The sequence below is a fragment of the Gilliamella sp. M0320 genome (assembly GCF_016101635.1).
Lineage (GTDB): Bacteria > Pseudomonadota > Gammaproteobacteria > Enterobacterales > Orbaceae > Gilliamella > Gilliamella apis.
The window spans coordinates 1-413,049 of sequence record NZ_JACFQD010000002.1; the positions used below are offsets into that span (position 1 = coordinate 1).

Sequence of the window (413,049 nt, forward strand, 5' to 3'; positions counted from 1 at the left end):
TAAAGTATTTAAAAATCAATATGTTGTAAAATGGCTCAAAAAAAGGGTTTTTAATAGTAAAATTGCGCTTTGCCTTTTTGCCAACAACATTTATAGTATATCGGATTCTAGTTCACTACCGTGTAGGTAGTTTAGAAACATTCGATGCGAGATGCTCTTTGCTCATTTTTGTTCACTACCGTGTAGGTAGTTTAGAAATCGAGTTACAACTCCTCAAATTGCAGAACACGGTTCACTGCCGTGTAGGCGGTTTTTTTATGCCTGTCATTCGACCACTCAGCAGATGAAGTAACCAAACTCTTACAAAGAGCTAAAATTATCATTGATGTACAAAAAAGCAACGATAAGCTAGGTAAAAATTGTAGGTAAGGATTATTTTAAAGATGATTATGAGAATGGAAATTTGTCTCAATATTGAGTGACCTTGTTTGTTGATTATGAAGCTAAAAATGATTTTGGTGTTGATTTAAAAAACACTTCAATATGTTATTTTTATTCTATTTTAATAAGAAATGATTATTTTATGTTCCCAGATTTTGATAAAATGGCGATCTCAAATAAAATATATAGTTATATTGATTTAATGACATCAATAGAACATTTTCATTCTTCTTTATTTGATATTGGAAAAATAAGTATTGTCGATAAAATATCGTACCAGATTGATAAAAATAATTTCCTCTATTATGAGAATGATTGAATTAATAACTTTTATTGCACTTGGCTAACAAATTTTATACTATCTATCAAAATTATTTATAGGAGAATGGGGTGAAAAAATTATTATTATTAACGTGTTTAGGTTTTGTTTTCTCAGGTTGTAGTGTTCATCATCAATTTAATGATAGGTTGTCTTATCAATCATTAAAGCAAATAAAATCAGAGATACATATTACTAAAAAACAAAGCTTAGATATTACATGGATCCCTAGTGATTTTACGTCACGAATTGATATACAAGGGGCCTCAGGATTGGTTGGTGGTGGGACTCGTACTAGAATTCCGATTGGAATAGGTCTTTCATCAAGAATTGAAGAAGCAATTAGCACGTACGCAGATTTAAATTCTGGCGGTAGAAAGTTAACATTAATAGTTAATAATGCTAAAACAAAATTCACTTATGGAGTAACGAATATTGATAGTGCGAGCGTAATTTTAAATGTAACATTTGAATTATCAGGCAATAGATGGACTAAAGAATTTTCTACTAAACAGAATGATAGCGGAGTAAAAGATGCAAAAGTTACTTCGGTTATTGAGTATGCGTGGGATCAGATAGCTTTAGACGTGGCTAGAGAAATAGCTACACACTTATAATCAAACCCTCTAAAAGGGTTTTATAACATGTTCCCTATATGCATAGTGATAAACCGGATCCGATATTATTGAGAAATAAAACCAATCCGAGTTCCCTATACATAAAGGGATAAAAATAAAAAAATATTACAAACTGCCTAAGTGTTAGTTTAGAAAGTTAGCGGTGATAATGATATCGTCTGTGACTAGTTCACCGCCGCATAGTTAGTCAAAAAATTCTGTTGAAACACTTTATTAAAAATGTCTAACTCATGATTTAGGCATTTGTCACTTTTTGACTGCTGCAAAATGGTGAAATTGGCATTTAAAAATTTGAGGAAAAGGGTTTTTAATCACCGCAAATTTAGCGAAAAAATTAAATGTTAATTCGGAAAAACAAAATTGTAACTTAAACTTGAACGCTTTAGCAGATCGCTATATTATACGCGCCTTAAAATTCATCAATCAGCCTGATACTGAAAGAGTCCCAATGTTAATTAATGCCAAAGATATTCTCGAAAAATTAAATCCACATAATAAAGTAAATTATGATTCAGTTTTGCAAGAGGTGATTGCTGATTGGCAGTTGGCGTCGGCTCGGCCAAAATTGTTGATTCATAGTTGCTGTGCCCCGTGTAGTACTTATGTACTGGAGTATTTGGCGCAGTATGCCGATATTACGATTTATTTTGCTAATTCCAATATTCACCCGCGCGTGGAATATGAATATCGCAGTAAGGTTCAGCAGAAGTTTATTGCCGACTTTAATCAAAAAACCGGCAACAATGTACAGTTTTTAGAAGCCCCGTATCAACCAGCAGAATTTATTAAAAAGGTCGAGCATCTACGTGATGCACCAGAAGGTGGTGAACGTTGTCATCTTTGTTATAAGATGCGCTTAGATTTGGCAGCGATTAAAGCACAAGAGTTAGGTTTTGATTATTTCGCTAGTGCTTTAACGCTAAGTCCGAAAAAGAATAGTCAAAAAATTAACCAACTTGGTTTTGAAATTCAAGAGCTTTTTTCGGTAAATTATCTGCCTTCTGATTTTAAGAAGAATAATGGTTATAAGCGTTCTATCGAACTTTGTAAGGAGTACGATGTTTATCGTCAATGCTATTGCGGTTGTATTTTTGCTGCAAAAGCACAAGGGATCGATTTAAAGAATGTTATTGCTACGGCTAAGCAAGGACTGACAAAAGCTTAACCTTAAACATATTAGAGGGTTTTATGTTTAAACCCTTCTAACTGTTTTCCTAGCCAAAAAATATCCAAAAATGTCATTTTTCAAACAAATAGATTAAAAATTTGAAAGATTTCGCTATAATAATCCCACAATAAAAATATAGTTATTTAATAATATTTGTGACCCTTTTATAGGTAAGTCTAATTTTGCAAATGTGAGTTTGTTTATGCCAAAAATGTATAGACTTGGATTGGATGTCGGTTCTACTACTGCAAAATGTGTCGTGCTTGATGAGCAAGATAATTTTGTTTATACCAATTATGTTCGCCATAATACCCATATTGTTCCTACAGTTTTATCACTATTAGATGAAATTAAACAACAATTGGGTGAAGAGATTGTATTATCGGTCAAGGTGACTGGTTCTGCTGGGATGGGGATTTCGGAAAAAGCCGATATCGCCTTTATTCAAGAGGTAGTTGCCGCATCGGAAGTGGTGCAGCGCAAATATCCAGAGGTTAGAACTTTAATCGATATTGGCGGGGAAGATAGTAAGATGATCTTCTTTTTCCCTGATCGTCCGCCTGATATTCGAATGAATGGTAGTTGTGCTGGAGGCACAGGGGCATTTATCGATCAGATGGCGACCTTGCTTAATACCCCAGTGCAGGAGTTTGATCTGCTGGCAACTCAACATGATAAAGTCTATCCGATTGCTTCACGTTGTGGTGTATTTGCTAAGACTGATGTGCAAAATTTAATTAGCCGTAATGTATCAAAAGCGAATATTGCCTATTCAGTTTTACATGCCGTCTGTATTCAATTGGTCAATACGTTAGCTCGTGGTTATGATATTGTACCGAAAGTAATGTTGATTGGTGGTCCGTTTTCGTTTATTCCAACGTTAGGCAAGGCCGCGTTAGAGACACTAAAGTTAAATGAAGATCAGATAGTTACCACTGAGCATCCTACTTTGTTGTCTGCTTGGGGCGCAGCGATTCATGCTATTGAACGTAGTCAACTTACACTCACTGAATTTATTGATAGATTAAATGCCTCAACCAAGATTCAAGTCAATCAGTCTTTTAGGTTAAAACCGCTCTTTAATCAAGCTTTGTCTTTTGATGATTGGCAACAAAAACGCAAATATATTCAAATCCCTCGTCTAGCTTTAACTGCTTATCAAAAGCAGAAAGCGTATTTGGGCATTGATAGTGGTTCAACTACCACTAAAATTACCTTAATTAGTGAGGATGACGAGCTACTTTTTACTTATTATGCGCCGAATAATGGCCACTCAATTACCGCATTAATTAAAGGTTTAACAGTATTAAAAGATGAGATTGCTGCATCAGGTAAAGAGATTATTATTGCTCGCACTGGCGTTACTGGTTATGGTGAGGAACTGCTAAAAGCCGCTTTTGCCATCGATGATGGTTTAGTTGAGACGATGGCGCATTTTGCTGCCGCTAAACATATCGATCCTAAGGTCAGTTTTATCATGGATATTGGTGGCCAAGATATGAAAGCCATCTTTATTGCTAATGGCGTGGTAAATCATATTGAGTTAAACGAAGCATGTTCTTCTGGCTGTGGTTCATTTATTGAGACTTTCGCAAAATCCCTTAATTCCAATACCATCGATTTTGCTGATGCAGCATGTAAGTCTAATAATCCTTGTGATTTAGGTACCCGTTGCACGGTTTTTATGAACTCAAAAGTGAAACAAGCACTGCGTGAAAACGCAACAATGGGCGATATTTCTGCCGGGCTGGCTTTTTCGGTGATTAAAAATGCCATTCATAAGGTACTGAAATTACATGATATGCGCAAATTAGGCGATCATATTGTGGTGCAAGGCGGGACGTTTAAAAATCCTGCGGTGTTTCGTGCCCTAGAGCAGTTAACCGGCGCACAGATTGCTAGCTCCAATATTCCTGAACTGATGGGGGCTTATGGCGCAGCGTTAGTGGCGAAAAATCACTATCAGCAAGAGCAAACTCCATCACAATTTATTGGTTTAGATAATCTACAAAAGGCTGAAGATAATAAAGCGAAACCATCACGCTGTAAGGGGTGTGAAAATAAATGCGATATTATGATTTATCGTTTTGCCAATGGGCAGCGTTATTATTCGGGTAATAAATGTGAACGCTTTTTGAGTAATAATCAATATCAAGATAAAAATGCATTTAATATGTTTGATTATAAAAATGCGTTGTTATTTGATCGAACCAATATCCATAATGCTCAAGCTAAGCTTAATGTCGGTATTCCTCGGGTGTTAGGACAATATGAAAACTTCCCATTCTGGCACACGTTGTTAACCAATAGTGGTATTAATGTAACGTTATCACCATACTCGACGCATGAGATTTATGAAAAGGGCGCAGGTACAGTAATGTCGGATAGTATCTGTTTTCCTGCCAAATTAGTTCATGGGCATATTATGGAGCTGATTGAGCAAAAGGTTGATCGTATTTTTATGCCGATGGTGGTGTTTGAATCTGATCAGTTTACTAATGCAGTTAATAGCTATAACTGTCCAATTGTCAGTAGCTATGCTGAGGTGGTGAATAGTGCTATCAATCCTAGTCAAAAATATGACGTGCCACTGGATTATCCAGTAATCAATTTTAGTAATCAAAAATTGTTGAAAAAGGGCTGTATTAATTATTTAACTTCGCTTGGTATTGCAGAAAAGATAGCTAATCAAGCATTTTCTGATGCATTAGCGGCTCAAGCTGAATATAAGAAATCGCTGTATAATAAAGCGGTTGAAGTACTAAATAATGCTAAACAAACGGGGCGTTATGTATTTATTTTGGCAGGTCGTCCTTATCATAGTGATAGTTTAATTAATCATAAAACACCAGAGATTTTAAATGCGCTTGGTTGCGATGTAATAACCGAAGATTCAGTGTTAGGTGCGATCAGTCAATTATCGCCCGAACTACAAATTTGCTCACAATGGAGTTATCCAAATCGCTTATATGCAGCAGCTAGTTTTGTTGCTGAACAACCAAAAAATATTCAGTTTGTACAACTTAATTCGTTTGGTTGTGGGCCTGATGCGATTGTCACCGATGAGTGTAAGGCGATTTTAGAGTCGAAAGGTAAGACATGTACAATAATTCGAGTCGATGAGATCACCGCAACAGGTTCGGTGCGTTTGCGTTTACGTTCGATTATTGAGTCAATCCGTATGAATCACCAACAACCGTTAAAAGTTGTTGAGCGTAAAAAGACGGCTATTTTTGCTAAACAAGATAAACAGAGAAGGACTATTTTAGCACCTTATATCTCCGATTTTTATTCACCATTATTACCACCGATTTTTGAGTTGTCAGGTTATAAACTTGAAACCTTGCCAAAACCAGATAAAAGTTCGGTTGAGTGGGGACTTAAATACTGTAATAACGAGATATGCTATCCAGCGACCATTATTGTTGGTGATATTATTAAAGCGCTTAATTCGGGTAAATATCAACGTGATGAAGTGGCTATAGGCATTACTCAAACGGGTGGACAGTGTCGAGCGAGTAGTTATCTTTCTTTGATTAAGAAAGCAATGATTAGTAATGGTTTTGAAGATATTCCTATCGTGTCGCTCAGTACCGGTAATATTAATGAAATTGAGCAACCAGGTTTTAGAATTAATTGGCTAAAAACTTTACCAACGACGTTTTTTGCGATGTTATTTACTGATTCGATTTCGAAGATGTTTTACTCGATTGCGCCTAGAGCCAAATTTAAGCAACAAGCTAACCAAGCGAAAGATCTTTATATTAGAAAATTACAACAACTTATTAATCAACATAAAGGCAAAAAGGCGATCTTTGCGCTGTTGAAAGAGGCGGTTGATCATTTTAATCAAATCGAGACATTGAATAAAGATTGCCCACAAATTGGTATTGTTGGTGAAATTTATGTTAAATATAACAGTTTTGGTAATCAACATAGTGTTGATTGGCTAGTCGATCAGGGTATTGAACCTGTTATTCCGCCAATGATTGAATTTTTTGCGCAATGTTTTGTTAACTATGATAGTAATGTCGATAATTATATTGTTAACAAGAGTTTTGTCGCTTATTTTGTGCACTTTTTTGAAAAGGTGGCACAAAAGTATATTGATAAAACTAATCAGATTTTATCTGGCTTTAAACATTATCAACCATTTCATAATATTCGTGATATGGCGAAAAAAGCAGAGGAAATTTTGAATTTGGCCAATCAATATGGCGAGGGTTGGTTAATTCCTGCTGGTATTATGACCTTTGCTGAGCATGGCATCAATAATGTTATTAGTTTGCAACCGTTTGGCTGTATTGCTAATCATGTTGTTTCTAAAGGGGTTGAGAAGCGGATGCGCGATCTTAATCCAAAACTGAATCTGCTCTATTTGGATTTTGATGATGGTGCAGGTGAGGTCAATGTACTTAACCGTTTGCATTTTATGGTAAGTTCATTAAAGTATGCTCAACTACAACGAATTGTATAATTACCTATTAAGGGACGATCTGTGTTTTCTATTTATCAATTAAAATCTCGCTTTCAAGCATTGCTTCGTCCTTATGTGAATTCGCTTTATTATTCACGAATAACTGCTAATCAAGTCACGTTAGCTGCTTGTGCTGGGTCGATATTGGTTGCTTTAGTAGTTGGCTTTTTTGCCGATCATCAATGGCTATTTTTGTTAATACCCATATGGATGTTTATCCGGATGGCTCTTAATGCTATTGATGGTATGTTAGCCAGAGAATTTCGTCAGAAATCCAATTTAGGTGCCTATTTAAATGAGATTTGTGATGTGATTTCCGATTGTGCTCTGCTGTTAATCTTTACTCAAATAAATCAAGTCAATACCAATTTAATGATATCAGTGATCTTGTTATCATTTCTAACCGAATACGCGGGTGTACTCGGTGTGATGATTGGTAGCTCTCGACGTTATGATGGACCTATGGGGAAAAGCGATCGAGCTTTAGCTTTTAGCCTAATTAGTTTAGGCATTGCAACCTATCTATTGCCGCTTGAATGGCTAAATGTTCTATTGTGGCTTATCGCCTTTTTGTTACTTATTACGGTGATTAATAGAGTGAGAAAAGGATTGCAAGAAGCGAAAAATAATAAGGAATAATTAATGCGCGAACAGCAGCAAAACACATTTATTAGTCATGATGGCTGTCAATTATTTTATCGTTATTGGCCAGCAGTCGATAGTGATACTAAAACAGCTTCAAAAGCAATTGTACTTTTTCATCGTGGCCATGAACATTCTGGACGCATTGCCCATTTAGCAGAAGAGCTGGAATTACCTGATTTCCATATTTTCGCTTGGGATGCGCGAGGAAATGGCCAATCTGATGGTCAACGTGGTGATGCGGTAAATTTTGCTACTCTGATAAAAGATGCCAACTGTTTTATAGAGCATATCATTAAAGAATATGCGATTGATATGCAAGATATTGCTATTATCGCTCAAAGTGTTGGCGCGGTAATTGCTGCTGGTTGGGTACATGATTATGTACCGAATATTCGCGCTTTAGTTTTAGGTGCTCCAGCTTTTAGCGTTAAATTATATGTGCCATTAGCGGTGCCTGGACTTAAGTTGTTATATAACTTGAAGGGCAATTTCTTTGTAAATAGTTATGTTAAACCAAATTTACTAACCCATGATGGCAGTCGAGCAGATTCTTTTAATAAAGATCCTTTAATTACTAAACCTATTTCGGTGAGATTACTGCTTGATTTGTATGCGGTAGCGGATCGAATTGTTAAGGATGCCAATGCTATCACTGTCCCTACACAGTTATTAGTTTCTGGTTGTGATTTTGTAGTGCGACGCAAACCTCAACAGGCGTTTTATGATAATTTAGGAACCAATCAAAAAGAGTTTCATATCCTACCAAAATTTTATCATGACACCTTTGGTGAGAAAGATCGTTATATGGCAATTGATAGAGCAAGGCGATTTATTCAAGGCTGTTTTGCGAATCAACCCGATGTTCCAACGTTAACCAATGCCGATCGGGTCGGTTATACTCGATCTGAATCCGATAAGTTAGCTTTACCGCCTTCTGGTTGGCTTAAACCATGGTATTGGAAGTTAGTTAAAGCGACCTTGAAATATGCGAGTAATCTGTCGGATGGAATTAAACTAGGCTTTGAAACCGGTTTTGATTCCGGTAGTACACTTGATTATGTCTATCGAAATGAACCGTCTGGCACTTCAAAATTCGGGCAATTCTTTGATTATCTCTATTTACAATCTATTGGTTGGCGAGGGATTCGGCAACGAAAAATTCATCTTGAACAACTCTTAAAGCAAGCTATTGAACAGTTACAACAACAATTTACTGAAGTAAATATTGTTGATATAGCCGCAGGGCATGGTCGATATATTTTAGAAACCATTAATCAAATAGCCCATAAACCCAATTCGGTTTTATTACGCGATTATAGTGATATTAATATCCGTGATGGACAAGCACTAATTGCGCAACAAGGTTTAAGCGATATCGTTCGTTTTGAAAAAGGCGATGCTTTTAGTCGTGACGAACTTTCACAATTATCACCGCAGCCTAATTTAGCGGTAGTATCAGGATTGTATGAATTATTTGGCGATAATCAACTGTTACAGCAATCTTTAGCTGGCTTGGCTGATGTAATTCCACAAGGTGGCTATTTACTTTATACCAATCAACCTTGGCATCCGCAATTAGAATTTATTGCTAGAGCGTTAACTTCACATCGAGAAGGGCAACCGTGGATTATGCGACGCCGAACACAGATCGAGATGGATCAGTTAGTTGCCGAAGCAGGTTTTAGTAAAGTGACCATGTTAGTAGACCAGTGGGGGATTTTTACCGTATCACTGGCACAACGAACTTGGCATTGATTATGTTAAAACTGTTTAGCCGACTTAATGTCTATAAATGTGTATGGTTAGCCGGTTTGTCGTTGTTCTTTTTTGCTAGTTACAATTTTGCTAACTGGTTAACTTCGCAACGTCAAGGTGTGCCAAGTCTATTTTTTAGTTGGGAATATTCTATTCCACTTTGGTCATGGACGATTGTGCCTTATTGGTCTATCGATCTGATGTATGGATTAGCTATTCTGTTAACATCTTCTTGGCAATCCCTGAAAACTCTTGGTTTGCGACTGTTAACCGCGCAAGTAATTTGTATTATTTGCTTCTTACTTTTTCCGCTTAAATTCTATTTTGACCGGCCTGCTTTGGACGGATTTTTTGGTTTGCTGTTTGATATTTTAATGGGTTTTGATAAACCGTTTAATCAAGCGCCTTCATTACATATCACGTTATTAGTGATTTTGTGGCAATTTTATGCGCAATATTTTCGGGGGATTGGGCGTTATCTTTTACATATTTGGTGTTTGTTAATTGCACTTTCGGTTTTAACCACTTGGCAGCATCATTTTTTTGATATTCCAACTGGATTATGGGTAGGGTGTTTTTCTATTTGGCTATGGCCAGATAATATGACGACGCCATTAAAACATCGTCCATTAACTAAAAATTATACTTGGGCGATGTTTTATTTTGGTTTATGCCTACTGTCACTCACTATAGCTATTTATGTTTCTGGCTGGGCACTCTGGTTGTTATGGTTGGCTGGTGCCTGGTTATTGATTGCCGCTAATTATTTATTGTTTGGCGCATCTGGTTTGCAAAAACAGCAAAATGGTCATTTTAAGTTAGCTGTTTATCTGCTCTATTGGCCATTTTTTGCTATTATGTGGCTCAATTCAAGGTTATGGACAATTAAACATCCAACTGATGATTTGGTTATTGATAAAGTCTATTTAGGTCGCATTCCATCCTCAAAATCGCTAAATCAAAATCATTTCATATCGGTTGTCGATCTTTGTGCCGAGTTGCCAATTGGATGTTTTGACGGTAACTATAAGCTTATTCCGGTTTTAGATATGACGCCCTTATCACAACAAGAGTGTCAGCAGGCTGCACAAACTATCGAACATTATCGACAGCAGGGTAAACTATTAGTCTGTTGCGCTTTAGGTTATTCGAGGAGTGCAACTGCAGTTATTGCATGGTTATTGTGGACTAAAAGAGCTAACACGTTGCAACAGGCGATAGGAATAGTAAAAGGACAGCGGAATTCAATTGTGATTTCTAGCCAGCAACAACTGATTTTATCCAATTGGCTGGCTAACTTTAAAGATGAGACATTGATATGTTGAGTAGCAATAATAGTTCGCAAAATAGTGTAACTAAAATAGATTTAGTAACGTTTTGTTGTTTTTTATCGATAAGTAAACAGATTGATTTTTTTTCGATGCTATTAACCATATTAGCTGCTATTGTTGCTTTGATTCATGTTTCGCTGACATCATTAACTATCTGTTGTTTAATCATTTTTATTCTCGGTTTAATAAGTAAGTATTATGCAATAAGGATAGATTTTGATAGAAAATTGTTTGTATATTTATCTGAGCATGTTGATCATTTGCCAGAAGAGCTGTTAGCTATGGATAAAGCATTAGTCAATTTGCAATTAATCAAGCCTAGTCAATTTACCTCAAGAACCATTGTAGATCGCCAAAAAGGGATTTTATCCTTGTTTAAAAAGCAGATAATTCTATTTTTGTTACAAAATTGTTTAATCGTTTTTATGGTGATTAATGCTATTATCACAAGTTAATAGATTAGAACTACAGCAATATAAGGAGCGCTGAGATGTCCCATTTCCAATATGATACGTTATTATTATTTTTGGGCATCGGCTTGTTTTTGTTAGTGGCAACAATTATTGGTCAATTGTTAAAATATCGTCTTACATCACCTAATAGTGTTATCGATAATTTAAATACTCGCATCAATGCGTGGTGGGTAATGGTTGCCATTATTGGTGTCGCGTTTTGGTTTGGACAACTGGCAGTAATTTTTTTGTTTTTTGTTATTTCAGCTTTGGCATTGCGAGAGTTTCTTATTTTAACTCCTATCAATCGCTATGACTATTTCGCCCTAATCTTTGCTTTTGCAGTTGCTTTACCTGTGCAATATATTTTGGTTGCCTTAGCATGGTATGGTCTATTTAGTATCTTTATTCCAGTTTATGCTTTTTTGTTTCTGGCGATATTTGCCACAATAACTGGTTCAACCGCTAATTTTTTGGCTAGAATAGCCGATGTGCAATGGGGATTGATGATTACGGTTTATTGTATTTCGTGTGTACCGGCGTTATTAGTGTTGGATATCGAAAATTACCAAGGCCGTAATCTATTACTCATTGCTTATTTAGTGTTAATCGTTCAGTTATCTGACGTGTTGCAGTACGTATTTGGTAAATTGTTTGGTAAACATAAAATTAGCCCAAATGTATCACCATCAAAGACGATTGAAGGCTTTATTGGTGGCGTTTTATCTGCTAGTTTTATTGGTGCCTGTATGTGTTGGATCACTCCGTTTACTTTTGTACAATCAGGACTTATTTCTTTAATGATCACTTTGTTAGGATTTATGGGGGGTCTAGTTATGTCGGCTATTAAACGTGATCGCGGGGTAAAAGATTGGGGCAAACTAATAGGTGGTCACGGTGGAATACTTGATCGTTTTGATTCTATTTGCTTTGCCGCGCCGATATTTTTTCATATCGTGAGGTATTTTTGGCTAGAATAGTTTTATGTGATGAAAAATATTATTAAAACTGAAATATAATCAAATAATTTCAAAAATTGATGCTAAAAAAGAGCAAAAAAAGTTAATTTATGATATAAATACATGCATTGTATTAACGTTAGATATATGTAAGGACTATAATATGTTAAAAGAGCAAATGGTAGTAAAAAATGCAACTGGTTTACATGCACGACCAGTAACAACTCTGGTTAAATTAGCTGGCCGTTATAAATCATCAATTGAACTTGTTTATAACGATAAAACCATTAAATTAAAAAGCATGATGGGTTTACTTGGTGCTGGCGTTAAAGGTGGTTCAACTGTTGAAATCATCTGTGATGGTGAAGATGAACAAGCAGCAATGGATGAAATCCGTGAATTATTTGCTACAGGCTTTGGTGAATAATTTTAAGCGATTTTAATTTAGCTTATTTTATTTACTGAGAAATGAAAATTCCGTCGACCTTGGTCGACGGAACTGTTTTAAAAGGGCATTAACTAAATACTTTTAAGTAGACCTAATAGATTACTAATCTTTGATGATTGAATCCAATTCTGTATGATCAATAGAAGGTAATGATTTGGTAAAACATCGAGTTAGATAAAGTAAATAACAAAATCCAATTGCTAACCAAATTAAACCTACCGTCATCGCTGTCGCTTCAAGACTGGTCCATAGCCATAACGAAAGTGATACGCCAATTGCTGGCAATAATCCATATTTTAAAAGCATTGGTACTGTTTTTTCCATACCACTTAGGTAGCTTTTGATTACGCATAGATTAACGAAGGTAAAGGCTACTAAGGCGCCAAAACTGATCATCGAAACGACTAAGCTTAAATCAAGTACCAAAGAGAGTAGGGAAAAACAGGAAACAAAAATAATTGATAAATAAGGTGTTCGAAAACGTGGATGAATTTTATAGAAGATCTGTTTTGGTAACACACCTTCACGTCCCATCGCATAAAAGATTCGTGACACACTAGTTTGTGCGGTCATTGTAGAGGCAAATACACCTGTCAAATAAGCGGTTTGGAAGAAATTATACATAAAATCATTTCCGTATTTGCCAAGTATATTGGTTAGATGACTTATGCTATCAACTCTACGCATTACATCTAAACTGGCGGTATCTTTATTATCAATAAAATCTGTCCATTGTGGGTAAGCTAAATGCGCACAATATGAGACAACTAAAAATATACAACCAGCAATCAATACGGTGCCGATAATTGCTCTTGGTAAGGTTTTTTTCGCATCATTGGATTCTTCTGCTAATGTTGCTATGGCATCAAAACCTAAGAAGGCAAGACATAATATGGCAGCTCCAGAAAATAAACCACTAAAATCATCGGTTGTGACTGATATTGGTTTTAACATTGTTTCCGGTGTTAAATGAACATTTGTCAATGTTAAAATAATAAACAATACGATGAATAATGCTTGAAAGAAGTTCAAAGTAATATTGGCCCAGTTAATTAACTTGATTCCAAGGTAATTTAATACACTTACACCAATAATCGATGCCAATACATATATATAAGCCGGAATACTATCATAGAGTTCATGTAGATAGATGCCTAAAACCAAGTAATTTAATATTGGTAAAAATAGGTAATCAAGAATTTGTGCCCAACCAACTAGGAAACCTGCTTTTCCACCAAAAGTTCGTTGTACATAGGTATACGCCGAACCAGCAATAGGTAATTTATTTGCCATTCGACAATAACTCAATGCTGTGAAAAAGATCATGGCGAGGGTGATGATATAGGCTATAGGTAAGTGTCCATTACTGACAACGGTAACTTCCCCATAAGTGGTAAAGATCCCTAAAGGAACCATATAAGCTAAACCAAATGCAATCAATGCAGGTGTGGTTAAAACTCGTTTCATTTTTATTGCGGACATGATTTAATTTGCTCCTCTGTCCCAAAAAACAATAAAAAACTACTAAGTATAGTTTTGCCTTTTTACCCGCTTAAAGCGGCAGGGAATTCTCCCACATTATTATAATTATGCAAGCTAATTTTTAGTAAAGATCATAAGTCCGCATAATTTGTGAGCTTTTCCTAAATAAAAATTCAAAACAATAGGTTCAATAGTGTATTACTAGGTTGGATTGGCAAATTTATTAGTTGATTAGTTAATTATCCGATTTTATATAAAAAAATTATATTTTTACCTAAAAATCATGTATAAAGATTGTACGGAGTAAAGTGATTAATTAGGAGGATATATTATGGAACCAATTCCTGTTTTACCTGTTGAATTAACAAGTGATGTTATTACGCATAAGTCATCGGTGATTAAATTGATGGCTGAAAAAAGTGAAGTTTATTTAACCGACGTAAATAAATTTTCTGCTGATGTTATGCAACATGAGCAAGAGATGGAAACTGATGTTTTGCCTGATATTGCATTACCACATTCAAAAAGTAGTGCTGTAAAAACGCCATTTATTGTCGTGGCAAAATATAATCAAGGGGTAATTTGGAATAATGAAAACAAAGTAAAGTTGATTGTGATGATTGGCGCTCCACAAAATGCGAATAAGGAGCATTTGGCAATTATTGCCAAATTGGCGTCTAAATTAGCTGATGACGATTTTATTGAACTTCTATTAAATAGTGATATTCAAACTGTAGCAGAAAAAATTCGAGGTTTATATGAGTAAAGAATCGATAAAAAATAAAAAGATTGTTGCTATTTGTGCCTGTACTGCCGGTATGGCCCATACTTATATTGCTAAACAAAAAATTGAAAACGAAGCTAAAAAGCGTGGCTGGGATTGTAAAGTTGAAACCCAAGGTGCAGCTGGAATTGATAATATATTGACTGAGCAAGATCTGAAAAGTGCTGATGTAATTTTATTAGCGACAGATATTTCAATCGATAATGCTGAAAGGCTCGAGCCTTTTAAAAATGTGATTAAGGTTAGTACTGGTGAAGCGGTTAAAAATACAGCTAGTATTTTTAATAATGCCGAAGCCTTATCATCCAAAAAAGAAGTAAAGGAGAGTATTGGTAAAGAAATATTTAGATCGTTAAATACTGGTATTAGTAAATTTTTACCTGTCATCATTGCTTCCGGTATTCTTTTTTCAATTGTGTTAATGACTGGGCATGTGACTGGTGACACCATTCTACCTAGTAATCAATTCTTTGCCGATTTGCAACAAGTGGCTTTTTACGGCTTTGCAATGATGGTACCAGTGCTTGCGGCGTATATGGCTTACTCTATTGGTGGTAATGCCGCCTTGGCACCAGCGTTTATTATGGGCTATGTAGTAAATAATCCAATTGGCAGTAATCATGTATCTACCGGTTTTATTGGTGCAATGATTTTTGGTGTCCTTATTGGTTATTTTGTTAAATGGTTCAAAACTGTTAAGGTCCATCCGGTTATTGCTTCGGTTATGCCTGTGATGATCATTCCAACTGTGACATTATTGATCATGGCCCCTATCTATATTTATGGTTTGTCATATCCGCTCGATTGGTTTGTAAAAGCAATGGTGGAAACCTTAAAAGGTATGTCAGAAGTTAACGCAGCATTTTTAGGTATAGGAATCGGTGTGCTGGCTGCGCTTGATATGGGTGGACCTTGTAGTAAAGCAGCCACGGCCTTTACGTTAGCCGCTATGGCGGAAGGTGTTTATGGTCCTAATGGTGTGTTCCGTATGTGCTGTGCAATTCCTCCTTTAGGATTAGCAATATCCTCTTTATTGGTATCACGTTCTAAATATACCAAAGAAGAAAAAGAGTTTGGTATCACTGCATTCTTTTTATCGTTAGCTGGTATTACCGAAGGCGCGATACCATTCGCCGCTAAAGATCCCAAACGGGTTATTCTTGCTATCGTTGTAGGTACAGCCGTTGCGGGTATGCTAGGTATGATTAATGGTATTGATTCTTTAGTTGCATTTGGTGGTTTAGTTGCACTTGGTGGTGTAACCAAAGGTGCAATGTGGTATGTGATTGATATGTTTATCGGAGCGTTTATTATTGCTGCGATTTTACACTTTACTCGAAAACCAGCAGTTGAAGGTGATGTTGTTGTTGATGCTGACTAGTAATAAAAAACTACCCCGATCCATTGGCGGGGTAGTGAATTTGTTTAAGGTTTATTAGGCTTGTTGATAAACCGTTTTGCCACCAACAATTGTGGTTAGTACTTTGACGTTTTGTATATCTGTTGCCGGAATGGTAAAAGGATTACGATCTAAAATAATTACATCAGCAAACTTACCTTTCTCAATAGATCCGATATAGTCATCTTGTTTTAAAACATAAGCAGCACCAATGGTCGCACAGCGTAGTACTTCAAGTGCCGTTAAATTGCGGTCGCTGTTTAAACGTGGATGTTCAGCATCAATCTGTCTAGTCATAGCTATTTGGAAATCATACCATTCATTAAGTGGATCAATTGGCCAATCACTACCAAAAGCACAAGTTACTCCCGCGTCAATATATTGACCATGAGCTTCTAAACCATTATACCGTTCAGCACCAAACAGAGTTTGGTATTGTTCAACCATTGCCGAGCTACAGCCAGCCCATTGGAATGAGAATACCACACTGGTTTTTAATTGTTTATAACGGTCAAATTGATGCATCGCACTAAGTTCATTATGAGCCGTGCTTGGTCGAATATCCGCATTGGGTAGTGCTTTACGCATTTTTTCAATCGCATTAAGCACCACTTCAATGGCGCCTTCGCCAACGGTGTGCATGTGCGGGTGAAAACCTGCCCGTGATGATTCTAAAATTAATGCATCAAGCATTTCTATTGAATAATAGAGGTCACCATAGCGATCTTTTTCATTTTCTAATTGATAAGGTTGTAATAAACGAGCGGTCATTAGTGGCGCTTGCATTACACCATCGACAAATAATTTGGTATGAGATACTTTAATTCCTGGTTTTGGTTGCCAGTTTTTGTCATTATAACGCTCAGCAAATTGTTTAACACGATCAATAACAGCTGGGATATCTTCAATGCTACCAACATCATCAGGTGGTAATTCTCGAGCACCAAATAATCGGATTGACAGTTGATCTTGTTGTTGTAATTTTAGAAATGCATCGGCTTGGGTTTCTGTTATCCGCGCATCCATTACTGCTGTTACACCTTGCTTATTTAATTCTTCTTGTGATAATTTAGCAATGTTTACTGCTTGTTCGTCGGTAAGTTTGGAAATACTGTCAAATGCACGCATTGCAGGGGCATCTTCTAATATACCGTTTAAATCACCATCCTCAGTACGCCCAATTTTGCCATCAGATGGTTCAGGTGTATTTCGATCAAGGCCAAATTTTTCTAAAGCAATGCTGTTGGCAACTAGGGTATGACAGTCATTTGAAAATAGAATGATAGGACGCTGAGTATTAAGTTTATCTAGATCGAATCGAGTAATATCTGTACCAATTGGTAAAACTTCTTGGCGTAACCAGCCTCGAACTTGTAACCAACTATTACTATTGTGAACGGAATCATTGTCTAAATATTGTTGAATGATGGCTAATGTATCATCTACAGTTAAACTCTGGTAATTTAGATTACATGAGGATAATTGCATGCCGCCCCAAAATGTATGTAAGTGGGCATCAATAATCCCTGGTATCATGGTTTTACCTTGTAGATCATAGATTACCGTATAATTATCAACATATTGACTGTTATTTATCTCTTGCGTGCTGCCGGTTGCCATAATATAGCCATTTTGAATTGCAATCGCTTCACAAACCGTATCGTGTTGGTCAGCAGTGTAGATGTAACCATTAATATAAATAACATCGGCTTTTGCCATTATTTTTGATTCCTTAAAAAAGATCTAAAGTTAAGGGTGAACGATAGCAGATTTATAAAAAATTTGTCAAATGCAATAATTTTCTTTATTGTGTGTCAAGATTATGTTACAACTAACATATTTAGTTACAGCGTCACAAGGTGAACCGATGAAATACCAGCAGTTAGAAAACCTTGAATGCGGTTGGAAGTGGCACTATTTAGTAAAAAGGCATTTGGAAGGGGAGCTTATCACTCGTTATATTGAGAAGAGTGCAGCAGAGCAAGCCGTAAATGAATTATTGTTATTGGAACACAAACCAACTGCGGTTATTGATTGGATTAAGCTGCATTTAAATCCAGATTTAGATAATCGCATGAAGCAAACCATTCGAGCACGACGAAAACGACATTTTAATGCCGAACAGCAAAATACACGTAAAAAGTCTATTGATTTGGAATTTCTTGTCTGGCAACGATTGGCTAATTTAGCTAAGCGCCGAGGATGTACGTTGTCACAAACAATTACGCAACTAATTGAAGATGCTGAGCAAAAAGAGCAATATGCTAGTAAAGTATCGACAATTAAAGATGATTTACTGTCATTACTCGATGATAATCTAGACGGTAAATAACTTAAACTACAGGATAAATAGGTTTAATTATGGGAAAATCCCTTGTTATTGTGGAATCACCAGCCAAAGCAAAAACGATTAATAAATATCTTGGCAAAGATTTCGTAGTTAAATCAAGTGTCGGACATATTCGCGATCTGCCAGTGAGTGGTAGTAGTCAACGCACTGAAAAAATAAGTAAAGATAAAGCCGAGAAAAAAGTTAAACGATCGGAAAAACAAGTGTTAGTCGATCGTATGAGCGTTGATCCTTACAATGGCTGGCAAGCGCATTATGAAATTTTACCTGGTAAAGAACGAGTGGTTGCCGAACTTAAAAAGTTAGCCAAAGATGCCGATATGATTTATCTGGCAACCGACTTGGATAGAGAAGGGGAAGCTATCGCGTGGCATCTAAAAGATGTTATTGGTGGTGATGATAATAAGTACCGGCGCGTCGTATTTAACGAGATCACCAAAACGGCGATTAAAAATGCTTTTAATCATCCAGCTATGTTGGATATGGATCGGGTTAATGCTCAACAAGCAAGACGATTTATGGATCGTGTGGTTGGCTTTATGCTATCACCACTACTTTGGAAAAAAGTCGCGCGTGGCTTATCAGCTGGTCGTGTTCAATCAGTTGCGGTGCGTCTAGTGGTTGAACGTGAGCGAGAAATTCATGCATTTATTCCTGAAGAGTACTGGGATCTTTATGCTGATTTAAAAACCGCTCATCAAGAGCAATTAACTATGCAAGTAACGCATTATAAAAATGATGCGTTTGAACCTAAGGATCGTGTTGCTATTGATATTGCTTTGGATGAATTGAATAAAAGCCAATATCAAGTTACTAATATTGAAGAAAAACCGACTAAAAGCAATCCAACTGCGCCGTTTATTACTTCAACTTTGCAACAAGCGGCAAGTACTCGTTTAGGTTTTGGTGTTAAAAAGACGATGATGTTAGCGCAACGCCTATATGAAGCTGGTTATATTACTTATATGCGTACCGACTCGACTAATTTGAGTCAGGATGCGTTAACTATGGTTCGGGACTACATTGGACAAAACTTCGGCGAGAAGTATTTGCCTAAATCCGCTAACGTTTATAGCAGTAAGAAAAATTCGCAAGAGGCGCATGAGGCAATTCGTCCATCGGACGTGAACATTCTAGCGGATAGTCTTGGCGATGTTGAGGTAGATGCGGCTAAATTATATCAGTTAATTTGGCGTCAATTTGTGGCTTGCCAAATGACATCAGCCGAATATAACTCAACAACTATTACAGTTAAAGCGGGTGATTTTACCTTAAAAGCTAAAGGTCGTACCTTACGTTTCGATGGTTGGACAAAAGTGCAACCACAATTAACTAAAAATAATGAAGATAAGCTGTTGCCAGCAGTATCTATGCAAGATATGTTGGAATTAATTGGCTTAGATCCTAATCAACACTTTACTAAGCCTCCTGCTCGTTACAACGAAGCGTCATTAGTTAAGGAACTTGAAAAACGGGAGATTGGTCGTCCTTCGACTTATGCAACGATTATCTCAACTATTCAAGATCGTGGTTATGTACGATTAGATAATCGCCGTTTTTATGCGGAAAAAATTGGCGAAATTGTCACAGATCGTTTAAGTGAAAATTTCAATGACTTAATGAGTTACGATTTTACTGCTCGCATGGAACATGCACTTGATGAGATTGCCAATAAAAAACAAGAATGGCGCGAAGTTTTAGATCAATTTTTTGATGATTTCAGCCAACATTTGACCATTGCAGAACAAGATCCTGATCACGGAGGAATGCAATTAAATCCACTCGTTTTAACACCGGAAATTAAATGCCCTAACTGTGGCCGTGAAATGGGTATTAAAACTGCCGGCACTGGTGTATTTTTAGCCTGTTCGGGTTATGCATTACCTCCTAAAGAGCGTTGTAAGCAAACAATTAACTTAATTCCAGAATATGAAACATTAAATATTTTGGAAGAGGCAGAGACAGCCGAAACTGACGCGCTAAGAGCACTTAAACGTTGTCCTAAATGTCATACGGCTATGGATAGTTATTTGCTGGATAATGAGCGTAAATTACATATTTGTGGTAATAATCCAATCTGTGATGGTTCGTTGGTTGAAAAAGGCACATTTAAGGTAAAAAGCTATGAAGGTCCAATCATTGAATGTGAAAAATGTGGATCAGAAATGCATCTTAAATCAGGCCGTTTTGGACTTTATATGGGATGTACCAATCAAGATTGTAAAAATACTCGTAAGATCTTAAAAAATGGTGATGTAGCGCCACCTAAAGAAGATCCTGTTGATCTGCCTGAGTTAAAATGTACTAAGTCAGATGCACATTTTGTATTACGTGATGGTGCTTCAGGTATCTTTTTAGCTGCACATAATTTTCCGAAATCAAGAGAAACTCGTGCACCACTAATTGAAGAACTACAACGTTTTAAAGATCGTTTACCGGAAAAATTTATTTATTTAACGCAAGCGCCGAGTCAAGATCCAGAAGGTAATCCAGCTATTGTGCGATTTAGCCGTAAAAGTAAACAGCAGTATGTTACTTCGGAAGTCAATGGCAAATCGACTGGCTGGGTAATGCAATACGTTGATGGTAAGTGGGTTAATAGTAAAAAATAGGTAAGAACACCTGATGATTTTATTTAAAATCGCTTAGGGTAAGGAATCGTTTTAGTATAAAAAGCTGTTTTTTGTTTGTGCTAAAGTGTGAAAGGAATTACCTTACGATTTCCCTCTTTTTGACTTTTTATATAGTTTTAAAAAGAGGGAAAGGTATACAGTTAAAGGAGCCTTTGTCATGAAGTTGCAACAACTGCGTTATATTGTTGAAGTCGTTAATAACGATCTAAATGTGTCACTTACCTCTGAAAAACTGTATACCTCGCAACCAGGGATCAGTAAGCAGATTAAATTATTGGAAGATGAGCTCAATGTACAAATCTTTACCCGAGTAGGTAAACATCTTTCCGAAGTTACGCCAGTTGGTGAGCAAATTATTGCTTTAGCCCGTGAGATTTTAAATAAAGCACAAGATATTAAAATTATTGCTAAAGAATTTAGCCAGCCTAATCAAGGTTCATTAACCATTACAACAACCTATACTCAAGCTCGTTATACTTTACCAATTGTTATTCAGCAATTTATGCAACAGTATCCTAGTATAACACTTCATATGGAGCAAGGATCATCGCCGCAATGTCTCTTACAAGCGCAAACAGGGCAGGCTGATTTTGCTATCGTTACTGATTTATCTGAACTTAGCGATGATATGATTGCTATACCTTGCTATCATTGGAACCAAGCGGTGATTGTAATGAAAGATCATCCATTAGCTAAAAGTAGTTTAATTACTATCGAAGAATTGTCTAAATATCCTTTAGTCAGTTATGACTTTTCTAATGATGGGTCTGATTTGAATCAAGCTTTTATTAAAGCCAATCAAATTCCTAATATTGTTTTTAGTACCACTGATGCGGAACTGATTAAGACTTATGTTAAGTTAGGGGTAGGTGTTGGCATTGTCGCTAAAATGGCGGTTAATGAAAGATCTGATAGTGATTTTGTGGTACTTAATGCTGGGCATATATTTCCATATAGTACCACTTATATTGCCTTTGCTCGTTCGCTATTTCTACGCAATTATATGTATGATTTTATTAATCAGTTTTCGGCACATTTAAATAGGCAAACAGTTGATAGACTTATCTTATGTGAAAATAATGTGGCAGTACAGGCTATGTTTAATGGGATCAAGTTACCAGTTAGGTAGTAGGAATATCTTTTGCTTATCAATTTTAAACACCAAGCACAATAGATTGTGCTTGGTGACTAATGTTATTTATGTCTAGCTTTTAAAATAGCAATGACATCTTGCATTGATAGATTTTGATCTTGTAGTAAGACCAATAAGTGATAAATTAAATCAGCTGATTCATTTTTTAACTCTTCTTTGTCGTGTACTGTAGCTGCAAGTGCAGTTTCAACACCTTCTTCGCCCACTTTTTGGGCAATACGCTTGGTACCATCATGGTAGAGTTTTGCCGTATAAGATGATTTAGGATCAGCATTTTTACGAGCACCAAGTAATTGTTCTAAATCGTATAAAAAGCCCCATTCAGTTTGGTTATTGTTAAAACAGCTATTTGTTCCAGTATGGCAAGTAGGGCCAATTGGATTAACTAAAATCAGTAGGGTATCATTATCACAATCGGTCGAGATACTTACCACATTTAAAAAGTTACCTGATGTTTCACCTTTGGTCCATAAGCGTTGTTTGGTACGCGAATAGAAGGTTACTTTGCCACTCGTTTGTGTCTGAGTTAATGCCTCTTGATTCATATAGCCAAGCATAAGCACTTCACCAGAAACATAGTGTTGTATGATAACCGGCATTAAATTATCAACTTTTTGCCAATCAAGCTGTTTAAGGTCTATTTGCATTTGGGAATGTTGAGTTAACATAATCGGGTTTCTACTCCATGTTGAGCTAAATATTGTTTAAGTTCACCAATATTAATTATTTGTTTGTGAAAGACGGAAGCGGCTAAAGCACCATCAACATTAGCCTCTTGAAAAGCTTGCAAAAAATGCTCCATAGTACCAGCGCCACCAGAGGCAATCAGTGGTACATGACAAACTTCTCGAATCCTTTTAAGTTGTTTTAGATCGTAACCGTTGCGAACGCCATCTTGGTTCATCATATTTAGCACTATTTCACCGGCACCGCGTTTTTGTACTTCTTGCACCCAATCAATCGTATTCCATTTGGTTGCCACTGTGCGTTTTTCATCGCCAGTGAATTGATAAACGTGGTAACTTTCTGAATCTTTATCATACCAAGTATCAATCCCCACCACGATACACTGCACCCCGTAACAATCAGCTAACTCAGTAATTAAACTCGGATTAGCTAAGGCCGGAGAGTTAATTGAAATTTTATCCGCACCATAAGTGAGAATTCTTGCTGCATCTTCAACCGTTTTTATCCCACCAGCGACACAAAATGGAATATCTATTACTTCAGCGACTTTTGCCACCCAACTTTTGTCTACTACCCGACCGTCAGATGAAGCAGTGATATCATAGAACACTAATTCGTCGGCCCCTTCTTCGGCATAGCGTTTGGCTAATGGTACAATATCACCAATGATTTCATGATTACGAAATTGTACTCCTTTTACAACTTGTCCATCACGGACATCCAAACAAGGTATTATCCTTTTTGCCAACATGAAATTGCCTCCTGAACTGTAAATTTACCTTCTAATAATGCTCTACCAACAATAACACCGGCAACACCACTATCTTTTAATGCTTTCACATCATCTATTTGGCCAATACCGCCAGAAGCTTGCAACGCAATTTGTGGATATTTTTGGCTGATCTCTTGATATAGTTTTACATTAGAGCCACTTAGCGTTCCATCTTTGGAAATATCTGTACATAGTACATGTTTCAAGCCATAGGGTAGATAATCATCAATAACTTGTTCCAATGTCTGTTTAGAATCCTCTTGCCAACCATGAATAGCGACGTTTTTGTTACCTTGTTGGTCAATACGAACATCTAAGGCTAATACCAATGATTCAGGGCCATAATTATCAAACCATTTTTTTACCAAATCAGGTTGTTTAATAGCGGTAGAGCCAATAACTACTCGGGTGGCACCTGCGGATAATAATGCTTTAACATCTTCTTCGGTCCGAATTCCACCACCAATTTGTACCGGGACTTGTACGCCGTTAATCAGTGATTTTATTAATGAGATTTGTCGCGCTTGTGGATCTTTAGCGCCAGTTAAATCAACCAGATGTAGTTGTTTTGCACCTTGTTTTTGATAATCTTGTAGGCGAATTAAAGGATCCTTGCCATAATCGCGTTTTTGCTCATAATCACCTTGATGTAACCGCACCACAGTACCATCAATTAAGTCAAGCGCGGGAATAATAATAGGGTAAACTGCCATTTTTACATCTCCAAAAAGTTCTTGAGCAATTTTGCACCGGCTGAGCCAGAACGCTCGGGATGAAATTGCACACCGTAAAAGTTGTCTTTTTGCACGGCAGCGGTAAAGCTTTCGCCGTAATTGGTTTCTGCGATAGTTGATGAGCATAATGGTAAGGCGTATCCATGTACAAAGTAAAAGTAAGCACCATCAGGAATATCTCGAAATAGATGATGTCCAGCTTTTGGGGTGACTTGATTCCAGCCCATATGTGGTAGTGGTAATCCACAATCAGGAATTTGTACTACTTTTTCGTGAATAATACCTAAGGTATCGACATGACCTTCATTACTATAATCAGCTAAAAGTTGCATACCGAGGCAGATACCTAATACTGGTTGAGTACAGACTTTGATAAGCTTAATTAAATTACGTTCTTCTAATTTTTGCATTGCAGCTGACGCTGATCCCACTCCAGGTAACAAGAGTTTGTCAGATTCAAGCACAGTATCAGGATCAAGGCTAATGATTGGATTATAGCCTAATCTCTGTATTGCATATTTGACTGAGGAAAGATTAGCACAGCCAGTATCTAGAATGACAATTTTCATCTATAACACTCCTTTCGAGCTAGGTAATCTGTCACTTTCAATTTTAATCGCTTGTTTAAGTGTACGCGCAAAAGCTTTAAATAAGCTTTCGATACGATGGTGGTCATTATCACCAGTTGTTTCAATATGTAAAGTAATTGCCATCGCATAACTTAGAGAATAGAAAAAATGTTCAACCATTTGTGTACTCATATCGCCAACTTTCGGATCACTGAATTGCGCCGAAAACTTGAGGTAAGGTCGACCTGAAATATCCATTGCACATTTTGCTAAACACTCATCCATTGGAATAACTGATGCATAACGAGTGATACCTCGTTTATCGCCAAGTGCTTTTTTTAGTGCTTCGCCTAAGGCAAGACCAGTATCTTCAATAGTGTGGTGATCATCTATATGTAAATCGCCTTCTACTTGAATGTTTAATTTGATACCGCCATGAGTGGCGATTTGGTCAAGCATGTGATCAAAAAAACCAATGCCGGTATTAATTTGACTGCCACCTTGTCTATCTAACCAAACTTCAACTAAAATTTTGGTTTCTTTGGTATTTCGTTCAACTTTAGCATAACGATCTGCTGTGGTTAAACGTTGGGCTATTTCATTCCAATTAAGTGATTCTGGATTATATTGTAATCCGTTTATTTGCATATTTTCAGCAAGTTGCATATCTGTGACCCTGTCACCGATTACATAACTATTTTGTTTATCTAACTTACCACTGGTTAAATAAGGTAGAACTAAAGTGATTTTCGGCTTACGACACTCACAATTATCTTGAGGAAAATGAGGGCAGATCAGTACATCTTCAAAGTTAACACCTTGTGATTCGAATATTTGCATCATTAAATTATGCGGTCCATCAAAATCAGCTTGCGGATAACTACTGGTTCCTAATCCATCTTGATTGGTAACCATAACTAATTTGTAACCAGCTGCTTGTAGTTTTAGTAGTGCTGGGATCACATTAGGTTCAAATGCAAGTTTTGCAAAACTATCAACTTGAAAATCGATAGGCGGTTCAACTATCAATGTTCCATCACGATCGATAAATAAATATTTTTGTAACATACTTGCTCCTATTTTATCGCTTTGAGTGCGGTTATTACTGCTTCACATTCTGCTTGTGTACCAATCGAAATTCGCACAAAACCATCTTGGCCAATTGATTTGCTTTGATCTCGCAAAATAATGCCTTGATTCCATAATTTGCTAAATACCGGTTTATTGCTTTGGAATTTAACACATAGATAATTAGCTTCGCTAGAATAAACTTTCTCAACGATTTCTAAAGCTGAAAGTTGATTAGCTAATTGTTCTTTTTGCTTATTGAGATTGGTAACATGCAACTTCATGGTGTTTATACCATCTTTACTTAATGCTTGGGTTGCTATATCAGCAACCGGTGTTGCTAAAGGATAAGGTGCGATGACTTTCTGTAAAGCATCTATTACTGGTTTATTTGCTAAAGTGAAGCCACACCGTAATCCTGCTAGCGCAAAAGCCTTCGATAAAGTTCGTAAAATAACTAGGTGAGGATAATTTGCAAGCCAGCTCACAACTGTTGAATTTGGAGAAAACTCAATATAAGCTTCATCAATAATTACTAAAGCGCGATTTTCAGCTAGTTTAAGTAAAGTTTTGATATCATCTTGGTCTATCAAATTACCTGTTGGATTATTAGGTGAACATACATAGATCAATTTAACATTGTCTAGATTTTGTTTAATTCGGTCTAAATCAAGTTGCCAATTAGATTTAGTCGGGACGGTTTTGGTTTTTATACCTAGTGTTTCGGCACTGACTTGATACATACCATAAGTTGGTGGGCAATAAAGCACAGTATCGGTTTCTGGCTCACAAAAAGCCCGCATTAACAGCTCTATCGCTTCATCGGCCCCTCGACTGACAATCACTTGCTCTGGGGTAACTCCAGCATATTGCGCATAACGATTAATCACTTGTTCGGGTTGTGCTTCAGGATAGCGGTTTAAGTTTTGTTCGGTTAACTGGAAATTGGGTGCAACTGGGTATTCATTGGCATTTAGCCATACATCACCATTACCACCTATACGTCTAGCTGATTGATAAGGCGTCAATTTTTGTACGTTCTTTCTGACTAATTGATTAATGTCCATTTTATTCACCTATTTTTCAGAATCTGAGTTAAGTTTAGCTAAACGAATAGTTACGGCATTTTTGTGGGCGGTAAGTTGCTCAGCTTGAGCCATTAGCTCAACAGCATTACCGATTGCTTTTAACCCTTCAGCAGTTAATTTTTGTACTGTCATACGTTTTTGAAAATCGGCTAAGCCAAGGCTCGAGTAAGTAGCGGTATAACCATAAGTAGGTAAAACGTGATTAGTACCCGAAGCATAGTCACCTGCTGATTCCGGTGACCAGTCACCTAAAAATATCGAGCCAGCACTATTAATTTTATCAACTAATTCATCAGCATTTTGTGTTTGAATAATTAAATGCTCCGGTCCATAGCGATTACTGATATTCACACATTCTTCTAAATCTTTAGTAACAATAAGTCGGCTCTCTTGTAACGCTTTTTCAGCAATTCCTTGACGTGAAAGTTGAGCAAGTTGCTTATCAACTTCGACTGAAACTGCTTGGGCGATCTTCTCATCTGGTGTAAGCAGTACAACCTGTGAATCGGGGCCATGTTCAGCTTGAGAAAGTAGATCAGCGGCAATAAATGCTGGATTAGCAAAACTGTCAGCAATCACCAAGACTTCTGACGGGCCGGCTGGCATGTCTATTGCTGCGCCATCCAATCGTTGGCTAACTTGGCGTTTCGCCTCGGTAACATAAGCATTACCGGGACCAAATATTTTATCGACTTTTGGTACTGATGCGGTACCTAATGCCATTGCTGCAATCGCTTGTGCGCCACCCAATTGATAAATTTCTGTTACACCACAAAGTTCTGCCGCATATAGAATCTCGTCAGCAATTGGTGGAGGTGAACATAAAATCACTTTACGACAACCGGCAATTTTAGCTGGAATGGCTAACATTAATACGGTTGATAGCAACGGAGCCGAACCACCCGGTATATACAGACCTACCGAATCAATTGGTCTAGTGACTGACTGACATTTGATGCCAGGCATCGTTTCCACTGTTATAGTTTGTCTAACTTGTGCTTGGTGGAATTTTTCGATGTTACTTACAGCTAATTGCATTGCCTGTTTTAATTCTGGTTTAACACGGCTAGTTGCTGTTTTTATCTCATCTTTAGTTAATTTGATTTGCTTAATTTGTACTTTATCAAATTTATTACTTAATTCTTTTAGAGCTTCATCGCCATTTTGTTTTACTTGCGTCAAAATATCTTTAACCGCTTGGCTAATAGTATCAGAAGCAGCTATAGCAGGACGAGTTAGTAATTCTGCTTGTTTTTCTTTAGAACATTGTTGCCAATATGATAGTTTCATTTGATTACTCCATCATTTTTTCAATTGGTAGTACAAGGATTGAACTTGCACCTAATGCTTTTAGTTTTTCCATGGTTTCCCAGAATAATGATTCAGTACTCACCATATGTAGTGCTACCCGATTTTGTTCGCCAGTTAATGGTAAAATGGTTGGATTTTCTGCTCCTGGTAATAGTGATACGACTTGATCTAAAACGGCTGTTGGCGCGTGCAGCATAATGTATTTGGATTCACGAGCTTGAATCACCCCTTGAATACGGGTCATCACTTTATCGATTAACGCCTGTTTGGTGGCAGACATTTCACCTTCACGTTGAATTAAACAAGCTTTCGATTTATAAATAATTTCAATTTCTTGTAGACCATTAGCTTCAAGTGTGGCTCCACTGGATACTAAATCACAAATTACATCGGCTAGACCTGCTCGTGGTGCAACTTCTACAGAACCATTAAGTAGACAGGTTTTAAAATTGACATTGTATTGTGAAAGGTAACGGCGGAGTAGGTGAGGATAAGTGGTTGCAATGCGTAAATTATTTAAACATTCTGGTCCGCTATAAACAAAATCACGAGGAGCAGCAATTGATAAGCGACAGCCACCAAAATCAAGGCGACGTAAGGTTTTATATTGTGGGTTTTCACCTTCGGCTTGTCTATCAAGAACTTCTTCTTCTAACACATTCTCACCGACAATACCAATATCAACAACGCCATCAATGACTAGTCCGGGTATATCATCATCGCGAACGCGTAAAATATCAATTGGCATATTTTCGGCAAAAGCAATTAAGCGTTGTTCTTGCAAATTGATTTTTATGCCACATTGAGCCAATAATTTTTTCGACTCATCGCTTAAACGTCCCGATTTTTGCATTGCTATACGTAAACGTGAATTATCCAACATATTCTTCTCCAACTTGTTTAAATAAATTTATAAACCACAAATAAAAAACCCTCGGAAGACTGATCTTCCGAGGGTTTTCTAAATGCTTTTGCGATATCACCGGAAGACCTTTTGTCTTCCAGCACCAATCGCCCGAAGACTATTCAGGAATGATGGTGATGATGATGTTTAGTAACGAAAACACAAAAACAATTCATAAAAAATAAAACCTTTAAATTTAACTGTTGTACAAAATATAATATAAATGACTAACTAGCAACTTAATTTTGTCGATTTATTAAAAAAATATAAAAAATTCAAATTTTTTAATTATCTGTTTTGTCTTAATTCATTCCGTGATCTTGAATTTAACGGTAATATTATTTCATCGTCAGATGTTCATAATAGCTTTATGTCGGCATTGATGCGATTTGCAACAGTAATGGATATTGAATCATTCATTGAAACAAATTAATAAGTTAAAATACTTTTTCTTAATTTTTGAGGATTAATAAAAAATCCTCATTTTTTGACATAAATATTTATCCGTGATAATCATAACTGAAAGGAATTTTGTTATAGCTAGTTTTATAAATTGGATTTTATATGGATCATCCTGCTAATCATATCGATAGTTACATTTTTGTTTGGTTTTTCATGCTACCATTTTTTTATGGTATTTATACGTTTTCGTTAATATTTGTTTTTGTCCGGATGCATTGGATTATCAAAGCAATTTTTACAATTCCAATGGTTGTTTGGTTAATATTTTGCTTTATGCATACCAATCTTATTATTTTTCTATTTACGTTAACCGGTATGGTTTTTCCAATAATACTTCGACTATGCCAATTACAAGCAAAAAAATCTTATGGTATAAAACGTAAATTTGCTTCAATATTCAGTTATGTATTATTACCATTATTTTGTACTTTCTTTTGGCCTGCCTATTTAATAGCTCCTATAGTTGTAGAATTTGTAGAAAGTAGACCCAGTAGTGAATGTAGAGAAAATGGACGTTTAGTTGAATTGTCTAAAGATACTATTCTGCGAGTTTATCCTAATTCCAAATATTCACCATTTTGGATTAGAAAATTACATGATTCTACTTCTGTAAATAATTCTGAAAAAGATTTTTGTGAGCAGTTTTCCCATACTCAAGCCTATCAAATTGACAAAATCAGTGAAATTAGAATTAATTCAGGGAATTTATGCATTCATCCAACATCTAAAGCAATAATCGCTTATTGCAGTAATATAAAAAATGAACTTTTAAAATTGGATAGTTTAGACATCGAATTTGTGAAAAAAAATAAAGATGAAGTTAGTGGTATTCGGCTTAAATCATTTCAGAAAAGATTAGAAAATATAAAGGAGATAAAGAGAAATAGAAATTCAGAAGATTGGTATGGAGATTGGTATGGAGATTGGCTTGAGACAAAACAATTCAATAATGGCATAGAATTACATAGATTTTATAAACATGAAAACACACTAATCATTCCTCAAGTAGATTGGTTGCCACCGCAAACAGAAGCTTTAGAAATTAATTGCTACCGTAAAAGTGTTTTAAGGTGTACTTATAATTATGAGTATAATCAAGATTGGAATGTATCCGTTTTCTATATATTCAATATTGGAGATAGTATCGAAAATGAATATGACGATAATAATATGCCAGTTTATGATCAAACTTTTATAGATATGAATTTAGAAGGTGCGCAAAAAGCTCATCAAATAGTTGAAGATTTCATTGAAGGTCTAAGTGTGAAATGAATTAATATTATACTTTTTAGTCATCATTAATATGAAAAATGGTAATAAGTAAAATTGAACGGAGCGCGATTATAGATTATAGAAAATTTGGTATATTGGAACGAGTATTGACTCTTAAATATTCAATCAAATCTTTTTAAAAAGAGACTTATATTAGCGTTCGAATATTTTAGGCATCAATTCATAGCTTTGCTTCTATACAGATTATGGGGATCTATCTCGACCGTTTGCTACGTTTGCCTGTTGCAGGTCATAAAGAAGTAGGGTGATGGAAATATTTGCGAGGAATTGCATGAAAGAGAGAGAAATAAGAGCAGTATTTGATGAAGAAACAATAACAGTTTATCAAGCATACAGAAAAGAGATAGCTTTATCAGCGATAAAAGCTCAAACATTTGTGCCGCCATTTAAAATAGAGAGAATGACATGGATTAAACCTTCTTTTCTTTGGATGATGTATCGATCAGGATGGGCACAAAAAGAGGGGCAAGAACATATTTTAGCTATTAAATTAAAACGCGAAGGTTTTGAATGGGCTTTAAAACAGGCATGTTTATCCACTTTCAACAATTCTGTTTACTCCAATCATTCAATTTGGCAAGAACAATTAAGCAAAACTCCTGTACGTGTACAATGGGATCCAGAAAAAAATATTCGACTTGAAAATTTGGATTTCAAATCTATACAAATTGGTTTAAAAAATGAAGCGGTTAAAAAGTATGTTGAAGATTGGATTATTCAAATTGACGACATTACTGACTATGTAAAGTCAATTCATCAATTTATTCTTAATAATCAAATAGAAAAAGCAAGCGAAATGCTGCCTATTGAAAAAATTTATCCTTTACCGGATTCAATCAAACGTATAATAAATGCTGATTAAAACTAATCAGTTTTCTAATTGTTGGATTTTTTTAAGATTAAAATTATGCCATTTTTAATGGCAAGGAATACTTATCATATGATTTAAGTTTGGCTTATATAGGAGTTTGTTGGTAAATAATGAATATTAAGTCAACTCATGAAATATACATCAAATATAAGTAAAATTTTAAAAAGTCATTTATTTGTCCTTGAAATGAGCAAAATAGAATGACTAAATGATAAAAACTTCAATGAAAAACGACCTTGAATATGGATATAGCTAATTGAATCGAGCATTATTTTATAGAAAATTTGGACTACCTGAACAAGTATTGACGCTTGAATATGCAGATAAATCATCCTTAAAAGAAAATTGCGTTAGAGTTCAAATGTTATATGCACCCATCAATGCTTCCGATCTTATTCCAATTACTGGCGCTTATCAGCATCGTATCATACTGCCACAGATTGCTGGTTATGAAGGAGTAGGTAAAGTTATAGAAGCTCCACTATCTTATCAACATCTGATTGGAAAACGCGTTTTACCGCTAAGAGGCGAGGGTACTTGGCAATCTTTGGTTGATTCACCAGCTGAGTATGCTATTCCCGTTCCCGATTATATTGAAAGTAAGATTGCAGCACGAGCATATATTAACCCTGTTGCAGCATGGCTGATGATTAAACAGTTTTTACCCAAAGGAAAACATATTCTTGTTACAGCGGCAGGTAGTGATTGTGCAAAATTGCTATGCAAATTGGCAATAAAATTTGCGGCTTTATCTGTTACAGTTATCTGTCGTTCTGATAATCATGCGCAATATTATAATAAATATGCAATCAAACATATAAAGCAAGATGATAAGCAAACTATCGAATATTTTGCCAGATAAGCTGATATTGTTTTTGATGCTGTTGGTGGTGAGCTTGCGGAAACAATTTTGGCGCCTGATTCAAGTGAATTTGTCTCTTATGGTCTGCTTTCTGGTGCTTTTTTTCAGCCTAAAAAGCGATTACCTAAAGTTCATTGGTTTCATATTCGTTACTATTTAAACCAAATAAGTCAACATCAATGGCTAAAGATGTTCGATGATATATGGCCTATATTAGATGTAAATGATTTAAATAGAGCAAGTTTATTTAAATTTAATGATTGGCAAGAAGCGATAAAAACTTATCGGCAACCCTATAGAAACAATAAACCATTATTAACATTCGATTAAATTATAGATATTATAATATTTTATTAATTAAGAGCATTTAAATATTTATGCCATTTACTTAAGTCGCAAATTATTACCACTTAGAACTGGATGTTTGATTGATTTTTTAATTATTGAATTAAAAAATTTACAATGGTGAAAAATGATAAATAAAATATTTACTTAATATACACAAGTAGATATTATTGCTTAGGTTTTAGAGCGTCAATTACTATAAAATGCACTAAATTGGATTTAATTTAAAATAGTTGTCATAAGGAATATTAAATGGGTATATTTTCTCGTTTTTTTGGTAAAAAAACAGAATCAAAACAGATGGATAATTCGATTGTCCCAAATCCTGATATTGAAAATGCCGTTAGCTTAAGTGTTGTTTTTAGCGGTGTGCTTAATATTAATAACGATGAATTATTAGCAAAACTTAAATCGATTAATCCGATCATAAAAGATATTCGATATGAAACACCGTTCGGACAACTTGAAGAAGGTATGTGTATTTTAGTAAGTTGGGGTAAACATGTTATTAGAATAGTTGGTCTCAATGCGCCTTATCCTAAAGCTGTATTAGAAGCATGTGTTACTCCTGCTAGTTATAGTCAAGAAATAAAACAACAAGTTTATGAAAGTGATAGTCATTTATTATTATATTATGTTGGCTATGAACAAGATGTATTAGAGCAGTACTTAGCTTTAACTCGTTTAGTAGCATGCTTTGAACAATTTAATGCGTTAGCAGTAATTAATGAAGATGCTCATACTTCATTACCAGTTAACTTTATTAATTCACTAGCTTCGGAAAAAGATGGTTTATCCACTTTAGGGGAATGTTTGCCTTTATTGTTTTGTGGTTTTGTTAAATATGAAATAGAAAATATTAAAGGGATTTGGATGCGCACTTATGGCGCTAATAAATTTGGTTTACCTAATTTTGCAGCATTAGCCAATAGTTATGAGGAAAGTGAGTATTATTTTGACATGTTTAGTAACATTTTAAATTATTTGCGACAAAGTCAAGCGACAATGAATCCTGGTGATACGATGGAAATGGGTGATAATCGTATGATGTCATTACGAGCGCCTCAAGATGATGAATATTTCTTAAAAGATCAGGGTGAACTTTTAGTAATTGAAATTAATAATTAATTTTAACTATGCAATTTTTAGGAAAGGTAATAAATAATTGGCGCTACCTTTCCTAAATATTTAGCATCTTATTGTTGAGTTATTTGTGGATATTTTTTACCTGCTAAAACACTAAATCGGCCAGTCCCTAATAATGCCAAACTAAAAGCAGTTAATGACATAAAAGCTGGATACTCCCAACCACCACCTGGATTAGTAAATGACCAACCATTATTCCAATGCACAATAGTTATTATTGCTAATTGAAAGAAAGCAATTAGCGCTATGGCACGGGTTAAAATACCGAGTAACAATAGTGCACCACCACCAATTTCAAAAATGATAACGATATAAGAAAAAAAACCAGGAAAGCCAAGAGTATGAAAATACTCTGCCGTACCTTCTGGGGTTAGAACAAGTAGTTTGGTAAAACCATGGGCCAAAAACATCATACCTAAAGCAATTCGTAATACAAATGCAGCTACATCAGTTTGATATTCTCTCATTTTGTGTTTCCTATATTAAGTTAGCAAAATAACAATAATGAAACTCATAAAAATTTCTTACAAACGTTATTACTTTTTTAAAACATAGGATACTGCAGTTACGATTGTCTCACAGTTAACAATCAATAGTAAAGTAGTAGACAATTATCATCAATTTTTATCACTGAAAATTAAGATGGTATAAGTATAATTTGCTTAGGTTGGAGAATAGAAAAAATAGCAGTGCGACGAGTGGTCGCACCGTTATTGCTTACTTATTGTTGGTGTCGAATAGCTTTAAATCTTTCTGTCGTCTGAGTTAATGCTGTTTCTGTTGGCAAACGTTCCATTGAACTTGCGCCATAAAAACCATTACAATCAGGACAATTTTGTAAAATATATTCTGCATCTTCAGGGGATGAAATAGGTCCACCATGGCAAAGTATGATAATATCTGGACGAATTGCTTTAGCTGCTTTGGCCCATTGATTGATTAAAGGAACACAATCAGCAAGTTTCAATGCAGTTTGGGCGCCAATGCTACCACCAGTGGTTAAGCCCATATGTGGAACTAAAATATCCGCACCTGCTTTGGTCATGTCAATAGCATCTTGTTCACTAAATACATATGGTGTAGTTAATAGATCTTTTTCATGTGCTTTGCGAATCATCTCAACTTCTAATGCATAGCCCATACCAGTTTCTTCAAGATTAGCTCTAAAATTACCATCAATTAAACCAACAGTAGGGAAGTTTTGTACGCCAGCAAATCCGGTAGCTTTAATTTGATCTAAAAACTGATCGAATTGGCAGAAGGGGTCGGTGCCATTAACACCAGCTAACACAGGGGTATGTTTTACAACCGGTAATACTTCTTTTGCCATATCCATAACAATTTCATTGGCATTACCATAAGCTAATAAGCCTGCTAGTGATCCACGACCCGCCATACGATAGCGACCAGAATTGTAAATTACAATCAGATCAATACCACCAGCTTCTTCACATTTTGCCGATAATCCTGTACCAGCTCCTCCACCGATGATTGGTTGACCTTTAGCAATCATATCATGGAATTTTTTTAATAATTGAGCACGTTTACTACTCATAATTTTCTCCATTACTTTATTTAATTATATTTTTAAATTCGTTAATAACTAAATTACAAAATTCTGGTGAATTAATATGATGCGAGGTTTTTATTAACCGTCGTTTTTCAGTTTGAATAAAGACTTTTTCAAACTCATCTATGAAAGCTTGATCCGCTTGCGGTGACCAAAAATCCCCATTTTCAATATCAAGGGCAGAAAAACCACTTTCAGGAATAATAAAAACTACTTCGCCTTGACATTTATTTAGTTTTGTAGCGATCCAATTTGCCATGATTTTATTCTCTTCAGGGGTGGTTCGCATTAAAGTAACTTGTGGATTATGAGGATAAAACAGACGATCTCGATATTTTTCTGGAATAGTATCTGGACTACCGAAATTAACCATATCAAGGGCGCCGCAAGATCCAATATATGGGACTTCGCTTCTTGCGATGGCTTCAAATCGGTCATCATCACAAGCAAGTACTCCATCAAATAGATGATCACAAACTTCCGTTGTTGTAATATCAAGTACACCTTTTAAGAGATGGCTATCAGCTAATTTTTCCATTGCTTTACCGCCACTACCCGTTGCATGAAAAACTAAACAATCATATTTATCATTTAATTTTGCTGAAAGCGATTGAACACACGGAGTAGTAACACCGAACATGGTTAATCCAATTGCTGGTTTATCTTCGACTTGTTCTTGCGTTTTAAATAACACTGAACCTGCAATAGCATTAGCTGCATTGGCGAGTACTTTTCTTGATATAACATTTACGCCAGCAATATCTGTAACGGAATAGAGCATCGCAATATCACTTGCACCGATATACCCAGATATATCACCTGAGGCCATGGTTGAAACCATCAACTTTGGTACGCCAATAGGCAGTGCTTGCATAGCTGGAGTGATTAATGCGGTACCACCCGAGCCACCTAAACCGAGGATAGCGTCAACATCATTTTGCGCTATTAAAAATTGTTTAAATGCATTAGCCATTGCAACGATAGCCTTTCCTCTATCGGTGACAAAAACCGCTTTTTCACCCTCGGGATGATATTTAGCAACAGTACTGGCGCTAATATCAGCAATGTGATTAAAAGAATGCGGTTGCTTAGTGGAGATATCAACTATTTTACTTGCAACATTTCTTTTACTAAGTAAATGTTTGACGTAAACAATCTCTTCTCCTTTTGTGTCTAGTGTCGCGACTAAGTAAACCATATTATGCGATGCCATTTATTTCTCCTTAACAGATAAAATAGAACTCGATACTTCTTACTCAACTATCAGCGATTACTACTTTGATAATTATAAGCTAAAAATGAGACATTAGTCTCATTTTTTTTAAATTTTTTTGAAAATTTTTTAAATATTATAGTTATGTTAAAAAAAGTTGTATAATTTACAAAAGTTTACTAGCTGGCGATAAATAAAAATATGAATATAAATAGCTTAATGAATTCTAAGAAATATTCTGGGGCCAAAAAAAGAACTTACGATCGTCTTATCGAAACTGCGATTGAGGCTTTAGAGCAGGGTAAAGATATATCCATTACTGAATTATCAGATAGAACAGGTATTTCTAGAGCTACTGCTTATCGCTATTTCCCGACTAAAACCGATTTAATATCAGCGGCTGTTGAACAATCACTTAGTCCAATATTCTTATGGCAATCAGATAGAGAAAATGTCGAAGATCAGATAAATGATTTTTTAGCTTTTGCTTTGCCGCAAATGTTAAAACATGAAGGAACATTACGTGCAGCTTTAAGCCTTTCTTTAAAACAATGGGCAGATGAACGGTCACAAATAACGGAAAAGACTAAAAAACTTGTGCGAGGTAATCGTAAGGAAATTCTTACCAATTTATTGCAGCCACTCAGAGCTCAATTTTCTGATGAGCTTTTTGATAAAGTTATCTACTCAATTTCAATCATATATGGTTCTGAAATATTCATGGTGTTAAAAGATATTTGGAACTTTGAGAGTGAGCAAGTGATAGATCTTTCACAATGGATTGTTAAAGCTATCATCAATCAAGCTAAACAAGAAGCGCTAGATGAATCGATGACCGAATCTTGATTGCTCTGAGTTCGGTTAACAATTTTTTTCACTCATTTAACTTACAATTCCAACTAGCAGTTTAACTTGATTCAACAACTTTTATAAAAGTTCACTTATATTTTGCTAGAGTAAACAATTTAGCTTATTTGGTGATTTAACATTAACGATAGTAGTATAAATAAAAAAGACACTACCACATTAGATAGTGTCTTTTTATAACAACGGCTGTTAATAAAAAATAATTAAATGGTATGCCAAACACTATTTTTATTTGAAAGGTTAATTTTCAAATTAATGGTATTGAATAGCTGGGTGACTTTGTTCATCGTGAACTAAGAATAAACATGTATCGCTTGTTAATACGGCCTGTTGTAAACGTTGTTTGTCCTGCTCATTAAGATCGTTAATACAAGCAACCACATAACTACAGGTTTTACTTTGTAATGCCTTTTCTATAGTCGAGACTAAATTATTATTAGTTAAGTTAGCCAAATGTACGACTTTTTGTTTATCAAGCCCGGCAATATTTAGCCATGAACGTTTTAACATTGGACGATCTGATAGCCATAATTGCCATTTTTTTTCTTTATTGAATGAACGTAATAAAGGTCTCTGCTGTTGCAACACTTGTTGAAAAGGTGTTTCAAAATTTATAGCCATAAGTTGTGGTGATGAATGTTCAATAAGCATAATAACCTCTATACTGTTTACTTATACAGTGTATATTAATACAGTATTTTACGGTTGTAAATACTATTTATGCTCATTTTTTAGATTATTATGGCGTAATATATCTTCATGAGCGAAAATATTGATAGGTTAAAACACCTAAAAAGGTCATCAATACTGAACCTGCGACATGAATCGCGATGGTAGTTAATCCCCAACCAAAACGTCCTTCCTGAAGAAAATTAACAATCTCAGCTGAAAAAGTGGAAAAAGTCGATAATCCACCACAAAAACCAGTAATTATTAACAATCGCCATTCAGGGGATAGGGGCGTGTGATTAAAAAAGGCAATGGCAAAACCGATAATATAACCAGCAATTAAATTAGAAACTAAGGTTCCTAACGGAATAGTAAAAGCAATCACATTTAACTTTAACGATAAAAACCAGCGCAATAAGCCTCCAGCAACTGAACCGACCGAAATAGCTAAAATAAGTTTTAACATAAATGGAAAACCTTTAAATCATTAATTAACCATGATCATATCAGTAGACTAATAAAATGGGTATCTTTTTACAGAGTAAATTATTTCATTTATCAGGCAGGTTAACCAAAATCATTTGATTGTAATCATTATTATTTTTTTATCGTTTGCGCTAAAATAGCTGATAATCATGATGAATAATAAAGGTTATAATAATGTTTACTGGAATCGTTCAAGGTGTTGGTCAAATTATTGATATCATCGATCAAGATAAATTACGTACTTATAAGGTAAAATTACCAGCAAAATTAACACAACATATCGAAATCGGTGCATCCATTGCTAACGATGGATGTTGTTTAACCGTGACCGATTTTCAAGATGATTGGGTTACTTTTGATATTATGCAAGAAACGTTAGCCTTAACAACTCTCGGCAGTAAAAAGTTAAATGATTTGGTTAATATTGAGCGTAGTGCAAAATACGGTGATGAAATTGGTGGCCATGTAATGTCAGGGCATGTATCTTGTCGAGCCACCATTATTGACATCCAAAAAACAGCAACTAATTGTCAAATGACGTTAGCTATACCAGAAAGATTTATAAAATATGTTTTATTCAAAGGTTTTATTGGTATAGATGGTGCAAGTTTAACGGTAGGAGAAGTAAAAGATAATCAATTTAATATCCATCTAATTCCTGAAACATTAGCGATTACCACTCTAGATAGTAAAAAGATTGGTGATGAAGTAAATATTGAAATTGACTCACAAACTCAAGCTATTGTTGATACAGTTGAAAGGGTATTAGCAACGAAAAAATAAAGTTAAGCTAATTTGTACCTAAATTGGCTGATTGTTAGTTAATAATGGTTTATTGTTAAACATTCATATGTTAATAAAAAAGGAAACAATATGTTTATAGCAAAAAACTTTAAACCATTATTATTAAGCTTGGTGATGTTTGTACCTTTTAATTGTTTAAATTAATCATTCCAAAATTAGCTAAAGATAGATTTACTAGTAAATTTATTGCCAATCAATTTGGTTGTATTGGCGATAACATCTCACCGCAAATTGAATGGCTGAATGTTCCAACTAATGCTAAAAGTTTAGTATTGACCATGTATGATCCTGATGCACCGACGGGATGCGGTTGGTGGCATTGGCAGGTGATAAATATTCCTCTGTAAAGCCAACATATCGCCCAATCAGCTTGGTTATACCCATTATTTCAAAAAACGTTTTGGTATTTAGCCTAAGATGTTACGTTCTGCATAAGTTTCTATTTCAATATCTACCTATTATTGATTATCTACATTATTACAACAAATACCCCATCTTAAGCTTGATATTCAGTCAATCCCATCATTTTACATTGATTAAGATCACATTCTATTCCAGATTAATCTGGAAAAAAATGTAATCGTCTTATTTATTTAACTAACTATACTTTAAATCATCAAGTTATGAATGTATTGCAACAACAATTAGAAAAAGGAGTTGAGTAATGGAAAGACAAATCAAATTACTTAAACTACTTTTTAGCCAATCGGAATTTAAACCGGCTGCTTTTTTTAGTTCAAAATTATCTATTTCAACTAAAACGGTATATTACGATATTGAAAAACTAAATGAACAGTTAATAACGGTACCGAATACGGATATTCGAATCGAAAAGTCTCCCCGTAAAGGGCTAATGCTAGTAGGTGAAAAAACCGATATTGAGCCGATTATTAGCTATTTAGAACAAAAAAATAGTCATAGCTATTTTAATCAAAAATCACGACGCTTAAGTCCTGAATACCGTCGATTAGATATCGTCAAACGCTGTTTACTTAAAAGTGAATCAGTATCACTGGAACAATTATCGGATGATTATTTAGTCAGTAAAACATCGTTACACAAAGATATTGAATTTATTAATCGGGCTCTTGAGCAAGAAAATATTCTATTAAATGTCACTCATAAAGGAATTTATGTTGACGGTAATGAAAATCAAATTCAACGAGCGATTAAACATTTCTTATCTTTGTATATTCATAAACAAGATGATTATTATCTCAATCAATTGATGAAATCATTTATTGGCGATGACTCTTTTGAACAGATAACTCAGTTATTATTTGAACGTTTTGAATCGGTAGTCGTACAATCTTCGGAACATTATTTATCTTCATTACTGATATCCATCACCATTCAGCTAAAAAGATTGTGTTTAGGTTATTCAATTCCTGAAGAGAGTGATTTCTTATTTAATCATATCCGATATATGCAATCTTATTTGATTGCCTCGGAACTGGCTAAAACGTTAGAGTTAACTTTTACTGTGACGTTTTCGACCAATGATATTAAATACCTAAGCAAATTGTTTTTTGCTCATCGCATTATTGATGAAAATGTCATTGTTGATGATAGTTTTTATGAGCAAATTATTCGTAGGATCATCAAAAAAATAGGCGATATTGAAAGTGTCGATCTCTCTGGTGATGGCAAATTATTTCACTCATTATTGTCGCATTTTCCACCGATGATTACTCGGTTACAAAAGCAAATTCGTATTATTAATCCAATATTAGATGAAATAAAACAGGAATATTCGAAATTATTTAGTGTGTTATGGTATGCACTTTCAGACTTAGAACGTAAATTTGATATTCATTTAAATGATCATGAAATTTCATTTTTATTGATTCATTTCCAAATAGCCTTAGATAAAGCCGCTGATGCCAATAACATTGTTATTATTTGTCAATATGGATGTTCATCATCAAATTTAATCTTAAATAAAGTCCGCAAATTTTTGCCATCTAAAGATAATATTGAAGTGTATTCTGTGGCTAAACTGAATTCGACTAAGCTTAGTAATGTCGACTTGATCATCACCACTCTTGATATCAAAAATATTAATAAACCGATGGTCAAAATATCATCTTTGTTGAACAAACAAGACTATCAAAATATTATTCAAGCTTACGCTAACTATGTCTTGAATAAACAATCCGATTTTTCAGACAAAGGTAATTATTACCCATCTACCGCCAAATTTGTCAATGCGGATTTAATTGAATTAAATGTTGATATTCAACATAAAAGTGACTGTCTTAATTTGCTGATAAGTAAGTTAGAAGATAAAGGCTTAGTGACTAAAAACTATCGTGACTCAGTTTTATATCGAGAAGAAATCGGCGACACTTCAATCGAAAACGGTATTGCTTTACCGCATGGTTCGCCAATGTTTGTTATTAAATCGAGTATCTCAATTATGACCCTCAAACGACCAATAAAATGGGGCATGATTGATGTCAGTATTATTATTATGGTTAGTCTTTCCGAAGACAATATCAATAGCATTAATGACGTTTTTACCGAAATTTATGAAATTGTTTCAAATAAACAAGCAATTTCATCCTTAAAAAATCTCACAAATTTTAAACAACTTAAACAATTTTTGGATAATCAAAGAGGAATCAAGAATGTACTTTGATCAACATTTATGCCTATTTAACATTGAGGCAAAAACCAAAGAAGAGATCTTAACCACAATGGCACAAATGTTATTGTCACATGGCATTGTTAAACAAGATTATTTAACAGGTATTTTAGAAAGAGAACAGCAATACCCTACAGGTTTATTAGTTAATTCGATTGGTTTTGCAATTCCCCACACCGATTCCTCAAAAGTGAATCAATCACAAATTTGTTTTGCATCACTAAAAAATCCAGTGATTTTTTCTGGTATGACCGATGATAAAGAGCAAATACCAGTCAAATTTATTTTCATGTTAGCAATGAAGCAAGCACATGAACAAGTTGAGAATTTACAAAATTTAATCGGCTTATTTCAAAATGAGGAACAAATAAAATTACTAGAACAATGTCAATCAACTAACGAATTTATCTCTATTTTAAATAGCGCTGGTGTTAAATAGGATGGATTATTTTTATTAAGGAGTTACAAATGGATAGTGTCATTAATATTTTTCAATGGCTAATAAATTTAGGTGGGGTCGTTTTTTTACCTATCATCATTTTTATTATCGCCTTGTTTTTCAGAGTTAGCTTTTCCAAAGCGATAATGTCTGGTATTACCGTCGGTATTGGTATTGTCGGTCTTGGTTTAGTTATTGGTTTATTATCAGATACATTAGGTGTTGCGATTCAAAAAATGGGTGAGCAATATGGAACGTCATTAAGCATCATGGATATTGGTTGTGGAGTAGGTGGTCCGTTAGCTTTCTCAACCACATTGGGATTGTTACTCATTCCAGCTTCATTAATTATTAACTTTTTATTTATTTCACTCGGTTGGACTAGAACGTTAAATGTTGATATTTGGAACTTCTGGTTTGCAATTTTCCTCGGCTTGGTGGCTTATTCAGTAACCGGTGAATATTGGGTTGGTATTATTGGTTGTATCACTGCTGTAATGTTGCAATGGTTTTTGGCTGATCTTTTACAAAAACCAATTAGTTCATTCTTTGGATATCCGGGTATTGCCGTTACTCACCTTATGGCGTTATCAGGGGCAATTGTTGCAATCCCATTAAATTGGATATTTGACCGTATTCCAGGACTAAACAAATTAAATGCTGATTCAGAAACATTAACCAAACGATTTGGGATTTTCGGTGATACAGTGGTAATTGGTTTAATCATCGGTATTGTTGTTGGTATCTTAGCTAATTACGATGTTCCACAAATTGGTAAATTAGCGATTTCAACTGCGGCAATCATGAAAATTATGCCGAAAATGGTCGCTATGTTTATGGAAGGCTTACTTCCTGTTGCTGATGCTGCTCGTGAATTTACCAGTAAAAAACTCAATGGCAAACAAGTTAACATCGGTATGGATGCTGCGTTAACTGTTGGTCATCCTGCGGTAATGGCAACTGCGTTAATTATGGTGCCAGTTTCATTATTATTAGCCTTAATTTTACCGGGTAATAAAGTGCTACCTTTCGGTGATTTAGCTTTCTATGCCTTTGGCATCTGTTTAATGGTACCGTTTTTCAAAGGTAATATTATTCGTTCAATTTTAGGTGGCACCATCTATTTGGTCGTCTGCTTATATATGGCAACATGGCTTGCTCCAGTTATTACTGATGTATTCCATTTGGCTAATTACGATGTAGGGACTGCTGGTATTGTTACTGTGATTTTATGTGGATTATGGCCAGTAACCTTATTCGTACTATTGTTAACCCATCTTGGTTTTATTGGTTTAATTGGTTTAGCGCTAGTTATTCTTTGCTTACTTATCTATATCAACAAAATCAAAAAAATTGAAATGTATTAAAAGGAAATAATCATATGAAGAATTTACTTATCATGTGTGGTGCAGGGCATGCAACTTCAACTATCGCAGTAAGCAAAGTGAATAAATGGCTTAGTGATGAAAAATTAACAGATCAGGTAAAAATCTATCAATCTAAGATTGCTGATGAACTTAATAAGATTGACTCTTATGATGTAGTTGTAAGCACAACGATTGTACCTGATTCAATTAAAGCGAAAGTAATTAATGGATTACCACTACTTACTGGTGTTGGATTAAATGAATTTTTTGCTGAATTGAAAAAGCGTTTAGCTATTTAATTTAAATTCAATTTTAAGTATTGATAATGATCGCCTCATTTATTTTGTGAAGTTTAACTACAAAGTAGATGGGGCTATAACAAGGAATGAACTATTATGAATATTATTCATCATGCCATTGAAATTAACACAGTTGCAGGTAGACATTCATACCACGATATAACCGAGCAATTAAAACAGTTTGTAAAGCAATCCAATATCCAAAATGGTCAATTAACTATAGCTACTAGCCATACAACATGTTCACTTTTTTTTGAAGAATGCATGCATGATACCAATTTTTTTGGTGATGAATTTCTGCAAGTGGATATCAACAATACATTAGAAAAAATTGCTCCACGGATGACCTGCGAAAATCAATATAACTCACCAGGTCCAAAGCATGTTGAATTTGGTTTAAGTCTTAGTGATCCTAATTATCCAGCTGAAAAATGGGTTATGTTAAATACCGATGCTCATATCAAATCATCACTGTTTGGTCATTTTTCAATTGTATTAATTATTAAAGATGGTCAACCGTTATTAGGGCAGTTAGGACGAATTTATTTTGTCGATTGGGATGCACTACGTGAAAGGAAACGTAATGTTAATTTTATGCTGATGGGTTGTTAATAAAAGGAGATAATTATGATACTGTCTCCATCACTATTTAATTCTGATCTTTATCAGATCAAAGAAACTCTAGAAAATCTACAAACTTTAGGTATTCGCCAACTACATATTGATGTAATGGATAATCATTATGTACCAAATCTAGGCTTTAACGCTAGCTTTGTTAAAAATCTAAAAGCGCATACTGATTTTATTTTAGATTGCCATCTAATGGTTGAAAGACCTGAATTAGCTATAGTTGATTTTATCGATGCTAAAGCTGATATTATTACCTTTCATTATGAAGCGACAGCGCATCATTCATATATTATTAATAAAATCAAAAATAGTAATATTAAAGTCGGTATAGCCATAAACCCTTGTACACCAGTTGAAAATCTGAAGCTCTTATTACCTCAGGTCGATCAGGTTTTAGTTATGACCGTCAATCCAGGCCAAAAAAATGAAAGTTTTTTACCTTTTACCTTACAAAAAATAGAACAATTAAAAAGTTTAAAGCAAATCGGTAATTACCATTACGATATTCAGGTTGATGGCAATATTAACGATCAAAACATATCGTCATGTGTTGCGGCTGGCGCAAACAGTATCGTATCGGGTGGATTTATCTTTAACAATAATCCGCTCGAAAGCAATATAGAAAGATTAAAAGCGGCAATCAAATAGGGAAATAATAATGGATACTAAAGATGTATTATCAAAAATATTAACTGAAATATCAGCACAAGTAAGCTCCATCAATGAGGAACAACTTAGCCAATTTAAAAATGCCATTATTGCAGCAAAACACATCTTTCTTGCTGGGACAGGCCGCTCTGGATTAATGATTGGGGCATTTGCTAATCGATTAATGCATTTGGGCTTGAATGTTAGTTTGATAACTGAAATTAGTAAACCAAAAGCAAATGTCGGTGATTTATTAATTTTAGGATCGAGTTCCGGTGAAACCAAAAGCTTAATTGCTTATGCTAATCAAGCAAAAGCACTTGGCGTTAAAATAATATTATTTACTACCAATGGTAACTCTAGCTTAGCTAAGTTAGCGGATAATATTGTGGCGATTCCAATAAAAGTGCTTGAACTAAATCAACCCATGGGCAGTACGTTTGAACAACTATCATTACTCACTTATGACAGCATTGTTTACAGTCTAATGACAGAATTGCAACAGACACCAGAATTAATGAAAAATCGCCATGCTAATATTGAATAGAGTACAAACTAAACTAACAAAGTTGAGATAAAATTCTACTTATTATAGTAATTCCGATGCTCGATGGGACCGATGAATACTATGTTATTAAATGTGGCTGAAAAAATTTTGAGGAAAGCACTTTTTTGAAGCAAAAAAATTGAGGAGAGGGGTTTTTTAGGTTATAAAACTCATAATTATATAAAAAACACCGTTAATTAATCTTATCGATTTAATTAGCGGTGCTGATTTATTGGTCTAAAGCTATAAATGTAAACTATCGATTATACTTAATTAGCTGCTTTTAAATAGTGAGCAATTTGTGCAATATCATTTGGAGTTGTTTGACAGCAGCCACCAATCAATTTTGCTCCTAACTTGATCCAAACTGGCAATTGATTATCAAAGGTACAATTATGTTGATGATCTTTGTGCCATTGTTTAGTGGTTGGATCATATTGCTCGCCCGAATTAGGATAAACAATTAAGGGTTTCGCTGTTAGTGCTTGTAATTTGGTTAATGCCAGAGAGACCTTTTCTAAAGCAATGCAATTAATACCGATACTAACTACCTGATCAATCTGATTTAGATAATCAATCACTTCGACAAGTGGAGTTCCATCACTAAGGTGATTTGCATCTTTTAACGTTAACGAAAACCATGCTGTCATTGTGGGATAATGTTGTAGCAATTTAGCTAACGCTGTTATTTCAACAAAGTTGGGTAGGGTTTCACAAGCTAAAATATCAACTTTTGCCTCAATGAGTGCTTGCATTCTGGCCTGATGAAAATCGATAAATTCATTTTCACTGAGTTGATAATTGCCAGTATATTCTGAACCGTCTGCCAAATAGGCTCCATAGGGCCCTACCGAACCAGCGATAACTAATAACTTATCTGACTTAATTTGATCTAGATATTGTTGTTTGGCTTGTTGAGCTAATGTTACACTTTGTTTAATCAAATTTATTGATTCGGCAAGTGATATCCCTTTTTGGGCAAAACCTAATGGTGTCGCTTGATAACTAGCGGTAATAGCACAATCTGCCCCTGCGTTAAAATAATCAAAATGAACTTGTCTAATAAGATCGGGTTGTTCAATTAATACTTTAGCTGACCATAAGCTATCATTAAGATCACAACCACGGCGCTGTAGCTCACTTGCTAAAGCACCGTCAATAATTACGTAGTTATTTTGGTTTAATAACTGCGATATAGGATTTTCTTTTGACATTATCGATTTTCTCGTTGTTGATAAGCTCGGGTAATATGATAGGCGATATAGCAAACCACTACAAATGGAATACCACAATAAAGAGCAATCCGTTGTTCAGGATCGAAAGCCAGTCCAATACAAGCAATTAAACATAATATAAACCCTAAAATAGGCACTAATGGATAAAGAGGTGCTTTATATTTTAGAGATTGTATTTCAGAGGTAGATAATTGTTTTCTAAAAAAGTAATGTGAGGCACAAATACTTAACCAAACAGCAACGACGGCAAATCCTGAAATTGCCGTTAAGCCTACAAACACAGTATCTGGTGCAATAACGCTGGAAAACAGTGCTAATAAACCACCAATCATACTAACCGCAATAGCAGTAGTTGGGATACCTTTTGGATTTAATTTACCAAAGCATTTTGGTAATGTACCCTGATTAGATAGCGACCACAACATACGACCAGAAGCATATAATCCAGAGTTAGCTGCGGATAAAATGGCAGTTAAGATAACAAAATTCATAATGTCAGCAGCATAAGGTATACCGATACTTTCAAATACTTCGACAAATGGACTTTTAATAACTCCTGCTTGTTCCATTGGTAGCAGGGCAGCTAACACAAAAATGGTACCAACAAAAAAGATAATCAATCGTAGAATAGTGGTTTTAATCGCTAAGGGAATGGTTCTTTCTGGTTGATGGGTTTCGCCAGCGGCTATACCGATAAGTTCTGTTCCTGAAAATGCGAAGTTCACTGATACCATGGTCATAACAATCGGAATAATACCATTAGGAAACCAGCCATGTTCAGTAATATTATGCAAAAATGGCGCAGGTAAGTTATTTTTCATTGGAATAAAACCAAAGATAGCCGCACTACCAGCGATGATAAATACAATAATGGTAATCACTTTAATAATGGAAAACCAAAATTCACTTTCAGCAAAAAATTGTGCGGTAATAATATTTAACAAGAAAATGACTACACAAAAAACTAAGCACCAAATCCAAACTGATACTTGAGGTAACCAGTATTGCATACATAAACCGGCCGCAGTAAAACTTGATCCTAATGCTACAGTCCAGGTTAACCAATAGAGCCAAGCAACCGTATAGCCCGTTGCAGGACTAATAAATTTTGATGCATAAGTATGAAATGCGCCCGTTTCAGGCATCGCGACAGCCAGCTCACCCAAGCAAAGCATAACTAAATAGACAACAATTGCACCAATTAAATAAGCAATAATTGCACCGATAGCACCAGCAGTAGCAATGATATAACCAGTATTAAAAAATAATCCAGTTCCTATAACACCACCTAGTGATAACATGATTAAGTGGCGAGTCTTCATTGATCGTTTAAATTGATTTTCAGGCACGGCAGAAGAGTTTTTGTTCATATAAGTTTTGGCTCATTAAATTGTGTTTTAAATGGTATTCCGCCTGATGATAGGCGGAATTTTTTAGATTAGAAGTTTAAATTGTTAAGAAATTCTTGTTTGCTAATTTTATTGCCATTGATAGTTACTTGATCTTTTGATTTTGAGTAATCAAGTTCGCTAAATATACCAGAGGTATTACCTTTTTTAAAGGTGACTAATGGCGAAGTACTCAGTGCCATTTGTGTCATTAATTGTAAATTATTGTTTGTTTTTTGCAGCTGATTGTCGGTTATTTGTTCTGACTCAGGAGCTTCTATTTGTGACATAAATCTTGCCATTACAGCAAATGGTGCTTCAAGATTTATTGAAAGTTGGTTAATTTTGTCAATGTCTCTATCATAAATTGTCATTTGGTTAAGGTTAGCAATATCAACTAATGCACTAAAGTTGAAATCACCAGAAGCATTGTGCCAATGAAATTTTTTAATGTCTATTTTAGTATTGGTGATGTTTGAGTTATTAGCTGAATCTAATAACCAAGATATTTGCGTATAATCGTCTAAAAATGATTTATCTAACCCTTGAACATTAAGTTCAAGAGTACCATTTCCCATTTGTTGCTTGCCGTAATTAAAGGCATCAATTGCAATATCCATATTACCTTCAAGGCCAGTTGTTTTATTGGCAAGTTTATAGTCCATTACAAAATTTTTAAGCACAATTGTTGGTTTGTTGGTATTAGTCTTTAAATTAATAAATAAATCATCAACTCTATTTTGTGCTTCGAAGAAATAATTTTGATAATCAATTTTATTAATAACTTTTAAATTTTTTAGTTGAATCTCATCACCATCGTGTCTTTTATAATTTAAATTATCAATAAATATTGAAAAAGAAGGTTTTTCATTGTCTAGGTTGCTAGACACCTCATAATTTATTTGGCCTAGTTCAAGCTTACCTTCAAGAAATTGGAAAATAAGATCTTCATCACTCAAAACAAGCGGTTGGGTGGTCATATTAAAGGTTAGATTATTAGAATAAGACAAATTGATATGCCCATTTACAAATGACCGGTTACCAGCAAGTTTCCATAAAATTGGGTTAGATTTTTCTGTACCTTGATACTCAAGCCACGCCATTTGTGGCGAAAAAGTACCTTGTTTTAAGGCTGCTAGTGGGAATGGGCCATGATGAATAATGATATCATCGTCGTATAGTGTAATAGGATCGAATGCATCATCTGGCTGAGCTATAATTTTTATATGTGTTTTAGTTGAAAAAATACCTTTTTCATCATTAGAATGGGTGATTTGTACTTCAACATCATTCTGTAAATTATTAACTTGTTTTGTTATGTTTTTTAATGTGTTATCTAACTCAGCTTCAATTACATTGCCTGTATGCCAAGCTATACCAACATAACCAAGGCCTAATATTGCAATAACGCCAATTGCCAGTGTACTTTTCTTCATGTTTACTCTCTTACCTTCTATTTTCTTTAAATTATTTATAAAATATATTTCATTAAAATATGATTTAGTTAAATTATGACTAAGCTAGTTTAAAATAGACTAAGCATATCATCTTTGTTAAAAATATCACCATTAACGTTAGCTTGGCCACTGTTGTTAGGGATATCAATATTAGTAAATATTCCTTGTTCGTCACCTTTATTATATTTGAATAGTGGTGAATTATTTAATATCTGTTGGTATAGATTTTTAACGATTTGTTTCGATTCGTTAAGTTGTTGTTCAGTTAGTTCATTATTTTCAGGATGATGAAATTGAGCATAGCTACGAGCTAAGACTTTAAGTGGTGCATCAATATTTAATTTAAAACTATTGATTCTATTTAAATTGTCATCGTCTAACATGGTGTTATCAAAATTGTTGATAGTCGTTATGCCACTAATATTGATATCACCATCAAGATTGTGCCAATTTAGTTGTTTAAGTTCAATTTTACTGTGAATAGATTGATTATCTATAGCATCTCCATTTATGAATCCATCACCAAACAGTGCTTTATCTATACCTTGATAATCTATATCTATATTTGCATTACCTAAGTTCTGTTGTCCATATAAGATTGAGTCAACACTGCAAGTGAACGAGCCATTAAGAACGCGAGTATCACTTAAATCGATTTTTTGCTTAATAGATAGTTTGTCTAATTTAGTAGAGGGTAGTTGTTCATCTGATTCAGCCATTAAGCTGAATTTATCAAGATTAGTATTTAAAGTTATATTTTGATTAACGTAATCAATAATCCCATTTGCTTTTAAATTTTCAATTAAAAAGGTATTGTTATCAGGTTTGTCATAGTCATATTCATAATTGAAGTAAATATCTTTTAAATTAGTTTTTAAAGAATCTAAATTCAAATTATAACGAATCATATTTGACTGTTTTTCGCCATCAAGATCAATGTGAAGCTTATCTAATGTAATATATTGAACTGATTTTTTAGTGTGAAATCTATCTAAATTTAGTGTTATCGAAGGGATAGCCGAATCAATATTACTAATAAATGTGAAATTACCATTGCCTAATTCGGATTCGAATTTAATATGATTATCTGTTTCTCTATGATGAATTATTTTCCTGCTGAAAAGTTTTATAATTATATTATTACTATAATCTAAACTAATATAACCAGTAATAAAGGGGCGATTACCATTAGTCTTCCATAATAATGGATTAGATTCTTCGCTAGTTTCATATTCCACCCAAGCCATTTGCGGTGAAAATATGCCTTGTTTTAAGGCTGCGATTGGTAATGGACCATGATGGATTGTGAAATCTTTATCAGCTAGCGTTAAAACATCAGCAAAACTGCCATCTTTGGAAGATAGGGTCATATTAATATGAGTTTTGGTTGAAAATAGCTGTTTTTCATCATTAGAATGGCTGATGTTGATTTTAAACACATTTTGACTATTGTTAAATTGCTCAGCAACTTGCGTTAATGATTTATCAAGATTGCTTTCAATTAGGTTTCCTGTATGCCAGGCAATACCGACATAACTTAAACCTAATATAGCGATAACGCCAACAGCCAGTGTCGTCTTTTTCATTTTTACTCTTTATATTCTGTTATATTTTTAGCTATTTTTCTTGATGCTCGGCAAAATCAGCTAATAAATTTTTAATATAATCAATGCGATCAACTCGCTGTAAATCAGATTTAAGCAATTTTAATCGATTTGTTCCTTCTAGGCGATAATTTTTTGGCGATTTTTGAATCGTTTCGATTAAATAATCTATCGCAATTTTGTTGTTAGAGCCAAATTCTATAAAGCCGCCTTTTTCACCATATTCGATTTTTGTAATGCCCAATTTACTTGCTTGATAGCGGATTTTAGTCGTTTCTAATAAAAATAGCACTGGATCGGGTAATTGACCAAAACGGTCTCGCATTTCAACTTGTATATCGGTAAGTTCATCTAGGTTTTCAATACTCGCAATTCGTTTATATAGTGATAATCTGGTATTAACGTCAGGAATAAAATCATCTGGAATCAGCGTTGGTAACCGTAATTCAACTTCAGTTTGTTGATTATTAAGTAGTGATTCGAGGGTAGGCTCTTTGCCTTCTTTAAGTGATTTAACCGCATCATCAAGTAATTCAATGTATAAATTAAAACCTATTGTTTCAATTTGACCACTTTGATCACTACCAAGTAACTCACCGGCACCTCGTATTTCAAGATCATGGGTGGCTAAGGCAAATCCAGCACCTAAATCTTCTAAACTAGCAATAGCGTCAAGGCGTTTTTTAGCATCTTTAGTTAATAATTTTGGATGTGGTGTCAATAAATAAGCATAGGCTTGATGATACGAACGCCCAACTCGACCTCGCAATTGATGTAATTGTGCAAGACCAAATTTATCAGCACGATCGATAATAATCGTATTGGCATTAGGAATATCGATTCCTGTTTCGACAATAGTTGTACATACTAATAAATTGAATCGTTGGTGATGAAAATCATTCATAACTCGCTCAAGATCACGTTCATGCATCTGACCATGGCCTATAGCAACACGAGCTTCAGGTACCAATTCCGTTAGTTTTTCTGCCACTTTTTCAATATCCGAGACATCATTGTGTAGATAATAAATCTGACCACCACGGAGAATTTCCCGTAGAATTGCTTCACGAATGACTAAATCATCAGATTCTCGAACAAAGGTTTTTACAGCTAATCGACGCGCAGGTGGTGTGGCAATAATTGATAGATCACGCATACCACTCATTGCCATATTTAGGGTACGTGGGATTGGAGTGGCGGTCAAAGTAAGTATGTCGATATTGGCGCGCATTGCTTTGATTCGTTCTTTTTGACGAACACCAAAGCGATGTTCTTCATCAACAATCAATAAGCCTAAATCTTGCCATTTTACATCTTCTTGTAATAATTTATGGGTACCGATGACAATATCGATTTTACCTTCAGCAAGTTCTTGAATAATGGCTTGCTGCTGTTTAGCAGTTTTAAAGCGAGACAAACTTTCGATACGGATTGGCCAATTGGCAAATCTATCACAAAAACTCTCATAATGTTGCTGAGCCAGTAATGTGGTCGGAACTAATACGGCGGTCTGTTTATGGTTTATCACTGCTAAAAATGCGGCACGAATAGCCACTTCGGTTTTACCAAAACCAACATCACCACAGACTAATCGATCCATTGCGTAAGGTGAACACATATCACCAATAACTGCGCCAATGGCATTTTGTTGATCGTCGGTTTCTTGATATGGAAAAGCTTGGCAAAACAGCTCATATTGTTCACGATCTTGTTTAAATTCAAAGCCAGGCTTGCTTTCTCGTTCAGCATAAATATCAAGTAATTCAGCGGCAACATCTCGTACTTTTTCGGCAGCCTTTTGTCGTGCCTTACTCCATGTATCCGTTCCTAATTTATTTAGTGGAGCATTATCTTCATCGCCACCTGAATAACGGCTAATTAAATTTAGTGATGAAACCGGTACATAGAGTTTAGTTTCATTCGCATAGAGCAAGATAAGATACTCGGCTGTTATACCACCGGTCTCTAATGTTGTTAAACCAGCATAACGACCTACACCATGTTCTAAATGTACCACTGGTTTGCCAGGGGTTAATTCGGCTAAGCTACGAATTAAACTATCGGTATTGATCGCCTGTTTGCTCTCTTTTTTTCGCCGAATAACCCTACGACCTAATAATTCATTTTCAGTGATAAAAGCGAAATTTTGTTGTTGATTGATAAAACCTTGTTCACTGGCACCGATCATTAAAAAATAGCGATTTTCGGTATTGGCTAATTCATCAAGCTGAGAGATAGTTGTCGGGTGTATTCGTATTCTGCCTAAGATCTCTTGTAAGGCATCTTTACGGCCTTCCGATTCAACTGAAAAAATGATTTTACCATGGAAATCTTGAGTAAATTGCTGAAAATGTAAATAAGGTTGTTTTTGCTGAATTTGGATCGCAATCTCTGGCAATAAACTAAAAGGTAAATTAATACTTCTGTTCGATTCACTAATTTCAGTATGTGATATTGTGATTCGAGGGTATTGTTTAAAATGAGCAAAGATTTCATCGGTTTTTGTCCAAATTATCGTTGGTGTTAACAGTGGTCGCATTGGATCGACTTTGCGACTCTCATAACGTTGCGTAATATCTTGCCAATATTTATTAGCAAATTGTTCAATATTGGCTGTGTTAATGATCAACGTATTCGATAAAAAGTAAGAAAATAGTGGCGTGAGTGGTTCGTTAAAAAATAGTGCCTGCCAATATTCGATACCTGTAGGTAAAATATTTTTACTGACTTGTTGATAGATACTTTCAGGATCGAGTCTTACTTCAAATTGCTCTCGCCATTGACTACGAAATAATTCGATGGATGTTTTATCAAAAGGAAACTCATGGGCTGGAAGAAGTTGAATTTCATTAATTTCATCGAGTGTTCTCTGACTTTCAACATCAAAAGTGCGAATACTATCTATTTCGTCATCAAAAAAGTCGATACGATATGGTTTCTCACTGCCCATTGGGTAGATATCAAATAGCGCACCGCGAGTAGCATATTCACCATGCTCCATAACTTGACTGACTGAACGATAACCGGCATTTTCAAGTTGTAATCGCAGATTCTCACGACTTATGGCTAAGCCTTTCTTCATCATAAATACATGCCCACCTAAGTAGTTTTGTGGACATACTTTTTGCATAAGAGTATTAATTGGTAGGATTAAGGCACCCTTAGTTAAATGACCAAGTTGATAAAGACAAGATAGCCGCTCGGAAACAATATCTTGATGCGGTGAAAAACTATCATAAGGTAGTGTTTCCCAATCGGGGAAAAAAATCGATGGAAAAGTTGAAAATTGTTTCAACTCTTCATGAAGCCGAGTTGTTTGTTGCATGTCATCTGTAACAATCACTACTAAACCATTGTGTGCAGCAATAGCCTGTGCACAAAATTGAGATAGGGAAGAACCTACAAGTTGACCGACTTGTTTTACTTCACCTGATTTTTTAGGAATAATGTTAGAAATATTGTATGTTTTTGACATGTTAGAATAATAGATAATTGCGACAAAGTTAGCCTAAGATTATAACGTAATTATATGGTTGTTTTCTATAACTGTTTAATCCTGTATGATAAGCAGTTAAAATTTAACTGGTTAAACTTAATTGAAAACTTTAGGTACTTTATAACTATTATGTCAAAAATATTTCGTCCATTAGTATTTTATATAGGTTTACGCTATGTATACGGGCAAAAAACCGATGGGTTTGGTCGCTTTGTTTCTTGGCTATCTATGATTGGCATCATGCTCGGTTCTATCGGTTTGATTGTGGTTTTGTCGGTAATGAATGGATTGGAAGATCAGATGCAAAATAGTATCTTGAAGTTTTTTCCTCAAGCGCAAATTACTTCAAAAACCGGAAGAATCGATACAACAGTCATTGATTCTAAACAATTTGAAAATATCCCAGGCGTTGAACGAATTACGCCAATAATTACCGGTGATGTGGTACTACAAAGTCAACAAAGTATTACGGTTAGTACCTTAATGGGTATCACCGCAGAGGATCATGATCCAATAGAAAATTATGTTTATACAGGTTCAATCGATTCATTACAAGCGGGTAGCTATAATGTGATACTGGGACAGACATTGGCTAATCAACTTGGTGTATTGGTTGGTGACAAAATTCGCTTAATGGTTACTGATGCTAGCCAGATAACACCAGTTGGACGCATTCCTTCACAACGTTTGTTTACTATAAGTGGTTTATTTTCGGTCAATCATGATATTAACCAAGCGTTAATCTATATCAATCAATCTGATGCCAAAAATTTATTACGCTATCCAGCGAATAATATTAGTGGCTGGCGATTATTTTTAACACATCCACTGGAAATCGCATCTGTAACTAACCGTTCGTTACCCGATGATTTAGTTTTTACTGACTGGCGAGCTAAACGTGGTGAATTGTTTCAAGCAATCAAGATGGAAAAAAATGTAATGGGCTTATTGATTAGTTTGATTGTAATTGTGGCAGCTTTTAACATTATTACTTCATTAAGTTTGTTGGTTATGGAAAAACAAGGAGAAGTGGCGATTTTAAAAACGCAAGGCTTGTCACGTTTTAAAATTATGCTGATTTTTATTATTCAAGGTGCTAGTTCTGGTGTCATTGGTACTTTACTTGGTAGTGCTATAGGACTGTTACTGGCTTCATATCTTAATGAATTGATGTCAGTGCTTGGATTATCCTTTGCTGGTATTGAATTACCTAGTTTGGTTGAGCCTTCACAGATAGTATTTATTATTTTCGGATTACTTATGTTATCACTAATTTCAACACTTTATCCTGCCTACCGTGCAGCCAATATTCAACCAGCGGAGGCTTTACGTTATGAATAATTTACAGCCACTTCTTTCGGCTAAAAATCTTTATAAAACCTATAAAGAAGGCAAAATGGTCACTGAAGTACTAAAAAATGTTTCATTTGATATTTATCCGCAATCATTACTCGCTATTATTGGTAGCTCAGGATCTGGAAAAAGTACATTATTGCATTTATTGGGTGGATTAGACAAACCAACTTCAGGTGAAATTATATTTAAATCACAACAACTTAATCGGTTATCAGAACAAGAAAAAGCACATTTACGTAATCAAGAAATTGGTTTCGTATATCAGTTTCATCATCTTCTTCCTGACTTTACCGCATTGGAAAATGTGGCGATGCCGTTATTAATTGCCGGTACTTCACCAAATGAGGCTAAAAAACGCGCTATGGCAATGTTAGAGTCGGTGAATTTAGTTAAACGAGCTAATCACCGCCCAGCAGAATTATCTGGAGGTGAACGTCAACGAGTGGCAATAGGCAGGGCATTGATAAATAATCCGGCGTTAGTGATGGCCGATGAACCTACTGGTAACTTAGATAAATCAACCGCTGATGCCATTTTTGATCTGTTAATCAAACTTAACCGTGAACACGGCACGGCGTTTTTAGTCGTAACTCATGATTTAGTTTTAGCGAACAAACTTGATCAGCAGTTGATTATGAGTGATGGCCAGTTATCTGCCAGTAATTCTGTTAATTAAGGGTGAATGGATAATTAAACATGAATTTATCATTAATTACAGCCATTAAATTTCGTAAAGGTCGCCGTAAAAGTGGCATGGTTTCGTTGATATCAATTATTTCAACTTTGAGCATTGCTATCGGTATTGCCGCATTGATTATTGGTTTAAGCGCCATGAATGGTTTTGAACGAGAACTTAACGATCGGGTGTTATCGGTAGTACCACATGGGCAAATTTATTCACAATATGGCAATTTAGATAATTGGCAACAGGTACAAACCGAGTTACAAGAAAATAAAAATATATTATCGGTGACGCCTTACGTTAGCTTTACCGGATTGATTGAAAATGGAAGTAAGCTTGGTGCCGTTGAAGTACAAGGACTTGATCCTGAACAGGAACAGAAAATTAGTTCTTTACCTAGCTATGTCCTTAATAATAAATGGCAAGATTTTAAAGCTGATAGCCAACAAATCATTTTAGGGGCCGGATTGGCTAAATCGTTAGCGGTTTATGAAGGTCAGTGGGTTACCTTACTTATTCCTGTATCAAACAATCCTGAGCAACTTAAGCCTCCTCGTCGTGTTCGTTTGCAAGTACACGGTATTTTAGATCTAAGTGGTACGTTAAGTAACAATGTTGCATTATTACCATTAGCTGATTCACAAAAGTTACTCGCCATTGGTGACAGTGTCACGGGTTTAATGCTTAATGTTGATAATGTCTATCAAGCTAGTGCTATTATTGGCCATGCAATATTGAATCTGGAAGAAGATCTTAGTTTTAACAGTTGGGAACATACCTTTGGCTTCATGTATCGTGATATTCAAATGATTAGACAAATTATGTATTTAGCGATGATTGTGGTTATTGGTGTGGCTTGTTTTAATATTGTGTCGACGCTGGTTATTGCGGTAAAAGATAAACAACGTGATATTGCTATTTTAAAAACACTCGGGGCGACTAATCGTCTAATAAAACGCATTTTTATTTGGTATGGTGTGCTTTCTGGATTAATTGGTAGTGTGATTGGTGTATTGCTTGGATCTATTTTGGCATGGCAACTTTCCAATATTATGGCAGCGGTTGAATCAATAATGGGGCACAAATTTTTAAACAGCAATATCTATTTTGTTGATTTTTTACCATCAGAAATTCATCTTTTGGATGTCATCTTGGTATTTATTACGGCTATGTTACTAAGTTTGATTGCCAGTTATTATCCAGCGCAAAGAGCTTGTAAAATCGATCCGGCCAGAGTGTTAAGTAGTTATTAATTTACAATTAAACAGAATATAAACAAGGCGCAATATCTGATTTGCGCCTTATTTTTAATAATATTGATAGCCACTTATCAATTGATAATGCTGATAGCCCCAATATAAAAGTAAAGATGAAACTATTAATATCGTGATAATTAATATTGTGCAGATCTGTTTTCGATTGCGGAATTTTTCTAAACAAACACTAATTAATCCGCCTAAAATAAGCCCTGTGATTGCTCCACCAATATGCGCCATATTATCAATAGAAGGTAGCAACCCTAAACCAAAGGTCAGTAATAAACTGACTACGATTGATTTGATTGGCATCTCTTGTAAGTCAGTACGATTAATTAAGCTATAAGCAAGTAATGCGGTAATAATCCCTAAAATTGCACCTGATGCGCCACAACTAATGACATTATAATTAATAGTGGCAACATCACTGGCTAAACTACCAAATAATCCTGATAATAGATAAATGCCAATAAAGGCTAATGGTGGTATCAAGCGTTCTAGAATAGTGCCAATACTCCACAATGCTAGCATATTCATGGCAAGATGGGTTAAGCTAACATGCATGAAAATATTAGTAAATAAGCGCCAATATTGCCCAGAAAAAGTTAATTGAGCAATATCAGCACCCCAATCAATCAGGAATCTATTCTGACTGAATGTTGAGAATCCCCGCTCATCAAGTAGTCGAGAAATAAAAAAACAGGCAATATTAATCAGTATTAAAATACTGGTAATTTTCGCTTGATTATAGAGCGGTTGAACATTTTTTAAGATAGACATATGCTAAGGTTTCCGTTGAAAAAATCACATTAAATTAGATGGTTAGTTTAATCAAATCGTTTACCTAAAATAACTAAATCACGTTTGATACCATCAAGTTCAGCAATTTTAGGCAGTAATGCCCATTGTTGATAATGCATTTTTTCGAATAATTTAATACTTGGAATATTATGGCCAAAAACATAGCTCAATATAGCATCAATACCCGCTTGTTTGGCAAAAGCTTCAATCTGTGCCACCGTGGTTTGGCCAATTTTCTTACCTCGGAAATCTTGATGAAGATATAGACTGATTTCAACTGTTTTATCATAAGCTGGACGACCATAAAAAGATGACAAACTGACCCAGCCACAAGGTTGATTTTGATATTTGATTAACCAAAGCGGACGTTTTTGCGGATTATGTTGCTCAAACCAAGCATAGCGACTTTCGACTGAAACAGGTTGTAAGTCGGCGGTAATTTGACGGCTAGCAATGGTTGAATTATAAACATCAACAATAAAAGGTAAATCATCTAAAGTGGCATTAACATAAGTAATCATAGGAATAAAAGAGTTATGGTTAATTGTGCTTCATTGTAATGGCTTTGCTATTAGCAAGCAATATTTGTTAAAGTTGCTTTAATCGTAAGTAATTATAAAATCGGAACAATAACTCACTCAAAAAAGCTGTTTCGCAACATTTTTATTATTGCTTAATATATTGCTTAACAAATGTTTACATAAAAAAATATTACATATCATCAATTTTAGATTAATATTCTATGTGCATTTTTTGTGATTTTAGTTTGATGGATTACTAAACTAACAAATGTAATGTTTAATACTTATCTTATTGTTTTATTGTAAATTAAATGTAAATTTCAGCAAGGATTACTGAAAATATGCTAAAATGTATACTTAATCGGGCATCGGGCATCGGGCATCGGGCATCGGGCATCGGGCATCGGGCATCGGGCATCGGGCATCGGGCATCGGGCATCGGGCATCTAACTTATTATCCTATTCTTTCCAGCATTTTTTAAAATTCAAGTTACTTATTATTTTCTTATATCCAACAATAGTACCTTGTACTTATGGCTTAAGCAGTTTCACTATCAATGTTATACAGGGAAATAGTCCCAAGGTGGTTAATAAACAAATAGTGGCAGATAAGTACGGTTTTACTGTAAATAACGTATTTTATAGTGAAACAACAGGTAATATAAAAGAAGAAGAAATTAAAGAATTTGATGGTGATTTAACGTTCGCTCAATTTGTCGTAAAAAAATTTGATTATCAAGAATTAGACAATCAAATTAATTATCAAGATATAGATGGTGATGGTATCGATCCTTTCCAACCATTTTTAATAACTACAACTGTTTGGCAATGGTTTGATGCTAATGGTAATAAAATAATGCCTAGAGATAATCAGATAATTGGCTGTGGTAGTGGTTATTCAATGCCATTAATGTTAGAGATCAGCAATCAAATACAGACTTTTTCACAATATGGTATTCCAAGACATAGTGATTTGGTAACAATAAAAAAAGTATACAAAATCACTGCAATATCAAAGTTATGCTATGCAAAACCTTATGCTATAGAAAAAAATCCAGAGCATCAATGGTTAAGCTTTGACCTATCTTCTAATTTTCTTAGATGGAATGACCCTAATTATACGGTTAGAACTTTAGCTGGTGGTGGATATAATTCAGATTATGTGCCTAATTGGGGATTTAAAACTGAGCCTACTTTATCTGGCGGTAAAAAATTTCCTACAACGGGGTTTGATGGTGCCAAATTTCAGTTAGTACTAACAGGTGCAGCGAGTGATTATACTTTTACAATTCCAAATAACCCAGGAGGAAAAGTTGAAGTCGATGAGAAAGGTTATGTCACTTTAAATGGTAAACCCAGTGGAAATGTAACTGTCCGTGCAACATTAAAGAGAGATTCAACTATAAAACATGATTATACCTTTAATCCTACTAGTGTATGGGCAAAACCAATTAAAGGATTTTGGAGTCATTGGATGGATGCTATCAATATATGTACAGAAGATAGAATGCTTTCTTATAAAGAATTAACAAATGCACCTGAATACAAACTTAGTGGAAGTTTTAAAATCGTCAATGGTTATACACGAGCAATTGGTGAGGGGCTTTTGCCTGAATGGGGGTATACCGTTCAGCAATCTTATCCGAACTCTAATTGGGAGGATGATAGAGATAGATATTGGACTAAAGATCGTTATTATGGCAGTGATTATGGACAGCATGTCGATGTGAGTATCTCGACAGGATTAGTTGGAGTAGATGCTGAAGATGTCAATGCTCCTAATTTTCTAGTTTGCAAGTAGAAGCCAAAAATAAGATGGAATCAATGCTTTTTATTATGGTGATTTTGCTTAATTAGTCACTTCTTTTGATGGCTATAACTTTATAATTATAAAAAGTATTGAATAAATCATTAAGACTAAAGTATGAAAAAGAAAGTCACCAAGTCACCGGCGTGATAGCGCGTTAAGCGTTATCACGCCGAGGAATTTACGAACAAAAAATGAACATTAGCATTAAAGAGAAATTAAAAGTTAGTCAAAGACAAGGTTTTTTAAGCCTAATTGATGAAGGTTCTTTTTTACGAATCTATAATCAATCGGCTTTTATTGTTACCCAAATATTGCAACATAATTTTAAAATATCAGCATATACAATTGGAAAATTCCAACAATATCATTTTGTTTATTGTGCCTTTCCAAAACGGAATTTACATTTTCATTTTGAAAATATTCGCAAAACTGCTTGGGGGTATGAATTAGCTGGTGAATATGACTTAGCTGATTACGATAACTGGTTTAAGCAATTTTTTGTTCAAACTAACAAAAAATTAAATAAAAATATCACTGCTCAACAATCAGATTCACATTTAGCTTCTGCATATTTATTTTCAAATGAGCGAAGCGTAGAAATTGAAGGAAAGCATATCTATTTAAATCCCAAACAAGTCATGTTTTTAAGTAATTGGCAACGTGGTTATGATAACAATATTGTTATCGAAAACTTTATTGAAAGTTTACAACGTAAATTACGGTAAACACCAATATATTAAAAAATGAAAATTTTGAGGAGAGGGGGTTTTTGCGATCCTAATAAAGCCATTCTATACTTTAACCACGCTTAAAATAATTTATTATCGCCTGATTAACTGCGGTGATTTTTAAATCTTTACGCCAAATCAGATAAATATTTATTTTTAATCTTTTATCTTGATTTGAGATCAATTTTTTATAGGTAACTCCATCAACTTTAGCTTGTGCCATTGATTGTGGTAGAAGCATCATCGCCTTACCTAATGCAACCTCTAGTAGCATAGATAAATTATCAGCAAGTTCGGCTCGACGAGATAGTGGATGCTCAAGTTTATTGAACACTTGTTCACATTGATCGTAAAAAAAAGGATTAAGCTGCTGTTTAAACCAAAACAGCGGCAAATCAGTTACATCATTTAGATTTACTTTGTTTTGTTGACTACATGGATGACTTGCAGGTAATACTAATGTTACTGGTTCTTGATAAATGAGTAATGAGTTTTCGCTAAAATCTCTAGTTGGATAATCAGAGACAATTGCAAAATCGATATTGCCTTTTTGTAATTCAAGCAGTAGTTCTTTTGATGTGTAGTTATGTTTATATATTTTAGTTTCATCTCTAAACTCTGACAAAAATAATTTGAAATAAGGAATATAGTCAAATGATAGAGTTTTTGTTGTCCCTATCGTGACTTTTTCAAGAGTATTTGTTTTAGTTGATTTAGTGATAGTGCAAAGATCATTTAATAATTGGGTTACTTTTGATTTTAATATTTCCCCTTCTTTGGTTAATACAACATTGTGTGAATTTCTTAAAAAAAGTGTGTTTTGTAAAGTATCTTCCAAATTTTTAATTTGTGTTGAAAGAGGTGGTTGACTAATACCAAGTTTTTCAGCTGCACCAGTAAAACTGAGTTCTTCACAAACAGCAATAAAATATTGTAATTGCTTAATTGTTGGTAATCTTTTGCTATAGATATCCATAAATTTTATTATCCTTAATAAACTATTTTACTGGCTTGCAAATGGTTGTGTAATTTATCTATTTCAATTCAGACTATTATTATGAATGAGAACTTTATTTTTTGCATTTGTTTATGTGATTTTTCTGCAATACGAATTTCGTATAACAAAATATGTATTTCTCTATTCTTATTTTGTTAGCTAACCTTTCTTAACTTTAATCAATTCTTAATTAGTATTTCGTTTATGGATTCAATATCTAAAGAAGAACCTGTACAAATAAAATCCAGTATAGTGCTGTCAGCATTATTAATCATACTGTTAGTTGGATCGGTTTATATAAGCCAACTTATCTTTCAAGAGATTTCTCAAACTTATCATATCGATATTTTAGCCGCCAGAAATGTATTTAGTTTATCTTGCTTTTTTTATGCTATTTCGTTTTTTATTTATGGTCCTCTATCAGATAAAGTTTCAACCAAATTGTTAGTTTTGCTTGGCAGTATTGGAACTATTTGTTGTTTATTATTATCAGTGATTATTGATTATTTTGATTTGTATTTGGTCATTATGTCATTGATCGGCTTTTTTGCCGCAGCGGTTCCGGCAGCATTGTTTGCATATACAGCTAAAAACACGCCTAATCATAAGTTACCGCAAGCAATGGGTATTATGATTTCAGCATCAATTGTCGGTATTATTTTTAGTCGAAGTGTGATCGCAATGTTGACTGATTTTTGGTCTTGGCAAGTTGCCTTCGCCATATATGCCGGTTTGATAACCATAGTATGTCTTTTTGTTCCTTTTACTATAAAACAATCGAGTCATCAATCTTCAACCACTAGTGTGCTTGGTACTTATTTAGCGGCAATTAAATTACTGTTTGATAAAACTGTGATTATATTTTTATCTGTCGGTTTTCTACTCTTTTTTGTTTACCTAGGATTATCTTCATTACTCACATTTTATCTAAAAAGTGCACCTTTCTCTTTATCTGCAACAGTTTTGGGCTGGCTTAATTTTGCCGGTCTCAGCGCGGTTATTGGTACCATAATTACCAGTAAATTATTGCAGGTTTTAAATGAACGCTATCTTTTAATTATTTATTTGCTAGCTGTATGTGCATCGGTTGTGACTATTGGCTATAGCTCAAGTTTATTTATTATTGGCTTAGGTATTTTTAGTTTGTTTTTATTTGTATTTGGTCTTCAGCCATTAGTTATTGCTATGCTTAACAAAATTGTGCCAATTAACTCGCGCGGTGCAATTTCATCTTTATATTTACTTTCTTGTTTGGCCGGAGGCAGTATTGGTACTTATTTATTAGGCATCGTTTATCAAAATATGGCTTGGAATGGCGTGATAGTTATTTGTGTTGTGTTGGCAATAGTTAATCTAATTTTAGCGTTAGTTGGCATTCAACTTATCAAAAGTAATCATAGGAAATAAAATTGTAGGTATTTATTAATAAGGAGACTCATCATGATGAAAAGATTATTGCATTTTTCACTATTTATTTTTTGTTGTTTTTATGGAGCATTCTGTATGGCTGATTTAACCAAGATTTCTTCGACCTTTAGTGCACCAACAGGTATTGCGTTTGATTCTAAGGGATTAATGTATGTAACTAATTGGTCAGGGAATTCAGTTTCGAGAGTCAAATCAAATGGAGAGACAGAGACTTTTTATTCAGGTATATCTTCACCAGCAGGTATCGTTATTGATGGAGAAGATAATGTTTATGTTTCATCATATGGAGATGATTACATTGTAAAAATTGATAGTAATGGTAAATCAGAAAAAATATCTGATGGTTATCATACTCCTACCGGTATCGCTTTTTCTAATCAAGGTCAATTACTTATTACTAATCGTTCAACAGGTGAAATAGTTTCTCTTGATCTTAAAACCACGCAAAAAAGTATTATTGCGCGTGGATTAACAACACCAGTTGGTGTTACTCAATTAGCTGATAATAGTTTAGTTGTTTCACAATACAGTGGTCGTTTAACCATGATCAGCCCTAATGGTACTAAAACTGAGCTAGGTTCGGATTTTAATCGCCCCGGTGTTGGTATTGTTACAGTTGCACCAAATGTTGCCGCCGTTATTGATAATGGTGCTGGAATGGTTCGACAAATTGATGTAAAAACTAAAAAGGTCTCAACCTTAGTTGGCAATTTATCTGGAGTAGTAGCGTTAGCTTATCATAATGGTCGCTATTATATTGGTACTTGGGGTGACGGTACTGTATATGAGTTGAAAGATAAATAGAATTACATTAAGACTCTTAATAATTTTTATACATCATTAACTAACAATAAATATTTTGAGGGCATAGGATAGCATAAAATAATCGGGGAATATTTATATGCGATAAGTCAAAATAAAAGAGGTAATTTACATCCAATCATTATGTTCTATAATAATTATGTTTATCATTAGATGAATAATGTTAGGAATATCAATGAAACAACGAATAAAAAAACCTTATTATGCTTTCGATCCTAAACAATCGCATTTTTTGTTTGAGCGTACAATTAGGTTTGAATCACGAGAAGAGCTTTTTGCAAAAATTCCCCGAACAATTCGTCGTATGTATTTCCCTAAAAAGACAATAATTGTTTTCGTTGGTATGATTATAGCCTTTATCCTAGCTATTATAGTAACGTACATCATAAGTTTATCATCTCCTTCTTTGGCCCGCAAAATTGGTGAGTATTCGGTTCTAATTCCATTGATTGATATAGGGATTTTAATCTATCTTGTAAATTATTATTTCAATGTATATTTAGAAATACGTTTGACTAAGATACTTTATAAAAATGTTGAATGGCCGGTTGAATGTTATTGTGCTTATTTCGAAGAAGGTATTTATATAAAATCGATCGATATGGAAGGAATTTTTTATTGGGATGATTTTATGGCAATATGCTGTAGCGAGGATGTACTTGTCTTTCATTTTTGTCCAGCAGGTACCAAAAGTGGAAAATTTTTCAAGCAATATTATCCTCGATTAGATAATGTTTACATTTTTATTGATGGTGATACGCAAGTGAGGTCGTTAATAAGTGCTGTTAATGAATCTTATAAAGATTTAGTTGTATTTAAATAATTGAACCGAAGATTTAACTCTATTTTAGCAATTTTTTGACCAGTAATATTTAGCTTTGCTGGTCAAAAATAGTTAAATTTCACTAGAAAACAAACGTCTTATTCTTTAATACGATCACAAACATATTCTTCTTTAAATTTGCTAGTTGGTTTGTTGTTTTTATCGATGATTGTATATGTACCGTTTAGACTAAAACTATCTTTTGATAGGTATTTAATCTTTTGAGTTCTTTGTCTATCATATTCCGTATACTCAGGTCTTTTGTAAATATCCTCTAGATTAAAAGGCATTAAATCTTCTTTATATAAAGATAAACTTACAAAAAGCTTTCCATCTTTTTTGGTAAAAATGTATTTATTTTCCTCGAACTCTGGATCACCAAAATCTTGTAACTTACCATTCCTTGATTCTGCTTCTTGCGAGCTAACTTTGCAGTTCCACTCACCAAGTAACATCTCCTCAGTGACCTTTTGCCCATCACTATCGTTACCGCAACCATACAAAGCAAAACAAGCTATCCCAAATAAAGTAATTCTTTTCATGCCATCTCCTTTTTAGGCAATAGTAAGTTATTTAGGAATTCTGGGCAATAAAAAACCGCCAGAAGGTGGTTTGTTTGAATTTGAAGTTAATTCCTGTACACACAGGGAACGCAATAGCCCTATGTGTATAGGGAACACCGTTACGCCAAGCTCCGTTGAGCAACTTACACCGGTTTATCCCTATGTGTATAGGGAACACAAAAGGGCCTATTCCTGATGGGTATTGCGTCTCGGTTTATCCCTATGTGTATAGGGAACACGTCAGCAAGGTTCCGAACTAGGTTCAGTTTTACGGTTTATCCCTATGTGTATAGGGAACACAGTGGTTGCATCAGCAACATCAACACCGACTACGGTTTATCCCTATGTGTATAGGGAACACGGGATACTGGTTTAACATCATCAATAATTCGGCGGTTTATCCCTATGTGTATAGGGAACACGTGACGATACAAATAATACTGATGAAGTGAAACGGTTTATCCCTATGTGTATAGGGAACACTTTAAATAGGGAAGTTATGGAATGTTTTAATACGGTTTATCCCTATGTGTATAGGGAACACAAATTGGGACGAATACAAGCAAGATACAATTGCGGTTTATCCCTATGTGTATAGGGAACACTCTAATTATAACCGTTTGTTTTATAATTAAAATACGCAGTCTACAATTTCTACCAATTTTTTTGCTGTATTTGGATGGATATTTATACAGGTGTTTTAAGTCTTGATAATCACTCTACCGCGAGTAATATCGCTAATATTTTTTTTAAGTATGACTACATTATCTTGTGTTATAGCAATAATGACAGTTACACCTTCAGCATCAAAATTTTGTTGTTCAATGACTGCATCTAGTTCTTTTAAGCGGTTTTCAATAATTGGCCATTCATTGTAATAGCAGTGAAATTGTAATGATGTTCTAGCAATAAGTTCGATCAATTCTGCTTGTTGTAAGCAGTGACTAGCCGAACCACCGTAAGCCCGAATGAGTCCGCCTGTGCCTAATTTGATGCCACCAAAGTAGCGGGTGACCACCACTACCACCTGATCACAATCTTGACCTTCAATGGCCGATAGAATAGGGCGTCCGGCTGTGCTGGTTGGTTCACCATCATCGTTGAAACGATATTGTTGGCCTATTTTCCATGCCCAACAGTTATGTGTTGCATTTGGATCACTGATGTTGTCGATAAACTCGGTTGCTTGCTGAGCATTAGTAATTGGAGCTGCATTTACAATAAAGCGGCTTTTTTTTATCTCTTCGGTTAATTGGGTAGGATTTGTTAATGTATAAGGCATACTAATTCTGGTAAAATCGTTTTATTGTAACTAATAATACTGAGCAAAATTGAAATGTCTATCAATTTAGCACAATTAAAACTTTCACAACAACAATTAGCCGAGCAGGTAAGCTTGGTGGATAATTTTAATCCAACAATAAAACTAATTGGTGGTACTGATGTTGGGTTTGAGCAAGATGGCTCGGTAACGCGTGCAGCGATAGTGACATTGACTTTTCCCGATTTTGATGTAGTTGAGTATCATATTGCTCGATTGGATACGAGCTTTCCCTATATTCCGGGTTATTTGTCTTTTCGTGAGTATCCTGCTTTGCTCAATGCATGGCAACAGTTAAAGCAAAAGCCCGATTTGTTATTAGTTGATGGGCAGGGAGTTGCTCATCCAAGACGATTAGGTATCGCTAGCCATCTTGGTTTATTGTTAGATATGCCAACTATAGGTGTCGCAAAAAGCAAATTATGTGGGCAATATCAAGAGCAAGCAAAACAAGCGGGCAACGTAACCCCTTTACTTGATAAACATGAACAAATTGGTTGGGTTTTGCAGAGTAAAAATAATTGTAATCCGTTATTTATTTCAGCTGGACACAAAATTAGTCAAACTAGTGCATTACATTGGGTAAAACAGTGTTTACGAGGTTATCGATTACCTGAACCAACTCGTTGGGCTGATGCAATTGCATCTAATAAACCTTTATTTAGAAAATTTAAGCATGGTAAATAATAAATTAGTATTAAAACAAGGAGGGTTTACCTTTAAACGTTTTTTTGTTGCTCACGACAAAAGTCCAATGAAGGTGACAACGGATAGTTGTTTATTAGGCGCATGGGTACCAATTAAATCCGATGTACAACATGTCTTAGATATTGGTACCGGATGTGGTGTAATTGCTTTAATGTTGGCTCAACGTTTAGAACATCAAACATGTCAAATTGATGCGATTGATATCGATATGCAAGCGGTATTGCAATGTCGAGAGAATAGCTTTAATGCAGGCTTTAAAAATATTAAGCCATTAAATATCGATGTAAATCAATTTAAAACCACTGAACGAGGGTATTATGATTTAATTGTCACTAATCCTCCTTATTTTCAGTCAGCTGTAGAGTGTAGAAGTTCAGAGAGGCAGTTAGCCCGTTATACTGAAAGTCTCAACTATCAACAACTTATTGATGTAGTAAAACGATTATTAAATCCGCAAGGGTTGTTTTGTTTGGTTTTACCTTATCATCTTGCCGAGCAATTTAAGCAATTGACTACGTCAAATCAATTATATTTGTGTCATGAACTGCAAGTTAAATATACAGCCAATAAAGACTATTCATTAGTATTGATGGCATTTTCATTTAATCAGCATGCTAATATTGAATGCCAATCATTGTGTATGCGAGATGAAGAAGGGCGTTATTCCCAACAATTTAGACAATTGTTGTCCGATTTTTATCTATTTCGAAAATAACGCCTAGTTCGTTGATTAATTAGGAATGATATAAAAGTGAATAATGGCAATAATGGCTAGTACCACTATAGCTATGGCATAGATTTTATCATGTAAATAGCTAAATGCTGACAATTGTCTTTGCTTTCTAGCATAAAGATAAAACAGTAACCCAAAACTATATAAGATCATTGATAGTAGCAAATATGATATGCCGCCAGCATAGATTAACCAAAGTCCATATAGCGAACCAAATGCGCCGATGAAAATTAGGTATTTTCTAGGTTGATGTATTGCTAATTTAAACATAAACAGTGCTGAAAGTAGATATGGGATAAGCACCATAGATGTTGATAATTGAATCAGCGTGTTATAACCTGATTCATAAAAATGAGCAAGTATAATCAACAAGCTAATTAAGCTGGTCGTTAACCACAAAGCATTGGCTGGTGTACTGTTTTTATTAAGTTTACCAAAACAGCTAGGGACAGTATGTTGTTTACCTTGACCGGCTAAAAATAGCATTTCTGCAGCTAACATTAACCAAGACAATAATCCTCCACTTACAGAAACTATCAAACCAATATTAATAAATGTGGCCCCCCAACTACCAACGACATGTTCAATTACTAGTGCCATTGACGGATTTTTCATTTGTGCGAGTTCATGTTGTGGCACAATGCCCAATGAAAGAACGGAAACACAGACTAATAAAAGACTCGTAATGGCAAAACCAAAAAAGGTGGCTCGACTTATACTGATCATATTCTTCGCTCGTGCAGCATAGACAGTAGCACTTTCAATCCCCAAATAAACCCATACTGTATAAAGCATAGTATATTTTACTTGATCAATGATTGAGCCTAATTGTGGTGTCCCCCAAAAATCAGTGTTAAAAGTTGAAATTTTAAAGGCTAAAACAACACAAACGATAAATAAACCGATAGGTACAATTTTAGCTAGTGTTACTAGGCAATTAAGTAAAAATGCTTGGTAAATTCCGTTAATGACAAAAAAGTGCATAATCCATAAAAGGATAAGTCCGGCAATAACGGCAGGAATTGTCGTACCATTACCAAAAAATGCAAAACAATCAAAAGAGCCTAACGCACTAAATAAGATAACTAAATAGCTGGTACAAGACATCCAAGCTGATATCCAATAACCCCACGCGGCATTAAAACCGATATAATCCCCAAATCCTTCACGAACATAACCATATAAACCTTCATTAATTTTGTAAAATCGAATAGAAAGATATTGGAATATTCGTGTCAGCATAAACATGCCGAATAATGTTACGGCCCATGCGATAAGTATCGCACCGGCACCGGCGCCTTCGGCCATATTTTGTGGTAGGCTAAAAATACCACTACCGACAATACTTCCCACCACCAGTAATGTGAGAGGAAATATGCCAAGCTTTTTTCTTACTGGTGTATTCATATTGTTTTCTTATTTAGTTGGTTTAATTTTTGTGGTTTTTTAAATTAAAATCGTAATGACATACAACTTACTCCGCCATCGATTTTGCGGTATTCTGAAGTATCAACTTCAATGACTTGATAACCGAGCGCCTCAATTTTGGCCTTGGTAATTGGATAACCAGCCGGCATTATTACTCGTTCATTGACCCATATACAGTTAGCGGCATAACTTTCTTGTTCAGGTATTTCAATGATGTTGAGATGTTGAAATTCTGGCTTAGTAATAAACTCACCTGCTGCTAATAAGTTGTTGTGTTCTAGATAGGCAAGTCCTGTTTTAAGATGTAATACTTTTTCTAAAGTGACGACAGAACCAGTTAAACCATATTTTTCCAATATTGCAATCATTTGGTTTGCACCTTCTTGATTGGTACGAGCGGATAGACCAATGTAAAAGTGATTCTCAACCATCATGATATCACCTGCCTCTACGGTGCCTGGTGCCTGAATATATTCAATTTTATTTGGATAAAAACGACCCACCGCTTCAGTGATTAACTCAGTTTCAGCTCGACGAGAATCCGCACCAGGTCTAGTAATAATTACGCAATGAGGAGTACAAAGGGCAACATCTTCAACAAAAACTGAATCTGGGAATTGTTCGTTAGCTGGTAGAATGGTGATATCGACATCACATTGTTGTAATGCACGTATGTAGCTGTTATGTTGATCTAGCGCTTTTTGGTAGTCAGGTTTGCCTAAATTAGCCGACGTTAGGCCATTGATTAGTGACTTTGCTGGTGTTCTTGCAATGATATGACTAAATTTTTTCATCCTATAAATTCCTTGTAATAATTATGCAATAATTATGAATAATAATTCATTAAAAAAGCTAAAGCAAGCTTTTTGATTAGCTTTTATATTTTTGATATGCATTTTTATGCTATTTTCTTTATAAGCAAAATTGTGAGGAATTGATATAGGTGTTAAACAATGGTGAATTGTTAATAATTAAAATAAGAATAGCGAATATGTGATAAGAAATAGGGCGACAGCTCGCCCTAAAAATAAATGTTATTCACCGGCAAAATCGACTAATGTATAGCAGTTGATTCCCATAGCGGTTAATTTCGTTTTACCTTGTAAATCAGGTAAATTGATGACAAAAGCGGCATCTTCAGCGATCCCACCCGCTTTTTGAATTAATTTAGCGGTTGCAGCAACGGTGCCTCCTGTTGCTAGTAAATCGTCAATAATCAATACTCGCTCATTAGGTTTTATGGCATCACAATGCATTTCTAATGTATCGGTACCATATTCAAGTTGATACTCTTCTCTAAATACGTTACGCGGTAACTTATTCGGTTTTCTAACAGGTACAAAACCAACACCTAAGGCTAAAGCAAGAGGGGCGGCAAAAATAAAACCACGCGCTTCGGTGCCAACAACTTTATCGATTTTTTTATCTTTATAATGCTCAATTAAAAGATCGACTGATGTTCTGAAGGCGATTGGGTCTTCAAGTAAACTGGTAATATCCCGAAATAATATCCCTTGTTTAGGATAATTTGGGATAGTAATAATACTATTTCTGATAAGTTCAAGTTTTGATTGAGTCATATTAAATGTTCTCTAACTATTCTCTTTAAGAACGAATAATTTTTTATTATATACCGATGCGCTTTTGGCTGGCAATAAACAAACGGTTAATGCACCGTAAAATCTAGAGATTGATTAGTTTAAGTACGAATAGGGATATTTTTTAGTAATTATTTATCTTATTTTAATTTTGTGTTTTTACAAATTTTTACAATTAAATACATTAATTAGACAGTTTAGTTTGCAATTAGTGAATAATTGAATAAACTTTATACAAGAAGGAAAACACAATGAAATTTATTAAACTATTTGCCATGTTAGGGCTTTCAGTCTGTAGCTTATTTAGCCACGCTGAACCAATAAAACAAATTCAAGTTCGTTCAGAATTGTCTTCACCAATTATTCTAGAAGGTAATCCAGAAGCAAATTACTTAAAAATCTCGTTAACTGGTCAAAAAGTTGATACCAACAAACGGGTACCGCTCAATTTAGCTATTGTTATTGATAGATCAGGTTCAATGGCTGGCGATTGCATTGAAAAAGCGAGAGAAGCAGCTATTTTTGCGGTCAATTTGTTGAATGAAGAGGATACATTATCTATTGTTGCCTATGATAACGAAGCAGAAGTGATTGTTCCAGCAAGCAAAGTAAAAGATAAACAAAAAATCATTCAACTTATTAATAAGAAAGTTATTGCTGGTGGTGGAACGGCCTTATTTGCCGGTTTGAGTAAAGGAATTAAGCAAGTTGAAAATCAGCTTACCAAAGATAAAGTTAATCGTATTATTTTGCTCTCTGATGGTCAAGCTAATGTTGGACCAAGTTCTGTCAATGAGCTATCTGAGTTGGCAATTATTGCAGCGAAAAAGAATATTGCGATCACCACCATGGGGATTGGCTCAGGTTATAATGAATTATTAATGTCATCGATCGCCAGTTATAGTGATGGTAATCATGTATTTGTCAATAACTCATCAGAGCTTGAAAATGTGTTTGTTCACGAGTTTACTGATGTAATGTCCACAGTTGCTCAAGACGTTGTCATTACTATTCAATTGAAAGAGGGTGTTAAACCGGTGCGTCTACTTGGTCGCGATGGGGTGATTAAAGGGAATCAAGTCACGGTTAAAATGAATCAACTGTTTTCAAATCAAGAAAAATATGTATTGCTAGAGGTGCTTCCGGAGGAAGGAAAAGTAGGTCAAAGTAAGACATTAGCTGAAATTGATTTAAAATATGATAATTTATTGGTCAATAAAGCGGAACATGAAACTCAATTGGTTAGCATTGCTTATACTGACAATAAAAAATTAGTTCAAGATTCTATAATTCAAGATGTTTTAGCTGAGTCAGAAATACAGAAAGTGACTCTTGCGAATGAAGAAGCTTTGTCGCTTTACGATAAAGGAATGCATGCGGAAGCAGAAGAAATGCTTATGCAAAATAGTAGTAGACTAGCATCATTTTCAAACATGATGATATCACCTTCATCAAAAGCAAGAATAAATAGTCAAATTGAGAAAAATAATATTATGGTTGATGCAGTTAAAAATCAGGATAGCAATGTTTCCCGTAAAATAATGACTGAGCAACAATTTCAATCCAAAAGTAATGTAATTAAAAAATAGTTATGAAAAAATTAACAACGATTTTATCTTTATTGGTATTAATGGCATTCATCAGCTATTTAGGTTGGCGAAGTGTCGAGCATGAAGTTTTGTTGCGTGAAAATAATCAAACCTTACTCGTGAAAAGCCGTATAAATAATATCAAATTATCGATTGAATCGTTGTTAAATCAGCGCTTATCTTATCTAAGTAATTTGGCATCACAAATTGATAACAACAATGCTAAAGCTGAAGATTTATTAGGAACGGAAACTGATATTAAAAATATTTTTATAATCAATAAAAATAAGATTTTATTTTTAAGTGATTTTGATGATTCTCAGTGGCATAAGTTGGTTGAATCAATTGCAATGGACAATTCGGTTTTGTTTAAGCAACAAGATCATTCTGAACAATTTGAACCAAGTTCTGGTTGGTATCAAATGTATAACCACTTAATTTATTGGTCAATTAAGTCGGATAATATTATTGGTTTTGAACTTTCCAATATCAAATTTTCATTTGATGCTATCAGTTTATTAGATAAACAAGCTTTTGAGGATAATTTTAGATTATCCGACGGTGATAAACAGATTTATAGCAATGGGGAAATTTTTGATAATGAAATTTCGATTGTCCTTGATTATCCCTTACAAAATTGGCATTTAACTTATTATTATCCCTCGCCAAACTTAGTTAATTTATATCTGCTAGGTGCAGGTGTTATTGGTTTATTCCTTATCGTTCTGCTTGGACTTATTTGCTATGCCTATCGAGAATATAGTCGAACTTTGCGTTTAGCAAAACAGCAGGTGAGTTTTGTTGGACAAGTTTCACATGAATTTAAAACTCCTTTGACCAATATCACGCTATATTCTGAGATGTTATCCGAGTATTTAGAAGATGAACCAGCGCCAATTCCTGATTATCTACATATAATCAGTGCTGAAAGTAAACGACTAACTCGATTGGTGCAAAATGTTTTAACTTTTAATAAGCCAAGTCGTCTAAATATAAAACCAGTAAATTTAACCATACTAATTAGACAGATATATCTAACCTTTAAACCTATTTTAGATGCTAAATCATTACAACTGAACATCATTACTCTTGAAGATGATTGTATTGTCAATACTGATGAAGATTGTGTAATGCAAATTCTCAATAATTTTTTGAGTAATGCCGAGAAATATGCTTTTAATGGTAAGCAGATTGATTTATCTTTAACCAGAAAAGAAAAACAGGTGAAAATTACGGTTCGTGATTATGGTGACGGTATTGCTAATCATCTGTTGAAACAGATTTTTGAGCCATTTTATCGAGTCAATTCATCGATAACCGAAGGAGTTTCGGGTACAGGAATAGGTTTGACGATTGCCAAGCAGTTGGCTAATCAGATCCAAGGTGAAATTAAAGTTATCAATCAAAATCCAGGGATGGCATTTTCACTTATATTAATGGAGTAGTAAAATGAAAATCTTAATTGCAGAAGATGACAAGCATATTCTTAATGGTATGGCAGATCTGTTAGAAAAAGAGGGCTATACGATTATCAAAGCGGCTAATGGTAAAGTTGCACTTCAACTATTTAAACAACATCAACCCGATTTTATTATTTTAGACATTATGATGCCCGAGCTTGATGGTTATTCTGTTTGTCGTGCTATCCGTAAATTAGATGAAGATGTGCCAATTTTATTTTTATCCGCTAAAGATGAAGAGATTGATCGGGTAGTTGGTTTAGAACTTGGTGCTGATGATTATATGAATAAGCCTTTTGGTATTCATGAACTTAGAGCGAGAATTAAGGCTATTGCTAAACGTTATTTAAAATTAAAAAACTCTAATACTTCCCAAGAGGATTATTTTCAATTTGGTGATTTAAATGTTTATCCTACTGAATTGTACGCCAAAAGAAATGATCAGATTATTGAATTAACTTTACGAGAAGTTAAAATTTTAGAATGTTTATACCAAAATAAAAATCAAGTTGTTACTCGAGATATGCTTTTTGATTACGTGTGGGGATATAATTATTTACCTAATAGTCGAACTCTTGATCAACATATTTCAAAATTAAGAAAACAAATAGAAATTAACCCAAGCATACCAACTTTAATAAAAACAGTACATGGAATTGGTTATAGACATTAAATTTGCCATACACTCTATTGAACGGAGTTTTTCAGGATTTTAAGTAATTTCTGAAAAAGAGATGACGTTGTATAAAGCAATTTTCTTCTATAGTTTTTACAATATCATCTAACTGAGCATATTGATTGACTCATAATTATTTTTTGAATAATTATCAGTTTTTACGATTTTTATTTTCATGTTCAATTAACCATTTTTTTCGTTCCAACCCACCGCCGTAACCAATTAGCTCTCCATTCGATCCTATTACTCGATGACAAGGAACAATAATTGCAACTCGATTACAACCATTAGCATTGGCTACAGCTCGAATTGCCTGTGGATTATTAATTCTTTGGGCTTGCTGTTTATAAGTGGTCAATTCTCCATAGGGAATGTGTTTCAAGCAATCCCAAACGGTTTGTTGAAATAGGGTACCTGGTGTATGTAAGGCAATGGTAAAGCTTGTTCTTGTTCCTGCAAAATATTCGGCAATTTCAACCTTAGCTTGTTTGATATGTTTATTTTCGCCAAAAATAATTTTCATTTTAAGTAGGCGTTGTAGTTGTTCAAATTCGGTTTCGAGCATTCTTCGATCTACAAACTCTAATAGACAAATTCCTTGGTTTGTAGCACAGATAAACATTGGACCTAAAGGGGTTGTTAATCTGTCGATTAATATGACGTCTTGCTGATTTTCTGCTGATGGTGATTTTTTCATAATTTTTTTATAGGTATAACCAAAGCCACTTAACGAGTTGTAACCCGTATCAAATGCAGTATTGATTACGTTTTTTCCTGATTTTAATTCTTGAAAAGCATGGTTGATTCGGTACATTCGTTGATAAGCATGGAAAGTAATTCCATAGTGTTTTTTAAACCAACGGCGAATAGTTTCAGGACTTAGTTTATTTTGTCTTAGCTGATAATCAGTAATCTTTTGTTTGGGATTATTATTAATCAATGCTAGGGCTTTAATTATTTCATCCGGTGCTTGATTAGCATTTTCGGTTGGTTTGCATATTTTGCAAGGTCGATAACCCGCATCAAGCGCAGATTTGAATGAAGAGAAAAATTCAACATTGGCAAATTTCGGTTTTCTGGCTCGGCAAGTCGCAATACAAAAAACCGAAGTAGTTTTGACTCCGACATAAAAGATCCCAATATAGCTATGATCTCTTTCAAGTAAAGCTTGGTAATAAGTCTCTTTTTGATTAGGGTTAGTTATTAGCATTTAATTCTGTCTTGTCTAGTAATTTCGAAAATTTATGACCTAAGCTTATTAAAAATGCTATACGTTGTGCAACCGAAAAATTGACAACTATTTTATTCACTTTCTTAGCAAATTTTTTAGCTGTTTAATAAAAATAAATTGCTAAAATGATTATTATCAATCTAATATTGATACATCACTTGTTATCACTAACGGTTTTTATTATTAAATAGTCATTCCTTCGTTCTGGTAAAGATGAAAAATGGTTAAAATCAAACTTAGCAGAACAAGGTTATAAGAGTTTTGAAGGTCTTTATTGTGTGGAATATTATGATCATCGACTTTTTGTAATACCTAATGATGCAGTAAAATGAGTTTATGTTTTTATAGCTAATCACAGACCATATAAATTTAAATCACTTATATGGTCAATGATTATTGCTTTAAGAAAATTATTTAATTAGTGTACAGTGGTGATGAGTTTAATGATTTAGCAATAAAGCTTTTTACGGAGCAGGATTTAAGTTCGTTCTGTATTGACAACGCATGTTGCTTTGACTCACAACGTGTAAAAACACAAGCACCGGTGCCAGTTAATCTGGTTGGAGCATATCGCGATAAATGCTGTATAAGGTTATCAATTTCTGGGAAACGCTGACGTACTACCGCTTCACAATCATTACTAAAATCATCAATAGAAATTGACATCAGTTGTTCAATGCTGCGCTTAGGCGTATTTCGTGGCAAATTTGGATCATTAAACACCGTAACCGTTGAAATTTCTATATTAGGGTAGCTGACTAAATACCAATATTGGGGAATATCAACTTGTTGCAATTGATCTCCAATACCTTCTGCAAAAGCAGAATGCCCATAAATAAAAATAGGTACATCGGCACCAATTGTGCTACCTATTTCCATCAAGGTAGTTTGCGACAGATGTAAATCCCATAATTGATTTAACGCAACCAGCACTGTCGCTGCATTTGACGAAGCGCCACCGAGTCCTCCACCCATGGGGATCATTTTATCTATGGCAATATCTGCACCAAGCTGATTATTATTCACATAAGATTTTAAACGCTTAGCGGCTATAATAATTAGATTTTTATCTGCAGGAATATTATCAAATTGGGTTAATAGATTAATTTGCCCATCATCACGAGTCGTAAGAGTCAATTTGTCGCAAATATCAATAAATTGAAACAAAGTTTGTAAATCATGATAATTGTCTGGGCGTCGCCCAGTTATATATAAAAATAGATTTAATTTAGCTGGTGATAACCATTGATTCATCATTATTATCCGTTATCGTAAGATCCAATTGCTAATTTTCAAACGAATTAATTCATCATCATGAGAAAGTTCAATGATAGCAGGTAAATCAATTTTTTTATTTTTATAGTTATAAGTAGAGTAGCTGCTAATCTTTAGTGACCATTTATTGTTATTTTGCATAAATGAGGTGGAAGATAATCTGCCTGAGCTGTCAATTTTATCAGCTTGACTATCATCAGAAAAACCTTTCAACCAATTATGTAAAGAATTAAGTGGGATATTAACATTGGATATTTTCTTCATTAATAGCTCCACATTAATATCCTGGTAGCGAGCGCCATTGTTATCAATTAATTCGGCGTAATTAGGTTCGGCTTTTAAGGTTAAAATATTTGTGCCAACTGGCGTAGTTAATTTTACGTCATAATAATTTTCAGATTGCTGTGTAATAAGAAAACGACCATAACTTTTAGTTTTCGTTCCTATATGAGCAATACTACCATTAACTTGAAATGAATTAATTTGTGCAAGAACTTGTTTATGGTTTTGCCATTGCTGTTCTACAGATACATTTGTTTGATATTTAGTTGTTTGGCACGCACTAAGTATAAACGGCAGAATGAATACGAACAAATATTTAATTTTAGACATAAATTAACTCTTTAGTTGTGTATGGTCAAAAGTAAGGCGTATTATAGCTGATAATTGGTTGAATAAGAAAAGGTAACTGAAATTAACCTTTATTATTTTTTTTAGGTATAATGAGTTCTTAATAAAAACTTTACAAACTATTATAAAAGAATCAATGCAATGTCTATTACTGTATTAGGTGTCAATCACAAAACAGCTCCCGTTTCTTTAAGAGAAAAACTGGCTTTTTCTACTGAGGTTATTGATAAAGCATTATATAGTTTATATCAGCACCCTTTAATTGCTGGTTGTGCCATCCTATCAACCTGTAATCGAACCGAAATTTACTTAAGTTATGATCATGAAAGTGATTTTCTGCGGGTAAGGCAATCGGTTGAAAATTGGTTAGCACAATATCATAGTATTGATTTGGCTTTATTTAAATCATCTCTTTACTGTTATGATGGTCGGCAAGCAGTTGAACATCTTATGTCGGTAGCTTGTGGCATTGATTCATTAATTATTGGTGAACCGCAAATTTTAGGTCAAGTTAAACAAGCATATAGTTTTTCACAACAAAACAATTGTCTATCAACGGAATTGGAAAAACTTTTTCAATCCATTTTTCATGTAGCTAAAATTGTGCGTACTGAAACGAATATTGGCGCCAATACTGCATCGGTTGCTTATGCTGCCTGCCTAGTGGCGCGTGATGTTTTTACTGATACGTCTGCATTAAGTGTGATGTTAGTTGGAGCTGGTGAAACAATTGAACTAATTTCACGTTATCTCAAACCTCATGGTTTTAAACATGTCATTGTTGCCAATCGAACTCGAGATAAAGCATTAAAATTAGCTTCATCTATTGAGGCTGAAATCATTTCATTACCGGATATAGCTAATCGGCTGAAAGATGTTGATATTGTTATTAGCTCAACTGCTAGCCCATTACCTATCATTGGTAAGGGAATGGTAGAGCGCACTATGCATGAGCGAAATAATAAAAAGATGTTATTTATTGATTTAGCTGTACCTCGAGATGTTGAGTCAGAAATTAGCCAATTGGAAGATGTGCATCTATTTACTGTCGATGATCTACAACAAACGGTACAAAATAATCTTGAGCAACGTGTAATCGCAGCCAATGAAGCCAAGTACATAATTCAAGAACAAGCAGAGCAATATATTGATTGGTTAAAAACACGCCATGCGGTAGAGTATGTTAAACAGTACCGTAATAACGCTCAAACTATCAAACGTCAATTAGAATTAAAAGCATTAAATGCGATCAAACAAGGCGCCAATATTGACGATGTTATTTTTGAATTTTCGCATAAATTAACCAATAAACTAATCCACGCACCAACTCAAACACTGCTTGATGCAGCAACGCATGATTGTGATGATTGTTTTAAAGTCTTAAGTAAAGGATTAGGCTTAGAAGATAATTAATTTTTGATTGAATCTACAAAGGATGATGTAGTTATTGGACCAAATTGAATTTTTTGACATACCTAATCCTTGCCAAAGAGTATGTCAAATGGATAGGCAAGGGTATTGTATAAAATGCTATCGTTCTCGAGACGAAAGATTTAATTGGCTAAATTATTCTAATCATCAAAAACAAGAAGTTTTGCGGTTATGTAAACAACGGGCCATAAGACGTTATTATCAATTTTTACAACAGCAACGACAACAAAATAACCAAATTACCTCTTCACAAATCGATTTTAAATTTTGATATTTAAACATCTATTTTTTTCATAACTTGTAATTCAGCTCAACTCGGAGTAGCATTTTTAAGCATATTATTCTGGTTTTGTATTAATTACCTTAGCTAATTAATGGGGATAGAAAATATGAAAATGTGTATTGCATGTGGTATGCCCATGACGGCTATTGCTGATTATCCTCTACATGATATGTCAAAAAACTACTGTAAACATTGTGCTCATAGCGATGGAACAATGAAATCATTTGACGAAAAATGGCACGAGGTAACACTTAAGTATGCCAATAATCATAATATTGATTATTCTGTTGCCAAAGAGACCGCTTATACAATTTTAAAAAAATTACCAGCCTGGAAACGCAGATGGTAGTAGAATTTTTAGGCAACCAACTGCATTTAGAATAATATCTGTTGCAGATATTGCAAAGCTTAGTATAATTGCCAACGTTTACTTTTTTACACTTCTAATGCCAGTGTGGCGAAATTGGTAGACGCAGCGGATTCAAAATCCGCCGCCCTTAAAAGCGTGTCGGTTCGAGTCCGACCACTGGCACCAACAAAATCAATTAGTTAATTGTCATTCTTTTGTAAGTCAAATATCAAAAAAATTTTGAATGACGGTAAAATGGTTAGTGATTTTTCTTTTGAAAATTTGTAACCTACCTTAAATTCATCAATCATATTTAATTTCTCATATCAATATTCATTTAATAAATCTATCAATAGTTAGCAGATAAAGATCATTATAATTAAAGATGCTAACCGGTTAGCCAATGATCTCAGTAAAAAGGGGGGATTGATTGGAAAAGTGGCTATTAGGGTAAGGGTACTTTCGAAATAGTAAATCAAACAGGATTATGAACTGCAATGATATGGGATCAAGGTAATAAGGTTGGTCACTAGGAGAGTTGTTAAAGGAACAGATAAAGTTAGTAATGTTTTAATTCATTATCCTTGAAAAGGCACTAGTTATAAAATGACTTAATATGAATTTAAGAAGGTATATAATGAGATCGCAGTTTCTATTTTAATCCATGTTAATGATAGTTTTATTCCACCAGGGATAGATCTATATCAGTTTAAGAAATGGCACCCTGAATACTAGAAAAATAGAGCGAATGAATTTAAAAAATAGGTATATTATGAGTACATAACTCGCAAAAGATTTCGGTATTTTTTTTAAAGAAACAATTTTAGAGGCAAAAGAAAATTGGTAATTGTCTTTGATCCTATTATGGACGCTCTAACGCAGACTCTGCTTAAGCAAAATTGATTAACAATGATGAAGTATAAGAATGGACCTGATGTAAACATTCTAACCAAACTAAATGATAAAACTCTATCAATTTTATGATATAAAAAATTCTATTATTCAAGGAAGTGGTAAAGATGGTAATAAATAGTGAATTTAGTAAACAGTTATTATTAGAAAGGGAAAGGTTTGAAAATCCTCCAGATCATACTGTTAAAGCTACAGGGGTTGGTATAGCTAGGTTTATTATTCGTTGTAATAATAATGCTGATGAAGTGTTAAACTTAGCTAAACGAGTGTTAGTGATAGTAAACTATAATTCAGAGTTAGTTTGGCCTTCTTTTGAAGAATGGTCAAAAATATTACCTAATAAGTTTGTTAATAATTGTGCTCCAGAACTTTCAAAAAGTGAAAGTGAAAAAGAAATTAATTATAGAAGAAGTCTACCTTGGGAAAAACAAGTAAGTCTAGAGAAAAATAAAAAATGGAGTTTAGGAAACTGGCTTGTATGGCTTGAACCAGAGACCAGAGAATGGTTTTGGTGGAATGCTCATAAATTTGATGGTGAAATTGAAAATACACATTTTTTAATCGAGGTTACAGCTTTAGATGATCCTTTTTCATCAGGTGCATTGAAATGGTTATTTAGAGCTTGTGGTGCAATTGATGTCGTATGTACAGATGATCTTTAGTCTATGCATCTGTCATCAAGTTCTGCGAGACTAGTCGCAGAACTGAACTAACTATTTATCTACTCAGTGATCTAGTTCACAAATTGAACAATTAACTCGTCTTTTTAAGTGGTAACGGTGAATGGTCTGTGTTGGATCAGAATTTAGCCAACTAGAGGGTTTTAAAGATAATCAGTGAAGAGTAACATCCTTTGTCATAGTTAACTCTTTTACGCATAATTCACCCAAATTATTACCACTTCATTCATATTCTAATATTAATAAGACGGTATAGACTCCTCAATTATTTTTACAAATAAACCTCAATAAACTAAATCAAAATAACCATTACCTGAAAAATATAATCATCAATTAGAACTGTTACTAGTAATGACAGTTTTTTTACTGACCAGAGCGCAACCAATTTTTTATGACCATAGCAATGAAGCAAGAGTAATAAATAGAAATTTATAACAAAACAGGTAAAACTTCTTATACAAATCAATTATTATCTTGTAATGTATCGGCAACAACAAATACTTTTCTTATTGATACTAGGGAGGTATCGAAAAGAAAATAGTTATGTAAACTCGTACCTAACGAACAGAAAGATAAACTAAATTGGAATGGTTCAGCATAAGTACAATATATTTAATAGAATATTGAATTTTTTTAAATGATAAGGTAAGTAAATGATGTCAATAAAAATCGGTTTTACAGGTGGCTCCACTATAGTTGAATTAGGTACAGACAGTGATATGCGGCTATTTTTTGACTGTATTTTATATTATGTTCCACCTAAATATCCCGACCAAAATTGGTCACTAATTACTGACCGCTTATATCGTCGCTATTTAAAATTAGAAGAGTTAGATACCGCCGTAGCATTAATGAAATTGGTAGAAAAAGAGTTTAAACAGTTGGATAGAGAAGCATTTGATTGGACTAAAATATTATCAGGTCAAGTTAAAAGTGATTTAGATAGAGCTAAATCAACTTTATTCGAAATTTTTGTTAGATATTTTGAAGCATTTTATGAGTGTATTGAATCTGCCATAGTAAATTATGAATGGTTCAAATCCAATTCTAATTATGAATATGAACCTGTAATGGTAACAATTTCTACCATCCCTTATTGTGTAAGCTATAGTATGATCCCTTTATCTGTTTTCGATAATTTACAACCGGACGAAAAACCAATTTGGTGGACAGGTAAAATTCCTAAAACCACAACGTAGTTACTTTTATCTTATCTCTAATTGCTGAAGCTGAAGATATTATTGATTATGCTATTGCATTAGTTGGATTAATACCTAGTGTAGGTGATGTAGCTGGTAAGCACTTAAAAGAAACAAAAGCGGCATAAAAAAAGCTGAAAAAGCCAAGCTTCGACGACCTTTAACCCAACAGAAACGAAAAAACTAGATGCAGCGTCAACAGCTGTTGAAGTTGCAAAAGATGTTCATCAAGCAAGACCAGCATATGGAGGTAAAACACTGCAGAACAAATCATGAAAGATGCAGAAAATCTTTATGAAGCGGTTAAAAGAGATACTGACGCATTACGAAAAATATGATAAAAAAAGGTATGATTCGAAATTAATAGAAGATGCCAGAAATAAAAACACGCAACAAAGAAAACGGGATCTAGTGATCATGATTAAATGGCAGCAATTAGTTGATGTATTAGGTAAATCTGAAAATTCTTCAGAGTTTTATACGCTAAAAAATGAAATTGGTGAAAATCCTGAAATATCAGAAGATCTTATTGAATATGATGATCCTGATCGAACTAAATATTATGAGTTCTTTCAAACAGGTATGCTTATCGGTTTTCGAAAAAAATATCTGAATCATATTCAATTCTTTTGTAAGGAAAAGGATAATTATTCTATATATTATGGAAAATTATTGAATGGGATCGATTTTCAATATACTGAAAAAATGGTCATTGAGTTATTAGGGAAACCATTAAAAGTAGGTGGAAATGAACAAAGTCCTTTTTTGGGATATGTGAATCGTTGGATATTATATCATATGACACATTATTCATTACATTTTGAGTTTAATAAAAATGGGACTCTTTGTTTGATAACATTGACTGTATTAATAAGATAAAAACCCGTAGCAAAGAAAAGGGAATTTATTAATTATATTAGAATGGAAAGAGTTTATTGAAGCTTTAAGTACATTCGAAACATCCGATAAATTTGTTGTTTTAATGAATTCTATAGGAGAAAAGTTAGCTTTTTTACACATAATTCCCACAGAATATAACCACTTCATTCATATTTTAATATCAATAAGACGGTATAGACTCCTCAATATTTTTTACAAATTAGAATGATTCAATATTCAATTATAAGACTTTGTGAAAATTGTCAGATAACTAGCTCGAAGTATAAATAGATATGAGTATTTTAAATATAAATTGGAAACACGTATTTGGAACAATATTTACTTGATTACATATATTGAGTTAATTGCATAAATTAAAGTGCTTAAATTTTATATCATGAAAATAATATGTGATATTTATCACAATTAATTAATATTAAATTTGTTGGCACTAATTTTAATATGTATTATTTAAAAAAAAGGGAGTTTTTTTCTAAATGTGGTGAATCGATTCACCTAACTGATAAATGAAATTCAAGGAGGAAAATTGGGAATAATATTAAATAAGTAACGCACTGTTTTAAGACAGAAAAATAAAAAATAACTATTTAGGAATATTAAAATTACAATTAAGGAAATAATATGAATAATAAAAGAAATTCATTAAAAATAGCTGGAATCGCTATTGCAGTATGCTCATTATTTATGTCTTCAACAACAATGGCCTTTCAACCAGGTTCTACAGAAGATTTTTTAGGTCATGAAGTTGGACCTACTTATCATACAGCAGCTGAGGCAGTAAGTAGTAATGATTATCTTCCAGGACCTCCTAAAAATGATTCAGCAGTATTTGAAGCAGACAAAGCTGCATATCAAGAAGGTTATAAATTTAAAGATACAGCTCGCTGGAAGCAAGCAACCATGGATGCAGATTTACATACAACTAATATGGCAAAAATATTTTCTGAACCAATGGGAATTACTATTTCACAAGAAACAACACCGACTCTTTATAAAATGTTAGGTGATCTTCTTGTTGATTCAGCAGATAATGCTACCAAAACAGCAAAAGAAGCGTATATGAGAGAACGCCCATTTGTATTCTTTGGTAATCACACATGTCAACCAGTTAATGAAGAAGATCGGTTGCGTAAGAATGGATCATATCCTTCTGGGCATACTTCTTATGGATGGACTGTGGCATTAGTACTTGCTCAAATGGCACCATCTCATGCAGAAGCCATTATAAAACGTGGTTATGAATTTGGTCAAAGCCGAATGATCTGTGGTGCTCACTGGCAAAGTGATGTTGATGCAGGACGAATTGTTGGTGCTGTTGAATATTCTCGCTTACAAACTCTTCCTAAATTCCAAGAAGATCTTCGTAAAGCTACAGAAGAAGTTAAACGTCAATATAAGTCATCAAAATAATTAATTGATTTTTACCCTCTTAAGATATTTTTAAAATACTTAAGAGGGTAATTTATATATTAATAATATTGGAATTTATTAAATTAATTATTCTTAGAGGATGACAATTTATTGAACAATATTAGCCAATCTAAGATACATACTTTTCAACTCAAATAGGCTATCATATTTTATCTTATCTCATAGTGCTTATTTTTCTATAAAATGAAAAAAATAAATTTATTATTATCTGTACTTGGTTTTTTATTGCCATTGACAGTCATGGCAGTAGAAGTCAATGATGTAACTGGAATGACACCAGTTCAAGTTGCTGCAGTTGTGCAACCAGAATCTACTCAACAAGTTGTTGATATAGTTAAAAAGGCTACCGGACCAATTAGTATCGCTGGTGGTAAATATAGTATGGGAGGACAAACAGCAATCCAGGGGGCGGTGCAAATTGATACTCGCAAATTAAATCATGTCATTGATTTTAAACCTGAACAAAAGTTGCTAACTATCGAGACCGGTGCCACATGGCATCAAGTTCAAGAGCTTATAGACCCTTATGATTTATCTGTAAAAATAATGCAAAGTTATGCTAATTTTAGTATTGGTGGATCATTAAGTGTTAATGTTCATGGCCGTTATATAGGTGAAGGACCTATAATTCTTTCGGTAAAACAATTCAAAATTGTGTTAGCTGATGGCAAAGTAGTAATAGCTAGTCCTGAGCAAAATCAAGATATATTCTATGGTGCTATTGGGGGTTATGGTGGCTTAGGTATAATCACCGAAGTGACTTTACAACTTGCAGATAATGTAAAAGTCAAACGTTTTAGTAAAGCTATGCCAATAGCAAACTATTATGAATATTTCAAACAGAATATACGTTCTGATAGCAAATCAATCTTCCATAACGCTGTAATTTATCCACCAGATTATAAAAGAGTGAGATCGGTCACTTATAAACAGACTGAAGAACCATTAACGATTTTAGAACGATTGAGATCTGATGATAAAAAGAACCAAAATTTGGAAAAACCAATCAAAATTGTATCTTCATCGTCTATTGGTAAAAATTTACGAAAATTATTTGATGATTTTTATTATATAAAAAAACCAGTAATGTGGCGTAATTATGAGGCTAGTTATGATGTCTCGTATTTACAACCGATAGCGACTAAAAATAAAAGCTTTGTTTTGCAAGAATATTTTATACCGGTTGAACAATTTGATCACTTTTATCCAAAATTAGTCACTATTTTGAAAAAAAATAAAGTTAATGTTATTAATATTTCTATTCGTCATGCCAATCAAGATAGTGGTTCATTACTGGCTTGGGCAAAATCAGAAGTATTTGCTTTCGTGATCTATTATCAGCAAGATACTGATGAACGGAGTAAACAACATGTTGGTAATTGGACTAGAGAATTAATAGATGCAGTTCTGGAAAATCACGGCAGCTACTATCTACCTTATCAACTACATGCAACAACAGAACAATTTCAAAGAGCATATCCACAAGCTGAGCAATTTTTTAAACTTAAAGCTCGTTTAGATCCACACAATAAATTCAGTAATATGTTATTGAAACGCTACCATATTCAAACCGTTCAATAATATAGTGCCAGCAAGATAATTAGTTATTTTTTATTAAATAACTAATTATTCAAACTGACATTATCCAATATCAATAAAGATCGATACGTTATTTAACATTAGAAAAGATCTTATTTTTAAACTTATGTGAGCTTCATTTTAATGTACTATATAACGAATATTAAACAAAAAATTGTTTGTATATTTTAATATTAATTTTCCTGTCATTTTTATCAACCATTTGAAAATAAACTAGTTTTTTAATGCTTCTAATACTAGTCTAAATACATTTGAATGCCCCTTGCGACTTGGATAATAAATATAAAAAGGTTCATATGTAATTGAATATTCAGGTAATAATTCTATAAGTTGTCCTGATGCTAATTCATTTTTTACATCTGGATAACCAATCCAACTAATACCTAAACCATCAAGAGTCGCTTGTTTTCTTAAATGATTATTGATTGTGAAGTGAGAAATAGGGTGATATTGTATAATATTTCTTTTATCGGAAAACTCCCATATCGATTCCATTCCATATTGTGTTGAAACTTTTTTGCCAATTAATAAATGTTGATCTAAATCATTAATCTGTTTTGGTTTTGTTCTCTGATGCAAATAATTCGGACTAGCCACTAAAGTCATACGCAAAGGGTCTGATATTTTTACTGCTATCATCTCTTTCGCCAAATCATTACCGATTCGACAACCCATATCGAAACCTTGTTTAACAATATCAACTAAGTTATTGTCACATTGAATTTCAATTTTAATTTGTGGATAGCGTAGTGAAAATTGGCTTAATTTAGGGTATATAAAATTTTCAATAGCAATATTCGATGCATTAATTCTAATGGTACCCGATGGAGTATCAAGGTAATCACCAAGAGCGGCAACTTCTTCATTGATTTGTCGATATAAAGGGGATATTTGTTTATAAAGTTGTTCTCCTGCCTCTGTCAATGATAGGCTTCTAGTCGTGCGATTAAATAGCCGTAAACTCAAACGTGTTTCTAAGTTTCGCATGCTATGACTTAGTGCAGATGACGAAACACCTAAAGATTTGGCTGCACCAACAAAGCTTTTTGCTTTAGCTATAGTAATAAAATAACTTAGTTCATTATAGTTATACATAGGATATAAATAGACAATTAATGAATTTAATTCATGATACTATAAATGAACAACACGTTTATCTCAATAAAAGTTAACGATAAAATACTCATAACTAAGATTGAATTTTTAACAATTTATTAAGTTAATCAATCTATTATTAGCTAGTTAGGAGAGAGAGTATGGATTATATAAAATTAGGTAATTCTGATATTGAAGTCTCACGATTTTGTTTAGGGTGTATGAGTTTTGGCGATCCTGCCAGTAAAATGCATGATTGGACACTTAATCCAGAACAAAGTGAAACAATCATTAAACATGCCTTAGATCTAGGAATTAACTTTATTGATACAGCAAATACATACTCTAGTGGTACTAGTGAAGAATATGTAGGAAGAGCGATTAAACGAAATATAGCTCGAGACAAAGTAATTCTGGCTACTAAAGTCTATTTTAATGAAGGGCATTTATCTAAAACAGCAATTGAACGAGAAATTGAAGGATCCCTGAGACGATTAGGTACCGATTATATTGATTTATATATTATCCATCGTTTCGATTACAGTACACCGATTGAGGAAACCATGGCTGCGTTACACCATTTAGTTCAGAGTGGTAAAGTACGAGCATTAGGTGCTTCTGCGATGTATGGTTATCAATTTTATAATATGCAATTAGTCGCTAAACAAAATGGTTGGACGCCGTTTGTTTCGATGCAGAATCACTATAATTTATTATATCGTGAAGATGAAAGAGAATTGATTCCTGTCTGTAAGCAATTCAATGTTTCATTAACTCCTTATAGCCCTTTAGCTGCAGGTAGACTTTCCCGATTAGAATGGCAGACCAATACTCTACGTAGTAAGACTGATAAAACTGCAGTTGCTAAATACGATAGTACGCAACAAATCGACATGAATATAGTGAAAAGGGTTAATGAAATTGCGCAAAAATATGCTGTAACCATGACGCAAGTTGCTCTGGCATGGCAATTTGCCAAAGGTGTAGCTTCGCCGATCATTGGGGCAACCAAAACTCTGTATTTGGATGATGTGGTAGGCGCATTAAAGCTTTCATTAACTAAGGATGATATTGCTTATCTTGAAGAACTTTACTTGCCTCATCGTATTGTCGGAGCACTTTAATTAGTCACAATGTATAAAATTAAATTTACTGACAAATATCATTGAGATATTTGTCAGTAACAGTCACTAAATTTTTCCTGAATTTAAATATTTTTGCATCTCTTCTTTCGGTACCATTCCACCGCCAGTTGCCCATACTAAATGAGTTGCATTTTGTAATTGCTGAGGAGTGAATTGCATACGTTCTAAATATTCCGAGTTGTTAGTTACAACTACCGGACCTTGCATACCGGCAAGGGCAGACGGTTCAAGTTGAATGTGCTCAGTTTTATCCAGTAGTACTAACAAATCATACATTTCCTGATCCGACAAGGTATAATACCCATCTAACAGACGTTCCATGGCTCGTCCAACAAATCCAGAAGCACGACCAACAGCCAATCCATCTGCGGCGGTAATATTATCAATTCCGATGTCTTGTACCGAAATTTTGTCGTGTAGACCAGTATAAACTCCTAGTAACATACACGGTGAATGTGTTGGTTCAGCAAAAATACAGTGTACATTATCACCGAATGCCATTTTTAAACCAAAAGCAACACCGCCAGGTCCACCACCTACACCACATGGTAAATAGACAAAAAGTGGATGATCTTTATCAACTTTAATTCCTTGTTCATTGAATTGTTGCTTTAAGCGTTCACCGGCGACTGAATATCCTAAAAATAGGGTAGTAGAATTTTCATCATCGATAAAGAAACATTTTGGATCAGACTCTGCCGCTTTACGGCCTTGTTCAACCGCAACACCATAATCTTGCTCATACTCAACAACATTAACACCATGATCACGTAATTTCTGTTTTTTCCATTCTCGAGCATCAGCAGACATATGTACGCTAACTTTAAATCCGAGTTTAGCACTCATTATGCCAATTGATAAACCAAGGTTACCTGTTGAACCTACAGCAATACTATACTGACTAAAAAACTGTTTAAATTTATCAGAATATAATTTGCTGTAATCATCTTGTTCTGATAATAGTCCATTTTCAATGGCTAGTTTTTCAGCGTGAGTTAAGACTTCATAAATACCACCTCGAGCTTTAATTGAGCCAGAAATTGGTAAATGACTATCTTTTTTCAAATAAAGCTTACCTGCGATATCAACATTATATCTGGCTTCAAGGGCATTTTTCATATTAGTAATTTCAACTAACTGTGATTCAATAAAACCCTTGGTTATAGCTGTTTCAGGGAAAGCTAATGATAAATATGGTGCGAAACGTTTTAATCGTTCACTCGCTTTTTTTATATCCGTTTGATCTAGCCCAACGAAAGGAAGACCGATTGCTAAAGTAGTGGTATTAGGATTAAACCAACAGCTTGGTTGAAGTTTAATTAAATTTTCTACTAACGGTTTATCGGCAATAAGTGTTTTTATCTCTATTTGATTCATATTCGCTCCTTGAAAGATATCTAAATAAAATTAGATAATAAAAAAGTACCCATTAATGCAACTACTGAAGCAATGAATGTTGCGGTGGTATAGTATTTTAAAATTTCACTCATTGTCGCTCCACAATATTGCTTAACAAGCCAAAATAATGAATCGGTAACTATTGTACAACCAATAGCACCCGAACCTATAGCCAATGTAATGATTTCAGGACTGATATTAGGATAAAGAGCTAGCATCGGTGATACGATTGCTGTGGCGCCCATCATTGCAACTGTCGCTGAACCTACTGCAGCATGCAAAATTATTGCTACTAACCACGCCAATAAAATTGGATGCATATCTAAATGGGATAAAATACTTGCTAAACTATCGCTCAAGCCACTCGCTTTTAAAATACCATTAAATGCACCGCCAGCACCGATAATTAATAAAATATTGGCAATTGATGAAAAGCAATCTTCAGTTTTATTGAGTAGGTCAGACATTTTCATATCACGTCTTAGACCTAGCATATAATAGGCAACAAATGCTGCTATAAACATAGCGGTAATAGGATTGCCGATAAATTCTAAAACAGTATAAATTGAAGTGTTTTTATCCATGTTCAACTCAGCAGTTGTTTTTATCAGCATGAGAAAAATGGGTAATAATACTGTAAACAATGTTGCACCTAATGAAGGCAGTTCTTCTTCAGTTCTTACTTTTAGATCTGAAAATTGTTCCGGTACAGCTTTAAATGGAATTCTATTTTTGATCATTCTTAAAAAAATAGGACCTCCAGATAATGATGCGATTATTCCAATAATTAATCCATATAAAATAACGCTACCAATATCAGCACCTAAAGCATTAGTGACATATAATGCAGCTGGATGAGGAGGGACAATACAATGAACGGCCATTAATGCAGTACATAATGGAATCGCTAACATTAATAACGAAGTTTTGGTTTTTTTAGCAATTGAAAATGTTAATGGTATTAAAAGTACAACGCCGACCTCAACAAATAACGTTATACCACAAATCATACCAATCAATACCATAATAACATCTGGTGATAAAAAGCGGCATTTTTGTAAGGTAATACCGATACGTTCAGCTGCACCTGATATTTCCATCATTTTTCCTAGAATGGTACCTAAACCAATTACCGCCGCTAAAAAGCCAAGTGTACCACCAATACCATCTTCGATTGAGGAAATCATTGCCAATGGCTTCATTCCCATTAATGCACCTACGTAAAAACTGGATAATAATAAGGCTAAAAATGGATGAAGTTTAAATTTGATAATACTTATTACAATTAATAAAATACTCGTTATTAAAACACCTAAAACCCAAATCTGTGAATCCATAATGTTTTCCTATTCTAATTAAAGTAAAAATTACCTTGTATTAGATTTTATGGAGAGATAACTGACAAATGATTATAAATCATGTTCACATGAATAAGATTCGGTTGAATAAGTGTCAGGCTGTAAGAAAGTAACAATCATTAATTTAATTAATTGTATTTGATTTAACATTTTTAGTTAAATGTTAAGAAAATAGGTAAGGAAGGATGTACAATGTTTGATGATGATCGTTTTATTACCACTAACCGATTGATATCAGGATATCAATTAGCTAAATTCCACACTTTTGAAGCAGTTGCACGATATAATTCCTTTATGCGCGCAGCGGAAGAATTATGTATTACTCCGAGTGCCGTTAGCCATCAAATTAATAAGCTTGAAGAAGAATTAAATTTTAAGCTATTTAACCGGTTTCATCGCCGTATTGAGTTGACCCCTGATGGTGAAAATTTATTTAATATTTTAAAAAAGTCCTTGTCGATACTAAATAAAGAAATCTTTGAAATAAAGAGTCAGGAATTAATCGGGCAGTTGACCATTTATTCTCGTCCTTCCTTTGCGCAAGGCTGGCTTGTTCCAAGAATATCAGAATTTAACAAGAAACATCCTTATATTATCTTGAATATATTAACAGGTAATGAAATAATCAATTTTGATCGTCATCGTATTGATTTAGCCATTTATTTTGATGATTTAGAGTATAACGACTTGGATGTTTATCATTTAATGAATGAAACGATTGTACCTGTGTGTAGCCCTCAATATGCGGAATATCATCAACTTACTGAAAATATTGAAAATCTAAAAAATTGCTTAATAATACATGATAATCAAGCTTGGGGATATGATACCAACTTCGACGAATGGCAATCTTGGGTGAAGCACTTTAATATTGATCTAGATTTTGAAGATTTACCTACAATGTTATTTGATCGATCTGATTTAGCAATCCTCGCGGCGATTAATCATTCAGGTATTGCCATGGGAAGAAAACATATTATCAATAAATATCTTGAATCAGAGGAGTTAGTTACTTCCTTTCCAAATATGACGTTAACATGCAAACAACGTTACTATGTTGTTTCTGCTTCCAAGGGAAGAAATCCAAAAGTTAAAGCTTTTGTAAGATGGTTAAAAGAAAATTTGGCTGAGCAGTCGGTTGAAAGTGTTATCTAAAATTTAGTTAAAACTAAAGATTAATTGTATATATCTAATATGAATATAGATATAATTTTTTCGTATTATCCCAATAGTTAATCACTATCTATAATGTTATCTCTAAAAAATAGAATCAATTGTTCAATTAGATTAATTTACTGATTGAAATAGGGAGCAATAATGAAAAAATATATTTGCATAATTATGCTGTTGGGTTTGACTTTAATTGGCTGTGACAATAAATCAGAATCAGCCCAAAAAAGTCAACAAGATAAAAAAGAGATCGTAGTTGGTTTGCCACCAAGTATGCACAATATAATGATGGAAAAAGTTGTTAAGCCCGCTTTAGAACAAAAGGGTTATAAAGTTAAATTGGTAAATTTCAGCTCTCTTAGAGATTCAAATACTGCTTTAGTTGAAGGAAGTATTGATCTTAATGCCGCACAGCATCAAGCTTATCTTGACGTTTATAATAAAGAAACTAAAAGTGATCTTGTATCTTTAGTCCATATTCCTTCTATTTCAGCTGCGCTTTTTTCTCAATTGCATCATTCTATTGATGAAATAGCTAATGACCAAACAATTGTCATTCCCAATGATCCATCAAATAAGGCAAGATCATTATTATTCTTACAAAGCTTAAATTGGATTACTTTAAAATCTGATAGTAAATCGGGAACATTAGATTTAAATGATATAGCAGAAAATAGATATAATTTAAAATTTAAATCGATATTATCGGAATTAATTCCTAGAACTCTAGGTGAAGTTGATTATGCGATAATGCCAGGTGGTGTTGCATGGTTAAGTAAAATTCCAGCTGATAATGTTTTAGTACAAGAAAAGTTAACCCCTAATTTAGAATTAATGGTTGTAGTAAAAAAAGAAAATTTGAACAGTAAATGGGCTCAAGAGGTTAAACAACTTTACCAATCAGATGCACTTAAAAAATTCATTAGTGAAGATCCTGATGCGAAAGGTCGTTTTATCTGGCCCCAACAATAAGCAAATAATTATTTATAAACTATTCTAGTAATAAATTAGAATAGTTTATATTGTTATACATCATATTGATTATTTATAAATAATTAAAATAAATTTATGATGCTAGTTGTTATAAAATCAATGACTCTATTTGATTTTATTATTTTTTAATAAAGAGTTTTAGATTTTGATGATTTACTCTAAAATTCGTTGTGTTAATATTTATACTCTTTGATATAAATATTATTTAAAAAAAGTAGTTAAATGTGATGAAAAAAATAAAATACTCTCTTATATTAGCTTGTAGCATAACACTTTGTAGCTGTTTTAATGGTCCAACCTCACAAGTTCGTCTAATTGATAATCCTACTGCCAATGAAATTAAGTTAGTAATTGACGGTAAAGATGTTGTCATTCCAGCTAACTCAAAAATTAAGTATACTTTCGAATATGGTAAACATAATTTAACTTATAATAATGAGTCGTTTGACATTGTTGTAAAACCAGTAAAATTTGATGGTACAGGCATTATTAATCCAACCCAAAGTAACTACATGTTACATACGTTTATTTATGCAACTGACAACACTAGTGATGAAACATTTGACAAATTATATGAGAAAACGCTTAATAAAGTTGATGTTATCATAGATGGTGAGCAAGTACAGATTGAACTTCCTGTAAAAGTGGTTAATGATTTCTTTATTGAAGATGAAGATAATAGATGGGATTACTCTATTGATGAAAAAATTCCAGACGAAATTTCTGAAAAACTTAATAAAAATCAATCTTATCAGGCTCGTAAAATTAAAATGTATCGTGAAAGTGAATATTTGAAGTTTTTAAAAGAAGATTGGTTAGAAGAGGAAGATGAAGTTAGTTTTCCTAATAAACCTAAAAAATTGTCTGAAATTAATCAGTATGTATTCCCGAAACTTGATTTAGAAAGTATTACATGTAATGAAGGTAAAAAATATTTGCAGGATACATTAGATAAATGGCAACAACTTTTTACTTTAACAGGAAGTGATTTTGACAGTAAGTATGAAGGATTAGGGGGATATGATGGCATGCTTGCCTTACGTGATTCTAAAAAACTTTGTCCTACAGATAAAGATCCTGAACAAACTTATTCAAAAGCTATTAGCCCTTTAGATGAAGCTTTAACTAAAGGACGTGATATATACTTTTTTATTGTCAAATAAAATTTGAAAATTATTCTTTGTTAAAAGATTTAATTATTACAATAAAAGGCATAAAATCCTATAATTAGGTTTATGCCTTTTACTTTTTATACTAACAATAACCATTTCTTTATGATAAAATTTATAATCTTTTAATATGAATTATATAAATGGATGTTATGAAAAGTTTAAAGTATTCCCTTATATTAACTTGCAGCATAACGCTTTGTAGCTGTTTTAGTGGACCAGCTAAAGTTGAACGCGTGATTGATAATCCTACCTCAAATGAAATTGTAATCGCCATTGATGGTAAAGAACTGGCAATCCCGGCTAACTCTAAAACTACGTACACTTTTGAATATGGTAAGCATAATTTAACTTATAATAATGAGTCGTTAGATTTTATTGTTAAACCATCTAAATATTCTGGTGATGGATTTATTAATCCAACCCAAAGCAACTATATGCTTCATACATTTATCTATGCTACTAACAATACTAGTGACGAAGCTTTTGACAAAATATATAAAGAAACTATAAATAAGATCTCTATCATTTTAAATGGTGAGGAAGGAGAACTGGAGCTGCCTGTAATTGTTGTTAATGACGTTTTCATTGAAGGCGAACTTAATAGATGGGACTATTCTATTGACCAAGAAATACCTGAAGAAATTACTGAAAATATTAATGAAAATCAGGCTTTTCAAACTCGTAAAACTAAAATTTACCGTGAAAAAGAATATATCAATTTATTACAAAATGATTATTTCAACTCCTTAGAAGGTGAAGAGTCAAAAGTTGAAATAAGTTTCCCTAACAAAACAATAAAACTAGCTGAAATTACTAAATATGCTTTTCCTAAAATTAATTTGGAAGAAATTAAATGTGATGAAGGTAAAAAATATTTAACAAAAACATTAGAAAATTGGCAAAAATTTTTCACTTTAACAGACAATGATTTTGCTAGCACGTATGAAGATTTAAGTGGAGAAGAAGGAAAAGAAGCATTAATACGATCCCTTGAACTTTGTCCTAAAAAAATCGATCCAGAAAACACCTATTTTCCAGCATATAAACAATTAGTTGACTTTATCAATGATACGCGATATATACCTTTGATATTATTAAATAAAATATAGTTATTTTCTGATTCAAAATAGATAAAATTATAAAAGGCATAATATTTTAATTATGCCTTTTATTTTATAAACCAACCATATTAAAAGTTGAGGAGCGGGTTTTTTAAAACTTAAAAATGCAATTTTCCATTATTGCAAATCACAGTGCATTCTTAAATAAATTCGGATAGCACAAATTGTAAGTAATAATATTGATATAAATCACATAATTCATATAAAACAATTTGATTAAGTTAAGATCAATATAATATTTATGATGAGTTAATAAATGAAAGGAATATCTTATGAATAAAACTAAGTTGAAAATTGTCGCATTGATTAGTGGGATTATCCTTAGTACTTCTAGCGCTTTAGCCTCACTTGATGATGCCAAACAACTAAAAATCATTAGTTATAATGTTTATAATGGTATGAAGTTAGATGAGAGTGAAGGTAAACAGAAATATATTGATTGGGCAAAAGCACAAGATGCCGATATTATTGCTTGGCAAGAAATGAATTTTTTTACTCGTGAAAAACTTGAAAAATTTGCAGCCAGTTATGGACATAAATATGCGGTACTTTTAAAAGAATCACCAGAAGATGCTGCTTTTTTCCCTGTAGCTATTACCTCTAAATATCCAATAGTTAATGTTAATAAAGTAGTTGATAATTTGTGGCATGGGGCACTCTATGCAGATATCGGAAATTATCATTTTGTCGTTACACATATGAATCCATTTTGGACAGCTAAACGAATTGATGAGATTAATTTAATTATCGATTCAATCAAATATAGTCGTGATCCTAAAGGGAAATGGATAATTGCCGGGGATTTGAACTCATTTTCGCCAGCAGATAAATCTGACTATGATAAAAGTACCCTTTTAGAGGATATTAAAGAAAAGCAAAAGAAAAGACCAATTTTAGAAAATCTGGTTGATGGTAAACTAAGTTATACTGTACAACAAAATCTTCTGGATGCTGGTTTTATTGATGCATTAAAAATTAAACATAAAGAATTTGTGGCAACTGCACCAACTAAAGTATTTTATGATCAAGCATCAGTTCCATTACGCTATGATTACATTTATGTTTCACCACCACTTAAAAATAATGTCATTGATGTTCAAGTTATAAAAGATGATTTTACGGATAAATATTCCGATCATTATCCTGTCCAGATGATCATAAAAAATGATTAATATTAATCGAACTTATTTATATAAAAGATATTGATAGATTAAACGGGCAAAAGCCCGTTTTTTTTATTGTGTTTTTTATTTTAAAAGGCGAGAAAAATAACCGTTACTTTTAATCCAAACGAGATTAAAAAATTATTTTCTTGCAACAAATACTGCTCGCATTGGCGCAGGATAACCTTCTACTGTTTTGGATAAATCATTAGGATCTAAAAATTCCGCTAATGAATCGGATTCCATCCATTCTGTTTTGCGTTGTTCATCCAAACTGGTTTTGGATATATCAACCATTTTTATATCTTTAAAACCACATTTATGTAACCAATTTATCATGGTTGGTACTGATGGAATAAAATAGACATTTCGCATTTGAGCATAACGTTCACCAGGCATTAATGCTTGATGTTCGGTTCCCTCAATAACCAATGTTTCGAGTACTAATTCACCACCATCAACTAATTGATCTTTCAATTGATAAAGATGATCAAGCGGTGAGCGACGATGATATAACACTCCCATTGAAAAAACCGTATCAAATGCGTTTAATTTTGGTAATTCTTCAATGCCTAATGGAAGTAAGTGAGCTCGCTGGTCATTGCCCAATAGTTTTCTTATTGCTTCAAATTGGCATAGATAAAGCGCCATAGGGTCAATACCAACAGCAAGTTTAGCTCCTGCACCAATCATACGCCATAAATGATAACCGCTATTGCAACCAACATCGAGAACTGTTTTACCTTCTAAATAATCGATATGATTAATCAATCTTTGCCATTTCCAGTCGGAACGCCATTCAGTATCAATATCAACACCATAAAGATGAAAAGGGCCTTTACGCCATGGCATCATAGTTTTTAATAATTGTGTGATACGTTGCTGTTCGCCAGAAGATAATGGTTGCTCGGTTTTTGCGGTTACACTATGTAATAGATCAACTTGAAAAGGGCTAATTGCTGGTAAGTGTTTAATACTATTTATCCATTGACTAAAACGATTATCTAAATTTTGTTTTTGCCAATTAGCCAATTGCGCCGGTAAAACTTCAAGCCAATTTTTAAGCTTATTTTTTGCGATAATTTGGTAAAAATCACCAAAATCAATCATTCTGTTTTCCTTTATAATTAAATTAAATCTAGAGGTTATTTGATAGCAATAATAGAGCCAAAATTAAAACATTGAAACCAAGTATCAACATGCTCAAATCCTGCTGTCATCAGACGTTGTTTATGGGTAGCAACTGTGTCTGTAAGCATGACATTTTCTAGCATATTACGTTTTTGGCTTATTTCCAGTTCACTATAGCCATTGGCTCTTTTGAAATCATGATGCATATTAAATAATAATTCGTCGACAGTCTCATCACTAAAACTAAACTTTTCCGATAAAACTAATATGCCATTTGGTCGCAAAGCTTGATAAATATTACTTAAAACCCGTTGTCGATTTTCTGGGGTTAAAAATTGCAAGGTAAAATTAAGAACTACCATTGATGCATTTTGCATATTTATATTACAAATATCTTCACATATTACATCGACAGGTGTATTTGATTTATAGGCATCAATATGCTTTTTACATCGTTCTACCATAGGTAATGAATTATCAATAGCAATAATGTGACAATTTTCGTGTTTGATATTACGACGAATAGCGAGCGTGGCAGCACCCAACGAGCAGCCTAAATCATAAATCATAGAGTTAGGTTGTACAAATCGGTCAGCCAGCATACCAATCATTGATATTATATTCGAATAACCGGGTACCGAACGCTGCACCATATCTGGGAAAACTTCGGCAACTTTTTCGTCAAAAGTCCAATCACCTAATTTATCGATCGGGGTTGCAAATAGCTGGTCTTTTTTGGTATCCATAAAAGTTATTGGTACTATAGAATCTAATTCTGTTATCATACCATTTTTTGCGTTCGATTGTTCGAGTAATTATGACTTTTGTTGATTTTACAGCCATTTTCGCAACGATTATTATCAGTATTTCGGTCACTTTTTTATTAGGAAAACGCTGGCAGTTTTGGTTTAACCTTCACTTAACCGGTTATGGTCGAATTATTTATTGGCTGACTATTGGTTTGGCCGGTGCATCGTTAATCCTTGCTAGAGTATTAAATGATATTTTAACCTCGGGATTACATTTGTTCCTGTTAACGATTGCCGGTTTGATGATCTGTAGCGTTTTTATAACACTCATTTTTGAAATTGTTTATCGGGTTAGCAAAAAGCAAATTAAGCCTAATCTTTGGCATAAAATCAGTTATATTATTGCAGTTGTAGCTTTGTTTTGTTTTGGCCATGAAATGGCGATAAATCCTAAAATAGTAGATTATCAGGTTGTGATTAATAAATCAGCCAATGTTGATCATCTAAGAATTGTGCAACTTTCTGACATTCATATTAATGAACAAACCTCTGCAAGAATGATTCAAAACATGATTGACAAGGTAAATAGCTTAAAGCCTGATTTTATTGTAATAACTGGTGATACATTAGATAAACGATTAAAACCTTTCCTCGAAAATGGATTTATTGAACAGTTCCAGCAATTAAAATCAAAATACGGTAATTATATTATTTTTGGTAATCATGAATATTTAGGTACCCATGATAATAATAATCGTGAAGAAGATATTATTAATGCATTCAAACAGGCGCATTTAAAAGTATTGAAAGATGATATTGTTTATCTTGATGAGGTTGGCATCACGTTGATAGGGCGTGATGACTTTTCATCATATAAGTACGATGTTAAGCGCGCCTCATTATCCGATTTAATTATGTTTTCTGATACTGATAGACCAATAATTTTATTAGATCACCAACCACGAGATATTAAAGATGTTGCTGAACAACAAGTAGATTTAATGTTATCTGGACATACTCATGGTGGTCAAATCTTTCCTATCAATATATTGGTGGCGATGATGTACAAAAATGCCAATGGTATTTATTACGATGCTGATCATCATTTCACCAGTATAGTCAATAGCGGTTACGGATTTGGAGGCCCACCAATTCGATTAATGACTCGCTCTGAAATTGTTGTAATCGATGTATCTTTTGTCAACAAAACTACCATTCAATAGATTATCTTAAATAGGAAGCGTATTTTGAATTATCAATTTATTATTAGTAATGATGAATTATCCAATTATTGTCAAAAGATCAAGAATAGTAGTGCTATAGCATTGGATACTGAATTTGTGCGAACTAGGACATTTTATCCTCATTTAGGGCTTTTACAGGTTTTTGATGGTCAACATGCTGCTTTAATTGATCCGCTTAATATTAACGATTGGCAGGAATTCTTAGCAATTTTAACCAATCCTAATATTGAAAAATATTTTCACTCCTGTAGCGAAGATATTGAAGTGTTTCTTCATGCATTTAATTGTGTTCCTTCTCCAGTAATCGATAGCCAAATTTTAGCTTCTTTTTTGGATAATCCCATCAGTAGTGGTTATGCAAGTTTAGTCAATAAATATCTTGGCGTTGAGTTAGATAAAAGTGAAACACGGACTGATTGGTTAAAACGTCCTTTGACTGAAAAACAGTGTGATTATGCTATTAATGATGTTTTATATCTGTTTCCATTAATGGATAATTTAAAATCTCAGCTTACATCGATTGATTATTTAGCGGCTGCTTATCAAGAATGTCGAAATGCAATTGCGCGTAAATGTGAAACATTTGATCCTCAAAAGGCTTACTTAAATATTAAAAATAGCTGGCAATTTAAAGGGGATAGTTTAGGGCAATTAGCTAAACTTGCTTGCTGGCGCTATCAATTTGCCAAAACTCACGACATAGCGTTGAATTTTGTGGTGCACGAAGAGATATTATGGAAAATTGCGCGTTATCAACCAACTTCTTTAGCAGAACTTGATAAATTGGGTATGAAAGGTAAAGATATTCGTGCATATGGTCAAACAATTTTGGATATATTGCTTCAACCTATACCTATTATTCCGGCAATTCAACGTATTAATAGTTATCCAAATTATAAAAACATTGCTGATTTATTGAAAAAAATCGCTGAAAAAATAGCATCACAAACAGGGCTTAACAGCGAATTAATACTTTCAAGACGATTAATCAATCAGTATGTAAAATGGCAAAATGATAGGAAAGGTGAAATTCCAGAAATTCTGTCAGGATGGCGTAAACCATTATTTGAACAATATGACCTGCCTAATTGATTAAGCCATAATGTAAGAATGACAAAATTTTAGTTAAATGGTGTCAAATTACTCTGACACCAATCTCTATATTAAGCTAGTTCACTTAGCATCGATTCAACAATTTTTGATGATTGGGCTGCAGCAAGTTTTAAAAATGATTGAAAATCAACTGCCGATTCATTATCTCCATTATCAGAAATTGCTCTCACCACCACAAAAGGTACTTTAAATAACCAACAAACATGGCCAATAGCGGCAGCTTCCATTTCAACGGCGATTGCATCAGGAAAAGTTTGCTTGATCCGTTCTAAATTGCTTTTACCATTGATAAAGGCATCACCACTGCCAATTGAGCCATCAACAGCGTTGACCCCATGTTTCTTTATACATTGTTTAGCTAATGATTGATAATTAACATCAGCAGCAAACGAAACAGGACAACCTGACATTTGACCTGGTTTATATCCAAAGGCGGTTAAATCAACATCATGATAAAATACATCTTTTGATACAATAATATCACCGATATTCAGTTCCGTTGACAGCCCACCCGCTGAACCGGTATTAATGACTGCATCAACTTGATAATTATTTAATAATAATGTTGTTCCTGAGGCTGCAGCAACTTTACCTATGCCTGATTGTAATAATACAATTTCACAATTGGCTATTTTACCAATATGAAAATCACATCCTAAATGACGCTCTAATTGATAATCGGTAATTTTACTCTTTAGTATGGCTACTTCTTCTTCCATAGCAGCGATAATAGCAATTTTCATATGGTCCTCTTGGCTTATTAACCGTATATTTATTTTAAATGTGCTATCATAATTGCTGTAAGTTAACTTGACAATAAATGAATATAACGGAGATAAAATTTGCGTACGATTTTTATAACGGGGTGTTCAAGCGGTATAGGATTGATTTCAGCTATCGCTCTGAAAAAACGAGGTTATCGTGTCATTGCATCATGCCGCAAAATAGCAGACCAACAAAAATTAATTGAGCAAGGTTTTGAAACCGTTTTATTAGACTTAGACGATGCCGATTCAATTAATCAAGCTGCGCAACAAGTATTAACCTTGTGTGAGGGTAAATTATATGCGTTATTTAACAATGCTGGATTTGGCGTCTATGGCCGTTTAAACACCATCAGTCGATCACAATTAGAATCACAGTTTTCTACTAACTTTTTTGGTGTTCATCAATTAACCCAATTATTATTACCGGCAATGATTGAACAAAATGAAGGTAGAATAATTCAAACTAGCTCAATTGTTGGCATAGTCGCAACACCGGGTAGAGGCGCATATTCTGCCAGCAAATATGCTTTAGAAGCATGGTCTGATGTACTGCGTTTAGAGTTAGCTAACACCAATATTAAAGTTTGTTTAATTGAACCAGGTCCATTAAAAACCTATTTTTCAAATAATGTAAATCAGACCGAAAAAGAAAAAATAGTAAAAAATCCACCTATTGCTAAACGCTTTACATTAGCCCCTGAAGCGGTGTTACCATATCTGTATCACGCATTAGAGCATAACAAACCGAAAATACGTTACAGGGTAACAAAAGTAACTAAATTGGCGGCAATAGCTAAACGTTTGCTTCCAGATAGATTAATGGATAAAATTTTACAAAATAAATAATCAGTTAAACTTATTTATAGGATAGATTATGTCAAATCAATTTATTTTTGATGTTAATAAACAGAATATTCAAGAAATTATTGAAAAATCAACTAGTAGTCCTGTGTTATTCTATTTTTGGTCACCAAGAAGTCCTAACTATCAAGAAATGACAGATACGTTAACCAAATTAGCAACACAACATCAAGGACAATTCATTCTTGCTAGCGTAAATTGTGATGAACAACAAATGTTAGCAGCACAGTTTGGGCTTAGAGCAATTCCAACCGTTTATATGTTTCAAAATGGTCAACCTGTTGATGGTTTTCAAGGCCCACAAAATGAAGAAACCATCAAAACCTTTTTAGATAAAATTTTACCTAATGAAGATGAATTGAAACTTATTGAAGCGCAACAATTTTTTAATGAAGGCCAATATGCGCAAGCATTACCTTTATTAAAACAAGCTTGGACTGTACTTAAAGATCATTTAGGTAAACCAAGATCAGATATTGCGTTAATGTTAGCGAAAAGCCAAATTGAACAAAAACAACTAGCAGAAGCTAAGGATGTTTTGGCAACTATTCCATTACAAGATCAGGATTCAGCTTACCACGGTTTACAAGCCGAAATTGAGTTACTCGAACAAGCAGCAAATTCACCTGAATTACAGCAATTACAAGCTGAGTTAGCTAAACAGCCAGATAATGTTGAGTTAATGATTCAACTTTCATCGCAACTAATGCAAGTTGGTCGGCACGAAGAAGCATTAGAACTGTTGTTTAAACCTTTAACAAAAGATCTGAATGCTGGTGAAGGGCAGGTGAAGAAAACTTTACTAGATCTATTAGCAGCTTTAGGAACCAATAACGCACTTGCTAGTAGCTATCGCCGTAAGCTTTATACGCTATTATATTAAAATTGCTAAAACCAAAGCTTGAAGGATTTTGGACGCTTTTTTATGATCAACTGGATATTAAGGACGAATATCACAACCTAGAAATATATTTCGCAGTAAAGTTAATGAATAAAAAAATCGTGGAAAATTGAATTCTAGATAGTTAGGTTAAGTTATATAAAATGAAGAGATTCAACAATTGAGCATTGTTGAATCTTTTTTATTTAATGTTCGATAACGCGAGGAAAGTTTTCATTACTACGAAGGGTTAGAACTTCCACACCATTATCTGTAACTAAGATCGTGTGCTCATATTGGGCTGACAATCCATGATCTTTGGTTTTAACTGTCCAACCATCTTTCATGGTACGAGTACGCCAATCCCCAGTATTTACCATCGGTTCAATAGTAAAGGTCATACCTGGTTTTAATATCACACCGCCATCATCAGCATCATAATGTAAAACTTGTGGCTCATCATGATATACTTCACCTATACCATGACCGCAATATTCACGAACAGAAGAAAAGCCAAATTTATCAACATATTTTTGAATTGCTTTACCGATTTCTTTTAATCTGATCCCCGGTTTAATGATTTTAATGGCTTCGTATAAACTCTCTTGTGTGACTTGACATAGTTTTTCTCCGGCAACAGTTGGTTTTCCTGCAATGTACATTTTTGAGGTATCCCCATGAAAACCATCTTTAATTACGGTCACATCAATATTAAGAATATCACCATCTTTTAACTTTTTATCAAAACTTGGAATACCATGACATACTACATCGTTAATTGAAATGCAGCTGGTATGCTGAAAACCATGATAACCGATGTTGGCAGGAATAGCTTTTTGCACATTAACAATGTGTTCATAACAGATCTGATCTAGTTCACCAGTGCTAATACCAGGTTTTACATAAGGTTCAATCATTTCTAAAACTTCTGCTGCTAATTTACCAGCAATACGCATTTTTTCGATTTCAGCGGGGGTTTTTAACTTAATAGACATTAATGGGTTCCTATAATTTGTATGGCAATATCCTATCATATACCGCTATTTCGTCAAATCATAGCTATTGATAAATCAAGTATAATGATTAAATTTTAAATTTTTGTTAAAAAATTTTGAGGAAAGGGGTTTTTGGACATAAAAAAAGAAAACTAATACAGCTTAAAACCATTTAATTATATAATAATGCATTATAAAAAAAGGTTTTCATAAAATGCAATGTAGTTATTATCAAGAAAATAAATGTTTGTCTTGTCATAAAATAAATCAACCATATAAATCTCAATTAAATGAAAAGCAAAACCAATTAATTGAAACTTTAGCAAAGTTTAATCCTAAAGAAGTTAAAGATCCATTTGCTAGCCCTGAGCAAGGTTTTCGCAATAAAGCTAAAATGGCGGTGCTAGGCACGGTTGAAAAACCCTTATTAGGTATACAAAATGATAATCAGATCATTGATCTGTGTGATTGTCCGCTTTATAGCGTTAATATGCAAAGTATCCTAAAAATGGTTCGTACCTATATCCGTAAACAGGGATTGGTTCCTTATAATATTAATAAGCGGAAAGGGGAGTTAAAATTTGTCATTATTACCGAAAGTGTTATCGATGATAAAAGCCACTTTATGCTACGGTTTGTATTAAAATCACATAAATTTGTCGAGAAGATAAGCAATAGTTTGCACAATTTAATCGATAAGATAAATAATCTACAAGTCGTATCGATTAATATTCAACCTAATCATGCCGCCATATTAGAGGGTAACGAAGAGTTAATTTTAACGGATAATCCTTTTCTAGAATTTAGGTTAAATCACATACCACTTTATATAAAATCAAAAAGCTTCTTTCAAACAAATAGCTATATTGCTGAAAAATTATATAAAACGGCTAGTGATTGGCTGGCGAATTTAGATGTAAATTCTATTTGGGATCTCTTTTGTGGTGTGGGAGGATTTGGTTTGCATTGTGTTCGTCATGCCAATAACGATAATATTCAATTAACAGGAATTGAAATTAGTTCTGATGCTATTGAATGCGCATCAAAATCTGCTAAACAGCTAGGTTATGACAAACTTAATTTTGAATCATTAGATGCTACTAAATATGCAACACATCAAAACCAGACACCTGATTTAGTCTTACTTAATCCACCAAGGCGAGGGGCAGGTAGAGTACTGGTCGAATATCTGGAAAATATACAACCTAATTATATTTTATATTCAAGTTGTAATTTGTCATCATTAGCACAAGATCTACAATTGTTGACTCATTACCAAATGATCAAAGTACAATTGTTTGATATGTTCCCTCATACATCTCATATGGAAGTGTTAGTTTTGTTAGAAAAAATCTGATAAATCATTACACCAATATAGGCTAGTTTTTATTATGAATACTAATAAATCTAGCCTAACCAATTTTGTGAATCTTTTTGTTCTTACCTTTTATTTTTAGCGTATAAAGATTTCTTATCCTGATTCTATTCAATTTTTATAATTACCTCAATAATATTAAATGATAATCATTAGCAAATGTTAATAATTATCATTACTATTGATCATGTTTATTATTTTTGCTAGATTAATGATCAAAAAATGATAATTATCAAATATTGGGGCATTGGTTAAGGCAGTTCATTAATCTAATTTTGTGGTGAAAAATGAAAATAAATAAAATATTGCTAATGATGATAGTGGCTTCAATACCTTTCCCTGTATTTGCTGATGGTGATGATATAGAAACAATTACGGTTACGGCGAGTAGACAAAAGAAAGCTAAATTGGCTATCCCTGAAACGGTTGATGTGGTGACTAAGAAAAATATAGATGATCATCAAATGTCAACGATGGAAGATTTAGTTAGATATATGCCAGGGATATCAGTAAATAGACAAACTTCTGGTACCGATCCTTTTGGTAACCTTGGTGGAATTAGAATACGTGGTATGTCAGGTAACCGTGTTCAGTTGCAAGTAGATGGCTCAAGAGTTATTGAAAGTATACAAGACGGAAACAGAAATTTTATTGATTTATCAAATATGAAAGCCGTGGAAGTTATACGTGGACCTGGATCAGTTTTGTGGGGTGCAGATGCGGTTGGTGGTGTTGTGGCATTTAAAACATTAGATCCTAGTGATTTACTTAAAGGTAAATCTTATGCAGTTAGAGTTAATGGTGGTTATGATAGTTTGAATAAACAAAACACCAAAACCGGTATGTTAGCTGTTGAACTAATGCCTAATTTAGAAGGTTTATTAAGTTTTAGTCGTCGAGATTATCAAGAAGCAAGGTTAAGCAAAGCTAAAGCGAATGGGGGTATTTGGGGATGTCCGCGAGGAGCAGATGTCATTCGATGTAATAAACTAAATCCTTTAGATGCGAAAGCAGAAAATATGCTAACTAAATTGGTTTATCATAATGATAATCGGGAAACAAAATTAACATTTGAAAATTTCCGTTCTAACTCGTTTGTAAAACAATTATATGATTACGGTTTACAATCTAATGGAACTTTCAATGGTGATTATCGAAGAACACAAATACAAACTCGTAAAAGGTTTGCCATCGATGATAGTTGGATGCCGTCAGTTGGGTTTGTCGATCAAATTAAAACCATGATCTCTTATTCTCCTCAAGAACGTTATTTAAAATCACATCGCCAACAAAAAGATAAAAGAAAAAAGCCGATTTATACCTATACAACTAATGATTATAAAGAAAAATTCTGGCAATTGGATTTACAATTAAACTCAAACTTTGACTTTTTAAACAGTAGTCATGATTTAGTTTATGGTTTTCAGGGCGATATTACCCGTAGTTACTATCGTAATGAAAGTACAAAAAATGGTAAAAAAACCATTGGTGGAGGGTTTAATTTTGCTAATTCTAAAACACAACGAGCTGATGTTTATTTGCAAGATGAATTTCATTTAATTAGTGAACGTTTTAAAATTAAACCTGGTTTACGCTATGCAACTTATAAAATCAAACCAAATGCAGATAGCCATTATGCAGTCATCGAAGGAAAAGAACCTCGTGAGATTACATCACATCGTTTTATTCCCCAATTAGGTGCTTTATTTAATATTACCGATCAATACTCAGTTTATGCTCGTTATGCTGAAGGTTTTAAAATGCCAACAGCTCAACAGTTATATACTTCTTTGCCATCATTTAGTATGAATCTAATCCCTAATCCTAAATTGAAACCAGAAAAAGTAAAATCATATGAAACAGGGTTAAGAGGCGATTTTTCTAAAGGCTGGTTTAGTGTAGGCTTTTTTAAAGCTGATTATAGTGATTATATAAAGAATTTTATTCGTGTTGGACCAAAAGATTATACCTATAAAAATTTATCTAAAGTTAATCTTTGGGGCATTGAATCATCGGCTGAATGGCAATTTTATCCAAATTGGACATTAAATGCATCGACTTCGTATCAATATGGTAAAAAACAAGAATCACCTGGAGAGAAAAAATCTTACTTTAATGATGCTATGCCATTACAAGGTAACCTCGGTTTAAAATGGCATCTTCCTGATTTCAATTTTGATACCGAAGTATTAGCTACTTTTTCTAAAGCGGTTTCACATGTATCGAAAGATAGCTCGTCTTCAGATGAAGTATTTAAACCAAGTGGTTATGCCATTTATGATGCTTATTTAAATTGGCATCCAAGCAAGAATATTACTATTAGGGGCTCAGTATTAAATATCTTCGATCGTCGTTATTTTAAATGGCCTATGTTTAGTAGTTATTATAAAAATCCGCAAACTAATGTCAAAGTGACGAATCCTATCGAGTTACAAACAGCGCCAGGAAGAACATTTGCCATAAGTGCGGTTATAAATTTCTAATAATTAAGGATGATTACTACTATCAAAATTTCAATAACGATATTGATAGTAGTAAATAGAAAAAATATTTAGTTTCGAGAATATAAGTTTTGCAAACATTGAAAAATATCATCTTGCTTATGAAACTCTGTTTCAAATCCAAGCAAGGAAAGTTAGGTTTTGGTTATGCTTTTATTATTATAAGTTTAAATATCATTCTAATCAGAATCAGTCTTGAAATGATTAATTGGAATAAAAACTTTTATAACGCATTAGAAAAGTACGATATGCAAGCGGTAATAACGCAATTATTAGTTTTTATCATGTTAACTTTTTTTGGTGCCATTACCTATTTGATCATCGAGTATTTAAGAAAAACATTAGTCATAACTTGGCGTAAAGTTTTAAATGACACGATAATAAGTCATTGGCTGAATCATAAAGCCTATTGGTTTATAAATAATAATCAAGCAAACATAGACAATCCAGATCAGCGTATTTCTGAAGATTGCCATTTATTTATCGAGAGATTAACTAACGAAGGATTTTCATTTATTACACAATGTATCGGTCTTTTTTCCTATTTTATTCTTTTATGGCAAATAACCAATAATTTTGTGTTAGAATTTAGTCTATTCAATATTGATATTAGCATTTCACATTATTTAATTTGGTTAGCCCCTATCTATGTCATTTTGACCTCATATATTGCCCATAAGTTGGGAAGCCCATTAAAAAATTTACTAATTCAGCAACAACATTTAGAAGCAAATTACCGTTTTGTTTTAACTCGATTTAGAGAAGCGAAAGAGTCTGTTGCATTATTAGAGGGAGAAAAGGTTGAACAACAACAATTTGATCAACATTTTAATAGTATTGTAAAAAATTGGTATAAGCTGATTAAACGGCAATTTATTTTAGGTTGTTTTACTCGGCCTTACTATTTAACCGTATTAAGTATTCCGACCTTTTTTTCTCTACCAATCTATTTAATCGGTAAAGTTAGTTTAGGATCATTGATGCAAATTAGTAAATCATTTAGTAATGTAGTAACTAATTTATCTTGGTTTATTTTCAATTATAACAAACTGGCCGAACTGATAGCATGTAGTTATCGTTTGGGCCAATTTATTCAACAGACTGAACAAGTCTCTTATCAGTTTAAACAACTTAATCAAGCTGAAAATGGAAATGAACGTTTATCGTTGGAAAATTTAATTATAAAGAAACCTGATGGAAAGATTTTACTAAAATTACCCGATCTCCATATTAACAAAGGGGAATCAGTTGTTTTATCTGGCGCATCAGGTATAGGTAAATCAACACTTTTTAAAATAATCTCTGGTCTTTATCCATATTATGATGGAGTGGTCAAGGTTCCTAAATTAAAGAAACTCTTTTTATCACAAAATGCTTACTTTCCTATGGGAGGATTGGCTCATGCAGTAAGCTATCCAGAACCATTGTTTGAGAAAGATCTTACTGTTATTAAACAATTACTGTTTGATGTGGGTTTTTCTTCTGAAGATATCGATAAATATTTACTTAATGATAATTTAAATACACTTTCTGGTGGAGAAAAACAACGTTTAGTAGTTGCGAGAATTTTAATGCATAAACCGGATTGGATTTTTATGGATGAAACCACCAATGCATTAGATAAAGTAGCCGAAAAACAATTGCTAAAATTGTTACAAACTAACTTACCAACAAGTAGTTTTATTATAATTTCTCATAGTGATATATCGAACTACTTTAATAAGTGTTATCAATTAAATTTATCATGATTTTTGAAAACAGATTATTTAACTAAATATTAAAACAAATCAAGGAGTAATTTATGGCTGAGTCCAAAAATGATATTGTACAAAAAACAATAGATGATTTACACGAAACAATGCAAACTATCATACTTTCAACAATCACCGAAACAGGAACGGTTGATACTAGCTATTCACCTTATTTCTTTGACGGTAATGACTATTACATTTTAATTTCAGACTTAGCACCACATAGTAAAAATATCAAAGCTAATTCAAACATATCTTTTTTAATTATTGATGATGAATCTAATACTAAGAATATTTATGCTCGTAGAAGATTGTCTTTCCATGCTTTGGCAACCATTGTCGAAAGAGGAACTGAGCAGTTTGATTCTACTGTCGATCTGCTAGCTAAAAAAGTGAGCAAAATGGTTTATATGTTAGCTGAAATGAATGATTTTAATTTATTTAAATTAACCCCGAAAGAGGGAAGATTAGTAATTGGTTTTGGTAAAACCTATATTATCGATCCACAAAATAAAACGGTAATACCAGTAGATGAAGATTATGTCGCTAAGCAAAAACAACAATCTAGTAATTAATATCATTATCTAAGCATTATTTATAATATTGCCATTACTTATTAACTAAGTAATGGCTTTTTTCATCACTCCACTCTTTGCTTAAATGTTTTAAATAATAGTTTTTTTATTTTCGATTGAGGATTCATATTCTTAAAATAGCTTCACTCAATCAAGAAAACTGCCTATCTTAACCAGTAAACTATGATAAAATTAAGCCAACATAAACTGAATTTAGGATAGTTAATATTATGGTTCCTGATGTTTCGAAAGCTCTCAGTTGGTTAGAAAAACATTATACTATTTTACAAGGCATTCAGAGAGGCCTTGAACGTGAGACATTACGGATTTTGCCTGATGGTTCGTTGTCAAAAACGCCGTTTCCTGAAAAAATTGGTGCTGCATTAACTCATCCATGGATCACGACTGACTTTGCAGAATCTTTATTAGAGTTTATTACTCCAGTTAATACCAATATCGATTATATGTTAACTTTTTTACGAGATTTACACCGCTATGCCAGTGTAAATATTGGCGATGAGTTAATGTGGCCACTTAGCATGCCTTGTTTCGTTGCCAAAGAAGATGACATTATCTTAGCTCAATACGGTAAATCTAATGAAGGACGTCTTAAAACGGTCTATCGTGAAGGTTTAAAAAATCGTTATGGTGCTATGATGCAAACTATTTCAGGTGTTCACTATAACTTTTCATTACCTATGGCATTTTGGCAAGCGAGAGATGGTGTTAAAAACAGTGAAGAAGGTAAAGCAGTTATTTCGGAAGGGTATTTTACTCTAATTCGTAATTACTACCGTTTTGGTTGGGTTATCCCTTATCTATTTGGTGCATCGCCATCAATGTGCTCGTCATTTATTCAAGATCCAGAAAAAGCAAAAGCGTTCATCGAACAAACTAATGGTAACTGTTATTTACCTTATGCTACCTCACTAAGAATGAGTGATATTGGTTATACCAATAATGCCCAGAAACAATTAGGGATCACCTTTAATCATCTAGATACCTATGTTGAGGGGTTAAAACGGGCTACTAAGACAAAATCTGCCGAATTTGGCAAATTAGGCATTAAGGTTGATGGCCATTATCGACAGTTGAATGATAATGTATTACAAATTGAAAATGAATTTTACGCACCAATTCGGCCAAAACGAGTTCCAAGATCAGGGGAATCGCCATCCGATGCTTTACTACGTGGTGGCATAGAATATATAGAAGTTCGAGCACTTGATGTTAATCCATTTTCACCAATTGGTATTACCGAGGAACAAATTCGATTTATTGACCTATTTTTAATCTGGTGTGCTTTAGCTCCTGCTCCTGAAATGAGTAGTGCAGAGCTAGAATGTGCAAAATTAAATTGGAATAGAGTGATTATTGAAGGCCGTAAACCAGGATTAGAAATTGGATTAGGCTGTGATAGCTATCGACAACCGTTAGCTAAAGTAGGGCATGAACTTTTCAAAGATTTACTTCGAGTCGCCGATGTACTTGATCATCAAGACGACAAACAACAATATCGAAAAGTTTGTGAACGGCTTGATCTGATGTTTGATCAACCGGAATTGACATTATCGGCGAGAACGTTAGCCGCGATTAGTGATTTGGGCACAGCCAAATTTGGTTTAGCTTTAGCTACTCAATATAAAAAACAACTAAGTTCAGAACCTTTATCAGTTCTAACTGAAGATGATTTTAATCAACAACGAATGTTATCAATTGAAAAACAAAAGAAAATAGAACAAAATGACACTATGTCATTTGATGAATATCTAAAAGAAAAAATGAACAGCTAAAATGTTTAAACATCGCGATTATACATTACGATATCAAGGAAAAAGTGATGTTGAATTAATATTACCAAACCATAAAATTATGCATGACAAACCGTTAATCGACCAACAGTCTTTTTCGGTTTTGGTTTGGAATATTTTTAAACAGAAAAGAGCAGATTGTATTAATATCCTTGAGCAATATGCAGATCAAACTAAGTTGATATTATTACAAGAAGCTCAAACCACGTCCCAATTATTAAATTTTATTGCTCGGCATAACAAAATTGCCGATCATGTTCCAGCCTATAGTTTAAATGATATTTATGCTGGAGTTATGACAATAACAGACATAAAACCAACGCAAATTTTCTCCTTTAGAGAAAGAGAACCATTCATCCGTGTACCAAAATCAGCATTAATCACTCTTTATCCAATTAAAAATTCAACGCTACAACTATTAGTTGCTAATATTCATGCCATTAATTTTAGTCTAGGGGTGAAAGTTTACCGCCAACAAATCTATATGTTATTAAATTATATTAAGCAACATCATGGACCAGTAATTTTAGCGGGTGATTTTAATGCTTGGAGTCGGCAACGGTTGAGCCTACTTTATCATTTGATACGTTCAATAAATCTCAAACCGGTTAATTTCTCGATTGATATAAGAAAAACGTTTCTAGGTAGGCCACTGGATTTTATTTTTTATCGAGGGTTGAAGCTTGATGCGGCTAATATAGTTAATACAGCCGCATCAGATCATAATCCATTATTTGTTAAATTTAAATTGGATTAGAATTGACCAAATTAATTGTTAATATATCACCTTCTTTAACACGCATATTTTTTAATTTATTCCATTGTAAAAGATCGGTGATCTTAACTCGGTAATTTTGCGCTATAGTATAAAGGTTATCACCCGCTTTAACTTGATACGTAATCTGTTTTTTGCCACTATTTAACATTGATTTAGTATCTTTTACTGTAGTATTGGTATATTGAATAGTGGTAGATTTTATTTCAAACGGCATATTGTTATGCGGAACATCTTCTAAAAGTTCAGTTACTTGATTAGCAACTAAATTTTCACTTTTTAACTTTTTAAATAATTTATCTGCATGAGAATAAGGTACCAGTAGATGGAAAGGGCCATTTACTGTTTGTTGTACATAACCTGCATTGTATGTCATTAAATCGCTAAGTGATAATTCTGAATATTGCGCTATTTTAGCCAATGATACGTTTTTAGACATATCGATTCTAACTAATGAATTTTCATAATTACAGTCAGGTAATTTAATACCATAACGTTTATTATTTTTAACAATATCGATAATAGCTAATATTTTTGGCACATAATGCATTGTTTCTGTCGGTAAATCTAACGACCAATAATCAGTTGATAAACCTTTAGCTTTATTTTTATCAATAGCTCTTTGAATTCGACCTTCACCAGCATTATAGGCAGCTAATGTTAATAGCCAATCACCATTAAATCGATTATTAAGATTTTGTAACAAAGAGATTGCTGAACCTGTTGATGCGATTAGATCTCGTCGGCCATCAAAACTATTGCTACGTTTTAAGCCATATTCTTTAGCGGTAACAGGTACAAATTGCCATAAACCAGCGGCTTGGGCAGGAGAGGTGGCTAAAGGGTCATAAGCACTCTCTATTAACGGTATTAAAGCTAATTCAACCGGTAATTTGTTTTTTCGTAACTGATTAATGATGTAATACACATAAGGCTCAGATCGTAACGCAATATTTTCAAATCCTTTTGGATTACGTAATAAACGTTCGCGTTCGGCAACAACACGGCTATTATTCGGAACGTTAACGTTTATTTGCTTTAACATATAATGCCAAGGATTTTGCGTGACTGAAGCGTAATTAACACCACCACTTTTAACGCTAGAATTAACTATTGATTTAGCATTATATTTTTTTGAGCCAGCGTTGTATCGTGAACCATGATTTTGACACCCGACTAAAAAAGCACATAACACTGTAAATATTAATAATTTTTTCATTAGATTATAAGTTAGGACATTAATTTAAGCTGAGTATTATACCTAAAAAATGTCCTTTTGGCTCCTAAAAAAAGTAAACGTCTCTAACTCATTGTTACAATTAAATTTATTTTGTAAATTTTTGTCCTCACAACGTAAAAATAAGTTGATCTGTTTTTCTTGGGTTAAAATAGAAGGCAAAGTAATTTTCTTTTTGCAAATAAAATCATAATACTCATGGATAACTTGCTCCTCAGGAACCAGCATTTGAGTAAAATCTAAATTAGTTAAGGTATATTCATGTCCTGCACAAATAAGGGTATCATCAGGTAACTGCTTTAATTTATTCAGCGAACTTAGCATTTGCTTATAATCACCTTCAAAAATTCTACCACAACCAGCGGAAAACAATGTATCTCCACAAAATAAATATGGCTGACAATAATAAGCTAAATGTCCTAATGTATGTCCCGGTACTGAAATAACCTTATATCGAAAATCACCAATCAATAATTCATTGATGTTTTCGAGATGATTAATCTGCAAATTAATTTCACTTGGCCCATAAGCTTCAATATCGGGATAAGCTGCTTTTAGCTCAGTTACCCCACCAGTGTGATCGATATGGTGATGAGTGAGTAAAATTGCAAGGGGTGATAAGTGATATTTTTTCATATAACTTAGCACTGGAGCAGCCTCACCTGGATCTATAATAACCACCTGTTTATTAGCATTTTCAAGTAACCAAATATAATTATCTTTTAGGGCAGGAATAACATGTAACTGATACATGGTAATTACACCTTCTATTTTATCTGATTAATCGGTTAATGATGCTTCAAAAATAGTATCATGTAAGGTGGGCGATTCAGCTTGCGTTTTGGCAATTTCATCACAGCGTTCGTTCTCAATATGGCCCGCATGACCTTTTACCCATATCCATTCAATGGTATGTAACTTAGCTAATACATCTAAACGTTGCCATAAATCAACATTTTTTACTGGTTGTTTTTTTGCGGTTTTCCAGCCGTTTTTTTTCCAACCATAAATCCAATTCGAAATGCCATTACGTAAATATTGGCTGTCAGAATAAAGCTTAATTTGACAGGGTTCTTTCAGTAATTCTAACGCCACAATGGCAGCAAGCAATTCCATGCGATTATTAGTGGTGTTAAAATAACCTTGAGCTAATACTTTTTCATTTTCTTTGTATTTTAAAATAGCTGCATAACCACCAGGTCCAGGGTTACCCAAACAAGATCCATCAGTGAATATTTCAATATTTTTTTGTATATTTGACATAGTTATAAACTTATTACGTGATTATTTTTCAAGAAATTTTAGCTTAATATAAATATTAATAAGCCATTATTAATGTTGTATCAATCATTGATTAAAACAGTGGAGGTATCAACATCAGTACGTTTTGGTGTTAGACTATACCATTAATTTGTTAAATTCCCAATTATAGATAAAGAAGAGTATATTGTGATAACACATTCAACCCGCCAAATTGTATTAGATACAGAAACTACAGGTATGAATCAAGACGGTAATAATCATTATGAAGGTCATAAGATTATTGAGATTGGTGCAGTTGAGGTATTAAATCGACGATTAACTGGCAATCATTTTCATGTTTACATCAATCCAGAACGTTTAATTGATGAAGAAGCCTTTAAAGTTCATGGTATCAGTGATGAATTTGTTAAAGACAAACCGATTTTTAAAAATATAGCACATGATTTTATTAAATTTATAGATGGTGCTGAATTAGTTATTCATAACGCCTCGTTTGATGTTGGCTTTATGGACTATGAATTTCGCCTTTGTGGGTTAGACTATAAAACCGCCGATCACTGTATTGTTACCGATACATTAGCAATGGCTCGACGTCTTTTCCCGGGTAAACGTAATAACTTAGATGCATTGTGCGAACGTTATCAAATTGATAATTCTCATCGTACTTTACATGGAGCCTTACTGGATGCTGAAATACTTGCTGAAGTTTATTTAGCAATGACCGGGGGACAAACTACTTTGGCATTTAGTTCGGACGATAATTTATCTTCATCAATGACGAATAATGCAGTGAAAAAAATTGAACGTAATGGGATACCACTTACAGTAATTAAAGCTAATGAAGCGGAACTATCTGCGCATGATTCAATTTTAGAAAAAATTGATAAAAAAAGTGGTGGGGCGCTTTGGAAAGAGCATTAATGATTGTTTTCTATTCAATTGAACATAATTTTAAAAATTTATATTGACGAAAATAATAATAATCTTTAATATCACGCCTACTTTAATGTTCTGCATTAAAGAGTCTAAAAAGCGGAGCGGTAGTTCAGTTGGTTAGAATACCTGCCTGTCACGCAGGGGGTCGCGGGTTCGAGCCCCGTCCGTTCCGCCAATTTCTAAAGAATTTCAATTAATTAAAGCACTCTGCGGAAGTGTTTTTTTTATTGCAATACTCTGTGACATTTTCAGATAGTGCATTTTCAGAAGTTGCTAGCAAATGCCGTAATGACAAATTGACATAACGTCTAACAGTTTCAGCCTTTCTCCACGCACCAAGTTTTGCAGCTCGCCAATTAGTTTCATATTCACGCGCTTCCAGTTCTAAGGCTTTAGTCCCAGAGTTTTTGCGTACCCTTTTGGTACCGTCTGGCGAACTGTACGAATACTGATAGATTTCCCCTCGCGTGTAGATTTTAATAGGTTGTTTTGACATTTTAACTCCTTATGTCGCTACACCTCTTGTGAGATGTTATTGTGTTCGCTTTTTATGTATTGATCAAGATTTTCCTCTTCAAAAAGCCAGCATCCGTTTTTGTCTTTCCTTTTGTATCCTTTGATTATTCCTTTTGATGTTTTTGTTCTAACATTCAAAAAATACGGCATCAGTTGTTGACATGTCACATATTTTATATAAAACCTACTTTAAACCATGCTTGGCAATTCTGGGTTTAAAATTATACCGTCAGGTTTAATTAGGCAGTGGGGGACGGTTCAATTGCCAGCGATTGGCGATTACATTTCTGTTGTGATTAACGGTATAAAATACTATACAAACTATTATCGAATACTATTATCAATTGCATTTTCCAACCACGCGGATTCAGTAAATGTTACATTTACATGTGGAGCTTTCAACAATCAGTACGCAATGTTCGGTATATCTGCAACTGCAAACTTAGATGGTTTACCAACAGTATTTACGATTGCGATTTTGTCATCAGTACTGTGATATGTTCCTACTATTCATTACGAAATCATAGGACATTAATATGAAAATATATTTTAGTAAAACAATTATGGGGTTTTATTTTGAAGCTATACATACTAGTACCCCAAAAGATGCTGTTGAAATAACACAATCTGAATATAGAGATTTGTTGGAGAAACAATCGACGGGATACGAGATAATAGCAAATAAAAAAACAATAGCTAAACAACATGAGTAGAGCTGATGCTCTACTCTTGGTTTAAAGTTCTAGTATTTTTCTTTTTACCTTGTCTCCAATTGGTTTTATTAAATAAGCTAAAAAATAACAAAGTAAGACTATAATTACATAAAAATAAAAAAACTGAAATTTACCAAATTTATGAAATTGTATTTTCGTTACAAGATAATATATTATTTGGTGGTGTAGTAAAAATGCCACAAATGAATATTCTGATAAAAATAATATAATTTTTTTAACTGAGTTTGGGATTATTATATTTTCATACAAGCAGCAAATTATGACAAATGTCATTGCCCACATGCTAATTCCCCACATATTATATGTCATGTAGTGATTTTCTATAAATGTAATAACAATTATGATATATAATAATGCTATAAACGCTGTAAAGAAATTTAGTTTTTTGTTTTTCAATAATAATAGATCAATAATAAGCACCCCAAGTAAAATTTCTGGTAGTCTAGAGATAGGGTTCCAAAAAGGATCATCATTCCATAAAAGAAAATGCTCAACTATATAATGTGTATTTTGAATGGCAATCAAAGATGAAATAATAATGATCGTGATTGCAATATAAATATTTTTATTTTTTAACCAAAGAACGAATGGGAATAATATATATACAAGAAGTATAAAACCGGTAAACCATTCTCCAATCAAATAATAAGTATTTGGAACGGTTGAACCTAAGTATCCATCTAATGCTAAAAATGTTATTAGAAGTCTGACAGGGTCCTTTCCTAAACAAACGGTTGAGAATGACAAAAATAAAAAAACAGCAACACAAATATAACAAATCCAAAAATAAGGATAAATATTTGCAATTCTCTTTTTTATATAAACTTTTAAATCAAATTTGTTTTTTGTTGAAACGTATAGTGAAGCACCTGAAGTAATAATAAAAAAAGAAACGCCAATTCCTCCTAAATAATATTTATGGAAGTAATGGTGATCAATCCCATTTTGTGACAATGCGCCAACAAAATGACCCGCAACAATCATCAAAAAACTTATTGCACGAATGAAATCAATAGAGTCAATTCTAGTGCTGGGAGAAATTGTTTTTTTATTGATAGCTAAATTTGACATAATAAAAACCGTTTACCAAAAATAGCAGTTTAACATACCAAGCATATTAATAAAACACTATCAATCTTCAACTTACTATATTCAACAGCGTCATGTAGCATCACAAAATCGGGGACATCTAACATGTCATCATCATTTTGATAGAAAACGTAGTAATACTTGTCGTGGCTGTTGATTATGTAGCACTCGCCCGATAGTTCGATTTCGTAATCGTCGGGTGTCATTCGTACATAAATCGGTATAGTGTTTTATTGTTATCATAAGATCAAAAATAGTTAGTTTTATATATCATAAACTAAAATATTTTTATGTGAATTAACTGTGTGTCAAATTTGTGTCAACACATCACGTTTTTTTAATTTAAATTACGTTATTTTACGTCACAGCAAAAAATGCAAAAAGTGTAACATATTGTTTTTAAATACTATCGTCTTCTATTCACCTGCCTGTCACGCAGGGGGGCGCGGGTTCGAGCCCCGTCCGTTCCGCCAATTCTTAAAAGTTATACTTAATTTAAGTTTAATTCAAAATCACTCACATAAAACTATCTATATAAAACTTATAATATTTCTTAATTAATCTTAACTATAATTCAATACAATTTATTGTTAAAAATACAGAATAATTTTCGTAACAATAAATTAATTTTTTTATCCTTTTTTCGTTCCAATTTTGATTTTAAATATAAGTGATATCACGACGAGAACCTAAAGTTGTAACTTTCTCTATTTATGTTATCTTCAATAATTATTTGCATAAGTTAAAGTTATTCGAATTGATTTAGATATGTTAAAAAAATCGCTATTTATTTTTCTAGGTGGGGTTTTCTTTGTATTAGGAACTGTGGGCATTTTTGTTCCTCTTTTGCCTACAGTCCCTTTTTATCTGCTTACTGCATATCTATGGTTAAATAGTTCTGATCGCCTGTATAACTATTTTACTCAAACTCGTTATTATCAAACTTATGTACAAAAAATGATTATCGAGAAAAAGATTTCAAAAACAGGATTAGTAAAAATGTTAACCATGGTATTTATCATTTTATTAATTCCATTTATTTTAATTGATTCTTTGCATGTTAGAATTATTTTAGCAATAGTCTTCTTTGCACATGTTATTTTTGGCGGTTATTATTTTCTCAAGAAGTGATGATATAGTTTTTGGTAAGAATAAAATTACAGGGCAAATAAGTTACCCTGTAACAATTAATCAGTTATAAAGTGAGTTAACTGATAACTATTTAAGACTTTTTTTAATCTCAATAGCTAATAATGGGTTCCACATTGCTCCTGTAGCACTCATTACCGCATCAGCGCCATTTTGAATAAATTGATGATAATGTTCACTATTACTAACACCACCAACACCAATAATGGCAAATTTTAAATCCATTTGTTTACGATATTTATTAAGTCGACTAACCATATCTAAACCAGCCCAACGGATTGCATCACCACATATACCACCTTCCTTACGGTTTTCGCCTAATGCCGGATGTCCATTTGCATCTACCGGTTTTGCCGAAAGGGTATTAATAGTACTCAATCCGTCAATGATTTTTCCGACACGAGTTAATAGAGATATAATACGTTCATCATCTGGGAAATAAGCTAATTTTAAAATAAGAGGGCGATCTGGTACCGCATTCTTAATTTCATTCACAATTCGTTCTACTTTATCGACATCAAAACAAAGTAGTTTACTTGCTCCTTCGTTTGGACAACTTAAATTAGCTTCTAATATTGGTGCATTAGTTTCTCTTACTAATTTAGCAGCTAAAGCATAATCTTTTTCTATCTCACCATTACCTTGAGTTCCTTGGAAACTACCAATAACACATTGTCCAGCGCCAGCTGCATTTACCGCATCAGCCATATCCGGTTGCCAAATATCAGGTGCAAGAGATGGTACTCCAAAGGAGTTGGTAATTGATAATGGTTGATTATAATTTGTATCAGCCAATACAGTATCTAAGTTAGGTGATAACTTGCCATTAGGATGGACAGATAAAACATTCGGTAATGGATGGCATTTGTGAAACTTGGTTCTAACCGTTTTATAAACACATAAGTCAAATCCATAAGCAAAAGCAGCTTTAATATAATTAGCATTTAGTAACGGACCTGCCGGCTGACCAAATGGTAGGTTAACATCGATATTTAAAAATTTTGTTGGTTTAGTTGCGACCTGTTCAGCCTTATCTAATTCAGCAAAAAGTCCAAAAGGGCCTTGAGCATAGTTATCTTCATAACTTATACTTGGATTATAAAAAGGGATCAAAGGTTTCATGCTATCTCCTGTTTATGGCTATTCTTAATGTGGTTTTGATTTAAAATTTGGTATAAACTTGAAAAGTTAAAGTTGTAGACATAAAAAATCCTCCATAAAGGAGGATCAATATTTAAAAGAAAAAGACAATTCAATTTTGTTTTTGTTATTGGTCTGTGTGTTTGAACCACAATCATAATCAAATTCTCTTTTCTAAAATTGCAAAGCATTCTAGCTGAATATAAATAAAGTTCAAGTGCTATATTGATAAAAATATATAAGTAAATGAAATAGTTATAGTGTTTTTTTTTAGACTGTCTGACCTAAAATAGTTGTATAAGCCAACAAATTCGATAAGAAATGAGTAGTCATTTGTTTTGATTTTGTAATTTTTGTAATTAAACCACTAAAAACATTTGATATTTTCCTGTCGAAAAAATGATATTTTTTGACTAATGAAACTTATGTAAGTGGAGAAGAGAAATTTGAGATGGTATTATGCACGCCAAAATTTTAATTTTAATTTTAATATTAAATATTAGGTATAAATAAATGAAAAAAGATATTTTCAAATCAGTAACCTTACCCAATGGAGTGGCATTAAAAAATCGCATTATGATGGCACCTATGACCACTTGCTCAGGGTTTTATGAAGGCTCGGTTACAAGTGATTTAATTGAATATTATCGAGCAAGAGCTGGAGAAATAGGCTCAATTATAGTTGAATGTGGTTTTGTCGATAATAAAGGATTAGCTTTCCCTGGTGCAATCGGTCTTGATAGCGATGATAAAATTGAAGGTCTGGCAAAAATAGCTCAAGCTATTAAAGAAAAAGGTTCAAAAGCGATTATTCAAGTTTATCATGGCGGTAGAATGGTTGAACCGAAACTCATTGGTGGTCAAACTCCAGTTGGTCCAAGTGCTATTGCGGCACCAAGACCGGGAGCAGCTACACCGATAGAATTAACTGCCGATGAAGTTGATCAAATGGTTGATAAGTTTGGTCAAGCAGTACGTCGAGCTATTCAAGCTGGTTTTGATGGCGTGGAAATTCATGGTGCTAATACTTATTTGATTCAACAATTTTATTCACCAAATTCAAATCAACGAAATGATAAATGGGGAGGTAGTCGTGATAATCGAGCTCGATTCCCATTAGCGGTTCTAGATATTACCTATAATATGGTCAAACAGTATGCAAATTCAGACTTTATTGTTGGTTACCGTTTCTCACCAGAAGAAATAGAAGAGCCGGGGATTCGTTTTGATGATTCAATGTATTTACTTGAAAAGCTTGCTGAGAAAGGCTTGGATTATATTCATTTTTCAATGGGGGCAATTTTAAGGCCTTCGATAGTTGATACTCAAGATCCAACACCATTAATTAATAAATATATAGCAATGCGTTCAGAAACTTTAGCTAAAATCCCGGTTGTTGGGGTGGGCAACGTTGTTAATGAAAGTGATGTTAGAGCCGCATTAGATAATGGATTTGACTTTGTCGCAGTTGGCCGAGCGTGTATTGCTTATCCAGATTGGACTGATCGCATCATGAAAGGTGAAAAGTTAGAGTTATTCATCAATAGTGATAAACGAGAAGAACTTAATATTCCAGAACCTTTGTGGCATTTTTCACTTGTCGAAAGTTTAATTCGTGATGTGAACTTGAATGTTAAAAAGTTTAAACCAGGAAATTATCAAGAAAAAGTCAATGATGAGTCTTATGAATTTGTGATTAATGTTGAGCTTGGTAAAGATTTTATCAAAGATATGCAATTAGTTAATGCCAATAATTTTGATAATGAGGTATTAAATAATTTTTCAGAAATTAAGCATCGCATTATTGAGTCAAATAGTCCTCATGTAGATGCGATTTCTGGAGCTACATCACAAAGTGAAGCCTTCAAAAAAGCAGTTACTAAGGCAATGGCTCAATCAAACAAAGAAGCGATTATTGCCGAAGGTGGCGATCCAAATGCTAAAGCCTATGACGTCGTTGTTGTCGGTAGTGGTGGTGCCGGTCTTGCTGCAGCGATTCAAGCTCATGACCTTGGTGCTAGTGTTGTTGTGATTGAAAAAATGTCAGTTATTGGCGGTAATACTAATAAAGCTTCAGCAGGTATGAATGCTGCGGAAACCAAATTCCAAAGACTCAAAGGTATTGTTGATAGTAAAGATCTGTTTTATCAAGAAACCATGATTGGCGGCAAAAACAAAAATAATCCAGAACTATTACGCTATTTTGTTGAGAATGCCCCTGATGCTATTGATTGGTTAGATAATAATGGCATTGAACTCAGCGGTATTACAACTACAGGTGGTATGAGTATTGATCGGACTCATCGTCCAGCAAGTGGTGCTGCAGTCGGCGGTTTTTTAATTAGTGGTTTAGTTAAAAACATTAATCGACGTGGCATTGAAGTAATGCTTGATTGTAATGTAACTGAAATTATTACTGAAAATAATAAAGTTGTTGGTGTTAAGGTGACTGAAGAAGACGGTTCAATACAAACCATAAAAGCTAAAGCAGTTATAATTGCTACTGGCGGTTTTAGTGCTAATCATGAAATGGTTGAAAAATATCGTCCAGATCTTAAAGGATTTGTCACCACCAATCACAAAGGTGCAACTGGCTCTGGTATTATGATTTTAGAAAAATTAGGTGCCGGAACAGTGGATATGAGAGAAATTCAAATTCATCCGACTGTTGAGCAGACTACATCTTACTTAATTTCTGAATCAATTCGTGGTGGTGGTGCTATTTTAGTATCACAAAAAGGTGAACGTTTTGTTAATGAATTAAATACACGTGACAAAGTATCTGCCGAAATCATTAAGTTGCCTGAACATTATTCATATATTTTATTTGATCAACAAATTCGTGATGAAAATAAGTCTGTTGAGGAATATGTATCGCAAGATCTAACTGTGCAAGCTAATTCAATTGATGAATTAGCGCAAAAACTGTCAATTGATGCGAATACCTTACATAAAACCATTGAACGATATAATCATTTTGTAAATAACAAACAAGATGAAGATTTTGGTCGAACTACTGGTTTACGTCATCCAATTGATAAAGCTCCTTTTTATGCGATCAAAATTGCTCCAGGTATTCATCATACTATGGGTGGGGTAACAATTAATACTGAAACTCAGGTTCTTGATACCGAGAAAAATGTCATCAGTGGGGTATTTGCTGCTGGTGAAGTTGTTGGTGGTGTACATGGCGCCAATCGTATCGGTGGTAATGCCGTAGCCGATATTATCATTTTTGGTATGCAAGCAGGAAAACAAGCGACAGATTATATTCATCAATAACTGAATAGCAATTTTTGAATGCATCATTCACGCTATGAATATACTCAAGCTATGATGGGAACAACGGTATCATTAATGCTTTTTGAGCCTAATGAAACCGTTGTGCAACATGTTTTTAATACCATTAATCAGCTTGAAAATAAATTAACGGTTAATAGACCGGTATCGGAAGTTGTGTCAATCAATAATGCGGCAGGAAAACATCCGGTTAGAGTTAGTCATGCCGTTTATTCGCTTATTGAGCAAGCTTGGAAAGTCAGTTTAATGCCAGATAGTTGCTTTAATGTTGCTATTGGCCCATTAGTTAAACTTTGGAAGATCGGTTTTTCTGGGCATCAGGTCCCCAATCCTGAGCAAATTGTTGAAAAGAGATCTTTGATCGATCCTAATGATATTAAATTAGATCCTAAATCTTGTTCGGTATTTTTAAAAAAGGCTGGCATGGAGATTGATTTGGGGGCAATAGCCAAAGGTTATATTGCCGATGTGATTAAACTTGTTTTGCAACAACACAATGTTTATCAAGCCATAATAAACTTAGGTGGTAATGTGCTAACTATAGGCGATTCACCCATTGATGCTGAAGGTTATTGGCATATTGGGTTAAAAAAACCCTTTTCCTCAATCGAAAATGAGTTAGTCGGTCTTATTAAAGTAAAAAATAAATCCGTAGTTACATCAGGAATTTACGAACGTTACTTTATTGAAAACCAACATGTTTATCATCATATTTTGGATTCTAAAACGGGTTATCCTTTAGATAATGAATTAGAAAGTATAACCATTATTTCGGATACATCCCTTGAGGGAGATATTTATTCAACAATCTTATATGGATTTGGTACTGAAAAGACTAAACAATTATTGAAAAATCAGCAAAATTTATCTGCTATATTTTTATTGAAGGATAAAACAATAAAGATAGTCAATCCTGATAATTTTGCTTTTCAACTGCTCGACCAAGAATATCAAATAAGCTAGATATTGCGAATAAAATAAAGATTTTACAAATTATATCATTTCATTATCAATTTGATTAAATTGATATTTAATTTAAAAGGAAATATTATGAGTACAGTAAAAAAACCGCCAGTTAAATGGCTTCCTCTTATTATTATTGCAGGAATATCGGCAATATTGTGGCTTTTTATATCTCCACCAGAAGGTATTAGTTTAGAAGGGTGGCGAACAAGTATTATATTTGTGGCGACTATTGCCTGTATTGTTGCAGAAATCATGCCTATAGGCGCAATTGGATTATTAGCTATTACGGTATTTGCTGTTCTTAGACCATCAGGAGCGACAACCGCTGCCGAATCAGTCAAAATATCATTAAGTGAATTAAACAGTAGTTTAATTTGGTTGATTGTTATCGCGTTTATGATTGCTAGAGGGTTTATTAAAACTGGTTTAAGTAAACGTATTGCTTATTTTTTAGTTAAAATTTTAGGTAAAAATACCTTAGGTTTAGCTTATGGATTATCAGTAACCGATGTTGCTTTAGCGCCGGCAATTCCAAGTACTACGGCTCGAGCTGGTGGGGTAATCTATCCAATTGCTGAGGCATTAGCAATCAACTTTAATTCAAATCCTAAAGATGAATCAAGAAATCGTATTGGTACTTTTTTAATGCTAACCATAAGTCACGTTAACGACATTACTTCGGCAATGTTTTTAACAGCTTTTACTGGTAATTTATTAGCGGCAAAATTAGTGACTTCATCACTTGGTATCACTTTGGGTTGGGGACAATGGTTTATTGCTGCAATTGTTCCTTGTTTAGTGTCATTTGTTGTTATTCCTTTAGTTATTTATTTTTTAACTAATCCAGAATTGAAAAAAACACCCGAAGCACCAAAATTAGCTGCTGAAGAACTTAAGAAAATGGGTTCAATTACCTTAAAAGAAATCATTATGGGTTCTACAGTCGTTTTATTATTAGCACTTTGGATTTTTGGTAAAAATATTGGTATTGATTCAACTACAACCGCATTTATTGGTTTAACTATTTTAATTTTAACTGGTGTATTAAGTTGGGATGATATCAAAGGTGAAAAAGCGGCATGGGATACATTAATCTGGTTTGCTGCTTTGTTAATGATGGCTGGTCAAGTTAATAAACTTGGTGTAACTAAATGGTTAGGCGATACCATTGGTGCAGCAGTAAAAGGCCATTTAGGTGATAGTAGTTGGATTTTTGTTATTATTATTCTATGTGTAGCTTATGTTTATTTACACTATTTCTTTGCCAGTGGTAATGCACATATTGCGGCACTGTTCCCCGTGTTCTTATCGGTTGCTATTGCCTTAGGAGTACCACAATTAATTGCTATTTTTGCTTTTGTCATTTGTACCAATTATTTTGGTTCTCTTACTCAGTTTGCAAATGCTCGAAATCCATTATTATTTGCTGAAGGATTTGTACCGGTAAAAACTTGGTGGAAAGTAGGCTTTATTTGTAGTGTAGTTAATCTAATTATTGTTTTCACCGTTGGTATTTTATGGTGGAAAATTATTGGATTAGGTTAAAAACTCTATAATCTCTACTGTTATCGACAAATAAAAAGCCCCCCAGTAATTGGTTGTCCAACTATTGGGGGGTCACTTCAAATGGCGGTTTTTTACCTTAATAAAGTAAAATCTTATAAAGTTTCAATTGATAATTTCCAGTTATTTACCGATTTCCAATATTTTTTCTCTTGTTCCAAATCTAATAGAATCAACCTATTATTTTCAACAAACAGCTTATCTATCGTTAGTGTCATTTTAGTGGATTTTTCTTGCGACAAAATTAACTTAAAAGCATTGAGATCTAGATCGGGACTACGTTGATTGTTTATGAGTATCGATAATCTGAGAATTTGTAACATGGCAATGATATGCTTAAATTCAAACAAGCTAAAATAAGGAAATTCTTCTATATTAATCGATTTTCGATGGTAACGAACCAACGTTGATAATAATAATTGCTGTTCTTCATTAAACCCCGGTAAATTACTATTTTTTAGAATATAACTAGAGTGTTTATGGATCGAAGAAAAGTTAATTTTTAACCCCACCTCATGCAATTGTGCTGCCCAATATAAAATGGATTCAACACTTGGTGGTATGATCATTAAAGATTGCGCTTTCCATTGAGAAAAAAGGTATTTTGCCGTTTTCACAATTTGTTTAGCATGGCGTTCATCAATATTATAGTGCTGCGATAGCGATTCAGCTGTTGTTTGTCTGATATCTCGGTAGTTCGGCCCATCAATAAGTTCGTAAAGAACACCTTCACGTAAAGCACTTGGACTAAATTGTAATTCTTCTAAACCTAATGCATTAAAGACGCCACTGAAGATAGCTAATCCACTGACAAAAACATTTTTTCTTTCCTCGGATAGAGAAGGAAAATCAATTTCATGAAAATAATTAAATTCTAATACATAACTGATTAAATCATCCAAACGTTTAGGGGTAATAATTCCGTCGCTAACCCCAATATCGAGTAAAATTTTATAAATGCTTTTAATGGTACCGGATGTACCGAAAGCAGCACTAATATTTTGTTTTTTTATTAGATTGATTAAATTTTCAATTTGTTGCTCGGCAGCTAATTTTGCTTGTTGAAATGATTGATAATCAATTTTCTTTTGCGGAAAAAACTGTTTAGTGTAAGTGACACATCCCATTGGTCTGCTAGCTACCAGTATAGGTTTTAGATTATTACCTTTACCAATGGCAATTTCAGTAGAGCCACCACCAATATCAACCACGAATTTGCTATCGTTTTCATTGGTGGACTCTGCTGTCATTGTACCGAGATAAATAAGTCTGGCTTCTTCTTGACCAGAAATGATTTCAATAGGGTATGGTAATACTTTAGCTGCTTCGTTTAAAAATTTAAGTCTATTTTTTGCAATTCGTAAAGTATAAGTAGCGATAATTCTTACATTTTCGGCTGGAAATCCATTTAATCGTTCAGCAAATAACGCTAAACATTCAATACCGCGATTAATACTTGATTCACTTAATTCATTATTTTCATTTAATCCAGTAGCAAGATGAATATTCTTTTTATGTTTATATATAATTTGCCTAGCTCCATCTACATTACGAGCTATAATCATATGAAAACTATTAGAGCCTAAATCGACGACAGCATATTCATTAAATTTATTCACGTTAAAACCCTTATACCGATGATTCCATGTGTTTTAAATAGTCATAAATGGCATGTTGTGCTCTTATTTTTTTCTTATTGCCTCGTTGTACATAATTATTCATATTATCTTTATCGATGATTCTTGCTTTGACATTATCATTGCATTGCAAGTTAAAGATATCATGTATAGTAGATTTTAAAACTGGATCAAAAATTTTAACACCCACTTCAATTCGATTATCTAAGTTACGAGGCATCCAGTCTGCTGATGAAATATAAGTGTCTTTTTTACCATCGTTTTCAAAAATATATACCCGAGCGTGCTCTAAATATTGATCGACAATACTCGTTACATAGATGTTTTCACTTAAATTAGGGATTTGAGGAACTAACACACAAGTCCCCCTAACAATCATTCTAATATTTACACCTGCACATGAAGCTCGATAAAGTTGGTCAATCATCTCTTTATCGGTGATCGCATTCAATTTTAAATAAATACCGGAAGGTTTTCCTGCTTTGGCATTATTAATTTCACGTTCAATAAATTCATAAAAACGTTGACGAGTATTTTGTGGAGAAACCAGTAAATGATTAAATGAAACAGGCTTAAATGGATTTTCAATAAAATTAAATACTTTAATAACTTCATCGGTAATGGCTGGATCAGAAGTTAATAGTGAAAAATCAGTATAGACTCGTGCTGTTTTTTCATTAAAGTTACCTGAGCCAATATGTGCATAGCGAATAATTTTATCTTCTTCTCGTCGATCAATTAAAAACAACTTAGCATGGATCTTAAGTTTTGGTTGTGAATAGATAACTTTGATACCACTACGAATTAATCTTTTAGCCCATTTTATATTTGCCTCTTCATCAAAACGAGCCTGTAGTTCAACCACGACAGTAACTTTTTTACCATTATTGGCGGCATTAATGGCTGCGTGAATAAATCGTGAATCTTTCGCCACCCGATAAATATTCATACGAATATGGGTCACAGCTGGATCGAAAGAGGCTTGACGCATGATCTCAAGTACATGACCAAATGAATAATAAGGATAGTAGAGCAATACATCTCGATCCTTAATAGTCGCAAAAGCATTCCTAAATTTTTTGAATCGATTATAAGCAAGGCTAGGTAAACGTTTATTAAGTAAATTTTTAACCCCTAAATCAGGAAAGTTAACTAAATCTTTAAAATTAGGATAACGTCCGCCTGGCATTGCATCTTGTTCTGTTAATTTTAACTTATTAATCAATAATTCAAATAATGCTTTAGGCATATCTTTTTGATAGGTAAAGCGTACCGGTTGTGCGGTTAAACGTTGTTTTAATCCTTGTGACATTAATTCTAGTAAACTATCTAGTTCACTATTTAATTCATATTCTGCATCACGATTAATATTGATTGAATAAGCATTTAATTCAACAGCATCAAAAAAGACTTTAAAAATATCGTCTAAACAGTAACGTAAAATATTATCTAAAAAGATAATTGATTTGTTTTTGGTTGAAACTTCCGATGGTAATAAAACAAAACGAGGAGCATTGTCGGTAGGCAGCTCCAATAAGGCATAACTAATATTGTCTTTACAAATAATTTCCACTGCCAAATAAGCATGATCATCTTTGAGAAATTGGATCAATTCAGTATGGCTATCAAGAAGAATAGGGGTGATATATTGTCTTAGATTTTGCTTATAGTAATTTTTTATCCAATTTTCTTGATAACTAGTAAGTTGCCTCTCATTTATTAGAAAAATCTGGTTTCTAGCCATTTCTAATAATAGTTCGTTATAGAGCTGATCAAATTGTAATTCAAGTTGAATAACTTTTTGGTTAACTTGTCTTAATAAATGTTTCGCATTTGAGGTGGATTGAGATTGTTCTTGCTCAATAAGAACATATTTTTTTAAGTTTGCAAATTGAACTTTATAAAATTCGTCTAGATTACTGGAGTAAATACCTAAAAAACGGATTCGTTCTATAAGAGGATTACTTTCATCAGCCGCCTCTTGTAGTACACGTTGATTAAAGGATAACCAACTGAGTTCTTTGGGTAAATATACTTTTTCTATAATCATGTCTTATTTGGTCCAGTCCACAAATTGAATATCTAACAGCATAACGCATGTTAAAAAAAAAGCTAGCACATCGCTAGCTTTTTATTATTCATTTAAACAATTTTAAAATGATTAGATACGGTGTACCGAAGTTGTATTAGTAGTACCACTTGGAACCAATGCACCTGATACCATAACAATCGTATCACCTTGTTTAACATTACAAACTTTAACTGCCATTTCTTTACCTAAACGGTAGAAATCGTCAGTTGAGTTAATCGCATCAATTAAAATTGGTTCAACACCTTTAGATAATGCTAATTGATTAACTGTTTTTTGACTTGAAGATAACGCTAAAATACGAGCTGTCGGGAAGTAATGACGAAGTTCACGAGCAGATTTACCACTACGAGTAGCAACAACAATTAATGGCACATTTAAACGTTCAGCAATTTCAACTGCACCACAACAAACTGCAGCAGTAATACGTAATGTTTCTTCTTTGGTTGTTAACTCAAGTTTAGCAGGAATAGTACCATCAGTACGTTTACAGATTGTAGCCATCACATTTACTGCTTCAAATGGATATTTACCTTTAGCACTTTCACCTGATAACATAACTGCGTCGGTTCCATCAATGATTGCATTAGCAACGTCACCTGCTTCAGCACGCGTAGGGCGAGGGTTTTTAATCATTGAGTCTAACATTTGTGTTGCAGTAATAACTGGTTTTGACGCTTTATTACATTTTTTGATCATCATTTTTTGAGCAAAAATAACTTCTTCAACAGCGATTTCCACACCTAAGTCACCACGAGCCACCATGATACCGTCAGAAGCTTCTAAAATTTCATCAAAATTATCTAAACCTTCTTGGTTTTCAATTTTAGAAATAATTTTGATTTCTTCACCACCGTGAGCTTTAAGATGAGCACGGATATCTTCAACGTCAGAACGTTTACGGATAAAAGATGCAGCAATAAAGTCAACACCTTGCTCACAACCGAAAATTAAATCATTTTTATCTTTTTCAGCAAGTGCAGGTAATTTAATAGAAACACCTGGTAAGTTAATACCTTTATTTTCACCTAAATCACCATTATTTAGTACTTTACAGACAACTTCGTTACCGTTGATTTCGACAACGTCCATAGCGATTAAACCATCATCAACCAAAACACGATTGCCAGGTTTAAGATCTTGAGCAAAACCTTTATAAGTAACCGCAACACGTTCTGAATTACCAACTACGGTTTCATCGGTAGTAAAAGTGAAAGTTTGACCAGCAACAAGTGATACATCATTACCACCTTCTAACTTAATAGTACGGATTTCTGGACCTTTAGTATCCAACATAATTGCCGCTTTTAAGCCAGTTTCTTGCATTACTTCACGTAAATTTTTGATTCGATTACCGTGTTCTTCATAATCACCATGAGAGAAGTTTAAACGCATTACATTCATGCCTGCATTTAATAATTTGGTTAACATCTCTTTTGATTCTGATTTTGGTCCTATAGTACAAACGATTTTTGTCTTTTTCATAATATTATCACTACTTGTTAAGGTTAATGTTTAAATTTCATATAAACTGGGTATATGTCTAAATGCAAAGTATTTACATTGGATTGAAAGGGATATAAGAAGGATCGAGCAACTGAAAAATAGTTACTTAATTTTATTTCAGTGTCTGAAAAATTGACTATTTTCATTAAAATTTAGATCCTCAAAAAATTGGCTTCATTATAGACTTAACTCTATTTTAAATAAAGTTTTTTATCACTAAATCTGTTTTAAGTTTATACAATTAGTATAAGATAACAAATTGGATAATAACGATAGATTTTATAAAAATTTTGAGGAAAGGGGTTTTTTAGTTACATATAATCTTTTAATTGAAAGATAAGTGTGTCTTGGTTATTTTTTAGTACTAATTTAGTGTCAATTAATTGAATATTTGCCCCATCAATAATCAGTTTTTTAATCACATTATCGAGTAAATCTAATTGTTTGTTCTGACATTTATTGTTGGTCATATTAATTATCTGGCCTTTGATCATATTATTTTCAAGTTTAACTTGAGCTAAAAATTCACTACAGATTTTTCCAATCATAATCATATTTTCGCCAAATTCTAAATCAACATTTTTGAAAATAGGTAAACTCAAACCATTATTTTCCATCAGAATATAATGGTGATGCATAAGATCCTGTTCATTAATGCTATTTGAAAAAGCGCATCCAGTTGAGTTAAATATTAGCGAAGCAGATAATAATAGTAATAGTGATTTCTTCATTTAATCTCCTATAAATAAGGAATATTTGCTATAATTTATAACAATTATAATTGTGAATAATATACTCAACGCCTTATGGTATCTCAACAATTAAACAAATTGTCGTCAATGACTTTCTTAGATCAACTGAAAATAAGAAAGCTTATTAATAAAAAACAAAATATTGCTGAAATTGAATCAGCAATTGATTTAGCTATTGAACATTATAATGTTCGATTACAATCTTTACCTGATCATATTGATTTTCCTAGTAATTTACCTGTAGTTGAAAAAAAACAGGCTATTTATGAAGCAATTAAACATCATCAAGTGGTCATAATTGCTGGCGAAACAGGTTCAGGTAAGACGACACAAATTCCCAAAATATGTCTAGAATTAGGGCTAGGTGTTAAAGGCTATATTGGTCATACTCAACCTAGAAGATTAGCAGCTCGTTCGGTAGCCAATCGTATTGCTGAAGAATTAAAGACGGAAATAGGGCAATTAGTCGGTTACAAAGTTAGGTTTTCAGATCATGTCAGTGATAGTACATTGGTTAAATTGATGACTGATGGGATTTTATTAGCAGAAATTCAACAAGATAAGCTATTACTGCAATATGATACTATCATTATAGATGAAGCTCATGAACGTAGTTTAAATATTGATTTTATTTTAGGATATTTAAAACAACTATTACCTAAACGCCCCGATTTAAAAGTTATTATCACTTCGGCAACAATAGATGTTGAGCGTTTCTCTAATCATTTCAATCATGCTCCGATAATTGAAGTATCAGGCCGAACCTATCCGGTTGAAGTTAGGTATCGGCCAGTGATTTTTAGTGAGGATTCTGAAAGCGATAAAAACAATGATTTTCAACCAATCATTAATGCTATCGATGAGCTTTCATCGGAAAGTACTGGTGATATACTCATTTTTCTAACGGGAGAACGTGAAATACGTGATCTTGCCGATACATTAAGAAAATTGGAGTTGAAACATACTGAAATTCTACCTTTATACGCAAGGCTATCGGCATCAGAACAAAATCGCATTTTTCAACCGCATAATGGACGACGAATTGTTTTAGCAACTAATGTTGCTGAAACATCGCTCACTGTTCCAGGCATTAAATATGTTATCGATCCTGGCTTAGCCAGAATAAGTCGTTATAGCTATCGTACTAAGGTGCAAAGATTACCAATTGAACCAATTTCTCAAGCATCGGCAAATCAAAGAAAAGGGCGTTGTGGTAGAACATCAGATGGTATTTGTATTCGACTTTATGATGAACAGGATTTTCTATCGAGGCCTGAATTTACTGAACCAGAAATATTACGAACAAATTTAGCTTCAGTTATATTACAAATGACATCATTAGGATTAGGTGATATTGCTGCTTTTCCGTTTGTGGAATCACCTGATTCTAGGTATATTCGTGATGGCATACGACTATTAGAAGAACTCGGAGCCATTTACACTAAACATCATCATTATCACTTAACTGATATAGGTCGAATTTTATCTCAGTTGCCTATAGATCCTCGATTAGCGAGAATGTTAGTTGAAGCAAGACAATTAGGTTGTATAAAAGAAGTGATGATTATTACTGCCGCACTATCAATACAAGATCCTAGAGAACGTCCATTTGATAAACAGCAAGCTTCTGATGAAAAACATCGACGATTTGCCGATAAAGAATCAGACTTTATCTCTTTTATTAATTTATGGAATTATATTGCTAGCCAACAAGCAGAATTATCGGGTAATCAATTTAGACGTTTATGTCAAAAAGAATACCTCAATTATCTGCGTATTCGCGAATGGCAAGATGTTTATACGCAAATTAGGCAAACTGTTAAACAACTAGCATTTCCGATTAATAGTCAATTAGCGGATTATCGTTCATTACACATTGCACTATTAAGTGGTTTATTATCGCATGTTGGGATGAAAGAAATCGAAAAACATGAATATATTGGTGCTCGTAATATCAAATTTGCAATTTTCCCTAATTCCGCGATTTTTAAAAATCAACCGAAATGGTGTATAGCTAGTGAATTGGTTGAAACCAGTCGATTGTGGGGCAGAACGGCTGCCAAAATTGAAGCTGAGTGGATCGAGCCAATAGCTAAACATTTAGTTAAATACAGTTACAGTGAACCGAGATGGTCTAAAAAACAAGGAACAACCATTGCTAATGAAAAAGTCACTTTATATGGATTACCTATTGTTGCTAGTCGCACAGTTAATTACAGTAAAATTGATCCAATATTAAGTCGTTCTTTATTTATTCGCCATGCGTTAGTGGAAGGTGATTGGCAAACTAACCACAGTTTTTATAAGCAAAATCAAAAATTAATCAATGAAGTTGAAGATCTTGAACATAAGTCACGACGTCAAGATATTCTGATTGATGATAATGATCTTTATAATTTTTATGATGAACGAATAGATAAATCGGTGATTTCTGCAAAGCATTTTGATACATGGTGGAAAACAAAACAAAAAATTGATCCAGAGTTTCTTAATGTTGAAAAAAATATGTTGATCAAACCGTCAGCACAACCGGTGAAAGTGAATGATTATCCAGATTTTTGGTATCAAGACAACTTAAAGCTACCTTTAAGTTATCAGTTTGACCTTGGTAATGAACGTGACGGCGTCACAATCACTATTCCACTAAATATCCTTAATCAGATAAAAAATAGTGGTTTTGATTGGCAAGTTCCTGGTTTTCGCTATGATTTAATTATCTCATTAATCAAGTCATTACCTAAATCATTACGTAAAAGTTTGGTACCTGCACCTAACTATGCTGAAGCTTTTTTGAGTAGAGTCAATTCAACAGCATCACCGTTACTTGAAACGTTGCAAAATGAATTTAGAAAAATGACCGGCACTAGGATTGAGTCAACAGATTGGCAACTTGATCAAGTACCTAGCTACTTAAAGATGAATTTCAGTATTGTTGATCATAATCGCGAAATTGCTTTCGGCAAAGATTTAGTTAAACTTCAAGAACAACTTAAAACAGAAGTTCAACAAGCTTTATCATCCTTAACACATAAAAAATCGATTAAAATAGAAAAGAATAATATTACTAATTGGGATTTTGGTTCTTTACCAGCAATCTATGAAGAAAAACAAAACAATTACACAATTAAAGCTTATCCAGCGATTATTGATAATCAACATTCAGTTAGTATCAAACTTGTTGATTCTTTAGAAGAACAAAAGCGATTAAGTAAGTTAGGTATTCGCCGATTATTAATCCTCAATATTCCATCACCGATAAAATATTTACATGAGAAACTGCCAAACAAATCTAAGCTAGGTTTATATTTCAATTCGTTTGGAACAGTACTCAATCTTATTGATGATTGCATTGCTTGTGGCGTTGATCATTTAATAGAAAAAAACAACCAAATTATTGATAATCAACAACAATATCAACAATTTCTTACTTACACTAAAAGCCATATCAATGAAACTGTTGTTGATATTGCTAAACAAGTAGAATCAATATTAACGTTACACTTTAATATTAATAAAAAATTAAAAGGTCGAGTAGATCTATCCCTTGCTTTTGCTTTATCTGATATCAAACAGCAAGTCAGTGAATTAGTCTATAAAGGATTTGTTGCACAAACCGGTTATGACAAACTTCCTGATATTTATCGCTATTTATCTGCGATTGAAAAACGCTTAGAGAAGCTTGGTTCGAATATGGCTAAAGATAGGCAAACAATGAATATAATTGAAGAAGTTAAGAATGAATACCAAACTTGGCTAAATAGTTTGCCAGAAAATCAAAAAACATTAAGTAAAGTGATTAACATTAAATGGATGATTGAAGAACTAAGAGTTAATCTTTTTGCCCAACAATTAGGAACGCCATACCCAATTTCAACAAAACGCATAAGGCAACAAATAGAGACTGTATCAGCAGAGTTATAATTTTAAAATCTATATCTGATAAGTTATAATGGTAAAAAGAAGGGCGCTTAGGCGCCCATTTTTGTTTATCGATAAAGATCAACAAATACCGTAATATTTGGGCCTTTAGTATCATGTGCTACACGAGCAATATGATAATATTTTGCGCCAGCTTCAATCGCACGTTTACCTGCTTGATAAGAAATTTCTTGATCAGTGACATAATAGCCTCTAAATTTCAATGTATCAAAAGCAACCATTTTAGCTGCTGTAGCATCATTCAGTTCTTGAATTTTTCTTCCATCAGGTAATGTTACGGTGTAACGAGTCACTCTTTGTGGTTCTGTAGTAACAGTACTTGTTGTTTCAGTATTTGATGATGTTGCAACTTTACCTGTAGTCGTTGTGGTAGTCGTTTTATCTATAACTTTATTATTAAATTTATCAGCATAATATTTTTCATTAAACGCTGAAGGAGAATAATAACCAGGTTTTTCAACCTGCATTGCCGCATCGCCACCTTTAGCTAAAGCTAATTGACCCGCTTCAGAATCATAAGGAATAGCATCTTCAGGTTGTAATTTTCGTTCTGGTGCATCTTTTTTGAATAAATAAGCTGCAATTTGTAAATTACTACCTATTTCTGAACGTGAATCAATATAGAACCCATAAGCCCCTTTAGCTGAAGCTTCTTTAGCAATTGCTTGATTGATGTCATAATCGGTTGGGAAGTAACCACGAATACGAACAATATTAAATGGTTCTAAACGAATAGCTTTTGATTTTGGATACTCATAAACCCCTTCAAACTTACGTAAACTTTCCGCTTGTTCTACAGCTTTAGGTGCATCTGATTTATATAATTTAGCATAAACAATTCGTAAAGTGTCATTAGATGGACTAATATTGGTAGTAGTAATATAGAAAGAAGCCGCACCTTCATTATCAGCAGCTTTAGACATAGCCATAAGGTAATCGCTATCGGTATAAAAAGCACCTCTAATAGTAATGCTCTTGTAAGATTGCATGCTATTAGCTTGTTCTTCAGTTAACTGCTGGGCAGCGAATGAAGAACAGGGGATAAGTGCAATAGTTGCTGCAATAAATGTTTTCTTTAAACTTGTCATATAAAAAACCTTACAGTAAATTTTAATTAATTTAGTACAGATAAATTTAGTTACATATTTCTATTAAAGCTTCTAAATTATTAATATATATGTATTTCCCTTTAGCTGTTAAAATATTTTGTTCTTGTAATTTTGATAAATTCCGGCTAACGGTTTCAATCGTCAAGCCTAAGTAATTGGCTATATCAGCACGACTCATTGCCAGTTTGATATTTAAAGAAGTATGTCCTCTTTGTTGATATCTAAGATAAAGAGAATAGATAAAAGTAGCAAGACGTTCATCAGATTTTTTTTGCGAATAACAGAGAATTAATTTTTGATAATTATATATATCTGTACTTAATAATTTAAATATCAGATCACGAACATCTTTGTTACTGTCAATTAATGACATTAATTCATCATAGTAAAGTTCACAAAGCGAAGTATTTCCTAATGCTTGAATATTGCTATTATATACCTTAGTTGAAATGGAATCTAAACCAACGATATCTCCAGGTAAATAAAATCCATTAATTTGTTCTGTTTTTTCTGGAGTAGTGACAAACGTCTTTAATGCACCAGAATGAACAATATAAAACTTTTTAAATGGAGTTTTTGATTTAACAACTATTTCATCTTTTAAATATGATTTTTGCCGTTCTAAAACATTACTTAGTGAATTATTAAGTAACATAGGGATACACAATCCACCAATACTACATAATTCACAAGGAACTGAATAACTATTGCTACGCAATGTTTTATAAATAGTGTGCATATAAACCTAAATAGAATCGTTAAAGATTTTAATTGCTAAGATTACCATATTTTATGATAAAACAAAAACTAACTATATAGTTTATATTTTATTATTCAATAAATAGAAAAGAAATAAAAAATTATTATTAAATAATTAAATTACCACTTTTTGGTAATTTGTTTTTACTTTTTAACTTATTAAAATCCTCATTTTACCGAGTAATAAAGAGATAAACGGGGATATATTATAATATCTATTATTTAACATAATATACATTATGCGCACTTAAACAAATTTATAAGAGGCGCCTAAATAATGATACTAACAGCAAAATCTTAGTAGTATTTTATTCCAGCTCGGTTCAAAAAATCCAATATTTAAACTCTTTAAATTTCACATGCGATTATCGAATTTAATTTATAAAATTTCAATTTCATGAAACATCCGAAATTAAAATCTAATGTTATATTGAATTGCTATCGCATTCGATGAACTATCATTATTAATTATAAAATAGTTTTATTATATAGAGTTTAAGCGCTATAAATTAAAAATTAGATCATCAAGAGGAAAAAATATACTCAATCCATATAATGATTATAGATAATACGTATATAATCTATTAAAAATTTGGCAATTCAATTCAAATAGAAAAAACAATGACATACAATTATTAATTGTACATTTTTTGATTTTTAGCCAACGTTGTCAGCTGAAGGTATAAAAATATGATGTAAATTTATTAGGTTATTTTATCAATAAAACCTTTAGAATAAAGCTCAGCTTTTACTGAATCAATTAACCTTGAATAAACCAAATTGCCAATTTTATTATTACTGAATAAGTTATCAGTCTGTAATAATAAAAGTAATTCTGTCCTTTCTTCTTTAAGTTTATTCATGGTGTCTATAACATCATCTGGAATTTTTCTGCTTCCGCTTTCCCAATATTGCCATGCTCGCTTTGAGCACTTACCGATATATGTTGCGGCATCTGCAACATCAAGAAAAAATAAACGCCTAAGCGTTTTCAATTCGATATTAGTCATATAAATCTTATTTTCAACTATTAGCTAATGAAAAGGATCTATATCATAATTTTTGTCATAAAACATTGGATAAAATCCATAATATTTATCACAATAAGAATTGATTTAAGTCAAATATTGCTTATTCTATAATGCGTTAATAAATATAATCTTCTAAACAATTATTAATAATCAATACAAGATCGTTAGTTGAGTGCTACTATAATGATTTTTGTTATTAATAATTAATAAATTATTATTTTGGCAATTATTAGAAGAGTAATGTAACCGCCCTTTCCTTTTGAGATAATTTTATTATAAATCAGTTGGTTAAAGTTAGAATAATGTATATTATGTTAAATGTAACATATTATTACGAACTTAATTCTTCTTTAAAAAAGAACTAATTTATTCAGTAAATTTTGTTTCTTTGACTGTAATTATTTATTGGTTAATAAAATCAATTCACTTCCTGGTAATGGCATTTTTAAAATGTGTTTTTTGATTTTACCCCAAACTTGCATTTCACAGGCTTTGCAATTAAATTTCAGTATTAATTCTTCATTATTATTTTGTATTAATTTCATTGGTGTTACTTTTGTTTTCACACCTTGAATACCTTTAGCTTGTTTAGGACATAAATTAAACGCAAATCTCAAACAATGTTTTGTAATCATTAATGGCGCATCATCTTTAATTTCATGTGCTTCAAAAGCCCTTTCAATTAGTTTAACGCCATGCTGAGTATAAAATTCTCTAGCCTTATGATTATAAATATTTGCTAAAAAGCTTAGTTGCTCTTCTGGATAAATTGGCGCAGGTTCCGCTTGTGGTTTTCGTAACTTTCTTTGGTAATGAGTTAGCCGTTCCAATGTTAACTTATCAATAATGTCTCTTCGTAATTGATTTAATTGGCTACTTGGAATAAAAAATATCTCGGTCAAATTAACATTCAAATCAGTAAGGTAATATATCGTTTGACCAAGTTTTGATAAGCTATCTTTTATATTTTTGAGTGCTTTATCAGATTGTTCAGCTAATTCAAACTCACCTTTTAAAGCAATTTTTACACTACAGCCCTCTTCACTTGTTGCTATCAATTGAACAATATTTGATTGATTTCTCAATTCAAATGCTACACCAATTCGACGACTACTTGATTCTTTTAATAAAACTTGTTGCCAATTATGATCTAGGTTACGGTTAATTTGATAAGGTAATTTTAAGGAATGAAATACCTTAGGTAATTCATTAGGAAACACTCGATAATGATTATTAGCAATTTTTTCAACTTTATCAGCTCTAAAACCTACGATTTCACGCTTTACCAAGACGTTTAATCCATCACCATTAGTTAAAACTTTTTCAGATTTAATATCGATTGCTTGGTTAGTAACTTTCGTCATCTCACCGATAGGTAAGCCAATAAATTTAGGTGAATCAAAAGCGCCAATATTGGCTTGTCTACCCCGAACAAAATAATCAGTAGCACCTCGATGAAATGTTCTATTGGGATCTGGAGTGAATAAATGTTGAGTTCTACCACTTGATGCACTTACAAAATCATCCGATTTTTCTAAAATTTCATCTAGTTTTTTACGGTAAAATGCAGTTATATTTTTTACATAGCTTAAATCTTTATAACGTCCTTCTATTTTAAATGATCTAACCCCTGCTTGTATCAATTCGATTAAGTTATCAGATTGATTATTATCTTTCATTGATAAAAGATGTTTTTCATAAGCAACAACACGGCCTTGATCATCCTTTAATGTGAATGGTAAACGGCATGCTTGCGAACAATCACCTCGATTGGCACTTCTACCCGTTTGAGCATGAGAAATATAACATTGACCTGAAAATGCAACACATAAAGCCCCATGAATAAAAAATTCGATATTGGCATCTATTTGTTGATGAATATTCGCTATTTCAGTTAAGTTTAATTCTCGAGCTAGAACTATTTGTGAAAAACCAACATCTGAAAGAAATTTAGCTTTTTCCGGGGTTCGAATATCCATTTGCGTGCTAGCATGTAAATCTATCGGCGGAATATCCATGGCTAATATGCCCATATCTTGAACAATTAAAGCATCAACTCCTGCATCATATAATTGCCAGATCAATTGCCGAGCTATCTCAAGTTCATTATCGTGCAAAATAGTATTTAATGTGACAAAGACTTTGGCATAAAAACGATGGGCAAACTCAACTAATTCGGCTATATCACTGACTGAATTACCGGCATTATGACGGGCACCAAAATGCGGGCCTCCAATATAAACTGCATCAGCCCCATGTAAGATTGCTTGTTTGGCAATGTCTATGTTTTTCGCAGGACTAAGTAATTCAAGTTTATTATTGTTGGTTTGCAGGTACATATTAAATCTCTAGGAATATTATCGATTGATAAAATAAATGGCAAATATTATTACTATTTGCCATTAAGGTTTTATTTGTTTATTAAGCCAATATTTAAAGTTTTATTAACCAATAATTGATTGATTTCTTAAAGCTTCAATTCGTTTTTCTAAAGGTGGATGTGATAAGAATAGTTGGGAAAATCTGGCTTTCTTCTCACCATTAATGCAAAAAGCTAAAATTGACGCTTCTTCATTTGGTTCATGGCTTACTTTTAGTTTTTCTAATGCAGCAATCATTTTGGCAGAACCTACCAATTTTGCAGAACCTGCATCGGCATGAAATTCGCGGTAACGCGAGAACCACATTGCAACCATACTTGCTAAGATTCCAAAGATAGTTTCAAATATCATTGCTATCACGTAATAGGCTATATCAGCTAATGCTTCACTACGATCTTCTATTACTTTAGCAAACATTGACGCTATAATTCGTGAAATAAAGATAACAAACGTATTTAGTACACCTTGTAGGAGTGCCATAGTCACCATATCGCCATTTGCTACATGACTCATTTCATGACCAATTACCGCTTCTGCTTCATCTTGGGTCATTGCCGCTAATAATCCGGTACTTACCGCAACTAAAGAACTGTTTTTAGTCGCTCCTGTTGCAAAAGCATTAATATCATCTGCTTCATAAATTGCTACTGCTGGCATCTTTAATTTAAGTTGATCTGATTGGCGACGTACGACATCAAGTAACCACTGTTCTTGAGCATTACGAGCCTCTTTTATCACTTGACCACCAACAGAACGTAGTGCCATTCTTTTAGACAAAAGAAGTGAAATAAATGAACCGCCAAAACCAAAAATAGCTGCGAAAATAAGTAGTGCTAAGGTACTCTGGGCATTCACGCCAAAAATACTCAGAATTATACCAAATACAAACATAACCGCTAAGTTAGTTAGAAGAAACAATCCAACTCGCATCATATACAAATTCCTCATTACTTTGCTTAATTTAAATAATTTCATTTAAGAAAATGAATAAAATTTGATATATGATCGCAAAAATGCTGTATTCCTACAACCTATTTAGTTACAAAATTAAAAAAAGAAAAATCAATTGATTAATAAACAAACAACGACAAGCTTAATAATTTTTTATTTTTGAGAGAAAATATTTTGGAGGAGACCCTATCAGCCACATCCCACACACATATTTTTTACTTTGGCTGCTTCCTTCCGGACCTGACCTGATGAGCAAAAAAATGTTGCAAGAGGACCCATAGAGCCTCCATAGAGGAGGTGTATTATGCTTGATTCAGCAATTAATTACAATAATTTTTTAACAAAAAAGCAAACAACCTTTTTGTTGTAATAACAACAAAAAGGCTATTACTTACAAAACAATTTTTAAAAAATTTAATTATAAAGTTAAATTTTTCTCAATTCGTTCTCTAAATTTAATACCTGGTCTAAATGTGACAACTCGTCGAGCTGAGATATCTACACTCTCACCAGTTTTAGGATTACGACCTGGACGTGAATTTTTATCACGAACAGCAAAATTGCCGAATCCAGAAAGTTTAACTGGCTCACCTTTTTCTAAAGCAACGCGAATTTCTTCAAAAAAAAGTTCAACAAGGACTTTAGCTTCTTGACGATCGATATCAAATTTATCGGCAAGACGATCTGCAATATCAGCTTTAGTTAATGTCATAATTATCATTCTCTTAATAGGGCATTGAAACGATTCTGTAAAGCAATAACACAATTGCTTACAATGTTTGTTATATCTTCTTCTTCCAGTGTACGTGATTTGTCTTGTAAAATCAAACTGATAGCAAGGCTTTTTTGATTATTGTCAATTTTATCACCTTGATAAACATCAAACAAGTTAACTTTTACAAGTTGCTCACCACCAGCACGCTTACACTCAGAGATAATATCCGCCGCTGGAATTGTATTTGATACGACGACAGCTATATCACGTTTATTTGATGGATATTTTGATAACTCATGAGCAACAGGAACTTTTTTATCATTAATTTTAGCTAAATTTATTTCAAAAACAAGCGTTTTACTATTTAAAGATAATTTTTTTTCAATTTCAGGGTGTAAAACACCAAAATTGCCGATAACTTCGCCATTCAACAAGATTGAAGCACTTTGCCCAGGATGTAATGCATCAAGTTCCGAACGTTTATATTCAATATTATCAAAACAGCCTAAAAGAATAAATAACTGTTCTAAATCCCCTTTTACATCATAAAAATCGATATTTTGTTTAGGTAATGTCCAATGTTCTTCATATAAACTTCCAGTAACAACACCAGATAACATTAATTCTTGGCGAACACCAAACTCACAGCTTTCATCTGGTATAAATCGTAATCCAGTCTCAAATAATCGCATGCGAGATTGTTGGCGATTTTGGTTGTATAACACTGCATCTAATAAGCCAGACCATAAAGACAAACGCATAACCGACATTTCACTCGAAATTGGGTTTGGTAATGTAATTTGTGGTTGTTGTGGATGTAATGTTTGCTGAATTTTAGGGTCAACAAAACTATAAGTTACGGCTTCTTGATAGCCTTTGTCCACTAGTAGATTTTTTACTCTAGATAAAGAAATTTTATTTTCCGGTTTTGGTTTCATCACCGATTCAATTTTCATATTCACATTAGGAATATTGTTATAGCCATAAATCCGTGCGACTTCTTCAACTAGATCTTCTTCAAGTTTTAAATCAAATCGCCAGCTAGGTGATTTAACCGTCCAACTATCATCATTATAGGCAACTTCACAACCTAATCTTACTAGAATATCGGTAATCTTTTGAGTTTCGATATGATAACCAATAATGCGATCAATTCTGTTTCGACGTAATTCAATTGTTGCTTGAACTGGAAGCTCATTTTCATTCACAACTTCAGTAATAGGCCCTACTTCACCGCCACAGATTTCAACAATCAATTGAGTTGCTCTTTCGATTGCAGCTGATTGTAAATAAGGATCAACACCTCTTTCATAGCGATGAGAAGCTTCAGTATGTAAACCATATTCACGTGCTTTACCAGTTATAGCTAATGGAGAAAAGAACGCTGATTCAAGAAAAATATCTTTCGTTGATGCAGTTACACCTGATTTTTCACCACCCATAATACCGGCGATTGCTAATGCTTTTTGCTGATCAGCTATGACTAATGTTTTTTCATCAAGCTTAACCTCATTACCATTGAGTAACACAAGCTTTTCATCTTTATTGGCATAACGCACAACAATGCCTTTGTCAATCTCAGCTAAGTCAAAAGCGTGCATTGGATGACCGAGTTCTAATAAAACATAGTTAGTAACATCGACAATGGCATCAACAGAACGAATACCGCCTCTACGTAACTTCTCTTTCATCCATAGCGGAGTTAAAGCATCAACTTTAACGTTTTTGATAATGCGACCTAAATAACGAGGGGCTGCTTTAGCTGCATCAACCTGAATAGGTAAAGTATCATTAATTGTATGAGTGATATTTTCAACTTTTAGTTCTTTCATTGAAATATTGTTTACAGCAGAAATATCTCTCGCGACACCAATGATACCAAAACAATCGGCACGATTTGGTGTAACGCTAATATCAATCATTACATCATCTAAATTTAAATATTGTCTTATATCTTGTCCTAAAGGGGCGTCCTCTGGTAATTCAATAATTCCATTATGATCGTCAGAAATGCCTAACTCAGAATAAGAACACAACATCCCTTCCGAAGGTTCACCGCGAAGTTTTGCTGCTTTGATTTTAAAATCACCAGGTAATACAGCACCAATTGTGGCACAAGCTACGGTTAAACCTTGACGGCAATTAGGTGCACCGCAAACAATATCCAATAATTCAGGTTTACCAATATCTACTTTGGTCACTCGTAATTTGTCAGCATTAGGATGCTGTTTACATTCAACAACTTTACCCACCACTACACCGGTAAAATCACCAGCAACTTTTTCAATATCATCTACTTCTAAACCAGCCATAGTTAACTGATCTGATAATTTATCGCTACTTATTTCTGGATTGATCCATTCACGTAGCCAACTTTCACTAAATTTCATGTTTTGATCTCCAGAACTAATTAAATTGCTTTAAAAAACGTAAATCATTTTCAAAGAAAGAACGTAAATCTGTGACACCGTAACGCAACATGGTTAATCTTTCGATTCCCATTCCAAATGCAAAACCACAATATTCTTCAGGATCAATACCTACATTACGTAACACATTAGGATGAACCATGCCACAGCCTAACACTTCTAACCATTTACCATTTTTAGCTTTAATATCAACTTCGGCTGAAGGTTCGGTAAATGGAAAATATGCAGGTCTAAATCTTATTTCCATATTATCTTCAAAGAAGCAGTGAAGGAAATCATGTAACAAGCCTTTCAAATGCGTAAAACTGATATCTTTATCTACTAATAACCCTTCCATTTGATGGAACATCGGGGTATGAGTTTGATCATAATCGTTACGGTAGGTTCTACCTGGAGCAATAATTCGAATTGGTGGTTTTTGATTTTCCATAGTTCGAATTTGAACAGTAGAAGTTTGGGTTCGTAATAAACGTTTTGCATCAAACCAGAATGTATCATGATCAGCACGAGCAGGATGATGTGCAGGAATATTTAAAGCATCGAAGTTATGATAATCATCTTCTATTTCGGGTCCTGTTTCAACAGCAAAGCCTAATTCCCCAAAAAACTCAACCAAACGGTTAATAGTTTTAGTTACTGGATGCAATCCCCCTAATTCAAGTGATTTACCAGGAAGAGTAATATCAATGGTTTCATTTGCTAATTTTGCATTAAGAGCCTGACGCTCTAAAAAGTGACGTTTTTGATTTAATAACTCAACAACTTCTTGCTTTGCATCATTAATTTTCTGACCTACGGCTGGCCGTTGATCAGCTGGAACATCACGTAAAGACGCCATTTGCATGGTAAAATAGCCCTTTTTACCAAAATATTCCACTCGAATCTGTTCGATAGTATTAATATCATTAGCACTTTCAATAGCGGATTTGGCATTGCTTACCAGTTCAACTAATTGAGACATACAGTTCTCCTGCTTATTGTTTATTACATAAAAAAAGCCTCTCCTGAGGCTTTTATAATTATTTTTCGTTTCTCATTTGCCTCACAAACGAATAAACTTATCGAAGCTAAAAAAGAAACGAAAAACAACTAAATTCATAATTAATCAACTCTTAAATATCGTTAAAACAATAAAAGCCGAGATAACTCGGCTCTTATAAAGCTATTAAAGTGCAGCTTTTGCTTTTTCAACTAATGCAGCGAATGCATTTTTATCGAATACTGCGATATCTGCAAGGATCTTACGATCGATTTCAATTGAAGCTTTCTTTAAACCATTGATAAAACGGCTGTAAGATAAACCACATTGACGAGCAGCAGCATTGATACGAACAATCCATAATTGGCGGAATTGACGTTTACGTTGACGACGGTCACGATACGCATATTGTCCAGCTTTAATTACTGCTTGGAAAGCAACACGATATACGCGTGAACGAGCACCATAATACCCTTTTGCTTGTTTTAAAATTTTCTTGTGACGTGCACGAGCAATAACACCACGTTTAACACGAGCCATAAACTATATCCTCTAAATAATTAATCAATATTTAAGCGTATGGAACACACGCCACTACTAAACCTAAATCGCCTTTTGACACAGTAGTCAAACCACGTAAATGACGTTTACGTTTAGTTGATTTTTTAGTTAGGATATGGCTCTTGTTAGCTTGTTTATGCTTAAAGCCACCAGAAGCTGTTTTTTTAAAGCGCTTTGCTGCGCCTCTTACAGTTTTAATTTTAGGCATTTTATAATTCCTACTTCGCATTGTTAATAAAAATAAAATAATGGTGTAATTTTTAGAAAACTAAAGATTAACTTGCAAAACCATTACTTCTTCTTGGGCGCTAACACCATAATCATTTGACGGCCTTCAATCTTAGTTGGATAAGATTCAATTACCGCCAAATCAGCTAAGTCTTCTTTAATGCGATCAAGCATTTCAGTACCTAACTGTTGGTGAGCCATTTCACGTCCACGAAAACGCAACGTGACTTTAGCTTTATCGCCATCTTCAAGAAAGCGTATCAGGCTGCGGAGTTTTACCTGATAGTCGCCTTCGTCTGTACCAGGTCGGAATTTAATTTCCTTAACCTGAACAACCTTTTGCTTCTTCTTCTGTTCTTTTGTTGCTTTACTCTTTTCATAGAGGAACTTGCCATAATCCATAATTCGACAAACAGGTGGCTCTGCATTAGGACTTATTTCAACTAAATCTAACGTTGCTTCTTCAGCTTGTTTTAAAGCTTCGTCTAAGCTAACAATGCCGAGCTGTTCACCATCGACGCCGGTTAACCTCACCTCGCGAGCAGTAATCTCATCATTGATTTTGTGCGCGCGTGTTGACTGAATTCGTTTACTGACTTTAATATCTCATTCCTCCAAATTAATTTATCATTAATTCATTTGTTCTAATGAACGACTATGAATTTCATTAAGCAATAATTCTATAACATGTTTCACTTCAAAGCTACCAAGATCTTTACCTTGGCGAGTTCGAACTGAAATTGTTCCTGATTCTATCTCTTTGTCTCCACAGACAAACATATAAGGAACGCGTTTTAGAGTATGCTCACGAATTTTAAACCCTATTTTCTCATTTCTCAAGTCCGCTTTTGCTCTAATGCCAACTTTTTGTAGTTGCTCGGTTAATTGTTTGGCATAATCGGCTTGATTATCAGTGATATTAATAACCGCTACTTGTAATGGTGCCAACCAAGTTGGGAAGAATCCAGCACAATCTTCGGTCAATATGCCCATGAAGCGTTCCATTGAACCAAGTATAGCTCGGTGAATCATAACCGGAACATGACGTTCATTATCTTCACCAACATAAGTTGCATCTAATCGTTCTGGTAACATAAAGTCAAGTTGAACTGTACCACATTGCCATGCTCGACCTAAGCAATCATGTAAAGTAAACTCAATTTTTGGACCATAGAATGCCCCTTCACCAGGTAAATATTCAAATTCAATGCCATTTTCTTGCAAACATTCAGCTAAATCTTTTTCTGCTAAATCCCAAGTTTCATCCTTACCAATACGTTTTTCAGGACGAGTCGATAATTTAACCGTGATATCTTTAAAGCCAAATGTACTATAAGTATCATAGACCATTTTGATACAACTATTTACTTCACTTCGAATTTGCCCTTCAGTACAAAAGATATGCGCATCATCTTGTGTAAAGCCACGTACACGCATTAAACCGTGCAAAGAACCTGAAGGTTCATTTCGATGACAACTACCAAACTCCGCCATACGTAATGGTAAATCGCGATAAGATTTAAGACCTTGATTAAAAATTTGCACATGGCCAGGACAGTTCATTGGCTTAATACAATATTCACGGTTTTCTGATGAAGTAACAAACATTAACTCTTTATAGTTGCCCCAATGCCCTGTTTTTTCCCAAAGTACACGATCCATCATAAATGGACCTTTCACTTCTTGATAATCATATTCTTTCAGTTTGGTACGAACAAAAACTTCAAGTTCACGGAAAATAATCCAACCATCATTATGCCAAAATACCATACCTGGTGCTTCTTCCTGCATATGATACAGATCAAGTTGTTTACCAATTTTACGATGATCGCGTTTTGCCGCTTCTTCTAAAAATTGTAAATAACTGTCGAGTTGTTTTTTATCTGCCCATGCAGTTCCATAGATGCGTTGTAACATTTTGTTATCACTATTACCACGCCAATAAGCGCCAGCAACTTTTTGTAATTTAAAATGGTGACAAAAACGCATATTAGGCACATGTGGTCCACGACACATATCAATATATTCTTCATGATGATAAAGTGCTGGAGTAGAATCTTTAGGAATGTTTTCATCTAAAATAGCAATTTTATAAGGTTCGTGACGTTCCCAAAAGACTTCTCTTGCACGTTCCCAACTCACTACTTCTTTTTTAACTGGGTAATCTTTTTTGGCCAATTCATGCATGCGTTTTTCTAAAGCATCAAGATCTTCCTGAGTTAAAGAGTGATCTAAATCGACATCATAATAAAAGCCATTATCAATGGTAGGCCCGATAGCCATTTGAGTATTAGGCCATAATTGTTTTATGGCATGTCCTAATAAATGTGCACAAGAATGACGGATAATTTCAAGTCCATCTTCATCTTTAGCGGTAATAATAGATAAGGTTGCGTCATGCTCAATAACATCACACGCATCTTTACGTTCACCATTAACACGGCCTGCGATACAGGCTTTAGCAAGCCCTGCACCAATACTTTGTGCAACTTCTAATACAGTAACAGGTTTATCAAATTGACGTTGACTACCATCAGGAAGAGTAATAATTGGCATAATAAATCCTTATAACAGTGGTGCGCCACACGAAAGCGCACATGCGTACATAAATAAATAGACGGAGTATACTATCACTTATCATGAGGATTTTAAATAGGCTTGAACTTGATTTAAAAATAGATTTATCTCTAGTGATTAAATACATCCTGATTTCATAACGAATAAAAACAGACATTACCCTATTTTTAATTATTAATAGCCTTTTTAGTGATTATTTTTGATTAGGAATCAATAAAACGATGTTGTAATCGAATATGAAAATAATAGTTATGACCTAGCTATTATTCACTAATTAAAAAGCTAGGTCTCAAAACAGATTATAATTCGGTTAAATATGTTTGTGGTATAATAGGCATCGGGCCGCTTTGAGTACAAACATATGCAGCGATGTGATTGGCTTTACTATTAATTTCTTGTAATTGTTTGCCTTTTAAATATAGCACGCTGCTTATTGCCATAAATGAATCACCAGCACCAACAGTATCAATTGGGGTGATTTTTTCAGCAGGACAATGATTCTGTTCATTTTTAGTAATAAGATGACTACCTTCACTACCACAGGTATAAATTAACAACTCAAGTTGATAATGTTCATTTAGATAATTGAAAAGCGCTTGCGGATCAGCTTTTATCTTCAATAAATCAGCAACAATTGGTAATTCTTCATCATTTAACTTTAAGATATTGGCATGTTCAATACACAAAAGTAAAGTCGCGTTATTATAATGATTTTGACGTAAATTAATATCAACAATAATTTTGCTTCGTTGTGATCGATGATTAACAATCTTTTGCAATAGTTCGTGATTATGTATATTACGTTGAATTAAACTGCCGAAATAGATTGCATCTAAATCATCTTGCTGAATAAGTTCTAATAATTGATCTGTTAATTGAATATCATCCCAAGCAACAGGATTAACAATATCATAAGTGGGTTTACCGGCTGAATCTAATTTAACTAATACCGTTCCAGTTGGATAATTTGCAGATATTTGAATTTGTTGTGGGATTTGCAGTTTTTCAATCTGTTCACGTAATTCTCTACCATTGTCGTCATCGCCAATTGCTGAAACTAATATTGCATTTGCTCCAGCTGATTTGGCATGATAACAAAAGTTGGCGGCAGCTCCGCCAATCTTTTTCCCATTAGGTAAACAATCCCATAAAAATTCACCTATTGCAACAATCTTTATGTCATTCATCTTCGATTAACCCTTGTTTGACATCAATATTTTTTTCCATACTGTCGGCTTGCTTTTGCCAATCATCAAATTGACCATATGCAGTATAAATCGTTGAGCCGGTAGGTAATTCTGGATACTCATTTTCACCATTTGTCCCCCAATTCACCCAACCCGAATCTTTACGTTGAACAATTTGATAACGTCCGACAATATTACTCGTATACCAAACCATAGCATAACCTGATTCGGGATTTATTTCAGCCGTTTTATTTGCAGCAAGTGGAAAAATCGTTTGTTCTGGTACACTATTAACATCCACATCTTTAGCAAATAATACTTCTTTGTTTCGAGAGCTATTATGCACAACATGATGAGCTTTACGCAGAATGGTTTTGACGTGTGATTTTATTTCTTCATCACTTAAAATACCTTCTTTAACACAAAATAGTCGCCAGAAGAAATCCCAAGAAACTGCATTAATATTATCACCAATTGACTCTCGATAGAGTCTTGCATTTGGTGGAAGTTGATCTAGTGGTTGCGATAAAATTCGATTAACTTCATCAGCTAGAATATTGGCGTAAAGATCACCTTGACGATAAAAAGTACCACCATAACTAGCAAAACGAGAAAATACCACATTGTTTTGACCACTTTCATACTCATCACCAACGGTGATCTTATTTATGACCGGCATACCATCAACAGAAGTTTCAAAATCATCAACATGATAAGTACGCCTAAACCATGGTGATTGATAGAAAAACTCCCAAACAATTGAAAATGATTTATCATGCAAAGCTGGATCTAAGCCATTAGGGATTTTACCATTAAAACGATAACGACAATAAATTGGACCTTCAACTTCTGTTTCACACTCTACGATGGTATGCTCAGGCGGATTAATTAATCCATTGGCAGGAGTAAAAAAGGGTCCATAAAAACCACCTATAGCATTAGAGCAATCTTTAATCAAATTACGACCTTCTGCTTTAGCAGAAAAGTAACGAATACCCCATTTCCCATATGATGTCCCGTCTGCAGTACCACGACATAATTCTAAAATATAGTGGCCTGTATCAAGTCTTTTTACACCATCATTCAAAGTAGGCACTAGTTGTTTTATACCATTTGCATTATCTACAGGCGTTTTCTCATCAAGATACAAAGTATAATTTTCAACTAACTGCTCTAAATTAGTTACTATAAAGGCGATTGAGCAAGCAGAGATTAGTGTATCGGTATCATCATAAACGATATCAAACAATTGATGAGGTATAACTTTCCCTTGCTCATTAACTAGTTTTAATTTAGACGGATCTATTGGCTGTTCTTTGAAAAAAAGACGCGCGATTACCGGTTCATTATGTCGAGTAATACCATCTGGGTTATTTAACATCAAAGTACATTTTTTCATTTTATTGTCCTATTAATTAAATTTGCTATTATTCATACATTTAAAAACAAATTAGTCTAAATTAGTTTGCTTTCTTGCGTTTTAGCATATCGACATAGACGGCTAAAAAGATGATTACGCCTTTTGCAACTAATTGCCAAAATGAATTAACCCCCAATAAATTCAAACCATTGTTAATAATGCCGATAACTATCACACCTAAAATAGTGCCACTAATGCGACCTATTCCACCTGACATTGAAATACCACCGAGCACACAAGCTGCTATAGCATCCATTTCATAACCTTGTGCAACTGATGGTTGTCCTGAATACATTCTTGCAGCCAGCACTATCCCTGCGAAAGCAGCCAAAAAACCCGCAATGGTATATACAATGATTTCAACACGTTTAATGGCTATACCTGATAATCTCGCAGCCTCACGATTACCACCGAGAGCATAAATATAAGTACCTAAACGCGTTCGATTAACAACCACCAACATGACTACTATAAATACCAACATATAGATAACTGGATATGGAATCATGCCTAAGTAACCTGTACCTATGCTGGTAAACCCCTCATCAAAGATACGAATTGATTGACCACCACTATAAATATAACCTACGCCACGAGCGATCATCATCATTGCTAATGTAACAATGAATGGAGGAATACCTGTATAAGCAATAGCGACACCATTTGCCGCACCACATAAAGTACCAATAAATAAACCCAGCATAATAGCTGGAACAATGCTCATTTCACCGATTGAAATAAATCCAACAGTGAGTGTACCCGCCATAGCGACGATCGAACCTACCGATAAATCAATACCACCTAATATGATGATCAATGTCATTCCTAACGCTAAACACATATTAGTGGATACTTGTCTTAACACTGAGAGCATATTTTCTTGGGAAAGAAATACCGGACTAGCAAAACTTAAAATGATACTAATTAATAGAAGCGCAATTAAAATCCCTATATTATTAGTAATAAAATTTTTGAAACTTCTAATAATGATATTATTGGTTATTGTAGAGTGATGATAGCTCATATCATCTGATTGTTTCATAGATTGGCTAGCCATTTTAAGCTCTCCCTGTTGCTAATTTCATAATTTTTTCCTGGGTTAATTCTGATTGCGATAATTCACCTTGAATTTGTCCATTCGCAACAACACAAACACGATCACACATATTGATAATTTCTGGTAATTCTGAGGAAATCATAATAATAGCCATGCCACTTGCACAAAGTTCATCAATGATTTGATAAATTTCGGCTTTAGCACCAATATCAATTCCTCGAGTAGGTTCATCTAAAATGATGATTTTCGGTTTAGTTGCTAGCCACTTAGCTATCACAACTTTTTGTTGATTTCCGCCACTAAGCTGACCAACAATTTTGTCAGCATCTGGGGTTTTTATATTGAGCTTATTAATATAGTATTGAATGATATCTTTCTGTTTTTGTTGATTAACAAAACAACCATGCATAAATTGTTTCAATACTGTTAATGTTAAATTGAATGCGATACTATTACCTAAAATAAGACCTTGTTTTTTTCTATCTTCAGGAACTAAAGCTATTCCTATATCAATAGCATCTTGCGGCGATTTGAGCTTAACAAGCTGATTGTCAAAATAAATTTCACCACTATCATATTGGTCTGCGCCAAAAACTGCTTGCATGATTTCACTCCTACCTGCCCCCATAAGACCGGCAAAACCTAAAATCTCTCCTTTCTTTAAATGAAAATTAACGTTATTAAATACTCCTTTTTTCGAAAGATTTTTAACTTCTAATAAACGTTCTCCGTTTTGTTGATAGTGACGTTGATAATAATTATTTAAGTTACGCCCAACCATCAATTTGACTAATTCATCAATATTGGTTTGTTTAGTATTGACGGTATCTATATAACTACCATCCCTAATTACAGTTATTCTGTCTGTGATAGTAAATAACTCATCCATACGGTGAGAAATATAAATGATACTTACGTTATGTTCGGTTAGTTTTTTAATCATAATAAAAAGCTGCTCAACTTCTTTATCAGTTAAAGAAGAAGTAGGCTCATCCATGATCAAGATACGAACGTTAAATGAAATAGCTTTAACGATTTCGATAAGTTGTTGTTGTGCTATGGTTAACTCATGTACAGGACGTAACACATCGATCGTTAATCCCATGCTTTCCATCATTATTTTGGCTTTGGTGATCATTTGACGATGATCTTTAAAACCCATGCGTGTTCTTGGTTCTCGGCCTAAGAAAATATTTTCATATACACTAATATAAGGAACTAAGACAATCTCCTGATGAATAACATTAATTCCTCTTGCTTGTGCATCTTTAATACCATTAATTATCTCAGTTTTACCATTAATCTTAATTTCACCGGCATCTGGTTTATAGATGCCGCCAATAATTTTGATTAAGGTTGATTTGCCAGCGCCATTTTCGCCCAACAATCCATGAACTTCACATTGTTTAAGGTTAAAGTGCATATCTTTTAACGCATGGACACCAGCAAATTTTTTTTCTATATGAGATAGTTGTAATGCAACTTGTTCCATATAAATATCACCTTATTGATTTCAATAGATATAACTTGATTAAAGTCAATGATTACTGCCAGACTTTTACTCCATATTGATCAATCATTTCTTTGGTAATTGGAAAAGTTGGTACTAATATTTCTTTAGCAACGCTTTCTCCAGCTAAAACCTTTTTACCAACTTTATAGGTTTCTTTAGCTAATTGAATTGGTGCTTGGGCAACTGTTAACGTTATATCTCCATCGCTAAATGCTTTTTTACCGTCAGGAGAACCATCAACAGTATAGACTTTAACATTTTTAAGTTTATTTGATGCTTTCAATGCAACGACAACACCTAAAGCAGAAGGATCATTTACGGCAAAAAATGCTTGTAAATTAGGATGAGCTTGAATAATATCTTCGGCAATTGGCATGGTGACCTCTAAAGCACATTTGCCATTTTGTTGAGAAAGGACTTCAAATTTACTTCTGTTTTCGCCTAATCCGGCATAAAAGCCATCAGCTCTTAAAACGCTAGCACGGTTGAAAGGACAATCAATAACAGCAATTTTAGCGCCATTAGGATAATCTTTAGCCATTTGTTCACCATTAATTTTACCAGCCAAGAAATTATCTGAAGCCACAGTGCTAACCACTAAATCATCATCACTAATAGGATTATCAATCACCACTACCGGGATCTGTTTTTGTTTTGCAGCCAATAATCCTTGGCGGATACCTTCAGAATCAACGGCGATTAAGTAAATAATATCAACTTTTTGATTAATGACATCTTCCATCATTGAAATTTGCTTAGCTTGATCATATTGAGGATCGACAAGAATGTATTGATCGCCATTTTGTTTGGCGATTTCAGAAAATGTATCAGATATTGCTGTAAAAAATGAATTGTTTAAAGTTGAAGTGATAAAAGCAAACTTTATAGGTTTTTTATCATCAGCATTTACAAGTTGAAAACAACTTGTAAAAAGAAAGAATGTAATTGTTAAAAACGATGCTATGAATTTTTTCATAAACCCACCTCAGATAATCAAATGATTTATAATAATAATTTCCTTAAATACTAAAACTCAAAAATATTTTGCAATATATTTTGAGTAAATTCAGTCTAATTATCTGCAACAAGGTTAACAATATTAATCTATTTCTTTTTATTATTTATGATATCAAAGTCACTTTTTTTAAGAACTTGTAAAATTTAATTTATCAAGTTTAATGGTTATGTCATACTAGTTATATTCAATTAAAGTTATATAGGTAAAATAATGGCAAATAAAAGTGAGCAGATTTATCAGGAAATATTATTGCAGATCAAAAGTGGAATTTTAGATTGTAATAGTACCCTTCCGTCTTCATCTGATTTAAGCTCAATATATAAGACTTCCCGGCCAACGATCAGTAAAGTATTTTCAAGATTAAAAACAGAAGGTTATATTGAAGGTAAACAAGGTGGTAAGTTTTATGTTAGACACCCCAAAAATCAACAAGTAAGCAAATATATTTTTGGAATATTGGCTCCTCGTTTAGAACAAGATGAAAGTAGAATGATTCTTGACAGTTTATATTCTGAGATAGCAAGTTTAGCCAATAATTATCAGTTTTCTCTTTTATGGGCAGGGATGCTGACCAAAAGTCAGGATATACAATCTATTTTAAATGACGTAGAAAGAGTCATCATTAATTATACAAAAAATAATATTAACGGAATATTTTTCACACCTTTAGAGTTTCACCCTTACGCGAATATCATAAATAAAAGAATAATGGATTATCTGGCACTCTACAATATTCCTTGTATATTGTTAGAGAGAGACTATTGTGTTTTCCCTTCTCGAGGTAAAGCTGACTTAGTTAGTATTGATAACATTGCTGCAGGTTACGTTGTCACAAATTATTTTATTGAAAAGAAAAATGCTCGAATAGCATTTGTATCAAAAAGTGATTCAGCTAATACCGTTGCTTTAAGAACAATTGGGTATAAACAAGCACTATATGATGCAGGAATTACAAAAATTAACGATTGGATAATTCAAGTGCCACAAATTGATGAAAAAGTAATTAATCAATTGGCAAAATTGAACATTAAACATGTAGTTTGTGGTAATGACTTTACGGCAATGCAATTAATCTCATTGAATCAAAGAATAAATCCAAAACAAAAATTATTTACCATTAGCTTTGATGATGCTGATTATGCAGGTCATCTATCTACCCCACTGTCTACTTATAAACAACCGTTAGCAAGTATAGCTTTGACTGCGGTAGAAACTTTAATTCAAAGGATAAATAATCCAACCTTACCAATTCGTACTATATACGTAAATGGTGAATTAGTTATCCGTGCATCAAGTGGAGCATAATATAGAACTCATTATTCAGTCGATAAAATACAGCCAACAAAATTAATATATATTTATATAATATTCAAATATATAATATTGTATATATAATTACTAAACATAATTAGAAAAGGAAATCTTAATGAATAAATTTTATAACATATATAATGTATTAATGATTGGCTTAATCAGTTTAATTTTAAGTGGATGTCAACAAGCAATCAATTCAAAAGCCGCAAATGATAGAGGAATAGGAACACAATGGGGCGATGGGGTCGAATCTCATGTTCGTGAAGTTAAATTAGATCGCATTAATAACACACCAATAGACGTTGCGGTAATTCATTATTCTAAGAAAGTTTTTGTGCATGGAAAAAAAGTTCAAGAACTCATGCTCAATGGCGATGTGGGTATGTCAATAATTGATGATAACAATAACAAATGGTCGCTTTTCAAACAGGATGATGAAATCAATATGCTTGGTGAAGAAGGTAAAAGTTATCAACTTTATTATGTTAATTATTCAAGAAATACTTATGAAATTGTAGCAACTGTTGATGGATTAGATGTTATCAACGGAAAAGCTGGTTCATTGAACAATAATGGTTATATTTTAAGACCGTATAGTACGCTATCAATTAAAGGGTTCCGAAAAAATGATAGTGAAGTAGCCTCATTTACATTTTCACAAGCATCTAAAGCTTATGCAAATCATACCGATGAAGGTTCAGCGAACAATATTGGGGTGATTGGTACAGCAATTTTCCAATTGGAAAGTGGTAATCAATATAAGAAATCACCGAATTCTAACGCTTTCCCTGCCGATAGTTATAATAGCAAATATGCTAAACCACCAAGATACTAAGTTTAATCGAGTAAATTATAATTAATAAACTATTCCGCCAATAATCATTGGTGGAATAGAGAAATCAAAAACTAAATTTTCAAAAATAACTCTCTACTCTTAAAAGGTTTTGAACCTATATAAGGTTTTAAAGCCATTCGAGTAAAACGTTTAGCTGCTTTAAGCGTATCTATAGTTAGAAACTCTCTTTTACCCAAAGCTAACACCTGTTCGCCGGTGAAACTGGTACTATTTTGTAGCAAACTACTAATAAAACCTTTTTCTGATTGATATTGATAATGCATGGTTTCAACAATATCATCGCCCGTTGCACTGCAATGAAAAAAATCAACGTGATAACCTAAATTCTCAAGTAATGCCAATTCAAATGTACGCAATACATTTTCAGCTGACATTTGTTGTGCCAATTGTTGTAAGCTTATCAAATAATCATCAAATAACGTATTAGTTTCGGTTTCAGCTAATAGGACTCGATCTAATAGTTCATTTAAATAAAAAGCGCTGTACAGAAAAACTGATACAAGTGGTAATGTTAGAGATATTGCTTCAACCTGACGCAAATTCTTAATTTCTCCTTGACCTGAATACTGAACAATTAATGGCGTAAAAGGTTGTAAAATTCCCTTCAATACTGATTTTTTACGTCTAGCCCCTTTAGCTAGAATAGTTACTTTTCCTACATTCTCAACAAATAAGTCAACTAATAAGCTACTTTCGCTATAGGTACGCGTATGAAGAACAAATGCTCTTTGCCAATTTTCCATCAATGATATCCGTCAATAAAAACGCTTGTTTTTTTATTCAAAAAAAGAGAGTGATTAAAAATTGTATGATTTAGGCAATTTTAATCTGAAATTTTGTTAAAAATCCGATATAATCAATAGTTAATTATAGGATAATAACAAAAGAGTAACTATGGAACTATTTTCAACAATATTACTTCTGGTATTAATTGTATCACTTTCTGGTGTTGTTATAAAAATGTTGCCGATCCAAATTCCTTTGCCATTAATGCAAATATTATTGGGTTGCCTTTTAGCTGCTTTGGGTGTGTATTTGAAATTTGATCCAGAACTCTTTCTTGTTTTATTTATACCTCCCTTACTGTTTGCTGATGGTCGAAAAACTTCGGTGAAAGATTTTGTCTACAATTTTAGAGAAATTGTCGGATTAGCACTGGTATTAGTCGTAATTTCTATTATTGCGCTAGGATATCTACTTTATTGGATGCTTCCAAATGTTGAATTACCAGCCGCTTTAGCATTAGCTGCCGTTCTATCTCCTACCGATGCCGTTGCTCTTAGTGGAATCGTCGGTAAAGGAAGGATTGAAAAAGAAAAAATGGAAATCATTGAAGGGGAAGCCTTAATGAATGATGCTTCTGGCCTTGTTTCATTAAAATTTGCCATCGCTATAGCTGCAGGTGCTTTGCAATTTAACCTACTACAGATCAGTATTTCATTTTTTGTTGTTGCCGTTGGTGGACTTGCGGTTGGGGTTTTATTCACTTGGTTATATGCACGTATCTTACGTAAGATAAACCAACTGACTCATAATGATCCCGCTATTCAAATAGTATTACTATTCTTACTACCATTTGCGGCTTATATCATAGCTGAAGAATGTCATTGTTCTGGAATTTTAGCTGCTGTTAGTGCAGGTATGACAGTAAACCAATCTGGTATGATGCGAAATGCGCCGTTAACTGCCCGTCTACAATCTGATAGCACATGGTCAATGTTAACCTTCGTATTTAATGGTTTTGTATTCCTTTTATTAGGTATTCAATTACCAAGTATCTTATCAACTACCTTTACTGAAAATCAGACCGATGCTTCAATTGAATTATGGCAATTATGTTTGATTGTTTTATTTGTTTTCGTAGTCTTAATGGGTACTCGATTCGCATGGTTATGGGCAATGAAACATATGCCAACAATGCCTTTCGGCACAAAACGCCCATTAGCATTCAGAGCCTATACCAATCGTGATCTTTGGATTTCCACATTTGCTGGTGTCCGTGGGGCAATTACTTTAGCTGGTGTATTATCAATTCCAATGACTATCGGTGGTCGTTACCAATTAGTATTTATTGCTGCTGGGATTATATTAGTATCATTAATTTCAGCTGTAATCATATTACCTATCCTATTACGTGGTAGTGTTATTTTGGACAATTCCGAACAAGATAATGAGATTTTAACTGTTAAAGGACAAATGGCAGAAGAAGCTATCGTTAGCCTAGAAAAAATGCAAACTAGTCTTTTACAAGAAACCTCAGAAGAAGGTTTAGATCAAGAGATTATTCATGAAGTCGGATCGCGGGTAATTGGTTCATTAAGACGTAGAACAGGACTTAAAGATTTAGAACAAAAAGCACTTGAGGCTGAAAATCTAGAAAGACGTATGCGTTTGGTGGCAATTGGTGCTGAACGTACAGCATTACTTCAAATGAAAATTCGCAATGAAGTGAGTGAAGAAACGTATGAACATCTGAATACAGATTTAGATATTTATGAGAAGATGATTTCTGGAGATGCATAAATGATTGGCAACAAACACCAATTACTTGGCAAAATTCATTCTCAATTTGTCGATAAAGCACCACAAGTGTTAGGTTTAACTTTACGTTGTATTCCTTTCGACTTGAAAAAACGAACGATTGAACAATTATTGCAATTACAATTCAAAAATTCGCTGGAAGATGGTGATCTTGATTTTTTAGAAAATCGTTGGCTTAAAATACAAGTAACAGATCTGCAATTAGTTTGGTTTGTGAGCTTAATTGATAACAAACTAGTTGTGAGTCGCGAAGAAATTCCTGATGTTAGTTTCATTGGTAATGCTAATGATTTGATTATGATTGCGACTAGAAGACAAGATCCTGACACACTATTTTTCCAACGTCGACTAATTGTTGAAGGTGATACAGAATTAGGTCTTTATGTAAAAAACCTAATGGATTCAATTGAAATAGAAGCTATGCCGAAGTTTTTAAGAATAACACTGGAAAAATTAGCAGATATTATTGAAAGTGCACCTAAAGACTGAATCACACTAAAAGGGAATAATAAATTCCCTTTTTTATTAACTGATATTATTTAAATAGCAATTATTTTTAGTAAATAGTAGTTATTTTTATTGAAAAATTGGTATTGATTAAATTAATATGCATATTAACGATGGATCATTACCTCGTTAATTATTCTCTACCTGCCCCATCTCTTACCGTTAAAACAATGTTAGCTTTGCATAAATATAATGGAGAGAACCAATTATGAGTAATCTAACAAAAGCACTATTATTTTTTATTTCCTTTATCATCGCTATGCCAGGGTTTTGTACTGATTTTTACAATAGAAATGAAGGTGATTATATTATTAAAAACTTTCAATTTAATGATGGTAATACGGTCAAAAATCTAAAAATTCACTATGTCACACTCGGAAATCCTAAAGGCAAACCTGTTTTAATTTTACATGGCACAACTGGTGATGGTAATTCTATGCTTAATGATAGTTTCGGGCATGCATTATTTGATAAAGGAAAACCGTTAGACGCTGAAAAATTTTTTATTATATTACCTGATGCAATTGGTACGGGAAAATCATCAAAACCTTCTGACGAACTAAAAGGAAATTTTCCTCATTATGATTATGATGACATGGTTAATGCTCAATACCAACTATTGAAAAATGGATTAGGCATAAATCATCTTGAGCTTATTATTGGTAACTCAATGGGAGGCATGAACACCTGGTTATGGATAACTAAATATCCCGACTATATGACAGCTGCAATTCCAATGGCAGCAACTCCTGCCCCAATGTCTAGTCGAAATTGGATTATGAGAAAAATGCTTATCAATTCAATTAAAGATGATCCTGATTGGAACAATGGTTTTTATACTAAACAACCGGAAAAATTTCAAACTGTTTATAATTATTATAATATAGCAACTAATGGTGGCGATATTGCTTGGCAAAATAAAGCCTATAATACGGCTAAAACAGAAGAAATATTATCAGACAAGTTAAAAGAACGTGTTAGCATGGATACTAATGACTTTTTATATCAATGGGATGCCGCAAGAAACTTTGATCCAACACAAGATTTAACTAAGATCAAGGCGTTTATTTTAGTTATTAACTCAGAAGATGATGAAAGAAATCCGCCAAATACTGGTGTAATGCAAAAAGCGTTGAAAAATATTGTAGCAGCCAAATATTATCTTATCCCTGCCAGTGACAAAACCAGTGGTCATGGCACTACAATGAATGCGAACCTTTGGATTGAGGAATTAAAAATATTTTTAAAAGAAATCGACACCTATTACTAAATTAAAACATCGATTAAAAGTGAATATATCCCTATATTCACTTTTAATATTCTGATTAGTAATGCAAAGATAATATGACTCTTTAAAAACAGAGATAATAAAGTAACAATATAAATTTCATCACATTTAAACTTTATCAAATGAGTCTTATTGAAAGATCAAACAATACATTTTACTGTAAATAATTTTAAATAAAATATAATGTGATGTTACTCAAGTTACAGTTATCAGCCATAATGTCGTATAAAATCATATAGCGACTAATTAGCTAAAATGAACTTAAAAAATCGCTAGTAATCAACATATTTTATCTTTTTTTTCTATATTTCTTAAGTTTATACACTTCGACTTTAGGAGCCATCGCTTTTTTAATTGCTCTAGCTTCCTCTAATTTTATTCGCTCAAGTTCATTACGCTTTTCTTTCTCTTCTGCTAATAATTTATTTTTAGCTTCTTTACACTCTTGAATTACCGATATTGCTGATAGAAAAAATATACCAAGAAAGAAAATGATAAAAATACTTAAAAAAATATTATCTAACGGTGTTTCGTTGCCCGTTCCTCTACTAGAATGAAAAGTATGAAAAGAATAAAACCGAGGAACATATGTTCTATAATGAGCAACGCCATAAGCATTTTGTATAACAGTAATAAAAAAGACCAACACTAAGATAATTTTTGTTTTCATTATTAACACTTTTCACTGATAAACTTGTTGTCATTACCCTGAATTTTTTCTATTTGTCGATTTCTATCACATTCCCATTGTTCAGGTGGATACATGAATTACCGCATGGTATACCTTTATTACAGTTTTTAGTATCACAATTTGCAGTAAACACGAAACAAATAGCTAAAACAAGGATAATTTTTTTTGCGAAATCCATTTCGAAAAACCAATACTGAAATAATAATTTGTTTTATATTCCATGTAAGCTAGCTTAAAAGCATAATCATCAACAGAAAGCTGATAATATCACTCTTTTTTTAGATAACGAATTAATAAGAATTAAAGTGAAATAATTATTTTAATTCCGATAACCCTGGTAAACTTAATAGCATGCAATATAGCCAAAAAGACTTTTTTACCAATTAATTTAATTGTAACAATAAGTTAAACAAAAAATCAAGGTGACTAATATAGCATTATCAAGAGCTGAGATTAACAAACGTGGTAATGAAAAATGTGGTATAAAAAATAAGCTCATTAATAATTTATTTGACATATCTTCCCTCCATAAAATATGACAACATCAAATTTGTGACGGTGTAACATTTATATTTAGGATTAACTGAAATATTATTAATTAAATTTAACAGATTAATTATTCAAAATAAATTTACTATAAAATCATTTCTATCAATAGGATAACTAGCAAAATAATTCTTATAATTGCTCATAAAGTCAGTTTAATTATTACCTTGATTTTTCATTAATGATTAACTATTAAAATTTTTTTATTGTTACATCACTGTATTGTTCATAAATAAAATTAACTAAATAATGATATAATCACTTGAAATTAAAATGAAAACTTAAGAGCAAAATAACGGAATGAAAAACGATCAAATACAGCCTACTTTTTATTTTCATGATTACGAAACTTTTGGCATCAACCCTGCTTTAGATCGTCCGGCACAATTTGCTGGCATTAGAACAGATAGTGATTTTAATATTATTGAAGAACCCTTAGTCATTTATTGTCAAATAGCGCAAGACTATTTACCCAATCCTGAAGCAGTTCTTATCACTGGTATTACACCACAAAAAACAAATCAAAGTGGCTTATGTGAAGCTGAATTCACCAAATTAATCCATCAAGAATTTAACCGACCGAATACTTGTATCTTAGGTTATAACAATATCCGCTTTGATGATGAAGTGACTCGCAATATTTTGTATCGTAATTTTTATGATCCTTACTCTTATAGTTGGCGTAATGGTAATTCACGGTGGGATCTACTTGATGTCATTAGAGCATGTTATGCATTAAGACCTGAAGGTATTAACTGGCCAACAAATGATGCTGGTTTACCGAGTTTTCGTTTAGAAGATTTAACTAAAGCGAATAATATTACCCACGAGCATGCCCATGATGCAATGTCAGATGTTTATGCTACTATTGCTATGGCAAAACTTATCAAACAAGCCCAACCAAAGTTATTCAATTATTTCTTTAAATTACGTAATAAAAACAGAGTTGCCGAGCTTATTGACGTTGTAAATATGACACCTATTGTTCATGTATCAGGAATGTTAGGTAGCCATAGAGGTAATATGTCATTAGTCTGCCCTATTGCATGGCATCCAACGCAAAATAATGCAGTTATAGTCTGTGATCTAGCTGGAGATATTGATTCAATTATTGATTTACCTGTCGAGACTATTCAGGAAAAACTTTACACCAAAACAGTCGATCTTGAGTTAGACGAGCAGCGTATTCCGTTAAAACTGATTCATATAAATAAATGTCCAATTATTGCGCCATTAAGCACATTATTAGCTGATAACGCAAAACGTTTTAATTTAGATAAACAACAATGTTTAATTAATCAACAAAAACTACTGCAAAACCAAAATAAATTACAGGATAAAATGCGTGAGTTATTTAGTATCAATAATGATTATCCAGTTAACAGTGATGTTGATGCACAAATTTATGGTGGATTTTTAAATGGTCAAGATCTTTTACGTTGTGAAACTATAAGAACTACGCCAATTCATTTATTAGAAACTTTATCAATCACTTTTGATGATCCACGATTAACCACATTATTCTTTCGCTACAAAGCGAGAAATTATCCACAAACATTAACCGAACAAGAACAGCGTATTTGGCAAGATCACTGTCGAGATAAACTCAATACCATTGAGATACAAAATTATTTACAATCACTGGAACAACTTGCAGAAATTTATATACAGAAACCGGAAAAGCTTACTTTATTAAAACAGCTTTACCAATATTGTCATTATTTAGTTGGATAATTAAATTACAGGGGCGTATTATATATTTCTAGTTTTAGCTCTCCGCCCTTTCTAAACGACGGACATACCGTCAATATTTAATTTTAAGACAATTAGTGTATAAACTATGAAACATTTTTTAGCCAAACATGCAACAATTAAGCATCGACTTTATTCTTTATATTACACACTATTTAGTTATGGTCGTGGATTAATTATTTTAACTCTATGTTTATGGGCAGGTAACATAGTTTCGGCAATCTTACCAATCATGATCCCTGGTAGTATTATTGGTCTATTAATCTTGTTTTTTTTATTAGCTTTTCAACTTATACCAACGCGTTGGATCAAAAACAGTTGTAACCTCTTTATGCGCTATATGACTGTGCTATTTATTCCTGCAGCTATGGGAATCATGGATAATTATTCACTGCTTTTAGCTAATTGGCTGCCGATTATCTTCGCCAGTGTTGGCGGTTCAATTATTGTTTTATTTTTAACGGCATATCTTACTGAGCGTTTGCATAAACCAGCGCTAAAATCGGCTGATAATAAGGGGAAACAATCATGATATGGATGCTACCATTAACTGTTTTAGTTTTTCTTGTGATTCGTAAAATTTCCTTTAAAATCAAAAATCCATTATTTAATCCACTAGTGATTTCAGTTATTGTTTTAATTCCAATATTATTAATCACACAGACTAGTTATATTGAATATGTAAAAAATGTAAAAATTATTAATGATTTACTTCCATACTCGGTTGTTGCTTTAGCCTATCCTTTATATGAATTAATCCCACAAATCAAAGCCCGTTGGAAATCCATCATGATAATCACCTTTACCGCTTCAATTGCTTCTATGGTGACGGGAGTATGTATTGCATTCTGGTTAGGAGGTAGTGATGAAATTGCCGCCTCGGTACTACCAAAATCAGTTACTACTGCAATAGCGGTAACTATCGCAGAAAATCAAGGTGGTGTTCCATCTATTGCCGCATTATGTGTAATACTAGTCGGAACTTTAGGTGGAATTTTTGCTCATCAATTATTAAATTGGGCTAAAATAAAAACAGCTTCCGCCAGAGGTTTATCAATCGGTGCTGTATCACATGCTGTTGGTACTGCACGCTGTATTGAAGTAGATTATAATGAAGGAGCTTACAGCTCTTTATCACTAGTACTATGTGGTATTATGACTTCATTGACAGCACCATTTTTATTTCCAATAATGGTTTTTATTTTTGATTGGTTTTAGCATGATATTAAAAAAATTTATTGCTTATTTAATTACCTTTCTACTGTTTTTAATAGCGGTAATAATTAGTCTCGACTATTGGATAAGCTATAAAACAGCACCTTACATTTATCATGATGAAAATAAGCTCCCCTATCGAACAATTGGTGTAGTATTAGGTACATCTAAATATGTAAAAGGTGGTGGAATTAACGGTTTTTATCGCAATCGTATCGATGGCGCTATTGATCTATATTGGCAAGGAAAAGTCGATTATCTATTAGTAAGTGGTGATAATGCGCATTTAAATTATAATGAGCCAATCACGATGCAAAAGGATCTGATTAAAGCAGGTATCCCTAAAGAATCGATTGTATTAGATTATGCTGGTTTTAGAACCTTCGATTCAGTTGTTCGGGCTAATAAAGTTTTCAATGCTGATGATTTTACTATTATTACGCAAGAGTTCCATTGCGAACGAGCGATTTTTATTGCCCTTGCGCAAGATATTCAAGCACAGTGTTTTGCCGTTCCAGCACCCAAAAGTATGAAGTTAGTTCGCATAAGAGAGATGCTAGCTCGTGTTAGTGCTTTTATTGATTTATATATAATGAATCAAAAACCTAAATATCTTGGACCTATCATCCCTATTATAAATAATGATGAATAAATTAAGCTAAAATCTGTAAAAATTTTGAGGAAAGGGGTTTTTTAAGCTCTTAATACATACAAATTCGTTAAATTATCAATTAGAATTACATTTATATATTTCTTTTCTATCAATAAAAATATCAGTATAGTAAATATTTTTAATTACATCTAATTGATTTAATATAATATTATCCAATAATAAAAATTGAAAATTATATTTTTTTGCTTAAAAATTAACTTATAAAGTATTTGTCTAATATTTTAGATTGCATTTTTATGCAAAAAAAAGTAATATTTAGTCAATTAAAATTTAAACAATTTATCTAAACTAATGAATATTGAATTAAGCCATATTAACTGTTTTTATGGTACACATCAGGCATTGAACGACGTTTCTTTATGTTACCCTTTAGGTGAAACAATTGTTTTACTTGGTCAGAGCGGTGCAGGTAAAAGTTCTTTGTTGAAAGTTTTTAATTTACTTGAAATTCCTACATCAGGTGAAATGACGATTGCTGATTCGCATTTCGATTTTTCGCAAAAAATAAGTGAATCAACAATTCGAACATTACGTAAAAATGTCGGTATGGTTTTTCAAAATTACAACCTATGGCCACATTTGACCGTTTTGGAAAATTTGATTGAAGCGCCATGCCAAGTATTAAAATTATCAAAACAAGAAGCTAGTGATAAAGCTATGTCAATCTTAGCTCGTCTACAAATTGATGAAATGGCGCATCGCTACCCTCTCCATCTTTCTGGAGGCCAACAGCAACGAGTTGCTATTGCTAGAGCATTAATGATGGAGCCGAAAATTTTGTTATTTGATGAACCAACAGCGGCATTAGATCCAGCAATTACATCACAAATTGCCGAGATTATTAATGAACTGTCACAAACCGGAATTACACAAATTATTGTTACTCATGAAGTCGATTTTGCACGTAAAGTTGCTTCACAAGTGATTTACATGGAACAAGGTAAGATTATTGAACAGGGACAACTTGAGTGTTTTGCTCATCCCAAAACCGAAGAGTTTAAAGCTTATCTATCACATTAACATTAATTAAAACCAGATTGGGTGGAAATATGAAAAAAACATTACTAGCGATTTTATTTGCTGGATCTGCTTTTGCAGCTCAAGCAGCAGAAACATTAACTATTGGTACCGAAGCAACTTATGCGCCTTTCGAATTTACTAACGACAAAAATGAAATTGTTGGTTTCGATATCGATGTTATGAATAAACTTTGTGAAGAAATGAAAGTATCTTGCAAAATTGTTAACCAATCATTCGATGGTTTAATTCCTAGCCTTAAAACTCGTCGCATTGATGCAGCAATTGCAGGTATTGATGTTACTCCAGAGCGTCAAAAACAAGTTGCGTTTACTAAAATCTACTACGACGACAGCTCAATTCAATTTATTACTTTGAAAGACTCATTAACCAGTCTTGATCAATTGAAAGGTAAAAAAGTTGGTATTCAAAAAGGTACAACGTATTCAAAATACTTAAATGAAAAGTACCCTGATGTTAAAGCAGTAAGTTATGACAGCTATCAATTCGCTTTTCTAGATTTAAAAGCAAAACGTATTGATGCCATTGTTTCAAGCTCATTTGTTGCTGGAGAATGGTTAGGTAAGGATGCTGAGATTGTTGCTTTGGGTGACAAAATTACCGATCATGAATTCTTTGGTGAAGGTTTAGGTATCGCTTTACGTCAAGGAAATGATCAATTACTTGAACAATTCAACCAAGCAATTGATAAATTAAAAGCAAATGGTGAATTAGATATTATTTATAAAAAATGGTTTAGTAAATAATCTTATTTACTAAAATCTGTACGTTGAGATCTCGCCGCATACTCTGCGGCGAGTTTATTTTTTTAATTTAATTACGGTTTTTTTATGTCAGACTTTTTTGCACACGGTATCGACTGGTTACTCTCTTCTATGGATGGGTATATTTTGCCGCTAACTAAAGCAACCGCAATAACGTTATCATTAGCATTTGTATCGTTAATTGTCGGCATGTTTTTTGCGTTCATTTTTACTATTTTAGAATCAGTACCCTTCAAACCCGTTGCATGGTTAATGTCACTATTTAATTTAACTATTCGAGCGTTACCCGAATTATTAATTGTGGTGGCAATCTATACCGGTTTACCGCTGTTATTGATGGCATTAGATGATGGTTTTACCATTCCACTTGGTTTTACAACATTTACCGTAAAAATGAATATTGAAAATACTCAACCAGATCCATTTTTATGCGGTGTTTTTGCTTTATCCTTACTTTATGCCGTTTATGCATCTCAAACCTTACGTGGAGCATTTAAAGCGATACCAAGTGGACAAAAACAAGCAGCTCAAGTATTGGGACTTAGTAAATCCCGTACTTTTTTCCGCATAATAATGCCGCAAATGTGGCGCCATGCATTACCTGGTTTGAGTAATCAATGGTTAATTTTATTAAAAGATACCGCCCTTGTATCTGCAATAGCGATTGATGATTTAATGATGCAAACCAAAACAATTGTCGCAAGAACCAACCAACCTTTCTTATGGTATTTTATTGCTATGCTTGTTTATCTAGTAATATCAGTTTTAAGTCAACGCGTTATTGCTCATATTGAAAAACGCTCTACCAAATTTGAACAACCTTCATCAGCTAATAGTCAGTAAGGTCATTTTATGTCTGATAATTTTATTTACTATCTAAAAATCATTCTTCAAGGTCTACCTGATACTTTAAGTTTAAGTATCGCTGGCATATTATCAGCTGGTTTTTTAGCTATCGTTTTTTCTTGCCTTTTATCTTTAAATTCAAAGTTTTTAACTAAAACGATACGTGGTTATATTGTTATTTTTACTGGTTCACCTTTATTGGTACAACTTTTTTTAATCTATTATGGACCTTCACAATTTGGCGAAATTTTAAGTAAAGTACCCGCTTTTTATGAATTTATTTCATCGCCATGGTTTTGCGCTTATTTAGCATTAACGCTTAATAGTGCAGCTTACACTACTCAAATTTTCTATGGTGCTTTAAAAGCTGTTCCACAAGGACAATGGCAAGCATGTAGTGCATTAGGCATGAATAAAAGACAAACACTCAAAATTGTAATGCCATATGCATTAAAACGTGCACTGTCTACTTACTCTAATGAAGTTGTCTTCGTGGTTAAGGGAACCGCACTAGCATCAATGATTCCTGTTATGGATCTCATGGGATATAGTAATACACTAAATGGTGAATACTATGATTTCTCAATTTTTGTTGTTGCTGGGCTCATCTACCTCTTGATAAATGGTATTTTAAGCACCATTATGAGGATAATAGAGAAAAGAGCCCTCACCTTTGAAAATTAATATGAGCCAATTTGATTCTGTATCTTTCTTAAAAACTGTCCCACATAAACCAGGTATCTACCAAATGTTTAATGATAAAGATACCATCATTTATGTGGGAAAAGCGAAAGACCTCAATAATCGTTTAAAAAGTTACTTTAATAGTAGTAAAAAAACCATCAAAACCGATCGATTGGTGAGTCATATTCATCGAGTAGAATTTACCATCACCAATACCGAAACCGAAGCTCTTTTGCTTGAACAGACTTATATCAAAAAATATCAACCACGATATAATGTTTTACTTAAAGATGATAAAAGCTATCCGTTTATTAAATTAAGTAAAGAACGCCATCCACAATTATCTTTATACCGCGGAGCAGTTAATCGTAAAAAAGATGAGTTCTTTGGCCCTTACCCAAGTGGTTATGCAGTTAAACAAATTCTCGCATTATTACAAAAAACCTTTCCGATAAGGCAATGTCTTAATAGTACTTATCGTAATCGAACACGTCCTTGTTTGCAGTACCAAATTAAACGTTGTTTAGGCCCTTGTGTACCTGGTTTAGTCAGCGACGAAGATTATAACGAACAAGTGAATTATGTTAGGTTATTTTTATCTGGACAGTCAGATGAAATCTTAAAAAAAATTACCGCTGATATGTTAAAAGCCAGTAGTGAGCTTAATTTTGAAAAAGCAGCAGCGTTGCGTGATCAGTTACAAGCAATCAAACACATTAATGAAAAACAAGCTATCTACAATAATAATGATAATTTGGATGTAATCGGTTTTCATTATGAACTCGGCTTAGCTTGTATTTATGTGCTTTTTATCCGTAATGGTCAAACATTTGGTCATCGTTCTTATTTTCCTAAAGTACCGTCTAATACTGAACTTGAAGAAGTTATCGAGACATTTTTAGGGCAATTTTATCTACAAGGTAATCAAAATAGGAATATCCCAAAGAAAATTCTTCTGAATTTTTCGTTGTCCGATAAACAAGCAATGGAAGAGACGTTATCTATTGTTGCTGAACATCAAGTTAAATTAGTTGATGAACCGAAAGGTGATAATCTTAAATTATTAAATATTGCGACCGTTAATGCTCAAACGGAAGTTAAAAATAAATTACTTGAAAACTCAACCATTAAACAAAGATATGATGCTTTAAAAGCTTTTTTGGGGATTGAGAAAATCAATAGAATGGAATGTTTTGATATCAGCCATTTTATGGGCAAAAACACTATCGCCTCTTGTGTTGTGTTTGATGATAAAGGACCAGTTAAATCTGAATTCCGTCGTTATAATATTACTGGTATCACACCTGGTGATGACTATGCAGCAATGGAACAGGTATTGACTCGTCGTTATAGTAAAAAAGATCTTCCTGAAGACAAAATCCCTGATATTATCTTTATTGATGGTGGAAAAGGTCAACTTAATCAAGCTTTACAAGTATTTGAGAAGTTACAAGTAAACTGGGATAAACATCATCCTATTTTAATCGGGGTGGCTAAAGGTGCTGAGCGTAAAGAAGGTTTAGAAACACTCTTCTTTGAAGCTCATGGCAAAGGTTATTATTTAGATGATCATTCCCCTGCTCTATTATTAATTCAACAAATCCGTAACGCATCACATGACCATGCGATTGTAGGTCAGCGTAAAAAAGGTGTTAAACAATTAACTGATAGTGCGTTAGAGCATATAGAAGGCGTTGGCGGAAAAAGACGCCAAGCATTATTAAAACATTTTGGCGGGCTTAGAGAGCTAAAAAATGCTAGTATAGATGAAATAGCCCAAGTACAAGGCATCTCCAAATCGTTAGCTGAAAAAATTTATCTAAATTTACAGCAATAACACATTGAAAAATTAACATTTTTCAGGCAACATAATCAGTAAGAAAACACTGTTTTTTTAATTATCACTAACCAATTGATTAATAAAACAAAATGAGCTAATGTCACATGAAAATCAACTTACCTACATTCTTAACATTATTTCGAGTAATACTTATTCCTTTTTTTGTGTTGGCATTCTATTTATTTCCTCATGAATGGTCTGGCTTTTTTTCGGCATTATTATTCTTAATTGCCGCAGTTACAGATGTTTTTGATGGTTACCTCGCCCGTCGATTAGGTCAAACTACCAAATTTGGCGCCTTTTTAGATCCTGTTGCCGATAAAATAATGGTGACGATCGCATTGGTACTTATCACTCAGTATTATCAAGCGTGGTGGATTTCTATTCCGGCTATCATCATCGTTTCTCGAGAAATCATTATTTCTGCATTAAGAGAGTGGATGGCTGAAATTGGCAAACGCAATAATGTTGCGGTATCTTCAATTGGTAAAATTAAAACTATTGCCCAAATGACAGCGTTAACTTGGTTACTTTGGCGTCCTTGCGATCTGGTTATATATGCAGGTCTGGCAGCCCTACTTATTGCAACTATCTTAACTTTATTATCTATGTTGCAATATCTTTGGATCGCGCAAAGTGATTTATTAGACGAAGATTAAACATATTTATGAAATATCGCAGATATTATCTGTGTAATCTCTTAATAATCAAGTTAGCTAAATAATTTTGTAAAAATAGACAAAATAGCTTAATTTAACGACTAATCAGTCAAACATTGAGCAATCAAACCATTAATTTGAAATTTTTATTGACTGAAATGATAAGATAGGTAAAATGCACAGCATCCAAAACGCAGTTACCTTTCGGAACTAAGTTTTGAGCCCGGGTGGTGAAATCGGTAGACACAAGGGATTTAAAATCCCTCGGCCTTTTTGGCCGTGCGAGTTCAAGTCTCGCCCCGGGCACCATTTAAAACACTTCTCATGCGGGAATAGCTCAGTTGGTAGAGCGCAACCTTGCCAAGGTTGAGGTCGCGAGTTCGAACCTCGTTTCCCGCTCCAATAGAATTATCCCGTATAGTACGTTAAAGTCCATAAAGTTCGGAGTTTGAAAGTGATTTAACTGTTTTACTTTCCAGTATAGAACAAAGTAATCCAGAGTCATCCAAGATTTTTTCATGAAATGAATTCCTCATAAACAATGGCTGCATAATGAAGCACCTATTATTTCAATTTCTTAAGATATTTTTCATTCAAACTTTGAAGTGTCGGTAGCACAAACACGGAGTCGATGACCATCGGGATCATTTCCTACAAATGTGTATCCGAAATCGAGCATTTGAGGTTCAAGTTCAATTTTGACGTTTAGTTCCTTCCATGTCGCATAAATCTCATCAACATCATTTTTTGTTACATCACTAAATGACAACTCAAAACCACCATAATGATTCGGTGCCTTTGGAGTTATTTCATCAGCACCTTGTAGCCCCAAAATAAAATTATCATTCAATAAAAATACAGCGAAACCAGGATAAGTTTCAATAGGTGGGCGCCCTAGTATTTTTGTGTAAAATTCAGTACTAGTATCGACATCTTTGACATAAACAATAACGCTATTAGGTTTAAACATTTTTTGTTTCCTCTTAGTGATAAAAATTAATTTAGTTAATTTTTGTTATCTATATTATGATGTAGCATTGATGACAACCGTATGTCATATTTAAAATTTAATGTAAATTATTTTGTAAACATAAAGCATGAAAATTAATCGTATAATTACTATCATAATGGTATTGCTTCAAAGAGAAAAAATAAGCGGTAAAGAATTAGCAGAAAAATTAAATGTATCATTGCGTACTATTTATCGAGATATACAAGTTATTGAGGGAGCAGGAATACCCATTATTACATATCAAGGAAGTGCGGGCGGAATAAGTATTTTAAAAAATTATAAAGTTAATACAAGTTTATTCACTAAAGAAGATGTCATTGTTTTATTAAAAGGCCTCAACTTGTTATCCTCACCGGTTATAAAAGAAAGTGAAAATTTAAGAACTTTTGAAAAAATTAAGAGTTTTTTATCAGAACAAGAACTTGATGAAGAAGTTACAAATAATTTAAATCAACTAATTGTTGATTTATCACCTTGGTTTTCTAAGCAAAATATTAATAAAAAAATTTCCATTATAAGACTGGCACTTAATGAGCAACTACTTTTATCGTTTAATTATTTGGGGGTTAAAAATAAACAAACCTCGCGTTTGATTGAGCCATATAAACTTATTTTTAAGGAAAAACAATGGTATTTACAAGCTTTTTGCCTAGATAGAAATGATTTTCGTATATTTAAATTGTCAAAAATGTCAAACATTAGAGAAACTAATACTAAATTTATTAGTCAGACTGTTCCTGAAGTATTTTCTTTATTTGAAAAGGATATGAAAAAAAAGATTTTTAAAATAAAATTACTAATAGATGAATCTCTTTTGGATCGCATTTTAGATTTTTGTGACGAAAAAGATATTAAGAAATTAAACGAACAACAATATCTTGTAAATTTTAACTTTATTGATGATGACTACAGTTATGGAATTTTGCTGAGCTTAGGTCATAAATGTATTTGTTTAGAGCCTGAGCATATACGTCACGAAATGGTTGAACGCGCGGAAAAATTATTTAAATCTTATAAAAACGCTGCCAATTCATTTATGTCAAATTATTCTATCAAATGACTTGTCAATGAATAGCCTCATACCATTAAATGATAAGGCAAGGTCTAGTAAATAAGTTGTTATTGTAATTTGAGTCCGTGGAAGTCCATAACAATCCATAAAGTACCACAAAAAACTATTCCAAAAATTAGTCCTGAAGGTTAGCGAAAGCAATATTAGTGTCTGGATAAATTTTTTATATACAATAGGTTATGAAACTGGATTCGAACCTCGTTTCCCGCTCCAATTCATAATGTATAAAACTGTACTAAATATACATCTTAATATTTTTTATTAATATATGTCCGTTAGAACAGCAAAGGAAGTGAATATATCATTATCTTGATCCAAGTAAACAAATTCTACAAGAAAACGCCTTAATAAATTAAGGCTATTCCCCAAATAATACATTTATTTCGATTCAAAAGCACTCTCGCGTATTCGAATAGTGTTGGTGATTTCACGCCAAATGACCATCAATTGCTCTTCAGTATATCCTTGTGTTTTGTCTTCGGGAACTCTATAGGTCATTTCTACGCGTAATCGTGGCGTTTTATAGGTTGGATCGGTAATATGAATACCTAAGGTAAATATATAGTCTGTATAATTATTATTAACACCTTGGGGCTCTTCAAAATACTTGCCTTTGACAACCCACTCTTCCAGTTTCAAGCCATGGCTTTCACGGGTTCCTTTATAGATGGTATGTCCGCTACCTTGTGTAAAATAAGCTTCGGGCTTATCAAGTAATGCATAGTCATCGGCAAAATCATTAAATTCAAAATAGAATGAAAAATAGTCATTACTATTATCGTGCCGATAGCCATAATTCATATCTTTCCATTCGCGATCCTCTCCCTGCATAAAACTGTTAAACATACAAAAACCTGGCGTGGTTGGGATAGTCAAGTCATCGCGCGGCTTAATCCGGTCAAAAAGTTTACGTAGCTCAATTAATTTTTGAGGGACATTATTCGCATAAGATTCTGGATCTTTTATCCTATCTTTAGCATATAATTCCCCAGAGCCATTACGTGCTTTCATCTCAATTTTTAAGGTCACTTCATCTTGCCAGCGATAACCTTCTAAAACTCTAAGTACATCACGCATTCCTGGTTTTACCATTCGTTCAAAAATAATACCTTGCATTTTATCAGGATTATTTGTCTGTACTTTATATACCTGTTTTAGATATTTACCATTGATTTGGTCAATAGGCTTAGTACTTTCTAGATCCTGCTTGCGCAGGGCAATCATCTGTTTAAATGGTCGTAAATACTGCTGTTTGGTAGTAATGGTAATATCACCACTACTTTTGTAATAAAAGATCCCCTCTTTATAAGCTTTAAATTCAACGGGCAGTTCGATTAAATAAGTACCAATACAGCGTGTGGGGGAGTTTGAAATTAACGAAGTCACCGACTGCTGCTCTTTTGATGGTAATGTAATCCTTCGAATATCCTTGTTAAATGCCTGACAACTACTCAATACGGTCAATGCCAAAACTCCAACCATCAAACCGCCATGAAGTGTATTCAATTTAGTAAACCTAATCATTCAGAATTACCTCCTGCATCATATCGACAATCGCCCTAACGGATACAGCTTGTACGCCAAGCAAAGCCCCACGAAATCGTTTTTTCACCTCATAATCAGTTAGAACTTTAGTTGACATTTAATCTCTCTACAGCTTCAACAACAATAAAATTTAGATATTTTGCTATCATTATATCCATTGTGTAAATTTACGTTTAACAGCCACAATTGACTTCAAGACCGCTTTGAGATTCGTCCCCTTCTGTTACATAACCATCTCGTTTCCACCAATCAAGACCACCTATTAATTCTTTTTCTTTAAATCCTAGCGTTAAAAGTTTAAGCGCAGCTTTAGTTGAGGCATTACAGCCAATACCGTCACAATAACAAATATAAATTTTATGTTTATCTAAATGGTCGGTTGTATGAAATGACATATCTTTATGCCATAAATTTACGGCTCCTGATATATGTTCCTTTTTATATGCTTGAGGAGATCGAGCATCAATGATGGTTATATTTTCTTGCTTTATAATGGACGTATATAAATCTGCTGAATCTAATTCAAAAGATAATTTTGCTTGATAATGACACATTTGCTCGATACTCATAAAAACTTCTTTTAAAATTTAAACTCAAAGAATATTTCCTAACATATAAGCTAATCGATTAATTATCATATCAATATTAATTATATTTTCAATTAACTATTTATAACGCAAATATAAACTGTATTGATTAAATTAGCGTAATTTTGTAGATCTATGTCTATTTTTTATTATTTTACCTAACAACGATCATTATTCCTTATAAAGAACCTAGATAAAACGGCAATTTATTGCCACCAAACAATCTAATCATCTTAATGTGTGAATTTGGTAGCTTTGATGATCATTAATTCTCCTTTTTTAAGGATAAATTAAAGTAAAAATGACGTCTTTTTAAACAACAAGTCATAATTATATATATTCTTAATCCTTTTAAAGGCGATACTTACAGCTTTCCCTTAATAACGCTTTTTTTGGTGAAGATTGTAAATTAACTGGAAAGTATTAAATAAATGGTAGTGAATTAATAAGTTTAAATAATGAATAACGACTAGCGTTCATTTTTTTGATAATAATATTTACCCAAAATCTCTGTTAGCCAATCAAATACTTTTAGCACATGAGGTGACGTAATAGTACGTTGAGGGCGATATAAATACATTTGCCAGCGTTTGCGAGGGATATCAGGAAACAATTCAACTAAATCACCATTTGCAAGGTGTTTATTGCACATGTAATCGGCAACCAGTGAACAAGTCATTCCTGCCAGTACAGCCGCTAGCTCACTATAGGGATCGTCAGTGACAAAGCGTTGTTGTTTGGGAAATAAATGTAATTCATCATTCACTGGCCATCCCCAGGAACGTCCAGTATCAACATTAATCAGGTTACTTACCGGAAAACGTTTTTGTAGATCGTTTAAATCTTTTGGCTGACCAAGTTTAGCTAATAATTTTGGCGAAATAACAAATTTATCCTGCATCTCACTAATTTTACGAACAATCATCAGTGGATCGGGTTCAAAACTAACTCTTAATCCAATATCAATTTGATTTTCAATTAGATGCAACTTAGCAAAGTCGACTCGCCAATCTATACGTAATCTTGGATAATCGGCACACTTCTTTACCAATTCAGCTAAAATAGCATCATTTTCAGGCAGTCTAAGGACAGCAATACGAACTACTCCACTCATATCACTTTGTTTTTGTTTGGCATTAGCAAATAGTTTTTCACCTTCTTGCAAATATTGTTGTGCCTGTGGTAAAAAATGTTCACCGAACTCGGTAAGTTGCATATTACGAGTATTGCGTAGAAAAAGTAGTGTACCCAACTCATCCTCTAGCTCTGCAATCACTCGTGTGACCACTTGGGGAGACACCGACATCCGCACTGCTGTCTCACGAAACTGCAAAGTTTCAGCAGCGATACAGAAATACTTCAAGGCATCTAAACGATTAAGCATAATTATTCCTAATTCGAGAATTATTAATTCGTAATTTATTCATTGTAGCAGAGTAATTTATTAATAATAATAGATAATAAGATTAAAAAGCACTCATCACTAACAACATCTACGATGGTATTTCTTAATAAATTTGCCTATTAGGCATTATTTGAAAGCCTTTTTTATCGTTGAAATGTTTTACAAATAGCTATTGCTAAGGTGTTGCTTTCTTTATAGGCATCTCTAAGGCTATCGCCAACTCTGAATCTGTCATTAATATAGGAGCTAATACAATGCAACTTACACAAGAGTGGGATAAAACTTTCCCTAAAAGCGATAAAGTCGATCATCGTAAAGTGACTTTTAAAAATCGCTATGGGATTATGCTCGTAGGTGATCTATATATACCCAAAAACATAGGCGACCTAAAACTTGCTGCTATTATTTTAAGTGGTCCATTTGGTGCCGTTAAAGAGCAATCATCTGGTTTACATGCTCAAACTTTAGCAGAGTGTGGCTTCGTTACATTGGCGTTTGACCCTTCTTTTACGGGTGAAAGCGGTGGTGAAGTCCGCAATACCGCATCTCCAGATATCAATACTGAAGATTTTAGTGCAGCGATTGATTATATCGGATTACAACCTTTTGTTGATCGCGACAAGATTGGTGCGCTAGCTATTTGTGGTCTGGCGGGTATGGTACTAACAGCAGCTTCAAGCGACACCCGTATTAAGGCCGTAGCGACTACAGCTATGTATGACATGTCACGGAGTATGAGTAAGGGGTATCAAGATTATTATACGCCAGAACAACGGCAAAAAGTGGTCGATTATTTAAGTCTGCAACGTTGGGTTGATGCTGAAAGTGGCACATATTCGCTAGGTTTACATGAAGTGCCATTTGATAACAACGGCAATATTATTAAGTCTGATAAGATTTTGCCTGATGTATTGCCAGCTGGATCTGATCCGATATCAAAAATATTTTTTGATTATTATAAAACATCGCGTGGATTTCATCCTAGATCTGTTAATTCAACAACGGCTTGGTCAGCAACGATGCCCATGTCATTCTTCAATTTCCCCTTAATGACGAATATTAAACAAATCTCTCCGCGTCCTATTTTATTAGTTACCGGTAGTAAAGCACATTCACGTTACTATTCAGAAGATGTTTACCAAGCTGCTGCGGAACCTAAAGAATTAGTCGTCATTGCTGATGCCAATCATGTTGATTTATATGACAACTTTGACAAAATTCCATTTGATAAATTTGTGCAGTTTTTTAAAAATAACTTGAAATAACAGTCTAGTTAGGAACTCGATCCTAACTTGAAACTAATGTCTATCTGAACTATTTTAAATACTTATAATCAGAAACGTATTTTTATATTTCAATTTATATTTTTTTAGAAAACAAAGGAGCAAAAATGACTATCCGTCCCGTAGAAAATAAAAAAGTTTACCGACTGCTTAATCATGGACCAACTGTAATGGTTTCTGCTAAGCATAACAATATAGAAAACGTAATGTCTGCATCATGGGTATGTCCATTAGACTCGTTTCCTGCCAAAGTTACCGCTGTCATTGATAAAAATTCTTATACCCGCCAGTTAATTGAACAAAGTGGATTGTTTGCTATACAAATACCTGTCGCCAAACAAGCTGAAACAGTCATTAAGGTTGGTACCCAAAGTTATTTCACTCACCCTAATAAATTAATTGATAGCAATGTCAAATTATTCTATCAAGATGGTTTTGACGTGCCACTAGTGAATGATTGTGCAGCTTGGTTGATTTGCCGACTTATTCCCGAACCGCATAATGAATCGGTATACGATTTACTGATTGGCGAAGTTATCTGTGCATGGGCCGACGATCGAGTCTTTGCAGACGGTCATTGGCGATTTGATAACGTTACCGACGAGATGAAAACACTGCATTATGTAGCCGGTAAACAATTTTATATAACTGGAAAAGGACTAATTGTAGACGATGATTCTTGATATTTCTACACTATTATTCAAAAATAAAAAGGGTTAGTATGACAATTACAACAAATCAGGCAAACAACCGTCTATTATTAATTTTGACCCTTGGAGTTTTCGGTATTTTAAATACTGAAATGGGAGTCGTAGGAATTGTGCCCATCATTGCCGAACATTTTAATATCAGTGTTCCTGATGCTGGTTGGATGATTAGTTTGTTTGCTTTGGTTATTGCTTCTACTGCGCCGTTAGTACCGCTATTTTTCTCCCAAATCAATCGTAAAATTACTATGGTATTAGCACTATCAGTATTTGTGATAAGCAATATCGTTTCCATATTTGCTGATAGTTATGCTATACAATTAGTCTTTCGGGCTATTCCTGCCATTTTTCATCCAGTATATATTACTATTGCTTTTACTACTGCTGCTGTTTCGGTAAAGCAAGAAGATATACCGAAAGCGGTGGCGAGATTGTTTGTTGGTGTGTCAGCCGGCATGGTACTCGGCGTTCCTGTAACCAGTTTTATTGCCGATGAATGGGGTTTTAGTATGGCAATGGTATTTTTTACGGCTGTGAATATTATTGTATTGTTAGCAACCCTATTATTTATTCCTTCTATGCCAGTAAATAACAAATTAACTTATGGAAAACAGCTTGGCGTTTTAAAAAAAACTGTTTTGTGGATCTCGGTTATTGCCGCTATTCTTATGAACGCGGTTATGTTTGGTTTTTATAGCTACCTTTCTGATTATTTACATTCGGTGACGTTATTGTCCTTCAAAATTATAAGCGTGTTGTTATTTGCTTATGGTATGACCAATATTATTGGTAATATTTTGGCGGGTAGACTTTTATCAAGAAAGCCACATTCAACATTGATTATGATGCCGATACTGCTTGTGGGATTGTATATCCTCCTATTTGTGCTAGGTACCTATGCTTTTGCCATAACCGTTATTCTATTATTACTTGGATTGTGTGTAGGCATTGCTAACAATGGTAATCAATTTATGGTTAGTACGTCAGCGCCAGACGCTCCCGAGTTTGCTAACGGCTTGTTCTTAACCGCTGCGAATCTTGGCACAACTTTAGGAACATTTGTTTGTGGGCTAATTATTTCAGGATGGGGAACTCAATACACGGTATTAGGCGCTGCACTCTTTGCCGCATTAGGGTTTATTGGAATTGTGATAAGAAATCGTGTATTCATAATAACCAACACCGAAAAAAGAACTTAATGTCTATCCTATACTATAGACGATCACTTTAAGTGAGTACACTGAAAGTAATACCTCATAATCTTTGATAGGTAGAAATGTTCTCTAAAGGGGAAATATCTATTTCTAACAACGCTAAAGAACATGCTGCTCCAATAATAATTCCCCCATTTTGAAAAAGCCTTATCAAGCTTCCTATCGTGGATTGTTTATCTTTTTTTTGCTCCATCGCTATCTGAATTAATGAACTTTGAAACAGTCCGCCACCTAATCCGTAGCACATAGCAGCTATAACATAATTAAAGACTGAAATATTAAAACTAACCAAGAAAAGCAAGGCAAAAGCAGATAACATAAGCGGTAAAGCATAAATTAGTATAATTTTTTTATAATTTGGATTTATTACTTTTTTGACAAACACACTTAAAATAACGCCAATGGGTGAAGCAGTACAAATTAATCCTATTTCGTCAATAGGATAGCTAGTTTCTCTAGTAAATATGATAGGTGATGCTGAAAAAATAATGCCCGCGGTCAGTCCAAAAATCAAACTGCCAATTGAAATGTATCTAATTGACGAAATTGATAATAATTTGACAGGGAAAAAAGGATTGGAGTGTTTTGATTCAATCTTCCAAAAAAATAAAAATATGATCAAAGTAGAAAAACCGATGAAGCTTGTTTCAACCGACGATAGGTTTATATTATTAGAATAAATGAGAGAAACACAACCGACTAACATTATGAAAAATAGTATCATTCCTTTTAAATCGAAAGTCTCTTCATTTACTAAGATTACTGATTTATTTATTCTCAAACAAAAAAAACAACCCACAATACACAAGGGAACATTAATTAGAAACAAGAATTGCCACCCCCATAATTTTAAAATAATACCTCCAAAAGAAGGTCCTAAAATTGGTCCTAAACTTATCGCCAACATTATGAAAGAATTTAATTTTATTTTTTGTTTGCTTGATTGTAAACCAGCCAATCCCAGACAATTTGCTTGCAATAATGCGGCACCTATTCCTTGTCCACATCTAGATAAAATAAGCTGATTAGCAGAATCTGAAAATCCAGCAATCATTGAGGTTAGACCAAAAAGCAAGAAGCCTACTATTAATGCTATTTTTTGCCCTAAAAAGTCACCAAGCCAACCGCTAGGAACTAGAAAAATAATTAGCAATAATAAATATAAAGTAATTGATAATCCGATATATTCTAAAGAAACATCAAAATCGACTGAAAAGGAATTTAACGCTAAGTTTATAATCCCAGTATCTAATGTTGATAAAAATAATCCTAAAAAACATATAATATAAATAGAATACATTGGTTTAGTACTATTAACTGCTTGAGTCATTTAAAGGTCTCACCTTACTAAAATTTCGCTTTTAACTGACTACCTACAGAAAAAAGTGAATGCAAAAGTAACCAACCATTAGAATAGAAGTTGCAAAAATGAAATATTTTTTTTCATAGAGTTTCATGTACTTTCTTTTTGTGTTGGTGAAAATATCCAATTAGCTTATTTACTTTTTATAAATTATGTTTAAAAAGAAATTTAAACAAATTAGCAAAAAAGCTTATATTAATATGCTTTGCTTAGTTGGTTGCCAATTGAATAATAACTAAAAATGCCATTGACTTTTTTTGGAGATTCTAAAAAGTGAGTAAATTATATTGTGAGGATTTAATACGATTTTCGGATGCAATGTCTGACGTCAGTAGAATTATGATTATTACGGAATTAATGAATGGTAGAGCGCTTTCAGCCTCATGGTTAGCAAATCGACTGAATTTATCACCACAAGCTACTCGGTTTCATTTAAAAAAATTAGAAGATGTTGCACTTATCCATCACAGAGTATGTGGTAAACACCACTACTATGAAATAAAAAATCAAGATACAGCAATGTTTATTGAATCAACGTTTAACATTATTCCGCCAAATGATTGTTTATTTTTATCCAACTCTAAAACTAAAGAAAAATTTAAAGAGGCAAGAACATGTTATAAACATTTAGCTGGCTCATGGTCTGTAGCACTTACCCAATCATTTATTAATAATGAATTTATTGTTATACAAGACAATTTTTTTGTGGTTACTGAAAAAGGTAAACTCTTTTTTAATGAACATAAGTTATTATTTAACACATCTAACACAGCTTGTGTTGGCAAGCGCTGTATAGATTTTACTGAACATCGGGATCATATTGGTGGTCCATTAGGGACTTTATTGCTTCAATCAATGCTACAACAAGAATGGTTTAAACAAAATGATAATAATCGTGGATTGACAATTACGCCAAAAGGAAGGAAAAATTTAAATCTGTTATTAATTGATAAATAGGAAATTTACAATAAATATTAATTAATACCACCGCTAAAAAATCTCTGATATCATGCTAACACATTGATTAACATAAAATTATAAATTATCATTATAATTAAATACAGCCTTATGCAATAATTTTAGCAACTGACGCTTTAGCAGTATTAATCTTTAGCAGTTTTCCATCTTAACCATATAATGATGTAATTCTGGAATTAACGATGGCATGAGGTTGGTCATATGCTCTAGATAGGTTGTGTTTGCTAAATGAAAAAATAAAATGACCAATAAAACTAATAAATAATCATTAACTGAATAAATAAAAGTAATCGTAAATAAAAACAATATCATCAAAAATTGTGCAACCAACAGCCAATTCTGATAATAGCCTGACGATGTTTTTAAATATTTATCAATAAACGGCGCCCATAACACCTTAAAAGTAATTGAGAAAGACATGAGTAGAATAAGGCTTAATTTATCCAGCGCAGTAACGTTATTATATAAAACTAAAATCAAAGCAACCGACAAAAAGGTTATGCCAAGAGACTGCGTGGAATATAAATTAAAAAATAAAAAACAAATCTGTTTGGGGATATTTTTTATCTTTTTATGGGTCATTTTAATATAAACCTTAACGTGACAACGATTAATTATGTTTAGCGGTTACTATTTTTAATCCTGTAGATAGCGGGATTAAGCATATCAACACCAAAATTGCTGAAAAAATAAATGGATAACCATCACTATTTGGTAAGGGTAGACTAACCGTAAAGTAATACATACTGGTAGCACAAACTGGCCCTAATACAGCCCAAAAACTGGTAATAGACGACAATGCTCCCATTAACAGCCCTTGCTCTGAATCAGTAACCTGCGATGAAAAAATACTTACAATGGAGGAGTTACTGATGCTTGAAAAACTATAAATCATCATCGCCATGTATATCGCTAAAGTACTATTAGAAAGAGCAATGCATGTCAACCCAAGCGCAAATAAAATGAATCCTAATAAAGGAACTTGATGATCGCTTAGCACATAGCGAACTAGCTTAAGCAAAACTGTTTGGGCAAATAAGCCTCCGATTCCAAGGATGACAAAAGATGTTGCGATTTGACTATCATTCCATGTAAAACGATATTTTGTAAAAAATGGCCACAAGATAATAGAGAACTGCGTCGCAAACATAAAAATAATTTGCACAATAAATAGGTGAAATAAGCCTTTACACTTAAGAAAATAAGCTACCGAAGAAAACGGATTATCAATTTTAAATGCTCTTCTTTTGTCTTTAGGTAGCGTTTCTTTAAAAAAGAAAATAACGCACAGTAACCCCAGCAAGCTAAAGATAGCAGCAACATAAAAAGGAACTCTTATCCCAGACTGAACTACAACTGCTGAGATAGATGGTCCAATAACTAAGCCCAAACTCATTACGCCAAATATAAAACCATAATTCTGCATTTTACTTTTTTCATCACTCATATCCGCGACACTTGCCAGAGAAACAATGACTGAAGAGCCCGCAATACCAGCGATAATTCGAGCTAGAAATAAAAGATATAAATTTTGGCTAATGGCATATAAAAAATAATCAAGGGTAAATGCCGTGAAGCAAATAATTAAAATTGGCTTGCGACCAAATTTATCGGAAACCGCCCCCATTACTGGCGCAAAAATAAACTGCATTATACCAAAAGTTGCTAGCAGCCACCCACCGATAAGCGCATTATCAACGACCCCCTCATGAGTTACCGATTCCAACAAAGAGGGGATAATCGGGTTAATAAGAAATAAACCAATTTGGTCTAAAAAAACGGTTATCAACAAACATATAAAGGATAAAGACAATGTCTTCTTTTGCATATCAACCTCACAATAACGAACTTACTAAAAAATTTATCATCCAATTTCAAAGACGAAGAGCAAACGACTAAAAATGTTGCAACACATTAAGCTGTCTACACTTCGTAACTCACAGTAGGCAACAACATTAATGCGGCAGATAGAGTTAATTTTGCTGGAGATGCCAAAACTCCTTATAAATCCCATTTCGCTGTAATAGCTGCTGATGAGTACCACTTTCCACAATTTCGCCTTTATCAATTACTACAATTTGCTCAGCTCCGATGATAGTAGAAAGTCGATGGGCGATAACTAATACCGTTTTCCCTTGTACTAACTTATTAATCACCTTTTGCACTGCCAGTTCATTCTCAGTATCGAGAGCGGCAGTTGGCTCATCGAGGATAAGAATAGGTGCATTTTTCAAAATGGCTCTGGCAATAGAGATACGCTGCCTCTCCCCACCAGAGAGACTTTTGCCAATATCATTCAGTTGTGTTTGATAACCGTCGCGGAAATTCTGGATAAATTCGTGGCAATTTGCTTGTTTACAAACTTCGATGACTTCCTCGTCACTAGCGGATAATTTTGCCATTCTAATGTTATTAATAATGGTGTCTTGAAACAAATAGACATCCTGAAATACTACAGAGACTAGACTCATTAACTGACTTTGAGACATATCTCGAATATCAATACCACCGATTTTAATACTTCCTGATTTTACATCAGCAAACCGAAGAATAAGCTTGGTTATTGTAGTCTTACCGCAGCCACTGGCACCGACCAAAGCGGTTAATGCTTTTTCTGGGATCTGAAGGGATATATCCTTAAGAACATATTTGTCTTGCCCTCGGTACGAAAAGTTAACTCGTTCAAATTCAATATTATAGTGCTCAGGCATAATCTCTGCTTTTTTTTCAGGTAATGATGGAGCATTCAACAGTTCCTGCAATTTTTCATACCCTATAACCAATGATTCAAGCATCGATGACATTTGTACAAAATAGTTTAATACATCCGTGGAACGAGCAACGATTAATAACACGCTGGCTAGTAAGAGATAGGAAATGGTCGCAGCATTCACCAAATACGCACCTAACGAGATGATAAGGATCAAACCAACTTGAATTACAATGGTGATAATTAAGTTAGGTTTTTCGCCTTTTTTCGTGCCAATACGCAGTATATTTGCCACATCTGTTGTTACCTTAATAAACTCTGTCATCTTCTCTTCGGTTTGGCCTGTCGATTTTAATACGTCAAGTCCTTGTACAAACTCGACAGCTTCCCCTTTTAATTTGGCATTGGCTTCTGCCAGAATGCTAAAACCTCTGCGATAGGCCTTCCTACGCCACAGATAGAGTGGAATTGCCATTGGAAAGACCATAAGCATCATCAAAGAAAGTTGCCAACTGTAAAATAACAAGGCAATTGCAGCTGATAGTGGTACAACCACGCCGGTAATGATGATATTGAGTAGCATAAATGTAAATACTGCCGCTTCATTGACACTTTGCATCATAAGGTAATTTATTTCCCCAGATCTAAACTGACTTAAATAATCTAAGGAAATATGTCTTAGCTTGTTACCTAATTTTTCCCTTAGCTCGGTAACTGCCAATGTCGAATAACCATCCGCATCATAGCGTTCACAAAGCACCTTAAAAATAAAACTACCCATCAATAGAACAACGACAATAATTAAATAAGTAACTGTTGCAGTAACATTTTTGGTTTCTAGCGCTGCAAATAAGGGATATAGTAAAACCAACGAAACGCCAAATAGACATGAGGAGACCACAGTATAAATCAGACTGCGGATCAATATTTTCTTTTGCTTACCAGCCGCATTGATTAAGCCAATATATGTTTTCAGCAATGATTTTGTTGTGCGTGTGTCTGTATTAATATACTCTTTCATCACTTTTCTCCATCAGCCAAATTATTGACTGGAATCGACCAATCTTTTGCTTTGTTATACTCTTGCCATAACAATTTATAATCACTAGAATTTTCGATTAAATCATTATGTGTCCCATGAGTTTTAATCATCCCTTTATCCAATAATATTATTTGGTCGGCATTGACAATCGTCGATAAGCGATGGGTTACCATAATGACAGTTTTATTTCTATCAATTAAACGGTTAAAGGCTTTTAACAACAATGCTTCATTTCGGGCATCAGAAAAAGCCGTCGGTTCATCTAAAATAACGATCGGTCGGTTTTGTAAAAAAACTCGGGCAATGGTGATCCTCTGTTTTTGACCACCGGATAATAGCTGCCCTCTTTCTCCTGCCAGAGTGTTATACTGTTGAGGAAGTGTCAAAATGAAGTCGTGAATTTCCGCTTTTTTGGCGGCTTCAATAACATCTTCATCAGAGATATTGTCTAGCCCATAGCGTATGTTATCTGCGATCGAACATGAGAATAAAAAGTTATCCTGAAAAACAAATGAAATTCTCGACATAAGTTCAGCGTATTCAATCTCTTTTATATTAACTCCACCTAAAGTTATCGTTCCAGTGGTTGCATCAAGAAAGCGTGGAATGAGATTGGTTAGCGTCGTCTTGCCAGAACCAGATGTACCAATAAGAGCAGTAAATGAATTTTCAGGAATTTTAATATTGATATTGGATAAAATAGTGTCAGAATTCTGGTAACAAAACCCAACTTTTTTGAAAATTATCTCATTATTATCAGGTAATAGCGGGTTGGAAGGCGCCTCTAAAATTGGTAGATTTTCAACTTCAAATATTCTTTCTATTGCTGCCTTTGACTTTTGTAATATCTGAAATAGACTCATCACTGGATGAACACTTTCTGCAATACCGATCGCCAGCAATAAAAAACAGAACGTCGTGATAAATGAGATTTGGTCATTTAGTTGGGCTAAACTCAATCCAACAACTAATATGATACTCATCGGCATAGCGGAGAAAAGGCTGCGAGCAATTTTTGTAGACAATCGCATAGATTGTAACCAATGAAAGACCACCTGGCTATAGTTTTCCAGTGCTTTTTGATATTGACCGAATGCTCCCTCCCCGGCATCAAATGTTCTTACCGCACTCATTCCCTGAATATATTCAATGATTTTACTGTTGATTTGAATAGTTGCATTATTATAGCTTTCCTTTAAAAGCTTAGCTTTTTTCATGATAAAACTCAGCAGTAGAAAAGTAACTAAAGTGATGGCAAATACAATGCTTGCAAAGACCCAATTAAAGATAAATAAAACCAGCAAGGTAAAAATTGGCGTAACGAATGCCTCGGCTTTTAAGGGCGGAGCATCAGCCACAAAGGCATGTAATTCTTTAATATCATCAATTAATGTTTTGACAAGATTTCCGTTGCCCATGTTTCTAACCGTTTCAATTGGCAATTGATTGATCTTTTTGATAAGCCTAGTTCGTAATATTTTTTCTAGTTCAAATGCCGCATAGTGAGACTTATCGTGAGCATAAGTTCTCAGCGTATAAAAAAGAATACTCAGAACAAGTAGAGAGACAATCGGCAATCCCGGGAAGACGCTAGCATCCAACATCAATTGGTGTAAAACCCAGATCAACGTTAACCAGATACTCAGTTTAAGCACCTGAGCAATTGATGCCAAAAATATTGAATGAGATACTTTATTCTTTACTGGCAGAAATATATCCGTGTGATTCATAATTAAGTGTATCCTTAGCCTATATCTATCATGTAATAAGAAACAATCTCTAGGTTATCGCAACTAAACATATTAACCTCGAATGCCTTTGCTTTCTCTTGCAACAAGTTAACCTCTTTACTGCCGAAATTTTTTCTTTGCTTAAATTTTTTGCTTTGCTAAGCGAACTATACTGGCAAAGTTGGCATAACGGTCCCATTAATAGAATCTAGTCAGTTATATCAATACAGGAGAAATCCAGTATTATTTGAGTTGTTCATATAATTTAACCTTAAATCACACTGATAGTAATATAGTGACTATCAGTGTTAAAATTTCAGCTCAGTAGAAATCCCCACCATACGAGGCTGTTGATAAGTTGTATACCCACCATCAATAATTTTAGTTTTTTTGTCAGAGTTAAATGCATTTTCGGTATAGAGCTTTATATTGCCATGTTTGAAGTTATAGGTTATATACGCGTTTGCCTGTGAGTATCCGTCAGTTTTTGAATCTTTACTATTCGATACGGATGAGTAATAAGAGTCGGTGTAATTTAAGTTAGCTCCGATTTCAAAGCCCGCAGGTAATGTATAATAACTACCTATATTGAATGTATAACCGGGAGAACGGCTGAGTTTATTATTTTTATAATTTGGATTCCCTGAAAATTCTTTAATTTTAGTTTTCAGCAACCCTACGCCTGCTAAAAGATTTAAATCATTTGTTGCTTGCCAATTAAGATTAAACTCTACACCATAAGTCACTGCTTTATCGGCATTATCAATTACTGGGCTACCAAAAATATTATAATAAGGAAGCTGTAAATTTTTATAGTCATTATAAAATAGATTGGTACTAACTTTTAGGCGCTTGTTTGGTGAAATCCAACGATGATACAACTCATAACTCGACACATATTCAGTATCGTATTCATATGTTGCAAAAGGTGGAATAAAAGAGATTCCTGCACCTCCTGGGTTATAACCTCGTGCTACCTTGACACCTATGCGATGAGCATCGTTAAAAAGATAGGCTACGTCAAGTTTAGGCAGGAATTCCTTTTCTTTACTTTTGTAGTTCACAACAAAGAGTTTTCCTCCGTTACGTTTATGATCCTCTTGTTCATAGCGAGCAGACATATTTACTTCAATATATTCTAGAGGGTTAAACGTTACTTCGCCATATATCGCTTTAGTTTCAGTTTTATCGTGATAATTGTTTTTCTTAATTAATAACACCGATTCATCTTGAGGTGAGTTGTAGTAAAACAAACCGACTAAACCGCGATAATCTCCAGAATTGAATCTCAATATTGGCTCAACCTGAACTTCATGACCTTCAACCCGAGCTGGCCCTCCGGATGAAAGCGCATAACGATCCTGTATATAGTTTGAATAAATAACTTTATTCTCAAATTCTAAAGCATCATTTATTTGATAACCAATATCCCAAATATTACTCGCTGACCGTACTTGAAATACTGCCCGGTAAGTTTCAGACTTATTACGTGGCTTGAACTCGCCCTGTGGCGCTCGTGAGTCAATATGGGAAAACGTATAGCGACTATAAAAATCGGGGAGTGTTGATGGTAACCAATAAAGCTTTGCTCTCACTGTAGTTGCTTCAAATTTACGCGAGTTACCTGCCGGATAATAATCAGCAAGATGTTCAGATGACTGTCGCTCTTGTCGATCCATACTCAGGCGTAATAATAATTCATCTTTAAGTACAGGCCCGGAAAGCATCGCTGCGTACTGGCGACGGTTTTGATTACCGTAATCAAACTTTACTGCACTTTCGTATTCATTGACTGGGTCGTTACTTTGCATAACCACCGATCCGGCAATAGCATTACGCCCCTGCGCATAGCTTTGCGGACCGCGATACACTTCAATCTGCTTCATATCCCATAATGATTTATTACCGTAAGCCAATTCGTTATAGTTTGAGGTACGGCCATCGATTGAAACGTTAAAGCGAGGGCGCGCACCGGTAAAGAATGCCATAGAACCAGGCGAGTTCGAACCTTCAATACCGCGGATTGTGGGTAATTCGTTTCCCAGTCCTGTATCTATGATATTAGGTGTTTCCTTTAATACCTGATTTAAAGAGTACAGATCTGGACGACGCTCTAGTTCTTTATTGGTAATAATGTTAACACTTGAACCGGTTTCAACCTCGCTGCGGTCAACTCTTTCGCCGACGACAATGATTATATCATCAGGTTGTTGTGTTTCTGTCTTATTGCTGATCTCATTTGCCATACTAACCGCGCTATAGCCACTAATCATGCACAAACTAAATAAACTTAATTTAGACTTCAAACTTTTCATGTACAAATCCTATTGTTATTATGTTATTCACATATTGCTGCATATTAATGACCAGCTGATACCAAACCCAAAATTCCGATTTTTGGTTTGTTAGTGTGTTCGTTTTATTGAGTAAAACAAAACAACCGTATATTCCAATCTGTCGAAAATAAGTGTGAAACGCTTGCTGAAGTATTTTAGTCAATTCTAAATTATCACCAACTTCCCAAACAGCATCCTCAAAGGTTTGATTTGTCGCTTTTTATTCAATAATATTCTGTTAAATGGCCATTTTTTTTACTTTTTTTAAAAATTTTACTTATCTGTAAACAGATAAAACTGGCCATTAATGATATTGATAACTATTATCAATTGCTATCTTTTATCATATTGAAAAATTATTGTCAAACCTATCAAACATTCGTTTTTTCATCATGAGGAATTCATTTAATTTATTGATATTAAATGAATTAAGGAAAATAACATATGTATTGAACCATTTTTCAAACAATATGCTTAACCTTTATTACCAAAGGTTAATAAGATGTTTTTTTGTGCAAATTTAGATTATTAATTGGAATATTAAATATTTTGATTTTGATCACTTATTTACATATTTCATAGCCATATTTAAATCAGTTGATGCAAGACGTTTATCATGAGGCTGGCATATCAGAGGTCAGTAATCAAATATAGCTATAGATACTAAATAATTTATAAGAATCAACTTGTAACAGAGAATGATTAACAACTAATTTAGAATAACGAAGTAAATGCTAAATAACATATAGTGACAAAGTTAAGAATATTAGATATGAGAGATAATTTTTTGTTATTTAAATGATTGATTTAACTGATGCGATTATTCAACCTAACATATCGCAATATCATACTTATAAGCACAAAATTTTAGTAAATAACCCAAAATATCTCATATATAAATCAATTGATTAAATAAAAAAACAGTGAAATTAGCAAAAAACAGACCTGATTCGGTTATTTTTGCCCAATATGGGGAGTCCTTTCCTAGCAAAACATTTACATTATAAATGATAATTATTCTTATTTAAATATATCAATGCTGCTAATTAAGTAGCACGTTAAATAATCAATTTATTAATGAAGCAAAAATATACCCCTATTGGTTATTTAGGTTATGGCTGAATTTAGGAAAAAAGTATGAGATACAAATTAGTTTTCACCAATAAAATAACGAATAAAGCTTTAGTTTATTCTAACAAAAGCATTATTAATTCACCGTGGTTAATGGCCGGTATTTTCTGTTTATCGTTCAACACAATGGCAGATACAGTTGAAAAAAAAGACGATAGTGATCAAGTAGAACAATTAATAGTTACCGCTAGGCATGTAAAAGAGTCTGCCAAGGATATTCCATTTACGGTCAATATTGTTGACGATAAAAAACTAGTTGACCGACGGGAAACAACTTTAGAAAAAGCTTTAAATGATACTGTCGGTGTACAAGTAATTAGTAATATGGGGGCAGCGAAATCTATTCGAATGCGTGGTGTCGGTTCTGTATTACCTATGAGTGGCGATGACAGCTCGGTTAGTATTAACGTGGATGGGATGCCTCAATCAAAAAGTAATACGACCTTAAATTTACTTGATGTTCAGCGTGTCGAAGTATTAAAAGGCCCTCAAGGTACATTATTTGGCCGAAATAGTGAGGCAGGTGCAATCAACGTTATTTCGAAAAAACCAACTCGCTATTTTGAATCAGCTTTTAGAACCGAATTTGGACAAGACCATCAAATATTAGCGGAAGGTGTCATCAGTGGTCCTTTAACCGAGCAGTTAAGTGGCCGTTTTGCTGTCCGTTATGATGAAGCAGATAGTATTTTAGAAAATGTTAATGACCATAAACCGGTGAGTATTCTTAGAAATAAAATCGCTCGAGGTACATTATTATGGGAAGCTTCCGAACTCACATCTATCTCATTTATTACCGAAATAGAAGAGGCTATGGGTATGGACGATATGTATATGATGCGTCCATACGGTCACCATCCAAAAATTAACATTCCTAATAGCAGCGATAAGAATGATAAAAATATTTATCGTTTTAATTTTAAAGTGGAACATGAGTTGGATAATAGCTTATTGAGTTCTATTACCGGTTATTCGTATAGTAAAAATGACAAAAGATCACCAATTTATGAAGGTAGGTTGTACCACCATTTGAGCGGTATGTCACCACCATCTAATTGGTCTTATTTAACCAAAGAAGATCTTTTCACTCAAGAATTTAGAATTTCATCTAAACCTGAAGCACCAATATTTTGGGTAGCAGGTATTAACTACTATACCAATGATCGTCATAGAAATACTTATGATGTTATGGATGTGTTTTATCCAAGTAATGCATTGAATGCTAACATTAGAAGACAATTTGAAACAGATAATGTCGGAGTATTTGGTGAAGTCACCTACCCTATTACAGAAAAACTCAAATTAACAGCCGGTCTTCGTCAATCTTACGAAAAGAAGAATTATCATGCAAAATGGCTAGCTAACTCAATTTATGCTGAAAATAATAAAGATAAACCAACCATGGCTTTTGATAAGCAAAAGATAACCGATAACTTTACTACTGGCCGATTAGGTTTAAATTTTTTACTTAATGATTATGCTACCCTGTATGGTCTTTATTCACGAGGATATAAAACTGGTGGTTTTAATGATGAAGGTACGGATTTCGCTACTTCAGGTCATTCGGATCAAGCCTATAAATCAGCGTATGTAAACGCTTATGAAATTGGATTAAAGACTGAAAATAATACTGTAGGATTAAATACGGCATTATTTTATAACGATACTAAACGTGAACATTTAATGGCTTATAATCCAGCAACATTTGTATCTGTGGTTGAAAATTATGATATCCGAAGTTATGGTGTAGAGCTAGATGGTTTTTGGAAAGCACCTGGAAACTTAGACTTTACCGGCGGCATAGGTTACACTAATGCAAAAATAGTCGGTACGCCTAACAAAAGTTTAGCTCATGTAAAAAAACATAACCAAGTACCGGATACATCGTATTGGAATGCTAACTTAACCATTCTACACTCTATACCACTTAATTTAGCTTCAGGAATATCATTAGAAACCCAAATCACCGATCGTTATATTGGTTCTCGCCAAGCTGATGTGCAAAATAAATTTGGCTTAAAAGCTTATAACAAACTTGACGCTCGTATTGCCGTTAAAACTGAAAATGCTGAATTTTATGTATGGGGTGATAATCTATTAAATAAATCTTATGATTTATGGGGATATCATATTCCGGCGCTGTCTCATGATGGTCCAGATGCAACAATTGGATCACCTGGTAGAGGCCGAACGTTAGGAGTTGGTTTTATTTATAACTATTAACAATACTCAATTTTAAAGGGATACACTTTAAATCAGTTAAACAATAGATTAACCATGCCGTCACTATTCGAGAAACTTAGACGAATACTGACGGCGTATCTCTTTAGGTAATATCCCAAACTGTTTTCTAAATGCAGAACTGAAATGACTAATATTACTATATCCCAATATGATTGCTGTTTCAGTAACACTATTTTCGGTTAATAATTGTTTAGCTTTATTCATTCTTTCCGTCAAATAATAGGCGTATATACTTTTACCAAAAATCTGCTTAAATCCTTTTTTTAACTTGCTATGATTAAGACCAACCTGCTTGGCTAACCAATCAATGGTTGGTGGATTGGTTAAATCACTGATTAAATAGTCACGTGCATCATTAAATTGTTTATACTCCCATTGGGTAAATTCTTGACGCCCTAAATGATTATCAAAAGACTTGAAGTACCAATTTAAGTATTTTAATACATGGGCATAGACTAATAATCGATTTGATTGGTCCGTGTTTTGCATCAAGTAGAATAGCTCTCGAGCACAAGATAATACATTGCTATTTTGATGAATGGGATGATGATGCAGGAAAAAATTCACTTTCTTATCCAGATTAGAAAATTGAAAATCCATTTCGCCGAGTAAAACATCCAATAATTCAGGCATTATCATAACTTCAATGTTACAAAAATCTTTAGAGTGTTGTAGATGAAAAGTCTCGCCATCAGCAAAGCCGAAAGTCAAATCCCCTTTATGGGTAACAAGTTTCCTATCTTTAACTTGCAAACTCAACTTACCTTGTAACTGACAATTAAAACATAAACATTTATCACTACTAGGAAATGCTTTGCTAATATCGATGGCATTTAGATCATCGGCACTATTCACACATACCGCTAAACCATGTTGTAATTCAATGAATGAACTATTTTTTTTATTATTGGGTAATTTATCCAAATGCATATATCCTCCAAACGAATAAACGATAACAAATATCATTTGCGTTTACAACAAAATAAAGCTACCATTTATCAGCTAATACTCTTTGGAGCATAGAATCTATAATATATTTATTTATAGAAGCTTATAAAACACCACATGGACGATAAAACCATCTCCGCAGATAAACAAAAAAACTATTTTTTATTTATTATTGCACAGCTCTATATTATACAAGGAATTCCCGTCGGATTAGCTTTTGACGCCTACCCTATCCTCTTACGTGATTCAGGTGTTTCATTAGCTGTAATAGCAATGATTCCGCTAGCTGGTTTACCATGGGTCGTTAAATTTTTATGGGCCCCTATTGTTGAAAATCACTGGATAGCTAAAATTGGCTATCGGAAAAGCTGGTTACTGCCTATGCAATGTTTATTAGCAATACTTATAACCATCATCGCCTTCACCCCTTTTACATCAGAAACTACTACTTATCTTCTTCTAGTTATTATTTTATCCTGTATCGTTTCTGCAACACTCGATATTGCAACTGATGGACTGGCAGCTGATTTATCGCAAAACAATACGATTAGCCAGATAAATAGTATTCAAGTGATGGGCAATATTACTGGTATGCTTATCGGTGGGGCTGGTGTAACCGTTTGTTATGATTATTTAGGAAAAACCTATAGTATCTTATTGTTAGTTGTGATTATTTTTGTATCGATTATACAACTTACTATATGGACAGAGCCCAATTTAGGCCACAATTCACGATCCAATTCACGTGCAAGAATCAACAATTTTTTTAAACGAAAAAATGCTTACCATATGCTATTGCTTGCGATAATGATACCTTTTGCTGGTTCGGTAATTTTAACCACAACTAAATTTATTTTACTGGATCATGGGTTCTCTGTGAGTGATGTTGGTATTTATACAGGTATTGGTGGTTATTTAACTATGCTTTTAGGTTGTGCCATTGCAGCCTATTTATTAAAAACTAAACACCCTTATCAAACGCTTAAACTTGGTTTTTCTTTATTATTTTTCCTAATTCTGTTTTGGTGTTTACTTTACTATATGCCTGATTATATTAATCCTATGACGACTACCATTATGATGACTATTTTAGGTATTGGTATAGGAACGATTAATGTTAGTATTTATACCATCACGATGATTTTTGCCAAGCAAGGAAAACAAACCGCTACAGATTATGCTATTTTTCAGAGCAGCTTATTATTCTCTGAAATAATCGGTTCTTCAATTTCAATGACAATTGCAGATTATTTTAATTATTTAATTGCCTTTTTATTGGCTCTAATAAGTATTATTGTTATTAACCTGATGATTAGAAATAAATAATAGTGTTCATTGTTTGATTACTTTATTTTGTGGATGCGTGAAATACTAGCAATAAATGAAAATAAGGCAATAAAACTGGCACAACTAAAAGCACAAAAAACAAATCGTTTAAAATCTATTCCTTTATCACCTTCTAATGAAATTATTATTACCATAACAATAGCAGCACCAATTGACTGACCAGTTGTTCTGGCTGTAGACAACATTCCTGAGGCAATAACAGTTCGATTATGTTTAACATTAGTAAACATTTCTCTATTATTTGGCGGAATAAACAGACCGTAGCCAACTCCACAAATAGCGACTCGCCATAGTATATTAATTGTAGATACAGTTTCAGATAAAAAAGCTAATGAACTTAACCCTAAACAAAAAAGCATTGCACCAATTGAAGATATTTTAGTTGGATTAAAACGATTAGAAAGTATTCCAGCTAGTGGTGCACAGCAGGCTACAGCTATAGGCCATGGAGTAAACATAAATGCGGATTCAAGTACTGAGTAACCATAAGTATGTTGTAATATAAATGGTAAACTGACCAATGCTATCCCTTGAGCGATAAAAATTAAAATTGAAGAAATTACAGCAAAACTGTATATCCTCGAATGAAATATATCTAAAGGCAATAATGGATATTTTGCATGATGTTGAGCTTTAATGAATATGATAAATAAAATTATCGCAACAAAAATACAAGATATAAGGGTTTTATTATCCCAATGCCCTATTTGATCAACCGCTATCACGGTTAACCCTAATGCAGTTGCCGAGCTTATAGCGCCTAACCAATCAAATCCTTTTTCTTTTTCGCTATCTTTGCCTAAAAAAACAAAAGAAAGTGTTATAGCGAGGATACCTAGCGGAATGTTGATATAAAAGAGCCAAGGCCAAGTTAAATATGAAATAATAAAGCCTCCCAATGCAGGCCCAATGGCGGTACCTACTGCAAAAACCATTGCATTTAATCCTAATATTGTTCCTAACATATTTGCCGGTAAAATAGTTCGATACAAACCTAACCCAACACTTATCATCATTGCATAACTTATTCCTTGCATCATCCGCATAACAACAAGAATTGAGAAGTTGGGCGAAAGACCACAACCCAAAGATGAGAGCGTAAACAACAACATGCCTAATTTAAAAAAAAGTTTTTCTCCAACCCTTGAAGATAATGATGCACAAATTAGCATAGTTGCAGCACTAGCGATCTGATAACTATTAACAATCCAAATACTTGATGACACCTCAATATCTAATACATTAACAATAGAAGGTAATGCAATATTCACAATTGAACCATCTAATGCCGACATCCCGACGCCGATTAAAATTGCTGCTGTAGCAAAATAAGGTCTTGAACTACCAAATTCTTGTGTATGGTTGTTTATCATATTAATTTATCTTTTTAATAAGTATTTATAATGAATTGCCGTATTATCAATAGCCTATTTGGATACACAACATTAACAAACGATATGCGTTGTTTAGAAGATCTAAAATCATGTTCAGTCATTTGATTGTGTAACCATTTTGCTATAAAGTAATTAAATGAATTTATTACTAAAAATTATATTTATTACAATACAAGAAGACCAATGAATAAAACCGAATACCTTATCGAAAAGATAGATGCCTTAATCATATCCAATTTTAGATAATTGATTCGGTAATAGTGTTGGCTCTAAACTGAAAATGCAGTACATATTAGTTTGACTACAATATGATTCTTAATTCGAACATCGTTATTTAAATATAATTATTTGAAAATTATTCACAAATCCAAAAAATATCTATTAGTCCCTATATCAAATTGATTTATAACATAAGGTGTTAAATGAAAATAAGTGAACTTCAAGCGTTCGTAACAGTTGTAGAAACAGGTAATATAACCTTAGCTGCTGAACGTTTGAATCGTGTCCAATCGAGTATTTCTCATAGAATACAAAGTCTTGAAAACAATCTTGATACCCTTTTGTTGGATAGAAAAACTGGAGGATGCATTCCAACTAAACAAGGATTGATATTGTATGAATATGCGCTCAAAATTTTAAAGTTAGCGGACGATTGCAAAAAAAATATAGCCAATACCAAAGAAAATTATGCAAATATAAATGTTGGAATAATTGAATGCCTACCACCTTATATCATTACGTCCTTAATTAATTTAGGGCAAGAACTCGGATTAAATATTAATATTACCATCGGCAATACTCTCAGTTTACTCAATGCTTATGATAAAAATGAATTTGATATTGTAATTATTGGTTCTGGCTTTTCAAACGAAAAACATACAACTAAAATACTACTTGCATCGGAACTCGTTATAGCAACAGATAAAAGTCACCCAACAATTACCAATATTGCTAATCTTGATGGCAAAACTTTTTTGGTCAGTAGTAAACAATGCGCAACATCAAAACGAAACTTCGAAATGTTATTTAATGCCTGTAATATTAAACCAGAACGAGTAATTGAATGTGGATCTTATCCTGTACTTTTTTCAAATATAGCATTAGGAAAAGGAATCGCATTAGTATTACGTTGTTCAATTAGTAATGAGATAAAAAACAAAATTAAACTACATAAGCTAGACAAACAATTTAATGAGTTCAAAATCGAATTGGTCCATCACACAAACTATTCTTATTTTGACATCAACAAATTGATTAATATGATTACTTCAGTTTTTCAAGATCCTCGATTAAGCTATATAGGCTATTGATAATAACTTTTATTTAAGAAATATGATAAAGATATAACTTGCAATGGATATGAATTTATAAAATAACGCTAATTCACATTACAGTTAATATAAAAATACTTAACCTATTAATTCAATGAAAAAATCATTTTGATAAATAACCATACTTAATCAATCATCTATAACTATTTCATATCCTGTTCGATTTTTTTTGATATAACCGAAACCTTTAGGTCCAAAATGCATACCACCAATAAGCATGTTATCGCGACAAACCATTTTTAGCACTTGGGAACGTGTTTCTGTTGCTAATTTCGGATCATAATCAAAAGCAATAGAGACATTTGGTTTTAATAATTGAATATATGGGAAATGAACAATATCCCCCCAAATTAATAAACTTTGCTTACTACCAACAATTTTATAACCTGTATGCCCAGGTGTATGGCCTGGTAGAGGAATAGCAAATATATTAGAAAATACCTGATTTTTATTAATGAAACCCAATCTATCTTGATACTGTTTGCAAACATTGCGAGCCAAAATAATATTATTTTTTACACGTTCTGAAGCAGCTATAAAAGAATTTTCATCTTGCAAATAATTATACTCATCTTCACTAATCAATAAATTAGCATTTCGAAAAACAACTTCTCCCTTAGAAGTAAGCAAACCACCAATATGATCTGGATGAGCATGAGTTAATAGGATAGCATCGATATCTGTAGTTTTAAGACCTAGTTTAGTTAAATTATTAACTAATTCTCCTCCCCAACCTTTTACTCCACCAGCACCAGCATCAATTAGAATATTCATTCCTTGTTTTTGAACTAAAAATGTATTGATATGCACGGCATTTAGTTTTTTTTGATGAGCATTTCGCTGGATTCTTTCACACTCTGCAAAATCAATATTTGCCAGTAAATCAAAGTTAACATCCAAGTAACCATCACTAATTGCTGTAACTAAAATATTTCCTAGTTCTTTGTTTGAAAATTCGTTATTCATAGTTAGAAACCTTTAATTTTTAGCAAATATATTGTCGACGTCATACATAAAACAACGAATTCTGGCTTTAACAGCCATTTTTTCTTCAATTAATAAATCAACCTGATGTATATAGGTTTTCATCACCTCTTCATTACGAAAAACTTCTTTTCTTAATTTGGCTTCAAAATAGATCGGTCTTCCATAACCAATATTACTTGTTAAATAAGCTATGTGTATATTATCATCTTTGGCTTTCAACACTTTTTGGGTTAACTGTTTTAAACAAATTGAAAATTCAGAAAAAGCTTCATTTTCAATCTTATGGTTTTCTGAAGTATAAATTGTAATACTTGGCATTTGATTCTCTCCATTATCAACTTAACTGAATTTATTAACCTAACCAGATAAGTACTATCATCTTTTAAAGCGTAGCAATATTATTAAAAGATTATCTATTTTATGCTAATGGATAATTTCGATGTCCTCATCGAAATGGTTAATAGACAAATTAGATTAGAGCATGATTTTTATTTGTAAATAGGCATAGAACTGGAGGCTAACAATTTTAGTATAGAATTAAACATTTCTTTTTAGACTAAAGTATCTTGTTAATGAAAAAGGACGCTTCACCATTGACATGGGTAATAAATGACTTAGCGATTTTTTGGGTTTATCAAATAACGCTAAGGTCCAACCGCCTTCGATCATAAATTCAAAAGAAAGCCTTTTTTCTGAAACAATCACTAAATCACTGAAAAAACCTGTATAATACATTTGATATATCATCGCTTTATCAATTATTCGATTTTGTTGCAAATCGAATAAATAATTAGCTAAAATTTCTTCAAATGGACAATCAAAAGTAACAAATAACAAAATATTATTTTCAGCTGTTAACAGAGTTACCTCTAAGCAAGTTCCATCTATATGAACTTTACTGTCATGGCTATCAATAATGATTGTATTGTTATGGATTTGTATATTGGTTAATTTTTTAATCATAAAGCAGCTACTTTTATTTGCCCCTAACTAACGTTAGTTCAACATTTATAAAAAAAGAATAAGGCAGATAATAAAGCTAAGTATATATTTAATATCATAATAATATAAGTAAGATAAGTAAGATAATCTGTTTTATATTATTTTATAGAAACATCATTATAAACCATTCATTATAATGCTAACAATGGATTATCTCTGATTTAGTAATGAGCAATAGATCATAAATTTAAGTTTTATTAGAAAAAGTATTTAATCATCTGCTTTTGCAGAAATTATTGATACATAATTTTTTAAAGAGGTAAATAAAATTGGCTAAAGTAAAAACTTCACTGTTAAAAAGACGATTAGATATTGCCGAAATAGTTAGAAAACAAGGTGAAGTTAAAGTTGATGAATTATCTGAATTATTAAATGTATCGGGTGTCACAATACGACAAGATTTAAATTATTTAGAACAACAAGGTTATCTTAAGCGATCCTTCGGCGGAGCTATATATTTACAGCCAAAAGATAATTTTGATAAATCTCATCTGGACTCAAACAATGAAGCCAATAACTCTTACTCAGATATTAGTTTGATTATGCGATGTTTATCATTCATTAATGATGGTGATACTGTATGTTTACTAAATGGTAGGATAACCAGTAAACTCATACCATATTTATATAATAAGAAAAATCTCACTTTGCTTGTAAATGATTTAAGTTTTGCTATGTTAGCAAAAGATTATATTCAAGGAGAAATAGTATTAATTGGAGGAGTATTTAACCAAAAATATACCAACTTTGATAAAAAAGATGTGCAAACGATTTTAACTAAATATGAATTATCTACTGTTATATTTGAAATAGAGGCAATCAACATCGATGATGAAATTGCCATATCTAATGGTCAATTGATGGAAGGATATCAATTATTATTAAACAACGCTAATTGTCGCATCGCACTTCTACCCAGTCGAATTGAAGAAAATGATACTTTTGGATTCGCTTCACTTCAACAAATTGATGTAATCATTCTTTCTAACTCAACAATGGCAGAATATCATCAGCAGATAACTAATTGTTCATTTAAACAATCTAGTGTCAATAAAGATAGCGTTATCTATCAAAACTCAATGAAAAAATAAAATTAATTTAGAATTCCTGCAACTAAATATGATATCAGTCATGCTTATTTGGCTAGCTGAACGTTATTAGTATTTAGGTAATTTATTTCAATAATATATTTACTAAAAATATCATTAATACAAGGAGTTTATTGTTGATTTTCTTAGAAACAGTAATACCTTGAATACTTTGATATCAACTATTATTTAGTTAGATTTTTTTATTTGGTATTGTAAGCTAATTTTAGTTAAGATTCGCCCTAAAATTAGTGACAATGTCACTTAAATAAACAGAAATTTTGGTAGCTACTTTCAATATTATTGATTGCTGAAGGCGTAAAACAATATATAAAAATTATTGATTATTATTAATATAATATACTGTTTTCTATTGAAAAGTTAATTAAAAAGCCCCTTATTAGGGGCTTAATCATGATTGAAATCAACTATTTTTGTAGGAATTTTTCAATTTGCTCTAATGTTGACGTACCTTGCATTGGTCCTTGTTTTGTCACCGCCAATGCACCGCAAGCATTAGCATAAGTTAAGGCTTTTTTTGCTGTAAAACCTTTATGAATTAATGCGACATATGCACCACCAAAACAATCCCCTGCACCAGTCGGATCTATTTCGGTAACTAAATGAGGCTGCACATCAAAAGATTCATTTGCTGAATAATAACTCGCTCCCTTATTACCTTTTTTTATAACAATAGACGATATACCATTATTTAAAAAATAATCGATTGCTTGTTTCTCATTATCCGTATCGGCTAATAATGTGACTTCACTTTCACTTGGTAAGTAAATATCGGTTTGTTGTAATATTGCTAACAGCGCATCTTTCACGCCAGGCAGATTTAACATTTCCTTGCGGATATTAGGATCAAAGGAAATGATACCCTTATTTTGTTTAACTATAGCTATAGCTTTTTTAGCGGTATCAAGAATTTGTTTAGAAAACAATGAAGACCCCATTATATGAAGATGATCACAATCTTCTAAAATCTTTTGACTTACCATGTCTTCATTAATCAGAGCACAAGCAGCATTTTTTATATTAAAAATAAAATCCCGACTACCATCCTCATGATAAGTTACAAATGCGCTTCCCGTAGTTTGGTCATCCATAACTTTAATATGAGAGATATCAACACCATCATCAGCCAGTTTTTTTATATTTAACTCACCAAAGCCATCATTACCAACACAACTTATCATCGCTGCTGGTTCATCTAATTTCGCCACTTGATCGATAAAAATTGCTGGAGCACCACTGGCAAATGGGCCCTTCCATAGTCCATCATGAGTAAATAATTGCCCTTTTTGGTTAGCCATAATTTCGACAACAATTTCACCTAGTGTAAATACTTTTTTCATATTAATTCAACTCCACTTAAACTCTGTTTTTCTTATTACGAACATCAATATATACAGCTAATAGAATGACTAATCCTTTAACAACTAGTTGATAAAAATAAGGAATGTTCATCAAGTTCATGCCGTTATTAATAACACCGATGATTAGAGCGCCTATCATTGTTCCAATAATTGTGCCGTGACCGCCATTTAAGCTTGTTCCACCTAAAACAGCTGAAGCAATAGCATCTAATTCATATCCTTGCGCGGTACTTGGTTGACCTGAATAGAGTCTTGATGCTAACAATAACCCACTGATCCCTGCCATTAATGCAGTTATCATGAATACTTGTATTTTTAATTTTTTAACATTAATTCCTGAATAAACGGCAGCTTCTTTGTTGCCACCAGTGATATAAATTTTTCTGCCAAATGTCGTTTTAGATAAGATAAAATGATTGACTAATAACAATATTAATAGCACCCATATTGGATTAGGAATTGAAAAAATATCACCATTACCTAATTCAAGAAATACATCATCCATAATCATCTCGGGTTTACCATCGGTAATGATATAAGCAATTCCGCGGAAAATCCCCATGGTTGCCACAGTAACAATAAACGATGGAATACCAGCAAGAGCCGTTAAACTACCATTTATAAAACCAACAACAATTGAAAGTAGCAAGGCTATAGATATAGCAAGATAAAATGGTAATCCCCAAAGTAAAGCAAGTGCCGCTAATGTACCTGTTAACGCTATAGTTGAACCAACTGATAAATCGATATCACCAAGTAACAATACATATGTCATACCAAATGCAGTAATCGCAATAATTGATACTTGCAAGACGATATTCATAATGTTGGTACTAGTTAAAAAGTTACTATTCATAAATGAAAACAGAATGAATAAAGCAATTAGCCCGATAACAATTCCACCATATTGACGGAATACTTTAAAAAAAGATTCTTTAAAATTACTATTATTCATCGAGGTATTTTCTTTAGTATTCATGCAGATGCTCCTGTTGCTATATTCATTACTTCTGGTTGAGTTAACCCTTCAGTATTAAATTCCTTTACAATTTTTTTATTACGCATAACAAATAGACGATCACTGATAGACATCACCTCGGGTAGTTCTGATGAGATCATAATGATTGCAGTACCTTTTGATGATAATTCTCTTATTAATTTATAAATTTCCAATTTGGCACCGATATCAATTCCCCGAGTTGGTTCGTCTAAAATCAAGATTTTAGGTGGCTTCACTAACCATTTGGCAATAACGATTTTTTGTTGGTTACCACCACTTAAACTACCAGTTACTTGGAATGGATTATTAGTTTTGATAGCCATCTTCTTTATATATTTAGTCGAATTTAATAATTCTTTTCTATTATTGATGATAAAAGATGACTCATATTGAAAGGCAATATGATTGATATTTGAATGAACATCATGCATCAAAACCAAGCCTTCTTCTTTACGATTTTCGGTAACGAAAGCAAGGCCATGTTCAATGGCTTGAGTTGGTGAATTAATATTGACTTTTTTACCTGAAATAAAAATCTCACCTTGGTATTTAGTTACCCCAAACAACGCTTTCATCACTTCTGACCTACCGGCACCAACTAAACCAAAAAAGCCAACTACTTCACCAGAATGCACCTTAAAGCTAATATTTTTGAATTCTCTAGAATGATCTAAATTTCTAACTTCTAATAAAGGTGGATCATCCTGAATTTGATGTGGTAATTTTGGTGGATAAATATTTTGTACTTCACGGCCAACCATTTCAGCAATCAACTCATCGATGGTGGTTTCGTTTTTTTGATGGGTGGCAATATACTCGCCATCACGCATAACAGAAATATCATCAGAAATACGCATGATCTCATCCATCCGGTGCGAAATATATATAATTGCAACACCTTTCTGTTTAAGCTTATCTATTATATTGAAGAGTAGTTCTGCTTCATTATCACTTAATGATGAAGTCGGTTCATCCATGATTAATACTTTTGCGTCATAACTAAGTGCTTTAGCTATTTCAACCAATTGCCGTTGCGCCATAGACATGGTTCCAACAATTTGTGCTGGATTTAACTTAATTCCATACTCAGCAAATAATGCATTACAATTTTTAATCATTTGATTATCAGAGATAATGCCATATTTATTTGGTTCATTATTGGCATAAATATTCTGAGCAATCGTTAGATTATTACTTAAACTCAATTCTTGGAAAACAATAGCAATCCCTATCTTTCTTGATTCTGTTGGATTCTTTATAGTAATAACATTGCCTTGATAGGTAATTGTTCCACTACTTGGCGGATAAATTCCGGCGAGAATTTTCATTAATGTAGATTTTCCTGCGCCATTTTCGCCCAATAGCGTATGAACTCTACCTTGGTAGATATCTAAACTAACATTTTTCAAAGCTTGAATCGGACCAAAATTTTTGGCAATAGAATCCACAGATAAAATGATATTATTCATTAGTTGATTCCTTGTGGAAGGGATAGATATTACCCTATCCCTTATTGTGAATTATTCTTTTCCTGTGTATACACCAGGGGTGACTGGGATTACTTCATCGACTTTTTTACCATTTAAATAGTCAATTGCAGTAGCTACAGCGATTTCACCTAATTTATTTGGATATTGTTGAATTACAGCTACGAATGTCTTTTCTTTATCTACAGCTTTTCTTGCTTCATCCATGCCATCAAAACCAATGATTTTTATATCATTATTTTTAACAGATTTCGCCGCGATAACCGCTGATAATGCAGCATCATCACCAAAACCAAAAATTCCATTTAAGTCTGGGTATGCTTGTAACATATTTTGTGCAACAACAAGAGCTTCTGCACGAGTAATTCCTGTTTGAATAGACACTATCTTGACGTCTGGAGTTTTAGACAATCCTTCTTTAAATCCATCAACACGATCAACAACTGATTGCACCATAGGATAATCAATAACACCAACCGTTCCTTTACCGTTTAATAATTTCCCCATTAACTCACCGGCAGTAACACCACCAGCATAATTGTTGGTCGCAATATGACTAACGACTTTGACGCCAACGGCAGGAACATCAACAGTAATAACTGGAATATTCGCCTTTTCAGCTTTCATAATTGCAGCTTGTACACCTTTTGAATCAACCGGTGATAAAATAATTAAATCCACTTTTTTAATAATAAAATCTTCAATGTCTGAAATTTGCTTATTAAGATCTTGGCTAGCGATGGATAGTGATAAATCAACATTTTCCTGTTGAGCTTTTTGTTTTATAGCATCTGCTAATGAGATATAAAAAGGATGTTGTTGGGTTAATAATGAAACACCTATATGATATTGCTTAGCATGTGCGCCGAAAGTGAAAAAAAATAGAAAACACACAAAAAAGAGTTTAGATATTTTTTTCATAGAAAGAGCTCCTTAATTTTAAGCATGATAATTAACCTTATAGGAAAGAATAAATCATCCAATCTTTTATTCTTTATCATCATGCAACTATCAAAATACAATACAAAGAAAAATATTCTTAAAAAGATTTGAAACCATAATTTTTCTCTATTTACTGCAATATTCGTAACTTTACGCTACGTATTATTAGTATAGTTTTTGAAACAAATTTTATTGTGACGAAGCTCTCAAATTTTCAAAATAAAAGCAAAAATATAAAAATATATTTTCATTTTAAAAGTTAAATATTATTTATAGGAGATTTAAAAGTAAGCTAGCAACATCAATATTGACTACTACAAACTCAATTAGAAACAGACAAAATAGTCTAATTAAATCTTTTTAATCGTCAAATTTTTGCTTATTTAAATTAAAAAATAATAAGTAAAACTACTTTCATTTTTAATGATAAATAATGTTATGATTAATTTGTAAAAATGAAAGATAAAAAATAAGGATGTTTACATGGAAATAAACATGACGCAATTTGATATTAAAATTCATCTTCCCAGAAAGCAGCAAATTGTATTTACCGATCTTAATCAACAACTACATGACATATTAAATATTTATCAACACTGTATAGATGACAATGCCCACTGGTATCCAACTCGAAGTACAGCCAAAGGTAAGCCTAAAGCTTTAATTTATGGTTCTGAAGGATTTACCGAATATGGATTAAAAAAACTATCACGTGCTTGTAAACAAATCGACACAAGAGGCAGTGTTTTATTATGTTTTGCCGATAGTCAAAAATTATCTAATTGTAATCTGATGTTCTATTCCGGATACAAAGCTATCGGAGGTTTTCAGGCGGGTACATCTTCCGTTGGTTTTTCTTTTGATTTACCTGAAAGTAAACAAATTATTGATAAAATGGCATCGTTTATAACTGGATTAGCACAAAAATTTAGCCATAACTTTATTACTATGAATAGTAGAGAAATTCCTAGTTCAATTTATATCTTTCCGCCACGTATAAACTTATCTTTAATGGCTTACATACCTAGTCCATTACAACATAAAGATTATCCAGAAGTTTATCAATTAATACCAATTATAAAAGAGAATAAGCATGTTGGTACTGTCATTGTTTTATTTGATCATTTTCCTAATAGACAAAATATTAATGATGATATTAAAACTATGAATAATGTGGAATTGAAATTGCGTGAAGCAGATCTTTTACCTATGAAAAACGATTTATAATCTATAACATTAATATAAAAATTTGAGAATTAAAATGGTTGAAATGATAAACAATAAATCTACTTTGTTAGATGCAACTAAAATTCTAGTTAACACAGCGGCGATTATAGCTGTAATAAAATATGACCCTGATGTCAATCCATCACGAAGTGAAATTGAAGCCAAGAAAGCGATTAAAAATGGGCCGCAAACAATTAAAAGCAACTCAATATTAACAGCTGAACAAAAGGCAAAAATAACTCAAGATGTTGCTGATAAATTAGCCGAAGTACTATTTTTAAACAGAACAATTTATCATGTTGATGCGAATAGTTATATCAATGAATTAATTACCAATATGCAAAGTGAGCATATTTCATTACCTAATGAAAACTCAACTCAATTATTTCAGCGATTATTGGCGGCTTATCATTATTTAGTTGATTTAAAATTTACTGAAATTAAGGTCATTGAAACCTATTTATATGCCTACGCATCTGACCCAACGTTTAAAGATAACCCTATAGTTAAGGCATGGATCGAAAAAACGGACCAACCAGCACAACAACAATTTCAAGATATGATTTATGTAGCTCGTAAATTCGATTTTATTGAAAATTATCTTAACGAATAATAAAACATATAAAACAAAGCCCCTTTTTTATAAGGATTTTATAAAAGCTAATTTCAATAACATTGATAATATCAAGGATATCTTATAACTTATTGGTTTTTAGAATAATCGGTTAACATTGATTAGCATAAAGTGTTTAGACTAATAACAATTAAGGTGATGACTATTAATTCAATTGAACATAAAAAAGCGCCATTAAAGCGCTTATAAGTTATCGAATCAATCATTAAAACATCGTATTATTATTTTCTGCCTGCTCTGGTACATTTTGGATCACATCCCAATGTTCCACTATTTTTCCATCTTTAACTCGGAATATATCAACTACCGCTTTACCAAGATCATCATTATTGATTTTAGAATGGACATGTAACCATACCGTATCGCCTTCTACTGATGAGCGAATTATAGTATTACTTGATTGTGGATTTTGTTTAAAGAAGCCTTCGAAATACGTAATCGCAGGTGCTCTACCATTAGCAACATAGGGATTATGTTGTTTATAATCTTCAGACAGCGTTTTAGTTGCCTCAGCCACTTGATGCTTATTAAAGAAGTTATTATAAAAATTGATAACCAGTGTACGATTTTCTTCCTCTTGAGCGAGATTTCTTTGTTTTAGATCTTTTGCAACGGCAATACCAGTAAAACTCAACAAACAAATACCAATAACAAAGCTTTTTTTAATTACATTCATACCAACTCCAATTTCTATTTTAATTTAGATAAACTCTATCTATAATGCGTTATTAGTCTATAATATAGACTGCTTGAATAGTAACAATAAAAATCAAATTAAACAATAAGTAACATAAATATGACTAGGTCAGCTCAATGTGACTTAATCTGTTTAGGGAAACAAGATAACGATAATTATGACAATGATTAAAACGACAAAAAGTGAACTATTTGAATTTGACCATCCATGTCCTATTCGTGATGTTCTCGATAGAATTGGCGATCAATGGAGTCTGTTAATTCTAAAATCATTAGAACATAATGCGATGCGATTCAATTCTTTACATAGAGAAATTGACGATATATCACGGCAAATGCTGTCACGGACATTAAAAAAACTTGAAAAAGATGGTTATATTACTCGAACCGTTTATGCTCAAGTCCCTGCTCGTGTAGAGTACGCTCTAGCTGAGCTTGGTATATCATTTCTTAAACCAATGAATACATTAATACAGTGGGCCGATGAGAATCATCAAGCGATTTGTCGAGCGAGAAAACAGCAAAATTAGTAATTATTAGAATAGTTATTTTTGAAAAGATAAAAACAAAGCTAACCAAATATATTGGTTAGCTAATGATTTAATTACTGACAAACAAAGTTTTCAGGATTATTAGTATCCCCTTTACCTTGATAAATCGTTTTTTGTGGATATTGGCATAAAGGACGTTTTAGGATGACCTGACCATTTTCAATTTTTTGGGCAGTTAATCTGTTTGGTGCTTGTTTTTTCTCAACCCAATTAACGAGCGACTCAAAACCATTAATTTTATCTGGGCCATCACCACCATTACAATGATCAACACCAGGAGCGAGGTAGAGTTTTGCAAAATCATCGACTGAATCTTTACCGCCCATAATCTTCAATACATTATTATAATATTGAATTGTTCCTTTCGGTGCGATCAGGCGATCATTCAAACCATGCCAAATAATCATTTTGCCACCCAATTTTTTAAATTGGCTCAAATCGGCATTATCAGTTCCCATTATTGGACGGAATAACTCTACTGATTCATTAAAATAGTTATCAAAACCGCTGTAACCTAATGTTTTCCAGTCAAAATTAGGATCTTGTTTAATCCAATACTTTAAATAATCCTCTGGAATAGGAAAAGGCCCTTTATTACTAGCTAAAACATCAAGTGGTGCAGTCGGTTCAATGCTAAACCATAAAGATTTGCCATTTTGATCTGTTGGTCCTTGCCAAATTTTTCTTAATGTGCGAACTTCGTCCTTATCAAGTCCTGCTTTATTTAGCAATTCATCACTGATTTCTACTGCTGCTGGATCACTAACTAGGCCATCTTTAATACCATCTTTTTCATCAGCCAGTTCAATAATCGCTTTTCTAACTTTTTCCAGTTTATCACTATCGATCGGTTTACCTAGCTCTTGTTGCATAACAACTTGTGGCCATATTTCTGCTGGTACAAATTTATCCCAATGGATTGCTGGTGCCGCAATATACAAACCATCATAATCAGCCGGATACCTTTGTGCTTCCATTAGCCCTTGTCTTCCACCAGTTGAACAACCATTCCAATATGCATAATTAGCAGCTTGACCATAATATGAGGCGATGACTTGTTTGGTTTTTACTGTCATCTCATGTACACTATGATAAGCAAAATCAGTTATCGAATCGGCCTGTAATTTGCCATCTTTAAAGACAAATTTGCCTTCAACTAAATTACCTGTATGTCCAGTATCTGTAGCAGCTGCAACATAACCATTTTTAGCAGCTACGGCTAATTTATCAAATGGTATAAATCCTGCATATCCACCACCGCCTATTGCTTGTAATCGTTGATTCCAATTAGTCGGCAACCAAACTTCGACATTAATAGCCGGTTCAATGGATAATTCGACGCGACAAATCTGCGGTAAATCCATAATTTCTTTAGCTTTAGCGCCTCTTAAAGTATCAGCCAATTTAGAACTTGGTGAGAAACGATCGGCAATTATTTCGCTATTTACTACTTTAGCATTATCTAATTCCAAATTTGCCAATGCGTGACAACGCTCTTCGACATTAGCTTTCTCTGAATTCGCATAAGCAGAAGATGCTAAACAACTTAACACCGATAAAAATAATAAACTGTATTTCATCATATCCTCTTTCCTATCCTCAAAAAATATAATTTCCAAAACTAGTTATTATTAATACTAGTCATTAGCCGTATAAATAACAACATTAATCATGATTATTTTTATCAGTGAATATTACTTATTGATAGTAATTTAATACCTATTTTAATCATCTATTTTTATTTTTTTACACTCATTTTTATTGAATTAAGAATTTTATACTGTATATTTATACATGCACTGTTTTTTAATACGAATTATCCGGCACTATTCGTTTTTATTAATTTTTCGGAGTCTTTTCTTGAATAAATATTGTGTTGTCATTGGGCAAGCTAATAGTTCGCTCACTGTTTATTTACCTTTAGTTGATACACCAGTAAGAGCTGGATTTCCATCGCCTGCTGATGATTATTTAGAAACAAAACTGGATCTAACCAGTCATTTAGTGAAGCATCCTAGTGCAACTTACTATATTAAAGCGATTGGTGACTCGATGATTGATTATGGCATTTATAGTGGTGATCTCCTTGTTGTCGACCGTTCTTTACAACCGAAAATAGATGATATTGTTGTTGCTGCTGTGGACGGTGAATTAACCTGTAAATGTTTAAGTTTTATTAATGGCGAACATCATTTATTGTCTGGCAATAAACTTTACCCACCGATTTCATTAGTCGGCAAAGACGTGCATATTTGGGGAGTGGTAATACATACCATTCATTCCCTACGTAAACGGGGACACTCATGATTGGCTTAATTGATTGTAATAATTTTTACGCATCTTGTGAGCGGGTATTTAATCCAAAATTAGAAGGAAAACCAATTGGTATTCTTTCAAATAATGATGGTTGTGTAATAGCACGCTCTAATGAACTCAAACCTTTAGTTGCTATGGGCATGCCGGCCTATCAAATCCCCTCCCATATTCAAAAAAAAATTACCTTATTAAGCTCTAATTATGAACTTTATGGTGATATGAGTCAGCGAGTATTTGATACCGTTCGCCATTATACTGCGGATATCGAACTCTATTCGATCGATGAGGCTTTCATTCATCTAAACGGGTTTAGCCATGTTTTAAGTCATTGTCAAAATTTAAAAGCAATAGTAAAACGAGATACGGGCATCCCTGTCAGTATCGGGATTGCCGCAACTCGCACCCTAGCAAAATTAGCTAATCATATCGCCAAAAAACACCCTATTCATCAAGGTGTTTATTGTTTCCCGACGGATCTGGAAGAAAAAATAACTATCTTAAAGCAATTCTCAGTTGCAGATATATGGGGCGTTGGTTGGCGAATTGCTCAACGGTTAAAAGTATTAGGTATTCACACCGCTTGGGATTTATATCAAGCTAATTTAAAACAAATCAGACAGTTATTTTCAGTTGTCCTTGAGCGTACCGTGCTTGAACTCCGTGGTATTAGTTGTATTGAATTAGATGACCTGCATACCGCTAAAAAAAATATTATGACATCACGTAGTTTTGGTCATTTAACCAATGATCTATTTGATATACAAGAAGCAATTCGTGTGCATGCAAGCCGTGGCGCAGAAAAATTGAGAAAGCAAAAATCAGTTGCCAATGCCGTACTGGTGTTTTTAAAAACTAATCGATTTCGACCTGAATTAGTACAATATAATCCGTCAGTTGTGGTGCCATTATTGTCGGCGAGCGATGATTCAAGAGTTATTATTCATGCGGCCCAAAAAGGATTACGATCCATTTATAAACCAGGTTTTTTATTTATGAAATCTGGAGTGATGTTACTTGATTTAAAAACTAAAGATAATTATTGCCAATCGGATTTATTTACCGCTGAAACATCAGCAACAGAAAAACACAAAAGTGAACAATTAATGAAAACCATGGATTACATTAATCAGAAAATGGGAAAAAACACTATTCATTTAGGCGGTATCAGACAAACTGCAGCATGGCAAATCAAGCGAGAGCGACTTAGCCAACGATATACGACTCGTTGGGATGAATTACCTTTTGTAAAATAGATAACCGATTAACCGCTAAGATAATAATTTAATCAATTGATTGAATTGAATTACCTTGTTCATTGCGAACATACACATCAATATCCCATTTTTTTCTATATCTATCATCCTTCGATTTTTCACAAGAAATAGAAATAACATATCGAAAAGGAATTTTACCACCATGAACTTCAGCTTTCTTCCAACCAGCTTTTAACGGTACAAGGCAACGAGGTAAATAATATTTTCCATTTACTTCGACAGTATGTAAATTAGTATGATGTTCTTTGTTATAAACGGTAATAAATTCAGTTGCCTTGTTATTGATATCTAAAAATTCAGTTCTTGAATTATAGACAGGAATAACTTCAGTTGTATTACTATCAACATTATCTGAAGACTCAGCCATTGCAAAAGGAATAGCAATAACAGCTAAAATTGCGATAATATATTTTAGTAAATGAATCTTTTTCATAAAAAACTTTAATAATTTAAATTATTAAGTGCAAATAAAGTTAATTTTTGCACTTTTATTATTCATAAAATTAAGAGCCCATATTAACAATTGAACTACGAAAGCGTTTCAGTGCAATAAGGAAAAACACACTACCGATTCCTAATAACCACGCATACGAGGTCCAAACCACACTTAAACCAGCCCCTCGATATAAAATTGCCTGCCCTAATTCGACAAAATGAGTGGTTGGCGCAAATAACATAATATTTTGTACCACTTCCGGCATACTCTCTCTTGGCGTACTACCACCTGAAAGCATCTGTAACGGTAGAAGAATCAAAATAAATAGCATCGCAAATTGTGCGGTTGATTTAGCCACCGTCGCCATAAAGATACCGAGTGACGTTGTCACGAATAAATGCAAAGCAGCACCAACTAAAAATAAGGAAATCGAGCCCTCAATTGGCACATTTAACCAACCATGAACAACGACTAACAATGCACCCCAAGTCGAAACTAGTACCACCAACCCCATTGACCAAACTTTTGAGATCATAATTTGAAATGGTGTCACAGGCATTGATAGCAAGTGATCGATAGTACCATGCTCACGCTCTTTCATTAACGCTGCGCCGGTTAAAATAATAGACAATGTGGTAACTATATTAATAATCTCCATGACAGAACCAAACCAAGAACGGGTTAAATTAGGATTAAAGGCTGCATGAACCTCAATATTGACCGGCAAACTGGTTGGTTTATCAATTTGATTAAAGTATTTAGTTATTTCGCTGGTGACAATTTGCGTAATATAACCATTACCTACAAAAGCCTGCCCCATTCGGGTTGCATCAATATTCAGTTGAATTTCTGGACTTTGGTTATTTAACACATCACGTTGAAAATTAGGTGGTATATTTAATGCAAAAGTATAACTATCAGTATCCATTCCGCGATCAACTTCATCCATTGAATTTAATTTAACTGGTTTATTAAACATTGGCGGATAAAGCGCTGCGATAATTTGCCTTGATAAAGGCGAATCATCTTCATCAACCACCGCAATTGAAGCATGATGAAGTGAGTCTGAAGTTGCGGTAGCTGCGGTATAAATATCCAGCGTAAAGCAGTAGGCGATTAACAATAACATGATTGGATCACGAATCAATCCCCATAACTCTTTAATACCTAAGCGATAAATATTAATAAAACTTTGCATAATATCTATCCTTCTTGTTTCTTGAGGAGGAATATACTTGCACCAAGTATAATCGGAATAGTAATTAGTAAGGTAAATATCGAGTTATGTAAATCAAAAAATCCTAATGCCTTATTAAAAACACCCCGAGCAATAATAAGCATATGGGTAGTTGGATAGACTTCACCAATATATCGCCCACTCCCTTCTAGTGATGCTACTGGATTGAGTAACCCCGAAAACTGTATCGCCGGTAACATGGTACCAACACAGGTTAAAAAGATAACCGCAATTTGACTACGTGTTACCGTCGAAGCAAGTAAACCAAAGCCAGTAGCAATGATACAATAAGCTAATCCAGCTAAACATAAAGTTAGCAAACTGCCTTTTATCGGTACACCAAATATCGTAACCGCCATAAGCAACAGCAATAAAAAGCTAAGCATCGAAATAACAATATAAGGAACCTGTTTACCTAATAAAAACTCAGTTCGAGTAACAGGCGTTACATATAAGTTAATTATTGATCCCATCTCTTTTTCACGCACTACGGATAATGCCGCTAACATTGACGGAATCATTAAGAGCAAAATAGGAATGACCGCAGGAACCATGGCTTGCAAACTTTTAATATCCGGATTATAACGATAGCGGGTCTCAATATTTGCCAATGAGCTAGATGCGGTGCCGGTAGTGGTTTTTATTTTGTCACTTAACCACGCAAGGTGCATACCTTGTACATATCCTTTAATTGTGTCGGCACGTAATGGCATGGCGCCATCAATCCAGATACCGATATTAACTGGATCACCGCGTTGAATATCACGGCCAAAATTAGGGGGAATTTCAATCGCCAACGCTATCTCATTACTTCTCATCCTATGGTCCATATCATCATAATCTGTGATTGGCGGTTTCTCGATAAAATAACGCTTGGAGCCAGATAGATTAGTAATATAGTTTTGACTGGTGATCGTTTGATCACGATCTAATACTGCAAAATTTAAGTCCTCAACATCCATCGTGATACCATAGCCCATCACCAACATTAATATCGCTGAACCTAACAGTGCCAATAAAGCGCGCAATGGATCGCGGGATAACTCAAGTGTTTCACGCCACAAACAACCAATCAAACGAGTTAGACTAAATCCTTGTAGATGTTGATTACCTGTCTGAGCTGGTTTATTCGGAACAGTTTTCGGCTCTTCACTGATTTTTTCATCGCTATGAGTATCATCTGCTCCGGCATCAACTAAATATCGAATAAAGGCCTCTTCAAGGGTTTTCGCATCTTTAGAATTAATGATATTATCTGGCGTATCACTAGCTAAAACCTTACCAGCATGCATTAACGAAATCCTATCACAACGAGCCGCTTCATTCATAAAATGGGTGGTGATAAATACGGTAACTTTATCTTTTCGCGATAGTTCAATAATTAAACGCCAAAAGTCATCACGAGCAATCGGATCAACGCCAGAAGTAGGTTCATCAAGAATAAGAATTTCAGGATTATGAACCACTGCGACCGATAAAGAAAGTCGCTGTTTAACACCTAACGGTAGACTATCTGGCAAACTTTTCAATTCATTTTCCAGACCAAAACGCTTAACTAACTCCTCAACTCTTGCCGGTATTTTACTTTCTTCAATACCAAATAAACGAGCATGTAAAACAAGGTTTTGCTCAACCGTCAATTCACTATAAAGTGAGAACGCCTGCGACATATAACCTAAATGACGTCTTACATTAATATCACTGGCATCAACCGGTTTACCAAATAACCACGCTTCACCTGACGAAATTGGTAATAGACCAGTTAACATCTTCATAGTGGTTGATTTACCGCAACCATTTGATCCTAAAAAGCCAAAAATCTCGCCTTGCTTTATAGAGAAATTAACGTGATCAACCGCAATAAAATCGCCAAATTGCTTAGTTAATCCTTTTGCTTCAATTGCCACCGGTAAATCTTGATTTAAATCTAATGGAGGGATTTCAACCGCTTGATAACCTTCCCTAGCATCTTCGGGCATTAATTGAATAAAAGCATCATCTAAATTATCTTTCGCTGTTTTGGCTAACAGTGCTTGTGGTGTACCTGTTTCGAGGATCTTACCGCCATACATTGCCACTAACCAATCAAAGTTTTGTGCCTCATCCATATACGCAGTAGCAACAATAACACTCATTTGTGGACGTTGCTCACGGATTTTATTAATGAGTTGCCAAAATTGTGCACGAGAAAGCGGATCAACACCGGTTGTTGGTTCATCAAGAATAAGTAAATCAGGATCATGAATCAAAGCCGAACATAAACTTACCTTTTGTTTCATCCCGCCAGAAAGACGACCCGCAGGCCGAGATAGAAAAGGATATAAACCAGTGCTTTTAGTTAACTCATCAATACGTCGCCGTCTTTCGGCGGCATTATTACCAAATAGACGGGCAAAAAATTGTAAATTTTCTTCGACTGACAGTGTAGGATAAAGGTTTTTACCTAATCCTTGTGGCATATAAGCAATACGGGTACATACGTTTTGACGATGTGATTTATCTTTCATATCCCCATCTAAAACGTAAACTAATCCCTCTTGGATGACATGCGCGCCGGCTATCAAAGATAATAGACTAGATTTACCCACTCCATCGGGACCAATCAATCCCACCATACATCTTGGTGGGATAGCAATACTGACATCCTTGAGTGCACAAGTTTTTTTATAATGTAATGTTACATTACTGACATTGACAACTGCATCTTCAATGGTTTTACCTTCAGCAAGTAACCTCAAATCCTTTACATCCGATTCTGACATATGCTATCTCCAATTATTTTGTTTGGCATTTTGCAACATCAGATAAACCTGAAGGCCACTCCGCATTAGGATCAAGTCTAACCCATGCAACACCAGGGAGACCGGTTTTAACATGAGTAATATAACATCTTAACAATTCTGGACTTAATTGTGCTTTAACTCTAAACATCAACTTTTGACGTTCATCTTTGGTTTCAACTGTTTTAGGCGTAAATTGTGCCACACTAGATACAAACGAAACTTTGGCTGAAATAGCTTTATCTGGAAGAGCATCCAACACAAGTCTAACTTCATCACCAATACCCACTTTCCCCGCAATTGTTTCTGGTAAAAAGAAAGTCAAATAAACATCGGATAGATTGACTAGATTTAATACTTTTCCACCTGAAGATAAAACTTCACCTGGTTGGGCTATACGATATTGAATACGGCCATCAACAGGAGCGGTTAAGGTACTATCATTAATATCAGCTTGAATTTGATTAATATTCGCTAACGCTACATTTATCGCTGATTTAGCGCTTTCTACACCAGCTTGAGCAGCTTCAATCGCTGCATCGGCAGCAGTAACTTGTGATTTAGCTGAATCTAATGCGGCTTTGGCACTATTTACTTTAGCAGTATCATCATCAAATTGTTGTACTGAAATCGCTCCTTTTTGATAAAGTGCAGCAGTACGTTGTAAATGCTTATTGGCTATATCTAAGTCACTTTCTCTTTGTGTAACACCAGCTAAAGCAGCAACTTTATCACTCATTTTTAAAGCTACTTGTGCTTTTGATGTCGCTTCATTACTCATAGCTTGTCGATGTTGAGCTTGGGCTTCATTTAATTGCGCTTGTAACGTATCAGTTTGCATAATGACTAGCGGTTGGCCTGCAGTGACAAAATCGCCCTCTTCAACATTAATCTTTTCAATTCTACCGGCTAATTTGGTAGAGATATTGATTTCAGTAGCTTCGATACGTCCGTTGCCACTAGTAAAATCAGCACCATAGCCATCAGGCTTAAATTGCTGCCACAAAATAAAACCAATAATAACAACTACAACTGCAATAACAATCCATTTTTTGTTTATTTGTTTCATGAATAACACCTTATTCTAAAGTGACAAATCTATAATATAACTTAACGAAAAATTTAATCGTTAGAATCGATTTATTTTCAATATGCTCATCATAACAAATGTATTTTATAAATAATATCAACTCGCAAGACAAACGCAGTAAAAGCTAAAAAAGGTCATTTATAATTTTAAATAGAGATCACAATAAACGTAGATGATGATTTATAAAGAAAAGCAAAAAAAATGAATATCCAATTAATTTAATTGAAAATTATTTTAATATATTATTGATTTAGTCAATAGAATGAGGTTAATAAAAAAAACTAAACTCCAAATCAATATAAAATTAATTTGGAGTTATCTTATAAATGTTAAACGATTATCTTGAAAAAGATCATAAATCCGGTCTAAACCGTTTTAATTCTTTTAATGGAATATCACCTTGAACTGAACATTGAATCATGACTTTGCCACTAAACCTATCATATTCAAGAAACAATAAATTTTCAGCAGTGCCTCTTACTGGAGAGTCATTGGTTAATACATGTTTATTGTCAGACCAAACACCATCTTTATAAAATAACGCATTGGCAACATCAAGCGTACCATCAGCCGATATTTGCCAATCAACCCATGGTAACGCACTTTTAATCTCTTCAAAGGTATTATCGGTGTTAAATCCCCAAAAATAGTACTTCAGATGTTCATTGTAAATATATTGGGACTGATCAAAACTTTCGATTTTTAAACCATTAAAGATAATGGGTGGATCAAATGTAAGTCTACTTTTTTTAGGATTATTATTTGATTTAGTGACAAATTTGCTATAACCATTTGGTAAATTTACGATTGGAAAATAATTACGATATATTTTTTTATTTAAATCCGAAAAAAAAGTCTTATCACATTGGGTAAAGCTTTTTAATAAATGACTAAAATCATCATCAAATGATGGATTTTGGGCATTTGCGAAAAATGGCATGAGTAAACCAATAAAACATAATGATTTAATCTTCACTGTCTATTTCCTTATTAGTGATTGATAATAAATTTTTACTTTGAGTAGCTTTAAAATAAGTTATTATATCAATAATGACAAATAATATTTAGCCTATCTTTAACTATAATAGTAGCGAAATATTCAAAGATAAAACAATTAGTTGCTAATCAATAACCGTCTAACAAAATAGCAACAAACTATTGCTAGCTGTGCTGTAAGGAAATATAGTAATTAAATATATTTTTCTCAGCGTTATGACTTATTTAATAAAGGTGATTTTATGGCTCTTCCTTCTTTTTTGACAATTTATAATGAATTAATATCCACTCCAACTATCAGTAATGTAACCAATGAAAAATTAGATTATTCCAATAAGCCACTAATTGACAAATTAGCGCAATGGTTTGCTGATTTAGGCTTTACAATTGACATTCAACCTGTACCAAATACACGTAATAAATTTAACATGTTAGCCACCTATTCCAATAGTGACAATAAAACTCAAGGCGGCCTATTATTAAGTGGTCATAGTGATACAGTGCCTTTTGATGATGGACAATGGAGCAAAGATCCATTTAAGTTAACCGAAGAAAATAATAAGCTTTATGGGCTAGGCACTGCAGATATGAAAGGATTTTTTGCATTTATATTAGATGCATTGCGTGATATCGATCTTAAAACATTAACCAAACCAATTTATGTATTAGCGACCGCAGACGAAGAGACATCAATGGCTGGCGCTTCATTTTTTGCCCAACAAACGCAACTACAACCAGACTGCACAATTATCGGCGAACCTACCTCATTGATTCCTATTCGTGCTCATAAAGGATTTATATCTAATTCAATTAGAGTTATTGGTAAGTCAGGCCATTCAAGTGATCCAGACAAAGGTATTAATGCTATCGAAATCATGCATTTAGTGATTGAAAGATTACTTATTTTGAAACAAAAATTCAAACAACAATATCATAATGATGGCTTTAGCGTACCTTATCCAACCATGAATCTTGGTGTTATTCATGGTGGTGATGCAGCTAATCGTATTTGTGGCTGTTGTGAATTGATTATTGATATTCGGGTTTTACCAGATAACGATATTGACTCACTTTATAATGCCCTTTGTGAAGCATTACAACCCGTTATGGACCAATATCCTAATCGAGTTTCCATCGAATATGAAGTATCACCAATACCGGGCTATGAATGTAAAAAAGATCATCCAGCATTAAATCATATCGAAAAACTGGTTGGTCACACCGCGCAAACCGTTAACTACAGTACTGAAGCACCATATTTAAATCAAATCGCCCCAACCATCGTTTTAGGACCAGGCTCTATTGAGCAAGCTCATCAACCAGATGAATTTATTTCAATGGATTTCTTAAAACCAACCAAATTAACCATTGAAAATTTAATTAAAGATTTTTGTTTATAAAAAGTACATTCGCCGGCAATGTCGGCGAATCAGCTTAATGCTATTAAAGCACAAAAATTCATTATTTTTATATTAAGACGGTATAGACTTCTCAATATTTTTTACAAAAACTTACTTTTTCATCCTACATTTATCACTTAATAAAATTTATTTATAAAGTTATCTGACCACTACAATCATAAATAAAAATTTTCTGTAAATAGTGATACTAAATGATATTAATTAATCATTTTAATCTTAAGACGGTATAGACTCCTCAATATTTTTTACAAATATGGTCATCTTGATTTAGTAAAAATATACAAGAAAAGTCATGTTTTAATTATTGTTATTGTTATTGTTATAGTTTTGGCTTTGATTAGTTTTATTAGTAATAGCCGACAAAGTCGGCGTGATTGATTAAACTTGAAAAGTGGCAAAATCAGTAGCAATTTCAGTATTAGCAAAGATGCTCCTTGCTTCATTAACCAGTTTTTGATTATCTTGAATACTATATCTAGGGCTAATATGCGTTATGATTAACCTTTTAGCATTAGCTTGCTTAGCTATATTGGCAGCGTGTATTGTCGTTGAGTGCCCACGTTCAATGGCTTTTGCCTCAAGAGCTTGCTCTTGAGTGGCCTCATGCACTAATAAATCGACGTTTTCAGCTAAATCAATGGATGCTTGACAAGGGATGGTATCACCCAAAATAGCTACTTTTTTGCCTTGCTTAATATCGCCTTGATAATCCTTACCATTAATTGTTCTACCATCTTCTAAAGTAACGGTTAAACCTTCTTTTAAATGAGCATAATGTGAACCTATTTGGATGTTATCTTTTTTTAATTTATCAATATCCAGCGTTGCAGGAAGATCCTTTTCAACAATACGATAACCAAAACAAGGGACTCGATGTTGTAATAATTTGGCGTCGACGCGAAATTTATTATCTTCAAACACTAAGCTATCTTGTTCAAGTTCAATAATATTTAAAGGGTAAGTAAGCCATGAAGAACTAATTTCAATCACTGTTTGAATAAATTGTTTAATACCTTTAGGTCCAACTAACGTTAATGCCGATTGATTTTGCATTAATGAACGAGTTGTCAACACCCCCGGTAAACCAAATAGATGATCACCATGTAAATGAGTCAAAAATATCATCTCCAATTTGGCTAAACTAAAATTGGCCTTTTGCATTTGCATTTGCGTTGCTTCACCACTATCAAACAGCCATAATCGCCCTCGTTCTTGTCGGAGATCAAGCATAACACTACTTACATTACGTTCTGCGGTTGGCGAACCGGCACTTGTCCCTAAAAAAGTTAATTTCATATCAAGATCAAATTGTCATTTAAAATTTTATTATATACTGAGAATAACTATTGATAATTTTATTTTGCTATAAGAAATAGAAAAATTATTATAATAGTAACTATAATAATTAATTCATTTATAACAGAACGTTAAAACCAAAATGTTTATATCTCAAAAATCAATACAATAATTTAAATAAGGATTTCATCTTGTACTTTAATTTATTTAAGATAAAGATCTAGTTGTTTTGCTCGTTGAAAATTTAGTTCAGCAAGGCAAGAAAATTTCATCATATCTAGCGCATTATCAATTGCTCCACCACCTAACGAACGTGCAAAATCACACTGCAGATTGCGATATTTAATAAATTCTTGGTTAGATTTTTTCAATCTAGTTTTGGCAATTACGATGTATTCTTTATCTTCAAACCAATTATCAAGTTCATTGAAAAATTTCTTTTGCGATTTATCTAATTCCGCTTGACTAATATAAAAAATTTTTTCTAAACATTCAGTCATGGCTCTTTCTGAAGGCTCGCCACTACAGTAGATGCGCAATTCGTCCTGATTTAAATCAGCATATTTTGAATTAGCAAAAACCTGTAGTGGCATAAAAATAATAAATATAGTCATTAATTTTATTATTTTCATAAAACTCTACAATCCTATTGATAACACTAAATTTAGTTAACTTATTGATTTATAATACATATTAAACGTTTTTACGTTCGATGGTCTGTTCGCCCCAAAAGAGCTTATTAGCTTTAGTTTTAGCGAAAGCGCGTTGTAATACTTCATCGCTACCTTCTTCCCAAATTTGTTCTGCTAATTTTTCATCATCATTAGCGAGTTCAAAAATAGCCTCGGCAATTTCAATAGAGGTTTCACGAATATTTGCCCAAGATCGAATATCATGTATTTCTTTTTTGGTACTATTCATATTTATTCTCCTTATTTGCTAAGATTACAGGTAAAATAAACCCTATTCGCACAAAACACAATAGGTAACACTCTTTATGCTAACTATCATCTCTCCAGCCAAAACCCTTGACTATCAAAGTCCATTAATCTCTACAACCCATACCCTACCCGAATGTTTAGAGGCAACAAAACAACTTATTACTGTTTGTAAAAAGCTAACTAGCGATGATTTAGCTAAATTAATGTCTATCAGCCCCAAACTTGCGGCAGTCAATTATGAAAGATTCCAGAATTGGCATCCTGATTTTAATTTACAAAATGCCAGACAAGCGATTCTAGCGTTTAAAGGCGATGTATACGAAGGTCTACAAGTTGAAGATTTTACTGCTAGTGACTTGCAATTTGCGCAATCGCATTTACGTATTCTGTCTGGGTTATATGGCTTATTAAGGCCACTTGATTTAATTCAACCTTACCGTTTAGAAATGGGTATTCGGTTAAAAAATGGTGACAATAGTAATCTTTACCAATTTTGGGGAGAAAGCTTAACCGATAAACTCAATGAAGAGTTAGCAAAATCATCTCAACCAACTTTAATCAATTTAGCCTCTAATGAATACTTTAAAGCGATACAAGTTAAACACCTAAATGGCAAAATTATTCAACCGATATTTTTAGATAAAACCAAAGATGATTATAAAGTGATCAGCTTTTACGCCAAAAAAGCACGCGGATTAATGAGCCGATTTATTATAAAAAATAGCATTAATAATTGTAATGATATTAAAAGTTTTAATTTAGATGGTTACCAATTTGATTCTAATCGCTCAACTGAATTAGAATGGTACTTCACCAGAAAACATGCATAGAAAGATATATTAAGATGGAATTTTTAATCACATTATGGCAGCAGTTTTTAACCACCTTACCTTTATTTATCTTAATTTTGTTAGGTTATATTGCTGTAAAAATGGGCCGTTGGCAAAAAACGGTAACCGATAGTGTAACTAAATTCACTTTTTATATTGCTTTCCCTATTATGCTCTTTCAAATTATGAGCCACTTTTCTGAACATTCAGAAATCGATATTAATCTATTATTAGTATTTTTTGGTGGCTCATTTATTGTTTTTGCCTTAAGTTGCTTTATTGCGGTTAAATTTTTTAAACTTAATGGTTCTGAAAGTACCATGTTTGCTATGGGTGGAATTTACACAAATACAGTATTTGTTGGTATTCCAATTATCAATATGTTATTGGGTGAAAAAGCGATTCCTATAGTCGCTATTATCGTAATATTTAATGCTTTGATTTTATGGACTTTAGCAACAGTATCCATTGAATTTGTGCAAATGGGTAAACTATCAAGCAAAGGGTTTATCAAAGCCTTTAAAAATGTATCGAAAAATCCAATCATCATCGGCATATTTGTCGGTATAGCAGTTAATTACTCTGGTATACCTTTACCTATATTTATCGAAAAATCGACCAAAATGGTCAGTGATATGACCGCACCGCTATCATTAATCGTATTAGGTATGGGGCTGGCTGAATATAAAATTCGTAACGATTTACATATCACTATAGCAATCTGTATTATCAAACTATTTGTGTTACCAATTGCGACCTATATACTAGGTAAATTGTTAGGATTACCTCTTTTAGAGCTACAAGTTATTGTATTATTAAGTTCCGTATCAATAGCCATAAATTGCTATATGATGGCAAGACAGTTTGAGGTATTACAAGGACCTATCGCATCTAGCTTATTGATATCAACGGCGTTGTCATCGATAACAACACCGTTAATTCTATCAATAATGTTACAGTTACCTTTTGCTTAAGATAAACTTATTTCACCGCAAAATTTTTGAATTTGTGGTGTAAAATCAAAGCAAAAACAATAACCGCACTACCAACAGTGAATCGGCCCCAATCTATTGATTGGTGCCATATAATGACATTGACTAAAATACCGGTTGGAATAACCAAATTATTCATAATCGCCAGTGTGCCAGAATCGACTTTAGTCGCACCTAAATTCCATAAAAAATAACATAATCCCGAAGCCACAACACCTAACCAAATAATAATCCCCCACTGTAATTGAGTGGTAGGCAGTTTGTCAGCATTACCAAATAATAACCAACCAATAGTTGCTACAACTATTGCGCCAAAATAGACCCAAGCAAAAGCTTGATGTTGCGGTAATGGATAGAGTTCCATAATACGTTTATAACCGACTTGTCCTAAAGCAAAGACGATATTGGCACCCTGAATTAATAAAAAGCCAATGATAAAATCACGACTGATGAGGTCATAACGGATAATTGCCGCACCAATGACCGCTATAATGGCCGTTAATAAATAATTAAGTCTTAGTCGATGCCCTTGCAGTAAATCATAAATAATAGTGACATAAATTGGTGTTGAAATGGTAAATAATAAAACCTCTGGTACCGAAATATATTGGAATGAGTTGTAATAAAAGAAGTACATAATTCCTAATTGGCATGCACCTACTCCCATCAAAAGCAACATCTGCTTTACAGAGACATTTTTTAAACGTAAAAAAGGAATAAAGGTAATAAAAGCCAGCAAAACGCGCATGACTACCGCAAACCAAGTATCAACTTGACCACTTAAATAAACCGCAATAAAACTAAATGAAAACGACCAAACAATGGTGACAAAAATAAGGTAATACATAGCAAACTTGTACCAAAAATAAAAAGTCAGGCATGGTAACAATTCGTTTTAACAATGTAAACAATAATTAAAGCCAAATGTTTACCAATGGTAAAAAAATTTTGCCAAACAAAACTTTTTAAGCACAAAATTAACAACTAAACTGCTAAAAAGGACATTATTATGGCATAATGTGAGCTAAATCACATTTTTGCCAGTTACTTTAAATCTCATAAAGAGCTTTACGGTTTAGTTGCAAATCAATTCGAGAGTAATTATCAGTGTTAACAACAAGCAATATCACAATGCAATTCGGCAGTAAGCCTCTATTTGAAAATATTTCCGTCAAATTTGGGAATGGTAATCGTTATGGATTAATTGGCGCCAATGGGAGTGGTAAATCAACTTTTATGAAAATTATTGGTGGCGATTTAGTGCCAACTTCAGGCAATGTATCGCTTGATCCACATGAAAGATTGGGTAAATTACGCCAAGATCAATTTGCTTTTGAGGAATTTACTGTTCTCGATACCGTAATTATGGGACATACAGAATTATGGCAAATCAAGCAAGAACGTGATCGCATTTACTCGTTAGCAGAAATGAGTGAGGAAGACGGTTTTAAAGTCGCTGATTTAGAGACCCAATATGCCGAAATGGATGGTTATAGTGCGGAGGCGAGAGCTGGTGAATTATTGCTTGGAGTTGGTATTCCTATCGAACAACATTATGGCCTAATGAGCGAAATTGCTCCTGGTTGGAAACTACGGGTATTATTAGCCCAAGCACTATTTTCAAATCCGGATATTTTATTACTCGACGAACCAACCAATAACTTAGATATTGATACTATCCGTTGGTTGGAAGATACCTTAAATGAACGTGAAAGCACGATGATCATCATATCCCATGATCGCCATTTTCTTAACATGGTCTGTACCCATATGGCCGATATGGATTATGGTGAACTTCGTATTTATCCTGGCAATTATGATGATTATATGACTGCCGCTACTCAAGCAAGAGAACGTTTATTAGCTGATAATGCGAAAAAGAAAGCACAAATAAGTGAATTACAATCCTTCGTCAGTCGCTTTAGCGCTAATGCCGCTAAATCAAAACAAGCAACATCACGAGCAAGACAAATTGAAAAAATAAAATTGGAAGAAGTCAAGGCATCCAGCCGACAAAACCCATTTATTCGCTTTGAGCAAGATAAAAAACTATTTCGTAATGCACTAGTGGTAGAAAACCTCACTAAAGGTTTCGACAATGGTCCTTTATTTAAAAATCTTAATCTCATGGTCGAAGTTGGCGAAAAAGTAGCAATTTTAGGGACTAACGGTATCGGTAAAACTACCCTACTTAAAACCTTCATGAATGAATTAACACCAGAACAAGGTGATATTAAATGGTCAGAAAATGCCAATATTGGTTATTATGCGCAAGATCATGAATATGAGTTTGAACAGGACTTAACTGTATTTGAATGGATGAGTCAATGGAAACAACCTAATGATGATGAACAAGCGGTACGTAGTATTTTAGGTCGATTATTGTTCTCCCAAGATGATATTAAAAAGCAAGTTAAAGTTCTATCTGGTGGTGAAAAAGGCCGTATGCTGTTTGGCAAATTGATGATGCAACGACCAAATATCATTGTCATGGATGAACCTACCAATCACCTTGATATGGAATCGATCGAATCATTAAATATGGCATTAGAGCTTTATCAAGGAACGTTATTTTTTGTATCGCATGACCGCGAATTTGTCAGCTCACTGGCTAGCCGTATTATTGAAATCACGCCAGAAAAAGTGATTGATTATACAGGTAATTATGAAGATTACTTGCGAAGTCAAGGCATCGAATAAAGGTGCTTAAAAAGCAATAAAAATAGCCACATAAGTGGCCATTTTTTTATTGGCTGGTTATAAAGAATTAAAAATCTAATTCATCCCACCAAATATCGATTAAAGCGCTGGTTTTAACATTTTTTAATCCATGACTCTCAAGCCATTTAGTGACATTGTCACGATCCTCTTCAGTACAGTTACCTAATTTTTGGGTACAAATAATCCCCTTCCAAGTCAAATAACCACTTCCTTCGTAAGCCAAACCATTAGCTTGTATTGCTTCAACGATAAATTGATCGACAACGTTATCGATGGTTTCTTCATTAGTTCCTTCGTCAAATGACCAGCTTACAGTAAAACCTAACTCTTTAAATTCTTCAATATGTAATTTTTTTCTTAAACGACGACTGCGATTAACCTTAGCCATAATAATATCCTTCTGCTTTTTAATAATTTAGTTAGTTTTAGAATGTGTATGATGGCTTGATTGCTTCATACTATTCTGATGATTTTTAGAAGTTCGAGATTTATCAGCACTTCTTCTTTTTGTTGGAGCTCGTCTGGCTGGCGCTTTTTTGACTGGCTCCGCTTTAATTCGAGGATCGACTTCAAATCCTTGAGTAAAAATTTCTGGAATCGGCTTTCTAAGTAATTTCTCAATTGATTTTAATTGAGCAAGTTCATCAATACAAACCAGCGATATAGCTTGACCTTGATTTTGCGCTCGCCCTGTTCGACCAATTCGATGAACATAATCTTCTGCTACTTGTGGCAGCTCATAATTAATAACATAAGGTAATAACTCAATATCCAATCCTCTGGCGGCAATATCTGTAGCAACTAATGCTCGTATTTGTCCCGACTTAAAATCAGCTAACGCTTTCGTTCTGGCGCCCTGACTCTTATTACCATGAATTGCCGACGCTTTAATGCCATCTTTGGTTAATTGTTCTGCTAAGTGATTAGCGCCATACTTGGTTCGAGAAAAAATTAACACCTGTTGCCATTGATTTTTGCCAATTAAATAAGAGAGCAATTCACGCTTACGGCGCTTATCCACCCGATGCACATATTGCGTAATTTGCTCAGATGCACTATTGGTTTTCGCCACAGCAATCGATTCAGGCGAATTTAAGATGGTATTCGCTAATCCTTTTATCTCGTCAGAAAAGGTGGCAGAAAAAAGTAAATTTTGGCGTTTTTTCGGTAATTTAGCGATCACACGACGGATATCATGGATAAAGCCCATATCTAACATACGATCGGCCTCATCTAGAACTAAAATTTTTACCGGCGAAAGATCGACTGCATTTTGGTGTACTAAATCTAATAATCGTCCTGGGGTAGCAATTAAAATATCCACCCCACCGCGAAGTTTCATCATTTGAGGATTAATACTAACACCACCAAATACTACTAATGAACGAATAGATAAATAACGACTATAATCACGAATATTTTCACCTATTTGCGCGGCTAACTCACGTGTTGGCGCTAAAATTAAGGCATATAAAGGGCGTTTACTTTTTTTCGGTTCTGATTTAGCTGAATTTCTTAATTGCATTTGATGCAATTTTTGCAAAATGGGTAAACCAAAACCTGCGGTTTTACCGGTACCGGTTTGGGCACTAGCCATTAAATCTTTACCTGACAGTATTACGGGAATAGCTTGTTGTTGGATAGGAGTGGGATCGGTATAGTGTTGTTCTTCAATAGCTTTTAAAATCTTGGCATCTAAGCCAAGAGAGTCAAATGACATGTAATGATTCCTAAATAATCGAAAAAATGAATAATCGTAAACATTATAAAGCAATTTGATAATAATTGTCTGATTATTTTATCTTTTCATTGCTAGTTATTTAATATATGCTACCATTTTAGTAAATAACCCTATAAAGTTTAGAGTTATTTGTCGCTTAAAATTTATTCATAGTATTTTGCTTATATTTTAAGCAAATTGTATAGGTGATATTGATTATCATTATCATTTATTGTATTGTTGCTACCCCAAAATATAATTATTTTATGGAATAGGTATGTCTTTTAACTTTCCTCATTTAAAAAAATTACTTATCGTCTTGGTCTTAAGTTGCTTTAGCCTTAATTGTTTAGCCAAAGATGACATTACTTTCGCAAATTTTCGTGATATTCGTGATTTAAATCCACATTTATATTCAGGTGAAATGTGGGCACAAAATATGCTGTATGAATCATTAGTTCACTATAATGAAGATGGCACTTTTTCTCCATGGCTGGCAGAAAGCTGGACTATCACTAACGAAGGTAAAACTTACACCTTCAAATTAAGAAAAGATGTCACATTCAGTGATGGAGCAAAATTTGATGCGCACAGTGCCAAACTGAATTGGGATGCCGTGTTATCTAACAAAGTTCGTCATACTTGGTTAGAAATGGTGCGTTTAATAACTGAAGTCAAAGCGGTAGATGATTATACTCTTGAGGTTAATCTTTCTGAGCCTTACTACCCTTTTATGATTGAAATTGCCGTCACTCGCCCTATGCGATTTATTTCCCCAAATTCTATGATTGATGGTGAAACTAAAAATGGCGTGAAATCTTATATTGGTACCGGCCCATATGTTTTAGGTGATCATAAGAAAGATCAGTATGCAGTGTTTAATGCCAATCCAACTTATTGGGGTACTAAACCGTTACTGAAAAAAGTGACTATGAAAGTAATCGCAGATAATCAAAGTCGACTAATGGCTCTTGAAAAAGGTGAAATCGATCTGATTTATGGTAAAAATATGGTTGATGCGGATTCATTTGAGCGTTTTTCTAGCATGGATAAGTTTCAAACCTTAATGTCTAAACCGGTTTCCAGTCGAATTGTTTTAATGAATACGACGAGAAACCAATTGAGTGATGTTAATGTCCGCCAAGCTATTGAACATATTATCAGTAAGAAAGATATCTCAGAAGGTATATTCAATAATAGCGAAGCTCCAGCGGATACATTGATGGCAACCAATATTCCTTATGCCAACATTGGTTTAAAACCATATGTATACGATACAAAATTAGCTGAAACACTACTGGATAAAGCTGGCTGGCTAAAAGTTAAAGGTGAAGATTATCGCCAAAAAGATGGTAAACCGTTTGAGATCACTCTTTATTATGATAGTAATACTGCCTCTCAAAAAACTATTGCCCAATATATGCAAGACGAATTTGAGCAAGTGGGATTAAAGCTTAATATTCATGGTGAAGAAGAGCAAGGTTATCGTGATCGCCAAAAAGCGGGTGATTTTGATATGGTATTCGATATTTCATGGGGAACACCATATGATCCGCAATCATTTTTGTCAGGAATGAAATTACCGGTTTATGGTGATTATATGGCGCAACAAGGCTTGAAAGAAAAACCACAAATTGATGCGAGTATTAGTAAAGCATTAATTTCAACTGATGAAAAAGAGCGACAAGATCTATTCCGTTATGTGCTAGAAACCTTGCATAATGAAGCGGTTTATATTCCGCTGACTTATGAGCGTAATCGTGCGATTGCGGTTAAATCTCTAAAAGGAATTGAGTTCGCCCCTTCTCAATTTGATATTCCATTTGAGAAAATGCATTTTTAATAAACTAATATTATTGGCGAATAATGTTAAATTATATTATTAAACGTTTAATGATGATGATACCGATATTATTCGGTATCTCTTTTATCGCTTTTTTTCTTATTAATTTAGCTCCATCCGATCCTGCAGAAGTTGCATTACGCTTAAACGAAATCATGCCAACACCAGATGCTATTGAAAGTATGCGTCAAGAATTGGGATTGAATAAACCTTTTTTAGAACGCTATTTTATTTGGCTATATGATGTTTTACATCTTGATTTTGGTCGTTCATTTATTCATCGAGATAGACTAGTTTGGGATGAGATGATCCGCAGTTTAATTCCGACATTAATTTTAGCGATGTCGGCATTTGCATTTACACTTATCATCAGTTTAATTTTAGGTGTTTTATGTGCCATCTTTGCCAACTCAGCGTTTGATCATATTGTTCGTATCATTATCTTTCTAGGTACTGCAATGCCTAGTTATTGGTTAGGTTTACTCTTTATTTGGCTATTTGCCAATTATTTAGATTTACTGCCAACCAACGGTTACGGAACATGGCAAAATCTCATTTTACCTACCTTAACCTTATCGTTTGTCTATATCTCAACTTATATTCGTTTTATACGTAATAACATGTTGGAAAATATGCATAATTATTCGGTATTTTATGCTCGTAGCCGAGGTTTAAAAGAAACAACGATAATTGTTAAACATGTGTTAGTTAATTCTCTACATACGACTATCACGGCTTTAGGTATGACTATTCCGCAATTAATAGCTGGATCTTTTGTCGTCGAATATATCTTTTCGTGGCCAGGACTTGGTCGTTTATGTATCGCGGCCATCATGAACCGTGATTATCCGGTCATTCAAGCTTATATTCTTATCATGGCTATTCTATTTGTAGTTTGTAATTTTATTGTTGATATCATTCATCAATGGTTAGATCCACGATTACGAGATAATGGTGGTGCCGTATGAATATAACTAAACAACTGATTAACAATAAAACAGCTTTAATCTGTTTAATCATAATCACCACAATCGTTATATTAGGTATTTTAGCACCTTATATCGCACCGTATGATCCCAATAAAGTTCGTATAGTGCGTAAATATGCCGCCATATCTAGCCAACATTGGCTTGGTTGTGATCATCTTGGTCGCGATATTTTATCGCGTTTGCTTTATGGTATCCGTTCTACGCTGTTTTTATCCTTACTTACCATGATCATCACTATCGTAGTTGGTAGTCTGATTGGCCTTATCTCAGGTTATCAACGAGGCAAACTTGATGAATGCATTATGCGCCTTTGTGACATTATGCTGTCATTTCCTAGCCAAGTCATGATTTTAGCGATTGTTGGTGTATTAGGCGTAGGTATTGAAAACGTCATTATCGCCAATATTGTGGTTAAATGGGCATGGTATAGCCGCATGATTCGTAGTTCAGTCATAAAATATAGCCGAAAAAATTATATCCTTTTTTCACGTGCAATTGGCGCACCACATTCGTTTATTATTTGCCGTCATTTATTACCTAATGTTATGTCAGAGCTGGTGGTATTAGCAACCTTAGATACAGGTTGGGTAATTTTAAATATCTCAGCACTATCCTTTATTGGATTAGGTGTTCAAGCACCTACTGCCGAGTGGGGGTTAATGTTAAGTGAAGCGAAAAATGTCATGACCCAACATCCGATGCAGATGGTCTTTCCAGGTATTGCAATTTTAATTGTCGTTGCCGCATTTAATATGTTAGGTGATTGTTTAAGAGATATTTTAGATCCTAAGGACCAAAAGCATGAGTAGCTCGCTATTAGAAGTGAATAAACTTACGGTTACCCTCGACAATGGTAACAAGCTATTAGATGATGTCTCATTTACAATTAATCGTCATTCATGTTTAGGTATCGTTGGTGAAAGTGGCAGTGGCAAAAGTTTAACATGTAAAGCCATTATCGGATTGTTAGAGCCCTATTTTGATGTGTCAGGTCAAATATTATTTAAGCCACACCAAGCTAAACTAACCTTAGCTAATAATGGTGATCTATTACAACAGAATAAACAAACCTTAAAGCAGATACGTGGTAAGGTAATTTCGATAATATTACAACATCCTATGAGTGCTTTTGATCCACTGTATTGTATTGGCAAGCAAGTAGTTGAAACACTGCAAGCACATCAAGATATTAACAAAAAGCAAGCCATGACAAAAGCGTTAGAAATGATTGAAAATATTGGCCTTAATAATCCACAAGAGATCTATAAAAAATATCCTCATCAATTAAGTGGTGGCATGTTACAGAGAATAATGATTGGTTTGGCATTAATGCTTGAACCAGAACTCATCATTGCTGATGAACCCACTACAGCACTTGATTCAATTAGCCAATTTCATATTTTAAAAATGTTTACCGAGATAAAACAGAACTCGAAAACAACCGTGATTTTTATCTCTCATGATTTAGGTGTGATTCATCATATTGCTGATGATATTATTGTGATGAATAAAGGGAAGATTGTGGAATCAGGTAGTCGTGAACAAATTTTTTACCATCCTCAACATGACTATACTCGTTACTTGATAGACACACGCAAACAGTTATTAAATAAGTTCAATGCTATTATTGGTTTCAATAATCCAAATTTGATCACGGAGACAACTTAATGCCACCGTTATTACAAGTTGAAAATGTAAAAAAATCTTTTTTACAACCGAATCAAAATCTGTTTAGCCGAAAAAAGAATACCGTCATCAATGGCGTTTCATTCGAACTAAAACAAGGTGAATGTCTTGGCATTATTGGCGAAAGTGGTAGTGGTAAAAGCACATTAGGTAAACTGATTTTAGGTTTAGAAAAACCTGATAGTGGTAACATCTATTTTAATGGTCAGGATATAGCTAAACGGGCTTGGAAAAAGTCAGCAATGCGTAAAGATATCAGTGCGGTATTTCAAGATTATAATGCCTCAGTCAATCCGTATTTTACTGCAGCCCAGATTATTGCTGAACCGATTGACATCTATGAAAAACTAGCCAAAGATGACCGTAAGCTGCGTATTAACGCTTTATTAGAACAAGTCGGTTTAGACAGCTCTTTTTATAATCGTTTTGCTCACCAAATGAGTGGTGGTCAATTACAGCGTGTTTGCATTGCCAGAGCAATTGCCTGCTCTCCGCAATTTATCTTATTTGATGAAGCTGTGAGTTCATTAGATATCTCAGTACAAACCCAAATATTGTCACTACTTGCCGATTTACAAAAGCAATTAAATCTTACCAGTATTTTTATCACCCACGACCTAACGACCATTACTTATCTTTGTAACAAAGTGGCATTTTTTTATAAAGGTGAGATCATTGAATATATTGATAGTATAGACAAACTTAATCAAGTCAAAAACCCTTACTCTATCCAACTTCTCGAATCAGTTTTAGGTTTTTAAAAAATGGCAAACCCATCAATATCAAATCAACAGTATCAGTTTATTGATTATCTTAAATTAGTGATTCCCTTTGTACTGTCAACTATCACCACTCCCCTGCTTGGCGTAGTTGATACTGCTTTAGTTGGTCATTTACCTAATCCTGCTTTTATTGCTGGAATTGCCATAGGAACAGTAATATTCAATACCATTTACTGGTTATTTGGCTTTTTAAGAGTCAGTACCACAGGTTTCGCAGCTCAAGCCTTAGATAACGCATTGTTACTAAAATCTTCGCTTATTCGCCCTCTATTTATTGCGATTTTTTTAGGTTTGGTATTTATTATTTTTCAAAAGTTCATTTTTTCTGCTTCAATGCAGATCATCAATCCTAATCAAGAAGTTCAACGCTATGCTAATAGCTATTTTTCCGTGTTAATTTGGGGGGCACCTTTTGTGCTTATCAATTATGTGTTAGTTGGTTGGTTAATGGGTATCTCTAAAGTGAAAGCAGTATTATTTTTACAAGTTTTCATCAATGTACTTAATATTATAATGGCGATGCTTTTTGTCTGGTGGTTTCGTTGGGACATCAAAGGAGTCGCATTCGCAACGTTAATCGCCCAAATAAGTTGTTCTTTAATCGGGATTTGGTTTATCTATCGATATCTACCAAAAACGCATCAAAAAACCGACTTAAAAGCTATTTTGTCATGGCAATCATTAAAAGGGGTCATTTTAGTCAATACCAATCTAATGATAAGGACTATCTGTTTATTAATAGTCACCAATCATTTTATTTCGATTGGCTCAACATTCGATACCGAAGTATTAGCCGCTAATGCCGTCTTATTTCAGATCCATTATATGATGGCATATCTGTTTGATGGTTTTGCTAATGCATCAAGTGTATTTAGTGGTCGCTCGAAGGGCAATAAAAGTATGGAGCTCTATAACCAAACTTTACGCTGGTCATTGCAAGCCTGTTTTATTTGCCCAATTATAATAATTGCTATTTGGTTGGCGTTTGACACCTCAATTATCAAGCTACTTACTAATCAAACGGAAATTATAAATCTTACTCTGCAATATCAAACATGGTTAATTATATTCCCTATCGTTGCCGCCGGTGGATTGATCTATTATGGTGTTTTTTCTGGTATTAGTTACACTTCATCAATCCGTGATTCAATGTTATTAGCGTTATTGCTTTGGTTGATAACACAATATTTTGCAGTACCAGTTTGGGGAAATCATGGATTATGGCTGGCTTACAGTTTATTTAGTTTTGGCCGAACAATATTTTTAGTTATTTGGATTAAAAAATCGCGCAGCTATATTACTGCTTAATGGCGCATTATCGCAGGTTTTTAATCAGATAATCGTCCTAGTAGCAAGTATTTTAGTACAAATTTGAAACTATCTTTTTCGATTAAACAGGCGTAAAATTTGCCTTCATTGTTCTAATTACAGTCAATATTGTGCCTAGTTATTCTGCTATCAAAAAAAGAATTCAACTTTATCATAAAATACGTAGTTTTCAGGATAAAGCCCCTCTAATCGTACTAATAGTTGCCGGTGTTATCGGCACTATCACAGGTATTGTTGGCGTATTATTTCAATATGCAGTGAATTGGGTTATCTCACTGCGTAAAACGTTATTATTTGATCTAATCGACAATGAAATAATTAATTATCTGTTAATCTTTGCTATCACAGGAACAATGGGCGGGTTAGCTTACTATTTAGTCAAACGTTTTGCTCCTGAATCTGGCGGTTCAGGTATACCAGAAATTGAAGGTGCATTACTTGATTTACGTCCAGTTCGTTGGCGATCTGTCCTACCAGTTAAATTTATTGGTGGCATTGGTGCTTTGGGCTCTGGTATGGTGTTAGGTCGTGAAGGCCCTACTGTTCAACTCGGTGGTAATATTGGTGCAATGGTCTCTGATCTGCTCAAAGTTAAAAATAAAGCTTATCGGCATACTTTTTTAGCAACGGGAGCCGCCGCAGGCATTACTGCAGCATTTAATGCGCCGTTAGCTGGAATACTGTTTATTATAGAAGAGATGCGCCCACAGTTTCGCTACAATTTGACCTCAATAAAAGCCATTTTTGTTGGCGTGATTATGGCCAGTATCATGTATCAATTTTTATATAATCAGGAATCAGTCTTTCAGATCGGCCACTTTAATGCTGTTCCTATTGAATCTTTATGGCTCTATCTCTTGTTAGGGACTTTTTTTGGCGTTATTGGTGTTTTATCAAATAAGTGCATATTGACCTTACAAGAGCGATTCAAACAATTTTATCAATTTAATCAATACTACTTTGTTATCACTGGATTTTGTTTGGCAGGGTTATTTGGAGTTATAAGCTTCATCCTCCCTGAAATAACTGGTAGTGGTTTTGATTTTATTCCCGATGCCGTTTCTGGCAATTACGCTATCAATACATTGATGATTATTTTATGTTTACGCTTTATCACTACCGTTTTATGCTTTAGTTCCGGTGCGCCAGGTGGCATATTTGCCCCTACCTTAGCCTTAGGGACAACGGTTGGGATCGCTTTTGGGGTGATTGCGCAACAAATTTACCCAAATTATCATATTGAACTTGGTGCGTGCGCTATCATTGGAATGGGGGGATTATTTGCGGCAACCGTACGAGCACCACTCACAGGAATTGTCTTGGTAATGGAAATGTCAGATAATTATCAGCTTATTTTACCGATGATTATTACTTGCTTAGGTGCAACACTCATAGCCCAAGCGTTGGGTGGAATGCCATTATATACGTCTATTTTGGAAAAAATATTATTAAGAAACAAACTTCAACTAGATAACGCTGCTCAACTAACGGCAAGTAATTCTTAATAAATTATAACCTAATCAAACTAGCAGTTTTGGATGGTAAAAAATAAGAAGAAAATTTTAATTAAGTCGTTAACTTAGTAATGAATCAAAATTAATACCTCAACGTTTCGATTCATTACTAAAATTCACCTAATAGCGAATAAACTAATATTTCCCTATTCTAACTCACAGATTTCTTTGATTGATAAAGTGGTAGGAATATTACGATCATCAGAAAATTGAAAACGGAAAATAAAACGAATGTCATAAGTTTTTAAGACATTTACGACATCAGGTTTATCACAAAATTGACTATTAAGCCCTAATCTAACATTCTCCATAAAATCATTCAAAGGGGTACTTTGGCTATCTGAAGGCATTTTGTATTCAAAAACCACATTATTAATATTCGCGGTAATATTGGTAACTTCATAACCGGCCTCTACTTGAATAGGAAATTTACCTTTTTCTCCTAACAATGAGCGTTTTGCACTATCTGCTAATGCTTTAGTAACCTTTACTCCCGTATTTTTATCGGCTGTAGCTGCATTTACGGTCGTAAACATAAAAAGGCTTGAAAGCAACACTGTCAATTTAATAACTTTTTTCATCATTTTTCCTTACTCTATACCTTATAACTCTATTTCTAATCAAAACTATTGATAAATAATTATATTTTTATTGTTATCTTAAATATTTTAATTTATTTAATGGTCTAAATAATAATGATTAATAAAAATATCTGCTATCTTACACAATATTTCTGATAAAAAAAGCCAACTTAACAATTTATTGTAAGAATTTAAATCAAATTAAACAAATATTGATCATTTCAACTTTGAATATTTTTATCACTAATACCAATTACTCAGCAAAAATTTTTCCTCAATTTAATAATCTTTAAACCAAAATTTAACTTGATATGGGGATTTTTTAGCTTTAATTTTGAGATACCCAAATATATAGGTTATAGAGGATAAGTTGAATTTTTTTGACAAAATTTATTTACTAAATTTATCTATTGATAGTAAACATAATTCCAAATAAAATCTTGAAAATTAAGTGCCTTACCTTTACATAGTAAGGCACTTTATAGGTTATTGTGGGGTTAATGACATGATAACTGTTTCAAAAGGTTCAAGCGTTAACATTGCTGTTTTCGAAATAGTTGTTGGTTTCTTTGCATGTAACTTACTAGCATAATCAATTTTAATTTGAAAACGATCAGTTGCATTATTTGGTAATTCTAAATCATTTTGTAAATCTAGATAGTAAACTTGCTGTTTATCAGATGGATTACGTAAAGTGATAATTGCTTTATCTTTACTCCAACCAGCCCAACCATATACTCCTAATTTTGTCGGGTCTTTACCTATCCAATGGCTATCAAATAAAACATCTTTATTAGTTCTTGCCCATTTTGCTGCTGTAGCAAGAGTATCCCAATTTTGGGTCGTTAATAATTCAGGTGTAATATACATCTCTTGCAATTGAGTACCTGTTGCAAAGTAGCTCCATACCTGATCGGCAAAATCTGTTTCACTTTCTTTATCAAGATTTTTCGCCTGTTTTGCATAGACAATACCATGCAACATTAAGGAGTTAAGCGGAAATAGTGGACCTTTCAGAATTATAGAACGATAAGTCTCTGCATCACGATAAGTTAACCATTGTTGCACTTTGCTACCAGGTCCATAGTAGTTAACATCATCCCCGCCGCGCCATATTGAATCGGCATAGAATAACCATGAAGGCGTTGCTTGAGTACCGGTGGTTAAATTGATGTAAAGATTTGGATTAGCACTGCGCATATCTTCAATTAAATGGATAGCAGCATCAAAATCACTAGTAAATTGGCTACCAGCGATAACCTTATCAGCATTACCCGTTCCATCAAGTTTAAACATGGTTATGTTTTGGTTATTAATCAATTCGAGGATTCGTTTATGGAAGTTAGTATAATAATTTGGCCCAGATAAGGCTAATTTACCATCCATAGTTTCATAACCAAATTCAGGCGCGTTAGCAACACGTTTATCACGTGGTTTATTATAACCGCCCCATGGTGATAACCAAATCCCGAGTGCCGTTTGATACTTATCAGAAGCTGCTTTCAAATTATTAAATTCATTAGGGAAATTGGCACTAAATCCCCAGTTCCCTTTTAGATTATCCCAACCATCGTCAAATAAATATCCATCCAATTTTACCTGACGTTTTTTTACCAATTCCTCACCATATTGATCGATTCTCAATAAGGCTTCTTTTTCAGTATAAGGATTAAAGAATCCTATATCTAGCCATGAGTTATAGTGTAAATAAGGACTATATGGACGTTGACGAACACTATCAATGAACTGGTTAATGTTACGTCTTAACTGACCTTTTTCATAAGTACCAATGTAAGTTTTATAACTTAAAGTATGTTCAGCTTGTAATGGAATAGCTTGTGGAATTTTTTGTGATACACCACCTTCATAAGCAACCGTATTGGTTAATGGATTTTCTGGAATGATAAAGAAGGTATCACTAATAATCGGTGAACTTACCACTGAACCATACACAAATGGTGCCTGTGAACGGAATGGCATTAATGATACTGATGACATTGAAAGTGCTTTATTCTTAGGTGTGATTCTTAATTCATAACTAGCAAAATGTTTATCATCATTTAGATTAACAACAGTCTCAATCGACATATCATGACCAGTATAATTTAATATCATACCTGTATCTTGTTGTTGCACTTTATCTAGTGAAAAATCTTTATCGGTTAACTTATCTCCTGATGCTAAAACAATCTCAAACAACGTTTCAATTTTTACCGAATCATTATTCAATGGATTAATAATATTTAGTGCTGTAATACTATTTTGACTATCATCCTTAGCCAATTTAACTTGAGTATTTTTTCCTGATAACTGATAATCTTTAGCCCAAGCAGCGCCTGTTGGTAAACACAATGCAGATAACACACCTAACACAACCAATTTTTTCATATTTTTTTTCATTATTACCTCCTGAAGGACAAACAATTTTTTCAATAAGCACATATTAGACTTAGTATAAACATCAAATATTGATGAAATTGTGATCTTCTTTGCAGTTTATTAGAATCGCTAAATTGCCAAAAAATGACTGAATTTCCTTTTTACTGAAAGACATATATTTGGCGGGAAATGATTACAACTAGTTTTTTATTACCATAAATCAAGTCATTTCTAAATTAGCCATAGGTAATAATGAAAGGTAGGGTTAGCAATGAATGAAATATTGCTTTTATTTTTCGACGTGATAAAGATCACAATTTCAAAATAAACTTATTGGCAAAAGCCAAAAATTCGAGAATAAAATTTAATAACGATACTTAATAACCAAAAAGGTAACACTGAGTGTTACCTTTTAAAGTTACAACATAAAATTATTACTGTTATTTTTTAGTATGATGAGGATCTTTAACTGAATCACCTTGACCACTAACCACATACCAACCATTCTTACTATGTGGCTTTTTATTATGATCAGGACAAGGGGGTAACGATTTTTTACTTTGGTTTGAATATACATAGCCACAATCAGCACATTTATAAGTGCCAGCTGAAACATCACTACCGTATGCAGCAAATTTTTGTACCATTATAAGCTCCTCCAGTAAAATGTTATAAATAATAAGCCGATTTACTTATTACAGTTATATATAAACGCTGATTGAAACAAAAATCAAGTCAAGATTGAATAAACTCTCAATATCTTCGCTAAAAGAGCTTTAAAATATAAAAAATTTAGATTTTTAAGTTTAAATACTCGATAAAATGAGCAAGGTAATTCTGTCTTATCTCAAATTGATAATAATGGCGTATTAAAAGCAATTAACAAATAACAAATAAGAAAAAGTACTCAATCATCTTAAAATAACTGACGAATACTCAATAAAATGCAGCTAATTTTTTAAAAGGCTTTCTTAATATATTTTACTTTATGGATAAGAATCATTGGATTGTTTAACAAGGAAAAAACAACATAAACATCTTAAAGTTTTAATCAAAACTAAAATAATGTAACCTAAAAAGCAACCTAGCGCAGGAATAAACGCCGCAAGGATGAATCCCAAATCATTGTTATAACCATAATCAAAATAATCAAAATAAAAATTTAAAAAACCAAACCAGCCAAAAGAGAAAACTAATCCACAAAATAATCCTATAAAAGAAGTTAATAAATGTGTCCGAGGTGTAATAAATAATTTTATTAATTGTATTAGGAAAAAAACAATTTCAAAAACTATTGTTATACAAAATATTATCTGAAGGACATATGCAGCTACATGACTAATATAGAATATGCTTTTTAATGAAAAAATATTATAAGTAATTATAAATGCCAAATAAGTAACCCCAAAAAGACAGATCCATAATTTATCTTTAGATAAATATTTAATAATTTTGGGCATAATTAATCCTTAAAAACTTAAGTTAACTTCACTGTTAACCGGTAAAAATCTCATCCAATTAAATATGATTACACGCTAATAAAATTAATATTTAACTGCTTAGTAATCAGTTATGCATTCTACTTTAGATGGCAAAATAATTCTCTCAAGCAATATCAAAAAAACGACAGGTAGTCAAAAAAATATTATTTAGATAAAACACAATATAAAAAATATAACATTCTGATAAGTATTAAAATAATATAACTTATAAAACTGCCAATCGCAGGCAAAAACGCCCAAACGAGAAACCCTAAACCATCCCATCCCCCACCATTATATTGGTTGAAATAAACATATAAAATAAATAGCCAAACAAAAGAAAATGCTAACCCAAATATTAATCCTAAATAAGAGGTTAACCAATGTGTACTATTAACAACAAATAGTTTTATCAACATTGAGAGAAAGAAAATAATTTCAACTACAACCGCGATAGCAAATAAAACATCAACAATTGGCTTACCCATATTGCTAATAAACGAGTGGCGATTTTCTAAAACTACATAATATGTTATGTCCATACTAAAGTAGAATATGAAGAAGAGAACGATCAATACAGAATCTTTAAGCAAATATTTAATAACGTTTAACACACCTAATCCTTGAAAATATCATTAAACTTCCTGTTAATCCGTTGGAGAATTGTTTATTAATAATGTTTTTTTAAGGATTAAGATTAGTTTAATATTATTCAAAAAGCAATTTAGATATGGTGAAACTAATATCTATATTTTAAAATGAACAGTGATAAAACATTTAATAGATTTTACGACTTAACTTGAACCAGTGACCAATCGATTATGAGTTCTTTGCAAGGTCTTTTTAAATCAATAATTTACATATTAATCAATAGGTTGAGATTGCATATAAACACATATAAAGCGCTATAAAATCATATTCGATCGCCAGTTTACCGCCATTTTTTGTTTAAGTGGCGTTTATTTTTTGTTTTATAGCTTCTGTAAAACACGGTGTTATTAATCATGTTCCAGTGGATTCAATCTCACCGCATCTTCGAAGTGATCTGGGGCAAAGTGGGCGTAGCGCATGGTCATTTTGATGTCGGTGTGGCCTAAGATTTTTTGTAGGACTAATATGTTGCCACCATTCATCATGAAGTGGCTGGCAAAGGTGTGGCGTAATACATGGGTTAATTGGCGTTCGGGGAGTTCGATGCCGGTTCTATCTAGTGCCGAGCGAAAGGCTGAATAGCAGGCGGTAAAAAGTTGGCCATTTTTGTTTGGAATTTGTTGATATAGTTCGTCACTGATTGGAATGGTGCGGTTGCGTTTACCTTTGGTGTTGATATAAGTGATTTTTCCATCTTTGACTTGTGCGCTTTTTAAGCTTTCAGCTTCACTCCATCTAGCGCCGGTTGCTAAGCAGATTTTGACAATGATGGTAAGATCTTTAGCACTACTTTGCTCACATGAGTTGAGTAGCGATTGGATTTGTTCTTTGGTTAGATAAGCCATCTCTTGTTCGTCAGTTTTAAATGAGCGAACCAGTTCTAGCGGATTTTTATGTTGCCACTCCCCCAATCGAATCAACTCGTTAAACATCGCTTTGAAATAGGTTAATTCAAGGTTCATTGTTCTGGGCGCAACGGTTTTAATGCGGTCGGTGCGATATATCTCACCCTCAATTCGTTTTTGGCGATATGTTGTGAATTGTTTAGCGGTGAAATTGTTTGCTAATGGATTATCCATACATTCACTCGCAAATAGCATGGCTTTTAAGCGAGTTTGCCCATCTTTAAGGGTTTGGCCATGCAGCGAATACCAGCTTTGGATTAATTCCGATAAACGGCGTTTATCGATTTTTTCATTAATCCATGGTTTTTCATTAGCTTGCTCTTCAAGATAGTTTTCATATGCCAATGCTTCTCCCTTGGTGGCAAAGTTCTTACGGATTCGACGGCCACCAGGGAGATATTTTTCAAATAACCATTTTCCATTAGGTTGTTTTCTTACTGACATAACGGCAATTCATCCTAACTTAATTTAAATTAACTGCGCTTTTAATTCATTAAACTCTTGTTCAGTAATAGCTCCCTTTTCTTTTAAGCTTGCTAATCGTTCAAGTTTTATTAATGTTTCGTCAGATATTATGGTTTCTTTAGTCTGATCTGCAGGATTAAATTGCCCTTCTCCGGTCGCTAGCCATTGTAATGATGCCCCCGTTTCATCCATACATTTAACCACCAGATCTGATGGAAATAAATCTCGTCGATAACGGATTGATAAGCTTGCTGCCGATGTACCTAAATAATTGCTGTATTCCACTTTGGATTTGAAACCATATGCTTCAATGATCCGGTCCAATACTTTAGCACCACCAGAATTAAAATTAATACTCATATTAAATTAAGCCTAGATTAAATAAAAGATAAAAATATAATTGACATTAAGCCAAGCTTAATGATAAATTATATTATGTTTAATTTTACACATAAATACACATAATTACACATAAGCATATTTATGCTAGGAATAATGCACTATGATGACAACAATTTCAATCACTATTTCAGCTCCTTATGTCACGGTGGATGAATTTGCCCGTGTTTCGGGTATGAATCCCCGTACTGTTAAAAAATATGTCCATGAAGGATTGCTGCCGACAAGAAAGAAAAAAATTACCGGTAAGCATGACCGTTCGACAACATTAATTAATATGACCGCCCTAACTCTTGAAGGCGCCAAGGCGTTTAATCCTGAACTAAATTTGCAGGAGCAATAATATGAGTCAGGCTATCTATTTAAGTCAAAAATCGACGACACAACCTTTGGTCATTTTTATTCAAACTAATAAGCATAATCCAAATGGTTGGATCGAAAAAAATAATGGGAAAATCGTTAAATTATGGCCAGTTAAACACCGTTAAACCGAACTTAAATCAGTTAATAACGCCAAGGCCTTTTTCGCAAGAAATGGCTCTTTTTTGATTAAACACAATCATTGAAGGAAGAGCGATGAATAATATCGAACGAGCTCGTCAACTTGAACATATAAGACATTTATATCAATTGATACATGGGCATCGCAGCTTAGTTCGCAGTAATTTTAATCGGTTAAAGCCTGGACAAAAAAGACTGTTATTAGCAGCAGCAGGCATAACACCATTAAACACAAGATTGCCATATTCAGAACGTAATCTGAACTTTGATCAGCTCAACGATAATGAAATAGACCATTTAGAAATCGGACTTCGCCGTTTGCAAGCCATCGTTGATGTTTTTGCCCACTGCGAGCCTCAAGATTTTACCAAACAATAATAACTAACCAGATGAGGAAATATGATGTATTTAAACAATATCACTCAAAGTAAATTACAAGATCTAACCGAGCAAATTAAACAAGAAACCGAGCAACGACTTTGTGATCGCTATATCAGCCGTTTAATGCAATTAGGCGGACATATTGTTGATAAAGGTTTAACCGCAAGCGAAGTAAATGAACTCCTTTATCAAGAAGGGCAAAAGCTTCGTAACCAAAGCTATGAGACTGAAGCCTAATGCGAGATATTATAGACCAAGCAAATGATTTAGCTCAACTTGAACTGGATAATCTATTGGCTAATCGGCAAACCTTTGCCGGTGAATCAGCAAAGGATTGTATAGAGTGTGGTGAGCCAATCCCAGAAAAACGCCGACAATTGTTAAAAGGTTGTCAACTGTGCGTGGATTGTCAAAATCTAAAAGAACAGTTTGCTAAACGATAATTGCGACCGAGAATTTATGATCAGCCAACCATTCTTCTTGCCCGTTATTCCTGCTAAAAATAAACATTCTTTATTATTAGCTATGCGTGATTACTATGAAAATATAGGGCAGTATTTACCTAATAAAAAAATAGTAAGAACGCCAATAGCCCAGTTTGATTGTGGCAAAAAAATGCCACAATCTATCAGCTATAATGAAATTAAATTGTGGCAAGTTGACCAAGAAGATCATTCTTTCCGTGCACAATATTTTGCTGATTTACCTGATTTTTTAGCTGGCTATTTTGCTGATAAATATATTAATCTTTTTCAAGCTGAAGGACGAAAAGCTGCCAACAGCTTTTTACGGCAAACCTTAGGTGGCAATATTCAGGCACGATTATCGCAAGTTAAAGCACATTATCAAGCTGCTAGTCCTAGTGCCTTAGCAATTAATTTTGCTGATGAATTTGCTCAATTAGCGACTTTAGGCACTAAAAAGTTGGCCAATTTAAGTGTTGAAATAAGTAATTATCTGAATAAACACATTCAACGTTGCCTTGCAGATCAGGACTTTTGCTTGACCGCTAATCATATTGAAAGCGATAGTTTGGAGCAGAAACTTTATCGTAGCGTTTTAAAAGAACTAAGCGGTATCAGCATTCCCCCACCCTATTTGAACGATTTTAACCATAATAAATTAACCAACGAAAATTGCATTAAGGCATTGGCTAAAATAACCAATCATGAATGGTGGCAGCGTAAATTAAAGACGCGTCGGGATTTTGAGCATGAGCATTTAGCCATTGCTGTAGGTCAAGTACAAAAAAAGGCCTCGCCGTATGCTAGCCGTAGCTGTCAAATGGAGTGGAAGGAGCAAAAGCGTCGCAATCAAAAATATCTTGAAAAGATGATGATTGAAAATCAAGATACTGGCGAACAAATTCCTCTTGATTTGCAAGTGTATAAATCAATTGCGAATCCAGCTATCAGACGAGTAGAACTGATGACGCGGATGCGAGGTTTTGAGGATTTGGCCGATGAGCTAGGTTACCAAGGCGCATTTATAACCTTAACGGCTCCCGCCAAATATCACAGCGCGCATGCCAAAGGCGGTTTTGTTGAAAACTGGCAAGGCAATACTCCACGAGAAACACAGGCCTATCTATGCAAAGTTTGGTCACGAATTCGAGCTAAATTAAATCGGGAAAATATTCAATTTTTTGGTTTTCGAGTTGCCGAACCTCACCATGACGGTACCCCTCACTGGCATATTTTAATCTTTATGCGCCCAGAAGATATCCAAAAAGCTTTTTATAGTATGTGGATATATGCCATGGATGAAGATGGTGATGAAAAAGGAGCCGCCATCAATCGCTTTGAATTTAAAGATATTGATAAGAAAAAAGGATCGGCAACCGGTTATATCGCCAAATATATTGCCAAAAACATTGACGGATATGCGCTCGAAAATGAAATAGATACCCAAACTGGCGAAAACTTAAAAGCGTCATCGAAAGCGATCACCGCTTGGGCTAGTCGCTGGAAGATTCGTCAATTTCAACAATTGGGTGGCGCACCTGTCAGTGTTTGGCGAGAACTACGGCGTTTAAAAAGCAAAAAAGTGACTGATGATATTATCGATCCGGTATTAGCGTCAGCTGATATTGGGGATTGGGCAGCTTATACCGCGCATCAAGGAGGACCATTAGTCAAACGTAAAGACCTTAAAGTCCGCCTGGCTTATGAAGATAAGCTGAATCAATATGAGGAGATCATCAAAAAAATAAAAGGCATCTATGCGCCAATTCATGGGATTGCATCGACTATTTACACCAGATTAACAAAATGGCGGTTAGTACCCAAGAGTAGCCTAAATAGTGTAAAGGCCAATCAAGCATCACCATTGCGGGCGGAACGCACGCCTTGGAGTTCTGTCAATAACTGTACGGTGACTAATGATTGTGAACAACAAAGGCGAATCATCAAACAACAACTGAAAATTATCGGTTTAGCGGATAATGATTTCAATGTGAATCGCCTCTATTTAAGGGAGAGTATCAAAATCAACCCATATCAACATTTGATGCTAACCGACAGGCTCGATGGGCTGCATTTAATAATTACTGACCACTGTATAGAAGCTAAAAAAAGGCCACCTAAAAAGCCATATTCTCTTTACTTTTAACTGAAGAAAAAAGGCCATAATTTACGCTTTTTAACCAGGTAAAAAGTATAAAAATTCAGCAACAAAATAGATAAATATCAAAGAATTAAATGTTGGTAGTGAGTTCGCTCTAAGTTTTTAAAAAATATACTTGATCGAAAAGCTAATTATTATATACTGTATATAAATACAGTGTTGAAGGGTAAATAAAAATGAACGAGTTGGAAAAAATGAAAACAATTGAACGCGCCGAATTACTTTCACGAATCATTACTGAATATATTCATTTACGTGAAAATGATAAAGACATAATACTGTTTTGGTTTCGAGATTTACTCGAACCACTAAAAGAACAACTAGCCGCTAAGCAAACTGATAATTCAAATAATTCATAAACACGTTAGGATAGTTGAAAATAGTTCATACCCACTTAACAACCATCATCAACTATCCTTCTTTTTTGCCATTTCATTTCATAGCAATTTCAAAAATTTTGAGGAACGGGGTTTTTTAAAGCCTAACCGTTCCAGTTTATTCCATATTTACTAATAATTATCTTCAAAATCATATTAGTCATGATTATTTTTATTAATTAAACCTTGATAGCAAAGTTTTTAATTAATCTGTTAAACCTGTCAAATACCTATCTATTTTAGCCAAAATAGAGGATTTTAATTGTCAAATTATCCATTACAAAACCTCATTAAAATAAATGTATAAACAATTGATTAATAACGTTTTTACCTTGTGAAATTTTAATCAATTTACCCCTATAAATTAGGTTGAAACATCTAAAAGCTGTATAATTAAACAGTGTTAAGTGGCCGCTTAACTTATTTCATATAACCTATCAAGATTGAAAGAGAGATATAAAAAAAGATAGTCAATTTATTATTTTTATAATATAGGTCTGAAAACTTGCTTAGCAGCCGTTTAAATATTGAGAATCAATTATGCTGACTAACGCTCAAGTATGTGATTATTTATTTGTTCATCATCACTTAGTATGCATTATTGGCAAGTTACTTTTATAAACCATTAAACAGTAACAAATCAGCTATTAAAACATTAATTGCTCAAATAGTTATTTCGATTTTTTGTGGCAATCTTGACCTTTTTAACTGTTAGCTATTTTGATTTGTCATTTGTACTTACTGTAGATGATCGCTTACCAAGCAGATTGCTCAGGAACAACCTTAATTAGAACTCTGGAAGAAAAATTCATAATATAGATCAAAGGAGATGCAGAGTCATGAGATTAACAGAACACTTCAGATTAGAAGAATTTACTCGCTCAACAACCGCTGCTCGGCTAAACATAGATAATCATGTGCCAGATGAATTAATGGCCAATATTCAGCTAACGGCAAACAAATTAGAATTAGTTAGAAAAGCTTTGGCGCATCCAATCATCATCACATCAGGATATCGTTGCCCGGCTCTCAATACTCAAGTAGGAGGTTCGCCAACTAGCACGCATACCAAAGGTCTCGCTGTTGATTTTCATTGTGCCTATGGCAATCCCAAACAAATTTGCCAACGTTTAATCACGGCTGGCATCGAATTTGACAAAATCATTCAAGAATATAATCAATGGGTTCACATTGAATTTAGTCATAGCAACCAACGCAGACGTGTTGTTACTGCAGTAAAACAAAACGGCAAAACAATTTATTTACCAGGATTAGTATGAACAAAACAAACTTCACTATTGCTTTCACATTTTTATTACTCATTTTTATCATTGCTGATTTATTGCATGCAAAACAATTGGCAAAAAATGAAGTCAATCAATTGACACAAAAGTTAGGCCAATTACAACAAACAATTATCAGGAATAATCAGATTATCGCTGATAACGAAAAAAATAAACAATCTTTGGAACAGCAATCGCTACAAAATCAGGAGCAGATCAATGGTCAACTCAAAGAGAATTATTGCGCTAACCAGCTGGTGCCTATGCCCATTTCTGGTAGCTTGTACAACCGAGCGAAAAATCTTCGTCAATCAACCAATACCAGCGCATCTACTCATTAATTGTCAGCCAAATTTACCCCCGCAACCAATGACCTTTGGTGATAGTTTAAAATACAACGAACATTTATTGCATGTCATCGAAAAATGCAATGCGGATAAACAAGCGATCTGGGAGATTAATCAGTAAAATTTTATTTATAACAAAATTGATGAAAGTAGATTTACATCATATTCGCAATTTATAGGTCGATATTTTAGGAATGGTAAATACAAAGTTTAATCTTTATTACTTGTTCTACCTTTGAGATATGCTGCAATCAATCCAGCAATATTAAAACCGACAGCTGATGCTCCAAATATTTCATAACCACAAAAAGTAGCGACAACACCTGTTGTAATAATAAGGAAACTCAAAATAAATGCCATCCATTGAGCTCGTTTATCACTTTTTATTGCGCCATCAATAGATTTATTATCAATACTATGTCGATGATTCTGTTCTTTTTCGAAATGTTGAAAGATTATCTTTGAAAATGAAGGATCGATTTCATCATATTTTTTTAATATATCAGGATGAGGAAGTGGACCTTTATAAGATTCAATTTTATGGATAACGGTTTGCTGTATTAAAGGACTTTCAAATAGTTGATCTAATATCTCGGGATTTTTTTTGATAGCTTTTTCCATCTCCAGAACAACATCTGAAGATGGCACTTTATTAGTAGGAACATTTTCGTTTTTTTTCTGACTCATAAAGCTCTAAAGCTCTCCTTAAATCTGCCGCTACTTTATTTATATCTGCCTGTGTAGCATTATTATAATCAGATTTATCAACCGAAGTATAAGAGCGATAATCTGTTTTAGGATTTAAATTCATTATACTTCCCGCTGAACGAGAAAAATTTCTGCAAGCAAAAGCCATGAATATATCTCCAAATATAAATATATAAAAACACACTAACAATTTTTCGTGTACACGATAACTTGATTATAATTACCTAATGGTAAATAGTAAAGACCTAAAGGTCATATTAATAAGGTTAGTCATTTACTAATAATTATCAGATGTTTTGAATTAATTTTATAACTACTTGAGTTAATAGCTTATTGTATCGAATCTATTACAGATCATATTGTATTTCAATTTGTCACAATTTTAGTTAATTGCCTAAAAATCAGTTAACAACGACCATAATATCAAATAACTATTTACAACGAGTGACCCTCACATCTCGGCGGTGCAATGGTTTTAAGCGATTAGACACTTTTGTTTTCCGCCGAGCCCTATTTATTGAAACACCATCAATGTTGCTGTTAAAAATAAATCCAAATCAACTATGGAGTAATTAAAGAATGATTGTTTATACCATGCAAAATGAAACGATTGATGCATTAGCTTATCGAGTTTTTGGTAAAACAGCCGGAATTGTCGAAATAATTTATCAAAACAACCCAAAACTTTGTGAATTACCAGCAATATTACCTATGGGTATTGAAGTAAACGTGCCTGAATCGGTACCTGAAAAAAATTCTAATTCTATTAATTTATGGGACTAATTTAATGACAGAGCCCACCAGTCTAACTTTTACCGCAGTTATTAGCGCTTTTTCACTATCAATGATTTATCCTAACATTGAAAATGGCATTATTTTAGGCGCACTTTGTGGTTCGATTTTACTTGTGATTAGTGAACAATATATTTCTGTTTTGCGCCGCATCGTCCTATTTTTTATCTCATTTGCTATGGGATTACTGTTAGCAGAAATGACGCTGTATTTACTCATCCCTATTTTTCCAGCCAATATTCAAACTAAGATGCCACCAGGTTTAGGTGCATTAGTTGCATCTGCTATAAGTGTTAAATTGTTATTATGGCTAATTAAAAAATTCGATGATCCAACAGATTTATTCAATAACTTTAGAGGCAAAAAATCATGATAATGACGCTCAATGCTATTTTTTGTTTAATGATTGCGGTGAGATTATTTACCTTCGATCGCAACCATTGTCGCTACAAAGTTAAATACAGTTGGTTAGCATGGTTGATGATAGTTTCAAGTGCTGCTGTTTGCTTATTTTCATTTTTCAATCTACCACATCGCGCTTATCTAGCCCAAGTTGTAATGAACATCACATTATTACTCTGTTTATTAAAAAGCAAAGGCAACATAGCTATCTTTTGCCGTTCAGTAAATTCGACTAACAACAGTAATTGACAATGATGGCGACAAAATAAATGCAGTTAGTTGAAAATCACCATCTAAGAATATGAATAGCTAAGTTTAATATTCAGGTCAATACATTTGGATCGAGGATTGATAATAAACCGTTATTTTATTTCAACCTCAGCTCTATTTCATTGCATTGATAATCACTGTTTTACTGCCATCAAGATTATTTATAAAGATTAAAGGATCCGTATGAAAAAAATTAACCAATTAAAACACTATTTGTTTGAGAAGAATCTGTTAAATGCTAATTTAACGGCGGAAAATCAATTTATCATCAAAGATGGCATTGTTGAGCCTTTCTCAGTGGCCAATTCAGGATTTCAATACCATTTCACGTTAACGTTAAATCTACCAGGTTATTACTACCCTTTTAATGATTTAACCACCAACATAGTTAGTTGGATGCAGGACAATCAACCAGATGCATTGATTAGCGCTCAGAACCGCCAACAAGCAATCAAGTTTCATGTTAACAATATCACTGACAACCAATGTGATTTAACCATTGAATTAAGATTATCAGAACGAATCAAACCAACACAAAAACAAGAAAAAACAGAATTTGACTCATTAACCGACCGAATAATATTACAGGAACCATTAGAAAAGTATGGCTATTAATAACTGTTAATTTGCATAGCTAATAAAATACTAATACTAACATTAATGTTTTTTAAAATATTAGTTAAAAGCTGATTCTAGGGGCTTAAAAAACCCCTTTCCTCAAATTTTTTAATGTCAAAAAAGTGCTCTCCTCAAAATTTTAACTAAAAATTTATCGGTCAAAAAACATTAATTAATAATTGCAGATTATGGCAATTGTGATAATCTGCTGCTTAAGTAAGCAACTAAAGAAAAATTCTAATAAATCAACTGTTTCCTAACAATAATAAACATATTAATACCAGATTAAAATGCATATTGAGGCATTGATTATTATCTGATTTTAAATGGATTAGAGGCAATTTAGCTAATAATTTGTATTAGTCGAAAACCCGTTCTTCGAACATGCAACTTTAAATTAGCTATAATAGAACAATAAAAAACAATGCGTTAATATTTAACTCCTCCTATAAGGCAATTAATATTCTCGTGTATATAGAGAGCACTTAAGGAATGTATTTAATTATTATTGTAAAAATCTTCTGCTACTCTACAAATATAATTCATTATTGATCTATCTCTGGATTTTTTGTGAGCATCGGGAGAAAAAATAGCTAATAGAGAGAAGTGATTAATATTTAATGAGCCATTAATATAAACTAAGCAAGCGTCAGTTTGTCCTTTTTTGCAAACCCTATAATATTGTGCGTCTGAATCATTAAATTTATTTGGTGGAAAGCACATATGAATGTGCATTAAACCAATCTTATTTGCTAAATATGGTTCAACATAAGCAACATCCCTACCGAAGTAATTAGGAACCAAATCACCATTGCTTTGTTTATATTTTTGAAAATCATTAATAATTTGCTTTTCTAAATTAGGGTATTTATCAAAGATAGGTTTGAAAAAGCGTTCTCTTGTTTGGTCGTTAATAGATACTGAAAAGTCCATTTAGCATCCTTTCCATTCAGTTAAGATGCCAAAATTCTATTTGTTGAATATTCTGTTAACTCTTTCAATCCATTGAAATCTATGTCACTTTCAAAGTATGTTGGCACTACTTTAATTTGTTTAGCTAATAATACTAACTTGTTAAATTTCCCATAAACTATTTTGTAATTTCTATAAACTTCATTGAACTGATGATCTTCTTGTACCGAGCTAATCTTGCTTTGATTTGCCATAGCTGTTTTAAAAAGAGTATCTAATAGCAGAAACATATCGTTTATTTTGTTTAGCTCAATAAACATTTTTTCAGAGAGTTTTTCTGGTGAATTGATTAATTCAATATAACGCTTGTCAATTATTTCACATAAATTAAGAGAAGAGCTTATTGCTTTTTGGGCAGCTTGCTCTAATAAAGCATTGATACTTCCATTGGTATTTATTTCATCTACCCTATTATCGTTTTTTTTACTTACAACAAAAGGGCTTTCAAAAGAGTTTGAAATTTCATCTGCTTGACTAGAAAAAGCGAGTAACGCAGCAAGAATTGCTGAGTTAACCACACTATAATTAGCCATATTATCCCCTTTATTAAATAATAACATTTATAGCTCACGCTATTAGCGTGAGCAAAGTATAAGCGATTTTTTCAATTCAAGTAAAGCGAAAACTAAAAATAATTATTGATTTTACTAAACTACCTACACGGCAGTGAACTCATCAGGTACGTTTTTTAGTGAAAACGTGACTTACTAAACTACCTACACGGCAGTGAACGTGCCACAAGACTATCTATTTCACTTTGTGCATTACTAAACTACCTACACGGCAGTGAACGATGATCTGTACACTATCCAAAATCGGCTAGTTTACTAAACTACCTACACGGCAGTGAACGCAAGTCAATTGGTGGTTATATCGGTAAATGTTTACTAAACTACCTACACGGCAGTGAACCCAGTATTAGAGGTGAATCTCGAAGCCAGGCATTACTAAACTACCTACACGGCAGTGAACTAGAACAATATATACTATAAACTCTGTTAGCAAAAAGGCAAAGTGCTATTTGGCTTTTAAAAACCCTTTTTTTAACCACTCAATTAATATATTGATTTTATTGTTATTTTTATTTTAAGAAAAAAAAGGGTAAAAAGAAAGTTAATGATCGCATTATTCAAACCACACGCTGTTCTAGCTTAACTCTTTGAAAATTTGTAAGCCTATTTGCTACAACTAAGCTTACTTTATTTTTATTTGATAAAATTTCATTATAGGCGTTATGAAAAATTATCATCCCGCCGACTTAGTCGACATTCTACGAAAAATTGAAAACCTGATTCGCCCTGGCGTTGTTTATCAAACCAATGGTGATCGGGTTAAAGTCCGTACCGGTGAATTAATTACCGCGTGGTTACCTTGGTTCACCCATCGTGCTGGTAAAAGCCGTACCTGGTGGCGACCATCAGTTGGTGAGCAGGTATTTATTTTAAGCCCTAATGGTAACTTAGCGTTAGGTTGTGTATTACCTAGTATATTCAGTGATGCCAATCCCGCTCCCGCTAAATCTGAGGATGGATATTTTGTAACATTTCCTGACGGAGCCTCATTTAAATATGAACCCGAAACCAGTCAACTAACCATCAAAGGGATCAAAACCGCTATCATTGAAGCCAGTGACCAAATTACGGCTAAAGCGGGTAGCAAAATTCAACTTGATACACCATTGGTTGAATGTAGCGATCATGTAACATTCAAATCATTCAGTGCTAGCGGTGGTGGTGCCAAAGGTAGTACCGGCACATTAACCGGTAATGTTATCCACACTCAAGGGCAACTATCATCAAACGGTATTGTATTAGACTCTCACACCCATATTGGCGTTAAAGCTGGTGTTGATTCAACAGGAAAACCGCAATGAGTTATATAGGCATGAATTGCAAAACAGGACGAACGATTAACGATATGGATCATATTAACCAATCGATTAAAGATATTCTTACAACACCAATTGGTTCGAGAATTGAGCGTCGTAGTTATGGTTCATTACTGTTTTTACTTTTAGATAATCCAAATACAGAAGCAACAAAATTACGAGTGATTTCGGCAACGGTATTGGCTCTTGCTCAATGGGAACCCAGAATAAAACTTGATGCTGTCGATGTATTTCCTGATAAAGAAAAATTAACCTTACAAATAACCGGTTCCAGAATAGACAAACCAAACCAAACATTTACTAGCGAAATCGAGGTAGCAACATGGCCACATTAACAGATCTTTCAAAATTACCTTCCCCAGATGTGATTGAATCATTAGATTTTGAGGAGATCTTTAACCGTCGCAAAGCTAAATTCCTATCACTTTATAACGAGCAAGATCAGCTTGAAGTTGCTAAAACATTACAATTTGAAAGTGAACCAATCGTTAAGCTATTACAAGAAAGCAGCTATTATGAGCTACTTTTACGACAACGAATAAACGAAGCTTCACAAGCACTTATGATTGCTCACGCCAAAGATCAGGATTTAGATAATTTAGGGGCAAACTTTAATGTTTATCGTTTAACCATTCAAGCTGAAGATAATAGTGTCGTGCCTGCAATTAAAGAAATCAAAGAAGCTGATAGTGACTTTCGAGTGCGAATTCAATCGGCATTTGAAGGATTATCAGTTGCCGGACCGCGCGCAGCATATGAATTTTTTGCACGAAGTGCTGATGGTCGAGTATTAGATGCCGCAGCAGAAAGCCCGTCCCCTGCCTGTGTTACATTAGCGATATTAGCTCGCGACAATAATGGTATAGCTTCTGATGAATTAATTGAAATTGTCAAAAAAGCGGTCAATCAAGATGATCGTCGGCCGATTGCCGACAGGGTGACCGTTAAATCAGTCGAATTAATTGACTACCAAATCAAAGCGAAACTTTACTTATATCCAGGTCCCGAATCAGAACCGATTAAAAAAACCGCCTTAGATAATTTGCAAGCTTATATTAGCGAAAAGCATCGAATTGGACGAAGAATCAGTCGCAGTGCAATCATTTCCGCATTACATGCGGTTGGTGTACAACGTGTTGAACTTCAAGAGCCAGCACAAGATATTATCATCAACCGTGAACAAGCTAGTTATTGTTCAGACTATCAAATTGAGGTAGCAGGCTATGGCGAATAAAACGCTACTCCCCCCTACTGCCACCAAACTGGAAAAAAATCTTTCACAAGCGATTGCTTGTGAGCCACCAATACCGTTACGCTCACTTTGGGATCCGCAAACTTGTCCTTACGAATTACTTCCCTATCTGGCATGGCAATATAGTGTCGACCGTTGGGATGAAAATTGGTCTGAACAGATCAAACGTAAAGTCATCGCCGAAGCCTTTGAAATTCATAAACTCAAAGGTACCAAAGAGGCAATTCGCCGAGCAGTAGAACCATTTGGTTACTTAATTAAAATTATCGAATGGTGGCAAAACAATCAAATACCAGGCTCTTTTGCCCTGGAAATTGGCATATTAGATACCGGCATAACAGAAGAATCCTATAAAGAACTCAGTCGTATAATTGATGATGTAAAACCAGTATCACGTCAATTATCAAATTTGGCAATTCAATTAGTTTCTAAAGGTTCATTAACCATTGGCGCCAGTAGCTATGATGGTAATACTTTAGACATCTATCCTTATATTGCAGAAACAGTCACAACACAATCAGAAGGCCATTTAGGCGCAACTATTCACTTAATCGATACAATGAGCATAACACCATGAATCAAACCTACTATACAATTATAACTAAACAAGGAGCGGCATTGTTAGCCAATGCCACCGCACTGGGCGTGCCACTTAAAATAACTCAAATGGCAGTTGGAGATGGCAACGGTAAAATACCAAAACCTGATGCAAACCAAACCAAATTAGTGCACGAAGTTAGACGTGCAGCTATCAACACACTATTTGTCGATAAAGAAAACCCCAATCAAATTATTGCCGAACAAGTTATACCCGAGTCTGATGGCGGCTGGTTTATTCATGAAATTGGCTTGTTTGATGATAAAGGTAATCTAATTGCCGTAGGTAACTGCCCTGCTACCTATAAGCCTAAATTAGCTGAAGGTAGTGGTCGCACACAAGTGATTAGAATGGTCATTATTGTCGACAATGCCCAATCTATTCAATTAAAGATCGACCCAGCAGTGGTATTGGCTACCCGAGAATATGTTGATGATTTAATTACCGTAAAAATGACAGCTCATGAAAAATCAACTAATCATCCAAATGCCACCACAAAATCAAAAGGCTTCGTACAATTAAACTCAGCCATTGATTCTAATCTCGAAAATCAAGCAGCAACGCCATTGGCGGTTAAAACAGCATATGATGTAGCAAACGGAGCAGTAAAACGTTCCGGTGATAATATGATTGGTCCCCTAAGCATAAAAGGTCAACCTGTTTTAACAAAATACTCATACGGGATCGGGAGTTCGTATGTGCTCGGTGATGAATCTATTGATGAAACAAAAAATCAATATAGCGGTTTTTTATTCACGCAAGAACAATCACAAGGTAACAAGCCGTTTGATTATAGTCATGTGATGCGGTCGGCTATAGATGATGGTTCATTTGCTGATATTGCAATTGATGTACTTAGTAAACGTGCAAAATTTCGCAGCGTGATAACTGATGTACAAAATCCAGCTTATTCAGGCGATTATTCATGGACAGAATTTTTAACCACTCAAAATATATCTAATTATCTGCCGGTAGGTATTCCTCTGCCGTGGCCGCAGATGACGCCTCCGGCAGGTTGGTTTGAGTGCAACGGCTCAGCTTTTAATAAAGAAGATTATCCAAAGCTCGCCGCAACATACCCCCATGGCTTTTTACCAGATTTACGAGGTGAATTCATCCGCGGCTGGGATAACGGAAAAGGGGCGGATCCAGATCGAGGTATGTTGAGTTGGCAATTTGATGCAATTCGGAATATTTACGGTTCTATCGATTCAGTAGTAAGTGGTTCTGCTAACAATATCGGTAATGGTGCATTTTATACAAACGGCTTCATTTGGGGGGCATACGCACTCTCTGGAAATCCCGGTGGCTCACATCAATCGTTAGTATTTGATGCGTCGAGAATTGTCCCAGTAGCTCACGAAAACCGACCACGTAATATCGCATTTATGTATATCGTTAAAGCAGAATAATAGGAGAACAAATAATGAAATATGAATTACAACCAGCATCAGCCGTATTAGATAAAAATGGTCTAACCATCTCAGCCGGCTGGGCAATTATTTATAACGTTAACACAGAAGGCGAATTTTTACGAGCTACCTATCAATATTTGCCCGTCGGTGTAGGTTTACCTGCTAACGCATATTTAGATGCACCGAAAAGCGTTAAAGATAATCAAGCCATTATTCACAATGGCCAACAATGGACCTACCCTAAAGATTTACGTGGCACTAAGGTTTACTCAACTAAAACAGGTGCAGAAAAGACCATGCAAGAAGTGGGTGAAATCCCTGATGGCTATACAACAACAAAACCAATCAGTGAATTTGATAGCTGGGACGGTGAAAAATGGGTATTAGATACTGAAAAACAGCATCAACATGACATCAATGTCGCAACATCTCAGAAAAAACAATTATTAAGTAAAGCAACAGAACAAATCAGTTATTTACAAGACGCCGTTGATTCGCAAATCGCCACTGAACAAGAAATTCAATTACTCGCAAAATGGAAAAAATACCGCGCACTAGTAAATCGCATTGATGTTCAACAAGCACCAAATATCGACTGGCCAAATATGCCAAATAGCTAATTTCAATATTAATGACTGTCATTTACTTATCTGATTTCCAGTAATAAATGACAGTTTTTTGTTTGTCATATCTATCTAATCTGATAAACATTTTCGCTATAAATTGTAACAAATTTCGCTACAAATCCAATCACTAACCACTTTGTATTAAATATGCAAATATTGCCATGTACTTTAACTTTACAATATGTAAACCACAACGGAGAACTTATGGCTAACGATTATCATCACGGCGTCCGAGTCATCGAAATCAATGAAGGTTCACGCTCTATCAGAACAGTATCAACCGCTGTTATTGGTATTGTCTGTACTGGCGATGATGCCGATGCGACGCATTTTCCACTTAACACCCCAGTTTTGATTACCAATGTCAATACTGCTATCGGTAAAGCTGGCTCAACAGGAACACTCAAACCAACACTAGAAGCAATTGCAGATCAGTGTTCACCGGTTATCGTTGCTGTTCGTGTTGAAACAGGTGCAACTGTTGCAGAAACAGAAGCAAATATTATTGGTACCACGACTGAAGATGGCAAATATACTGGTATGAAAGCGCTACTTTCAGCACAAACACAATTGAAAGTAAAACCACGTATTTTAGGTGTGCCTGGTTATGACTCATTACCAGTTGCAACTGCGCTAGTTTCATTAGCACAAAAATTACATGCCTTTTGTTATGTATCGGCTTACGGCGCTAAAACCAAAGAACAAGCGGTACTTTATCGCGATAAATTAGGAGCGCGTGAAGCAATGGTAATTTGGCCTGATTTTGTCGGTTTCGATGCTACACAAAAACAAAATGTCACTTTAGCTGCAACGGCTAGAGCGTTAGGTCTACGTGCCCAAATCGACCAAAAAGTTGGCTGGCATAAAACATTATCAAATGTTCCTGTCAATGGCGTCACTGGCATTTCTAACGATGTATTTTGGGATTTGCAAGAAGAAAGCTCAGATTCAAATTACTTAAACGAGCACGATGTAACAACTTTAATTTGCAATCAAGGATATCGCTTCTGGGGATCTCGCACTTGCTCAGCGGATACATTATTTGCATTTGAAAACTACACCCGTACCGCTCAAGTTTTAGCTGACACTATCGCTGAAGCTCAATTCCAATTAGTTGATGCTCCAATGCATGCCTCATTAATTAAAGATTTAATTGAATCAATCAATAACAAATTCCGTGAATTAAAATCTAACGGCTACATTGTTGATGGTAAAGCATGGTTTGACCCTGAAGCTAATACCCCAGACATTCTAAAAGCAGGTAAATTATATATTGATTATGATTACACACCTGTCCCGCCTCTCGAAAATCTTATGTTACGCCAACGCATTACCGATAAATATTTGGTTGAGCTGGCTAATTCAGTCGCCACTAACTAAGGAGAACAATTAAATGGCTCTACCTAAAAAACTCAAATACTTCAACGTCTACGTTAACGGAACCTCTTTTGCTGGTGAAGTCGAATCATTCACACCACCCAAATTAACCCGCAAATTTGAAAACTATCGCGGTGCAGGTATGCCTGGCAGTGTACCAATCGACATGGGATATGAAGATGATGCATTAAATGTTGAATGGACAATCGGTGGCTTAGCTCACGAAGTGCTAAAACAGCATGGTGGCTTACTCAATGGTGTTACATTACGTTTTGCTGGTGCTTACCAAAAAGATGATAGTGAAGATTTTATTAAAGTCGAAATCATCGTTAACGGACGTCATAAAGAACAAGACCGTGGTGAACTAAAACAAGGTGAAAGCAACTCGACCAAAATCACTACGCAATGTACTTATTATAAAGAGATCATCAACAACGAAGAGATTACAGAAATCGACCTTATCAACATGATCGACAAAGTAAACGGCGAAGATCGTCTATCCAAAGCACGCAGTGCCATTGGACTATAACAATTAATTTAAAATTAATCATTTAAATAAAAAAGCCCGCAAGGGCTTCTTACGAGGGGAAACAAATGATAAGCAGCAAAAAAATCACATTAAAAAATGGAATTAAATCAGGTAAAACCACCATAACCGAATTTACTATTCGCAAACCAGTAACTGGTGATTTACGTGGTGTTAAATTACTCGAATTTATTGATTTAGATATCGACTCATTAGCAAAAGTATTACCACGCATTACCACACCATCAATTGCTGAACATGAAGTATATACTTTAGATTTAATTGACCTGTCGGAAATCACCAAAGAGGTAATCAATTTTTTGTCCCCGAACTCGAACGATGCCGACAAGGAATCCCTAACCGAGTAGAAGAGGCAATGGCAGATATTGCACTAATCTTTCATTGGCAACCATCTGCCATGGATGAATTAAACTTATCTGAACTTATGGAATGGCGAGAGCATGCTCGCGTCAGAAACGGTACCAATAATCCTGAATAATCATTAACAAAATTATCAAAAATAAAAGGTACCGTTTGACGACAATGATTGTTAAATAATTTAAATAATCGAATCAGTATTTAATCAATGTGCTCAACATAAACATCATTAATCAAAATCAGAAAATAAAAGTTTATTAATTATGGCCAAAAAAATTAACAAAAATTCCAAACAAAATAATAGATCTAGGGCAAAAAATAAAAATAAGCCTCAGTCTAAAACTAAGTCTTCTGAAACTAGTCAGGCAAAAAATGATAATGAACAGGCTGATGCAAAAAATACTGACAAAAAATCAGATGATAAAGAAAAAACAAGCAAGCAAAGTAAAAAGCTAAAAGAATTGGGTAAAAATCTTGGTAAACCTGTATTGAATTCGGTTGGATCCTTTATTGAACTTGAACAGGCTATGAATAAAGTCGCTAGACAAGTTAAAGGGCTATATGACCTACAAGGCAAACCAACTAAATTATTTGACAGCATGAAAGAACAAATTCAATCACTAAGTCAACAAATACCAACTGCCAAAGGAGCATTAGATATTGCTGAACAGGTAGAATCCAATGCCAAATTAGGCCTAACTAAACAAAGCGATCCTATAAGCGAACAACACAAACAACTACTAAACTTTACTAAAATCTCAGCAATTTCAGCCAATGCTTTTGGCTTACCGGCAAATGAGTTAGCCACAGATCTGAGTGAAATTGTCAAATTATTCAATATTCCAATAGAAAATATTGAAAACTTAGCCGACACCATTAATTATCTAAGTGATAACACCGATGCTAATGTAGCAGATATCATAAGTTCACTAAAAAGTATGGATGATATTGCTGATAAACTCGATTTCAAACAAGTTATGGCATTAAATTCGGCATTCTTAAACCTAAATATAAAACCAGATGGTGCGATTGCCGCCACCAATGCTATCGTCAACAGTTTATCAAAAGCGACAACGCAATCGGAGCAATTCCAACAAACATTACAATCACTTGGATTTGATGCCACACAAATAGAAAAAAATATGTCAATCGATGCCATTGACACAATACAAAAAGTACTAACAACCATTAAACAACAGAATACTACCCAACAAACAGAAATTCTTACTAAGCTATTTGGTAGCGAACAGGCGCAAAACACCGGCAAACTTACCAATAATTTACCACTACTTGAACAACAGCAATCAGTAATCAATGATCCAAATGCCATGGGTTCTTTACAAATAAAAGCCGATATTGACAGTAAAAGTTTTGCGTCACAATTTGAAATATTAAAAGCCACACTAACTAATATCTCAAGTTCTATGGGTGGATCCATGCAAGGACCAATAGCTAGTGCAATGCCATGGTTAACCGACCTTATGGCAAATACTCAGCAATGGATAAACAACCACCCTACTTTTGTCGCCACCTTTACGGAAATAATTTCAATCACATCCATGGCAAGTACAGCATTAGGTACATTAGGCGAAATTCCAATTAAAACCTTAACGGGTGCATTTAAAGGTTTAGGCACTGTTATCACAACAGTTGGTCGAGCATTTCTACTCAGCCCTATCGGCCTTGTCGTTCTAGCTATTGCCGCGGCAGCACTAGTAATTCGAAAATTCTGGGAACCAATCAGCGCATTCTTCACTGGTTTCTGGCAAGGACTCACCAATGAAATACAGCCAGTTATTGATGCTTTCTCATTCTTAGGACCAGTATTCACAACGATAGGTGATGCAATAGGCGGAGTAATCAACTGGTTTAGTGAATTATTATCACCAATGGAACTCACAGATGAACAGTTTGAAAGCTGTAAATCGGCCGGAACCTCTTTTGGTTCTGTTGTGGGTAGTATCCTTATGGCACCAATCAGACTCTTTGAAAGTCTTGCAAAAATAGTTGGTGACACATGGGATCTTATCATGACACTACCTGACAAAATGGCTGAAATACCAAACAAAATAAAAGAACTTTTCACGGGTGAAAATGGACTACTAACCATGTTTGCTAAATTCGGTAGTGATATCATCGACGGACTTATAAATGGTATCAAAAATGCTTGGAACAGCTTAAAAGATAGCATATCAGATGTCGCTAGTAATATATGCGGTTGGTTCAAATCAAAACTAGGAATTAATTCGCCATCGAAAATCTTTAAAGAATTTGGTGTTAACACTATTGAAGGCTATCAAATTGGCATTGATGGAACGCAAGATCTAGCTTTAGATTCAATGAGTAAATTTGCTGACAAAGTGACGACTACTGCGCCACAAATGCCATTTGATGGCATGAATAATAGCACAAATTCTATCGCCAATCCGGGTATGGGTAATATTCAAGGAGGAACCTCACAATATTATATTACCATTAATGCAGCACCTGGCATGAATGAACAAGAGTTAGTCAAAGTTATCACTCAAGAACTTGATCGTCGAGAACAACAACAATTATTTCAAATTAGAAGCAGTTTAAGGGATATCTACTAAAATGATGATGTGTTATGGCTTTTTTGTTTTCTGCTTAAAAACATTACCTTACAAAAATATGAGAATAAACAAAAGTTGGAACTGGGCGAGTAATAATAGAGTCAACAAACGCTCAGCATTACAGTTTACCGGACCTAATAATGAAACAATAAGTTTATCTGGTTCAGTATACAGCGAAATAACCCATGGCAGAGTCAGCCTTGAAGTCTTAGAACGCATGGCATATTTATCTATACCGATGCCACTAATTGAAGGTGACGGTGTTCCGCTTGGCTTTTTTGTATTAAATAGTGTTGAGAAAACCTATACCGAACTAAATCGTCATGGCTCACCACTAAAAATCGATTTCACGATAAACCTGACTAAAGTCGATATTCCAGACTTCTTTGGTGAAGGCGCAATCAAAGATATTATTGATATAATTATATAGGTATAACATGGCAAGTCCATTTTACAAAATTATCTTATTAGATGATAACAAGAAACAAGACATTACCAAAAAATTTGATAATCGTCTTATCTCAATGACATATGTCGACAATAATGGCTTTCAAGCAGATACAATTAACATAGTCATTGATGATTCCGATCAAAAAGTTAATTTACCCACTCGAGGTGCTAAATTGGAAATTACGCTTGGTTGGAAAGCTGATAACAAAAAAACCACGCTAAACGATCAAGAAGCGGTGATCTTTGATGCAAATATAAAAAATGTATTTACCATCAAGCAAGTTACCCATTCTGGTACACCAGATGTCATTACTATACAAGGAGATAGTGCTGATGATTTAAGAAAGCTCAACGATGAAGTTCTCGAAAAATCTTATCACGATCTTACCTTAGGCGAAATAATCGCAATTATTGCTATACGCAGAAATTTAAGTTATCGCTGTGATAAACTGTTAGGTTCCAAATATATCTCACATATTGACCAAACAAAAGAAACAGATAGTTCTTTTCTTACTCGCTTAGTTAATGATTATGGCGGAGGTGTAACGGTTAAAAATGATATCTTAATAGCATTTAATAAAGGCCAAGGGATAACAGTAAATGGCAAAAAAATCCCCCCAGCTAAAATCAAAAGACAGTCAGGAAATTCACACAGCTACACCATCATCGATAGTCAATATCAAGGTGTAAAAGCCTATTGGCATAGTTATAGACATCCCACCAAAAAACCGTACAAAATTATTTATAAAGAACAGATTGAAAAAAGTAAAACTCACGTAGAGGTTGTCGATAAGAAAAAAGCCGAAAAAGAAGAAATGAAAGGTAAAATCAAAGAACTTAGATATGTTTATGCAAATGAAAAAAGTGCAATAGAAGCGGCTAAAAGTGAATTGAAAAAAATTGAACAAGGAATAGCACAATTTAAACTTAAACTAGCACTAGGTCGTCCCGATTTATTTACTGAAATGCCAGTTGAAGTGGATGGATTTAAACCAGAAATAAACTCAACCAAATGGACCATTGCTAAATGTTCACATTCATTAAATAAAAGTGATGGATTCACAACTGAAGTAGAATTAGAGATTAAACCTGAGGAAGAAAGTTATGAAAATATATACAATTAAGACTTTAAAAAAATAATAAAATAATCATAGCAAAATTAATCTACAGTTTGAATTCCTATCAAATGATGACTCCCACAAAGAGTCATCTACTCAATCAAAAAAACCAGCTTAAATTAATCATTAACCAAGCTATGGTTCAGCCAAACTTTACCACCATTAAATAAAATCCCCAGCGAAATTATATAAAAACAAAAATACAAAAAGACTAGACTTAAACTTAAATTAATGTAAAATTAATCTAAGCTTAATAAAAGAGGTTTTTCATATGAAATGTCCACATTGCCGAAATAAAACATTTATCCGATCTAGTGAAGAAATTAGTAATTTAACTCGTAAACAGTATTATCAATGCTCCAACATATATTGTGGACATACTTTTACTGCAATGCAATCAATATCTGAAACAATTGTACCAAGCGCAATTCCAGATCCAAAAGTAAACATTCCTATTTCGCCATATAGCCGACACGCCAAAAAAGCCTAAAACATCACCAGGTTGCATCTCATAGCAATCTGGTCCCTCCTATTCCTCGCACTGCCGCTACTAACTACTAACTACTAACTACTAACTACTAACTACTAACTACTAACTACTAACTACTAACTACTAACTACTAACTACTAACTAGCAAGATTAAAACGTAGAATAAGAATAATATCAACCGCCATTTTATCGCCACAGCATAAAATAACTCGACAAATCAAACATTACAAAAGGAAATAATTAATTGAATTTAAACAACTTTGATGGTGGCCCCTACTGGACTTGAACCAGTGACCAATCGATTATGAGTCGACTGCTCTGACCAACTGAGCTAAGGGGCCATGTTTTGATGTGCTACTGACTTAGTAGGGTTGCGATTATAATAGAGTTAAAAATAATTTGCTACAATTAATTAATTAAATAGGTTGATTTGGTTAATTATTAAGCTGACATTTGTCATAATAGCATCATTTATAATAAGCGATATTTTTTAATCAATTATCCTGATACAATGTTTTATATTATTATTACTAATGTTTTTTTATTGGTTGAGGAAATATTATGTCTATCAAAAAAACTCTTTTTATTAGTGCTGCACTGTCAGTGACATTATTCTTAAATGGTTGTAGTAGTTCAGATTATCAAGCTACTTCTGCTGGTCGCCAAGTTCAATTTATTGATACGAAACCAGCCGCAACTTGTCAATTTATTGGTAAAGCTGAAGGTCGTCGTAGTACTTTCTTTTCTGGCTTAAAAACGCATAGTGAATTAATCCGTGATGCAGCAACTGACTTAATGAATAAGGCTGCAGCTATGGGTGGTAACGTAATTTATAATGCACAAGATGCATCTTTACAATATGTTTCCGATATTGCCCCAACAGATGCTGTTATGGTTGGTGAAGTTTTCAACTGTAAATAGCTAATTAGCAAATAATAAAGGGATATATTGATATCCCTTTTAGTAAAATTTGCCAAAATAATTAGCCATTTTGCTTTTCAAACTGTTGCATAAATTCAATAAGGTATTTGACTCCTTCAATTTCCATTGCATTGTAAATTGATGCGCGCATTCCACCTGCAATTCGGTGACCTTTAATACCGATAATATTTGCTTGAGTAGCTTCACTTACAAACTTTTTATCGAGTTCTTCATTTGGCGATAAGAAGGTTACATTCATAATAGAACGATTCTCAACCGCTACAGTATTGCGGTAAAAATCTGACTGATCAATAAATTGATAAAGTAATTGTGCTTTTGCTTGATTTCGTTGTTGCATCGCACTTAAGCCACCTAAACTCTTAATCCATTTGAAGACTAAACCTGACATATACCAAGCAAAAGTTGGTGGAGTATTAAACATTGAATCATGATCTAATAATATTTTGTAATCAAGTACCGAAGGTAACATTTTTTGCGCATAACCTATCAGATCTTCACGAACAATAACAATAGTAATTCCGGACGGACCGATATTTTTCTGAGCACCAGCATAAATAATACCGTAGCGTTTAACATCGATAGGTTGTGATAAAATACAAGATGATAAATCAGCTACGACAGTTTTATCGGCAAAGTCAGGTTGTTCAAAAATTTCAACTCCGTCGATGGTTTCATTTGGACAATAATGAACATAAGCACTATTATCGCTTAATTGCCATTCAGACATGGGTTTGATCGAGGTTATTCCTGCATCTTTAATAACGACATTTTGCTCAATTACATTACAATATTTTGCCGCTTCTTTTGCTGCACACTGACTCCAATAACCACTATTGATGTAATCAGCATGAGTGTTATTAGCTAAAATATTTAATGGTACAGCTGCAAACTGAGCTCTAGCTCCACCTTGGCAAAATAAAATTTTATAATTTTCTGGTACATTTAAAAGGTCACGAAGGTCGTTAGTTGCTTCAATCGCACATGCATCAAATTCTTTACCTCGATGACTTAGTTCCATCACCGATGCACCGGTGTTTTGCCAATTTAATAATTCAGCTTGTACTTGCTTTAAAACATCCGACGGTAGTTTGGCTGGGCCTGCACTAAAATTATAACTTTTACTCATTGCGATTCACTTTCATCCATCAAAAAACAGAAAATCTATTTTTACACTCTATGAACCAATATACAATCAGATTTTTAGCAAAAAATTTTGAGGAACGGGGTTTTTGAAGCATAAAAATACCGACAATAGTCGGCATTTGTCGCAAAGAAAATAAAATTTAGAGAGCTAGTTGCTGTTTAGCGTTTTCGATGGCGAATTTTACTTGTTGCGGTGATACGCCACCTTTTGCAGATCGTTTCGCTAAGCAAGATTCTAAAGATAATATAGGATAAACATCATCCTCAATGACTTGGCTGTATTGTTTTAATTCATCTATAGTTAGCTCTTCTAATGCTTTTTGTTTAGCTATCGCTCCTACTACCGCCTCGCCAACAATATGATGGGCTTGTCTGAATGGAATGCCTTTAGCCACAAGATAATCAGCAAGTTCTGTCGCATTAGAATAACCTTGTTTAGCAGCATTTTGACAATTTTGGTAATTGATTTTTATATCTTCAAGTACTAATACCGCCATATCTAAACACTCTTGCCAACTGTCAAGTGCATCAAATAAGTGCTCTTTATCTTCTTGTAGATCTTTATTATATGCCAGCGGTAATCCTTTAAATGTAACTAATGCTCCAGTTAGTGCGCCAATTACTCGCCCTGCTTTACCACGAATTAATTCCAATGCATCTGGATTTTTTTTCTGTGGCATTAATGAAGAGCCTGAAGTAACGCGGTCAGATAATTCAACAAAGTCCGCTTCACCACTATTAAAAATAATTAAATCTTCAGCAAAACGTGATAGGTGAACCATTCCGATTGATGCATTATTGAGTAGTTCAAGTACATGATCCCTATCAGAGACCGTATCCAAGCTATTGTTGGTTGCGGTTGCAAAACCTAACCAGTTGGCTAACATATCACGATCTATAGGATAAGCTGTACCGGCTAAAGCACCACAACCTAAAGGACTAACATCCAAGCGTTTTAGGGTACCTTGTAAACGACTTTCATCACGCGTTAACATTTCATAATATGCTAAACACCAATGCGCAAAAGTTATAGGCTGAGCTCGTTGTAAGTGAGTATAACCAGGCATAACCGCATCTTGATGTTGTTCTGCAGTTAACACCAGTGTTTTACGTAATTGATTGATAGCTGAGATAAGATGAGCAATTTCATCTTTACACCATAATTTCAGATCGGTGGTTGACTGATCATTACGACTGCGACCTGTATGAAGTTTTTTACCTAAATCACCAACTTTTTCTATTAGTTTTTGTTCTACCCAACTATGAATATCTTCAGCATCACTTTGCAAGATCTGCTGCGGATCTTGTCGTACCGAACTCAATAATTCATTTAACGCTTGTTCTAACTGTTGCTGTTCATCATGAGATATAACGTTGACAGTGACCAATGCTTTAGACCATGCAATTGATCCAATGATATCTTGCTCTGCAAGCCGATAGTCAAAGCGCAGAGAATCATTAAATTGTTTAAATCGTTGATCTGCTGCTTGGCTAAAACGCCCACCCCATAATGCCATAATCACCTCAAATGTTTTATTTCTAATCAGTCCTAAATAATTAAAATTTATTGTTTTTTTAATAATTTTAATGATAAGTTTATCTATAACAATACTATCGAAAAATATATACAGACCAAAGTCTGTATATATTAGGTTGTATATCTAATTAAAAAGTCTTAAAAATTACTTTTTAGTTTTAGTTTTAGTTTTACTTTTTGATTTTGTGGTTTCTTTCGCTGACGATTTAGCTTTTTTAGTCGGCTGATTTTTTTTACCTTCATTTAAAGCACGGATACGTGAAGATAGGGAGAATAGACGAATAAAACCACCGGCATGACTGTGATCGTAAACCTCATCTTCACCAAACGTTGCAAACTCTTCGCTATATAAGCTATTTGGTGATTTCTTCTGTACTGCAGTTGCATTACCTTTATAAAGTTTAACTACAACTTCACCTGTCATGTCTTCTGCTAACACTTCTGCAGCGGCTTGAAGAGAACGGCGATATGGTGCAAACCAGCGACCATCATAAACAACATAAGCCATTTCTAAACCAAGTTGTTCGCGCCATTTGAAGCTATCACGATCTAAGATCAGTTGTTCTAAACCACGTAACGCTGTCATCATGATAGTTCCACCAGGGGTTTCGTAACAACCTCGAGATTTGATGCCGACTAAACGATTTTCAATAATATCTACTCGACCTACACCATGTTTTGAACCAATTTTATTCAACGTTGCAACACAGTTATATGGTGATAATTTTTTACCATTAACGGCAACAACTTCGCCTTTTTCAATACCAATAGTGACAAATTCAGCTTTATCTGGTGCATCTTCAGGTGACACAGTCCATGCCCAACAATCAGCATTGGCTTGATTCCAAGTGCTTTCTAACACCCCACCTTCGGTTGAAATATGCCATGCATTTTCGTCACGACTGTAAATTTTTTCAACTGTTGCTGTAGTAGGAATTTTTCTCACTTTTAGATAATCAATTAACGCTTCACGTGAACGTAAATCCCATTCACGCCATGGCGCAATTACTTTTAATTGTGGAGCTAAAGCGGTATAAGTTGTTTCAAAACGGACTTGGTCATTACCTTTACCTGTCGCACCATGACAAAGGGTATCCGCGCCAACTTCTAATGCATATTCTACTTGAGCTTTAGCAATGATTGGGCGAGCCATTGAAGTACCAAGGTAATAAGTTCCTTCATATAATGCGCCAGTTTTTAAAACAGGGTAAACATAATCTTTAACAAACTCTTCGCGTAAATCAACAACTTTACAAGCTACTGCGCCAGATGCTTTGGCCTTTTTTTCTACATCTTTTAGTTCTTTAGGATCTTGTCCAACATTGGCGACTAAAGCGTAAACTTCACAATCGCCATAATTTTCTTTCAACCAAGGAATAATAGCTGATGTATCCAAGCCACCCGAATAGGCTAAAACTACTTTTTTTGTTGCACTTTTTTTCATGTTATACCCTTTCATAATTTACTGACGAAAAAAATAAATGTTTTAAACACTAATCCAAGTATATCTAACAATAAATATACTTGTTTAATATACTGACTGATTTATATTTAAGCAATAATTCTTGTACCCGTTATGCCTGATTTTCCATTAAATAATTCAATGAGTTTATCTGATTCTTTCCAGCTAGCGATATCTATTGGTCGACCTAATGTTTTAGCCGCTTCAAATGCAGAATTCACTTTCACGATCATTCCATCGGTAATAATTCCTTGAGCAATTAGATGATCTGCCTCAGCTTGTGTTAACGATTCGATTAATTGTTTGTTTTCATCTAACACACCAGATACATCAGATAGTAAAATTAAATCTGCATTTAAAGTTTTTGCCAAGGCAACAGCTGCGTGATCGGCATTGACATTCATCATCTTGCCTTCATCGGTAATCCCAATTGAACTAACAATAGGTAAATAACCATTATTAAGGAGTAAATTGATTAAGGCCGGATCGCCTTGTTCAGCTTCACCTACATAACCTAATTCTTCAGAAATTTGCTTAACTTTTACGCTATCACCATCGGCTAAGCAGAGTCCAATACTGGCTATTTGTAATTTTTTAGCTTCTGACAAAATTGTGGTATTCGCACTACCAGCAAGGCTACCAACAATGACATCTATTTGATCTGCCGGTGTAACGCGTAAACCATTACGTCGAACGACAGGTAAGGAGAGCCGATCCATTAATGAATCAACCACACTACCACCACCATGAACAATAATTAAAGGACGTTTAAAATTTTTTTTGTATTCGCTAATAACAATAAATAATTTACTTAATGCATCTTTATTATCGAGTAATACACCGCCAAACTTAATAATCAATGGTTTCATTTTTATTTCCTATTCACTCTAATAAAAGTTCACTGATATAAACTTGTCATTATTAACAAATTAGTATCTATCTTTATAATAAGGCTGTTGTTTCATCAAAACCAAATCGAATATTCATACATTGAACTGCTTGCGCAGCTGCACCTTTTAATAAATTGTCTTCCACAGAAATTAAAATCAGATGTTGGCCTTTAAGCACAAAACCAATATCACAATAAGGTAAGCCAATTACCGATTTTAGGGCTGGCCATTGTTTTTGGTAAACTCTTACTAATGGTTTATCATCATAATATTTATTTAAAGCGGTAAGAATATCTTCCTCACTCACCCCTTCTTTCACCTGACATGTGATAGTGGCATGGATACCATCTTTAAAACAACCTAAATGTGGAGTAAAAATAACTTCCTGCCCTAAATGTGTCGCAATTTCAGGTTGATGACGATGAGTAAATATGCCATAAGCATGTAAACTAACCTCACAAAATAGATTATTTGTAGAAGGTTTACGGCCTGCACCACTAACGCCACTCACAGCATTGATGACAGGCCATTGCCTTTTGTCTAGTAAATCTTCTTCAATTAACGGTTTTAGTGGCAGTTGCGATGCGGTTGGATAACAACCAGGTACAGCAATTAATTGCGCATTTTTTATCGCATCAAAATTCCATTCAGCTAGACCATAAACAGCTTTATCTAACCACTGTTGGTGCTGATGTTCAAAACCATAAAATTGGGTATAAAACGAGGGAGAGTTGACTCGAAACGCACCCGATAAATCAAATACTGTACAACCATTTTCAAGAAAGAATGGTGCGATATCGTGACTAACAGAATGTTCAGTAGCTAAAAATACAATATCAATATCTTTGACAAGAGAAGAATAATCAGCCGTGGCAATTAAAGGTAAATCAACAACACCTTTCAATTGCGGGTATAAAAATCTATCAGAAATAAGTTTACCCGCATCAAGGCTATTTTCTGATACCGTTAAAGCGACTAATTCAATATTTGGATGTTTTGTTAAATAGTAAGCTAATTTTGCACCTGCATAACCACTCGCCCCAACAATTATTGCTTTTAACATATCTTTCCTTATCTATCATTCAGATTTTTATGCAGTATAGTAGGCGATTTAAAGCAACAAAACAAGAGGAAATTGAATTTTTATTCACTTTTTGTGAATTTATTTTCAAAAAGGCAATTGCTGCCACGATTTTAAACTTTAGCAGTGAGGTAAAAATGTCATCCTCCTACATATAAGAGTTGTAGGAGGAAGATTAATGATTATTTTAAATAACAGGCGGATTTTAAGATTGCTATGAGTAGTTCCCAATAACGATAAACACTTTGAATATTAACTTTTTCATCAGGTGAATGAGGTGAAACAATTGTCGGGCCAATTGATATCATATCCATATCCGGATAAGACTGTTTAAATAGACCACATTCTAAGCCGGCATGAATCACCATAATTTTTGCTTGTTTTGAGAAAATCTCTTGATATTTATCTTTAGCTAATTGTAAAAGACTGGAATTTAAATTAGGCTCCCAGCCCGAATAACCACCACTAATTTCGTAATTGGCATTCACTAATTGGCTTAATGAGATTAATGTTGCAACGACAGCATCTTTCGCACTATCAACTTGAGAACGGATTAAGAAATTAACGTTTAGTTGATTATCGCTAACATTTACAATACCTAGATTTAAAGATGTTTCAACAACACCATGAATTTGCGTACTCATACTCACCACACCATTTGGCGCAACATTTAATAAATTGATAATTTTACTTTGCTGTTCAATGGCGATGACTCGTTTTATGTGATCATTATTAACCTCTTTTAGGGTTAATTCTATATTGGGTTCGACCTGTCCAAACTCATTTTGTAAAACAGAATTATATTGGTTAACAATCTGTTCTAGTTTTGGCAAATCTTGTTTATTTAAGGTTAATTCAGCGAATGCTTCTCGAGGTATTGCATTACGTAAAGAACCACCTCTTATATCAGCTAATCGATATGAGATATCTTGTCCATATTCCGCTAAAAATCTTGCCAGTAATTTTATTGCATTACCACGGCCAAGATGAATATCACAACCAGAATGTCCTCCTTTCAAACCTTTTAGCGAAAGTTGAATATAGCAATCATGTATTTCTGGCATTACCGCATATGTGATGGCAAAACTGGTCGTAAAATCAACACCACCAGCACAGCCAGTAAATATTTCGCCTTCATCTTCAGAATCAGTATTAATCAAATAATGACTTTGTAACCAATTAGGTTGTAGACCAAAAGCGCCATGCATCCCCGTCTCTTCCGAAGTTGTAACCAATACTTCAAGAGGTCCATGTTCAACTGAAGGATCAATTAATACTGCCAATGCTGATGCCAAACCTACGCCATTATCTGCACCTAATGTAGTCCCTTTAGCCTTGACCCAATCGCCATCAACATAAGCTTGAATTGGATCAACAAGAAAATCGTGCTGGGTACCTTCATTTTTTTGCGGAACCATATCCATATGAGCTTGCAAAGCGATTGATGGACAATCTTCCATCCCTTTAGTAGCAGCTTTACGCAGTAAAACATTACCAGCTTTATCTAGCTGACAATCAATATGATGAGTAGTTGCAAAATCGACTATATATTTAGTTATCATTTGTTCATGATGAGAAGGATGGGGAATTTTACAAATATCATTAAAAATCTGCCAAACAAATTTTGGATTTAAGGTCGATAGCATATTTTATCCTCAATATTAGGTGGGTAATGAATTAATAAGTGGTTTTTTTTATCTAACCACTCTATAATAAGGTGCAATTTTACATCTATTTTTAGCCCATTAATATTAATTTATTAAATTCGTATATTCGATTAAAATTGCAGGTTACACATGTCAATAGAACAAACTTTAACAGAAGAAGAAATCAAAGCCAAAAAACAGCATAAAGCAGAGATTATCGCTGAAAAGAAAAAATTCAATGTCACTTGGGAAATGCTACAAGCTTATGGTCGTCAGCTTTCTGAGAGATTATTACCCGCCAATCAATGGAAAGGCATCATTGCAGTTAGTCGTGGTGGCTTAGTACCAGCAGCTATTTTAGCTCGTGAACTTAGTATTCGTTATGTCGATACAGTTTGTATTTCTAGCTATGATCATGATCATCAACGTGAAAAATTAATTTTAAAACAAGCAAACGGTGATGGCGAAGGCTTTATTGTTGTTGACGATTTAGTTGACACTGGTAGCACTGCACATACCATTCGTGAGATGTATCCTAAGGCTCACTTTGTCACTATTTTTGCTAAACCAGCAGGTAAACCATTAGTTGATGATTATGTTGTCGACATCGCACAAGATACATGGATTGAACAACCATGGGATACTGGTGTCATGTTTGTTAAACCAATTAGTGATAATAAATAATCATCTAATATAAATAGGTTGCTATGGTTATGACTGAAAACCTTTCTGAAAAGATATTCAAACCACAATATGACTACCCTGAAACATCATCGCTAATCAATCGTCTTGACAGCAGCAATGGCAGCAGTATTAGTCCTCTTGATGGTGAAATTGATTCAAAATGGTATCGAATCATTAACCCTCTTTTATGGTATTGGCGCGGTCTTCCTAAGTTAGAAATCGAAGCGGTTTTATCTAGAATCGCTATTTCAACTAAGCGCCATACTAATGATAAATGGTTGGATTCAGTTATTGGTTATCAATCTGGCAACTGGATATATGAATTTTTAAATCAGGCTGCAATGTGGCAAGCTAAAGCTGATAATGCCGCTCAATCCAGTTTAACTGAAGAATCAAAAAATAGTTTACATCAGGATTATCTCATTGCCAGCGAATATGCCAGTATTGCTAGTTATCCTCATTTTAAGAATGATGAGCTAGCGATGTATGCCCAAACCTGTGCTTATCAATCATATATGAAAGCGCTTGAATATTCACCTTATTCAACCAAACAGTTAGAATTTAAGATTGAAAATCGGGTTATCAAATCCATTTTGCATTTACCAAACAATAGTAATAGTGGTGTTTGTCCTGTCGTTTTAATCTGCAATGGTTTAGGTAATTTACAAATTGATTATTATCGTTACTTTAGTGAATATCTTGCTCCACAAGGTTTTGCTATGTTAACTGTCGATTTACCAACCGTTGGATATAGTCGTAATTTTGTATTGAGCCAAAATAGTAGCCAAATTCATCAAGCAGTGATCGAACAACTACCATCAGTTCCATGGGTTGATAGTAATCGAGTGATTGTTGCTGGATTCCGCTTTGGTTCACATATTGCAACACGACTTGCCTATTTAATGCCTAATAAAATAAAAGGGTTATTTAATTTTACTCCATTTATACACCAACTCTTTGTTGATAAGGCATTACAACAAAATCTACCTAATAGCTATAAAGATATGCTGGCCAGTCGTTTAGGTTTAACTTCTGTATCAAATCAACAATTAGCGGCCGAATTGAATTATTTTTCTCTTAAAAATCAAGGGTTATTAACCCATTCTTGCCCTGTACCGGTTATGAATATTATCTTTGAAGATGATAAATTAAGTAATTTGAGTGAAGCGAAATTAATTCAATCAGCAAAACAAAGCAAAATTGTCACAATCCCCAAAACACCATTGCAAAAAGGTTTACAAAACGCCTTTACTCAATCAGTTAAATGGATGGAGTCTATTTTGTAATAACTAATCTGAATAAGAGTATTGTTATGAATAATAAAAAACAACAAATTGTCGTTGTTAAACTCGGTACCAGTGTTTTAACTGGAGGAACTAAACAGTTAGACCGTGCGAGAATAGTAGAACTGATTCGACAATGTTCTTATTTACATCAAACTGGTCATAAAATTATTATCGTGACGTCGGGTGCTATTGCTGCTGGTCGGGAATACCTCAACTATCCTAACCTACCCAATACTGTTGCCACAAAACAATTACTTGCTTCAGTTGGTCAAAGTAAATTAATCCAACTTTGGGAACAGCTGTTTTCGATATATAAAATTTATATTGGGCAAATGCTATTAACTCGTGCAGATCTTGAAGATCGTGAACGCTTTTTAAATGCTCAGGATGTATTAAAAGCAATGCTAGAGAATAATATTGTCCCTGTGATTAATGAAAATGATGCAGTTGCTACTGCTGAAATTAAAGTTGGTGATAACGATAATTTATCAGCACTTGCCGCAATTTTAGCCGAAGCAGATAAATTGATATTACTTACCGATATCGAAGGTTTATATACCGCCGATCCAAGAAGCGATAGCAATGCACAATTAATAAAAGAAGTAACTCAGATTAATGATGATCTGCGTAGTATCGCCGGTGATAGTGTTTCAGGTTTAGGGACCGGTGGCATGAGTACCAAAATTCAAGCTGCCGAAGTAGCCGGGAGTGCTGGCATAGAAGTAATTATAGCTGCAGGAAATAAAGCCAATGTGATTGTTGATGCAGTCAATAATCAATCGGTTGGTACCCGTTTTTTACCGCAAAAAACCCCATTAGAACATCGTAAACATTGGCTATATGGCGCACCAAACGTAGGCAAAGTGATACTTGATGATGGTGCGATTAATGCTATTTTAAATAATGGTAGTTCGCTATTACCAAAAGGCATTATCGCAGTCGAAAAAGATTTTTCACGTGGTGAAGTCATTAATATTTGTGATAAATCTGGTAAGCAAATAGCTCGAGGAGTCAGCCGTTATAATAGTGATGCATTACGACAAATAGCTGGACATCATTCACAAGAAATTAGCCAAATAATTGGCTATGAATATGGTCCTGTTGCCGTACACCGAGATGATATGCTGATTAAATAATAGATTTAGAATAGAGACATTCGGCCAAATCGTTACAAAAACTTACTCTATAGCGTTGTGTTCAGTACTATCTTTTACTAATAGTAATAATGCCTATAATCAGGCTTTTGTCTAGACAAAAACCAACATCAGATAAGGTCATTATTGGCATGTTTATATTTTTCATAATACAAAATGATTTATAATAAAACTAGACAAGTTTTTATTACATTAAAAATAGCTTTTAGAAAAATCGAGCAAACTGCTCCTTTAGAAAATAAAATCGATACAATAGTAAATCAAATGGGTTTAGAGGAATTATTTTAGTAAAATTAGAAATGCATAGTTAAATTACAAAAATATATTGATGATTTAATATATAACATAGCGTTCTGGATAGATTACCTATCTTATCGATAAATAAAAAAATAGATGAATAAGATAAAAGGCTTATAAAATTGAGTATTGAAGTTAATAGCTATCACGAAAAATGGCAAAAAGATGATCAGGATTTAGTGTTTTATCGACGTAAATATATTGAACCCCTTATAATAATTTTACTTGTCTGCTTTATAGCATTCTTTATTTTCTCTCACATAATCGAAATCCCTTTTCACCTCGGTCTCATTTTATTATTAATGATTGTTTTTTTGTTATTACAATGGGCTGAAAAATATATCATTTTGGGTAAAACATTTATTAGTATTAGGAATAGTCAGTTTACAGTTGCGGATCTTATTCTGTTTACCCTGTTTTTTATTGTTTATGTCTTTTTAAAAAGAAAAGATAAAAATAAAATGACCTGTATCCTATTTAAGAATATTATTAATATCTCAGAAAAAAATCCTAATACCATGATAATAAAATATAAGACAAACGATATTATTGAGGATTATGTTATCGACCTAAATATGATGTTGGAGTCAGAAAAACAGTTATATTTAGAAAAAATGCAATCTATTAAAAAACTTTGTGGACAAATTCAAGAAAGGTTAAGCAATGATAAACGAAATGGGTAAAGCAGCCAAACTTGCTTCATATCAATTAGCACAATGCGCAACAAAAATTAAAAATCAGGCTTTAATTCATATCGCCGATTTATTAGAACTAAATGCTGACAAGATTCTTGATGCTAATCAAAAAGATATGGCTATGGCAAAAGAACAAGGATTGAATGAGGCAATACTTGATCGTCTGTTATTAACTTCCGAACGATTATCATCTATTGCTAATGATGTTCGAAATGTTGTTTCTTTAACCGATCCAATTGGCCAAGTTATTGATGGTTCGACATTAGCAAGCGGATTAAAGTTACAACGTCACAGAGTTCCATTAGGTGTGATTGGTGTTATCTATGAAGCTCGTCCTAATGTGACTATTGATATTGCGGCTCTTTGCTTAAAAACCGGCAATGCAGCTATACTACGTGGTGGTAAAGAGACGGTTAATACCAATGCCACTATTATAGCTATCATTCAGCAAGCTTTAAAACAAGTCGGTTTACCTGAAACAGCAATTCAATCTATCAATAATCCTGATCGCAAATATATCACTGAATTACTCAAGCTTGATAACTATGTTGATATGATTATTCCTCGAGGTGGCGCAGCATTACACAAACTCTGTCGAGAACATTCAACCATACCTGTTATTACTGGTGGTATTGGTGTTTGCCATATTTTTGTCGATGAAAGTGCTGATTTTGATAAAGCGCTATCAATAATACTTAATGCAAAAACTCAGCGACCAAGTACCTGTAATACTGTTGAAACATTACTTGTTCATACTGAAATTGCCAATGCTTTTTTACCAAAACTTAGTCAAATCATGGCCGATAATCAGGTGATATTGCATGCCGATCCCGATGCTTATAAGATTTTGAATGCTGGGGTGGCAAATGTTTTTGCCGTCGAGGATGATGAACTAAGACAAGAATGGCTTTCCAAAGATCTGAATATTGTTATTGTTGATTCATTGGAATTGGCGGTGGAACATATTCGCGAATATGGTAGTGGTCATTCAGAAGCCATTCTAACGCGTAGCCTTGTAAATGCAGAACAATTCGTTAACTTAGTCGATGCTGCTGCAGTTTATGTTAATGCATCGACCCGATTCACCGATGGTGCACAATTCGGTTTAGGTGCTGAAGTTGCAGTTAGTACGCAAAAATTACATGCCAGAGGACCAATGGGCCTTGAAGCGTTAACAACGTATAAATGGATTGGTTATGGCGAAGATCTAATTCGTCAGTAGTGATAACAATTAACTGTTCAAAACCCTGAACAGTTAATTGTAGTTAAATAGATTAATCAAAATTACGCATTAAAAGCGCATAATTTAAATCAATATCTTCGGCGATTGGAATATAAACAATGTGACCATCACCAAGTCCTGCTGGAACTGGTTGACCTTTTTTATTTTCCATTCGTTCAATAATAAAGGTCATATTACCTTTAGGGGTCATCATTTCAACACTATCCCCTACTGAAAATTTATTTTTAACAATAATTTCAGCTAAGCCATTTAGACGTTGACCACTAAACTCACCAACAAATTGTTGTCTATCAGATACAGAATGACTGTGCACATAATTTTGCATATCTTCATGTTTATGGCGACGTAAAAAGCCTTCGGTATATCCTCGATGAGCCAAAGAATCAAGTTCAGCCAATAAGCGTGGATCAAATGGTTTACCTTCACTGGCGGCATCAATAGCTTGACGATAGACTTGTGCAGTTCGAGCACAGTAATAAAACGATTTGGTTCGACCTTCAATTTTTAATGAATGTACGCCAATCTTTGTCAGATCTTCGACTAATTCAACTGCTCTTAAATCTTTTGAATTCATGATATAAGTACCATGTTCATCTTCAAAAGCTTGCATATATTCGCCAGGGCGACCAGATTCTTCTAGCATAAAGACCTGATTGGTTGTTGAGCCAATACCTAATGTTGGTTCAATTTGTTGTACAGGAATCGGCTCGCATTTATGGACTATCTGCCCTACTTCGTCCTCTTTGCCCTCAGATACTTTATATTCCCAACGACAAGCATTAGTACAGGTACCTTGATTTGAGTCACGTTTATTAATATAACCAGATAACAAGCAGCGTCCTGAATAGGCCATACAAAGCGCACCATGAATAAAAACTTCAAGTTCCATTTCCGGCACTTTTTCTCGAATTTCTTTGATTTCATCGATGGATAACTCTCGTGACAACACAACACGCGTTAATCCCATCTTATGCCAAAATTTTACCGTCGCCCAGTTAACCGCGTTGGATTGCACAGATAAGTGAATTTCCATTTCCGGAAAATGTTCACGAACCAACATGATTAAACCCGGATCAGACATGATAAATGCATCTGGTTTCATGTTAACAATTGGTTCTAAATCACGAATAAAGGTTTTTAATTTCGAATTATGCGGTGCAATATTAACTACCACATAAAACTTTTTGCCTTGAGCATGAGCTTCGTTGATGCCAATAGCAAGATTTTCATGATTAAATTCATTATTGCGCACTCGCAAACTGTAGCGAGGCTGCCCGGCATAAACTGCATCAGCACCATAAGCAAACGCGTAACGCATATTTTTAAGTGAACCAGCTGGTGAAAGTAATTCTGGTTTTGGATATAACATTGTCATTAACAAATGCCTCTGATTTCAAGTCAGTATTACCTTATAAGGTAATAGGTTAAGCAAAATAGGATGGGCATTTTACGCTTTAGCTATCAGATTGGCAAATTTATTGTTATAACAATCAATAACAGCTTAATAGTGAGCAAAACAGTCTAGAAAAAGTTCTTAATAATTACCTATTATCTTCTCTTGATTGTTAAATCATTAATGTAAATGGTCTTTATTTGTGTCAGAAATATTCACTGGTGATTTATAACCTAAATGACTAACCCAAACTATTAGTTTGAGTTGTCTAGATCTTCGGTAACTAGTCCAATCAATGGTAAATATTCTTGCCAACGATATTCCCTTATCGGCATTGGGTTAGCATTGTCAAAATATAAAACTAATGCGGGTCTGATACCATTCCAATTATCGACAAACTCATAGTGAATCAAATACCCTTGTGAGATCAGTTTTTTGGCTTTAGCATGATAATTAAAATATGCCATGTTTTATCCTGTTTCTTGATAAACGTTATAAGTGGGCATAACTGAATCAATGGTTTACAATAAATGATGGGTACTTTTTTGATTGTTTAATTGACTAATGATTTAATAAATAACATTAAAAATCGAAAATATTTTTACAATTACAAAAATACCTGAACTACAAATGGACTTTAATGATGATATTCAGCTTTAAGATTACTAAAGAATGGTTATTTTGATTCATCTTTTAACATTTCCAAACAGTCTTTACTATCTATAGTAAAAGAAAATAAATATTTATTATTTTCTTCATTATACATGTATTTAAAAATCGCCCCTTTATTTATTGCTTTTTTTGTACTTTCTTCAGTACAAAGAAGGTTTCTTACCGTCAAAAAAAGTTTATTTTCAACAAAACCTATTTCTAAATCTTCAAAATTAATATTAAAAATTGTCAGTTTGTAAACTATTGTATTTTTATATGCCATAGTTGAATCTAAAATGGTAAACTGATCTAACTGATATGGAGTATTTTTATTTATTTCTTTTGACATGGTAACTAACTGCTTTTCAATATTTTTTTTATCAAATAGGTCAAATTGATTAATAAAAAAGAAAACTGCTACTGAAGCAATAATAAATGATAACCAATATCTAAGTTTTTCTACCGTCATAATAATACTCAATTCGCTATAATTATCATTAACTATATCATATAAAGAATAAATATCTCTATTAACTTGATAGTTTATTCGAGCAAATACTGTAGGTAACTTATCGATTTTAATGGAGGCGCGTCCCGGAGTCGAACCGAGGTAGACGGATTTGCAATCCGCAGCATGGCCACTCTGCCAACGCGCCGAAGAGGTCTATCTGAATAGGTGGCAAATATTAGCATTGGCTTACCTTATCGTCAAGTTTTAATAGGTTATAAATACAGCAGTCGCATAGAATATTTTAAATGTCCTAAATATAGGACATCAATAAAAAGGATGAGTTAAATTTATATAGCTTATTTACAACTAAAATCATAAAAATTTTGAGGAGCGGGCTTTTTTAAGGGTAAAATGAGACATAATTTCCAGTAACGCTTTTATTTATCATAAACAAACATATGCTGCACTAAATTCACAATCTTAAAATTCAAACTGACAACGTTATAAATTATTTTCAATTAAAAGACATTTATTGCTTGAAAATTAACTCTTTTAGTATAAAAATAGCCCTGCATTTAATAATATTTATTTTTAAGGAATGGAAATGTTTAAAAAACTATTAGCTGTATCATTATTAAGTTTTGCGTTAATTGGTTGTGGTGGTGATGATGCTGCTAAAATTGATTTTACAACACAAGAAACTTTTACTAGTTCTGTAAAAACAGCTAGTGAAAAATTAAGTGATAACGATAAAATTGCTTTTGCTCGTGCAATTTTTAATGCAACAACTGCTGCAGCAACTAATCCTGCTAATGCTGGTGATGAAGCTAAAGTAACTGCAGATCTTAAAAGCAAACTTAATGGTAAAACAGCTAAAGAAATTATCAGCGAATTTGATAAATAATTTTAACTGATTAGCGCTAAAGCCCGCATAAGCGGGTTTTTTTATAAATAAATTTCACCTCATTACGTAATTTATTTTTAATAATACATATCGTTATATACCCAATTACCATTATTTTAGTTGAATTACTTTTGATTATGACAACTTGATTTGTATATAATTTAGTCTATTGAAGTTAATTTTTTTTTAATTTCCTGAACAATTTTTATATACTTATAGCAATAGAACAGTAAATTTGAGGTATCTAGTGATTGAGTTAAAGCTTAGAGAAGTAAAAAAAGACTTATCAACTAAAGAGCTTAAAGTTGCTTACTATATTATTGATAATATCCAAGCACTCAAGAATATGAGCATCCAAACTTTAGCAAAACTCAATCACGTAAGTACCACCACTATTTTACGTTTATGTAATAAATTAGGATATAAAGGATTCAGTGATTTCAAGGTCGATCTGATTGGCTCAATCCCTAAAAAACTTAATAATGAGATATTACAAGATGATATCAATTTGAACGATTCTCTTGCTGATGTGAATAGTAAAGTCCAAGCAATGGAAAAATCCTCAATTGATGAAACCCACTCTATCGTTAATATTTATGCATTAAATAGTGCCATTGATTTAATTATTAATTGTCAAAAAATTGTTATATTTGGTGTCGGCAGTAGTGGTTTAGTTGGTAAAGAACTGGAATATCAACTTATCAAAATAAAGAAAGATGTCAATTGTCACTTCGATGCTCACATTACTCGTAGTCTTATCAGTACATTAGATAAAAATGATCTTGTTATTATTATTTCACACTCAGGAGAAACACCTGATTGTGTTGAGTTATTAAAACTAGCTGGTCAATCTTCGGTTCCTTCTCTTGCTATCACTAAAATGGGACAAAGTCAGATTTCATCCTTAGCCACCATAGTGTTACATACTACATCGATGGAGCATGCTTCAAGATTAATACCAATACGATCTAAAATCTCTCAAATATCTGTAGTAAATATGCTCTTAACTAACTTATTTATTCGCCAATATGATGAACGTTTACTCTTACAAACTCAAAATAGAGAAAAACGTAAATATCCAGCCAAAACAACAAAATAATCACAAAAAAGAAAAACACAAGTACTTTAGCTCTAACTCGTTAGTTATAACCATCATCTTTCTTTGCATAAATTTGATCTCGTTCACAAAATCATAAAAATTTCTTAAAAAATAGATGACTATTTGCCTCCGTAGATGTAACTTTATTACTAAATAAACAAAAATATTTAGTAATAAAATTACGAAACAAGGAAATTTCTATGCCACAACCTCTACCCATCATTCTAGCTAGTCATGGCCCATTTGCTCAAGGCGCTTTAGAGTGTGCACAAATGCTTATGGGAGAACAAGACAATGTTCATGTTATATCAGTTTTAATTGATAGTAATATCGATAATCTACGTCAAGAAATGCAAAGTAGTTACAAAAAACTAAATCAAGGTAATGGCGTAATTATATTGGTGGATATCATGGGGGGAACACCCTGCAATCTAGCCACCGAACTACTCATATCACATGACGATGTATTGTTATTTTGTGGTTTTAATATTCCGGTATTACTTGAAGTTTTAAATAATCGTGAAGGGACATTAAATGATGCCAAATTGGCTATTGAGGAAACTTTTCCCGAAAGCTGTAAAGATGTTCGGCAGATTCTAAATGTTCAACAAGAACAATCTAATGAGTTGTAAGGAGAAGACCAATGCCAATAAATGTAGCAAGAATTGATGACCGCTTGATTCATGGACAAGTTATTACTACTTGGGTAAAAAACTATGACATAGAACAAGTATTAGTTATTAATGATAAAGTCGCTGGTGATAAAGTTCAGCAATCGGTACTCACTATGTCAGCACCTCCGGGGCTAAAAGTTTTAGTATTTGGGGTACAACAATTTATCGAAATTCTAAAAAAGACCCCAATCAAAAAAAGAACCATGTTACTTTTCACGAATAGTATTGATGTTAATTCTTTAGTTGAAGGCGGACTATCGCTAGAAAAAGTGAATGTAGGCGGCATGCGAATGCAAGATGGCCGACATCAATTATCAAGAGCGGTTTCGGTAACACCAGAAGAGGAACAAGCATTCAAAAATCTTATTGCTAAAAATATTCCAGTTGAGGTGCAAATGGTTCCTAAAGATCCAATAGTCGATCTGAAATCACTACTTAGCTAAATAATCTTTCGAAATATTTATTTTTAATTTGGAGGTTAACATATGTTAACACAAGCTATTCTTGTCGCCATTTGGGCGGGAATTTGTTCTTTGGATGATGTTGGTCCGCAGATGTTACGTCGCCCATTATTAACAGGTACCATTGCAGGTATTATTATGGGCGATATGGTTCAAGGGTTAGCAATTAGTGCAACACTTGAATTAATGTGGATGGGTATTGGTAATGTGGGGGCATATTCAGCACCAGACATTGTTGCCGGTGCCATTATCGGGGTTTCACTAGGTATCACCACTGGCGGAGGTATTGCTACTGGTATTGCATTAGGCGTGCCTGTATCATTGTTATGTCAACAATTACTCATTATATGGCGTTCATTCGCATGTTTTTTAAATCCTTGGGCAGAACGTTCTGTTTTAAATGGTAATTATAAAGCACTAGCTAAAGTTCACTTTTTCTCAACACCAGTTTGGTTTTTAATTCGTGCAGTCCCTTGTTTTATTGCAATTTATTTTGGTAGTGATTTAGTTAAAACTATTTTAGATGCGATTCCAAAAAGCATCATTGATGGTATGGGCGTTGCTTCCAAATTAATTCCAGCAGTTGGTATTTGTATTTTATTACTGATGTTACTCAAGGGCAGAATGTGGTTCTTTTTCCTATTAGGTTTCATGCTAACTACCTATTTAAAATTACCAATTATTCCTGTGACCTTCATCGCTCTAGCTTTCGCAGTCCTATATGACATGGCGTCAACTAATAACAGAAACAGTAATAATAATGAATCCGATAACCAAACATCAATGAATAGCAACACTGAAGAGGAATATGATCTATGAGTACTCTACATAAAATTACCAAAAAAGATCTGAATCGTATCTTTTGGAACTTACAAACAATGTCATTTTCATATAACTATGAAAAAATGCAAATGATAGGATTTGCTCATTGTATGATCCCTGTACTAGATCGACTTTATAAAGATGCAGATAAAGAAACTCGTATCCGAGCAATGAAACGCCATTTAGAGTTTTTCAATACACAAATTAATGCTGGCGCTTTAATTTTGGGCGTCACCGCCGCAATGGAAGAGAAAACCAGTGAAGAAGAAAAAGATGCGGTAGTCTCTGTTAAAGCTGGCTTAATGGGACCTTTTGCAGGTTTAGGTGATAGTTTACTTAAATTCACTTGGATGCCGATTTGCGGCAGTATTGGCGCAGCATTTGCGTTGCAAGGCAATATCATTGGCCCTATATTAATGTTTTTAATTTATAACCTTGTTAATGTGTTAAGTAAATATTTCTTTATTCATTATGGTTATAACAAGGGTGTAGATTTAATTGAGCAATCAAAAAATTCAAACATTATTCAAAGAATAAGTAACTTGGCTAATGTTGTTGGTGTCATGGTCTTGGGTTCGCTCATTGCATCAACGGTCAAAGTTGCTACACCACTAACAATAAATGTTGGCGAACAATCGATTAAAGTTCAAGAAATGTTCGATAAAGTCATGCCAAATTTTTTAACCTTACTTTTTGCATTAGCCACATTCTTCATCGTTAGGAAGTTTCAAGGGAAATACACAGTTAGCTTAATACTGGCAGTAATGGTGATTGGCGTAATATTTTCAATGTTTGGTATTTTAAAGTAAGGAATAAATATGGTAGTTAAAATTAAAACAGCTTCATTAAATCGAAATAAGCAAGGTCAATTAACTGTCTCATTTGAAAACAATTCAGATCAACGTGTAGATTTATATTGGACTGAAGAAGCAAATGTTAATGCAACAAATAAAACATTAATCAGTCAAGATATTAAATCACCATTTAGTTTTGAAGATCCTTTACAAGCAAAACGTCGTATTTATTTGATTTTACAAATTGGTAATGACTCTTCATATCTAGTTGCCGAAAGGACTTTACCAATTACAGGTCTAAATAATTTCCGTGATTTTGGTGGTTATATTGGTGCAAATGGGAAACGGGTAAAATGGGGATTATTATATCGTTCTAATCATCTTCATGGTTTAAAACCAGATGCGCAACAATATATTAAAACATTAAACATCCAAACAATTATAGATTATCGTTGTGAAAATGAGATTAAAACTAGTCCGAATTCTTCAATTGGTGAAAAACAAACCTTTAATTTTGATGCTTCAGCACAAACAGCAGAGCTTGCAGCTCAATTTGCAGCCGAGCCAAGCAATGAAGATCAAGCTTTAATTGAGAGTGTGTTAAGAGATATTCCGAAAGAATTAGTCAATGGCGAAGGCACCCAAGTTCTTGAACAATATCGTAACTTTGTATTGAGTGAAAAGTCAAAAAATGCTTATCGACAAATGTTGAGAGTGGTATTAGATGGCCACAATAGTCCAAGTATTCAGCACTGTCGTGGTGGTAAAGATAGGACTGGCTATGGCGTATTACTTATTCAGATAATGTTAGGTGTATCTGAGTCAGATATTATTTATGATTATATGCTAACTCATGATAACCGTTTAGAGCGCAATAAAATCAAAATGGAAGCTTATCGAAAAATAACCGATAATGAGGATGTTTTAGGATATCTGCTAAGTCTAATTGATACTCGTGAAAGTTTCGTATTAGAAATACTCAATACGATGAAAAAAGTTGCTGGAACACCAAGCAATTACATTAAACAAGAACTTGGTTTCACCGATCAAGATTTTGAAAAAATGCAGGCTATTTATTTAGAATCCTAACTTAATACCCTTAATCAAAAAGCGTAATAACCCATTACGCTTTTTTTAGAACCACTTTAGTCTTTAGCCAAAGGCAAATTTTTAATCATAAATGCACTTAATCGTGATTAATTAATCTTGATTTTGTTATAAACCTTCCAGCAATTACTTAGTTAGTTTTCCGGATAACTATATATCCAAGTAACATCTGAATAATTGGCAAAAGCGCTCGGAAATAGATAATGACCACGCAATAAAGGGAAATTAGCATATTTCCATTCTGGGTTAAAATCAGATTTATATTTGATAATAACGTCATACAATAACGTTGTGCAATATAGATGATCTTCCTCACGAGAAGCAAGTTTAAACTCTTCTCCTTGTTTAGTTAACAACTCGGCAATAATTTGTAACTTTTGCTCATCTGTTAAAAAGTTTGGTCGCGCTATGGCATATTTCTCAGCTAATTCTGGAGCAGTAAAATCAGCCAAACTTGAAATAATAACTTGATTTGGAATATTCTCATCATCAGTTGTCGTGGCATGAATAACTTTTATTTCCGGTTCAATCGCGACAACCATGCCTATATGAGAAAATATACCACCATCAAGTTTTTTAACGATAAAACTATCTGTCTGAACACCACTACGAAAAATCCAATCACCAACATTAATTAATGAAGTCTTTTCCATATAGGAATTATCGGAATTTGCTAATTCTTGAGCATAAACTGGATTTATGATAAAGAGGAAAAAAATAAAAATATAATATGAAAATTTCATAAAATTTAGATTGGTTATCTATAACCTAAAAAGGATAGAATCACCTTTTTAGGTTATCAAATAATTATAAGAGTTATTTTATATTAATTAACCATTTACCATCAACTTTGATTAATGATAATGCTGAATTATTCTCAGTTCCATCTTTAAAAATAATGATTGTCTTGATAGTAGCTTGAGTTTTATCATCATTATATTCAGTTGAAGATATTTTGACTTGATCAAATCCACCATTTTGTTTTGCAGTGGCAACAGCTTGATCAATAGCTACTTTCATTTTACTTTTCATTAATACTTTAATATCTACACCATTAGTTTTTAATTCATCAGGAATATATAAAGCATCGAGAATACCATCAACATTACCACTGTAAGAATCTTTAATAAATTTCTCTGCAGCCACTTCAGGTGTATTATCATCTGAAGAACAAGCAGTAACGACTAATGCTAATAAAAACACACTTAAAAATTTAACTAACAATTTCATATTTTATTTCCTTTTTTGATTTTTTATCCAATAAATTGGTATTCTCATTGAACAACAAAAAAGAGTAAAAGCTACTTTACTCTTTTTTATATTTAAACGAGTAGTAATATATTATATTTAAAATTAAAAACCTACTTCAATAAACCAATTTCCATCAACTTTGGTTAATTTAAGATCTTCATTTTTATTGGTATTATCTTTGAAGATTACATCTATATCAATAATAGCACGACTTTTATCATCATTTAGATATTTAGTTGGTTGATATTCAACTTTAGCAATACCACCGTGTTGCTCAGCATAAGCTTTGGCTCTTATTGTTGCATCTTGCAATTTACCCTTAATCATCGTGCTCGCATCCGAAGATTTCCCTTCATCTGGCATATAAATCATTTTTATTATTGCATCAGCATCACCACTATACATGGCTGATACATACTTTTCTGCGACTTTTTCTGGTGAACTTTCACCTGATGAACACGCGATAGCGAATAAAGTTAAAAAGAAGATACTTACATACTGAGTTAATCGTTTCATTGTTTTTCCTAAATAATTTACTAAATTTAACTATTATTAATACTTGAAAATGTTAACAATATTTTGAAAGTATGGTGATAAGTACTCTGCAGATATTGTTTAATATTTAGATATGCGGCTTAAGGTTATAGTAACTAAATCAATAATGCAATAAAATTTGTTTTGCACATAAAAAATCAAATACCACTAATAAATTTAAATTAATTATCAATAAAGTCATTAACTTTATCTAAAATTTTTTAATACTGTTAACCACTCTTCGCTTAAATTTGCATGGATAGTTAATGGTTCATGGGTGACTGGGTGCATCATTTTGATAGTGCTAGCATGTAACATAAGACGTTTAATATCGAAATAATGATTAAAAGCACGATTTTGATGGAGATCACCATGTTTACTATCACCAATAATTGGATGGAAAATATGTTTTAAATGGCGACGTAATTGATGTTTTCGACCGGTCTGCGGTTTTAACTCAACAAAACTGTACCTAGCTGTTTGATATTTGCCTACGGCAATAGGTAATTCTATTTTACTAATGCCTTTATAAAAGGTTATTGCTTCTTGAGCAGGTTTATCTTTGTTGGCAAATTTATCAGCAATTTTATCTAACTCTTCAACTAATGGATAGTCAATGGTAGCTTCACCATCAATATAACCTCGCACAATAGCATGATAAGTTTTTTCGATCTGTTTTTCCGCAAACTGTTGTGACAATAAACGAGCAATATCGCTAGATAAGGCAAAAACTAATACACCAGAGGTTGGTCGATCTAAACGGTGGATAGGATAAACATGTTGTCCAATTTGATCACGCAACGTTTGCATCACAACCACTGTTTCATTTTTATCAAGCCAGCTACGATGTACCAACCACCCTTCTGGCTTGTTAATTGCTATTAAATTATTGTCCTGATAAAGAACCTCAAAAACCATTTTTAATTAATCCATTTGGCTATAAAAATAATTTTTTAAGCTCATTAGCGATACTGGAGCTATTATTATCACCAATTGTATAACTGGCTTTGGCTTTAACTTCATCATCAGCATTGCCCATAGCAATACCTAGTCCAGCAATAGCAAACATACTGATATCATTATAACTATCACCAAAAGCAACAATTTCACTTAATTTAATATTTTCATGTTCAGCCCAATGCTTTAAACCATTACCTTTTGTGTTACCTTTAACCGCAATATCGGCACGATTAGACCATGACCACTCACATGAGAACTCATCAAGTGCATCAACCGCATCGGAAAATTGTTTTAAGGCAGGTAAATTATGGCTACTGGTAGCAAATTTGAAAATCATATTTGCTTGTTCAATGACTTGTTCAAAATTATCAACTTTTTTGACTTCTGGTTGTAAGAATTCTGGTAATGAATTCAACCATTCAAAGAATCCTTCAAGATGATCATCAAGAACTTCATAATTCATAACTTGATCAGTATAAATCATGGTATGAATACCAAATTGGTTAACTAAATTTAACAGTTTTTTTGCTTGCTGTTTAGTCATCGGTTTAGCAGCAAAATTTTGTTGTTTTTTGAAATCATATAAATAAGAACCATTACAACAAATTGCCGGTGTTGATAATTTGAGTTGATAATAATAAGGATGTATTACAGTATGATGACGACCGGAGACTAAAATAACTTTAATGCCTTTCTCGCTAATTTTTTGGATCATATCTACTGTTTCAGGCAGAATTAAACGATTACTCGCCAGTAAAGTACCATCCATATCAAAAGCAACTGCTTTATATTTCATAACATCTCTCTTTCTAATTTTTGCTAAAATCTACGAATATTTACTAAATAATCTGTTTTATCTATTACGATAAATCATTAAATAACACTAAAATTCTATCTTTTGTCGACCAACAAATGAATGCGATAAGGTAGTACCGTCAACCATTTCAAGTTCACCACCCACAGGTACGCCATGGGCAATTCGAGTCGCAACGATATTAAACTCATTACACATCTGAGCAATGTAATTAGCTGTTGCATCACCTTCAACCGTTGGATTGGTTGCTAAAATGACTTCATGAATTGATTCTGACGCTAATCGGCTTTTTAGTAAATCAAGACCAATATCAGTTGGTCCAATACCATCTAGTGGCGATAAATGACCAAGTAAAACAAAGTAACGACCACTATACTGTCCGGTTTGTTCAATAGCAAAAATATCTGCTGGAGATTCAACCACACAGAGTTGATCACTGCTTTGACGACGAACATTAGCACAAATGGTGCAGATCTCTTGCTCTGTAAAAGTTCTACATGCTTTACAATGACCAATGTTATTCATTGCCTCATTTAGCTGATCAGCCAAATGAAGTCCTGCTTGACGGTTACGTTGTAGTAGATGATAAGCCATTCGTTGTGCTGATTTTGGACCAACGCCAGGTAAACAACGAAGTGCACTAATAAGTGATTCGAGTAACGGACTGATTTGCATGAATTATTTTGTTACCATATAGTTATATATAATTAATCAATAATACCTTGTTTCAATTATCTATAAAACAAGAAATATTCTATTATTTCAATTCCAAATTAATTAAATGCTAAAGAATGTAACATGAAATTACTTGCTTTATACTTTTAATATTTTAATCATTGTTAGGATTGGCAATTAAAGTATAAACATCTCATGAAACTATTTTCTGCTACGCCTAGTATAACTTTTTGGCTCTTCACCTTTAAATAATCGCATAATATTACTACTATGACGAATAATAATTAAGCAAGAGAGCATTGTCACTGGTAACGTTAATTCGGGCTTGAAAAACCAGACATATAAAGGTGCAAAAAGGAAACCGACAATTGCAGCCACAGATGAATAGCCAGTAATAATTAACGCTAACAACCACGTTAAGAGAAAACAACCAGTAAAATCAAGTCCAATAGGTGCCATCATCCCTAATGCAGTCGCAACACCTTTACCGCCTCGAAAATGAAAGAAGCAGGGAAAAATGTGACCAAGACAAGCAGAAATACCGATTATCCCTAAAAAGAAAGGTGATATTCCAAGTCGATAAGCGATATAAACAGGAATCGCACCTTTTAACATATCAAAAATTAATACGATAACGGCAGGTAAACGGCCATTAACTCTTAATACATTAGTTGCGCCCGGATTATGAGAACCATACAAACAGGGATCATGTAGCTTCATCACATGGCAAATAATCATTGCACCAGATAGTGAACCACAGAGATAAGCAATGATGATCATTAATATAATTTGTAATGTCAAAATACTTCTCCTATGGTTACCGTAATTTAGAAATATAAGTCTAGATTATTTATCTTTTTGTCGTTGCAATAATGGTTTCAAATATTGACCAGTATAGGATTTTTTCGATTTAGCAACATCTTCAGGGGTACCTTCAGCAATGATCTCACCACCACCACTTCCTCCTTCAGGACCTAGATCGACAATCCAATCAGCAGTTTTGACAACATCTAAATTATGTTCAATCACGACTATAGTATTGCCTTTATCTCTTAAAGAGTGTAATTGAGCAAGTAATTGTTTTACATCGGCAAAATGTAAACCTGTAGTTGGTTCATCAAGTATATAAAGTGTGCTACCAGTATCGCGCTTAGATAATTCTTTTGCAAGTTTCACCCGTTGTGCTTCACCACCAGATAAAGTAGTTGCTGATTGACCAATGGTAATATAAGCAAGACCAACATCAATTAAAGTCTGTAATTTACGTGAAATCATAGGTACTGCATCAAAGAACTCTCGCCCTTCTTCAACCGTCATATTTAAGATTTCATTAATCGATTTACCTTTATATTTAATCTCTAATGTTTCACGATTATATCTTGCACCATGGCACTGATCACAAGGTACATAGATATCGGGTAAAAAGTGCATTTCGACTTTTATTAAACCATCACCTTGACAAGCTTCACAGCGTCCACCTTTGACATTAAAACTAAACCTTCCTGGATTATAACCTCGTGCTCTAGCTTCTGGCACACCAGCATAAAGTTCACGAATCGAAGTAAAAAAGCCTGTGTATGTAGCAGGGTTTGAACGTGGTGTTCGACCTATAGGACTCTGATCAATTGCGATAACTTTATCAAAATAATTTAATCCTTTGATTGCTTCATAAGGCGCAATGTCACTTTTTTCCGCACCATTAAGTTCATTTTGGGCTAAAGGATACAAAGTATCATTAATCAAAGTTGATTTACCCGAACCAGAGACACCAGTAATACAGGTAAATAAGCCAACTGGGATATTCAAAGTAACATTTTTAAGATTATTTCCCGTCGCACCAATTACTGATAACATTTTTTTCTTATCGATTTTGGTTCGCTCAGCAGGAATTTCAATTTTTTCTTCACCAGAAAGGTATTTACCCGTTAATGAATTTTTACATTGCATAATTTGTTGTGGCGTACCTTGTGCAACAACTTCACCACCATGAACACCTGCGCCAGGACCGATATCAATAACATAATCAGCAGCCATAATCGCTTCTTCATCATGTTCAACGACAATAACGGTATTACCTAAATCGCGTAAGTGAGTCAATGTATCAATTAAGCGACTATTATCACGTTGATGTAAACCAATCGACGGTTCATCAAGAACATACATCACACCAACTAATCCGGCGCCAATTTGGCTAGCCAGTCGGATACGTTGCGCTTCACCACCAGATAAGGTTTCAGCAGAACGTGATAAGGTTAAATAATTTAAACCGACATTAATCAAAAATTGCAGCCGATCATTAATTTCTTTTAAAATCTTTTCAGCTATTTGTGCCCGTTGTCCGGTCAATGATAACTTATCAAAAAAGTCCTTCGCTTGTTGGGTACTTAAATTACTAATAGTTGGTAAATTAGTATCATTAATAAAAACATGTCGGGCTGTTTTACATAACCTTGAGCCTTCACAACATGGGCAAGGTCGATGGCTAATATATTTAGCTAACTCTTCACGAATAGTTTGCGAATCGGTTTCTTTATAGCGACGAGAAAGATTATTGATAATACCTTCAAAAGCATGTTTACGCTTCACAACGTCACCACGATCATTAGTGTAAACAAATTGTATTTCGTCACCACCTGAACCATTTAGTAAAATACCTTTCACTTTTTCAGGTAATTTTTGATATGGTTGATCGATATCAAATTTATAGTGTTCAGCTAACGATTTTAACATCTGAAAGTAATAGAAATTACGTCTATCCCAGCCTTTAATCGCGCCTGCGGCTAAGGAAACTTCAGGCATTTGTACAACACGTTTTGGATCAAAATATTGTTGTACCCCTAAACCATCACATTCAGGACAAGCACCAGCAGGATTGTTAAATGAAAACAATCTTGGTTCAAGTTCAGAAATACTATAGCCACATATTGGACAAGCAAAATTGGCAGAAAATAGATGCTCTTCGGCTTTAGGATCATCCAAATTCGCGACTTTAACAATACCATTGGTAATTGAAAGTACTGTTTCAATTGATTCAGCTAAGCGTAGTTTCAAATCATCACGAATACGAAAACGATCCACCACCACTTCAATAGTATGTTTTTTCTGTAACTCAAGTGTCGGAGGATCGGAGAGATCATAAACATCACCATCAACCCGAACGCGAATATAACCGCTGGCAGCAAGTTGTTCGAATAATTTCACAAACTCACCCTTACGCTCAGTAACCACCGGCGCAAGTAACATATAACGATTTTCTGAAGGTAATGCCATAATACTGTCAACCATTTGCGAAACCGTTTGCGCAGCTAATGGTAAATTATGATTTGGACAACGTGGCTCACCAATTCGAGCAAATAACAGACGTAAATAGTCATAAATTTCGGTGATTGTGCCGACTGTTGATCGCGGATTATGTGATGTTGATTTTTGCTCAATTGAAATAGCTGGCGATAAGCCTTCAATATGATCAACATCAGGTTTTTCCATTAGTGATAAAAATTGACGAGCATAAGCTGATAACGACTCAACATATCGTCTTTGACCTTCAGCATATAAGGTATCAAACGCTAGTGATGATTTACCAGAACCAGAAAGACCTGTAATTACAACCAATTTATCTCTAGGGATAACTACATTAATATTTTTTAAGTTATGTGTTCTTGCACCACGAATATCGATATCTTTAATTGACATAGATCTCTTCTTATATGAGTGTTTAGATAAATAGACAAAAGATAAACTGTATATTATACCAGTATGGATTGATTAAATATACAACTATATAGCTCAATAGGGTCGGTTATGAGAATTTCAATAATATAAACCAAATTTGTTCATTAAATAACAAAAATAAAGCATTTTTTACTCATTCAAAAACCCCGTTCCTCAAAATTTTTCTAAATAGATCTTAGTACTAAAAAATATATTCCTATAACTTAAAATTATTTGTTTAACAAATATAACCATTTTACAATAAACAAGTAATTGTGTTTTATAGTGTGAGGATTAGTTTTGAATAACGATGTATTACAAGCTTTAAATTTATTAAAATCAAAAAAATGGATTGATTTAACCCATGCATTTGATCACAATTCACCACATTTTTTTATGTTTAATCCAGCCGAAATCAAAACGCTGTTTGATCATAATGATGGCTTTTTGGCACAAAACTTTAGTTTTGCTGGGCAATATGGCACTCACTTAGATGCGCCTATTCATTTTGTGCCTAACACTCGCTATTTGCATGAATTACAATTACAAGAACTAGTATTACCGTTAATTGTTATCGACCAATCGCAACGAGCACAACAAGATCCTAATTTCTCTTTTTCAGTAGCAGACGTATTAAGCTTTGAACAGCAGCATGGACAAATTGAAGCGGGTAGCTTTGTTGCATTACGAACAGATTGGAGTAAAAAATGGCCATCACAAACGGCAATGGAAAACAAAGATGCTGATGGGAATAATCAAATTCCGGGATGGGGACTTGATGCACTGAAATTTTTATTTGAGGAACGAAAAATTAAAGCTATTGGTCATGAAACTTTTGATACTGATTCGGCCAAAGCATTTCGAGAAAATAATGCTTTAAAAGGCGAACACTATGTTTTAGAGCAAGATACTTATCAAGTTGAGTTAATGACCAATTTAGATCAACTGCCTGCTAAAGGAGCGGTTATCTTTAATATTGTAGCCAAACCTAATAATGCATCTGGTTTTCCGGTTCGTTCTTTTGCAATATTACCTTAATCTATTCATCATACCCAACTGTTTATATTGGTTGGATATTAAGGGCTAATTTTTTGGCAAATATTGATTTGCAATAAAAAACGGTCATGATGACCGTTTTATTTATTAATTCTCAATTAATTTCGGTGTAGCGTCCAAAGGGATTATAGCACCACGATACTGAATCACAGTTCCGGCAACTAAATGACCTTGACTGGCTGATTGTGAAGGAGTTTTACCACTTAAACGAGCAGCTAAATATCCGGCACTAAATGAATCACCGGCAGCTGTAGTGTCAATAACATCTTCTTTGGCAACTTTGTTAGCAGGAACTTCAAAACGGCCTTCTAATGAATCAATAATACAACTATCACTACCGCGTTTTATCACAATTTCTGAAACACCAAAGTTTTTAGTACGCTCGATAACTTGTTCATAAGGTAATTTACCCCATAATAGATCTTCATCATCTAAAGTTAAAAAAGCAATATCAGTGTATGACAAAATATCCGAATAAACGCTACGAGCTAAGTCAAAGCTACTCCACAAACGCGGACGGAAATTATTATCAAAAATAACTTTACCGCCATTCGCCTTAACTTGCTTTAATAGCGCTAATAATTTAACGATACTTTCTGCATCTAAAATTGCGATACTAATACCACTTAAATAAACATAATCACATTTAGCAATTTGCTCACTAACTTTAGCTGTTTCAGCTGTTTTTAACCAAAATTTAGCCGCTGCATCATTACGCCAATAATAAAAAGAACGTTCACCTTGCTCGTCAGTCACAATTGAGTAAAGTCCTGGCATTTTATCAGCCATTCTTTGAACTAGATCGGTTGAGATATGCTCTTTTTGCCAACTATCAAGCATTTCTTGGCTAAAAGGATCGGTTCCTAAGCCTGTCACATAGTGAATCGAAAAATCTTTATTGGTTAACAAACGCGATAAATAAACCGATGTATTGAGAGTGTCGCCACCAAAATTACGGGTTGTAGAATCTTGTTTTATTGAAAGTTCAATCATACATTCGCCAATAACAGCGATATTTGTCGTCATAGTGTTACCTAAAATCCTTACTCTATCTATAAATAATTCAATGCAATTTTTACCACAACCTTACGAACCGTAGCAATCTTATTATCGACAGCACAAAGCGGTTTATGAACTTCATTGGGTAAAAAAACAATAAAATCGTTAGGCTGTAATACTAACATAGTTTCTTCGTTAGGCGTTTTGATAAAAGCAATATCATTTTCTGCTATTTTATCATCTAAAACTTGAGTGTGTGGAGGCAAAGTACAAATAGCCATACCTTCCTGACCTTCTAAAACAATTTGCACATCAATATACTTTTTATGATATTCAGGATTAGCATCATGAATATATCTCGATGAATTATCAGACACCATAAAAAACATATTATCACCATCAATATCATAACGACCAGCTGGTGTATTGCTATTAACGTTGTCCTTTACGTATTCAATCGATTGTTTAATTTTGGCCGGCAAGTATGGAACTAAATCCAAATGATTAACATTACCTAAAATCATACTTAATGCTCCTTCACTTATAAATTGATGCAATAACTATTCACCATACTCTTCTACATACAACTATATGGAAGAATAAAATCTTTAGGCAAGAGTATATACTCAAGCAATAATTTTTTATAGATCATTTGTTAATAAGTATTGTTACTTTTTATGATTTTTTTGCCATGTTATAATTTAGAAGAATAAGGAAAAAGAACAAATGAAAACATTTATAATTAACTTAGAAAGACAATCATTAAAAAAAGCCAATATTGAAAAAATATGTCAACGTTTAGAGCTAAACTACCAATTTATTAAAGCTATTGATGGTTATCAATTATCTGATGATTACATTCGAAGTATTTCCAACGATTATCCTAAAAATTATCTAACTAAAGGTGAAATTGGCTGTGCTCTAAGCCATATTATTGTTTATAAAGAAATTATTGATAATAACCTACCATATGCCTTAATTCTTGAAGATGATTCTGTATTAAAAACAGAAGTACCAAAATTTTTAAACAGTTTTGAAGAGAAAAATTTTAAACATGGAATTTATCTACTTACTGCCGATTTTCATTATCTCATGAATAAAAAAACCAAGATGGGTGAATTTGAACTGTATGAAGTTACTAAAGCGGTGAGAGCAAATGGATATATAATCACAAATGACGCAGCAAGAAAATTAATCAACTTTTTATATCCTATTCGATATGAAGCAGATATTTTTAAAGTATTTAGATTATGTGCCGGCATAAAGATATACGGTTTAATACCCCATTTGATCGAGGTAACTAAAGATTATAATTTAAACTCTTCGATTGATGCTGATAGAACTTTATTAATTAAACAACGTTCAGAATACAGAAAAATTATCTTTAAAAAAGATGTCAAAAAAAGACTAATATCTTACTTGTTTTGGAAAATAATATTAAAGAAATTCGAAAAAACTAAATATTATGTTGATTAAATTTCTTCAATGAAAAACCCGCTAGGCGGGTTAAGATTTTTAGATTAATAATTAATAAAAAAATAGATCAAATTATTTCTCTTTAGCAATTTTATCCAATGCCAATGGTAAAAATTCATCTAATTGTTTTTCTACTTTAATATAAGCAGATAATGGTAATTTGTATGGGTCTGAAAGATCTTCATTTTTACCTGTGGCAAACTCCGATAATGTAAATACTTTACCTTTCGATTCAGGGAATAGACCTAAAATTTTATCTTTATGTTTTTGCGTCATTGTCAGTAAATATTCTGATTTATCGATATCTTCTTTAACTAATTGAGTTGCTTTATGTGATGATATATCAATATTTCTATCTTTTAATACTTTAACTGTATTTTCTTCTGGGGTTAATTCATTCGGATTAACATTGACACCTCGTGATTGAATCTCAATATTGAGATTATATTTGTTGACATAATCCTTAGCTAATGCTTCGGCCATAGGGCTACGGCCGGTGTTACCAGTACAAACAAAAGTAACAACGTGGTCGAGAGCAAAACAAGAAGCACTAAACAATGCCAATAAACCAACTAAATATTTTTTTAAATTAAACATATTTTTACCTTAATAATTAACCAAATAATAGATTTTATAATAACAAAAATAATGTTAAATCCTAATTAATTTTACTTCAATGTTTATTGGCTTATATCATTCTATTTACTTCATTATTTCGAACATCTTTAATCTACAAAAATAAACAAGGATAACCACTGCCTAGCGATATAATGGGATTATTAAAAGAAAACTACCCACAATTTTTATCAATATCGTGTAATTAAAATGATAACCCTAATTCATACAGGATTAACTTATCCATTGTTTAGTAAATTTAGGTAACAACCCACTCTATTTTAATATTTGGCTATTAAAAACCTATTCTGACGGTGAAAAATGAATTTTAATTTTCTTCTAACAAGGTTATTAAATGACTACGACTTTGCTGTAAAAGTTGAATTTGTTCATCTAGTTTTAACAAAGTTTCATTCAACCCCATTTTGAACTCTTTACAAGGCGAAAACTTTTTATTTTGATGTTGCCAACAAGGGAGGATCTTACGTATAACTTTTAATGTTAATCCTGCATTATTTAACTTATGAATTAGTTTAACTCGGTCAATGTCCTCTATTTCAAACTGTCGATAACCTGAAACAGTACGTTTTGGTGAAAGAAGTCCTGCTTCTTCATAGTATCTAAGCATCCTTATACTAATTTGACTAAGTTTGGATAATTCACCAATTTTCATAACACCTCCTATTGACTCTAACAGCGCTGTCATACTTTACCATATGGTTTTATTTATTAAAGGAGATATTAAATGATCAAATTAATTACGTTAGTTAAACGCAAAAAGACATTAAGTTATCAGGAATTTGATGATTATTGGCGTAACCATCATGCGACTTTAGTTAATTCACAAAAAGAAGCACTGGGAATTCTTCATTATGTCCAAAGCGTACCATTACAAGATAAAAATCCGGGAAATGCCATGCGCAATAGCAGAGGTGCGCCCATTTTTGATTTTGATGGAATGGCAGAAATTTACTGGCAAAGTAAAGAAAAAATGTTAAGTATCAGAACTTCACCTGAAGCCAAAAGAGCCATCCAATTATTATTAGATGATGAAAATCAGTTTGTAGATCACTCTCAATCGCTAATCTGGTATGCAACAGAGCGAACAATTATTTAAATGCACATGCTTTACTATAATTCGTTGTTATCATTTTAAATTCTAATAATTTTATTCTGATTAAAAAAGCCATTCTGAAATGAATGGCTTTTATATAGATTAACAAAAATTAATAACTGTAAAGGATTTACTCCCACTCAATAGTCGCTGGCGGTTTGCCGCTGATGTCATAAACCACGCGTGACATCCCATTTACTTCATTGATAATTCGATTTGATACTCTTCCTAAAAAGTCGTAAAGAAGATGAACCCAGTGGTTTAAATATTTTAACTATATGAGTGATAGATCGTAGTCTTCTTACTTTACTACTGTTCAATCTCATATTTTAATAATTCAAAAATGAATATTTATTAATGTTTTTATGATATAATTATTCATAAATAAATAATTAATAGTAAATCAAATGAATTTTAATTTAGCAACTGAGATAGAAATCATTCAAATCCTTTCAACTCGATTAAGAAAATATCGCTTAACAAAGAATATGACGCAAAAAGAGTTGGCTTTTGCTGCTGATGTTGGATTTTCGACAATACAACGATTAGAAAACGGTCAAAGTGTCTCTTTAGATTCTTTTGTCAAAATTGTCATGGCGTTAGGTGCTGTACAAGAATTATCACCGCTTTTTTTCAGAAAAATGTCGAGTATTGCTGATTTAGAGCAAGATTATCAATTAAAACAACGCCAACGTGTAAGAAAGTAACGAATTGCAATTAAAGAGATTTTATGAAAAAATTAAAGGTTTTTTATAATGGATGGGGTAAATCCATACACTATGGTACGTTAGTCGAAAAGGATCAAAAGATCTATTTTGAGTTTACTACAAAGGCTTTAGAATCCGATATTCAATTATCCCCAATACAAACACCATTATCACCTGGTTTATTCAGTGATTTTCCAAAACATCAAGATAATTTACCCGGTTTTATTGCTGATTGTCTACCAGATGGATGGGGAAAATTGTTAGTTGATAGATTCTTGTTGAAAGTACATAACATCCCTGCCCACCAAATAACACCTTTACAACGTTTAGCATTGGTTGGCGATCGTGCGATAGGCGCACTCTCTTTTGTTCCGGCAGAGTTAATAGCAAACGACCATGATCATTTACTGGGTTTAGCACAATTATCAAATCATATACAGCAGGTGGTAAATGATAAAGATACTGATGCATTATTACAGCTTGTTTTGGTAGGAGGTTCGCCTCAAGGAGCTAGACCTAAATCAATGGTTCGTTATAACCCAGAAACAAAGCATATAAGTACTGCAGCAACTGCAACCGGTGAAGATTGGTTAGTTAAATTTCCTGCGAAACAAGATCATTTAGAAGTATGCGCCATAGAAAATATCTATTCAAATTTAGCTCGGGATATTGGAATTACTGTTCCATCCACACAATACTTTAATCTTGATAAAAAATATTCAGCATTTGCAATTAAGCGTTTTGATCGAACTAACGAAGGGTTGAGAATACCTTTATTGACAGTTGCTGGAGCACTTGACTTAAATTTTCGTATAGCTAATTTTGATTATAGGGATTTATTAAGACTTACTCGTGCAATTACGCAAAATAAACAAGAAGTGTATACCATGTTATTACGTATAATTTTTAATATCATTTTTAATAACCGTGATGATCATACTAAAAACTTTTCATTTATGATGGATAAAAATCAACAATGGCATATTTCGCCTGCTTATGACCTAACCTTTAATGAAGGTCCTAATGGTTACCATCAAATGGCGGTAATGGGCGAGGCAAAGTGTCCAACCAAACAAGATATGATAAAGCTAATAAAAGATTCTGCATTAGACATAAACAAATGTAATCGCCTTATTGATATCGTTATTACTAAAGCTTTGACTTTTAAGCAGCATGCTTTATGTCATGGTGATATTCGAAAACAGACTATTGATCAGATAGATAAAAAAATAAAAGAGAATATTAAAAATTTAAAATAAATAGATTTTTCTAGTTATTATTAAAAAGCCAGAAATTATAATCACTGGCTTTTTAAATATTGATTTATATTAACAACAGAAAGAAACTTTACTCCCACTCTATAGTCGCTGGTGGTTTTCCACTGATGTCGTATACAACTCGTGATATGCCATTTACTTCATTGATAATTCGATTTGATACTCTTCCTAAAAAGTCGTAAGGAAGATGCGCCCAATGGGCGGTCATGAAGTCGATGGTTTCTACGGCACGTAGTGAGACAACCCAATCATAGCGACGGCCATCACCCATAACACCAACCGAGCGTACCGGTAAAAATACGGTAAATGCTTGACTAACTTTGTGGTATAGTTCAGCTTTGTAGAGTTCCTCGATAAAAATCGCATCGGCTTGTCTTAATAAATCACAATACTCTTTTTTCACCTCACCCAGTACCCGTACACCTAAACCTGGTCCAGGGAATGGGTGACGATAAAGCATATCGTAAGGTAAACCAAGTTCTAAACCAACTTTACGTACTTCATCTTTGAATAATTCACGTAATGGTTCAACTAAGCCCATTTTCATATCTTCTGGTAATCCACCGACATTATGGTGAGATTTGATGACATGAGCTTTACCTGTGTCAGCAGCAGCGGATTCAATAACATCGGGATAAATAGTCCCTTGAGCAAGCCATTTTACATCTTTAAGTTTTGCTGCTTCTTCATCAAAAACTGCAACAAATTCACGACCGATGATTTTACGTTTTGCTTCAGGATCTGCTTCACCTTTTAGTGCCGCCATAAAGCGATCTTCAGCATTAACAGCGATAATATTTAAACCAAATTTATCACCAAACATGTCCATCACTTGCTGTGCTTCATTTAAACGTAATAAACCATGATCCACAAAAACACAGGTTAACTGATCGCCGATGGCTTGATGTAATAATAGTGCAGTAACCGAAGAATCAACGCCACCAGAAAGCCCTAATAATACTTTATCCTTGCCCACCTTCTCTTTGATGCGCGCCACCGCATCAGTGATAATAGAAGATGGTGTCCACAATTTTTCACAATGACAAATATCGATAACAAAGCGTTGTAATAATTCAAATCCTTTAACGGTATGAGTAACTTCAGGATGAAACTGTACACCATAAAATTGTTTTTCATCATTTGCCATGATTGCAAATGGACAGGTTTCTGTTTGACCGATTAAGTTAAAACTGTCTGGTAATGAGGTTACTTTATCACCGTGACTCATCCAAACATCAAGTTGATTAATACCTTGATCATTAATGCTATCTAAAATTCCGTCTGTTAATTTTGATTTTGCAACAATATCTACTTTAGCATAACCAAATTCACGTTGATTAGATGCAGTAACGACTCCGCCCTTACCTAACTGGATCGCCATTGTTTGCATACCATAGCAAATACCTAATACCGGCACGCCTGCGTTAAACACATATTCAGGTGCACGAGGGCTATTTTGCTCGGTAGTACTTTCGGGACCACCCGATAAAATGATACCTTTAGGATTAAATTGTTTGATTTTTTCTTCCGAAACATCCCATGGCCAAAGTTCACAATAAACACCGATTTCACGAACTCGTCGAGCAATTAATTGCGTTACTTGTGAGCCAAAATCCAAAATCAATATACGCTGCTGGTGGATGTCTTTATTCATCAATCTTAATTCCTAAAATATGGGCTAATATAAAAATTGGTGGCTATTGTATCATCTAATCATTATGCTTAAATAGCCTAGCAGTATTTTTTTTGTATATTGTGTCTATGTATTAATAGATCGATAACTTGCTTAGAGAAATGAACTGCGTAATGGAAATAATTCTATAGGCACTTGAAGTAATAGTTGTGGGAAATTTTTCAAAATAGTTTATGAAGAATAAAAAAATATATACATAGTAACTATAAAGCAAATTACTATGTATATATTAGTAGATAAAACTAAGCAACTTTATGTATTACCATTGATACTACCATTTGTGCTCAACACCAATATTACCCTGATAACCTTGATGTTTAGTACTACTAAAATTATGTTCCAAGCGCGCATCACCGTATAAATAGGTATCTTTAACTATTGGTGTTTTTGCGCCTAAACCAATTTCCCCCCAACTACTGTTATATTTTTCACTTAAACGATCTCTACCCACTTCAATACTACTTGGTTTAATAAAATCGTGCCAAACATTGGCTATAGTATAAAGAGAAGATCTTTGTTCCGATTGAACCTGATCATTGTAAGCCAATCGAACACCAATGCGGCCACGAAGTAATTTTTGGTTATTTTGATCCACACTTCGATATTTATCCTTAAAGTTATCCAAATTAATATACTGATAGACAAGTTGCATTTGTGGTTCTATTGACCAATCGCTTTGCTTAATATCATTTTGGCCAAAATTAAAAGCAGATCCAGCTTCTGCGGAAACCGCTACACCAAAGCCATTTTGGTGAATTGAACTAGTGCTTTTATGCGCATCATATTTGTTTCGTAATGCCGAGAATTGGCCTACTAAATCGATGTAACTATTATCAACTGAAAAATAAGTATTAGTTAATCCAAGGTTAAATGCTTCCGAGTTACCTTTACCTGTTTTTTTGTTATGAGCAATTAAACCATTAACTGCACGATATTTATCGGAAAAATCAGTATTGGCTTTAGTATATGAAAAATAGGCACCGATATAATTGTGGCTACCATCGGCAAATAAATTATTTACCAGATCATGACCAAGTTGTAGTCCATAGACATCAGTATCTAAATTCAGCCGTTTTTTCCCATCTAATTTTAGATGTTTTCCTAATATTCTCCCCCATGTTTCACTTAGATAGTTATCACAGGTACTACATTTTGCTAAATTAAAATTGGTATAGCTACCTCTACGTTCATGCAAAGTACCAACACTTAATAGACCTTGCTCTTGGTTTACTCGTGGCATTGAAACATATCCGGCCACTGCATGTGAATAAATCACTTTTTTCGGTGGCGCCGGAGGCACTGGTGGTGATGGTGGTGACGGCGGTGTTACCGGCTTAGCAGCTTCCATCGTCCAATAGTATTCATCACCATTAGCTGTTTGGCGTTTTGCTAATTGAATTTCAGTCGCACCTTTGGTTTGAGCATCGCCAATAAAATTGTTTACGGTGGTTGATTTTTCTATTTTAATAATCGGTATACTATTCAATACTGTAGCAACTTGATGTATATTGCCATCAATAACATTTTCATCGCCATTGGTATCAACAGGTATGATTTTGGTCAAACCCTTAACATCACCCATAATTTTCAGTAAGTCTGATTGCGAATTGTTTGTATAAGTATCACTTACATTATTCCATAATGTATTCATCTTAACTATCGCATTATTGGATGCAAAATAGTTACCTTGAATGGTTAAAATATCATTATATTCTCCATGAGAACGGTTATCCATACTGATAATGCCACCATCATTGATAACATTACCTTGTAAAACAAATTCATTGCCGCCGGCATTATCAAATGCCGCATTAAGTACTGCACCATTTGCTAAGGTCAAATTATCAAATAATGCGGTTTTATTAGTACCATTTGCTTTCAAATTCCAAGTAAAACCATTTTTTAAGTTTAAATTAAGTGATGGTGTTTTATCGGTATCTAATACTTCACCCTCTTCTGTTTTAACCAAACCTTTATAAACTAACCCAGTCATACTACCCTTATCAGAAGCATTAAAGGTTACCGATGACGCTAGATAGGCATCATGGCCCTGTTCATCACCAGCTTGATCATAAGTGTTAGAAAAGAATTGATATCCAGAAGCGGTATAATTACCACTCACATTAATAATATAACCAGAATCATTTGCCGTAAGATCTGTTTTATCACCACTAAATGATAAAACGGTATTGACTTGCCCTTGATCGACAAATATTAAATCTTTACGACCTACAGAACCACTAATAGCTGGATCAGCACTGGTACCATTAGTAGTAAATATGGCATTTTTAAAACTAGCACTAACATTATGTGAGGCAGCTTGTTCAAACTCGCCATTTGAATTAGTGTCATCATGGGTACCTATTTCAAGTGCATAACCATTGGTTTTAATAATTGTCGAACTAGTATCATAATCAGCTTTCAATAAAGAATTTCGTATCATTTTGATACCAGAACCATTTAAAGCATTAGTCGTATCAATGGTGAGTTCGCCGTGAGATTCTAAAATACCGGGCCCTTCCCCCATATTACGTGCCTTACCTAATTTAATACCACTACTGTCCCAATCTAATGATGAACTATCACTACCTTTATTCAAAACAATACTATTTTTAGCACCTTTTAAAATCACTATTGGTGTCAATTGACCACTAGAACCTGTTTCGTTGGCTCCATTATAATTGGTTGCATTACCAGATACATAAATACCTACAGCACGATTACCTGTCAACGTCATATCCAAATCATCATTAACAATAACTCGGCCGGTTGAACCATCGCCGCTATTAGTATATGCACCTTGAATAGCGCGAATACCATTATTTAATAACGGTGAAGTTTTACCTCCTGATGTTGTTTGATTGATTGTCAGTTTATCGACTGTAATTGTGCTATATTTACCATTATAGGCGTTTCCTTCATCTGAATTGATAGAAGAGCCAGCTAATATTCCATAAGCTTGAACCGTACCACTAGAATTTTGACCACGGGTATAATTATCAGTTATATTTAATGCAACATCTTTAGCGGTTATATCTACGTTGTTGTAGGTAATCAACCCCACCACATTACCATTATTATTAATAGTAAAATTCAAATTACCAGCATTAATTGAACTACCATAAACACCATAAGTATATTGGTTACCTAAACCGGTATAATTGCCGTTAACATTTGCGGTAAGAGTTGTATCGCCAACATTAAGTTGTTCATGCAATTTACTCCTTGTTAAAATATAGAAACTTGCATTACCTGTTTGTGTTACAGTTGCCGACTTTATATTATTGCAACTAGGGCTATTTTGACCGACTAAATAAGATCCATCAGCACTCGGTGTACAATCTAAAGCAAAAGATGAGGCGGAGGCAGATAAAATTGAAACCGTTATCATTACTTTACTAACACGTCGTGTCAATTCAGAACAAACTATGCTAGTACCAGTAATAAAATTATATTTAGTTTGGTATATTCGATTCATAATTTAATCCTTATAGACTCTAACATTGAACTTTTTTTACAACAGTGTTTGTTTTCGATTTGTGATAACCAAAAAAGCAGAGATTATTTTTTAGGACTTTTTTACATATTGATTTCATTAAGAGAGATTCATTCAATCCAAATGGACAAAAAAAAGATAAAATCCATAAATTTTTGCTATCATCTTTGGTATTGCATTGAACAAAATTCACATAATTATCTTTTTTATTTAAGTAGTTATATTCTTCTTCTGAGTTCAAATAAGCCCAATTGAGATAACCCAATGGTCGGTTATTTTTAATGAGTAAAATGAAATTTTTAGACTGAATGATAGGTAGTAATATTTCCACCGCCGAGTTTATGGCTGTATTTCGGTAATATGAGTTTCTGTTCCACAACCAAACCATGGCACCTAATACTTCTGCCTCATTCCATGAAGTGTCATGATATATATTTGGTGCAATAACTCTGATGGAGTCATGATTAAGACAGTTCATTTCGTTCTACCTTTTGTAAAATTAATGAGAAATTGATCTATTTGAAAAAATAAAACCTAATTTTTTAACGTAGAAATAGAGACGTAAAACCGTCATTTTTTTAATTAAATAATTAAAGAGGTAAGGCATAACAGCAAATGTAACCAAATGATTGAATTACAGAAATATAGGTCAAAAATAAAAAAATTATTTAAATATTAACCAAAAACTATTCAATAATTATGAGAATAAGATCAAAAAACAACATTAAATAATGTAAAACTTACATCATCCTTAACTAATTTTGCCATTTATAACAATGATAAGACTGGTGAGACAGGAAAATTGAGAGGTTATAGAAAAACCTCTCATAAATTAGAACATAGATTTTAACTATTTGCTAGCATTTTGTTCTTGTGCAGATTGAATAGCAGTTAGTGCAATAGTATAAACAATGTCGTCAACTAAAGCGCCACGTGATAGATCGTTAACAGGTTTACGCATACCTTGTAACATAGGACCAATTGAGACAAGATCCGCTGAACGTTGTACCGCTTTGTAAGTGGTGTTACCAGTATTTAAATCAGGGAAGATAAATACTGTTGCTTTACCAGCTACTTGTGAATTAGGTGCTTTAGATTTTGCCACATCAGGCATAACGGCAGCATCATATTGTAATGGACCATCGATCATTAGATCAGGGCGTTTTTCTTGTGCTATACGAGTAGCTTCTTTCACTTTCTCAACATCGGCACCTTGACCAGAACTACCGGTTGAGTAAGAGATCATTGCAACGCGTGGTTCAATACCAAAGGCAATTGCAGTATCAGCAGATTGGATAGCAATTTCCGCAAGCTCTTGCGCATTTGGATCAGGATTGATTGCACAGTCACCATAAATATAAACTTGATCAGGCATTAACATAAAGAACACCGATGATACAAGTGAGCTTCCTGGTGCAGTTTTGATTAATTGTAATGGTGGACGAATTGTATTAGCCGTAGTGTGTACCGCACCTGAAACTAAACCATCAACTTCGTTTGCTTCAAGCATCATTGTACCAAGTACTACATTATCCGCTAATTGCTCACGAGCAATGACTTCAGTCATACCTTTGTTTTTACGCAATTCAACTAAACGTGGTACATATTTTTCACGAATACTATCTGGGTCAACAATTTCTACACCAGCACCTAAGGTAACACCTTGTGATGCAGCCACTTTACGAACTTCATCTGGATTACCAATCAGCACACATTTTGCAATGTTACGCTCGGCACAAATTGCAGCAGCTTTGATGGTTCTTGGCTCGTCGCCTTCTGGTAATACCACCACTTTTTTCGCATTACGAGCAAGTTCAGTTAATTGATAACGGAATGCAGGAGGAGATAAACGTCGTGCAGAATTTACAACTTCATTTAATGATTTAATCCAATTTGCATCAATATGGTCAGCAACAAAGTTTTGAGTATTATCCATACGCTCTTTGTCATCAACAGGGATTTCTAGATTAAATTGTTGTAAGTTAATTGAAGTTTGGAATGTATTTGTTTTAACCGTAAATACCGGTAAACCAGTATCAAATGCTGGTTGACATAACTTATACACTTTTTCATCAATCTCGTAACCACCAGTTAGCAATACCCCACCAATGGCAACACCATTCATCGCTGCTAAACTAATAGTAACCAATACATCAGCGCGGTCGGCTGAAGTTACTAAAAGTGCATTTGGTTGCAGGTGATTGATGATATTTTGGACGCTACGAGAACAGAAAGAAACGTGTTTAATTCGACGATTTTTAATTGCACCTTCATTAATAATTTTTGCGTCAAAATGTTTAGCAATATCGATTGCTCGACAGGCACTTAAATCGATATTCCAAGGAATACAGCCAAGGACTGGTAATGGACTATGCTCGCTTAAATCCTTAATAGTGATTTTTTTATTATCAAATTTTGGCGTATGATAAATTTCGGCCACATCAGGACGGGCAAGATTTTGCTCTTCAACAGGAGCATTGACTTTATTAACAATGACACCAATGATCTTATCATTTTTAATGCCACCAAAATTAGAACGGGCAATCTCAATACGATCTTTTAGCTGTTCAGGATTATCTTTACCCATATTTACAACAAAAATAATTTCAGCGCCAAGTGTTTTAGCAATGTTATTATTTAACTCATTAGCAAATGGATAATCAGTTGTCGGTACAATACCTTCAACTAAAACAACATCAGCACCTTTGGTATTTTCAGCGTACAGAGCGACAATTTCTTCCATTAATACATCTTGTTGATTTAAACCTAATAGGTTCTCAACATGACTCATTTTTAACGGTTTTAAAGTAGGAATGGATGTGTTTGAGCTAACTAAAGTAGTTGTATTATCAGGGGCATCGCCACCTGCTCTTGGTTGCGCAACAGGTTTAAATACATTTAAATTAATACCTTGACGCTCCATTGCTCGAATAACACCTAGACTTACACCTGTTAAACCAACATTGGTACCTGTTGGAATCAGCATAATGGTACGAGACATAATTTGTTTCCTCTTAATTCTTTTATTAAATCCAAAAAAACAAACCGCCTTGTAGGCGGTTTTAAAAGCTTTTAAGCTGTTAAACGTGCAGCATCTTGAGCAATGACAAGTTCTTCATTGGTTGGAATTACCATCGCGATTGCTGAACCATCTTTAGTAATTTTACCACCTTTACCAAAACGAGCCGCTAAGTTGCGTTCTTGATCAAGTTCAAAACCAAGTAAGCTTAATTTTTGTAAAGTCATACGACGAACTTCTTCAGAATTTTCGCCGATACCGCCAGTAAATACGATTGCATCTAGACGACCGTCTAATAACATTGCATAACCACCAATGTATTTTACTAAACGATGAACAAAAACATCTAAGGCATTTTTTGCATTTTCATCTTTATCGTAATTTTCGGTTACATAACGACAGTCACTGCTAACCCCTGTTAAACCTAGTAAACCAGATTTTTTGTTTAATAAATTGTTAATGTCAGCAACAGACATTTTTAAGTTGTCATGTAAGAAGAACATAATAGCCGGATCAATATCACCACTACGAGTACCCATAACTAGACCTTCAAGTGGCGTTAATCCCATTGAAGTTTCAACACATTTACCATTTTTAACTGCAGTAATAGAGGCACCATTACCTAAGTGACAAGTAATCACGTTAGTTTCTTCTACAGATTTATTTAATAATTTAGCAGCTTCACGGCTAACATAATAGTGACTTGTACCATGAGCTCCATAACGACGAATACCATGTTTAGTATATAATTCATTAGGAATTGCATATAAATATGCTTCTTTAGGCATTGTAGTATGGAATGCGGTATCAAATACTGCGACGTTTTTATCTTTTAAATGAGGAAAAGCAACATAAGCTTCACGAATACCAATTAAATGAGCTGGATTATGTAAAGGTGCGAAAGCTGCTGCTTCTTCAATCCCTTTTAATACTGAATCATCAATTACAACTGATTGGGTATATTTCTCACCACCATGAACAATACGGTGCCCAATTGATTTGATACTATCTAATAATTCTGGTTTTTGTGGAAAAATACTGTTTACAATAAATCTAATTGCTTCGCTATGCGCTGCACCAGCACCTAAAGAAGCTTCTTTCTTTTCACCATCTAATTTCCATTTAATACGAGCATCAGGAAGGTGAAAACATTCAGCTAAGCCAGATAAAAATTCATCACCATTTTCAGGGTTTATGATTGCAAATTTTAAAGATGAACTTCCACAATTCAGAACAAGAGCGTTATTACTTGATGACATAGTAATTCCTATAAATTGAATAAAAAGATATATACCAATCAAAATTGGTAACTCTACACATGATTAAATAATCAATGTGATATACAAGGCGACTTCTGATATCTTGGTTTTTAAGATAAAATAAAGAGAGCCCCCAATTTGAATGACACTATTTTAAGACATTAAAATGTGAATGTCGAGGAATCCAAATCAGATGAATTTAGTTAAAAAATTTAAGGCAGGTCAAACATATATGGATCTTTGCCCCAAAGATAAGGCGCTTTCATATTCATTTCCGGAACTAAAAATTATTAACCACATAAAAACCACGAAAAAAATCTTACCACCCATTATTATTGGCCTAATTGTTTGGCAATATTATTTGCCGGCACAATTAGCGGTAACTATTGTTACCATTTTATTTGCCTTGAGCTTACCCATTCAAGGAATATTATGGTTAGGCTATCGAGCTCAATCACCATTACCACTAAATTTGGTTGATGATTATAACCGTATTAAATTACAACTAATCGAAAAAAAAGTAATCAGTCCAAATCGCAATCCTAATGAAAAATTAACGTTTGAAGCATTAATGAAATTGATGAATCTATCTAAAATTCATTTAGGCAATTATTTTGGACAAGATGATGATACATCTAACCAACAATGAAGATATATTTATGCAGAACTTTTTGGAAAAATTAAAAGAGCAGATCAATCAACTTGAGCAACAGATCAACCTAGCTGATCAACCTGCTTATCAAGAACACTATTTTGATGAACATCTGTTTAATAGCAGTAAGATTGAAGTCGATTTTCAATTTTATATCGATAAGATAAAGCTTACTTATCAATCCCTCTGTGATGCCGCTTTAACCGAAAAACTAAGTCAAATTGAATTTTTATCAGAAAAACTTATTGACCAAATCACTGCTCTAAGTCGAGAACTTGCTACTGTGCATTTACGTAAGCAACCAACCAATTACGTGATTAAAGAAACCGTTGCGGAAAAACATTCCAGACATTTAGATTATCTGCGTCGATTGCAAGAGATGAAATACGAATTAGAACTATCACCTGAGGCTATTGATTATACAAAAATAGCAGCATTAGATAATCGTATATATCGTTGTGAACAAGCAATTAAAAAAATTGAGTTAGATATGGAAAATGAGGTCTTCGATTAAGTTGAATTATTTTTTATCAGTATATTGCGCTTAAAATATTCTTTTTCCTATATTCTCTTTTTTATCTGTAAAACATAAATTTAGTAGACTTACTATAATTTGGCGATAAATATACCTGCCAATTTAAGCTAATCCATTATTCATCATGATAATGTTCAAGTATTTGCTTTTTTAATCTATTGCTTATTCCCAAAATGCATATTGTTATAATTATTAATTAGTTTCATCTTTTATAGTTATATTTATAATGATATTAATATTAACAAAGTGATACTATTTATCATTAGGCAATAAAAAAGGATTCAAACATGAGTAAAATATTTGATGATAATTCACAGACCATTGGCCATACGCCTTTAGTTCGCTTAAAACATTTCGGACAAGGCAATATATTAGCCAAAGTAGAATCTCGTAACCCTAGTTTTAGTATTAAGTGTCGCATTGCATCAAATATGATTTGGGATGCTGAGAAACGTGGTTTATTAAACCCTGATGTTGAACTTATCGAGCCAACCAGTGGTAATACTGGTATCGCACTTGCCGCGGTTGCAGCTGCTCGTGGATATAAATTAACCTTAACCATGCCTGAAAGCATGAGCATTGAACGTCGTAAACTTCTAAAAGCTTTAGGTGCTAATCTCGTGCTAACCGATGCAGCTAAAGGAATGAAAGGCGCAATCGAAAAAGCAGAAGAGATCGTTGCCAGTAATCCTAAACACAATATTATGCTACAACAATTCAGTAATGCCGCTAATCCAGAAATTCATGAAAAAACTACTGGACCAGAAATCTGGCTTGACACTGACGGACAAGTCGATATTTTTGTTGCTGGTGTCGGCACTGGTGGGACTTTTACTGGTGTAACTAAGTACATAAAAAAAACACAAGGTAAAAACATCACTGCAGTAGCGGTTGAACCAAGTACCTCACCTGTTATTAGCCAAGCCCTTGCGGGTGAGCCAATCAAACCAGGACCACATAAAATACAAGGTATTGGTGCAGGATTCATTCCTGATAATTTAGATTTAAGTTTGATTGACTTGGTCGAAAAAGTAAGCAATGAAGATGCTATCGATACTGCGCGTATAATAATGGAAAAAGAAGGCATCTTAGCGGGAATTTCATCCGGTGCGGCAGTATTTGCTGCTGACCGCTTGGCGCGACTACCAGAAAATGCCAATAAAACCATCGTGGTTATCTTACCATCTTCTGGTGAACGTTATCTTAGTACTGATTTATTCAGTGGTATTTTTACTGAAAAAGAGCTCGGTTAATTCAGTTAGATTATTGAATAAAAACCAAACACCGCTGTTGAGCGGTGTTTTATTAAATGATAAAGAGTTAAACTATTATCTTATTCGATTAAATTTAAACGTCTTGAACAATACCAAAATGTCGATAAGCATGAGGTGTGGCAATTCGGCCTCTCGGCGTTCTTTGGATATAACCTTGTTGAATCAAAAATGGTTCTAACACATCCTCAATAGTTTCACGCTCTTCACCTATTGCAGCTGCAATATTATCTAAACCTACTGGCCCACCCATAAATTTCTCGATAATAGCCAGAAGTAACTTACGATCCATATAATCAAAGCCTTCATTATCTACATCTAACATATCTAATGCTTGAGTGGCAATTCGTTCATCAATAACGCCTTTAGATTTAACATCAGCATAATCCCTAACCCGTCGTAATAAACGGTTAGCAATCCGTGGCGTACCTCGAGATCGTTTAGCAATTAAGTAAGCCCCTTCTTTAGAAAGGTCCATACCTAAAAATTTTGCACTACGGCTAACAATATATTCCAAATCTTCTACACGATAAAACTCAAGCCGTTGCACAATACCAAAGCGATCACGCAATGGCGACGTTAATGAGCCAGCTCGAGTCGTTGCGCCAATAAGGGTAAAAGGAGGCAGATCTATTTTAATTGAACGTGCTGCTGGCCCTTCACCAATCATAATATCAAGTTGATAATCTTCCATTGCCGGATATAAGATTTCTTCAACAACTGGCGATAATCGATGAATTTCATCAATAAATAGCACATCATTAGGTTCTAAATTGGTTAGCATAGCAGCTAAATCACCCGCTTTTTCCAATACTGGTCCTGATGTGGTACGTAAATTAACATTCATTTCATTAGCAACAATATTTGCCAATGTAGTTTTACCTAGACCTGGAGGACCAAATATTAAAACATGATCAAGTGCGTCACTACGCTGTTTAGCAGCTTGAATAAAAATTTTCATCTGCTCACGAACTTGAGGTTGGCCAATATATTCATCCAAATACTTAGGACGAATGGCTCGATCTAAAGACTCTTCTTCTTTTTGTGCCTGTGGAGCAATTAAACGATCCGCTTCAATCATTATCAATACCTACTTTACAATACTGATTTTAATGCTTCACGTATTAGCATTTCACAATCCATTTCTGGTTTAATGACTTTACTAATAATACGGTTGGCTTCTTGTGGTTTATAACCCAGAGCAATAAGCGCTGAAACTGCTTCACTTTCAATTTGGTTGGATGATTTTTTAATATCACCAATATCAATAGCTGGGTTAACATTTGATAGTTCTTCACCAAAGCGTTTAACACGATCTTTCATTTCAACAATTAATCGTTCAGCGGTTTTAGTCCCTACCCCCGGTAATTTGACCAATGTTTTAATTTCACCTTGTTCAACAGCATTAATAAATTGTGCTGCTGACATCCCAGATAAAATCGCTAGGGCTAATTTTGGGCCAACGCCATTAACTTTAATTAATTCACGAAATAACTCTCGTTCTTGCTCATGATTAAAACCATAAAGCACTTGAGCATCTTCTCGAACAGCAAAATGAGTTAACACAATTACCTCTTTGCCATTGTCGGGTAACTCATAAAAACAGGTCATTGGCATAAAAACTTCATAGCCAACACCACCAACTTCAATTAATACTTTAGGTGGTTGTTTCTCAATAATGATTCCACGTAAACGACCTATCACAATATATCCTTAATAAATTTAATGTTGATTAAGTAAGTTTGCTTAAAATAACCTTAAATTAAACAATCTTTAAGATTCTAGATTAATCAAATTGTTATAATCAACATTGAAAGTGAATTGAATGTAATTATCAGTTAGTTTACCTGATAGGAAAAAATTAATAAAGAAAAACTGTATAAATAGACAGGAGATAAAAAGAAATTTTGCCGACTAAGTCGGCAAAATGTATAAGACGATATCTGATTAATTTTTCAACTTAAAATGGCATTTTAAAGCCTGGAGGTAATTGCATGCCGCCAGTTACTTGAGCCATTCTTTCTTTTTGCGCTTCTTCTAAACGACGAGTTGCATCATTGTAAGCAGCCGCAATCAAATCTTCTAACATTTCTTTATCATCTTCAGTTAATAAAGATGGATCAATTTCCACACGTTTACAACTATGCGCACCATTTACAGTTACTTTAACGATACCAGCACCTGACTCACCGGTAACTTCTAATTTAGCAATTTCTTCCTGAGCTTGCTGCATTTTTGCTTGCATTTGTTGGGCTTGTTTCATCAAATTACCCAAACCGCCTTTTCCACCTGGAAACATAATTATTCCTCATTAAAAAACATTTATTCTGTAATTATACAGGACGAATACTCGATTCATCAATCTTGGCATCAAAATATTGACAAATCGTCTCAACTTTAGGATCTTGATGAATCGTCAATTTAGCTTGTTCAAGCTTTTGTTGATATAAATCCTCACGCATTTCTAACGGCGTCTTATTAGCCTTATTATCATCAATCACCACCTCTAGATTGAGTGTTTTTTGACGATAATTTGACAGCGCAGTTCGCAACTTAATACAATTTGCTGACGATTTAGCTAGATGCTCCACAGCCGAACGCGTATGCAAAATAATATGATTATCATCAATTAATTCAGGGTAGGAATTAATCGCAATTTGTTTAATTAATGGCGCAAGTTCTAATTGTTCAATTTCAGCACACCAAGCGTCTTTTTCAGCCATTTCGACAATTAATTTTTTAACCATTTCTGGCGTTTTATCAACTTTGAAAGAATCGCATAATGTTTTTGCATCAAGTGCTGGTTCATTTTTTGTTTCAACTATGCCACAAGCCTGCCATTGATAATTTTCAGCAGTTATCTCTTCTTGTTCCACTTCCTCATCATTTTTTTCACTATCATTACCTAGCTTGGCAAGCTGCTGAACGTCATCCCGTTTACTGTTAATTAAAGAATTAGATGGTTGATGATAATCAACCAATTCAGGCTTTTTTGGCTTTTGTTCCTCTTTCATTAACTGCATTCGCATCTCTAAAATGTTTTTAGTGATTGATGATGCATCATCAGGAAGTGATATTTCTGGTTGTGAAACAGTATTTTCATCACTAGTAGCTGGTCTTACTATTGTACTGTCATTTAATTGCTGATTCTCAATAGCTGACTTAACAGTTTGCTGTATAGGCGCTGCCTCATTTGCGTTTTGTGATGAAGTCGTCACAACCTGAGCTGGTTGTGTTCTAATAGGCGATTCAACTTTTTTTGTCGGTGTAGTCGCTGTTGCAGCTGGTGGCATAATCGCATCGACATTTTTAGGCATAAATGCTAAAGCGCGTAAAAAACTCATTTCAACACCCATTTTTTTATCTGGTGCAAAAGCAAGTTCTTTCCGACCCATTAATAAAATTTGATAAAATAGTTGCACATCATTAGGCGCCATATATTGAGCTAAAAAGCGTAACTGTTCTTCATTATCTGCATAATCACCCAATGCGGTTGGTACAACTTGTAATAAGGCAATTTGATGTAACAATGCAATAGATTCGGCTAATAAATTATCCCAATCCGCACCTTGCACAGCAGCCGCTTCAATTTGTTGCATCAAAGTATTACCATCATTTTGATAAAGAGCATTAATTAATGAAAAAGGAATTGCTTTATCTAAAGTACCAAGCATGGAGGCTGTTGACGCAGCATCAATTTTACCATTACCAAGCGCTATTGCTTGATCGGTTAAACTTAATGCATCGCGCATACTACCATTTGCTGCTTTAGCTAACAGCTGTATTGCTCGCGGTTCACTTTCAATTTGTTCTAATTGCAAAATATGTTTTAGTTGCTCAGCAATTAATGATGTATCAAGCACATTTAAGTGCAGATGCAGACAGCGAGATAAAATAGTGATAGGTAATTTTTGCGGATCAGTTGTTGCTAATAAAAACTTAACGTGTTCTGGTGGTTCTTCCAATGTTTTTAATAAAGCATTGAAGCTACTACGAGAGAGCATATGTACTTCATCGATTAAGTAAACTTTAAAACGGCCTTTGCTTGGCAAATATTGAATATTATCTAAAATTTCCCGAGTATCTTCGACTTTAGTACGTGAGGCAGCATCAATTTCGAGTAAGTCAACAAATCGACCCTGTTCAATCTCACGACAATTATCACAAACACCACAAGGCGTTGCCGTTATACCACTTTCACAATTTAAGCCTTTGGCTAACAATCGAGCAATCGAAGTTTTACCTACACCTCGAGTACCAGAGAACAGATAAGCGTGATGTACTCGACCAAGAGAAAGAGCATTAGATAAAATTTTTAAAACATGCTGTTGCCCTACTACTTCAGAAAATGATTTTGGTCGCCACTTACGTGCTAAGACTTGATAACTCATAATCACCATTACTTTTACTAATAAATTTTGCTAATCATACCATAAAGTGTCAATTTAGTCTTTAAGATGCCGATAACCGATTCGATATTAGGTTAGATTTTTGAGCAATAAAATCCCCTTTGCACAAATTTTAAAATTATTAGGCTATTTTGATGAATTACTTATTGAAAAAATGATTTATCAACCTTCAAACAGCAAATCGAAGGTTGATAAGTAAAGAAAATAATCAATTGATGATTAATTATGAATGGCTAATCTTGATTTAAATAGGCCCATGCATATTGTGCATAAAATTCTGCACCTAACGCCATACCATCTTCGTCAACATTAAAACAGCCATGGTGATGTGGCCATTGAGTATCTTTTTCAGGATTACCAGATCCAACTAAAGCAAAAGCACCAGGAATGTTTTCAGTATAATAACTAAAATCTTCACCACCGGTTGTTGGTGCTTCAAAATACAATGCATCTTCACCAAATGATTCAACAATGACTTTTTGTGCTAATAGTGCGCTTTCTTTATCGTTTATAACTGGTAAGGTCCCATAGATATACTCGACTTCAGCGGTCGCTCTATACATAGCTGCTACTTGATTAGCATAACGTCTAATTGCTGCTTCAATTTTTTCACGCACTGCAACATTAAAACATCTCACAGTACCTTCTAATACCGCATTTTCAGCAATTACGTTAAAACGCGTACCCACATCCATTCGACCTATAGTCACAACCGCAGGATCAAGAGGCGATATTTCACGAGAAACAATTGATTGAACATTCATAACAAATGCAGATGCAACCATAACCGCATCCACGGTATCATGTGGCATTGAACCATGACCACCACGACCTTTAAATTTAACCGTTAATAGATCTGCTGAAGCAAAGCTTGAACCAACAACACAAGATACTTTACCAACTGGCATTTGTGACCATATATGCATACCAAAAGCGCTATCAACACCTTCAAGTACGCCTTGTTCGATCATCCCTTTGGCCCCTTGTGCAATTTCTTCAGCCGGCTGAAATACTAATCGCACATTACCTTTTAACTGTTCCCGAATAGAATATAACGTTTTAGCAGCAGTAAGCAGCATAGCGGTATGAGTATCATGTCCACAAGCATGCATTTTGCCATCAATAGTGGATTGATAATCAATATTGGTACTTAATTCCTTAACCGGTAAAGCATCAATATCTGCCCTAAGTAAAATCGTTTTGCCTGGCTTACCGCCTTGGATATCAGCAATAATACCTGTCGGCTTAGTGCGTCGATAAGTAATACCAATTTTATCAAGTTCTTCAGCAATTCTATCAGTGGTTCTAAATTCTTCCCACGGTAATTCTGGATGGCGATGTAAATCACGACGAAACGTAATCATGTCGTTAATGTTCTGTTTTATTGAATCTTTAATAGTTTGATTAATCATGTTACTACCTTTTATATATTTCATATGTATTCTTTTAATAGTGCACATATTTGCACAAATCTACAAGTTGAATCTGATAATTAAATTTCCAACTATTTGATTGGCGTTAACGGACCAACAATCATATTAACCATGATGCCAGCTAATACAACCGATACCATCGTTACTGAAATAAATCCTCCAATTAACATCGGTGGTAACATATGGCTGGTTAATACCTCTTTTTCTTTTGGATCTTTGGTTAAATTATTAATAACCTCGTTAGTGATAATATAATCGGCCGGGAATCCATATAGTGCTGTTAAAGCGATCGAAAAAGCCATTTCTTTACTTACTTTTAAAACTTTACCGACAATAACCGAAAAAATAAACATCCCAACAACAGCAGAAAGAATAAAAATAATTAAAGGTGTGATAAGTCTAATTAACATATCTGGCGTTGCTCGGCTCAAAGTATCAAAAATAAATAACATTAACCCCATAACCGCAAGCCCAAAACCACCGGCTTTCTTTAAAGGGTGACGTTCTAAAAAACCTAAAGAAGCAGCAACAACACCAAATAATAAACATAAAACAAATGGACTAATACTGACGACAGGTTTCAATACTTCCGATACTGAGTAAGCTAAAAAGCCCACTATTGCAATACGTAAAAAGATAAAGTACGAAGAATTATAACTTGCTGGAATTTTAGCAAACAGACCTGGCATCGGATTTTCATCAGTAGTTGCAGCTTGTTTATCCATAGTACTAACATCCTTTTCAACGATCCAAGTCCCTTCATGATATTTTTTCAATACTCGGCGACCTTCTTTTTTCAGCATAATAGAAGTTAATGGATAACCAATAAAACCTTGCATTACATAGATTATAATTGCAAATACAGCCAGATCTGGTAATCCTGCATCAGTTGCCCCTTTAGCCATAATAATGGCTGAAACAATACCACCTACTAATGGTGGAATAGCGACAATAATGGTGTTGAGGTCAAAAAATAGATATCCCACTATAATAGCAACAACAATAATACCGACAATCCCTGAAAGCGATATGAGTATTGTCTTCCATTGTAGTATCAACTCATTTATTGATAACAAAGTTCCCATGTTTACAATCAATAAATACATAAACATAACAGCTACTACATTTGGGATACCTGCTCGAGCAACAATATCAGTTGGGAAGAATGTCCAATAACCTAATAAAAACAGGACAGCACAAATAAAAACTGAAGGTATCCAAGCTTTAGTCCGTGTTGAAACAACATCACCTAGATATAAAATAATAAGCAATAAAACTAATGCCAACATCTGTGGCATATCATTCATAGTGGGCATAAAAACTCCATTTTTAATAAATTAAATTATAAAAAATAATTAAAATGATTTAAAAAATAGCTATTATAGATAATATTTTAAACATTGTTATAAGTTTTTTATCATAAAATCATTAATTTCGTCTAAGAAAAGATTACCATATTTTTCTAATTTAATTTTGCCAACACCGGTAACATTAATCAGTTGTTTCTTACTTTCTGGTTTAGTTTGCACCATTTCAAGTAATGTTGCATCACTAAATACAATATAGGGGGCAATATCTTCCATATCAGCAATTTCTTTGCGCAACCGCTTAAGATTGTTGAATAATATTCGTTCTTCATAAGATAATATCGTAGTTAAATTAATCGCTCTAGCATAACGATTTAAACGACTTTTCTTCACGATTTCTAAACGTGGTTTTGCTAAAGATAAGGCTACTTGACCTTTAAGTATCGCACGTGCTTGTTCGGTCAATTGTAACGTAGTGAAGGTGGAAATATTTTGACTGACATATCCCAAATAAATTAATTGTCTAATTACACTAAGCCAATAGTCAGAAGAATGCGCTTTACCTATACCATAAACCGATAATTTATCATGACCATTTTCTTTAATTTGCGAGCGCGAAGATCCTCGTAGTACATCAACAACATATTGAGCACCATAGCGCTGTTCAACTCGGTATATACACGAAAGAATTTTTTGTGCATCAATTAATCCATCATAATGCTCAGGAGGATAAAGACAGATATCACAGTTGTTGCAAGGTTCGGTTCTATTTTCGCCAAAATAGTTAAGTAATACCGTGCGCCGACAGGTCATACTTTGGGCAAATGACTCCATAGCTTGTATCTTATGTAGCTCAACTTGCTTATGTTTATTCTCTGGTTTATCGGCGATTTGTCGATGGTACCAATTTAGATCTTTACTATTAAATAATAAAAGTGCCTCTGCCGGAACGCCATCCCGGCCAGCTCGACCAGTTTCTTGATAATATGCCTCAATCGTTCTAGGGCAATCAGCATGTACTACAAAGCGAACATTAGGTTTGTTTATTCCCATACCAAAAGCGACAGTTGCAACAATAATTTGCACATTATCTTTCAAAAAACTCTCCTGAGCTTGTTGACGTTCAGCAATGGTTAAACCAGCATGATAAGCAACGACAGAAAATCCCCTTGTAGCAAGTCTGGTTGTCATATCCTCAACTTTGGAGCGACTTGAACAGTAAACAATACCACTATTCCCCTTTTGCGTTTCAATAAAAGAGACAACTTGCTCTGTAAGATTAAATTTTTCAACTACCGTATAACGTATATTTGGTCGATCAAAACTACGTACTACCACTAACGGATCGATTAAATTAAGTTGATTAATCACATCAGCTTGAGTCAATTTATCGGCAGTTGCTGTTAACGCTATAATAGGCACTTCAGGGAAACGCAATGATAAATGGCTTAATTGACGATAGTCAGGTCTAAAATCATGCCCCCATTGTGAAATACAATGCGCCTCATCAATAGCGATTAATGAAGGAGGATGAGCAGTAATTAATGAAGAAAAGGACGACATAGCCAGTCGCTCAGGTGAAATATATAATAATTTAATTGAATGATTTAAATATTTTTCAATAATATTTTGTTGCTCTTCTGGAGCTTGAGTTGCATTTAAAAAAGCGGCTGGAATCCCATTAACTAATAATTGATCGACCTGATCCTTCATTAACGAAATAAGTGGCGAAATAACCAATGCGGTACCGGGCAATAATACAGCCGGAATCTGGTAACAAAGTGATTTGCCACCACCAGTTGGAATAATGGTTAATGTATCTCGTCCGGCAATAACTGATTCAATTATATCTCTTTGCTGATTTCTAAACGATTTGTAACCAAAAACATTGTGTAACACGTCCTCAATCTGATCTCTAAATGACATACTAACCTGAACCAGTAATACCTTATCTATTTTTTATGGAGTATATCGAATTTGATATGAACAAACCACCGTGAATTTACATTTATTTACAAATCGTAATAAATAGAATTTCTTCAAAAAATAACATCGTTGAGTAAAAATGGCAAAAAACAAGAATCTGGATATTATTGGATTAACAATATTGACTGTTTTTCCAACAAACAAACGCAAAAGATTAAAAAAACAACTAATTTTGATTTTTTTACTTGAAACAAAACAATTTGCCAGCTAATATTTGCATGTTTCAAATGTACGCCCGTAGCTCAGTTGGTTAGAGCATCACCTTGACATGGTGGGGGTCAGTGGTTCGAGTCCACCCGGGCGTACCAATTCAAAGTCTTATTCTACAAGCATTCCTAGTATAAATTTTATTTATTATATGTTATGAAAATCTAGATAAATAAAACCTATAAAAATTGGCTAATACCTAAGTAAATAATTTTTTACTCATCTCGGTTAAAATCATCGTAATCAATTCATACTCAAGTTATATCATAAATTGTCAAATAGATTCTAATTTAGAATTTAATCAAAATCTTAAAATATGATATTATTCTAAGCCAATTTCTTAAGAGTGATTGATGACAATAAAAAATATATGAAAAAATACTACCCTGAAATTGATGGATTAAGAGCAATCGCTGTTTTATTTGTATTAATTTTTCATCTTAATCCTGACGGTTTTTTTAGTGGTGGTTATATAGGTGTTGATATATTTTTTGTTATATCTGGCTATTTAATTACTGGAATTATTTATAAAGATATCAGTAATAAGCAGTTTAAATTTATTGATTTTATGAATCGTCGAATAGCTAGATTATATCCTGCATTATTATTTACTATATTTTTCGTAATTGTTGGTGGTTTTTTAGTCTACACTACTGATTACTATTTAACTGCCTTAAAAACAATTAAATACGTTTTTTTCTCTGCCTCAAATATAATGTTTATGCGCTCAAAAGGATACTGGGATTCTTCCACGAATGAAAATCCATTATTGCATACATGGTCTTTAGGTATTGAACAACAGTTTTATATTTGTTTCCCATTAATTTTATGCCTTTTTGCAAAAATATTTAAATATAAAAACACAATTATAGTAACAACAATAATTTTCTCTATCCTTTCATTTATTTGTGCACAATATTTATCAATCAAAATACCATCATCTAATTTTTATTTCACTTTCTCAAGATTTTTTGAATTAGGTATTGGTGGAATATTTGCAATTAAAAAAGATAAATTAAAGAACATAACAAATAGTTATAAAGAAATTCTATTCGTATTTGGATTTTCTACACTATGTTTATGTGCAATATTTTATACGACTAATATGAATTACTATCCTGGTTTGAATACTTTATTAGTCATTTTAGGCTCACTTTTATGTATATTATATGGCGATACTAGATTTACTGGAGTAATTCTACGCCAAAAAATCATAGTCTACATTGGAACAATATCCTATTCGATTTACCTGATTCATTGGCCTCTAATTGTTTTTTATAGGTATTTATCACAAAAAAATCATCTAACAGATATCGAACAACTCATCTTGTTATTAGGTACAATTCTGTTTGCTATATTTATGTATAGGTTTATTGAAAACAAATACCGCAAAATATCTATTTCAATATTTAAGCCAAGTGGTAAAGTTTTTTCAACATTATTTATCTTGCTTATTGCACTTAATTTTACAATGATTCGTACGGAAGGTTTTCCCAAAAGACTAATTGTTTTTCCAGAAGATGTCGTCCAAAAATCTATCTATGCTACCTCTATGCATGAATATGCAAAATGGAATAACGATGTACAATTACTTGGCAATAAAAACCAACCTCCTATAGCCATTTTTACGGGTGATAGTTTTTTAGGACAATTCGTTGAACAAATAGATTTATATTTTAAAAATAAAAATCAATCAGTTTTAATAATTGGACAATATGGATGCTTATTAATCAATGATATAAATAAAACAAAAGATAATACATGTCTAAACGTAACACAAAAATTATACGTTGAGCTTAATAAAAATCTTCCAATTATTCGAATAAACAACTGGTTAGATTATAGAGAGCTATCTATCAATAAAATGTTTTATGATAACAACTACAATTTAAAACAAGTAGGATTTGAAGAAATATGGAATGAAGTTTTAAATCAGCAAAAAATTAATGGAAATAAAATGTTATTTATTTTATCCCATCCCAAAATAGATTATTCAGTACATATAAATGGTAATGCGCCTTTGTTTTATTTAATACATAAAAATAATGAATTTATAAAAATAAAATATAAGAGTGATTATTCAAGAATTGAAAGTAATAATCAACTAATTGAGCTAATAAATCAAAATAAAAATTTATCATATTTAGAAACATATGACATTTTCTGCGATAAAGAATTTTGTTATAACGCACCTAATAACAAACCAGATAAATATTTTTATGCGTATAACGATCATTTATCAAGATCAGGCGCACAACAAGTGTGGAATAATATAGGTGATAAAGTTTATCAGTTTATTTTAGACAATTCATCGACGAAAAAATAATATATTATAAGAAATAGTACAATTTAATCTGTTAGATACTGTTTATTTATCAGAGTTAAAATGATTAAGCAATTTTTATATCTAGTAATATTGATCACCTTTTATATTTGAAACATTTAAATTACCTTAACTTTAATAAATAAAATAGGAAAAATATTGTTTTGTTTATAGTTAAGTAAAACAGTTTGGTATTTTAATTACTATTTTTTAAATTGCTTATAAAACCATCGAATTTTTTGTTGATCTTGAAGAGGAAATTCCCCCATTAAATAGCCTAGATATAACAAAAAGATCTCATTTCGATAGTAGATTATATTCTTATCGAAAAGAGTTAACAAAAAACACGCAAAATGTTTTAAAAACTGAATGGGCGCGGGTTAAAAAAGGCATTTAATAAAATATTAATGTAGTAAAACTTTATGGAGATTACTGCATTACTGATAAATTTTATTAGTTTGAATTTAAAAGTAAAATTGACCCCAGTAGGAATCTGAATAAAATCATACCATTTTGATTTATAAAAATTTTAAAATAACACAAAACAACATACCGTTTAAAATACCGTTAAAATAATATTTGAAGATAGATTTTATATATGTCGATTATTCTAACACTTTCGCGATCCACTTCCCAACCTTTCACTTCAAACGGCATCAATTAAGATGAAAAATATAAAAATTTACTATGAAATATATTTGTTGTTAATTTAAAAAATTATTACCAGCTACTTTTCGGCCATGTAGCCACAGCAAGGTAATGAAAGGAACCATCACCCCATTGCCCTTTGTTTTCCAGTTTAATATCAGTTGCACCAATTCTACGGAATAGGTCACATCTTTTCTTTGATAAACAAAAATTGCAAATTTTGTCAGATGTACCATTTTTGAACAAATTAAACTGTATTTGATTTACAGATGGAAGTTGTTTTTTTATTTCTTTAGCAAATTCTTTTAAAGAAAGAAAACCTCCGTCTCGCTTGTTTAGTTCAAATAAATATTTAGTATCAACTGCAAAGTGATTTAAAGTTATAATAGTCCTTTCTTCATCAATTAGTATATCCTCAAAATAACTAACGCGAATATCATTTTGGTAAAAACAAAAATTGTCGATGCAATATTTCCTAGGTTCTGAAAATATAACCTTATCGTAACTTTTTCCATAATAAAAACCATTTTTTTTGGAAAAGTAATTTTTAAAAATAGACATAAAATTCTTCTTTAAAAGGTATTGGTGAGTATATTTTAATCAAATTATTAGGCATGTATATAAAAAAATTAACATTTCGATCCACTTCCCACAATTTCACTTCAATTCACACTCCAAAAATATTAGTTTATGATGAATAAAACTAACTAATCTTACATAACATGATAACAATAAACTACACACTACCAATTTACATACGTCAGACACCGGACGATTACGAAAATGAAATCACGGGCGAATACTACATTATCAACAGCGACGACGAGCATAATTATGTATTCTATCAAACGCAGAAAACACTATACGATATCGCCGATTTTGTAATGCTACATGACGCTGTTGAATATTGTAAGTTGAAGATTGATAGTGTGTTTTGATTATTCAGGCTTATCTGGAAATACAGCATTGATATCAGACGCATCAACACGCGTTAATAAAATGCGATATTTTTTCCACGCCTTTAACTGCGCTTCTTCGTCTGCTTCTTGCATATCTAGATCAATGATATCGTGAAAAATAGCTATTTTTTCATTGGCTTCATTGATTAATGAGTTTTTTAAATTTTGATTATTTTTGATGAGATGTTCATTTTTTGCATCTTCATCTAAAACCCATTTCTTGCCGTCCCATTTACAGAATTCGAATGGCTCAAGTAATGTAAAACCCTCACGAATTTTACCGAGATAATCAACCGTGATTGATTCTTTCGTATCAATGTTATATACCGTTTTGTTTCTGTTATCTTCGATTAAAATCCAAGCGCCATTTTGCTCGCATGGCCAATAGCCGTCCCTGAATTCGGGAGCGATACGCAACGCATTATCTGGCGGTAATGTGTCATTATTTGCCTCAAGTTGATGTGTGAATGGTTTTAGTGCATTTGTATTGTCAAAATAATAATTAATCATATTAAACTCCCAAATATATAGTTGGTGTTAGTCCAATGTTGATGGGCCTATTTTCATTAGCTGTCAGTGTAAACTGCGCCGCATTAAATATCACAGTTTGTTCTGGATAATCAGAATCTGGTTCGTTGCACGTGACGGGATAATATCTGTTATTCAACCCCACCCCACCATTATTTAAATGTTTTTTAAATACCCCGTTCGGTTCCGTGTATCGCCAGTGAAACAAATGATGTAGTTCACCATAGATGTTTCGAATTGCGTCATCCTCTGCCATCCGGGGCGAACGCGGACGGTACGTTAATATATTGTCTGCCATTTATTCCTTTTATTGTTATTTGATGATCACGTTTATAATTATCTGATAATCGATTTAAAGCCTGTCCCTGCGGTGAATCTAATAGAAAATTATCACCGTTGCGAAAATACCATCCGAACGGTAATTCATCACGCCGAAACGGCATCAATCTAAAATCACCAAGTTTTGTTTTTATTAATTCAATTTTATTATTAACATCTGTTAAATCGGTAATTACAGATTTACCACCAACTGTTGGTATTTTTTTGAAGTCAACATTATCATCTACCGAATAAGTTGAAATCTCATTATCAGCAATTTTAACGACAGGTAATGCGCCAACGGTATCAGCATCAGGTTTATTATTCGGCGAGTAAACACGTTTGCCATCTTCAGTTAAAGCCTTAACATCTAATGAACCATTAATTAACTGGCTTTCTTCACCTGTTTTTTTGATAAAACTTGTAGTGTCAACTGATAGCGCAGCATTTTTAGCATCCTCTGCTGATTTAGCCGCATTTGCGCTATTACTAGATTGTTGAGCTGAGTTATGTGACGCTGTAGCTGATGAACTCGCACTATCTGCATATGATTTTGCTGAATCTGAATGTGATTTTGCTGATGTGTTAGCATCGTTTGCTGTTACAGCAGATTTACTCGCAGATTGAGAAAAATCTTTGGATTGTTCAACTAGCTGTATTAACTCTTTTTGTATTGAATATTGAGATTTTATTGTGACAACTCGCCCATCTGGAGCTGTAACAGTAACTTCCCCTTCTCCTGTTAATGCTGTCTGCCAGCCTTCCATTTGTTGCTGATAGTAATTGAGCATTTCAGATACACGTAATGCTAAAGCTTCTATAGAAACTTTGGGGGAAGTCGGTATTTCGTACGAGACACCCGTCTTACTTGCTCCTGTATACTCTTTTGCTAGTGTTAGCTGCGTATCTGACTGAACAGATGCAATCTCATAAATTTCTATTGTATTTGATGTTTGTAACATCAACATTTGTCCAGAACAAATACCTATTAATGGATTAGTCCATTTAGTGTTAACCCCAGTTACTATTTTGCTGTTATTGGTTACGTTTACCGCCAACAAATTCAGATTCGATTGATTTATTGACAACTCGATACAGTTTTTCTTCACCGTATGGGTTTATCCACTTAAAAGAGTTGATAATGTGAGAATTTAAAAAGGCTCTAACTTTCGCTATCTCTTCTTTTTCGCCCGTATATGTTAATTCCCATGTTTCACTATTATTGTTAATACCGTTACTGGATAACTGAGTATAACCATCACCGAATTTAGCTTCATTAACATTAGTTGAATCGGTACACTTCGGAGTACCCATAGTGCGCCATATGAATGTATCCCCCATAATTTACCTATTATTTAATAAGTTATATAAATTTCCACCAGGCGAAGCTGATTTTTCAAACATGACATTCATGTCCTCTTGAACAATAGCTTTTACCTGTTGCCTTAGAGATGCCACATTGATATCTGCCTTGTTGGCTTGTGAATCGCTATTAGACTGCATATTAATCGCAACGTTTGTAGTCACATTAATGGCGCTTGATGAATTGTTCGACTTTTTAGTAAAAGCCACTGGCGTTGCTGGGCTAAGATTGACGCCCCCACCGTTAGCGTAACCGTGTTGAGCCTCTCTCATTAGTGCATATAAATTTGCTACGCCCAGCCGTTTAGTTGCTTCTTTTGTAAAAACGAATTCGCCTTTATGCTCGATGCCTGCTGGTTGATATTTGTTACCAATTCCAGTAAACCCACCAGGTTCGGTCGCTATAGCCGACGCCCCCACCGTTAGCATAACCATAAATTAATCCACCAGTATAAGCCTGCTGATATCCACCTGTAGCAGCTCCAGCTCCAGCTCCAGCTCTACCGCCTCCTGAGCCACCGCCCATCCAACCCATTGCGGATTGAATTGCCTGTGCAACTAACAATTTATTAATAATTTCAATAATGTTAGTTAGAATTGACTTAGTTAATGATTTAAAATCCATTTTCCCAGTTGTTACTAAATCCGTTAGCGCATGACTAACAGAGTTCATAGCGTTTCCTGCAACATCGCGGAATCCCTTGAATACATTTTGCCCGTCTTCCGCGAATTCACACAGACCAACTTTCATGCCAGTAATCCAATCACCTTGATTTTGGTCTTCCTGCCGCCAACTTTGTTGTAGAGCCTCTTTTGCCTTGTTGTATTCTTCAGTAACCTTGGCTATCTCATTAGGATTACCAGTTCCTTTCAATGCAATATCACGTTGAGCATTTAACTCTGACATCTCATTGTAACGACCTGCGTTTTTAGAAGTCATTCCAAACGTGGCTTGCTCTGCTTGAGATTTTGCAACCAAGTTGGTAGAGTACTCTTGCATTTTACGAAGCGCTTTTGTTGCTGTTTCGTATTGTGCAATCTCTTCTCTTAAAGCCGCATTTTTTGCCTGTTGAGCTAATAACGCCTCTTTGTGACCTAAAATATATTTTTCCTGTGCAGTAAGTTTGCTTTTATCGGTTTTGCTCTCCAGCACCTCGATTTGCGCTTGTAAGTCAAAGTATTTCTTACGCTCAGATGTAATCGTGTTGACTGTTAATGATTGTTCACGCAAGGATTTTAGTTGATTCATCAAGCTAATTTCTTGCTGTCTTGATGATTGAAGCATGTCTGTAATGATGTTCTGCTACCGCCTTTATCGCTGTGTTTCTTCCTAATCTCCGCTGCGACTCTGTCTATCTCATCTTTTGTAACTGACCCTGGTTTTATTTCATTAGATCTTTTTGCGTCTGCTTCCATTTTCGCAATTTCAGCTTTTATCCGCTGTTCTCGAGTCATAGACATTAGACGATATTGATAGAATGGGCTTTTTGTTGGGTCGATTTTTTCGTCCAAATTTTTTGATTCACTTAAGCGCCTAACCTCGCCTGCTGCTTCATTTGCTTTATTTGCAACCTCTTTCAGTTTGCGAATAAGCGTATCTAGACCGTCTGAAGGGTTATTTGTAGTGTTGTACAACGTGCTTAATTCATTAATAAGTTTATTGATTTTTTCTGTCGCTTCTATTGAATCAGTTTCAGCTCTTATCTCAGACATCATCTCAAGAATACTTTGAGCTTGCTCTTTAGTTGTATCGAAGTCAATCGCATAGTTATTTATTTTTGCTTTTATGTCAGCAACGCTTTTTACGGTAAGAGCATCTGTAGACTCAAGCATAGAATTTAAATCTTTTCCAGTTGATTTGATATATTGAATAGTTGCCAAAACATCATTTAACCCAGTTTTTTCTTTAAGCGAGCCCAGTTTCATTGCGCTTTCAAAGCCTGCGTGCTCAATTCCCTTTAATCCATCTTGCAGCTCTTTTTTCGCACTTGATACTAGTGTTTTCAGGTCTTTTTCACTTGACTTGATTTCTGCTTTAGCGAGTTCACGATTTTTTTTCAGCAATTTCATCATGTCGTCAGACAGAAAAAATTTTCCAGTTTGCTGATCTTTTGAAAAAACAGTATTCAAGTGTTCCTGAGCGGCTGCTAATTTCTCTGTCGCATTCTCAGCTTCAAACAATTTTGGTATCATGCTACCGAGCAATCCGACCATTGCTGAAATACCGATATTAAGTGGATTTAACGATGTTAAGAGCGTACTAAAAGTATTACCGACACCATTTTTCATGATCATCGACATACCAGAATTTCGTAATCCTGAAAAATTACCACTTAATAGTTGTGTCTGCATAATAGCGGCTTGATGCGTTGCCGCTCTTGTTGTATTTTCGTAATTTTTAGTAGCAGTAGAAGCTTGTGCAATTTTTTTAATATAGATATCAGCAGAAGAACTAACACCGAGTTGCGCCGCTTGATAACTTAGTAATTGTTCTTTTGTTAAATTTTGAGTAGCTAATTGCGCTTTTAGTTTATTGATAAAATCAACTTTTGCTTTAGTTGCTAATGTCTCCGCGATTGTTACTTCTTTTTGTTTTACTGCAACATCAGGTAGCAATTGATTATAATTGTTGATATCAATAGCACCAGATTTATACGATTCTTTTAATTGACCAGTGATTTTTTCAAGTTCTTTTGATGCAGTACTGACATTTTTTAATCCATCAATTTGGTTTCTGAATGATGTATAAAGTTTGTCACCAGATTCAACAAGTTGTTTTCTCGCAGCAACAAGCTTTCGTTCCTGTTCTGCCGCAACACGTGTAGCTTTTGCATTTTTAACTGCATTCTGATAAACACGCTCAAAATCTTTTAACTCTTCATCAGTAGCTGATGCTGCGTCTTCTGCTTTTTTACTGAATGCATCTAATTTTTTGTTTGCTTCATTAACGCTTTGTGTATTGATTTCAAGTGTAAGTGATGTAATCGCCTCTGCCATTTATTTTCTCCAGACATAAAAAAAGCCCGCAATAGCGAGCTTTAGGTTTGATTTTATTTTGTATATCTACATTAGATTTTCCATACTCAGTTAACAACAATCAGCATGTTTTTGTGAGGAAAACTGCATTTGCAAACCTAATGCTTGAACAATTTTAAAGATTGTATTAAAAGTGGGGTTCCCCTCACCTGATAACGCTTTATAAATACCCTCACGACTTATACCTGTATCACGTGAAAGCTGACTGATGTTTTTAGCTCTAGCTATATCACCAAGTGCAATAAATAAAAATTTAGGGTCTCCTTCTTCTATTGCGGCATTTAAATATTCTTGCATTTCTTCATCAGTATTTAAAAAATCAACCACATCAAAAGTTTTTAGTTTTGTAGTCATAATTAACCCCATTTATTTGCTAATTCTTTAGCAATTTTAATATCTGTTTGTTGTGTATCCTTGTCACCGCCACACAATAAAATAACAATTTCAGAATTGCGGTTAACAAAATAAACCCTATACCCTTTTCCACAGTGAATACGCATTTCTGATACACCGCTGCCTACAGGCTTAACATCACCAAAATTACCTTCTTGCATGCGACGAATTCGAACTTTAATTTTAGCTGCTGCAGTTTTATCTTTAAGCGACTTCAACCATTTTTCCATTTGCTGTGTATAACTTACAGTAATCATGCTTTATTCCTGTTTTAATTTAAAACTATTATATCTTACACTGTTAGAATGTCAACTATGGTTATCAATTATAATTATTTGTATTTTTACTAAAACTTATATAATGCTTATATTGAGGTTAATCATAAAAATAATAATGAATAAAACAATCGATGTTGAAACAGGTGTACCAAACGAAGTTGTTAATATGGTTTTTGATAATAACTATTCTCCTGCACAAGCATGGCGTGAGTATTTAAAGTTATCTCAAGTTGAAGTTGCGAATAAAATAGGTATTAGCCAATCAGCTTATTCTCAATATGAAAAAAGCCAAAAGTTAAGAAAAGCAACACGGATTAAAATTGTCGAAGCGCTACAAATCAAGCCTGAACCGTTAGATTTTTAATAAAAAACCCGCCGAAGCGGGTTAGGATCTAATAATATTTGATCTAAAATTAACTTATTAATGAATAACGATTTTAAATTTAAAGCATTTATATAGTTATAATAAAGTTGTTATTAATCATTACATTAAAAACTTGATCTATATTTGATTGATCAATAGTTTTCACGATAATAACCACCCGCAGGTGGTTTGCATCTAGAATACATTAACGGTTTGGACGAGAACGGAAGTGTGAACAAACATATTCCCAACCACCATTACGAAAGCGGTAATATGCATTAACGAACACATCCTTAATTGAATCTATTGGATATTTCATCCTCAATCCTCCTAAATGACGTTAGTTAACTAACACTTGCCAATTCAGGGAAAGTAGGATACTATGAATTGCGGATTCGTAGAGATCTTACTTCTATATAGCGGTTAGCGTCTCTATATATTAGGCATGTTATAGCATGCCGACCCTTAAGGCTCTTAATTGAGCCTTAACTCTTTATAACAGCATAAGATTTAATAATTCTCGCAATTTTATCCGCCTCTTCTTCTGTTAAATCTAATGGTAAATTACTAATATTTAAAATTAACCCTTCTCTAATTGGAATTGGCAAAACAAATGTTTTTGTTGGTTCAGGTACTGTTTTTTCAACCATTTCTCTCATAGGTTTTCTTACCGCTTTTATACCGCCTCTAACAACATGTACTTTCTCACCATTTAAGTATTGAATAAAATACCTTAAGCCGCTATTCATTCTACCTACATAGGTTTTTTTCGCTTTTTCACTAATATTAGATTCAGCATATTCACGAGCAACTATCTTTTCAAAATCAACATTTCTTATATCAGTTGAAAGCTCTAAACCACTATCACGATTATCGAGTAATCTTTTAGCGGTCAGAGTTATATTTCTTGAAGTCTCTGGATTGATATATTTGTCTAACTCATCTAAAAACACAAGAAAATTACTTATTGAATAATCCATAAACACCTCTTAGAAAAAAATCATCTGGTTCATTATTGATCGATACGTCTTCCGTGTCAACACTGAAGACACAAAAATGATCAAAAACCAAATTCAATTGATTTTACAATTAATTCCGTGTCTCAGTGAATCAGATGTTATAAATATTGAACCATGAATGAATCCATTATTATATAATAAATCTCAGTTTCTTAATTAAGAATTCAATTTTCATTGAATAGATTTATTACGTCAGGTGCTGACCTTATATAAAACGAAAATATTGATAAAGAAAAGACAAGTAAAGTTACAAGAAATACAATAATAAAAAATACGAAGACTCCAAAGCCTCTTATTTTTGCTCCATTGTTGATTAACTTAAAAAGTAAAGCTAACGTAGGAATATACCCTATTATAAAAGATATATTCCAAATAATATTATAAAAAATATTGTCTTTTAAACCATCTTGCTTAAGCAAAAAAAACAAAGCTGCAGACATCGTTAATGTAAAAAAAACTACACAAGCATTTATATCCCTAACATACGTCAATAATACAGTGAAAACTTTGTCTTCATTAAATTCTGATTTATCAATACTTTTAGGCTCTGAGCTAACTTTTTCAGCATAAAGTTTCAAGTTCGAAGACATCTTCTCCAATCTATTACCAAGCTTCTTCATTAATTCATAGGTCTTATTTATTTTAGAAAAAGTTATGAAAATGAGAACGAAAACTAAAGTTATAACTAAAACCGCTATCAGAATAATCATCCAAATTGGAATAAACATATAACCAAACTACCTCTATTAATTAATAAAAGAGTTAATAGTTTGTTTATTAATAATACAAAAATCAAATGTAAATAGATTAAATAACGTCCGCTGGATTATTTTTTATCCAAAAAAAAACAAAAAGAGTTATATAGACATTTGAAGTGACCCCATAAAGTTGGACACTTTTATTAAGCGGCTTGTAAAGCCTGATTTCGATATTCAACCGGAGTCAGGCCTTTTAATTTGGCTTTAATCCGTTTGGTGTTGTAGTATTCTATATATTCTTCTATTTTTTCAATCAATTCATCTGCATCTTCAAAGCATTGTCCATGATACATTTCTGATTTTAATAGACCAAAAAAGTTTTCAGCTACCGCATTATCTAAACAATTTCCTTTTCTGGACATACTTTGTTTGATGCCATTATTAGCTAGTAGCTTCTGATAATGATGATTTCTATATTGCCAGCCTTGGTCACTATGTAGTAACGGTTTTTCATACTGTTTTAATCGTGATATCCCTTTTTGAAGCATATCTGTCACCAAGGTCAAACGTACATTTTTAGCCACTTTATAAGCTATTACTTCTTGATTATATAAATCGATAATGGGCGATAGGTAAATTTTCTGTTCATTTACCTTAAATTCTGTGACATCCGTTACCCATTTTTCATTTGGTCTCGATGATTCAAAATCTCTTTTAAGATAATTAGCTACTGTTTTACCTGTCTCTCCACGATAAGAACGATATTTTTTAGGTCTTACTGTCGATTTGAGATTAAGCTGACCCATTAAGCGTTGTACCGTTTTATGATTGAGCTTAATGCCTTCATTTATCAACGTTAAATGAATTCGCCGATAACCATAACGCCCTTTATGTTCATGGTAAACCGATTCTATACGTTTTAACTCATTTTCATAAGCAGACGGGGTTTTCAACCTATTAACATGATAATAAAAAACACTTTTTGCCAGTTTTGTTGCTGATAGCAAATGTTTTAAGGAATACTGATATTTAAGAGCTAAAACAACTAACGTTTTTTCTTTGTTTGTTGTCGTTTTGCTTGCTTTAGCTCTTCTAACTTTTTTAGAACAGCATTTTCTGCTCGTAGATAAGCAATTTCCTCTTTTAATTCTTCAATTGTTTTTTCATCATCACTGTGAGTGGGTTCAATACGGGGTTGCTTCATACAGGGTCTTCCTCTGGAACGATATTCAAGCCCTCGGAAACCTTTTTTATGATATCTATCAAGCCAAACAAATAGAAGACCGGGGAAGCTTAAATTAAGCATAGCACTAGTGTGCCCGAGAGACCAATTATTTGTCCACATTAATTTTAATGCTTGTAATCTTGCTTCGGCATGACGTAAATGAGGTGTTGGTTGAAAGGCGTTACCACCATGAATCGCAACCACTTGGGACAAATACCGAATCTGACGAGCAGATATCGCATATTTTTTTGAAAGAATTTTCGATGATTCTCCTGATAAGAATTCATTAGCTATGATAATTTTTAATTCTCGACTATATTTTGACATAAAAAGACCCCCTGTAATTGGTTGTCCAACTATTGGGGGTCACTTCACTGGGTGTAGTGTATGCGCTAACTCTATTGAATGGTTTCAAAATACCTTTAGGCTTTTGTCTGTTACGAGCAATTATTTTAACCCAAGCCTCGTGTGCTTTTATTTTTTTTAGCGTATCTATTTCATCAACATGAGCCCTATACGACTCATAACCAATAATACGGGATGGATTATCAAGCGTTCTCAAAACAAAATCACCAATCCCGCCCGATGATGTGTAGATGATATTTTCAGATTTGTTGTATTTATACCTGATGCCGTATTCATTAAGTTTATCCTCCATTCGAGGAGCCAATATCAACCTAATCAGATCATATGTTGGCTCGTACAACGCTATCAAAGCATCACTAGAACTTCTCGCATCTCGAAAAGCCGAGATTGCAAGAGTTTCTGTTTTACCTGTACCAAAACCGCCAACAAAAGCGGGATACTTACAGCTAAGATTAAAAAACTCAGCTTGCAGCTCAGTCATTGTGATTTGTATTTTTCGCCCTGACAATGACAACCTCCATTTCAGTGATTGGATCATCCTTAGAAACGTTTCTGATTGCTTCTGAAAGCTCTTTATTTTCAAGTTGCTTTCTCTCAACTTCTAACGACATTTGAACAAGAGAAGCTCTTCTCATTTCTAGCGATTCAATTCTCGCAGTGAGCCTATCAATAATTGTTCCGTAATCCCTGCGCTTAAATTGTTTTACCTTAACAATTTCTTCGTTATCAAGGATTCCGCTAATTATTGCCGGTGATTCAGAATAAGAATCAAGCTCAAGCTGTTCTATTTGTTCCTGCTGTTCAGCTTCGGCTTTTAACGCTCTCATTAACCGAATTTTAGTCAATCTAAGCTCATCATCAAGCGAACCCAGCTCAAGCTCTGCCGATATTTGCTTTTCTTCTGCCGTGAAGAATTGAGAATAAATACCACCGGCTTTTAAGTTATATTGATTGCCTTTTGGTGCGCCAGTTGATTTACCACCATGTAATTTGCATCGAGTTTTACCAATAAGCGCATTTTTTTTGCATGTCCCGCCGTTGCGGGTTTTTGCCCCGCACAGTGACATAAAAAATCCTCTTTCATGGGGTTGAATTTAAAAATGATTATTTTCTCTTAGTTGCTGACATTTGCGCTTTTCTTACTGATGCTGACATTAAGTTGTCATAATCATCCCAAGTTTTCGCATATTTTCTCATTACATACCTCCAAATTTCAGGCACAAAAAAACCGCCGAAGCGGTTTTAAATAACAAATTGATACTAACAAATATTTTTATTATATATCCCAAATATATTCCAATGGAATCTTGTAACAAATATTTTCAAGATACTCAGGCGGATAATTAAGTCCTTCTACACTTTCTCCTCTATAATTGGGAATGTTAGAATGGAAAAATGGGATCACTAGTTTATCATTACTTCCTCTATCAATATTATGAAGCATTTCAAAATTATTTTGATTTTGATATCTAAAAAGCTCTGAAGTAATGTTTGCACCATATGTGTTTTTTATTACTACATAAGCGTGTTTTTCATCATATTTATCAATATGAACATTATTTAACATTATTGCACTTGAAGGAGAATCTATCTTATTTACGCACAACGTACATAATATATTGCTATTTTTTTTATTTAATTTTTGAAAAATATCAGATTGATTAATACCCTTTTTTTTAAAAAAATAAAGTCGTTGACACCAAAGTCTTGAGTCAGAATTGAGGCCCCACTGGAATAAATAGAAATCTAAACATTTCTCTATAAATGTAGATTTTGAAATATCAAAATGCTCACAAAACTCATTTATAGCATTTAATTTAATATTCGGTATAGTTATTTTTAGAGACTGACGCCTACCACCATCCCCCAAATAGTCATCAATAGGTTTAGGTTCTGTACTTGAAGCTAGAGCTTTATCTTGAGTTTGTTTATCATTCATATACAATTCCTTGAATTAAGATTAATCGCAAATACGCACTTAACAGCAAGAACATCTAAGTTCAATAAGATACTTTTAAGTACTCCAGTGAACTTTATTGTTACACTTATGAATTGTTTGTCAACCTCTTATTTAAATAATATTAGCTCTCTATTCACCAAACCAATGGGCCACATAATCTTATTTATTGTATGAGTGAGAGATTAAATAATTATTTCTATGTCAACTGCTATATATATTTTTTTGTGAAAAAGATTGCAAATACAACTTATTTTTAATACATCCAGCTAAAATCATCACACCAGATATTATTTAATCCTATGAAGCATCCACACAAATAAATACTTCATTAACTAAACTAAGAGGTAAAAATATGAGTAAATCAGATAAGTCATTTATTGATTCAACATCCAATAAAGACCACGAATTAAAAACAGTCTTAAGGCATTTTAAACTTAGCACATCAGAAAAAAATAAAGAAAAATTAAAAGGAGATATTGAAAGTTATCGAAGTAAAAAAGGTGCCAACATTAAAAGAGATGATTTTTACAAGCATTTTGAAAGCATCAAACACAATTATGCTAAACCCAAACAACACACTAAAAGTTAATAGACCATAGCCAAATCAATGTGCGTTTAATCATCAGTTAAATGCACATTACTAATTTCCCTTATCGCCCTTTTATCTGCATTGCACTTTTCTATAACATTTAGCAAATGCTCGTTATATCTGAGACTATAGCCAAACGTCATTGATTGAGGCGGTAAATTTGGCAGGCAATCACTTAGCAGGTTTGCTGGTATCGGTTGATTGACGTAAATTTTTCGCTCGGTTGTACAGGCTACCAGAGATAGGCATAGGCACAAACTGATTAGCACAATCATTATCTTTGAGTTGTTCATGATTTGCTCCTGACGTGAAATAGATTGATTTTCTAGCTCTCGTTTTGATTGCTCGTTATCTGCAATAATTTGGTTGTTTTTCTCGATAGCTTGCTGTAGCTGTTCGATTTTCTCAGATAGTTCAGATTTTTCTTTTTTGAGCTGTTTTCTAGCTTGATAATTGCTGTAACCGAAATAACTAATCAATACAAAAATAGCAGAATTTCAATTACCAGTTAAACAAGGTTACGGCGAACATCAAAAAACATCGTGGGTTAAGTGCGTACTCTGGGGAAAGGTAGCTGAAGCATATGCACCCAATATCAAAAAAGGTGATTTACTAGTTGTTAGTGGTGAGTTTTATGTCGAAGAATGGCAAAAAGATGGTGCAACATTCATAAGACCATGTTTGCGAGTATCTCAAATTCAATTGACTAAAAAGCAGGATGAGCAACAACCACAATCTAAATCGCAAGCACCAGCTCAGCAAAATGAGTTTATAGATGATGAAATTCCTTTTTAATCAATTAGTTACAATATTATCCACAAAATCTGTTAATAACTCACAGAACAACCACCCTATTCTATTAATTTATTACAAATATCTGCGCTGATTATTTAGCGTGCGATAACTATTATCTAAAGGAAACAATAATGACAACACACGAACTAAAAATTAAATCAGAGCATTTTAATACAGAAAATTACTTAGTGTTATTTGTTGATGAGAGATGAGAAGAAATTTTAGGAGTAAATAATGGTAAATAATTTAACAATTGAAGACCCAAGATACAGTAAATCACAGGTTTGCGACTACATGGGCGGATTGGACCAAACCACGTTAGACAAATGGGTGGCGAAGGAAAAATTCCCAAAACCCGATTTATATTTAGGTAGACATCCGCGTTGGAAGCTGTCTACAATCAACGCTTATCTTGCCCAAAAAGAACAAGAATACCGATCATGCGGTTAAGCTATCTATATAGTCAGCATACCATTTCATCATCTCACGACGTCCCTCCAAATATTGTGCGTGATTGTAAATACCACGCACATTCCCTTCTTCGTGATTTAATTGTTTTTCTATCCAGTCACGATTAAAACCATGCTCATTTAATACACTTGAAAACTGATGCCTAAAGCCGTGCCCAGTTGCACGGTTAGCAAATCCCAATCGTTTTATTAAACCTAAGATAGCGCCGTTAGACATGTGTTTTGAACTGCTATTTCTACCAGAAAAAACATATTCTCCCCGCCCTGTAATTGGTTGTAAAAATTTCAAAATATTAATAGCTTGATTAGATAGCGGAACTACGTGAACCCTTGATTTTTTCATGGATTCTTTTGGTAGTATTATGTATCGTTTATCTAGGTCTACATATTCCCATTTACAGCTTAATAATTCCATGGTCCTGACAGCAGTCAATATTAATAATTCTGTAGCATAACGAACTAAAATGTTACCCGAATACGATTGTAACGATTTCATAAATTCGCGCATATCATCTTCCATTAAAAACGCATAGTTTTCTGGTGTATGTGTGACCATGGCTTTAGCTAATTCACGTGCCGGATTGTTTTCTGCTCTTTCGGTAATAATTGCATATTGGAAAACCTCGGTACAATGTTGACGCATTTTTTTTGCAATTTCCAAGGCACCTCTATTTTCTATTTGTTTTAAACAGTTTAGCATTTCAAGTGGCTTGATTTGCGCGATATCCATATTGCCCACAAACGGGAATATATCTTTTTCAAAATACCGAATAATCATTTCTCTGGTATTGATAGACCAATCTCGTTTTTTTGTATCAAACCATTCAAGGGTTATTTTTTTAAAAGTATTTCCTTGCGCGATATTAGCAAGTAAAGTTTTTCTTTTTCGCTCAACGGCAGGATCTTTGCCGTAAGCAAGCATCTGCCGAGCTAATTCTTTTTCGTTGCGTGCATCAGATAAACTAATATACGGATACTTACCGATCGTTAGCGTTTTTCTTTTGCCGTTGAACTGATAATCCTAGCGCCAAGATTTAGTTCCTGTAGGTGTGATGTATAGATATAGGCTTTCAAAGTCTGGCAACTTGTACGGTTTTTCTTTTGGTTTTGTTGATTCAATGGCTTTTACAGTTAGCATAATTACGGTATATTTACGGTATTAAAATATACCGTAAATATACCGTTTAAATGTTTGCGTTGTCAATCGTTTAGAATCGTGTTTAGTCGTGTCGAAATGCCTTAAAACACTGTTAAAATAAAGCTTGAATCGTAGAGTGTCGTTTTAAATCTTATTCGTTAATTTGACCCCAGTAGGAATCGAACCTACAACTAGCCCTTAGGAGGGGCTTGTTATATCCATTTAACTATGAGGTCATCAAAGGCGTTTATTCTAATAAATTTATCAATGCAATATCAATCAAATAATGAAAAATTTTCTATTTTAAGCAAACATGATACAATCCTTACATTCGACATTTTATCACTTATATTCGGTAGCATTATGAGAAAAAAAATTATAGGTATGATGTTCTCGGTTTTAGCACTGACGGGTTGTGCGACCTATAAGGCTGAAACAAATAGTTATAGTGACCCGTTATCGGGTTTTAATAAAACCATGTTTAATGTTAACTACTATGCGCTTGACCCTTATATTTTGCGCCCTGCTGCCGTAGTGTGGAAAGATTATGTACCAACACCAGTTCGTAAAGGGGTAGTTAATTTTTCATCTAACCTTTCTGAACCAGCATCAATGGTAAATAGTGCTTTACAAGGTGAAGGGCATGAAGCCGGTAAACATTTAGCAAGATTCTTTATTAATACCGTTTTTGGTGTTGCCGGTTTATTTGATGTTGCAAGTGTAGCAGATCCTCAATTACAAAAAGGACCTAAACGTGGTTTTGGTGATACATTAGGTCATTACGATGTCCCTTATGGCCCTTATGTTGTATTACCTTTCTATGGTTCGGCAACACTTCGTCAAGAAGGTGGTGATCTGGTTGATACTTTATATCCACCACTTGTTTGGATCGATTGGCAATGGGCACTGGTTCGCGGTGTATTTGATGGCATTGAAGCTCGTGCTGTGGCTATTGAGTATGAAGATTTAATTAAAAATAGTGATGACCCATACAACTTTATGCGTAATGCTTACTTCCAGCGCAATGACTTTAATGCTTCTGGTGGTAAAGTTGATGAGCAAAAAGAACAACAACGCCAACAAAGCATTAACGGCATTCTTGATGAAATTGATGCCCAATAAATTTTACTATTTATCATTAATTAACGCCGATTTATTCGGCGTTTTTTATTTGCCTTGCATTTCGGGTAAATGGTGCCAAAACCGTCTAGGCATATTTTGCCTTTGTAATCTTGGATTGATTCGTTCCTTAATGGTTAAGGCCTGACAATAACGATTCCACATGGTTTGAAACAATTTTTCATCATCAGTTAGATAATCTTGGTTAATTTGCTTATTAATGATCAGAGGATCGTTATCGTTCAAGCAGATTTGCTCAATCTTATCTAAATCATAAAAATAACCATATTGGCGTTTTTCATCATAAATTGCCCATTTTTGATCGGCATAACGATCTTTAAAAAATCGAGTGGTTAACGGTAAAGCGTTATATATAGGCTCTATAACCGCAAAGTAAATTTTGTCATTATTATCACAACTGTTGGCTGGATTTTGAATGCTATTGAAACGAACAAATTGCTGAATATGATGTTTTTCTTTATTTACCTTTTTAGCTATATCATAAACAGCTAACACATCCGCATCAGCAAAATCAGTTTCAATCGAATTGGTTGACTTAAATACTTTACAAATATAGCGAAAAATAATTAAATCACTTTCAGGTAATTCTGAAAGCCAAGTAAACAAGAGTTGATTTAGTGCAATCTGCGATAATTTTTTTTGCAGTGCAGTATAAACACGCTCATATTTACTATTGCGATATTCGACTTGATGAAAATCGGTAACCAAAAGTGGCATATCCTCACCTTCAACTAATAGACATTCAGGCATTTTTTTTAGTTTAAATGCATCAAATACCGCACACATTAGTCCTTCGAAAGATTTATCATAATAAAACGCCAGCATAAATTACCATCCCATAACCAGTTGTTGTGGAATAGATTGTTGTTTTACTTCAAGCCGAGGCGAATCTTGTAAACTTAGGCGTATATATTCAGCAGACGAATCCAGTACTTTGAAAGTATTCATTTCATGACAAATAATAAAAAACTGTGCACGTTTTAACACCACACCAATACGTTTAAGCGCTTCTTTATTTAGTTTGCGATGTCGTCTTGCCATAACAATTAATTTTGCTGATTTAACGCCAATACCTGGTACGCGCAAGATTTTTTGGTAACTATCCCGATTGATATCAACCGGAAAAAATTGCGGATTACGAATCGCCCAAGATAATTTGGGATCAACCGTCAAATCTAGATCTGGATGTTCATCATTTACAATTTCATCGACACTAAAATCATAAAAACGAAGTAACCAATCTGCCTGATATAAACGATTTTCTCTTACTCTTGGTACTTCTTGCAAAACCGGTAATCGCTTATCATAACTATTTACTGGAATAAATCCCGAATAGTAAACCCGTTTCATACTTGGTCGCTTATATAGCTTGGCGGTGAGCTGTAAAATTTGATTATCGGTTTCATCTGTCGCACCAATAATCACCTGAGTACTTTGCCCTGCCGGAACAAATTTTGGTGTTGATTTGATTTTTTTACGATCTTCGATATTTTCTAGCAAATTTTGCTGGATATGTCGCATTGGTTGATAAATGGTTTGATGATCTTTATCTGGCGCCAATAATTTCAAATTACGCTCGGTAGGGATCTCTAAATTGACACTCATTCGATCAACAAGTAAACCAGCTTCACGAATTAATTCATTGCTAGCACCGGGAATCGCCTTCATATGGATATAACCATTAAAGTTATATTCTTGCCGTAATATTTTGACCACACGAATCATTTTTTCCATAGTGTGATCAGCACTACGGACAATACCCGAACTTAAAAACAGCCCTTCAATATAATTGCGACGATAAAATTCAATCGTCAGTTCCGCTAACTCTTTCGGCGTAAATCCTGCACGAGGAATATCATTACTCTGGCGATTGATACAATAAGCACAGTCAAACATGCAATAATTAGTTAACATGATTTTTAACAGCGAAACGCATCGACCATCAGCAGTAAATGAATGGCAAATACCACAGCGAGAAGCACTACCAATACCTTTACTTTTATTACTGCGTGAAGTACCACTTGAAGCACATGAAATATCATATTTTGCAGATTCGGCTAAAATCTCAAGCTTTGAGATCATTTTCTCTTGAATCATAATCATCACCAATAACTGTATATATTTACAGTATTATAGTGATTTTATTGGTATAAGCAAGTTAATAATCAGATCGAATTTAAAAAATATTTGTTCAATAAACTCGCGATTAAGACTGATTTAATCAAGATATTATTAATAGAACGTAAATATAATCATATTGATTGATTTATTGACCTGTCATGCCAATTTTATTTATTAACTTAACAAATAAAATCAATCTGGGGGTATTGTTCAGCTTACAAGTGTACGCTATAATCAGACCAATTTTTCATATGAAGCCAGTTAACTTAGGAGTAGAGCATTAGATGAAACGTGTAGTAATTACAGGATTAGGTATTCTTTCAAGCATTGGGAATAATACCAAAGAAGTTTTAGAGTCGTTAAGAGTAGGCCGAAGTGGTATTACTTTTTCGCAAGAAATGAAAGATAGCGGAATGCGTAGTCATGTTTGTGGTAATGTTAAATTAGATACAACTGGATTAATCGATCGAAAAGTTGTCCGTTTTATGAACGATGCGTCTATTTATGGATATCTTGCGCTACAACAAGCAATCGAAGATGCAAAATTAACCCCAGAGCAAGTATCTAATCCACGTACAGGCCTTATCGCTGGTTATGGTGGCTCAACCAAAACTCAATATAATGTTGTTGCCGGCATGAAAGAAAAAGGTTTAAGAGGTGTTGGCCCTTATGCAGTAACAAAATCGATGTCATCGGCAATTTCTGCATGTTTAGCGACACCATTTAAAATTAAAGGTGTTAGCTACTCAATGACTTCTGCTTGTGCAACATCAGTACACTGCATTGGTCATGCAGCTGAACTTATTCAACTTGGTAAACAAGATGTCGTGTTTGCTGGTGGTGGTGAAGAGTTATGTTGGGAAATGTCATGCGAATTTGATGCTATGGGCGCATTATCAACTAAATATAACGACACACCAGAAAAAGCATCTCGTGCCTATGATAAAAACCGTGATGGTTTTGTAATCGCAGGCGGTGCCGGAATGGTAGTAGTTGAAGAACTTGAGCATGCTCTTGCCCGTGGTGCACATATCTATGGTGAACTTGTTGGTTATGGGGCAACATCAGACGGTTATGACATGGTTGCGCCATCTGGTGAAGGGGCAATGCGTTGTATGCAGCTTGCTATTCAAGATCTTGATGGACCAGTTGATTATATCAATACCCATGGTACCTCAACTCCAGTTGGTGATGTCAAAGAGTTATGGGCAATCAAACAAGTATTTGGTGATAATATCCCGGCTATCTCTTCAACTAAATCCATGACTGGTCACTCATTAAGTGCCACCGGTGCACAAGAGTTGATTTATTCACTACTTATGCTTGAACACGGCTTTATTACACCAAGTATCAATATTGACGAACTTGCAGATGAAGCAGTAGGCATGAATATTATTACCGAGCCAACCGAACGTGAATTAACCACAGTAATGTCTAATAGCTTTGGTTTCGGCGGTACTAATGCGTCAATTGTCATGAAAAAATACCAAGGATAATTGTAAAATTATCTAACCAATAATAAAAAACCGTTCATAATGAAGTGACCCCCAATAGTTGGACAACCAATTACTGGGGGTTTTTTTATTTAACAAAGCTATAACTAATTTTGATTTTTAGCTTTTTGAAAAATTTTTCCTAATCTTTTTAGAAATAATTAATATTTCAATCTACCTACACGGTAGTGAACATGTTACCTTAGCCGCGACAGCGCGAGCGCTATTTCTAAGCTACCTACACGGTAGTGAACACATCGCAAAATGGCTCGGCATTATCGTTTTATTTCTAAGCTACCTACACGGTAGTGAACTTATTATTCCCGAAAATACAGATTTTGCGGAATTTCTAAGCTACCTACACGGTAGTGAACTCCCGTGATTGCTGTGTCAATATCATCTTGAGTTTCTAAGCTACCTACACGGTAGTGAACTAGAATCCAATATACTATAAATGCAGTTGGCAAAAAGGCAAAGTCCATTTTTACCAATAAAAACCCTTTTTTTGAGCCATTTTTCAACATATTGATTTTTAAATACTTTATTTTAAGTTAAAAAAAAGGGTTAGCAATAAGTAGGAATTTAAGTTTCAAAAACCCCGTTCCTCAAAATTTTTAGTTGTTTGAGTTTCGGACGTTTTGTTGTTTGGTGACTAGTTCTATACGGTGATCACGTCCGAGTTAAGAGGGTTGGCGCCAACCCTCTTTACAATCTCCTGCGGCGACCACGCAAGTGGTCACGATGTGACTACCTTCCGCCTTCGTTCGCTTTTAACGCACCGGCTGTGATTTGTTCCTGACAAAGCACCGCCTTGGCAAACATCCCTGTTTGTCATGCTAACCTCACTCAGTTGTCAGCACGTTGCCAATGTCGCTAAATTAAATACACCAAACTTATTTGCCAAAATAAACGTTTATTATTGGAACTAGCTGATGTTATAACTAACGTTAGCGATTTATTGGATGGATTTTGGCTTTAAAAACCCCTCTCCTCAAAATTTTTTATTCTTTTCGTTTCGGACGTTTTGTTGTTTTGCGGTTGTTTCTATACAATGATTACGTCCGAGTTAAGAGGGTTGGCGCCAACCCTCTTTACAATCTCCCGCGGCGACCACGCAAGTGGTCACTGCGTGACTGCCTTCCGCCTTCGTTCGCTCTTAACGCACCGGCTGTGATTTGTTCCTGACAAAGCACCGCCTTGGCAAACATCCCTGTTTGCCATGCTAACCTCATTCAGTTGTCAGCACATTGCGAATGTCACGCCACAAAATCGTTTTTATCGCCGACTTCGTTAACGTCAACGCCATTGCCTTGGCAGGGCAATGATTGTTTAATGTCCTAACATTATTTTTTTATCCTCAGCTTCAATACCTAAGAACTAAGAAATAAGCACTAAGGATAGACACAGAATACGTTGTTGGCATTGACACCACCATAATCATCATGCCAAGTCACACTACCACTCATCGTGTAAACCAAAAAAGTTTTACTTCTATACGCCGCCCTATCTTGCGTCCAATATACACCGCCGAAGTTGTTACTGCCATAATCATCCATCCACCCCCATTCCGTGAAAAATCCTGCACCAATGTGACGCCTGATACTATTTCTAGGTGACGAAGGCGTTGCCGTTAATTCATTTATTTCATTTCCGCCATATCGACATGGATCTGAATGTTCTATAGGTTCCTGACGACAAGACGCATTAGTTAAATCACTGAGCTTTGGAAGACGGTATCCTCCAATCTTATTACACCAAGATTCCGCACTAGAATAGATACGCTGAACGTCACCACGACCAACAAACCACTGCTTTAACTCAAATCCATATTTGACCACCGCATTACCCCTACTATCACGACCAACTAACTCAAATACCTGAGGTAAAGATATTCTGTTGATTCTACCTGGATTATCTGATTTCCTTTGCGATGGTGTAGAATCAGGACCTGTAAGGGTGACTCGAACGCGGGCATTTGAATAGAACGTCATCGTCGCCGTAATACCACCATGAGAAACTGGCGCCCAAGATAAGGCCTGAGCATTAATACCACCAATATCTAAATAAAAAAACAAATTATTAGCACCAGTAGTCGGGAAGTTTAAACCATAAGACGACGGCGTAACTGACTGTGGTAGAAAACCCTTACCAGATTCCCAAACGGCAGCAGAAAGACCGTCCCGCATATAGCCGTAGAAGCCTTCCATGCCTTTAGGTCTTGCATAACAAATCACTGGCGCTGCCTTAGGATTAATATAATAAGTGGCATTACTTGCACTAAAACGACTTTCATTAGGCACACCATAACGTGTTGTTAATCTACCTCCATAACTAGATAAGGTTAATCTATATGGCGCTTTACAGATAGTCAGCACCTCATTACGGGCAACCCTATAACCGTCTTTATCTTTAATCAATAAATTTAAACTACCGGTAGCGGTGACACCATCAATCCCCTGACCATCGCCATCATCATCACCCCAATAATTATAAGGTTCGCTAATAAGTGAACTTAATTCAATATAATAATCACCATAATTCGTTGGTACCAACATACCAGTTGGTACTAACATACCAATATCAGCAAAACTCTGACCAGCAACAGGTAAAACGATAGGATTGTCTCTTGAATTATTGGTTGTGGGAGTAAATGTTCTACCATCAGAAAGGGATATCCCGAGTAGCGATTCGGTATTTGTTACCCGGGTACGACCTCCATCAAAGGTTAAATAGGGTGCTGAGCCATAAATAATATTGGTCGTTTTAGTGGTTAATGCATAGTTAGCAAAAGAGATAGACTGTAATACAACCATGGTTAATACCAAAACCATCGGCCGAGATAAAAAGGCTAAACCAAGAAATTTTGAAAAATTTTGCCAGAATTTCGGAAATTTTGGAAATTGTCGAAATAATAAACTGCAGTGAAATAATAAACGATGTGAGCTTAACTTTAGAAAGATGAAATTATAGGTTGGGCAGGTTGCGTGTTGCGTGTTGCGTGTTGAAAATTATAATCCATATCAGATATCCTTGTCAATCCAATTTTATGATTTATTTAAAATTTTAAGCCTAATGGCATAAAATTTATCCATTCGTATAAATATGCTATAAAAGTATAGTGATTGGAAAAAACCATGCAACTTTTTTTGGCGGTTTAATTGTTAACTTTTGTAAAGATTAATGTAATATTATGTCTTAATTACGCCCTTAAAACCAATTTCGGGGAAACTTTAGGGGGATTTTTAGGCTTTAAAAACCCCTCTCCTCAAATTTTTTTGATTCTTTATTTTTTGGATTGTTTGAGTTTCGGACGTTTGTTGTTCTGCGGTTGTTTCTATACGGTGATTACGTCCGAGTTAAGAGGGTTGGCGCGAACCCTCTTTACAATCTCCCGCGGCGACCACGCAAGTGGTCACGATGTGACTGCCTTCCGTCTTCGTTCGCTCTTAACGCACCGGCTGTGATTTGTTCCTGACAAAGCACCGCCTTGGCAAACATCCCTGTTTGCCATGCTAACCTCACTCAGTTGTCAGCACATTGCGAAAGTCGCTAAATTAAATACAGCAAACTTATTTGCCAAAATAAACGTTTATGTTTATAGCAAGCTAATTTTAGTTTTAAAACCAATTTCGGAGAAACTTGGACGGGATTTTTGGCTTTAAAAACCCCGTTCCTCAAAATTTTTTGGTTGTTTGAGTTTCGGACGTTTTGTTGTTTTGTGGTTGTTTCTATACGGTGAATACGTCCGAGTTAAGAGGGTTGGCGCGAACCCTCTTTACAATCTCCCGCGGCGACCACGCAAGTGGTCACTACGTGACTGCCTTCCGCCTGCGTTCGCTTTTAACGCACCGGCTGTGATTTGTTCCTGACAAAACACAGCCTTGGCAAACATCCCTGTTTGCCATGCTAACCTCACTCAGTTGTCAGCACATTGCGAATGTCGCGAAATGAGAAGCATCAAACTTATTTGCCAAAATAAACGTTTATTATTGGAACTAGTTGATTTTATAACTAAATGGTCCTGACACTAATTATCAACAACTAATTATCAACAATAGTTGAAAAAGATAATTAGATTGTCAAAACATCATAAATAGTTATTAGTAAAAATCTGTTTTAGACGTAATAGAGATCGCTTTTTATCTCTTGTTTAAGCCGGTTAACTAGACTTGCATATTTCTGCTTTCTAGTTTAATTTAGCAACACAAATTTTTTATATTTCGAGACTAAACATGACAATATCATTTAAAGAGCAGCAACAACGAATCAATTTTGTTAAACAATTTTTTGCCGAGCAATTAGCAAATAATCTATCATTAATTGAAGTTCAAGCACCAATATTGAGTCAAATTGGTGATGGCGTTCAAGATAATTTGTCAGGTACCGAAAAAGCCGTTCAAGTTAATATTAAAAGTATTCCTAATGCACAATTCGAAGTTGTTCATTCACTAGCTAAATGGAAACGTAAAACGTTAAGTCAGCACAATTTTCCTGTTGGTGAAGGCATTTATACAAATATGAAAGCTCTGCGCCCGGATGAAGATAAACTTTCGCCTATTCACTCTGTTTATGTTGATCAATGGGATTGGGAAAAAGTGATTCGTCCTGAAGATCGCAATTTAGCTTATTTAAAACAAACGGTTGAAAAAATTTATAGTGCGATTAAAGCGACTGAAAAAGCAGTCTCTGAAAAATATCATCTATCACGTTTTTTACCCGAAACAATTACCTTTATGGATAGTGAACAACTGTTAAAACGTTATCCAAATTTATCACCGAAAGAGCGTGAAAATGCAATTACCAAAGAGTTAGGCGCTGTATTTTTAATTGGTATTGGTGGTGAATTATCAAATAATGAAAAACATGATGTCCGTGCTCCTGATTATGATGATTGGAGTAGTGATAATGAAATGGGTTCAAAAGGCTTAAATGGTGACATTTTAGTTTGGAATCCGGTGTTAAATAGTGGTTTTGAAATCTCATCAATGGGGATCCGTGTCGATCCAGAAACCTTAAAACGGCAATTAAAACTGACTAATAATGAAGATCGCCTCCAATATGCATGGCATAAAGCATTAGCTAATGGTGATTTTTTACAAACAATTGGTGGTGGAATTGGCCAATCACGATTAACCATGTTACTTTTACAGCAACAACATATTGGTCAAGTACAAGCAAGCGTTTGGGACGATGCCACTAAACAAAATTATTCAAAACTACTTTAGTTTAAAAATTGTTTAAATATAGTTCAAATTCAGCATACTTTACCCATAGTGGTAAAGTATGTTTGTTATTTAAAACGTTTATCTAAACCCATTTGCCAGAAACCAATTTCAAGTTTAGTTGCTTGCCTAAATAATTTTGTTAAATGTTCAATGCGACTATCCTCTAAATTTACTAAGCTGATCAATCAACGCAATTTCATTTGGCATTGTTTGTTGGAATTCGTTGCTAGCATATTTGTTAACCCGACTGTTATATCTATGGTTATTTCTTACGAATCAGTTTGGCGAGTCTTGTTTAACAACATTAGCAATGTGCTGATAACTGAGAGAGATTAGCATGACAAATAGCGATGTTTGACAAGGTTGTTTTTGTCATGAACAAATCACAGCCAGTGCGTTAAGAGCGAACGAAGGCAGAAGAGCGAATAGAATGACGGCATGATGACTTCTTTTTATAAAAATTAGTAATTAAGGAGTACAACAGACTTGTAGAAAAACGTGTTTTATACTCCCTTCGCCGGTACTAACCGAATCAGGTTCAACGGCTATAATCTCAGCCTAGGGCACCCCGGATAAATACAGATGAATAATAGTTCAGCAAATAAATAACAATTTTTATAAAGATAGTAGTTTATTAACCGTTACTATTTATTCAAATGTTCTTTATTTATTTATTTATTAATTAATCAACCGATAGATCTTCTATAACTATAGCTAATAATCAGTAACTATTCTGTCTTCGACTCAACTTGTTGATTATCTTTTGAAGATGGTGCTACTTTTTCTTGTTGAGAAGATTTCTCTAATTCAGCTTGTTCGGCTTGCTGATTAGAAATTGAAGACTCTTGTTGTTTTGCTTCAGTTATTACCGAATTATCTTGTGAACGAACATATACTATCTTTTGTTGACCACGATCACACGATCCGACAATTTTACCTGCAACGCCTTGCTCAGCTTGCTCGGATGGAACTAAATTTAATTGAAAACTGTTTTCATCAACACCATTGTTTTTGATTTTCTCAGCGATACTGGTACTAATTTCTTCACAATTAGAAGCTGCGGCAACCATTGGCAGACCTAACAATAAAACCACGACTAACTTTTTCATACCCTTTCCTATAAATTATAAATAATAAGTTTTGTTGCATTGTAAAACGATTGATAAAACTGTCCATATCGTTATAAGCGATATGATAAATAAATTTCATCAATTTATTAATGAAGTTTGCGCAAGATTCTAACCGATTAATCTTGCTTATGCTGACTTTCAAGTACTCTCAATTTATCTAAAACCCAACCACGAATATCGGCTAATTCAGCTTCAGACAATCGATTAACAAAATCTCTTTTTTCATGAAGTTGTTTACGATCCTCATCAGTCAAAACAACTCCTTTTAAATTTAATAATACTTCTTTACGGTACATAGAATAGATAAAATCTTTTATCAAATCGTCAGAAAGATTAATGTTAGCCATTTTGATTTCCTTATTTTATATCTTTAACGCTCATACGATTAAGTCGACATCTAAACTAATAACATCATCACTCAATGTGAAAGAGTATTAAAAAATAAACACTGTTTAATAAACAGCCGGATCTCCAATATAATCTAATCGCAAATAGATGACAATAATTGAATCTGATAATGCAAATTAAAACTTAGTTTTTTAGTTAAAACTAAATTGTGAATTATTCACTTAATTATTTGATAAGTATTTAACAAACCTGTTGATAACCTTGCAACACATTGATAAATAAAAACTTAATAGCAAGGTTAAAATTTAATCGGCAACAGAATAATCCATTTTTGAAACTAAACTGTCTATATTTGTCAACAGAAATCATCTAACAATTTGATAAAAAAATACAGCATAAGGTTTAAATTATGCTGTATTGAAATAAGACAAAGAAGTATAACAATAAATTTACAATGCCGTAAAAAATGCAATTAAACCGAACAAAACACCAGGGGAATTAGCTATAGCAATCGGCCAATCTTTTTTAGGTTGTAATAATCCATAACAAACCCATAACGAACAGTTAATTGCTGCCGCTAATGGTTGAGTTGGATTGGTTTTGAAACCATGAAGATTGTCGATAATTTGCGGAATATATGACACATACATACCTAATGATGCAATCGTTGCAACGACGCCTAAATAATGGAAAGCTTTGGGTGAAAGATTCAAGATCAGCCTACCTGCTTAATGTGAATGGAAAAATTAATCTATCATAGATAATCAGCGATTTAAACCTTATTCTACCTAGCTTTTAGACAATTTAATGTAAATAAAATGATAAAAAATAGCTGATAAAATTAGTAATATTTTGATAATAAAAATAAAAAAATTTGAGGAACGGGGTTTTTAAAGCCTAAAACCCCCACAGTTCTCTGAAATTGCTTATAAAACTAAAATCAGCTCACATCAACCATCAAAGTTTATTGCTTGCCAAGCAGTTTGCTGTATTTAATTTAGCGACATTAGCAATGTGCTGATAACTGAGTGAGATTAGCATGGCCAACAGGGATGTTTGACAAGGCAAGGCTATGTTTTGTCAGGAACTTAGATCTTTCTATAATCAATAAGTTAATGCAGATTTTATGATGTGTGATCAAAGCAAATTTTTTTCAAAATGTCCATAACTTAATCGGATAGCCCCCAACTTATCACCAAAGTCAGTACCTTGCGAAACAATGATATGTTTTGACAACAACTGATTTAATATTGTCAGTTCTTGTGCAGCATTATTAACTGGTAAATGAGCATATAAATGAAAACCTCCGGTTGGGACTCGGTAAATAACATCACCATTAAAATAATCATCCAGCCAATCCATTAATTGGTTAGCTTTATTCTGCAACTGATGGCGAAGCCATTTTTGATGTGTTTGATAATGGTGACTTAAATATTCCTCGGCTAATAGTTGCGGTAAAATACTTAACCCAGAGTCAATGTGATGGCGGATATTGGCTAATTTTTCGATAATTTCAGTTGGTGCTATCATCCAACCAATACGTATATTACGGCCGATATATTTGGATAAAGATCCTAAATAGACCACTTGATTACTTACATCAAATTTTTTAATCGGTAAAATATTGGTTTTTTCATCAAAAGCTAAGCCACTATAGGCATCATCTTCAACAATACCAATACATTGCTTTCGACAAAATGCCAGTACCTGCTTCTTGCGCTGATTACTCATCACACAACCAACTGGATTTTGAAAGATAGGATTTAGAAATAACCATTTTATTTGTCGCTCTAAGGTGACTTTCTGTAAACTCTCTAAAGTAATACCCTCATCATCACATTCAATACCGTATAAACGCAATCCTGCTGCTTGAAATAATGGTAATGAATAAAAGTATGATGGTGATTCAATACCTATCGCATCGCCAGGTTTTAATAATCCTTGGGTAATTAAAAAAAGAGATTGTTGAGTACCCGAGGTAATAAGAATTTGTTCGGTATCAACCACCATAGCAAATTGTTTCTTCATATAATAAGCAATTTGCTGCTTAAGTGAAGGAAGCCCTAATTGCAACATGTCGCTCTTCTTTTCGTAAGCAACCATTTCATGGGAAGTAATATTGGGTAATATTAATTTGGGGATCATATTGGTGGGCAAATCACCATTAGCTAAATCACAAATATGTTCCATTTGCTGCCGAACCTGTGTCACTTTTTGTTGATATACATTTTGACGATGATGATAAAAATTGGCTGGCAATCGCCAATTAATAGTCGAATAAGCTTGCAGCCCCCACTTTTGTTCATTAACAAAAGTCCCACTACCCTGCTTTCGCACTAATATCCCTCGTTCAGTTAAGATATCCAGCGCATGCACAATAGTTGAACGGTTAACTTGTAGATCCTTGGCTAAATTACGCTCCGATGGTAATCGTTCACCGGCTATTAACACACCTTGTTCGATATAGTTCTCAATCAATTGCGTGACTTTTTTAAATAATGCGCCATTAAAAAGGCTTAATTTTTGTTTATTCCACATCTTTTATTTTTAAAGTTTCCTAGAACTTATTACCTTAAAAGCAAAATTGGATGGGTTAATTATAGTCCAATTGGCTGTTTATTGCAGTGCTTTAATTTTGAATAATAGTCCTGACATTAGACAACTAACATTAATTAATCAGGAGTAGCAATGAAACAACATACCGGTACACAAACAGTAAAACGTGGAATGGCACAAATGCAAAAAGGCGGCGTGATAATGGATGTCATCAATGCCGAACAAGCCAAAATCGCTGAACAAGCAGGTGCCGTAGCTGTTATGGCTTTAGAACGTGTTCCTTCCGATATTCGTGCTGCTGGTGGTGTCGCAAGAATGGCCGATCCGACCATTGTTGAAGAAGTAATGAAAGCAGTAACAATTCCTGTTATGGCGAAAGCAAGAATTGGCCATATCGTTGAAGCACGTATTTTAGAGTCAATGGGAGTGGATTATATTGATGAAAGCGAAGTGCTAACGCCTGCTGATGAACAATATCACTTATTGAAAGATGAATTTACTGTGCCTTTTGTCTGTGGCTGTCGTGATTTGGGTGAAGCATTACGCCGAATTGGTGAAGGTGCCTCTATGTTACGCACCAAAGGTGAGCCAGGAACAGGCAACATTGTTGAAGCGGTTAGACATATGCGTCGTGTCAATGAACAAATTCGTTTAGTCGTTGGCAAATCAAAGGATGAACTTATGACATTGGCCAAAGAAATTGGCGCGCCATATGAGTTAGTATTACAAATTAAACAACTTGGAAAATTACCTGTGGTTAATTTTGCTGCTGGCGGTGTAGCTACGCCTGCTGATGCAGCATTAATGATGCAACTTGGTGCGGATGGTGTATTTGTTGGTTCGGGTATTTTTAAATCACAAAATCCAGAAAAATTTGCTAAAGCGATTGTTCAAGCAACTACTTATTTTGATGATTATCCAAGATTAGCTGAATTATCCAAAGGATTGGGTGAAGCCATGAAAGGGATTGAAATCAGTAAATTAACCGAATCAGAAAGAATGCAAGATCGAGGCTGGTAATGACAACAATTGCCAACTTAAAAGCTAACAAAATCATTGGGGTGCTTAACTTACAAGGTGCCGTAACTGAACATTTAAACATGTTGGCTAGCATTGAATTGGTGCGTCCTATTGCAGTTAAAAAACCTGAACAATTATATCAACTTGATGGCTTAATTATTCCCGGTGGTGAATCAACAGCAATCAGTCGTTTAATTAGACAAAATGATTTATTTGAGCCAATCCAAGCATTTGCTAAACAAGGTAAAGGTATTTTTGGCACCTGCGCTGGGTTAGTTCTTTGCGGAACTGAAACCAGCCATAATGAGGTTGAACAACTGGGACTAATAGATATTATTGTCGAACGAAATGGCTTTGGGCGGCAAATAAATAGCTTCGAAACAGTGTTAGATATTGCACCTATCGGTCAGCAAATTCCAGCGGTATTTATTCGTGCCCCCTATATTGCCACAGCAGGTAAACAAGTAAAACAACTCGCTTTTGTTGATAATCATTGTGTAATGGCGGAACAAGATAATATTCTGCTATGTTCATTCCATCCAGAACTAACTACCGATAACCGCATAATGCGCTATTTTGTTGAAAAATGTTAACGCTTAAAATGTAGTCCATTTTTAAACTATAAAAATAGCAAATTTTAGTAATATTTGATTATTGGCACTAATTATTAGTGCCATTTTTTTGTCTTAAAACCCCCTCTCCTCAAAATTTTTGGGTTATTTGAGTTTCGGACGTTTTGTTGTTTTGTAGTTAGTTTTGCGGTTATTTCTATACGGTGATTACGTCCGAGTTAAGAGGGTTGGCACGAACCCTCATTGCCTTGACAAGGCAATGATTGTTTAATGTCCTAACCTTTCTTTTCATATACCTAGCTCATTAGTTCAAGGATCAGGAAATGAAAAAAGAGGATAGGAGCAAAACCCGTACCTGACACTACCATCAAAATTATAGCGACTCATAAAACCGTCGTACGCCCCCACTGAAGCCTGCGCAATAGGTGGACTTCCAATTACACCTTTCACCCAATAATCTGCGAGCTCGAAATTGGCACCAGTGTAATTGGCCATTTTCCCCCATTCCGCGAAGAATCCTACTTCAATGTCACGTATATATGAATTATTTTGTGACCTCGACTTACCATTATGACTAACACCAGAATACATATTTAGACAATGAGGACCTGCACCATATCCCTCACAATCCGAATTAGTTACATGACCTAAATGAGGTATCTGATAACCAATTTTTGTACACCATGATGATACATTTGAATAAGTGTACATACCCTTACCACGATTGACGAACCACAACTTTAACACAAAACCATACTTGACCACCGCATTACCACTGCTATCACGACCAACTAGCTCAAATGTCTGCGGCAAAGAGGGTTTATCGATTTCATCTGGATTATCTGAACGCTGTTGCTCAGAGTCTGTAATGGCAGGACCTGTTAGAGTAACATGAACACTGGTCTTTGTTGAATTGGTCATTGTCGCCGTAATACCACTATGCTTAACTGGCTCCCAATATAAGTCCTGATTATTACCACCTATCTCTAAATCAAAATACAAACCATTAGCACCTGTAGTTGGGAAGTTTAAACCATAAGACGATGGAGTAACTGACTGTGTTAGAAAACCTCTATCTGGGTGCCATATGTCAGCAGGGCCAGCAGAAATTTCAGGTTTATAACCTGTGCCACCGAATTGCAAGCTAGGTTTAGCAAAACAAATCTCTGGCGCTGCCTTAGGATTAATATAATAGGTGGCATTACTTGCACTAAAACGACTTTCATTAGGCACACCATAACGTGTTTTTAATGTACCTTCAGTATTAGATAAGGTTAATTTATATGGTGAATTACAATTAGTCAGCACTTCATTATGAGATACAGCATGATTCAATTTATCAACAATAGATAAGCTTAAATTACCGGTAGCGGTTATATCATTAGTACCCTGACCATCGCCATCATCATCACCCCAATAATTATTGGGCGGACCAATAACTGAAGTTAATTCAACAGAATCAGTATTCGTTGGTATAAACATACCAATATCATTAAAACTCTGACCAGCAACAGGTAAAACGATAGGATTGTCAAAACTCGAATCATTGGTTGTGGGAGTAAATGTTCTACCATCAGAAAGGTATATCCCGACTAGGGCTTCGCTATTTGTCGCCTGGGTAAGACCGCCATCAAAGGTTAAATAAGGAGCTGAACCTTGAATAATATTGGTCGTTTTAGTGGTTAATGCATAATTAGAAAAAGAGATAGACTGTAAAACAACCGCGGTTAATACCAAAACCATTTGCCGAGATAAAAAGGCTAAACTAAGAAATGTTGAAAACCCTTGCCGAATTTGCTGGAAAAATAAATTGTAGTGAGATAATAGATCGTGCGAGCTTAACTTTGCTAACGTTAAATTATAGGTTGGGCAGGTTTGGTGTTTGGTGTTTGGTGTTGTAAATTATAATGCATTTTGACGTTCCTGTCAAGTAATTATATGATTTTTTTGGTTTTATTTTATTTCAATCGGCTAAATATCCGTCGAATATTGTTTATTATAAACACTTGAAGTATAGTCATAAAAAAAATCTAAGCAATAGTATTTAATTGTTTATTTGTTAAATTTTGTAAATATTATTATTAAGTTAGGTAATTAAAGCATAGTTTTAATTCTTGAAAATGTATTTTTCAATTTTGGGGTATAACATACGATATAAATAATAAAGAGATTGTAACATTTCTAAACTACCTACACGGTAGTGAACGGGAGTAAATAAAAATGAATAATACATTTGTATTTCTAAACTACCTACACGGTAGTGAACATACAAATCTTTCGCCATGCCAACATTATTGATTTCTAAACTACCTACACGGTAGTGAACTAGAATCCCATATACTATAAATGCAGTTGGCAAAAAGAAAAAGCGCAATTTTACTATTAAAAACCCTTTTTTTGAGCCATTTTTCAACATATTGATTTTTAAATACTTTATTTTAAGTAAAAAAAAAGGGTTAGCAATAAGTAGGAATTTAAGTTTCAAAAACCCCGTTCCTCAATTTTTTTTGGTTGTTTTAGTTTCGGACGTTTTGTTGTTTGGTGGTTATTTCTATGCGGTGATTACGTCCGAGTTAAGAGGGTTGGCGCGAACCCTCTTTACAATCTCCCGCGGCGACCACGCAAGTGGTCACGATGTGACTGCCTTCCGCCTTCGTTCGCTCTTAACGCACCGGCTGTGATTTGTTCCTGACAAAGCACCGCCTTGGCAAACATCCCTGTTTGCCATGCTAACCTCACTCAGTTGTCAGCACATTGCGAATGTCGCGCCACAAAATCGTTTTTATCGCCCTAACGTTATTTTTCTTATCCTTAGCTTCAATACCTAAGAACTAAGAAATAATAGCTAAGGATAGACACAGAGTCCGGAGGCGTAGCCGCTTCCATCATATATAAAGCCACCATAACCATCACTGTAAACCTTATGGTATCCCTGAACGTTGTTCTCACTCGTCTGATCACTCGTCCAATATCTACCATTTTCGATGAAGGTGAAGACATTAGAGTTGATGCCAAGATGGAAAATGGACATTTCCCCCCATTCCGTGAACAATCCTCCACCAATGTGATTCAAGGCACGATTATAAGGTGACGAAGGCGTTGCACCTTCTGCACCTTGACACACATCTTGACTCTGCCCCCAAGCTGGTTGACAAGTCGCATTAGTTAAATCACTGGCCTTTGGGACACGGTATCCAAAACTATTACACTTAGATGATACAAAAGAATGGGAACCTCCACCACCAACAACAAACCACTGCTTTAACACAAAACCATATTTGACCACCGCATTACCACTGCTATCACGACCGACTAACTCAAATGTCTGCGGTAAAGATGGTCTGGCGATTTGACCTAAATTATTTGATTGCCATTGTGAGCGTGTAACAACAGGACCAGTTAGGGTGACTCGAACCCCCCCTGTAGTATGATGAATTGGTCATAGTAGCAGTAATACCACCATGAGAAACCGGCGCCCAAGATAAGTTCTGATTAATACCAATACCACCTATCTTTAAATCAAATGTCAAACCATTAGAACCAGTAGTCGGGAAGTTTAAACCATAAGACGATGGTGTAACTGACTGTGGTAGATACCCCCCCATACGCCTGTTCCAAACGGCATCAGAAAGCCCATTATTTCGATATCTGCCTGTGGCGTTAGAGCTTGCATAACAAATGAATGGCGATGATTCTTTCTTAGGATTAATATAATAAGTGACGCTACCTGACGTAAAATAACTTTCATTAGGCACACCATAACGTGTTTTTAATCTACCGCTAGTATTAGATAAGATTAATCTATATGGCGCTTGATCGGTACAAATAGTCAGCACTTCATTACGGGCAACAGCTCGACCATTTTTATCGCTAATGTATAACCTTAAACTACCGGTAGCGGTGATACCATTAACTCCCTGACCATCGCCATCATCATCCCCCCAATAATTATACGGTGTGCCAATAAGTGAACTTAATTCAATAGAATTAGTATCCGTTGGTACTAACATACCAATATCTGCAAAACTCTGACCAGCAACAGGTAACTCGATAGGATTAGTTGAACTCGAATTATTGGTTGTGGGAGTAAATCTTCTACCATCAGAAAGGGATATCCCGAGTAGTGCTTCGGTATTGGTTACCCGGGTACGACCACCATCAAAGGTTAAATAAGGTGCTGAGCCATAAATAATATTGGTCGTTTTTGTGGTTAATGCATAATTAGCAAAAGAGATAGACTGTAAAACAATCACAGTTAATACCAAAACCATCGGCCGAGATAAACAGACTAAACTAAGAAATTTTGAAAAATTTTGCCGGAATTTCGGGAATTTAGGAAATTGCTGAAATAATAAACTACTGTGAAATAATAAACGGTGTGAGCTTAATTTTAGAAAGGTGAAATTATAGGTTGGGCAGGTTGCGTGTTGCGTGTTGCGTGTTGAAAATTATAATCCATATCAGATATCCTTGTCAATCCAATTTTATGATTTATTTAAAATTTTAAGCCTAATGGCATAAAATTTATCCATTCGTATAAATATGCTATAAAAGTATAGTGATTGGAAAAAACCATGCAACTTTTTTTGATGGTTTAATTGTTAACTTTTGTAAAGAAGAACACTGATAGCTCGAAAACAGCATTGGTTATTTGTTGTTTATTAGAAATAATAGACCCTTTATCCCCCTCTTAAAAAAATCACCATTTTAACCTACTCAATAAGCAGTGTATTTCTAAACTACCTACACGGTAGTGAACTTAAAATTTGGATTGTTGTTAATTTCTTGTTTTTTCTAAACTACCTACACGGTAGTGAACTAGAATCCAATATACTATAAATGCAGTTGGTAAAAAGGCAAAGCGCAATTTTACTATTAAAAACCCTTTTTTAAGCGGTTTTTCAACATATTGATTTTTAAAAATTTTATTTTAAGTCAAAAAAAAGGGTTAGCAATAAGTAGGAATTTAATTTTCAAAAACCCCTTTCCTCAAAATTTTGGGTTGTTTGAGTTTCGGACGTTTGCAGTTTTGTGGTTATTTCTATGCGGTGATTACGTCCGAGTTAAGAGGGTTGGCGCGAACCCTCTTTACAATCTCCCGCGGCGACCACGCAAGTGGTCACTGCGTGACTGCCTTCCGCCTTCGTTCGCTTTTAACGCTCCTTGCCAAACATCCCTGTTTGCCATGCTAACCTCACTCAGTTGTCAGCACATTGCGGATGTCGCTAAATTAAATACACCAAACTTATTTGCCAAAATAAACGTTTATTATTGGAACTAGTTGATGTTATAACTAATGTTAGCGATTTAGTTGATTAATTTATTATCTAAAGTAGATATAAAATAATTCCTAATACTAAATAACATCTTTTTTAATAGATTTTTACTTATAGATAATTTATAGCCAATCAATCCAATCAGGAGTAAAACATAATGTCGGATATCCTCTAGTATCACCTATTTCTGCGGATATATTTCCATCTAAAGGACGGACAATATTATAAACCCAATCTGTAACACTTTGTTGTTTTACACGTTTTCCTGTCCAATAATATGTATTTGGATTAATATTTAAACCATAATCCACTAAATTACCCCATTCACTAAATAATCCTCCACCAATATGACGCCAATAACGACCTCCATCAGAGAAAGAGTTTTTATTAGGAAAATCTAAACCTGTAATATTGTATACAAAATTATCATAAGTAAAGGTTCCTGATGCAGAAGTAAGATCTACTGGATCAGGCAATCGGTATTCATCAGCATTTACATCTTCAGTTCTACCCGGTACTCCATCTAATGCTAAACACCAATTTGTATGTTCTCGACTATTATATGAAATTATATTTTTATCACGCACAACAAACCATTTTTGTAGAACAAACCCATATTTAGCAACAATATCACCTTTGCTATTCATTCCAGATAAAGTAAATTTGGCTGGTAATATTGATGGTTTCTTTGCTATAGCTCCATCATTATTAGATGTTGGTATAGGACCAGTTATAGTTACTAATACACGATTTGTTCCTTCACTTTTCATCGTCGCAGTAATATCACCAACTTTTACTGTAGGCCATGTCAGTACTTCTTTTGCTCCATCGATCAATAGATAAAAATAGAGGCTATCACCTGCTAAAGTTGGAAAATTTTGAGCGTAATCTCGACCAAGAGCAGATTGAACTAAAAACCCTTTATTCGAATCCCAAATATTTGTTGGTCCCGAAAATATACCAGTATTATTAGCCATACTTCCTGGCATTGCATTGCATATAGATGGTTGTTCATCATGTGGATATATAATATATTTTGCTATTCCGCTACCATATATTTTTGATGATGGATCCCCATATTTAGTACTCAATTGTGCATTATCTGCTTTTAAAGTTAATGTATAAGGGCCAAAACAATGAGTAGGTAATTCGTTCAAATCCCCCAATATTAGATTATTCTTACTGTCTTTCCATTGTCCTATAATATTACCATTCAAAATGAAATCATTATCTCCATCATCATCTGCAATTAAGCTATTATCAATTATGTTGAATGAGTAATTGTTGTTATCTGGTACTACTATTGATTTTACACTTGCAAATGTATCTCCTGGCTTTGATAAAGATATATTTGTTACGGAAACTAAATCACCATCAGGATTTTTTTGGTACATATTTCCAGCTTCATCGCTTATATAAACAGTATTCCCTACTTTAATACTTAATAATTCAGAGATATCTTTTATGCGAGTATTATTATATTCAATATATGGTAATGACCCTTTAATTGTCAAAGATGTATGAGTAGATAAACTATATGCAAACTGAGAAAAGCTAGTTATAAATAATGAAATAACTATCTTTAATAATAAATTATCAAAAATAAAACTAGATTTTTTAGATCTTTTCGATGACGAGACATCATAAAAAACTGTCGTTTTCAGATCGTTACTATCTGAAAAAACATTTACAACATGAAATTTATGTCGAATTGAACACAACTTTGATTTATTTGTTTTCGGAATAACTTTACATTGATTAACGTTAGAGGTTCGTTTTAATATTTTTTGAAAAAATAAACGATAAAGAGATACTAAACTTTGGTAGTTGAAATAAGCTGATTTTAAATTATAGGTTTGGCAGATTTGGTGTTTGGTGTTTGGTGTTTTACATTATAATGCATGGCGACAATCCTGTCAAGTAATTATCTGTTTTATTTGGCTTTTTTAGTACCGTTCGACTAAATATCCATCGATTATTATATTTAACATATAATGAAAGTATAGTGACGAGAAAAATCTAAGCAACTTTTTTTAAAAGTTAAATTGTTAATTTTTGTAAAGTTTAATGTAATATTATGTCTTAATTACGCCCTTAAAACCAATTTCGAAGAAACTTTAGGGGGATTTTTAGGCTTTAAAAACCCCGTTCCTCAAAATTTTTTTGGTTCTTTATTTTTTGGATTGTTTGAGTTTCGGACGTTTTGTTGTTTGGTGGCTAGTTTCTATACGGTGATTACGTCCGAGTTAAGAGGGTTGGCGCGAACCCTCTTTACAATCTCCCGCGGCGACCACGCAAGTGGTCACTGCGTGACTGCCTTCCGCCTTCGTTCGCTGTTAACGCTCCTTGCCAAACATACCTGTTTGCCATGCTAACCTCACTCAGTTGTCAGCACATTGCGAATGTCGCTAAATAAGAAGCACTAAACTAATTTATAAAAATAAACGTTTATTATCAGTAATAGCTGATGTTATAACTAGCGTTAGCGATTTATTGGATGGATTTTAGGCTTTAAAAACCCCGTTCCTCAATTTTTTTGGTTGTTTGAGTTTCGGAGGTTTGCTGTTTTGTGGTTGTTTCTATACGGTGATTACGTCCGAGTTAAGAGGGTTGGCGCGAACCCTCTTTACAATCTCCCGCGGCGACCACGCAAGTGGTCACGATGTGACTGCCTTCCGCCTTCGTTCGCTTTTAACGCTCCTTGCCAAACATCCCTGTTTGCCATGCTAACCTCACTCAGTTGTCAGCACATTGCGAATGTCGCTAAATTAAATACACCAAACTTATTTGCCAAAATAAACGTTTATTATTGGCACTAGTTGATGTTATAACTAACGTTAGCGATTTATTGGATGGATTTTGGCTTTAAAAACCCCTTTCCTCAATCTTTTTGTGCTTTTGTTGAATTATGCTGATCATTTAGCTATCTATAGCTTATTTTAAATTTGCATGTAAAATGTGGTAATAATACGACTATAAATAATACAAGGAAATTAATTATGATGACAGGTAACTGTTTATGTGGCGAAATTGTCTATCAGCTAAATAGTGATATTAAAGCGATTGTCTTTTGTCACTGTTCACGTTGTCGCAAACAAACTGGTTCAGCGTTTAATTCTGCCACACTCATTAACAAGGAAGATTTAACATTTGTCAAAGGGGAAGAAAATATAAAAGTTTTTTCTAACTTAGGCGTCAACCGTCATTTTTGTAGTAATTGTGGTTCCCATCTATTTTCTAGTCGCGATAATGATAATAGTACTTACCGATTACGTATTGGATTGATTAATGAGCCAATTAATGCTGAAAAACGTATACACATTTATACTGGTTCAAAAGCCAATTGGGATACAATTTGCGGTGGAGATACTGAATATGAGGAAAATATACCACCTAAACTGTGATCATTCAGTTTCAATTTAAGCTATTAGTGGGTTTTAGTTTGTGATTAGATAATGATTATGCTAAAACCTAACATTCCATTTATCAAATTAATGATCTTTCAGTTTTGCGTCTCGTTGCCAATAGCTTTTATGTGCAAAACCAAGTAGATTATTGGTCATCTTAATTTCTTGCAATCGTAGTGACCAAATCGGCGCTTTCATGACTCTTGCAAAAGGAAAGGCGGAATAATAAAGCTTATAAGCATTGCTAGCTTTATTATCAATGAGTTGTTCAGCTATAGCGCTAAATTGAATACCTTGAATTTTGGTTATCGATTTTGGATTAATACTTATAGTACCGGCAACATTTGGATTGTGTAGCATTGCTTGTGCATGTTTGGTTTTTAATTCTGATAAGAAATATATACACCAGTTCTCTTTATCAAATACATAGAATGCATTACATGCCCATGGCTGGTTATTAGCTAATATCGCACATAAATTTACTACATGTTGTTGCTGGATAAATTGCGCGATCTTAGACTCGCTTTTTTTCATGATATTACTGTTTATTCAGGTTTTTGATTAAGATGCATATCTTCACCCCAGCGAGGTAAACAAGGTACATTAATATCAAACAGATCAAGCGCTCTAGCAACACTATGGGTAATAATATCATCCACACTTTCAATGTGTTGATATAACGCAGGAACTGGCGGAAAAATAATTCCTCCCATTAAAGTCACCGCTTCCATATTTTTAATATGACCTAAATGTAATGGCGCTTCTCGCGTCATTAAAACTAATCGACGTCGCTCTTTCAATACCACATCTGCCGCTCGAGTAAGTAAATTATCTGATAAACTATTTGCTATAGCTGAAAGTGTTCGCATTGAACATGGTGCAACTAACATTCCCATGGTTTTAAATGAGCCACTCGCAATTGCAGCGCCAATATTATCGATGGCATATACAACATCTGCTAACGATTGCAATTGAGTTAATTGTGATTGCGAATGTTCATAATGACCGGTGATTTTTGCCGCTTTTGATACCACTAAATGAGTTTGAATATCCATTGGTTTTAATAGTTCTAAAGCTTTAATTCCATAAGCAAAGCCTGTAGCACCACTTATGCCAATTACTATCCTTTTCGCAGCCATATTTATTCCTGTTATTTAATTGAATCTAAACGCTTGTTGATTAGTGTAGCTTAAAATAACATAGTCTAGATAACAATATTATAAATCGATGGGATGGTTAAAATATCTTTTCAGATAGAGAGAAGTGAATACCGCTAACCAAAATGTTAGCGGTATTTATGAATGACTTACTCTTTTGCCATAGGTTCTTCAACAACTTTGGTTTTTTGACTTCCTTGGATGGCTTTTATTTTAGCATCATAGTTTGCTACGTCTTCTTTGTTTGACAATAGGCTATAAGTTAAAACAAATTCTGTGCTTTTTCCGGCTTCTAATTTACGTACGCGTTTTTGTTCACGTTCAATTGTAACTGGATAAGCAAAACTTGTTCCTGGTTCAATACCAGTCACATAACCTTGTTTAACTGTATCAGTATTTTTCCATAGTGTTAGCACAGGTAATTGTTGAGTATTAAAAGCAATCCCAACCCCTTTATCACTTGCATTGTTGGTCAACATAACTTGAGTTTGATTATTTGCATCTGAATAAGGGAAAATGTTATACACCATTTCATCAAAGTCTTTAGTTGGTCCTAGATAAGTTTGCCAATTTTTCAGACCTGTTGCAGCGTATTCATTGAAAGGTGAGATTTCTTTAACTGGAGCAACAAATTTAGCTCCTTCTTCTAAAATTGGCGTACCAAAATTACTGTGATAAATAATTTGATAATCACGATCATAATCGCTCAAATTAGTTAGGATGTCATGTACGGTAAATTCTTTGCTACCAGGAACATGTTGGATGGCAACCCAAGTTTCAAAATTGCTCTTTTTGAAAGTATTTTCTTTAATTAGCCCTTTGATAGTAATCGTATAAGGAGCTTGATCTTCAACTTCAACATATAATTTCGATACAGGAGTATTTTGAGCACGACCATGAAGTGTATACATCATACCATCAGCTTGTACAGCGTGACCGGTCCATTCAAAGCCACAGCGAACCATCATTTCGTTAAAGCCATCTAGCCAACCAAGACCACCACGGCTTTCTAAATTCATATATTTAGGATTAACAACCTCTTTAACTGGTGAATCCCAACCTAAACGAATCCCATCTCCTTCAACTTTTACGATACCTAAACCACGTGTTGGACTTAAGCTAATCGTTAAGCCTTCACTTTTAACAGTTAATAGTTCAGAACCTTCTTGCTTACCACCTTTGAGAATTAGATTTTGAACAGTAAAAGGAGGTGCATCAGGACTAACATCTTTGTTTGTAATATACCAATTGCCTTTTTGAAGGCTTTTTTCATCATCAGTGACTAAAAAATCTTTTGCACTGGCGGAATATGAAACTAAGCCGAGTAAAATAGCTAATGATGTATGTTTAATTTTCATGAGTTTAATTCCTTATAATAATTTATATTTTTGCACATCATAATATGAGTATTATTTTCCGATAGTATAATATCTATAAAAATGCACAAGTAAATTTAATGATTTGGTCTTACTTGTCCTGCTTTCCAGTGTTTTCGACAAACAGAATGATACTCACTGTCACCAAGATGTATAGAATTTCCAAATTTGACTATTTGCCCATTTTCACCTTCTAAAAGGATCATGGTAGCTTTTTTACCACACCAACAAACAGTTTTAAGTTCCCTATAATTGTCAGCAATTTCTAATAAGGTTTTCGAACCTTCAAATAAATGCCCCATATAGTCTGTTTTTAATCCAAAAAACATCATAGGAACACCATATTCATCACAAACATCAGATAATTTCCAGATGGTATTAGATGATAAAAACTGACTTTCATCAATTAAAATACATGCGTAATTATTTTGTTTGATATGCTCAATTATGCCATCCACTGTGTTATCGTCAAGTTGTAATGCTTTTTTACGTAAGCCAAGTCGAGATACGATCTCAACAGCAGAATCTCGTGTATCGACCGAAGATTTAAGTAATAGTGTTTGCATATTATTACTTAAGTAATTATGGTCGATTTGCAGTAATTCGGTAGATTTTCCAGCGTTCATTACGCCATAAATATAATAAATTTTTGACAAAATCAGCGTCTCAAAAAGTTAAATATTTATTTCCTATATTAGGAAATAAAGGTAAGTTGTTTAACTTACCTTTTGATTGATTAATACTATTTTGCTTTACCTTGGTTAGCTACCGCTGCTTGTTTAGCGGCGATTTCATCAGCATTACCTAAGTAATAGTGTTTAACAACTTTCATGTTGTCATCGAATTCATAAACTAATGGTACACCAGTTGGGATGTTTAGATCGATAATATCATCATCACTGATGTTATCTAAATGTTTAACTAGCGCACGAAGTGAGTTACCGTGAGCTGCGATAATTACACGTTCACCTTTAGCAACACGTGGAGCAATAGTTGATTCCCAATAAGGAAGTACACGTTTAATCGTTAAAGCTAAGCTTTCAGTTAAAGGTAATTCTGATTCAGGTAATTTGCTATAACGTGAATCATGACCAGGGAAACGCTCATCTGATTTTTCAAGTGCTGGAGGAGTAATTGCAAAACCACGACGCCATAATTTAACTTGCTCATCACCATATTTAGCAGCAGTTTCAGCTTTATTTAGACCTTGTAGCGCACCATAATGACGTTCATTTAATTTCCAGCTTTTTTCAACCGGTAACCATGCTTGATCAACTGCATCTAAAACGTGCCATAATGTGTGAATTGCACGTTTTAAAACAGAAGTATATGCATAATCAAATTCGAAACCTTCTTGTTTTAGTAATTGACCTGCTTCTGCAGCTTCTTTATTACCTTTGTCAGATAAATCAACATCAGTCCAACCACAAAAACGGTTTTCTTGATTCCACACGCTTTCTCCGTGACGAATAAGAACTAATTTTTTTACTGCCATGAATATAACTCCTTAGTTACGTAAAATAAAATGGTTAAATCAATTTGGTTTGCACTAAAACACATGATTAATTAGTGTGTTATTACTTATTAATTGGTTATAAGCCTCTGTATCATTTTAAAATACTGATTAATTTGTTGATAAGTATTTTAATGGATCGACTGATTGTGCTTTATAACGAATTTCAAAATGTAATCTTACTGATGAAGTTCCTGTTGCTCCCATCGTTGCAATTTGTTCACCAGCACGAACATTTTGTTGTTCTTTAACTAAAATAGTTTGGTTATGTGCATACGCGGTTAAATAGTCATCGTTATGTTTTATAATAATTAAATTACCATAGCCCGGTAAGGCATTCCCTGAATAAACCACTCGACCGTTAGCAGCGGCAACGACTTTGGTACCTAAAGTACCTGAAATATCAATCCCTTTGCTAGCATTAGAAAATTTTTCAATGATTTTACCTTGTGCAGGCCATTGCCATACAATATTAGCTACGTTAGATGTGGTTGGTAACTTGGTTGGCTCTGTGGCTGTGGTATCAACAGGTTCAGTTACCGTTTCTGTAGTTTGAATCGTATTGGTTGGTTTATCTTTACCCGAGGTTGTGGTTGTAGTTGTTGTAACTGTGGTTACAACTGGTTTAGTTTTGGTTGTGGTATTAGTCGCTGAACCATAATTACCAGCTGCAACAACTTGCGCTGTAGAAGTGGTTTTTTTAGTTTCAACCACCGTTGTACCACCACTGACATCTAACACTTGACCAACATTTACCGCGAATGGTTCTTTAATGTTATTTTTAGCAGCCAAGGCACGATAATCATTACCCGTTACCCACGCAATATAAAAAAGTGTATCACCTCGTTTAACAGTATAGGTATCGCCTTGATAACCACCTTTAGGAATATCATTGTAGTTACGATTATAAACAATGCGCTCATTAGAGGTAACCACACTTTGACTATCTCTATTGCTATTGGATGTTACTGTCGAGTGAGATGCTGGTGTTGATGATGAATAAATTTGTGACGAAGAACGTGAACCAGTAGAAATATTTGTCGGTGGTTTTGAATATACCGACGAGCTAGAACGACTGGAAGAGTCAGAAATATCTTCAATTTCAGCTGGATTAGTTTGTGTACATGCGGAGATCATCAAACTTAAACAACTTAATGTGAGAATTTTTTTCACAATAACACCTTTCATTAATTTATATTATATTATTTTGTTATGCACATTTTATCGTTTTTACAACAAAAAGCTATTATATTAATTACTTGTAAAGTAAATCAATAAAATCACTGGTAAAAATGTACAATTCTTGAGTAAAAGCTATAAATTCATCTCATTTGATGGCTAATTATTCGCGGAATATACAAATAATTATCGTATTCTAACTAACCGCTTATACGACCGAATAAATATCATTCGCACAAAAACGCATTTCAGCCATATTTTTGGCCGATAATGATTAATACTAATTTCATGATAATGAGTATATACAATAAAACAAGGTTTGGTATAGTATATTTAATGCCTTACTACAAAATTTACAGTGATCAAAATAGAATGACTTTATATATTGTTGCAACACCCATTGGCAATTTAGATGATATTACACTAAGAGCCATTAATACACTTAAAAGTGTTGATCTTATTGCGGCTGAAGATACTAGACACAGTGGACTACTATTACAACATTTAGGTATTAAAGCTAAACTTTTTGCTTTACACGATCACAATGAACAAGAAAAAGCACACGTTTTGATCGAAAAATTAAAATCCGGGTTATCAATTGCATTAATATCAGATGCAGGAACACCGTTAATTAATGATCCTGGTTATCACTTAGTCAAAGCGTGTCGAGAAAATAATATTAATGTCGTTCCCATCCCTGGTGCATGTGCGGCTATTGCCGCATTATCAGTAGCGGGATTACCTTCAGACAAATTCTGTTATGAGGGTTTTTTACCGGCAAAAACCAAAGCACGCCAAGATCATTTGTCTACTTTATGCGAAGAGAGTCGAACAATGATTTTTTATGAATCTACCCATCGACTTTTAGATACCTTAAAAGATATGCAGACGGTTTGGGGTAGCGATAAACATATTGTTTTAGCCAAAGAACTCACTAAAACATGGGAAACCATTGTCAGCTATCCGGTAAATGAGTTAATTCGCTGGTTACAAGAAGATAGTACTCGTCAAAAAGGCGAATTTGTTCTAATCGTTGAAGGACATAGCAAAACTGATAATGCTATTGATGCCAAAGTAATGACTACCTTAAAATTATTAGTTAAAGAGTTACCATTAAAAAAAGCAGCAGCAATTACTGCAGAGATGTATGGACTGAAGAAAAACCAATTGTATCAAATCGGCTTATCATTGGAAAATTAGTCAAAAAGTCAATTAATAGTTAATTATAAAGATAGGAATAACAAATTTTCAGTTCCAAAACTTAACACGCTAGTTTTGTTGAATATTTTAGAACAGTATCAACATTAGCATAATTAGCCTAATTTAGTATATAATTGCCCCCTATTTTTAAGATTTTTATAACACAAGGTAATAAACAGTATGGGATTTAAATGTGGTATTGTCGGACTACCAAATGTAGGCAAATCAACGCTTTTTAATGCACTAACCAAAGCTGGAATAGAGGCTGCTAACTTTCCGTTTTGTACGATTGAACCAAACACAGGTGTAGTGCCAATGCCTGATCCGCGTTTAGATCAACTTGCGGAAATTGTTAAACCACAACGTACCTTACCAACCACAATGGAATTTGTTGATATTGCGGGGCTAGTTAAAGGTGCATCTAAAGGTGAAGGACTAGGTAATCAATTTTTAGCCAATATTCGTGAAACAGAAGCGATTGGCCACGTTGTTCGTTGTTTCGAAAATGAAAATATTGTGCACGTTGCAGGTAAAATCGATCCAGCTGAAGATATTGAAATCATTAATACTGAACTTGCGTTAGCTGATCTTGAGGCTTGTGAAAGAGCCATTACCCGTTTACAAAAACGTGCTAAAGGTGGCGATAAAGACGCCAAGTACGAACTGGAAATCTTAGATAAGTGTTTACCTCATCTTGAACAAGGTAAGAAACTATTACTACTCGATTTTAGTAAAGAAGAATTAGATGCAATTAAATATCTAAGCTTTTTAACCCTAAAACCAACAATGTATATTGCTAATGTTAATGAAGATGGTTTTGAAAACAATCCATATTTAGAAAAAGTGAAAGCCATTGCTGAGCAAGAAAAAGCTGTCGTTGTACCTGTCTGTGCCGCAATTGAAGCTGAACTTGCGGAACTCGATGACGCTGATCGCGATGAATTTATGCAAGACCTTGGTTTAACTGAACCTGGCCTAAATAGAGTAATTCGTGCCGGTTATAGTTTACTTAATCTGCAAACTTATTTTACTGCTGGTGTTAAAGAAGTTCGGGCATGGACAATTTCTGTTGGAGATACTGCGCCGCAAGCTGCCGGTAAAATTCATACCGATTTTGAAAAAGGCTTTATTCGAGCACAAACCATTGCTTTTGATGACTTCATTAAATATGGTGGTGAACAAGGTGCTAAAGAAGCAGGCAAAATGCGCTCTGAAGGGAAAGATTATATCGTGCAAGATGGCGATATTATGAATTTCTTATTTAATGTTTAATCTTTGTTGATGCCGTGTATTGCGGCATCATTATCATATATTTATATAACTCAATAGATTATCTGCTCTCAATTAACTACTTGTCTAACACCACGGAAAATCGATTATAAGGAGCTTCATTTATGTTATTAACCTTTGCACAAGCCAAAAAAAATATATTTGAAGTAGCAACAGAAGTAGCAACAAATAATCATAAACCGTTAATGGAAAAAGTTGCATTATTTGATGGCTTAGATCGAATCACTGCTGAACCGGTTATTTCTCCAATTAATGTACCTAGCTTTAATAATTCGGCGATGGATGGTTATGCGCTAAGATTATCTGATATCAATCAATCGAAGTTATTACCGTTAGCTGGAGTAATTTATGCAGGTGACGATATTTCATCACTAAATTGGCCTAAAGGTAGTTGCTTACGAATTATGACTGGTGCACCGGTTCCTAACGAAGCTAGTGCTGTTGTGATGCAAGAAGAGACAGAACAAACTGAATCAGGAATTAAATTTTTACAGCAAATAAAACCAGCTAGTAATATTCGTTATATAGGTGAAGATGCTAAACAAGGTGCGGTTATTGTCAAAAAAGGCACTCGGTTAACTATTCCGACTTTATCAAGTTTAGCAACACTTGGGATTGCAGAGTTAACTGTCTATCAAAAGTTAAAAGTTGCAATATTTTCCACCGGTAATGAATTAACTGAAATTGGTAGCCGATTAGCAAATAATAGTGCTATTTATGATAGTAACCGATTCACCCTCAAATTATTATTGAGCAAATTAAACTGTGAAATAATTGATTTAGGGATAATTGTCGATGATCCGAGCAAAATTAAGCAAACACTCGAAATCGCATCTAAACAGGCTGATTTAGTGATTAGTAGTGGTGGTGTTTCAGTCGGGGATGCTGATTATACTAAAATGGCACTAGCAGAACTGGGTAAAGTTAACTTCTGGAAAATTGCCATAAAACCCGGAAAACCGTTTGCCTTTGGCAATATAGGTAATGCGTTATTTTGCGGATTGCCGGGTAATCCAGTTTCATCTCTTGTCACTTTTTATCAATTAGTTCAACCATTAATTTTAGCCCTTTCTGGACAAAATTTAACCGAAGCTGAGTTATCATTTAAAGTAAAAACAGCAACAAATCTGAAAAAAAGTATCGGTAGATTGGATTTTCAACGTGGTGTATTGCAAATTTCAACTAATGGTGAGTTGGAGGTTGTTTCAACTGGGCAACAAGGCTCCCATCTCACACAATCGTTTAATCATGCTAACTGCTTTATCTTGCTTGAAAAAGATAGAGGCAATGTAACTAAAGGTGAATGGGTAACTGTTGAACCGTTTAATACACTATTAAAATAGTGCAACTAATACCGCCCCAGCAGCTATCATGGCAACGCCTATAGCCGAAAGAAATGAAATTTTTTCGCCAAATATAATAGTTGCAAAAATTACCGCAAAAACGACACTAAGTTTATCAATTGGGGCGACTTGTGATACTTTACCTTCTTTTATTGCCATAAAGTAAAATAGCCACGATAATGCGCCAGCTACGCCACTCAATGCAATAATAAGTAATGCTTTTTTATCATTAAAAAAAGTATTGATTAAATTCAGTTTTCCTTGAACAACAACTACACCAACTAGAAAAATAGCCATAACTATAGCTCTAATTGCTGTCGCAGTATTAGCGTCAAGATGTTGTAAACCTATTTTACCGAGGATTGCCACACAAGCTGCAGTAATCGCCGATAATAATGCATAAATAAGCCAAGCACTCATATAAGTTAATACCTATCAATTTGAAATAAATATTGTTGATTATTAGAATTTTTTTGACATTGCTCTGATTTATTCATTACTCCACGGCAATCTTCAAGAACTCCATGAGCTTTTGACCAATGATATTGTTTACCTTCATCATTTTTACCGCCACAAGCAGTTAAAGCTAAACTAAACGTTAGACAAGTTAATGCAATAATTACTGATTTCATCATATTTCCCTCGCAAATATCAAAATGTGGTTTAAATTATTATTGTTAATTATTTTAGTTCATTATTAAGCTGATTGATAGCTAAGCTATCACCTATTTTTAATATATGAAAAGATCTATCTCCCTTTAATGAGTTTAATAATGTTGGTGGCTCATCTAATGGTTCATCTGCCAATTCAAAAGCTCCCCAATGAATTGCAATTGCTGACTGACAGTTTAATTCATCATAAAGTTGTAAAGCTTGTTGTGGATCTATATGCTGCGATTGCATAAACCAACGAGGTGCATAAGCACCAATCGGTATCAAAGCAAGATCTATCTGCTTAAATTTATCAGCTATTTTCTTTAAGCTTGCACAATAACCGGTATCCCCCATAAAGTAGACCGTTTTAGTTGATAATGGTTTATCAATATCTGTCTGCATAACCCATCCACACCATAATGCTTTATTCACATCAAACGCTCCCCGATTACTCCAATGCTTTGCCGGTGTAGCAGTAAAGGTAATTCCATTAACATTAGTTGACTGCCACCAATCTAACTCAATGACTTGCTTGGCCCCCCATTTTAATAATTTGTTTTTAAGTCCTAAGGGAACCAGAATAGTAAGTTGCGGATACCGCATGATAAGTTGGCGGATACTATTAAAATCAAGATGATCATAATGGCTATGAGAGATTACCACCACATTAATTGGAGGTAATTTATCAATGGTAATTGCTGGTTTTGTTCGTCGTTTTGGCCCAATAAATTGCACCGGCGATACCCGGTTAGAAAAAACTGGATCGGTTAATATCCATTGTTCATCAAGCTTTATCAAGGTAGTAGAATGTCCGATCCACCAAACTCTATCACCGCTTAAGCTAATATCAATTGAGCTAAGCCAATTTTGGATGAATGCTTGATATCCGCCTTGCGGCGGTAACACTTTACGTTGCAGTCGCCAACGCAAAGCATCAGTTAATTTAATTGAAAAAGGTTCAGTATTATCAAAACCTTTCTTTTTATGATGTGACTGATCACATATTATTTTGTTCGCTTTACTCATTAAGGGATATCTAATTGTAGTTATTTGGCTCTGCGTTCTATTAATACCGCAACGTTACCAGCATTAGCAATAGCATCAGGTTTTGACACTTTTATTTTTAACCATTGTACCGAGAATTTCTCAATGACTAACATTGCAACACGTTCGGCTACCGTTTCGATAAGATCAAATTTGTTAGCTTCAATAAATGAAGTTATCGATTGGCAAACCACAAAATAGTCTAAACAAAATTTCACATCATCACTTTGTCCGGCAGGTTGATTATCCCATGCCATTTCGAGATCAAGAACTAACTTTTGTTTAATCGTTTTTTCCCAATCATAAACACCGATTGTGGTATAAACCGTTAGTGATTCAATGAATACTCTATCTTTAATTGATAAGGTCATATTCTATTCCAGATATAGATATTGTTTAAAATAGAGATTACCGAATCTTAATAAATTACGCTATAATTTATTGCAAATAATAGTAAATAATAGTTTATATGACGCGAATTTTTCAGCCTTACACAATTAATCAAAATAGTTTGATCACTTTAGATGATAATGCTTTCAATCACCTTATTCGAGTATTAAGAATGAAAACCGGGGAATCAATTACGCTTTTTGATGGTTCCAACCAAATTACGCCTGCCGTTATACATGAAGTTAATAAAAAAACCGTTATTGTAAAAACAGCAAACAGTGTATTAGATAATCGAGAATCACCATTAAACATTCATTTAGGACAAGTGATTTCTCGTGGCGATAAGATGGAATTTACTATTCAAAAATCGGTCGAATTAGGTGTTAATACCATTACCCCCCTACTTTCAGAACGTTGTGGCGTCAAACTCGATCAAGAAAGGCTTGAAAAGAAAGTTCAACAATGGCAAAAAATTGTTATTTCGGCTTGTGAACAGTGTGGACGAAATATCATCCCAAGCATCAATCCAGTAATGAAATTAGAAACTTGGTGTGCAAATTTAACCGATAGTTTAAAACTTAACTTACACCCTAAAGCCGAACAAGGAATAAACCAATTACCGTGTGATAATAACAATATTAGTTTATTAATTGGACCGGAAGGTGGTCTATCTAATGAAGAAATTAGCATGACTCATCAATATCAGTTTACTGATATTTTGCTCGGACCGAGAGTATTACGGACTGAAACAGCGGCGTTAACTGTAATAACAGCCCTTCAAGTTCGTTTTGGTGATTTAGGTTAGTCACAAGAAATAAATAAGTTAACAAATGATTGCTTTGCTTATTAATCGGTAACGAGTATGATAGTTGAAAATTCGATTATTATTGCTAATACCTCTTTCTACCTTGGTTTTATCTAAATTATTAAATAGGTAGAGCAGCAGCAAATCATCAACACCGAATTCAGTAAAATCAAATATAATCAGTAAGGAGTTACCATGATCAAACTTGGTATTGTTATGGACCCCATTAGCCATATCAAATTAAAAAAAGATACCAGTTTTGCGATGCTACTTGAAGCACAAAAACGCGGCTATCAACTTTATTATATGGAGATGAATGATCTGTTTTTACGCAATGGAGAAGCTAGTGCCACAACACGTACAGTAACAGTTCATAACAATAGTGAACATTGGTTTGATTTTGGAGACGAACAGACTATAGCATTAAGTGAACTTGATGTAATATTAATGCGCAAAGATCCACCTTTTGATACTGAATTTATCTATGCAACCTATATATTAGAGCGTGCGGAAGAGAAAGGCGTATTGGTAGTAAATAAACCTCAAAGTCTACGCGACTGTAACGAAAAATTATTTACGGCTTGGTTTGCTGACTTTACACCTGAAACCTTAGTTACTCGTCAAACATCACAAATCAAAGCTTTTCATCAACAATATCATGACATCATTTTAAAACCACTAGATGGCATGGGTGGTTCATCAATTTTTCGCGTGAAACAAGATGATCCTAATGTTTCGGTGATTATAGAGACACTTACTGAACATAATACCCGTTATTGCATGGCGCAAACATTTATTCCCGCAATCAAAGATGGCGATAAACGGGTTTTAGTTGTCGACGGTGTCCCCGTGCCTTACTGCTTAGCACGAATTCCACAACAAGGGGAAACACGAGGAAACTTAGCCGCTGGTGGACATGGTGAAGTCAGACCATTAAGTGATAGTGATTGGCAAATCGCTAACAGTATCGGCCCTGTTTTGCAACAAAAAGGACTACTATTTGTAGGACTTGATATTATTGGTGACAAACTAACCGAAATTAACGTTACCAGTCCGACTTGCGTTCGAGAAATTGAAGCAGCTAACCCAGATTTATCAATCACAGGTTTATTAATGGATGCGATTGAATCAAGATTAAATATAAAGAGTTAAAAATGATTAGAGAATATCAAGCAAAAGATTTAGATGCCATAATGACAATTTGGCTGCAAGGTAATGAACAAGCACATAATTTTATCGATCCTGAGTTTTTTAAACAAAACTTTGACTTAGTGAAGATGTTGATCCCAATGTCAACAATATATGTTCAAGATATCAACGGCGTTGTTGTTGGTTTTATTGGCTTAACGGAAAATTATATCTCAGGTTTATATGTTGAAAAGAATTTTCGTCATCAAGGTACCGGATCAGCATTAGTTGAAAAAGCCAAACAGCGTCACAACGAATTAATGGTACATGTTTACAAACAAAATAGTGATGCAATTAACTTTTATTTATCACAAAATTTTGCAATTGTTGGTGAATCAATTAATGAAGAAACCAATCATCCTGAAATATTAATGCGCTGTAATGTTGAACATAAAGTCAAAATTGGTAAATGTGCATTATAAATTTAACGACAATGTGAGCATATGAATTTAAAAAATCATTTTATTATAGCCATGCCAACTGTTAATGACTCAATTTTTAGTCGTTCAGTAGTATATATTTGTGAACATAATCGTGATGGAGCAATGGGGATTATTATTAATAAACCCATTATAGATCTTAACATAGAAACAGTATTATCCCGTTTAGAAATAACCGCCTCAAAAAGCTGTGCTGAACTTGAACACCTTGTGTTTTGTGGCGGCCCGCTTGCTGAAGAGCAAGGATTTATTCTCCATACACCTCATCAAGGGTTTGCTTCAAGTATTCAAATCTCTGATGATATCATGGTTACCACATCTCTTGATGCATTAAAGTCTATTGGTACACCAGAACAACCAAGAGATCTTTTCTTAGCATTAGGTTATTCAAGTTGGCAATCATTACAACTTGAAAGTGAAGTAGCAAAAAATGATTGGTTAGTTACCGATGTTGATCCTGCAATTATCTTCGAGGTAGCTATTGAAGATCGTTGGCAGAAAGCGGCTGAATCATTGGGCATTAATATTAAAACAATTTCACATCAAATGGGCACCGCTTAAGTTATGGCTACCATCATTGCATTTGATTTTGGTACAGCGAGCATCGGCGCAGCTATCGGTCAAGATATAACTAAGACCGCAAATTCACTTTGTTCATTCAAAGCTCGAGATGGCATTCCTAATTGGCAGTCAATAGAGAAAGTACTCAATGAATGGCAACCTGATTATTTAGTGGTAGGATTACCACTAAATATGGATGGTACAGAACAACCATTAACCGCAAGAGCCCGCAAATTTGCTAACCGTTTGCATGGCATGTTTGGCTATCAAGTTCATTTACAAGATGAACGTTTATCAACCGTTGAGGCAAAATCACATATTTTTGCTTCACGTGGTTACCGAGCCCTTGAAAAAGGTCATGTCGATGCAACTTCGGCAATTATTATTTTAGAAAGTTGGTTCGAAAATTGTGAATCTAGATAATCAAAAGATTATTTTAACAATAATTAGTCGCCAATAAATTTCATCCTTGCTAAAATAACAAGCAATTTTTTCTATTGAAAGGACTGCTCCCCGTGTCAAATAATAAATCTCTTAGCTATAAAGATGCTGGTGTTGATATCGATGCTGGCAATGAATTGGTTGATCGTATTAAATCTGTCGTTAAAGAGACCAAACGTCCTGAAGTTATGGGTGGACTTGGTGGTTTTGGTGCATTATGTGCAATTCCACAAAAATATAAACAACCTATTTTAGTTTCAGGTACTGATGGTGTTGGCACAAAATTGCGCCTTGCAATGGATTTAAATCGTCATGAATCAATTGGTATTGATTTGGTTGCTATGTGCGTTAATGATTTGATTGTTCAAGGAGCTGAGCCTTTATTTTTCCTCGACTATTATGCTACTGGCAAATTAAATGTTGATGTTGCAGCGACAGTTGTTACGGGTATTGCGGAAGGCTGTAAACAATCCGGATGTGCATTAGTTGGTGGTGAAACCGCAGAAATGCCAGGTATGTATCATGGTGATGATTATGACTTAGCAGGTTTTTGTGTTGGTGTAGTTGAAAAATCAGAAATGATTGATGGTAGTAAAGTACAAGATGGTGATGCTTTAATTGCCCTTGCATCAAGCGGTGCACATTCAAATGGTTATTCACTAGTACGTAAAATTATTGAAGTTAGTGGTGTTAATCCAGCAACAGAACAATTAGACGGAAAACCATTAGCAGATCATTTACTTGCGCCAACTAAGATTTATGTAAAATCAGTGCTTGATTTGATTTCGAAAATCGATGTTCATGCTATTGCACACATTACTGGCGGTGGTTTTTGGGAAAACATTCCACGAGTTTTACCTGATAACACTCAAGCTGTTATTGATGAATCTAGTTGGCAATGGCCTGCCATCTTTAATTGGTTGCAACAAGCAGGCAATGTAAGCCGTCATGAAATGTACCGTACTTTCAATTGTGGAGTAGGTTTAATCATCGCTTTACCAAAACAGTTAGCTGAACAAGCCATTAATTTACTTAACCAGCATGGTGAAAAAGCTTGGTTACTTGGCGAAATAAAACACTCTTCATCAACTGAACGAGTTGTTATTCAGTAATATATACGATATCAATTTTTGTCTAGTAATAGTAACTAATCAGTCAATATTACTGGACAAAAATTATCGATATAAAAATCATCAAAATAATTCCTTTTAGTATCAATCTGCAATATCTGCCTTATGTTTTAATATGCTAATCCCCTACCTTTTTTATTTTTACTAAAAACGTATAGTTAGGCAAAAATTTAACTCAAAAATAACTAAAAGCTATCTTAGTTTCTGGTACAATATGTAAAATTATTATAACTAAGTAATGTCATAATACTCTAAGATACAAGGTTTTTTAATGATCATATCAGATGCTAACAGTGCGGTGTCATCTGTCGCATATCGTGCAAACGAAGTCATTGCTATTTATCCAATAACGCCAAGTTCATCTATGGCTGAACAAGCTAGCTCGTGGGCGGAGTTCAACAAACCCAATGTTTTTGGTGATACACCGAAAGTTGTTGAAATGCAATCGGAAGCGGGAGCAATATCAACGGTGCACGGTGCATTAATGACTGGGGCATTAGCAACATCATTTACTTCATCGCAAGGTCTGTTATTAATGATTCCTTCGCTATATAAAATAGCTGGGGAATTAACACCATTTGTATTACATGTTGCCGCCCGTACTGTTGCAACTCATGCCTTGTCTATTTTTGGTGATCATTCTGATGTTATGTCTGTCAGGCAAACTGGTTTTGCGATGTTGTGTTCTAGCTCGGTACAAGAAGCCCAAGATTTAGCCTTAATTTCGCAAATAGCGACACTCAATAGTAGAGTACCATTTATTCATTTTTTTGATGGTTTTAGAACTTCACACGAAGTAAATAAAATTTATCCAATCAGTGATGAACAGATTCGTAATTTGCTTCCCAATCAAGCTATTGATGCTTTTCGTCGCCGTGCCTTAACACCAGATAATCCAGTTATTCGTGGTACATCAGCTAATCCTGATACCTACTTCCAATGCCGTGAAGCAGTTAATCCATATTATGAGAATACTTTCAATCATGTTGCAGATGCTATGCAAGCCTTTGAAAAAGAGACCGGTAGAAAGTATCAACCTTTCGAATATTATGGCGCAAAAGATGCTGAGCGTATCATTGTCATTATGGGATCAGGCGTCAGTACAACGAAGGAAGTTGTCGATCATCTGATTAAAAATGACGAAAAAGTTGGCGTCGTTATCGTAAGATTATTCCGACCATTTTCAGCGACTCATCTACTTGACGTTATTCCGCAAACTGTGAAAAAAATCGCCGTGCTAGATCGTACCAAAGAGCCCGGCGCACAAGCTGAACCTCTTTACCTAGATGTAATGACAGCCTTTGCAGAGAGTTTTTCGCGTGGCGAACGTGACCATTTACCACAAATTATTGGTGGTCGTTATGGTTTATCATCCAAAGAATTCGATCCTCGCTGTGTATTAGCGATATTTAACGAATTAACAACAGAGAAACCTAAACCTCGCTTTACAGTAGGTATTTATGACGATATAACCGGCTTGTCACTACCATTACCAGAAAAATCCATCCCACAAAAATCAGCACTTGAAGCACTATTTTATGGTTTAGGCAGTGATGGTACGGTTTCAGCGACCAAAAATAATATCAAAATCATTGGTGATAGTTCACCATTTTATGTACAGGGTTATTTTGTTTACGATTCAAAAAAGGCCGGTGGTTTAACCACTTCTCATCTTCGAGTTAATCTTGAACCAATAGATTCACCGTATTTGATAACCAGTGCCCATTTTATCGGTTGTCATCAAGATCAGTTTATCGACAAATATCAAATAGTTGAAAGATTAAAAGATGATGGTATTTTCTTACTAAATACACCTTATAGTAAGGATGAAGTTTGGCATAGATTACCTAAAGAAGTGCAAATTCAACTAATTAAGAAAAGAGCACATTTTTATATAATTAATGCAGCTAAAATTGCTCGAGAATGTAATTTAGGGGCAAGAATTAATACGGTCATGCAAGCCGCATTCTTTCATTTATCAGAAATATTTAAAAATGATTTTAGCATTTCACAACTAAAAGAAGTTATTGCCAAAAGTTACAGCAGTAAAGGACAAGATATTGTTGAAAATAACTGGAAAGCACTTGATTTAGCCATTGCATCTCTTGAGCAAATTCCATTAAGTTGCGTGGATGAAAGTAGTCCATCACGTCCGCCAGTTGTGCCAAGCAATGCCCCTGATTTTGTTAAAATGGTCACTGCAACTATGTTAGCTGGCTTAGGTGATAGTTTACCTGTTTCAGCTTTTCCTCCCGATGGAACATGGCCGGTTGGCACCACCAAATGGGAAAAACGTAATATTGCTGAAGAAATACCCATCTGGCAACCTGAACTTTGTACTCAATGTAACCATTGTGTGGTTGCTTGTCCGCATGCAGCCATTCGAGCAAAAGTTGTTGAACCAGATGATATGCTCAATGCACCTGAGTCACTAAGCTCACTTGAAGTAAAAGCTCGTGATATGAAAGGTCAACGTTATGTTTTACAAGTTGCGCCCGAAGATTGTACCGGATGTAATTTATGTGTTGAAGTTTGTCCTTCACGTGACCGTAATAACTTTGATATCAAAGCCATTAATATGCGTTCACGAATTGACAATCTAGAAACTCAGCGTGCTAACTATGATTATTTCACCGACCTTCCTGATCGGGAAATCAAAACACTAGAACGAATTGATGTACGTACATCACAACTATTAACACCGTTATTTGAATATTCTGGTGCTTGTGCTGGTTGTGGTGAAACACCATACATCAAACTACTAACCCAATTATATGGTGATCATCTCGCTATTGCTAATGCAACTGGTTGCTCGTCAATTTATGGTGGTAATTTACCATCATCCCCATATACAACCGATCGCAATGGCCGTGGACCGGCTTGGGCAAATTCATTATTTGAAGATAATGCCGAATTTGCACTTGGTTATCGTATTACTTATGATCAACATAAAAAACGAGCATTACGTTTGCTTGAACATGTTGCCGGTGAAGTTTCACCAGAAATTGTTATCAATTTACAATCACCAGATTTATCTATTGATGAAAAACGAACTCAAGTTAATTTATTACGTCAACAATTAGCGCATTTAACTTCAGCTGAAGCTAAAGAGTTAATGCAAAATGCTAATTATTTGATTGATAAATCAGTATGGGCTATTGGTGGTGATGGTTGGGCTTATGATATTGGCTTTGGTGGACTCGATCATGTAATGAGTTTAACCGAAAACGTTAACATCTTAGTGCTTGATACCCAATGCTACTCTAATACTGGCGGACAACAATCGAAAGCAACACCAATGGGTGCAGTTTCCAAATTTGCTGATTTAGGTAAACATAAAGCTCGTAAAGATCTTGGGGTCAGTGTAATGATGTATGGTCACGTTTATGTCGCCCAAGTTGCTTTAGGATCGCAATTGAACCAAACACTTAAAGCATTGCAAGAAGCTGAAGCTTATAATGGCCCTTCTCTGGTTATTGCTTATAGCCCTTGTGAAGAACATGGTTACGATTTATCTAAATCTCATGAACAGATGAAAGATTTAGTTAAATCAGGTTTCTGGCCATTATATCGTTATGATCCGCGTCGTATGCAAGAAGGAAAACCAGGTTTAGTGTTAGACTCTAAAGCACCAAACAGTGAATCATTAACGGAAGTTTTACTTAAAGAACAACGTTTCCGTCGTTTAGAAACACTCGAACCAGTTATTGCCAATACTTTACATGCGCAATCAACTAAAATGGTAAATTCTAAATATAAATTCTTGCAAATGCTGGCAACCTATTCTGATATTGAAACGCCAGCAGATAGTTAATCACAAAATAACTATCAGGCAAAAATAGCCTTAGTTATGCGGTATTAAGATCATTTTTAGTATATTCATTAATATTAGCAATGATCTTAAATATGGACATAATGTGGTGCAAACTCGAACGAAATTTCAATCCAGCTACCAACTGGTGTCATATATCGCTAGGAACACCTGGAAAAATGTTATATGTAGCCAATGTATTGTATGGTTTAAGGGAAAAATCACTGATATAAAATTGAAACAACTAAGGAAGGAATGCTAAAGACTCACTGTATAGATCATATCAGTGAGTCTAAAATTTTACTTAACTTTGGTATCGATAACCCGACGAGTCATCCAATAATGTTTTTTCCAATAATCTTCTTTCAAATTAGAGAAAATAACACCTTTTGATGTTGAAGCGTGTAGGAACTTACCATCTGCATAGTAGATACCAACATGTAAACCGCTACGACTACGACCGGTTTTAAAGAATACTAAATCACCCGCTTTAGGAGTAGTAACTTTATAGCCTAATTTAGCTTGTTCTACAGTACTTCTTGGCAAAGTTTTTGATAATCTATTTTTGTAGAAATTCATAACTAAACCAGAACAATCACTACCAGCTAAGGTTGTACCACCATAACGATATGGTGTTTTTTTCCATTTTTTATAATGTTGATCGATTTTTGCCAAAATAACTGGATCTGATTTATTTACCGCTACTTGGCCTTGACTACTACTACAACCAAACAAGACAAACAGAGAAAAAATAATCGAAATTACTAAACATCGTTTTTTAACACTACCGCAATTGTTGCGCAACTTGGTTAATAACCGACTGCCTTTTTTTATCATTTCTTTTTGTTCCTTTATTTAAAGTCGACCAATGCGAATAACGTCTTGCTACCTTTAGACTTTTAGGTAACACACCTTTTTGCCACTCATTTTTATCTAGCTTAGATAATCTAATCGGGCTGGTGTTCGCATGGCTGCGATAATTTAAACTCTCTTTAAGTTGAACTAATCGTAAAGAAAGAAAACAAATAATCACATCATCAACACTTAATTTACTATATCCAGAAAGCTGATAACGCATTCTAGAACCGTAATGCTTTGCAGTTTGCATCAAACTACCCACCGCCGCGCCAATTAACGCAGCTGAACCAAAGGATAATCCACCAGTAGCTAAATCAATACTTGCTCCGATAGTTGCACCAGATACAAATCCTTTAGTCAAATGTAAACCCATCAATTTCAACGCATCTAAATTAAACAAATCAGCGTTATATCTACCTTTGATTAATGGTAGATTTTCTTCACTCTCTTGAGTTGAATCAAATTGATAGAGTTGCAATAAATCATTTATTACTTTTTGTTCACGTAACCTAACTTTATTTTGCATATCAGTTACAGCTTGCTTATCATCTGATTTTGCCATTTTATAAAAAGCAGTCACATCAACCAATGCTTCGGCAATAAGCTTATTTGCTGTATGATTACGTGATTCACGAATCCTCGTAATATTATCTAACCAATTATCCAATATTTTTTTAGCTGATTCAATTAGTAAAGCTAAACTTTTGTATAATTTTTCTTCACCATCTATGGGTGGAAACACAGCGTCGAACCCAATGATAGCATGGATACCTATTATTGAAAGCAATCTTTTCCATTCCTTTTCATTTTGTTCTTTGGTTGAAGTAAAATTAAGGACAGCAAGAATAGGTTTATCACTATTTGCTAAAATGGCCAATTCATCGTGATATTTAGGTAGCACAGGCTCTCGGACATCAATGACATAGATAGCTGCATCACAATTTAACACTTGTCTGATGACTTTTGCTTCTTGATTAAAAAGGTTTTCAGCCTCTGGACTTTGTAAAAAAGTCGTTAATTTATCGATACCATCTAGCTTAGTATTAGCTGGTAGAATTTGTGTTATATAATCATAAAGCGCCAAACTATCTTCAAAACCCGGAGTATCATAAAAAGTAATGTCGGTATTATTAGCCAAAGACAATTTAATCGATTCAACGTGTCTTGTTGTGCCCGGTTTATCAGAAACATCACCAAAATGACTATTGTGCGACAATGCTCGCAAAAGCGAAGTTTTGCCAAAATTTGCATGGCCAACTATTGCTAATTTCAATGAAGTAATCATATTAATTATCCTGCTCTAACCAATTAGGTTCGGCTAATGGTAAAGATAACGATTGCCAATTATGAAATTGCTTACCGTGATTAATAAACCATATCCGAGTTTGCTGGGATTTATTAATTAGCTGTTGAATAAAGTTTAATAATCCACGATCAGGGGCGCGATCCGTATCGATGGCAATTAATAATTTTTTCGCTGGTTTTAATTGTAAGTAGTCCAATAAAGCAACCCGTTGTTCACGGGTATTGAGAAAGCCATAGAACGGAACTGTAGTTGTAGGTTTCCAACTTTCAACGATATCCACTGCCACCAAATAGATACCATGCCCTTCTTCAATTTGCGAAATCGGCAATTGCCATCTGCTTTCACCTAATTTATCTTCATCTTCTACGTTAGTGACTAATGGTTGTAATTGTTGCGCGAGGATTTGATAATCAGGATCATCTAAATTTAACTTAATTTTTCGACTGGTTACCATCCAGGTGACACCACAAAAAATCATCAGAAGTAAACGAACAGTTAAGCCATAAAAAATAAAAACGCCCAGTAACCATATCGCCCATGAAGAACGAATATCACCAGAACTTAATGCATGTTCACTCAGTTTAATCACATCATCTTTTGGAATAGAAAATCCAAACCAAGATGGCAAATAACCTAGATAATGAGTTAATTTAATAATTGAATCGGCACTTAATAAAGTTGTTTTCCATTCAAAACTATAATGTTGGGTAGAAAAAAGCACTAACAAAACAATTAAAGCGCTAGTTAAAATAACTGTCCAAAATAAATTAAGTACAAAGCCTAGTAACCAACGAATTCGATAGCCAAATAATGAAACAAAAGCAGGAACAAGTTGTTGCACAGTCTTTTTTTGGTAGAGTTTTTCCGCTATCCATAACCAACCGTGAATTAATAAACTACCACCAAAGCGAGAAAAAAATAACAATGAACAAAGCCAGACAATTAGCGTAATAAAATGAACACCCAATAAACTAAATAATGCCCAATATAAATTGATTGGATTTTGACTTAACGCGCCAAATGTCAGCGAGCTACCGATAAAAAGTGATAAAAACAATAATAACAAAAATGACAGCTTAATTGAGCGCAACATTACTTTTTGTGCCAAATATAAACCATTTTGTTTAGATAATAAGGTGGCTCGCGTAACAATACGATTAACCAAAGAGGTTGGCATAGCTTTAACTTGCCGATTAATATCCTGATCAGCAAAGCGTCCAGATTGTGACTCAATTAAATGAATAGTTTCAGTAAGCCATAAAGATTTTAGCTGTTCACGCATTTTTATTTAATTTTCACATTTAGGTTAGTCATAAAAGAAACGCGACATAAGTCGCGTTTAAGATAGATTGAGTCGTTTACTGGGTGATTTCACCAATTTTACTTAAAAGAGTTTGAATCCGTTGCTGCCAAATTTGTTGATCTTGTTTTAGTTTTTCATTTTCATCACGTAATGCTTTCATTTCATCAGAACTATCATTAATTAATTGCTCAAGTTCTTGATTACCTTGCTTTAATCTAGCAATCTCTTGTTGCAATGTATTAATGGTGTTAACAGTATGTTGAATTCTAGTTTCTAATTGATTCAATATTTCTAATGACATATTTTTCCTCAAGCTCAATTTATTTGGTGTATAATAAGTAGTATTATAACTAATTCATTCTGAAATCAACACCTTTTTAAATTTTAAGTTGGAGAAAAATATGCGAAAACCTCTCGTTATGGGTAACTGGAAACTCAATGGTAGTATCAGTATGGCAAAAGACTTGGTCGCAGGATTAAGAAATGAGCTATCAACAGACGCTAACTGTGGCATTGCAATTGCACCGCCTAGCGTTTATTTAGATTTTGTAGCACATCAATTAGGTGGCTCAAACATTCTTTTAGGTGCTCAAGATGTCGGTATTCATCTTTCTGGTGCTTATACTGGTGAAGTATCAGCAACTATGTTAAAAGAAATCGGCGTAACTCACGTCATTATTGGACATTCTGAACGTCGTACTTATCACAAAGAATCTGATGAATTTATTGCCCAAAAATTTGGTGTATTAAAAGAAGCAGGTCTAGTACCAGTACTTTGTATTGGTGAAACTGAAGCTGAAAACGAAGCTGGCCAAACTCAAGCAGTATGTGCTCGTCAAATTGATGCTGTTATTAATGCATTAGGTGTACAAGCATTTAATGGCGCAGTAATTGCTTATGAACCTGTTTGGGCAATCGGTACAGGTAAATCTGCAACTCCAGCTCAAGCACAAGCTGTTCACAAATTTATCCGTGATCATATCGCAAAACAAGATGCAGCTGTAGCTAAACAAGTAATTATTCAATATGGTGGTTCAGTTAATGATAAAAATGCAGCTGAACTATTTACCCAACCAGATATTGATGGTGCTTTAGTTGGTGGAGCTTCATTAAAAGTCGATGCTTTTGCAGCAATCGTTAAAGCAGCAGAACAAGCTAAGAAATAAAACGTAAGACGCCTATTTAGGCGTCTTTTTCTACTCAGTAGTACAATTGTAACTTATTTTTTACCCTTCTTTTCGTATCTAGATGGCCAAATTTGCTCAACAGGCACTTGTAAATATTCAGAGATAATACGTTCATATTTAGGACAATGTCGATATAGTGCATTACGTAAAGTATCAGCCTGTAAACCACTTGAACGAGAAAGCGCTCTTAAATTTCCGCCTCGGATTTTAATCTCACCTACAACTCTTGATGGTGTCCAGTCTTGATCTTGTTCTCTCATTATGAGATCCTCTATTGGTTAAATTTTTTGCTATTGTAAAGATTATCGGTATTACGCGACTAAAGCGATAACAAGTTACCTGCAAAGAATAGCATATAAAAAAACGAATTAAAATAATAAAAACAAAAAAATATCTAAAAATGGAATGAAAAACAATGGAAAACAAAGTAAAAAAACAGTCTGAACAAGAAAAAACACGAGCGCTAACCAGTACGGGGGTAATAAATTTTAAAAATCGATTAACTATTGTTTTAGAAGGTCTTTCAGGTAACGCTTTTGCGAAAAAAGTAGGAATGTCAGAAGCAGTAATACGAGATTATTTATGTGGAAAGACCTATCCATCGCTAAATAGATTGGCAACCATAGCTCAGAAATGTGATATACCAATCGAGTGGCTTGCAACAGGAAAAGGCGAATGTCGTTTACTTCCAGAAAGCCAAGGTAAAGGTTCTATTGATATTCCATTTCATCATCTCAATGAAACAAATAGTGCATTTTCAGTTTTAGAAACAATCCCATTTGATATCACCTTAATCAAACATCACAGTTGTGAAGTTGATAATCTAATCGCTGTTTGGGCTAAGGGTGACAGTATGGAACCAACCATATCAAATCATGATATTCTTATTATCAATAAAGCTAACGCTAAACCTATTGATGGTTTTCTTTATGCGGTACAGTATGATGATCATATAAGTATCAAGCGTATTCAAAATCAAGGTGCTAACCTAGTTTTAATTTCAGATAACCCTAAATATCCAGCTATTGTGGTTGACAAAAAAGAACAACACGATTTTCAAATAATCGGCCATGTGGTCTATTTACTAAAAGATCTTAATTAAGATCACCATAATAATGCTATTTTTAAATTTAACTCCATTGATATTATCAATGGAGTTTGGAACTATAATTAATTTTTTTCTGCGAATAGATATCAGCAGACAACTATTAATAAAAATTTGTTAGTCAAACCCTTATCCCTCTTTCGCATAGCCTTACACTTTTCATCATAATTATGCTAAAATTATCACAAAATTTTTGCCCATTGATTTAGTTATTATGCCAAATATAAACACTCGAAAAAAAGTCGTTGTCGGCATGTCTGGCGGCGTAGACTCTTCTGTTTCTGCTTATTTATTACAACAACAAGGTTACGATGTTGTTGGTTTATTTATGAAAAATTGGGAAGAAGATGACACAGAAGAATATTGTTCAGCAGCGATCGATTTAGCTGATGCGCAAGCAGTATGTGACAAATTAAACATCAAATTACACACAATCAATTTTGCTGCCGAATACTGGGATAACGTATTCGAACATTTTTTATCCGAATATAAGGCAGGTCGAACACCTAATCCTGATATTTTATGCAATAAAGAGATCAAATTTAAAGCTTTTCTTGAATATGCAGCCGAAGATCTTGGTGCTGATTATATCGCTACCGGCCATTATGTTCGCAAGCGAGAAAATGGAAGCAAAGTCGAATTACTGCGCGGTATAGATAACAATAAAGACCAAAGTTATTTTTTATATACGCTGAGTGAAGATCAAATTAGACAAAGCTTATTTCCTGTTGGTGAACTAGAAAAACCACAAGTACGAAAAATCGCCGAAAAACTAGGCCTAGCAACCGCAGCTAAAAAAGACTCAACCGGGATCTGTTTTATTGGTGAACGAAAATTTAGTGACTTTTTAGCTCGTTACTTACCGGCACAATCAGGCGTGATTCGGACTGTAGATGGTGAAGTTATCGGCCAACATCAAGGGCTAATGTATCACACATTAGGACAACGTAAAGGACTTGGCATAGGTGGTCTAAAACAAGCCGATGATACGCCATGGTATGTTGTTGACAAAGACATAAAAAATAATGAATTAATTGTTGCCCAAGGTCATGATCATCCAGCTTTATTTTCAGATGGATTAATTGCTCAACAACTACACTGGGTTGATCGTAAAGTTGTGACCAAACCTTTTCAATGCACAGTAAAAACGCGTTATCGTCAACAAGATATTGTTTGTAGTGTCATACCATTAGAACAAGATAAAATTCAAGTAATGTTTGAACAACCTGTTGCAGCAGTAACACCTGGACAATCAGCGGTATTCTATCAAGATGAAGTCTGCCTTGGTGGCGGTATTATTGAGGAACGAATTGTAAGCAGTAAGGAGCATTAAAATGAATAGTAAATATCATCATATTGCAATAGCCCTTGCCGGCGTAACACAAAGTGCGTCACTTATTCCCCAACTTGCTAATACAGGGGTTTGTAACAATACGCTTTATCAAATAGCAATTAAAAGCATATTCAATACATCGCCAAAAACCACTGATGATGTTTATGATGGTATTACCAATATTAAAACAGGCCTAGAAACACTTATCTCACTACTATCATCCAATCAAAAGCAACAAGTTGAAATCATCCGTTATTTGTTTGGTGCATTAAGTGTCACCAGCAAACTTTTAAAAAATAATGATGCATTAGGTAAAATAGATCAACGTTTGCAACGGATATCTGGACTTTATTCAGATATGAATCAAGAGACAATCAGTAATCATGTTGATGATCTCTCTTATTCATTAGCGGGAATCTATTCGGATATCATCAGTCCCCTATCAACCAAAATCAAAGTAGTAGGTAAAGCGGAATATTTACAAAATTCATTGGTGCAAGCCAAAGTTAGAGCTTCACTACTAGGTTGTGTTCGTTCTGCCATTTTATGGTATCAAGTTGGTGGAAGTCGTTGGCAAATTTTGCTAAGTCGTAAACGAATATGTAATGCAGCACAAGAATTATTAAAAGATATTAATCAACAAAGTTATTAAATTTAAAAAAATAGCAACGGAGTAAAACCGATGGAATTATCTGCTCTTACCGCCCTATCACCAATTGATGGTCGTTATGGTGACAAAACAACAGAATTACGCACCATTTTTAGTGAATATGGTTTGTTAAAATATCGCGTTCAAGTTGAAGTTCGATGGCTACAAAAACTTGCCAACCAAGCAGATATTCTTGAGGTACCAACACTAAGTGAGCAAGCTAACAAGCACCTTAATGAAATTGTTGACAACTTTAATGAACAAGATGCAATACGCATAAAAACAATCGAAAAAACAACAAATCACGATGTTAAAGCTGTTGAGTATTTCTTAAAAGAAAAAGTTAACACTAACGAAGAACTGCAAGCTATTAATGAATTTATCCACTTTGCCTGCACATCAGAAGATATCAACAATCTATCTTATGCTTTAATGTTAAAAACAGCCAGAGACACAGTTCTTATCCCTTACTGGAACAAATTAATTGCAACCATCACCACGCAAGCTAAGACTTATCGTGACTTACCATTATTATCAAGAACACATGGACAACCAGCTACACCTTCCACCATCGGTAAAGAGTTTGCCAATGTTGTTTATCGACTAAAGAGACAACTCAAACAATTAGAGTCAATTGAAATTCTTGGTAAAATTAATGGCGCTACAGGTAATTATAATGCGCATATGGTTGCTTACCCACAAATCAATTGGCATAAATTTAGTGAGGAATTTGTAACTTCATTAGGATTACAATGGAATCCATATACTACCCAGATTGAACCACATGATTATATTGCAGAATATTTTGATTGCATTGCCCGTTTTAATACCATTATGATCGACTTTGATCGTGATGTTTGGGGGTATATCGCTCTAAATCATTTTAAACAGAAAACCGTTGCTGGTGAAATTGGTTCTTCAACTATGCCACATAAAGTAAACCCAATTGATTTTGAAAATTCAGAAGGCAACTTGGGCCTTGCTAATGCAATCATGAGTCATCTTGGTAGTAAATTACCTATTTCTCGTTGGCAACGAGATTTAACCGACTCAACCGTATTACGTAATCTTGGTGTAGGTATTGGTTATGCGATTATTGCTTATCAATCAACCCTCAAAGGTCTAAATAAACTTGAAGTTAATCAAGAGCATCTACTTGATGAACTTAACCGCAATTGGGAAGTATTAGCCGAACCAATTCAAACCGTGATGCGTCGTTATGGTATCGAAAAACCATACGAAAAATTAAAAGAATTAACGCGAGGTAAACGTGTCGATGCACAAGGAATGCAACAATTTATCGATTCGTTAGCGTTACCTGAACATGAAAAAACTCGTTTAAAACAGCTAACCCCAGCAAATTACATTGGTTTTGCCATCAATTTTGTTGATGAACTATAAATGACATAATAAGTGTTACAGCCTAAAGCTCAAATATAATGAGTTTTAGGTTAACCAATTTATGTTGAATGACTTATAACAACAAAAATATTTAAAGTTCGGAAGATAGGGAGCATCATTGAAAATCCGCATCGCAACAAGAAAAAGTCCCTTAGCCCTTTGGCAAGCTAACTTTGTTAAACAACAATTAATGACAATCCACCAAAATTTAACCGTTGAACTAATCCCAATGGTAACTAAGGGTGATGTACTATTGGACAGTCCGCTATCGAAAATCGGCGGTAAAGGATTATTTGTCAAACAATTAGAACAAGCCATAATAGATAATGAAGCTGATATTGCCGTTCATTCTATTAAGGACATTCCAGCTCAATTTCCTACAGGATTAACGCTTGCCACAATCTGTCAACGTGATGATGTTCGTGATGCATTTATATCAAATCAATATCAATGTTTAGATGATTTACCTGATGGAGCTATCATTGGCACCTCAAGTTTAAGACGTCAATGTCAATTACGGGCTAAATATCCACATTTAATCATCAAAGATTTACGTGGTAATGTTGGTACCCGTTTAGCCAAATTGGATAACCAAGAATATGATGGCATCATTCTAGCTGCTGTCGGTTTAAAACGACTAGGGTTACAAGAACGAATCAAGCAATACATTGATACTGACTTAATTTTACCTGCGGTAGGCCAAGGTGCCGTTGGTATTGAAACTCGAATTAATGATGAAACAATTTTGCAATTACTTGCGCCACTTGATGATAAAAATAGCCGAATTTGTATTCAAGCTGAAAGAGCAATGAATCAGGCATTACAAGGCGGTTGCCAAGTGCCTATTGCCTGTCAAAGTCTTTTAACTAACAATTTATTAACCTTAACTGGTTTAGTTGGCAGTCTAGATGGTTCAACAATTATTAAAGTTAGCGTAACAGGCGCAGCCACAGAAGCTGAGAGTTTAGGCGAAAAATTGGCAGCAAAATTATTAGCTAAAGGCGCTGATAAAATATTAGCGGAACTAATTAACTGATGATTTATATTACTCGCCCTTCCCCCGAAGGGGATAATTTAACCCTATTATTAAATCAAGCCAATATACCAGCAAAACATCTACCTTTTTTTAATATATTAGCTGGTCAAGATCTGGGGTATTTACAGCAACAATTGGATAACCTCAATTTAGGTGATATGGTTATTATTGTTTCACCACAAGTCACTTATATGATTGAACAACATCTACCTAATCTCAGGTTACCTAATCACCTTCGCTATTTTGCCATTGGCAAAAAATCTGCCGAATTATTTAGTCAACAAAATAGCGTTCATGTTGATTACCCAAATGAAGAAAATAGTGCCGGATTATTATCATTATTAAATCAACAAGCAATAAGTGGTCATAATGCGTTAATTCTTTGTGGGGATAAAGGCGGTCAACAATTATCTCAGCAGCTAAAGTTACAAACAGTTAATGTGAAAACAATTGCATGTTATACTCGTCAAACTATTACTTATAAGCCAAACATATTAGCCGAAAATATTACCCAACAAATCATATTAATTACGAGTGTTGATCACCTATTACAACTGGATATTTACTGCCAAAATAAACATAAAAGTGATGCACAACTAATCGTAACCAGTGAGAGAATTTTTGCAAAAGCTAAACAGTTAAATTGGCAAAAAGTTTTAAAAATTGTTAGTGCAAATAATCAATTTTTATTTAAAACAATGATAACTCTATGTCATAATGCCAAAAATATTTAAAAAATCTAAATGGGGTTAATTTATGTCAACAAAATATTATGGTGCCAATGCAACACTTTCCAACATCAGCACCACTTCATTTAGTCAACCGCCAATACCTAATGCAAACAAAGAAGCGAAAACGACGATGAACGTAGATAAAAAAGAACCAATCAAAAAAACTTCTAGTCCAAAAATCGAACAACCAACCAATTCATCGGTTACCAATTCATCGGTTAATAGTAGTAAATCCCATGCACCGGTATCAAAACTATCAATACTTGCCATAGCATTAACAGTTTGCTTAAGTGGATTTGTTTATTTCCAAGGATATAAACAAATTGAAAATCAAAAACGAAAGATTTCCACCTTACAAACAGAAGTTGCAAACTTAAAGCAAAATACTAAAGCTAGCATAATTAATGATTTGCAAACTAATATTAATGATGCTGTCAATCAACAAAACCAACAGTTTACATCTTTATCGCAACGTGTTGATCGCCAATTAAATGAAAACCAAAAGATTCAACAACAACTAACCATACAAATTAATGATGCAACAAAGTTAAACGAACAAAATTTGAATACGATTAATGAACGTTTATCTGCCCTATCCACCCTTGATAATAATGTTTGGTTAATCTCACAGGCTAACTATTTAGTCCACCTTGCGGGTAGAAAAATTTGGAATGAGCAAGATTATACCAGTGCCCGTTTATTATTGAAAAGTGCTGATGAAAGTTTGGCCAAAACCAATGATCCAAGTCTATTAACCGCAAGACAAGCCATTAGCAAAGATATTAATGCCTTATCACAAATCAGTTTTATTGATGAAGATGGGATTATTATTAAGCTATTAGGTTTATCTGAATCATTAACCGACTTACCTTTAGTCGGTAATTATAAAGAAGCTGCACAGGCAGTTAACCAAAATGAAATTAAAACCGCAGATGAGGTTTCAACAAATAATAAACCGTCATCGAACTTAGCTGAAGATCAAGTTAGCTCATCAATAGATGATTGGTCAGACAATTTACTTGTCAATGCCGAAAAATTTATGGACAAATTTATCAAAATTGAAAAACTAGATGCAAAAGATAACCATTTTGCCACTTGTCTCGATAAGGCAGGTAATGATGAAAAGCAAATTGTCAGATGCCAGATTTTAAAAACACCTTTAAGTTTAGAACAGACTCTGTATCTTCGTGAAAATATTCGTTTCCGGTTATTAATTGCGGCGCAGGCAGTACCAAGACATCAAGAACTCATATATCAACGTGCTTTACATGATGCTTCGACTTGGATTAATGCTTATTTCGATGGTAATGCATCAGCGGTTAAATTGTTCTTAAATGATCTTGATAGTTTACAAAAACAATCGATTAGTAATCAAAACATCCCCGATAAACTCGACAGCATTATTGAACTTGAAAAATTAATGCAAACTCGAGTCAAATCAGCATTAGGTAAATAGGAGAATAATAATGTTAAAAATACTCATTATTTTCTTAGTATTAGTCGGTGGATTTTTTCTTGGCCCTATTCTTGAAGGCAATCAAGGTTCAGCGATATTTGAAGTTGCTAAATATAGAATAAGTATGTCTTTTAACTCATTTGTCATACTACAATTGTTGGGATTGCTTGTCCTGTATCTAGTTTATGAAATAGGTAAAAAAATCTTTAACTCAAAAACTGCTTTTGGTGAATGGTTAAGATTAAAATCACCGAAGAAATCAATTAAACGGGTTGAACAAGCACAATTTTACCTTTTACAAGGTGATTATCAACAAGCCGCTAAACTATTTATGAAAAGTGCCAAAGGTGCAAAAAGCTCTACTTTATCTTATTTACTTGCAGCTCAAGCACAAATTGATGCAGACCAATTAATCGCCGCCAATCAATCTTTAGCCGAAGCGGCAAAATGTTGCCAACCAAAAGAGTTATTTGCTTTTCAACTGGTACAAATTCGTCTACAACTCAAAAATCATGAATACAGTGCAGCTAAAATCACAATTGAAAAATTATTAAACGAAAAACCGCGTAATGTTGAAATATTGAGATTAGCCGATCAACTCTATTATGAAACGGAAGATTATCAATCAGTTATTGATTTATTACCAATCATGTATAAAACTAAAGCTTATCCAGACTCTCAACTTGATCAGTTTAGACAAGCAGCCTATATTGGCCGTATCAAACAATTATCAACCAATAGTGATCCACTTGCTTTGATAAAATGGTGGAAACAACAACCAAAAGTTATTGTCAATAACCTAGCCAACCAAAAAGCAATGGCCAACTATTTAAATCAATTAGGTCAAACTGCCGAAGCGGAAAAGTTGAATAAAAGTATTCTAAAATTAGAACAAAAAGAAAGAACCTAAAAAATATTAAATAGTAAACAGGGCAATTGCCCTGTTTTTGTTTGAATAGACAATCTGTTTAGATAATAAAATAGCGAATTAATGCCATACTACTCATTCCAGCAATAACCACCCACATCAAGTTACGAGTCAAAACAGCAACACCCATAGTTGGCAGCGCAGCTAGGCAATATTCAAAATTAAAACTAGGAAATTCGCCTTGTTTAACTATAAAAAGATTCTCGACAAATAGTGCGGTTAAGATACAAATAGGTACATAGGATAAAAAACGAATTACCACTTCAGGCAATTGCAATTTTCTGACTAATAAGAAAGGGATAACCCGAGGTAACCAAGTTACCAAACCACTACCCAAAATGATTAATAGACTATAAATACTCATGCTTTACGCTCCACAATAATCCCCATAAAGCAACCGGCAAAAGTACTAAATAATATCGCCATCTCGGATGAGACAAAACGTAATAAAAAAATCAATATTACACTGACTGTCAAAATTACAATAACACGATTTAAAAGTGTTTTAGATTTATCAGCTGTTAGCTGTAAATAAAGTAAACCAATAAACATCGCCACTAAAGCATAATCTAATCCAAATTGTGCTGGATTGGGTAACCATTCACCAATCAATGCTCCAACTAAACATGATAGAATCCAAGCAGCATAAGCGGTTACATTTAGGCCATGCATCCAGGCTGGATTTACGGGTTGTTTATTAGCAATAGCATTCATGGCTACCGCAAAACTTTCATCAGTTAATAAACTACCAATACCAATATTATTCAATAATGAGAAACGACGAAATGCCGGCGCAGTCGCCATACTCATCAAAAAATGCCGCGAATTAACTAAAAACACCGTGAAAATAACCGCAGATATTGGCGTTGCTACCATCATTAAACCGGTGATGATAAATTGTGATGCGCCCGCATAAATAATAATTGCCATGAGAGTCACTTCTAATACCGATAAGTTAGAAGCTTTACCCACAACACCAGCGGCAATTCCTATTCCAATATAACCCAATAAAGTTGGAATACACGCTTGTACACCATCTTTAAATGTTAAAGACATTTTCCTTTCCTTAATGACATAAACTGCTATCTAATATATTTAATAATTGTAATAATGTTGATTCAATTTCACTGCCGTATTATTCGTTATATGATTGATCGCTAATAATAAAATCTATATATAACAATAAGCCACATACAATAAGCAAATTTTGCTATAATAGCGCCTATCGACTCTTTGTGACAATAAAAATCACTCATTATCTTATTAAAAAACGGTAATATTATTTATGTATACGGGTACTTTATTCATTATCTCAGCGCCAAGTGGTGCTGGTAAATCAAGTCTTATTCGTGCCTATTTAGCACAAAAAAACCACCATCCAGCAAAAGTTTCAATTTCTCATACGACAAGAAAACCAAGACCTGGTGAACAACAAGGTGAACATTACTATTTTGTTGATAATCAAGAGTTTGAATCATTAATTAAGCAGAATGCTTTCGTCGAATATGCCCATGTATTCGATCACTATTATGGAACATCTAAAGCCGAAATTGAGCAATCTCTAGTGCAAGGTATTAATGTTTTTTTAGATATTGACTGGCAAGGTGCCGAACAAGTTAGACAACAAATGCCTGAATCAAAAAGTATTTTTATCTTACCGCCATCACTCAAAGAACTTGAAAACCGACTCATCAAACGTGGTCAAGATGATGCGCAGGTGATCAGCAAAAGAATGCATAAAGCTCAATCTGAAATTTCACATTACAACGAATATGATTATGTAATTATCAACGATGATTTTGATGAATCATTAACTGCATTAAATGCCATTATGACTAGTGCTAGTCTTGAACAAAGCAAACAAGCCATAGCCCATCACCAACTATTAACCGATCTATTAGCGGCGAAATATTAACTAAATTTTAATAACCAATATCGCCGATCACTCGGCGATAGTAAAAATTAAAATAACTGAATTAATTGCCTAATGCTTTAGTCGCTTGGCTATTTTGAATTAACTCTATTTTATAACCATCGGGATCTTCAACAAAAGCAATAATCGTTTTACCACCTTTAACTGGGCCCGCTTCACGAGTAACTCGACCACCAGCTTGACGAACATCCTCACACATTTTAGCAACATCATCAACACCAATAGCAATATGACCAAAAGCAGTACCGTGATCATATTTTTCCGTTCCCCAATTATAAGTTAATTCAATTACTGAACTGGTTGATTCATCACCATAACCGACAAAAGCCAGTGAATATTGATATTCCGGGTTTTCACTAGTCCTAAGCAATGTCATTCCCATAACTCGAGTATAGAAATCAATTGATCGTTTTAAATCCCCGACTCGGATCATTGTATGTAATATACGCATTACTATATAGTTCCTTATTTCTATTAAAACATTTAGTTTGAGTTTAGCGATTTGTGATTAGACAGGCAAATTTTTATGTCGACAAAATAATCAATTAGCTGATGAGGATAAAATAGCAAATAAGATAAGTAAAATAAAAAGAAGCTTTCACTGATAACAAGTATAAGTGAAAGCAAATTCAGATAAAACTAGCCAGATTTAAATGATAAATTTAAAATAAATCAGATATTATTTACCACTATATCTTGGTGCGGCATTAATGCGTTTACCATTAGTAATTAATTTAACATTTTGACCAGCATAAAACTGTTTAACATCACCTTTTTGAACGATAACAAAGTTAGAACCATTTTCTGGTTTAATTTCTAATTCAACCGCATCAGCTTGACTAGATTTATTTTCAATCGCATCGCCTAAAATTGCACCACCAATGGCACCTGTTGCTGCGGCTAAGATTTGACCAGTACCATTACCTATTGTATTACCTAAAACGCCACCAATTACAGCGCCACCTAAAGGACCAGCAACATTTCCACCGTCTTTACCATCAGAATTTGCTTGAATCTTAACTGCCCTTACCGATACAACTGTACCATAACTTACTTGTTGGACTTGTTTTGCTTGGTCTGCTGTATAAACATCGCCAGAATAGATATCACTATTACTACATCCAGATAGAATTGCTGCTAGAATAGTTAATGTGACGATTTTTTTCATAATTTATTCCTCATATAATTTGAGTATATTTTTTTATACCATGTTTAGCATAATATTCTTTTTGAAAAACAACAATATCATTTTCATTATTTTATCATTAGATAATATAATTTTTGGCTAACTTGAGTTATACTCAGCTCAATTGTTAATCTACCATACAATAAGTACATGAAACGGTTATTTTTTCCTTTACTATTATCAGTTATGATAACGGCCTGTCATGATGAAAATCAGCAAACGACGATAAAAAATGAAACCGTCACACATCAATCTAAACCAGATTGTTTACAAGACAGACCAACTAAAAGTTTAAATTTTGACACCATTCCAGTTAATGGTTGTCCAGTACAATAATTTAATAGGCAAAGTAACAGAATGAAAACTATCGAAATCGACGAAGAACTTTATCAATTTATTGCAGGTCAAACTAAACATATTGGTGAAGATGCATCAAGTATTTTGCGACGTTTATTAAACTTTAACCAACCTCAAATGACTAAAGCTGATCCTATATTAGCCAAAGAAAATCATTACCCAATTTTTAATGATCTCCTTACTAGCGACACTTTCTCAAATGAAAAATCGATCATAAGCCGTTTTTTATTACTACTTGGCGCGCTATATAACTACAACCCGGCACTATTTTCAATTGCAGCAACGTCACTACATGGCAGTAAACGGCAATACTTAGCTAAAGACAAACAATCCTTAGAAACTTCGGGAAAAAACACTAAGCCAAGAGAAATTGTTGGTACCCCATATTGGGTAATTAGTAATACGAATACAGCGCGAAAACTATATATTATTGAATCGATTATGAGTGATATGGGTATTTCAGAAAGCATGATTAATCAAGTTATCCATGCCTTTTTACCGTAAACTAGATAGTAATTCACTAACATAATGATTATAAAAGTGAATATTAAAATAAAGTTATGAAAGAGGAGTAAAAAATGGCTAAGTCAAGCCGTGCGGGATTATTAGCTCAACCATCTGACCTAATTAATATCCAAACATTACAAAATAACTATTATCAAATTCAACCAGATGTTGATAATGCTAGCCAATTAGTTATTTTTGGTACATCAGGTCATCGTGGCAGCTCAAATAAAGCCACCTTCAACGAAGCACACATATTAGCAATTGCCCAAGCGGTAGCCGAGTATCGCAAAACAAACAATATCACTGGACCATGTTTTATTGGTCAAGATACTCATGCTTTATCTGAACTTGCATTAAAATCAGTGCTTGAAGTCTTTGTAGCTAATGAACAAACCGTGGTTATAGCACAAAATTGGGGGTACACGCCGACACCAGTAATATCGCATGCGATATTGACTTATAATCAGGATAAACAATCTCAATTAGCTGATGGTATTGTAATTACCCCTTCACATAATCCACCTGAAGATGGCGGTATAAAATACAATCCAACTAATGGTGGTCCTGCCGATACTGATATTACCAAACAAATCGAAAACCGTGCTAATGAACTGCTAAGAAACAACCTTAATGGTGTTAAACGTGTCAGCTTAGAAAAAGCGCTAAAATCAGACTTCGTACATACTAAAGAATATGAAACTGATTATGTCAACGATCTTGAAAATATTTTAGATCTATCATTAATCAAGTCATCATCGCTAAAAATTGGTGTTGATCCCCTTGGTGGTGCATGTATTACCTATTGGCCTCGTATTGCTGAAAAGTACGGCATAAACCTTGAAATCGTCAATAATAAAATTGATCCAACATTTAGCTTTATGCATCTTGATCATGATCAAGTGATCCGTATGGACTGTTCAAGTCGCTGGGCGATGGCCGGTTTATTAAACCTTAAAGATAAATTTGATTTAGCTTTTGGTAACGATACTGATGCTGACCGTCACGGCATTGTCACACCGAAAGGATTAATGAACCCAAATGCTTACCTTTCAACTTGCGTAAACTATTTATTTCAAAATCGTCCACAGTGGCATCAAAATATCGCTATTGGTAAAACGCTAGTCACTAGCTCAATGATCGACCGTGTAGCTAATAGCTTAAACAAAAAATATCTTGAATATCCTGTCGGTTTTAAATGGTATGCTGATGGACTTTATCACGGTAAACTAGGTTTTGCTGGTGAAGAAAGCGCTGGCGGATCATTCTTAAGAACTAATGGCAAAGTTTGGGCAACGGATAAAGATGGTATCATTTTATGCTTATTAGCGGCTGAAATGACAGCAAAAACTGGCAAAAACCCACAAGAGCAATACCAAGCGCTTGAAGCTAAATTTGGTGTTTCTTATTATGGTCGAATTCAAGCACCAGCATCATTTACTGAAAAACAAAAATTAGCCAAACTCGATGCCAGCCAATTAACTACAAATAAACTAGCCGGTGAAGAAATTACCCAATGCCTAACTACTGCACCAGCGAATAACGCACCAATCGGTGGTTTAAAAGTTATCACGCAAAACGGTTGGTTTGCCGCTCGTCCGTCTGGTACTGAAGATGCCTATAAAATTTATGCGGAAAGCTTTATAAGTAACGAGCATTTAGCAACCTTACAACAAGAAGCACAACAAATTGTCGCTAAAGCGATAAAATAAAAAAGTAGATTAAACAATTAATCTATTGAATATAAAACCAGATGAATAATGCTCTAACTCATGGCACAATCATCTGGTTTTTCTTTCCCAAAAACCCCTCTCCTCAAAATTTTTTGGTTACTAGTTGATTTTATAACTAGCGTTAGCGATTTATTGGCGGGATTTTGGCTTTAAAAACCCTGTTCCTCAAAATTTTTTAGTTCTTTATTTTTTAGTTCTTTGAGTTTCGGACGTTTGTTGTTTTGCGGTTGTTTCTATACGGTGATTACGTCCGAGTTAAGAGGGTTGGCGCCAACCCTCTTTACAATCTCCCGCGGCGACTACGCAAGTGGTCAC

At 34.0% G+C, this 413,049-nt stretch carries 387 protein-coding genes, 8 tRNA genes, 1 other RNA gene, 4 pseudogenes, 4 CRISPR repeat arrays, 1 riboswitch and 1 other annotated feature; of the genes and pseudogenes, 201 read left to right on the forward strand and 199 right to left on the reverse strand.

Annotation, left to right across the window (positions count from 1 at the left end; genetic code table 11):
• Window positions 1–418: 418 nt before the first annotated feature.
• The 10 genes from H3T83_RS02540 to H3T83_RS02585 all read left to right on the forward strand — a co-directional run bounded on the left by H3T83_RS02540 (window position 419) and on the right by H3T83_RS02585 (window position 12,552).
• Entirely contained in the window at window positions 419–700 is a 282-nt protein-coding gene (locus H3T83_RS02540; protein ID WP_065578648.1) for a hypothetical protein, read from the forward strand.
• A 71-nt stretch (window positions 701–771) separates the two neighbouring features.
• Window positions 772–1,317, forward strand: coding sequence for a hypothetical protein (locus H3T83_RS02545; protein ID WP_198191968.1), 546 nt, complete (start codon window positions 772–774; stop codon window positions 1,315–1,317).
• 469 nt (window positions 1,318–1,786) lie between these two features.
• Window positions 1,787–2,503 carry an epoxyqueuosine reductase QueH gene (locus H3T83_RS02550; RefSeq protein ID WP_370527999.1) on the forward strand — a complete coding sequence of 239 codons (717 nt, stop codon included), beginning with the start codon at window positions 1,787–1,789 and terminating at the stop codon, window positions 2,501–2,503.
• Window positions 2,504–2,708: 205 nt separating this feature from the next.
• Complete coding sequence (locus tag H3T83_RS02555) at window positions 2,709–6,983, forward strand: acyl-CoA dehydratase activase-related protein (RefSeq protein ID WP_198215000.1); 4,275 nt, start codon at window positions 2,709–2,711, stop codon at window positions 6,981–6,983.
• Window positions 6,984–7,004: 21 nt separating this feature from the next.
• Entirely contained in the window at window positions 7,005–7,622 is a 618-nt protein-coding gene (locus H3T83_RS02560) for a CDP-alcohol phosphatidyltransferase family protein (protein ID WP_198215001.1), read from the forward strand.
• A gap of 3 nt (window positions 7,623–7,625) precedes the next feature.
• On the forward strand, window positions 7,626–9,383 hold the full coding sequence (locus tag H3T83_RS02565) for a bifunctional alpha/beta hydrolase/class I SAM-dependent methyltransferase (protein ID WP_198215002.1): 1,758 nt from the start codon (window positions 7,626–7,628) through the stop codon (window positions 9,381–9,383).
• 2 nt (window positions 9,384–9,385) lie between these two features.
• The gene (locus tag H3T83_RS02570; protein WP_198215003.1) at window positions 9,386–10,708 is read left to right on the forward strand and encodes a phosphatase PAP2/dual specificity phosphatase family protein; all 1,323 of its coding nucleotides are present in this window, start codon (window positions 9,386–9,388) and stop codon (window positions 10,706–10,708) included.
• Window positions 10,702–11,169 (forward strand): hypothetical protein, encoded by a 468-nt coding sequence (locus tag H3T83_RS02575; RefSeq protein ID WP_110453353.1) that lies wholly within the window; start codon window positions 10,702–10,704, stop codon window positions 11,167–11,169. The genes H3T83_RS02570 and H3T83_RS02575 overlap by 7 nt, the downstream gene beginning before the upstream one ends.
• A 35-nt stretch (window positions 11,170–11,204) precedes the next feature.
• Window positions 11,205–12,146: a phosphatidate cytidylyltransferase gene (locus H3T83_RS02580; RefSeq protein ID WP_198215004.1), complete on the forward strand. Its 942-nt coding sequence runs from the start codon at window positions 11,205–11,207 to the stop codon at window positions 12,144–12,146.
• A 142-nt stretch (window positions 12,147–12,288) separates the two neighbouring features.
• Window positions 12,289–12,552, forward strand: a complete 264-nt coding sequence (locus H3T83_RS02585) for an HPr family phosphocarrier protein (protein ID WP_065578657.1) — start codon at window positions 12,289–12,291, stop codon at window positions 12,550–12,552.
• A gap of 123 nt (window positions 12,553–12,675) precedes the next feature.
• Here H3T83_RS02585 and H3T83_RS02590 read toward each other — a convergent pair whose 3' ends face one another.
• Window positions 12,676–14,055, reverse strand: coding sequence for an APC family permease (locus tag H3T83_RS02590; protein ID WP_198215005.1), 1,380 nt, complete (start codon window positions 14,053–14,055; stop codon window positions 12,676–12,678).
• 331 nt (window positions 14,056–14,386) lie between these two features.
• On the opposite strand from H3T83_RS02590, the gene H3T83_RS02595 reads away from it, so the two are divergent.
• On the forward strand, window positions 14,387–14,821 hold the full coding sequence (locus H3T83_RS02595) for a PTS sugar transporter subunit IIA (RefSeq protein WP_198215006.1): 435 nt from the start codon (window positions 14,387–14,389) through the stop codon (window positions 14,819–14,821).
• On the forward strand, window positions 14,814–16,220 hold the full coding sequence (locus H3T83_RS02600; RefSeq protein WP_065651046.1) for a PTS fructose transporter subunit IIC: 1,407 nt from the start codon (window positions 14,814–14,816) through the stop codon (window positions 16,218–16,220). Before H3T83_RS02595 ends, H3T83_RS02600 begins: the two co-directional genes overlap by 8 nt.
• A 54-nt stretch (window positions 16,221–16,274) precedes the next feature.
• Here H3T83_RS02600 and H3T83_RS02605 read toward each other — a convergent pair whose 3' ends face one another.
• Window positions 16,275–17,957: an amidohydrolase gene (locus H3T83_RS02605; protein WP_198215007.1), complete on the reverse strand. Its 1,683-nt coding sequence runs from the start codon at window positions 17,955–17,957 to the stop codon at window positions 16,275–16,277.
• Between the two features lie 148 nt (window positions 17,958–18,105).
• On the opposite strand from H3T83_RS02605, the gene matP reads away from it, so the two are divergent.
• From matP to cysB, 3 genes are all read left to right on the forward strand, one after another.
• A complete protein-coding gene (gene matP / locus H3T83_RS02610) occupies window positions 18,106–18,570 on the forward strand; it encodes a macrodomain Ter protein MatP (RefSeq protein ID WP_198215008.1) in 465 nt (154 codons plus the stop codon).
• A 29-nt stretch (window positions 18,571–18,599) separates the two neighbouring features.
• On the forward strand, window positions 18,600–21,200 hold the full coding sequence (gene topA, locus H3T83_RS02615; protein ID WP_198215009.1) for a type I DNA topoisomerase: 2,601 nt from the start codon (window positions 18,600–18,602) through the stop codon (window positions 21,198–21,200).
• A gap of 178 nt (window positions 21,201–21,378) precedes the next feature.
• On the forward strand, window positions 21,379–22,350 hold the full coding sequence (cysB, locus tag H3T83_RS02620) for an HTH-type transcriptional regulator CysB (RefSeq protein WP_198215012.1): 972 nt from the start codon (window positions 21,379–21,381) through the stop codon (window positions 22,348–22,350).
• Between the two features lie 65 nt (window positions 22,351–22,415).
• On the opposite strand, the gene hisIE is transcribed toward cysB, so the two are convergent.
• The 8 genes from hisIE to hisG are packed head-to-tail and all read right to left on the reverse strand — an operon-like array spanning window position 22,416 to window position 29,486.
• A complete protein-coding gene (gene hisIE / locus H3T83_RS02625) occupies window positions 22,416–23,042 on the reverse strand; it encodes a bifunctional phosphoribosyl-AMP cyclohydrolase/phosphoribosyl-ATP diphosphatase HisIE (protein WP_198215014.1) in 627 nt (208 codons plus the stop codon).
• Window positions 23,036–23,812, reverse strand: a complete 777-nt coding sequence (hisF, locus tag H3T83_RS02630; protein ID WP_198215016.1) for an imidazole glycerol phosphate synthase subunit HisF — start codon at window positions 23,810–23,812, stop codon at window positions 23,036–23,038. The genes hisIE and hisF overlap by 7 nt, the downstream gene beginning before the upstream one ends.
• Window positions 23,794–24,531, reverse strand: coding sequence for a 1-(5-phosphoribosyl)-5-[(5-phosphoribosylamino)methylideneamino]imidazole-4-carboxamide isomerase (hisA, locus tag H3T83_RS02635; protein WP_198192114.1), 738 nt, complete (start codon window positions 24,529–24,531; stop codon window positions 23,794–23,796). Before hisA ends, hisF begins: the two co-directional genes overlap by 19 nt.
• 17 nt (window positions 24,532–24,548) lie before the next feature.
• Window positions 24,549–25,136 carry an imidazole glycerol phosphate synthase subunit HisH gene (hisH, locus tag H3T83_RS02640; protein ID WP_198215017.1) on the reverse strand — a complete coding sequence of 196 codons (588 nt, stop codon included), beginning with the start codon at window positions 25,134–25,136 and terminating at the stop codon, window positions 24,549–24,551.
• The gene (gene hisB / locus H3T83_RS02645; RefSeq protein WP_198215018.1) at window positions 25,137–26,204 is read right to left on the reverse strand and encodes a bifunctional histidinol-phosphatase/imidazoleglycerol-phosphate dehydratase HisB; all 1,068 of its coding nucleotides are present in this window, start codon (window positions 26,202–26,204) and stop codon (window positions 25,137–25,139) included.
• A gap of 8 nt (window positions 26,205–26,212) precedes the next feature.
• Complete coding sequence (gene hisC, locus H3T83_RS02650; RefSeq protein ID WP_232351105.1) at window positions 26,213–27,271, reverse strand: histidinol-phosphate transaminase; 1,059 nt, start codon at window positions 27,269–27,271, stop codon at window positions 26,213–26,215.
• A 9-nt stretch (window positions 27,272–27,280) separates the two neighbouring features.
• Window positions 27,281–28,582 carry a histidinol dehydrogenase gene (gene hisD, locus H3T83_RS02655; protein WP_198215022.1) on the reverse strand — a complete coding sequence of 434 codons (1,302 nt, stop codon included), beginning with the start codon at window positions 28,580–28,582 and terminating at the stop codon, window positions 27,281–27,283.
• A gap of 4 nt (window positions 28,583–28,586) precedes the next feature.
• Window positions 28,587–29,486 carry an ATP phosphoribosyltransferase gene (hisG, locus tag H3T83_RS02660; RefSeq protein ID WP_086357262.1) on the reverse strand — a complete coding sequence of 300 codons (900 nt, stop codon included), beginning with the start codon at window positions 29,484–29,486 and terminating at the stop codon, window positions 28,587–28,589.
• A gap of 39 nt (window positions 29,487–29,525) precedes the next feature.
• Window positions 29,526–29,651, reverse strand: a sequence feature (His leader region).
• A 420-nt stretch (window positions 29,652–30,071) separates the two neighbouring features.
• Here hisG and H3T83_RS02665 point away from each other — a divergent pair.
• The 5 genes from H3T83_RS02665 to H3T83_RS02685 all read left to right on the forward strand — a co-directional run bounded on the left by H3T83_RS02665 (window position 30,072) and on the right by H3T83_RS02685 (window position 34,468).
• Window positions 30,072–31,241 (forward strand): hypothetical protein, encoded by a 1,170-nt coding sequence (locus H3T83_RS02665; protein WP_198215023.1) that lies wholly within the window; start codon window positions 30,072–30,074, stop codon window positions 31,239–31,241.
• 292 nt (window positions 31,242–31,533) lie between these two features.
• Window positions 31,534–32,124: a DUF4291 domain-containing protein gene (locus tag H3T83_RS02670; protein ID WP_110453365.1), complete on the forward strand. Its 591-nt coding sequence runs from the start codon at window positions 31,534–31,536 to the stop codon at window positions 32,122–32,124.
• 265 nt (window positions 32,125–32,389) lie between these two features.
• Window positions 32,390–32,995, forward strand: a complete 606-nt coding sequence (locus H3T83_RS02675) for an alcohol dehydrogenase catalytic domain-containing protein (RefSeq protein WP_198215025.1) — start codon at window positions 32,390–32,392, stop codon at window positions 32,993–32,995.
• Between the two features lie 48 nt (window positions 32,996–33,043).
• Window positions 33,044–33,325 (forward strand): hypothetical protein, encoded by a 282-nt coding sequence (locus tag H3T83_RS02680; RefSeq protein WP_198215027.1) that lies wholly within the window; start codon window positions 33,044–33,046, stop codon window positions 33,323–33,325.
• Window positions 33,326–33,592: 267 nt separating this feature from the next.
• Window positions 33,593–34,468 (forward strand): DUF4261 domain-containing protein, encoded by an 876-nt coding sequence (locus H3T83_RS02685; protein WP_198215029.1) that lies wholly within the window; start codon window positions 33,593–33,595, stop codon window positions 34,466–34,468.
• Window positions 34,469–34,536: 68 nt separating this feature from the next.
• Here the strand turns inward: H3T83_RS02685 and H3T83_RS02690 are convergent, their stop codons facing one another.
• The 3 genes from H3T83_RS02690 to H3T83_RS02700 all read right to left on the reverse strand — a co-directional run bounded on the left by H3T83_RS02690 (window position 34,537) and on the right by H3T83_RS02700 (window position 37,269).
• A complete protein-coding gene (locus H3T83_RS02690; protein WP_198215031.1) occupies window positions 34,537–34,953 on the reverse strand; it encodes a DoxX family protein in 417 nt (138 codons plus the stop codon).
• A 254-nt stretch (window positions 34,954–35,207) separates the two neighbouring features.
• Window positions 35,208–36,041: a phosphoenolpyruvate hydrolase family protein gene (locus H3T83_RS02695; protein WP_065578675.1), complete on the reverse strand. Its 834-nt coding sequence runs from the start codon at window positions 36,039–36,041 to the stop codon at window positions 35,208–35,210.
• A gap of 16 nt (window positions 36,042–36,057) precedes the next feature.
• Window positions 36,058–37,269 (reverse strand): Tm-1-like ATP-binding domain-containing protein, encoded by a 1,212-nt coding sequence (locus H3T83_RS02700; protein ID WP_110453368.1) that lies wholly within the window; start codon window positions 37,267–37,269, stop codon window positions 36,058–36,060.
• Window positions 37,270–37,470: 201 nt separating this feature from the next.
• Here H3T83_RS02700 and H3T83_RS02705 point away from each other — a divergent pair, with 201 nt between their 5' ends.
• Entirely contained in the window at window positions 37,471–38,115 is a 645-nt protein-coding gene (locus H3T83_RS02705; protein ID WP_065651061.1) for a TetR/AcrR family transcriptional regulator, read from the forward strand.
• Between the two features lie 273 nt (window positions 38,116–38,388).
• Here H3T83_RS02705 and H3T83_RS02710 read toward each other — a convergent pair whose 3' ends face one another.
• Window positions 38,389–38,787 carry a cell division inhibitor SulA gene (locus H3T83_RS02710; protein ID WP_198215032.1) on the reverse strand — a complete coding sequence of 133 codons (399 nt, stop codon included), beginning with the start codon at window positions 38,785–38,787 and terminating at the stop codon, window positions 38,389–38,391.
• 106 nt (window positions 38,788–38,893) lie between these two features.
• Window positions 38,894–39,271: a fluoride efflux transporter CrcB gene (crcB, locus tag H3T83_RS02715; RefSeq protein ID WP_198215033.1), complete on the reverse strand. Its 378-nt coding sequence runs from the start codon at window positions 39,269–39,271 to the stop codon at window positions 38,894–38,896.
• Between the two features lie 194 nt (window positions 39,272–39,465).
• Here crcB and H3T83_RS02720 point away from each other — a divergent pair, with 194 nt between their 5' ends.
• The 9 genes from H3T83_RS02720 (at window position 39,466) to hxlB (ending at window position 46,672) form a co-directional block, all read left to right on the forward strand.
• Entirely contained in the window at window positions 39,466–40,074 is a 609-nt protein-coding gene (locus tag H3T83_RS02720; protein ID WP_065613026.1) for a riboflavin synthase, read from the forward strand.
• 152 nt (window positions 40,075–40,226) lie between these two features.
• Window positions 40,227–40,442: a YbhB/YbcL family Raf kinase inhibitor-like protein gene (locus H3T83_RS02725; protein ID WP_198215034.1), complete on the forward strand. Its 216-nt coding sequence runs from the start codon at window positions 40,227–40,229 to the stop codon at window positions 40,440–40,442.
• Window positions 40,443–40,759: 317 nt separating this feature from the next.
• Window positions 40,760–42,736, forward strand: coding sequence for a transcription antiterminator (locus H3T83_RS02730; protein WP_198215035.1), 1,977 nt, complete (start codon window positions 40,760–40,762; stop codon window positions 42,734–42,736).
• The gene (locus tag H3T83_RS02735; RefSeq protein ID WP_065578683.1) at window positions 42,726–43,181 is read left to right on the forward strand and encodes a PTS sugar transporter subunit IIA; all 456 of its coding nucleotides are present in this window, start codon (window positions 42,726–42,728) and stop codon (window positions 43,179–43,181) included. The genes H3T83_RS02730 and H3T83_RS02735 overlap by 11 nt, the downstream gene beginning before the upstream one ends.
• A 29-nt stretch (window positions 43,182–43,210) precedes the next feature.
• Entirely contained in the window at window positions 43,211–44,548 is a 1,338-nt protein-coding gene (locus tag H3T83_RS02740) for a PTS galactitol transporter subunit IIC (protein WP_034883654.1), read from the forward strand.
• Between the two features lie 14 nt (window positions 44,549–44,562).
• Entirely contained in the window at window positions 44,563–44,847 is a 285-nt protein-coding gene (locus tag H3T83_RS02745) for a PTS sugar transporter subunit IIB (RefSeq protein WP_034901958.1), read from the forward strand.
• Window positions 44,848–44,943: 96 nt separating this feature from the next.
• Window positions 44,944–45,459, forward strand: coding sequence for a YjbQ family protein (locus tag H3T83_RS02750; RefSeq protein WP_065651066.1), 516 nt, complete (start codon window positions 44,944–44,946; stop codon window positions 45,457–45,459).
• Between the two features lie 15 nt (window positions 45,460–45,474).
• Window positions 45,475–46,125, forward strand: a complete 651-nt coding sequence (gene rpe / locus H3T83_RS02755) for a ribulose-phosphate 3-epimerase (protein WP_065651067.1) — start codon at window positions 45,475–45,477, stop codon at window positions 46,123–46,125.
• A gap of 10 nt (window positions 46,126–46,135) precedes the next feature.
• Window positions 46,136–46,672, forward strand: a complete 537-nt coding sequence (hxlB, locus tag H3T83_RS02760; protein ID WP_086360713.1) for a 6-phospho-3-hexuloisomerase — start codon at window positions 46,136–46,138, stop codon at window positions 46,670–46,672.
• A gap of 269 nt (window positions 46,673–46,941) precedes the next feature.
• Here hxlB and mmuM read toward each other — a convergent pair whose 3' ends face one another.
• From mmuM to mfd, 5 genes are all read right to left on the reverse strand, one after another.
• On the reverse strand, window positions 46,942–47,886 hold the full coding sequence (gene mmuM / locus H3T83_RS02765) for a homocysteine S-methyltransferase (RefSeq protein ID WP_086357251.1): 945 nt from the start codon (window positions 47,884–47,886) through the stop codon (window positions 46,942–46,944).
• Window positions 47,886–49,277, reverse strand: a complete 1,392-nt coding sequence (gene mmuP, locus H3T83_RS02770) for an S-methylmethionine permease (RefSeq protein WP_198215036.1) — start codon at window positions 49,275–49,277, stop codon at window positions 47,886–47,888. The genes mmuM and mmuP overlap by 1 nt, the downstream gene beginning before the upstream one ends.
• 68 nt (window positions 49,278–49,345) lie before the next feature.
• Window positions 49,346–50,731, reverse strand: a complete 1,386-nt coding sequence (locus H3T83_RS02775; RefSeq protein ID WP_198215037.1) for a YdgA family protein — start codon at window positions 50,729–50,731, stop codon at window positions 49,346–49,348.
• An 89-nt stretch (window positions 50,732–50,820) separates the two neighbouring features.
• On the reverse strand, window positions 50,821–52,338 hold the full coding sequence (locus H3T83_RS02780; RefSeq protein ID WP_198215038.1) for a DUF945 family protein: 1,518 nt from the start codon (window positions 52,336–52,338) through the stop codon (window positions 50,821–50,823).
• A 31-nt stretch (window positions 52,339–52,369) separates the two neighbouring features.
• Window positions 52,370–55,831, reverse strand: coding sequence for a transcription-repair coupling factor (mfd, locus tag H3T83_RS02785; protein ID WP_198215039.1), 3,462 nt, complete (start codon window positions 55,829–55,831; stop codon window positions 52,370–52,372).
• A 159-nt stretch (window positions 55,832–55,990) separates the two neighbouring features.
• On the opposite strand from mfd, the gene lolC reads away from it, so the two are divergent.
• From lolC to lolE, 3 genes are read left to right on the forward strand one after another with little or no spacing between them, the layout of a single operon-like run.
• A complete protein-coding gene (gene lolC, locus H3T83_RS02790) occupies window positions 55,991–57,193 on the forward strand; it encodes a lipoprotein-releasing ABC transporter permease subunit LolC (protein ID WP_065651256.1) in 1,203 nt (400 codons plus the stop codon).
• Entirely contained in the window at window positions 57,186–57,884 is a 699-nt protein-coding gene (lolD, locus tag H3T83_RS02795) for a lipoprotein-releasing ABC transporter ATP-binding protein LolD (RefSeq protein ID WP_034901967.1), read from the forward strand. The genes lolC and lolD overlap by 8 nt, the downstream gene beginning before the upstream one ends.
• A gap of 20 nt (window positions 57,885–57,904) precedes the next feature.
• The gene (gene lolE, locus H3T83_RS02800; protein WP_198215040.1) at window positions 57,905–59,143 is read left to right on the forward strand and encodes a lipoprotein-releasing ABC transporter permease subunit LolE; all 1,239 of its coding nucleotides are present in this window, start codon (window positions 57,905–57,907) and stop codon (window positions 59,141–59,143) included.
• A 54-nt stretch (window positions 59,144–59,197) separates the two neighbouring features.
• On the opposite strand, the gene H3T83_RS02805 is transcribed toward lolE, so the two are convergent.
• Entirely contained in the window at window positions 59,198–59,926 is a 729-nt protein-coding gene (locus H3T83_RS02805) for a rhomboid family intramembrane serine protease (RefSeq protein ID WP_086360708.1), read from the reverse strand.
• 47 nt (window positions 59,927–59,973) lie between these two features.
• Window positions 59,974–60,468: a GNAT family N-acetyltransferase gene (locus H3T83_RS02810; protein WP_086320692.1), complete on the reverse strand. Its 495-nt coding sequence runs from the start codon at window positions 60,466–60,468 to the stop codon at window positions 59,974–59,976.
• 583 nt (window positions 60,469–61,051) lie between these two features.
• Here H3T83_RS02810 and H3T83_RS02815 point away from each other — a divergent pair.
• Window positions 61,052–62,269 carry a hypothetical protein gene (locus H3T83_RS02815; protein ID WP_198215041.1) on the forward strand — a complete coding sequence of 406 codons (1,218 nt, stop codon included), beginning with the start codon at window positions 61,052–61,054 and terminating at the stop codon, window positions 62,267–62,269.
• 200 nt (window positions 62,270–62,469) lie between these two features.
• The gene (locus H3T83_RS02820) at window positions 62,470–63,003 is read left to right on the forward strand and encodes a hypothetical protein (RefSeq protein WP_198215042.1); all 534 of its coding nucleotides are present in this window, start codon (window positions 62,470–62,472) and stop codon (window positions 63,001–63,003) included.
• Between the two features lie 73 nt (window positions 63,004–63,076).
• Here the strand turns inward: H3T83_RS02820 and H3T83_RS02825 are convergent, their stop codons facing one another.
• Entirely contained in the window at window positions 63,077–63,982 is a 906-nt protein-coding gene (locus H3T83_RS02825) for a LysR family transcriptional regulator (protein WP_198215043.1), read from the reverse strand.
• Between the two features lie 225 nt (window positions 63,983–64,207).
• On the opposite strand from H3T83_RS02825, the gene H3T83_RS02830 reads away from it, so the two are divergent.
• From H3T83_RS02830 to H3T83_RS02840, 3 genes are all read left to right on the forward strand, one after another.
• Window positions 64,208–65,410, forward strand: coding sequence for an MFS transporter (locus H3T83_RS02830; protein ID WP_198215044.1), 1,203 nt, complete (start codon window positions 64,208–64,210; stop codon window positions 65,408–65,410).
• Window positions 65,411–65,443: 33 nt separating this feature from the next.
• Window positions 65,444–66,235, forward strand: coding sequence for a hypothetical protein (locus tag H3T83_RS02835; protein WP_198215045.1), 792 nt, complete (start codon window positions 65,444–65,446; stop codon window positions 66,233–66,235).
• A 193-nt stretch (window positions 66,236–66,428) separates the two neighbouring features.
• On the forward strand, window positions 66,429–67,076 hold the full coding sequence (locus H3T83_RS02840) for a hypothetical protein (protein ID WP_198215046.1): 648 nt from the start codon (window positions 66,429–66,431) through the stop codon (window positions 67,074–67,076).
• Window positions 67,077–67,174: 98 nt separating this feature from the next.
• On the opposite strand, the gene H3T83_RS02845 is transcribed toward H3T83_RS02840, so the two are convergent.
• Window positions 67,175–67,618, reverse strand: coding sequence for a hypothetical protein (locus tag H3T83_RS02845; protein WP_034902637.1), 444 nt, complete (start codon window positions 67,616–67,618; stop codon window positions 67,175–67,177).
• A gap of 109 nt (window positions 67,619–67,727) precedes the next feature.
• Window positions 67,728–68,244: direct repeats of the CRISPR family, unit length 29 nt; unit sequence CGGTTTATCCCTATGTGTATAGGGAACAC.
• A gap of 95 nt (window positions 68,245–68,339) precedes the next feature.
• Window positions 68,340–68,921, reverse strand: coding sequence for a YigZ family protein (locus H3T83_RS02850; RefSeq protein ID WP_198198093.1), 582 nt, complete (start codon window positions 68,919–68,921; stop codon window positions 68,340–68,342).
• Window positions 68,922–68,981: 60 nt separating this feature from the next.
• Between H3T83_RS02850 and nfi the strand changes: the two genes are divergently transcribed.
• Window positions 68,982–69,647 carry a deoxyribonuclease V gene (gene nfi, locus H3T83_RS02855; RefSeq protein WP_165755083.1) on the forward strand — a complete coding sequence of 222 codons (666 nt, stop codon included), beginning with the start codon at window positions 68,982–68,984 and terminating at the stop codon, window positions 69,645–69,647.
• Window positions 69,637–70,383, forward strand: a complete 747-nt coding sequence (locus tag H3T83_RS02860) for a tRNA1(Val) (adenine(37)-N6)-methyltransferase (protein ID WP_198215047.1) — start codon at window positions 69,637–69,639, stop codon at window positions 70,381–70,383. Before nfi ends, H3T83_RS02860 begins: the two co-directional genes overlap by 11 nt.
• Window positions 70,384–70,398: 15 nt before the next feature.
• Here H3T83_RS02860 and H3T83_RS02865 read toward each other — a convergent pair whose 3' ends face one another.
• The 3 genes from H3T83_RS02865 to apt form a co-directional block, all read right to left on the reverse strand.
• Window positions 70,399–71,808: a basic amino acid/polyamine antiporter gene (locus H3T83_RS02865; RefSeq protein WP_198215048.1), complete on the reverse strand. Its 1,410-nt coding sequence runs from the start codon at window positions 71,806–71,808 to the stop codon at window positions 70,399–70,401.
• 44 nt (window positions 71,809–71,852) lie between these two features.
• Window positions 71,853–72,623, reverse strand: coding sequence for a dimethylargininase (ddaH, locus tag H3T83_RS02870; protein ID WP_034902623.1), 771 nt, complete (start codon window positions 72,621–72,623; stop codon window positions 71,853–71,855).
• 240 nt (window positions 72,624–72,863) lie between these two features.
• Window positions 72,864–73,409, reverse strand: a complete 546-nt coding sequence (gene apt / locus H3T83_RS02875; protein WP_065613000.1) for an adenine phosphoribosyltransferase — start codon at window positions 73,407–73,409, stop codon at window positions 72,864–72,866.
• Window positions 73,410–73,678: 269 nt separating this feature from the next.
• On the opposite strand from apt, the gene H3T83_RS02880 reads away from it, so the two are divergent.
• From H3T83_RS02880 to H3T83_RS02890, 3 genes are read left to right on the forward strand one after another with little or no spacing between them, the layout of a single operon-like run.
• Window positions 73,679–75,016 (forward strand): VWA domain-containing protein, encoded by a 1,338-nt coding sequence (locus tag H3T83_RS02880; protein WP_198215049.1) that lies wholly within the window; start codon window positions 73,679–73,681, stop codon window positions 75,014–75,016.
• Window positions 75,017–75,018: 2 nt separating this feature from the next.
• Entirely contained in the window at window positions 75,019–76,461 is a 1,443-nt protein-coding gene (locus tag H3T83_RS02885; RefSeq protein ID WP_198215050.1) for a cell wall metabolism sensor histidine kinase WalK, read from the forward strand.
• 4 nt (window positions 76,462–76,465) lie between these two features.
• Entirely contained in the window at window positions 76,466–77,149 is a 684-nt protein-coding gene (locus tag H3T83_RS02890) for a response regulator transcription factor (protein WP_065651088.1), read from the forward strand.
• Window positions 77,150–77,303: 154 nt separating this feature from the next.
• Here the strand turns inward: H3T83_RS02890 and H3T83_RS02895 are convergent, their stop codons facing one another.
• The 3 genes from H3T83_RS02895 to lolB all read right to left on the reverse strand — a co-directional run bounded on the left by H3T83_RS02895 (window position 77,304) and on the right by lolB (window position 80,270).
• On the reverse strand, window positions 77,304–78,362 hold the full coding sequence (locus H3T83_RS02895) for a bifunctional transcriptional activator/DNA repair enzyme AdaA (protein WP_198215051.1): 1,059 nt from the start codon (window positions 78,360–78,362) through the stop codon (window positions 77,304–77,306).
• A gap of 435 nt (window positions 78,363–78,797) precedes the next feature.
• Complete coding sequence (gene ispE, locus H3T83_RS02900) at window positions 78,798–79,640, reverse strand: 4-(cytidine 5'-diphospho)-2-C-methyl-D-erythritol kinase (RefSeq protein WP_198215052.1); 843 nt, start codon at window positions 79,638–79,640, stop codon at window positions 78,798–78,800.
• A 9-nt stretch (window positions 79,641–79,649) separates the two neighbouring features.
• Window positions 79,650–80,270 (reverse strand): lipoprotein insertase outer membrane protein LolB, encoded by a 621-nt coding sequence (lolB, locus tag H3T83_RS02905; protein ID WP_034902600.1) that lies wholly within the window; start codon window positions 80,268–80,270, stop codon window positions 79,650–79,652.
• Window positions 80,271–80,429: 159 nt separating this feature from the next.
• Here lolB and hemA point away from each other — a divergent pair, with 159 nt between their 5' ends.
• The 9 genes from hemA (at window position 80,430) to H3T83_RS02950 (ending at window position 89,054) form a co-directional block, all read left to right on the forward strand.
• Window positions 80,430–81,701: a glutamyl-tRNA reductase gene (gene hemA / locus H3T83_RS02910; RefSeq protein WP_086362432.1), complete on the forward strand. Its 1,272-nt coding sequence runs from the start codon at window positions 80,430–80,432 to the stop codon at window positions 81,699–81,701.
• Window positions 81,702–81,735: 34 nt separating this feature from the next.
• Window positions 81,736–81,990 carry a DUF1289 domain-containing protein gene (locus H3T83_RS11495; protein ID WP_370527997.1) on the forward strand — a complete coding sequence of 85 codons (255 nt, stop codon included), beginning with the start codon at window positions 81,736–81,738 and terminating at the stop codon, window positions 81,988–81,990.
• A gap of 118 nt (window positions 81,991–82,108) precedes the next feature.
• Entirely contained in the window at window positions 82,109–82,351 is a 243-nt protein-coding gene (locus H3T83_RS02920; RefSeq protein WP_065651094.1) for a zinc ribbon domain-containing protein, read from the forward strand.
• A gap of 99 nt (window positions 82,352–82,450) precedes the next feature.
• A tRNA-Leu gene (locus tag H3T83_RS02925) sits at window positions 82,451–82,537 on the forward strand.
• Window positions 82,538–83,370: 833 nt separating this feature from the next.
• Complete coding sequence (locus H3T83_RS02930) at window positions 83,371–83,925, forward strand: hypothetical protein (RefSeq protein WP_198215053.1); 555 nt, start codon at window positions 83,371–83,373, stop codon at window positions 83,923–83,925.
• Between the two features lie 671 nt (window positions 83,926–84,596).
• The gene (locus tag H3T83_RS02935; protein ID WP_198215054.1) at window positions 84,597–85,142 is read left to right on the forward strand and encodes a hypothetical protein; all 546 of its coding nucleotides are present in this window, start codon (window positions 84,597–84,599) and stop codon (window positions 85,140–85,142) included.
• A gap of 279 nt (window positions 85,143–85,421) precedes the next feature.
• Window positions 85,422–86,021: a hypothetical protein gene (locus H3T83_RS02940; RefSeq protein ID WP_198215055.1), complete on the forward strand. Its 600-nt coding sequence runs from the start codon at window positions 85,422–85,424 to the stop codon at window positions 86,019–86,021.
• A 642-nt stretch (window positions 86,022–86,663) separates the two neighbouring features.
• Entirely contained in the window at window positions 86,664–87,452 is a 789-nt protein-coding gene (locus H3T83_RS02945) for a phosphatase PAP2 family protein (RefSeq protein ID WP_034903278.1), read from the forward strand.
• A 204-nt stretch (window positions 87,453–87,656) separates the two neighbouring features.
• Entirely contained in the window at window positions 87,657–89,054 is a 1,398-nt protein-coding gene (locus tag H3T83_RS02950; RefSeq protein ID WP_065612991.1) for an FAD-binding oxidoreductase, read from the forward strand.
• Between the two features lie 231 nt (window positions 89,055–89,285).
• Here the strand turns inward: H3T83_RS02950 and H3T83_RS02955 are convergent, their stop codons facing one another.
• Window positions 89,286–90,167 (reverse strand): LysR family transcriptional regulator, encoded by an 882-nt coding sequence (locus tag H3T83_RS02955; RefSeq protein WP_198215056.1) that lies wholly within the window; start codon window positions 90,165–90,167, stop codon window positions 89,286–89,288.
• A gap of 161 nt (window positions 90,168–90,328) precedes the next feature.
• Here H3T83_RS02955 and H3T83_RS02960 point away from each other — a divergent pair, with 161 nt between their 5' ends.
• The gene (locus H3T83_RS02960; protein ID WP_198215057.1) at window positions 90,329–91,291 is read left to right on the forward strand and encodes an aldo/keto reductase; all 963 of its coding nucleotides are present in this window, start codon (window positions 90,329–90,331) and stop codon (window positions 91,289–91,291) included.
• 66 nt (window positions 91,292–91,357) lie between these two features.
• Here H3T83_RS02960 and dsdA read toward each other — a convergent pair whose 3' ends face one another.
• Window positions 91,358–92,689 (reverse strand): D-serine ammonia-lyase, encoded by a 1,332-nt coding sequence (gene dsdA, locus H3T83_RS02965; RefSeq protein WP_198215058.1) that lies wholly within the window; start codon window positions 92,687–92,689, stop codon window positions 91,358–91,360.
• A gap of 20 nt (window positions 92,690–92,709) precedes the next feature.
• Window positions 92,710–94,047, reverse strand: a complete 1,338-nt coding sequence (gene dsdX / locus H3T83_RS02970) for a D-serine transporter DsdX (protein WP_198215059.1) — start codon at window positions 94,045–94,047, stop codon at window positions 92,710–92,712.
• A 213-nt stretch (window positions 94,048–94,260) separates the two neighbouring features.
• Here dsdX and dsdC point away from each other — a divergent pair, with 213 nt between their 5' ends.
• The 5 genes from dsdC (at window position 94,261) to H3T83_RS02995 (ending at window position 99,696) form a co-directional block, all read left to right on the forward strand.
• Entirely contained in the window at window positions 94,261–95,223 is a 963-nt protein-coding gene (dsdC, locus tag H3T83_RS02975; RefSeq protein WP_198215060.1) for a DNA-binding transcriptional regulator DsdC, read from the forward strand.
• Between the two features lie 162 nt (window positions 95,224–95,385).
• On the forward strand, window positions 95,386–96,210 hold the full coding sequence (locus tag H3T83_RS02980; protein ID WP_198215061.1) for a MetQ/NlpA family ABC transporter substrate-binding protein: 825 nt from the start codon (window positions 95,386–95,388) through the stop codon (window positions 96,208–96,210).
• 248 nt (window positions 96,211–96,458) lie between these two features.
• Window positions 96,459–97,394, forward strand: coding sequence for a hypothetical protein (locus H3T83_RS02985; protein ID WP_198215062.1), 936 nt, complete (start codon window positions 96,459–96,461; stop codon window positions 97,392–97,394).
• 158 nt (window positions 97,395–97,552) lie between these two features.
• Window positions 97,553–98,512, forward strand: coding sequence for a hypothetical protein (locus H3T83_RS02990; RefSeq protein WP_131798778.1), 960 nt, complete (start codon window positions 97,553–97,555; stop codon window positions 98,510–98,512).
• A 284-nt stretch (window positions 98,513–98,796) separates the two neighbouring features.
• Window positions 98,797–99,696, forward strand: coding sequence for an endonuclease/exonuclease/phosphatase family protein (locus tag H3T83_RS02995; RefSeq protein ID WP_081299931.1), 900 nt, complete (start codon window positions 98,797–98,799; stop codon window positions 99,694–99,696).
• Between the two features lie 132 nt (window positions 99,697–99,828).
• Here H3T83_RS02995 and cmoB read toward each other — a convergent pair whose 3' ends face one another.
• Both cmoB and cmoA read right to left on the reverse strand, forming a co-directional pair.
• Window positions 99,829–100,797: a tRNA 5-methoxyuridine(34)/uridine 5-oxyacetic acid(34) synthase CmoB gene (gene cmoB, locus H3T83_RS03000; protein WP_198215063.1), complete on the reverse strand. Its 969-nt coding sequence runs from the start codon at window positions 100,795–100,797 to the stop codon at window positions 99,829–99,831.
• A 35-nt stretch (window positions 100,798–100,832) separates the two neighbouring features.
• The gene (gene cmoA, locus H3T83_RS03005; protein WP_065578728.1) at window positions 100,833–101,603 is read right to left on the reverse strand and encodes a carboxy-S-adenosyl-L-methionine synthase CmoA; all 771 of its coding nucleotides are present in this window, start codon (window positions 101,601–101,603) and stop codon (window positions 100,833–100,835) included.
• A gap of 32 nt (window positions 101,604–101,635) precedes the next feature.
• Here cmoA and H3T83_RS03010 point away from each other — a divergent pair, with 32 nt between their 5' ends.
• Together H3T83_RS03010 and rnd are read left to right on the forward strand one after the other, a co-directional pair.
• Complete coding sequence (locus tag H3T83_RS03010) at window positions 101,636–102,790, forward strand: metallophosphoesterase (protein WP_065578729.1); 1,155 nt, start codon at window positions 101,636–101,638, stop codon at window positions 102,788–102,790.
• A 24-nt stretch (window positions 102,791–102,814) separates the two neighbouring features.
• A complete protein-coding gene (gene rnd / locus H3T83_RS03015; protein ID WP_198215064.1) occupies window positions 102,815–103,903 on the forward strand; it encodes a ribonuclease D in 1,089 nt (362 codons plus the stop codon).
• Window positions 103,904–103,974: 71 nt separating this feature from the next.
• Here the strand turns inward: rnd and H3T83_RS03020 are convergent, their stop codons facing one another.
• A complete protein-coding gene (locus tag H3T83_RS03020; RefSeq protein ID WP_065578731.1) occupies window positions 103,975–104,667 on the reverse strand; it encodes a 5'-methylthioadenosine/adenosylhomocysteine nucleosidase in 693 nt (230 codons plus the stop codon).
• Between the two features lie 99 nt (window positions 104,668–104,766).
• On the opposite strand from H3T83_RS03020, the gene H3T83_RS03025 reads away from it, so the two are divergent.
• Window positions 104,767–105,537 (forward strand): SDR family oxidoreductase, encoded by a 771-nt coding sequence (locus H3T83_RS03025; protein ID WP_065578732.1) that lies wholly within the window; start codon window positions 104,767–104,769, stop codon window positions 105,535–105,537.
• A 28-nt stretch (window positions 105,538–105,565) separates the two neighbouring features.
• Window positions 105,566–106,435 carry a co-chaperone YbbN gene (locus H3T83_RS03030; protein ID WP_198215065.1) on the forward strand — a complete coding sequence of 290 codons (870 nt, stop codon included), beginning with the start codon at window positions 105,566–105,568 and terminating at the stop codon, window positions 106,433–106,435.
• Window positions 106,436–106,638: 203 nt separating this feature from the next.
• Here H3T83_RS03030 and map read toward each other — a convergent pair whose 3' ends face one another.
• Window positions 106,639–107,427 (reverse strand): type I methionyl aminopeptidase, encoded by a 789-nt coding sequence (gene map, locus H3T83_RS03035; RefSeq protein ID WP_065578734.1) that lies wholly within the window; start codon window positions 107,425–107,427, stop codon window positions 106,639–106,641.
• 214 nt (window positions 107,428–107,641) lie between these two features.
• Between map and rlmC the strand changes: the two genes are divergently transcribed.
• From rlmC to H3T83_RS03065, 6 genes are all read left to right on the forward strand, one after another.
• The gene (rlmC, locus tag H3T83_RS03040; RefSeq protein WP_198215066.1) at window positions 107,642–108,784 is read left to right on the forward strand and encodes a 23S rRNA (uracil(747)-C(5))-methyltransferase RlmC; all 1,143 of its coding nucleotides are present in this window, start codon (window positions 107,642–107,644) and stop codon (window positions 108,782–108,784) included.
• Between the two features lie 305 nt (window positions 108,785–109,089).
• On the forward strand, window positions 109,090–111,285 hold the full coding sequence (locus H3T83_RS03045; RefSeq protein ID WP_198215067.1) for a TonB-dependent hemoglobin/transferrin/lactoferrin family receptor: 2,196 nt from the start codon (window positions 109,090–109,092) through the stop codon (window positions 111,283–111,285).
• Between the two features lie 119 nt (window positions 111,286–111,404).
• A complete protein-coding gene (locus H3T83_RS03050) occupies window positions 111,405–113,051 on the forward strand; it encodes an ABC transporter ATP-binding protein/permease (protein WP_198215068.1) in 1,647 nt (548 codons plus the stop codon).
• Window positions 113,052–113,104: 53 nt separating this feature from the next.
• On the forward strand, window positions 113,105–113,629 hold the full coding sequence (locus H3T83_RS03055) for a HugZ family protein (RefSeq protein ID WP_082205070.1): 525 nt from the start codon (window positions 113,105–113,107) through the stop codon (window positions 113,627–113,629).
• A 230-nt stretch (window positions 113,630–113,859) separates the two neighbouring features.
• Entirely contained in the window at window positions 113,860–115,422 is a 1,563-nt protein-coding gene (gene gshA / locus H3T83_RS03060) for a glutamate--cysteine ligase (RefSeq protein ID WP_086364900.1), read from the forward strand.
• Between the two features lies 1 nt (window position 115,423).
• Complete coding sequence (locus H3T83_RS03065; RefSeq protein WP_065612973.1) at window positions 115,424–116,197, forward strand: endonuclease/exonuclease/phosphatase family protein; 774 nt, start codon at window positions 115,424–115,426, stop codon at window positions 116,195–116,197.
• Here the strand turns inward: H3T83_RS03065 and H3T83_RS03070 are convergent.
• Genes H3T83_RS03070 through rnhA form a run of 3 tightly spaced genes read right to left on the reverse strand, consistent with a single transcriptional unit; the run spans window position 116,184 to window position 118,706 of the window.
• Complete coding sequence (locus H3T83_RS03070; protein ID WP_034903686.1) at window positions 116,184–117,434, reverse strand: transglycosylase SLT domain-containing protein; 1,251 nt, start codon at window positions 117,432–117,434, stop codon at window positions 116,184–116,186. The two genes, H3T83_RS03065 and H3T83_RS03070, sit on opposite strands and share 14 nt — an antisense overlap.
• Before the next feature lie 42 nt (window positions 117,435–117,476).
• Entirely contained in the window at window positions 117,477–118,205 is a 729-nt protein-coding gene (gloB, locus tag H3T83_RS03075; protein WP_198215069.1) for a hydroxyacylglutathione hydrolase, read from the reverse strand.
• Between the two features lie 27 nt (window positions 118,206–118,232).
• Window positions 118,233–118,706 (reverse strand): ribonuclease HI, encoded by a 474-nt coding sequence (rnhA, locus tag H3T83_RS03080; RefSeq protein ID WP_065651259.1) that lies wholly within the window; start codon window positions 118,704–118,706, stop codon window positions 118,233–118,235.
• Window positions 118,707–118,901: 195 nt separating this feature from the next.
• Here rnhA and dnaQ point away from each other — a divergent pair, with 195 nt between their 5' ends.
• Both dnaQ and H3T83_RS03090 read left to right on the forward strand, forming a co-directional pair.
• A complete protein-coding gene (gene dnaQ, locus H3T83_RS03085; protein ID WP_034903680.1) occupies window positions 118,902–119,636 on the forward strand; it encodes a DNA polymerase III subunit epsilon in 735 nt (244 codons plus the stop codon).
• A 113-nt stretch (window positions 119,637–119,749) separates the two neighbouring features.
• Window positions 119,750–119,826 (forward strand) — tRNA-Asp (locus H3T83_RS03090).
• Between the two features lie 18 nt (window positions 119,827–119,844).
• Here H3T83_RS03090 and H3T83_RS03095 read toward each other — a convergent pair.
• On the reverse strand, window positions 119,845–120,147 hold the full coding sequence (locus H3T83_RS03095) for a hypothetical protein (RefSeq protein WP_198215070.1): 303 nt from the start codon (window positions 120,145–120,147) through the stop codon (window positions 119,845–119,847).
• 556 nt (window positions 120,148–120,703) lie between these two features.
• Between H3T83_RS03095 and H3T83_RS03100 the strand changes: the two genes are divergently transcribed.
• The gene (locus H3T83_RS03100; protein ID WP_198215071.1) at window positions 120,704–120,880 is read left to right on the forward strand and encodes a hypothetical protein; all 177 of its coding nucleotides are present in this window, start codon (window positions 120,704–120,706) and stop codon (window positions 120,878–120,880) included.
• Window positions 120,881–120,901: 21 nt separating this feature from the next.
• Here H3T83_RS03100 and H3T83_RS03105 read toward each other — a convergent pair whose 3' ends face one another.
• Window positions 120,902–121,972 (reverse strand): acyltransferase, encoded by a 1,071-nt coding sequence (locus tag H3T83_RS03105; protein WP_198215072.1) that lies wholly within the window; start codon window positions 121,970–121,972, stop codon window positions 120,902–120,904.
• A gap of 786 nt (window positions 121,973–122,758) precedes the next feature.
• Between H3T83_RS03105 and H3T83_RS03110 the strand changes: the two genes are divergently transcribed.
• A complete protein-coding gene (locus H3T83_RS03110) occupies window positions 122,759–123,121 on the forward strand; it encodes a YbaN family protein (RefSeq protein WP_198215073.1) in 363 nt (120 codons plus the stop codon).
• An 87-nt stretch (window positions 123,122–123,208) separates the two neighbouring features.
• On the opposite strand, the gene H3T83_RS03115 is transcribed toward H3T83_RS03110, so the two are convergent.
• On the reverse strand, window positions 123,209–124,261 hold the full coding sequence (locus H3T83_RS03115; protein WP_198215074.1) for a hypothetical protein: 1,053 nt from the start codon (window positions 124,259–124,261) through the stop codon (window positions 123,209–123,211).
• Between the two features lie 531 nt (window positions 124,262–124,792).
• On the opposite strand from H3T83_RS03115, the gene H3T83_RS03120 reads away from it, so the two are divergent.
• The 3 genes from H3T83_RS03120 (at window position 124,793) to H3T83_RS03130 (ending at window position 130,090) form a co-directional block, all read left to right on the forward strand.
• Window positions 124,793–127,561, forward strand: coding sequence for a flavocytochrome c (locus H3T83_RS03120; RefSeq protein ID WP_198215075.1), 2,769 nt, complete (start codon window positions 124,793–124,795; stop codon window positions 127,559–127,561).
• An 18-nt stretch (window positions 127,562–127,579) separates the two neighbouring features.
• Entirely contained in the window at window positions 127,580–128,542 is a 963-nt protein-coding gene (locus tag H3T83_RS03125) for an FAD:protein FMN transferase (protein WP_198215076.1), read from the forward strand.
• A gap of 87 nt (window positions 128,543–128,629) precedes the next feature.
• On the forward strand, window positions 128,630–130,090 hold the full coding sequence (locus H3T83_RS03130) for a DASS family sodium-coupled anion symporter (protein WP_198215077.1): 1,461 nt from the start codon (window positions 128,630–128,632) through the stop codon (window positions 130,088–130,090).
• 113 nt (window positions 130,091–130,203) lie between these two features.
• On the opposite strand, the gene H3T83_RS03135 is transcribed toward H3T83_RS03130, so the two are convergent.
• From H3T83_RS03135 to H3T83_RS03150, 4 genes are all read right to left on the reverse strand, one after another.
• On the reverse strand, window positions 130,204–131,727 hold the full coding sequence (locus tag H3T83_RS03135; RefSeq protein WP_217332157.1) for an exopolyphosphatase: 1,524 nt from the start codon (window positions 131,725–131,727) through the stop codon (window positions 130,204–130,206).
• A 10-nt stretch (window positions 131,728–131,737) separates the two neighbouring features.
• On the reverse strand, window positions 131,738–133,795 hold the full coding sequence (ppk1, locus tag H3T83_RS03140; protein ID WP_065651120.1) for a polyphosphate kinase 1: 2,058 nt from the start codon (window positions 133,793–133,795) through the stop codon (window positions 131,738–131,740).
• Window positions 133,796–133,906: 111 nt separating this feature from the next.
• Window positions 133,907–135,319, reverse strand: coding sequence for a pyruvate kinase PykF (pykF, locus tag H3T83_RS03145; RefSeq protein ID WP_034902737.1), 1,413 nt, complete (start codon window positions 135,317–135,319; stop codon window positions 133,907–133,909).
• Between the two features lie 332 nt (window positions 135,320–135,651).
• Window positions 135,652–136,071 carry an META domain-containing protein gene (locus H3T83_RS03150; RefSeq protein ID WP_086364894.1) on the reverse strand — a complete coding sequence of 140 codons (420 nt, stop codon included), beginning with the start codon at window positions 136,069–136,071 and terminating at the stop codon, window positions 135,652–135,654.
• Between the two features lie 75 nt (window positions 136,072–136,146).
• On the opposite strand from H3T83_RS03150, the gene hrpA reads away from it, so the two are divergent.
• On the forward strand, window positions 136,147–140,013 hold the full coding sequence (gene hrpA, locus H3T83_RS03155; RefSeq protein ID WP_198215078.1) for an ATP-dependent RNA helicase HrpA: 3,867 nt from the start codon (window positions 136,147–136,149) through the stop codon (window positions 140,011–140,013).
• Window positions 140,014–140,078: 65 nt separating this feature from the next.
• Here hrpA and H3T83_RS03160 read toward each other — a convergent pair whose 3' ends face one another.
• The 18 genes from H3T83_RS03160 to H3T83_RS03245 form a co-directional block, all read right to left on the reverse strand.
• Window positions 140,079–141,119 carry a YdgH/BhsA/McbA-like domain containing protein gene (locus tag H3T83_RS03160; protein WP_198215079.1) on the reverse strand — a complete coding sequence of 347 codons (1,041 nt, stop codon included), beginning with the start codon at window positions 141,117–141,119 and terminating at the stop codon, window positions 140,079–140,081.
• Window positions 141,120–141,165: 46 nt separating this feature from the next.
• Window positions 141,166–141,879, reverse strand: coding sequence for a helix-turn-helix domain-containing protein (locus H3T83_RS03165; RefSeq protein WP_034902725.1), 714 nt, complete (start codon window positions 141,877–141,879; stop codon window positions 141,166–141,168).
• A gap of 724 nt (window positions 141,880–142,603) precedes the next feature.
• Window positions 142,604–142,909 (reverse strand): DUF1870 family protein, encoded by a 306-nt coding sequence (locus tag H3T83_RS03170; RefSeq protein WP_198215080.1) that lies wholly within the window; start codon window positions 142,907–142,909, stop codon window positions 142,604–142,606.
• Window positions 142,910–143,328: 419 nt separating this feature from the next.
• Window positions 143,329–145,263: a U32 family peptidase gene (locus H3T83_RS03175; RefSeq protein WP_198215218.1), complete on the reverse strand. Its 1,935-nt coding sequence runs from the start codon at window positions 145,261–145,263 to the stop codon at window positions 143,329–143,331.
• 111 nt (window positions 145,264–145,374) lie between these two features.
• Window positions 145,375–146,244, reverse strand: coding sequence for a protease HtpX (gene htpX, locus H3T83_RS03180; RefSeq protein ID WP_086364891.1), 870 nt, complete (start codon window positions 146,242–146,244; stop codon window positions 145,375–145,377).
• Between the two features lie 202 nt (window positions 146,245–146,446).
• Window positions 146,447–146,542, reverse strand: an RNA gene (ffs, locus tag H3T83_RS03185) — signal recognition particle sRNA small type.
• Between the two features lie 138 nt (window positions 146,543–146,680).
• Complete coding sequence (locus tag H3T83_RS03190; RefSeq protein WP_034882129.1) at window positions 146,681–146,974, reverse strand: integration host factor subunit alpha; 294 nt, start codon at window positions 146,972–146,974, stop codon at window positions 146,681–146,683.
• 5 nt (window positions 146,975–146,979) lie between these two features.
• The gene (gene pheT, locus H3T83_RS03195; RefSeq protein WP_198215081.1) at window positions 146,980–149,367 is read right to left on the reverse strand and encodes a phenylalanine--tRNA ligase subunit beta; all 2,388 of its coding nucleotides are present in this window, start codon (window positions 149,365–149,367) and stop codon (window positions 146,980–146,982) included.
• A gap of 16 nt (window positions 149,368–149,383) precedes the next feature.
• On the reverse strand, window positions 149,384–150,367 hold the full coding sequence (gene pheS, locus H3T83_RS03200; protein ID WP_065578753.1) for a phenylalanine--tRNA ligase subunit alpha: 984 nt from the start codon (window positions 150,365–150,367) through the stop codon (window positions 149,384–149,386).
• 204 nt (window positions 150,368–150,571) lie between these two features.
• Window positions 150,572–150,925 (reverse strand): 50S ribosomal protein L20, encoded by a 354-nt coding sequence (rplT, locus tag H3T83_RS03205; protein ID WP_024496189.1) that lies wholly within the window; start codon window positions 150,923–150,925, stop codon window positions 150,572–150,574.
• Between the two features lie 31 nt (window positions 150,926–150,956).
• On the reverse strand, window positions 150,957–151,154 hold the full coding sequence (gene rpmI / locus H3T83_RS03210; protein ID WP_034882133.1) for a 50S ribosomal protein L35: 198 nt from the start codon (window positions 151,152–151,154) through the stop codon (window positions 150,957–150,959).
• An 83-nt stretch (window positions 151,155–151,237) separates the two neighbouring features.
• A complete protein-coding gene (gene infC / locus H3T83_RS03215; protein WP_034882134.1) occupies window positions 151,238–151,777 on the reverse strand; it encodes a translation initiation factor IF-3 in 540 nt (179 codons plus the stop codon).
• Window positions 151,778–151,804: 27 nt separating this feature from the next.
• Entirely contained in the window at window positions 151,805–153,730 is a 1,926-nt protein-coding gene (gene thrS, locus H3T83_RS03220; protein ID WP_198215082.1) for a threonine--tRNA ligase, read from the reverse strand.
• Window positions 153,731–154,050: 320 nt separating this feature from the next.
• Window positions 154,051–154,938 carry a carbohydrate kinase gene (locus H3T83_RS03225; protein WP_065578755.1) on the reverse strand — a complete coding sequence of 296 codons (888 nt, stop codon included), beginning with the start codon at window positions 154,936–154,938 and terminating at the stop codon, window positions 154,051–154,053.
• Window positions 154,931–156,337 (reverse strand): hypothetical protein, encoded by a 1,407-nt coding sequence (locus H3T83_RS03230; protein WP_198215083.1) that lies wholly within the window; start codon window positions 156,335–156,337, stop codon window positions 154,931–154,933. The genes H3T83_RS03225 and H3T83_RS03230 overlap by 8 nt, the downstream gene beginning before the upstream one ends.
• A 61-nt stretch (window positions 156,338–156,398) precedes the next feature.
• Window positions 156,399–157,382 carry an ABC transporter permease gene (locus H3T83_RS03235; protein WP_081298904.1) on the reverse strand — a complete coding sequence of 328 codons (984 nt, stop codon included), beginning with the start codon at window positions 157,380–157,382 and terminating at the stop codon, window positions 156,399–156,401.
• A gap of 34 nt (window positions 157,383–157,416) precedes the next feature.
• The gene (locus tag H3T83_RS03240) at window positions 157,417–158,907 is read right to left on the reverse strand and encodes a sugar ABC transporter ATP-binding protein (protein WP_198215084.1); all 1,491 of its coding nucleotides are present in this window, start codon (window positions 158,905–158,907) and stop codon (window positions 157,417–157,419) included.
• A 52-nt stretch (window positions 158,908–158,959) separates the two neighbouring features.
• A complete protein-coding gene (locus H3T83_RS03245) occupies window positions 158,960–159,904 on the reverse strand; it encodes a sugar ABC transporter substrate-binding protein (RefSeq protein WP_198215085.1) in 945 nt (314 codons plus the stop codon).
• A gap of 252 nt (window positions 159,905–160,156) precedes the next feature.
• Here H3T83_RS03245 and H3T83_RS03250 point away from each other — a divergent pair, with 252 nt between their 5' ends.
• Window positions 160,157–161,251, forward strand: a complete 1,095-nt coding sequence (locus H3T83_RS03250) for a GntR family transcriptional regulator (RefSeq protein ID WP_198198178.1) — start codon at window positions 160,157–160,159, stop codon at window positions 161,249–161,251.
• Window positions 161,252–161,372: 121 nt separating this feature from the next.
• Window positions 161,373–162,095: a hypothetical protein gene (locus H3T83_RS03255; protein WP_065612952.1), complete on the forward strand. Its 723-nt coding sequence runs from the start codon at window positions 161,373–161,375 to the stop codon at window positions 162,093–162,095.
• A gap of 71 nt (window positions 162,096–162,166) precedes the next feature.
• Here H3T83_RS03255 and recO read toward each other — a convergent pair whose 3' ends face one another.
• The gene (gene recO / locus H3T83_RS03260) at window positions 162,167–162,859 is read right to left on the reverse strand and encodes a DNA repair protein RecO (RefSeq protein WP_086360687.1); all 693 of its coding nucleotides are present in this window, start codon (window positions 162,857–162,859) and stop codon (window positions 162,167–162,169) included.
• A 151-nt stretch (window positions 162,860–163,010) separates the two neighbouring features.
• Between recO and H3T83_RS03265 the strand changes: the two genes are divergently transcribed.
• From H3T83_RS03265 to H3T83_RS03275, 3 genes are all read left to right on the forward strand, one after another.
• Window positions 163,011–164,639, forward strand: a complete 1,629-nt coding sequence (locus H3T83_RS03265) for a Na+/H+ antiporter (protein ID WP_086319819.1) — start codon at window positions 163,011–163,013, stop codon at window positions 164,637–164,639.
• Complete coding sequence (locus tag H3T83_RS03270; RefSeq protein ID WP_065578763.1) at window positions 164,640–165,146, forward strand: SCP2 domain-containing protein; 507 nt, start codon at window positions 164,640–164,642, stop codon at window positions 165,144–165,146.
• A gap of 226 nt (window positions 165,147–165,372) precedes the next feature.
• Window positions 165,373–166,434, forward strand: a complete 1,062-nt coding sequence (locus H3T83_RS03275; protein WP_198215086.1) for an alpha/beta fold hydrolase — start codon at window positions 165,373–165,375, stop codon at window positions 166,432–166,434.
• Window positions 166,435–166,741: 307 nt separating this feature from the next.
• Here the strand turns inward: H3T83_RS03275 and H3T83_RS03280 are convergent, their stop codons facing one another.
• On the reverse strand, window positions 166,742–167,122 hold the full coding sequence (locus tag H3T83_RS03280) for a hypothetical protein (RefSeq protein WP_198215087.1): 381 nt from the start codon (window positions 167,120–167,122) through the stop codon (window positions 166,742–166,744).
• Between the two features lie 2 nt (window positions 167,123–167,124).
• On the reverse strand, window positions 167,125–167,217 hold the full coding sequence (locus tag H3T83_RS11500; RefSeq protein WP_122983216.1) for an endonuclease: 93 nt from the start codon (window positions 167,215–167,217) through the stop codon (window positions 167,125–167,127).
• 772 nt (window positions 167,218–167,989) lie between these two features.
• On the opposite strand from H3T83_RS11500, the gene sbcB reads away from it, so the two are divergent.
• The 12 genes from sbcB to H3T83_RS03345 all read left to right on the forward strand — a co-directional run bounded on the left by sbcB (window position 167,990) and on the right by H3T83_RS03345 (window position 177,562).
• A complete protein-coding gene (gene sbcB / locus H3T83_RS03290) occupies window positions 167,990–169,423 on the forward strand; it encodes an exodeoxyribonuclease I (protein ID WP_198215088.1) in 1,434 nt (477 codons plus the stop codon).
• Between the two features lie 106 nt (window positions 169,424–169,529).
• Complete coding sequence (locus tag H3T83_RS03295) at window positions 169,530–169,973, forward strand: CidA/LrgA family protein (protein WP_198198185.1); 444 nt, start codon at window positions 169,530–169,532, stop codon at window positions 169,971–169,973.
• The gene (locus tag H3T83_RS03300) at window positions 169,970–170,659 is read left to right on the forward strand and encodes a CidB/LrgB family autolysis modulator (RefSeq protein WP_198215089.1); all 690 of its coding nucleotides are present in this window, start codon (window positions 169,970–169,972) and stop codon (window positions 170,657–170,659) included. The genes H3T83_RS03295 and H3T83_RS03300 overlap by 4 nt, the downstream gene beginning before the upstream one ends.
• Before the next feature lies 1 nt (window position 170,660).
• On the forward strand, window positions 170,661–171,308 hold the full coding sequence (locus tag H3T83_RS03305) for a vancomycin high temperature exclusion protein (RefSeq protein ID WP_086360683.1): 648 nt from the start codon (window positions 170,661–170,663) through the stop codon (window positions 171,306–171,308).
• A 312-nt stretch (window positions 171,309–171,620) separates the two neighbouring features.
• The gene (gene artP, locus H3T83_RS03310) at window positions 171,621–172,349 is read left to right on the forward strand and encodes an arginine ABC transporter ATP-binding protein ArtP (protein WP_065578769.1); all 729 of its coding nucleotides are present in this window, start codon (window positions 171,621–171,623) and stop codon (window positions 172,347–172,349) included.
• A 29-nt stretch (window positions 172,350–172,378) separates the two neighbouring features.
• On the forward strand, window positions 172,379–173,113 hold the full coding sequence (locus H3T83_RS03315; protein ID WP_086362507.1) for a transporter substrate-binding domain-containing protein: 735 nt from the start codon (window positions 172,379–172,381) through the stop codon (window positions 173,111–173,113).
• A gap of 84 nt (window positions 173,114–173,197) precedes the next feature.
• A complete protein-coding gene (gene artQ / locus H3T83_RS03320; RefSeq protein ID WP_208595729.1) occupies window positions 173,198–173,974 on the forward strand; it encodes an arginine ABC transporter permease ArtQ in 777 nt (258 codons plus the stop codon).
• Between the two features lie 9 nt (window positions 173,975–173,983).
• Window positions 173,984–174,661, forward strand: a complete 678-nt coding sequence (gene artM, locus H3T83_RS03325) for an arginine ABC transporter permease ArtM (RefSeq protein ID WP_065578772.1) — start codon at window positions 173,984–173,986, stop codon at window positions 174,659–174,661.
• A 1-nt stretch (window position 174,662) separates the two neighbouring features.
• Window positions 174,663–176,498: an excinuclease ABC subunit UvrC gene (gene uvrC, locus H3T83_RS03330; protein WP_065613463.1), complete on the forward strand. Its 1,836-nt coding sequence runs from the start codon at window positions 174,663–174,665 to the stop codon at window positions 176,496–176,498.
• Window positions 176,499–176,605: 107 nt separating this feature from the next.
• Entirely contained in the window at window positions 176,606–177,160 is a 555-nt protein-coding gene (gene pgsA, locus H3T83_RS03335) for a CDP-diacylglycerol--glycerol-3-phosphate 3-phosphatidyltransferase (protein ID WP_198215090.1), read from the forward strand.
• Window positions 177,161–177,381: 221 nt separating this feature from the next.
• Window positions 177,382–177,469, forward strand: a tRNA-Leu gene (locus H3T83_RS03340).
• 17 nt (window positions 177,470–177,486) lie between these two features.
• Window positions 177,487–177,562, forward strand: a tRNA-Gly gene (locus H3T83_RS03345).
• 187 nt (window positions 177,563–177,749) lie between these two features.
• On the opposite strand, the gene H3T83_RS03350 is transcribed toward H3T83_RS03345, so the two are convergent.
• A complete protein-coding gene (locus H3T83_RS03350; RefSeq protein WP_065580414.1) occupies window positions 177,750–178,130 on the reverse strand; it encodes a VOC family protein in 381 nt (126 codons plus the stop codon).
• 127 nt (window positions 178,131–178,257) lie between these two features.
• Here H3T83_RS03350 and H3T83_RS03355 point away from each other — a divergent pair, with 127 nt between their 5' ends.
• Window positions 178,258–179,232 (forward strand): YafY family protein, encoded by a 975-nt coding sequence (locus tag H3T83_RS03355; protein WP_086360682.1) that lies wholly within the window; start codon window positions 178,258–178,260, stop codon window positions 179,230–179,232.
• Window positions 179,233–179,622: 390 nt separating this feature from the next.
• Here H3T83_RS03355 and H3T83_RS03360 read toward each other — a convergent pair whose 3' ends face one another.
• The 3 genes from H3T83_RS03360 to H3T83_RS03370 form a co-directional block, all read right to left on the reverse strand.
• Window positions 179,623–180,768: a T6SS immunity protein Tli4 family protein gene (locus H3T83_RS03360; protein ID WP_198215091.1), complete on the reverse strand. Its 1,146-nt coding sequence runs from the start codon at window positions 180,766–180,768 to the stop codon at window positions 179,623–179,625.
• Window positions 180,769–180,962: 194 nt separating this feature from the next.
• Window positions 180,963–181,358, reverse strand: coding sequence for a rhodanese-like domain-containing protein (locus H3T83_RS03365; RefSeq protein WP_198215092.1), 396 nt, complete (start codon window positions 181,356–181,358; stop codon window positions 180,963–180,965).
• Between the two features lie 487 nt (window positions 181,359–181,845).
• Window positions 181,846–182,760 carry a LysR family transcriptional regulator gene (locus H3T83_RS03370; RefSeq protein ID WP_144187836.1) on the reverse strand — a complete coding sequence of 305 codons (915 nt, stop codon included), beginning with the start codon at window positions 182,758–182,760 and terminating at the stop codon, window positions 181,846–181,848.
• 275 nt (window positions 182,761–183,035) lie between these two features.
• On the opposite strand from H3T83_RS03370, the gene H3T83_RS03375 reads away from it, so the two are divergent.
• From H3T83_RS03375 to H3T83_RS03385, 3 genes are all read left to right on the forward strand, one after another.
• Complete coding sequence (locus tag H3T83_RS03375) at window positions 183,036–184,046, forward strand: alpha/beta hydrolase (RefSeq protein ID WP_198215093.1); 1,011 nt, start codon at window positions 183,036–183,038, stop codon at window positions 184,044–184,046.
• A gap of 125 nt (window positions 184,047–184,171) precedes the next feature.
• On the forward strand, window positions 184,172–184,747 hold the full coding sequence (locus H3T83_RS03380; RefSeq protein WP_144187840.1) for a flavin reductase family protein: 576 nt from the start codon (window positions 184,172–184,174) through the stop codon (window positions 184,745–184,747).
• Between the two features lie 38 nt (window positions 184,748–184,785).
• Window positions 184,786–185,970, forward strand: a complete 1,185-nt coding sequence (locus tag H3T83_RS03385; RefSeq protein ID WP_198215094.1) for an MFS transporter — start codon at window positions 184,786–184,788, stop codon at window positions 185,968–185,970.
• Between the two features lie 55 nt (window positions 185,971–186,025).
• Here H3T83_RS03385 and H3T83_RS03390 read toward each other — a convergent pair whose 3' ends face one another.
• Complete coding sequence (locus H3T83_RS03390; protein ID WP_198215095.1) at window positions 186,026–187,315, reverse strand: MFS transporter; 1,290 nt, start codon at window positions 187,313–187,315, stop codon at window positions 186,026–186,028.
• Window positions 187,316–187,621: 306 nt separating this feature from the next.
• On the opposite strand from H3T83_RS03390, the gene H3T83_RS03395 reads away from it, so the two are divergent.
• Window positions 187,622–188,305 (forward strand): helix-turn-helix transcriptional regulator, encoded by a 684-nt coding sequence (locus H3T83_RS03395; protein ID WP_144187846.1) that lies wholly within the window; start codon window positions 187,622–187,624, stop codon window positions 188,303–188,305.
• 153 nt (window positions 188,306–188,458) lie between these two features.
• On the opposite strand, the gene H3T83_RS03400 is transcribed toward H3T83_RS03395, so the two are convergent.
• The 5 genes from H3T83_RS03400 to H3T83_RS03420 form a co-directional block, all read right to left on the reverse strand.
• The gene (locus H3T83_RS03400) at window positions 188,459–188,806 is read right to left on the reverse strand and encodes a hypothetical protein (protein ID WP_198215096.1); all 348 of its coding nucleotides are present in this window, start codon (window positions 188,804–188,806) and stop codon (window positions 188,459–188,461) included.
• A 130-nt stretch (window positions 188,807–188,936) separates the two neighbouring features.
• Window positions 188,937–190,154, reverse strand: coding sequence for an MFS transporter (locus H3T83_RS03405; protein ID WP_086336671.1), 1,218 nt, complete (start codon window positions 190,152–190,154; stop codon window positions 188,937–188,939).
• Window positions 190,155–190,299: 145 nt separating this feature from the next.
• On the reverse strand, window positions 190,300–192,057 hold the full coding sequence (locus H3T83_RS03410; protein ID WP_198215097.1) for an ABC transporter ATP-binding protein: 1,758 nt from the start codon (window positions 192,055–192,057) through the stop codon (window positions 190,300–190,302).
• Window positions 192,057–193,808 carry an ABC transporter ATP-binding protein gene (locus tag H3T83_RS03415; protein ID WP_198215098.1) on the reverse strand — a complete coding sequence of 584 codons (1,752 nt, stop codon included), beginning with the start codon at window positions 193,806–193,808 and terminating at the stop codon, window positions 192,057–192,059. The genes H3T83_RS03410 and H3T83_RS03415 overlap by 1 nt, the downstream gene beginning before the upstream one ends.
• A gap of 308 nt (window positions 193,809–194,116) precedes the next feature.
• Window positions 194,117–196,123, reverse strand: coding sequence for a TonB-dependent receptor (locus H3T83_RS03420; RefSeq protein WP_198215099.1), 2,007 nt, complete (start codon window positions 196,121–196,123; stop codon window positions 194,117–194,119).
• A 1,158-nt stretch (window positions 196,124–197,281) separates the two neighbouring features.
• Between H3T83_RS03420 and H3T83_RS03425 the strand changes: the two genes are divergently transcribed.
• Window positions 197,282–199,498 carry a TonB-dependent receptor gene (locus H3T83_RS03425; protein ID WP_198215100.1) on the forward strand — a complete coding sequence of 739 codons (2,217 nt, stop codon included), beginning with the start codon at window positions 197,282–197,284 and terminating at the stop codon, window positions 199,496–199,498.
• 63 nt (window positions 199,499–199,561) lie between these two features.
• Here the strand turns inward: H3T83_RS03425 and H3T83_RS03430 are convergent, their stop codons facing one another.
• Complete coding sequence (locus H3T83_RS03430) at window positions 199,562–200,449, reverse strand: AraC family transcriptional regulator (protein ID WP_198215101.1); 888 nt, start codon at window positions 200,447–200,449, stop codon at window positions 199,562–199,564.
• A 135-nt stretch (window positions 200,450–200,584) separates the two neighbouring features.
• On the opposite strand from H3T83_RS03430, the gene H3T83_RS03435 reads away from it, so the two are divergent.
• Window positions 200,585–201,793 (forward strand): MFS transporter, encoded by a 1,209-nt coding sequence (locus H3T83_RS03435; protein ID WP_198215102.1) that lies wholly within the window; start codon window positions 200,585–200,587, stop codon window positions 201,791–201,793.
• Between the two features lie 17 nt (window positions 201,794–201,810).
• Here the strand turns inward: H3T83_RS03435 and H3T83_RS03440 are convergent, their stop codons facing one another.
• Window positions 201,811–203,187 (reverse strand): MFS transporter, encoded by a 1,377-nt coding sequence (locus H3T83_RS03440; protein WP_198215103.1) that lies wholly within the window; start codon window positions 203,185–203,187, stop codon window positions 201,811–201,813.
• A 443-nt stretch (window positions 203,188–203,630) separates the two neighbouring features.
• Here H3T83_RS03440 and H3T83_RS03445 point away from each other — a divergent pair, with 443 nt between their 5' ends.
• Window positions 203,631–204,518 carry a LysR family transcriptional regulator gene (locus H3T83_RS03445; RefSeq protein ID WP_198215104.1) on the forward strand — a complete coding sequence of 296 codons (888 nt, stop codon included), beginning with the start codon at window positions 203,631–203,633 and terminating at the stop codon, window positions 204,516–204,518.
• Window positions 204,519–204,668: 150 nt separating this feature from the next.
• Here the strand turns inward: H3T83_RS03445 and H3T83_RS03450 are convergent, their stop codons facing one another.
• The 3 genes from H3T83_RS03450 to H3T83_RS03460 all read right to left on the reverse strand — a co-directional run bounded on the left by H3T83_RS03450 (window position 204,669) and on the right by H3T83_RS03460 (window position 206,489).
• Window positions 204,669–205,505 (reverse strand): MBL fold metallo-hydrolase, encoded by an 837-nt coding sequence (locus H3T83_RS03450; protein ID WP_065578789.1) that lies wholly within the window; start codon window positions 205,503–205,505, stop codon window positions 204,669–204,671.
• A 12-nt stretch (window positions 205,506–205,517) separates the two neighbouring features.
• Window positions 205,518–205,844: a hypothetical protein gene (locus tag H3T83_RS03455; RefSeq protein WP_198215105.1), complete on the reverse strand. Its 327-nt coding sequence runs from the start codon at window positions 205,842–205,844 to the stop codon at window positions 205,518–205,520.
• A 219-nt stretch (window positions 205,845–206,063) separates the two neighbouring features.
• The gene (locus H3T83_RS03460) at window positions 206,064–206,489 is read right to left on the reverse strand and encodes a hypothetical protein (protein ID WP_198215106.1); all 426 of its coding nucleotides are present in this window, start codon (window positions 206,487–206,489) and stop codon (window positions 206,064–206,066) included.
• A gap of 308 nt (window positions 206,490–206,797) precedes the next feature.
• On the opposite strand from H3T83_RS03460, the gene H3T83_RS03465 reads away from it, so the two are divergent.
• Window positions 206,798–207,619 (forward strand): DeoR/GlpR family DNA-binding transcription regulator, encoded by an 822-nt coding sequence (locus H3T83_RS03465; RefSeq protein ID WP_198215107.1) that lies wholly within the window; start codon window positions 206,798–206,800, stop codon window positions 207,617–207,619.
• A gap of 425 nt (window positions 207,620–208,044) precedes the next feature.
• Here H3T83_RS03465 and H3T83_RS03470 read toward each other — a convergent pair whose 3' ends face one another.
• The 4 genes from H3T83_RS03470 to H3T83_RS03485 are packed head-to-tail and all read right to left on the reverse strand — an operon-like array spanning window position 208,045 to window position 212,406.
• The gene (locus H3T83_RS03470; RefSeq protein WP_198215108.1) at window positions 208,045–208,977 is read right to left on the reverse strand and encodes a sugar kinase; all 933 of its coding nucleotides are present in this window, start codon (window positions 208,975–208,977) and stop codon (window positions 208,045–208,047) included.
• A 16-nt stretch (window positions 208,978–208,993) separates the two neighbouring features.
• Entirely contained in the window at window positions 208,994–209,977 is a 984-nt protein-coding gene (locus tag H3T83_RS03475; RefSeq protein ID WP_198198220.1) for an ABC transporter permease, read from the reverse strand.
• Window positions 209,974–211,467, reverse strand: a complete 1,494-nt coding sequence (locus H3T83_RS03480) for a sugar ABC transporter ATP-binding protein (RefSeq protein WP_198215109.1) — start codon at window positions 211,465–211,467, stop codon at window positions 209,974–209,976. Before H3T83_RS03480 ends, H3T83_RS03475 begins: the two co-directional genes overlap by 4 nt.
• A gap of 51 nt (window positions 211,468–211,518) precedes the next feature.
• Window positions 211,519–212,406 (reverse strand): substrate-binding domain-containing protein, encoded by an 888-nt coding sequence (locus tag H3T83_RS03485; RefSeq protein WP_065651157.1) that lies wholly within the window; start codon window positions 212,404–212,406, stop codon window positions 211,519–211,521.
• A 504-nt stretch (window positions 212,407–212,910) separates the two neighbouring features.
• Here H3T83_RS03485 and H3T83_RS03490 point away from each other — a divergent pair.
• Both H3T83_RS03490 and H3T83_RS03495 read left to right on the forward strand, forming a co-directional pair.
• A complete protein-coding gene (locus H3T83_RS03490) occupies window positions 212,911–213,654 on the forward strand; it encodes an Imm52 family immunity protein (RefSeq protein WP_198215110.1) in 744 nt (247 codons plus the stop codon).
• A 43-nt stretch (window positions 213,655–213,697) separates the two neighbouring features.
• Window positions 213,698–214,267 (forward strand): hypothetical protein, encoded by a 570-nt coding sequence (locus H3T83_RS03495; protein WP_198215111.1) that lies wholly within the window; start codon window positions 213,698–213,700, stop codon window positions 214,265–214,267.
• 226 nt (window positions 214,268–214,493) lie between these two features.
• On the opposite strand, the gene H3T83_RS03500 is transcribed toward H3T83_RS03495, so the two are convergent.
• Window positions 214,494–214,988 (reverse strand): nuclear transport factor 2 family protein, encoded by a 495-nt coding sequence (locus H3T83_RS03500; protein WP_370528000.1) that lies wholly within the window; start codon window positions 214,986–214,988, stop codon window positions 214,494–214,496.
• Window positions 214,989–215,142: 154 nt separating this feature from the next.
• Between H3T83_RS03500 and H3T83_RS03505 the strand changes: the two genes are divergently transcribed.
• The gene (locus tag H3T83_RS03505) at window positions 215,143–215,514 is read left to right on the forward strand and encodes a helix-turn-helix domain-containing protein (protein ID WP_198215113.1); all 372 of its coding nucleotides are present in this window, start codon (window positions 215,143–215,145) and stop codon (window positions 215,512–215,514) included.
• A 74-nt stretch (window positions 215,515–215,588) separates the two neighbouring features.
• Here the strand turns inward: H3T83_RS03505 and H3T83_RS03510 are convergent, their stop codons facing one another.
• Window positions 215,589–217,118, reverse strand: coding sequence for a tannase/feruloyl esterase family alpha/beta hydrolase (locus H3T83_RS03510; protein WP_198215114.1), 1,530 nt, complete (start codon window positions 217,116–217,118; stop codon window positions 215,589–215,591).
• A gap of 277 nt (window positions 217,119–217,395) precedes the next feature.
• Between H3T83_RS03510 and H3T83_RS03515 the strand changes: the two genes are divergently transcribed.
• Together H3T83_RS03515 and H3T83_RS03520 are read left to right on the forward strand one after the other, a co-directional pair.
• Window positions 217,396–217,842: a LexA family transcriptional regulator gene (locus H3T83_RS03515; protein WP_198215115.1), complete on the forward strand. Its 447-nt coding sequence runs from the start codon at window positions 217,396–217,398 to the stop codon at window positions 217,840–217,842.
• Window positions 217,839–219,104 carry a Y-family DNA polymerase gene (locus H3T83_RS03520; protein WP_198215116.1) on the forward strand — a complete coding sequence of 422 codons (1,266 nt, stop codon included), beginning with the start codon at window positions 217,839–217,841 and terminating at the stop codon, window positions 219,102–219,104. Before H3T83_RS03515 ends, H3T83_RS03520 begins: the two co-directional genes overlap by 4 nt.
• Before the next feature lie 28 nt (window positions 219,105–219,132).
• On the opposite strand, the gene H3T83_RS03525 is transcribed toward H3T83_RS03520, so the two are convergent.
• The 5 genes from H3T83_RS03525 to H3T83_RS03545 all read right to left on the reverse strand — a co-directional run bounded on the left by H3T83_RS03525 (window position 219,133) and on the right by H3T83_RS03545 (window position 225,644).
• Window positions 219,133–219,558 carry a hypothetical protein gene (locus H3T83_RS03525; protein WP_198215117.1) on the reverse strand — a complete coding sequence of 142 codons (426 nt, stop codon included), beginning with the start codon at window positions 219,556–219,558 and terminating at the stop codon, window positions 219,133–219,135.
• A gap of 70 nt (window positions 219,559–219,628) precedes the next feature.
• Window positions 219,629–220,759 (reverse strand): ABC transporter permease, encoded by a 1,131-nt coding sequence (locus H3T83_RS03530; RefSeq protein ID WP_198215118.1) that lies wholly within the window; start codon window positions 220,757–220,759, stop codon window positions 219,629–219,631.
• Between the two features lie 5 nt (window positions 220,760–220,764).
• Window positions 220,765–223,560, reverse strand: a complete 2,796-nt coding sequence (gene rbbA / locus H3T83_RS03535; protein WP_198215119.1) for a ribosome-associated ATPase/putative transporter RbbA — start codon at window positions 223,558–223,560, stop codon at window positions 220,765–220,767.
• A gap of 13 nt (window positions 223,561–223,573) precedes the next feature.
• Window positions 223,574–224,647, reverse strand: a complete 1,074-nt coding sequence (locus H3T83_RS03540) for an HlyD family secretion protein (protein ID WP_065578807.1) — start codon at window positions 224,645–224,647, stop codon at window positions 223,574–223,576.
• 373 nt (window positions 224,648–225,020) lie between these two features.
• Window positions 225,021–225,644, reverse strand: coding sequence for a hypothetical protein (locus tag H3T83_RS03545; protein WP_065578808.1), 624 nt, complete (start codon window positions 225,642–225,644; stop codon window positions 225,021–225,023).
• A gap of 262 nt (window positions 225,645–225,906) precedes the next feature.
• On the opposite strand from H3T83_RS03545, the gene argE reads away from it, so the two are divergent.
• A complete protein-coding gene (gene argE, locus H3T83_RS03550) occupies window positions 225,907–227,064 on the forward strand; it encodes an acetylornithine deacetylase (protein ID WP_086320650.1) in 1,158 nt (385 codons plus the stop codon).
• Window positions 227,065–227,463: 399 nt separating this feature from the next.
• On the opposite strand, the gene rnz is transcribed toward argE, so the two are convergent.
• The 3 genes from rnz to H3T83_RS03565 all read right to left on the reverse strand — a co-directional run bounded on the left by rnz (window position 227,464) and on the right by H3T83_RS03565 (window position 229,302).
• Complete coding sequence (gene rnz / locus H3T83_RS03555) at window positions 227,464–228,381, reverse strand: ribonuclease Z (RefSeq protein ID WP_086320651.1); 918 nt, start codon at window positions 228,379–228,381, stop codon at window positions 227,464–227,466.
• A 203-nt stretch (window positions 228,382–228,584) separates the two neighbouring features.
• Window positions 228,585–229,013, reverse strand: a complete 429-nt coding sequence (locus H3T83_RS03560) for a lysozyme inhibitor LprI family protein (RefSeq protein ID WP_065651169.1) — start codon at window positions 229,011–229,013, stop codon at window positions 228,585–228,587.
• A gap of 61 nt (window positions 229,014–229,074) precedes the next feature.
• Window positions 229,075–229,302 (reverse strand): YccJ family protein, encoded by a 228-nt coding sequence (locus tag H3T83_RS03565; protein ID WP_065578811.1) that lies wholly within the window; start codon window positions 229,300–229,302, stop codon window positions 229,075–229,077.
• A 76-nt stretch (window positions 229,303–229,378) separates the two neighbouring features.
• On the opposite strand from H3T83_RS03565, the gene yaaA reads away from it, so the two are divergent.
• Both yaaA and H3T83_RS03575 read left to right on the forward strand, forming a co-directional pair.
• A complete protein-coding gene (gene yaaA / locus H3T83_RS03570) occupies window positions 229,379–230,152 on the forward strand; it encodes a peroxide stress protein YaaA (RefSeq protein WP_198215120.1) in 774 nt (257 codons plus the stop codon).
• Between the two features lie 14 nt (window positions 230,153–230,166).
• Entirely contained in the window at window positions 230,167–231,126 is a 960-nt protein-coding gene (locus H3T83_RS03575; RefSeq protein WP_065578813.1) for an AEC family transporter, read from the forward strand.
• Window positions 231,127–231,133: 7 nt separating this feature from the next.
• On the opposite strand, the gene H3T83_RS03580 is transcribed toward H3T83_RS03575, so the two are convergent.
• The gene (locus H3T83_RS03580) at window positions 231,134–231,991 is read right to left on the reverse strand and encodes a carboxylate/amino acid/amine transporter (protein ID WP_198215121.1); all 858 of its coding nucleotides are present in this window, start codon (window positions 231,989–231,991) and stop codon (window positions 231,134–231,136) included.
• Between the two features lie 260 nt (window positions 231,992–232,251).
• On the opposite strand from H3T83_RS03580, the gene H3T83_RS03585 reads away from it, so the two are divergent.
• Window positions 232,252–233,844 carry an ABC-F family ATPase gene (locus H3T83_RS03585; RefSeq protein WP_198215122.1) on the forward strand — a complete coding sequence of 531 codons (1,593 nt, stop codon included), beginning with the start codon at window positions 232,252–232,254 and terminating at the stop codon, window positions 233,842–233,844.
• A gap of 67 nt (window positions 233,845–233,911) precedes the next feature.
• Here the strand turns inward: H3T83_RS03585 and H3T83_RS03590 are convergent, their stop codons facing one another.
• Window positions 233,912–234,253 (reverse strand): YggL family protein, encoded by a 342-nt coding sequence (locus tag H3T83_RS03590; protein WP_065651175.1) that lies wholly within the window; start codon window positions 234,251–234,253, stop codon window positions 233,912–233,914.
• A 27-nt stretch (window positions 234,254–234,280) separates the two neighbouring features.
• The gene (rhlE, locus tag H3T83_RS03595; RefSeq protein ID WP_198215123.1) at window positions 234,281–235,585 is read right to left on the reverse strand and encodes an ATP-dependent RNA helicase RhlE; all 1,305 of its coding nucleotides are present in this window, start codon (window positions 235,583–235,585) and stop codon (window positions 234,281–234,283) included.
• 277 nt (window positions 235,586–235,862) lie between these two features.
• Here rhlE and nikA point away from each other — a divergent pair, with 277 nt between their 5' ends.
• From nikA to clcA, 7 genes are all read left to right on the forward strand, one after another.
• Window positions 235,863–237,428, forward strand: coding sequence for a nickel ABC transporter substrate-binding protein (gene nikA, locus H3T83_RS03600; RefSeq protein ID WP_198215124.1), 1,566 nt, complete (start codon window positions 235,863–235,865; stop codon window positions 237,426–237,428).
• Window positions 237,429–237,451: 23 nt separating this feature from the next.
• Entirely contained in the window at window positions 237,452–238,396 is a 945-nt protein-coding gene (opp1B, locus tag H3T83_RS03605) for a nickel/cobalt ABC transporter permease (RefSeq protein WP_065651177.1), read from the forward strand.
• 2 nt (window positions 238,397–238,398) lie between these two features.
• A complete protein-coding gene (opp1C, locus tag H3T83_RS03610) occupies window positions 238,399–239,226 on the forward strand; it encodes a nickel/cobalt ABC transporter permease (RefSeq protein ID WP_370528001.1) in 828 nt (275 codons plus the stop codon).
• Complete coding sequence (locus tag H3T83_RS03615; protein ID WP_198192079.1) at window positions 239,219–240,085, forward strand: ABC transporter ATP-binding protein; 867 nt, start codon at window positions 239,219–239,221, stop codon at window positions 240,083–240,085. Before opp1C ends, H3T83_RS03615 begins: the two co-directional genes overlap by 8 nt.
• Entirely contained in the window at window positions 240,085–240,864 is a 780-nt protein-coding gene (locus tag H3T83_RS03620; RefSeq protein ID WP_198215126.1) for an ABC transporter ATP-binding protein, read from the forward strand. The genes H3T83_RS03615 and H3T83_RS03620 overlap by 1 nt, the downstream gene beginning before the upstream one ends.
• A 3-nt stretch (window positions 240,865–240,867) precedes the next feature.
• The gene (locus H3T83_RS03625; protein WP_198215127.1) at window positions 240,868–242,193 is read left to right on the forward strand and encodes an MATE family efflux transporter; all 1,326 of its coding nucleotides are present in this window, start codon (window positions 240,868–240,870) and stop codon (window positions 242,191–242,193) included.
• Window positions 242,194–242,324: 131 nt separating this feature from the next.
• A complete protein-coding gene (gene clcA, locus H3T83_RS03630; protein WP_198215128.1) occupies window positions 242,325–243,719 on the forward strand; it encodes a H(+)/Cl(-) exchange transporter ClcA in 1,395 nt (464 codons plus the stop codon).
• Between the two features lie 155 nt (window positions 243,720–243,874).
• On the opposite strand, the gene H3T83_RS03635 is transcribed toward clcA, so the two are convergent.
• From H3T83_RS03635 to H3T83_RS03665, 7 genes are all read right to left on the reverse strand, one after another.
• Complete coding sequence (locus tag H3T83_RS03635; protein WP_198215129.1) at window positions 243,875–244,309, reverse strand: hypothetical protein; 435 nt, start codon at window positions 244,307–244,309, stop codon at window positions 243,875–243,877.
• Between the two features lie 486 nt (window positions 244,310–244,795).
• Window positions 244,796–246,709 carry a hypothetical protein gene (locus tag H3T83_RS03640; protein WP_198215130.1) on the reverse strand — a complete coding sequence of 638 codons (1,914 nt, stop codon included), beginning with the start codon at window positions 246,707–246,709 and terminating at the stop codon, window positions 244,796–244,798.
• A gap of 419 nt (window positions 246,710–247,128) precedes the next feature.
• Window positions 247,129–247,335, reverse strand: a complete 207-nt coding sequence (locus tag H3T83_RS03645) for a hypothetical protein (RefSeq protein ID WP_065578823.1) — start codon at window positions 247,333–247,335, stop codon at window positions 247,129–247,131.
• 339 nt (window positions 247,336–247,674) lie between these two features.
• On the reverse strand, window positions 247,675–248,148 hold the full coding sequence (locus H3T83_RS03650; RefSeq protein WP_065578824.1) for a hypothetical protein: 474 nt from the start codon (window positions 248,146–248,148) through the stop codon (window positions 247,675–247,677).
• Between the two features lie 185 nt (window positions 248,149–248,333).
• Window positions 248,334–248,783: a hypothetical protein gene (locus H3T83_RS03655; protein WP_198198257.1), complete on the reverse strand. Its 450-nt coding sequence runs from the start codon at window positions 248,781–248,783 to the stop codon at window positions 248,334–248,336.
• A gap of 384 nt (window positions 248,784–249,167) precedes the next feature.
• On the reverse strand, window positions 249,168–250,169 hold the full coding sequence (locus H3T83_RS03660; RefSeq protein WP_110423410.1) for a tyrosine-type recombinase/integrase: 1,002 nt from the start codon (window positions 250,167–250,169) through the stop codon (window positions 249,168–249,170).
• A gap of 24 nt (window positions 250,170–250,193) precedes the next feature.
• Entirely contained in the window at window positions 250,194–250,550 is a 357-nt protein-coding gene (locus H3T83_RS03665; RefSeq protein ID WP_065651187.1) for a helix-turn-helix domain-containing protein, read from the reverse strand.
• A gap of 142 nt (window positions 250,551–250,692) precedes the next feature.
• On the opposite strand from H3T83_RS03665, the gene H3T83_RS03670 reads away from it, so the two are divergent.
• The 9 genes from H3T83_RS03670 (at window position 250,693) to H3T83_RS03710 (ending at window position 256,097) form a co-directional block, all read left to right on the forward strand.
• Window positions 250,693–250,932, forward strand: coding sequence for a MerR family transcriptional regulator (locus tag H3T83_RS03670; RefSeq protein WP_065651188.1), 240 nt, complete (start codon window positions 250,693–250,695; stop codon window positions 250,930–250,932).
• Window position 250,933: 1 nt separating this feature from the next.
• Window positions 250,934–251,077, forward strand: a complete 144-nt coding sequence (locus H3T83_RS03675; protein ID WP_165756045.1) for a hypothetical protein — start codon at window positions 250,934–250,936, stop codon at window positions 251,075–251,077.
• Window positions 251,078–251,165: 88 nt separating this feature from the next.
• Complete coding sequence (locus H3T83_RS03680) at window positions 251,166–251,468, forward strand: hypothetical protein (RefSeq protein WP_198215131.1); 303 nt, start codon at window positions 251,166–251,168, stop codon at window positions 251,466–251,468.
• A 24-nt stretch (window positions 251,469–251,492) separates the two neighbouring features.
• Window positions 251,493–251,708, forward strand: coding sequence for a DUF2732 family protein (locus H3T83_RS03685; protein WP_034882228.1), 216 nt, complete (start codon window positions 251,493–251,495; stop codon window positions 251,706–251,708).
• On the forward strand, window positions 251,708–251,914 hold the full coding sequence (locus tag H3T83_RS03690) for a TraR/DksA C4-type zinc finger protein (RefSeq protein ID WP_198215132.1): 207 nt from the start codon (window positions 251,708–251,710) through the stop codon (window positions 251,912–251,914). Before H3T83_RS03685 ends, H3T83_RS03690 begins: the two co-directional genes overlap by 1 nt.
• A 16-nt stretch (window positions 251,915–251,930) precedes the next feature.
• Window positions 251,931–254,081 (forward strand): replication endonuclease, encoded by a 2,151-nt coding sequence (locus tag H3T83_RS03695; RefSeq protein ID WP_198215133.1) that lies wholly within the window; start codon window positions 251,931–251,933, stop codon window positions 254,079–254,081.
• A gap of 191 nt (window positions 254,082–254,272) precedes the next feature.
• Entirely contained in the window at window positions 254,273–254,455 is a 183-nt protein-coding gene (locus H3T83_RS03700; protein ID WP_065651193.1) for a hypothetical protein, read from the forward strand.
• An 857-nt stretch (window positions 254,456–255,312) separates the two neighbouring features.
• Window positions 255,313–255,753, forward strand: a complete 441-nt coding sequence (locus H3T83_RS03705; protein WP_198215134.1) for a D-Ala-D-Ala carboxypeptidase family metallohydrolase — start codon at window positions 255,313–255,315, stop codon at window positions 255,751–255,753.
• A complete protein-coding gene (locus H3T83_RS03710) occupies window positions 255,750–256,097 on the forward strand; it encodes a hypothetical protein (RefSeq protein WP_086365420.1) in 348 nt (115 codons plus the stop codon). Before H3T83_RS03705 ends, H3T83_RS03710 begins: the two co-directional genes overlap by 4 nt.
• Window positions 256,098–256,313: 216 nt before the next feature.
• Here the strand turns inward: H3T83_RS03710 and H3T83_RS03715 are convergent, their stop codons facing one another.
• Both H3T83_RS03715 and H3T83_RS03720 read right to left on the reverse strand, forming a co-directional pair.
• Window positions 256,314–256,790, reverse strand: a complete 477-nt coding sequence (locus tag H3T83_RS03715; RefSeq protein WP_065651196.1) for a DUF2335 domain-containing protein — start codon at window positions 256,788–256,790, stop codon at window positions 256,314–256,316.
• Window positions 256,756–256,959, reverse strand: coding sequence for a hypothetical protein (locus tag H3T83_RS03720; protein ID WP_110453472.1), 204 nt, complete (start codon window positions 256,957–256,959; stop codon window positions 256,756–256,758). The genes H3T83_RS03715 and H3T83_RS03720 overlap by 35 nt, the downstream gene beginning before the upstream one ends.
• 431 nt (window positions 256,960–257,390) lie before the next feature.
• On the opposite strand from H3T83_RS03720, the gene H3T83_RS03725 reads away from it, so the two are divergent.
• From H3T83_RS03725 to H3T83_RS03740, 4 genes are all read left to right on the forward strand, one after another.
• A complete protein-coding gene (locus tag H3T83_RS03725) occupies window positions 257,391–257,594 on the forward strand; it encodes a tail protein X (RefSeq protein ID WP_065651198.1) in 204 nt (67 codons plus the stop codon).
• A gap of 4 nt (window positions 257,595–257,598) precedes the next feature.
• Window positions 257,599–257,976, forward strand: a complete 378-nt coding sequence (locus H3T83_RS03730; RefSeq protein WP_198215135.1) for a putative holin — start codon at window positions 257,599–257,601, stop codon at window positions 257,974–257,976.
• Entirely contained in the window at window positions 257,973–258,254 is a 282-nt protein-coding gene (locus H3T83_RS03735; RefSeq protein WP_198215136.1) for a phage holin family protein, read from the forward strand. Before H3T83_RS03730 ends, H3T83_RS03735 begins: the two co-directional genes overlap by 4 nt.
• 204 nt (window positions 258,255–258,458) lie before the next feature.
• Complete coding sequence (locus H3T83_RS03740) at window positions 258,459–258,890, forward strand: phage tail protein (protein ID WP_198215137.1); 432 nt, start codon at window positions 258,459–258,461, stop codon at window positions 258,888–258,890.
• Window positions 258,891–259,391: 501 nt separating this feature from the next.
• Here H3T83_RS03740 and H3T83_RS03745 read toward each other — a convergent pair.
• Complete coding sequence (locus H3T83_RS03745) at window positions 259,392–259,826, reverse strand: type II toxin-antitoxin system YafO family toxin (protein WP_198215138.1); 435 nt, start codon at window positions 259,824–259,826, stop codon at window positions 259,392–259,394.
• A gap of 20 nt (window positions 259,827–259,846) precedes the next feature.
• Window positions 259,847–260,398 (reverse strand): hypothetical protein, encoded by a 552-nt coding sequence (locus H3T83_RS03750; RefSeq protein WP_198215139.1) that lies wholly within the window; start codon window positions 260,396–260,398, stop codon window positions 259,847–259,849.
• Between the two features lie 111 nt (window positions 260,399–260,509).
• Window positions 260,510–260,837: direct repeats of the CRISPR family, unit length 28 nt; unit sequence TTACTAAACTACCTACACGGCAGTGAAC.
• 262 nt (window positions 260,838–261,099) lie between these two features.
• Between H3T83_RS03750 and H3T83_RS03755 the strand changes: the two genes are divergently transcribed.
• The 14 genes from H3T83_RS03755 (at window position 261,100) to H3T83_RS03820 (ending at window position 272,577) form a co-directional block, all read left to right on the forward strand.
• Window positions 261,100–261,738 carry a phage baseplate assembly protein V gene (locus tag H3T83_RS03755; protein ID WP_198215140.1) on the forward strand — a complete coding sequence of 213 codons (639 nt, stop codon included), beginning with the start codon at window positions 261,100–261,102 and terminating at the stop codon, window positions 261,736–261,738.
• Window positions 261,735–262,088: a GPW/gp25 family protein gene (locus tag H3T83_RS03760; RefSeq protein ID WP_065651205.1), complete on the forward strand. Its 354-nt coding sequence runs from the start codon at window positions 261,735–261,737 to the stop codon at window positions 262,086–262,088. The genes H3T83_RS03755 and H3T83_RS03760 overlap by 4 nt, the downstream gene beginning before the upstream one ends.
• Complete coding sequence (locus tag H3T83_RS03765; RefSeq protein WP_086365427.1) at window positions 262,076–262,987, forward strand: baseplate J/gp47 family protein; 912 nt, start codon at window positions 262,076–262,078, stop codon at window positions 262,985–262,987. The genes H3T83_RS03760 and H3T83_RS03765 overlap by 13 nt, the downstream gene beginning before the upstream one ends.
• Window positions 262,977–263,582, forward strand: a complete 606-nt coding sequence (locus H3T83_RS03770) for a phage tail protein I (RefSeq protein ID WP_198215141.1) — start codon at window positions 262,977–262,979, stop codon at window positions 263,580–263,582. The genes H3T83_RS03765 and H3T83_RS03770 overlap by 11 nt, the downstream gene beginning before the upstream one ends.
• The gene (locus H3T83_RS03775) at window positions 263,579–265,015 is read left to right on the forward strand and encodes a phage tail protein (RefSeq protein WP_198215142.1); all 1,437 of its coding nucleotides are present in this window, start codon (window positions 263,579–263,581) and stop codon (window positions 265,013–265,015) included. Before H3T83_RS03770 ends, H3T83_RS03775 begins: the two co-directional genes overlap by 4 nt.
• Window positions 265,016–265,029: 14 nt before the next feature.
• Window positions 265,030–265,638: a tail fiber assembly protein gene (locus tag H3T83_RS03780; protein ID WP_198215143.1), complete on the forward strand. Its 609-nt coding sequence runs from the start codon at window positions 265,030–265,032 to the stop codon at window positions 265,636–265,638.
• Between the two features lie 210 nt (window positions 265,639–265,848).
• A complete protein-coding gene (locus H3T83_RS03785; protein WP_198215144.1) occupies window positions 265,849–267,024 on the forward strand; it encodes a phage tail sheath protein in 1,176 nt (391 codons plus the stop codon).
• Window positions 267,025–267,037: 13 nt separating this feature from the next.
• A complete protein-coding gene (locus H3T83_RS03790) occupies window positions 267,038–267,550 on the forward strand; it encodes a phage major tail tube protein (protein WP_065651211.1) in 513 nt (170 codons plus the stop codon).
• Window positions 267,551–267,615: 65 nt separating this feature from the next.
• The gene (locus tag H3T83_RS03795) at window positions 267,616–267,915 is read left to right on the forward strand and encodes a phage tail assembly protein (RefSeq protein ID WP_198215145.1); all 300 of its coding nucleotides are present in this window, start codon (window positions 267,616–267,618) and stop codon (window positions 267,913–267,915) included.
• An 8-nt stretch (window positions 267,916–267,923) separates the two neighbouring features.
• Entirely contained in the window at window positions 267,924–268,046 is a 123-nt protein-coding gene (locus tag H3T83_RS03800) for a GpE family phage tail protein (RefSeq protein ID WP_086359676.1), read from the forward strand.
• A 142-nt stretch (window positions 268,047–268,188) separates the two neighbouring features.
• On the forward strand, window positions 268,189–270,519 hold the full coding sequence (locus H3T83_RS03805; RefSeq protein ID WP_198215146.1) for a phage tail tape measure protein: 2,331 nt from the start codon (window positions 268,189–268,191) through the stop codon (window positions 270,517–270,519).
• A 1-nt stretch (window position 270,520) separates the two neighbouring features.
• The gene (locus H3T83_RS03810; RefSeq protein WP_065651214.1) at window positions 270,521–270,949 is read left to right on the forward strand and encodes a phage tail protein; all 429 of its coding nucleotides are present in this window, start codon (window positions 270,521–270,523) and stop codon (window positions 270,947–270,949) included.
• 7 nt (window positions 270,950–270,956) lie between these two features.
• Window positions 270,957–272,093, forward strand: coding sequence for a contractile injection system protein, VgrG/Pvc8 family (locus H3T83_RS03815; protein ID WP_110453483.1), 1,137 nt, complete (start codon window positions 270,957–270,959; stop codon window positions 272,091–272,093).
• A 265-nt stretch (window positions 272,094–272,358) separates the two neighbouring features.
• Window positions 272,359–272,577: an ogr/Delta-like zinc finger family protein gene (locus tag H3T83_RS03820; RefSeq protein WP_082205083.1), complete on the forward strand. Its 219-nt coding sequence runs from the start codon at window positions 272,359–272,361 to the stop codon at window positions 272,575–272,577.
• A gap of 264 nt (window positions 272,578–272,841) precedes the next feature.
• On the opposite strand, the gene H3T83_RS03825 is transcribed toward H3T83_RS03820, so the two are convergent.
• Window positions 272,842–272,918, reverse strand: a tRNA-Ile gene (locus H3T83_RS03825).
• A 220-nt stretch (window positions 272,919–273,138) separates the two neighbouring features.
• Between H3T83_RS03825 and H3T83_RS03830 the strand changes: the two genes are divergently transcribed.
• Window positions 273,139–273,498, forward strand: coding sequence for a DUF4156 domain-containing protein (locus tag H3T83_RS03830; protein ID WP_110453484.1), 360 nt, complete (start codon window positions 273,139–273,141; stop codon window positions 273,496–273,498).
• 61 nt (window positions 273,499–273,559) lie between these two features.
• Here H3T83_RS03830 and serC read toward each other — a convergent pair whose 3' ends face one another.
• The 6 genes and pseudogenes from serC to H3T83_RS03860 form a co-directional block, all read right to left on the reverse strand.
• Entirely contained in the window at window positions 273,560–274,645 is a 1,086-nt protein-coding gene (serC, locus tag H3T83_RS03835) for a 3-phosphoserine/phosphohydroxythreonine transaminase (RefSeq protein WP_198215147.1), read from the reverse strand.
• Between the two features lie 157 nt (window positions 274,646–274,802).
• Entirely contained in the window at window positions 274,803–276,179 is a 1,377-nt protein-coding gene (gene argH / locus H3T83_RS03840; protein ID WP_198215148.1) for an argininosuccinate lyase, read from the reverse strand.
• Between the two features lie 252 nt (window positions 276,180–276,431).
• Window positions 276,432–277,643 (reverse strand): annotated as a pseudogene (locus tag H3T83_RS03845) (argininosuccinate synthase); the annotation flags it as partial.
• 107 nt (window positions 277,644–277,750) lie between these two features.
• Complete coding sequence (gene argB, locus H3T83_RS03850; RefSeq protein ID WP_065651218.1) at window positions 277,751–278,530, reverse strand: acetylglutamate kinase; 780 nt, start codon at window positions 278,528–278,530, stop codon at window positions 277,751–277,753.
• A gap of 73 nt (window positions 278,531–278,603) precedes the next feature.
• Window positions 278,604–279,614 (reverse strand): N-acetyl-gamma-glutamyl-phosphate reductase, encoded by a 1,011-nt coding sequence (gene argC / locus H3T83_RS03855; RefSeq protein ID WP_065612898.1) that lies wholly within the window; start codon window positions 279,612–279,614, stop codon window positions 278,604–278,606.
• 200 nt (window positions 279,615–279,814) lie between these two features.
• Window positions 279,815–281,278 carry an aminoacyl-histidine dipeptidase gene (locus H3T83_RS03860; protein ID WP_198215149.1) on the reverse strand — a complete coding sequence of 488 codons (1,464 nt, stop codon included), beginning with the start codon at window positions 281,276–281,278 and terminating at the stop codon, window positions 279,815–279,817.
• A gap of 150 nt (window positions 281,279–281,428) precedes the next feature.
• Here H3T83_RS03860 and gpt point away from each other — a divergent pair, with 150 nt between their 5' ends.
• From gpt to proA, 5 genes are all read left to right on the forward strand, one after another.
• Window positions 281,429–281,962, forward strand: coding sequence for a xanthine phosphoribosyltransferase (gene gpt / locus H3T83_RS03865; protein WP_081298886.1), 534 nt, complete (start codon window positions 281,429–281,431; stop codon window positions 281,960–281,962).
• Window positions 281,963–281,991: 29 nt separating this feature from the next.
• Complete coding sequence (gene frsA / locus H3T83_RS03870; protein WP_065612896.1) at window positions 281,992–283,248, forward strand: esterase FrsA; 1,257 nt, start codon at window positions 281,992–281,994, stop codon at window positions 283,246–283,248.
• A 26-nt stretch (window positions 283,249–283,274) separates the two neighbouring features.
• Window positions 283,275–284,384: a glutamate 5-kinase gene (gene proB, locus H3T83_RS03875; RefSeq protein ID WP_065612895.1), complete on the forward strand. Its 1,110-nt coding sequence runs from the start codon at window positions 283,275–283,277 to the stop codon at window positions 284,382–284,384.
• A gap of 437 nt (window positions 284,385–284,821) precedes the next feature.
• Window positions 284,822–285,382, forward strand: a complete 561-nt coding sequence (locus H3T83_RS03880) for a hypothetical protein (protein WP_198215150.1) — start codon at window positions 284,822–284,824, stop codon at window positions 285,380–285,382.
• Window positions 285,363–286,616, forward strand: coding sequence for a glutamate-5-semialdehyde dehydrogenase (gene proA, locus H3T83_RS03885; protein WP_198215151.1), 1,254 nt, complete (start codon window positions 285,363–285,365; stop codon window positions 286,614–286,616). The genes H3T83_RS03880 and proA overlap by 20 nt, the downstream gene beginning before the upstream one ends.
• A gap of 52 nt (window positions 286,617–286,668) precedes the next feature.
• Here the strand turns inward: proA and yegQ are convergent, their stop codons facing one another.
• The 4 genes from yegQ to H3T83_RS03905 form a co-directional block, all read right to left on the reverse strand.
• The gene (gene yegQ / locus H3T83_RS03890; protein WP_065613457.1) at window positions 286,669–288,006 is read right to left on the reverse strand and encodes a tRNA 5-hydroxyuridine modification protein YegQ; all 1,338 of its coding nucleotides are present in this window, start codon (window positions 288,004–288,006) and stop codon (window positions 286,669–286,671) included.
• Between the two features lie 278 nt (window positions 288,007–288,284).
• A complete protein-coding gene (locus H3T83_RS03895; protein ID WP_198215152.1) occupies window positions 288,285–288,497 on the reverse strand; it encodes a hypothetical protein in 213 nt (70 codons plus the stop codon).
• Window positions 288,498–288,706: 209 nt separating this feature from the next.
• Entirely contained in the window at window positions 288,707–289,150 is a 444-nt protein-coding gene (locus H3T83_RS03900; RefSeq protein ID WP_086365443.1) for a hypothetical protein, read from the reverse strand.
• 113 nt (window positions 289,151–289,263) lie between these two features.
• Window positions 289,264–289,337 (reverse strand) — tRNA-Cys (locus H3T83_RS03905).
• 399 nt (window positions 289,338–289,736) lie between these two features.
• Between H3T83_RS03905 and H3T83_RS03910 the strand changes: the two genes are divergently transcribed.
• From H3T83_RS03910 to H3T83_RS03940, 7 genes are all read left to right on the forward strand, one after another.
• Window positions 289,737–290,036 (forward strand): DUF6694 family lipoprotein, encoded by a 300-nt coding sequence (locus tag H3T83_RS03910; RefSeq protein WP_086366060.1) that lies wholly within the window; start codon window positions 289,737–289,739, stop codon window positions 290,034–290,036.
• A 247-nt stretch (window positions 290,037–290,283) separates the two neighbouring features.
• Window positions 290,284–291,135 (forward strand): MurR/RpiR family transcriptional regulator, encoded by an 852-nt coding sequence (locus H3T83_RS03915; RefSeq protein ID WP_198215153.1) that lies wholly within the window; start codon window positions 290,284–290,286, stop codon window positions 291,133–291,135.
• Window positions 291,136–291,335: 200 nt separating this feature from the next.
• On the forward strand, window positions 291,336–291,767 hold the full coding sequence (locus tag H3T83_RS03920) for a PTS sugar transporter subunit IIA (RefSeq protein ID WP_065612890.1): 432 nt from the start codon (window positions 291,336–291,338) through the stop codon (window positions 291,765–291,767).
• Between the two features lie 11 nt (window positions 291,768–291,778).
• Window positions 291,779–292,252 carry a PTS sugar transporter subunit IIB gene (locus H3T83_RS03925; RefSeq protein ID WP_198215154.1) on the forward strand — a complete coding sequence of 158 codons (474 nt, stop codon included), beginning with the start codon at window positions 291,779–291,781 and terminating at the stop codon, window positions 292,250–292,252.
• 42 nt (window positions 292,253–292,294) lie between these two features.
• Window positions 292,295–293,089 (forward strand): PTS sugar transporter subunit IIC, encoded by a 795-nt coding sequence (locus tag H3T83_RS03930; RefSeq protein ID WP_086361180.1) that lies wholly within the window; start codon window positions 292,295–292,297, stop codon window positions 293,087–293,089.
• Entirely contained in the window at window positions 293,086–293,901 is an 816-nt protein-coding gene (locus H3T83_RS03935) for a PTS system mannose/fructose/sorbose family transporter subunit IID (protein ID WP_065578904.1), read from the forward strand. The genes H3T83_RS03930 and H3T83_RS03935 overlap by 4 nt, the downstream gene beginning before the upstream one ends.
• A gap of 9 nt (window positions 293,902–293,910) precedes the next feature.
• Window positions 293,911–294,975 (forward strand): tyrosine-protein phosphatase, encoded by a 1,065-nt coding sequence (locus tag H3T83_RS03940; RefSeq protein WP_065578905.1) that lies wholly within the window; start codon window positions 293,911–293,913, stop codon window positions 294,973–294,975.
• A gap of 152 nt (window positions 294,976–295,127) precedes the next feature.
• On the opposite strand, the gene H3T83_RS03945 is transcribed toward H3T83_RS03940, so the two are convergent.
• From H3T83_RS03945 to uvrA, 8 genes are all read right to left on the reverse strand, one after another.
• On the reverse strand, window positions 295,128–295,646 hold the full coding sequence (locus tag H3T83_RS03945) for a YiiX/YebB-like N1pC/P60 family cysteine hydrolase (protein ID WP_165596300.1): 519 nt from the start codon (window positions 295,644–295,646) through the stop codon (window positions 295,128–295,130).
• A 163-nt stretch (window positions 295,647–295,809) separates the two neighbouring features.
• Complete coding sequence (locus H3T83_RS03950; RefSeq protein ID WP_065651229.1) at window positions 295,810–296,223, reverse strand: DUF4878 domain-containing protein; 414 nt, start codon at window positions 296,221–296,223, stop codon at window positions 295,810–295,812.
• 123 nt (window positions 296,224–296,346) lie between these two features.
• Window positions 296,347–296,760, reverse strand: coding sequence for a DUF4878 domain-containing protein (locus tag H3T83_RS03955; RefSeq protein ID WP_065651230.1), 414 nt, complete (start codon window positions 296,758–296,760; stop codon window positions 296,347–296,349).
• Between the two features lie 225 nt (window positions 296,761–296,985).
• The gene (gene truC / locus H3T83_RS03960) at window positions 296,986–297,696 is read right to left on the reverse strand and encodes a tRNA pseudouridine(65) synthase TruC (protein ID WP_065578909.1); all 711 of its coding nucleotides are present in this window, start codon (window positions 297,694–297,696) and stop codon (window positions 296,986–296,988) included.
• A gap of 19 nt (window positions 297,697–297,715) precedes the next feature.
• Window positions 297,716–298,534: a pyridoxal phosphatase gene (locus tag H3T83_RS03965; RefSeq protein WP_065578910.1), complete on the reverse strand. Its 819-nt coding sequence runs from the start codon at window positions 298,532–298,534 to the stop codon at window positions 297,716–297,718.
• A gap of 87 nt (window positions 298,535–298,621) precedes the next feature.
• On the reverse strand, window positions 298,622–299,227 hold the full coding sequence (recR, locus tag H3T83_RS03970; protein WP_065612883.1) for a recombination mediator RecR: 606 nt from the start codon (window positions 299,225–299,227) through the stop codon (window positions 298,622–298,624).
• Between the two features lie 201 nt (window positions 299,228–299,428).
• On the reverse strand, window positions 299,429–300,028 hold the full coding sequence (plsY, locus tag H3T83_RS03975) for a glycerol-3-phosphate 1-O-acyltransferase PlsY (RefSeq protein WP_165754882.1): 600 nt from the start codon (window positions 300,026–300,028) through the stop codon (window positions 299,429–299,431).
• Window positions 300,029–300,073: 45 nt separating this feature from the next.
• Window positions 300,074–302,914 carry an excinuclease ABC subunit UvrA gene (uvrA, locus tag H3T83_RS03980; protein WP_110453586.1) on the reverse strand — a complete coding sequence of 947 codons (2,841 nt, stop codon included), beginning with the start codon at window positions 302,912–302,914 and terminating at the stop codon, window positions 300,074–300,076.
• A gap of 324 nt (window positions 302,915–303,238) precedes the next feature.
• Here uvrA and H3T83_RS03985 point away from each other — a divergent pair, with 324 nt between their 5' ends.
• Window positions 303,239–303,976, forward strand: a complete 738-nt coding sequence (locus H3T83_RS03985; protein WP_232351107.1) for a cyclase family protein — start codon at window positions 303,239–303,241, stop codon at window positions 303,974–303,976.
• A gap of 105 nt (window positions 303,977–304,081) precedes the next feature.
• Here H3T83_RS03985 and H3T83_RS03990 read toward each other — a convergent pair whose 3' ends face one another.
• Together H3T83_RS03990 and H3T83_RS03995 are read right to left on the reverse strand one after the other, a co-directional pair.
• On the reverse strand, window positions 304,082–305,020 hold the full coding sequence (locus H3T83_RS03990; RefSeq protein ID WP_110453497.1) for a sugar kinase: 939 nt from the start codon (window positions 305,018–305,020) through the stop codon (window positions 304,082–304,084).
• A 26-nt stretch (window positions 305,021–305,046) separates the two neighbouring features.
• Window positions 305,047–305,517 (reverse strand): YhcH/YjgK/YiaL family protein, encoded by a 471-nt coding sequence (locus H3T83_RS03995; protein ID WP_198195269.1) that lies wholly within the window; start codon window positions 305,515–305,517, stop codon window positions 305,047–305,049.
• A 202-nt stretch (window positions 305,518–305,719) separates the two neighbouring features.
• On the opposite strand from H3T83_RS03995, the gene H3T83_RS04000 reads away from it, so the two are divergent.
• Window positions 305,720–306,469 carry a glycosyltransferase family 25 protein gene (locus H3T83_RS04000; RefSeq protein WP_198215155.1) on the forward strand — a complete coding sequence of 250 codons (750 nt, stop codon included), beginning with the start codon at window positions 305,720–305,722 and terminating at the stop codon, window positions 306,467–306,469.
• A gap of 72 nt (window positions 306,470–306,541) precedes the next feature.
• Here the strand turns inward: H3T83_RS04000 and H3T83_RS04005 are convergent, their stop codons facing one another.
• Together H3T83_RS04005 and H3T83_RS04010 are read right to left on the reverse strand one after the other, a co-directional pair.
• A complete protein-coding gene (locus H3T83_RS04005) occupies window positions 306,542–307,066 on the reverse strand; it encodes a low molecular weight protein arginine phosphatase (RefSeq protein ID WP_198215156.1) in 525 nt (174 codons plus the stop codon).
• A 346-nt stretch (window positions 307,067–307,412) separates the two neighbouring features.
• Window positions 307,413–307,757, reverse strand: coding sequence for a MerR family transcriptional regulator (locus H3T83_RS04010; protein WP_065578918.1), 345 nt, complete (start codon window positions 307,755–307,757; stop codon window positions 307,413–307,415).
• 72 nt (window positions 307,758–307,829) lie between these two features.
• Between H3T83_RS04010 and H3T83_RS04015 the strand changes: the two genes are divergently transcribed.
• A complete protein-coding gene (locus H3T83_RS04015) occupies window positions 307,830–308,201 on the forward strand; it encodes an EthD domain-containing protein (protein WP_086361152.1) in 372 nt (123 codons plus the stop codon).
• A 127-nt stretch (window positions 308,202–308,328) separates the two neighbouring features.
• Here the strand turns inward: H3T83_RS04015 and H3T83_RS11505 are convergent.
• A pseudogene (locus H3T83_RS11505) lies at window positions 308,329–308,457 on the reverse strand (hypothetical protein); the annotation flags it as partial.
• Window positions 308,458–308,605: 148 nt separating this feature from the next.
• Between H3T83_RS11505 and H3T83_RS04025 the strand changes: the two are divergent.
• Together H3T83_RS04025 and H3T83_RS04030 are read left to right on the forward strand one after the other, a co-directional pair.
• Window positions 308,606–308,905, forward strand: a complete 300-nt coding sequence (locus tag H3T83_RS04025) for a helix-turn-helix domain-containing protein (RefSeq protein WP_065651242.1) — start codon at window positions 308,606–308,608, stop codon at window positions 308,903–308,905.
• Window positions 308,906–308,928: 23 nt separating this feature from the next.
• A complete protein-coding gene (locus H3T83_RS04030) occupies window positions 308,929–310,164 on the forward strand; it encodes a type II toxin-antitoxin system HipA family toxin (RefSeq protein WP_198215157.1) in 1,236 nt (411 codons plus the stop codon).
• Between the two features lie 88 nt (window positions 310,165–310,252).
• On the opposite strand, the gene guaA is transcribed toward H3T83_RS04030, so the two are convergent.
• The 5 genes from guaA to H3T83_RS04055 form a co-directional block, all read right to left on the reverse strand.
• Window positions 310,253–311,836, reverse strand: coding sequence for a glutamine-hydrolyzing GMP synthase (gene guaA, locus H3T83_RS04035; RefSeq protein ID WP_110453502.1), 1,584 nt, complete (start codon window positions 311,834–311,836; stop codon window positions 310,253–310,255).
• A gap of 310 nt (window positions 311,837–312,146) precedes the next feature.
• On the reverse strand, window positions 312,147–315,353 hold the full coding sequence (locus tag H3T83_RS04040) for an autotransporter outer membrane beta-barrel domain-containing protein (protein ID WP_198215158.1): 3,207 nt from the start codon (window positions 315,351–315,353) through the stop codon (window positions 312,147–312,149).
• A 19-nt stretch (window positions 315,354–315,372) separates the two neighbouring features.
• Window positions 315,373–315,849 (reverse strand): toxin-activating lysine-acyltransferase, encoded by a 477-nt coding sequence (locus H3T83_RS04045; protein ID WP_086356955.1) that lies wholly within the window; start codon window positions 315,847–315,849, stop codon window positions 315,373–315,375.
• A 372-nt stretch (window positions 315,850–316,221) separates the two neighbouring features.
• Window positions 316,222–318,372, reverse strand: a complete 2,151-nt coding sequence (gene pta / locus H3T83_RS04050; RefSeq protein WP_065578925.1) for a phosphate acetyltransferase — start codon at window positions 318,370–318,372, stop codon at window positions 316,222–316,224.
• A 71-nt stretch (window positions 318,373–318,443) separates the two neighbouring features.
• A complete protein-coding gene (locus H3T83_RS04055) occupies window positions 318,444–319,649 on the reverse strand; it encodes an acetate kinase (protein WP_198215159.1) in 1,206 nt (401 codons plus the stop codon).
• Window positions 319,650–319,842: 193 nt separating this feature from the next.
• Here H3T83_RS04055 and yfbV point away from each other — a divergent pair, with 193 nt between their 5' ends.
• The 3 genes from yfbV to cysK all read left to right on the forward strand — a co-directional run bounded on the left by yfbV (window position 319,843) and on the right by cysK (window position 322,089).
• Window positions 319,843–320,298, forward strand: a complete 456-nt coding sequence (gene yfbV / locus H3T83_RS04060; protein WP_165754889.1) for a terminus macrodomain insulation protein YfbV — start codon at window positions 319,843–319,845, stop codon at window positions 320,296–320,298.
• Entirely contained in the window at window positions 320,273–320,815 is a 543-nt protein-coding gene (priC, locus tag H3T83_RS04065) for a primosomal replication protein PriC (protein ID WP_198215160.1), read from the forward strand. Before yfbV ends, priC begins: the two co-directional genes overlap by 26 nt.
• Before the next feature lie 308 nt (window positions 320,816–321,123).
• Complete coding sequence (cysK, locus tag H3T83_RS04070) at window positions 321,124–322,089, forward strand: cysteine synthase A (RefSeq protein WP_086356959.1); 966 nt, start codon at window positions 321,124–321,126, stop codon at window positions 322,087–322,089.
• Between the two features lie 94 nt (window positions 322,090–322,183).
• On the opposite strand, the gene ruvB is transcribed toward cysK, so the two are convergent.
• From ruvB to recQ, 7 genes are all read right to left on the reverse strand, one after another.
• Window positions 322,184–323,188 (reverse strand): Holliday junction branch migration DNA helicase RuvB, encoded by a 1,005-nt coding sequence (gene ruvB / locus H3T83_RS04075; RefSeq protein ID WP_198215161.1) that lies wholly within the window; start codon window positions 323,186–323,188, stop codon window positions 322,184–322,186.
• A 14-nt stretch (window positions 323,189–323,202) separates the two neighbouring features.
• The gene (ruvA, locus tag H3T83_RS04080) at window positions 323,203–323,811 is read right to left on the reverse strand and encodes a Holliday junction branch migration protein RuvA (RefSeq protein ID WP_198215162.1); all 609 of its coding nucleotides are present in this window, start codon (window positions 323,809–323,811) and stop codon (window positions 323,203–323,205) included.
• A gap of 256 nt (window positions 323,812–324,067) precedes the next feature.
• Window positions 324,068–324,406 carry a YbaB/EbfC family nucleoid-associated protein gene (locus H3T83_RS04085; RefSeq protein ID WP_065578932.1) on the reverse strand — a complete coding sequence of 113 codons (339 nt, stop codon included), beginning with the start codon at window positions 324,404–324,406 and terminating at the stop codon, window positions 324,068–324,070.
• Between the two features lie 34 nt (window positions 324,407–324,440).
• Window positions 324,441–326,498 (reverse strand): DNA polymerase III subunit gamma/tau, encoded by a 2,058-nt coding sequence (gene dnaX / locus H3T83_RS04090; protein ID WP_198215163.1) that lies wholly within the window; start codon window positions 326,496–326,498, stop codon window positions 324,441–324,443.
• Window positions 326,499–326,749: 251 nt separating this feature from the next.
• Window positions 326,750–327,928, reverse strand: coding sequence for a M20 family metallopeptidase (locus H3T83_RS04095; protein WP_198215164.1), 1,179 nt, complete (start codon window positions 327,926–327,928; stop codon window positions 326,750–326,752).
• Between the two features lie 92 nt (window positions 327,929–328,020).
• Entirely contained in the window at window positions 328,021–329,247 is a 1,227-nt protein-coding gene (locus H3T83_RS04100) for a hypothetical protein (RefSeq protein WP_370528002.1), read from the reverse strand.
• A gap of 105 nt (window positions 329,248–329,352) precedes the next feature.
• Window positions 329,353–331,182, reverse strand: a complete 1,830-nt coding sequence (gene recQ, locus H3T83_RS04105) for a DNA helicase RecQ (protein ID WP_198215166.1) — start codon at window positions 331,180–331,182, stop codon at window positions 329,353–329,355.
• Window positions 331,183–331,473: 291 nt separating this feature from the next.
• On the opposite strand from recQ, the gene H3T83_RS04110 reads away from it, so the two are divergent.
• A tRNA-Val gene (locus H3T83_RS04110) sits at window positions 331,474–331,550 on the forward strand.
• Window positions 331,551–331,819: 269 nt separating this feature from the next.
• Entirely contained in the window at window positions 331,820–333,775 is a 1,956-nt protein-coding gene (locus H3T83_RS04115) for an acyltransferase family protein (protein WP_198215167.1), read from the forward strand.
• A 717-nt stretch (window positions 333,776–334,492) separates the two neighbouring features.
• Here H3T83_RS04115 and H3T83_RS04120 read toward each other — a convergent pair.
• From H3T83_RS04120 to H3T83_RS04160, 9 genes are all read right to left on the reverse strand, one after another.
• Entirely contained in the window at window positions 334,493–334,981 is a 489-nt protein-coding gene (locus H3T83_RS04120) for a hypothetical protein (RefSeq protein ID WP_198215168.1), read from the reverse strand.
• 377 nt (window positions 334,982–335,358) lie between these two features.
• Window positions 335,359–335,889, reverse strand: coding sequence for a tail fiber assembly protein (locus H3T83_RS04125; protein ID WP_198215169.1), 531 nt, complete (start codon window positions 335,887–335,889; stop codon window positions 335,359–335,361).
• Window positions 335,890–336,149: 260 nt separating this feature from the next.
• Window positions 336,150–337,286: a hypothetical protein gene (locus tag H3T83_RS04130; protein WP_198215170.1), complete on the reverse strand. Its 1,137-nt coding sequence runs from the start codon at window positions 337,284–337,286 to the stop codon at window positions 336,150–336,152.
• Window positions 337,261–337,566 carry a phage tail protein gene (locus tag H3T83_RS04135; RefSeq protein ID WP_198215171.1) on the reverse strand — a complete coding sequence of 102 codons (306 nt, stop codon included), beginning with the start codon at window positions 337,564–337,566 and terminating at the stop codon, window positions 337,261–337,263. Before H3T83_RS04135 ends, H3T83_RS04130 begins: the two co-directional genes overlap by 26 nt.
• Window positions 337,567–337,569: 3 nt before the next feature.
• On the reverse strand, window positions 337,570–338,022 hold the full coding sequence (locus H3T83_RS04140; RefSeq protein ID WP_198215223.1) for a hypothetical protein: 453 nt from the start codon (window positions 338,020–338,022) through the stop codon (window positions 337,570–337,572).
• Window positions 337,955–338,836: a phage tail tape measure protein gene (locus H3T83_RS04145; RefSeq protein WP_198215172.1), complete on the reverse strand. Its 882-nt coding sequence runs from the start codon at window positions 338,834–338,836 to the stop codon at window positions 337,955–337,957. The genes H3T83_RS04140 and H3T83_RS04145 overlap by 68 nt, the downstream gene beginning before the upstream one ends.
• On the reverse strand, window positions 338,836–340,584 hold the full coding sequence (locus H3T83_RS04150; protein ID WP_198215173.1) for a hypothetical protein: 1,749 nt from the start codon (window positions 340,582–340,584) through the stop codon (window positions 338,836–338,838). Before H3T83_RS04150 ends, H3T83_RS04145 begins: the two co-directional genes overlap by 1 nt.
• A gap of 90 nt (window positions 340,585–340,674) precedes the next feature.
• Window positions 340,675–340,977: an addiction module antidote protein gene (locus tag H3T83_RS04155; RefSeq protein ID WP_065561131.1), complete on the reverse strand. Its 303-nt coding sequence runs from the start codon at window positions 340,975–340,977 to the stop codon at window positions 340,675–340,677.
• 2 nt (window positions 340,978–340,979) lie between these two features.
• Window positions 340,980–341,273, reverse strand: a complete 294-nt coding sequence (locus H3T83_RS04160) for a type II toxin-antitoxin system RelE/ParE family toxin (protein ID WP_198215174.1) — start codon at window positions 341,271–341,273, stop codon at window positions 340,980–340,982.
• A gap of 136 nt (window positions 341,274–341,409) precedes the next feature.
• On the opposite strand from H3T83_RS04160, the gene H3T83_RS04165 reads away from it, so the two are divergent.
• Window positions 341,410–341,658, forward strand: a complete 249-nt coding sequence (locus tag H3T83_RS04165; protein ID WP_198215175.1) for a helix-turn-helix domain-containing protein — start codon at window positions 341,410–341,412, stop codon at window positions 341,656–341,658.
• A 485-nt stretch (window positions 341,659–342,143) separates the two neighbouring features.
• Here H3T83_RS04165 and H3T83_RS04170 read toward each other — a convergent pair whose 3' ends face one another.
• From H3T83_RS04170 to H3T83_RS04200, 7 genes are all read right to left on the reverse strand, one after another.
• Window positions 342,144–342,638: a hypothetical protein gene (locus H3T83_RS04170; RefSeq protein WP_198215176.1), complete on the reverse strand. Its 495-nt coding sequence runs from the start codon at window positions 342,636–342,638 to the stop codon at window positions 342,144–342,146.
• A 203-nt stretch (window positions 342,639–342,841) separates the two neighbouring features.
• Complete coding sequence (locus H3T83_RS04175; protein ID WP_198215177.1) at window positions 342,842–343,405, reverse strand: hypothetical protein; 564 nt, start codon at window positions 343,403–343,405, stop codon at window positions 342,842–342,844.
• Window positions 343,406–343,578: 173 nt separating this feature from the next.
• Complete coding sequence (locus tag H3T83_RS04180; RefSeq protein ID WP_198215220.1) at window positions 343,579–344,523, reverse strand: IS3 family transposase; 945 nt, start codon at window positions 344,521–344,523, stop codon at window positions 343,579–343,581.
• Window positions 344,421–344,927: a DUF5320 domain-containing protein gene (locus H3T83_RS04185; protein WP_198215178.1), complete on the reverse strand. Its 507-nt coding sequence runs from the start codon at window positions 344,925–344,927 to the stop codon at window positions 344,421–344,423. The genes H3T83_RS04180 and H3T83_RS04185 overlap by 103 nt, the downstream gene beginning before the upstream one ends.
• Complete coding sequence (locus H3T83_RS04190) at window positions 344,914–345,447, reverse strand: DEAD/DEAH box helicase family protein (RefSeq protein ID WP_198215179.1); 534 nt, start codon at window positions 345,445–345,447, stop codon at window positions 344,914–344,916. Before H3T83_RS04190 ends, H3T83_RS04185 begins: the two co-directional genes overlap by 14 nt.
• A complete protein-coding gene (locus H3T83_RS04195) occupies window positions 345,440–346,033 on the reverse strand; it encodes an HGGxSTG domain-containing protein (RefSeq protein WP_198215180.1) in 594 nt (197 codons plus the stop codon). Before H3T83_RS04195 ends, H3T83_RS04190 begins: the two co-directional genes overlap by 8 nt.
• Window positions 346,034–346,242: 209 nt before the next feature.
• Complete coding sequence (locus H3T83_RS04200; protein WP_198215181.1) at window positions 346,243–346,905, reverse strand: hypothetical protein; 663 nt, start codon at window positions 346,903–346,905, stop codon at window positions 346,243–346,245.
• 373 nt (window positions 346,906–347,278) lie between these two features.
• Here H3T83_RS04200 and H3T83_RS04205 point away from each other — a divergent pair, with 373 nt between their 5' ends.
• On the forward strand, window positions 347,279–347,515 hold the full coding sequence (locus H3T83_RS04205) for a hypothetical protein (protein WP_198215182.1): 237 nt from the start codon (window positions 347,279–347,281) through the stop codon (window positions 347,513–347,515).
• A gap of 26 nt (window positions 347,516–347,541) precedes the next feature.
• Here H3T83_RS04205 and H3T83_RS04210 read toward each other — a convergent pair whose 3' ends face one another.
• The gene (locus tag H3T83_RS04210) at window positions 347,542–347,994 is read right to left on the reverse strand and encodes a hypothetical protein (RefSeq protein ID WP_198215183.1); all 453 of its coding nucleotides are present in this window, start codon (window positions 347,992–347,994) and stop codon (window positions 347,542–347,544) included.
• A 7-nt stretch (window positions 347,995–348,001) separates the two neighbouring features.
• Between H3T83_RS04210 and H3T83_RS11510 the strand changes: the two are divergent.
• Together H3T83_RS11510 and H3T83_RS04220 are read left to right on the forward strand one after the other, a co-directional pair.
• Window positions 348,002–348,205 (forward strand): annotated as a pseudogene (locus H3T83_RS11510) (single-stranded DNA-binding protein); the annotation flags it as partial.
• A 339-nt stretch (window positions 348,206–348,544) separates the two neighbouring features.
• The gene (locus H3T83_RS04220; RefSeq protein ID WP_198215184.1) at window positions 348,545–348,760 is read left to right on the forward strand and encodes an AlpA family transcriptional regulator; all 216 of its coding nucleotides are present in this window, start codon (window positions 348,545–348,547) and stop codon (window positions 348,758–348,760) included.
• On the opposite strand, the gene H3T83_RS11425 is transcribed toward H3T83_RS04220, so the two are convergent.
• The 3 genes and pseudogenes from H3T83_RS11425 to H3T83_RS04230 form a co-directional block, all read right to left on the reverse strand.
• Window positions 348,749–349,510, reverse strand: coding sequence for a tyrosine-type recombinase/integrase (locus tag H3T83_RS11425; RefSeq protein WP_370528003.1), 762 nt, complete (start codon window positions 349,508–349,510; stop codon window positions 348,749–348,751). The two genes, H3T83_RS04220 and H3T83_RS11425, sit on opposite strands and share 12 nt — an antisense overlap.
• A pseudogene (locus H3T83_RS11430) lies at window positions 349,490–349,786 on the reverse strand (tyrosine-type recombinase/integrase); the annotation flags it as partial. The pseudogene H3T83_RS11430 and the gene H3T83_RS11425, both read right to left, overlap by 21 nt.
• Before the next feature lie 296 nt (window positions 349,787–350,082).
• Window positions 350,083–350,154 (reverse strand) — tRNA-Arg (locus H3T83_RS04230).
• Window positions 350,155–350,281: 127 nt separating this feature from the next.
• Between H3T83_RS04230 and H3T83_RS04235 the strand changes: the two genes are divergently transcribed.
• Window positions 350,282–351,040 carry an MlaA family lipoprotein gene (locus tag H3T83_RS04235; RefSeq protein ID WP_065579010.1) on the forward strand — a complete coding sequence of 253 codons (759 nt, stop codon included), beginning with the start codon at window positions 350,282–350,284 and terminating at the stop codon, window positions 351,038–351,040.
• Window positions 351,041–351,085: 45 nt separating this feature from the next.
• On the opposite strand, the gene H3T83_RS04240 is transcribed toward H3T83_RS04235, so the two are convergent.
• Both H3T83_RS04240 and H3T83_RS04245 read right to left on the reverse strand, forming a co-directional pair.
• Window positions 351,086–351,883 carry a TIGR03915 family putative DNA repair protein gene (locus H3T83_RS04240; protein ID WP_198215186.1) on the reverse strand — a complete coding sequence of 266 codons (798 nt, stop codon included), beginning with the start codon at window positions 351,881–351,883 and terminating at the stop codon, window positions 351,086–351,088.
• Between the two features lie 3 nt (window positions 351,884–351,886).
• Window positions 351,887–353,152, reverse strand: coding sequence for a putative DNA modification/repair radical SAM protein (locus H3T83_RS04245; RefSeq protein ID WP_086356973.1), 1,266 nt, complete (start codon window positions 353,150–353,152; stop codon window positions 351,887–351,889).
• A gap of 311 nt (window positions 353,153–353,463) precedes the next feature.
• On the opposite strand from H3T83_RS04245, the gene fabB reads away from it, so the two are divergent.
• Window positions 353,464–354,675 carry a beta-ketoacyl-ACP synthase I gene (gene fabB, locus H3T83_RS04250; RefSeq protein WP_065578940.1) on the forward strand — a complete coding sequence of 404 codons (1,212 nt, stop codon included), beginning with the start codon at window positions 353,464–353,466 and terminating at the stop codon, window positions 354,673–354,675.
• 163 nt (window positions 354,676–354,838) lie between these two features.
• Window positions 354,839–355,107: direct repeats of the CRISPR family, unit length 28 nt; unit sequence TTTCTAAGCTACCTACACGGTAGTGAAC.
• Window positions 355,108–355,763: 656 nt separating this feature from the next.
• Here the strand turns inward: fabB and H3T83_RS04255 are convergent.
• Complete coding sequence (locus H3T83_RS04255; protein ID WP_198215188.1) at window positions 355,764–355,904, reverse strand: hypothetical protein; 141 nt, start codon at window positions 355,902–355,904, stop codon at window positions 355,764–355,766.
• Window positions 355,905–356,063: 159 nt separating this feature from the next.
• Window positions 356,064–357,503: a hypothetical protein gene (locus tag H3T83_RS04260; protein WP_198215189.1), complete on the reverse strand. Its 1,440-nt coding sequence runs from the start codon at window positions 357,501–357,503 to the stop codon at window positions 356,064–356,066.
• Window positions 357,504–358,904: 1,401 nt separating this feature from the next.
• Between H3T83_RS04260 and asnA the strand changes: the two genes are divergently transcribed.
• Window positions 358,905–359,897 carry an aspartate--ammonia ligase gene (asnA, locus tag H3T83_RS04265; protein ID WP_034903383.1) on the forward strand — a complete coding sequence of 331 codons (993 nt, stop codon included), beginning with the start codon at window positions 358,905–358,907 and terminating at the stop codon, window positions 359,895–359,897.
• A 491-nt stretch (window positions 359,898–360,388) separates the two neighbouring features.
• Window positions 360,389–360,478, reverse strand: a riboswitch (TPP riboswitch).
• 147 nt (window positions 360,479–360,625) lie between these two features.
• On the opposite strand, the gene H3T83_RS04270 is transcribed toward asnA, so the two are convergent.
• From H3T83_RS04270 to H3T83_RS04285, 4 genes are all read right to left on the reverse strand, one after another.
• Entirely contained in the window at window positions 360,626–361,006 is a 381-nt protein-coding gene (locus tag H3T83_RS04270; protein WP_198215190.1) for a DUF1161 domain-containing protein, read from the reverse strand.
• Window positions 361,007–361,143: 137 nt separating this feature from the next.
• On the reverse strand, window positions 361,144–361,374 hold the full coding sequence (locus tag H3T83_RS04275) for a hypothetical protein (RefSeq protein WP_034903380.1): 231 nt from the start codon (window positions 361,372–361,374) through the stop codon (window positions 361,144–361,146).
• A 450-nt stretch (window positions 361,375–361,824) separates the two neighbouring features.
• Complete coding sequence (locus tag H3T83_RS04280) at window positions 361,825–362,088, reverse strand: SemiSWEET family transporter (RefSeq protein WP_034903376.1); 264 nt, start codon at window positions 362,086–362,088, stop codon at window positions 361,825–361,827.
• A gap of 424 nt (window positions 362,089–362,512) precedes the next feature.
• Complete coding sequence (locus tag H3T83_RS04285) at window positions 362,513–363,913, reverse strand: PLP-dependent aminotransferase family protein (RefSeq protein WP_198215191.1); 1,401 nt, start codon at window positions 363,911–363,913, stop codon at window positions 362,513–362,515.
• Window positions 363,914–364,063: 150 nt separating this feature from the next.
• Here H3T83_RS04285 and pdxS point away from each other — a divergent pair, with 150 nt between their 5' ends.
• Both pdxS and pdxT read left to right on the forward strand, forming a co-directional pair.
• Window positions 364,064–364,951 (forward strand): pyridoxal 5'-phosphate synthase lyase subunit PdxS, encoded by an 888-nt coding sequence (pdxS, locus tag H3T83_RS04290; RefSeq protein WP_065614193.1) that lies wholly within the window; start codon window positions 364,064–364,066, stop codon window positions 364,949–364,951.
• Complete coding sequence (gene pdxT / locus H3T83_RS04295) at window positions 364,951–365,544, forward strand: pyridoxal 5'-phosphate synthase glutaminase subunit PdxT (RefSeq protein ID WP_198215192.1); 594 nt, start codon at window positions 364,951–364,953, stop codon at window positions 365,542–365,544. Before pdxS ends, pdxT begins: the two co-directional genes overlap by 1 nt.
• A gap of 288 nt (window positions 365,545–365,832) precedes the next feature.
• Here pdxT and H3T83_RS04300 read toward each other — a convergent pair whose 3' ends face one another.
• The 4 genes from H3T83_RS04300 to H3T83_RS04315 form a co-directional block, all read right to left on the reverse strand.
• Window positions 365,833–367,266, reverse strand: a complete 1,434-nt coding sequence (locus tag H3T83_RS04300; protein ID WP_198215193.1) for a hypothetical protein — start codon at window positions 367,264–367,266, stop codon at window positions 365,833–365,835.
• A 434-nt stretch (window positions 367,267–367,700) separates the two neighbouring features.
• Window positions 367,701–367,849: a CRISPR direct-repeat array (repeat unit 29 nt; unit sequence ATTTCTAAACTACCTACACGGTAGTGAAC).
• Window positions 367,850–368,368: 519 nt separating this feature from the next.
• Window positions 368,369–368,809: a hypothetical protein gene (locus H3T83_RS04305; protein WP_198215194.1), complete on the reverse strand. Its 441-nt coding sequence runs from the start codon at window positions 368,807–368,809 to the stop codon at window positions 368,369–368,371.
• A 73-nt stretch (window positions 368,810–368,882) separates the two neighbouring features.
• On the reverse strand, window positions 368,883–369,794 hold the full coding sequence (locus H3T83_RS04310; protein WP_198215195.1) for a hypothetical protein: 912 nt from the start codon (window positions 369,792–369,794) through the stop codon (window positions 368,883–368,885).
• Between the two features lie 1,127 nt (window positions 369,795–370,921).
• Window positions 370,922–372,313 carry a hypothetical protein gene (locus tag H3T83_RS04315; RefSeq protein WP_198215196.1) on the reverse strand — a complete coding sequence of 464 codons (1,392 nt, stop codon included), beginning with the start codon at window positions 372,311–372,313 and terminating at the stop codon, window positions 370,922–370,924.
• Between the two features lie 1,485 nt (window positions 372,314–373,798).
• Between H3T83_RS04315 and H3T83_RS04320 the strand changes: the two genes are divergently transcribed.
• Window positions 373,799–374,203 (forward strand): GFA family protein, encoded by a 405-nt coding sequence (locus H3T83_RS04320; RefSeq protein ID WP_198215197.1) that lies wholly within the window; start codon window positions 373,799–373,801, stop codon window positions 374,201–374,203.
• A gap of 87 nt (window positions 374,204–374,290) precedes the next feature.
• Here the strand turns inward: H3T83_RS04320 and H3T83_RS04325 are convergent, their stop codons facing one another.
• From H3T83_RS04325 to nlpD, 6 genes are all read right to left on the reverse strand, one after another.
• Window positions 374,291–374,740 carry a pyridoxamine 5'-phosphate oxidase family protein gene (locus tag H3T83_RS04325; RefSeq protein ID WP_198215198.1) on the reverse strand — a complete coding sequence of 150 codons (450 nt, stop codon included), beginning with the start codon at window positions 374,738–374,740 and terminating at the stop codon, window positions 374,291–374,293.
• An 11-nt stretch (window positions 374,741–374,751) separates the two neighbouring features.
• Window positions 374,752–375,345, reverse strand: a complete 594-nt coding sequence (locus tag H3T83_RS04330) for a UbiX family flavin prenyltransferase (RefSeq protein WP_034902204.1) — start codon at window positions 375,343–375,345, stop codon at window positions 374,752–374,754.
• A 167-nt stretch (window positions 375,346–375,512) separates the two neighbouring features.
• A complete protein-coding gene (locus H3T83_RS04335) occupies window positions 375,513–376,721 on the reverse strand; it encodes an aldose 1-epimerase family protein (protein WP_065651002.1) in 1,209 nt (402 codons plus the stop codon).
• A 95-nt stretch (window positions 376,722–376,816) separates the two neighbouring features.
• Complete coding sequence (locus tag H3T83_RS04340) at window positions 376,817–377,395, reverse strand: thymidine kinase (protein WP_034902208.1); 579 nt, start codon at window positions 377,393–377,395, stop codon at window positions 376,817–376,819.
• Between the two features lie 86 nt (window positions 377,396–377,481).
• Complete coding sequence (gene gpmA / locus H3T83_RS04345; protein ID WP_034902210.1) at window positions 377,482–378,234, reverse strand: 2,3-diphosphoglycerate-dependent phosphoglycerate mutase; 753 nt, start codon at window positions 378,232–378,234, stop codon at window positions 377,482–377,484.
• Between the two features lie 129 nt (window positions 378,235–378,363).
• Entirely contained in the window at window positions 378,364–379,425 is a 1,062-nt protein-coding gene (nlpD, locus tag H3T83_RS04350; RefSeq protein WP_198193027.1) for a murein hydrolase activator NlpD, read from the reverse strand.
• Window positions 379,426–379,803: 378 nt separating this feature from the next.
• On the opposite strand from nlpD, the gene rsmI reads away from it, so the two are divergent.
• From rsmI to moeA, 3 genes are all read left to right on the forward strand, one after another.
• Complete coding sequence (gene rsmI / locus H3T83_RS04355; protein WP_198215199.1) at window positions 379,804–380,631, forward strand: 16S rRNA (cytidine(1402)-2'-O)-methyltransferase; 828 nt, start codon at window positions 379,804–379,806, stop codon at window positions 380,629–380,631.
• Window positions 380,632–380,811: 180 nt separating this feature from the next.
• Entirely contained in the window at window positions 380,812–381,903 is a 1,092-nt protein-coding gene (ychF, locus tag H3T83_RS04360) for a redox-regulated ATPase YchF (protein ID WP_034902214.1), read from the forward strand.
• Between the two features lie 122 nt (window positions 381,904–382,025).
• Complete coding sequence (gene moeA, locus H3T83_RS04365) at window positions 382,026–383,264, forward strand: molybdopterin molybdotransferase MoeA (RefSeq protein WP_198215200.1); 1,239 nt, start codon at window positions 382,026–382,028, stop codon at window positions 383,262–383,264.
• Here the strand turns inward: moeA and H3T83_RS04370 are convergent.
• The 4 genes from H3T83_RS04370 to folB are packed head-to-tail and all read right to left on the reverse strand — an operon-like array spanning window position 383,256 to window position 385,333.
• Window positions 383,256–383,684: an EamA family transporter gene (locus H3T83_RS04370; protein WP_065614206.1), complete on the reverse strand. Its 429-nt coding sequence runs from the start codon at window positions 383,682–383,684 to the stop codon at window positions 383,256–383,258. The genes moeA and H3T83_RS04370 overlap by 9 nt on opposite strands.
• 5 nt (window positions 383,685–383,689) lie before the next feature.
• Entirely contained in the window at window positions 383,690–383,896 is a 207-nt protein-coding gene (locus H3T83_RS04375) for a hypothetical protein (RefSeq protein ID WP_034902220.1), read from the reverse strand.
• A gap of 49 nt (window positions 383,897–383,945) precedes the next feature.
• Window positions 383,946–384,944, reverse strand: a complete 999-nt coding sequence (locus H3T83_RS04380; protein ID WP_198215201.1) for an MBL fold metallo-hydrolase — start codon at window positions 384,942–384,944, stop codon at window positions 383,946–383,948.
• 20 nt (window positions 384,945–384,964) lie between these two features.
• Window positions 384,965–385,333 (reverse strand): dihydroneopterin aldolase, encoded by a 369-nt coding sequence (gene folB, locus H3T83_RS04385; RefSeq protein ID WP_198215202.1) that lies wholly within the window; start codon window positions 385,331–385,333, stop codon window positions 384,965–384,967.
• 98 nt (window positions 385,334–385,431) lie between these two features.
• Here folB and rsmE point away from each other — a divergent pair, with 98 nt between their 5' ends.
• From rsmE to nifJ, 7 genes are all read left to right on the forward strand, one after another.
• Window positions 385,432–386,157 carry a 16S rRNA (uracil(1498)-N(3))-methyltransferase gene (gene rsmE, locus H3T83_RS04390; RefSeq protein ID WP_198215203.1) on the forward strand — a complete coding sequence of 242 codons (726 nt, stop codon included), beginning with the start codon at window positions 385,432–385,434 and terminating at the stop codon, window positions 386,155–386,157.
• 195 nt (window positions 386,158–386,352) lie between these two features.
• Entirely contained in the window at window positions 386,353–387,309 is a 957-nt protein-coding gene (gshB, locus tag H3T83_RS04395; protein ID WP_198215204.1) for a glutathione synthase, read from the forward strand.
• A 2-nt stretch (window positions 387,310–387,311) separates the two neighbouring features.
• Window positions 387,312–387,767: a GNAT family N-acetyltransferase gene (locus tag H3T83_RS04400; RefSeq protein ID WP_065578960.1), complete on the forward strand. Its 456-nt coding sequence runs from the start codon at window positions 387,312–387,314 to the stop codon at window positions 387,765–387,767.
• A 21-nt stretch (window positions 387,768–387,788) separates the two neighbouring features.
• Window positions 387,789–388,346, forward strand: a complete 558-nt coding sequence (locus H3T83_RS04405; RefSeq protein ID WP_065651008.1) for a YqgE/AlgH family protein — start codon at window positions 387,789–387,791, stop codon at window positions 388,344–388,346.
• A gap of 3 nt (window positions 388,347–388,349) precedes the next feature.
• Window positions 388,350–388,769 (forward strand): Holliday junction resolvase RuvX, encoded by a 420-nt coding sequence (gene ruvX, locus H3T83_RS04410; protein ID WP_034902234.1) that lies wholly within the window; start codon window positions 388,350–388,352, stop codon window positions 388,767–388,769.
• Between the two features lie 92 nt (window positions 388,770–388,861).
• Complete coding sequence (gene purM / locus H3T83_RS04415; RefSeq protein WP_086354266.1) at window positions 388,862–389,899, forward strand: phosphoribosylformylglycinamidine cyclo-ligase; 1,038 nt, start codon at window positions 388,862–388,864, stop codon at window positions 389,897–389,899.
• A 289-nt stretch (window positions 389,900–390,188) separates the two neighbouring features.
• The gene (nifJ, locus tag H3T83_RS04420) at window positions 390,189–393,731 is read left to right on the forward strand and encodes a pyruvate:ferredoxin (flavodoxin) oxidoreductase (protein WP_198215205.1); all 3,543 of its coding nucleotides are present in this window, start codon (window positions 390,189–390,191) and stop codon (window positions 393,729–393,731) included.
• A gap of 297 nt (window positions 393,732–394,028) precedes the next feature.
• Here nifJ and H3T83_RS04425 read toward each other — a convergent pair whose 3' ends face one another.
• From H3T83_RS04425 to zapB, 4 genes are all read right to left on the reverse strand, one after another.
• A complete protein-coding gene (locus tag H3T83_RS04425) occupies window positions 394,029–394,565 on the reverse strand; it encodes a C40 family peptidase (protein WP_081298901.1) in 537 nt (178 codons plus the stop codon).
• On the reverse strand, window positions 394,513–395,871 hold the full coding sequence (locus tag H3T83_RS04430) for a DUF3482 domain-containing protein (RefSeq protein ID WP_198215206.1): 1,359 nt from the start codon (window positions 395,869–395,871) through the stop codon (window positions 394,513–394,515). The genes H3T83_RS04425 and H3T83_RS04430 overlap by 53 nt, the downstream gene beginning before the upstream one ends.
• A 1-nt stretch (window position 395,872) precedes the next feature.
• Complete coding sequence (locus H3T83_RS04435) at window positions 395,873–397,174, reverse strand: DUF2868 domain-containing protein (RefSeq protein WP_198215207.1); 1,302 nt, start codon at window positions 397,172–397,174, stop codon at window positions 395,873–395,875.
• 76 nt (window positions 397,175–397,250) lie between these two features.
• Window positions 397,251–397,496, reverse strand: coding sequence for a cell division protein ZapB (gene zapB / locus H3T83_RS04440; protein WP_034902244.1), 246 nt, complete (start codon window positions 397,494–397,496; stop codon window positions 397,251–397,253).
• Window positions 397,497–397,596: 100 nt separating this feature from the next.
• On the opposite strand from zapB, the gene tpiA reads away from it, so the two are divergent.
• Window positions 397,597–398,361 (forward strand): triose-phosphate isomerase, encoded by a 765-nt coding sequence (tpiA, locus tag H3T83_RS04445; protein WP_034902247.1) that lies wholly within the window; start codon window positions 397,597–397,599, stop codon window positions 398,359–398,361.
• A 53-nt stretch (window positions 398,362–398,414) separates the two neighbouring features.
• On the opposite strand, the gene H3T83_RS04450 is transcribed toward tpiA, so the two are convergent.
• Window positions 398,415–398,642: a helix-turn-helix domain-containing protein gene (locus H3T83_RS04450; protein ID WP_065578965.1), complete on the reverse strand. Its 228-nt coding sequence runs from the start codon at window positions 398,640–398,642 to the stop codon at window positions 398,415–398,417.
• 155 nt (window positions 398,643–398,797) lie between these two features.
• On the opposite strand from H3T83_RS04450, the gene H3T83_RS04455 reads away from it, so the two are divergent.
• The 8 genes from H3T83_RS04455 to H3T83_RS04490 all read left to right on the forward strand — a co-directional run bounded on the left by H3T83_RS04455 (window position 398,798) and on the right by H3T83_RS04490 (window position 407,003).
• Window positions 398,798–399,484 carry a LexA family transcriptional regulator gene (locus H3T83_RS04455; RefSeq protein WP_086320307.1) on the forward strand — a complete coding sequence of 229 codons (687 nt, stop codon included), beginning with the start codon at window positions 398,798–398,800 and terminating at the stop codon, window positions 399,482–399,484.
• Between the two features lie 217 nt (window positions 399,485–399,701).
• The gene (gene mnmA / locus H3T83_RS04460) at window positions 399,702–400,820 is read left to right on the forward strand and encodes a tRNA 2-thiouridine(34) synthase MnmA (protein ID WP_198215208.1); all 1,119 of its coding nucleotides are present in this window, start codon (window positions 399,702–399,704) and stop codon (window positions 400,818–400,820) included.
• Window position 400,821: 1 nt separating this feature from the next.
• Window positions 400,822–401,472 carry a high frequency lysogenization protein HflD gene (gene hflD, locus H3T83_RS04465; RefSeq protein WP_198215209.1) on the forward strand — a complete coding sequence of 217 codons (651 nt, stop codon included), beginning with the start codon at window positions 400,822–400,824 and terminating at the stop codon, window positions 401,470–401,472.
• A 30-nt stretch (window positions 401,473–401,502) separates the two neighbouring features.
• A complete protein-coding gene (purB, locus tag H3T83_RS04470) occupies window positions 401,503–402,870 on the forward strand; it encodes an adenylosuccinate lyase (protein WP_198215210.1) in 1,368 nt (455 codons plus the stop codon).
• A 118-nt stretch (window positions 402,871–402,988) separates the two neighbouring features.
• Window positions 402,989–403,906, forward strand: coding sequence for a hydroxymethylbilane synthase (gene hemC / locus H3T83_RS04475; RefSeq protein WP_086357231.1), 918 nt, complete (start codon window positions 402,989–402,991; stop codon window positions 403,904–403,906).
• A complete protein-coding gene (locus H3T83_RS04480) occupies window positions 403,906–404,640 on the forward strand; it encodes a uroporphyrinogen-III synthase (protein ID WP_198215211.1) in 735 nt (244 codons plus the stop codon). The genes hemC and H3T83_RS04480 overlap by 1 nt, the downstream gene beginning before the upstream one ends.
• A gap of 22 nt (window positions 404,641–404,662) precedes the next feature.
• Window positions 404,663–406,093, forward strand: coding sequence for a uroporphyrinogen-III C-methyltransferase (locus H3T83_RS04485; protein ID WP_198215212.1), 1,431 nt, complete (start codon window positions 404,663–404,665; stop codon window positions 406,091–406,093).
• 10 nt (window positions 406,094–406,103) lie between these two features.
• Window positions 406,104–407,003 carry a heme biosynthesis HemY N-terminal domain-containing protein gene (locus H3T83_RS04490; protein WP_198215213.1) on the forward strand — a complete coding sequence of 300 codons (900 nt, stop codon included), beginning with the start codon at window positions 406,104–406,106 and terminating at the stop codon, window positions 407,001–407,003.
• Window positions 407,004–407,061: 58 nt separating this feature from the next.
• On the opposite strand, the gene H3T83_RS04495 is transcribed toward H3T83_RS04490, so the two are convergent.
• Together H3T83_RS04495 and H3T83_RS04500 are read right to left on the reverse strand one after the other, a co-directional pair.
• A complete protein-coding gene (locus H3T83_RS04495; protein WP_198215214.1) occupies window positions 407,062–407,385 on the reverse strand; it encodes an AzlD domain-containing protein in 324 nt (107 codons plus the stop codon).
• Window positions 407,382–408,077, reverse strand: coding sequence for an AzlC family ABC transporter permease (locus H3T83_RS04500; protein ID WP_086361928.1), 696 nt, complete (start codon window positions 408,075–408,077; stop codon window positions 407,382–407,384). The genes H3T83_RS04495 and H3T83_RS04500 overlap by 4 nt, the downstream gene beginning before the upstream one ends.
• A 229-nt stretch (window positions 408,078–408,306) precedes the next feature.
• On the opposite strand from H3T83_RS04500, the gene gmk reads away from it, so the two are divergent.
• A complete protein-coding gene (gmk, locus tag H3T83_RS04505; RefSeq protein WP_198215215.1) occupies window positions 408,307–408,936 on the forward strand; it encodes a guanylate kinase in 630 nt (209 codons plus the stop codon).
• 61 nt (window positions 408,937–408,997) lie between these two features.
• On the opposite strand, the gene gloA is transcribed toward gmk, so the two are convergent.
• Both gloA and H3T83_RS04515 read right to left on the reverse strand, forming a co-directional pair.
• Window positions 408,998–409,405 carry a lactoylglutathione lyase gene (gene gloA, locus H3T83_RS04510; protein ID WP_065614224.1) on the reverse strand — a complete coding sequence of 136 codons (408 nt, stop codon included), beginning with the start codon at window positions 409,403–409,405 and terminating at the stop codon, window positions 408,998–409,000.
• A 228-nt stretch (window positions 409,406–409,633) separates the two neighbouring features.
• Window positions 409,634–410,122 (reverse strand): glycine zipper 2TM domain-containing protein, encoded by a 489-nt coding sequence (locus H3T83_RS04515; protein WP_232351109.1) that lies wholly within the window; start codon window positions 410,120–410,122, stop codon window positions 409,634–409,636.
• Window positions 410,123–410,326: 204 nt separating this feature from the next.
• Between H3T83_RS04515 and H3T83_RS04520 the strand changes: the two genes are divergently transcribed.
• The 3 genes from H3T83_RS04520 (at window position 410,327) to pgm (ending at window position 412,713) form a co-directional block, all read left to right on the forward strand.
• Window positions 410,327–410,476, forward strand: a complete 150-nt coding sequence (locus H3T83_RS04520; protein WP_198215216.1) for a hypothetical protein — start codon at window positions 410,327–410,329, stop codon at window positions 410,474–410,476.
• Between the two features lie 21 nt (window positions 410,477–410,497).
• Window positions 410,498–411,001, forward strand: a complete 504-nt coding sequence (locus H3T83_RS04525) for a replication initiation regulator SeqA (protein WP_198215217.1) — start codon at window positions 410,498–410,500, stop codon at window positions 410,999–411,001.
• 74 nt (window positions 411,002–411,075) lie between these two features.
• Complete coding sequence (pgm, locus tag H3T83_RS04530) at window positions 411,076–412,713, forward strand: phosphoglucomutase (alpha-D-glucose-1,6-bisphosphate-dependent) (protein WP_034903334.1); 1,638 nt, start codon at window positions 411,076–411,078, stop codon at window positions 412,711–412,713.
• The last annotated feature ends 336 nt before the right edge of the window (window positions 412,714–413,049 follow it).

Coding starts and splice junctions, on each gene's coding strand:
- H3T83_RS02550 (WP_370527999.1), top strand. CDS start 1,787: ATGTTAATTAATGCCAAAGATATTCTCGAAAAATTAAATCCACATAAT.
- H3T83_RS02555 (WP_198215000.1), top strand. CDS start 2,709: ATGCCAAAAATGTATAGACTTGGATTGGATGTCGGTTCTACTACTGCA.
- H3T83_RS02565 (WP_198215002.1), top strand. CDS start 7,626: ATGCGCGAACAGCAGCAAAACACATTTATTAGTCATGATGGCTGTCAA.
- H3T83_RS02570 (WP_198215003.1), top strand. CDS start 9,386: ATGTTAAAACTGTTTAGCCGACTTAATGTCTATAAATGTGTATGGTTA.
- H3T83_RS02575 (WP_110453353.1), top strand. CDS start 10,702: ATGTTGAGTAGCAATAATAGTTCGCAAAATAGTGTAACTAAAATAGAT.
- H3T83_RS02580 (WP_198215004.1), top strand. CDS start 11,205: ATGTCCCATTTCCAATATGATACGTTATTATTATTTTTGGGCATCGGC.
- H3T83_RS02585 (WP_065578657.1), top strand. CDS start 12,289: ATGTTAAAAGAGCAAATGGTAGTAAAAAATGCAACTGGTTTACATGCA.
- H3T83_RS02590 (WP_198215005.1), bottom strand. CDS start 14,055: ATGTCCGCAATAAAAATGAAACGAGTTTTAACCACACCTGCATTGATT.
- H3T83_RS02595 (WP_198215006.1), top strand. CDS start 14,387: ATGGAACCAATTCCTGTTTTACCTGTTGAATTAACAAGTGATGTTATT.
- H3T83_RS02600 (WP_065651046.1), top strand. CDS start 14,814: ATGAGTAAAGAATCGATAAAAAATAAAAAGATTGTTGCTATTTGTGCC.
- H3T83_RS02605 (WP_198215007.1), bottom strand. CDS start 17,957: ATGGCAAAAGCCGATGTTATTTATATTAATGGTTACATCTACACTGCT.
- matP (WP_198215008.1), top strand. CDS start 18,106: ATGAAATACCAGCAGTTAGAAAACCTTGAATGCGGTTGGAAGTGGCAC.
- topA (WP_198215009.1), top strand. CDS start 18,600: ATGGGAAAATCCCTTGTTATTGTGGAATCACCAGCCAAAGCAAAAACG.
- cysB (WP_198215012.1), top strand. CDS start 21,379: ATGAAGTTGCAACAACTGCGTTATATTGTTGAAGTCGTTAATAACGAT.
- hisIE (WP_198215014.1), bottom strand. CDS start 23,042: ATGTTAACTCAACATTCCCAAATGCAAATAGACCTTAAACAGCTTGAT.
- hisF (WP_198215016.1), bottom strand. CDS start 23,812: ATGTTGGCAAAAAGGATAATACCTTGTTTGGATGTCCGTGATGGACAA.
- hisH (WP_198215017.1), bottom strand. CDS start 25,136: ATGAAAATTGTCATTCTAGATACTGGCTGTGCTAATCTTTCCTCAGTC.
- hisB (WP_198215018.1), bottom strand. CDS start 26,204: ATGTTACAAAAATATTTATTTATCGATCGTGATGGAACATTGATAGTT.
- hisC (WP_232351105.1), bottom strand. CDS start 27,271: ATGGACATTAATCAATTAGTCAGAAAGAACGTACAAAAATTGACGCCT.
- hisD (WP_198215022.1), bottom strand. CDS start 28,582: ATGAAACTATCATATTGGCAACAATGTTCTAAAGAAAAACAAGCAGAA.
- hisG (WP_086357262.1), bottom strand. CDS start 29,486: ATGTTGGATAATTCACGTTTACGTATAGCAATGCAAAAATCGGGACGT.
- H3T83_RS02665 (WP_198215023.1), top strand. CDS start 30,072: ATGGATCATCCTGCTAATCATATCGATAGTTACATTTTTGTTTGGTTT.
- H3T83_RS02670 (WP_110453365.1), top strand. CDS start 31,534: ATGAAAGAGAGAGAAATAAGAGCAGTATTTGATGAAGAAACAATAACA.
- H3T83_RS02685 (WP_198215029.1), top strand. CDS start 33,593: ATGGGTATATTTTCTCGTTTTTTTGGTAAAAAAACAGAATCAAAACAG.
- H3T83_RS02690 (WP_198215031.1), bottom strand. CDS start 34,953: ATGAGAGAATATCAAACTGATGTAGCTGCATTTGTATTACGAATTGCT.
- H3T83_RS02695 (WP_065578675.1), bottom strand. CDS start 36,041: ATGAGTAGTAAACGTGCTCAATTATTAAAAAAATTCCATGATATGATT.
- H3T83_RS02700 (WP_110453368.1), bottom strand. CDS start 37,269: ATGGCATCGCATAATATGGTTTACTTAGTCGCGACACTAGACACAAAA.
- H3T83_RS02705 (WP_065651061.1), top strand. CDS start 37,471: ATGAATATAAATAGCTTAATGAATTCTAAGAAATATTCTGGGGCCAAA.
- H3T83_RS02710 (WP_198215032.1), bottom strand. CDS start 38,787: ATGCTTATTGAACATTCATCACCACAACTTATGGCTATAAATTTTGAA.
- crcB (WP_198215033.1), bottom strand. CDS start 39,271: ATGTTAAAACTTATTTTAGCTATTTCGGTCGGTTCAGTTGCTGGAGGC.
- H3T83_RS02720 (WP_065613026.1), top strand. CDS start 39,466: ATGTTTACTGGAATCGTTCAAGGTGTTGGTCAAATTATTGATATCATC.
- H3T83_RS02730 (WP_198215035.1), top strand. CDS start 40,760: ATGGAAAGACAAATCAAATTACTTAAACTACTTTTTAGCCAATCGGAA.
- H3T83_RS02735 (WP_065578683.1), top strand. CDS start 42,726: ATGTACTTTGATCAACATTTATGCCTATTTAACATTGAGGCAAAAACC.
- H3T83_RS02740 (WP_034883654.1), top strand. CDS start 43,211: ATGGATAGTGTCATTAATATTTTTCAATGGCTAATAAATTTAGGTGGG.
- H3T83_RS02745 (WP_034901958.1), top strand. CDS start 44,563: ATGAAGAATTTACTTATCATGTGTGGTGCAGGGCATGCAACTTCAACT.
- H3T83_RS02750 (WP_065651066.1), top strand. CDS start 44,944: ATGAATATTATTCATCATGCCATTGAAATTAACACAGTTGCAGGTAGA.
- rpe (WP_065651067.1), top strand. CDS start 45,475: ATGATACTGTCTCCATCACTATTTAATTCTGATCTTTATCAGATCAAA.
- hxlB (WP_086360713.1), top strand. CDS start 46,136: ATGGATACTAAAGATGTATTATCAAAAATATTAACTGAAATATCAGCA.
- mmuM (WP_086357251.1), bottom strand. CDS start 47,886: ATGTCAAAAGAAAATCCTATATCGCAGTTATTAAACCAAAATAACTAC.
- mmuP (WP_198215036.1), bottom strand. CDS start 49,277: ATGAACAAAAACTCTTCTGCCGTGCCTGAAAATCAATTTAAACGATCA.
- H3T83_RS02775 (WP_198215037.1), bottom strand. CDS start 50,731: ATGAAGAAAAGTACACTGGCAATTGGCGTTATTGCAATATTAGGCCTT.
- H3T83_RS02780 (WP_198215038.1), bottom strand. CDS start 52,338: ATGAAAAAGACGACACTGGCTGTTGGCGTTATCGCTATATTAGGTTTA.
- mfd (WP_198215039.1), bottom strand. CDS start 55,831: ATGTCAAAAACATACAATATTTCTAACATTATTCCTAAAAAATCAGGT.
- lolD (WP_034901967.1), top strand. CDS start 57,186: ATGAATAATTTACAGCCACTTCTTTCGGCTAAAAATCTTTATAAAACC.
- lolE (WP_198215040.1), top strand. CDS start 57,905: ATGAATTTATCATTAATTACAGCCATTAAATTTCGTAAAGGTCGCCGT.
- H3T83_RS02805 (WP_086360708.1), bottom strand. CDS start 59,926: ATGTCTATCTTAAAAAATGTTCAACCGCTCTATAATCAAGCGAAAATT.
- H3T83_RS02810 (WP_086320692.1), bottom strand. CDS start 60,468: ATGATTACTTATGTTAATGCCACTTTAGATGATTTACCTTTTATTGTT.
- H3T83_RS02820 (WP_198215042.1), top strand. CDS start 62,470: ATGAACATTAGCATTAAAGAGAAATTAAAAGTTAGTCAAAGACAAGGT.
- H3T83_RS02825 (WP_198215043.1), bottom strand. CDS start 63,982: ATGGATATCTATAGCAAAAGATTACCAACAATTAAGCAATTACAATAT.
- H3T83_RS02830 (WP_198215044.1), top strand. CDS start 64,208: ATGGATTCAATATCTAAAGAAGAACCTGTACAAATAAAATCCAGTATA.
- H3T83_RS02835 (WP_198215045.1), top strand. CDS start 65,444: ATGATGAAAAGATTATTGCATTTTTCACTATTTATTTTTTGTTGTTTT.
- H3T83_RS02840 (WP_198215046.1), top strand. CDS start 66,429: ATGAAACAACGAATAAAAAAACCTTATTATGCTTTCGATCCTAAACAA.
- H3T83_RS02845 (WP_034902637.1), bottom strand. CDS start 67,618: ATGAAAAGAATTACTTTATTTGGGATAGCTTGTTTTGCTTTGTATGGT.
- H3T83_RS02850 (WP_198198093.1), bottom strand. CDS start 68,921: ATGCCTTATACATTAACAAATCCTACCCAATTAACCGAAGAGATAAAA.
- H3T83_RS02860 (WP_198215047.1), top strand. CDS start 69,637: ATGGTAAATAATAAATTAGTATTAAAACAAGGAGGGTTTACCTTTAAA.
- H3T83_RS02865 (WP_198215048.1), bottom strand. CDS start 71,808: ATGAATACACCAGTAAGAAAAAAGCTTGGCATATTTCCTCTCACATTA.
- ddaH (WP_034902623.1), bottom strand. CDS start 72,623: ATGAAAAAATTTAGTCATATCATTGCAAGAACACCAGCAAAGTCACTA.
- apt (WP_065613000.1), bottom strand. CDS start 73,409: ATGACTCAATCAAAACTTGAACTTATCAGAAATAGTATTATTACTATC.
- H3T83_RS02880 (WP_198215049.1), top strand. CDS start 73,679: ATGAAATTTATTAAACTATTTGCCATGTTAGGGCTTTCAGTCTGTAGC.
- H3T83_RS02885 (WP_198215050.1), top strand. CDS start 75,019: ATGAAAAAATTAACAACGATTTTATCTTTATTGGTATTAATGGCATTC.
- H3T83_RS02890 (WP_065651088.1), top strand. CDS start 76,466: ATGAAAATCTTAATTGCAGAAGATGACAAGCATATTCTTAATGGTATG.
- H3T83_RS02895 (WP_198215051.1), bottom strand. CDS start 78,362: ATGCTAATAACTAACCCTAATCAAAAAGAGACTTATTACCAAGCTTTA.
- ispE (WP_198215052.1), bottom strand. CDS start 79,640: ATGATGAATCAATGGTTATCACCAGCTAAATTAAATCTATTTTTATAT.
- lolB (WP_034902600.1), bottom strand. CDS start 80,270: ATGTCTAAAATTAAATATTTGTTCGTATTCATTCTGCCGTTTATACTT.
- hemA (WP_086362432.1), top strand. CDS start 80,430: ATGTCTATTACTGTATTAGGTGTCAATCACAAAACAGCTCCCGTTTCT.
- H3T83_RS02920 (WP_065651094.1), top strand. CDS start 82,109: ATGAAAATGTGTATTGCATGTGGTATGCCCATGACGGCTATTGCTGAT.
- H3T83_RS02930 (WP_198215053.1), top strand. CDS start 83,371: ATGGTAATAAATAGTGAATTTAGTAAACAGTTATTATTAGAAAGGGAA.
- H3T83_RS02935 (WP_198215054.1), top strand. CDS start 84,597: ATGATGTCAATAAAAATCGGTTTTACAGGTGGCTCCACTATAGTTGAA.
- H3T83_RS02940 (WP_198215055.1), top strand. CDS start 85,422: ATGCAGAAAATCTTTATGAAGCGGTTAAAAGAGATACTGACGCATTAC.
- H3T83_RS02945 (WP_034903278.1), top strand. CDS start 86,664: ATGAATAATAAAAGAAATTCATTAAAAATAGCTGGAATCGCTATTGCA.
- H3T83_RS02950 (WP_065612991.1), top strand. CDS start 87,657: ATGAAAAAAATAAATTTATTATTATCTGTACTTGGTTTTTTATTGCCA.
- H3T83_RS02955 (WP_198215056.1), bottom strand. CDS start 90,167: ATGTATAACTATAATGAACTAAGTTATTTTATTACTATAGCTAAAGCA.
- H3T83_RS02960 (WP_198215057.1), top strand. CDS start 90,329: ATGGATTATATAAAATTAGGTAATTCTGATATTGAAGTCTCACGATTT.
- dsdA (WP_198215058.1), bottom strand. CDS start 92,689: ATGAATCAAATAGAGATAAAAACACTTATTGCCGATAAACCGTTAGTA.
- dsdX (WP_198215059.1), bottom strand. CDS start 94,047: ATGGATTCACAGATTTGGGTTTTAGGTGTTTTAATAACGAGTATTTTA.
- dsdC (WP_198215060.1), top strand. CDS start 94,261: ATGTTTGATGATGATCGTTTTATTACCACTAACCGATTGATATCAGGA.
- H3T83_RS02980 (WP_198215061.1), top strand. CDS start 95,386: ATGAAAAAATATATTTGCATAATTATGCTGTTGGGTTTGACTTTAATT.
- H3T83_RS02985 (WP_198215062.1), top strand. CDS start 96,459: ATGAAAAAAATAAAATACTCTCTTATATTAGCTTGTAGCATAACACTT.
- H3T83_RS02990 (WP_131798778.1), top strand. CDS start 97,553: ATGAAAAGTTTAAAGTATTCCCTTATATTAACTTGCAGCATAACGCTT.
- H3T83_RS02995 (WP_081299931.1), top strand. CDS start 98,797: ATGAATAAAACTAAGTTGAAAATTGTCGCATTGATTAGTGGGATTATC.
- cmoB (WP_198215063.1), bottom strand. CDS start 100,797: ATGATTGATTTTGGTGATTTTTACCAAATTATCGCAAAAAATAAGCTT.
- cmoA (WP_065578728.1), bottom strand. CDS start 101,603: ATGATAACAGAATTAGATTCTATAGTACCAATAACTTTTATGGATACC.
- H3T83_RS03010 (WP_065578729.1), top strand. CDS start 101,636: ATGACTTTTGTTGATTTTACAGCCATTTTCGCAACGATTATTATCAGT.
- H3T83_RS03020 (WP_065578731.1), bottom strand. CDS start 104,667: ATGAAAATTGCTATTATCGCTGCTATGGAAGAAGAAGTAGCCATACTA.
- H3T83_RS03030 (WP_198215065.1), top strand. CDS start 105,566: ATGTCAAATCAATTTATTTTTGATGTTAATAAACAGAATATTCAAGAA.
- map (WP_065578734.1), bottom strand. CDS start 107,427: ATGTCTATTAAGTTAAAAACCCCCGCTGAAATCGAAAAAATGCGTATT.
- rlmC (WP_198215066.1), top strand. CDS start 107,642: ATGCAATGTAGTTATTATCAAGAAAATAAATGTTTGTCTTGTCATAAA.
- H3T83_RS03045 (WP_198215067.1), top strand. CDS start 109,090: ATGAAAATAAATAAAATATTGCTAATGATGATAGTGGCTTCAATACCT.
- H3T83_RS03050 (WP_198215068.1), top strand. CDS start 111,405: ATGAAACTCTGTTTCAAATCCAAGCAAGGAAAGTTAGGTTTTGGTTAT.
- H3T83_RS03055 (WP_082205070.1), top strand. CDS start 113,105: ATGGCTGAGTCCAAAAATGATATTGTACAAAAAACAATAGATGATTTA.
- gshA (WP_086364900.1), top strand. CDS start 113,860: ATGGTTCCTGATGTTTCGAAAGCTCTCAGTTGGTTAGAAAAACATTAT.
- H3T83_RS03065 (WP_065612973.1), top strand. CDS start 115,424: ATGTTTAAACATCGCGATTATACATTACGATATCAAGGAAAAAGTGAT.
- H3T83_RS03070 (WP_034903686.1), bottom strand. CDS start 117,434: ATGAAAAAATTATTAATATTTACAGTGTTATGTGCTTTTTTAGTCGGG.
- gloB (WP_198215069.1), bottom strand. CDS start 118,205: ATGTATCAGTTACATGTTATTCCTGCCCTAAAAGATAATTATATTTGG.
- H3T83_RS03095 (WP_198215070.1), bottom strand. CDS start 120,147: ATGTCAAAACAACCTATTAAAATCTACACGCGAGGGGAAATCTATCAG.
- H3T83_RS03100 (WP_198215071.1), top strand. CDS start 120,704: ATGAAAATATATTTTAGTAAAACAATTATGGGGTTTTATTTTGAAGCT.
- H3T83_RS03105 (WP_198215072.1), bottom strand. CDS start 121,972: ATGTCAAATTTAGCTATCAATAAAAAAACAATTTCTCCCAGCACTAGA.
- H3T83_RS03110 (WP_198215073.1), top strand. CDS start 122,759: ATGTTAAAAAAATCGCTATTTATTTTTCTAGGTGGGGTTTTCTTTGTA.
- H3T83_RS03115 (WP_198215074.1), bottom strand. CDS start 124,261: ATGAAACCTTTGATCCCTTTTTATAATCCAAGTATAAGTTATGAAGAT.
- H3T83_RS03120 (WP_198215075.1), top strand. CDS start 124,793: ATGAAAAAAGATATTTTCAAATCAGTAACCTTACCCAATGGAGTGGCA.
- H3T83_RS03125 (WP_198215076.1), top strand. CDS start 127,580: ATGCATCATTCACGCTATGAATATACTCAAGCTATGATGGGAACAACG.
- H3T83_RS03130 (WP_198215077.1), top strand. CDS start 128,630: ATGAGTACAGTAAAAAAACCGCCAGTTAAATGGCTTCCTCTTATTATT.
- ppk1 (WP_065651120.1), bottom strand. CDS start 133,795: ATGATTATAGAAAAAGTATATTTACCCAAAGAACTCAGTTGGTTATCC.
- pykF (WP_034902737.1), bottom strand. CDS start 135,319: ATGAAAAAGACAAAAATCGTTTGTACTATAGGACCAAAATCAGAATCA.
- H3T83_RS03150 (WP_086364894.1), bottom strand. CDS start 136,071: ATGAAGAAATCACTATTACTATTATTATCTGCTTCGCTAATATTTAAC.
- hrpA (WP_198215078.1), top strand. CDS start 136,147: ATGGTATCTCAACAATTAAACAAATTGTCGTCAATGACTTTCTTAGAT.
- H3T83_RS03160 (WP_198215079.1), bottom strand. CDS start 141,119: ATGACAAGTTTAAAGAAAACATTTATTGCAGCAACTATTGCACTTATC.
- H3T83_RS03165 (WP_034902725.1), bottom strand. CDS start 141,879: ATGCACACTATTTATAAAACATTGCGTAGCAATAGTTATTCAGTTCCT.
- H3T83_RS03170 (WP_198215080.1), bottom strand. CDS start 142,909: ATGACTAATATCGAATTGAAAACGCTTAGGCGTTTATTTTTTCTTGAT.
- htpX (WP_086364891.1), bottom strand. CDS start 146,244: ATGATGCGAGTTGGATTGTTTCTTCTAACTAACTTAGCGGTTATGTTT.
- H3T83_RS03190 (WP_034882129.1), bottom strand. CDS start 146,974: ATGACATTAACTAAAGCTGATATTGCAGATCGTCTTGCCGATAAATTT.
- pheT (WP_198215081.1), bottom strand. CDS start 149,367: ATGAAATTTAGTGAAAGTTGGCTACGTGAATGGATCAATCCAGAAATA.
- pheS (WP_065578753.1), bottom strand. CDS start 150,367: ATGTCTCAATTAGTTGAACTGGTAAGCAATGCCAAATCCGCTATTGAA.
- rplT (WP_024496189.1), bottom strand. CDS start 150,925: ATGGCTCGTGTTAAACGTGGTGTTATTGCTCGTGCACGTCACAAGAAA.
- rpmI (WP_034882133.1), bottom strand. CDS start 151,154: ATGCCTAAAATTAAAACTGTAAGAGGCGCAGCAAAGCGCTTTAAAAAA.
- thrS (WP_198215082.1), bottom strand. CDS start 153,730: ATGCCAATTATTACTCTTCCTGATGGTAGTCAACGTCAATTTGATAAA.
- H3T83_RS03225 (WP_065578755.1), bottom strand. CDS start 154,938: ATGAATGACATAAAGATTGTTGCAATAGGTGAATTTTTATGGGATTGT.
- H3T83_RS03230 (WP_198215083.1), bottom strand. CDS start 156,337: ATGAAAAAATGTACTTTGATGTTAAATAACCCAGATGGTATTACTCGA.
- H3T83_RS03235 (WP_081298904.1), bottom strand. CDS start 157,382: ATGAGCTATCATCACTCTACAATAACCAATAATATCATTATTAGAAGT.
- H3T83_RS03240 (WP_198215084.1), bottom strand. CDS start 158,907: ATGGAACAAGTTGCATTACAACTATCTCATATAGAAAAAAAATTTGCT.
- H3T83_RS03245 (WP_198215085.1), bottom strand. CDS start 159,904: ATGAAAAAATTCATAGCATCGTTTTTAACAATTACATTCTTTCTTTTT.
- H3T83_RS03250 (WP_198198178.1), top strand. CDS start 160,157: ATGGCAAATAAAAGTGAGCAGATTTATCAGGAAATATTATTGCAGATC.
- H3T83_RS03255 (WP_065612952.1), top strand. CDS start 161,373: ATGAATAAATTTTATAACATATATAATGTATTAATGATTGGCTTAATC.
- recO (WP_086360687.1), bottom strand. CDS start 162,859: ATGGAAAATTGGCAAAGAGCATTTGTTCTTCATACGCGTACCTATAGC.
- H3T83_RS03265 (WP_086319819.1), top strand. CDS start 163,011: ATGGAACTATTTTCAACAATATTACTTCTGGTATTAATTGTATCACTT.
- H3T83_RS03270 (WP_065578763.1), top strand. CDS start 164,640: ATGATTGGCAACAAACACCAATTACTTGGCAAAATTCATTCTCAATTT.
- H3T83_RS03275 (WP_198215086.1), top strand. CDS start 165,373: ATGAGTAATCTAACAAAAGCACTATTATTTTTTATTTCCTTTATCATC.
- H3T83_RS03280 (WP_198215087.1), bottom strand. CDS start 167,122: ATGAAAACAAAAATTATCTTAGTGTTGGTCTTTTTTATTACTGTTATA.
- H3T83_RS11500 (WP_122983216.1), bottom strand. CDS start 167,217: ATGTATCCACCTGAACAATGGGAATGTGATAGAAATCGACAAATAGAA.
- sbcB (WP_198215088.1), top strand. CDS start 167,990: ATGAAAAACGATCAAATACAGCCTACTTTTTATTTTCATGATTACGAA.
- H3T83_RS03295 (WP_198198185.1), top strand. CDS start 169,530: ATGAAACATTTTTTAGCCAAACATGCAACAATTAAGCATCGACTTTAT.
- H3T83_RS03300 (WP_198215089.1), top strand. CDS start 169,970: ATGATATGGATGCTACCATTAACTGTTTTAGTTTTTCTTGTGATTCGT.
- H3T83_RS03305 (WP_086360683.1), top strand. CDS start 170,661: ATGATATTAAAAAAATTTATTGCTTATTTAATTACCTTTCTACTGTTT.
- artP (WP_065578769.1), top strand. CDS start 171,621: ATGAATATTGAATTAAGCCATATTAACTGTTTTTATGGTACACATCAG.
- H3T83_RS03315 (WP_086362507.1), top strand. CDS start 172,379: ATGAAAAAAACATTACTAGCGATTTTATTTGCTGGATCTGCTTTTGCA.
- artQ (WP_208595729.1), top strand. CDS start 173,198: ATGTCAGACTTTTTTGCACACGGTATCGACTGGTTACTCTCTTCTATG.
- artM (WP_065578772.1), top strand. CDS start 173,984: ATGTCTGATAATTTTATTTACTATCTAAAAATCATTCTTCAAGGTCTA.
- uvrC (WP_065613463.1), top strand. CDS start 174,663: ATGAGCCAATTTGATTCTGTATCTTTCTTAAAAACTGTCCCACATAAA.
- pgsA (WP_198215090.1), top strand. CDS start 176,606: ATGAAAATCAACTTACCTACATTCTTAACATTATTTCGAGTAATACTT.
- H3T83_RS03350 (WP_065580414.1), bottom strand. CDS start 178,130: ATGTTTAAACCTAATAGCGTTATTGTTTATGTCAAAGATGTCGATACT.
- H3T83_RS03355 (WP_086360682.1), top strand. CDS start 178,258: ATGAAAATTAATCGTATAATTACTATCATAATGGTATTGCTTCAAAGA.
- H3T83_RS03360 (WP_198215091.1), bottom strand. CDS start 180,768: ATGATTAGGTTTACTAAATTGAATACACTTCATGGCGGTTTGATGGTT.
- H3T83_RS03365 (WP_198215092.1), bottom strand. CDS start 181,358: ATGAGTATCGAGCAAATGTGTCATTATCAAGCAAAATTATCTTTTGAA.
- H3T83_RS03370 (WP_144187836.1), bottom strand. CDS start 182,760: ATGCTTAATCGTTTAGATGCCTTGAAGTATTTCTGTATCGCTGCTGAA.
- H3T83_RS03375 (WP_198215093.1), top strand. CDS start 183,036: ATGCAACTTACACAAGAGTGGGATAAAACTTTCCCTAAAAGCGATAAA.
- H3T83_RS03380 (WP_144187840.1), top strand. CDS start 184,172: ATGACTATCCGTCCCGTAGAAAATAAAAAAGTTTACCGACTGCTTAAT.
- H3T83_RS03385 (WP_198215094.1), top strand. CDS start 184,786: ATGACAATTACAACAAATCAGGCAAACAACCGTCTATTATTAATTTTG.
- H3T83_RS03390 (WP_198215095.1), bottom strand. CDS start 187,315: ATGACTCAAGCAGTTAATAGTACTAAACCAATGTATTCTATTTATATT.
- H3T83_RS03405 (WP_086336671.1), bottom strand. CDS start 190,154: ATGCAAAAGAAGACATTGTCTTTATCCTTTATATGTTTGTTGATAACC.
- H3T83_RS03410 (WP_198215097.1), bottom strand. CDS start 192,057: ATGAAAGAGTATATTAATACAGACACACGCACAACAAAATCATTGCTG.
- H3T83_RS03415 (WP_198215098.1), bottom strand. CDS start 193,808: ATGAATCACACGGATATATTTCTGCCAGTAAAGAATAAAGTATCTCAT.
- H3T83_RS03420 (WP_198215099.1), bottom strand. CDS start 196,123: ATGAAAAGTTTGAAGTCTAAATTAAGTTTATTTAGTTTGTGCATGATT.
- H3T83_RS03425 (WP_198215100.1), top strand. CDS start 197,282: ATGAGATACAAATTAGTTTTCACCAATAAAATAACGAATAAAGCTTTA.
- H3T83_RS03430 (WP_198215101.1), bottom strand. CDS start 200,449: ATGCATTTGGATAAATTACCCAATAATAAAAAAAATAGTTCATTCATT.
- H3T83_RS03435 (WP_198215102.1), top strand. CDS start 200,585: ATGGACGATAAAACCATCTCCGCAGATAAACAAAAAAACTATTTTTTA.
- H3T83_RS03440 (WP_198215103.1), bottom strand. CDS start 203,187: ATGATAAACAACCATACACAAGAATTTGGTAGTTCAAGACCTTATTTT.
- H3T83_RS03445 (WP_198215104.1), top strand. CDS start 203,631: ATGAAAATAAGTGAACTTCAAGCGTTCGTAACAGTTGTAGAAACAGGT.
- H3T83_RS03450 (WP_065578789.1), bottom strand. CDS start 205,505: ATGAATAACGAATTTTCAAACAAAGAACTAGGAAATATTTTAGTTACA.
- H3T83_RS03455 (WP_198215105.1), bottom strand. CDS start 205,844: ATGCCAAGTATTACAATTTATACTTCAGAAAACCATAAGATTGAAAAT.
- H3T83_RS03460 (WP_198215106.1), bottom strand. CDS start 206,489: ATGATTAAAAAATTAACCAATATACAAATCCATAACAATACAATCATT.
- H3T83_RS03470 (WP_198215108.1), bottom strand. CDS start 208,977: ATGAAAAAAGTATTTACACTAGGTGAAATTGTTGTCGAAATTATGGCT.
- H3T83_RS03475 (WP_198198220.1), bottom strand. CDS start 209,977: ATGAATACTAAAGAAAATACCTCGATGAATAATAGTAATTTTAAAGAA.
- H3T83_RS03480 (WP_198215109.1), bottom strand. CDS start 211,467: ATGAATAATATCATTTTATCTGTGGATTCTATTGCCAAAAATTTTGGT.
- H3T83_RS03485 (WP_065651157.1), bottom strand. CDS start 212,406: ATGAAAAAAATATCTAAACTCTTTTTTGTGTGTTTTCTATTTTTTTTC.
- H3T83_RS03490 (WP_198215110.1), top strand. CDS start 212,911: ATGGAAATAAACATGACGCAATTTGATATTAAAATTCATCTTCCCAGA.
- H3T83_RS03495 (WP_198215111.1), top strand. CDS start 213,698: ATGATAAACAATAAATCTACTTTGTTAGATGCAACTAAAATTCTAGTT.
- H3T83_RS03505 (WP_198215113.1), top strand. CDS start 215,143: ATGACAATGATTAAAACGACAAAAAGTGAACTATTTGAATTTGACCAT.
- H3T83_RS03510 (WP_198215114.1), bottom strand. CDS start 217,118: ATGATGAAATACAGTTTATTATTTTTATCGGTGTTAAGTTGTTTAGCA.
- H3T83_RS03520 (WP_198215116.1), top strand. CDS start 217,839: ATGATTGGCTTAATTGATTGTAATAATTTTTACGCATCTTGTGAGCGG.
- H3T83_RS03525 (WP_198215117.1), bottom strand. CDS start 219,558: ATGAAAAAGATTCATTTACTAAAATATATTATCGCAATTTTAGCTGTT.
- H3T83_RS03530 (WP_198215118.1), bottom strand. CDS start 220,759: ATGCAAAGTTTTATTAATATTTATCGCTTAGGTATTAAAGAGTTATGG.
- rbbA (WP_198215119.1), bottom strand. CDS start 223,560: ATGTCAGAATCGGATGTAAAGGATTTGAGGTTACTTGCTGAAGGTAAA.
- H3T83_RS03540 (WP_065578807.1), bottom strand. CDS start 224,647: ATGAAACAAATAAACAAAAAATGGATTGTTATTGCAGTTGTAGTTGTT.
- argE (WP_086320650.1), top strand. CDS start 225,907: ATGGCTCTTCCTTCTTTTTTGACAATTTATAATGAATTAATATCCACT.
- rnz (WP_086320651.1), bottom strand. CDS start 228,381: ATGAAATTAACTTTTTTAGGGACAAGTGCCGGTTCGCCAACCGCAGAA.
- H3T83_RS03560 (WP_065651169.1), bottom strand. CDS start 229,013: ATGAAAATAATAAAATTAATGACTATATTTATTATTTTTATGCCACTA.
- H3T83_RS03565 (WP_065578811.1), bottom strand. CDS start 229,302: ATGAATAGTACCAAAAAAGAAATACATGATATTCGATCTTGGGCAAAT.
- yaaA (WP_198215120.1), top strand. CDS start 229,379: ATGCTAACTATCATCTCTCCAGCCAAAACCCTTGACTATCAAAGTCCA.
- H3T83_RS03575 (WP_065578813.1), top strand. CDS start 230,167: ATGGAATTTTTAATCACATTATGGCAGCAGTTTTTAACCACCTTACCT.
- H3T83_RS03580 (WP_198215121.1), bottom strand. CDS start 231,991: ATGTATTACCTTATTTTTGTCACCATTGTTTGGTCGTTTTCATTTAGT.
- H3T83_RS03590 (WP_065651175.1), bottom strand. CDS start 234,253: ATGGCTAAGGTTAATCGCAGTCGTCGTTTAAGAAAAAAATTACATATT.
- rhlE (WP_198215123.1), bottom strand. CDS start 235,585: ATGTCATTTGACTCTCTTGGCTTAGATGCCAAGATTTTAAAAGCTATT.
- nikA (WP_198215124.1), top strand. CDS start 235,863: ATGTCTTTTAACTTTCCTCATTTAAAAAAATTACTTATCGTCTTGGTC.
- opp1B (WP_065651177.1), top strand. CDS start 237,452: ATGTTAAATTATATTATTAAACGTTTAATGATGATGATACCGATATTA.
- H3T83_RS03615 (WP_198192079.1), top strand. CDS start 239,219: ATGAGTAGCTCGCTATTAGAAGTGAATAAACTTACGGTTACCCTCGAC.
- H3T83_RS03620 (WP_198215126.1), top strand. CDS start 240,085: ATGCCACCGTTATTACAAGTTGAAAATGTAAAAAAATCTTTTTTACAA.
- H3T83_RS03625 (WP_198215127.1), top strand. CDS start 240,868: ATGGCAAACCCATCAATATCAAATCAACAGTATCAGTTTATTGATTAT.
- H3T83_RS03635 (WP_198215129.1), bottom strand. CDS start 244,309: ATGAAAAAAGTTATTAAATTGACAGTGTTGCTTTCAAGCCTTTTTATG.
- H3T83_RS03640 (WP_198215130.1), bottom strand. CDS start 246,709: ATGAAAAAAAATATGAAAAAATTGGTTGTGTTAGGTGTGTTATCTGCA.
- H3T83_RS03645 (WP_065578823.1), bottom strand. CDS start 247,335: ATGGTACAAAAATTTGCTGCATACGGTAGTGATGTTTCAGCTGGCACT.
- H3T83_RS03650 (WP_065578824.1), bottom strand. CDS start 248,148: ATGCCCAAAATTATTAAATATTTATCTAAAGATAAATTATGGATCTGT.
- H3T83_RS03660 (WP_110423410.1), bottom strand. CDS start 250,169: ATGTCAGTAAGAAAACAACCTAATGGAAAATGGTTATTTGAAAAATAT.
- H3T83_RS03665 (WP_065651187.1), bottom strand. CDS start 250,550: ATGAGTATTAATTTTAATTCTGGTGGTGCTAAAGTATTGGACCGGATC.
- H3T83_RS03670 (WP_065651188.1), top strand. CDS start 250,693: ATGATGACAACAATTTCAATCACTATTTCAGCTCCTTATGTCACGGTG.
- H3T83_RS03675 (WP_165756045.1), top strand. CDS start 250,934: ATGAGTCAGGCTATCTATTTAAGTCAAAAATCGACGACACAACCTTTG.
- H3T83_RS03680 (WP_198215131.1), top strand. CDS start 251,166: ATGAATAATATCGAACGAGCTCGTCAACTTGAACATATAAGACATTTA.
- H3T83_RS03685 (WP_034882228.1), top strand. CDS start 251,493: ATGTATTTAAACAATATCACTCAAAGTAAATTACAAGATCTAACCGAG.
- H3T83_RS03690 (WP_198215132.1), top strand. CDS start 251,708: ATGCGAGATATTATAGACCAAGCAAATGATTTAGCTCAACTTGAACTG.
- H3T83_RS03695 (WP_198215133.1), top strand. CDS start 251,931: ATGATCAGCCAACCATTCTTCTTGCCCGTTATTCCTGCTAAAAATAAA.
- H3T83_RS03700 (WP_065651193.1), top strand. CDS start 254,273: ATGAACGAGTTGGAAAAAATGAAAACAATTGAACGCGCCGAATTACTT.
- H3T83_RS03705 (WP_198215134.1), top strand. CDS start 255,313: ATGAGATTAACAGAACACTTCAGATTAGAAGAATTTACTCGCTCAACA.
- H3T83_RS03710 (WP_086365420.1), top strand. CDS start 255,750: ATGAACAAAACAAACTTCACTATTGCTTTCACATTTTTATTACTCATT.
- H3T83_RS03715 (WP_065651196.1), bottom strand. CDS start 256,790: ATGAGTCAGAAAAAAAACGAAAATGTTCCTACTAATAAAGTGCCATCT.
- H3T83_RS03720 (WP_110453472.1), bottom strand. CDS start 256,959: ATGGCTTTTGCTTGCAGAAATTTTTCTCGTTCAGCGGGAAGTATAATG.
- H3T83_RS03725 (WP_065651198.1), top strand. CDS start 257,391: ATGATTGTTTATACCATGCAAAATGAAACGATTGATGCATTAGCTTAT.
- H3T83_RS03730 (WP_198215135.1), top strand. CDS start 257,599: ATGACAGAGCCCACCAGTCTAACTTTTACCGCAGTTATTAGCGCTTTT.
- H3T83_RS03735 (WP_198215136.1), top strand. CDS start 257,973: ATGATAATGACGCTCAATGCTATTTTTTGTTTAATGATTGCGGTGAGA.
- H3T83_RS03740 (WP_198215137.1), top strand. CDS start 258,459: ATGAAAAAAATTAACCAATTAAAACACTATTTGTTTGAGAAGAATCTG.
- H3T83_RS03745 (WP_198215138.1), bottom strand. CDS start 259,826: ATGGACTTTTCAGTATCTATTAACGACCAAACAAGAGAACGCTTTTTC.
- H3T83_RS03750 (WP_198215139.1), bottom strand. CDS start 260,398: ATGGCTAATTATAGTGTGGTTAACTCAGCAATTCTTGCTGCGTTACTC.
- H3T83_RS03755 (WP_198215140.1), top strand. CDS start 261,100: ATGAAAAATTATCATCCCGCCGACTTAGTCGACATTCTACGAAAAATT.
- H3T83_RS03760 (WP_065651205.1), top strand. CDS start 261,735: ATGAGTTATATAGGCATGAATTGCAAAACAGGACGAACGATTAACGAT.
- H3T83_RS03765 (WP_086365427.1), top strand. CDS start 262,076: ATGGCCACATTAACAGATCTTTCAAAATTACCTTCCCCAGATGTGATT.
- H3T83_RS03770 (WP_198215141.1), top strand. CDS start 262,977: ATGGCGAATAAAACGCTACTCCCCCCTACTGCCACCAAACTGGAAAAA.
- H3T83_RS03775 (WP_198215142.1), top strand. CDS start 263,579: ATGAATCAAACCTACTATACAATTATAACTAAACAAGGAGCGGCATTG.
- H3T83_RS03780 (WP_198215143.1), top strand. CDS start 265,030: ATGAAATATGAATTACAACCAGCATCAGCCGTATTAGATAAAAATGGT.
- H3T83_RS03785 (WP_198215144.1), top strand. CDS start 265,849: ATGGCTAACGATTATCATCACGGCGTCCGAGTCATCGAAATCAATGAA.
- H3T83_RS03790 (WP_065651211.1), top strand. CDS start 267,038: ATGGCTCTACCTAAAAAACTCAAATACTTCAACGTCTACGTTAACGGA.
- H3T83_RS03795 (WP_198215145.1), top strand. CDS start 267,616: ATGATAAGCAGCAAAAAAATCACATTAAAAAATGGAATTAAATCAGGT.
- H3T83_RS03800 (WP_086359676.1), top strand. CDS start 267,924: ATGGCAGATATTGCACTAATCTTTCATTGGCAACCATCTGCCATGGAT.
- H3T83_RS03805 (WP_198215146.1), top strand. CDS start 268,189: ATGGCCAAAAAAATTAACAAAAATTCCAAACAAAATAATAGATCTAGG.
- H3T83_RS03810 (WP_065651214.1), top strand. CDS start 270,521: ATGATGATGTGTTATGGCTTTTTTGTTTTCTGCTTAAAAACATTACCT.
- H3T83_RS03815 (WP_110453483.1), top strand. CDS start 270,957: ATGGCAAGTCCATTTTACAAAATTATCTTATTAGATGATAACAAGAAA.
- H3T83_RS03820 (WP_082205083.1), top strand. CDS start 272,359: ATGAAATGTCCACATTGCCGAAATAAAACATTTATCCGATCTAGTGAA.
- H3T83_RS03830 (WP_110453484.1), top strand. CDS start 273,139: ATGTCTATCAAAAAAACTCTTTTTATTAGTGCTGCACTGTCAGTGACA.
- serC (WP_198215147.1), bottom strand. CDS start 274,645: ATGAGTAAAAGTTATAATTTTAGTGCAGGCCCAGCCAAACTACCGTCG.
- argH (WP_198215148.1), bottom strand. CDS start 276,179: ATGGCATTATGGGGTGGGCGTTTTAGCCAAGCAGCAGATCAACGATTT.
- argB (WP_065651218.1), bottom strand. CDS start 278,530: ATGAAACCATTGATTATTAAGTTTGGCGGTGTATTACTCGATAATAAA.
- argC (WP_065612898.1), bottom strand. CDS start 279,614: ATGTTAAAAGCAATAATTGTTGGGGCGAGTGGTTATGCAGGTGCAAAA.
- H3T83_RS03860 (WP_198215149.1), bottom strand. CDS start 281,278: ATGCTATCGACCTTAAATCCAAAATTTGTTTGGCAGATTTTTAATGAT.
- gpt (WP_081298886.1), top strand. CDS start 281,429: ATGTCAATAGAACAAACTTTAACAGAAGAAGAAATCAAAGCCAAAAAA.
- frsA (WP_065612896.1), top strand. CDS start 281,992: ATGACTGAAAACCTTTCTGAAAAGATATTCAAACCACAATATGACTAC.
- proB (WP_065612895.1), top strand. CDS start 283,275: ATGAATAATAAAAAACAACAAATTGTCGTTGTTAAACTCGGTACCAGT.
- proA (WP_198215151.1), top strand. CDS start 285,363: ATGATAAACGAAATGGGTAAAGCAGCCAAACTTGCTTCATATCAATTA.
- yegQ (WP_065613457.1), bottom strand. CDS start 288,006: ATGTTATATCCAAAACCAGAATTACTTTCACCAGCTGGTTCACTTAAA.
- H3T83_RS03895 (WP_198215152.1), bottom strand. CDS start 288,497: ATGGCATATTTTAATTATCATGCTAAAGCCAAAAAACTGATCTCACAA.
- H3T83_RS03900 (WP_086365443.1), bottom strand. CDS start 289,150: ATGACGGTAGAAAAACTTAGATATTGGTTATCATTTATTATTGCTTCA.
- H3T83_RS03910 (WP_086366060.1), top strand. CDS start 289,737: ATGTTTAAAAAACTATTAGCTGTATCATTATTAAGTTTTGCGTTAATT.
- H3T83_RS03920 (WP_065612890.1), top strand. CDS start 291,336: ATGCCACAACCTCTACCCATCATTCTAGCTAGTCATGGCCCATTTGCT.
- H3T83_RS03925 (WP_198215154.1), top strand. CDS start 291,779: ATGCCAATAAATGTAGCAAGAATTGATGACCGCTTGATTCATGGACAA.
- H3T83_RS03930 (WP_086361180.1), top strand. CDS start 292,295: ATGTTAACACAAGCTATTCTTGTCGCCATTTGGGCGGGAATTTGTTCT.
- H3T83_RS03935 (WP_065578904.1), top strand. CDS start 293,086: ATGAGTACTCTACATAAAATTACCAAAAAAGATCTGAATCGTATCTTT.
- H3T83_RS03940 (WP_065578905.1), top strand. CDS start 293,911: ATGGTAGTTAAAATTAAAACAGCTTCATTAAATCGAAATAAGCAAGGT.
- H3T83_RS03945 (WP_165596300.1), bottom strand. CDS start 295,646: ATGGAAAAGACTTCATTAATTAATGTTGGTGATTGGATTTTTCGTAGT.
- H3T83_RS03950 (WP_065651229.1), bottom strand. CDS start 296,223: ATGAAATTGTTAGTTAAATTTTTAAGTGTGTTTTTATTAGCATTAGTC.
- H3T83_RS03955 (WP_065651230.1), bottom strand. CDS start 296,760: ATGAAACGATTAACTCAGTATGTAAGTATCTTCTTTTTAACTTTATTC.
- truC (WP_065578909.1), bottom strand. CDS start 297,696: ATGGTTTTTGAGGTTCTTTATCAGGACAATAATTTAATAGCAATTAAC.
- H3T83_RS03965 (WP_065578910.1), bottom strand. CDS start 298,534: ATGAAATATAAAGCAGTTGCTTTTGATATGGATGGTACTTTACTGGCG.
- recR (WP_065612883.1), bottom strand. CDS start 299,227: ATGCAAATCAGTCCGTTACTCGAATCACTTATTAGTGCACTTCGTTGT.
- H3T83_RS03990 (WP_110453497.1), bottom strand. CDS start 305,020: ATGACGACAAATATCGCTGTTATTGGCGAATGTATGATTGAACTTTCA.
- H3T83_RS03995 (WP_198195269.1), bottom strand. CDS start 305,517: ATGATTTTAGGTAATGTTAATCATTTGGATTTAGTTCCATACTTGCCG.
- H3T83_RS04000 (WP_198215155.1), top strand. CDS start 305,720: ATGAAAACATTTATAATTAACTTAGAAAGACAATCATTAAAAAAAGCC.
- H3T83_RS04005 (WP_198215156.1), bottom strand. CDS start 307,066: ATGTTTAATTTAAAAAAATATTTAGTTGGTTTATTGGCATTGTTTAGT.
- H3T83_RS04010 (WP_065578918.1), bottom strand. CDS start 307,757: ATGAAAATTGGTGAATTATCCAAACTTAGTCAAATTAGTATAAGGATG.
- H3T83_RS04015 (WP_086361152.1), top strand. CDS start 307,830: ATGATCAAATTAATTACGTTAGTTAAACGCAAAAAGACATTAAGTTAT.
- H3T83_RS04025 (WP_065651242.1), top strand. CDS start 308,606: ATGAATTTTAATTTAGCAACTGAGATAGAAATCATTCAAATCCTTTCA.
- H3T83_RS04030 (WP_198215157.1), top strand. CDS start 308,929: ATGAAAAAATTAAAGGTTTTTTATAATGGATGGGGTAAATCCATACAC.
- guaA (WP_110453502.1), bottom strand. CDS start 311,836: ATGAATAAAGACATCCACCAGCAGCGTATATTGATTTTGGATTTTGGC.
- H3T83_RS04040 (WP_198215158.1), bottom strand. CDS start 315,353: ATGAATCGAATATACCAAACTAAATATAATTTTATTACTGGTACTAGC.
- H3T83_RS04045 (WP_086356955.1), bottom strand. CDS start 315,849: ATGAACTGTCTTAATCATGACTCCATCAGAGTTATTGCACCAAATATA.
- pta (WP_065578925.1), bottom strand. CDS start 318,372: ATGTCTCGTACCATTATGCTGATTCCAACAGGTACCAATGTTGGTTTA.
- H3T83_RS04055 (WP_198215159.1), bottom strand. CDS start 319,649: ATGTCATCAAGTAATAACGCTCTTGTTCTGAATTGTGGAAGTTCATCT.
- yfbV (WP_165754889.1), top strand. CDS start 319,843: ATGAATTTAGTTAAAAAATTTAAGGCAGGTCAAACATATATGGATCTT.
- priC (WP_198215160.1), top strand. CDS start 320,273: ATGATGATACATCTAACCAACAATGAAGATATATTTATGCAGAACTTT.
- cysK (WP_086356959.1), top strand. CDS start 321,124: ATGAGTAAAATATTTGATGATAATTCACAGACCATTGGCCATACGCCT.
- ruvB (WP_198215161.1), bottom strand. CDS start 323,188: ATGATTGAAGCGGATCGTTTAATTGCTCCACAGGCACAAAAAGAAGAA.
- H3T83_RS04085 (WP_065578932.1), bottom strand. CDS start 324,406: ATGTTTCCAGGTGGAAAAGGCGGTTTGGGTAATTTGATGAAACAAGCC.
- dnaX (WP_198215163.1), bottom strand. CDS start 326,498: ATGAGTTATCAAGTCTTAGCACGTAAGTGGCGACCAAAATCATTTTCT.
- H3T83_RS04095 (WP_198215164.1), bottom strand. CDS start 327,928: ATGATTAATCAAACTATTAAAGATTCAATAAAACAGAACATTAACGAC.
- H3T83_RS04100 (WP_370528002.1), bottom strand. CDS start 329,247: ATGCCACAGATGTTGGCATTAGTTTTATTGCTTATTATTTTATATCTA.
- recQ (WP_198215166.1), bottom strand. CDS start 331,182: ATGTCATTTAGAGATCAGATTGAGGACGTGTTACACAATGTTTTTGGT.
- H3T83_RS04115 (WP_198215167.1), top strand. CDS start 331,820: ATGAAAAAATACTACCCTGAAATTGATGGATTAAGAGCAATCGCTGTT.
- H3T83_RS04120 (WP_198215168.1), bottom strand. CDS start 334,981: ATGTCTATTTTTAAAAATTACTTTTCCAAAAAAAATGGTTTTTATTAT.
- H3T83_RS04125 (WP_198215169.1), bottom strand. CDS start 335,889: ATGATTAATTATTATTTTGACAATACAAATGCACTAAAACCATTCACA.
- H3T83_RS04135 (WP_198215171.1), bottom strand. CDS start 337,566: ATGGGGGATACATTCATATGGCGCACTATGGGTACTCCGAAGTGTACC.
- H3T83_RS04140 (WP_198215223.1), bottom strand. CDS start 338,022: ATGGTTATGCTAACGGTGGGGGCGTCGGCTATAGCGACCGAACCTGGT.
- H3T83_RS04145 (WP_198215172.1), bottom strand. CDS start 338,836: ATGAATCAACTAAAATCCTTGCGTGAACAATCATTAACAGTCAACACG.
- H3T83_RS04150 (WP_198215173.1), bottom strand. CDS start 340,584: ATGGCAGAGGCGATTACATCACTTACACTTGAAATCAATACACAAAGC.
- H3T83_RS04155 (WP_065561131.1), bottom strand. CDS start 340,977: ATGACTACAAAACTAAAAACTTTTGATGTGGTTGATTTTTTAAATACT.
- H3T83_RS04160 (WP_198215174.1), bottom strand. CDS start 341,273: ATGATTACTGTAAGTTATACACAGCAAATGGAAAAATGGTTGAAGTCG.
- H3T83_RS04165 (WP_198215175.1), top strand. CDS start 341,410: ATGAATAAAACAATCGATGTTGAAACAGGTGTACCAAACGAAGTTGTT.
- H3T83_RS04170 (WP_198215176.1), bottom strand. CDS start 342,638: ATGGATTATTCAATAAGTAATTTTCTTGTGTTTTTAGATGAGTTAGAC.
- H3T83_RS04175 (WP_198215177.1), bottom strand. CDS start 343,405: ATGTTTATTCCAATTTGGATGATTATTCTGATAGCGGTTTTAGTTATA.
- H3T83_RS04185 (WP_198215178.1), bottom strand. CDS start 344,927: ATGTCAAAATATAGTCGAGAATTAAAAATTATCATAGCTAATGAATTC.
- H3T83_RS04190 (WP_198215179.1), bottom strand. CDS start 345,447: ATGACTGAGCTGCAAGCTGAGTTTTTTAATCTTAGCTGTAAGTATCCC.
- H3T83_RS04195 (WP_198215180.1), bottom strand. CDS start 346,033: ATGTCACTGTGCGGGGCAAAAACCCGCAACGGCGGGACATGCAAAAAA.
- H3T83_RS04200 (WP_198215181.1), bottom strand. CDS start 346,905: ATGAATGATAAACAAACTCAAGATAAAGCTCTAGCTTCAAGTACAGAA.
- H3T83_RS04205 (WP_198215182.1), top strand. CDS start 347,279: ATGAGTAAATCAGATAAGTCATTTATTGATTCAACATCCAATAAAGAC.
- H3T83_RS04220 (WP_198215184.1), top strand. CDS start 348,545: ATGGTAAATAATTTAACAATTGAAGACCCAAGATACAGTAAATCACAG.
- H3T83_RS11425 (WP_370528003.1), bottom strand. CDS start 349,510: ATGGATATCGCGCAAATCAAGCCACTTGAAATGCTAAACTGTTTAAAA.
- H3T83_RS04235 (WP_065579010.1), top strand. CDS start 350,282: ATGAGAAAAAAAATTATAGGTATGATGTTCTCGGTTTTAGCACTGACG.
- H3T83_RS04240 (WP_198215186.1), bottom strand. CDS start 351,883: ATGCTGGCGTTTTATTATGATAAATCTTTCGAAGGACTAATGTGTGCG.
- fabB (WP_065578940.1), top strand. CDS start 353,464: ATGAAACGTGTAGTAATTACAGGATTAGGTATTCTTTCAAGCATTGGG.
- H3T83_RS04255 (WP_198215188.1), bottom strand. CDS start 355,904: ATGAGGTTAGCATGGCAAACAGGGATGTTTGCCAAGGCGGTGCTTTGT.
- H3T83_RS04260 (WP_198215189.1), bottom strand. CDS start 357,503: ATGGTTTTGGTATTAACCATGGTTGTATTACAGTCTATCTCTTTTGCT.
- asnA (WP_034903383.1), top strand. CDS start 358,905: ATGACAATATCATTTAAAGAGCAGCAACAACGAATCAATTTTGTTAAA.
- H3T83_RS04270 (WP_198215190.1), bottom strand. CDS start 361,006: ATGAAAAAGTTAGTCGTGGTTTTATTGTTAGGTCTGCCAATGGTTGCC.
- H3T83_RS04275 (WP_034903380.1), bottom strand. CDS start 361,374: ATGGCTAACATTAATCTTTCTGACGATTTGATAAAAGATTTTATCTAT.
- H3T83_RS04285 (WP_198215191.1), bottom strand. CDS start 363,913: ATGTGGAATAAACAAAAATTAAGCCTTTTTAATGGCGCATTATTTAAA.
- pdxS (WP_065614193.1), top strand. CDS start 364,064: ATGAAACAACATACCGGTACACAAACAGTAAAACGTGGAATGGCACAA.
- pdxT (WP_198215192.1), top strand. CDS start 364,951: ATGACAACAATTGCCAACTTAAAAGCTAACAAAATCATTGGGGTGCTT.
- H3T83_RS04300 (WP_198215193.1), bottom strand. CDS start 367,266: ATGGTTTTGGTATTAACCGCGGTTGTTTTACAGTCTATCTCTTTTTCT.
- H3T83_RS04310 (WP_198215195.1), bottom strand. CDS start 369,794: ATGGTTTTGGTATTAACTGTGATTGTTTTACAGTCTATCTCTTTTGCT.
- H3T83_RS04320 (WP_198215197.1), top strand. CDS start 373,799: ATGATGACAGGTAACTGTTTATGTGGCGAAATTGTCTATCAGCTAAAT.
- H3T83_RS04325 (WP_198215198.1), bottom strand. CDS start 374,740: ATGAAAAAAAGCGAGTCTAAGATCGCGCAATTTATCCAGCAACAACAT.
- H3T83_RS04330 (WP_034902204.1), bottom strand. CDS start 375,345: ATGGCTGCGAAAAGGATAGTAATTGGCATAAGTGGTGCTACAGGCTTT.
- H3T83_RS04335 (WP_065651002.1), bottom strand. CDS start 376,721: ATGAAAATTAAACATACATCATTAGCTATTTTACTCGGCTTAGTTTCA.
- gpmA (WP_034902210.1), bottom strand. CDS start 378,234: ATGGCAGTAAAAAAATTAGTTCTTATTCGTCACGGAGAAAGCGTGTGG.
- rsmI (WP_198215199.1), top strand. CDS start 379,804: ATGACTTTATATATTGTTGCAACACCCATTGGCAATTTAGATGATATT.
- ychF (WP_034902214.1), top strand. CDS start 380,812: ATGGGATTTAAATGTGGTATTGTCGGACTACCAAATGTAGGCAAATCA.
- moeA (WP_198215200.1), top strand. CDS start 382,026: ATGTTATTAACCTTTGCACAAGCCAAAAAAAATATATTTGAAGTAGCA.
- H3T83_RS04370 (WP_065614206.1), bottom strand. CDS start 383,684: ATGAGTGCTTGGCTTATTTATGCATTATTATCGGCGATTACTGCAGCT.
- H3T83_RS04375 (WP_034902220.1), bottom strand. CDS start 383,896: ATGAAATCAGTAATTATTGCATTAACTTGTCTAACGTTTAGTTTAGCT.
- H3T83_RS04380 (WP_198215201.1), bottom strand. CDS start 384,944: ATGAGTAAAGCGAACAAAATAATATGTGATCAGTCACATCATAAAAAG.
- folB (WP_198215202.1), bottom strand. CDS start 385,333: ATGACCTTATCAATTAAAGATAGAGTATTCATTGAATCACTAACGGTT.
- rsmE (WP_198215203.1), top strand. CDS start 385,432: ATGACGCGAATTTTTCAGCCTTACACAATTAATCAAAATAGTTTGATC.
- gshB (WP_198215204.1), top strand. CDS start 386,353: ATGATCAAACTTGGTATTGTTATGGACCCCATTAGCCATATCAAATTA.
- H3T83_RS04400 (WP_065578960.1), top strand. CDS start 387,312: ATGATTAGAGAATATCAAGCAAAAGATTTAGATGCCATAATGACAATT.
- H3T83_RS04405 (WP_065651008.1), top strand. CDS start 387,789: ATGAATTTAAAAAATCATTTTATTATAGCCATGCCAACTGTTAATGAC.
- ruvX (WP_034902234.1), top strand. CDS start 388,350: ATGGCTACCATCATTGCATTTGATTTTGGTACAGCGAGCATCGGCGCA.
- nifJ (WP_198215205.1), top strand. CDS start 390,189: ATGATCATATCAGATGCTAACAGTGCGGTGTCATCTGTCGCATATCGT.
- H3T83_RS04425 (WP_081298901.1), bottom strand. CDS start 394,565: ATGATAAAAAAAGGCAGTCGGTTATTAACCAAGTTGCGCAACAATTGC.
- H3T83_RS04430 (WP_198215206.1), bottom strand. CDS start 395,871: ATGATTACTTCATTGAAATTAGCAATAGTTGGCCATGCAAATTTTGGC.
- H3T83_RS04435 (WP_198215207.1), bottom strand. CDS start 397,174: ATGCGTGAACAGCTAAAATCTTTATGGCTTACTGAAACTATTCATTTA.
- zapB (WP_034902244.1), bottom strand. CDS start 397,496: ATGTCATTAGAAATATTGAATCAATTAGAAACTAGAATTCAACATACT.
- tpiA (WP_034902247.1), top strand. CDS start 397,597: ATGCGAAAACCTCTCGTTATGGGTAACTGGAAACTCAATGGTAGTATC.
- H3T83_RS04450 (WP_065578965.1), bottom strand. CDS start 398,642: ATGAGAGAACAAGATCAAGACTGGACACCATCAAGAGTTGTAGGTGAG.
- H3T83_RS04455 (WP_086320307.1), top strand. CDS start 398,798: ATGGAAAACAAAGTAAAAAAACAGTCTGAACAAGAAAAAACACGAGCG.
- mnmA (WP_198215208.1), top strand. CDS start 399,702: ATGCCAAATATAAACACTCGAAAAAAAGTCGTTGTCGGCATGTCTGGC.
- hflD (WP_198215209.1), top strand. CDS start 400,822: ATGAATAGTAAATATCATCATATTGCAATAGCCCTTGCCGGCGTAACA.
- purB (WP_198215210.1), top strand. CDS start 401,503: ATGGAATTATCTGCTCTTACCGCCCTATCACCAATTGATGGTCGTTAT.
- H3T83_RS04480 (WP_198215211.1), top strand. CDS start 403,906: ATGATTTATATTACTCGCCCTTCCCCCGAAGGGGATAATTTAACCCTA.
- H3T83_RS04485 (WP_198215212.1), top strand. CDS start 404,663: ATGTCAACAAAATATTATGGTGCCAATGCAACACTTTCCAACATCAGC.
- H3T83_RS04490 (WP_198215213.1), top strand. CDS start 406,104: ATGTTAAAAATACTCATTATTTTCTTAGTATTAGTCGGTGGATTTTTT.
- H3T83_RS04495 (WP_198215214.1), bottom strand. CDS start 407,385: ATGAGTATTTATAGTCTATTAATCATTTTGGGTAGTGGTTTGGTAACT.
- H3T83_RS04500 (WP_086361928.1), bottom strand. CDS start 408,077: ATGTCTTTAACATTTAAAGATGGTGTACAAGCGTGTATTCCAACTTTA.
- gmk (WP_198215215.1), top strand. CDS start 408,307: ATGTATACGGGTACTTTATTCATTATCTCAGCGCCAAGTGGTGCTGGT.
- gloA (WP_065614224.1), bottom strand. CDS start 409,405: ATGCGTATATTACATACAATGATCCGAGTCGGGGATTTAAAACGATCA.
- H3T83_RS04515 (WP_232351109.1), bottom strand. CDS start 410,122: ATGAAAAAAATCGTCACATTAACTATTCTAGCAGCAATTCTATCTGGA.
- H3T83_RS04520 (WP_198215216.1), top strand. CDS start 410,327: ATGATAACGGCCTGTCATGATGAAAATCAGCAAACGACGATAAAAAAT.
- H3T83_RS04525 (WP_198215217.1), top strand. CDS start 410,498: ATGAAAACTATCGAAATCGACGAAGAACTTTATCAATTTATTGCAGGT.
- pgm (WP_034903334.1), top strand. CDS start 411,076: ATGGCTAAGTCAAGCCGTGCGGGATTATTAGCTCAACCATCTGACCTA.